Source organism: Parasphingorhabdus sp., from assembly GCF_039982395.1.
Classification (GTDB): domain Bacteria; phylum Pseudomonadota; class Alphaproteobacteria; order Sphingomonadales; family Sphingomonadaceae; genus Parasphingorhabdus.
Window position 1 is genome coordinate 515,771 of the sequence record NZ_JBDWYO010000006.1, and the last position, 461,373, is coordinate 977,143.

The 461,373-nt window shown below is 53.3% G+C and carries 395 protein-coding genes, 6 tRNA genes, 1 other RNA gene and 3 pseudogenes (2 of these 405 only partly in view); 144 read left to right on the forward strand and 261 right to left on the reverse strand.

Annotation, left to right across the window (positions count from 1 at the left end; all coding sequences use genetic code 11):
• A protein-coding gene (recG, locus tag ABJV08_RS12695; protein WP_348037799.1) for an ATP-dependent DNA helicase RecG crosses the window boundary here: on the reverse strand, positions 1 to 924 show its 5' portion. Its footprint begins 1,134 nt before the window's first position; 924 of the gene's 2,058 nt are visible here — the first part of the coding sequence; it begins with the start codon at positions 922 to 924; the stop codon falls past the left edge of the window.
• Positions 925 to 983: 59 nt separating this feature from the next.
• On the opposite strand from recG, the gene ABJV08_RS12700 reads away from it, so the two are divergent.
• Together ABJV08_RS12700 and mfd are read left to right on the forward strand one after the other, a co-directional pair.
• Complete coding sequence (locus ABJV08_RS12700; protein WP_348037798.1) at positions 984 to 1,250, forward strand: succinate dehydrogenase assembly factor 2; 267 nt, start codon at positions 984 to 986, stop codon at positions 1,248 to 1,250.
• A 30-nt stretch (positions 1,251 to 1,280) separates the two neighbouring features.
• A complete protein-coding gene (mfd, locus tag ABJV08_RS12705) occupies positions 1,281 to 4,751 on the forward strand; it encodes a transcription-repair coupling factor (protein ID WP_348037797.1) in 3,471 nt (1,156 codons plus the stop codon).
• On the opposite strand, the gene ABJV08_RS12710 is transcribed toward mfd, so the two are convergent.
• Positions 4,748 to 6,613 (reverse strand): GGDEF domain-containing phosphodiesterase, encoded by a 1,866-nt coding sequence (locus tag ABJV08_RS12710; protein ID WP_348037795.1) that lies wholly within the window; start codon positions 6,611 to 6,613, stop codon positions 4,748 to 4,750. The two genes, mfd and ABJV08_RS12710, sit on opposite strands and share 4 nt — an antisense overlap.
• A 305-nt stretch (positions 6,614 to 6,918) precedes the next feature.
• On the opposite strand from ABJV08_RS12710, the gene moaA reads away from it, so the two are divergent.
• The 4 genes from moaA (at position 6,919) to ABJV08_RS12730 (ending at position 10,263) form a co-directional block, all read left to right on the forward strand.
• Positions 6,919 to 7,917, forward strand: a complete 999-nt coding sequence (gene moaA, locus ABJV08_RS12715) for a GTP 3',8-cyclase MoaA (protein WP_348037793.1) — start codon at positions 6,919 to 6,921, stop codon at positions 7,915 to 7,917.
• On the forward strand, positions 7,914 to 8,687 hold the full coding sequence (locus ABJV08_RS12720) for an NAD kinase (RefSeq protein WP_348037791.1): 774 nt from the start codon (positions 7,914 to 7,916) through the stop codon (positions 8,685 to 8,687). Before moaA ends, ABJV08_RS12720 begins: the two co-directional genes overlap by 4 nt.
• Positions 8,688 to 8,761: 74 nt before the next feature.
• Positions 8,762 to 8,836 (forward strand) — tRNA-Asn (locus tag ABJV08_RS12725).
• A gap of 584 nt (positions 8,837 to 9,420) precedes the next feature.
• A complete protein-coding gene (locus tag ABJV08_RS12730; RefSeq protein WP_348037789.1) occupies positions 9,421 to 10,263 on the forward strand; it encodes a hypothetical protein in 843 nt (280 codons plus the stop codon).
• A 71-nt stretch (positions 10,264 to 10,334) separates the two neighbouring features.
• Here ABJV08_RS12730 and ABJV08_RS12735 read toward each other — a convergent pair whose 3' ends face one another.
• Positions 10,335 to 10,772, reverse strand: a complete 438-nt coding sequence (locus tag ABJV08_RS12735; RefSeq protein WP_348037787.1) for a DUF1772 domain-containing protein — start codon at positions 10,770 to 10,772, stop codon at positions 10,335 to 10,337.
• 354 nt (positions 10,773 to 11,126) lie between these two features.
• On the opposite strand from ABJV08_RS12735, the gene ABJV08_RS12740 reads away from it, so the two are divergent.
• Positions 11,127 to 12,710 carry an erythromycin esterase family protein gene (locus ABJV08_RS12740; RefSeq protein WP_348052439.1) on the forward strand — a complete coding sequence of 528 codons (1,584 nt, stop codon included), beginning with the start codon at positions 11,127 to 11,129 and terminating at the stop codon, positions 12,708 to 12,710.
• Positions 12,711 to 12,821: 111 nt separating this feature from the next.
• Here ABJV08_RS12740 and ABJV08_RS12745 read toward each other — a convergent pair whose 3' ends face one another.
• The 3 genes from ABJV08_RS12745 to ABJV08_RS12755 all read right to left on the reverse strand — a co-directional run bounded on the left by ABJV08_RS12745 (position 12,822) and on the right by ABJV08_RS12755 (position 16,794).
• Positions 12,822 to 13,589 carry a sulfite exporter TauE/SafE family protein gene (locus tag ABJV08_RS12745; protein ID WP_348037783.1) on the reverse strand — a complete coding sequence of 256 codons (768 nt, stop codon included), beginning with the start codon at positions 13,587 to 13,589 and terminating at the stop codon, positions 12,822 to 12,824.
• 32 nt (positions 13,590 to 13,621) lie between these two features.
• Positions 13,622 to 16,363: a preprotein translocase subunit SecA gene (secA, locus tag ABJV08_RS12750; protein WP_348037781.1), complete on the reverse strand. Its 2,742-nt coding sequence runs from the start codon at positions 16,361 to 16,363 to the stop codon at positions 13,622 to 13,624.
• A 104-nt stretch (positions 16,364 to 16,467) separates the two neighbouring features.
• Positions 16,468 to 16,794 (reverse strand): hypothetical protein, encoded by a 327-nt coding sequence (locus ABJV08_RS12755; protein ID WP_348037779.1) that lies wholly within the window; start codon positions 16,792 to 16,794, stop codon positions 16,468 to 16,470.
• 60 nt (positions 16,795 to 16,854) lie between these two features.
• Between ABJV08_RS12755 and argJ the strand changes: the two genes are divergently transcribed.
• Both argJ and ABJV08_RS12765 read left to right on the forward strand, forming a co-directional pair.
• Positions 16,855 to 18,084, forward strand: coding sequence for a bifunctional glutamate N-acetyltransferase/amino-acid acetyltransferase ArgJ (gene argJ / locus ABJV08_RS12760; protein ID WP_348037777.1), 1,230 nt, complete (start codon positions 16,855 to 16,857; stop codon positions 18,082 to 18,084).
• 4 nt (positions 18,085 to 18,088) lie between these two features.
• A complete protein-coding gene (locus ABJV08_RS12765; protein WP_348037775.1) occupies positions 18,089 to 18,895 on the forward strand; it encodes an inositol monophosphatase in 807 nt (268 codons plus the stop codon).
• On the opposite strand, the gene trxA is transcribed toward ABJV08_RS12765, so the two are convergent.
• The 7 genes from trxA to ABJV08_RS12800 all read right to left on the reverse strand — a co-directional run bounded on the left by trxA (position 18,892) and on the right by ABJV08_RS12800 (position 30,229).
• Positions 18,892 to 19,218, reverse strand: a complete 327-nt coding sequence (gene trxA / locus ABJV08_RS12770; RefSeq protein ID WP_348037773.1) for a thioredoxin TrxA — start codon at positions 19,216 to 19,218, stop codon at positions 18,892 to 18,894. The two genes, ABJV08_RS12765 and trxA, sit on opposite strands and share 4 nt — an antisense overlap.
• 75 nt (positions 19,219 to 19,293) lie before the next feature.
• Complete coding sequence (gene addA / locus ABJV08_RS12775; RefSeq protein WP_348037771.1) at positions 19,294 to 22,746, reverse strand: double-strand break repair helicase AddA; 3,453 nt, start codon at positions 22,744 to 22,746, stop codon at positions 19,294 to 19,296.
• Positions 22,739 to 25,738 carry a double-strand break repair protein AddB gene (gene addB, locus ABJV08_RS12780; RefSeq protein ID WP_348037769.1) on the reverse strand — a complete coding sequence of 1,000 codons (3,000 nt, stop codon included), beginning with the start codon at positions 25,736 to 25,738 and terminating at the stop codon, positions 22,739 to 22,741. The genes addA and addB overlap by 8 nt, the downstream gene beginning before the upstream one ends.
• Entirely contained in the window at positions 25,731 to 26,447 is a 717-nt protein-coding gene (locus tag ABJV08_RS12785) for a nucleotidyltransferase family protein (RefSeq protein ID WP_348037767.1), read from the reverse strand. The genes addB and ABJV08_RS12785 overlap by 8 nt, the downstream gene beginning before the upstream one ends.
• Positions 26,444 to 27,430 (reverse strand): phosphotransferase, encoded by a 987-nt coding sequence (locus tag ABJV08_RS12790; RefSeq protein WP_348038210.1) that lies wholly within the window; start codon positions 27,428 to 27,430, stop codon positions 26,444 to 26,446. Before ABJV08_RS12790 ends, ABJV08_RS12785 begins: the two co-directional genes overlap by 4 nt.
• Positions 27,427 to 27,873 carry a tRNA (adenosine(37)-N6)-threonylcarbamoyltransferase complex ATPase subunit type 1 TsaE gene (tsaE, locus tag ABJV08_RS12795; protein ID WP_348037765.1) on the reverse strand — a complete coding sequence of 149 codons (447 nt, stop codon included), beginning with the start codon at positions 27,871 to 27,873 and terminating at the stop codon, positions 27,427 to 27,429. Before tsaE ends, ABJV08_RS12790 begins: the two co-directional genes overlap by 4 nt.
• A gap of 4 nt (positions 27,874 to 27,877) precedes the next feature.
• The gene (locus ABJV08_RS12800) at positions 27,878 to 30,229 is read right to left on the reverse strand and encodes an ATP-binding protein (protein ID WP_348037763.1); all 2,352 of its coding nucleotides are present in this window, start codon (positions 30,227 to 30,229) and stop codon (positions 27,878 to 27,880) included.
• Between the two features lie 113 nt (positions 30,230 to 30,342).
• Between ABJV08_RS12800 and moaB the strand changes: the two genes are divergently transcribed.
• Positions 30,343 to 30,870, forward strand: a complete 528-nt coding sequence (gene moaB / locus ABJV08_RS12805; RefSeq protein ID WP_348037761.1) for a molybdenum cofactor biosynthesis protein B — start codon at positions 30,343 to 30,345, stop codon at positions 30,868 to 30,870.
• Between the two features lie 48 nt (positions 30,871 to 30,918).
• Positions 30,919 to 32,016, forward strand: coding sequence for a PA0069 family radical SAM protein (locus tag ABJV08_RS12810; protein ID WP_348037759.1), 1,098 nt, complete (start codon positions 30,919 to 30,921; stop codon positions 32,014 to 32,016).
• Here ABJV08_RS12810 and ABJV08_RS12815 read toward each other — a convergent pair.
• The 5 genes from ABJV08_RS12815 to ABJV08_RS12835 all read right to left on the reverse strand — a co-directional run bounded on the left by ABJV08_RS12815 (position 32,013) and on the right by ABJV08_RS12835 (position 39,844).
• The gene (locus ABJV08_RS12815; protein WP_348037757.1) at positions 32,013 to 33,620 is read right to left on the reverse strand and encodes a long-chain fatty acid--CoA ligase; all 1,608 of its coding nucleotides are present in this window, start codon (positions 33,618 to 33,620) and stop codon (positions 32,013 to 32,015) included. The genes ABJV08_RS12810 and ABJV08_RS12815 overlap by 4 nt on opposite strands.
• 50 nt (positions 33,621 to 33,670) lie before the next feature.
• Positions 33,671 to 37,174: a DNA polymerase III subunit alpha gene (gene dnaE / locus ABJV08_RS12820; RefSeq protein ID WP_348037755.1), complete on the reverse strand. Its 3,504-nt coding sequence runs from the start codon at positions 37,172 to 37,174 to the stop codon at positions 33,671 to 33,673.
• Positions 37,175 to 37,342: 168 nt separating this feature from the next.
• Positions 37,343 to 37,816 carry a glutathione peroxidase gene (locus ABJV08_RS12825; RefSeq protein ID WP_348037753.1) on the reverse strand — a complete coding sequence of 158 codons (474 nt, stop codon included), beginning with the start codon at positions 37,814 to 37,816 and terminating at the stop codon, positions 37,343 to 37,345.
• Positions 37,817 to 37,914: 98 nt separating this feature from the next.
• Positions 37,915 to 38,589, reverse strand: coding sequence for an ABC transporter ATP-binding protein (locus tag ABJV08_RS12830; RefSeq protein ID WP_348038208.1), 675 nt, complete (start codon positions 38,587 to 38,589; stop codon positions 37,915 to 37,917).
• 4 nt (positions 38,590 to 38,593) lie between these two features.
• On the reverse strand, positions 38,594 to 39,844 hold the full coding sequence (locus ABJV08_RS12835) for a lipoprotein-releasing ABC transporter permease subunit (protein WP_348037751.1): 1,251 nt from the start codon (positions 39,842 to 39,844) through the stop codon (positions 38,594 to 38,596).
• 508 nt (positions 39,845 to 40,352) lie between these two features.
• On the opposite strand from ABJV08_RS12835, the gene ABJV08_RS12840 reads away from it, so the two are divergent.
• Positions 40,353 to 40,832, forward strand: coding sequence for an Hsp20 family protein (locus ABJV08_RS12840; RefSeq protein WP_348039857.1), 480 nt, complete (start codon positions 40,353 to 40,355; stop codon positions 40,830 to 40,832).
• 173 nt (positions 40,833 to 41,005) lie between these two features.
• On the opposite strand, the gene ABJV08_RS12845 is transcribed toward ABJV08_RS12840, so the two are convergent.
• From ABJV08_RS12845 to tpiA, 4 genes are all read right to left on the reverse strand, one after another.
• Positions 41,006 to 41,692, reverse strand: a complete 687-nt coding sequence (locus tag ABJV08_RS12845; protein WP_348039856.1) for a Crp/Fnr family transcriptional regulator — start codon at positions 41,690 to 41,692, stop codon at positions 41,006 to 41,008.
• Positions 41,693 to 41,848: 156 nt separating this feature from the next.
• Positions 41,849 to 43,480 carry a CTP synthase gene (locus ABJV08_RS12850; RefSeq protein ID WP_348039855.1) on the reverse strand — a complete coding sequence of 544 codons (1,632 nt, stop codon included), beginning with the start codon at positions 43,478 to 43,480 and terminating at the stop codon, positions 41,849 to 41,851.
• A 178-nt stretch (positions 43,481 to 43,658) separates the two neighbouring features.
• Positions 43,659 to 44,066: a preprotein translocase subunit SecG gene (gene secG, locus ABJV08_RS12855; protein ID WP_348039854.1), complete on the reverse strand. Its 408-nt coding sequence runs from the start codon at positions 44,064 to 44,066 to the stop codon at positions 43,659 to 43,661.
• A 123-nt stretch (positions 44,067 to 44,189) separates the two neighbouring features.
• Positions 44,190 to 44,933, reverse strand: a complete 744-nt coding sequence (tpiA, locus tag ABJV08_RS12860; RefSeq protein WP_348039853.1) for a triose-phosphate isomerase — start codon at positions 44,931 to 44,933, stop codon at positions 44,190 to 44,192.
• A gap of 153 nt (positions 44,934 to 45,086) precedes the next feature.
• Between tpiA and ABJV08_RS12865 the strand changes: the two genes are divergently transcribed.
• Together ABJV08_RS12865 and trpE are read left to right on the forward strand one after the other, a co-directional pair.
• Positions 45,087 to 47,030 carry a SurA N-terminal domain-containing protein gene (locus ABJV08_RS12865; RefSeq protein WP_348039852.1) on the forward strand — a complete coding sequence of 648 codons (1,944 nt, stop codon included), beginning with the start codon at positions 45,087 to 45,089 and terminating at the stop codon, positions 47,028 to 47,030.
• 7 nt (positions 47,031 to 47,037) lie between these two features.
• Positions 47,038 to 48,567, forward strand: coding sequence for an anthranilate synthase component I (gene trpE, locus ABJV08_RS12870; protein ID WP_348039851.1), 1,530 nt, complete (start codon positions 47,038 to 47,040; stop codon positions 48,565 to 48,567).
• A gap of 42 nt (positions 48,568 to 48,609) precedes the next feature.
• On the opposite strand, the gene ABJV08_RS12875 is transcribed toward trpE, so the two are convergent.
• On the reverse strand, positions 48,610 to 49,476 hold the full coding sequence (locus ABJV08_RS12875) for a DUF1295 domain-containing protein (RefSeq protein ID WP_348039850.1): 867 nt from the start codon (positions 49,474 to 49,476) through the stop codon (positions 48,610 to 48,612).
• An 85-nt stretch (positions 49,477 to 49,561) separates the two neighbouring features.
• Positions 49,562 to 49,864, reverse strand: a complete 303-nt coding sequence (locus ABJV08_RS12880) for a polyhydroxyalkanoic acid system family protein (protein WP_348039849.1) — start codon at positions 49,862 to 49,864, stop codon at positions 49,562 to 49,564.
• Positions 49,865 to 49,952: 88 nt separating this feature from the next.
• On the opposite strand from ABJV08_RS12880, the gene ABJV08_RS12885 reads away from it, so the two are divergent.
• The 6 genes from ABJV08_RS12885 to glp are packed head-to-tail and all read left to right on the forward strand — an operon-like array spanning position 49,953 to position 54,489.
• Positions 49,953 to 50,537, forward strand: a complete 585-nt coding sequence (locus ABJV08_RS12885) for an aminodeoxychorismate/anthranilate synthase component II (protein ID WP_348039848.1) — start codon at positions 49,953 to 49,955, stop codon at positions 50,535 to 50,537.
• The gene (locus ABJV08_RS12890) at positions 50,534 to 51,067 is read left to right on the forward strand and encodes a YcxB family protein (protein WP_348039847.1); all 534 of its coding nucleotides are present in this window, start codon (positions 50,534 to 50,536) and stop codon (positions 51,065 to 51,067) included. Before ABJV08_RS12885 ends, ABJV08_RS12890 begins: the two co-directional genes overlap by 4 nt.
• Positions 51,064 to 52,053 carry an anthranilate phosphoribosyltransferase gene (trpD, locus tag ABJV08_RS12895; protein WP_348039846.1) on the forward strand — a complete coding sequence of 330 codons (990 nt, stop codon included), beginning with the start codon at positions 51,064 to 51,066 and terminating at the stop codon, positions 52,051 to 52,053. The genes ABJV08_RS12890 and trpD overlap by 4 nt, the downstream gene beginning before the upstream one ends.
• Positions 52,050 to 52,841 (forward strand): indole-3-glycerol phosphate synthase TrpC, encoded by a 792-nt coding sequence (gene trpC, locus ABJV08_RS12900; protein WP_348039845.1) that lies wholly within the window; start codon positions 52,050 to 52,052, stop codon positions 52,839 to 52,841. The genes trpD and trpC overlap by 4 nt, the downstream gene beginning before the upstream one ends.
• Positions 52,838 to 53,308 carry a cyclic pyranopterin monophosphate synthase MoaC gene (gene moaC, locus ABJV08_RS12905; protein WP_348039844.1) on the forward strand — a complete coding sequence of 157 codons (471 nt, stop codon included), beginning with the start codon at positions 52,838 to 52,840 and terminating at the stop codon, positions 53,306 to 53,308. Before trpC ends, moaC begins: the two co-directional genes overlap by 4 nt.
• Positions 53,305 to 54,489, forward strand: a complete 1,185-nt coding sequence (gene glp / locus ABJV08_RS12910; RefSeq protein ID WP_348039843.1) for a gephyrin-like molybdotransferase Glp — start codon at positions 53,305 to 53,307, stop codon at positions 54,487 to 54,489. Before moaC ends, glp begins: the two co-directional genes overlap by 4 nt.
• Before the next feature lie 274 nt (positions 54,490 to 54,763).
• Here the strand turns inward: glp and ABJV08_RS12915 are convergent, their stop codons facing one another.
• The 4 genes from ABJV08_RS12915 to ABJV08_RS12930 form a co-directional block, all read right to left on the reverse strand.
• Positions 54,764 to 55,105, reverse strand: a complete 342-nt coding sequence (locus ABJV08_RS12915) for a hypothetical protein (protein WP_348039842.1) — start codon at positions 55,103 to 55,105, stop codon at positions 54,764 to 54,766.
• Between the two features lie 79 nt (positions 55,106 to 55,184).
• Positions 55,185 to 55,772: a hypothetical protein gene (locus tag ABJV08_RS12920; protein ID WP_348039841.1), complete on the reverse strand. Its 588-nt coding sequence runs from the start codon at positions 55,770 to 55,772 to the stop codon at positions 55,185 to 55,187.
• Between the two features lie 100 nt (positions 55,773 to 55,872).
• Positions 55,873 to 56,916 (reverse strand): hypothetical protein, encoded by a 1,044-nt coding sequence (locus tag ABJV08_RS12925; protein ID WP_348039840.1) that lies wholly within the window; start codon positions 56,914 to 56,916, stop codon positions 55,873 to 55,875.
• Positions 56,913 to 57,458: a sigma-70 family RNA polymerase sigma factor gene (locus tag ABJV08_RS12930; protein WP_348039839.1), complete on the reverse strand. Its 546-nt coding sequence runs from the start codon at positions 57,456 to 57,458 to the stop codon at positions 56,913 to 56,915. Before ABJV08_RS12930 ends, ABJV08_RS12925 begins: the two co-directional genes overlap by 4 nt.
• Positions 57,459 to 57,644: 186 nt before the next feature.
• On the opposite strand from ABJV08_RS12930, the gene ABJV08_RS12935 reads away from it, so the two are divergent.
• The 3 genes from ABJV08_RS12935 to ABJV08_RS12945 all read left to right on the forward strand — a co-directional run bounded on the left by ABJV08_RS12935 (position 57,645) and on the right by ABJV08_RS12945 (position 60,557).
• Positions 57,645 to 58,517 carry a hypothetical protein gene (locus tag ABJV08_RS12935; protein ID WP_348039838.1) on the forward strand — a complete coding sequence of 291 codons (873 nt, stop codon included), beginning with the start codon at positions 57,645 to 57,647 and terminating at the stop codon, positions 58,515 to 58,517.
• Positions 58,518 to 58,730: 213 nt separating this feature from the next.
• Positions 58,731 to 59,825 carry a diguanylate cyclase gene (locus ABJV08_RS12940; RefSeq protein WP_348039837.1) on the forward strand — a complete coding sequence of 365 codons (1,095 nt, stop codon included), beginning with the start codon at positions 58,731 to 58,733 and terminating at the stop codon, positions 59,823 to 59,825.
• Positions 59,826 to 60,233: 408 nt separating this feature from the next.
• Positions 60,234 to 60,557, forward strand: coding sequence for a hypothetical protein (locus ABJV08_RS12945; RefSeq protein ID WP_348039836.1), 324 nt, complete (start codon positions 60,234 to 60,236; stop codon positions 60,555 to 60,557).
• A gap of 161 nt (positions 60,558 to 60,718) precedes the next feature.
• Here ABJV08_RS12945 and ABJV08_RS12950 read toward each other — a convergent pair whose 3' ends face one another.
• The 6 genes from ABJV08_RS12950 to ABJV08_RS12975 all read right to left on the reverse strand — a co-directional run bounded on the left by ABJV08_RS12950 (position 60,719) and on the right by ABJV08_RS12975 (position 68,241).
• Positions 60,719 to 62,176, reverse strand: a complete 1,458-nt coding sequence (locus ABJV08_RS12950) for an MFS transporter (RefSeq protein WP_348039835.1) — start codon at positions 62,174 to 62,176, stop codon at positions 60,719 to 60,721.
• A gap of 239 nt (positions 62,177 to 62,415) precedes the next feature.
• Positions 62,416 to 63,960: a hypothetical protein gene (locus tag ABJV08_RS12955; protein WP_348039834.1), complete on the reverse strand. Its 1,545-nt coding sequence runs from the start codon at positions 63,958 to 63,960 to the stop codon at positions 62,416 to 62,418.
• A gap of 435 nt (positions 63,961 to 64,395) precedes the next feature.
• On the reverse strand, positions 64,396 to 65,319 hold the full coding sequence (locus tag ABJV08_RS12960) for a PilZ domain-containing protein (RefSeq protein ID WP_348039833.1): 924 nt from the start codon (positions 65,317 to 65,319) through the stop codon (positions 64,396 to 64,398).
• Positions 65,320 to 65,904, reverse strand: a complete 585-nt coding sequence (locus tag ABJV08_RS12965) for a hypothetical protein (RefSeq protein ID WP_348039832.1) — start codon at positions 65,902 to 65,904, stop codon at positions 65,320 to 65,322. It lies immediately after the preceding gene.
• 50 nt (positions 65,905 to 65,954) lie between these two features.
• Positions 65,955 to 66,245: a hypothetical protein gene (locus ABJV08_RS12970; protein WP_348039831.1), complete on the reverse strand. Its 291-nt coding sequence runs from the start codon at positions 66,243 to 66,245 to the stop codon at positions 65,955 to 65,957.
• Positions 66,246 to 66,837: 592 nt separating this feature from the next.
• Positions 66,838 to 68,241: a Mur ligase family protein gene (locus ABJV08_RS12975; protein ID WP_348039830.1), complete on the reverse strand. Its 1,404-nt coding sequence runs from the start codon at positions 68,239 to 68,241 to the stop codon at positions 66,838 to 66,840.
• Between the two features lie 34 nt (positions 68,242 to 68,275).
• On the opposite strand from ABJV08_RS12975, the gene ABJV08_RS12980 reads away from it, so the two are divergent.
• A complete protein-coding gene (locus ABJV08_RS12980; protein ID WP_348039829.1) occupies positions 68,276 to 69,133 on the forward strand; it encodes an LD-carboxypeptidase in 858 nt (285 codons plus the stop codon).
• Positions 69,134 to 69,153: 20 nt separating this feature from the next.
• Here ABJV08_RS12980 and ABJV08_RS12985 read toward each other — a convergent pair whose 3' ends face one another.
• Complete coding sequence (locus ABJV08_RS12985) at positions 69,154 to 71,076, reverse strand: nucleoside-diphosphate sugar epimerase/dehydratase (RefSeq protein WP_348039828.1); 1,923 nt, start codon at positions 71,074 to 71,076, stop codon at positions 69,154 to 69,156.
• Positions 71,077 to 71,357: 281 nt separating this feature from the next.
• Here ABJV08_RS12985 and ABJV08_RS12990 point away from each other — a divergent pair, with 281 nt between their 5' ends.
• From ABJV08_RS12990 to ABJV08_RS13000, 3 genes are read left to right on the forward strand one after another with little or no spacing between them, the layout of a single operon-like run.
• Entirely contained in the window at positions 71,358 to 72,662 is a 1,305-nt protein-coding gene (locus ABJV08_RS12990; RefSeq protein WP_348039827.1) for a UDP-glucose/GDP-mannose dehydrogenase family protein, read from the forward strand.
• A gap of 19 nt (positions 72,663 to 72,681) precedes the next feature.
• Complete coding sequence (locus ABJV08_RS12995; protein WP_348039826.1) at positions 72,682 to 73,485, forward strand: class I mannose-6-phosphate isomerase; 804 nt, start codon at positions 72,682 to 72,684, stop codon at positions 73,483 to 73,485.
• A gap of 9 nt (positions 73,486 to 73,494) precedes the next feature.
• Positions 73,495 to 74,562 (forward strand): mannose-1-phosphate guanylyltransferase/mannose-6-phosphate isomerase, encoded by a 1,068-nt coding sequence (locus ABJV08_RS13000; protein WP_348039825.1) that lies wholly within the window; start codon positions 73,495 to 73,497, stop codon positions 74,560 to 74,562.
• On the opposite strand, the gene ABJV08_RS13005 is transcribed toward ABJV08_RS13000, so the two are convergent.
• Positions 74,559 to 74,933, reverse strand: coding sequence for a hypothetical protein (locus ABJV08_RS13005; protein ID WP_348039824.1), 375 nt, complete (start codon positions 74,931 to 74,933; stop codon positions 74,559 to 74,561). The two genes, ABJV08_RS13000 and ABJV08_RS13005, sit on opposite strands and share 4 nt — an antisense overlap.
• Before the next feature lie 94 nt (positions 74,934 to 75,027).
• Between ABJV08_RS13005 and wecB the strand changes: the two genes are divergently transcribed.
• The 3 genes from wecB to ABJV08_RS13020 all read left to right on the forward strand — a co-directional run bounded on the left by wecB (position 75,028) and on the right by ABJV08_RS13020 (position 78,886).
• The gene (wecB, locus tag ABJV08_RS13010; RefSeq protein ID WP_348039823.1) at positions 75,028 to 76,173 is read left to right on the forward strand and encodes a UDP-N-acetylglucosamine 2-epimerase (non-hydrolyzing); all 1,146 of its coding nucleotides are present in this window, start codon (positions 75,028 to 75,030) and stop codon (positions 76,171 to 76,173) included.
• A 105-nt stretch (positions 76,174 to 76,278) separates the two neighbouring features.
• Positions 76,279 to 77,577, forward strand: coding sequence for a UDP-N-acetyl-D-mannosamine dehydrogenase (gene wecC, locus ABJV08_RS13015; protein ID WP_348039822.1), 1,299 nt, complete (start codon positions 76,279 to 76,281; stop codon positions 77,575 to 77,577).
• Positions 77,578 to 77,599: 22 nt separating this feature from the next.
• Positions 77,600 to 78,886, forward strand: coding sequence for an O-antigen ligase family protein (locus tag ABJV08_RS13020; RefSeq protein WP_348039821.1), 1,287 nt, complete (start codon positions 77,600 to 77,602; stop codon positions 78,884 to 78,886).
• On the opposite strand, the gene ABJV08_RS13025 is transcribed toward ABJV08_RS13020, so the two are convergent.
• From ABJV08_RS13025 to ABJV08_RS13045, 5 genes are read right to left on the reverse strand one after another with little or no spacing between them, the layout of a single operon-like run.
• Positions 78,867 to 79,700 (reverse strand): SMP-30/gluconolactonase/LRE family protein, encoded by an 834-nt coding sequence (locus tag ABJV08_RS13025; protein ID WP_348039820.1) that lies wholly within the window; start codon positions 79,698 to 79,700, stop codon positions 78,867 to 78,869. The genes ABJV08_RS13020 and ABJV08_RS13025 overlap by 20 nt on opposite strands.
• Complete coding sequence (locus tag ABJV08_RS13030) at positions 79,697 to 80,440, reverse strand: SDR family oxidoreductase (protein WP_348039819.1); 744 nt, start codon at positions 80,438 to 80,440, stop codon at positions 79,697 to 79,699. Before ABJV08_RS13030 ends, ABJV08_RS13025 begins: the two co-directional genes overlap by 4 nt.
• Positions 80,433 to 81,377: an NAD(P)-dependent oxidoreductase gene (locus tag ABJV08_RS13035; RefSeq protein ID WP_348039818.1), complete on the reverse strand. Its 945-nt coding sequence runs from the start codon at positions 81,375 to 81,377 to the stop codon at positions 80,433 to 80,435. Before ABJV08_RS13035 ends, ABJV08_RS13030 begins: the two co-directional genes overlap by 8 nt.
• Positions 81,374 to 82,078 carry an acylneuraminate cytidylyltransferase family protein gene (locus ABJV08_RS13040; protein WP_348039817.1) on the reverse strand — a complete coding sequence of 235 codons (705 nt, stop codon included), beginning with the start codon at positions 82,076 to 82,078 and terminating at the stop codon, positions 81,374 to 81,376. Before ABJV08_RS13040 ends, ABJV08_RS13035 begins: the two co-directional genes overlap by 4 nt.
• Positions 82,029 to 82,982 (reverse strand): glycosyltransferase, encoded by a 954-nt coding sequence (locus tag ABJV08_RS13045; RefSeq protein ID WP_348039816.1) that lies wholly within the window; start codon positions 82,980 to 82,982, stop codon positions 82,029 to 82,031. Before ABJV08_RS13045 ends, ABJV08_RS13040 begins: the two co-directional genes overlap by 50 nt.
• Positions 82,983 to 83,107: 125 nt before the next feature.
• Between ABJV08_RS13045 and ABJV08_RS13050 the strand changes: the two genes are divergently transcribed.
• A complete protein-coding gene (locus ABJV08_RS13050) occupies positions 83,108 to 83,929 on the forward strand; it encodes an FkbM family methyltransferase (protein ID WP_348039815.1) in 822 nt (273 codons plus the stop codon).
• Positions 83,930 to 83,980: 51 nt separating this feature from the next.
• The gene (locus tag ABJV08_RS13055) at positions 83,981 to 85,360 is read left to right on the forward strand and encodes a hypothetical protein (RefSeq protein WP_348039814.1); all 1,380 of its coding nucleotides are present in this window, start codon (positions 83,981 to 83,983) and stop codon (positions 85,358 to 85,360) included.
• A 16-nt stretch (positions 85,361 to 85,376) separates the two neighbouring features.
• On the opposite strand, the gene ABJV08_RS13060 is transcribed toward ABJV08_RS13055, so the two are convergent.
• From ABJV08_RS13060 to ABJV08_RS13075, 4 genes are all read right to left on the reverse strand, one after another.
• Positions 85,377 to 86,147: a hypothetical protein gene (locus tag ABJV08_RS13060; protein WP_348039813.1), complete on the reverse strand. Its 771-nt coding sequence runs from the start codon at positions 86,145 to 86,147 to the stop codon at positions 85,377 to 85,379.
• A 9-nt stretch (positions 86,148 to 86,156) separates the two neighbouring features.
• On the reverse strand, positions 86,157 to 86,855 hold the full coding sequence (locus tag ABJV08_RS13065) for an FkbM family methyltransferase (RefSeq protein ID WP_348039812.1): 699 nt from the start codon (positions 86,853 to 86,855) through the stop codon (positions 86,157 to 86,159).
• Positions 86,852 to 88,126: a WcaI family glycosyltransferase gene (locus ABJV08_RS13070; RefSeq protein ID WP_348039811.1), complete on the reverse strand. Its 1,275-nt coding sequence runs from the start codon at positions 88,124 to 88,126 to the stop codon at positions 86,852 to 86,854. Before ABJV08_RS13070 ends, ABJV08_RS13065 begins: the two co-directional genes overlap by 4 nt.
• Positions 88,127 to 88,233: 107 nt before the next feature.
• Positions 88,234 to 89,673 carry an exopolysaccharide biosynthesis polyprenyl glycosylphosphotransferase gene (locus ABJV08_RS13075; RefSeq protein ID WP_348039810.1) on the reverse strand — a complete coding sequence of 480 codons (1,440 nt, stop codon included), beginning with the start codon at positions 89,671 to 89,673 and terminating at the stop codon, positions 88,234 to 88,236.
• Between the two features lie 155 nt (positions 89,674 to 89,828).
• On the opposite strand from ABJV08_RS13075, the gene ABJV08_RS13080 reads away from it, so the two are divergent.
• The 3 genes from ABJV08_RS13080 to ABJV08_RS13090 are packed head-to-tail and all read left to right on the forward strand — an operon-like array spanning position 89,829 to position 93,441.
• Positions 89,829 to 90,707 (forward strand): CoA ester lyase, encoded by an 879-nt coding sequence (locus ABJV08_RS13080; RefSeq protein WP_348039809.1) that lies wholly within the window; start codon positions 89,829 to 89,831, stop codon positions 90,705 to 90,707.
• 46 nt (positions 90,708 to 90,753) lie between these two features.
• Entirely contained in the window at positions 90,754 to 92,259 is a 1,506-nt protein-coding gene (locus tag ABJV08_RS13085; RefSeq protein ID WP_348039808.1) for a coniferyl aldehyde dehydrogenase, read from the forward strand.
• 12 nt (positions 92,260 to 92,271) lie between these two features.
• Positions 92,272 to 93,441: a CaiB/BaiF CoA-transferase family protein gene (locus tag ABJV08_RS13090; protein WP_348039807.1), complete on the forward strand. Its 1,170-nt coding sequence runs from the start codon at positions 92,272 to 92,274 to the stop codon at positions 93,439 to 93,441.
• Between the two features lies 1 nt (position 93,442).
• Here ABJV08_RS13090 and ABJV08_RS13095 read toward each other — a convergent pair whose 3' ends face one another.
• Entirely contained in the window at positions 93,443 to 94,816 is a 1,374-nt protein-coding gene (locus tag ABJV08_RS13095) for a DEAD/DEAH box helicase (protein ID WP_348039806.1), read from the reverse strand.
• 552 nt (positions 94,817 to 95,368) lie between these two features.
• On the opposite strand from ABJV08_RS13095, the gene ABJV08_RS13100 reads away from it, so the two are divergent.
• Positions 95,369 to 96,442 (forward strand): hypothetical protein, encoded by a 1,074-nt coding sequence (locus tag ABJV08_RS13100; protein ID WP_348039805.1) that lies wholly within the window; start codon positions 95,369 to 95,371, stop codon positions 96,440 to 96,442.
• A 171-nt stretch (positions 96,443 to 96,613) separates the two neighbouring features.
• Here ABJV08_RS13100 and ABJV08_RS13105 read toward each other — a convergent pair whose 3' ends face one another.
• Positions 96,614 to 97,111 carry an Lrp/AsnC family transcriptional regulator gene (locus ABJV08_RS13105; RefSeq protein WP_348039804.1) on the reverse strand — a complete coding sequence of 166 codons (498 nt, stop codon included), beginning with the start codon at positions 97,109 to 97,111 and terminating at the stop codon, positions 96,614 to 96,616.
• A gap of 80 nt (positions 97,112 to 97,191) precedes the next feature.
• On the opposite strand from ABJV08_RS13105, the gene ABJV08_RS13110 reads away from it, so the two are divergent.
• Complete coding sequence (locus ABJV08_RS13110; protein WP_348039803.1) at positions 97,192 to 97,803, forward strand: LysE family translocator; 612 nt, start codon at positions 97,192 to 97,194, stop codon at positions 97,801 to 97,803.
• A 133-nt stretch (positions 97,804 to 97,936) separates the two neighbouring features.
• The gene (lexA, locus tag ABJV08_RS13115; RefSeq protein WP_348039802.1) at positions 97,937 to 98,635 is read left to right on the forward strand and encodes a transcriptional repressor LexA; all 699 of its coding nucleotides are present in this window, start codon (positions 97,937 to 97,939) and stop codon (positions 98,633 to 98,635) included.
• On the opposite strand, the gene ABJV08_RS13120 is transcribed toward lexA, so the two are convergent.
• Positions 98,629 to 100,869 carry a ComEC/Rec2 family competence protein gene (locus ABJV08_RS13120; protein ID WP_348039801.1) on the reverse strand — a complete coding sequence of 747 codons (2,241 nt, stop codon included), beginning with the start codon at positions 100,867 to 100,869 and terminating at the stop codon, positions 98,629 to 98,631. The two genes, lexA and ABJV08_RS13120, sit on opposite strands and share 7 nt — an antisense overlap.
• Positions 100,870 to 100,951: 82 nt before the next feature.
• On the opposite strand from ABJV08_RS13120, the gene gltX reads away from it, so the two are divergent.
• Together gltX and ABJV08_RS13130 are read left to right on the forward strand one after the other, a co-directional pair.
• A complete protein-coding gene (gene gltX / locus ABJV08_RS13125) occupies positions 100,952 to 102,355 on the forward strand; it encodes a glutamate--tRNA ligase (protein ID WP_348039868.1) in 1,404 nt (467 codons plus the stop codon).
• Between the two features lie 26 nt (positions 102,356 to 102,381).
• On the forward strand, positions 102,382 to 103,665 hold the full coding sequence (locus ABJV08_RS13130) for a citrate synthase (RefSeq protein WP_348039800.1): 1,284 nt from the start codon (positions 102,382 to 102,384) through the stop codon (positions 103,663 to 103,665).
• Between the two features lie 46 nt (positions 103,666 to 103,711).
• Here ABJV08_RS13130 and ABJV08_RS13135 read toward each other — a convergent pair whose 3' ends face one another.
• From ABJV08_RS13135 to ABJV08_RS13150, 4 genes are all read right to left on the reverse strand, one after another.
• Entirely contained in the window at positions 103,712 to 105,100 is a 1,389-nt protein-coding gene (locus ABJV08_RS13135; protein WP_348039799.1) for a HAMP domain-containing sensor histidine kinase, read from the reverse strand.
• The gene (locus tag ABJV08_RS13140) at positions 105,097 to 106,137 is read right to left on the reverse strand and encodes a hypothetical protein (protein WP_348039798.1); all 1,041 of its coding nucleotides are present in this window, start codon (positions 106,135 to 106,137) and stop codon (positions 105,097 to 105,099) included. Before ABJV08_RS13140 ends, ABJV08_RS13135 begins: the two co-directional genes overlap by 4 nt.
• A 71-nt stretch (positions 106,138 to 106,208) precedes the next feature.
• On the reverse strand, positions 106,209 to 107,414 hold the full coding sequence (locus ABJV08_RS13145) for a hypothetical protein (protein ID WP_348039797.1): 1,206 nt from the start codon (positions 107,412 to 107,414) through the stop codon (positions 106,209 to 106,211).
• Positions 107,415 to 107,534: 120 nt separating this feature from the next.
• Positions 107,535 to 107,843, reverse strand: a complete 309-nt coding sequence (locus tag ABJV08_RS13150) for an Hpt domain-containing protein (RefSeq protein WP_348039796.1) — start codon at positions 107,841 to 107,843, stop codon at positions 107,535 to 107,537.
• A 69-nt stretch (positions 107,844 to 107,912) separates the two neighbouring features.
• Here ABJV08_RS13150 and ABJV08_RS13155 point away from each other — a divergent pair, with 69 nt between their 5' ends.
• Positions 107,913 to 110,249, forward strand: coding sequence for a hypothetical protein (locus tag ABJV08_RS13155; RefSeq protein WP_348039795.1), 2,337 nt, complete (start codon positions 107,913 to 107,915; stop codon positions 110,247 to 110,249).
• Here the strand turns inward: ABJV08_RS13155 and ABJV08_RS13160 are convergent.
• From ABJV08_RS13160 to efp, 22 genes and pseudogenes are all read right to left on the reverse strand, one after another.
• Positions 110,246 to 110,524, reverse strand: coding sequence for a DUF1467 family protein (locus ABJV08_RS13160; RefSeq protein WP_348039794.1), 279 nt, complete (start codon positions 110,522 to 110,524; stop codon positions 110,246 to 110,248). The genes ABJV08_RS13155 and ABJV08_RS13160 overlap by 4 nt on opposite strands.
• 6 nt (positions 110,525 to 110,530) lie before the next feature.
• Positions 110,531 to 112,171, reverse strand: coding sequence for a ribonuclease J (locus ABJV08_RS13165; protein WP_348039793.1), 1,641 nt, complete (start codon positions 112,169 to 112,171; stop codon positions 110,531 to 110,533).
• Entirely contained in the window at positions 112,168 to 112,950 is a 783-nt protein-coding gene (locus ABJV08_RS13170; RefSeq protein ID WP_348039792.1) for a type III pantothenate kinase, read from the reverse strand. Before ABJV08_RS13170 ends, ABJV08_RS13165 begins: the two co-directional genes overlap by 4 nt.
• A gap of 15 nt (positions 112,951 to 112,965) precedes the next feature.
• Complete coding sequence (locus tag ABJV08_RS13175; RefSeq protein ID WP_348052515.1) at positions 112,966 to 113,721, reverse strand: biotin--[acetyl-CoA-carboxylase] ligase; 756 nt, start codon at positions 113,719 to 113,721, stop codon at positions 112,966 to 112,968.
• On the reverse strand, positions 113,676 to 115,130 hold the full coding sequence (gene nuoN, locus ABJV08_RS13180) for an NADH-quinone oxidoreductase subunit NuoN (RefSeq protein WP_348039791.1): 1,455 nt from the start codon (positions 115,128 to 115,130) through the stop codon (positions 113,676 to 113,678). The genes ABJV08_RS13175 and nuoN overlap by 46 nt, the downstream gene beginning before the upstream one ends.
• Positions 115,130 to 116,668 carry an NADH-quinone oxidoreductase subunit M gene (locus ABJV08_RS13185; RefSeq protein WP_348039790.1) on the reverse strand — a complete coding sequence of 513 codons (1,539 nt, stop codon included), beginning with the start codon at positions 116,666 to 116,668 and terminating at the stop codon, positions 115,130 to 115,132. Before ABJV08_RS13185 ends, nuoN begins: the two co-directional genes overlap by 1 nt.
• Positions 116,665 to 118,668, reverse strand: coding sequence for an NADH-quinone oxidoreductase subunit L (nuoL, locus tag ABJV08_RS13190; RefSeq protein ID WP_348039789.1), 2,004 nt, complete (start codon positions 118,666 to 118,668; stop codon positions 116,665 to 116,667). The genes ABJV08_RS13185 and nuoL overlap by 4 nt, the downstream gene beginning before the upstream one ends.
• A 4-nt stretch (positions 118,669 to 118,672) precedes the next feature.
• The gene (gene nuoK / locus ABJV08_RS13195; protein ID WP_348039788.1) at positions 118,673 to 118,978 is read right to left on the reverse strand and encodes an NADH-quinone oxidoreductase subunit NuoK; all 306 of its coding nucleotides are present in this window, start codon (positions 118,976 to 118,978) and stop codon (positions 118,673 to 118,675) included.
• Positions 118,975 to 119,589, reverse strand: coding sequence for an NADH-quinone oxidoreductase subunit J (locus ABJV08_RS13200; RefSeq protein ID WP_348039866.1), 615 nt, complete (start codon positions 119,587 to 119,589; stop codon positions 118,975 to 118,977). Before ABJV08_RS13200 ends, nuoK begins: the two co-directional genes overlap by 4 nt.
• 38 nt (positions 119,590 to 119,627) lie before the next feature.
• Positions 119,628 to 120,113 (reverse strand): NADH-quinone oxidoreductase subunit NuoI, encoded by a 486-nt coding sequence (gene nuoI / locus ABJV08_RS13205; protein ID WP_348039787.1) that lies wholly within the window; start codon positions 120,111 to 120,113, stop codon positions 119,628 to 119,630.
• Positions 120,110 to 121,168 (reverse strand): NADH-quinone oxidoreductase subunit NuoH, encoded by a 1,059-nt coding sequence (gene nuoH / locus ABJV08_RS13210; protein WP_348039786.1) that lies wholly within the window; start codon positions 121,166 to 121,168, stop codon positions 120,110 to 120,112. Before nuoH ends, nuoI begins: the two co-directional genes overlap by 4 nt.
• On the reverse strand, positions 121,168 to 121,386 hold the full coding sequence (locus ABJV08_RS13215) for a hypothetical protein (protein WP_348039785.1): 219 nt from the start codon (positions 121,384 to 121,386) through the stop codon (positions 121,168 to 121,170). Before ABJV08_RS13215 ends, nuoH begins: the two co-directional genes overlap by 1 nt.
• Complete coding sequence (gene nuoG / locus ABJV08_RS13220; RefSeq protein ID WP_348052455.1) at positions 121,383 to 123,398, reverse strand: NADH-quinone oxidoreductase subunit NuoG; 2,016 nt, start codon at positions 123,396 to 123,398, stop codon at positions 121,383 to 121,385. Before nuoG ends, ABJV08_RS13215 begins: the two co-directional genes overlap by 4 nt.
• Positions 123,391 to 123,972, reverse strand: coding sequence for a hypothetical protein (locus tag ABJV08_RS13225; protein WP_348039783.1), 582 nt, complete (start codon positions 123,970 to 123,972; stop codon positions 123,391 to 123,393). Before ABJV08_RS13225 ends, nuoG begins: the two co-directional genes overlap by 8 nt.
• Positions 123,969 to 125,291 (reverse strand): NADH-quinone oxidoreductase subunit NuoF, encoded by a 1,323-nt coding sequence (gene nuoF, locus ABJV08_RS13230; RefSeq protein ID WP_348039782.1) that lies wholly within the window; start codon positions 125,289 to 125,291, stop codon positions 123,969 to 123,971. Before nuoF ends, ABJV08_RS13225 begins: the two co-directional genes overlap by 4 nt.
• A 96-nt stretch (positions 125,292 to 125,387) precedes the next feature.
• On the reverse strand, positions 125,388 to 126,053 hold the full coding sequence (locus ABJV08_RS13235) for an NAD(P)H-dependent oxidoreductase subunit E (RefSeq protein WP_348039781.1): 666 nt from the start codon (positions 126,051 to 126,053) through the stop codon (positions 125,388 to 125,390).
• Positions 126,053 to 127,285, reverse strand: a complete 1,233-nt coding sequence (locus tag ABJV08_RS13240) for an NADH-quinone oxidoreductase subunit D (RefSeq protein WP_348039780.1) — start codon at positions 127,283 to 127,285, stop codon at positions 126,053 to 126,055. The genes ABJV08_RS13235 and ABJV08_RS13240 overlap by 1 nt, the downstream gene beginning before the upstream one ends.
• Before the next feature lie 17 nt (positions 127,286 to 127,302).
• Positions 127,303 to 127,908, reverse strand: a pseudogene (locus ABJV08_RS13245) (NADH-quinone oxidoreductase subunit C); the annotation flags it as partial.
• Position 127,909: 1 nt separating this feature from the next.
• Complete coding sequence (locus ABJV08_RS13250; RefSeq protein ID WP_348039865.1) at positions 127,910 to 128,425, reverse strand: NADH-quinone oxidoreductase subunit B family protein; 516 nt, start codon at positions 128,423 to 128,425, stop codon at positions 127,910 to 127,912.
• A gap of 47 nt (positions 128,426 to 128,472) precedes the next feature.
• Positions 128,473 to 128,847, reverse strand: a complete 375-nt coding sequence (gene ndhC, locus ABJV08_RS13255) for an NADH-quinone oxidoreductase subunit A (RefSeq protein ID WP_348039779.1) — start codon at positions 128,845 to 128,847, stop codon at positions 128,473 to 128,475.
• Between the two features lie 104 nt (positions 128,848 to 128,951).
• Positions 128,952 to 129,770 (reverse strand): inositol monophosphatase family protein, encoded by an 819-nt coding sequence (locus tag ABJV08_RS13260; RefSeq protein ID WP_348039778.1) that lies wholly within the window; start codon positions 129,768 to 129,770, stop codon positions 128,952 to 128,954.
• A 129-nt stretch (positions 129,771 to 129,899) separates the two neighbouring features.
• Positions 129,900 to 130,460 carry an elongation factor P gene (gene efp, locus ABJV08_RS13265; protein WP_348039864.1) on the reverse strand — a complete coding sequence of 187 codons (561 nt, stop codon included), beginning with the start codon at positions 130,458 to 130,460 and terminating at the stop codon, positions 129,900 to 129,902.
• Between the two features lie 151 nt (positions 130,461 to 130,611).
• Here efp and ABJV08_RS13270 point away from each other — a divergent pair, with 151 nt between their 5' ends.
• Positions 130,612 to 130,857, forward strand: a complete 246-nt coding sequence (locus ABJV08_RS13270; protein ID WP_348039777.1) for a hypothetical protein — start codon at positions 130,612 to 130,614, stop codon at positions 130,855 to 130,857.
• Here ABJV08_RS13270 and thiE read toward each other — a convergent pair.
• From thiE to tkt, 6 genes are read right to left on the reverse strand one after another with little or no spacing between them, the layout of a single operon-like run.
• A complete protein-coding gene (thiE, locus tag ABJV08_RS13275) occupies positions 130,854 to 131,492 on the reverse strand; it encodes a thiamine phosphate synthase (protein WP_348039776.1) in 639 nt (212 codons plus the stop codon). The two genes, ABJV08_RS13270 and thiE, sit on opposite strands and share 4 nt — an antisense overlap.
• A gap of 6 nt (positions 131,493 to 131,498) precedes the next feature.
• Positions 131,499 to 132,176: an O-methyltransferase gene (locus ABJV08_RS13280; RefSeq protein ID WP_348039775.1), complete on the reverse strand. Its 678-nt coding sequence runs from the start codon at positions 132,174 to 132,176 to the stop codon at positions 131,499 to 131,501.
• 23 nt (positions 132,177 to 132,199) lie between these two features.
• The gene (locus ABJV08_RS13285; RefSeq protein ID WP_348039774.1) at positions 132,200 to 133,087 is read right to left on the reverse strand and encodes a fructose bisphosphate aldolase; all 888 of its coding nucleotides are present in this window, start codon (positions 133,085 to 133,087) and stop codon (positions 132,200 to 132,202) included.
• Positions 133,088 to 133,108: 21 nt separating this feature from the next.
• Positions 133,109 to 134,305, reverse strand: a complete 1,197-nt coding sequence (locus ABJV08_RS13290) for a phosphoglycerate kinase (protein ID WP_348039773.1) — start codon at positions 134,303 to 134,305, stop codon at positions 133,109 to 133,111.
• 19 nt (positions 134,306 to 134,324) lie between these two features.
• Positions 134,325 to 135,329, reverse strand: a complete 1,005-nt coding sequence (gene gap / locus ABJV08_RS13295) for a type I glyceraldehyde-3-phosphate dehydrogenase (RefSeq protein WP_348039772.1) — start codon at positions 135,327 to 135,329, stop codon at positions 134,325 to 134,327.
• Between the two features lie 37 nt (positions 135,330 to 135,366).
• On the reverse strand, positions 135,367 to 137,334 hold the full coding sequence (gene tkt, locus ABJV08_RS13300) for a transketolase (protein ID WP_348039771.1): 1,968 nt from the start codon (positions 137,332 to 137,334) through the stop codon (positions 135,367 to 135,369).
• A 202-nt stretch (positions 137,335 to 137,536) separates the two neighbouring features.
• Here tkt and ABJV08_RS13305 point away from each other — a divergent pair, with 202 nt between their 5' ends.
• The 4 genes from ABJV08_RS13305 to ABJV08_RS13320 all read left to right on the forward strand — a co-directional run bounded on the left by ABJV08_RS13305 (position 137,537) and on the right by ABJV08_RS13320 (position 139,139).
• Positions 137,537 to 137,725 (forward strand): hypothetical protein, encoded by a 189-nt coding sequence (locus ABJV08_RS13305; protein WP_348039770.1) that lies wholly within the window; start codon positions 137,537 to 137,539, stop codon positions 137,723 to 137,725.
• 1 nt (position 137,726) lies between these two features.
• Positions 137,727 to 138,050, forward strand: a complete 324-nt coding sequence (locus ABJV08_RS13310; protein ID WP_348039769.1) for a cell division protein ZapA — start codon at positions 137,727 to 137,729, stop codon at positions 138,048 to 138,050.
• Between the two features lie 229 nt (positions 138,051 to 138,279).
• A complete protein-coding gene (locus tag ABJV08_RS13315) occupies positions 138,280 to 138,846 on the forward strand; it encodes a 5-formyltetrahydrofolate cyclo-ligase (protein ID WP_348039768.1) in 567 nt (188 codons plus the stop codon).
• A 14-nt stretch (positions 138,847 to 138,860) separates the two neighbouring features.
• On the forward strand, positions 138,861 to 139,139 hold the full coding sequence (locus ABJV08_RS13320; protein ID WP_348039767.1) for a DUF2842 domain-containing protein: 279 nt from the start codon (positions 138,861 to 138,863) through the stop codon (positions 139,137 to 139,139).
• On the opposite strand, the gene ABJV08_RS13325 is transcribed toward ABJV08_RS13320, so the two are convergent.
• Positions 139,118 to 139,194 (reverse strand) — tRNA-Asp (locus ABJV08_RS13325). The genes ABJV08_RS13320 and ABJV08_RS13325 overlap by 22 nt on opposite strands.
• 336 nt (positions 139,195 to 139,530) lie before the next feature.
• Here ABJV08_RS13325 and ABJV08_RS13330 point away from each other — a divergent pair.
• From ABJV08_RS13330 to ABJV08_RS13345, 4 genes are all read left to right on the forward strand, one after another.
• Positions 139,531 to 140,580 (forward strand): hypothetical protein, encoded by a 1,050-nt coding sequence (locus tag ABJV08_RS13330; RefSeq protein ID WP_348039766.1) that lies wholly within the window; start codon positions 139,531 to 139,533, stop codon positions 140,578 to 140,580.
• Positions 140,581 to 140,601: 21 nt separating this feature from the next.
• Entirely contained in the window at positions 140,602 to 141,066 is a 465-nt protein-coding gene (locus tag ABJV08_RS13335) for a hypothetical protein (protein ID WP_348039765.1), read from the forward strand.
• A gap of 66 nt (positions 141,067 to 141,132) precedes the next feature.
• Complete coding sequence (locus ABJV08_RS13340) at positions 141,133 to 142,188, forward strand: hypothetical protein (RefSeq protein ID WP_348039764.1); 1,056 nt, start codon at positions 141,133 to 141,135, stop codon at positions 142,186 to 142,188.
• 141 nt (positions 142,189 to 142,329) lie between these two features.
• Positions 142,330 to 147,393: a hypothetical protein gene (locus ABJV08_RS13345; protein ID WP_348039763.1), complete on the forward strand. Its 5,064-nt coding sequence runs from the start codon at positions 142,330 to 142,332 to the stop codon at positions 147,391 to 147,393.
• Between the two features lie 139 nt (positions 147,394 to 147,532).
• Here ABJV08_RS13345 and ABJV08_RS13350 read toward each other — a convergent pair whose 3' ends face one another.
• From ABJV08_RS13350 to thyA, 4 genes are all read right to left on the reverse strand, one after another.
• Positions 147,533 to 148,846 carry a dihydrolipoamide acetyltransferase family protein gene (locus ABJV08_RS13350; protein WP_348039762.1) on the reverse strand — a complete coding sequence of 438 codons (1,314 nt, stop codon included), beginning with the start codon at positions 148,844 to 148,846 and terminating at the stop codon, positions 147,533 to 147,535.
• Positions 148,843 to 149,865: an alpha-ketoacid dehydrogenase subunit beta gene (locus tag ABJV08_RS13355; protein WP_348039761.1), complete on the reverse strand. Its 1,023-nt coding sequence runs from the start codon at positions 149,863 to 149,865 to the stop codon at positions 148,843 to 148,845. The genes ABJV08_RS13350 and ABJV08_RS13355 overlap by 4 nt, the downstream gene beginning before the upstream one ends.
• Positions 149,853 to 151,127, reverse strand: a complete 1,275-nt coding sequence (locus ABJV08_RS13360) for a 3-methyl-2-oxobutanoate dehydrogenase (2-methylpropanoyl-transferring) subunit alpha (RefSeq protein WP_348039760.1) — start codon at positions 151,125 to 151,127, stop codon at positions 149,853 to 149,855. The genes ABJV08_RS13355 and ABJV08_RS13360 overlap by 13 nt, the downstream gene beginning before the upstream one ends.
• Before the next feature lie 111 nt (positions 151,128 to 151,238).
• Entirely contained in the window at positions 151,239 to 152,171 is a 933-nt protein-coding gene (thyA, locus tag ABJV08_RS13365) for a thymidylate synthase (RefSeq protein WP_348039863.1), read from the reverse strand.
• Between the two features lie 284 nt (positions 152,172 to 152,455).
• Between thyA and ABJV08_RS13370 the strand changes: the two genes are divergently transcribed.
• A complete protein-coding gene (locus tag ABJV08_RS13370; protein WP_348039759.1) occupies positions 152,456 to 152,947 on the forward strand; it encodes a hypothetical protein in 492 nt (163 codons plus the stop codon).
• A 317-nt stretch (positions 152,948 to 153,264) separates the two neighbouring features.
• Here the strand turns inward: ABJV08_RS13370 and ABJV08_RS13375 are convergent, their stop codons facing one another.
• Positions 153,265 to 155,430: a caspase family protein gene (locus tag ABJV08_RS13375; RefSeq protein WP_348039758.1), complete on the reverse strand. Its 2,166-nt coding sequence runs from the start codon at positions 155,428 to 155,430 to the stop codon at positions 153,265 to 153,267.
• Positions 155,431 to 155,681: 251 nt separating this feature from the next.
• Positions 155,682 to 156,173, reverse strand: coding sequence for an Lrp/AsnC ligand binding domain-containing protein (locus ABJV08_RS13380; protein ID WP_348039757.1), 492 nt, complete (start codon positions 156,171 to 156,173; stop codon positions 155,682 to 155,684).
• 102 nt (positions 156,174 to 156,275) lie between these two features.
• On the opposite strand from ABJV08_RS13380, the gene putA reads away from it, so the two are divergent.
• From putA to ABJV08_RS13395, 3 genes are all read left to right on the forward strand, one after another.
• On the forward strand, positions 156,276 to 159,980 hold the full coding sequence (gene putA, locus ABJV08_RS13385) for a bifunctional proline dehydrogenase/L-glutamate gamma-semialdehyde dehydrogenase PutA (RefSeq protein ID WP_348039756.1): 3,705 nt from the start codon (positions 156,276 to 156,278) through the stop codon (positions 159,978 to 159,980).
• Between the two features lie 110 nt (positions 159,981 to 160,090).
• Positions 160,091 to 162,250, forward strand: a complete 2,160-nt coding sequence (locus ABJV08_RS13390; RefSeq protein ID WP_348039755.1) for an EAL domain-containing protein — start codon at positions 160,091 to 160,093, stop codon at positions 162,248 to 162,250.
• Positions 162,251 to 162,279: 29 nt separating this feature from the next.
• Positions 162,280 to 164,796 (forward strand): ATP-binding protein, encoded by a 2,517-nt coding sequence (locus tag ABJV08_RS13395; protein WP_348039754.1) that lies wholly within the window; start codon positions 162,280 to 162,282, stop codon positions 164,794 to 164,796.
• A gap of 7 nt (positions 164,797 to 164,803) precedes the next feature.
• Here ABJV08_RS13395 and ABJV08_RS13400 read toward each other — a convergent pair whose 3' ends face one another.
• The 8 genes from ABJV08_RS13400 to ABJV08_RS13435 form a co-directional block, all read right to left on the reverse strand.
• The gene (locus ABJV08_RS13400; protein ID WP_348039753.1) at positions 164,804 to 165,757 is read right to left on the reverse strand and encodes a crotonase/enoyl-CoA hydratase family protein; all 954 of its coding nucleotides are present in this window, start codon (positions 165,755 to 165,757) and stop codon (positions 164,804 to 164,806) included.
• A 287-nt stretch (positions 165,758 to 166,044) separates the two neighbouring features.
• The gene (locus ABJV08_RS13405) at positions 166,045 to 167,046 is read right to left on the reverse strand and encodes an NAD(P)H-dependent glycerol-3-phosphate dehydrogenase (protein ID WP_348039752.1); all 1,002 of its coding nucleotides are present in this window, start codon (positions 167,044 to 167,046) and stop codon (positions 166,045 to 166,047) included.
• 62 nt (positions 167,047 to 167,108) lie between these two features.
• Positions 167,109 to 168,038, reverse strand: coding sequence for an alpha/beta fold hydrolase (locus ABJV08_RS13410; RefSeq protein ID WP_348039751.1), 930 nt, complete (start codon positions 168,036 to 168,038; stop codon positions 167,109 to 167,111).
• 8 nt (positions 168,039 to 168,046) lie between these two features.
• On the reverse strand, positions 168,047 to 168,910 hold the full coding sequence (locus ABJV08_RS13415; protein WP_348039750.1) for a lysophospholipase: 864 nt from the start codon (positions 168,908 to 168,910) through the stop codon (positions 168,047 to 168,049).
• On the reverse strand, positions 168,907 to 170,379 hold the full coding sequence (locus ABJV08_RS13420) for a DUF3336 domain-containing protein (protein ID WP_348039749.1): 1,473 nt from the start codon (positions 170,377 to 170,379) through the stop codon (positions 168,907 to 168,909). Before ABJV08_RS13420 ends, ABJV08_RS13415 begins: the two co-directional genes overlap by 4 nt.
• Positions 170,380 to 170,459: 80 nt before the next feature.
• Complete coding sequence (locus ABJV08_RS13425) at positions 170,460 to 172,040, reverse strand: wax ester/triacylglycerol synthase family O-acyltransferase (protein ID WP_348039748.1); 1,581 nt, start codon at positions 172,038 to 172,040, stop codon at positions 170,460 to 170,462.
• Between the two features lie 25 nt (positions 172,041 to 172,065).
• The gene (locus ABJV08_RS13430; protein WP_348039747.1) at positions 172,066 to 174,408 is read right to left on the reverse strand and encodes a glycerol-3-phosphate 1-O-acyltransferase; all 2,343 of its coding nucleotides are present in this window, start codon (positions 174,406 to 174,408) and stop codon (positions 172,066 to 172,068) included.
• A gap of 20 nt (positions 174,409 to 174,428) precedes the next feature.
• A complete protein-coding gene (locus ABJV08_RS13435; RefSeq protein ID WP_348039746.1) occupies positions 174,429 to 176,117 on the reverse strand; it encodes an HAD-IB family hydrolase in 1,689 nt (562 codons plus the stop codon).
• Positions 176,118 to 176,415: 298 nt separating this feature from the next.
• Between ABJV08_RS13435 and ABJV08_RS13440 the strand changes: the two genes are divergently transcribed.
• Together ABJV08_RS13440 and hspQ are read left to right on the forward strand one after the other, a co-directional pair.
• Positions 176,416 to 176,505 (forward strand) — tRNA-Ser (locus ABJV08_RS13440).
• 147 nt (positions 176,506 to 176,652) lie between these two features.
• A complete protein-coding gene (gene hspQ / locus ABJV08_RS13445) occupies positions 176,653 to 177,033 on the forward strand; it encodes a heat shock protein HspQ (protein WP_348039745.1) in 381 nt (126 codons plus the stop codon).
• An 11-nt stretch (positions 177,034 to 177,044) separates the two neighbouring features.
• Here hspQ and ABJV08_RS13450 read toward each other — a convergent pair whose 3' ends face one another.
• Positions 177,045 to 177,902: an ABC transporter permease gene (locus ABJV08_RS13450; RefSeq protein ID WP_348039744.1), complete on the reverse strand. Its 858-nt coding sequence runs from the start codon at positions 177,900 to 177,902 to the stop codon at positions 177,045 to 177,047.
• A gap of 131 nt (positions 177,903 to 178,033) precedes the next feature.
• Between ABJV08_RS13450 and ABJV08_RS13455 the strand changes: the two genes are divergently transcribed.
• The 3 genes from ABJV08_RS13455 to ABJV08_RS13465 all read left to right on the forward strand — a co-directional run bounded on the left by ABJV08_RS13455 (position 178,034) and on the right by ABJV08_RS13465 (position 182,141).
• Positions 178,034 to 178,708 carry a GcrA family cell cycle regulator gene (locus tag ABJV08_RS13455; protein ID WP_348039743.1) on the forward strand — a complete coding sequence of 225 codons (675 nt, stop codon included), beginning with the start codon at positions 178,034 to 178,036 and terminating at the stop codon, positions 178,706 to 178,708.
• A 96-nt stretch (positions 178,709 to 178,804) separates the two neighbouring features.
• Entirely contained in the window at positions 178,805 to 180,793 is a 1,989-nt protein-coding gene (gene parE, locus ABJV08_RS13460; protein ID WP_348039742.1) for a DNA topoisomerase IV subunit B, read from the forward strand.
• Between the two features lie 40 nt (positions 180,794 to 180,833).
• Positions 180,834 to 182,141: a serine hydrolase gene (locus ABJV08_RS13465; RefSeq protein WP_348039741.1), complete on the forward strand. Its 1,308-nt coding sequence runs from the start codon at positions 180,834 to 180,836 to the stop codon at positions 182,139 to 182,141.
• Positions 182,142 to 182,167: 26 nt separating this feature from the next.
• Here the strand turns inward: ABJV08_RS13465 and ABJV08_RS13470 are convergent, their stop codons facing one another.
• From ABJV08_RS13470 to ABJV08_RS13525, 12 genes and pseudogenes are all read right to left on the reverse strand, one after another.
• Positions 182,168 to 183,493 carry a caspase family protein gene (locus tag ABJV08_RS13470; protein WP_348039740.1) on the reverse strand — a complete coding sequence of 442 codons (1,326 nt, stop codon included), beginning with the start codon at positions 183,491 to 183,493 and terminating at the stop codon, positions 182,168 to 182,170.
• Positions 183,494 to 183,548: 55 nt separating this feature from the next.
• A complete protein-coding gene (locus ABJV08_RS13475) occupies positions 183,549 to 184,346 on the reverse strand; it encodes a LysR family transcriptional regulator (protein WP_348039739.1) in 798 nt (265 codons plus the stop codon).
• A complete protein-coding gene (gene apaG / locus ABJV08_RS13480; protein WP_348039738.1) occupies positions 184,343 to 184,741 on the reverse strand; it encodes a Co2+/Mg2+ efflux protein ApaG in 399 nt (132 codons plus the stop codon). Before apaG ends, ABJV08_RS13475 begins: the two co-directional genes overlap by 4 nt.
• Positions 184,742 to 184,756: 15 nt before the next feature.
• Positions 184,757 to 185,965: an aminotransferase class I/II-fold pyridoxal phosphate-dependent enzyme gene (locus ABJV08_RS13485; RefSeq protein ID WP_348039737.1), complete on the reverse strand. Its 1,209-nt coding sequence runs from the start codon at positions 185,963 to 185,965 to the stop codon at positions 184,757 to 184,759.
• Between the two features lie 9 nt (positions 185,966 to 185,974).
• Positions 185,975 to 187,027, reverse strand: coding sequence for a 3-isopropylmalate dehydrogenase (leuB, locus tag ABJV08_RS13490; RefSeq protein ID WP_348039736.1), 1,053 nt, complete (start codon positions 187,025 to 187,027; stop codon positions 185,975 to 185,977).
• A gap of 47 nt (positions 187,028 to 187,074) precedes the next feature.
• Entirely contained in the window at positions 187,075 to 187,809 is a 735-nt protein-coding gene (gene recO, locus ABJV08_RS13495; protein WP_348039735.1) for a DNA repair protein RecO, read from the reverse strand.
• Positions 187,802 to 189,739 (reverse strand): excinuclease ABC subunit UvrC, encoded by a 1,938-nt coding sequence (gene uvrC / locus ABJV08_RS13500; RefSeq protein WP_348039734.1) that lies wholly within the window; start codon positions 189,737 to 189,739, stop codon positions 187,802 to 187,804. The genes recO and uvrC overlap by 8 nt, the downstream gene beginning before the upstream one ends.
• Positions 189,740 to 189,873: 134 nt before the next feature.
• A complete protein-coding gene (locus ABJV08_RS13505) occupies positions 189,874 to 190,401 on the reverse strand; it encodes a F0F1 ATP synthase subunit B (protein ID WP_348039733.1) in 528 nt (175 codons plus the stop codon).
• Positions 190,402 to 190,424: 23 nt separating this feature from the next.
• Positions 190,425 to 190,910 (reverse strand): ATPase, encoded by a 486-nt coding sequence (locus ABJV08_RS13510; protein WP_348039732.1) that lies wholly within the window; start codon positions 190,908 to 190,910, stop codon positions 190,425 to 190,427.
• A gap of 162 nt (positions 190,911 to 191,072) precedes the next feature.
• A pseudogene (locus ABJV08_RS13515) lies at positions 191,073 to 191,291 on the reverse strand (F0F1 ATP synthase subunit C); the annotation flags it as partial.
• Positions 191,292 to 191,330: 39 nt separating this feature from the next.
• Positions 191,331 to 192,083, reverse strand: coding sequence for a F0F1 ATP synthase subunit A (locus ABJV08_RS13520; RefSeq protein ID WP_348039862.1), 753 nt, complete (start codon positions 192,081 to 192,083; stop codon positions 191,331 to 191,333).
• A gap of 45 nt (positions 192,084 to 192,128) precedes the next feature.
• Complete coding sequence (locus tag ABJV08_RS13525; protein ID WP_348039731.1) at positions 192,129 to 192,479, reverse strand: AtpZ/AtpI family protein; 351 nt, start codon at positions 192,477 to 192,479, stop codon at positions 192,129 to 192,131.
• Positions 192,480 to 192,848: 369 nt separating this feature from the next.
• Between ABJV08_RS13525 and ABJV08_RS13530 the strand changes: the two genes are divergently transcribed.
• From ABJV08_RS13530 to ABJV08_RS13540, 3 genes are all read left to right on the forward strand, one after another.
• Positions 192,849 to 193,679 (forward strand): class I SAM-dependent methyltransferase, encoded by an 831-nt coding sequence (locus tag ABJV08_RS13530; protein WP_348039730.1) that lies wholly within the window; start codon positions 192,849 to 192,851, stop codon positions 193,677 to 193,679.
• 96 nt (positions 193,680 to 193,775) lie between these two features.
• Positions 193,776 to 194,984, forward strand: a complete 1,209-nt coding sequence (locus ABJV08_RS13535) for an acyl-CoA dehydrogenase family protein (RefSeq protein ID WP_348039729.1) — start codon at positions 193,776 to 193,778, stop codon at positions 194,982 to 194,984.
• Between the two features lie 3 nt (positions 194,985 to 194,987).
• Complete coding sequence (locus ABJV08_RS13540; RefSeq protein WP_348039728.1) at positions 194,988 to 196,091, forward strand: acyl-CoA dehydrogenase; 1,104 nt, start codon at positions 194,988 to 194,990, stop codon at positions 196,089 to 196,091.
• A 146-nt stretch (positions 196,092 to 196,237) separates the two neighbouring features.
• Here the strand turns inward: ABJV08_RS13540 and ABJV08_RS13545 are convergent, their stop codons facing one another.
• Both ABJV08_RS13545 and ABJV08_RS13550 read right to left on the reverse strand, forming a co-directional pair.
• Entirely contained in the window at positions 196,238 to 197,059 is an 822-nt protein-coding gene (locus ABJV08_RS13545) for a sterol desaturase family protein (protein WP_348039727.1), read from the reverse strand.
• 30 nt (positions 197,060 to 197,089) lie between these two features.
• Positions 197,090 to 197,533 carry a DUF1772 domain-containing protein gene (locus tag ABJV08_RS13550; protein ID WP_348039726.1) on the reverse strand — a complete coding sequence of 148 codons (444 nt, stop codon included), beginning with the start codon at positions 197,531 to 197,533 and terminating at the stop codon, positions 197,090 to 197,092.
• 117 nt (positions 197,534 to 197,650) lie between these two features.
• On the opposite strand from ABJV08_RS13550, the gene ABJV08_RS13555 reads away from it, so the two are divergent.
• On the forward strand, positions 197,651 to 198,274 hold the full coding sequence (locus ABJV08_RS13555) for a TetR/AcrR family transcriptional regulator (protein ID WP_348039725.1): 624 nt from the start codon (positions 197,651 to 197,653) through the stop codon (positions 198,272 to 198,274).
• A 99-nt stretch (positions 198,275 to 198,373) separates the two neighbouring features.
• On the opposite strand, the gene ABJV08_RS13560 is transcribed toward ABJV08_RS13555, so the two are convergent.
• The 3 genes from ABJV08_RS13560 to ABJV08_RS13570 form a co-directional block, all read right to left on the reverse strand.
• Positions 198,374 to 198,934 (reverse strand): isochorismatase family protein, encoded by a 561-nt coding sequence (locus ABJV08_RS13560; RefSeq protein WP_348039724.1) that lies wholly within the window; start codon positions 198,932 to 198,934, stop codon positions 198,374 to 198,376.
• A gap of 127 nt (positions 198,935 to 199,061) precedes the next feature.
• Positions 199,062 to 199,709 (reverse strand): rhomboid family intramembrane serine protease, encoded by a 648-nt coding sequence (locus tag ABJV08_RS13565; RefSeq protein WP_348039723.1) that lies wholly within the window; start codon positions 199,707 to 199,709, stop codon positions 199,062 to 199,064.
• Positions 199,710 to 200,194: 485 nt separating this feature from the next.
• A complete protein-coding gene (locus ABJV08_RS13570; RefSeq protein WP_348039722.1) occupies positions 200,195 to 200,617 on the reverse strand; it encodes a DoxX family protein in 423 nt (140 codons plus the stop codon).
• Between the two features lie 203 nt (positions 200,618 to 200,820).
• Between ABJV08_RS13570 and ABJV08_RS13575 the strand changes: the two genes are divergently transcribed.
• Positions 200,821 to 201,081, forward strand: a complete 261-nt coding sequence (locus tag ABJV08_RS13575) for a hypothetical protein (RefSeq protein ID WP_348039721.1) — start codon at positions 200,821 to 200,823, stop codon at positions 201,079 to 201,081.
• Between the two features lie 19 nt (positions 201,082 to 201,100).
• Here the strand turns inward: ABJV08_RS13575 and ABJV08_RS13580 are convergent, their stop codons facing one another.
• Together ABJV08_RS13580 and ABJV08_RS13585 are read right to left on the reverse strand one after the other, a co-directional pair.
• Positions 201,101 to 201,565, reverse strand: a complete 465-nt coding sequence (locus ABJV08_RS13580) for a GreA/GreB family elongation factor (RefSeq protein ID WP_348039720.1) — start codon at positions 201,563 to 201,565, stop codon at positions 201,101 to 201,103.
• Positions 201,566 to 201,568: 3 nt separating this feature from the next.
• Complete coding sequence (locus ABJV08_RS13585) at positions 201,569 to 201,784, reverse strand: hypothetical protein (protein WP_348039719.1); 216 nt, start codon at positions 201,782 to 201,784, stop codon at positions 201,569 to 201,571.
• 157 nt (positions 201,785 to 201,941) lie between these two features.
• Here ABJV08_RS13585 and nth point away from each other — a divergent pair, with 157 nt between their 5' ends.
• The 3 genes from nth to ABJV08_RS13600 all read left to right on the forward strand — a co-directional run bounded on the left by nth (position 201,942) and on the right by ABJV08_RS13600 (position 203,247).
• The gene (nth, locus tag ABJV08_RS13590; RefSeq protein ID WP_348039718.1) at positions 201,942 to 202,583 is read left to right on the forward strand and encodes an endonuclease III; all 642 of its coding nucleotides are present in this window, start codon (positions 201,942 to 201,944) and stop codon (positions 202,581 to 202,583) included.
• Between the two features lie 96 nt (positions 202,584 to 202,679).
• Positions 202,680 to 203,087, forward strand: a complete 408-nt coding sequence (locus ABJV08_RS13595) for a hypothetical protein (protein ID WP_348039717.1) — start codon at positions 202,680 to 202,682, stop codon at positions 203,085 to 203,087.
• Positions 203,088 to 203,170: 83 nt separating this feature from the next.
• Positions 203,171 to 203,247 (forward strand) — tRNA-Arg (locus ABJV08_RS13600).
• Between the two features lie 839 nt (positions 203,248 to 204,086).
• On the opposite strand, the gene uxuA is transcribed toward ABJV08_RS13600, so the two are convergent.
• The 16 genes from uxuA to ABJV08_RS13680 all read right to left on the reverse strand — a co-directional run bounded on the left by uxuA (position 204,087) and on the right by ABJV08_RS13680 (position 222,910).
• Positions 204,087 to 205,274, reverse strand: a complete 1,188-nt coding sequence (gene uxuA / locus ABJV08_RS13605) for a mannonate dehydratase (RefSeq protein WP_348039716.1) — start codon at positions 205,272 to 205,274, stop codon at positions 204,087 to 204,089.
• Between the two features lie 13 nt (positions 205,275 to 205,287).
• Positions 205,288 to 206,547: an Nramp family divalent metal transporter gene (locus tag ABJV08_RS13610; protein ID WP_348039715.1), complete on the reverse strand. Its 1,260-nt coding sequence runs from the start codon at positions 206,545 to 206,547 to the stop codon at positions 205,288 to 205,290.
• Between the two features lie 48 nt (positions 206,548 to 206,595).
• Positions 206,596 to 206,766, reverse strand: coding sequence for a hypothetical protein (locus ABJV08_RS13615; protein WP_348039714.1), 171 nt, complete (start codon positions 206,764 to 206,766; stop codon positions 206,596 to 206,598).
• 7 nt (positions 206,767 to 206,773) lie between these two features.
• Entirely contained in the window at positions 206,774 to 207,805 is a 1,032-nt protein-coding gene (locus ABJV08_RS13620) for a sugar kinase (RefSeq protein ID WP_348039713.1), read from the reverse strand.
• 10 nt (positions 207,806 to 207,815) lie between these two features.
• The gene (eda, locus tag ABJV08_RS13625) at positions 207,816 to 208,463 is read right to left on the reverse strand and encodes a bifunctional 4-hydroxy-2-oxoglutarate aldolase/2-dehydro-3-deoxy-phosphogluconate aldolase (protein ID WP_348039712.1); all 648 of its coding nucleotides are present in this window, start codon (positions 208,461 to 208,463) and stop codon (positions 207,816 to 207,818) included.
• Between the two features lie 24 nt (positions 208,464 to 208,487).
• Positions 208,488 to 209,243 carry a glucose 1-dehydrogenase gene (locus ABJV08_RS13630; protein ID WP_348039711.1) on the reverse strand — a complete coding sequence of 252 codons (756 nt, stop codon included), beginning with the start codon at positions 209,241 to 209,243 and terminating at the stop codon, positions 208,488 to 208,490.
• Positions 209,244 to 209,275: 32 nt separating this feature from the next.
• The gene (locus tag ABJV08_RS13635; protein ID WP_348039710.1) at positions 209,276 to 210,565 is read right to left on the reverse strand and encodes an MFS transporter; all 1,290 of its coding nucleotides are present in this window, start codon (positions 210,563 to 210,565) and stop codon (positions 209,276 to 209,278) included.
• Complete coding sequence (locus ABJV08_RS13640; protein WP_348039709.1) at positions 210,552 to 210,935, reverse strand: cupin domain-containing protein; 384 nt, start codon at positions 210,933 to 210,935, stop codon at positions 210,552 to 210,554. Before ABJV08_RS13640 ends, ABJV08_RS13635 begins: the two co-directional genes overlap by 14 nt.
• Positions 210,932 to 213,112 (reverse strand): heparinase II/III family protein, encoded by a 2,181-nt coding sequence (locus ABJV08_RS13645; protein ID WP_348039708.1) that lies wholly within the window; start codon positions 213,110 to 213,112, stop codon positions 210,932 to 210,934. The genes ABJV08_RS13640 and ABJV08_RS13645 overlap by 4 nt, the downstream gene beginning before the upstream one ends.
• On the reverse strand, positions 213,109 to 215,355 hold the full coding sequence (locus ABJV08_RS13650) for a polysaccharide lyase 6 family protein (protein WP_348422308.1): 2,247 nt from the start codon (positions 215,353 to 215,355) through the stop codon (positions 213,109 to 213,111). The genes ABJV08_RS13645 and ABJV08_RS13650 overlap by 4 nt, the downstream gene beginning before the upstream one ends.
• Positions 215,356 to 215,654: 299 nt before the next feature.
• Positions 215,655 to 218,783, reverse strand: a complete 3,129-nt coding sequence (locus ABJV08_RS13655; RefSeq protein WP_348052460.1) for a TonB-dependent receptor — start codon at positions 218,781 to 218,783, stop codon at positions 215,655 to 215,657.
• A 303-nt stretch (positions 218,784 to 219,086) separates the two neighbouring features.
• Positions 219,087 to 219,827, reverse strand: a complete 741-nt coding sequence (locus ABJV08_RS13660; RefSeq protein ID WP_348039705.1) for an FCD domain-containing protein — start codon at positions 219,825 to 219,827, stop codon at positions 219,087 to 219,089.
• A 589-nt stretch (positions 219,828 to 220,416) separates the two neighbouring features.
• A complete protein-coding gene (locus tag ABJV08_RS13665; protein ID WP_348039861.1) occupies positions 220,417 to 220,761 on the reverse strand; it encodes a nuclear transport factor 2 family protein in 345 nt (114 codons plus the stop codon).
• 3 nt (positions 220,762 to 220,764) lie between these two features.
• The gene (locus ABJV08_RS13670; RefSeq protein WP_348039704.1) at positions 220,765 to 221,115 is read right to left on the reverse strand and encodes a nuclear transport factor 2 family protein; all 351 of its coding nucleotides are present in this window, start codon (positions 221,113 to 221,115) and stop codon (positions 220,765 to 220,767) included.
• 9 nt (positions 221,116 to 221,124) lie between these two features.
• A complete protein-coding gene (gene bla, locus ABJV08_RS13675; protein WP_348039703.1) occupies positions 221,125 to 222,102 on the reverse strand; it encodes a subclass B3 metallo-beta-lactamase in 978 nt (325 codons plus the stop codon).
• Positions 222,103 to 222,148: 46 nt separating this feature from the next.
• Positions 222,149 to 222,910: a helix-turn-helix transcriptional regulator gene (locus ABJV08_RS13680; protein WP_348039702.1), complete on the reverse strand. Its 762-nt coding sequence runs from the start codon at positions 222,908 to 222,910 to the stop codon at positions 222,149 to 222,151.
• A gap of 129 nt (positions 222,911 to 223,039) precedes the next feature.
• Here ABJV08_RS13680 and ABJV08_RS13685 point away from each other — a divergent pair, with 129 nt between their 5' ends.
• Complete coding sequence (locus ABJV08_RS13685; protein WP_348039701.1) at positions 223,040 to 223,477, forward strand: hypothetical protein; 438 nt, start codon at positions 223,040 to 223,042, stop codon at positions 223,475 to 223,477.
• Here the strand turns inward: ABJV08_RS13685 and ABJV08_RS13690 are convergent.
• A complete protein-coding gene (locus ABJV08_RS13690) occupies positions 223,474 to 224,478 on the reverse strand; it encodes an SDR family oxidoreductase (protein WP_348039700.1) in 1,005 nt (334 codons plus the stop codon). The genes ABJV08_RS13685 and ABJV08_RS13690 overlap by 4 nt on opposite strands.
• 81 nt (positions 224,479 to 224,559) lie before the next feature.
• Between ABJV08_RS13690 and ABJV08_RS13695 the strand changes: the two genes are divergently transcribed.
• Positions 224,560 to 225,384 (forward strand): TauD/TfdA family dioxygenase, encoded by an 825-nt coding sequence (locus tag ABJV08_RS13695; protein WP_348039699.1) that lies wholly within the window; start codon positions 224,560 to 224,562, stop codon positions 225,382 to 225,384.
• Between the two features lie 16 nt (positions 225,385 to 225,400).
• Here the strand turns inward: ABJV08_RS13695 and ABJV08_RS13700 are convergent, their stop codons facing one another.
• The 3 genes from ABJV08_RS13700 to ABJV08_RS13710 are packed head-to-tail and all read right to left on the reverse strand — an operon-like array spanning position 225,401 to position 229,253.
• Positions 225,401 to 225,955 carry a hypothetical protein gene (locus ABJV08_RS13700; RefSeq protein ID WP_348039698.1) on the reverse strand — a complete coding sequence of 185 codons (555 nt, stop codon included), beginning with the start codon at positions 225,953 to 225,955 and terminating at the stop codon, positions 225,401 to 225,403.
• Positions 225,955 to 226,986 carry a DUF6607 family protein gene (locus ABJV08_RS13705; protein ID WP_348039697.1) on the reverse strand — a complete coding sequence of 344 codons (1,032 nt, stop codon included), beginning with the start codon at positions 226,984 to 226,986 and terminating at the stop codon, positions 225,955 to 225,957. Before ABJV08_RS13705 ends, ABJV08_RS13700 begins: the two co-directional genes overlap by 1 nt.
• A gap of 20 nt (positions 226,987 to 227,006) precedes the next feature.
• Complete coding sequence (locus ABJV08_RS13710; protein WP_348052462.1) at positions 227,007 to 229,253, reverse strand: TonB-dependent hemoglobin/transferrin/lactoferrin family receptor; 2,247 nt, start codon at positions 229,251 to 229,253, stop codon at positions 227,007 to 227,009.
• A 349-nt stretch (positions 229,254 to 229,602) separates the two neighbouring features.
• Here ABJV08_RS13710 and ABJV08_RS13715 point away from each other — a divergent pair, with 349 nt between their 5' ends.
• From ABJV08_RS13715 to ABJV08_RS13725, 3 genes are all read left to right on the forward strand, one after another.
• On the forward strand, positions 229,603 to 230,442 hold the full coding sequence (locus ABJV08_RS13715; RefSeq protein ID WP_348039695.1) for a metal-dependent hydrolase: 840 nt from the start codon (positions 229,603 to 229,605) through the stop codon (positions 230,440 to 230,442).
• Between the two features lie 272 nt (positions 230,443 to 230,714).
• Positions 230,715 to 232,304, forward strand: coding sequence for an EAL domain-containing protein (locus tag ABJV08_RS13720; protein ID WP_348115389.1), 1,590 nt, complete (start codon positions 230,715 to 230,717; stop codon positions 232,302 to 232,304).
• Between the two features lie 268 nt (positions 232,305 to 232,572).
• The gene (locus tag ABJV08_RS13725; RefSeq protein WP_348039693.1) at positions 232,573 to 233,184 is read left to right on the forward strand and encodes an NAD(P)H-dependent oxidoreductase; all 612 of its coding nucleotides are present in this window, start codon (positions 232,573 to 232,575) and stop codon (positions 233,182 to 233,184) included.
• A 124-nt stretch (positions 233,185 to 233,308) separates the two neighbouring features.
• Here ABJV08_RS13725 and ABJV08_RS13730 read toward each other — a convergent pair whose 3' ends face one another.
• From ABJV08_RS13730 to ABJV08_RS13740, 3 genes are read right to left on the reverse strand one after another with little or no spacing between them, the layout of a single operon-like run.
• Positions 233,309 to 233,704: a YdbL family protein gene (locus ABJV08_RS13730; RefSeq protein WP_348039692.1), complete on the reverse strand. Its 396-nt coding sequence runs from the start codon at positions 233,702 to 233,704 to the stop codon at positions 233,309 to 233,311.
• On the reverse strand, positions 233,704 to 233,979 hold the full coding sequence (locus ABJV08_RS13735; protein WP_348039691.1) for a YnbE family lipoprotein: 276 nt from the start codon (positions 233,977 to 233,979) through the stop codon (positions 233,704 to 233,706). The genes ABJV08_RS13730 and ABJV08_RS13735 overlap by 1 nt, the downstream gene beginning before the upstream one ends.
• Entirely contained in the window at positions 233,972 to 237,115 is a 3,144-nt protein-coding gene (locus ABJV08_RS13740) for a YdbH domain-containing protein (RefSeq protein ID WP_348039690.1), read from the reverse strand. The genes ABJV08_RS13735 and ABJV08_RS13740 overlap by 8 nt, the downstream gene beginning before the upstream one ends.
• Before the next feature lie 149 nt (positions 237,116 to 237,264).
• Here ABJV08_RS13740 and radC point away from each other — a divergent pair, with 149 nt between their 5' ends.
• Positions 237,265 to 237,963: a DNA repair protein RadC gene (radC, locus tag ABJV08_RS13745; RefSeq protein ID WP_348039689.1), complete on the forward strand. Its 699-nt coding sequence runs from the start codon at positions 237,265 to 237,267 to the stop codon at positions 237,961 to 237,963.
• Between the two features lie 4 nt (positions 237,964 to 237,967).
• Here the strand turns inward: radC and ABJV08_RS13750 are convergent, their stop codons facing one another.
• Complete coding sequence (locus ABJV08_RS13750) at positions 237,968 to 240,127, reverse strand: FAD-dependent oxidoreductase (protein WP_348039688.1); 2,160 nt, start codon at positions 240,125 to 240,127, stop codon at positions 237,968 to 237,970.
• Between the two features lie 56 nt (positions 240,128 to 240,183).
• Positions 240,184 to 241,284, reverse strand: a complete 1,101-nt coding sequence (locus ABJV08_RS13755) for an ATP-dependent 6-phosphofructokinase (RefSeq protein ID WP_348039687.1) — start codon at positions 241,282 to 241,284, stop codon at positions 240,184 to 240,186.
• A gap of 113 nt (positions 241,285 to 241,397) precedes the next feature.
• On the opposite strand from ABJV08_RS13755, the gene purB reads away from it, so the two are divergent.
• The 8 genes from purB (at position 241,398) to ABJV08_RS13795 (ending at position 249,029) form a co-directional block, all read left to right on the forward strand.
• On the forward strand, positions 241,398 to 242,699 hold the full coding sequence (purB, locus tag ABJV08_RS13760) for an adenylosuccinate lyase (protein WP_348039686.1): 1,302 nt from the start codon (positions 241,398 to 241,400) through the stop codon (positions 242,697 to 242,699).
• Between the two features lie 87 nt (positions 242,700 to 242,786).
• The gene (locus ABJV08_RS13765; protein WP_348039685.1) at positions 242,787 to 243,143 is read left to right on the forward strand and encodes a LapA family protein; all 357 of its coding nucleotides are present in this window, start codon (positions 242,787 to 242,789) and stop codon (positions 243,141 to 243,143) included.
• Entirely contained in the window at positions 243,140 to 243,814 is a 675-nt protein-coding gene (gene pyrF, locus ABJV08_RS13770; protein ID WP_348039684.1) for an orotidine-5'-phosphate decarboxylase, read from the forward strand. Before ABJV08_RS13765 ends, pyrF begins: the two co-directional genes overlap by 4 nt.
• 110 nt (positions 243,815 to 243,924) lie before the next feature.
• On the forward strand, positions 243,925 to 244,605 hold the full coding sequence (locus tag ABJV08_RS13775; protein ID WP_348039683.1) for a phosphoribosylanthranilate isomerase: 681 nt from the start codon (positions 243,925 to 243,927) through the stop codon (positions 244,603 to 244,605).
• 86 nt (positions 244,606 to 244,691) lie between these two features.
• Positions 244,692 to 245,933, forward strand: coding sequence for a tryptophan synthase subunit beta (gene trpB, locus ABJV08_RS13780; RefSeq protein ID WP_348052466.1), 1,242 nt, complete (start codon positions 244,692 to 244,694; stop codon positions 245,931 to 245,933).
• The gene (gene trpA, locus ABJV08_RS13785) at positions 245,930 to 246,718 is read left to right on the forward strand and encodes a tryptophan synthase subunit alpha (RefSeq protein WP_348039681.1); all 789 of its coding nucleotides are present in this window, start codon (positions 245,930 to 245,932) and stop codon (positions 246,716 to 246,718) included. The genes trpB and trpA overlap by 4 nt, the downstream gene beginning before the upstream one ends.
• Positions 246,719 to 246,736: 18 nt before the next feature.
• Complete coding sequence (accD, locus tag ABJV08_RS13790) at positions 246,737 to 247,591, forward strand: acetyl-CoA carboxylase, carboxyltransferase subunit beta (protein ID WP_348039680.1); 855 nt, start codon at positions 246,737 to 246,739, stop codon at positions 247,589 to 247,591.
• A 115-nt stretch (positions 247,592 to 247,706) separates the two neighbouring features.
• A complete protein-coding gene (locus ABJV08_RS13795; RefSeq protein WP_348039679.1) occupies positions 247,707 to 249,029 on the forward strand; it encodes a bifunctional folylpolyglutamate synthase/dihydrofolate synthase in 1,323 nt (440 codons plus the stop codon).
• Here the strand turns inward: ABJV08_RS13795 and ABJV08_RS13800 are convergent.
• Positions 249,026 to 250,732 (reverse strand): MFS transporter, encoded by a 1,707-nt coding sequence (locus ABJV08_RS13800; RefSeq protein ID WP_348039678.1) that lies wholly within the window; start codon positions 250,730 to 250,732, stop codon positions 249,026 to 249,028. The two genes, ABJV08_RS13795 and ABJV08_RS13800, sit on opposite strands and share 4 nt — an antisense overlap.
• 73 nt (positions 250,733 to 250,805) lie before the next feature.
• Positions 250,806 to 251,582, reverse strand: a complete 777-nt coding sequence (locus ABJV08_RS13805; RefSeq protein ID WP_348039677.1) for a DUF1223 domain-containing protein — start codon at positions 251,580 to 251,582, stop codon at positions 250,806 to 250,808.
• A 95-nt stretch (positions 251,583 to 251,677) separates the two neighbouring features.
• Here ABJV08_RS13805 and ABJV08_RS13810 point away from each other — a divergent pair, with 95 nt between their 5' ends.
• A complete protein-coding gene (locus ABJV08_RS13810; protein ID WP_348039676.1) occupies positions 251,678 to 252,487 on the forward strand; it encodes a pseudouridine synthase in 810 nt (269 codons plus the stop codon).
• Positions 252,488 to 252,514: 27 nt separating this feature from the next.
• Positions 252,515 to 253,072 carry a 16S rRNA (guanine(966)-N(2))-methyltransferase RsmD gene (gene rsmD, locus ABJV08_RS13815; protein ID WP_348039675.1) on the forward strand — a complete coding sequence of 186 codons (558 nt, stop codon included), beginning with the start codon at positions 252,515 to 252,517 and terminating at the stop codon, positions 253,070 to 253,072.
• Here rsmD and ABJV08_RS13820 read toward each other — a convergent pair.
• Positions 253,069 to 253,194: a hypothetical protein gene (locus tag ABJV08_RS13820; RefSeq protein ID WP_348039674.1), complete on the reverse strand. Its 126-nt coding sequence runs from the start codon at positions 253,192 to 253,194 to the stop codon at positions 253,069 to 253,071. The two genes, rsmD and ABJV08_RS13820, sit on opposite strands and share 4 nt — an antisense overlap.
• Before the next feature lie 142 nt (positions 253,195 to 253,336).
• Here ABJV08_RS13820 and ABJV08_RS13825 point away from each other — a divergent pair, with 142 nt between their 5' ends.
• On the forward strand, positions 253,337 to 255,634 hold the full coding sequence (locus ABJV08_RS13825; protein ID WP_348039673.1) for a UvrD-helicase domain-containing protein: 2,298 nt from the start codon (positions 253,337 to 253,339) through the stop codon (positions 255,632 to 255,634).
• Between the two features lie 98 nt (positions 255,635 to 255,732).
• Here the strand turns inward: ABJV08_RS13825 and ABJV08_RS13830 are convergent, their stop codons facing one another.
• Entirely contained in the window at positions 255,733 to 256,440 is a 708-nt protein-coding gene (locus tag ABJV08_RS13830) for a L,D-transpeptidase family protein (protein WP_348039672.1), read from the reverse strand.
• A 289-nt stretch (positions 256,441 to 256,729) separates the two neighbouring features.
• On the opposite strand from ABJV08_RS13830, the gene ABJV08_RS13835 reads away from it, so the two are divergent.
• Genes ABJV08_RS13835 through ABJV08_RS13845 form a run of 3 tightly spaced genes read left to right on the forward strand, consistent with a single transcriptional unit; the run spans position 256,730 to position 259,683 of the window.
• Positions 256,730 to 258,001: an MFS transporter gene (locus ABJV08_RS13835; RefSeq protein ID WP_348039671.1), complete on the forward strand. Its 1,272-nt coding sequence runs from the start codon at positions 256,730 to 256,732 to the stop codon at positions 257,999 to 258,001.
• Positions 258,002 to 258,025: 24 nt separating this feature from the next.
• Positions 258,026 to 258,946: a cysteine synthase A gene (gene cysK, locus ABJV08_RS13840; protein ID WP_348039670.1), complete on the forward strand. Its 921-nt coding sequence runs from the start codon at positions 258,026 to 258,028 to the stop codon at positions 258,944 to 258,946.
• A complete protein-coding gene (locus ABJV08_RS13845) occupies positions 258,943 to 259,683 on the forward strand; it encodes a dienelactone hydrolase family protein (RefSeq protein WP_348039669.1) in 741 nt (246 codons plus the stop codon). Before cysK ends, ABJV08_RS13845 begins: the two co-directional genes overlap by 4 nt.
• A gap of 33 nt (positions 259,684 to 259,716) precedes the next feature.
• Here ABJV08_RS13845 and ABJV08_RS13850 read toward each other — a convergent pair whose 3' ends face one another.
• A complete protein-coding gene (locus tag ABJV08_RS13850) occupies positions 259,717 to 259,953 on the reverse strand; it encodes a hypothetical protein (protein ID WP_348039668.1) in 237 nt (78 codons plus the stop codon).
• A gap of 318 nt (positions 259,954 to 260,271) precedes the next feature.
• Between ABJV08_RS13850 and ABJV08_RS13855 the strand changes: the two genes are divergently transcribed.
• Complete coding sequence (locus ABJV08_RS13855) at positions 260,272 to 261,057, forward strand: aspartyl/asparaginyl beta-hydroxylase domain-containing protein (RefSeq protein WP_348039667.1); 786 nt, start codon at positions 260,272 to 260,274, stop codon at positions 261,055 to 261,057.
• Between the two features lie 9 nt (positions 261,058 to 261,066).
• Here the strand turns inward: ABJV08_RS13855 and ABJV08_RS13860 are convergent, their stop codons facing one another.
• The 4 genes from ABJV08_RS13860 to hisI are packed head-to-tail and all read right to left on the reverse strand — an operon-like array spanning position 261,067 to position 264,288.
• A complete protein-coding gene (locus ABJV08_RS13860) occupies positions 261,067 to 262,866 on the reverse strand; it encodes an acyl-CoA dehydrogenase C-terminal domain-containing protein (protein WP_348039666.1) in 1,800 nt (599 codons plus the stop codon).
• A gap of 54 nt (positions 262,867 to 262,920) precedes the next feature.
• Entirely contained in the window at positions 262,921 to 263,358 is a 438-nt protein-coding gene (locus ABJV08_RS13865) for a MerR family DNA-binding transcriptional regulator (RefSeq protein ID WP_348039665.1), read from the reverse strand.
• 37 nt (positions 263,359 to 263,395) lie between these two features.
• Positions 263,396 to 263,920, reverse strand: a complete 525-nt coding sequence (locus ABJV08_RS13870; RefSeq protein WP_348039664.1) for a hypothetical protein — start codon at positions 263,918 to 263,920, stop codon at positions 263,396 to 263,398.
• Positions 263,917 to 264,288, reverse strand: coding sequence for a phosphoribosyl-AMP cyclohydrolase (gene hisI, locus ABJV08_RS13875; protein WP_348039663.1), 372 nt, complete (start codon positions 264,286 to 264,288; stop codon positions 263,917 to 263,919). The genes ABJV08_RS13870 and hisI overlap by 4 nt, the downstream gene beginning before the upstream one ends.
• Before the next feature lie 177 nt (positions 264,289 to 264,465).
• Between hisI and purF the strand changes: the two genes are divergently transcribed.
• Entirely contained in the window at positions 264,466 to 265,989 is a 1,524-nt protein-coding gene (purF, locus tag ABJV08_RS13880; protein ID WP_348039662.1) for an amidophosphoribosyltransferase, read from the forward strand.
• 2 nt (positions 265,990 to 265,991) lie between these two features.
• Entirely contained in the window at positions 265,992 to 266,693 is a 702-nt protein-coding gene (locus ABJV08_RS13885) for an SDR family NAD(P)-dependent oxidoreductase (protein WP_348039661.1), read from the forward strand.
• Positions 266,694 to 266,699: 6 nt separating this feature from the next.
• Here ABJV08_RS13885 and ABJV08_RS13890 read toward each other — a convergent pair whose 3' ends face one another.
• The 8 genes from ABJV08_RS13890 to ABJV08_RS13925 all read right to left on the reverse strand — a co-directional run bounded on the left by ABJV08_RS13890 (position 266,700) and on the right by ABJV08_RS13925 (position 276,009).
• Positions 266,700 to 267,917: a serine hydrolase gene (locus ABJV08_RS13890; protein ID WP_348039660.1), complete on the reverse strand. Its 1,218-nt coding sequence runs from the start codon at positions 267,915 to 267,917 to the stop codon at positions 266,700 to 266,702.
• A 21-nt stretch (positions 267,918 to 267,938) separates the two neighbouring features.
• Positions 267,939 to 269,189: a cyclopropane-fatty-acyl-phospholipid synthase family protein gene (locus ABJV08_RS13895; protein WP_348039659.1), complete on the reverse strand. Its 1,251-nt coding sequence runs from the start codon at positions 269,187 to 269,189 to the stop codon at positions 267,939 to 267,941.
• Between the two features lie 67 nt (positions 269,190 to 269,256).
• Positions 269,257 to 270,039 (reverse strand): SDR family oxidoreductase, encoded by a 783-nt coding sequence (locus ABJV08_RS13900; protein WP_348039658.1) that lies wholly within the window; start codon positions 270,037 to 270,039, stop codon positions 269,257 to 269,259.
• A gap of 159 nt (positions 270,040 to 270,198) precedes the next feature.
• The gene (locus ABJV08_RS13905) at positions 270,199 to 271,593 is read right to left on the reverse strand and encodes a deoxyribodipyrimidine photo-lyase (RefSeq protein WP_348039657.1); all 1,395 of its coding nucleotides are present in this window, start codon (positions 271,591 to 271,593) and stop codon (positions 270,199 to 270,201) included.
• Between the two features lie 13 nt (positions 271,594 to 271,606).
• Positions 271,607 to 272,611 carry a metal-dependent hydrolase gene (locus ABJV08_RS13910; RefSeq protein WP_348039656.1) on the reverse strand — a complete coding sequence of 335 codons (1,005 nt, stop codon included), beginning with the start codon at positions 272,609 to 272,611 and terminating at the stop codon, positions 271,607 to 271,609.
• Positions 272,612 to 272,656: 45 nt separating this feature from the next.
• Positions 272,657 to 273,046, reverse strand: coding sequence for a GxxExxY protein (locus ABJV08_RS13915; RefSeq protein ID WP_348039655.1), 390 nt, complete (start codon positions 273,044 to 273,046; stop codon positions 272,657 to 272,659).
• A gap of 45 nt (positions 273,047 to 273,091) precedes the next feature.
• Complete coding sequence (locus tag ABJV08_RS13920; protein ID WP_348039654.1) at positions 273,092 to 274,123, reverse strand: 2-oxoacid:ferredoxin oxidoreductase subunit beta; 1,032 nt, start codon at positions 274,121 to 274,123, stop codon at positions 273,092 to 273,094.
• A complete protein-coding gene (locus ABJV08_RS13925) occupies positions 274,120 to 276,009 on the reverse strand; it encodes a 2-oxoacid:acceptor oxidoreductase subunit alpha (RefSeq protein ID WP_348039653.1) in 1,890 nt (629 codons plus the stop codon). The genes ABJV08_RS13920 and ABJV08_RS13925 overlap by 4 nt, the downstream gene beginning before the upstream one ends.
• Positions 276,010 to 276,191: 182 nt before the next feature.
• On the opposite strand from ABJV08_RS13925, the gene ABJV08_RS13930 reads away from it, so the two are divergent.
• The 3 genes from ABJV08_RS13930 to ABJV08_RS13940 all read left to right on the forward strand — a co-directional run bounded on the left by ABJV08_RS13930 (position 276,192) and on the right by ABJV08_RS13940 (position 278,554).
• A complete protein-coding gene (locus tag ABJV08_RS13930; RefSeq protein ID WP_348039652.1) occupies positions 276,192 to 277,136 on the forward strand; it encodes an alpha/beta hydrolase in 945 nt (314 codons plus the stop codon).
• Positions 277,133 to 277,621: an RNA pyrophosphohydrolase gene (locus ABJV08_RS13935; RefSeq protein ID WP_348039651.1), complete on the forward strand. Its 489-nt coding sequence runs from the start codon at positions 277,133 to 277,135 to the stop codon at positions 277,619 to 277,621. Before ABJV08_RS13930 ends, ABJV08_RS13935 begins: the two co-directional genes overlap by 4 nt.
• 114 nt (positions 277,622 to 277,735) lie before the next feature.
• Positions 277,736 to 278,554 carry a DUF481 domain-containing protein gene (locus ABJV08_RS13940; RefSeq protein WP_348039650.1) on the forward strand — a complete coding sequence of 273 codons (819 nt, stop codon included), beginning with the start codon at positions 277,736 to 277,738 and terminating at the stop codon, positions 278,552 to 278,554.
• 21 nt (positions 278,555 to 278,575) lie between these two features.
• On the opposite strand, the gene ABJV08_RS13945 is transcribed toward ABJV08_RS13940, so the two are convergent.
• The 4 genes from ABJV08_RS13945 to ABJV08_RS13960 form a co-directional block, all read right to left on the reverse strand.
• The gene (locus tag ABJV08_RS13945; RefSeq protein WP_348039649.1) at positions 278,576 to 279,106 is read right to left on the reverse strand and encodes a tetratricopeptide repeat protein; all 531 of its coding nucleotides are present in this window, start codon (positions 279,104 to 279,106) and stop codon (positions 278,576 to 278,578) included.
• A gap of 69 nt (positions 279,107 to 279,175) precedes the next feature.
• Entirely contained in the window at positions 279,176 to 280,354 is a 1,179-nt protein-coding gene (locus ABJV08_RS13950; protein WP_348039648.1) for an RsmB/NOP family class I SAM-dependent RNA methyltransferase, read from the reverse strand.
• Between the two features lie 224 nt (positions 280,355 to 280,578).
• Positions 280,579 to 282,057, reverse strand: a complete 1,479-nt coding sequence (gene guaB / locus ABJV08_RS13955; protein WP_348039647.1) for an IMP dehydrogenase — start codon at positions 282,055 to 282,057, stop codon at positions 280,579 to 280,581.
• A 50-nt stretch (positions 282,058 to 282,107) separates the two neighbouring features.
• Positions 282,108 to 283,595: a M28 family peptidase gene (locus ABJV08_RS13960; RefSeq protein WP_348052473.1), complete on the reverse strand. Its 1,488-nt coding sequence runs from the start codon at positions 283,593 to 283,595 to the stop codon at positions 282,108 to 282,110.
• Positions 283,596 to 283,697: 102 nt separating this feature from the next.
• On the opposite strand from ABJV08_RS13960, the gene ABJV08_RS13965 reads away from it, so the two are divergent.
• The gene (locus tag ABJV08_RS13965) at positions 283,698 to 284,663 is read left to right on the forward strand and encodes an SPFH domain-containing protein (protein WP_348039645.1); all 966 of its coding nucleotides are present in this window, start codon (positions 283,698 to 283,700) and stop codon (positions 284,661 to 284,663) included.
• A 24-nt stretch (positions 284,664 to 284,687) separates the two neighbouring features.
• A complete protein-coding gene (locus ABJV08_RS13970; protein ID WP_348039644.1) occupies positions 284,688 to 285,143 on the forward strand; it encodes an NfeD family protein in 456 nt (151 codons plus the stop codon).
• A gap of 13 nt (positions 285,144 to 285,156) precedes the next feature.
• On the opposite strand, the gene ABJV08_RS13975 is transcribed toward ABJV08_RS13970, so the two are convergent.
• Both ABJV08_RS13975 and ABJV08_RS13980 read right to left on the reverse strand, forming a co-directional pair.
• Positions 285,157 to 285,537, reverse strand: coding sequence for a hypothetical protein (locus ABJV08_RS13975; protein ID WP_348039643.1), 381 nt, complete (start codon positions 285,535 to 285,537; stop codon positions 285,157 to 285,159).
• 29 nt (positions 285,538 to 285,566) lie between these two features.
• Complete coding sequence (locus tag ABJV08_RS13980; RefSeq protein ID WP_348039642.1) at positions 285,567 to 286,142, reverse strand: DUF937 domain-containing protein; 576 nt, start codon at positions 286,140 to 286,142, stop codon at positions 285,567 to 285,569.
• A gap of 248 nt (positions 286,143 to 286,390) precedes the next feature.
• Here ABJV08_RS13980 and ABJV08_RS13985 point away from each other — a divergent pair, with 248 nt between their 5' ends.
• Positions 286,391 to 286,747: a DUF3597 domain-containing protein gene (locus ABJV08_RS13985; RefSeq protein WP_348039641.1), complete on the forward strand. Its 357-nt coding sequence runs from the start codon at positions 286,391 to 286,393 to the stop codon at positions 286,745 to 286,747.
• 40 nt (positions 286,748 to 286,787) lie between these two features.
• Positions 286,788 to 287,456 (forward strand): uracil-DNA glycosylase, encoded by a 669-nt coding sequence (locus ABJV08_RS13990; protein ID WP_348039640.1) that lies wholly within the window; start codon positions 286,788 to 286,790, stop codon positions 287,454 to 287,456.
• 33 nt (positions 287,457 to 287,489) lie between these two features.
• On the opposite strand, the gene ABJV08_RS13995 is transcribed toward ABJV08_RS13990, so the two are convergent.
• The 6 genes from ABJV08_RS13995 to ABJV08_RS14020 form a co-directional block, all read right to left on the reverse strand.
• A complete protein-coding gene (locus tag ABJV08_RS13995; RefSeq protein WP_348039639.1) occupies positions 287,490 to 288,107 on the reverse strand; it encodes a L,D-transpeptidase family protein in 618 nt (205 codons plus the stop codon).
• A gap of 7 nt (positions 288,108 to 288,114) precedes the next feature.
• Complete coding sequence (aguB, locus tag ABJV08_RS14000) at positions 288,115 to 288,963, reverse strand: N-carbamoylputrescine amidase (protein WP_348039638.1); 849 nt, start codon at positions 288,961 to 288,963, stop codon at positions 288,115 to 288,117.
• 18 nt (positions 288,964 to 288,981) lie between these two features.
• Positions 288,982 to 289,833: a methyltransferase gene (locus tag ABJV08_RS14005; RefSeq protein ID WP_348039637.1), complete on the reverse strand. Its 852-nt coding sequence runs from the start codon at positions 289,831 to 289,833 to the stop codon at positions 288,982 to 288,984.
• 79 nt (positions 289,834 to 289,912) lie between these two features.
• Positions 289,913 to 291,433, reverse strand: a complete 1,521-nt coding sequence (locus tag ABJV08_RS14010) for an FMN-binding glutamate synthase family protein (protein WP_348039636.1) — start codon at positions 291,431 to 291,433, stop codon at positions 289,913 to 289,915.
• Between the two features lie 93 nt (positions 291,434 to 291,526).
• Entirely contained in the window at positions 291,527 to 292,510 is a 984-nt protein-coding gene (locus ABJV08_RS14015; protein WP_348039635.1) for an agmatine deiminase family protein, read from the reverse strand.
• 17 nt (positions 292,511 to 292,527) lie between these two features.
• Positions 292,528 to 294,204, reverse strand: a complete 1,677-nt coding sequence (locus ABJV08_RS14020) for a M28 family metallopeptidase (RefSeq protein ID WP_348039634.1) — start codon at positions 294,202 to 294,204, stop codon at positions 292,528 to 292,530.
• A gap of 149 nt (positions 294,205 to 294,353) precedes the next feature.
• On the opposite strand from ABJV08_RS14020, the gene ABJV08_RS14025 reads away from it, so the two are divergent.
• Positions 294,354 to 296,324 carry a S9 family peptidase gene (locus tag ABJV08_RS14025; RefSeq protein ID WP_348039633.1) on the forward strand — a complete coding sequence of 657 codons (1,971 nt, stop codon included), beginning with the start codon at positions 294,354 to 294,356 and terminating at the stop codon, positions 296,322 to 296,324.
• Positions 296,325 to 296,394: 70 nt separating this feature from the next.
• On the opposite strand, the gene rpsD is transcribed toward ABJV08_RS14025, so the two are convergent.
• Positions 296,395 to 297,009, reverse strand: coding sequence for a 30S ribosomal protein S4 (rpsD, locus tag ABJV08_RS14030; protein WP_348019719.1), 615 nt, complete (start codon positions 297,007 to 297,009; stop codon positions 296,395 to 296,397).
• Between the two features lie 219 nt (positions 297,010 to 297,228).
• Between rpsD and ABJV08_RS14035 the strand changes: the two genes are divergently transcribed.
• On the forward strand, positions 297,229 to 297,537 hold the full coding sequence (locus ABJV08_RS14035) for a chorismate mutase (RefSeq protein WP_348039632.1): 309 nt from the start codon (positions 297,229 to 297,231) through the stop codon (positions 297,535 to 297,537).
• A gap of 10 nt (positions 297,538 to 297,547) precedes the next feature.
• Here the strand turns inward: ABJV08_RS14035 and ABJV08_RS14040 are convergent, their stop codons facing one another.
• The 12 genes from ABJV08_RS14040 to ccmC all read right to left on the reverse strand — a co-directional run bounded on the left by ABJV08_RS14040 (position 297,548) and on the right by ccmC (position 307,609).
• Positions 297,548 to 298,288 (reverse strand): RNA methyltransferase, encoded by a 741-nt coding sequence (locus tag ABJV08_RS14040; protein WP_348039631.1) that lies wholly within the window; start codon positions 298,286 to 298,288, stop codon positions 297,548 to 297,550.
• On the reverse strand, positions 298,285 to 298,746 hold the full coding sequence (nrdR, locus tag ABJV08_RS14045) for a transcriptional regulator NrdR (protein WP_348039630.1): 462 nt from the start codon (positions 298,744 to 298,746) through the stop codon (positions 298,285 to 298,287). Before nrdR ends, ABJV08_RS14040 begins: the two co-directional genes overlap by 4 nt.
• Positions 298,747 to 298,761: 15 nt before the next feature.
• Complete coding sequence (gene glyA, locus ABJV08_RS14050) at positions 298,762 to 300,069, reverse strand: serine hydroxymethyltransferase (RefSeq protein WP_348039629.1); 1,308 nt, start codon at positions 300,067 to 300,069, stop codon at positions 298,762 to 298,764.
• Positions 300,066 to 300,518, reverse strand: a complete 453-nt coding sequence (gene rpiB / locus ABJV08_RS14055) for a ribose 5-phosphate isomerase B (protein ID WP_348039628.1) — start codon at positions 300,516 to 300,518, stop codon at positions 300,066 to 300,068. The genes glyA and rpiB overlap by 4 nt, the downstream gene beginning before the upstream one ends.
• 180 nt (positions 300,519 to 300,698) lie before the next feature.
• Positions 300,699 to 302,639: a potassium transporter Kup gene (locus tag ABJV08_RS14060; protein WP_348039627.1), complete on the reverse strand. Its 1,941-nt coding sequence runs from the start codon at positions 302,637 to 302,639 to the stop codon at positions 300,699 to 300,701.
• 152 nt (positions 302,640 to 302,791) lie between these two features.
• Entirely contained in the window at positions 302,792 to 303,445 is a 654-nt protein-coding gene (locus ABJV08_RS14065; RefSeq protein ID WP_348039626.1) for a tetratricopeptide repeat protein, read from the reverse strand.
• On the reverse strand, positions 303,445 to 303,861 hold the full coding sequence (locus tag ABJV08_RS14070; RefSeq protein WP_348039625.1) for a cytochrome c-type biogenesis protein: 417 nt from the start codon (positions 303,859 to 303,861) through the stop codon (positions 303,445 to 303,447). Before ABJV08_RS14070 ends, ABJV08_RS14065 begins: the two co-directional genes overlap by 1 nt.
• Positions 303,858 to 304,385, reverse strand: a complete 528-nt coding sequence (locus tag ABJV08_RS14075) for a DsbE family thiol:disulfide interchange protein (RefSeq protein WP_348039624.1) — start codon at positions 304,383 to 304,385, stop codon at positions 303,858 to 303,860. The genes ABJV08_RS14070 and ABJV08_RS14075 overlap by 4 nt, the downstream gene beginning before the upstream one ends.
• Positions 304,382 to 306,319 carry a heme lyase CcmF/NrfE family subunit gene (locus ABJV08_RS14080; protein ID WP_348039623.1) on the reverse strand — a complete coding sequence of 646 codons (1,938 nt, stop codon included), beginning with the start codon at positions 306,317 to 306,319 and terminating at the stop codon, positions 304,382 to 304,384. Before ABJV08_RS14080 ends, ABJV08_RS14075 begins: the two co-directional genes overlap by 4 nt.
• On the reverse strand, positions 306,316 to 306,765 hold the full coding sequence (gene ccmE / locus ABJV08_RS14085) for a cytochrome c maturation protein CcmE (RefSeq protein WP_348039622.1): 450 nt from the start codon (positions 306,763 to 306,765) through the stop codon (positions 306,316 to 306,318). The genes ABJV08_RS14080 and ccmE overlap by 4 nt, the downstream gene beginning before the upstream one ends.
• Positions 306,762 to 306,893: a hypothetical protein gene (locus tag ABJV08_RS14090; RefSeq protein ID WP_348039621.1), complete on the reverse strand. Its 132-nt coding sequence runs from the start codon at positions 306,891 to 306,893 to the stop codon at positions 306,762 to 306,764. Before ABJV08_RS14090 ends, ccmE begins: the two co-directional genes overlap by 4 nt.
• The gene (gene ccmC / locus ABJV08_RS14095) at positions 306,890 to 307,609 is read right to left on the reverse strand and encodes a heme ABC transporter permease CcmC (protein WP_348039860.1); all 720 of its coding nucleotides are present in this window, start codon (positions 307,607 to 307,609) and stop codon (positions 306,890 to 306,892) included. The genes ABJV08_RS14090 and ccmC overlap by 4 nt, the downstream gene beginning before the upstream one ends.
• A 273-nt stretch (positions 307,610 to 307,882) precedes the next feature.
• On the opposite strand from ccmC, the gene ABJV08_RS14100 reads away from it, so the two are divergent.
• Together ABJV08_RS14100 and ABJV08_RS14105 are read left to right on the forward strand one after the other, a co-directional pair.
• Positions 307,883 to 310,657, forward strand: a complete 2,775-nt coding sequence (locus ABJV08_RS14100) for a TonB-dependent receptor (protein WP_348039859.1) — start codon at positions 307,883 to 307,885, stop codon at positions 310,655 to 310,657.
• The gene (locus ABJV08_RS14105; RefSeq protein ID WP_348039620.1) at positions 310,657 to 311,694 is read left to right on the forward strand and encodes a phytase; all 1,038 of its coding nucleotides are present in this window, start codon (positions 310,657 to 310,659) and stop codon (positions 311,692 to 311,694) included. Before ABJV08_RS14100 ends, ABJV08_RS14105 begins: the two co-directional genes overlap by 1 nt.
• 273 nt (positions 311,695 to 311,967) lie before the next feature.
• On the opposite strand, the gene ABJV08_RS14110 is transcribed toward ABJV08_RS14105, so the two are convergent.
• The 4 genes from ABJV08_RS14110 to gspJ all read right to left on the reverse strand — a co-directional run bounded on the left by ABJV08_RS14110 (position 311,968) and on the right by gspJ (position 314,922).
• Positions 311,968 to 313,020, reverse strand: a complete 1,053-nt coding sequence (locus ABJV08_RS14110) for a Glu/Leu/Phe/Val dehydrogenase dimerization domain-containing protein (RefSeq protein ID WP_348039619.1) — start codon at positions 313,018 to 313,020, stop codon at positions 311,968 to 311,970.
• A gap of 128 nt (positions 313,021 to 313,148) precedes the next feature.
• Positions 313,149 to 313,225: transfer RNA gene (locus ABJV08_RS14115), tRNA-His, on the reverse strand.
• 90 nt (positions 313,226 to 313,315) lie between these two features.
• A complete protein-coding gene (gspK, locus tag ABJV08_RS14120; RefSeq protein WP_348039618.1) occupies positions 313,316 to 314,311 on the reverse strand; it encodes a type II secretion system minor pseudopilin GspK in 996 nt (331 codons plus the stop codon).
• Positions 314,308 to 314,922, reverse strand: a complete 615-nt coding sequence (gspJ, locus tag ABJV08_RS14125) for a type II secretion system minor pseudopilin GspJ (protein ID WP_348039617.1) — start codon at positions 314,920 to 314,922, stop codon at positions 314,308 to 314,310. The genes gspK and gspJ overlap by 4 nt, the downstream gene beginning before the upstream one ends.
• Before the next feature lie 107 nt (positions 314,923 to 315,029).
• On the opposite strand from gspJ, the gene ABJV08_RS14130 reads away from it, so the two are divergent.
• From ABJV08_RS14130 to ABJV08_RS14150, 5 genes are read left to right on the forward strand one after another with little or no spacing between them, the layout of a single operon-like run.
• Entirely contained in the window at positions 315,030 to 315,671 is a 642-nt protein-coding gene (locus ABJV08_RS14130) for a 2OG-Fe(II) oxygenase (RefSeq protein ID WP_348039616.1), read from the forward strand.
• 19 nt (positions 315,672 to 315,690) lie between these two features.
• The gene (locus tag ABJV08_RS14135) at positions 315,691 to 316,902 is read left to right on the forward strand and encodes an Nramp family divalent metal transporter (protein ID WP_348039615.1); all 1,212 of its coding nucleotides are present in this window, start codon (positions 315,691 to 315,693) and stop codon (positions 316,900 to 316,902) included.
• Positions 316,899 to 317,654 (forward strand): 5-oxoprolinase subunit PxpA, encoded by a 756-nt coding sequence (pxpA, locus tag ABJV08_RS14140; RefSeq protein ID WP_348039614.1) that lies wholly within the window; start codon positions 316,899 to 316,901, stop codon positions 317,652 to 317,654. Before ABJV08_RS14135 ends, pxpA begins: the two co-directional genes overlap by 4 nt.
• Positions 317,654 to 318,325 (forward strand): carboxyltransferase domain-containing protein, encoded by a 672-nt coding sequence (locus ABJV08_RS14145; protein WP_348039613.1) that lies wholly within the window; start codon positions 317,654 to 317,656, stop codon positions 318,323 to 318,325. The genes pxpA and ABJV08_RS14145 overlap by 1 nt, the downstream gene beginning before the upstream one ends.
• Entirely contained in the window at positions 318,322 to 319,269 is a 948-nt protein-coding gene (locus ABJV08_RS14150) for a biotin-dependent carboxyltransferase family protein (protein WP_348039612.1), read from the forward strand. The genes ABJV08_RS14145 and ABJV08_RS14150 overlap by 4 nt, the downstream gene beginning before the upstream one ends.
• Before the next feature lie 30 nt (positions 319,270 to 319,299).
• Here ABJV08_RS14150 and rpmE read toward each other — a convergent pair whose 3' ends face one another.
• From rpmE to rpsB, 12 genes and pseudogenes are all read right to left on the reverse strand, one after another.
• Positions 319,300 to 319,530 carry a 50S ribosomal protein L31 gene (gene rpmE / locus ABJV08_RS14155; RefSeq protein WP_348039611.1) on the reverse strand — a complete coding sequence of 77 codons (231 nt, stop codon included), beginning with the start codon at positions 319,528 to 319,530 and terminating at the stop codon, positions 319,300 to 319,302.
• A gap of 110 nt (positions 319,531 to 319,640) precedes the next feature.
• Entirely contained in the window at positions 319,641 to 320,099 is a 459-nt protein-coding gene (gene fabZ / locus ABJV08_RS14160; RefSeq protein ID WP_348039610.1) for a 3-hydroxyacyl-ACP dehydratase FabZ, read from the reverse strand.
• Positions 320,100 to 320,109: 10 nt separating this feature from the next.
• The gene (locus ABJV08_RS14165) at positions 320,110 to 320,796 is read right to left on the reverse strand and encodes an OmpH family outer membrane protein (protein WP_348039609.1); all 687 of its coding nucleotides are present in this window, start codon (positions 320,794 to 320,796) and stop codon (positions 320,110 to 320,112) included.
• Positions 320,796 to 323,543 carry an outer membrane protein assembly factor BamA gene (gene bamA / locus ABJV08_RS14170; protein ID WP_348039608.1) on the reverse strand — a complete coding sequence of 916 codons (2,748 nt, stop codon included), beginning with the start codon at positions 323,541 to 323,543 and terminating at the stop codon, positions 320,796 to 320,798. The genes ABJV08_RS14165 and bamA overlap by 1 nt, the downstream gene beginning before the upstream one ends.
• A 71-nt stretch (positions 323,544 to 323,614) precedes the next feature.
• The gene (gene rseP / locus ABJV08_RS14175) at positions 323,615 to 324,739 is read right to left on the reverse strand and encodes an RIP metalloprotease RseP (RefSeq protein WP_348039607.1); all 1,125 of its coding nucleotides are present in this window, start codon (positions 324,737 to 324,739) and stop codon (positions 323,615 to 323,617) included.
• A complete protein-coding gene (locus ABJV08_RS14180; protein WP_348039606.1) occupies positions 324,736 to 325,896 on the reverse strand; it encodes a 1-deoxy-D-xylulose-5-phosphate reductoisomerase in 1,161 nt (386 codons plus the stop codon). Before ABJV08_RS14180 ends, rseP begins: the two co-directional genes overlap by 4 nt.
• A gap of 2 nt (positions 325,897 to 325,898) precedes the next feature.
• Positions 325,899 to 326,696, reverse strand: a complete 798-nt coding sequence (locus ABJV08_RS14185) for a phosphatidate cytidylyltransferase (RefSeq protein ID WP_348039605.1) — start codon at positions 326,694 to 326,696, stop codon at positions 325,899 to 325,901.
• A gap of 2 nt (positions 326,697 to 326,698) precedes the next feature.
• Positions 326,699 to 327,427: an isoprenyl transferase gene (locus ABJV08_RS14190; RefSeq protein WP_348039858.1), complete on the reverse strand. Its 729-nt coding sequence runs from the start codon at positions 327,425 to 327,427 to the stop codon at positions 326,699 to 326,701.
• A 35-nt stretch (positions 327,428 to 327,462) separates the two neighbouring features.
• The gene (gene frr / locus ABJV08_RS14195; protein ID WP_348039604.1) at positions 327,463 to 328,020 is read right to left on the reverse strand and encodes a ribosome recycling factor; all 558 of its coding nucleotides are present in this window, start codon (positions 328,018 to 328,020) and stop codon (positions 327,463 to 327,465) included.
• Between the two features lie 18 nt (positions 328,021 to 328,038).
• Complete coding sequence (gene pyrH / locus ABJV08_RS14200) at positions 328,039 to 328,761, reverse strand: UMP kinase (protein ID WP_348039603.1); 723 nt, start codon at positions 328,759 to 328,761, stop codon at positions 328,039 to 328,041.
• Positions 328,762 to 328,880: 119 nt separating this feature from the next.
• Positions 328,881 to 329,804, reverse strand: a complete 924-nt coding sequence (tsf, locus tag ABJV08_RS14205; RefSeq protein ID WP_348039602.1) for a translation elongation factor Ts — start codon at positions 329,802 to 329,804, stop codon at positions 328,881 to 328,883.
• Positions 329,805 to 330,197: 393 nt separating this feature from the next.
• Positions 330,198 to 330,926 (reverse strand): annotated as a pseudogene (rpsB, locus tag ABJV08_RS14210) (30S ribosomal protein S2); the annotation flags it as partial.
• Between the two features lie 405 nt (positions 330,927 to 331,331).
• Here rpsB and ABJV08_RS14215 point away from each other — a divergent pair.
• Entirely contained in the window at positions 331,332 to 331,682 is a 351-nt protein-coding gene (locus ABJV08_RS14215) for a hypothetical protein (RefSeq protein ID WP_348037684.1), read from the forward strand.
• Positions 331,683 to 332,021: 339 nt separating this feature from the next.
• Here ABJV08_RS14215 and ABJV08_RS14220 read toward each other — a convergent pair whose 3' ends face one another.
• Genes ABJV08_RS14220 through ABJV08_RS14230 form a run of 3 tightly spaced genes read right to left on the reverse strand, consistent with a single transcriptional unit; the run spans position 332,022 to position 333,760 of the window.
• On the reverse strand, positions 332,022 to 332,171 hold the full coding sequence (locus ABJV08_RS14220) for a hypothetical protein (protein WP_348037686.1): 150 nt from the start codon (positions 332,169 to 332,171) through the stop codon (positions 332,022 to 332,024).
• 22 nt (positions 332,172 to 332,193) lie between these two features.
• Positions 332,194 to 332,988: a phosphatidylcholine/phosphatidylserine synthase gene (locus ABJV08_RS14225; protein WP_348037688.1), complete on the reverse strand. Its 795-nt coding sequence runs from the start codon at positions 332,986 to 332,988 to the stop codon at positions 332,194 to 332,196.
• Between the two features lie 37 nt (positions 332,989 to 333,025).
• Complete coding sequence (locus ABJV08_RS14230) at positions 333,026 to 333,760, reverse strand: phosphatidylserine decarboxylase (protein ID WP_348037690.1); 735 nt, start codon at positions 333,758 to 333,760, stop codon at positions 333,026 to 333,028.
• 171 nt (positions 333,761 to 333,931) lie between these two features.
• Here ABJV08_RS14230 and ABJV08_RS14235 point away from each other — a divergent pair, with 171 nt between their 5' ends.
• Positions 333,932 to 335,158 (forward strand): NADP-dependent isocitrate dehydrogenase, encoded by a 1,227-nt coding sequence (locus ABJV08_RS14235; protein WP_348037692.1) that lies wholly within the window; start codon positions 333,932 to 333,934, stop codon positions 335,156 to 335,158.
• Here ABJV08_RS14235 and ABJV08_RS14240 read toward each other — a convergent pair.
• Positions 335,153 to 336,376, reverse strand: a complete 1,224-nt coding sequence (locus ABJV08_RS14240; RefSeq protein ID WP_348037694.1) for an FAD-dependent oxidoreductase — start codon at positions 336,374 to 336,376, stop codon at positions 335,153 to 335,155. The genes ABJV08_RS14235 and ABJV08_RS14240 overlap by 6 nt on opposite strands.
• Positions 336,377 to 336,439: 63 nt before the next feature.
• On the opposite strand from ABJV08_RS14240, the gene ABJV08_RS14245 reads away from it, so the two are divergent.
• Entirely contained in the window at positions 336,440 to 338,266 is a 1,827-nt protein-coding gene (locus ABJV08_RS14245; protein WP_348037696.1) for a cation:proton antiporter, read from the forward strand.
• Here the strand turns inward: ABJV08_RS14245 and alaS are convergent.
• From alaS to dapA, 7 genes are all read right to left on the reverse strand, one after another.
• Entirely contained in the window at positions 338,244 to 340,892 is a 2,649-nt protein-coding gene (alaS, locus tag ABJV08_RS14250; protein WP_348037698.1) for an alanine--tRNA ligase, read from the reverse strand. The genes ABJV08_RS14245 and alaS overlap by 23 nt on opposite strands.
• Before the next feature lie 54 nt (positions 340,893 to 340,946).
• On the reverse strand, positions 340,947 to 341,573 hold the full coding sequence (locus tag ABJV08_RS14255) for a glutathione S-transferase (RefSeq protein WP_348037700.1): 627 nt from the start codon (positions 341,571 to 341,573) through the stop codon (positions 340,947 to 340,949).
• A gap of 323 nt (positions 341,574 to 341,896) precedes the next feature.
• Entirely contained in the window at positions 341,897 to 342,982 is a 1,086-nt protein-coding gene (gene recA, locus ABJV08_RS14260; RefSeq protein ID WP_348037702.1) for a recombinase RecA, read from the reverse strand.
• A 147-nt stretch (positions 342,983 to 343,129) separates the two neighbouring features.
• Entirely contained in the window at positions 343,130 to 345,571 is a 2,442-nt protein-coding gene (locus ABJV08_RS14265; RefSeq protein WP_348037704.1) for a response regulator, read from the reverse strand.
• Positions 345,561 to 346,175, reverse strand: coding sequence for a DUF2062 domain-containing protein (locus tag ABJV08_RS14270; protein ID WP_348037706.1), 615 nt, complete (start codon positions 346,173 to 346,175; stop codon positions 345,561 to 345,563). The genes ABJV08_RS14265 and ABJV08_RS14270 overlap by 11 nt, the downstream gene beginning before the upstream one ends.
• Complete coding sequence (gene smpB, locus ABJV08_RS14275; RefSeq protein ID WP_348037708.1) at positions 346,168 to 346,650, reverse strand: SsrA-binding protein SmpB; 483 nt, start codon at positions 346,648 to 346,650, stop codon at positions 346,168 to 346,170. Before smpB ends, ABJV08_RS14270 begins: the two co-directional genes overlap by 8 nt.
• On the reverse strand, positions 346,650 to 347,525 hold the full coding sequence (dapA, locus tag ABJV08_RS14280; RefSeq protein ID WP_348037710.1) for a 4-hydroxy-tetrahydrodipicolinate synthase: 876 nt from the start codon (positions 347,523 to 347,525) through the stop codon (positions 346,650 to 346,652). The genes smpB and dapA overlap by 1 nt, the downstream gene beginning before the upstream one ends.
• Positions 347,526 to 347,639: 114 nt before the next feature.
• On the opposite strand from dapA, the gene ABJV08_RS14285 reads away from it, so the two are divergent.
• A complete protein-coding gene (locus ABJV08_RS14285; protein ID WP_348037712.1) occupies positions 347,640 to 349,619 on the forward strand; it encodes a lytic transglycosylase domain-containing protein in 1,980 nt (659 codons plus the stop codon).
• A gap of 88 nt (positions 349,620 to 349,707) precedes the next feature.
• On the opposite strand, the gene ABJV08_RS14290 is transcribed toward ABJV08_RS14285, so the two are convergent.
• From ABJV08_RS14290 to ABJV08_RS14315, 6 genes are all read right to left on the reverse strand, one after another.
• Entirely contained in the window at positions 349,708 to 351,003 is a 1,296-nt protein-coding gene (locus ABJV08_RS14290) for an HD-GYP domain-containing protein (RefSeq protein ID WP_348037714.1), read from the reverse strand.
• Between the two features lie 600 nt (positions 351,004 to 351,603).
• Positions 351,604 to 352,389 (reverse strand): polyphosphate kinase, encoded by a 786-nt coding sequence (locus tag ABJV08_RS14295; RefSeq protein ID WP_348037716.1) that lies wholly within the window; start codon positions 352,387 to 352,389, stop codon positions 351,604 to 351,606.
• Positions 352,390 to 352,556: 167 nt separating this feature from the next.
• Positions 352,557 to 353,411, reverse strand: a complete 855-nt coding sequence (locus ABJV08_RS14300) for an alpha/beta hydrolase (protein WP_348037718.1) — start codon at positions 353,409 to 353,411, stop codon at positions 352,557 to 352,559.
• An 85-nt stretch (positions 353,412 to 353,496) separates the two neighbouring features.
• Positions 353,497 to 355,281 (reverse strand): aspartate--tRNA ligase, encoded by a 1,785-nt coding sequence (aspS, locus tag ABJV08_RS14305; RefSeq protein WP_348037720.1) that lies wholly within the window; start codon positions 355,279 to 355,281, stop codon positions 353,497 to 353,499.
• Positions 355,282 to 355,441: 160 nt separating this feature from the next.
• Entirely contained in the window at positions 355,442 to 356,956 is a 1,515-nt protein-coding gene (locus ABJV08_RS14310) for an FAD-binding protein (RefSeq protein WP_348037722.1), read from the reverse strand.
• Complete coding sequence (locus tag ABJV08_RS14315) at positions 356,956 to 357,288, reverse strand: hypothetical protein (protein WP_348037724.1); 333 nt, start codon at positions 357,286 to 357,288, stop codon at positions 356,956 to 356,958. The genes ABJV08_RS14310 and ABJV08_RS14315 overlap by 1 nt, the downstream gene beginning before the upstream one ends.
• A 71-nt stretch (positions 357,289 to 357,359) precedes the next feature.
• On the opposite strand from ABJV08_RS14315, the gene rnd reads away from it, so the two are divergent.
• The gene (rnd, locus tag ABJV08_RS14320; protein WP_348037726.1) at positions 357,360 to 358,592 is read left to right on the forward strand and encodes a ribonuclease D; all 1,233 of its coding nucleotides are present in this window, start codon (positions 357,360 to 357,362) and stop codon (positions 358,590 to 358,592) included.
• On the opposite strand, the gene ABJV08_RS14325 is transcribed toward rnd, so the two are convergent.
• From ABJV08_RS14325 to ABJV08_RS14340, 4 genes are read right to left on the reverse strand one after another with little or no spacing between them, the layout of a single operon-like run.
• Entirely contained in the window at positions 358,593 to 360,065 is a 1,473-nt protein-coding gene (locus ABJV08_RS14325; protein ID WP_348116193.1) for a Ppx/GppA family phosphatase, read from the reverse strand.
• Between the two features lie 44 nt (positions 360,066 to 360,109).
• Positions 360,110 to 362,299: an RNA degradosome polyphosphate kinase gene (locus tag ABJV08_RS14330; protein ID WP_348037728.1), complete on the reverse strand. Its 2,190-nt coding sequence runs from the start codon at positions 362,297 to 362,299 to the stop codon at positions 360,110 to 360,112.
• Between the two features lie 3 nt (positions 362,300 to 362,302).
• Complete coding sequence (locus ABJV08_RS14335; RefSeq protein WP_348037730.1) at positions 362,303 to 362,920, reverse strand: DnaA/Hda family protein; 618 nt, start codon at positions 362,918 to 362,920, stop codon at positions 362,303 to 362,305.
• Between the two features lie 12 nt (positions 362,921 to 362,932).
• Positions 362,933 to 364,219, reverse strand: coding sequence for a heavy-metal-associated domain-containing protein (locus tag ABJV08_RS14340; protein WP_348037732.1), 1,287 nt, complete (start codon positions 364,217 to 364,219; stop codon positions 362,933 to 362,935).
• Between the two features lie 62 nt (positions 364,220 to 364,281).
• On the opposite strand from ABJV08_RS14340, the gene purM reads away from it, so the two are divergent.
• Both purM and purN read left to right on the forward strand, forming a co-directional pair.
• Positions 364,282 to 365,388: a phosphoribosylformylglycinamidine cyclo-ligase gene (purM, locus tag ABJV08_RS14345; RefSeq protein ID WP_348037734.1), complete on the forward strand. Its 1,107-nt coding sequence runs from the start codon at positions 364,282 to 364,284 to the stop codon at positions 365,386 to 365,388.
• Positions 365,381 to 366,346, forward strand: a complete 966-nt coding sequence (gene purN, locus ABJV08_RS14350; RefSeq protein WP_348037736.1) for a phosphoribosylglycinamide formyltransferase — start codon at positions 365,381 to 365,383, stop codon at positions 366,344 to 366,346. Before purM ends, purN begins: the two co-directional genes overlap by 8 nt.
• Positions 366,347 to 366,524: 178 nt before the next feature.
• Here purN and ABJV08_RS14355 read toward each other — a convergent pair whose 3' ends face one another.
• Both ABJV08_RS14355 and ABJV08_RS14360 read right to left on the reverse strand, forming a co-directional pair.
• Complete coding sequence (locus ABJV08_RS14355) at positions 366,525 to 367,106, reverse strand: LuxR C-terminal-related transcriptional regulator (protein ID WP_348037748.1); 582 nt, start codon at positions 367,104 to 367,106, stop codon at positions 366,525 to 366,527.
• Positions 367,107 to 367,230: 124 nt separating this feature from the next.
• A complete protein-coding gene (locus tag ABJV08_RS14360) occupies positions 367,231 to 368,004 on the reverse strand; it encodes an SDR family oxidoreductase (RefSeq protein WP_348037738.1) in 774 nt (257 codons plus the stop codon).
• An 84-nt stretch (positions 368,005 to 368,088) separates the two neighbouring features.
• Between ABJV08_RS14360 and ABJV08_RS14365 the strand changes: the two genes are divergently transcribed.
• Positions 368,089 to 368,586, forward strand: coding sequence for a nuclear transport factor 2 family protein (locus ABJV08_RS14365; protein WP_348037740.1), 498 nt, complete (start codon positions 368,089 to 368,091; stop codon positions 368,584 to 368,586).
• Between the two features lie 143 nt (positions 368,587 to 368,729).
• On the opposite strand, the gene ABJV08_RS14370 is transcribed toward ABJV08_RS14365, so the two are convergent.
• A complete protein-coding gene (locus ABJV08_RS14370; protein WP_348037742.1) occupies positions 368,730 to 391,031 on the reverse strand; it encodes a hypothetical protein in 22,302 nt (7,433 codons plus the stop codon).
• A gap of 49 nt (positions 391,032 to 391,080) precedes the next feature.
• Here ABJV08_RS14370 and ABJV08_RS14375 point away from each other — a divergent pair, with 49 nt between their 5' ends.
• Entirely contained in the window at positions 391,081 to 391,368 is a 288-nt protein-coding gene (locus ABJV08_RS14375; protein WP_348115436.1) for a hypothetical protein, read from the forward strand.
• Between the two features lie 244 nt (positions 391,369 to 391,612).
• On the opposite strand, the gene ndk is transcribed toward ABJV08_RS14375, so the two are convergent.
• The 3 genes from ndk to ABJV08_RS14390 form a co-directional block, all read right to left on the reverse strand.
• A complete protein-coding gene (gene ndk, locus ABJV08_RS14380; protein ID WP_348037472.1) occupies positions 391,613 to 392,035 on the reverse strand; it encodes a nucleoside-diphosphate kinase in 423 nt (140 codons plus the stop codon).
• 114 nt (positions 392,036 to 392,149) lie between these two features.
• On the reverse strand, positions 392,150 to 392,599 hold the full coding sequence (locus ABJV08_RS14385) for a DNA polymerase III subunit chi (protein ID WP_348037470.1): 450 nt from the start codon (positions 392,597 to 392,599) through the stop codon (positions 392,150 to 392,152).
• A 41-nt stretch (positions 392,600 to 392,640) separates the two neighbouring features.
• On the reverse strand, positions 392,641 to 394,098 hold the full coding sequence (locus ABJV08_RS14390; protein ID WP_348037468.1) for a leucyl aminopeptidase: 1,458 nt from the start codon (positions 394,096 to 394,098) through the stop codon (positions 392,641 to 392,643).
• A gap of 286 nt (positions 394,099 to 394,384) precedes the next feature.
• Here ABJV08_RS14390 and lptD point away from each other — a divergent pair, with 286 nt between their 5' ends.
• The 4 genes from lptD (at position 394,385) to rsmA (ending at position 399,893) form a co-directional block, all read left to right on the forward strand.
• A complete protein-coding gene (gene lptD / locus ABJV08_RS14395; protein ID WP_348037466.1) occupies positions 394,385 to 396,598 on the forward strand; it encodes an LPS assembly protein LptD in 2,214 nt (737 codons plus the stop codon).
• 99 nt (positions 396,599 to 396,697) lie between these two features.
• Positions 396,698 to 398,062 (forward strand): peptidylprolyl isomerase, encoded by a 1,365-nt coding sequence (locus ABJV08_RS14400; RefSeq protein WP_348037464.1) that lies wholly within the window; start codon positions 396,698 to 396,700, stop codon positions 398,060 to 398,062.
• The gene (pdxA, locus tag ABJV08_RS14405) at positions 398,062 to 399,069 is read left to right on the forward strand and encodes a 4-hydroxythreonine-4-phosphate dehydrogenase PdxA (protein WP_348037462.1); all 1,008 of its coding nucleotides are present in this window, start codon (positions 398,062 to 398,064) and stop codon (positions 399,067 to 399,069) included. Before ABJV08_RS14400 ends, pdxA begins: the two co-directional genes overlap by 1 nt.
• Positions 399,070 to 399,101: 32 nt before the next feature.
• Positions 399,102 to 399,893, forward strand: coding sequence for a 16S rRNA (adenine(1518)-N(6)/adenine(1519)-N(6))-dimethyltransferase RsmA (rsmA, locus tag ABJV08_RS14410; RefSeq protein ID WP_348037460.1), 792 nt, complete (start codon positions 399,102 to 399,104; stop codon positions 399,891 to 399,893).
• Here rsmA and ABJV08_RS14415 read toward each other — a convergent pair.
• Both ABJV08_RS14415 and ABJV08_RS14420 read right to left on the reverse strand, forming a co-directional pair.
• Positions 399,890 to 401,995, reverse strand: coding sequence for a malate synthase G (locus tag ABJV08_RS14415; RefSeq protein WP_348037458.1), 2,106 nt, complete (start codon positions 401,993 to 401,995; stop codon positions 399,890 to 399,892). The two genes, rsmA and ABJV08_RS14415, sit on opposite strands and share 4 nt — an antisense overlap.
• A gap of 180 nt (positions 401,996 to 402,175) precedes the next feature.
• The gene (locus ABJV08_RS14420; RefSeq protein ID WP_348037456.1) at positions 402,176 to 402,445 is read right to left on the reverse strand and encodes a hypothetical protein; all 270 of its coding nucleotides are present in this window, start codon (positions 402,443 to 402,445) and stop codon (positions 402,176 to 402,178) included.
• A 16-nt stretch (positions 402,446 to 402,461) separates the two neighbouring features.
• Between ABJV08_RS14420 and ABJV08_RS14425 the strand changes: the two genes are divergently transcribed.
• From ABJV08_RS14425 to ABJV08_RS14440, 4 genes are all read left to right on the forward strand, one after another.
• Positions 402,462 to 403,670, forward strand: coding sequence for a hydrolase (locus ABJV08_RS14425; RefSeq protein ID WP_348037454.1), 1,209 nt, complete (start codon positions 402,462 to 402,464; stop codon positions 403,668 to 403,670).
• Positions 403,667 to 404,677 carry an arginine N-succinyltransferase gene (locus ABJV08_RS14430; protein ID WP_348037452.1) on the forward strand — a complete coding sequence of 337 codons (1,011 nt, stop codon included), beginning with the start codon at positions 403,667 to 403,669 and terminating at the stop codon, positions 404,675 to 404,677. Before ABJV08_RS14425 ends, ABJV08_RS14430 begins: the two co-directional genes overlap by 4 nt.
• Positions 404,674 to 405,936 carry an N-succinylarginine dihydrolase gene (locus tag ABJV08_RS14435; protein WP_348037450.1) on the forward strand — a complete coding sequence of 421 codons (1,263 nt, stop codon included), beginning with the start codon at positions 404,674 to 404,676 and terminating at the stop codon, positions 405,934 to 405,936. Before ABJV08_RS14430 ends, ABJV08_RS14435 begins: the two co-directional genes overlap by 4 nt.
• Before the next feature lie 100 nt (positions 405,937 to 406,036).
• Positions 406,037 to 406,267 carry a hypothetical protein gene (locus ABJV08_RS14440; protein ID WP_348037448.1) on the forward strand — a complete coding sequence of 77 codons (231 nt, stop codon included), beginning with the start codon at positions 406,037 to 406,039 and terminating at the stop codon, positions 406,265 to 406,267.
• Between the two features lie 51 nt (positions 406,268 to 406,318).
• On the opposite strand, the gene ssrA is transcribed toward ABJV08_RS14440, so the two are convergent.
• Both ssrA and mscL read right to left on the reverse strand, forming a co-directional pair.
• Positions 406,319 to 406,709: a transfer-messenger RNA gene (gene ssrA / locus ABJV08_RS14445) on the reverse strand.
• 93 nt (positions 406,710 to 406,802) lie between these two features.
• On the reverse strand, positions 406,803 to 407,222 hold the full coding sequence (gene mscL, locus ABJV08_RS14450; RefSeq protein ID WP_348037446.1) for a large conductance mechanosensitive channel protein MscL: 420 nt from the start codon (positions 407,220 to 407,222) through the stop codon (positions 406,803 to 406,805).
• Between the two features lie 144 nt (positions 407,223 to 407,366).
• On the opposite strand from mscL, the gene ABJV08_RS14455 reads away from it, so the two are divergent.
• The 4 genes from ABJV08_RS14455 to ABJV08_RS14470 are packed head-to-tail and all read left to right on the forward strand — an operon-like array spanning position 407,367 to position 409,991.
• Positions 407,367 to 407,957: a LemA family protein gene (locus ABJV08_RS14455; RefSeq protein ID WP_348037444.1), complete on the forward strand. Its 591-nt coding sequence runs from the start codon at positions 407,367 to 407,369 to the stop codon at positions 407,955 to 407,957.
• Positions 407,958 to 408,001: 44 nt separating this feature from the next.
• Positions 408,002 to 408,787: a TPM domain-containing protein gene (locus ABJV08_RS14460; RefSeq protein WP_348037442.1), complete on the forward strand. Its 786-nt coding sequence runs from the start codon at positions 408,002 to 408,004 to the stop codon at positions 408,785 to 408,787.
• On the forward strand, positions 408,787 to 409,464 hold the full coding sequence (locus ABJV08_RS14465) for a hypothetical protein (RefSeq protein WP_348037440.1): 678 nt from the start codon (positions 408,787 to 408,789) through the stop codon (positions 409,462 to 409,464). Before ABJV08_RS14460 ends, ABJV08_RS14465 begins: the two co-directional genes overlap by 1 nt.
• 29 nt (positions 409,465 to 409,493) lie before the next feature.
• Positions 409,494 to 409,991: an NUDIX hydrolase gene (locus ABJV08_RS14470; protein ID WP_348037480.1), complete on the forward strand. Its 498-nt coding sequence runs from the start codon at positions 409,494 to 409,496 to the stop codon at positions 409,989 to 409,991.
• A gap of 1 nt (position 409,992) precedes the next feature.
• On the opposite strand, the gene ABJV08_RS14475 is transcribed toward ABJV08_RS14470, so the two are convergent.
• The gene (locus ABJV08_RS14475) at positions 409,993 to 410,271 is read right to left on the reverse strand and encodes an NADH dehydrogenase ubiquinone Fe-S protein 4 (RefSeq protein ID WP_348037438.1); all 279 of its coding nucleotides are present in this window, start codon (positions 410,269 to 410,271) and stop codon (positions 409,993 to 409,995) included.
• A gap of 24 nt (positions 410,272 to 410,295) precedes the next feature.
• The gene (locus ABJV08_RS14480; protein ID WP_348037436.1) at positions 410,296 to 411,309 is read right to left on the reverse strand and encodes a polyprenyl synthetase family protein; all 1,014 of its coding nucleotides are present in this window, start codon (positions 411,307 to 411,309) and stop codon (positions 410,296 to 410,298) included.
• 116 nt (positions 411,310 to 411,425) lie between these two features.
• Here ABJV08_RS14480 and ABJV08_RS14485 point away from each other — a divergent pair, with 116 nt between their 5' ends.
• From ABJV08_RS14485 to ABJV08_RS14495, 3 genes are read left to right on the forward strand one after another with little or no spacing between them, the layout of a single operon-like run.
• Positions 411,426 to 411,707, forward strand: a complete 282-nt coding sequence (locus ABJV08_RS14485; RefSeq protein ID WP_348037434.1) for a chorismate mutase — start codon at positions 411,426 to 411,428, stop codon at positions 411,705 to 411,707.
• Between the two features lie 4 nt (positions 411,708 to 411,711).
• The gene (locus ABJV08_RS14490; protein WP_348037432.1) at positions 411,712 to 412,161 is read left to right on the forward strand and encodes a DCC1-like thiol-disulfide oxidoreductase family protein; all 450 of its coding nucleotides are present in this window, start codon (positions 411,712 to 411,714) and stop codon (positions 412,159 to 412,161) included.
• Positions 412,158 to 413,834: a DUF4166 domain-containing protein gene (locus tag ABJV08_RS14495; RefSeq protein WP_348037430.1), complete on the forward strand. Its 1,677-nt coding sequence runs from the start codon at positions 412,158 to 412,160 to the stop codon at positions 413,832 to 413,834. Before ABJV08_RS14490 ends, ABJV08_RS14495 begins: the two co-directional genes overlap by 4 nt.
• Before the next feature lie 19 nt (positions 413,835 to 413,853).
• Here the strand turns inward: ABJV08_RS14495 and ABJV08_RS14500 are convergent, their stop codons facing one another.
• The 6 genes from ABJV08_RS14500 to ABJV08_RS14525 all read right to left on the reverse strand — a co-directional run bounded on the left by ABJV08_RS14500 (position 413,854) and on the right by ABJV08_RS14525 (position 419,214).
• Positions 413,854 to 415,023: an NAD(P)/FAD-dependent oxidoreductase gene (locus ABJV08_RS14500; RefSeq protein WP_348037428.1), complete on the reverse strand. Its 1,170-nt coding sequence runs from the start codon at positions 415,021 to 415,023 to the stop codon at positions 413,854 to 413,856.
• A gap of 47 nt (positions 415,024 to 415,070) precedes the next feature.
• Positions 415,071 to 416,390 (reverse strand): HAMP domain-containing sensor histidine kinase, encoded by a 1,320-nt coding sequence (locus ABJV08_RS14505; protein WP_348037427.1) that lies wholly within the window; start codon positions 416,388 to 416,390, stop codon positions 415,071 to 415,073.
• A 95-nt stretch (positions 416,391 to 416,485) separates the two neighbouring features.
• On the reverse strand, positions 416,486 to 417,151 hold the full coding sequence (locus ABJV08_RS14510; RefSeq protein ID WP_348037425.1) for a response regulator transcription factor: 666 nt from the start codon (positions 417,149 to 417,151) through the stop codon (positions 416,486 to 416,488).
• 98 nt (positions 417,152 to 417,249) lie between these two features.
• The gene (locus tag ABJV08_RS14515; protein WP_348037424.1) at positions 417,250 to 417,558 is read right to left on the reverse strand and encodes a PepSY domain-containing protein; all 309 of its coding nucleotides are present in this window, start codon (positions 417,556 to 417,558) and stop codon (positions 417,250 to 417,252) included.
• Positions 417,559 to 417,626: 68 nt separating this feature from the next.
• Entirely contained in the window at positions 417,627 to 418,340 is a 714-nt protein-coding gene (locus tag ABJV08_RS14520; RefSeq protein WP_348037423.1) for an SIMPL domain-containing protein, read from the reverse strand.
• Between the two features lie 16 nt (positions 418,341 to 418,356).
• Positions 418,357 to 419,214 (reverse strand): aminotransferase class IV, encoded by an 858-nt coding sequence (locus ABJV08_RS14525; protein ID WP_348037421.1) that lies wholly within the window; start codon positions 419,212 to 419,214, stop codon positions 418,357 to 418,359.
• A 127-nt stretch (positions 419,215 to 419,341) separates the two neighbouring features.
• Here ABJV08_RS14525 and ABJV08_RS14530 point away from each other — a divergent pair, with 127 nt between their 5' ends.
• On the forward strand, positions 419,342 to 421,156 hold the full coding sequence (locus ABJV08_RS14530; protein WP_348161321.1) for an ABC-F family ATP-binding cassette domain-containing protein: 1,815 nt from the start codon (positions 419,342 to 419,344) through the stop codon (positions 421,154 to 421,156).
• Between the two features lie 11 nt (positions 421,157 to 421,167).
• On the opposite strand, the gene ABJV08_RS14535 is transcribed toward ABJV08_RS14530, so the two are convergent.
• Positions 421,168 to 421,689, reverse strand: coding sequence for a DUF6456 domain-containing protein (locus ABJV08_RS14535; protein WP_348037417.1), 522 nt, complete (start codon positions 421,687 to 421,689; stop codon positions 421,168 to 421,170).
• Between the two features lie 86 nt (positions 421,690 to 421,775).
• On the opposite strand from ABJV08_RS14535, the gene ABJV08_RS14540 reads away from it, so the two are divergent.
• Positions 421,776 to 422,339, forward strand: coding sequence for a helix-turn-helix transcriptional regulator (locus ABJV08_RS14540; protein WP_348037415.1), 564 nt, complete (start codon positions 421,776 to 421,778; stop codon positions 422,337 to 422,339).
• Positions 422,340 to 422,363: 24 nt separating this feature from the next.
• Complete coding sequence (locus tag ABJV08_RS14545) at positions 422,364 to 423,542, forward strand: glycosyltransferase (RefSeq protein ID WP_348037413.1); 1,179 nt, start codon at positions 422,364 to 422,366, stop codon at positions 423,540 to 423,542.
• On the opposite strand, the gene ABJV08_RS14550 is transcribed toward ABJV08_RS14545, so the two are convergent.
• From ABJV08_RS14550 to yajC, 4 genes are read right to left on the reverse strand one after another with little or no spacing between them, the layout of a single operon-like run.
• Entirely contained in the window at positions 423,539 to 423,919 is a 381-nt protein-coding gene (locus ABJV08_RS14550) for an MTH938/NDUFAF3 family protein (protein ID WP_348037411.1), read from the reverse strand. The genes ABJV08_RS14545 and ABJV08_RS14550 overlap by 4 nt on opposite strands.
• Positions 423,920 to 423,922: 3 nt before the next feature.
• Positions 423,923 to 424,906 carry a protein translocase subunit SecF gene (gene secF / locus ABJV08_RS14555; protein WP_348037409.1) on the reverse strand — a complete coding sequence of 328 codons (984 nt, stop codon included), beginning with the start codon at positions 424,904 to 424,906 and terminating at the stop codon, positions 423,923 to 423,925.
• Positions 424,903 to 426,507, reverse strand: coding sequence for a protein translocase subunit SecD (secD, locus tag ABJV08_RS14560; protein ID WP_348037407.1), 1,605 nt, complete (start codon positions 426,505 to 426,507; stop codon positions 424,903 to 424,905). The genes secF and secD overlap by 4 nt, the downstream gene beginning before the upstream one ends.
• Before the next feature lie 27 nt (positions 426,508 to 426,534).
• The gene (yajC, locus tag ABJV08_RS14565) at positions 426,535 to 426,867 is read right to left on the reverse strand and encodes a preprotein translocase subunit YajC (RefSeq protein ID WP_348037405.1); all 333 of its coding nucleotides are present in this window, start codon (positions 426,865 to 426,867) and stop codon (positions 426,535 to 426,537) included.
• Positions 426,868 to 427,067: 200 nt separating this feature from the next.
• On the opposite strand from yajC, the gene ABJV08_RS14570 reads away from it, so the two are divergent.
• Positions 427,068 to 427,144: transfer RNA gene (locus ABJV08_RS14570), tRNA-Pro, on the forward strand.
• A 71-nt stretch (positions 427,145 to 427,215) separates the two neighbouring features.
• Here ABJV08_RS14570 and ABJV08_RS14575 read toward each other — a convergent pair.
• Together ABJV08_RS14575 and ABJV08_RS14580 are read right to left on the reverse strand one after the other, a co-directional pair.
• Positions 427,216 to 427,857: a response regulator transcription factor gene (locus tag ABJV08_RS14575; protein WP_348037403.1), complete on the reverse strand. Its 642-nt coding sequence runs from the start codon at positions 427,855 to 427,857 to the stop codon at positions 427,216 to 427,218.
• Positions 427,854 to 429,647 (reverse strand): 7TM diverse intracellular signaling domain-containing protein, encoded by a 1,794-nt coding sequence (locus ABJV08_RS14580; protein WP_348115452.1) that lies wholly within the window; start codon positions 429,645 to 429,647, stop codon positions 427,854 to 427,856. The genes ABJV08_RS14575 and ABJV08_RS14580 overlap by 4 nt, the downstream gene beginning before the upstream one ends.
• Before the next feature lie 179 nt (positions 429,648 to 429,826).
• On the opposite strand from ABJV08_RS14580, the gene ABJV08_RS14585 reads away from it, so the two are divergent.
• Genes ABJV08_RS14585 through ABJV08_RS14600 form a run of 4 tightly spaced genes read left to right on the forward strand, consistent with a single transcriptional unit; the run spans position 429,827 to position 432,685 of the window.
• Positions 429,827 to 430,822, forward strand: coding sequence for a tetratricopeptide repeat protein (locus tag ABJV08_RS14585; RefSeq protein ID WP_348037399.1), 996 nt, complete (start codon positions 429,827 to 429,829; stop codon positions 430,820 to 430,822).
• Positions 430,822 to 431,277, forward strand: a complete 456-nt coding sequence (locus ABJV08_RS14590) for a hypothetical protein (protein ID WP_348037397.1) — start codon at positions 430,822 to 430,824, stop codon at positions 431,275 to 431,277. The genes ABJV08_RS14585 and ABJV08_RS14590 overlap by 1 nt, the downstream gene beginning before the upstream one ends.
• Before the next feature lie 49 nt (positions 431,278 to 431,326).
• The gene (locus ABJV08_RS14595) at positions 431,327 to 431,770 is read left to right on the forward strand and encodes a hypothetical protein (protein ID WP_348037395.1); all 444 of its coding nucleotides are present in this window, start codon (positions 431,327 to 431,329) and stop codon (positions 431,768 to 431,770) included.
• A 51-nt stretch (positions 431,771 to 431,821) separates the two neighbouring features.
• Positions 431,822 to 432,685: a hypothetical protein gene (locus ABJV08_RS14600; RefSeq protein WP_348037393.1), complete on the forward strand. Its 864-nt coding sequence runs from the start codon at positions 431,822 to 431,824 to the stop codon at positions 432,683 to 432,685.
• 195 nt (positions 432,686 to 432,880) lie between these two features.
• Here ABJV08_RS14600 and ABJV08_RS14605 read toward each other — a convergent pair whose 3' ends face one another.
• The 3 genes from ABJV08_RS14605 to ABJV08_RS14615 all read right to left on the reverse strand — a co-directional run bounded on the left by ABJV08_RS14605 (position 432,881) and on the right by ABJV08_RS14615 (position 436,312).
• Positions 432,881 to 433,786 carry a formylglycine-generating enzyme family protein gene (locus tag ABJV08_RS14605; RefSeq protein ID WP_348037391.1) on the reverse strand — a complete coding sequence of 302 codons (906 nt, stop codon included), beginning with the start codon at positions 433,784 to 433,786 and terminating at the stop codon, positions 432,881 to 432,883.
• 109 nt (positions 433,787 to 433,895) lie between these two features.
• Positions 433,896 to 434,918: a Rieske 2Fe-2S domain-containing protein gene (locus tag ABJV08_RS14610; protein ID WP_348037389.1), complete on the reverse strand. Its 1,023-nt coding sequence runs from the start codon at positions 434,916 to 434,918 to the stop codon at positions 433,896 to 433,898.
• A complete protein-coding gene (locus ABJV08_RS14615) occupies positions 434,915 to 436,312 on the reverse strand; it encodes a cytochrome P450 (RefSeq protein ID WP_348037387.1) in 1,398 nt (465 codons plus the stop codon). The genes ABJV08_RS14610 and ABJV08_RS14615 overlap by 4 nt, the downstream gene beginning before the upstream one ends.
• Before the next feature lie 192 nt (positions 436,313 to 436,504).
• On the opposite strand from ABJV08_RS14615, the gene ABJV08_RS14620 reads away from it, so the two are divergent.
• Together ABJV08_RS14620 and ABJV08_RS14625 are read left to right on the forward strand one after the other, a co-directional pair.
• The gene (locus tag ABJV08_RS14620; protein WP_348037385.1) at positions 436,505 to 437,377 is read left to right on the forward strand and encodes an SDR family NAD(P)-dependent oxidoreductase; all 873 of its coding nucleotides are present in this window, start codon (positions 436,505 to 436,507) and stop codon (positions 437,375 to 437,377) included.
• Between the two features lie 3 nt (positions 437,378 to 437,380).
• Positions 437,381 to 438,784 carry an aldehyde dehydrogenase family protein gene (locus ABJV08_RS14625; protein ID WP_348037383.1) on the forward strand — a complete coding sequence of 468 codons (1,404 nt, stop codon included), beginning with the start codon at positions 437,381 to 437,383 and terminating at the stop codon, positions 438,782 to 438,784.
• On the opposite strand, the gene ABJV08_RS14630 is transcribed toward ABJV08_RS14625, so the two are convergent.
• Entirely contained in the window at positions 438,765 to 439,466 is a 702-nt protein-coding gene (locus ABJV08_RS14630) for a TetR family transcriptional regulator (RefSeq protein WP_348037381.1), read from the reverse strand. The two genes, ABJV08_RS14625 and ABJV08_RS14630, sit on opposite strands and share 20 nt — an antisense overlap.
• A gap of 109 nt (positions 439,467 to 439,575) precedes the next feature.
• On the opposite strand from ABJV08_RS14630, the gene ABJV08_RS14635 reads away from it, so the two are divergent.
• Positions 439,576 to 440,547 (forward strand): enoyl-CoA hydratase/isomerase family protein, encoded by a 972-nt coding sequence (locus ABJV08_RS14635; protein ID WP_348037379.1) that lies wholly within the window; start codon positions 439,576 to 439,578, stop codon positions 440,545 to 440,547.
• Here the strand turns inward: ABJV08_RS14635 and ABJV08_RS14640 are convergent.
• Genes ABJV08_RS14640 through ABJV08_RS14670 form a run of 7 tightly spaced genes read right to left on the reverse strand, consistent with a single transcriptional unit; the run spans position 440,502 to position 448,901 of the window.
• Complete coding sequence (locus ABJV08_RS14640) at positions 440,502 to 441,860, reverse strand: amidohydrolase family protein (RefSeq protein WP_348037377.1); 1,359 nt, start codon at positions 441,858 to 441,860, stop codon at positions 440,502 to 440,504. The two genes, ABJV08_RS14635 and ABJV08_RS14640, sit on opposite strands and share 46 nt — an antisense overlap.
• Positions 441,854 to 443,197, reverse strand: a complete 1,344-nt coding sequence (locus ABJV08_RS14645; protein WP_348037375.1) for a CoA transferase — start codon at positions 443,195 to 443,197, stop codon at positions 441,854 to 441,856. The genes ABJV08_RS14640 and ABJV08_RS14645 overlap by 7 nt, the downstream gene beginning before the upstream one ends.
• Positions 443,142 to 444,608, reverse strand: a complete 1,467-nt coding sequence (locus ABJV08_RS14650) for a class I adenylate-forming enzyme family protein (protein ID WP_348037373.1) — start codon at positions 444,606 to 444,608, stop codon at positions 443,142 to 443,144. Before ABJV08_RS14650 ends, ABJV08_RS14645 begins: the two co-directional genes overlap by 56 nt.
• Positions 444,608 to 444,913 carry a hypothetical protein gene (locus tag ABJV08_RS14655; protein ID WP_348037371.1) on the reverse strand — a complete coding sequence of 102 codons (306 nt, stop codon included), beginning with the start codon at positions 444,911 to 444,913 and terminating at the stop codon, positions 444,608 to 444,610. Before ABJV08_RS14655 ends, ABJV08_RS14650 begins: the two co-directional genes overlap by 1 nt.
• Positions 444,914 to 444,928: 15 nt before the next feature.
• Positions 444,929 to 446,086: a lipid-transfer protein gene (locus ABJV08_RS14660; RefSeq protein ID WP_348037369.1), complete on the reverse strand. Its 1,158-nt coding sequence runs from the start codon at positions 446,084 to 446,086 to the stop codon at positions 444,929 to 444,931.
• On the reverse strand, positions 446,086 to 446,484 hold the full coding sequence (locus ABJV08_RS14665; RefSeq protein ID WP_348037367.1) for a zinc ribbon domain-containing protein: 399 nt from the start codon (positions 446,482 to 446,484) through the stop codon (positions 446,086 to 446,088). The genes ABJV08_RS14660 and ABJV08_RS14665 overlap by 1 nt, the downstream gene beginning before the upstream one ends.
• Before the next feature lie 2 nt (positions 446,485 to 446,486).
• Positions 446,487 to 448,901, reverse strand: a complete 2,415-nt coding sequence (locus ABJV08_RS14670) for a CoA transferase (protein WP_348037365.1) — start codon at positions 448,899 to 448,901, stop codon at positions 446,487 to 446,489.
• Between the two features lie 95 nt (positions 448,902 to 448,996).
• Here ABJV08_RS14670 and ABJV08_RS14675 point away from each other — a divergent pair, with 95 nt between their 5' ends.
• Both ABJV08_RS14675 and ABJV08_RS14680 read left to right on the forward strand, forming a co-directional pair.
• Positions 448,997 to 449,356, forward strand: coding sequence for a 2Fe-2S iron-sulfur cluster-binding protein (locus tag ABJV08_RS14675; protein ID WP_348037363.1), 360 nt, complete (start codon positions 448,997 to 448,999; stop codon positions 449,354 to 449,356).
• A gap of 53 nt (positions 449,357 to 449,409) precedes the next feature.
• Entirely contained in the window at positions 449,410 to 450,264 is an 855-nt protein-coding gene (locus ABJV08_RS14680; RefSeq protein ID WP_348037361.1) for an alpha/beta hydrolase, read from the forward strand.
• Here ABJV08_RS14680 and ABJV08_RS14685 read toward each other — a convergent pair.
• From ABJV08_RS14685 to ABJV08_RS14695, 3 genes are all read right to left on the reverse strand, one after another.
• Positions 450,261 to 451,676 (reverse strand): MBL fold metallo-hydrolase, encoded by a 1,416-nt coding sequence (locus ABJV08_RS14685; RefSeq protein WP_348037359.1) that lies wholly within the window; start codon positions 451,674 to 451,676, stop codon positions 450,261 to 450,263. The two genes, ABJV08_RS14680 and ABJV08_RS14685, sit on opposite strands and share 4 nt — an antisense overlap.
• Before the next feature lie 92 nt (positions 451,677 to 451,768).
• Positions 451,769 to 454,378, reverse strand: a complete 2,610-nt coding sequence (locus ABJV08_RS14690; protein WP_348037357.1) for a TonB-dependent receptor — start codon at positions 454,376 to 454,378, stop codon at positions 451,769 to 451,771.
• 199 nt (positions 454,379 to 454,577) lie between these two features.
• Complete coding sequence (locus ABJV08_RS14695; protein WP_348037355.1) at positions 454,578 to 456,281, reverse strand: hypothetical protein; 1,704 nt, start codon at positions 456,279 to 456,281, stop codon at positions 454,578 to 454,580.
• 178 nt (positions 456,282 to 456,459) lie between these two features.
• On the opposite strand from ABJV08_RS14695, the gene ABJV08_RS14700 reads away from it, so the two are divergent.
• Entirely contained in the window at positions 456,460 to 457,221 is a 762-nt protein-coding gene (locus tag ABJV08_RS14700) for an SDR family oxidoreductase (protein ID WP_348037353.1), read from the forward strand.
• A gap of 5 nt (positions 457,222 to 457,226) precedes the next feature.
• On the opposite strand, the gene ABJV08_RS14705 is transcribed toward ABJV08_RS14700, so the two are convergent.
• The 3 genes from ABJV08_RS14705 to ABJV08_RS14715 form a co-directional block, all read right to left on the reverse strand.
• The gene (locus tag ABJV08_RS14705) at positions 457,227 to 458,816 is read right to left on the reverse strand and encodes an arylsulfatase (RefSeq protein ID WP_348037351.1); all 1,590 of its coding nucleotides are present in this window, start codon (positions 458,814 to 458,816) and stop codon (positions 457,227 to 457,229) included.
• Between the two features lies 1 nt (position 458,817).
• Positions 458,818 to 460,407 carry an arylsulfatase gene (locus ABJV08_RS14710; RefSeq protein WP_348037349.1) on the reverse strand — a complete coding sequence of 530 codons (1,590 nt, stop codon included), beginning with the start codon at positions 460,405 to 460,407 and terminating at the stop codon, positions 458,818 to 458,820.
• Positions 460,408 to 460,495: 88 nt separating this feature from the next.
• Positions 460,496 to 461,373, reverse strand: the 3' portion of a protein-coding gene (locus ABJV08_RS14715; RefSeq protein WP_348037347.1) for an alkene reductase. It continues 190 nt past the right edge of the window; only the last 878 of its 1,068 coding nucleotides appear in the window; its start codon lies beyond the right edge, outside the window — the gene reads right to left on this strand; the stop codon is at positions 460,496 to 460,498.

Consider the following 461,373-nt stretch of genomic DNA (forward strand, 5'->3'; position numbering starts at 1 on the left):
CCCCTGATATCCGGCTTCCACAGCCGACAGCAGAGCCATCAGGGCAACAAGTGTCTTGCCCGAGCCCACATCGCCCTGCAGCAATCTCAACATCGGAGCACTTTGCGCAAGATCTCCTTCAATCTCCGAAATGCAGCGTTTCTGGGCACCTGTCAGTTCAAAAGGCAGCTTCAGTTGATCACGAAGTCTCCCGTCTCCCTGAATCGGGATCCCCTTCTTGCTTCGGTTGCTGGCTCGAACCAGCATGAAAGCAAGCTGGTTGGCAAATACCTCATCATAGGCCAGCCGGTCACTGCTTCCTTCGCTGTTAGCGCCATGAAGGGCGAGGATACTATCCTTCCAACTCTTCCAGTCTTTTGTCGCAAGCTGACTGGCTTCCACCCATTCCGGCAGCGTTGGAGCAAGCACCAGCGCCTGCCCGATCAATTGTCGCATGCGTATATTGCCGAGTCCGTCTGCCAAAGGATAAATCGGTTCAACTAGCGCTATGTCATCGATCTGTTCCGGCTCGAGCACCTGATCAGGATGGACCATTTGAAGTTCATCACCATAGCGCTCCAGTTTACCGGAAATGACTTTTGCTTCACCAAGCGGCAGCAATTTCTTAGGCCAACCGGGGTTTCGGCCGAAAAAAGTCAGGCTGATATAATTGCCTTCCTTGTCGGTCGCCTGCACCCGCAAGGGGCTCCGTGGACCACCCGTACGATAGTCAACCGGCGTAACTTCGACGATGATCGTCTCTCCGACATCGATTTCATCAAGCTTAGCGACGCGCTTTCGGTGCATCCAATAGCTTGGCTGATGATAAAGCAGGTCCTTGATTCGGGTCAGCCGCAGTTTCTCAAGCGGCTTGGTCAACGCCTTGCCTACGCCTTTGAGCGATGGGGTCTCGCCAAATAATGGATTGAGTATCTCGGGCCGCATGTCTATCCGCCTTTATACGCCCGCTGGCACATTATGCCAGCCAAGTTGGAGCAGCAAATATGGACCGCGAAACAAAGCTGAAGAAGCTACAATTTCGCGCGTGGCATCGCGGCACCCGTGAAGCCGATTTCTTGATCGGGGGTTTTTTTGATCGATATGGTCAAAGTTGGTCGGAATCCGAGATAGACTGGTTTGAAAATCTGCTTTCAGAAGATGATGTCGATGTCATGGCTTGGGCGATCGGAACACTGCCTGTTCCCCAAACTTTCGAGGGTCCGCAAATGGATGCCCTGCAGCGGCTCGACTATATTGATGCAACGAAATAATCTCTCATCCTCTATCCAAAGCAATTTCAAGTGTCCCATCTAGATAAATTATTGTCCTCAAAGGCAGGCATGACGCTAGCGAGCATACCCGCCGGTTACCGTCCTCTTTTGCTATCGGAAATTGCGATCGAGTCCGGGCGGCGGACAATGTTTATTGCAACTGATGACGCGGCGATGAGTGCTGTTGTAGAAGCCGCTCATTTTTTCGAACCAAATTTGGACGTTATCGAATTTCCAGCCTGGGACTGCCTTCCCTATGACCGCGCATCCCCGGCGCTTCACACCACTTCTGACCGACTGGCCGCTTTGGCCAAGCTGGCACTTCCCTTCACCGGTTCACAGTTGGTCGTCACGACCGTCAATGCCGTAACGCAGCGCATATTGTCGCCTTCACGGATGAAGGAATTTGTTACCCGCCTCGCGCCTGGCACCACCGTAGAACAGGAAAAGCTCATTTCCTTTCTTTACGCGAACGGCTTTGTGCGGGTCGATACCGTCGCCGACAGTGGAGAATTTGCAGCACGAGGTGGGCTGATCGACCTGTTCCCACCAGGCGCTGAATTGCCTATTCGAATTGATCTTTTTGGCGATGAAATAGAGACTTTGCGGCAATTCGATCCTGCCGATCAAAGGACCGTCGGTAATATCGACAGTCTTGACCTGCTTCCTGTTTCAGAATTTCTTCTGGATGCAGAGAGCATTACCCGGTTTCGGACCCGTTACCGTGATCTATTTGGTGCGGTTTCAACAAGCGATGCCTTGTATCAATCGATCTCAGAGGGTCGTCGATTGGCAGGGATGGAACATTGGCTGCCGCTTCTGGAAGATCATCTGGCGACGATTTTCGATTATGTCGATGATGATTGCATTATTTTGCGGGATGCAGCCGGTTCAACGGCAGCCGAAGCCCAATTCGCTTCGATCGCAGACTATCATAAGAACCGGATAGACGCAGACAAAGCCAATATGTCGAGCTATCGCCCATTGCCGCCCGAGATGCTCTATCTGACACCGGATGAATGGCAGACACATGAGAATGATGCGCCAATTCATGTTCTAAGCGAATTTGATGAACCGGAAACCGACACAACTATCTCCTTTTCGGCATCATCTCCGCGCGATTTCGCACCGGAACGGGCGCGCAGTGAGAATATTTACCAAGCCTTGGCCGCTCATCTCAACAATCTTATAAAAACGGGAGCTACTGCGGTCGTCGCGAGCTATAGTAAAGGTTCGCGCGCCCGGATCTTTGACCTGCTGAAAGACCATGGCGTCAAGACGGCAGTCCTCTGTGATGACTGGAATTCCTGCATTTCGGCCGGACCAACAGTCGCGTTGACGATCTTACCGCTCTCATCAGGTTTTCGCACCGAAGGCTTAACCCTGCTCACCGAGCAAGATATTTTCGGGGACCGATTGGTCCGCAAATCTAAGCGGCGCAAGAGCAGCGACGCCTTCATAGAAGAGCTTTCGGCGCTCAGTCAGGGGGATTTGGTTGTCCACCTTGAACATGGCGTTGGCTTGTATGAAGGTATTGTGTCGATTCCAGTTGGCACCAGCCCACATGACTGCGTCCATCTGAAATATGCAGGCGGCGATAAACTATATGTTCCGGTCGAAAATATCGACGTACTCAGTCGCTATGGCGAAGGCGGCGACAGCGTAGTCCTAGACCGGCTCGGCGGTGAAGGCTGGCAACGGCGCAAATCAAAACTGAAGGAGCGCATTCGGGCGATTGCTCATGAGCTGCTCAGAACCGCGGCTGCGCGCGCTTTGCAGCCTGCGACACCTGCCCGCGTCGAGGCTACCGAAATGGCCGGATTCGTAGATCGTTTCCCCTATCAGGAAACCGATGATCAGCAACAAGCCATCGAGGAAGTCCTAGGCGATATGGCATCTGGCAAAGCTATGGATCGCTTGGTCTGTGGTGATGTCGGTTTTGGGAAGACGGAAGTCGCGATGCGCGCCGCCTTTGCGGCCGCGATGGCCGGAATGCAGGTGGCGATAATCGCCCCCACAACTCTCCTCGCTCGCCAGCATTTCAACAATTTTGAAGAGCGCTTTCGACCCTTTCCCTTAAAAATCGGTCGTCTTTCAAGACTGGTTCCGCCGACGGAAGCAAAAAAGACCAAAGAAGGTCTGGCCAATGGTGACGTAGACATCGTCATTGGCACCCATGCGCTGTTAGCCAAATCAATAGAATTTCAAAGACTTGGCCTGATCATTGTCGATGAAGAACAGAGATTCGGTGTAACCCACAAAGAACGCCTGAAAGCAATGAAAGCCGATGTACACGTACTGACGCTAACCGCCACGCCCATCCCTCGCACATTGCAAATGGCGATGACCGGTATGCGGGAACTATCGGTTATCCAAACACCGCCCGTAGATCGGCTCGCAGTCCGTACTTACGTGATGCCCTGGGACCCTATTCCCTTGCGCGAGGCTCTTCTGCGAGAGCATTATCGCGGAGGTCAGTCATTCGTGGTTGTTCCTCGGATTGCCGACTTGGCTGATATCGAAGATTTTTTCAAAAACCATGCCCCCGAATTGACCTATGTCGTCGCACATGGACAAATGCCGCCTGCAACCGTGGAAGAGCGGATGTCGGCCTTTTACGACCGCAACTATGACGTGCTGCTATCGACGACCATTGTTGAAAGCGGCCTCGATATTCCAAGCGCGAACACGCTGATCATCCATCGCGCCGACCGCTTCGGCCTTGCGCAATTATATCAGCTCAGAGGCCGCGTCGGACGCTCCAAAACGCGCGCTTATGCCTATATGGTGACGCCAAAAGACCGGATCATCACCGAAAAAGCTGAGAAACGACTCAAAATCCTGGGTGATTTGGATAGTCTTGGCGCCGGATTTGAATTGGCCAGCCATGATTTGGACATTCGTGGCGCCGGCAATCTGCTCGGTGACGAACAATCGGGACACATCAAGGAAGTTGGCTTCGAACTTTACCAATCGATGCTGGAAGATGCCATATTGGAAGCAAAGGCCAAAGGCTCTGGCTTGCAATCCTCAACCGACAGCTTCTCGCCTCAGATCACAGTCGATGCCCCGATCCTGATACCGGAGGAATATGTTCCCGACCTCTCGCTCAGAATGGGCCTCTATCGCCGAATGAATGGACTCAAGACGCTGCAGGAAATTGAGTCTTTTGCTGCAGAAATGATTGATCGGTTCGGTGACCTTCCGATTCAGACGGACAATCTACTAAAGCTGATGCATATCAAGATGAATTGCGTAAAAGCCCGTATCGCAAAAATCGAGATGGGTCCACGTGGCGCTCTGGTTAGCTTCCACAATGACAGCTTTCCAAACGTTCCGGGCTTGCTCGACTATGTCGAACGGCTCAAAGGAACAGCGAAAATCAGACCGGACAACAAATTGTTCATCGAACGTAAGTGGCGTGACCCCAAGTCCCGCTTGCATGGTTTGACGCAATTAACGACTGGACTGTCCAAACTGGCGAAGCGGGTCACTGGCTAGTTGCTCAACAAAGCAAAAGCTTCGAATTCGTCTGGCGAAAGCGGTCCGGAGCGCAGAAATCCTTGGAAATATTCACAGCCTTGATCGGCCAGAGTCTTTAACTGAGCTTCCGTTTCGACACCTTCGGCGATGACACTCAGTTGAAGGCTATGCGCCATGTCGATAATTGATCGAACCACAACCTGATCCTTATGCGATCCACTAATGTCTCCGGTCAGCCCGCTGTCGATCTTTAAATAATCGACCGGCAACTCCTTGAGATAGGACAGGCTGCTATACCCAGTGCCAAAATCATCAATCGCGATGCAAACACCTGCAGTACGCAACCGATCCAATTTGTTCGCTGATTCCGAGAGATTGCCTATCAACTCGGACTCTGTGATTTCGAGCGTGAGACGATGCGTTTCGAATCCGGCATTTTCGACCTGCTTCAACATGGTCCGATCAAATGTTATTTCTGCTAAATCACCGGCCGTCACATTGATTGAAAGGCGAAGAAATCCTAGACTTTCGGGCCAACTGGCCGCCAGGGTCAATGCCTGTTTGTGAATTTGCGTTGAAAGCGACTCCATCACCCCAGCGCGCTCTGCGACTGCGAACAAGGTTGAAGCACCCAAAAGTCCATATTCAGGATGCTCCCATCGCGCCAAGGCCTCAGCCCCGACAAGCTGCCCGGTATCGATCTGTATCTGAGGTTGAAAGGCAATCACGATTTCGCCGCGCCCCATTGCTCCTGCCAACTGCTCCTCCAGTATTTCTTCCAGATGGACATCGGCTTCCGAAACAGTGCTGAACTTGATCGGCAGGGCATCCGCAGCAGTGGCTTCCGCAAGGGCAAGAATTGCTTTTCTGATCAACGTTTTTTCGTTGGAATTGGCATTCCCAATAGCAACACCAGCCCTCGCGACAGGTTTGATCGGCCTGCCTTCCAACTGGAGGTCATGAAAAACACTGCCAATCAAGCCGTTTGCAAAGTCGGAAATCTTGTCATTTTGAATATCGGCCAATGCCACCAAGAAATTCTGACCATCTAGACGTGCAACCAACTGTGATCCCGCATATTGACGTTGCGTTTGTTCCATCAGTCTATGGCCAACGATCCTTAGCAATTGATCCCCCGCCTTCCGACCGAAAGCCGCATTGATCATTCTGAAATTTTTGATACCGATAGCGATCAGGGTCAACTGGCTCTCAGCCTCAAGTTTTTTGCTCACCCATGAGCGGGCAGACGCTGCATTGCGCAATCCGGAAAGCAAATCTCGTCCTGTCCAGTCATCAACATCTTCGCTGTTCGCAAGATATTCGATTCTGCCGAAAATATGGCCGTCGGCTTCATGCAGATGATGAATCACGGCGCGGCCGTTTAACAAATGGGGAACCGCGGCCTGTCTTGCACCATCACTCAAGCGCCCCATTGCCCCGCGCACGCGCTTTCTCTCTTCGCGTGAAAGCGTCCGATAGATACCAGTTGCCGGATAGTGATCAAAATCTATGTTGCCCGCCGCTGTCAAAAGACTATCGCTGATCCAATAATCTCCAATGCCATCCATTGTCATGGACCATTCTAAATCAGCAGACGTGAGCAATGATTGCTCATGGCTAGCGCGTTCAGCGCCCCCGCGAATATTCTCAACATAGCGAAAAGCATATTTGATCGACTGTTCAAGATTTGCGCTGTCATTGCTCAAATCCAGATAAGAGGTTGCGCCGGAATCGAAACATTGCTCGACAATCATTGAACTTTGACCGCTATCGACGATTGCCAATATCGCGATCCCTCCTTCGGTTGCCGCTCTTGAAAGCTCCGCAATGGCCTTCAAACCCTCATTCTCGGCGCGGCGGACATCTATCACAGCGATCATTGCACCGGCTGAAAAGAAGCGGGCACTTAAATTATCTGACCTGCGAGCGGAATGAACCCTCCAGCCAAAGGCGGCAATTTGAGCCGCCAAGGGGTCGCGTTCACGGAATGAAAGCAGAAAAAGATTTCTGAGTTCAACCGGATTGGCGTTCAAGATCGATGCGCTAGGGACTTCAACACTCCTATAAATGAACAGCAACTGCGCTGAAATTCTCGTGATAGACTATCCTTTTCCATAGCAGTAAAACCTTTATAGGGCGTTGCCTGCCCATAGCGAAAACGCTAGCTATATGCCGTTTCAACGAAATGAGGCTCTCCATGCAAGACGGTTTTGGCCGCAAAATTGACTATTTACGGATATCGGTCACCGATCGATGCAATTTCCGCTGCCAATATTGCATGTCTGAGAAAATGACTTTCATGCCCAAATCAGAGTTGCTGACTCTGGAAGAAATCACTCTGATCGCAGAACGATTCATCAGCCACGGCATCCGCAAAATTCGACTCACTGGCGGAGAACCGCTAGTGAGGAAGGACATGAAAGATGTTATTCAACGTCTTGGCAGAAAAGTCGAATCTGGCGAATTGGAGGAGTTGACGCTCACCACCAACGGATCTCTGCTCACCGAATATGCTGACCATCTTGCCACCCACGGCATGCGCCGGATCAACGTCAGTATGGATACGTTGGACCCGGCCCGCTTTTCTGAGATCACCCGCGGTGCAAATGTTGCCACTGTTCTGGACGGCATCAAGGCGGCCACTGCAGCCGGCATCAAAGTCAAAATCAATATGGTCGCCCTGCGCGACTTCAATGAGGCCGACCTTTTGCCGATGGCAGAATATTGCGCAGAAAATGGTCATGACCTGACTATCATCGAGACTATGCCCTTGGGTGACGTCGGCGCAGACCGCCAATTGGCCCATATTTCCGCTGACGAATTTCTTGCGCCATTGACCAGTCGCTACACGCTCAACCCTATCCCGCATCGCAGCGCTGGCCCGGCTCGCTATGTTGCTGTCGAGCCACTTGGACTGCGGCTCGGAATGATCACGCCGCTTAGCAACAATTTCTGCGATGGCTGTAACCGGCTTCGTCTGACAACAGACGGCAAGATATTCATGTGCCTGGGTCACAACGCCCATGTCGATCTGCGCGCAGCGGTTCGAAAAGATGGCATCGCCGCCGTTGACCAACTGCTCCAAGAAGCTCTAAGGCTGAAACCGCTTCGGCATGATTTTAATGCACAGCTGGATGGGTCCGCAGAAATATTGGAGCGTCATATGAACGTCACGGGCGGATGAACACAACAAAATGGGCGCTAGTCGCCTCCCCTACGCCACCGGCGCAGGAAGCCGCTGAAAAGCTGAAACCGATCATCGATTGGGTTCCGGTTGAAGAAGCGGATCAAGCCGTTGTCCTCGGCGGCGACGGGTTCATGCTACAAACTTTGCACCAGATGCTCAATCGCCGCAACATCATGCCGGTATATGGCATGAACCTGGGCACTGTTGGTTTCCTCATGAACAATTGGCATCTGGACGATTTGAGCGAGCGCATAACCAACGCCCGTGCCTTCAAGGTCAAACCCCTCAAAATGGAGGTGGAGACCATTTCGGGCGCCAGCTTCACCCTGCCCGCGATCAATGAAGTCTCGCTCTTGCGCGAAACCCGACAAACCGCAAAGCTCGAGATCGAGATTAATGGCCGGATCATGATGGAAGAGCTGGTTTGTGATGGCGTGTTAATTGCGACGCCTGCCGGCTCGACCGCTTATAATCTTTCCGCCAATGGCCCGATCTTGCCCCTTACCTGCAATCTGTTGGCGCTGACCCCGATCAGCCCGTTCCGGCCAAGACGCTGGAAAGGCGCAATCCTGCCGGACAAGATGGAAATCAGTATCCGTGTGCTAAACCCTGAAAAACGGCCAGTTAGTGCTGTCGGAGACCAGCAAGAAGTACGCGATGTCAGTCGCGTCAAAGTGGCAGTCGACCGCAGCCAGTCGTTAACAATGCTGTTCGATCCGGAACATGCGCTCGACGATCGCATCGCCATGGAACAATTTGTCGTTTGATGGCTTGCGGCCCGCAAATGACGTTGCTATAGGCGCGCTTCACAACGATGGTCTCGGTCCAGAATCGAGCCTGTTCCCCGATAGCTCAGCGGTAGAGCGTTCGACTGTTAATCGAAATGTCGTAGGTTCGAATCCTACTCGGGGAGCCATTTTTTCAAAATCAGAACCTGAGCATCCATTGTCCTCCGCGCGCGCGGGTTGAAACAAAATCGCCTGTACCGGCACTAGAAAATCATCTGTTCAGATAAGTCTCCTTTTTCCTGATGAAGTTTACAATCTTTACAAGGTTAGAAAACAAAAAATCGCTCGCCGCAAAAACGGCCGCGATAGCCCCCCCCCCTTTCGGTGAGAAGCGCATTGGAAATATTTTCCGGGCACAAGAGCATAGGACGCACGACCAAACATGGCGTGGAGATATCATAAGTTGACTGTTGTAGGAAAGCCTCCGCGGAGCGAGACGGTCGAACCACCCATAGAATCATCCATGGATAAGCCCTGATACGAACGTTCAGAACTATCCTCCCGATCGTTACAAACCTCCATCGCAACATGTTCATATTTGCGATCAAGTAAACATAAGCCAGCGGCTGCTTTGGGCGCAAAAGCAGTCGTCATTAAGAGTCTTTCCCCCTTAGAGAAGTTGGACACAAATTCAATTTAAGGATCAGCTTCGTCAAAGAGCCTTCGAGTTTTCTGTCATGGACAGGATTGAAATTTTCTTTAGAAAAAGCCGATGAAATTTATTCAAACACCTTCACTTTTGACGTTTGTGTTTGCTTTCACGGCTTGCGCAACGTCGATGGCGAGCGAGATCACACCAGAAATCTCCGCATTAGAAATTGAGCAAGAACCCTCAAAATGGGGATATGTTCTTGTTCCCATCCATGCCGGTACAGAAGATGCGGACGGTACTCTTCGAATTTGGCATTCCAGAATTGGCAGTCAACACTACTCAACAAAATTGCGCTGCCTAGAGGCCGCAAAAGAAGGTCTTGAATATCTTGGCGGTGAGGCTTGGAATTATAAAGCGAAGTGCGAGTCGCCTGTTGAACAACATGCGCCCATTGCGATAACGTCCTTTAATTCTGAATCCAAAAGTCTGGATCGCCATACATTGAATGCACTTTGTTTTGAATCCGGCGGCATCGCAGGGAATTTCGGTGATCAGAGAGATGGCTCTAATGATGAAGTTTTAGGAAACCAAGACGCGATTGAAACCCTCTTGGATCCCACCATTGGTCCGTTTCTGACATTCGAGAGATGGTATACTCCTTCCGGCGCGATCTCAACATTGCGCTATATCGCGCCGACAACTGAACTGATTACCCAAAAGTCGCTGGCTGACATGATTGAACCATTAGCCGAAGAAACAGGCTGGGATAGAATTCCAAAAGCTTCAACAGGAACTCAGGATCATTGGTATAAACTGGTTGGCAATGACAGTTCCCCAGACTTGCTCATGCTCTTCAGTGACGGCGGGCTGGCTTCGACGTCTCTATATTGTGTTCGACGGAAGAGTAAGCAATTGAACGCACAGCAGCGTAAGTATGTAATCAACAACCAGAAGTCTGAATAGTTTGGATCTGAGTTTCTACCGGAAAGTCGTTGAATACAATGTCCGCTTTCGCGGATAAGGTAGACATTCCTTTACGTTGCGACGCTTGCCCACAAATATGTTATAAAAGAAAGACCGCTAGCTATGCTGCGCACCCAATGGCGCGGTGCCCATGACTTTAATAATTTTTCAATTTCCCCTTCGCTGCGGGCTGCCTCTGTATCTAGCAGTTTATCGTTGATGGGCTTCAAAATGATGATCGTGAATGGGATAACGAACAGCAGCACAATTGCGCCGACTAGCCAAAGAATATTATCTCCTAGGAACCACATTGCCACGCCAGCCAAAGTGCCCCCCAAAGCACAGACTATCTGCATCGGTGCCGCAAGCCCATACATTGGCGGGAAGAATGCCGACGCAAAGGGAATGCCGGTCTGCATAGTAGCGGGATGCTGCGCAATTGAAATATATACGGCAGCCCCAAAAAAGGTCCCACACAAAAACAGGGCCAAAACTTCGATCAATATCATGCGATTGCTCCTCGTGCTTCGCTGTATATCAGTAGAGATAGATTGTCCAAAGGGGCTATCGGTGAGGCGGGAAGTCAGATGATTCTAATCACCGCTTTCGGGATCTAGCGGACAAAACTCTGGCTCAAATTATCTGGCGACGGACAGGTCTTGAGATGTATATCAAACAAACAAGGCCCCTATACTTATGAGGGTTAGAGCTAGGAAAGATGTTCTTGACCAGAACCCAAACACGGTCATAAATAACTAAGCTCATCAATGATGAATCGATCAAAATAACCACGAATTTGATCAAACGGGCTTGCAGCATTTCGGCATGGGCAAATCAACTAAAGTTCAGGATTCAGTGAAAAGATGGATTATAAGTTTGCAGTAACAAATACGCAGCCGGCGAGGTTTACGAAGCGCGATTGCAATCAAGCCAAAGCCAAAAATGTGAAATACGGTTTGAGCAATTTCCGACTTGCAGCATCTTGCATAGTCCTTGCACTTACTGGTTGTGGCGGAGGAGGTGGCGGATCTACTCCTACACCTCCACCAGTAAGCCTTCCTTCTCCCTCCCCTTCTCCAGCGCCGACGCCAACGCCAACGCCAACGCCAACGCCGCCAGCTACTTCATCTCCTGACCTCACACAAAATCGTCTTCTTTCGGATGCGGAACTTGAAACGCCAGAAATTTTACCAATGCCGTCTGCAAATAGTGATTTTAGGGATTGGCTCGCTGTAAATCACCAACCTATTCGTTCAATTGTCTATGATGGAGATTTTTCAGATTTAGAGTTCCTTTCCTCATTAATAGGTCAAAGGAAAATTGTTCAACTGGGAGAAAGCTCTCATGGAACTGCGGAATTCAATCACCTCAAAACACGGCTGATCAAATATCTACATAAGGACCTGGGCTTCTCAGTCGTTGCCTTCGAAAGTGGATTTTTCGACGGATTCTGGGCCGATAGCAACATAAACCAGTTCAATCCTGACCAGCTGATGAGATTCGTATTTTCTGTTTGGCATACAAACGAGGTTCTGGAACTGTTCAAATATGTTCAAGAAACGCAGTCAAGCGCCAATCCATTGCGATTGGTTGGCTTCGACACTCAAATTAGCTCAAACTATTTCGATCAGATATTTCCATTCATTGAAACGATTCCAGTTTCTAACGAATTCGACTCCGGTCAAAAGAGCAGACTTGACAAAAACCTCAGAGATTTTCGGCAAATGCAAACCGAACTCTCAACTTCAAACTGTATTGGGCAAAGATCCAACACATGTGATGATATCATAGCAAATTCGGAATCAATTCAAATCGCTTTAGATCAAGATCTAGCTGCCCTTCCGCTGAACGAGCAGGCTGATTTCAACAAGAAAATACTATCGATCGCAATTTTTGCAGCGATAGGCCAGATCGAAAACTCCCGCGCAAATTACCAGACGCGAGACACTGGAAATGTCCGCGACAAAAATATGGCTGAGATATTTAATAAGCTTCGCACTCACGTCTATCCCAATGAAAAAATCGTTATATGGGCTCACAACCGACATGTTGCAAATGAGCAAAGTCTTACGGTTCCAGTGAACAGTGTTCGTAATTATCCGGAAGTGCCTATGGGCTTTCACCTTAGAAGAGATTTCCCAAATGATATCTACACGATCGGGTTTTATATGTTGCGCGGCACAACGGCGGGAAACAACGCTAGTCCAGTAAGTGTTCTAGCTCCCAAAGATAACAGTCTGGAAGCAATTGCCTATTCACTTAGAAAGGCTGCGTTTTTTGTCAATTCGTCAGTTGATCAGTCACAAATGATCGGCAATAAATTCCTGTTTGACAGGATCGAAGCCCATTATTGGGGCGGTACGTTTGGAAGCTACACGATGGTCCCTAGCGATCAATATGACGGAATTATCTTTATCGATAACTCATCCACCCCTGCCTATCGTTGACTGGACAAAGCAACTGTTTCATCCGAAAGGCGGACGCGCTTTGGGCGCAAAAACGAACGTTAGATCATAGACTTGCCAACGATTAGCAGACAGCCACCGCATCCCCCGAGATTAAACCCACAATAGGCGTATCGCGACATATAATATCAACACGGCTGTCAGTCGCCTGATCCAGATCTCTGGCAAGGCTTTGCTCGCCAGATAGCTGCCAATTTGGCCACCGAGCAGGACGGCGAGGAATAGAGGCCAATAGGCAATCACCGCTTCAGTTCCAATATTCAGACCCGATTTCGCTAATTGTCCGCCGAGACCAGCGATCGAGTTTACCAAGATGAACAGGCTTGCCGTTGCTGCGATGCGCCGGCTATCGGCCCAGCGCGTTAGCAGCAGGATCGGTGCAAGGAATATGCCCCCGCCAATGCCGACAATGCCAGACAGAAAGCCGATTGCGGTGCCAGTGACAGGGGCAAACAAGCGGTGACCGGTCCATCGACCGTTGCCGGTAATATCCCCTGCCCGCTTGATGAAGGGCTCTATCATCAACAGGATAGCGGCGGCGGCCAGCGACAGACCGAGCAGGATCATGAAGCTCCCCTCCGCCACGACCAAGCGCCCGCCTAACCATGCGGCGGGTACGGAGAGCAGCAGGATCGGTAAAATTCTACGCCAGTCGATCAGCCCCCGCGACTGAAACCGGAGGGTTCCACCGGATACGACAATGATATTGCAGAGCAGCGCAATGATCGGCAGCGCCCGGTAATCGAGCGCTGACAGGGCCAACAAGGCGATATAGGTAGAGCCGCCCCCAAATCCGACGCTGGCATATAAGGCCGCGGCCAACGCGAAGACTATGGCCAGGCCAAGAATTGCGAAATCCATCTCAATTCCCGCCTGGCTGCATCATAATCAGATCAAAACTTGCCGTGGCAATGCTTATACTTGCGTCCCGATCCGCAAGGACATGGTGCATTGCGGCTTATTTTACTGCCATCAAAACCATCTTGCGGGTTGTCCAGCTGTCCGGATTGCCGCGGTGGCAAGGAAGAAGAAACCGTGCCCATTGTGCCGCCATCGATATCATTGCTGTTATCCTCGCCGGTGAGCGGATCGATATGTGTGGTCAGGAAATCCGGCAGTTCTGGCAATTCGGGAACTTCGACTTCATCCTGTCGATGGAACTGGCTGACGGCAATGGTCTTGGTCACGCCTTCGCGGATGATTTCAAGCATGCGCTCGAACAGACCGAAAGCCTCCTGCTTATATTCGTCGAGCGGTTTCTTTTGAGCATAGGCCCGCAGGAACACAACCTGACGCAACGCATCCAGCGTCGCCAGATGCTCTTTCCAGTGATGATCGAGAAGTTCGAGCAGAATAGATTTTTCAATCTGCGCCCAAACGCCAGGCTGATCGCCTTCTACCTGAGTCACTTTGGCTTCGAAATCGGCATCGGCCATTTCAGAAATACGCGTTTCGATAATTTCCGGTTCAAGCGCTTCCTCTTGCATCCATCCGTCGATATCGGGCTTGAGATTGAGCACGGATTCGACGCGGGTTTTCAGGCCTTCAACATCCCATTGCTCCGGATAGCTCCCCGGAGGGCAGGCATCCGCAACCATCGCATTGACCGTTTCGTGGCGCATGTCTTCAACGACGTCGCCAACGGTTTCAGCATCCATGATCTCGGAACGCTGCTCGTAGATCACCTTGCGCTGGTCGTTCATCACATCATCATATTCGACAACCTGCTTACGCGCCTCATAGTTACGCGCTTCAACTTTTTTCTGTGCTGTTTCAATGGCTTTGGACAACCATTTGCCACCGATGGCTTCCCCGTCCTCGAGGTTTTTGTTCATCATTTTGGCGAACATTGTCTCGGTCCCAAAGATGCGCAACAGGTCATCTTCAAGGCAAAGATAGAATCGACTAAGTCCCGGATCTCCCTGACGACCGGAGCGACCGCGCAACTGGTTATCGATCCGGCGGCTCTCATGCCGTTCGGTGCCAAGAACAAATAGGCCGCCGGCGTCTCTTACCTGCTCGCGCAGCGCCCGCACTTCTTCTTCAATTTTGGCAACCGCTTTGTCTTTCTCGGAACCGTCTTCCAATTCACCAAGTTCTTGTTCGATCCGAAAATCGATATTGCCACCCAATTGAATATCGGTGCCGCGACCAGCCATATTGGTTGCGATGGTCACCGCCCCTGGAGAGCCGGCCTGGGCCACAATTTGCGCTTCCTGTTCGTGGAAACGGGCATTCAGAACATTGTGGGCAACCTCCTCCTTGTTGAGGAAGTCAGAAAGCAGCTCGGATTTCTCAATCGAAACGGTGCCAACCAGAACCGGCTGTCCCTTTTCGCTATGCTCCTTGACGGTCTTTGCGATGGCAGCAAATTTATCCAGCGTGTTCTTGTAAAACTCGTCATTCTCATCAATGCGCTGCACCGGCTTGTTGGTCGGTATGGTAACGACATTCATCTTGTAAATTTCGAAAAATTCAGCCGCTTCGGTCTCGGCTGTTCCGGTCATGCCCGACAGCTTCGGGTACATGCGGAAAAAATTCTGGAACGTAATCGACGCCATCGTCTGGTTCTCGGGTTCGATCTGCACCCCTTCTTTGGCTTCGACCGCTTGATGCAGGCCATTGGACCAGCGGCGCCCTTCCATCATCCGACCGGTAAACTCGTCGATGATGATGACCTTGCCGTCCTTAACAATATAGTCGGTATCGCGCTTGCGCATGACATTGGCCATCAACGCCTGATTCAAGTGGTGAACCACCTGGGTGTTTTCAAAGTCGTAGAGATTGTCCCCAACCAAAAGACCGGCTTTTTCGAGAAGGCGTTCTGCTTTTTCCGTGCCTTCTTCGGTCAGGGAAATATTTCTCGATTTCTCGTCTTTCTCATAATCTTCTTCGGTAATATCCTGGACCACGGCGTTGACCGACAAATATAGATCCGATTTATCATCGGTTGGACCCGAGATAATCAGGGGTGTTCGCGCTTCATCGATCAGGATGGAGTCCACCTCGTCGACGATCGCGAAGTTAAACGGTTTCTGAACCATCTGGGCGCGTTCATGCTTCATATTGTCGCGCAAATAGTCGAAACCAAATTCATTATTGGTGCCGTAGGTGATGTCCGCTGCATAAGCCGCCCGACGATTTTCTTCACCAAGGTTCGGAATGATCACCCCGACCTTCAAGCCAAGGAAATTATAAACCTGGCTCATCCATTCCGCATCGCGGCTGGCGAGATAGTCATTGACGGTTACAACATGAACGCCCTTGCCTTCTATCGCGTTCAGGTAACAAGCGAGTGTCGCCACCAGCGTTTTACCTTCACCGGTTCGCATCTCCGCGATTTCTCCGCGGTGAAGCACGATGCCGCCGATCAACTGCACATCATAATGTCGCTGCCCCAATGTCCGCTTGGCCGCTTCCCGAACAACCGCAAAGGCTTCCGGCATGATGTCGTCGAGCGTTTCCCCATTGGCGAGACGCTCTCTGAAAGACGGCGTTTTCGCAGCGAGTTCTTCATCAGAAAGCGGCTCGATTTCCGGTTCGAATGCGTTGACCGCATCGACCACTTTTTGCATCGACTTTACGTAACGGTCATTGGCTGACCCGAAGAGAGATTTGGCTAAACCGCCGAACATGACATTTTCCAATTTGTAGATATTTGCGGCCAGTAAAAGCCGGTAGTGGGATGAATTTAGGGAATATTTCTTGCCGTTCAATATCGGCAAGCCACAGAATGGCGCTAAGGCGCGCCTTCTTCATGTTCCAGCTTGTCGCCAGATTCAGACCGGGTCGAAACAACAGCCCAGATTTGTTCTTGGCGGCTTGCCTGATCCGCAGCGAAAGGCGCGGAAAGCAGGCTTTCTGCCATGTCGCCAGGCTGATGATCCGAGAATGACGATATCGCGGGATCGACCACAGCGGATTGATCCCCAATCGCAGCTTCTGATAGATTTGCGGAGCTGCCCAATTCGGGTATTATGCGTTCTTCTGCCGCTGCGGACGCAGGCACGGCCAAGCCGACAGCGTTGAATAGCAGCAACATAAAACTTGCAATATATGCGTTCATGGACAAGGCACCCGTCAATATCAGCGCGTTCTAACAAAACAATGTATAAAGGCAAGTTAAGTGTCGGACAATCTTTCGCCTCTGGCCCCAGCACAATCTCCCACTTTACCCGATATTGCGGGCGTTACCTGCCGCATAGCCCGCGCTCAATATAAGGAATGGGATCGCTGCGATCTAACCTTCATAGAATTGTCTGCGGGCACATCGGTTGCAGGCGTGCTGACGCAAAGCAAATGCCCGTCCACCGAGGTCGAATGGTGCCGCAAGGCACTACAGAACGGCAATGCGCGCGGACTGGTGGTGAATGCCGGCAATGCCAACGCCTTTACCGGCGCACGTGGTATGGAAGCTGTTCAACGGATATTGTCTCTTACGAGCGAACATCTGGACTGTCATGAAGAGGAAATATTGGTCTCGTCCACCGGTGTGATCGGTGTTCCGTTGCCGAAAGATAGAGCTGAGGCGGGATTGAAAAGCGCGTTCATGGCAGAACCCTGCAACTGGGAAGATGCCGCCGCAACAATCATGACGACAGATACATTTCCGAAGATGGCGACAGCAAGTGCTATCATCGGCGGCCAGACCGTCCACCTCAACGGGATTATCAAAGGATCGGGCATGATTGCCCCCGACATGGCAACAATGCTGGGTTATATCTTCACCGATGCGACGGTCGAAGCCGGATTTCTGCAAGAAATGCTGAGAGCCGCAACGGCACCAAGCTTCAATTGCATCACCGTCGATAGCGACACATCGACCAGCGATACGGTGCTGGCCTTTGCCACAGGACAGAACACGGCCCCAGCCCTTGCATCGTTCGATGATGATGGCGCAGATGCCTTCCAGGCCGCGCTCAGCGACCTATGCATGCAAATGGCGCATCTGGTCGTCCGCGACGGCGAAGGGGCGAGCAAATTCATCGAAATCGCCGTAGTCGGGGCCGAAAGCAACGACAGTGCGAAACGCATTGCCCTCTCGATCGCCAATTCTCCTTTGGTCAAAACCGCTATCGCCGGTGAAGATGCCAATTGGGGGCGTGTGGTCATGGCGGTTGGCAAGGCAGGAGAACCAGCAGACCGGGATAGGCTTGCAATCGGTTTTGGCGGAGTGACCGTGGCGCGCGATGGACTTGTCGTGCCGGACTATGATGAAACACCGGTCACCGCCCACCTCAAAGGCAGCGAGATCGACATCGCCGTGGATATTGGCCTGGGCAAAGGTCACGCAACGGTCTGGACCTGCGATTTGACCCATGGATATATTGCGATCAACGCCGATTATCGGAGCTAAGTTTTTGCACCCACTTTATCAGCCGGTTCTCGAGATTCTGGAACAAGCGTCGCAGGAAATCCTGCTGCCATATTATCAAAATCTAAAGTCGGAACAGATTGAAGAAAAAACGCCGGGAGATCTGGTCACGGTTGCCGATAAGCTCAGCGAAGAATTTATTGATCAGGCGCTGCGAACACTTCTGCCAGCATCCAAAATTGTCGGCGAAGAAGCGGTGGCTGCGAACCCGGCCGTTCTGGACCAGTTGGCCGAAGGTCAAGTCTGGATCATTGACCCTATCGATGGAACCGGCAACTATGCTTCCGGACAGTCTCCCTTTGGGATCATCATCGCCTTGGCAGAGCAGAATGAAACCGTCGCAGGCTGGCTCTATGATCCGCTCACCGCACGCATCTGCCATGCGGTCAAAAATGGCGGCGCATTTATCAATGGCGAGAAACTAGCTGTGCCCGACGATCACCCCATGACACCAGTCGCCGCATTGGCAACAGGATTTATGACCGACGACCAAAGAAAAATGCTGCTGGAATCCGCGACATCTTTTTATGAAATTGTCGACATCCCCCGTTGCGCCGCCGAACAATATCCGCGCTTGGCGCTAGGAGCCAACCACATATCCGTGTTCGAACGAACGCTGCCTTGGGATCATGCAGCCGGTATTTTGTTTCTCAATGAAGCTGGCGGCAAATGCGCCCGCTGGGACGGCTCTGAATATCAGCCGGCCGACCGAAAAAAGGGGTTGCTCGGCGCTTCGTCACCGAAACTCTGGAACGAAGCAGCCGAGCGGCTCGGGGATATTTTCAGACCTTAAGCGGGAAGCGATTCTTCCAACCAAGATTTAAGCTGGCTTTTTGGCGCTGCGCCAACTTTCGTTTCAACCGGCTCACCATTGTGGAACAGGATCATCGTAGGAATTCCGCGCACGCCGTATTTTGCCGGCGCATCCGGACTGTCATCAATGTTGAGCTTGGCAATCGTAACCTGGGCGCCCATTTCATCGCTGATTTCTTCCAGCGCGGGGCCAATCATCTTACACGGGCCACACCATTCTGCCCAAAAATCGACCAGAACCGGACCGTCTGCTTTGAGGACATCGCCTTCAAAACTTGCATCTGTAATTGCTTTGGTAGCCATAACGAATCTCCACTTGTTTGAATATCATTTAGGGATGGTTCTGCCCGCGCTCAAGCGTGGTACCGGAAAGGATTTTCATGCCGGCTCAAAGCCCGGCTTGTGTCGTTCGACCAGATCCGCTGAAATTTCGAGCATTTTCGGGCCATGTGAATAGAGAAGCCCTGCCCGGCTCGGACGATCCGGGAATATCTTTTCTAGCGCGGCGACATAGGCTGCCATCTGTCGCAAATAGGCTACCGGAGCTTGTTCTGCATTGTCCGGCACCTGACGACCGGTTTTGAAATCCACCACATAGATATGATCATCGGTAATCAGCAGCCGATCCACGGTACCCGAAATAACATGTTCGCCGACAACTGCGGCAATGGGGGCCTCGGCCAAGCTCTCCGGTGCGAACAACGAAGCCCATTGCGGTGTATCCATCACTGACAGGGCCGTTTCGATAATTTCAGCTCGACGGCCGGGATCACAAATCTGTTTTTGTTTTGAGAGCCATCTGTCGGCAACGTCCGACCGGCGATCTGGTTCAATATCCGGCAAACGCTGAAACAGGCTGTGCAGCAATATTCCGCGCTCTGCTGCATCGCGCATCGTCAAATTGGGTGGAGGATTGCTGGCCTCATCCAGACCGAGATGCGAGGGCGTTAAGGGCCGCGGTGGTCGCGATTCTTCCGGTGCGGGCCGGAACAGCCAATCCGGCGAAGATACCGGTTCTTGATCTCCATCGATGGGCGTTGCGCGAGCGGGCGGCGCGGCGGGCTTGTTTTTATTCTCAATCCGATATTCCTGAACCGCTTTCCAGTCCGGGTCTTCACGCCAATCACAACCCATCGCCATCAGGCCACGTTCAATGGCCCCGAACCAGCTTAACTCTGGCACTTCACCACGAGCCTTCGGTCCCAATATACCGGCAACGACGAGATGTTCTTCTGCCCGGGTCATTGCGACATAAAGCAGCCGCCAATGTTCTTCCATCGCGATTTTATCGGCGTGAGCCGCATGTTCCGCCAATATTCCCACGCGTTCCGACTTGCGAACCGGCACGACGGGATATTCCAACTCCAGGTGAGACCCTTCCCCTAGTTTTATCGCAAAACCACCGCTTTTCTTGCTCGCGGGATCAAAGGTGGCATTGGCCAGAATAACCAAAGGCGCCTGCAGTCCTTTGGCACCATGAACCGTCATCAAGCGCACTTCATTGCCGCCTTCGACCTGCTCTCGCTTAATTTCGACATCGCCCCGATCGAACCAGTCCAAAAACCCTTGCAAGGTCGGGATGTGATCCCGTTCAAAAGCCAAAGCCGTCGCCAACAGTTCATCCAACGGGTCTACCGCCGCATGGCTGAGACGAGCGAGCAATTTGCGCCTCCCCTGCATCGGGCCAGACAGCATCGTCTCCAGAAACTGATAGGGCGTATTGAAATCCGCCATGCCAAGCAGTTCCAATAGCGGTTTGATTTGATCAGCCAGCGCTCTCCGCCCGCGCAAAAATTCCCAGAGGCTCTTCTCCGCATGCTCGCCGCCTCGATAGCCGTTGGCCAGCAGATCTTCCTGAGTCCAACCGAGCAAGGGCGATACCAGCAGGCCAGCAAGATTGAGGTCATCATTGGGCTGCAGCACAAAGCGGATGGCCGCCAGCAGATCCTGCACGACCAGAGGTTGATTCAACCGGATGCGATCGATGCCGGCAACCGGAACATTTTCAGCAAATAAGCGTGCAACAATGAGCGCACTCAATTCATCCCGCTTGCTCACCAAGATCAAAATATCCTTGGGTTCCAGCGGCCTGTTTTCTCGATCCAGCCAGAGCGGCTTTTCAGGAGACAGCCATTGTTTGATCTGCAGGGCCAATTGTTGAGCAAACGCCCGCTTTTCTTCGCTAGCCCATGATTCCTCATCCTCTGATTCGGCATCGCTAACGCTAGAAACCGGCTTCCAGAGCGCCACGCTACCGCTCGCATCCAGGTAATTGCTCCGATGCTCCGGAATAGGTTGATCAAGGCCCAATTGTTCATGGCTAAGCTGGTCGAGCGTAGCGTCGACCACATTTAAGATCGGCGGTGTGGACCGGAAACTGCGATCCAGCGACAGGTCACCAAATGGTTGCTCCGATGCATCTGCCAAACCAAAAAACTCGGTTCTGGCGTTGGAATAATTGTGCGGGCTGGTTCCCTGGAAACCGAATATGGCCTGTTTAAAGTCACCCACGGTGAACAAGGTCCGGTGTCGATCCGGATCAGCCCCGATGCCCGCAAAAAACTCACCAGCCAGAGCGCGCACTATATCCCATTGCGCAAGGTTGGTATCCTGGGCTTCATCGATCAAAATATGATCCGTGCGCTGATCCAGCTTATACCGGATCCAGGCCGCCATATCGCTTTTCTGCAACAGGCTAGCCGTCATCCGGATCATGTCGTCAAAATCGACGACACCATTTAGTTTTTTCGCGGCTGCATAGCGGTGGTAGAATGCCCGGCCCGCGTCCAGCGCACCAGCGAACAAGTCGGCATAATCGAACAATGCCTTGGTTTCGAGAAGGCCGTTGCTCCAATCAAACAAGGAACCAGCCACGAAATCATAGTCCGGCAAGGCCTTTAGCAGTCCTTTGGTTGCCGCGGGCGGTGCACCGGTGGTCTTCGTCGCCCAGCCCAAGTGAACATCCGACAGTGCAGCGGCTCGCTCTTTAGGCGTTAGAGTCAACCACAAGCGAATTTTCAGCTGGCGTTCACGCTCTTTCTTACCGCCAAATTCCGCCATCGCATCGCGCATCACTTCCATGGATCGGCGGTCAATCGCGCTATCCTCACAGCGTTCCATCAGCCATGTTTCAGCATCGCCATCGATCGGAAGACCGAGCAATTGACGGGCAAAGGGCAAAACCCCGGTCGCCAGATTTTCCATGGCATCGGCTTTCGATGCGCAGGCCATTAAAAATAGCTCTGTGGCCTCCTCGCCCATGCGGACGCTGAGCTGTTGGATCGCATCAATGATAGACTTGCGGCCTGACTGTTCTTCTTCGAGCAGCAAATCACCCAAGGCCTCGCGCGCCAAGATTTTCTGGTCACGCGCCTCGATTGGTTTGAACAAAGAGGCAATGCCAGCCTCTTCGGGGAAAGACGCGAGCAAGGATTGGCAGAAGCTGTGGATGGTCATGATCCGCAAGCCACCGCCCTGTGCATCCAGAACGCGGGCAAATAACGTGCGTGCTCGGTCTCTTACCGCTGGCTTGGTCGAGGCCCCGATCGCAGCAAGATCACTGCCCAGCTTGGCATCGTCCATCCGAACCCAAGCCGCCAATTGACGATTGATCCTTTCCGCCATTTCGGCGGCACCCGCCTTGGTGAAGGTCAGGCAAAGGATATGCTCGGGATCTACATTTTCCGATAGCAGAAGGCGGAACACCCGTGCCGTGAGAACCTGCGTTTTCCCAGTACCCGCCGAAGCGCTTAGCCAGACATTGCTCTCTGGCTCGACGGCATCAATCTGCCGATCCTTGAGCGGAAAGATTTTCGGTTTGTCGCTACTCATCGCAGTCCGTTTCCATTGGCGCGCGTCCGTACCATTCTTCAAGCCGCATCAATTGATCATAATCTGCATAGACCGCATATTCAGGATGCAGCTTGGCGGTCATGGGTTCCGAACCCAATATATAGTGATCAGCGGCTTCATTGAAACGCGCCACGGCATGATCAACCATCGCATCCGCCGCGACGAGATTGTCTCCGCGTCCCTGGGTTGGGGAACGGACATAACCAAAATTATCCGTTCCACCTTTCTTGGCCAGAGACCAATATTCAAAACCAACCGCCTGACCCGTAATATCCTTGAACCCGCCGACTTCCGCAATTGCCGCGAGCAGGCCGAGTTGAAGGTTATAACCTTCGACAACCGCCTTGTTGGTTGGGGCACCACCGGTTTTATAGTCGACAATGGCCAGCCCCCCGTCCGGCATCCGGTCGATGCGATCCGCAATTCCCGACAGTTGAACACCGGCAATTTCAGCCTTCCCATATATTTCCGACGCAAGCGGTTCACGTTCCGATTGACGATCAGTTGCCAATCGATCGGCAACCCATGTGAGTCCTTCCAGCAGGCGGGGTGCCCAAAGGCTTCGCATCAGCGGGTGCAGATTGGGATCATTAAGAAAGGCTTGCGCCCTTAACTTCAATGCTTCGGGCCTATAATCATCCTGTTTCGCCCATTGTTCCAGAATGTCATGAATGATTGTTCCTCGCCAAGCGGCGCTCGGATCGGCATCGATCATATCAAGCGAGGAGAAACCCATGATTTTGTTCGCATAAAATGCATAAGGGTCCGCGATCAACCGATCGACCTGCGTTACAGAGATAGGGATATGCCGCTGATCAGCGCTCGGCATGGGAGCCGGGCGAACATATGGCACAACAGCTGCTATCGGCCGGTCAATGGCGGACATCCATGCTCGCGCTTCGCGAAGTTCCTTTAGATTGTCGCCGCACATGCCCTTCAGACGAAGCAGGAAGCGCGACGCAATAGCTGGCCCTGAATCGTCCCGCCGGGCACGGGACAGAACGACTTTCCTGGCACCCATTGCACCGACTAGATCATGGGCGGACAAACCTATTTGTCGTTCTTGGGCAGGCAAGCCAAGCGATCGACGGATCATGGGCGCAAGCCAAGGGTCGGGCGTGATCGCTTGCGGCCAACTGCCCTCGTTGAGGCCACAGCAGATCACCAGTTCAGATTGCTGCAAACGCGCTTCCAACAAACCGTAGAGCGCGATCCGGGGGTGGCCGCCATAGGCCGGTCGCACTGAGGTTTCAGACATTAGAATCTCAAAATATCCTGCCAGTTCATTCGCAGCGATACGGATCGGGCCCATTTCCGCGCGGACTTGTAACTTCGTCAACAGTTCGGCCAATTCTCGCCCCGCCGGACCTGACCAGATTGCGCCATCCGTCAATGTCTCCGCCAGCTGCCGCAAATGATCGAGCAGGTGCGGCCAATTCAGCTTAGCCGTGAAGAGGCTCTCCATCGGCTCGAACATCGTGCGTGTGGATGTCCACCAAGGAGCAATGGCTTCGCGCAACTTCTTGGTTCGACGATTTTCGGCCTTCAGCAGGGCATCAATTCCAGCGATGCCAGGGGCCGGGCGCGGTCCGCGCAATAACAAATCAAGTTTCCGCACCTTATCAAGCCAAGCCAATCTCCCTTCACCTCGCTGAACCAATGGATGTTTCAGCAAAGCGAGAAATTCAGCAGGAGGAAATCCGTCCGCAACTGCGGTTAGCAAATTCAAAAAGAAGACACCTTCCGGTAACTTCGCCAGCGGTTGTCCGGCCGTGTCATCGACCTGAATATCCCATCGCTTCAAATGGGCCGAAACACGGGTTGCCAGTGACCGGTCCGGCGTAACAATAGCCACTCTTTGCCCCGGATCTTCCAATGCTTCACGCGCAAGAAGCGCGATAATTTGGGCTTCTTCGGCACTGTTGCGCGCCTCGACAGTTTGCACGCCCGCGAGACTGCGTTCATTATTTTCGAGATTTTGCCATCGGACGGTCAACTTGGGAATCGCGAAAGCGTTGCTCAGCGCACGACTCCGCTGGGCCGCAGCGCCGCTCTCGCCGGTGCGGGGCCAGCGCAATATTTCACCGCGCGCAATCGACATTCGATCGAGCAGCAATTTCATGTGATATTGCGGATGGGTTTCCTGGGCCCGCAAAGCATGGCCCGTATCTGGGTTCGGCTGGAACGGACCGAGCAAGTCCCATTCCCCATCCGGCATGATCAAATCCAGGTCCGGCAAGACCACAAGCCCCGAAGGCATGAAAGCAATGGTTTCCAACAATCGGGCAACAGCCGGAGCGGATGTGGTGATGCCAGCGGCCACTACAAAATGATCGGGCGGCGCCTTTTGCCAAGTTCCTGCTATATGATCGAACAGAGCATTGCGGCGCACCGCCTGATCAACGCGCTCCCATTGCTGCAGTTTGAGCCGCCACTTGTCCGCTATGATCAGAAAGAACCGATAGGAATCCTGCCAGTGACTGGAGAGGTCCAGACTCTCCGGTTCGGTTTTCTGAAGGTCAGAAAGCGAAATTTCTTCGACGTTTAACTGATCCAGCGTCCGCGCGAATTCACGCGCCAGCCGCAACGCATCCTTGGCCAAGATGCTATCCTTGCGCAGTCCGACTTCATTCTGGATCAGTTGCGCCAGCGTGAGCACGCGATCCATGGGATCGACAGCTGGCGAAATATCAAGCGCCAAATCTCCTGAATCAAGCGCGACACCAATCGCTTCATCGAGATCCAGATCTCCAATAACCGCCATCTGCGGCAGCAAGAGACCATCTTCGCTGAGCCGGACAAAGGCTTCCTGCAGCGCTCTTTGCGCACGATTATTGGGTAAGAGGATAAGACCCCGCGCCAACCCGAACGCATCCTTGGCAAAGCGGTCGATTAATCCTTGTGCAAGCGCATCTGCAAAGCCGCCATGTGCGGCGATATTATAGACTGATGGTTGGGGGCGATCAGACACTCGCCAACGCAGCTTCTGTCGGCGCTATCGCTCCTGGCGATCCGACTTCAAACCATTGCCCTTCGTGCATAAGACCAAATAAACGGCCTTCGCCAATAGCGCGTTCCCAGAAAATATTGGTAGAAAATGGACCAGAGGGTGCATCCCGCAACAGGCGTTTAGATATCAGTTGAATGCCGGAATAGATCAACGGTGCTTGTCGACCGGGAAGCCTGCGCGAAATGCGGTTCTGGTCATCAAGATGAAAATCACCGGCACCCTGATAATTATGTGCCGCGTCTTTGGGAACCAGCAAGAGCAACGCATCCATCTGCTCCTCATGCCATGCTTGCACCAGCCGTTGGAGACTGTTTGTCGGACCATCGGTCCAAAGATTATCGCTGTTGATGCACAAAAAATTTGCCTGCTCGATAAGCGGCTGTGCCTGCACCAATCCTCCGCCGGTTTCCATAAGCTGTTTGCGTTCATCGGATATCTGGAATTCGATCGGATATTCCGAAGCAGCCAGGTGCGCTTCCATCGCGTCAGCAAGATAATGCACATTGACCACAGCCTTTTGAATTCCCGCTTCGACCAGTTTTTCCAGGCAATGGTCAATCATTGCCTTGCCGCCCACTTCAACCAGGGGCTTTGGCCGCGATTCCGTCAGCGGCCGCATACGCGTCCCCAAACCGGCCGCCATGATCATCGCCGCATCGACCTTGGTCATTTGCGGTCTTCCGATACCCGCACTGGCCGATTTCGAACATCAGTAGGAATATTCTGATCAAACCATTTGCTTATCGGTTCAAGCGCGGGGTGGCTCAGGTCTTTTTCAAGCAAGCCCCACATTCTGGGCAAGAAATCGAGATATCGCTGTTTTCCGTCCCGCATACAAAGACGCGTAAAAATACCGATGATCTTAGTGTTTCTCTGCGCGCCCAATATAGCATAATGGCTGCGAAACTCTTCTGCCGCAGCGGCGCTGCTATCCGCCAGATAATAAGCCAGCATTTTCGCTTCAAGCGCGTCGGACACATCGCGCCGGGCATCCTGCAGCATAGACACGAGATCATAAGCCGGGTGGCCGCTCAGAGCATCTTGAAAATCCAGCAAGCCAAGCCGACCGTCTTCAAGCAGCATGATATTCTCGGCATGATAATCGCGCATGACCGTAACCGGCGGGTTTTGTGCCGCGATTACGGGCTGTAGAATCTGTCGCCAAGTCGCTTCAAAACTCTCGGCTTCAACATCCAGTTCTTGCGCTGGGCAATACCATTCGGTCAGCAGATTCACTTCGCGCATATATTGCGCTTCATCATAGACGGGCAGCGAAGCGGCTGGTGATCGATGCAATTCCCGGAGCAGATCGACAACTTGTTGATAGATGGCGTCTTCATCCTCCGGACTCGCATCCAGATGTTCCCGCATTCTATGGTCACCAAAATCCTCTATGAGAACCAAACCGTTGGTCAGGTCGCGAGCAAATATGTCAGGCGCAGAAAATCCCGATTTTTTTAGATATTCGGCAATTGCTATAAACGGTTTGGGATCCTCATGCGGCGGAGGAGCATCCATTAAAATCGCGCGACGATCGCCATCCTGGGCACGAAAATAGCGCCGGAAAGACGCATCTCCTGCAACCGGCAATAGCTCTGCGTCGCCCCACCCATATTGTTTTAAAAAATCTGCCGCTGCTGCTGGCGGTTTCATGTCTGTGGCCATCGATCTTTCCAAGCGTCCCCGGTGCTCCAAGTCAACCGACGATTGCCTTCTTCTGTTATTTCCAATGTAATTTTGAGCGCATCATTCCAGAAAATATCGGGCAACCTGTCTGGCCATTCAACGATCATTGCACCGACGGCGATCGTGTCCTCAAGGCCGAGTTCCTGAATTTCCTCCGGGTCTTCAATCCTATACAAATCGACATGGGCGATAGGCATGATTGTTTCGGGCGGTTCATATTGCTGAACAATTGCAAAAGTAGGGCTTGGCACTTCCTCGTCAAAGCCCAGTCCCTCCAATATGCCGCGCGCCAGGGTCGTTTTTCCGGCTCCCAACGTTCCAGTTAAAGCTATCTTATCCCCGATACGCAGCATTGCGGCAAGCTCACGTCCGACCTTCAGCGTTTCCTGCTCGTCTTCTAGAACCCGCATTTCCTTATTGCCGTGGCAAGTTGAAGGTCACCAACGTGCCCTGGTCGGGTTCCGATGTCAGGGTCAGATCCCCACCATGGGCCCGCACCAATTGACGTGCCAATGGAAGTCCCAGACCTCCTGCTTTCACGTTTGACTTTTGATCTCGTGAACGCGCGAAACTGTCAAATGCCTTGGATTGCTGTCCAGCCGTCATCCCCGGGCCATTGTCAGAAATATGGATCAGGGCCTGTTTCACATCTCCTGATCCATGAACAAAGACGCGTCCTCCTTTTTCGGTATATTTGATCGCATTGTCCACGACTTGCGAGATCGCTTGAGTGAGACGTTTTTTGTCAGCCATTGCCGACCCAAGTTTTTCGTCTAACTGCAGCTCAACCTCTATATCCTTGGCTTTTGCTTCTTCGGCAAAATAGCCTGCGATGTCGTCGATCAATTTGTTCAGATTGACCTTTTCCTTGGCGATCGGCAATGCGCCTGCTTCACTCTGGCTCAGGTCGAGCACATTTTCAATCTGTGTGCCCAGCCGTTTGACGGACTGCAGGATCGCGCGCACATATTCATGCCCCTGATCCGTCAATGGTCCGGCAATCCCTTGATCCAAAAGCTCGGCAAATCCGCCAATGGACGTGAGCGGCGTACGGAATTCGTAGCTCATGTTCGACAAGAAGCTGCCCTTGATCGAATCAGCTTCAACCAGCGCTTCATTGCGTTCACGCAGCGCCTGTTCGATCCGATAACTATCCGAAATGTCTAACATCGTGAACAGTGCATTACCATCGGGCAACGGAATGGCGGCAAATTCAAAACGCCGGCCATCCGCAAAGTTAAGGCGCCCACCTCTCTGTTGACGCTCGGCTGTTGCGCTCCGGACCATTTCACGCACTTCTGAAATGCGGGCCTGCTGTTTCAATTGCCGGGCCATTTTCTGCATCAACGCATCGACCCGGGGATGCTTGCCAAGCTCCTCTTCGTCCAGACCCCAGTTTTTGGCAAACTGGTGATTCCAGATATTCAATTTTCCATCGGCCGCAAAAACGGCGAGAGATTCAAACAAATTGTCAAATGTTGCGGTTCTGACCCGCAGCAGCGTATCGCGTGCACTCGCCAATTGGACCTGTTCGGTCCGATCCTCAAAAATAACCAGCAGCCCGCCGTCAGGGGTCGGATTGGCCAGCACTCTTAGATGGGTTCCATCGGCCAACAGCCAATTCTCTTCACGCGCTTTGGTGGCCTGGAACCAGCCGGTACGTTCTTCGCGCCACTCCGGGAAATCGCGGACTTCTGGAATACGGTTCATCTCCCGCATCCTGTCGAGAACACGAGGAAACTCCGGTCGTTCTGCGATCCACTGTTGGCGCATAGAGAAGATACGCTGGAACGGCAGGTTACAGAATTTTAGCGACTTATCGGGATCAAACTGGGCAACACCAGCAGATATTCTATCCAGCATGTCTCTCTGAGATTCACCGAAACGGCGCTGTTCGCGCCGTGCATCGTCCAATTCCTGAATATCAATCGCATAGCCGGCGATTCCGGATTTCCCGAGCGGCACATCGACCACTTGTGTCATGCGGCGTTCGCCACCAATGGTTGTCGCTACTACCCGTTCCGACGGTTCGCCTTTTTCCTTCGCCCGCATAGCCGCATCAACAGGACTGAACCCGTCAATAGTTTCGACCAATTCAACGCCATCGGCAATGACTTGCGCGCCATCTTTCGCGTCAACTGCGGCAACATAAGCGCTGTTCACCAATGTCAAACGCATGTCCGATGATCTGTGCCACATCGGAACCGGGGCCGCCTCGATCAAGGCGGATAGAGCATCAAATGCTGCACGCGCCCCTTCATTTTCATCGCGCAACTTTTCGATTTGCCCTTCGCTGTCGGTCGCATCGAAAACCCATAGAAGCGCGCTGCCATTGGGCGCAATTTTCTGATCCGCAAGCCCGCCCCGGATCAACAGAGCCTTATCAGAACCGGCCACCTTGATCGCACGGACGAAGCTATTCCCTGTTTTTTGAGCGAGATTGACATCCTGCATCAGGGCCTCGAGGTCTTCCCTGCTCAAACCACGAGCGTTTTCGTGCAATTCCGAAATATGGGCAGGCAAATGTTCGAAGCCAAGCCAGTGCATTAACCGCTGCGACGCTTCCAATTTCCCGTCGGATCGCACGAGCAGCGGCAAAGCCGGAGACGTTTCTAGCAGGCGGCCAAGTCTTCCGGATTGCCGTAAGGTTGCATCGGCCTTGCTTTTCATGGCCAGGCCAGTCCAAACCGCCCATGCAGCAGCCCCCAGCCAAGCGGCTAGGATTAGGCCCAAAATTACGGCAGTGAGGTCCGGAACATGCGTCATGAACGTTTCGATTAGACGGATAGTGAACGGACGAAAACCCCCTATTCTTTATGACTTGGAAAAGCGGCCCAGACTAAGCTATTCCCGACAATGATTATAAGCGGAGAGCAGCAATGCCGATAGACGAAAGCCGAATCTTCAAACCCATCAATATCGCGCTGTTGACCGTGTCTGACACAAGGACAATGAAAGAAGATACATCTGGTGCCATTCTTGCGGAACGGATCGAAACCAAAGGTCATTCTTTGATTTATCGGACCTTATTGCGCGATGATTTATCCGCTCTGGCCACTCAACTGCAGCAGTGGATTGATGACGAACAGGTCGATGTCATAATCACGACTGGCGGAACCGGCCTGACCGGGCGGGATATTACTCCAGAGGCCCTTGATGCCGTCAAAGAGAAGGATATCCCGGGGTTCGGCGAACTGTTCCGTTATTTGAGTATGGCAAATATCGGAACGTCCACCGTGCAGTCTCGCGCCTGTGCGGTCGTTGCAGGCGGAACATATATTTTTGCGCTCCCTGGCTCCAATGGCGCCGTTAAAGATGGTTGGGATGGTATTTTGGACACCCAATTGGATAGCCGGCACCGTCCCTGCAATTTTGTAGAGCTGATTCCGCGCCTGCTAGAAAAATAGCGTCCCAATCTATTTGTTCTTTTTTTGTTCTCATTCTATAAAGAGCAAATGGAACGCAAAAACCCACTCACCCATCTCTCTCAAAAGGGCAGAGGTTCGCCATCAAACGCGCCCCCGCAACGTTTCAATTTGCAAGATCGCGAGGTTGATGCGGACTGGCTTGATGAAAGAGAGCAGATCGGAGACAGCCCCGTCAAACTGACGACAGACGTTACCGTTGAGCTCCCCAAATCCATCATCAATTATAACAAATCACCCGATTTGCCCTTCGACCGCTCGATCAACGCCTATCGTGGATGCGAGCATGGATGCGTCTATTGCTATGCCCGACCAACCCACGCCTATCATGACCTGTCACCGGGACTCGATTTTGAAAGCAAGCTGTTTGCAAAACCAAATGCTGCAGAGCTATTGCGCAAGACATTTGCCAAACCGAACTATCAACCAGCAACCCTGGCCATCGGCACCAACACCGATCCCTATCAACCCATTGAGAAACGCTGCAGGATTACGCGACGAATATTGGAGGTGATGCTGGAGACCCTGCATCCGGTGGTGATTACCACCAAATCAAATCGTGTCGTCGAGGATATCGATTTGCTGGCACAATTGGCGGAACGAACGCTGACTGCAGTGGCTATTTCCATCACCAGCCTTGATCCAAAGACCGCGCGATTGCTGGAACCCAGAGCCCCTGCTCCCGCTCGGCGTTTGAAGGCGGTAAAGACATTGAGCACGGCCGGCATCTATGTCCACGTCAACATCGCTCCTGTTGTTCCCGGCATAACCGATCATGAAATAGAAGCGATCGCCGCCGCAGCGGCGGAATGCGGCGCAAAAAGCATATCTTTCATCGCCATGCGCTTGCCCCACGAGGTCGCCCCCCTATTCGAAGAATGGCTTGAAGCCCATTATCCCGATCGCAAATCAAAGGTGATGAGCATTGTCAGACAGATGCGCGGTGGAAAACGGAATGATCCGACCTTCCACAACCGGATGCGCGGTCAAGGACCATGGGCAGACCTGATTCGCTCCCGAATAGCCATTGCGTCACGCAAAGCAGGCTTGCAAAAAGCCAAGATCAAACTCAGGACCGATCTATTCCAGCGCCCGGTGATCAAAGGCAGCCAGATGGAGTTGTTTTAGGCGTCCGCCAAGCTTTTCAGCTTATAGTCTTTATATTCCTCTCGCAGCGAACGCTTCAGAATTTTCCCGGTCGCCGTATGCGGCAATTCTTCAACAAATTTCACTTCATCTGGTAGCCACCATTTCGCGACTTTATCGCCCAGATAGGCAATCATATCTGCTTCTGAAACGTCGCTGTCCGGTTTGCGGACAACCAACAGCAAAGGCCGTTCGTCCCATTTTGGATGATAGACGCCAACCGCCGCGGCTTCGGCAACGCCGGGGCAACCGACAGCTGCATTTTCCAATTCAATCGAGCTGATCCATTCACCGCCAGACTTGATGACGTCTTTCGCGCGATCGGTTATCTGCATCGTGCCATCCGGATGCAAAACCGCTACATCGCCAGTATCGAACCAGCCATCATCTTCAACGGCATCCTCATCCGCACGATAATAGCGCTTAATGATCCATGGCCCTCGAATTTCGAGTGTGCCGCTGGTTGTGCCGTCGCGTGGTGCGACATTACCGTCTTCATCGATGACACGCAATTCCACGCCGAATGGCGGCCTGCCCTGCTTGCAAATCACGTCGACCTGCTCGTCAAAGCTCAGCTCATCCCAATTGGCGGGAAGCGAACCAGCCGTTCCAATGGGTGACGTCTCGGTCATGCCCCAGGCATGAGCCACCCGGATGCCATTTTTCATCAGCCGCTCGATCATCGACCGCGGACAAGCCGAGCCCCCGATTACCACAACGCCCAGTTTCCCGTAGTCGCCCCCATTGCTGTCCATATCCGCAAACATCGACAACCAAACCGTCGGCACCCCGGCGCTGTGAGTCACGCCTTCTTCGCGGATCAACTTCCACAAAACTGACGCTTCGTTGCTCGCGGAAAAGACCATTTTTGCGCCAACCGTGGCACATGCAAAGGGCAACCCCCAAGCATTGGCATGGAACATCGGAACAACCGGCAGCATGACCGAACGGGTCGCCAGGTCCATCACATCGGGTTGCACCTCTGTGATGGCATGAATCACATTCGAACGATGCTCATAGAGCACGCCTTTCGGATTACCGGTTGTGCCGCTGGTATAGCAAAGGCCGCACGGATCATTCTCGTCAACATCGACCCAATCGAACTTTCCGTCTTCCGCGTCCAACAATTCGCGAAAGGTTGGGTAGTCGCTGCTTTCCCCGTCAAACTGGATATAATGTTCGACCGTCTTGAGCTGTGGCTTGAGCATCTCGATGATTGGCGCAAACATTTTGTCAAACAACAGCACACGATCTTCGGCATGGTTGATGACGTAGACAAGCTGCTCTTCGAACAACCGTGGATTAACGGTATGGAGAACGCCACCAATGCCGGCAGAGCCATACCAGCTGATCAAATGATGCGCATGATTCATCGCGATTGTGGCGACCCGATCACCCTTTTTCATACCGAGACGTTGCAAAACCTGCGAGAATTTACGCGATTCAAGTCCGATCTCGGCCCAATTGCTGCGCGTCACATTTCCATCCGCCCAATAGCTCACGATCTCGCGAGCGCCGTGTTCCCTAGCGGCATGATCAATCAGATTGGTTATTTTGAGCGAACTCGCTTGCATTGCACCGGCCATATTATCTCTCCAAACACGTTATATTTGGGAGGTTTCTGATATGTTTGGTGTTAGCTGACAAGCCTTAATTTGGGTTTGGCAACCCGCATCGCCCGAGCCGGACCCAAGCGGACAGCAGCTAGGCCTTTGACCCGCTCCAGCATCTCCACTGTTTCAGCATCGAGACGAAAGGACCGTCCAAGGCAAACGCGCACCGATTCATCGTCAGGACCGGCCATGATCGCTACCAATTCGCTCTGACCACCGACCAAAGGTGCGACCAATTTGGTAAGTTCATGCAAGCCGGCGATATCAAGCACTTCCAGCTCCATGCGGGTACGGGTGGTTTTTTCTAGACCGTCCAGCGCTTGAACCCGACGAATGGCCACGCGCGGACTTTCATCATCCGATTTTTGATCCAATTCAACGTTGAGCAGCGCACATCGCCCCTGATCAGCCAATTCTCCGAGTATTTTGCATTGATCCTCTTCAAAGCAGCTGGCGGAAAACTGACCGCTGCTGTCGGAAAGGTCGGCGAGCGCAAAGCGTTTTCCTCTGCGACTATCCCGCCAGCGCACTTTTTCGACCAAAGCAGCCATGACACCGGGTTTCCGCACCCCTTCGCCAATCGGACCTTCGCTGCACAAGGCAGCATGGGTAAGCGCCCCGAGCGATGCCGTCACAGCCTGGAATTGTGAGACCGGGTGGGCGGAGAAATAGAAGCCAAAAGCATCCCGTTCATGGACCATGATTTCATTGAGCGACCAGTGGCTATTTTCCGGTAACCTAATGGCCTGCATTTCGCCGCCAGCGCTGCCTTCGCCAAAGAGGCCACCCTGCCCGCTTTCGCGGGCATCCGCGGCGCTGTTGGCGACCGATAAAACCATATCAGCACCATCATATATCGCAGCGCGATTGGGTTCCAACGCATCAAAACCGCCGGCTGATGCGAGGCTTTCAAGTTGACGCTTGTTCAAACCATGGGGGTCAATGCGATTGGCAAAATCTTCGATAGACGAAAACGGCCCTTTTTCAGCGCGCTCTGTCACCACTGCTTGCATCGCCTTTTCGCCGACGTTCTTCAGACCCGCCAGAGCATATCGAACAGCGAGCAAAGCGCCTGGCTGCTCCTCCACTGAGAAATTTGGACGACTTTTGTTAACATCGGGCTGCAAGACATCCACAGACAATCGTTTCATATCATCCACAAAAATACTGAGCTTATCCGACTGATGCATATCAAAGCACATCGAGGCGGCATAAAATTCGTGCGGATAATGCGCTTTCAGCCATGCCGTTTGATAGGCCAGCAGCGCGTATGCGGCAGCGTGGCTTTTGTTAAAACCATAGCCGGCAAATTTATCAATCAAGTCGAACAGCTCATTGGCCTGTTCGCTGTTCAGGTCATTTTCAGCGGCACCTGTAACGAACCTTTTCCGCTGGGTGTCCATTTCAGCCTGAATTTTCTTACCCATGGCCCGTCGCAACAGATCTGCTTCACCTAGCGAATAGCCGGCGATGATCTGTGCGGCCTGCATCACCTGTTCCTGATAAACAAAAATCCCATAGGTTTCCTTCAAAATATCCTGAAGCAACGGATGGGGATAAGCGATTTCGGCGCGGCCGTTTTTACGATCACCGAACAGCGGGATATTGTCCATCGGGCCCGGTCGATAGAGTGACACGAGCGCGATAATATCCCCGAAATTGGTTGGTTTTACGGCCGCCAGCGTTCGCCGCATGCCTTCTGATTCCAGCTGGAACACGCCCACGGTATCGCCGCGTTGGAGCAGTTCAAAAACCTTCTCGTCTTCCCAGCTCAAACCATCGAGGTCGACGTCAATATTGCGCTCGGACAGAAGTTCGACCGCCTTTTTCAACACCGATAGTGTTTTCAGCCCCAGAAAGTCGAATTTCACCAGGCCCGCTTTTTCGACAAATTTCATATCGAACTGGGTCACGGGCAAATCAGAGCGCGGATCTCGATAGAGCGGCACCAGTTGATCAAGCGGTCGATCGCCGATCACAACACCGGCAGCATGGGTCGAACTATGCCGCGGCAAGCCTTCGAGCTTCATTGCCAGATCGAACAAGCGCCTTACATCCGTCTGTTTATATTCCTGAGCCAGCTCTGTAATGCCGTTGAGCGAGCGCTTCAAATCCCATGGATCTGTCGGATGATTGGGCACCAATTTGGTCAACCGGTCGACTTGGCCATAAGGCATTTGCAGCACGCGGCCGACGTCGCGGAGCACGGCGCGCGCCTTCAGTTTCCCGAAGGTGATAATCTGAGCTACCTGCCGGTCGCCATATTTTTCCTGAACATAGCGAATGACTTCGCCGCGCCGGGTTTCACAAAAATCGATATCGAAATCCGGCATCGAGACACGTTCCGGATTGAGGAAACGTTCAAACAGCAAGCCGAGCTTGATGGGATCAAGGTCGGTAATCGTCAGCGCCCAGGCAACAACCGAACCAGCGCCAGATCCACGACCCGGCCCGACCGGAATATCCTGTTCTTTCGCCCATTTGATAAAGTCGGCAACAATCAGGAAATAGCCTGGAAAGCCCATATTGACGATAACATCCAGTTCGAAGTCCAGTCGATCGAAATAGACTTTCCGTTCTTCCGCATCGGTCATGTCAACGACCGCCAGACGCATTTCCAGGCCAGCCAGGGAATCTCGTTTTAACTGCTCAATTTCTCCCGACAAATCACCAGCCAAACTGGGCAAAATCGGATCTCGTTTGGGAGGAGAAAAGGCACATCTTTGCGCAACAACAAGTGTATTTTGGAGCGCTTCTGGAATGTCAGAGAACAGCTCTTCCATGACCAATGCGCTTTTCATCCACAAATGTTCGGATGGTTTTTCGCGGTCGTCATTTTCAACATAGGCCGATTGCGCGATACATTTCATCGCATCATGCGCTTCATGGAAATCGGGTTCCGAAAAACAGCTTGGATTGGTGGCTACCATCGGAATGTTACGATCTATAGCGAGCTTGATCAGGCCGGTTTCCGATGCCATTTCGATCGGGTCTTCGCGCCGGGAAAGCTCTATATAAAGCCGGTCCGGAAAATATTCCTGCAACAGGGACAGATAAGCCTCTGCTTCCGACTGCTGCTCTTCCGCAATCAATCGCGCCAAGGCACCTTCGCCACCGCCCGTTAATGCAATCAGACCCGCGCTATGCCTCCCCAGCATCGCCATTCCGACATGCGCATCCAGTTCGCTTGGTCGATCGAGATGAGATGCGGACACCAATTTGCATAGATTTTCATAGCCCTCGGCATCTTGAGCATAGACCGCAATCCAATCGAGGGCTGGCTTGTCCGATTCTTCGCTGCCCGGCCGCGCTATTTTCAGGAGACAACCTGTAACGGGCTGCACGCCCTTTGCCCGACACCCGTCATCAAAAGCCATCGAAGCGAATAGGCCAATGCGATCACAAAGCGCAACGGCTGGAAAACCACGCTCTTTCGCTGCGGCGCCCACGGCAGCAGGTTCCATCGCGCCATCCAGGATCGTGTAGGCGGAGAAAGTGCGAAGATGGACAAAAGGAATCTGGGCCATGGAGTCAGGTTAGCGGCACAATATCATCTTGCATATACTGCCGACCATTTGTCCACAGCATATGCAGTGGATCTTTGCTCTCGGTCGGATTTCCAGCGCTGTTCCGGCCCCCTCATTCCGCCAATTCGATTATAATAGGCCGCATGGGATGGCGAGGGAAAGCGTGCCCTACAGCAGCGTTTCGATTTCACTCTTGAGCTGTTCCGGCTTGACCGCCGGCCCAAAACGGCCCGCCACGTTGCCTTCCCGGTCGACGAGAAATTTGGTGAAATTCCATTTGATCCGCGACCCCAGAAGTCCTGACTTTTCGGACTTCAGATATTTCCACAATGGATCGGCATCATCGCCATTTACATCAATCTTGCCCATCAATGGGAAACTAACATCATAGTTTAACGTGCAGAAATTCTTGATTTCTTCCGCATTGCCAGGCTCTTGCTTGCCAAATTGGTTGCAAGGAAAGGCTAATATTTCGAGGCCCTTGTCTTTATATTCCTGATGTAGCTTTTCGAGGCCTTCATATTGCGGTGTGAATCCACATTTGGATGCAGTGTTAACAACCAACAGCACTTTGCCTTTGTGGCTGGACAAATCCTGTAGAGAACCGTCTGCTTGTTTCACCTGAAATTCAGTAACCGTCATATGCGCCCCGCATTGTTTGTTTTATATATCTGGCCTGACCCTCAGTTTGATACTCGCACCCGAAAAGTCAAAGCCATTCTTGCTACAAATTGAAAAGACTAGGTTAATATACCATCGTGAAGCCGGACAACCCTATCCATCTTGGCAGCAAGCCGCTCGTTATGCGTCGCGATCAATGCGGCACTCCCCTCCTGCCGCACCAAACCGATAAATTCCCCAAGAACTAGATCAGCTGTCGCCTCGTCAAGATTGCCGGTCGGCTCATCAGCCAGCACTAGCTTCGGCGCATTGGCTAGCGCGCGCGCTACTGCAACCCGCTGTTGTTCGCCACCTGATAGCTTGCTGGGCTTGTGATCTAATCTTTGTCCCAGTCCGAGGCTTTGCAATAAATTTGCAGCTCTTTCTTCTGCTGCAAGCTGGGATACGCCCGAGATCAGCTGTGGCATCACCACATTTTCGACCGCGGAAAAATCGGGTAACAAATGATGGAACTGATAAACGAAACCGAGCAAATCGCGCCTGATCCGCGTGTGCCCGCTCGCTGGCAATTGTGCGGTTTCTTCACCGTTTAACTTGATTGATCCTTCAAACCCGCCTTCAAGCAAGCCTACAGCCTGCAACAATGTGGACTTTCCCGAGCCCGAAGGGCCGACCAGCGCAACAATTTCATTTGCGTTAATGTCAAGATTTACGCCGCGGAGCACCTCGATCTCGATGTCTCCCTGGACAAACGTCCTCCGGACATTGCGCAACTCAACCGTTTTCTCTGCCATAAAATCACTCATAGCGAAGCACCTGAACTGGATCCGTGCTGGCCGCTTTATAGGCAGGATAGAGCGTAGCAAGAAAACTAAACAACAAAGCCAGTCCGGCAATGCCGACCACTTCCATTGGATCTGTGCGGGCCGGCAATTCGGTGAGAAAGCGGATAGACGGATCCCACAGATTTTGTCCGGTGATGACCTGGACAAAATTGATGACATTTTGACGGAAATAAATCGCAATCAGGCCAAGGACGATACCCGCGGCTATCCCAAGCGTACCAATGGACGTTCCGACGGTGACGAAAATGCGCAAGAGAGACGCGCGCGACGCGCCCATCGTGCGCAAGATCGCTATGTCCCGGGTTTTGGCTCTTACGAGCATGATCAGCGACGATAAAATATTGAACACCGCAACCAGAATGATGATCGACAGAATCACAAACATCACCACGCGCTCGACCTGCAGTGTTTCAAAAAGGGAAGCGTTCATCGTCTGCCAGTCGGTAATCACACCCCGGTCTGCCACTTTCGGAATCAATGGCGCAATAATGTCGCCGACATTGTCGGCATCATTGGTTTTTATCTCGATCATTCCGATCTGGTCGCCCAACAAAAGCAAAGTCTGTGCATCTTCCATCGGCATGATGACAAAAGCCTTGTCATAATCATAGACACCGACCTCAAAGATCGCCGCCACCTCATAGGCAATCTCTCGCGGAACCGTGCCAAAAGGCGTGGAGCGCCCCTGCGGGTTGATCACGGTGATCCGGCTCCCCACTTGTGCGCCCAGCGTCATCGCCAGACGGCTTCCGATGCCCACTCGGCCAGACCCGGGTTCAAGACGGGACAGATCACCGGAGATGGTTTTTCCATCGAGCGTTTCATTGTTCAGAATATCGGGAACCAGCATCCCACGAACCAACACAGCCTCGACCCGCCCATTGAACGTGGTCAGCAAAGGTTGTTCGATCAAGGGAGAGGCGGAAACAACGCCCTCAGTCTGTCGAGTATCCTCAAGCAAATCGCGCCAAGCCGGTAACCGGCCGCCATATCCCTGGATAACAGCATGACCATTGAGGCCAACGATCTTGTCGAATAGTTCCGCGCGAAATCCGTTCATAACGCTCATCACCACGATGAGGGCAGCAACGCCCAGCATGACCGCAACGAGGCTGATGCTGGCAACGAGGAAAATAAACCCTTCCCCTTTGCCGGGCAATAAATAGCGTTTTGCGATGACCCATTCATAACGGGATAGGAGCATGACGTGCGGAAACTTCCTTGGATTGGGTTTCCCTGCCTTTACGGTTGCTGGTCGGGGCAAGCAAGTGCCATGGTGGTTAATGTGCTGTTGCCGATATGACACAAGCGACGATCAATCTTACAAAACTCCCAAATTGTTCATGACAAATTTATGTCAGTCGATCAGATACGATTACAGAATCAAACTTCTCGATTAACGGGTCATGGTTCAGGGATCCTTTCCGGTTCCGCTAATTGTTGGGGGACAAGCGGCGTTGAATAGGACAGGAAAACAGGGGGCGGATTAATTCGTCACCATTTTCGCCCGGGTGCTCTTTAGCATCCGGGCGTTTTTTTTGACCAGCGAGATTACGATTACGGCAGCAAAGCCCGCATTTTCTCGCTCTTGAAATAAAGCGATTCGATCATATCTCTGTTGGAGTGGAATGCCATTTGGGTTTCACGTTAACGTACCGGATGCCGCATTTGCGGGTCCAAATTTACATTGCTCAATATCAGAGGATATAGATATGAATCGTTTTGACTTTACCCCCTATCGCCGCTCAACCGTTGGATTTGACAGGTTGTTCGACCTTCTTGAAAATAACGCTCGCGCGCAGCAATCCGAGAATTATCCGCCGTTTAACATCGAACGTAACGGTGAAGACCATTACCGGATCACGCTCGCTGTCGCAGGATTCAAGAATGAAGAAATTGAAATTACCGCCCAGCAAAATATGCTGCTCGTCACCGGCAATAAAGATGCCGATGAGGCCGAAGGCAAACAGTTCCTTCATATGGGCATAGCGAACCGCAACTTTGAACGCCGCTTTGAACTCGCCGACTTCGTGCGGGTGGACAATGCCGCCCTGGCGGACGGCCTTCTCATCATTGATTTGGTGCGCGAAATCCCCGAAGCGATGCGGCCGCGCACAATCCCGATAAACAAAACCGATAATGTTGCAAAAATCACCCAAGAACAGGATAAGAAAGAAGACAAAGCAGCTTAAGCTGAACCCACTTTCCCAAACAAAGAAAAAGGCAGCCAGAGCGATCTGGCTGCCTTTTTTTCGTCAGCGATAAAATGAAATGGGGCAATCGGATGAGGATCCGACTGCCCCTGACACCCGCTTGGTGTCACTCTCAACGTCAATTAGCCCGGGTCGCAAAAGGCCAATTTCCGTCAAGAATCTGCTTCAGCTATATGAGAAAGCATCGCATGGTCCAATATCCGGACCTTTCCGCTCTCCACAGCCACGATCTGGCCTTCCGACCAGGCCGATAATTGTCTATTTATATGTTCACGCGACATGCCGGCAAAATTGCCGAGTTCGCTTTGACTTAAATCCAGTTTCAGACGCCCTTCTTCTGCCCCAACCACAGAGAGTCTCAAAAGGTAGCGCGCCAAGCGAGGGCCCGAAGTATAGGCACGATCACCTTCGATCATACTATTGGCCGTTCGGATGCGTTTCGCCATTACCTTCAGCAGCCGCAGCGCCATATTTTTGTGCTTCGCCAAAATCTCTTCAAAAGCTTCGCGCGTGATAGAAAGCGCAGATGTCGGCTCGATAGCTGTTACGCTGGCAGTACGTTCGCCGCCGTCCAACAAGGCGATTTCTCCTAGAACCTGCCCTGCTTCGGCATAGTCTAAAACGACTTCATGGCCGTTGCTGGCAATCATGCTGGTGCGCGCGTTTCCGGACAACAAGATCAGGAGTGAATTGCCTGGATCTCCTTGCATGATCAGCTCTACCCCCTTCTCATACTGCATAAAGTGGCCACGCAATATCAGGTCCGCGAGCTCGTCTTCATCGCAGTCGGCAAATAGGCTATGCTCAGCCAGTATGCTTGCCAGTTCGTCAGCCTTCACCGTTCACGACCCCTAATATTACCCGAAAGGCTTTTGTAGCCTCTTTCTGGATACACTCCAATAAGTACATGTTTGTGACACTAGTCACATCCCGTAAAATTAATTGGACAAATTCGACATCGCTTCGAATCTATTGATAACAATGCACTTTCGCCTTCAAACCAGACGACTTTGTTCCAATGCTGCGGCTATGAAAGACGAAAAGAGAGGGTGCGGATCAAAAGGTTTGCTTTTGAGTTCGGGATGGAATTGGACACCGACAAACCAACTATGGTCTGGCCTTTCAACAGTTTCGGGCAATTCGCCATCAGGGGACATGCCGGAAAAAATCAGACCGGTTTCTTCTAGCCGTTCCACATAACCCTTATTCACCTCATAACGATGGCGGTGGCGCTCGCTAATGTCCCGACTGGCGTATATTTCGCTAATTTTCGACCCCTGCCGCAACACCGCATCATAGGCGCCGAGGCGCATAGTGCCTCCCATATCCCCGCCAGCTTCGCGTTTTTGCAGGCCTTCTTCGGTCATCCACTCGGTGATCAGACCGACAACAGGCTCTTCGGTTTCACCAAACTCCGTCGTCGACGCAGTGTCAATGCCGGCAAGATTGCGGGCCGCTTCGACACAAGCCATTTGCATACCCAAGCAGATACCGAAAAATGGAATATTATTCTCGCGGGCAAATTTGACCGAACCGATCTTGCCTTCACTGCCACGTTCGCCAAAGCCACCAGGCACCAAAATCGCGTGAAGCGGCTCAAGTTTCACCGCGAGATCTTCCGCATTTTCAAAAAGCTCTGCATCAAGCCAGCGGACCTGCACCTTTACCCGATTCGCCAATCCACCATGAAACAGGGCTTCCTGGAGTGACTTGTATGCATCTTGCAGGCCGACATATTTGCCGACCACACCGACGATCACTTCTCCTTCTGGATGCTCGATCCGTTCCATGACGTCATTCCATCGCGACAAATCTGGGGTCGGGGCATCGTCAATGCCAAAGGCGCGCAGCACCTCATTATCCAAGCCTTCCTGATGATATTGCAAGGGCACGTTGTAGATATTGCTGGCATCCAGCGCCGGGATCACCGATTCTTTACGAACGTTGCAAAACTGGGCAATTTTGGCCCGTTCGTTTTCCGGCAACGGATGTTCGCAACGACAAAGCAGGATATCCGGCTGAATACCGAGCGACGTCAATTCTCTTACGCTGTGCTGTGTCGGCTTGGTTTTCAATTCACCGGCAGCGGCAATATATGGCACCAGCGTCACGTGCACGGATATCGCACTTTCCCGTCCTACTTTGTTTCGCAATTGCCGAATCGCTTCAATGAACGGAAGGCTCTCGATATCGCCAACCGTTCCGCCAATTTCACAAAGCACGAAATCAATGTCGTCAAGCTTGTCTTGGGCAAATTGTTGGATCGCATCCGTCACATGGGGAATCACTTGTACGGTTGCCCCGAGATAGTCCCCGCGGCGCTCTTTTGTAATGATCGACTGGTAGATTCTACCCGAGGTAACATTGTCGGATTGCAACGACGGAACGCCCGTAAACCGCTCGTAATGACCAAGATCGAGGTCAGTTTCGGCCCCGTCATCAGTAACAAATACTTCGCCATGCTGATAAGGGGACATCGTCCCCGGATCAACGTTGAGATAGGGGTCGAGTTTCCGAATTCGCACGGAATATCCGCGGGCCTGAAGGAGAGCACCAAGGCTCGCTGCCATCAGACCTTTGCCAAGAGAGGAAACCACACCGCCGGTAATGAAAATATATCGCGCCATGGGAGGAGAGGCTTAAGGCGTTAACAGTGCATATGGCAATCCCGCGAATCCGGAAAAGTGAAATAAATATTATTTTACTTTTGTCACTGGGAGCAGAATGCGTGACAACAAGCCGCCATCACTGTCACGAACGCACAGCGGCAGCATCGACAGTTCTATATTGAACTGCTCGAAGAGCTTATTGGTCGAGCGGAATAGCGCTGTCTGAATTTGCGGCCGGAGCTTCGCTTTCGGGCGCGTCTGCTGCAGCGGCAGCGGCAGCGGCCAACGGATCGTCGCCAACCAGCGGAACAGCGTCTGCAGGTGCCGAAACTGGCGCACTAGTGTCGCGTTGCAAACTCTGATCGATCGCTTCAACCTTGCCCTCATCGGCCGCAAGGACGGCAAGAGTGATCGACAATGCTACGAACAATACCGCCAAGATAGAAGTCGTCCTGGTCAGCAAATCTGATGCACCGCGCGCCGACATCATGCCAGAAGGAGAGCCACCAACGCCCAGTCCGCCGCCTTCTGATTTCTGCATCAATATAACGCCGACCAACATGGCGGCAACAATGGCTTGAACGACGGTAAGAAAAAGAAACATGGATTTTCCGAACTAATAGGGCGAGCGTAAGCTCCAACTTGAAGCGCACATAGCGATTGGACCGCCGGAGTTCAAGCGATGAAAACCCTCAACAACCTGCCACATCAAACTGCAGCAATGCCATCAAGTGGCAGCAGCCTCGATGATCGGTCCAAATTTTGCCGCGGTCAAGCTCGCTCCTCCTACGAGACCGCCGTCAACATTGGGAACGGCAAGCAATTCTTCCGCATTGTTGCCGTTCATTGAACCGCCATAGAGGATGCGGACTGCATCGCTGCCCTGCCCCATAAGTTCGGCCAGCTTTGCGCGGATCGCAGCATGCATTTCTGCGACATCACTGGTCTCGGGAACGCGGCCTGTGCCGATCGCCCATACGGGCTCATAGGCGATGGTCAGCCAATCCGCGCTAGCGCCTGCCGGAAAAGACCGGGCCAATTGAACGGTAACAATATCAATAGCCTGCCCCGCGTCGCGCTCTTCTTCGGTTTCACCAACACAGATGATTGCGCCCAGGCCCGCCGCATGGACCGATTCTGCCTTCGCTTTCACATCTGCGTCGCTTTCTTGCTGATCGGCCCGGCGTTCGCTGTGCCCGAGAATGGAATAGCTAGCGCCTGCTTCTTTAAGCATCGCGGTGGAAAGGCAGCCTGTGTGCGCCCCGCTTTCAGAAGAGTGGCAATCCTGCGCGCCAATGGCAAAGTCAGGATTCGCCTCTGCGGCAGCGGCTATTAATGTCACCGGAGGACAGATACCCACATCTGCCCCCTTTTGATTGGCCGCGATCGCAGCAATGTCCGCTATATCTGTCAGCTGCGCGTGCAGTCCGTTCATTTTCCAGTTGCCGACGATATATTTACGGTTTGCCATGATGCCTTGTGCCTTTTCTCATTTTCTATTGGTCGTTCGCTAACAAAAATCCTTGCCCTTGCCAATTTCCTTCCGCAGTCTTTTGCTTGAACCGCAAAGCCAAGCCGCCTAAAGCAGGCGCAAATCCCACTCCTGCAATGGAACATCTCTTTCATGATCAGTTTCTTCCGCCGTATTTTTTCCTCGAAACTCGGGCTTTTCTTTACCTTTTGTTTCGTTGGGTTGATTGCCTTTGCCTTTGCTACGGCCGATGTATCGAGCAGCGGCACCTTTGGCGGCGTCACCGGCGCAGGCACTGCTGCCAAAATCGGGGACAGCGAACTAAGCACTTCTGAGATAAGCCAGTCCGTCAACAATGCCTTTCGCGGCGAACAGCGTCAGAACACCGCATTGGATCTCAAAACCTATATCAATGGCGGTGGCTTTGACGATGTGCTGGAGCGGTTGATCAACAGCTTTGCGATTGCCGATTTTGGTACCAAATATGGTATGGCGGCGGGCAAACGTCTCGTCGACGGCGAAATCGCCGGTATCCCGACTTTCCAGGGGGCTGATGGCCAGTTCAGCGAAGAAAATTTCCGCCGCGCTCTGCAACAACAGGGCATAAATGAAACCCAATTGCGCAACGACTTTACGCGCAACCTGCTGGCGGACCAACTTCTGACCGCGGCTGGTTACGGAGCCGCAGTGCCGCAAAAGCTTGTTGTGCCCTATGCTTCTTTGCTGCTCGAGTCTCGCGATGGCCAAATCGCAACCATTCCATCGGTTGCCTTCATCGACAACAGCAAGCCCGCGAAAGCAGCAGTAGAGGCATTTTACGCCAAGAACGCGGCGCGCTATACAATCCCCGAACGCAGAACGATCCGCTATGCATTCTTCGAAAAATCTCGGTTCAACGACAAGATCAAGCCAACCGAGAAAGAAATAGCCGGCTATTATAATCTCAACAAAGCTCAGTATTCGGCCAGTGAAACGCGCAATCTTAACCAAGTCATTCTGCCAACAGAAGCTGCCGCCAAGGCGTTGGCTGATAAAATTAATGGCGGCACCACGATCGCGCAAGCGGCTCAGTCTGTCGGACTTTCGGCTGCCGAAGTTGGATCAATTAGCAAATCCGATTTTGCAGAAAGTGCATCGCAGGCCGTTGCCAATATCGCCTTCGAAGTTGCCTCTGGAGCGGTTGCCGGACCTGCGCAAAGTGCGCTTGGTTGGCATATCGTCAAGGTCACGGACATTAAACAGATACCCGGCCGCACGCTGGAACAGGTTCGAACCGAGATTGTCAGCGAATTAACGCGGACCAAAATCGAAGAAGCGATGGCGGAACTTACGGTCCGCTTGGAAGATGAATTTGCCGATGGCGCGACGTTGGGCGATATTGTCAAAGCAGAAGAGCTCAAACTAGAGTCCACTCCGGCCCTTCTCGCCAATGGCCAAAATCCCAATGATCAAAAATACCGGCCCGTTCCCGAAATGCAGCTGATTTTACCGGTGGCATTTGCTGTTGAAGAAGATTCCGACCCTCAAATTGTTGAAATCATTCCAGGCCAGCAATATGCTGCGATCGATGTCCCGACAATCACCGAAGCCGCTCCACCCCCATTGGCACAAATCGAGCAGCTTGTGACGCGCGATTATATGCTCGAGCAAGGATCGAAGAAGGCCAAGGCCGTTGCAGATAAAATTGCCAAAGCGGTCGGCAGCGGAACCTCCTTATCCAAAGCCGTTGCCGATGCAGGCGTACAATTACCCCGTCCCGAACGGATTAGCTCGACGAGGGCCGATCTGGCTCGGCAAAGCCAGCAGGGACAAGTCCCCGCGCCGCTGAGCCTGATGTTCAGCATGGCCGAGGGCACAGCCAAATCACTGGCAGCGCCGCGTGATCAAGGTTGGTTCGTCGTTGTCCTGAACAAGTTGAACCGTGGCGATGCTTCAAAACGGGAAGACTTGCTTGGCGCCACGAAAACACAGTTCAAGCAAGTGTTTGGCAATGAATATACCGCCCAGTTCATCAACGCGATGAAGGCAGATATCGGCGTAGAGCGCAGCGAAGACACCCTCACCACGCTGAAAAACCAGCTGCTCGGTAGCAACTGATCGCTTGATGGCGGGCAGTTTCGGAATTGAAGCAGCGCGCACGGCACTGGAGGACGGCAAGCCAGCCCTGATTTGGCGTCGCCAAGTCGCGGATACCGAAACCCCGGTTTCTGCTGCATTGAAGCTCATGGAAGAAGGCCGCGGTGATTTCTTGCTGGAATCGGTCGAGGGCGGCGAGACCCGAGGGCGCCATAGCCTGATTGGCCTGGCCCCTGATCTGGTGTTCCGAGCCAATGGCGTGCAAGCCGCGATAAATCCCATCTGGCTGAAAGACCGTGACGCATTTGCTCCCGAAAGCGGCGATAGCCTCTCAGCGCTCCGTAATCTGGTCAAAGCCTGCCAGATGGATGTGCCAGAGGCATTGCCGCGCGCCCTAGCCTGCCTTGTGGGCTATTTCGGCTATGAAACCATAGGATTGGTCGAAAAGCTTCCGCGTGCGCCGCAGTCTGCACTGGATTTGCCCGATATGCTGTTCGTCCGGCCGACAGTGATCTTGATTTTTGATCGGCTGGCCGACGAATTATTCTTGGTCGCTCCGGTGTGGCCAGAGACCGATGGAAGTAGCGAAAGCAAGATCACATCGGCAGAAGATCGGCTAGACGAAGCTGAACGGGGCTTAGCCTCGGCAGTTCCCTCTGCACCCGTCGGCGGAGAAAATGGGTCCAAACCGATCCTGGAAAAAGTGGACTTCACTCCGCAAGTTTCCGCCGAAAAATATAGCGAAATGGTATTGCAAGCCAAAGACTATATCGAAGCAGGTGATATCTTTCAGGTGGTGCTCGCCCAGCGTTTTACCACGCCATTCACCTTGCCTCCGATCGAGCTGTACCGAGCATTGCGCCGGATCAACCCTTCGCCCTTCTTGTTCTTCCTCGACTTGCCCGGCTTTGCCCTGACCGGTTCCAGCCCAGAGATTCTCGTTCGGGCACGCGATGGTGAAGTGACGATCCGCCCGATCGCGGGAACCCGTCCGCGGGGAGCCAATGCCGCCGAGGATAAAGCGAACAAGGAGAGCCTTCTCGCCGATCCCAAGGAACGGGCCGAACATCTTATGCTGCTGGATTTGGGTCGCAATGATGTCGGCCGGGTTGCGACCGCCAATAGCGTCGAGGTCACTGATAGCTATACCGTCGAGTTCTACAGCCATGTGATGCACATTGTCTCCAATGTGGTGGGCCAACTGCCCCCGGATAAGGATGCACTAGATGCCCTGTTCGCGGGCTTTCCAGCGGGAACTGTCAGCGGCGCACCCAAAGTGCGGGCGTGCCAGATCATCGCCGAACTGGAACCCGAGACCCGCGGCGCCTATGCTGGTGGTGTCGGCTATTTCTCCCCTGACGGCAGCATGGACAGCTGTATCGTCCTCAGAACCGGGATTGTGAAGGATGGCACCCTGCATGTGCAGGCTGGCGCGGGAATTGTCGCAGACAGCGATCCAGCCTATGAGTTGGCAGAGTGCAAAGCCAAAGCGGGAGCCTTGCTGGCGGCCGCAAAAGAGGCGGTGGACCGGGCACAGGATGTTGGCTTCGGGCAGTGAGCTTTAAGGCTCGCTAGAGGCACAAAAGCCAATCCCGTAATTTCAGGACCGCGGTGGCCGAGGAATGAGCAACGGGACGGATGTGACATAATCGATATAGTCCTGTTCAGTCCCCCATTTCCGTTTTGCATGCGCTTCAAGCTTAGGCACACCGCTGATGCGAGTGATCAGCAAAGCCACGAAGATTGGCGAAATTATCGTCACCCATTGCCAACCGCTCAAAACTGGCAAGGATGCAATGGTGACACCGGTCCACAACAGGATTTCACCGAAATAATTCGGATGCCGCGACCATGCCCATAGGCCCGTGGAAATAAAGCGCCCCTTATTGACGGGAATCTTGCGAAATTCCCGTTTTTGGCGGTCAGAGACCACTTCAATGAGAAAACCAGCGAGCCACAATCCAATTCCGACATAGGCGAAAATATCTAGCCCGATTCGCATATTGTTGGTGATGATGATCAAAGCACTGGCACTGGTCAGCAGGACCCATATAGCTTGCATGGTCCAGACCAGAAAAAACCGCGCGGGCGACTGTTTGATCGCATCGAAGCGCTGATCGCCGCCATCGGCCCTTATGCGGAGGAACAAGAACGATCCGAGGCGCAGGGCCCAGACGACGACCATCGCCGCAATGATAGTAGACCGCAGGTCAAGGGGTGCTGAAAGCGCGCAAGCCACGATCATCAGCGTCAAATAGGTAAAAGACCCCGTGAGGTCGTAAAATTTTTCGGTCTTCGCGGCATTGGCGGGAATGAAAGCAAGCCAGTTAACCCCGAAAGCCAATATTCCGCATATGAGAAAGACCGGAATCGAACCCGCCATTGCGCCGCCCTGGCTACCGGCTAGAGAAACCAAAGCGCCGATCAGCACCGTCGAGACCAAGGCAATAAGCAATTTCACATTCATGTTCAGGATTCCAAGACAAAAAGGTAATTGATATAAGCGGCATTTTCTAACCAGAAATCTGCCACCTGCTTGCGGGTGGAAGCGCTTACTCCAGCATTTTGGGTCCTTCCCGCATCAGCTTTTCCTTTATCTTGTTCGCAAACAGCGCCAGCATCGGTGGGAGATCCAGAATCGCATAAACCTCGTCTTCGCGGACCTGCATTTCGCTACCGATCCGCTGGCCAACGGCCTCCAGTGTGAAGTGGAGATGATCGCCTTCCCAGTGATGGTCCTGAAGACTGGCTCCTGGAATCATATCGCCCAGCGTATGAATACCGCTCCCGATCCTGCTTTTTGCTTCGGCGAGACCCAATTTATGCGGAATACTGACAGTGACCGGCTCGCCCATGAATAAAACTCCCTTTTTTATGCTCTATCATCACTCCACCGCACGTCAAAGCTTGGCGAGAGCGAAAATTGCCACTAGGCAGATTTGCATGATCCTCGTCATTGACAATTATGACAGCTTCACCTTCAATCTGGTCCATTATCTGATGGAACTGGGTGCTGAGGTGCGCGTAGAACGCAATGATGCGCTAACGGCCGCAGAAGCTTTGCGGACCGGTGCCCAAGCCTTTCTGATTTCTCCTGGCCCCTGCACACCAAATGAAGCGGGCATATCGCTTGATTTGGTTGCGGCCTGCGCCGATGCCGAGAAACCATTGCTTGGCGTTTGCCTTGGCCACCAAAGCATCGGCCAGCATTTTGGCGGGCAAGTGGTCCGCGGGGGATTGATGCACGGCAAGACATCACCGGTAAAGCACGACAGCAGCGGCGTCTTTGCCGGATTACCCTCCCCGTATACCGCCACCCGCTATCACTCGTTGATCGTCGAGGATATTCCCACCTGCCTGCCGGTCAACGCGACCGCTGACGACGGTTCGGTCATGGGTTTCCGTCATCAAAGCCTGCCAATTCACGGAGTGCAATTCCATCCCGAGAGCATTGCCACAGAGCATGGCCATGCTCTGCTCGCAAATTTCATGACGATCGCCGGGATGAAAGCGAAGACGCTTGCATGATCGAGAAGCTGATTTTTACCCCGAAAGAAGAAGACCTTAAAGCCGCTTTTCGTCTTCATATGACACATAGCAGATTCAAACGGATCGGTTATTTTCTTCTTTTCGGCCTAGCCATCGGCATCGTCTTGGCGGCCTGGAACGGTTTTGGTTCCATCAACGAGACGATCGGCCTTATCGCAGGAATGACGCTATGGGTCGGCTTTGTTGCTTTGCTATTGTCGGTCATCATGCCACTTTGGTGGGCACCATGGTATGCGCAGAAAATCTACAAGCAGCAAAAGGACCTGCGGCTGGAACTGACGACCTGGTGGGATGATGAAAAACTATATTCCAGCAACGAACAAGGCCATGGTCATTTGGCATTTGCAGATATGGTAAAATGGCGGTCCGACAATAATGTCCTTTTGATGTACCGTTCGGATCAATTGTATAATTTCCTGCCCAACCGGATATTCACACAGCCTGCTGCAAAGGCAGGATTGATCCGGCGGCTTCAGGATAGTTGTGTCCCGGGAGAAGAACAATCATGAGTGCCTTGCCCCAACCGGAAAGCCCGCTGTCCGAAGCGGTTTCCCGCACTGCTTTTGCGGCGATATTGGATGGCGCTTGCGCAGCCGATGATGTGAAATCATTCCTGGTAAGCCTCGCCAAACGCGGCGAAACGGCGACCGAAATCGCCGCTGCCGTCTTTGAGATGCGTTCCCGTATGATCTCGGTTGAAGCGCCGGAAAATGCGATTGATGTGTGCGGCACCGGCGGGGATGGCAGCCACAGTTTGAATATTTCCACCGCAACAGCACTGGTGGTGGCCGCCTGCGACATTCCTATGGCCAAGCACGGCAATCGGGCGGCTTCGAGCAAATCGGGCGCGGCGGATACGCTTGAGGCTCTTGGACTGGACCTTGCCAAGGCGGCGACCAATGGCGAAGAAAACCTTCGTGAAATCGGGATCGCCTTTTTCTTCGCGCCCAACCATCATCCGGCGCTTGGCCCGCTCGCTCCGATCCGCAAGGAGATCGGTCAACGGACGATCTTCAATCTGCTAGGCCCCCTTTGCAATCCCGCGCGAGTCAAACGGCAGTTGATCGGCGTCGCGTCGCCGGACCTTGTCGAAACCTATGCCGAAGCAGCGCTGCAACTGGGCTATGAAAAAGCAATGATTGTTTCCGGCGAGGAAGGTCTGGACGAGCTCAGCATTTCTGGTCCCAGCCGGATTGCCATGATTGGTGATGGCGCCGTTGCGATGAGCCGCATAACTCCTGAAGATGTGGGACTATCGCGCCACGCTGCAGAAGCGATCAAAGGTGGTGATGCAGAATATAATGCGGCGGCCTTGCGGGCGCTGCTACTGGGCGAGAAATCGGCCTATCGCGATGCGGTGCTGCTGAACAGTGCCGCAGCCTTGATGGTTGCGGGAGAGGTCGATAGCTGGGAAGCTGGGGTTGAAGAAGCGGCCGAAGCTCTTGACAAGGGCCTCGCCAATGCCCTGCTCAACTGCTGGATTGCCAACCAATGAACAAACTCGACGAGATATGTGCAGCGAAGAAAGAACATGTCCGGCAACGGCAGGCCATTATTTCGGTGCCGGCCCTGCTAGAGGAAATCAGACGGCAGGATCAGCCACGCGGTTTTATTGCGTCGATAAGAGAGAAATCCGCCAATGGCTTCGCCTTGATTGCGGAAGTCAAGAAAGCCAGCCCGTCCAAAGGCTTGATCCGGGAGGATTTCGATCCACCTGCCCATGCGCGCGCCTATCAGGCTGGCGGAGCGGCTTGCTTGTCGGTTCTCACAGACACCCCCTATTTCCAGGGCGCAGACGAATTTCTGGTGGCCGCGCGCGCAGCCGTCGACCTGCCATGTCTGCGCAAAGACTTCATGGTCGACCCCTGGCAGGTTGCCGAATCCCGGGCGCTGGGGGCCGATGCGATCCTGATCATCATGGCAGCACTGGACGACAGTCTTGCCGCTGAGATCGAAGCTGAGGCCCTTTCTATGGGTATGGATGCCCTGATCGAAGTGCATGACGAGGAGGAACTGGAGCGCGCGCTAAAACTGCAGTCGCCGCTGCTGGGGATCAACAACCGCAATTTAAAGACATTTGAGACGTCTTTGGAACAAACAGAGCGCCTGTCAAAGCTGGTGCCGGAAGATCGGATCATGGTCTCGGAAAGCGGCATTTTCACGCATCAGGATTGCCAACGCCTGTCCCAATCGGGTGCTCGCGCGTTTTTGGTAGGTGAATCTCTAATGCGACAAGATAATGTAGAAACCGCAACCCGCACGCTATTGACAGGAACCGCATGAGCAAATTGACCCATATCGACGGCGATGGAGCGGCCCATATGGTCGATGTGGGGGACAAGTCCGAAACGGTCCGTGAAGCCCATGCCGAAGGCCGGATCGCGATGAAAATGGAAGTATTGGAGGCGATAAAAGCCAATAGCATGAAGAAGGGCGATGTGCTGGCAACCGCGCGGATTGCCGGAATCATGGCGGCCAAGAAAACCAGTGACCTGATCCCCCTATGTCACCCGCTTGCCCTGACCAAAGTCGCCGTGGATTTCACCTTTCTCGACGATGGTATTCAGGCTTCATCCATGGCCCGCCTTACAGGAAAAACTGGCGTAGAAATGGAAGCATTAACAGCCTGTTCTATCGCACTCTTAACAATCTATGACATGTCTAAGGCAATGCAAAAAGACATGGTGATCAGTGACATTCGCTTGCTCTCCAAGACGGGCGGAAAATCGGGAGACTGGACGGCTCCATGAGCAATTTATTGCCTTTGGAAGAAGCCCAGAAACGGCTGATCGCGCTCGCCGCACCACTTTCTCCCGAAACCATTTCGATCCATGATGCCGTGGGCCGTTATCTTGCCGAAGACCTGATCACAAAACGCGCGCAACCGGCGGCCGATATGTCCGCGATGGACGGCTATGCCATCCGCTTTGAGGATCGCGAAGGGCCATGGCGACTGGTTGGGGAATGCAAAGCGGGAAGCCCGCCCTGTCCAGCGCTAAAACCCGGAGAAACAGCCCGTATCTTTACCGGCGCCTTGCTGCCCGAAGGCGCCGATACCGTGGTGATGCAGGAAAATATCGCGGCTGATGGCGAGACCATCACGCTGACCGAAGAGCCCTCCCCCAACAAGGGACGTCATGTCCGGCACAGAGGCGGCGATTTCGAACAGGGTGATACCGGCCTGCCTGCCGGCAGCCCGCTCAACGCAGCAGCTTTGGGACATGCGGTTATCGCGGGCTATGGCACCTTGCCGGTCGGGAGACAGCCAAGAGTTGCGGTTGTTTCAACCGGTGATGAACTGGTGGTCCCCGGCCAGGAACCGCTGCTCCACCAGATACCCGCCAGCAATGACGTCATGGTGTCAGCGATGCTATCGGGTCTCACCGCCGAAACCCGCAGCCTGAGCCGCATAGCGGACGATATGGACACGCTATGCAAGGCGCTGGAAAGCGCGCAGGATTGCGATATCATCGTCACCATCGGCGGCGCATCGGTGGGAGATCATGACCTTGTTGGCCCCGCTTTCCGCAAGCTTGGCGCAGAGATTGATTTCTACAAAATTGCCATGAAGCCAGGCAAGCCGGTGATGGCCGGAAAAATGGGATCCACGGTCATATTGGCTTTGCCGGGCAACCCCGCTTCCGCCTATGTTGCGGCCGCGCTATTCTTGCTCCCTTTGATACGGTTTATGGCCGGATCCTCACAATATTTGCCGGATTATCAAAGCGCAGCCACCAAAGAAGCCCTCCCCGCAACCGGTCCCCGCGCGCAATTTCTCCGCGCGAAAGTGGACCAGTACGGCATCACATCGTTCAACAGCCAGGACAGCGCCAAACTCTCGGTCCTCGCCGCATCTAACGCCCTCCTCTGTCGTCCGGCCAATGCCGAGGCGACCGAGGCTGGTGAGATGGTACCGTTTATTGCGCTATAGACCCCAGGATGTCGAGAAGAGGGTTGGATCTGCCAGCACAGGTATATTGCCAAAGAGGGCCGGAAGGTTTGAAATGGTTAGAAAACTGGGGTTAATCTGCGGGATTGGATATGTCCTCAACACCCCCGACGCGGATATTTCTAAACCATGGGGTCCGAAGCATTGCTTCGCGTAAAATTCCAAAAGGAAAGAGAGCCTGAATTTCTCCAGGCTCTCAAGATATCCCGCGTCCAGAAGCCGACATAGGGGCAGGACCGGCTTCGTCCTGGGATTCCTATTTTTGGGAGGTTTTCCACCGCCGATATAGGTTCCGCTTGTGCGCTTGCACCTTCTTGCGAACCCGCGCCGGATTGGCCCCATTTTCGACCGCATTTTTTGCGCGTTTGTTGATTTTGTGATTGATGCGCCGCCAATTGGGTTTTTGTGAATTGTCGCCTGGCCTGGCCTTCTGGAGCGGTCGGGTCACTGTGGTGCCAACCTGCGTGACCGTCGTAGGTGACAGCAGATTCTGCGCTTCGCTCGTGTTTGGCAGTTCCGGCGCTGTCGGCGTCTGAGCGGCTGCCATTGGGGCCGTCCACAGCATTGTGCCGCTGATGATGACAAAAATCGATTTCATATCTTTGCTCCTGCGTTGCGATGGGAGGCGGGATGGCGTGTCGGAAGTCAGTGGGCTGCCATGACCATCCCGTCACCGATTAATTGCCGCGACGGTTTCTCAAGCGCCGTCCCGGCTTCGGGTTTTTGACCTGAAGCGGCCGAATTTTCTTCTTGGGACGGAAGGTTGGATCGCGAGTGACGGCGCTGTTGCGAACAATCTGGCCGGCATCATTCCGGGTGGCCGTATCAACACGATCATAAACCACAGCGCCATTGCGCGTCACGTTGCGGCCGCGCTCACGACTATTTTCGCCGCGCTGGCTATAAGCAGAATAGCCATATTCGTCGCCCCGACGATTATAGGCGGAACCCGTGGCTTCAAATCCATTTTCTGTACGAGTCCGCTGATAATCAAAGCCCCGAGACCGCCCTTGGAAATCGGTTTGCTGGCCGCTGGCGGTCCAGCCATTTTCGGTGCGACTGCGGTCATATTTGTGAGTCGCGGTGGCGCCGTCACGTTTGCGGGTCAATGCGCCGTCAACGACAACATTGCCTTGGCCATCGCGCACAATCGTTTTGCTGCCGCTTATCTTTTCATTGTCGACCGTGACCGTTTTAGAACGTTCCGCCACTGCAGGCGATGCGATCAACATGGCTGTGATGGAAAGGGATATAAAGTTTTTCATTCCAGTTTCTCCGTTTTGATGGTCGCCGGAATTTTCCGGTTCTGACTATTCAACGGAGAAAGAAGAAAATCCCTTCGAAATTTTTCCCATTTGAAAAAATCTAGTTTTTTCTGCGCCTTAACATTGTCCCTCGCTCGCGCTGCTGCTTGCTTCTCAGCTGGTTCCGGCGCTCCTGCATCCTTTCGCGCATGATTGCGCGTTGCTCGGGGGTTGCATCGCGATAGCGTTCCTTCAATTGATCGATCCGCTGTTGGCGCACGACACTGGTTACCGGCGGCAAGGCCGTTGCCTCTGCACTGCTTTCGGCCTCGTCCGCAGCGGGCGTGACCGGTGCTGCGGGAATCTCAGCAACCGCCTCCGGCTCGGCGCTGGTCTCGGTACTGGTCTCGGTATTGGTCTCGGCGGGCAAGTCCTCTAGCCCCAGACGTTCTTTAATGACCGCTTGTCGTTCTTCCGGCAAATCTTCAAGACGTTCGGCTATCCTTGCTTTTTGCTCGGGCGTTGCATTGTCCAAGCGCTGCTTCATTCTCGCCGCTCTGCCCAGCTTCTCCGGCGGGACGGCTTGACCGGACTCCAGTCTTTCTGTGCGGATATCACGAAAGGCAGACTTGATATCGTCACGGCTGGACCTGCCCGATCCGACAAGTCTTCTCGATGCGCGCCGCAAAACAACCCGCTTCTGACGCGGACTAAGCGTCTCGAAACGGGGATGTTCAATGATCGTGCTCAAGGTTTGCTTGGCAGTGCTGGCGGTCACGCCTGCTTCCGCTTCGGTAAATTTTTCGGGTGCCATTTGATTAGAAGCGGAGGCGTTGGTCCCATTTTCCCGAACGATCGGAACGGGCGCTTCGACGAGATTCCATTCGCGCGCGACATTGGAAATGAGCGGCACTTCCACAGGCTCACCAAAGGCGCCCATCGCAGCGGCGGTGGCAGAGAGAAAACCAACCATCCCGATCGAAGCAATGGTCTGGCCTATGCGCTTCCACGGGCTATTCGTTCGCCTGCGCGGAACCGCTTTGCGCGCGACCGCTGATTCTGCGGTTGCACGCGCCACCAAGCGATCCGCAAAACCATCGGACAGGTTCGGCACCTCATAGCGATCCAATGCTGCCTGCATGGCGGGAGAAAAATGTGCGCTCATGGGTGTATTCTTTCCACATCCGCGGAAATAACACCCTTGCCTTCAACGCAGCCTGCCAAAGCACCGCGTGCCCGATAGAGCATCGATTCAAAGGCTTTGATGTTCATTTCCAATTGATCCGCAGCATGGCTGTTCGAGAGGCGCTCATAATAGGTCAGGATGACCGAAGCGCGCTGGCGATCGGGCAGCGACTGGATACAATCGATTACGGCTTGCTTCACTTCATCGCTTTCCATTGTGGCATCGGCTAATGGCGCTTCGTCGGCAGAATCCGGAATATCTTCATCGCTATCGCGCCTTGTTTTGCGCAGCCGGTCGAGACATAGATTCATCGCAACACGGCTTAGCCATGCAGCAATACCCGGACCGCCTTCTGCCCAGCGGTCGGCATATCGCCACAATCTCAGCAAAGCTTCTTGCGCGATATCTTCCGCTTCGACCGGATCAGCGAGCATCCGGCAGCCAATACGAAAAGGAATATCACCATAGAAATCGGCAATTGAATGCAATGCATCCGAATCCCGCGCGGATACACGACGCATTAATGCATCGTCATCTAGGCGATCAGCAGGCCTTGCCGTTTCCAAAATATCTTTCTCCGTATCGGACCAAATTATGCGGCCGATAAATTTAATACGCAACAGAGACTAAAACCCTTTGAATTTTTTTGAAGGATTTTCGAATTTGCTGCGTTTCTATGCTGCAAGCGATAGAAATATGGGGGATTTATGAAAAAGAAAGTTGCGATTTTTTGGGCCTTACACGCGATTGCAACGCCGGCCTTGGCTTCGGAAAGTGATTCCGAAAGCCAATGGAGAGTCGGCCTTTCCGGAGGAGCAACTCTGGCCGGTGATGTCGATGATCAAACCTATGCCAGCGCGTTTATCACCCGCAACATCGACGATGGATATGTCCAGCTATCCGCTACTCTGGTCGATGCAGGTAACGCACAAGGGTTGATCTTTGCTGTTCCCGCTAGCAGCCAACAACTGCGGCTTTCTGGCGGGATCGGGCTCGATGAAGTCAGTCTGGATGCCTATATATCGGTCGGTCGCCGGAAATTTGATGATGAGCTTATCGGCGATGACGGCAATGCCATCATCGTGAACAGCAATGGCAATGTTTTCGGGATTGGTGGATCCGCGACCTATGACCTGGCAGTCGGTGAACATGGCTTTCTATCTCCCTCGATCGCGGTAGATTTTAACAGTGTCGACATTGGACGGGCGGCAATGTTGGCCAGCGGCCGTCTGGCCACGGTTGAGGAGAAAGAAGAGGGCGTCAGCGGAACCCTTTCGCTGACCTACACGCATTTATTTGGCCATGATGCCAACCATGGAATCTCTCCCTATGTCGCATTGGTAGCCAGCTCCAATAGCACGGCATTTTCCCCGGGGAGCAACGTCGGCGGATCCCGCATGGCCCAGCTTGTCGCCATCCGAAACCAACCGGGGCAAGGAGATGTCTGGGCGGAATTTGGTGCGTCCGCGTCATTCGCCGTGACGGATCAATTGAGGCTCAGTCTTTTCGCAACGCAAAGCATCGGCTTTGTCGGGCCCGAAGCAACGTCACTGGGCGGCGGCATAAGCCTCGGTTTTTGAGATTGGTGCTAATCATGAACCAATAGTCGAACGCCCGCTTTTTCGCCTATAGCGGCGACCAGAATTCTGGTTTTAGCGGAATCAGCTTTTCCTTCCCATTAACCCGAAATTTACCATGTTAAGCCAGACAGCTCCGATCATTACCAATAAGTATCGGAACAAATATCCATGCGGAGGATATTGCGGCAATGCAGGGTTTTCGGGAAGCGCCTATTGAAGGCGACTGGCTGTGCCGTGCCTGCGGCCATCCATGATGATTTGACTTTAATGCAGCACGACCGGATCGGGGCGCTTATTCCGGTCCTTTATTTCACCATCGCGACCATCGCGATTGTTGCCTCTGCTGCGTCAGGTGGCGGTTTTGATCCAATTTATCACCTCATTCTCCCGAGCGGATTTATCGCGATGGGCGCTTATCGCTGCCTTGTCTGGTATCGTCGCAAGGGTCTGCCAGGCGATCTTGTAAAAGCCAGACGGCATTTGAAATCGACGACATTGATCGCCTGGGGCCTTGGTCTGATCGGTGCTTTGTGGACGCTGGATGCCTTTTACGCGACCATTGAAGCGCGCAGGGTATTGGCGCCAATCTTCATTTTCATGCTGACATTCTCCGCCGGAATTTGCCTCAGCAGCTTGCCGCGCGCCGCCATTGGCCTGATGGTCACCGCACTTTTTGCGCCTACGGTGGCGATGATCCTTTCGACAGATGCGGGCATTCGCGCGATGGGAATCAGCCTGATGATCGTCTCTTGGCTGATGACCGGTTTCATCATCCACAATTTTGCGCAGACCGTTAGCAGTCTCAAACTAAGAAGAAAGCTGCAGACGCTGGCCGAGAGCGATGCGTTGACCGGCCTGGCCAATCGCCGCGCATTTGACGCGAAATTTGAAGAGATGGCTGCCGCATGCCAATCGGACGATCAAATCGTGCTGACGATGATTGATCTGGATGGATTTAAATATGCCAATGACCAACACGGCCATCCGGCAGGCGATGCGATATTGATTGAGGTTGCCAAAAGGCTCCAGAAAACCTGCGTTGGCGCGCCATGTATTGCGCGGCTCGGCGGTGATGAATTTGCAATATTGTCCAACTCACGCGGCGATGCCGCATTCCATCAAAAACAGAAAGAAGCGATCCGTGCCGTGATCAGGCTACCCCATCTATGGGAAAGCCGGCAGATCATGGTGTCGGCAAGCCTCGGGATTGCGACCTATCCCGAAAATGGTCAATCATTGTCTGAATTGCTCAAATGTTCGGATCAAGCGCTTTATGCGGAGAAGTCCAAGAGACAGCGCGCAGGCTAAAACGAACTAGCTCTGGCCGTTTTCATAAAAACGGAATGTTGCACACTCGACTGCGCCGACCGGCCTTTCATGATTTCATTTATCAACCGGCGTCTGCTGTTGAACCATGCCAGCCATGACCAATTTCCTCCTTTCAGAATTCCGCCCTTGCCGGCTTTCAAAACCTTGCTTTCAATCGATGATCCAGGTTTTCCTGTTCGAGAAAAGCCGCAATGCTGGTGACAAAAGCACGCTCTTGTTCGAGCGTCGGACGCGCTACATCTCTAAAAGGCCATGATCGACACGCTCAATCATCATTGCTTTTATCCTTTTAATTTCAGATTGTTACAAAAACGGAATCTTGCATTTTGAGGTTGTACATTGATCTTTTTTTGCATAACGAACCGCGTTCCCAAATGGAGATATCAAATGAACAAATCAATTTTTGCAATATTGTCTGTTGGTGCATTGGCTCTGACCGGCTGTGCTGACAACAGCGCCGATTCCGTTGAAGGCACCGATGCGGCGGCCAGCAACGAAGCTGCTGCGGCGGCATGTACTCAAGAAAACATGCAAGAAAAAGCGACCGCGCTCTCTAGCAAAATGCAGGAACTGGCCGGCGATCCAGCCAAGTTGCAGGAACTTTCTGAGGAAATGATGGCGATTCAGAAAAAGGTTCAAGAAAATACTGCAGATGGCAGCTACTCACTTCAAGATGCGTGCGACGCATATGATGAATTGCTGAAGCTTTAAGCCTCTAAAAATCTATTGAGGAGAGCGTTTTAAATTGGTTGCCAGCCAACCTCATGCACGAACGCTCTCCTCATTCATTCCCTTTGCTAGCCCCGATGACGGCCAATCTCACGGACTGTGATTGGGATCAGAACACAATGTCCAACATGGTGGAACGCTGATCACGGCGATGCTTTTCGTGCGGCCAGCTCCTTAACCGTCGCATCATGCTTGGCTCGGTCGACTTTGTAGAAGCTGATGATCACCAGGACGGTCAGCAACATAGCCAAAATGACCGGCACATATACCGCCCCCAATTTCCACAATATCTCATCGGACAATTCGCCTTGCGTTGCGCCGGCCGCGACGCCGACAACGGACAGAACAAATCCAGCAATCACAATGCCAAAGCCTTCGCCAAATTTGCGCATGAACGTGGCCGCTGCGAAAAACAGACCTTCCGAGCGGTTGCCGGTTTTGACTTCACCTTGTTCCACCAGGTCTGCCATCATCGAGGTCGCCAAGACCTGGAAACAAATGATCAATCCGACATCAAGTGTATTGGTGATGGCAACGATCCAGAATATTTCTGGCGTTCCATTTTCCGGCAAGACATCAATCAAGCGCAGGAAGATCGGCAACGGCAAACCAATGAACCCCACGAAACCGACGGCAAGGGCCCCGCGCTTCTTGCCCAATGTTCGCGTAACAAATGGCGCCAATAATCCGCCGATTATCGCGGACAGGAACACACCCAATGTGATCAGACCGATTTCTTCGGCGGTAAAGCCCCAGAAATAGATAGAAAAGTAAAAGGTGAGACCGGCAGCAAAACCGCTGGCCGCAAACCGGAGAAGAGAAGCGACAAATAACGCGAAGAATGAACCGCTGGCGACAGTTTGATAGATTTCTCTGAAAATCATTGTCATCGTCATATCCCGCTTGGGCGGCGCTTGCCTCAATTTGGGAATATGCTGGTGGGTGCCGATGGCCGAGATCACAATTGCCGCGAACATGACCAATGACCCCATCAGGCCGTAAAATGCATAGGCATCCGGGTTAAACTGCCCATCCTTGATCGCGACAGTGACAAAGGCGGGGAAGATCAGAGAGAAAGCGACAACCGTCATCGCATTGCCGCCAAACCAGCCGAAGAACCCACGAAAGCTCAATATGCTGCTCCGTTCATCATAGTCGTCGGTCAACTCGGCTGCCAATGCCGTACTGGGTGTTTCATAGATGGTTATGAAAGTGCGGATCGTAATCGCGAGTATGACCACATACCAAAAAAGAGCCTGATCACTCCAGCCGGCGGGCGGTATCCAGATGAAATAATAGCTCAGTGCAACCGGGATGGCTGCTGCATACATGAAGGGGTGACGCCGTCCCCATCTCGATCGAAAATTGTCCGACCAATAGCCAACAATCGGGTCGCTAAGCGCATCAAAAACCAACGCGATCAATATAGCCAGACTGACCAACCGCGGGTCCATCCCCACAACTTGTGAATAGAAAAGCAGCAGGAAATATTTGAGGCCAGCATCCTTGGTACCATAAGCCACGGAGCCGAAACCATATGCGATTTTCGTCCAGAGTGAGGGCTTTTGTCTCACGGCGGATGCCATGGCTTGGTCGGTCAATCTCTCTCTCCCTCTCGGCGGCATCAACTTTGTTTCGCGCCGACTTGAGAGCCAACGTCATTAGATCGGTTGCCTGCCCCGGCCCGATCGATCCGCTCTTGAACAACAACGTCATGCTTGACTGCGCTCAGCAGCCACGATCGACAAGACATTTCTCAAATGGGATGCTGACAAGCCAAAGTTTGGATGGGAGATAAATGATTGGAGAAAAGGTCAATCCCGAAAGGCCGAAGGACGGTTCATTCTTCCAGCATCTTTGTCCGTTCAATTATCTTCATGGCTTCCTCGATCACGAGAGGACTAAGTATCCAACGACCAAGCACTTCCCGCGGCGCAGTTGCTTCCGGCAAGCCATAGCGCGTTGCCAGTATCTTCCATGATCGCCGCGCTTCTTTTTTGTCATTCAGCATAGCCATGGACAACATATAGGTTAGTTCGAGACTTGGCTCGTATCGAGGAGAGGACGCCATATATTCTAGAGACATATTCTTTGCATCTTCGGCATCACCCCGTTTCAGCATTTGCAATGCCACCGCCGCTGCGATGGACATATCTGCATTGGCATCCATCTGGAGCGCGCGGACAGCATAGGCTTCCCCGTCAGGATGGTTGCACGCAATCAAATATAGGCCAAGATATCCGGAAATCCTGGAATTCAGGGGATTTAACTTTACCGCCTTCTTGCCCCAGGCAAGCCCGGTGATACAATCACCGACGAAAAAGGCGGATTGTGCCACCGCAAAATTGGCACCTGCGCTTGCGTGATCCAGTGCTTCAGCCCGCCTCGCAAGCGCCATGCCTGCCCCTTTTTCTTCCGCTTTGGTGTCTACGCTCTGGGTCATGTTTTGGGCAAAGGCGACCATGCTCAAAAGATAGACATCTTTAGGAAAGCGTTGCACCGACTTGCGCATACAATTGCGGAGTGGTGCGAGTTTTTCGGGTTCGCGATAGCGGTTGTACATGTCAAATTGCAGCAGACAAGGATAGCCCGCTGAGAAGTCATTGCCAACTTTGGACATTTCAGTTTGTGCTATCTCACCATAGTCTCCGACCAGCGATATAATGGCTTTGTCGATGGCCAGCACTAGCGCATCTGTATCTTCCGTGCTGATTTCTCTCGACCACAAGATCTCTCCGCTGTCCTCTTCCAGCAACCGCAGTTCGATTTGGCCGGCTTCAGCATCCATAAAGCGTAGACGGATTGCATAGTCGAAACCTTCCACCGGTTCGGACCCGGCATCGAAAATCCGTATTCTATCGAATCCGCTCATGCCGCGGACCAATTGATTGCCAATGACCTCGGATAGTTCTGAACCGCTATTGCCAGCACCGCTCTTTGGCAAATCCAACAAAACTCTCGGGTAGGCGATCTCATCTGCCGGCTTGTTAGGCCATAGAGAATAACCCAAAAGACCGACGAGAACCAATGCGATTGCAGATACCAAAATCAGGATTGGCCATCTGGACCCAGCGCGACTCTCCACGGTTGGCTTGGCCAATGCCGCAACGGTTTCGGGTTCTGACGCTATCGGTTCAGAGGCCTTTTGGCTGATCGATTTCCCGATCAAATTTTCGCTATCATCCGAAATTTCTATATTGGGCTCTAAGATGATTTCATATTTGCTCGGTGCAATATACAGTCGGTTTTCGCCTCCATGTGCGAGGTAGAAATTGTCGAGCATCCGGCGAAGGCGGCCCATTTGGACCCGGGGGTAGCTATCGGTCTGAGAATCAAAATCCTCACCACGACCGAACGCATCTGTTGCGATCGTATAGCTCTTCAAGGGGACTGGATTTCCGGACAATTTATAATCCACCAAGAATCGCAACAGCTTGCACATACTTGGTGATCGCGCAAATTTCGGATCGCTCAATAACCGGTCGCGTTCCAAACATAGCTGTAGAGCGGTTGACTCTTCCATCGTTTCAATATCACCCCTATTGCAACTCTTGCAAAGCCTCAAAACCCCAGAAAACTTGCATAGCCGTCATTTTTTCTGGAAAAAAACACTCTCTAAAAGAACGTGATTTTCCGCATTATAAAACGTAACATCTTGTAACATAGCCGAGAATGTCAAGTTTTTCAAACCATCAAATCTGGATAGAATTTGGAATCCGAGAGGTATCGCGAAGGCGGGAGGACATTAGTTCAGTCAAACGCCAGTCTAGTCCTGACGTTCCGTTATAATAGACTCTAAGCCTCGGTCGGATTGCTGAAGCTATGGTTTTGCTGCAAGCCGTTCCTCATCAAATGCGCGCAAAACGATCGTTCCGATCGAGAGTTCCACATTGTCGGCATTTCTAATGCTGACCCGATAGAAGAATTTTGACGTCGCTTTGAACTGGATCAAGGCCTGGGTCGCTGTATCCATCTTGTCGATCAGTATCTCTTTTCCCAGGTCATCATGGCCAATGACATGAAACGGCAGCGATTCTGCTGCCAGGTCCCGAGCACGCGACATATTGTCCTCCTGATTCAGTTCCGCCAGTTCAACCGCATCAATTTTTGCTGCCCGATAGAAAGTGGACAACCAGACCATCAGATCATCGAGCGGAAGCCTCTGGGAAAATGCGATGCCGACACGGTTGCCAGATTGCCAACGAACGACCCCATTGATGTTCAGCAATTCAGGCACGGAAAGCCGCAGATTCTTGCCAAGCGCGAAGGTTGAATCTGTCTGCACACAGATTCCAGCGGGTGAAATGTCACAAATATCTCCATGGATCAGTTCTGAGCCCTGATAGAGATTAATGGGGTGGCTCACCTCGATCCGCGGTAGGCGGGCAATTCGTCCCGATACGGTTTCATGCGGCTTGGCCAATATTTTTGAGACATCGATAGGTTTGGAAAACTCGATACCGACCAGGGCATTCTCGCGCCATCGCACCACACCCGACAATATTTGATCTTCCGTTAGTTCCGCTGAAATATTTTCACCCAGTTCAAAACTGGGGTGCACTTCAAGCATCATTCCGGTGGATGAAAGATTCTTGATAAAACCCCAGCCTTCTCCAGATTCTGCTCTGATTTTTGCCAGCCGCAACATCGCTATATGCCGGTCTTGTTTCCGCCGGTCCGCTTCTGCAATGATAGGACCCGTTTCGTCGGAGGATGGCATCTCGAATTCGATGGTATTTTTCATCTACTTGACCTTCATTCTGTACCGTAAAGAAAATCGTTCATATTTGCCGCTAACCGGCAATAATACTCCGCGCGGCCGCAACTTTATGTGTGTCACATTCTGATCAAAACCATCGGCATCTGCGACGGGAATATAGTCGAACGTCATGCCGCCATCGCTGGAGAACTCGACGGAATCATCTGTGCTCGTAAGGCCTTCGAAGCTGAATTCCAGATCACTGTCATTGTCGACAAACGCCGCTGGCCCGGCACCGCTCCGAGCCAAGTCACCCACGAACAGAATCAGATGTTCAGGGATCACATCAGTGATCATGAAGGAGGTCGCCGGCGATCCTGACAAAGTGGGTCCGGTCACGCTGACAGAATAGTCTACAACAGCACCGGGAACGACCTGCGCCGCATTTCCCTGCCCTAAGGGACTGGAAACAATATTGCTGGAAAGTCCGATAGCAATATTCTCGCCGGAGCCTTCCTCCGACGCCGCGAACAGTGGAGCAGCAAAAAACATGGATGCGATGCCACAAACCAGAGCACGCGACAGCGCCGGCCGATGGTGACCGGATCGGTCTTTTTGCAGTTGTTTCACTTTGGCTCTCCCAATGAAATTTGGCATTTTCTTTCCCTTTGATGATCGTTTTACTGCAATTCTATCAACCGCAGTTCGCAGGTCGCATCGATGTCCTCATCGTAATCGGGACCGATCAGAGCAGCACAATTGTGATGCGCAGTGCGCCGCAAAATATGGATGTCCGATGCACTGGAACTGATGCTTGCTTGTGGATTGGCAGTCATGGTGAAACGGCTGACAACGCGCGCGCTTGCTATCGTGACGATGCGACCATTGACCGACCCTCCTTGGGCAGCCGTCGTCGAGCCCTCAGAGGCTAATGCCGGTACAATGCCGACCGCTATCACAATGAGAAGCACTGGAATTATGATGCGGAAACCACAAAAATACCCCGGGTAATCGGGTTGTTTTCTCCACAATATCGTACCGGCTGACTGCATGACCCATCCCACAAATATTTAGCAAGAGGGAGGCTCCCTGGCGGCTGTTCACTGATGGAGCGGATAGAGAATTCATCCGCTCCATCAGGAACAATCGATACGATAATGACCAGAATACCGTAGCGATGCTGGGACAATTGTGGCGCATAATTGGGTTACCACAGGCAAAAGCCGAATTGCCCCACTTGCCCATCATTTGTGGAGGAGCCAGGCGACAAAAGGCAGTTTGACACGGCAAATGATACAGTACGTTACAATATGATACTACTAAACTGTTGCGCTAGCTGGTTAATTTTGACCTGCCATCATTCAATGGCTGAAAAAATTAAGGCTTTCTTTAGAAGAGTTAACAGCATCTTTCCCTTTGAACGCCCCAGAAGCTCGTCCTTGTAAGGCAGAAAAGCAATTTCTCACGCAACTGCAACCTCGTCAGGCGGACACCCTCGAAGCGATAATCTCATTGTTGCGATGAAGCAAAGCCGGGATCGTCAGGAATATACCACTACGGCGACTATATTCTGTCTTTGGCGATCGCGACCAACATCGACTGCGCAAAGCCATGCAATGTATCATCCCGCGCGCCCATGACGACGATACGATCCCCCGGCACAGCAAGATTCACGATCCTGTCGCCACAGTCCTGCCGCGCCGCAATATGTTCTGCATTGCCGCCGGCAGCAGCTATGGCATCCACGATGGACTCACTGCCTAGCGATCGATCAACCGTACCACCAAAATAAACGGGGTCACACAGAATGACATGGTCATCTTCGCCAAGATATTCAGAGAAAACCGCCGCGAGCTCTGCTCCCATTTTTTTTATCGGTCCAAAACCATGAGGCTGGAAGAAGGCGATGACACGTCCCGGGAAGGCCTTTAGAGTCCGCAATGTTGCGGCAATTTTATCGGGATTATGCCCGAAATCGTCAATGACGCTAATGTTGTTCGTGGTCCCGACAACATCGAACCGGCGGGCAAGCCCTTGGAACGTCGAAATGGCCGATATCGCACCCTCTATCGGCACGCCCATTGCACAAGTCGTCGCGATGGCTGCAAGGGCATTGGCGATATTATGTCGGCCAGGCACATGTAAGTTTAGTTGATGGTCTTGCCCGTTGACCCGCATAGTAAAACTGCTGCCAAGAGGTTTCTCCAGCACGTCCAGGGCCCGATAATCAGATCCATCCGAGAACCCAAAACTGCTTGCCTTGGCCAAGTGGCATGAATTCACGAGCAGCTGCGATTCCTCATCATCATGATTCCAAATCGCGTGCTGTGACTTTGCGATAAAATCGCCGAACAATATTCTAAGTTCTTCAAGGCTTTTATGATCAAGACTGACATTATTGAGCACCGCAATTTCAGGATTGAACAAAGCAATAGAACCATCGCTTTCGTCAACCTCGCTCACCATCACTGACCCTGCCCCGACTCTCGAGCTGGCAAACGGGGCATCCGCATCGGCAAAATTTTTCATCACCGCGCCGTTCACGATTGCAGGATCAAGGCCAACTTCCGTTAGCACCCAGCCGATCATGCCCGTTACAGTCGACTTTCCACTTGTTCCGCCAATGGCAATACTATGGGGCGCAGAATTGAAATGCTCTGCCAGAAGCTCCGCGCGTGTCATTCGCTTGCAACCCAAGGCAATGGCCCGTGCAACATCTGGGACGCTATCTTCTATAGCTGCGGATGCAATCAATATCTGATGGCTGTCGACCAGGCCACTGCCGTCCTGATCAAACAGCGTGATACCGCGGTCTTGCAACCATTGAAACTTGTCGGCCAATCGTCCCTGGTCCAGAGCGCGATCGGATCCCGCAACCCGCGCGCCCGCAGCTTTGACAATCATAGCCAGGGGCAACATTCCGGAGCCACCGATACCGCAAAAATAATAGGATTTGTCTTCACTCATTTTTTCGCGCTATTGCTTCTCAATCCATTTTGCAATGGCACAAGGAACAAAATTGATATCCTCTTCATTCCGCATCGGCATTTGTGCTCCGTCGACCCCCTTCACACAGGAGGCGGCCGATCATGTTATCGCGCTCGCAGCCGAAACACATCCACAAGCCGCATTGTTGTTTGATGAACAGTGTTTTTTCGAAGAAGGGCATTTTGCCGGCAGCGACGCACAACGCACCGATGGCTTCGTATCCTTGGCCAACGACCCGGAAATCGATGCCATCTGGTTTGCACGCGGCGGCTATGGTGCAGCACGGATTGCGGATGCCGCAATCGCGCAGCTCAATGACTGTGCCAACCGCAAAACATATCTTGGCTATAGCGACGCCGGCAACCTCCTTGGGGCGCTATACAAAGCAAAAGTCGGCGCAGTAGCGCATGGCCCAATGCCTTCTGATATTCTCAGAGACGGCGGCGATGAAGCCGTCAGAAGGTCCTTGGACTGGATCGTTGATAGAAAAGCAGATGCTCTCGAACCGGGTCTGCTCGATGGTAATAAATATGCCGCGTTTAATCTCATGACCCTGTCGATGATGACAGGCACGCATTTGATGCCCGATCTTCAGGACCATATTCTCATCGTCGAAGAGGTTTCTGAATATCTCTATGCTTTTGATCGGGCCATGTTCCATCTGTGCAGCAATCTTGCGGACAAAAGGCTATCTGGAATCAAATTGGGTAACGTCAGCGATGTTCCGGAGAATGATCGACCTTTTGGCGAATATCCCGAAGTCATTGCGAAGCGATGGGCGGAGAAAAACGGCATCGCCTATCTGGGCCGGGCACAAATCGGACATGATGTGCAAAATAGGATTGTGCCCTTCGGTCCGCTCACCCCCTGACCGTCTTAGACCGCTGAGGCTTACGAGGCTTTTTCCAATTTTTCATTGTCTCTACCGTGGACAAATTCCGGAACCAGAGATTTCAGCATCGTGACCGCGGCTTTCGGATCACGGCAGTTCATAAGGCCGGCTATCAATTCATCAAGCTCCTCTGACGACAAATAGGATTCATGCGCCTTCATGATTCGAGGGTGCAATGTGGATTGCGGGTCATTGCCTATGATCAGCTCTTCGTAGAGTTTTTCACCCGCACGCAAGCCGACTTCGACAATTTCAATATCGCCTTCGGGGTTTGCGTCATCACGCACTGTCAGTCCCGACAGCCGAACCATTGTCTCCGCCAAATCCAGAATCTTGACAGATTTCCCCATGTCCAGCACAAAAACTTCACCGCCCTTTGCCATTCCCGCGGCCTGAATGACCAGCTGAGCCGCTTCCGGTATGGTCATGAAATAACGGGTCACGTTGCGATGGGTTACGGTGATTGGCCCCCCTTGCTCGATCTGCTTGCGGAAGAGAGGCACTACAGAACCGCTGGATCCGAGCACATTGCCAAATCGGACCATGGAGAATCTGGTCTCTCCACCCGTGATTGCAAAATTCTGGATCACTTGTTCAGCAGCCCGCTTTGTTGCCCCCATGACGTTGGTCGGGCGAACCGCTTTGTCGGTGCTAATCAATATGAAGTTTTTGATCCGCGCTGCCACAGCAGCAGCGGCCAGCGTTTGAGTGCCCAGAATATTGTTTCGAATACCTTCAATCGGATTGGCCTCAACGAGGGGCACATGTTTATATGCGGCAGCGTGGAAAACCGTGTCCGGTTGCCACTGTGAAAAAACTTCGTCCAATCTTGCAGCATCAACAACCGACCCGAGGACAGGAATCAATTCAAGTTGCACCGAGCTATGAAGGGCCAGATATTGCTTAAGCTCTTTTTCAATTTCGTAGAGAGAAAATTCAGATCGATCCAATAAGATCAAACGATGCGCCCCGGATTTGGCGATCTGCCGACAGAGTTCGCTGCCGATAGAGCCCCCTGCCCCTGTTACGAGGACTGTCTTGCCGACAATGGTCTTGCCGAACAAAAGTTCATTTGGAGCAACCGGCTCTCGCCCCAGCAAATCTTCAATATCAAGCTCACGAATATCACTAAATGCAACTTTCCCCGAGATGATTTCATTCATTTTCGGCAATGTTTGGACATGCACCTTGAACTCGCGGACTTGCTCGACAATCGCACGACGCTTTTTGCGGTTGATCCTGGGCAAAGCCAAAAGGATATCTGTGATTTCCTTTTTCTCGATCAATTCCGCAAGGCCGCCGCTCCAGAAGACCTTGTCTCTATCCAGCTTTTGTCCATTTAATCGGCGATCATCGTCAATATAGCCACACAAGCGCATGCCGGGTTCCGAACGCATCGAAGCAGCAAGCTGCTGTCCCGCACTGCCCGCGCCATAGATCAAAACATTTTTTACCTCACCGACAAAGCTATTTCTGCCAAGAATGTCGACCATCAGATATCGTGCAGCAACCCTTGCAAAACCAACCAGAATGAAAAACACAACGGGCTGGATGATACCAATCGTCCGCGGCACTCCGGCGATTCCGACAACAGCGAATATCGTCCCAATGACAACAGAATAGACGATGAAAGCACGAACCAGGGTGCGCATCATTCCTGTGCCGGCATAGCGAAATATCGCCTGATACACCCCAAGCAGGATGAAAACCGGAATCATCGCCAAAAGACAAGTCAACACCATCTTCTGAACGGCAATATCCCACAACACCCAAACGCCGATGCGAAGCGAATAGGCTATCCAAATCGACTGCACACAAAGCAGAATATCGAGCAAAAACACGATTGTTCTTTTTTGCCAGCGCGATAGCTGTGCAATCTTTTCCAATATAGTTGTCACGACGACAGTGATATTTTCAATCATTTGGCTCTCAAAGCTGCGACGCCGAATACCTTATTTACCGGCCATGGAGCATTAAGCCAAGCAGTTTAAAACAGATACTAATTATGGGCTGGTTTATTTTGTGGTAACATTCAAGCTATATAGGCCCACAGGCTCGCTTTCTCGGCAATGAAAGCTGGCCAACCCCAATCATCATTTGGGTTTCAAGGCGCCCCCAATGCAGCGGGCTTGACTTGTGACCCACTACGAACGAAAACCCGCCGGATTTTGCCGAAGATAAGATTAGATTTAGAGGACATTGAATGAAACTTGCAATGATTGGTTCTGGCTATGTAGGCCTAGTTTCTGGCGCCTGTTTCGCTGATTTTGGCCATGATGTGGTGTGCGTGGACAAAGATCAGGCCAAAATATCTAACCTGAACAACAATATCATGCCGATCTACGAGCCAGGTTTGGCAGACTTGGTCAAACGCAATGTTGAGGCGGAGCGCTTGTCATTTTCGACTGATCTGGCCGCTTCTGTAAAGGATTGCGATGCCATCTTCATTGCGGTGGGAACCCCTTCCCGAAGAGGCGATGGCCACGCCGACCTAAGCTATGTGTACGCGGCGAGCGAAGAAATCGCTGACTCCATCACCAAACCAACAGTGGTTATCACCAAATCGACGGTTCCCGTTGGAACCGGTGACGAAGTTGAGCAAATCCTACAGAACAAAAAGCCGCGCGATCAGTTTTCAGTCGTTTCCAATCCGGAATTCTTGCGCGAAGGCGCTGCGATCCGGGATTTCAAGCGTCCCGACCGCATTGTCATTGGCACCGAGGATGGCTGGGCAAAAGATGTGATGACGGAAATTTATCGTCCGCTTTTCCTCAATGAATCGCCGATATTGTTCACCGGTCGACGCACCGCGGAATTGACAAAATATGCAGCCAATGCATTTCTCGCGACGAAGATCACCTTCATCAACGAGATAGCTGATCTGTGCGAGAAAGTGGGCGCTGATGTCCAAGAAGTCGCTCGCGGCATTGGCTTGGATAACCGGATTGGAGAAAAATTCCTCCATGCCGGTCCGGGATATGGCGGCAGTTGCTTTCCAAAAGACACTCTGGCTTTGATGAAAACGGCTCAGGACAATGATAGCCCGGTTCGCATTGTTGAAGCGGTCGTACAGGTGAATGACCAACGCAAACGCGCCATGGGCCGCAAGGCTATCCAAGCGCTGGGCGGAGATGTTCGAAACAAGAAAGTGGCATTGCTCGGTCTCACCTTCAAACCAAATACAGATGATATGCGAGACGCTCCTTCCATCGCAATCGCTCAAACTTTGATCGACGGCGGCGCCCACGTATCGGCTTATGATCCCGAAGGAATGGAATTGGCAAAAGAGATCATGCCGACCGTGGAAATGGCCGATAGCGGATACGCGGCCGCACAAGATGCCGATGCTGTGGTCATAGTGACCGAATGGGATGCGTTCCGCGCACTGGATTTGAAAAAACTATCACAAGTCATGAAAGGCAATGTGCTGGTGGATTTGCGGAATATTTACAATCCAGCGGAAGTTGCACAAACGGGTCTCATTTACTCCAGCATCGGGCGAAGTTAGTGCCCACTTTATTCGAGTAATGAAGCTAAAACGAAAATTCGTGGAAAAGCCATGGGGTCAGGAAATTTTGCCTGATATTTTTGGCGGCAAAAACAAAAAGAAAATTGGCGAAATTTGGTTCGAGGCCCCGAAAGGCATATCGCCCCAGCTGATGAGCAAATATCTCTTCACCAGCGCAAAACTGTCCATCCAAGTGCATCCAAATGATCGCCAGGCACGCAGGGTTGGCCTTCCGCACGGCAAAGAAGAATGTTGGCTCATTTTGGATGCGGAACCAGATGCTGTCTTGGGTCTCGGTTTGAATAAAACCGTGAGCGCGGCAAAATTAAAGGCTGCGGCTCTATTGGGTGAAATTGAACAGCTTATCGACTGGAAGCCCGCAAAAAAAGGCGATTTTTTCTACGTTCCACCGGGAACGATCCACGCCATCGGAGCGGGCATTTCATTGTTAGAAGTCCAACAGAACGTCGACATAACCTATCGGATTTATGACTATGGACGCCCGCGCGAACTTCACCTTGATGAAGCCATAGAAATCACAAAATTGACGTCATATGATATGAATTTGTGGAGTGAAATCCCGACCGACACGTCGGCAATCCTGACCGCTGGCGCACCGTTCGAACTCTTTCAGATCATTGGCACGGACGACGCCATCATCTCGAAGACGAAGAGCAAGGAATGGCAAGTCATTCCCTTGGAAGGTTCGGTTACTGTACGCGGAAAATTGATCAAGGCCGGGGAATGCGGAATTTGCCCCCGTTTTAGCGATATTGATCTTTCAAAAAACAAGAGGTCACTCATCGCCTGTTCGATGATGTGAAATACTGATATGTCCCAAAATACTCTCATTACGCCGGTTATTCTCTCTGGCGGATCCGGGACTCGGCTTTGGCCGCTTTCAACTCCCGAGAAACCAAAACAATTTCTCAACCTGATGGGCCCTCTGAGCATGTTTCAGTTGACCCTTCAACGATGCGCAGAAGGGCAAAGCTATCGCCGGACGCTCATTGTCGGTTCGTCTCAGCATACGGGAATCATGCAGGAGCAGATGGCGGAAGTTGGCGCGACACCGGGCACGATCATTTTGGAGCCTTGCGCGCGCAACACCGCCCCCGCGATCGCGCTTGCTGCGCTCGCTGCTGAAAATCCTGCGGATTTGTTGCTGGTGATGCCGAGCGATCATATGATCAAAAATATATCGGCATTTCAAAAAGCCGTTCAGGAATCGATACCCGTCGCGCAATCTGGCTGGTTGGTAACATTCGGCATCGAACCCACAGGACCGGCGACAGGATACGGATATATACAACAAGGTGATGCCATTGTTGGGAGCACCAAAAGCTTGTCAGCGAGAAGGTTTGTCGAAAAACCGAATCTCGGAAACGCAGAAAAAATGCTTGCGGAGGGCGGCTACCATTGGAATGCAGGAATATTCCTGTTCCGGGCAGATACTTTTTTGACGGCCATGGAAAAATATTCCCCCGAGATGCTCGCCGCCTGTCAATCGGCCATGGATCGCGCGAAAATCGAAGAGGGTTATTGCTATCCCGACCCGGATGAATTTGCATCTGCACCTTCTGATTCCATTGATTATGCGATCATGGAAAGAGCAGAAAAAGTAGCGGTGACACCGGTCAACCCAGGCTGGTCTGATGTCGGAAGTTGGGACTCGTTATTTGATATTTGCGACAAGAACAAACAGTCAAATGTCATATTTGGCAAGGCTGTAACATTAGATTCAGCCAATAATCTGATCCACAGTCACGGACTAGAAATCGCGGCCTATGGGGTACAGGATTTGATCATTGTCACCCATGAAAACAGAGTGATGATATTGCCACGAGGTCAGTCTGAACATGTCAAAAAAATGGCCCAGAAAATGGATTCAAAAGGCTAGCTGCGCGGTCTGTCGTTCTGCAACATGTCAATTTTTTCATCCGACCGCGCTTTTCCGATCAACCAATTCGGCCAGAAGCGGGCAATCATGAGGAACAATGAGGGCAGCAACAGAGTGTTCCAGATATCTCTATATGCTTCCTCGTAAAGTGCCGCATTCCCGGCCAACGATCCGCTAGTGGCAGTATAATCAAAATACTCATTGGCAAAGGCTGCCACCATGACAAAACCCCAGGGAACCGGGCTGGCGAGCGAGCGTCGGAGGATCAACGCTACCACGAGTTGAATCCCGATCCCCGCATAGATATGCAGCGCATCACGATCCAGACCTGTTGACAGTTCCAGCCAGTTTTTGAGTTCATACCATTGCATGAAAGGCGATTGGCCTAGCCTGCACCGGCGGTCAACGAATATTGCGACGTTTATCGTTATGAAAATTTTAGCCAAACCAGGTTAAGCAACCCAAATGACCACACAGACATCAAAAAAGCCCAAAGTCCTGACCATTTTTGGCACCAGGCCGGAAGCTATCAAGCTTTTCCCTGTCGTACAGGCACTCTCAAAACGTACCGGCTTGGAAAGCCTGTCCTGTGTAACCGCCCAGCATAGGGAAATGCTGGACCAGGTATTGAACATCGCCGATATCGAGCCTGACTTTGATCTCGACCTGATGAAGGCCAATCAAAGCCTCGACGACCTTACCGGCAGACTATTGTCCGGTATCGGCAATATATTGGATGAAACAAAACCCCAGCGGGTTGTCGTTCAGGGAGACACAGCCACCGCCATGTGCGGAGCCCTGGCTGCTTATTACCGACAGATCCCTGTCAGCCATGTCGAAGCCGGATTGCGCAGTTATAACATCTATCACCCATGGCCAGAAGAAGTGAACCGCAAGATAATCGGTACCATTGCCGATCAACATTTTGCACCCACGCAGACCTCGGCCGATGCGCTCGCAAAAGAGAATATTTTTTCCGAGCAAATATCTATTACCGGCAATACCGTTATTGATGCCCTACTGGTCACAGCAGATAAATTCAGTCATTCAAGTGGCTTAGATGAAAATCTTGTCGCGCTATACAAGAAATTTGGAAGCCGAAAGATCATTGGTGTGACCAGCCATCGCCGGGAGAATCTTGGCGACGGATTGACCAATATCGCCGGCGCTCTTCGCGACATAGCCCAGCGGGACGATGTCGCCCTGATTTTTCCGGTTCACCTAAATCCCAATGTCCGGGCAATTATGAAAGATGCCTTGGATGGCCTCGACAATGTAGCGATGATCGAACCGTTGGATTATCCAAATTTCGTAAGCCTCATCAAACATTGCAACTTCATGCTGACGGACAGCGGCGGCGTGCAAGAAGAAGCCCCGGCTCTTGGCAAACCCGTGCTTGTGATGCGGGATACAACGGAACGACCAGAAGGCATTGTAGCGGGCACCGCGAAGCTGGTTGGTACAGACAGAGATGTGATCGTGGCAGAAGCGACGAAACTTCTCGACGATGAAGATCATTATCTGGAAATGGCACGTGCCCACAATCCTTTTGGTGATGGCAAGTCCAGTCAACGCATTGCCGATATCATCGAGAAGAGTCTCAGCGTCTAAATATTTACGATCTGGCCAATAAATTACCTAAATATTTACTATGACTGACTAACTTCCCTGCAGGTAAAACGCGCCAAATCGGCGCCCTACGGAGTGGTTACTCATATGTTATCGGAAGAAAAACCAAGCGTTTGCGTCATGGGACTGGGCTATATCGGCCTGCCAACTGCAGCGGTCATCGCTCGCTCGGGATGCCGGGTACTCGGCATAGACATTAATGAACATGTGGTGGAAACCATCAATTCCGGCAAAATTCACATCGAAGAAGTGGATCTTGATGGGCTGGTCCAAGGCGTCGTGTCGCGCGGGACATTGCGCGCGTCCTTGATGGTCGAACCATCGGATATCTTCGTAATCGCTGTGCCCACGCCGTTCGGGGACAATCATATTCCCGACACCAGCTATGTCATGGAAGCAGCTACGAATATTGCCGCTGCTCTCAAGGCAGGTGACACAGTCATCCTCGAATCAACAAGCCCGGTTGGTACAACCGAGAAAATGCGGGACCTGATCGCAGAATTGCGCCCGGACCTTAAGGTACCGGGACTGGCAAATGACATTCCCGACATCGCCATTGCATATTGTCCGGAACGGGTCTTGCCCGGGAAAATTCTTGAAGAACTCATTCAGAATGACCGCAGCATTGGTGGAATCACGCCACGTTGTGCGCGCAAAGCACTGGGCTTTTACCGGCGCTTTGTCCGTGGCGAGCTTGTGACGACGTCAGCGCGCGCTGCCGAAATGACCAAGTTGGTTGAAAACAGCTATCGAGACGTCAACATCGCCTTCGCGAACGAACTTTCGATCATCGCCGATCATATGGATCTCGATGTTTGGGAAGTTATCCGCCTCGCCAACCGTCACCCCCGCGTCAATATTTTGCAGCCAGGTCCCGGCGTCGGCGGACATTGTATTGCCGTCGACCCCTGGTTCATCATTCACAGCGCACCGGAACAATCTCCTCTGATCCGGATCGCCCGCGAAGTGAATGACGGAAAAATCGGTCATGTTCTCGAGCAGGCCTCTCTCCTAATCGACGAGCTTCCCGGCGTATCTATCGCTTGCTTCGGACTCGCCTTCAAAGCGAATATCGATGATTTCCGCGAGAGCCCTGCCCTCAAAATCGCCGCAAAGCTGGCGAAACGCTACGGTGGACGGATCAAAATTGTTGAACCATATGCCAGCGAACTGCCAGCAGCTTTTGAAGGCAGCGGTGCCACTCTGATCGATATTGATGAGGCATTGGAATCCTGTTCGGTCATGATCACCCTCACCGATCACGACATGTTCAAATCAATTCCGCTTGATGAACGCGCCGGCAAAGTGGTTTACGACACGCGCGGAATCTGGCCTGATCAGCCGGACAATCGCGAAGCGGTGACCGATTTGCGATTGGCCAGTTGATCTGACCGCGAAGGAAGCTGCCTTGAACAAACAATATGGAGCAGGCTCTGGGTCACCGCCAGCGTTGGTCAATTTTCTGGGCCGCAATTGGCTCCTGCTATTGGCGATCATTCCGCTTTTCAGAATTTTGGTTCTGACATCGTCCAACGGTGAATTTGCAACATGGCAATCCACCTGGCGCATCTATTGGTTGCCGTCACTCTATGCGGAGTTCGCGGTGATATTAGTCGCCTTATTGCACAAAATGAGTCCGGCGAAACTGTTCGGTAGCCTCGGCAAACCAGTGCAACTCATCCTGGGTCTTTGGATTGTCGCATTGGTTGCGGCTTCTGCATTGGCACCATTCTCCGGGCCCGCCATAGCATCGGCAACCAACTGGATTGTGCATCTATTATGTGCGGCCAGCATCGTGCACCTCGTCCGCTGTCGCCAAGTCGACTTGCTATCAATGGTTCGAAAATTTTGCATTGCCCTCGCTGGGTCGACCGCTCTTGCCGGCATGGCCATTATCGCATTTGTCCTGCTCGCAGGTGTGGATTCCGATTATGACTGGAAAAGCAGCCTCCCCGGCTACGCCCATATCCGGCACACAGGTTATATTTTTGCTCCTGCCATTGCCGCTGGTTTGGCGAGCATTGCCATTTGGCCAAAATTTTACATCAAGCCGCATCTCGCGATACTCATGATCAACACCGCAGCCATGCTCTGGTTGGGGTCACGCGGCCCTGCTGCGGCCCTTCTCATAGGGATTATCATTGCGGTTCTATTCTCCCCCCATTTGCGCAATCGCATGTTCTGGCAGCGCACTGTCGCCGCGATCACAACAGGTTCTATCCTGTCGATCCTCTTACCAGCGCCGACAATCGGATGGTTTGGCGCGCTACAGCGCTTCTGGAACGGCAGTGGAGAGCCATCTGAAGTGTCATCCGGCCGCACCGATATCTGGCTGGAAACCTTTCGGCTGATCAGTGAACAGCCATGGCTCGGCTATGGTGGACTGCAGTTCCAACGAGTCAATGTAGCCGCCGAAGGCTTTTTCAAACACCCGCATAATAGTGTTCTCCAGTTCATCTTTGACTGGGGTCTGATCGGCGGATCAGCAATGCTGCTCTTGCTGGCGCTCGCCTATTTTCGTCTTTTGCTAGACAAAAATATCGATGTTGGCTTGCGGACATTCGGATTGCTGGGTGGCAGCACGATGTTGGCTTTTTCGATGCTGGACGGCGTGCTATTTTACAACTTCACGATCTTGGTCAGCATGATATTCCTGCTGGTCCCGTTGGCAACTTTCAAGCCAGGCCGAACGTAAGCAAGCGACCATCCGGACCGTTTTTCGCAGGATCGACCATAGCACTTGTGACATAAGCGGTTCCGTCACCTGCAAAAGCAATTTTTGTTGGTCGTTGCACAGGCAAATCAACCTGGTGAACAATCTCGCCATTTCGATCCAGAGCCCGCACGCATGCACCATCCCAGAACGCTACCCACAAATGGCCTTCCGGGCCGAAGGCCATACCATCAGGATATCCATGTTCTGCAGTAAATTGCGCCCAAGGAGCGACGTCTTGAATACCGCCATGTGGTGTATAACGTCCACGAAAGATCGTTTGTCTGGAAGAGTCGGTTAGAAAAACATATCTACCGTCCGGTGAGAAGGCAGGACCGTTGGTAATTTTAAATCCTGAGACCAGCTTGCTCACTGATCCATCTGGAGCCAACCGCCACCAGCTTCCGCTTTCGACAACCTCGGCATCATCCATGGTCCCGGCCCAAAAATGGCCATCTTGATCCACGGCACCATCGTTGAAACGATTACCCGGAATGTCAGATTCAGGATTGCAAATCGGGGATAGGGTTGCTTCCGTCGAACCCGCGGGCAATGTGATTGCGGCGAAGCCGGATTGTAGTGCAGCCAGAAAACCGGAACCAGACGGGTCATCGACGATACAACCAATTGTCTCGGGCACGGACCAAATAGCTTCGGTTCGGGATTGCGGGCAAAAGCGAATGATCTTCTGACCCTTGATATCAACCCACAACAACGCGTCCGCGTTGGCACTCCAGTAAACCCCCTCACCCAGCCGCGCGCGATAGTCTCCGACAAGGTGCATTTCTGGCGTCATGCAGGATCGTGTAGCCGAGACAAGATGCCACCATCAAGAAAGAAGCAGCAACCGGTCACAAATGGAGTGTTGGCAGCAAGCAGGAAGAGCGCGGCTTGCGCGACCTCTTCGCAATTGCCGATGCGCCCCGCGGGATGGGCGGCTTCCAGTGCCGCAAATTCTTTTTCTTTGCCTTCAAATCCGGCTTTCAGCATATCGGTCGAAATCGCGGCGGGCGCGAGGCAATTGACCCGCACCTGAGGCCCCAAATCAACAGCCAGTGCCCGCGTTAAACCATGAAGAGCCGCTTTGCTGGTAGCGTAAGCCACGAAACGCTTCTTTGTCGCCTGTGCGTGAACAGAACCGATATTGAGGATCGATCCTTTCGCTTCACGCAAATGCGGCAACAGGGCTTGTGACATAAGAAGAGGAGCGCTCAAATTCACTTTCAAGGTCTCATGCCATTCTTCCGGCTTGATCTCCTCCGTCGATCCCAAAATCTGGACCGCAGCATTATTGACCAAGGCCTTGATCGGATGATCGCCGGCAGCCTTCAAAATCTTTTCGATGCAATTTGTCTGAAAGTCGGCTTCTTCACAGCAGTCCGCCAGATCATAATGAATAAATTCATCGCATTTGGAATGGCTATGGGGATTGCGGTCCATGCCGATTACGAACCAACCCGCTTCATGCAGAGCTGAAACAATCGCTTTTCCGATACCACCGTTGGAACCGGTGACGAGAGCTGCTGGCTTAGTCATTCTGCAAAAACCTCGCGATAGTATCGATTGCCATACGGCTGACACGCTGCACAGCATCGATCGTGTTGGAGCCATTGTGGCTGCCGAATATATTCAGTGGATAGTCTCGAAGCGGACTATCTTCAGGCAAAGGCTCGATTTCAAATACGTCGAGCCCGACCGAATGGATCACCCCGTCTTTTAAGCCATCGACCAAGGCTTGCTCCTCGATGACTGGCCCGCGACCAACATTGACGATACGCACACCTGGCTTAACCTTGCCAAGCAATCCACGATGGAACATGTGCCGGCTTTGATCATTGAGTGGCGCGGTAAAAACGAGAAAATCGAGTTCGGACAAACCATCCGGCCATTGCGCTGCCTTCACGTCTATTCCGTCGACCGCTTCAAAAAAAGGATCATAGACAGTCACATCAATATCCGCTGCGAGCATCCGCTTTGCCGTGTTGCGACCAATGTCGCCAAAGCCGATAAGGCCTGCTTTCTTGCCCGCCAACGATATGCCCGCCGGTTTGGGCCAGCTGCAATTCTGACGGATTTCCCGGTCAATGTAGAAGCTTTGGCGGGCCAAACCGCCAATATAGTTCATCGCCAGATCGGCAACTTCTTTGCCAAATACGCCCGGCGTGTTGGTGGACTGCAAGCCGAGCCGGTTCGCAGCATCAAAGTCGACATTGTCGACACCAACACCCCATTTAACAATCGCCCGCAACTTGCCAGCGGCGCCGGCTTCGAGAACCGCTGCGGTGGCTGGGTCATCGCCGATGATCCAGCCATCATATGCTGGAAGAATATCGATCAATTCGGCTTCGCTCATCACTTGCACAACCGGAGCCGCCACAAAATCAAGGTCATTCGCGGCAAAATCATCGGCAAATTCGTCTATCAAACCCAACATCGGTGGGCAGGTCACGAGAATTTTCATCGGTGCGCTCATTGGGCTTTGTCCTGTTGATATAGCGCGATCGCTTCGGCCATGTCCCATTCGGCTTGTCCATCAATGTCCACCGATTCCGTGGTTTCCATTTCAAACATCATCGGCTGCGTACCGATACGTGCATTGGTTTTTGCAAAGCTGTCGCGATTAAAAATATAGAGGTTTGAATTTTCTTCATACCAGGCTTCCAGATCCTGGGTCCGGATCAGATTTTCCGGATCATGATTTACGGCTGAACCGTCTTCGCGATAGAAACGGGTTTGCACCTTGTTGACGGTAAACAGAGAGTCCGCCTTAGATTGTTCTTTGGCAGTAAGATATTTCGACAAGGCACGCTCGATCGTACTGCTTTGCAGCAACGGATTGGTTGTGTGCGTCATCACATAATTTTCTGCAGCAACCGCCGCAATATCATCGGCGAGCACCAGGTTCATCGAGACAAAATCTCCGCAAATTTCCGGTTTGCGATCCCGGACTATGATACGGCCGCCGGCATCGCCGTCGTGCAATCCGTTGTCGGCCAAAATTTCACGCGCATCTGTGTTGATCACAACCGCATCAATCGCCCCAGCTCCGAGCAGTGCGTCCAGCACCCAACGAAACAGCGGCTTGCCAGCAAATTTTCTGAAATTCTTGCCAGAGACCCGTTCGCTATGCGCCTTCATCGGCAGAAGCGCGACGGTTTGAAAATTCTGAACCACGTGACGGTGACCTTTCGGTTGATCGGGGATAAAAATATTTTTCCTTCGCTTCCCGCGAAAGCTTGCGATGATCGTTATTGCCGCGCCAGGTTCCCCAATATTGCATGGTCCGGAACATGATGATTTCACCAATATGCGAAAGAAAACGTCGTTCCTGCAAAGCAGCGGCACTATCGAACAAAATACCGGTGGCGGTATATCTCAGAAAGTCTGAAAAACTGACGTGAATTTCGGGCATGATCCCTTGCAGAGCGATTGCTTCGCGCTCGTATCTGCGCCGGATTTGCGCCCAGCTTTCTTCATGGATATGTTCAACCACGGCATCCGCCGCATAGCCAATTTTTCCGCCATCTAACCAGAGCTGTTTGGCCAGCGCCATATCTTCAAGGCCGGTGACTTCTTCGTCGAAACGGTATTTTTCCCAAGTATCCCGGCGCAACACGCTATTCGCATTGTTGCAGAAAAAATCGCCCTGCGGCAGTTTTGAACTGTCCGGAAAATATTTGAGAAGCAGGCATTTTTCGGAATATTTGGAATAGCCTGCACGCGCAATCTGACGGCCGTAGCCATAGTCACATATATCGTCTTCCAGAGGCTGACAGAGGTTAAAAAGCCAGTCTTTGCCAACAGGCACGCAATGTCCGGAAATCAGTACCAAATAGCGCCCTCTCGCCGCTTCACAACCATAGTTGAGCGAGCGACCAAAGGTGAATTTCGATTTTTCAATTTTGACAATTTTGCAACCGAACGACGCGGCTATTTCCAGCGTTCCATCGGTTGACCCGGAATCCACCAATACGGTTTCGCAGGACAAACCACGCAACTCTTGCTGCCGAACCGCTTGCAGCAGATCGGGCAACCATTTCGCTTCATTCAGCGTGCGGATGATGATGCTAATATCCATCGAATTGCTCTAAAATCTGGCCTATGCCAAAATGGTTAACGAAAACTTATTCTTATGGTTAATAAGTTCATAAGCCATTTGTGGTTTAAGCTCTCGACCGTCGCCTCATGGAGATCACCAAGCCTGTGTTAAAAGACAAACTTCGCCGCCTGCTGGGAGACAGCATGGTTCGCCGCTTGAAACAGCTTGCCGGACGCGACCAATTTGATGAAGTGCGCCTGATCCATGAGATTTTTCGGCGGACGGGTCATGAAGGCAATATGGTAGATGTCGGCGCTCACTTCGGTATCGAACTGGCGATGTTTGTGGATCTAGGCTGGGACATTGTCGCCTTTGAGCCAGATCCCAAAAACCGGCAACATCTGGATGCCGCCTTCGGCGATCATCCGCGGGTTCAAATCGATACCCGCGCCGTGTCTGATCATGCCGAAGCCGCAAAGCCGTTTTTTGCCAGCGAGCAAAGCTCGGGTATCAGTGGCTTGTCTGCATTTCATGAGAGTCACGAACAGGCGGGAACGGTGGAAGTCACGACCATGGCCAATGTCGTTCAAGACTATGGATTGGCCGCGATCGACTTTCTCAAAATAGACATTGAAGGCTTCGACTTTTTCGCAATCAAGGGCATTGACTGGGATGCTGCAGCACCGGATGTCATCATCTGTGAATATGAGAATTCGAAGACTTTGCCATTGGGATATACTGTCTCGGACCTTTACGCATATCTCAGCGAGCGTGGTTATAAAATCACCCTTTCCGAATGGCAGCCCATTAGCGAATATGGCGCGCAGCATAGTTGGAAAGGCTTCTCAGCAACGGTCGATACGCTGGATCCCGAAGGATGGGGCAATCTTATCGCCTTTCGCGACCAACCCAAATTTGAGATGCTTGCCGTCGACAATATCCATGATCTGGCCAAACAGGTCTATCCCCGAATTTTCGGTGAATAGAATAGCGAAATGCTAAAGGTCGTCAGACATTATTGGCATTCACCGGGCGCAATGACGGCCTCATCCGTCGTTGCCCGTGCGCTAGCAATGGCCCTCCCCCTGCCCGTGCTTTACGCATATTTTGACACAAGCGTCGTGTCATTCTGGCTGCTGATCATCACATTCCAGGCAATCATCGGTGCATTGAGCGGCAGTCTCCCGACGATATCTATGCAAATGCTATCATATGCCTTTGCCGGATCAGATCGACTGACGGGTTCAACGGCGGACCATCAGGCAACACAAACATCCGGCCCCAATCGTCGACTAATGGCCCGTGTGAATGGACAGTTGCGTATCGTCTTTTTGGCCCTCACCGTTCTGTGGCTGCTGTTCGCAACAACCGGCGGCACTGCCATTATCTCTCGTAGCCTGTCGGCCCTGCCCGACGTTGAGCAGGGCTGGATGATGTGGGCAGCCTTCATCATATTGTCGATCTTGCGCTTGCTGGTTCAACCTTTGATGGCCTTCCTTTTTGCGGTTGGCGAGACGGCCTCCGCGCGAAGGGCAGAAGCGTGCACCTGGTTGGCAGGCGCATTGCTAACCCCCCTATTGCTATGGATCACGCACAACCCGGTCATCGGCCTCGCATCCCTCTATGCGCCATTTGTCGTACAGTATTTTGTCGTCCGGCGATGGGCCCGGAAACATGGATTTGAATGTACAAGCTCGAAAATCCAGAGCGAGAATGAGCAACCCATTCTGTCCCTCGTCTGGCAACGCGCGTGGCGTGGAACAATTGGTACTTTCGCCGGCATGTTTACCCTATATGGCGGCGGGTTTATTTTTGCCCAATATGCATCCGCTTCTGATCTTGCCGCCTTCTTGCTGGCTCTCAATATCCTGGGGTTCATCCAACAATTTGCAATGTCGCCGCTTTATGGCGCGATGCCAGCAATGGCCGCATATTATGCCAATGGAAACGAGCAAAAACTTCTAGAACTAGCGGACCGGATCATCCTGAAATCGTCGTGGCTGACGGCCGCGATGCTCGTGCCGGTGCCAATCGCATTTGCTGTCGCACATGCCATAGGCGTCGATATTGGCTTTGTTCCGGTTTCGATTTGGCTGATGCTGGCGATCGCCACAATGATAGCCCGTTTTGGCGCCACCCATTTGCATCTTTTCGCTGTGACAAACGAGATCAAACTTCACATCGCCAATGGACTATTTGGCTGCCTGTACCTGATGCCTTTGATGTTTGTCGATCGGCCAAGCTTGACCTTATTTGCCGCCATTCAGGTTGGCGCAGCAATTCCCTATGCCATATACGCCAGATCCTTGACTTTAAGGGCGTTCGGATATGCTTTGCAGCGTGATATATGGGCGATAGTGCTTCCGATTGGAGCCGCTATGCTGCTGCTCGCGCCTCAGATCTATTGGCTTGGCTAGACGCCAGCCTATGCCGTCAGGAATCCACTAGCGCAACCGCTTCGTCGATGCCGATTTTCTCGAAAATCTGAAGCTTGCCATCGATCGTGGCGTCGTAGACTTTCCGACCATCCTGCTCGAAAGCGACCCGGCTTTTCAGAAACACTTCTTCGCTGGCATCCAGGTTGGGAACGCCCCAATAGCTGCCGTCTTTGAAATAGTTCGGATCGAAATGATTATTGTCCGCTCCGCTCCGCTTTTCATAAATATTGGCGGATCCGGATTTATCAAAACTATGGTCGACGCCGACAATGATGACCGGGTTGGCGCCCATATGATATGCCAACTGCAATGCGGCATAGGTTACCGTTGCGCCGGACCCCATGCCCATGCTGACGTCACCGCTAAATTCTTCATCATTGCGCAGGTTGAAAAAACGGATAGAAGGACTGCGTTTCTTGAGGAACCAGCGGCTTTTCCAAGCAAGATAGATAGGGATTTCACTGGCGGAGAAACCCTCGCTATGCTGTTTGACCACAAGATTATTGGTGCACATTATCAGCGATGGACGCCAAGTGGACCGATCGAATAACATGTCGATTTTGTTCATTCCGATGGAAGCAATCGCGTTAAAGCGCTCCAGGGGAGTCTTGTTGATGCTGGGACCATTGCCCACAATTAGCAGAGGCTTTCCCTTATATTTGTCTTTCAAGCCAGCGAGATGCTCCTTTTCAGAAGACCGTCGATAAAGCATATCCTCGACTTTGTAGCGCACGGGCTTGGTGAGACCGATTATCCATCTTAGCATGTGTGGCCCCTATAGTTTGCGGAACAACATATCGGCCTGAACCGGATTGTTCCTGTCATCTGTTACCATATTGAAGCGCCCGATCTCTTCATAGCCATAGCCGTTGAGCAGTTGCTCAATTTCAGGGAACAGGCGCTGTCCGGTATATAATTCCATGAAGGATGCTTCTACAAAAATCCATTCGATCACCCCTACAAGACCCTTGGCGCCAAGCAGCACTTCATACTCAAATCCCTGCACATCAATCTTCAGCAATGCTCGTCCCGGAATATTTTCTGCGGTTACGATCTCGTCCAGACGACGAACCGGAACGGTCAGCAATCCCACTTCTTCCATGTCGAACATAGATTTCTGGCGATCATCGAGCGGCAGCAAGGAAGACGAATCCGCACGCGAGGCAATATGCAGATCCATTGCGCTTTGCTCAGCGGCCAGGGCGCATCGATGCACGGTTGCGCGCGTTCCGAGATGGCTCTCAAACTTGTCTGCTTGGTCCGGGATCGGTTCGAACGCGATCAACTGCGCGTTGGGCCATAATTTTGCAGCCATTGCCGAAAACTGCCCTTTATTCGCGCCGACATCGATAATCGTATCGGGATGGAGACCGTCCAACGCCGGAATATGCTCAATCGTCGGCACAACGCCGCGAGACAGAGCGTTCCAGTAAGCCGGGTCGCAAGACGCCCGCAAAGCTTTGCCGAAGTTCATCCTGGCCTCCGTGAAATTTCTGATTTATCAAAAGCTTGTGGTGGATTATTTGCAGCAGGCATCTGACCTAGAGCGCGCTCCAGATCAAGAATGATTTGAGATTTGGACCAATCCCTTAAGCTCCGTCGCCGCGCCTCTTGCGAACATTCGGCGCGCATCGTGGGATCTTCCAGCAATTTGACGATGGCACTCACCATTGCGTCGGCGCTATCTGGTTCGACCGCAAAACCGCATCCGGAAACCGCATCAGCAAGCCCGGTTCCCGCAGCGGCTCCAGCCACGACCGGACGGCCAGAGGCCAGCATATTTGCAAGCTTTGATGGCAATAGCAGATCGGCGGCATCCCTCTTCTGGGGCAGAAGATGGATCGTGGCCAAAGATAGAAGCTCATTCAGATCTTCAAATTTTTGGAGTTCGTGAAACTGGATATTTTCTAAGCCGGAGGCACTTTTTTCAAGCTTGGCGCGATTGGGACCGTTCCCGCATATCACGACGGTAACGTCTCCCCGGCCTTCCAGACGGCGGGCCGTCTCAACCAAATTCTCCAGGCCCTGCTTTTCAGAGATGCTGCCAGAATAAAGCGCCACATGTGGTGTTTCAATATTCCACTTTTTACGGAACAAGGATTCTTCTTGGGGTTTGATCGCGTCGATATCAGCCCAATTGTTTAGTTGATAGATATCAGCGGGCAGAACGCCCTTGGCTTCAAGCTTCTCACACATGGCTGCCGAAATGCTGCTCACCTTGTCTGGCAATGAAAGGCAAAAACGTTCGAACGATTGCGCCCATCGCTTAATCCGGCCTTCGGAATTTATCTGTCCCGTTGCAAATGCTGCTTCGATCTCGAAATCCTGAATATGCAACCATTGTTTCGCACCCGTCATGCGCGCAACCAAAGCACCTATCGGACCAGAGAATAGCGATGGGGAGACGGTAAAAACAACGTCTGGCCGCATCCGGAAACCGCGAGCGATCATCGGGAAAAGCGACGATATGCCAAAACTAATATGGTGCAGAACTCGCTTTGCGCCGCTGGGGTTTTCGGGAATGTACAGGGGGCAACGCGTGATTTGCACACCTGCTTCATTGTCACGCGTATAGCGCCAAGCTGAATAGCCTGCGCCAATTTTCCAATCTGGATAATAAGGCGGAGCGGTAACTATTTCGACCTGATGACCACGCGCCACCAGATCGCGCGCAAGGCCCGTCGTATAGACCGCAATACCGGTCAATTCCGGCGCGTAATTGATACCGAGGATAAGGATTTTCATAGAAAGAATCCTTCGAGGAATATGGTTAAGAAACTGCTAATGGCCGTTTAAAAATCGCGGAATTGCACGACGTGAAACCATATCATTTTAGCGCTTAGGCGATGACTTCAATATGCGTTTTTGTGCATCAAAACGGCAAAGGTCTTCAATATGATCCCGAGATCTTTCCAGAAGGACCAGTTTGACAGATATTCTAAATCTGCTTGCAGACGGTTGACCAAATCAACTTTTGCATGGGTTGCGCCGCGGAAGCCCCTGACCTGTGCCAATCCTGTAAGGCCCGGCTTCACGGCGTTGCGATGCCAGTAGCGCCCGTCAATGTCCCAGAACAAGCGATTGTCCGCTGTTGAACCGGCGGCATGGGGACGCGGGCCGACAATGCTCATGTCGCCAATGAGCACGTTAAACAATTGTGGCAGTTCGTCGATACTGGTGCTTCTTATGAAAGATCCGACCCTTGTCAGACGATCGTCGTCGCGCTGGGTCGATTTCTCTCCATCCGCACCGACAGCATTCAAACGCATGGAACGCAGCTTCCAAATGGTAAAATTGCGATTGGCGAGACCGATCCGCTTTTGCAGAAAAAATGCAGGGCCGCGACTCTCTAACCTTATTGCCAATGCGGCAATCAAGATAACCGGCAAGGCAAAGGGCAGCGCCAGGAACACGATGGATAGATCCAGCACGCGCTTGGACAAGCGTTGCCGCAAACTCAAAGGATCGCAGCTGAGAAGCAAAGCGGGCTTGCCGTCGATCGCAGTCAAAGCGAGCGGCGCCAGTTCCGTCAATTCCTCGGTAAGAATCTCGCCGTGAATATTCAGAGATTTCATTGCGAACGCCCATTTGGCTCTGTTTTCCGGCGCGCATTTGACGATCACCCGCTCCATATTGCGGGCGATTTGGCCGAGCCTGAGCAAAGCATCATGATCCGATGGAACAGGCGATACGGATTGCGCATTGCCAAATGTCATGGAGGCCGGATCACCTTCATCAATCAACAGGGTCGCAAAAGGATTCTTACCCAATTTGTGCTGGCCTATTTTCGTAACAAAATGACGAGACAAGGTCAGTGTCACAATGGTGATGATGACCGCCAAACCGAACATCAATCGGGAAAATTCTTCGCTGGTTTTTAATGCAAAGGCGAATAGCAATACAGAGCCTGCCGCTAGCAGAAAGCCGGTAATTGCTTTGCGGACTCCAAAATTGAAATCGATGGTGGCGTCTGCACTATAGCCGTCTTTCGACAGGGTAATCGTCGCGAAAATTGGTAGAATGACCGCCAGCAACAAGGATTGCTGATGCGTCAGTTCCCCGTGCCGGAAGATATCTGCCGTCACAAAAGCAATAGCTATAGCGATGATATCAGATAAAAGCAGAGCAAGGCCGATTGTTCTTCTGACCTGCTTCTTGTTGTTGGCAGAGCCTGCATCGGGGCTAGAATCTCTCGAAAAATGCCGTGCATCCGCGGCTTGATCTGCCAGCAACTGCCCGTCTAGCGCAACTCCATCCGCATCAACCGATCCAAATTTATGGTCGTGCTTCATGAAATTGGCGTTTCCCTTCTGGTGCAGCATCTTGTCTGTGCACAGAAAGCCATGGCATCGGGATGGTTAATATGTGGTAAAATTTCTATCTTAGGCTTCGGATTAAAACCGTATTTTGGCCTTTCCGAGATTCGCCACCGATGTTAGAGTTTTGTATGACCGAGACAAATTTTCGCCCGCGCCGCTCCTGCCTTTACATGCCGGCATCCAACCAGCGCGCGCTGGAAAAGGCAAAAACCCTTTCTGCGGACACGATCATATTCGATCTCGAAGACGCTGTGGCGCCGGATGCGAAGCAAGACGCCCGGGTACAGGCCTGTGCTGCTTTGCAATCTGATGAATATGGCGAGCGTGAACTGGTTGTTCGGATCAATGCGATGGACACGCCCTGGTTTGCCGAGGATCTTAAACAAGTCTGTTTAAGCAAAGCCAGCGCCGTTCTGGTACCGAAAATATTGAGCGCGGATGATATCCAGCAGATTACCAGCCTCATGGACGGCTGGGATCCGGAGGTCGAGACGCAATTGTGGGCGATGATCGAAATGCCGCTCGCGATCTTGAATCTCTCGGAAATTGCAGCGCTTGGTCAGCAGAAACGCCTGACTAGCTTTGTCATGGGATTCAACGATTTGGCCAAAGAAATGCGGGCGGGCCACGATCGCGCCATTTTTGGACCGGTGATGACCCAGGCAGTAATCGCCGCACGCGCCTATGGCATCAACATCATCGACAGTGTTTACAATGACTTTAATGATCCCGCGGGCCTCGAAGCAGAATGTCTGGAAGCCAAGAACCTCGGCTTTGATGGCAAGAGCCTGATCCATCCGGCACAGATTGACACCGCAAACCGGACCTTTGCTCCCGATGCAGATGCCATTGCCGAAGCCGAGGCGATCATTGCCGCGTTCAAAGACCCGATCAATGCCGGCAAAGGCGTTATCGTGGTGGACGGAAAGATGACCGAACTTCTGCACTTCAGCCAAGCCAAACAACTGGTAGCCACTGCTGCTGCCATCGACGCGCTAGCCCAATAGCCGTTTCACCCTCGACAATACGCCAAAAAACAGTTTAAGTGCGCAATTGAAATCGATTTTGGCGGGGCGCTATCGCCCTGCCCTTGGGAGAGCGAAAATGGAAGCATTGGAAGCAGCCGCTGGCGAAGTCAGCAAAGACGAGATTATGAAAGTGTTCCAAGCCCAACGCGATGCGTTTCATGCGGAATTGCCGGTCAGCTTTGAATCCCGGATGGACCGGATCAACCGCACCGCAAAAATGATTTTAGAGAATCAAGATGCGCTGTGCGAGGCTGTATCCAATGATTTCGGACATCGCAGCAGCGTTCAGACGGTGATGACCGATCTGATGTCAGTCGTCGGCCATGCCAAAGATCATAAGAAGAATTTGAAACGATGGATGCGGCCTGAAAAGCGGAAGATGGACTTTCCGCTCGGCCTGCTCGGTGCAAGCGGTCAGGTTGAATTTCAGCCCAAGGGTGTTGTCGGTGTTATCGCGCCGTGGAATTTCCCGATCAACCTCGCCTTTGACCCCGCCATTGGAGCATTTGGCGCAGGCAATCGGGTGATCATCAAATTTTCTGAATTCTGTCCAGAGACAGGCGAGTTGGTCAAGAAACTCGTCGCTGATTATTTCGCACCCGAAGAAATGGCCGTAATTACCGGCGGTCCGGAAACCGGCAAGGCCTTCTCAGAAATTCCTTGGGATCATTTGATCTTCACGGGCGGTGGAGAAATCGCCAAACATGTGATGGCTGCTGCAGCTCGAAACCTGACCCCCGTCACGCTCGAACTCGGCGGCAAGTCGCCGACGATCGTTGGCCCCGATGCCGACATTCAAAAAACCACGCAGCGCATCGCCATGGGCAAGATGATGAACGCCGGACAGATTTGTTTGGCGCCTGACTATCTTCTGGTTCCCCAAGATAAGGAAGACGCTGTCGTCGCAGGCATCGCCTCAAATGTTGCGGAGCAATATCCAAAGCTTATCGCCAATGATGACTATACGTCCGTGATCAACGGGCGGCACCAGGAACGTCTTCAGGGGCTGATCGACGATGCGGTTCTCAAAGGCGCAAAGCAGACGGTCGTCAATCCCGGCAATGAGGATTTTTCCAACACCAACAGCAACAAAATGCCGCTGACCGTCCTACAAAATGTCAACGACGATATGCGGGTCATGCAGGAAGAGATTTTTGGCCCGGTGCTTCCGGTCAAAACTTATCAGAACCTCGATGACGTTGTTGACTATGTGAATGATCATGACCGTCCGCTTGGTCTCTATTATTTTGGTGAAACCGAGAGCGACAAGCGCAAAGTCTTGGATCGCACCATTTCCGGCGGCGTCACCATGAACGACGTGATCTTCCATATCGCACAGCATGACCTGCCTTTTGGCGGTGTCGGACCGTCTGGAATGGGTGCTTATACTGGGCAGGATGGTTTTAAAGAATTCAGCCATGCCAAAGCCGTGTATCGTCAACCGAAGATCAACATTGCCAAAATTGCTGGTTTCCTTCCCCCTTATGGTGCGGGTACGGAAAAGACCATGAAACAGCAGATGAAACTCTAACGTCAGGCAAATATGGCAGATTTTCCGTTATCGGGGCTCAAAGTTCTCGATTTTTCGCGTGTTGTGGCTGGCCCATATGCCACCCGCATGCTCTCCGATCTCGGAGCCGATGTCCTCAAGGTGGAGCCGCCCGAAGGTGATGTGACACGGAAGCTTGCGAGGCGGGATAGCGGCGTGAGCGGGAACTATCTGCAACTCAATATTGGCAAACGGAATATCTGCGTCGACTTGAAGGCTGAAGGCGCGCACGACCTGATACACAGGCTGGCAGCCGAAGCAGATATTGTTGTTGAGAATTTCCGTCCCGGCGTGATGGATAAATTCGGACTTGGTTGGGACGATCTTTCAAAGACCAACCCAAAGCTCGTGATGCTTTCCATATCAGGCTATGGTCAAAATGGCCCCGAACGCGGCCGCGCAGCCTATGCGCCGGTCCTGCACGCGGAAAGCGGACTGATCGCCCGGCAAGCAGAAACGAGCGGCGGCAAGCCGACCGACATGCAATTTGCGATGGCAGACAGCTACAGCTCCCTGCACGGGATAATCGCGATATTATCCGCCTTGCGCACGCTGGATCAGACGGGCGAAGGACAGCATATTGATTTGGCTATGCTCAATGTCCTGCACTCGTCAGACGACTACGCCCATTTCGCTTTGGATGATCTCTGGCCAAAACCGCCCGAGACATTGGTCTGGAAAGCTCCCGAAGGCCGCCAGATATTGATCACCGGTGACATGAAGTGGCTGTGGGTCATGTTCTCCACGAAAGATGGCTTGCAGGACCCTACGCCAGAAGGTGCCGATATCCCCACGAAAGTGAGGCTGCGCCATGAAGCGATGGAACAGCATATTCTTTGCTATGAGAGTTTCGAAGCGCTGACAGCCTCTCTCGACCGGCTCAATCTCGCCTGGGGTGAAGTTTTCCCATTCGGGCCTGACATCTATGAACAGATCAGCGTCAAAGCGCTCGGCTCGATTGTCGATGTCACCGACGATGATGGCAACCAGCGCCGGACCGTCCAGTCGCCCTATCGCTTTTCAAAATCGAAAAGCGGCATTGATAGCGACGCCAAAACCGCAAAGCGCGGCGAACATAATGTCGCCGCGCTTCAGGATTGGTTGGATATGGACGATCAAGAGATCCGCGCGCTTGCGGAGAGCAACGCGCTTATCTCTGAATAATCTAGGCGTCCGCTTTCCGCGCCTGACGGCGTTTGAACGACTTTGCACCATTGTTCCAATGTTTCGGCCCGTCGCCTTTGGCTGCGGAGCCGGGGCCACCGCGTCCTGAGCCACCGCCGCCGGGGCGGCCTTTGCGGGACTTGTGCTTGTTCTTCGGTGGTCCGCCGCGGGTTGGCTTTGCGCCATATTTCTTAGGTTTCTGGCCATAGATCCGCGGCGCGACTTCTTCCCGAGGCGGTTCATCATAGCCGTCTGGCAAAGCGATGACTTCTGGCTTCACACCGGTCAGTTTCACAACATCACGCAGGAACTGGCGTTCATCCGGGGCTACGAGCGAGTAAGAAATACCGCTGGCCCCTGCCCGCGCTGTCCGGCCGATCCGGTGTACATATTGCTCGGACACATTGGGCATGTCGAAGTTGATGACATGGGTAATGCCATCGACATCGATACCGCGCGCCGCAATATCGGTGGCGACAAGAATATTGATCTTGCCCTTCTTAAAGTCACCCAAAGCGCGTTCGCGCTGTGGCTGGCTCTTGTTACCGTGGATGGCAGCGGAGTGGATACCCACAGCCATCAGATTTTTCACAACCTTGTCTGCACCATGTTTGGTCTGTGTGAACACCAGCATATGATCCGGATTTTCTTTGTTGATGAAATCCTTCAGCAAACGCTGCTTGTCGTCCTGATTGATATAGGTAACCTTCTGGTCCACCCGTTCAGCAGTCGTCGACTGCGGTGCAACCGAAACCTGCACCGGGTTGGTCAGAAACTGGTCTGCCAACTGCGAGATGGTCTTGGGCATGGTTGCCGAGAAGAACAGGCTCTGCCGTTTCTTGGGAAGCATCGGAACGATCTTTTTCAGCGGAACGATAAACCCGAGATCCAGCATCTGGTCGGCTTCGTCGAGCACCAATATTTCTACTTTGGACAAAGTCAGATAGCGCTGATCGATGAGGTCCAGCAGACGACCCGGTGTTGCCACCAATACGTCTACGCCACGTTCCAACACGCGCTTCTGCCGATTGATCGGCACCCCGCCAAAGGCAGATGTTACGTAAAGACCGAGGCCCTTGGAGTAGCCAATCATGCTGTCGGCGATCTGCCGCGCGAGTTCGCGGGTTGGCGCCAACACAAGCATGCGGCATTCGAAGCGGCCAGCGCGTTTCTTGTCGTTCAGCAAGTGGTGAATAGATGGCAGCGAGAAAGCAGCGGTCTTACCGGTACCAGTTTGCGCGATACCGAGAATATCTTTGCCTTCCAGCGCCGGCGGAATGGCCTGCTGTTGAATCGGGGAGGGAGTGGTGTAACCGCCTTCGGCCACACGTTTTTGGATTGGTTCCGCCAGTGCGAAATCAGAAAATTTAGTCAAAAATAATACCTTGTAATAGCAGCAAGTTTCCAGCGCACAGCATGGAAGCTATACGCGTGTTCGCCGTCTGTTAAGACGACCCGCGTGATCAGGCTGCCGGACATAAAAAGAAGCAATGAAGGCGATAGGTTCGAGATGATCTTGTCACCTCTCACGCAGAACTCTCGCCAGACGGTCAATTAAACTGCCGCTTTTGCTGCGATGCAACATAGGTGTTTTTGCAATTAAGTCAAGCATTATGGAATTCGGGTAGTGGATGGTTCCGTTTGCCGGATGCAACAGAAGGCAACAACGATTCTCGACATATCAAATGTTCGCTTCATCCCGAAAGCGGGCATTGGCAGCGTTTGCAACATACCCGATTGAATGGTGTGCAACTTATGGAACGGTTTTGGGGACCAAAATGGACATAATAATAATTTACTGACTGCTTTTCGATTTAGTATTCTGAACAAAATCGACGCATTGCTCTCAGAAACGATGTTTGGACTATTAGTTTGCTGGGCAACTCGCCGTATATTGAGATGACAACGATCAGGTACGAAAATCTCTATGCTGGCCTTTAGATTTGTAAAAATATTAGTGCTCATAAGCGTTGCTATGCTCTGGCATCTGCCCCTTCAGGCAGAAAATTGTACAGCGCCACTCAATTTGGTCCAAAACCCCACCTTTGACAGCGGCCTGAACAGCTATGTTTCAACGGGAAGTTGGCAATTTAACCAATCGCTAGACCCCGGAGTTTATGGCACAGTGTACAACACCAGAACTGCGGTCGTAAATGGCGCTGCCGCTCCAACTGGAAATGAAGCCAACAGTTATCCAACCGATACATTGAGGGCATTTGTTATCAATGAAGATGACGGGGCGAATGACACCTTGGAGATCGGTAAGATTTCGGATGATCTGGTGTCATATTCCGACACGGGCCTGCAAATCTATTTTGATATGGGTTGGCGGCAGGCCGGCGGCACGCAGAGCTATACGGCAACATTGGATGTTGTTGTTAATGGAACGACCTACATGACGATTAGTACCTTTAACGGCACTAGTGCCGGAAATGCCACCGGTGCGCTGTTCAATGGTGCAACTCTCGGTACTGGAACGGGACTTACCTATTATAATCCGGGGGGGAATGGAGCCCTTAGCCAGTGGAATACAATTTCTTTGATTGTGCCGTTCAATGGCACGGTCATGCCGGACATCAGTTTCGTAATGTCGGGCAGCAATGGAGTCTCTGACGACTTCAATCTAGACCGGATCTATATACCTGTATGCCGCTATGAAGCCGTGGTTCCGGTCAAGCAAAGTCAAATTCTATATGATCCAGTCCATGGTACGATAAATCCAAAAGCCATTCCGGGGGCTCATTTGCGCTATTGCATTATCGTAACCAATCCGGCTAACGGCGCAAACAAAACGTCAGTAGCTGTTTCCGATAACATTAGCGCGTTACCGATATCGTTTGTTCCTGGCAGTATTAGGGTCGCAGGAACTGCAAACGGCTCAACGTGCAATGATGACGGAGCAATTGGTGGAAGCTATGTAGCTGATACCATTATGGCAACCATCGGATCTCTTGCGGCTGGCTCAGCTAAGACCGTCTATTTCGAAGTCGAGGTTCAATAGAATATCAACAGCAATTCTGAATTGTCCAACGTACGCTTTTGCGCCCAAAGCGGACATTAGCGCTATGTCTGCTACATCGCGAAACCGGATATGAGCGTCATGGCAATTAATCGGCTTTAGGATTTGCTTCATGGGCTGCATGTCGCCAATTCGCTGCGCATCTGCCAGATCCTACTCCAGCATCGCTTGCGGGCCGCGTTCGAACAAGGTGGTCAGCACAACATGGCTCCGCGTATTGGTGACATCCCCAAACTCTCGCATGCGTCCCAATAGCTCGTCCAGGGCATTTGTATCTTTGCACCGGGCTTTTACCAACAAGCAGGAGTCTCCGGCCACGCTGTGGACTTCTTCCACATCGGCATCTTCATCCAGTCTTGCAAAATTTTCTCTCGCTTTGGCACCGGTATAATTCACATGAATGAAAGCGAGAAACGGACGGCCTATTTTCGTGCCATCCAAGCTGATCGTGTGTTTTTTGATCACACCGGCCACCTTCATTTTCTTGACCCGTTCATGGACCGCTGGCGCCGATAGATGCACTTTCGCGCCGAGCTCGGAATAGGATTGGGACGAATCTTCGGTCAGCGCGGTTAATAATTTTCGGTCCGTATCGTCGAGAACCAGTTCCGATGGCCGTTTTTGCTGAATATTATTCGTATCTTTGTCCATAAGTCGAAATATCCTTGTAGCTGAATTTTGTTAGTCATATCTTATATTTCATCGAACAATATTCTGCAATAGGAGTTTTTATGGAACTGGAAATCTATCTGGTCTTTATGTTTACCACTGCAGTCGTGATCTTCGTTCCCGGCCCGGCAGCAATCGCGATCGCCGCCCAGGGAGCCGGCAATGGCCACAGGCGCGCGACTTTTGGTGTGCTGGGCGTGGCAGCGGCCAATGCGGTATATTTCATATTGTCGGCAACCGGTATCGCGTCGCTGCTGATCGCATCGTCATTCATCTTTGGTGTGATAAAATGGGTTGGCGTCGCTTATCTGGTCTATCTCGGATTATCAGCGATTTTCAGCAAAACCGGCGGCATTCAATTTGGGACGGGCAAGACACAATCCGCTGTGTCGCTATTTGGCAAAGGCTTTATCGTCGAGTTTGCGAACCCGAAGGCATTGCTATATTTTGCCGCAATTCTTCCTCAATTTCTCGATATTTCCAAACCCATCATGCCCCAAATTCTGATCATGGGCGCAACGACAGTCGTGCTCGATCTGGTCTCTTACAGCCTCTATGCCTATGCCGGCGATCGGTTGACGGGTGGCAGCGTCAAAATATGGATTGTAAGGCTGGTCAATCGCGTCGCAGGCGGCGCCCTTTTGCTGGCTGGTGCGCGGATGGCAAGCGCTTAGCCGCAACCAAGAGTGCAAATTGATTTTAATATGCCGCCTATCATTTTGCCTTTAGACTATTCACTTCCCGCTTGACTTGGCCCGTTTTGTTTCTTAATTGTTCCGCATTCGTTCCAAGAACAGGATATCGGCCATGCTCACACAAAAGCAACACGAACTTCTTTGCTTCATTGATGATAGATTGAAGGATAGCGGCGTCTCACCCTCGTTTGAGGAAATGAAAGAGGCGCTTGGCCTGAAATCGAAATCCGGCATTCACCGTTTGATCAGTGCGCTGGAGGAACGGGATTTCATCCGCCGCCTGCCCAACCGTGCCCGCGCGCTTGAAGTTTTGAAATTGCCGGAAGGCGGAGTTTTGGAAATCACGCCCTCGAATGTGGTGAGCCTGCGACCCGAAACGCCTGTTCGTGAGGTTGTGTCCAATCCAGCCCCTGCCCCGGCTGCCAATAATGATGTTCTAGAAATTCCCTTGCACGGGCGGATTGCTGCCGGCGCTCCGATCGAGGCGATGGAAGGCCAGTCCGCGCTCAGCGTTCCGGCGGCGTTGCTTGGCCCCGGCGAACATTATGCGCTCGAAGTATCGGGGGACTCGATGATTGACGCCGGTATCCTCGATGGAGATTTTGCGCTCATCCAGAAAACCGAAGTCGCGCGTGACGGAGAGATTGTTGTGGCGCTTATCCATGAAGAAGAAGCGACGCTAAAATATCTCCGCAAAGATGGCGGCAATGTACAACTCGACCCGGCCAATGCGGCCTATGAGCCACAGCGCTATGGTGCCGGAGAAGTCCGTATCCAGGGAAAAATGGCAGGATTGCTGCGGCGTTACTGATCTGTATCACGCGGTTCCCTGTCTTTGGAGACATTGCCTTTGGCAACCATGTCTTTTGCGATTGGATCATCCGACCGATAACGGGTCCAGACATGCTTGCCGGACCACGCAAGAGCTGTTGAGATACGCTTCTTTTCCAGATCGATAGTCATGCCTCCGACCCGTGAAAGAAGATTTCTATCCGCTTTGATCCAGCGTGGCTGACAGCTTGCGGGCAGATATCGTTCACTAACGACAATATCGGCTCTGCGGCATGCAGCGGACAAAGCCAAAGCGGAGATATAATGAGAGCTGCGGGTCGCCAAAAGCGTCCATTCACGGCCGTTGCGGGTCAATGTGACGAGGCACGCATCGGCATTGCATTGCGCATCACGCCAATTTTCTAGCGCTTGCGATTGCCCATCAATGCCGGCATTTTCCAGGATCATATCGCGAATGAAGTCCCCACTTCGGGTGCGCAGCATTGCCAGCTCGTCTTGATCGTTGCGGATAGCGACATGCCGTCCGTCGCCGGTGATATAGATATCCGGCGCGCGGTTGGTATAGATCATCCAGACGCCGATGATGACAGGGATCAAGGCGCATAGACGCCAGCGTTCCCGCCACAGACAAAACCACATACCGGCCAGCAAGACCAGTCCAAACGCCATGATCGGCAGGGATGGCAACAGAGTCACTGCCCCCGGGCGACTGGATACAAAATGCGCCAGCGCGATCAGGCTGCTCAAGGCCTTTTCGCATAGCCACCAGACCGGAGCGCCCAATCCCGCGCCATCCAACAACAACGCCAGCGCTTCCAATGGCATGATCACAAAGGTTGTCAGCGGAATGGCAATAATATTGGCGAGCGCACCATAGAGCCCGGCTTTGTGGAAATGGAACAAGGCGATCGGCATCAACGCGATTTCAACCACCAAACCAGTCAGAAACAGCGAGAATATGATCCGCCCCAGCCGCCGGAGCAAAGGTTCTTCGCGCAAGGCAAAGAGCAATTTGATTTTGGGATGCTCGTGCAGCGCGATAATCGCGGTGACTGCCGCGAAGCTTAACTGAAAGCTAGGGCCGACAAGCGCTTCAGGCCAGAGGATAAGCACAAACAAGGCGCCAGCCGCTACCATTCGCAAGGTTATGGCGCTCCGCCCCAGCATCAAAGCGACCAAGATCAGCAACGCGGCCACACAGGCTCGAATCGTCGGCACTTGCGCGCCCGTCATCAGCGTATAGATGACCGCCGCCAGGGCCGCACATCCAGCAGCCAGGACCGGCAAGCGAAAGCGGAGGGCCAGTGGTGGAAAGATCGCGAGAATTCTGAGGATCAAAAGATAGACGGCGCCAACAATAGCAGTGACATGCAAGCCGCTGATCGACAGCAGATGCGCCAGTCCGCTGCGCCGCATGGCTTCGGCATCCTCTTCCGCGATCGCACCGCGATCTCCCGTGGCCAACGTCGCTCCGATCGCTCCGGCAGCGCCTGCCATTTGCATCTGGACATGCGCTGACAGCTTTTGCCGATAGTGCGAAAGCGCAAACCAGGGATCGGCGGGGCGCAATATTTTGATCGGCCCAAGCGCCTGCCCGGTTGCGCCGAGACCCTGGAACCATGCCCGTTCGGAAAAATCATAGGCCCCTGGCAGCGCCGGCATGGCAGGTGGCATCAACCGCGCGCGAAGCTGGATCAACGCGCCATTTTGCAGGCCAGCATGGGTATGTTTGAGCGGCACGTTTACCCGCACTCTCGGCGGCAACTGGGCATGCTCGCCAGTCTGCAGTGTCAGCCGTACCATATCCCGAGCCAATACCGGCTGAACCCGTTCAATCTCGGCATTGAACAGGGTGACAACCGGTCGCTCGAGCACCGGCGCAGCCACCAGCCACGAACGAAACCAGATCAGACCACATCCAATGGCGGACAATAGGCAGAACCAGAATAGCGCTTTGCGGACTCTGCTGCCCTTGCCGGACAGAAGAGCGAGCAGAGCCATAGAGCCGCTTAGGCTCATGAAGGCCAGCCACCAGGCGGGATTGGCTAGATTAAACCAGATCGCAATTCCGCAGCCCAAGGCCACCGGCACCCAGAGTGGCAATTGATCGCGCTCTCGCTCCAATTGCTGCTCAAGCCGTACCAAAGGCCGCGCACCGCCCCATGATTCAGGTAATTGTCGCGGAAGAAACAGCATGCTAAGGGCATGTCCAATCGAACCGGAGACGGTACCTTTGGTGCCATTCGGGCTCATTCCATCCCGCATTTCCAAAACCTATCACAGGGGCCTTATAAGCGTGAATTCAAATGATGCTGATCAGCCGAAACAGACAAATATGGTCGTAACCCGTTTTGCGCCCTCCCCGACCGGATTTTTGCATATCGGCGGTGCCCGCACCGCGATGTTCAACTGGTTATTTGCCCGCCATCATGGCGGCAAAGCACTGCTACGGATCGAAGACACCGACAAAGCGCGCTCCACCCAGGAAGCCATTGACGCGATATCCGAAGGCTTGGAGTGGCTTGGTCTGGACTGGGATGACACGCCGGTTTTTCAATCAGAACGGGCGGCACGCCATGCAGAGGTTGCCCATGAATTGCTGGCCTCTGGCAATGCCTATAAATGTTTCGCGACATCCGAAGAGCTGACCGCCATGCGCGAGCAGCAGCGGGCCGAAAAGAAACCGATGCGTTATGACGGTCGATGGCGCGATCGCGATCCGTCGGAAGCGCCAGAAGGCGCGCCATATGCGATCCGGTTAAAAACAGAGACGGGCGGCAAGGTGACCATTGCCGACATGGTGCAAGGCGATGTCTCGGTCCAAAACGGCGAAATTGATGATTTTATTTTGCTACGGTCCGACGGCACCCCTACCTATATGCTCGCCGTTGTGGTTGATGATCATGATATGGGCGTCACCCATTTGATTCGCGGAGATGACCATCTCAACAACGCATTCCGTCAACTCGCGTTGATCCGGGCCATGGGTTGGGCAGAGCCTGAATATGCCCATATTCCGCTGATCCACGGCAATGACGGCGCAAAACTGTCAAAACGACATGGTGCCTTGGGTGTCGAAGCCTATCGCGACATGGGAATATTGTCAGATGCGATGTTCAACTATCTGCTGCGCCTCGGTTGGGGCCACGGAGACGATGAGATCATCTCCCGTGCACAGGCAACGGATTGGTTTGATCTTAGTGGCGTCGGCAAATCACCCTCGCGCTTTGACACCAAGAAGCTACAAAATCTAAACGGCCACTATATGCGCGAAGCAGACGATTCCGAATTGGTCGGGCTCGCAACGCCATGGATTGAACAGAATCTAGACGCCTCTTTGTCGCCTTCGGACAGCGAATTGCTTGGTCAGGCGATGCCTGTTTTGAAAAGCAGGGCCAAAAATCTGATAGAATTGGCAGAATCTAGTCTTTTTCTCTTTAAAAAACGCCCACTTGGCCTCGACGAACGGGCAGAAAACCTGCTAGACGATCCCGCACGGACGCTGCTCAAATCGATTCACCTTGGCTTGGACGATCTAGAAAACTGGACGCTCGAGGCAACGGAAGAAACCATCAAAGCGATTGCAGAGTCTGCTGAATTGGGTCTGGGTAAGCTCGCACAACCTATGCGGGCCGCCTTGACGGGAAGCACCAGTTCACCCGGAATTTTTGACGTCCTGATACTTCTTGGCAAGGAAGAGTCTTTAGGACGGATAGCAGATCAAATAGAAAAAACCTGAGTATCAGGAGCAGAAAGGACAATATCATGGGCGACAACGCAAAATTCGGCCTCCATGGCGAAAATTACGAATATCCGGTTCTGAGCGGCACAGAGGGCCCCGATGTCGTTGATATCCGTAAATTATATGGCCAGACTGGCGCATTTACTTATGATCCAGGCTTCACCTCCACCGCCAGCTGTGAATCCGAACTGACTTTCATCGACGGCGGCGAGGGTGTTTTGCTGCACCGTGGCTATCCGATCGAGCAGCTTGCTGAACATAGCAGCTTCATGGAAGTCGCTCATCTTTTGCTGCGTGGTGAATTGCCTTCATCGGACGAATTTACCGATTTCAACAACACGATCACGCGCCACACCATGGTGCACGAACAGTTGCGCGGATTCTATCAGGGGTTTCGCCGCGACGCTCACCCCATGGCCATCATGTGCGGCGTGGTTGGTGCGCTGTCAGCATTTTATCATGACAGCACCGACATCACCGATCCGGCACAGCGGATGATCGCAAGCCACCGTTTGGTCGCCAAGATGCCAACCATCGCGGCCATGGCTTACAAATATTCTATCGGCCAGCCCTTCGTCTATCCGGACAACAATCTGTCCTACACCGGCAATTTCCTGCGCATGACCTTTGGCGTTCCCGCCGAGGAATATGAAGTGCATCCGGCGATTGAAAAAGCCATGGACCGGATTTTCATCCTCCATGCCGATCACGAGCAGAACGCATCGACTTCAACCGTTCGCCTTGCCGGTTCTTCAGGAGCCAACCCGTTTGCCTGCATCGCAGCCGGCATTGCCTGCCTTTGGGGCCCTGCCCATGGCGGCGCCAATGAAGCGGCTCTCAACATGCTCCACGAAATCGGTCATCCCGACCGTATTCCGGAATATATCAAACGCGCCAAGGACAAGAACGACCCGTTCCGCCTGATGGGCTTTGGTCACCGCGTCTACAAAAACTACGATCCACGCGCATCTGTGATGCAGGAAACCGTGCGCGAAGTTTTTGAAACGCTGAAGGTCAAAAACCCAGTATTCGATGTTGCCCTGCAACTCGAAGAAATGGCATTGAACGATCCGTATTTCATCGACAAGAAACTGTTCCCGAATGTTGATTTCTACTCCGGAATCATTTTGTCGGCCATTGGTTTCCCTACCTCGATGTTCACCGTCCTCTTTGCTCTCGCCCGCACCGTCGGCTGGGTCGCACAATGGAATGAAATGATCTCTGATCCAGGCCAGCGTATCGGTCGTCCGCGTCAATTGTACACGGGCCCGACCAAACGCGACTATGTCTCGATCGACAAGCGCTAGAAACAACTGATTTTACGAAGAAGGGGAGCCTCTGTGCTCCCCTTTTTTATGCCGGCTTTTGCTCTGGCAAAGCTAAGGTGAAGGTCGAGCCTTGATCGATCATGCTTTCCACGACCAGACTGCCGCCCATCGCATTGGCCAACCGACGAGAGATGAACAGCCCCAACCCGCTGCCGCCATCGCCCGATCGTCCCAGGCGTTCAAATTTTTGGAATATCCGGTCGTGGTCTTCCGAAGCAATGCCGTCGCCCTGATCTGTTACGGAAATCCGCGAGAAGCCTTGTTCGGCAGAAACCTTGAGCTTAATCACCGAACCATCGGGTGAGTATCGGATTGCATTGCCGATCAGATTGACCAAAATCTGCAGAGACCGACGGAATTCGCCACGAGCAGGAAGCACATCGCCTTCATCCGGAAGATCAATGCGTATCTGATGGTCTGCCGCCTTGACGGAGAGCAAGCCTGCGGCGCGATGCGCCAAATCGACTAGATCAATATCATCGGCCGCGACAGTGAACTGCGGCCGTTCGATAGCTTCCAGATCGGAAAGGTCATTGACCAGATCCAGCAAATGACGCCCGGCAGAGGCAATATCCTTGGCGTAGCTCGCATAGTCACCGCGCAAAGGGCCTTCCAGCTTGCTGCTGATCGTTTCGGCATTGGCAATAATTTTGCCCAGAGGTTGCCGCAAGGCTGGTCCAAGCTGTAATCCGAACAGGCTGTCGCTAATCAGCTTGCCACCGGCCACTTTGCTATTCTTGCCGCCGACAGCCGTATCATCCGGTGTCGCCGCAAAACGGTAGCCGGAAAATATCCCGGCCTTGTCGACGAGAGGATGCCCTTGAAGCACAAACAGGCGTTGCGCTCCGTTTTTTTCCCGCATCCGCTGATTTCTAATGGGTTGGCGTTCCGCCACAGCCTCTAGCAATCTCGCATTGGCAGACGGCGGAATTACGTCAAATATATCGAGCAGAGACTGACCAATGGTTTCAGCGGCATTGGCGGCGTTACCAGGCATTTCTTGTGCGATAATTCTCAAAGCTTCATCCGTCCGAATGGATCCCTTGCCCTCAAGCCGGTCAAAATCCCGTTCGCGAGCCAGATCAGCATGGCCATTGTCATCGCGAGGATGTTCTTTCCAGTCGATGATCGCCAAGCCGATTTGGTCTTCTTGCCCTGGCGAGACTATCTGCGTTTCAACCCACATATCAATTTGACAATCGTCATCAGACGCCTGAACCGGACGCGACAGGTTCATACCCAAACGCTTACTGAGGCGGCACATTTCTGCCAATTCTGGCACAGCCAGAGGTCCACCTTCATAGCCACCACTGCGTAAGTGCAGGCGCATTAGCAACGGATCAGCCGACAATAGCAATCCATCGACATCCACCTGCCCACGCACGGGCTGTGACAATTTGCCCGACGTCGTCATTTTCCCTGGTCACCCGAAAAGCCTGCAGAAAGAATGCGCTCGGCGCTCTGATAGACCGGGGGTGATGTCCAGTTCGATACCAAGGTCAAAGACCGGTCCCGGTCTGTTTCGCCATATGTTGCGGCGGTGAGGATATGATCCCCGTCATCAAGAGCGGCAAAAATCGACAATGCTTCCTGTGTGGGAAAGTCTGCTGCCCGCAAAACAACGACAAGCCGCGCCATGTTCGGTTCGGATGTGAATGCAATAATCTGGTCACTGCTCAAGCCCGATTGCCTGGCCAATCGCGCGATGAACAAGGACAGGCCGTCTCTCATTGGGTGCGGGGTCGGATCCTTTTCTGTCGTCGATTGCGCGAGCAACCGCGCAAGACGCTCCGCCTTGCGGGCAACGCCAGCACTTTCATCATGAGAAGCGAACAAACGCTCGGTTGCCTGTTGCAGCTGCAATCCGGAAGAGCCTGCAACTCTGACAAGTGCCGCCGTTATCGGCCATGCGAAAGCATAGAGAATTTCGGGAGACAGATCTGCTAGATTGGCTGCAATTTCGCCTGCCGCGCCCGTTGTCTTGGATTGAGCGACCAACAGCCCCATGGCCGCTTCGGCAATTGTTGTGTCGCCATGATCAAGATGACGAGTCAGCGTCGCTTCCAGATCTTCTTGTGAAATTTTCTGTAGCAACCTTGCAGCCAATTCGCTTCGCTGCGTTTTGGTAAAGAGATGCTGCACAATTTCAGTGGTTTTGAGCAGGCCGGAATCTTCCAGCAAGAGAAAGCTCTGGCCTTCCTCACCCTGGCCAATTTTCACAAGGGATTCCTGCGTGACGCCTAGCTCCTGGGTCGCAATACGGCAAATACGCTGTTCAATCTCGCCAATGATGCCGCGCAGATATTGACGTGCATTGGACAACATGCGGTCATTAAAAACCACTTCTGTTTGGGGGAATAAGGCTTGCGCAAAATCATCCGCTACAAACGAAGCTTTGTCGGCCATTGCCGCCGCATGCCGGATGATATCATTATGTTTTGTTCGGTCCATCAGAAAACTCGCTCTGCCATAGCGTGGCCGTAGCCCAATGTGGTTAACAAGCCGCTAAATGTTAGCGGCAGCTATCCATCTTCTAACGCGGTTTCCTCCGGTGATTTCTTCTCAAGATAGCGCTCGAGAACAAGGAAAAGCCCAGAGTAGAGCGCCGCAGCATAGAGGCCATAGGATATTTGCCCAAAACCGGCCGCCAATATGAGAATGAGGAGAAACAATCGCAAATCCGGCGTCGCCAGCGCCAATCGACCATTTTCGGTTCCCTTCCTCGAAAGCAGAAGATGCCCTAGCAAAGTTGCGAATATCACCAAATTTGGCACCAACGTTGCTGCATTTGAGGCCTGAACCAGCAGTACCGCAATTCCGGTTGTCGCCAAAAAGTCCAGCGTCAGGCCGGGCCAGTCTCGTAATTTTACATCGCTGAAAAATTCCACCATCATGCCCCGAACAAATTGCGCGATGCTGCCCAAAAAGAGCAAGATCAGCGATATGATCGGATAAGCAAAAGCCGCCGCCAAAACTGCAGACGCTCCTGTAAATATTGTGAATATCCCCAAATATTTCGATGCAGACGCTTGTTTCCAAAGCTTCGGGAGACCGCGCTTTGTCAACGGACGCAACAGAAAGCGATTCAAAAAATTGTCCCGCTTCGCGGGCATTTCTTTCAACTTCTGCCGTGTGAACTGCCCGGCGCTGATTTCGCTTTGGACATGAGCGATTGCACCGCCACCCATCCGGCGATCGGAAATAATGGCACGCGGACAATCAGCCTGCACCGCTGTCCTGAGCAAAGCAGATCCCACTTCCCAGTCATCCGGAACATCGATCATAGCGGTAAGTCGCGAGGCGTTCAGAGAGACCATGCCAAGCCAACGCTGGTTGAGATCTATACGTTCAAACTCCTGATATTCATCGGCATGCAAGACGGTGAACAGCAGTTCCTGCGGCGTTCCGATCAATTGATCGATAACCTCTTCATTGGGCAGAATCCCGTCGGAAAAATAGATGATCTGGTCCTGATCACTCGCATATTGTACCAGATCGCTCGGGCTGCGCACATATTCTGCAACCAACCCTTGCTGCTTCATCGCATCGATTTTCTGCAGCAGCGCACCATGGGTTACCGGGCATAAGAAGATAAATTTCTCACAGCCGATCCGTTGCGCAGCGCGAATCTGAAGATCAAGCAGTGTGCCGGCGAATAGCGGCAACAAGGCGATTGGCCCGTTTCCGTCGAGATCGTCTTTTGCCAAAGAAATCAGAGCCAGTTTCACGAATAATAGGGTCCCGCACGATGAATGGAAAGATCGAACCTTTCCATAGATGGTGCCGTCCGGACATGCCAAGAGATATTCTAGTGATGGCGGGCCACATCATAAGCCCGCGGTGCGCAATCAGTCGCGATGGGCCTCAATCGCCGACACAGCGCGTTCCAATTTGCGCAAGATAACAGGGTCACCCGGGGCGGATTGGGCGGCTTCATCAGCCAATTGCAAAATTTTCGTAGCTGAGAAGCTTGCCGCCAGCCCTTTTAAGCGCCAGGCCGCATATTCCCAATTTGCGTCGCAGCGAGCCCGACCGAGCAGGTCGACTTGCCGTCTTGCACTTTCCAGAAACGCCTCGCGCAACTCTGCGACAAGAGACTGATCGTCCCCCACTGCAGCCGTTAACGCGGCGTCGAGTGCTCCATAGTCAAATGACATTTCTCCTGTTTACGCCCGCTATGGTTAACTTATGGTTTCTAAGATCCAATATTCTGCTAAATAGTGCCTATGGCAAGTGAATCTAAGATAATCGGGATGTGGCGCGATCGGGATGCAAATTCCGTCGACGACCAGACAGAAACAACCGCAATCGTCGAAAGCGACGTGCAGGGCACGGAGACGGAACCGCAAGACTTTTCTGAAGAAAGTCAGCAAAATAGCGACGTCACGGAGGAAGACAACTGGGAGCACTATGCCGATGAGCCGGCAACGCCTTCCGCATTTTCTCTATATCTGCCAGTGTCGATTCTGACCGTTTCCGTGGTTGCTTGGACGGGTTTTTTCCTGTGGGCAAACAGCGACATTTTTACAACAATTCCTACCGCAAAGGGCGGAATTGATCTTTTGGTGCAATGGTGCCTGCCGATCGTGACGCTTGCCGTCGGCTATTTGCTCTTTATGCGCAACAGCACCAAGGAAGCCCATCGCTTTGCCGATGTTTCATCCTCTCTGCGCGCAGAATCCGAGCAATTGGAAGCGCGTCTAAAAACGGTCAACAATGAACTCAGTGTAGCACGCGAATTCCTCAGTCAGGAAAGCCGCGAGCTGGAGTTTCTTGGAGAACAGTCGTCTGGAAAGCTGACCACCGCCGCTGGCTTGATCAAGCAATCTCTGGAAGACGGTCTTGGCAAGATGCAGAAGTTGGACCAGGTGGGCGAAGCGGCCTATAAAAATCTCGAGCAGCTGCGCGAACATCTGCCCGTCGTTATCAACACCGCCAAGGATGTCACCAATCAGATCGGCAATAGCGGACGTTCCGCCCAAGCCGAAATGGCGGCGATGGTCACCACGCTCAAGAAAATCGGAGAAGTCGGTACAGCTGCGAAAAAGAGCCTCAGCGATCTGAACGACACATCGGCCCTCTCGGTGGAAAGTCTTGCAGCCGAGGCGGCGCTTATCAAAACGAGCCTCGCAGAGCAGCTCTCTGAAGCGGAAAGCGGATCAAGCCAACTCACGGCCTTGATGAAGGCAACGACGACGGAAACGGTCGAGGCAATGCGCAAAGCGCGGAAAGAACTGGCTTCTGAGGCATCAGATTCGGCATTGGCGATGCGCTCAGATCTTGATGCTCTGGAATCGGCTCTAGCAATGGCCGGAACAATTGCTGACGAAGAAGAAGTCCGGCTCAAAGCACTGGCCGCGACCCTCAATCAAAATGTCACTGATATAGCGAGCAACATCCAAAATCTTGACAATGAGAGTGGCGAGAAAACCGCTCAACTGGCGTTTGCTATGACCGCAATGGAGCAGAATAGTGCCGCTTTGCAACTCTCGTTAGAAAATGGCTATGGCGTTGCCGATGGCATGATTGAACGTATGGAGAAGCTGCTCATTGCTCTCGATAGCAGCGCACGGGAAATGGACGAAACGCTACCCAGTGCGTTTGATCGCATATCAAAAAAATCCAAGGAAAGCCTCGCATTATATGGTCAAATCGCCGGAGAGGCGAACAAGGCCAAAGAAGATGCCGACAAGGTCGCGCAGCAGATTGCGCGAACAGATGAGTCCATAAGCCAGCAGCAAGAACAGTTGCGCACATTGCGCGAAGAAGGAGACTTGGCGAGCACATCCATTGTTCAGCAGATCACAGAGATTTCACAATCCATAGAGACCGTTCGCGAACAAAATGAGTCTCTAGCCGAAAGCGCCGGCGAAAAATTGATCAGTGCCCTTCTGCGCGTGAAAGAGACGGCAAAACAGGCATCCGAACATTCACGCGAAGTGCTGGAAAAATCCATCACTGGTTCGACCGACGCCTTCGAGAAAGTTAGCGAAGAGGCGCTAAACCGGATTATTGATGCCAAAATCGGTTCGATCGCCCCGAAACTGGAACAAGCCGTATCAAGCGCGGTAGCGACCACGGAATCAACCGCGGTGCATCTGACCGAACAATTGGCTGCCATTGAGGATATGACCACAAAGCTCGAACAGCGGATCCTGTTCGCGAAGGAAAAGGCAGAGCAAAGCAGCGACGAGAATTTCACGCGGCGTGTGGCTCAGCTGACAGAATCGCTCAATTCTATCTCTATCGATGTCGGTAAAATATTGTCCAATGACGTGACCGATACCGAATGGGCCGCCTATCTGAAAGGTGATCGCGGCATTTTCACCCGGCGGGCGGTCCGCTTGCTCGATGCCAAGGAAGTTCGCGAAATCCTTGAGCAATATTCAGGCAATGATGAGTTCCGCGAGCATGTGAACCGCTACATCCATGATTTCGAAGCGATGTTGCGCGGCGTGCTTGCCACAAGGGATGGCAGCGCAATTAGCGTAACCTTGCTGTCGTCAGATGTTGGAAAACTATATGTCGCATTGGCACAGGCGATTGAACGTCTGCGCAGCTAGCTCATTCGTTCTCGGCTATTGAAGAAATCAATGTCGTCCAACGTGAGCCAGCCATAAGCATAGTTGAGGTAAAAGAGCCCGAAAGCTGCGGTTGCTAGCAATGTCGTCAGCAACAAAACGCGCAAAGGCCGGAAGTTGACGGGTGCGCCATCGGCCTGCCCATCCACCATAGTTTTTCCGGATTCATAATGGCTGCGAATCCCTATCGGCAATACGATAAACGCCGCCATCACCCAAAAAAGGATGTAAATGGCAAGGATTGATGTCGGTTCCATGGCCGGTTAAGCCTCCACCGTGAGCACCGAAACGATGGGTTTTTTGCCAGTCCAGTCGGTTGCACTGCGACGCACAAGCAAACGGATCGCTTCGTTGAATTTTACGATATCGCCAACCGGTTTGGCATAGTTGGCGAGGATCTTATCGATCACTTCATTGAGGAAATCTTCTTCGTCTTCCTCTAAAGGAACGCCATGCATTTTGAGCACGGGTTGACCGAAGATACTGCCTTTTTCATCAAGGCCGATCGCGACCGAAATCATACCATTATGGGCAGTTTTCCGACGATCATTCAGTGTTTTTCCATCGGCTGGAATCATCACATCGCCGTCAACAACAAGCCGTCCGGTCCGCTCTTGGCCCAATATTTTTGGTCCCTTGGGCGCCAACCTGACAACATCGCCATTTTGCTGGAAAATAGCCTTTGGAATGCCTTGCTCCAGTCCAAAGCGAGCCTGGGTTTTCATATGCCGTATTTCGCCATGAACCGGCACCAGAATCTCGGGTTTGATCCATTCGTACATTTGCGCCAGTTCCGGTTGCCCGGGGTGACCGGAAACGTGGATATGTTCCTGACGTTCGGTAATCATAACAACGCCCTTAGACGCCAGTTGGTTCTGAATTCGGCCAATCGCAATTTCGTTGCCGGGTATCTGCTTTGACGAAAAGAGAACATGATCCCCTTCAGAAAGCTTGATCTGGTGGCTATCGCCGGCAATCCGGCCCAAAGCCGCCCTTGCCTCGCCTTGACCACCGGTTGCGATGATCATCACCTCACCACGCGGCAGGCTCATGGCTTCCTGGAAATCAATGGTTGGCGGAAAGTCCTTGAGATAACCGTTTTCACGGCAATTATCGATAATCCGGTCCAACGAACGGCCCGCGACGCAAAGCTTCCGGCCCGCATGTTGCGCAACCTCGCCCAGCGTCTGTAGCCGAGCGGCGTTAGAGGCAAAGGTCGTCACCACGATACGGGTATCGATATCCTCCACAACGCGCATCAGATTGCGGCGCACTTCCCCTTCTGATCCGGATGCTTTCTCATTGAAAACATTAGTGGAATCGCAAACCATAGCCAAAACACCATCGTCACCGATTTGTTTCAGCGTTTCGGGTGAGGACGGCACGCCAAGCACAGGCTCGTCATCCAGCTTCCAGTCACCTGTGTGAAATATCTTGCCATAAGGCGTATCGATCAACAGCGCATTGCCTTCGGCAATACTATGGGCGATCGGCAGATAGCGGAAACCAAAAGGCCCGAGATCAAAACTGCCTTCATTGGGAATGATATTGAGCTCTACATCATTTTGCAGACCGACTTCTTCGAGCTTGCGTCGGATCAAGCCTGCCGTGAATGCTGTGGCGAACAAGGGAACATCCAGTTCGGCCGCAAAAAACGGGACCGCGCCGATATGGTCTTCATGACCATGGGTCAGCACAATACCGAGCAGATCCTTCTGGTTTTTCTCGATAAATTCAAGATCGGGGAGGATCAGATCAATCCCCGGATAGCCGGGATCGGCGAAGGTCATACCGAGGTCAACCATGACCCACTTGCCATCACAACCGTATAGATTGACGTTCATGCCTATTTCGCCAGACCCGCCGAGGGCCAGAAATAGAAGTTCATTTTTTGGTTTTGTCATGAAGCGTTTGTTGCTCGCTGAAAGAGGAAAAGCAGGCCCTGAAGAGTAAGGTCTGATTCCAGATGGTCGAAGACATCTGTATGTTCGTCAAAAAGTACGGCCAATCCGCCGGTTGCTATAATCTTTGTCGGTCGTCCGATCTGTGCTTTGGTGCGCTCTACCAGACCTTCTATCATCGCGACATAGCCCCAGAAAATACCGATCAGCATTTGGCTTTCTGTTGTGGTCCCGATCACATTATTGTCTTTTGGCGATTCTAGCGCAATACGCGGCAATTGTGCCGTTTTGCCAACCAGCGCATCGAGCGACAGGTTAATACCGGGGGCAATGACACCGCCCTTATAGGCCCCTTCATAATCCGCGACATCAAAAGTAGTTGCGGTACCGAAATCAATGATAACGATGTCCTGTTTATATTTTTGATGAGCCGCGATCACATTCAACACGCGATCAGCGCCAACGCTATCGGGCTGTTCAACGTCAAGCGCAACGCCCCAATTCGCTGCGCCACGTCCTGCAACCAAAGGCGTCACACCAAAATATTTCTCTGAGAGCACCGTCAAATTATGCAATGCGCGCGGGACCACGGTACCAATGATAACCGCGTCAACCGCACTCAGTTCCAAACCTTCTAGTTCCAAGAGTTGCCTGAGCCAAACAACATATTCGTCTGCGGTCCGGCGCGCGTCGGTAGCGATCCGCCAGCGCGCACGAATGTTATCGCCATCAAAAAGGGCGAACACAACATTGGTATTTCCGGCGTCAATGGCCAATAGCATGAGCGACTCTACTTTCTATCCGATGGAAATATCACCGGCCCGTATTTCGATAAGCGTTCCGTCGGCTTTTCTCAAGCGAAGTGCACCATCTGCGGTCAGTCCGGCAAATTCCCCGGCGATTTTTTCGCCCCGTTCATCGCTCGTGCTCATCATGCTGCCGACCGGATGGGCGAGCTCAAGCCATTCTGCCTGAATATGAGCAAAACCCCGTTCGCGCCACGTCTTGAGTAAGCCTTCAAATATATCGGATAGACGCGTCAGAAATTCTGCAGCGCCTGTGGTTGCGCCCTCGGCGGCAAGGCTGGTCACCAGCCTGCCCTCAACATCCGGGGAGACCGCGATATTCACACCAATGCCGACCACAACCTGATTCTTCACCCGCTCCAGCAAAATACCGCAGATTTTGGCCTGAGAGACCAGCACATCATTGGGCCATTTCAAAATCATCTCTGTGCCAGGCAGATAGGAACGAATAACCGTGTAGACGGCCAGCCCCGCGACAAAGGATAAAGAGGAAGGCGCAGGATCATTTTCATGCATGTCAACCACGGTGCTGCAGTAGAGATTGCCTTCCGGACTACTCCAAGGGCGACCCAGTCGGCCGACACCGCCAGATTGCCTCACCGCGCGCAGCCAAAAGCCTTCCGCTACGCTTCCCTGTTCGGCCAGCGTCTTCATATCCGCATTGGTTGACGCGGTTTGTTTGACGGTTTCTATGTGAATGGTCAGAAAAGCGACGCTGCAGCCGCTGCGGTTATGGGTGCCATGAATGGTATCGCCAGATAGCCTAGCGGCGATACAAACAGAGCCAGAAGCGCAATCAAGCCATTTTCGGTCTTGTGTCCTGTCGCCACTATCTCGCCCGCCGGGTCATCAAAATAGATGATTTTGACGATCTTGATATAATAGAAGGCACCAATCACCGATGCGGCAATACCGATGACCGCAAGCGGCAGCATACCAGCAGCCACGGCGGCATCAAATACCAGAAACTTGCCCCAGAAACCAAATAAAGGCGGGATTCCTGCCAACGAGAACATGAAGACAGCAAAAGCAGCTGCCAGTCCTGGGCGGGTTTGCGACAATCCGGCGAGGCTCGAAAGGCTTTCCACAGGATTTCCATCCTTATCGCGCATTTCGATAACGCAGATAAAGCTACCCAGGGTCATCGCGACATAGACAGCGAGATAGAACATCATCGCAGAAAGACCCTGCTCGGTGCCGGCAGCAAGGCCGATCAGCAAGAAGCCCACATTGTTGATCGAACTATATGCAAGCAATCTCTTGATATTCTGCTGTCCAATCGCCGCGACCGCCCCGAGGACGATCGATGCCAATGCGACAAATACAATGATCTGCTGCCAAGCCGATGTTTGACCACCAAAAGCATCAATGATGACCCGCGCGGTCATTGCAATGGCAGCAACTTTCGGAGCGCTGGCAAAAAACGCGGTTACAGGTGTTGGAGCGCCTTCATAAACGTCTGGCGTCCACATGTGGAACGGCACCGCACTGATCTTGAACGCAAGCCCCGAGAGCACGAGCACCAAGCCAATGAGCGGCCCGGTTGCTAGGTCTCCGGTCAGGGTTTCGCCAATGACCGCAAAGCTTGTCGAACCCGCGAAACCGTAGACCAAGGAAATGCCGAACAGCAGCATACCGCTGGCCAACGCACCCAAAACGAAATATTTCAAGCCGGCTTCCGATGAACGAACATCGGTCCGAATAATACTGGCCAGCACATATGCAGAGAGGCTGTTCAACTCTAGGCCGATATACAGCGTCATCATGTCCGTTGCCGAGACCATAAGCCCCATGCCAACGGTCGCCAGCAGGATCAGAACTGGATATTCTGGGCGATAAAGTCCGCCTTTCTGGAAAAACCGCGGTGCAACCATCAGGGAAATAATAGCGGCCAAATAGATCAAAAACTTCGCAGAACTACCAAAATTATCCGCGATATAGAGACCGTCAAAAGCAACAGCGCCATCCTTGAACGCTGGAAGATGTGCGATAACCATCAGGAGAACCGCCCCGCCGAATAGCGTTGCTGCAGCCAAAATAGTTACCAGACGTGCTGATTTTTCACCGCCCCATGCTGAAATCAGCAATAGGATCATGGCGCCGGTAGACAGGATGATCTCGGGCGAAATCAGCCATAGGGAAGTTGAAAGGTCCATCAGTGTGCCTCCCCTTCGGCATGGTCTTTGGCGACGGCTTTCGCCTCACCCATTTTCAGATGCGCATCCCCTTCCGGAGCAGCGCGGTCAATGCGAGCCACCAACGCGCCGACATCGCCGCGGATAGGAGCCATGAAGCTTTCAGGATAGACACCCATCCACATCACAGCAGCGGCTATAGGCGCGAGCAACGCCATTTCCCGCGCAGACAGATCCGGCATGGCTTTGACATCCTCATGAACGAGCTCGCCGAAGGCAACCCGGCGGTAAAGATAGAGCATATAGCCGGCACCAAGGATGATCCCCGTGGTGGCGACGAGCGTGACCCAGCTGTTGACCTTATACAGGCCAACCAAGGACAAGAATTCGCCAACGAAACCGCTCGTGCCCGGCAGGCCGATCGAGGCCATGGTGAACAGCATGAACAATATCGCATATTTCGGCATGTTGATGGAAAGCCCACCGTAGCGATCGATCTCCCGCGTATGCAATCGGTCGTAGATCACGCCGACACAGAGGAAGAGCGCACCAGAGACCAAACCATGGCTGAGCATAACGATTATCGCGCCTTCAATACCTTGCCGGTTAAAGGCAAATAGACCGAGCGTCACAATCGCCATATGGGCGACCGAACTATAAGCGATCAGCTTCTTCATATCCTGCTGCACCAAGGCTACAAGAGACGTGTAGATCACAGCCACCATCGACAGGCCAAAGACCAGCCAGATAAATTGTTCGGAAGCTTCCGGGAACATTGGTAGCGAGAAGCGCAGGAAGCCGTAGCCGCCCATTTTCAGCAAAACGCCAGCCAGGATCACAGAACCGGCGGTCGGTGCCTGAACATGCGCATCCGGCAGCCATGTATGCACCGGCCACATCGGCATTTTGACAGCAAAGCTGGCAAAGAAAGCCAGCCAGAGCCAAGTCTGTGCCTCCGGTGCAAAGTCATAGTTCAGCAAGGTCGGAATGTCGCTGGTGCCAGCATCCTGCACCATCCACAGCATCGCAATCAACATCACAACGGAACCGAGCAACGTGTAGAGGAAGAATTTATAGCTGGCGTAAATCCGGTTCGCGCCACCCCATATACCGATGATCAGATACATCGGAATCAGGCCGGCTTCGAAGAGGATATAGAAAAGGAATATGTCCTGCGCGGCAAATACGCCGATCATCAGCACTTCCATGAACAGGAAGGCCGCCATATATTCGCCGACCCGGTTCTGGATCGTTTCCCAGCTCGCACCGATGCAGATGGGCATCAGGAACACAGTGAGCATGATCAGCATCATCGAAATGCCATCAATGCCCAGTGCCCAGGCAAAGCTGCCAAAAGGTTCCGCCCGCTCGACATATTGCCATTGCGGGCCACCAATATCGTAATTGGCCCAGAGAACCACACCAAGGCCGAACAGCACCAGCGTCGTCAACAGCGCCAACCAACGCGCCGCCTGAGCGTTGAGGAACAAGCAGATAATCGCCGCCAGCATAGGCAGGCCCATCATCAACGACAGGATAGGGAAATCAAGCTGGTTCATGAGCTGGCTCCCCCGACGATAATCCAGGTCGCCGCAGCGGCCAGACCCAGTAACATGACAAGGGCATAAGTGTATAGAAATCCGCTCTGGAAGCGTTTCATCACGCCGGAACCGCTGGCAATGACAGCAGCGATACCGTTGGGACCGAAACGATCGATTGTGCCTTCATCACCAGTCTTCCAGAATTTCCGTCCGAGCCAGAAAGCGGGGCGAATGAAGATCAGATTGTAGAGCTCGTCGAAATACCATTTGTTGAAGAAGAACTGATATAGCGGGTTGAATGTCGCGGCGAGACGCGCCGGACGATCGGTTCCGCGGAAATACATGAAATAAGCGATCCCAAGCCCCGTCAGCATTGCGACCGTTGCCGACAATTTCACCCACAGAGGCACATCATGCATCGCGTGCATCAATCCGGCGTCATACGCGACAGCGCCATTCCAGAAATTGCCATCATCGAGAAATGCATGGCTAAAGACAAAGCCTGCGAACACCGCACCAATGGACAAGAGCCCCAATGGAATCAGCATCGTCAACGGACTTTCATGAGGATGATAGCCGCCAGTTGTATCGTCACCAGCCTGCTCAGGGGTTTTGTGGACGCTATGCTGAACATGTTCGGACTGGATCCAGCGCGGCTTGCCCCAGAAGGTCAGGAACATCAGACGCCAACTGTAGAAGCTAGTAAGCAAGGCGGCGAGTACGCCGATGAAGAAGGCAAATTGACCAACTTCACTACCAGCAGCAAAAGCCACTTCGATAATCGCATCTTTGGAATGGAACCCGGCAAAGCCAGCGTGGAACCAATAGATTCCGACACCGGTGATCGCCAATGTACCGGCCATCATCGACCAGAATGTGAAAGGAATCTGTTTCCGCAACCCGCCATAATAGCGCATGTCCTGCTCGTGATGCATGGCATGGATCACTGATCCGGCACCAAGGAACAACAAAGCTTTGAAGAAAGCGTGGGTAAACAGGTGGAACATCGCCACATTATAGGCACCAACGCCAGCGGCAAAGAACATATAGCCCAGTTGTGAACAGGTAGAATAAGCGATCACCCGCTTGATATCATGCTGCACCAGTCCAACCGTGGCGGCAAAAATTGCGGTACAAGCGCCCACGACCGTGACCACGGTCAACGCGACATCGCTGGTTTCGAACATTGGTGAGAGGCGGCAAACCATGAAGACGCCAGCGGTAACCATTGTCGCAGCGTGGATCAGCGCGGAAACCGGCGTCGGGCCTTCCATCGCGTCTGGCAGCCATGTGTGCAGGCCAAGCTGTGCCGACTTGCCCATCGCGCCGATGAACAGCAGCAGACAGAGGATGGTCATCGTATCAAGACGCATCCCGGCAAAAGTGATCGTCGATCCCGCCATAGCTGGAGCCGCTTCGAGAATTTCCGGAATGGACACCGTACCAAAGACGAGGAACGTTCCGAAGATGCCCAGCATGAAGCCCAGATCGCCAACGCGATTTACGACAAAAGCCTTGATGGCTGCGGCATTGGCGCTCGGTTTCTTGAACCAGAAACCGATGAGCAGATAGGAAGCTAGCCCCACGCCTTCCCAACCGAAGAACATTTGGACCAGATTGTCGGCGGTCACCAGCATCAACATGGCAAAGGTGAAGAGCGACAAATAGGCGAAGAAACGCGGCTGGTCCGGGTCTTCGTCCATATAGCCCCATGAATAGAGATGCACGAGTGCCGAGACACTGGTCACAACAACCAGCATGACGGCGGTCAACGTATCCACGCGCAACGACCAGTCAAATGTCAGATCACCGGATACGATCCAGGTCAGGACCGGCACGACTTCCGCCGTGCTGGTGCCGCTTACAAAGCCGATAAAGATCGGCCAGCTAAGCGCACAAGCGGCGAACAAAGCGCCTGTTGTCACGATCTTGGCGGGAACATTCCCGATGACCCGGTTGCCGAACCCTGCGACAATCGCTGCCAACAGGGGCAGGAATACGATTAGCTGGATAGCCAAAGCCTTATCCCTTCATCCGGTTGACATCATCGACGGCAATGGTGCCGCGCTGACGGAAATAAATCACGAGTATGGCAAGCCCGATAGCCGCCTCACCTGCCGCAACGGTCAAAATGAACATCGCGAACACCTGCCCCGTCATGTCACCCAAAAAGGAGCTGAACGCTACAAAGTTGAGGTTCACAGCCAGCAGGATCAATTCAATCGCCATCAGGATGATGATGATATTCTTGCGGTTCAGAAATATGCCGAGCATGCCCATCACAAACAGGATCGAGCTGACGACGAGATAATGTTCAATACCGATCATAGCTCGACCCCTTTACCAACTTCGGGCTGTGTATTGCGGGTTGCGTCTTCGGGACGGCGAGCGACCTGATCGGCAATTTTCTGCTGTCTCACGCCAGCGCGCTGACGATGCGTCAGCACAATGGCGCCGACCATAGCGACCAGCAGGATCAAGCCCGCAGCCTCGAACAGGAATATATATTTGGTATAAAGCAAAGCGCCCAGCTGTTCGATATTGGATGGCGCGCCTTCGGCAATGCCGACCGCTGCCGTCGCCTCTCCCATGCCGGCCGACTGCCAGGCACCGACACCAAAGATAATTTCGACGACCAACACGAGGGCCAACAACAGACCAAGCGGCAGGTTCTTCATGAAACCGGCGCGCAATTCAGCGAAATCAATGTCGAGCATCATCACCACGAACAGGAACAACACCGCCACCGCGCCGACATAGACGATCACCAGCAGCGCTGCGATAAACTCGGCACCGACCAGCAACATCAGACCCGCAGCGTTGAAAAACGCCAGGATCAGCCACAAAACACTATGCACCGGGTTGCGCGAGAAGATGCAGAAAGCACCGCTGGCAAGCACGATGGATGCGAATAGATAGAAAGCAAATATTTGCATTATTGCGTTTCGTTTAACCCCCGTTGAATCATCACAGCGCCTTAACGATAGGGCGCATCGGCGGCAAGATTTGCCGCGATTGCCCGCTCCCATTTGTCGCCATTTTCCAGCAGCTTCGATTTGTCGTAAATCAGTTCTTCGCGCGTTTCCGTCGCATATTCAAAATTCGGTCCCTCGACGACCGCATCAACCGGGCAAGCCTCTTGGCAGAAGCCGCAGTAGATGCACTTTGTCATGTCAATGTCATAGCGCGTGGTGCGGCGCGAACCGTCTTCGCGCGGCTCGGCTTCAATCGTAATCGCTTGCGCCGGACAAACCGCTTCACACAGCTTGCACGCGATGCAGCGTTCTTCCCCGTTGGGATAGCGGCGCAAAGCATGTTCACCCCGGAACCGCGGAGAAATAGGATTTTTCTCGTAAGGATAGTTGATCGTTTTCTTCTTCTTGAAGAAATATTTCAGCGTCAGAGCATGGGCGCCGATAAACTCCCAAAGAGTGAAGGCCTTGATATGTTGTGCGATACTCATAGCGGCAATCCAAACTTGTCTATCATCACATATCCGCTGACCAGCACGACCCAGATCAGACTGAGCGGCAGGAATATCTTCCAGCCCAGGCGCATCAATTGGTCATAACGGTAGCGTGGCACCGTCGCCATCACCCAGCTGAAGATGAAGAAGAAAAAGAACATCTTGCCAAACAGCCAGAAGATGCCCGGAATATCGAACCAGGGAATCCAGTCGACGTCCAGCGGCGGCAACCAGCCACCCCAGAAGAGGATCGCATTCAGCGCGCACATCAGCAGGATATTGGCATATTCGCCAAGCCAGAACAGAGCGAAGGACATGGAACTATATTCAGTCTGGTAACCGGCAACCAGCTCGCTCTCCGCTTCGGTCAGGTCGAACGGATGCCGCGCGGTTTCCGCCATCGAAGCGATCAGGAACACGACGGCCATCGGGAACAACAGCGGGTTCGCGCCATAGGCGTTGATCATTCCGAAAATATGGCCTTCTTGCGAAAGAACGATTTCGGACAGATTGAACGTACCGGCAAACAGCACCACGGAAATCAGGATGAAGCCAATCGAGACTTCATAGCTGATCATCTGTGCGGCGGCGCGCATTGCGGAGAAAAACGGGTATTTAGAGTTACTTGCCCAACCGGCAATCACCACGCCATAGACACCCAGCGAGCTGATCGCGAGAATGTAGAGCAGGCCGATATTGATATTGGCGAGCACCATGCCATCGCCAAATGGGATAACTGCCCAGGCCAGCAAAGCTACGGTGAAGGTGATGATCGGCGCCAGCAGGAACAGCCCCTTATTGGCGCTCGACGGAATGATCGTTTCCTGAAGGAACACTTTCAAACCATCGGCGAAACTCTGCAGCAGACCGAATGGCCCAACCACATTGGGCCCTTTGCGCAGCGCCATCGCTGCCCAGATTTTCCGGTCGACATAGATGATCATCGCAACGGCCAGCATTAGCGGCAGTGCGATCAAGAGGATCAGGGACAGCGTGCCGACAAGCCAGCCTAGCTCGGCGCCGAGGAAAGTGGATTGGAGAAATTCGGTCATCAGTCGCCTCCTCCGCCGCAATCGCCGCCGATATCTGTCTCGCCAAGGCCGTATGAGCTATATACTGGTCCTGACGTTCCGACAGCGCCGCCCATTCGTTTTAGCTTCGTGAACCGCTTATATTTTCTATCTGACAGCCAGATTGAGGCACGGACAATCAAATAGAAGCCAATCAATGACAATAGAATAGCGGCGGCGACTATCAAAACACTGATCATTCTGCCGCCTCCATCAACTCGTCATCGGCGTGCAGCAATTCGGCAGAACAGCGCTGCATCGTAGCACTCGCACGGGCGATGCTATTGGTCAGGTAGAAATCCTTGACCGGAAGAACTCCCTGCCCTTTTGGCTTGTCCGGCAATCCGGTTGGCGGTGACCATTCCAGCGTTACCAAGCCTTCTGCAGCCAGTTCGGGATGATCCTTCGCCATTTTGGCGCGCAGTTCATCAAAGCTGTCAAATGGCAGTTTCTTAGCCATCACATCGGACAAGGCCCGCAATATGCTCCAGTCTTCGCGCGCATCGCCCGGCGCAAAAATCGCCTTGTTCGAACGCTGCACACGGCCTTCCAGATTGACATAGGTGCCGTTTTTCTCGGTATAGGCCGCCGCAGGCAAGATGACGTCTGCCGCATGGGCGCCGGCATCGCCGTGGTGACCGACAAAGACTTTGAAGCTATCGCTGAACGCTTCGTAGTTCATTTCGTCCGCGCCAAGAGCGAAGAGCAATTTCGGCTTCTTTGCCGCAATCGCCTTGATGCCGCCGTCATAAGCATAGCCGAGCATCAGACCGCCGGTGCGCGAAGCACCGATATGCAGGACATTGAAACCATTCCAACCGTCACGAACCAACTTATATTTGGTCACCAGCTTCAGAGTCGCGCCATGCGCGCCCTCTATGCTCAACGCTCCGCCGCCAAGAATGATCGCGGGCTTTTCCGCGCCTTTCAACGCATCGGCGACCGCTTTGGGTAGCTTTGTTAACAAGCCCATATCATCACCCAGCCATTCCACCGGATAGGTCTGGTCGGTTTCCGGACCGATGCCGAATACTTTAGCGCCGCCCTTGCGGACCGCTTTGCGGATACGGGTGTTGACCAAAGAAGCTTCCCAGCGCGGGTTGGTCGAAACCAGCAGGATCACATCCGCTTCTTCGATACCGGCGATGGTCGAATTGAAATTCACAGAGGCAAGATTGGAAACATCATAGGAAAGGCCGGTCTGGCGCCCTTCCAACATATCCGATTTCATCGATTTGAGCAGCTTCTTCGCCGCGTACATCGTTTCGCAATCCACCAGATCACCGGCGATGGCAGCCACGGAGCTCCCTGCTTTCACGTCGGCGATAGCCTGAAACGCTTCGTTCCAGCTAGCCTCTTCCAGCTTGCCGTTCTTGCGCAGATAAGGCTTGTCGAGACGGCGCTTCATCAGGCCATCTACGGCATGGCGCGTTTTGTCGGTCGCCCATTCTTCATTCACGTCATCATTCACGCGTGGCAAAGCGCGCAGCACTTCACGGCCACGGCTATCGATACGGATATTGGTGCCAACACCGTCCATCACGTCGATGCCGAGTGTCTTAGTCAATTCCCAAGGACGTGCTTCAAATGCATAAGGCTTGCTGGTCAAAGCGCCCACGGGGCAAAGATCAACAACATTGCCGCTGAGTTCGCTGTGCACTGCGCCTTCGAGATAAGAGGTGATCTCCATCCCTTCGCCGCGGCCGATAGCGCCAATTTCTTCAACGCCGGCGACTTCTTCGCTGAACCGGACACAGCGGGTGCAGTGAATGCAGCGGGTCATGGTCGTCTTGACGATCGGTCCCATATATTTCTCGGTAACCGCGCGTTTATTCTCTTCGTAGCGCGATCCGCCCTTGCCATAAGCAACGCTCTGGTCCTGCAAATCGCATTCGCCGCCCTGATCGCAAATCGGGCAATCGAGCGGGTGGTTGATCAACAGAAATTCCATCACCCCTTCGCGGGCCTTTTTGACCATCGCGCTGTCGGTGCGGATTTCTTGCCCTTCGGCAGCGGGCAAAGCACAACTCGCTTGCGGCTTTGGTGGTCCAGGCTTTACCTCGACCAGACACATGCGGCAGTTGCCGGCGATACTCAGACGCTCATGATAGCAGAAACGCGGAATTTCCTTGCCCGCAAGCTCAGCAGCCTGCAGCACAGTCGCGCCCTGTGGGACTTCCAGTTCGATACCATCTACGGTGACTTTAGGCATCAGAGAGACTCCCATCGGGATTGATTACTTGGCAATCTCTAGTCACCTCGCCCTTATCCTTCGGAACAATACGAAGGCCCTGAGGTATCCGCACAACCTTGTCGATTTGAGAAAGGTAATCAAAGTACTGCTGATGCACTACAAGATCGTCTCCTGCTGCATTCCGTTTCACAATATCAACTAAAAAAGTGCGCTTTTCACCTTCCTCGTCCAACATCGAACTGGAGCATCGAAGCACCTGAAGATCAGATGAGGGTTCGTTTGGTACTTGATCCGGTCTCAATCTGGATAACCGTTTTGAAAGCGATTTCCATTTTGGCTCTTTGTTGGGCGACAATTCTTTTGCAGAAACGTCATTACAAATCGCAAATATCCGGTGCCCTAAAACCACCGACTTGTCTGCAAAGTCGCTTCGCCATGTAGGAGGAGTCAGCTTAACCCAGGCCTCTGCCGACTGGGGCGCACTGTCCCATACGCAAATCGCCCAATTCTTATCGCCAACTTTGGCCTCGATTACGTTGGGAAAAAGAAATGTAATCAAAATCCCAAAAACTGCTCCAGACAAAATCTTCACTCTGCCGCCTCCAGCACTTCTGCGCCTTTGTTTTCGTTTATCCGCCGCTCCATTTCTGGACGGAAATGCCGGATCAGCCCTTGGATCGGCCAAGCCGCTGCATCGCCGAGCGCGCAGATGGTGTGGCCTTCGACCTGTTTGGTGACTTCATAAAGCGTGTCGATGTCGCCGATTTCCGCGTCGCCATCGCGCATTTTTTCCATCACACGCCACATCCAGCCTGTGCCTTCGCGACATGGCGTGCACTGGCCGCAGCTTTCGTGCTTGTAGAAATAGCTGAGCCGCGAAATAGCGCGAACGATGTCGGTGGACTTGTCCATCACGATGACTGCTGCCGTACCAAGGCCGGAACCCACGTCTTTCAGACCGTCAAAGTCCATAGGCGCGTCCATGATCTGCTCCGCCGGAACCAAAGGCACCGACGAACCGCCCGGAATGACCGCCAGCAGATTGTCCCACCCACCGGTGATGCCGCCGCAATGTTTCTCGATCATATCCTTGAACGGGATCGACATGGCTTCTTCAAACACGGCTGGCTTTTCAACATGTCCGGAGACTTGGAAGAGCTTCGTGCCATGATTGCCTTCGCGGCCAAAGCTGGCGAACCAACTCGCGCCGCGCCGCATGATCGTCGGGACTACCGCGATTGATTCAACATTGTTCACCGTCGTCGGGCAACCATAAAGGCCTGCACCGGCCGGAAATGGTGGCTTCAGCCGTGGCTGGCCTTTTTTGCCTTCGAGACTTTCGATCATCGCGGTTTCTTCGCCGCAGATATAGGCGCCAGCGCCCCGGTGGACGAAGACATCGAAATCATAGCCGGATTTGGCGGCATTCTTGCCGATCAGACCCGCGTCATAGGCTTCGGCAACCGCCGCCTCCATGACTTTCGCTTCCATGATATATTCGCCGCGAATGTAGATATAGGCGGCGCGCGCGCGCATCGCGAAACCGGCGATCAGCGCGCCTTCGATCAGCTTATGCGGATCATTGCGTAGGATTTCACGGTCCTTGCAACTGCCGGGCTCTGATTCATCGGCGTTGATGACGAGAAAGCTTGGCCGTGGATTGCCCTGGCTGTCCAGAGGCGCTTCTTTCGGCATGAACGACCATTTGAGACCGGTTGGAAAACCTGCCCCGCCGCGTCCGCGCAGGCCGCTGGCCTTCATTTCCTCGATAATCTTGTCATTGCCGAGCTTTATAATATCGACAGTCTTGTCCCAGTCACCGCGATGCTGTGCGGCCTTCAAATCATAGGATTGAAAGCCATAGACATTGGTGAAAATGCGATCTTTGTCCTGAAGGAAATCAAATGCCATTATTTTTTCCTCCGTCGGCCCCAGAGACCGCCCGCGATGCCAATGATGACAACGGCAAGTCCGATCCAGCCTGCATATCCGTCGACTTGCATGGCATCACCACTCTTTCCGGTAATCGTGATTGGCGTTGACCATTTCATCCAGACTGGTGGATGGACCAACAGGCTCGCTGGTCTGGCGTCCGATTTGCGAACCGACTTTGATTTTCTTGTCCGCCGCGAGATCTTCGAGAATGCCCGTCATGATATCAAAATCGAGATCTTCGTAATTGTCGTCGTTAATCTGGACCATCGGTGCGTTGGAGCAATTGCCCATACATTCGACTTCGGTCAGCGTGAACAGGCCGTCCGGCGTTGTCTTGCCTTTGTTCAGGCCTTTGTTCTTGCAGGCTGCCATCACATCGTCGCTACCGCGCAACATGCAGGGCGTGGTGCCGCAAACCTGCACATGGAAACGGCCAACCGGCGCGAGATTATACATGGTGTAGAAGCTGGCCACTTCATAGGCCCGCATATAGGGCATATCGAGATAGGCAGCGACATATTCGATCACCGGAACCGGCAGCCAACCTTGGGTTTTCGTGTCCGCTCCAACCTGCCGCTGGGCAAGATCGAGCAGCGCCATAACCGCCGATTTCTGACGGCCAGCAGGATATTTCGCAATCTGCCATTTCGCGAGCTTCTCATTCGCAGGCGTAAACGCAAAATCACCCCATTTGGCGCGCGTTTCGATTTCGTCGGGAATTGTAGGTGCTTCAGCCATTATCGGTCACATTCTCCAAACACGACATCAATCGCACCCAAAATAGCGGTGGCGTCCGGCAGCATATGGCCTTTGGTCATGAAATCCATCGCCTGCAGATGCGAGAAGGCGGTCGGGCGGATTTTGCAGCGATAAGGCTTGTTGCTGCCATCGCTCACCAGATAAACGCCAAATTCACCTTTGGGGCTTTCGGTGCCGACATAGACTTCGCCGGCGGGAACGTGAAAGCCCTCGGTGTAGAGCTTGAAGTGATGGATCAAAGCTTCCATCGACTGCTTCATCTCGCCGCGTTTCGGCGGAACGATCTTGCGGTCGGTGGAGGCAACAGGTCCATCGGGCATTTCATTCAGGCACTGGCGCATGATCCGTGCGGACTGCCGCACTTCCTCGACCCGCACCATGAACCGGTCATAGCAGTCGCCCTTGGTGCCGACCGGGACTTCAAAATCCATCCGGTCATAAACATCATAAGGCTGCGACTTGCGTAGATCCCAGGCAACGCCGCTGCCGCGCAATACGGGACCGGAAAATCCCCAGCGGATCGCATCATCCTGCGACACGGTGGCGATATCGACATTGCGCTGCTTGAAGATACGGTTGCCAACAACAAGGCTCATCGCGTCGTCGAACAAGACCGGAAATTCATCCAGCCAGTCGGCAATATCGGTGAGCAGCTTCAACGGCACATCCTGATGCACGCCGCCGGGCCGGAACCAGGCGCTGTGCATGCGGGCGCCGCTGGCGCGTTCAAAAAACTCGAGGCACTGCTCGCGAATTTCAAACACCCAGATATTTGGCGTCATGGCGCCAACATCCATGACATGGGCACCGATGTTGAGCATGTGATTACAAATGCGGGTCAGTTCGGCAAAGAGCACGCGCAGATATTGGCCGCGCAATGGCACTTCGAGATCGAGCAATTTCTCGATCGCCAACACATAGCTATGCTCCATGGCCAGCGGCGAACAATAGTCGAGCCGGTCAAAATAGGGCAAGGCCTGCAAATAGGTCTTATGTTCGATCAACTTTTCGGTGCCACGGTGGAGCAGACCGATATGTGGATCGACGCGCTCGACCACTTCGCCATCCAGCTCCATCACCATACGCAGCACGCCGTGGGCTGCGGGATGCTGGGGACCGAAGTTGATCGTGAAATTCTGAATTTCCAGATCACCAACCGTCGGGTCAGCCCCGTCAGCGATATGGTCCATTTCGTCGAGATAGTCGCTCATTTCGCGTCTCCCTCTTCACTTTTCTCGTCACCCGGCAGGATATAATCTGCACCTTCCCAAGGGGACATGAAATCGAAACTGCGGAAATCCTGTGCCAATTTCACTGGCTCGTAAACAACCCGCTTGGCTTCTTCGGAATAGCGCATCTCGACATAGCCGGTCAGCGGAAAATCCTTGCGGAACGGATGGCCCTGAAAACCATAGTCGGTCAAAATCCGGCGCAAATCCGTATTCCCGTCAAACAGCACACCATACATGTCGAACACTTCGCGCTCGAGCCAACCAGCGACTTCCCAGATATGGGTGACGCTCGGCACGGCGTTATCCTCATCGGTCGTAACCTTGACCCGGATACGGTGGTTCTTGGTCAGGCTGAGTAAATGGTAGCAAACTTCAAACCGTTCAGGCCGGTCCGGATAATCGACGCCGGCGATTTCCACCAGTTGCTGATATTCATGCTTGTCGCGTAGCTTGTCCAAAACCGTCGCAAGCTTCTTGCGCTCGACCGTAAAACTAATTTCGCCATAAGCCTCGACCGTGTCGATCAGGGCAGCGCCAATAGCCTTGCCGAGCGCATCAGCAACGCCTTCGTTGCTGGAGATAATTGGTGCACTATGTCCCATATTAGCGCTCGAACGTCCCGGTGCGACGGATCTTCCGCTGCAACTGCATCACGCCATAAAGCAAAGCTTCGGCGGTTGGCGGACATCCCGGCACATAGATATCGACAGGAACGATCCGGTCACAACCCCGAACGACGGAATAGCTATAGTGATAATAGCCGCCGCCATTGGCGCAGCTACCCATCGAGATCACATATTTCGGATCAGACATCTGGTCATAGACCTTGCGCAACGCCGGCGCCATTTTGTTGCAGAGCGTACCCGCCACGATCATGACATCCGACTGACGCGGGCTTGCGCGCGGCGCAGCACCAAAGCGCTCCATGTCGTAGCGCGGCATATTGACGTGGATCATTTCGACCGCGCAACAGGCCAGACCAAAGGTCATCCACCACAAGGAACCGGTCCGCGCCCAATTAAACAGGTCTTCGGTTGATGTGACAAGAAAACCCTTGTCGTTCACTTCCGAATTCAGGTCCTTGAAAAACGCCTCGTCGGGCTGGGTATCGGGACGCATAGGCGTGCCGTCGGCATTCAATATAGCCGAACCACTGGTATTAGCCTCTAATCCCACTCCAGTGCTCCCATTTTCCATTCGTAGATAAAGCCAACCGTCAGGATCAGAAGGAAGACCATCATAGAGCCCCACCCCAACCATGCGGTTTGATCGAGCGACACGGCCCAAGGAAACAGAAAGGCTGCTTCTAGATCGAAAATGATGAACAGGATTGCCACTAGATAGAAACGCACGTCAAATTGACTGCGGCTATCTTCAAACGCGGGAAACCCGCACTCATATTCCGAGAGCTTTTCCGCGCTCGGGTTATGGGTTCCGGTCAATCGCGACACGCCCATTGGCAAGAACACGAATGCCGTGGACAAGCCTGCGGCCACGAACAGGAACAAAAATATCGGTGCATATTCGGAAAGATCGATCACTGAAGACTCGTTTCGCTAATATTCGAGCCGCTTTTAGGCAGTGGTTCCGCATGCCGCAAGGACGAATTGGCTTAAATTTAACCCAATTTGCAAGCTATTCGCGCTTATAGGAGAGACTTAGCCAATATCCGGTGCAACTTGCTGTGCAATGCCTCGTTCGAGGCCAATATTTCGCCCTGACCAATTGGTTGGTCGCCGCCCGTATAATCGGTGACAAAGCCACCGGCTTCCCGAACCATCAAAATGCCAGCCGCAACATCCCAAACTTTCAAGCCCGCTTCCCAGAAACCGTCATAACGGCCGGCGGCAAGCCAAGCCATATCTAAGGCAGCCGAGCCGTTGCGGCGGATACCGGCCACTTGCGGTGCCACGGCACCAAAAATTCTTGCCCATTCGCCAAGATCGCCATGGCCTTTGAAGGGAATGCCTGTGGCAATCACGGATTCCGAAAGATCACGCCGTGCAGATACCCGCAAGCGCCTTTCACCAAGCCATGCCCCCTTGTCCATTTCCGCCCACCAGGTCTGGTCGTTGAGCGGTTCGTAGATCAAGCCACTGGTAATCTTGCCCCAGCCGCGACCATCAAGCGTGCGCTCTTGAACAGCGATAGAAATCGCAAAATGGGGGATTCCGTGAAGAAAATTGGTCGTGCCGTCGAGCGGATCGATGATCCAGCGCGGCTTGCCTTCCTCACCTTCGATCATCCCGCCTTCTTCTAGAACAAAGCCCCAACCCGGACGAACCTTCAGCAACTCGTCATAGAGAATCCGTTCCGCGCGCATATCCGCTTTGGATACAAAGTCCGCAGGCCCCTTTTTGGAAACCTGAAGATGCTCTACTTCACCAAAGTCCCGGCGCAGACGCGATCCGGCCTTGCGCGCGGCGCGTTCCATGACGGTGATAAGGGCGGAATGTGCTGGCATTTAATTGTCTCCCCCCTCCTGTTTACGGGAGGGGCTGGGGGTGGGTCTATCTATTTTTCAAAGAGCGGGCGAGCACATAGTCCTGCCCACCCCTACCCATTCCGTGAACGGAACGGGAGATTTTCATATTTACTTCTTGCCGACATACTCGCGGGCATAGACATCGACAATGACACGGGTTCCGGCCGAAATAAAAGGCGGCACCATGATGCGGACGCCATTGTCTAGAACAGCAGGTTTGTAGCTGGATGACGCCGTCTGGCCTTTTACCACGCCGTCAGCCTCTACAATTTCTGCCTCAATATGATCGGGCAATTGCACGGAAATTGGCTTTTCTTCATATAGTTCCAATTGCACATCCATGCCATCCTGCAGGAACTCTACCGCGTCGCCGAGCAAGTCGGCAGGCAATGTGATCTGTTCGTAATTTTCTTTATCCATGAAGGTCAGCATATCGCCGTCTGCGAAAAGATACTGAAAGGTCTTCGTATCCAGATGGACTTTCTCGATCGTGTCTGCGCTGCGAAAACGAACATTTGTCTTGCGTCCGTCTACGAGATTTTTCATCTCGACCTGCATATACGCTCCGCCCTTGCCAGGCTGGGTGTGCTGGATTTTGGCAACCTTCCAAAGACCGCTTTCATAATCCAATATGTTGCCGGGACGGATATCTACACCGCTGATTTTCATCGCTAGTCTCGCTTGATAGATTGCTTGATTGACCGGCGCTGTAATCTGCTGGCCGATAATAGGCAAGCCCAGTGACTCCAAAAGCCTGCGCGATCGTGCACAAGTCTTTTCTGTACAATACGCCGAATCGGCCTGCGGCTAATAGAAGATCATGGTACAGACAGAAATCAAACCGTCCCAACGCTTAGGTAAGAATACGAGACCGCATAAGGGCAAGGTCATTGCCTCCGGCTTGTTTGGCTATTCAATTGACGACAGGAAAATCCAAGCGTTCAAGCCGACTGAGGGCTATTTGCGTGACATGGAACAAATGCCCCATTTCTCTCCGCCATCTGCCAGCCGCTTCGCCGCGCAATATCTGGCGTCCAATATTGGTAAAACGCGCAGTTCTTCCTAGGACTTCTCGCCCACGTCTAACTTGGCAGCAAATTTGCGGACCGCCTGGGCTGCCCCGTCAGAATCATGCCAGACCGCGCCACTGACCGCCAGAAAGTCTGCACCGGCATCAATGAGGGGCTGACAATTTTCCGGCGTGACCCCGCCTATGGCGACACAGGGAATTTCCATCATCGCTGACCACCATTCCAATATGTCCAGTTCCGGCTTGTGGTGCGTCTCCTTGGTCTTGGTCGGGAAGAAAGCACCAAAAGCCACATAATTTGCGCCACCCTCGCCCGCTTCCATCGCGAGATGGCGGCTATCATGACAAGTGATACCGATCTGCACATCCAGACCGAGTTCCGCCCGCGCATTCTTCAAATTTTCGTCGCTTTGTCCGAGATGAACGCCATCCGCCCCAATTTGCTTGGCCAGAGCAATATCGTCATTGACGATGAATGCGACGTCAAATTCGTCACATATGACTTTCAGCGGCGCGGCAAGCTCGGCCGCTTGCTCTGGATTGACGTCTTTCACGCGGAACTGAAACGCGGCAACCGGCCCCGCGGCAAGAGCATTTCTCAATTGATTTGGAAAGTCACCACCGGTCTCCAGTGGGGAAATCAGATAGAGTTGGCAGGGAATATCATGCATATTTGTTCATCCTTCCCTGACGACTGCCATCAGGAAACCATCCCATTTTTTAGAGCCGACGGTTTGAATAGCCGTGGCGTCCACGTTCGGGTGATTTTTAAGAGCCTCATATAAACTGCGTGTGCCGGGCACTTTCGGATCGTCGCTATCCGGATCGATCACGCCGCCCTTGCGCACGACATTGTCGAATATCAGCATCGCCCCCGGGCGAGCCAATTGTATCGCATAGTCCAGATAAGCGGCATAATTTTCCTTATCCGCATCGACAAACACTAGGTCAAACGGCCTTCCGCCCTGGTCCAACAGGGTTTCCAGCGACCCGATTGCCGCTCCGACGAGAATCTCGACCTTGTCGCCTTGCCCGGCATTTTGAATATTCTGACGGGCAACCTCCGCATAGCTGGGTTCCAGCTCCAACGTGACCAATTGTCCGTCAGCAGCCAGGCCGCGCGCCAAACAAATTGCCGAAAATCCGCCCAATGTCCCGATTTCGAGAATGTTCTGGGCCCGAATGGAACGCGCCAGCAGTTCCAGCATCCGGCCTTGCGCGATCGAGACATCTATCGATGGCAGGCCGGCGGCCAGATTGGCGGCCAAACAAGCATCCTGCGCAGGATCCTCGCCGATCAGATGCTCGACGATATAATCATCAACATCGGACCAGCGCGGATCTGTATCTTGCAAAATAGGTTCCTTGATAGGGCGCCCTAGGCGATGGAAGCCCGATAGATCTGGTCGATCGCGGTGCCGAGCACGGAGTCAAATTCCTCGTCGCTTTGCGAAACGCGCACATCTTGCAACAATCCGCGGCTGAAGCTTGCGATCATGCCGTTGTTTTTGGTCAGCTGTTCACAAGCATCATCGGTTGAATAGCCGCCGGACAGCGCCACCAGTCGAACAACTTTCGGATGGTCGATCAGCGATGCGTAGAGATTGGATTCGACCGGGATAGAAAGTTTCAGCATCACCCGCTGGTCATCCGCCAGTGCATCCAGTTGCTTGGTCAGTTCGCCGAGGAGAATTTTGTCGCATTCCGCGCGCTCGTCGCTTTTGATATTCACTTCCGGTTCGATGATCGGAACCAGGCCATTGGCCAATATCTGTTTGCCGAAGGCGAATTGTTGCGCGACATTGGCGGCAATGCCTTCTGCATTGGCCTTGTTGATGACCGACCGCATCTTGGTGCCGAACATGCCTTTGGAGACCGCATGCTGGCATTGATCATCAAGGTCAGGGATCGGCTTCATCAGCTGAACACCATTTTCTTCGTCGGCCAGTCCCTTGTCGACTTTCAGGAAAGGCACAACACCGCGATCCCACAAGGCTTCAGGAACGGGCTTGCCGCCTGCTTCACCGTTCATGGTTTTTTCGAACAGGATCGCACCGATGATCTTGCCATTGCCAAAGCTGGGCGCGGTGATGATGCGGCTACGCATCTTGTGGATCAGCCCGAACATCTCGTCGTCGTTGGAAAAGGAATCTTCGCCAATACCGTAGCCCGCGAGCGCTTTCGGCGTCGAGCCACCGCTCTGATCCAGCGCGGCAATAAAGCCCTGCCCGTTTTCAATCTTGTTCATCATTTCGCTATTGGCCATTTTTGGATTCCTATTAAATTTTCAATTGGTTCGTTTCAATGCTTCGACGCCGGGCAAGACTTTGCCTTCCATCCATTCCAGGAAAGCGCCGCCCGCGGTCGATACAAAACTAAAATCATCTGCTACACCGGCATGGTTGAGTGCGGCGACCGTATCACCACCCCCAGCAACAGAAAGCAACTGTCCTTCTTTGGTCAAAGCAGCCGCCGTTTGTGCCAAAGCGACGGTCGCCAGATCGAAGGGCGGCGTTTCAAACGCGCCCAATGGACCATTCCAAACCAGAGTTTTACAGGTCTTCAGGACGTCGGACAGAGCCTCGACCGCTGCCGGACCGATATCGAGGATCATTTCATCGGCTGCAACCTCGTGGACATTCACCGTCCGGGTCGGTGGATTGGGGGCGAATTCCTTGGCCACCACCACGTCATAAGGCAGATGCACTGTGCAATTGGCCTTGTCCGCCGCCTCCAATATAGCATTTGCGGTATCCGCCAGATCATGCTCGCACAGAGACTTTCCGACATTCACGCCCCGCGCCGCCAAGAATGTATTGGCCATGCCACCACCGATAATTAGATGATCTACTTTCTCAACCATCTGCCGTAACACATCGAGTTTACTAGAAACTTTAGCACCACCCACAACAGCGGCGACGGGATGTTCGGGATCCCCGAGCGCCTTGTCCAGGGCGGTGAGTTCACGTTCCATCGAGCGGCCCGCATAAGCCGGCAGATGGTGGGCAATGCCTTCGGTTGTTACATGCGCCCGGTGGGCGGCCGAAAAGGCGTCATTGACGTAAAAGTCACCAAAAGACGCAATCGCCTTGGCCATGCCCGGATCATTTTTCTCTTCACCCGCTGCAAAACGGCTATTCTCGATCACGGTGATGCTGCCGTCGGGCAAGGCTGCAATCGCGTCATTGTCAGGACGCTGCATGAAACCGACGTCACGCCCCAGAACCGCAGCCAAAGGCGCTACCACAGGCTCCAAGGAATATTCCGGCATATATTCCCCTTTTGGACGACCGAAATGGGCGAGCAAGAGCAGCTTCGCACCCTTTTCCGCCAATTCGGTCACCGTCGGCAACAACGCTTCAAGCCGCGTATTGTCGCTCACTTTGCCATCCGCCATCGGCACGTTCAAATCAACGCGGATCAAGCCGCGCTTTCCTTGAACTTCACCAATTTCATCAAGCGTTTTAAAGTTGTTACCGGACATTATTGAGAACCCTTACGAATCAAAGAAAGCTTGCCATTACCTTGGCAGTATCAATCATCCGGTTTGAAAAGCCCCATTCATTGTCATACCAGCTAACGACCCGGACAAGCTTGCCGTCCATCACCGTTGTTTCTAGGCTATCGACCGAACTGCTTGCCGGTTGATGATTAAAGTCGCTTGATACCAGCGGCTTATCTTCAAAGACCAACACGCCGTTCATAGGACCGTCAGCCGCGGCTTTGAGCGCTCCGTTGATTTCTTCAACCGTTGTATCGCGGCTTGGCGTGATGACCAGGTCCACAAGACTGACATTCGGTGTTGGCACCCGCACGGATGAACCATCTAGCTTGCCGTTCAACTCTGGCAATACCAAGCCGACAGCGCGAGCAGCACCAGTGGTCGTCGGGATCATGTTGGCCGCTCCGGCGCGAGCACGACGCATGTCACTGTGCATCTGGTCGAGGATCCGTTGGTCATTGGTATAGCTGTGGATCGTGGTCATGAAACCGCGCTCGATGCCGACGGTATCTTGCAGCACCTTGGCAATGGGTGCCAGGCAGTTTGTCGTACAAGATGCATTAGAAACAATGACATCGGATGACGTCAAGACATCGTGATTGACTCCATATACGACCGTTTTCAAATCACCTTTTGCAGGTGCGGAGATCAAAACGCGTTTTGCGCCAGCATCAATATGTGGCTGCGCAGCATCTTTGGATTGGAAAAATCCGGTGCACTCCAGAACGATATCGATGCCCATTTCAGCATGTGGCAAGTCACCAGGATTGCGTTCAGAGGTCACGGCTACTTTCTTACCATTGACCATGATGTGATCACCATGCGCTGACACTTCACCAGGAAAACGACCGTGGACACTGTCATAGCCGAACAGCAGCGCATTGGCGTCTGCATCCGCGAGATCGTTGATGACGACCAGTTCAAAATCATCATCATCGCGCTCGAGGATCGCCCGGGCTACGAGACGGCCGATGCGGCCAAATCCGTTAATTGCTACTTTTGTCATCGATATTGCTCCTTTGAATTCAAATAAGTGGCTCTTTTTAGCCGATTTTTTCTATTATCTGCGGGGTGATTGCATCTGCGGTCAGCCCGAAATGCGCGAAAAGATCACCAATCGGCGCAGAAGCTCCGAAACTGTCGATCCCGAAACGAAGCCCGTTCAGACCGGTATAGCGCTCCCAACCGAATGTTGTACCGGCTTCTATAGAAACCCGCAGAATATCATCGCCGCCCAATATATCTGCTTTATACGCATCTGATTGGGCATCGAACAATTCGGTACAGGGCATCGAAACAACATCGGCTCCGTGCCCGGCGGCTTCTAATTTTGCTGCAACATCCATGGCGAGCGACACTTCAGAACCCGTGGCAACAATTGTTACCTGTTTCTTACCAGACGCATTTTTCACACGATAACCGCCTTTTTCACAAAGGTTTACGCTGACGTCATGGCGGATGGGCGGGAGCCCCTGGCGGGTCAAAGCAAGGGTCGAAGGGCCAGTTTTGTTCTTCAAAGCGAGCGCCCAGCACTCTGCGGTTTCAATCGCGTCGGCGGGCCGGAACACGGTCATGTTCGGCATGAGACGAAGGCTCTGGACATGCTCAACAGGTTGATGGGTAGGCCCGTCTTCGCCGAGACCAATGCTGTCATGAGTCATCACATACACCACGCGCGCGTTCTGGATCGCAGAAAGGCGCATCGCACCGCGACAATAGTCGGTGAAGACCAGGAATGTACCGCCATAAGGAATGACCCCGCCATGCAAGGCCATGCCGTTCATTGCTGCGGCCATTCCGAATTCACGGATACCATAATAGATATAGCGGCCAGAATAGTCATCTTTGCTCAATGGCGCGGTCGAAGGCGTCTTCGTATTGTTTGAACCGGTTAAATCGGCGCTTCCGCCGAGCATCTCGGGCAACGCCTCGGTAATCGCTCCGAGAGCCATTTCGGATGCCTTGCGCGTCGCGACCTTCGGTGGATCTTTCGCCAGGCCTTCCAGATAGTTTTGCATGGCACTATCGTCCGGCAGCTCTCCAGCCATGCGCCGTTCAAATTCACTGGCTTGTGCATGTCCGTTCAACCGCTGGGTCCATTCCGCTCTAGCAGCCGCCCCCTTTGCCCCTATTTGACGCCATGACGTCAATATATCCTCTGGAATTATAAAGGGTTTATGGTCCCAACCCAAAGCTGCACGGGTGCCGGCAATCTCGTCATCACCAAGCGGTGCGCCATGGGTTGCAGAGGTACCCTGCTTGGTCGGAGCACCATAGCCAATCACAGTCTTGCAAGCGATCAAAGAAGGCCTTGGATCAGCTTCCGCTTCGCTGAGTGCCTTGCGAATATCGTCGAAATCATGTCCATCGCAGGAAACAACATGCCAACCAGAGGCTCTATAGCGGGCAGGAATATCTTCGCTTGTCGATAATTCCGTTCCACCATCGATAGTTATACCGTTATCATCCCAAAGAACATTAAGTCTTCCGAGCCCCAAATGCCCCGCTAGACCAACCGCTTCGTGGTTGATCCCTTCCATCAGACAGCCGTCACCGGCAATCACCCAGGTTTTATGGTCAACCAGATCGTCGCCGAACAAAGCATTTAGATGACGCTCGGCAACCGCCATGCCGACTGCGGTGGCAAAACCCTGTCCCAGCGGTCCGGTTGTCGTTTCAACGCCTTCCAGCTTGAAATTTTCAGGGTGGCCGGCACAAGGTGAACTAATCTGACGGAAATCCTTGATATCCTGCAGCGTAGGGCGTGCATATCCGGTAAGATGGAGCAGCGAATAGATCAACATTGAGCCATGGCCGGCTGACAATACAAACCGATCGCGATCCGCCCATTTCGGCGCTTCCGGGTCATATTTCAAGAAATCGCTAAACAGCACCGTCGCTGCGTCCGCCATGCCCATAGGCATGCCTGGATGGCCACTATTGGCTGCTTGCACCGCATCCATGGAAAGCGCTCTTATGGCGTTTGCCATGTTCTTTTCGGTAACAGTCATGACTGGTCTTTTCCCCCGGGGTTGGCGCGTATGAAAAACGCAACAATATGCTGCGATTCGCTATTTTGCCTCCTCCTTTGATGGCCCAGCCACGCGGCGTCAAGGTTCGCTTTTCCCGATCTTATGTTTACGACAGTGGAATAGATTGATAGCAAGGAAAGACAGGAACTTACCTGTTGGAAGCAAGCTATGGAAAACGCTCATGGACAATGAACAAGTCATCCTTGCGATAGGCCGCATTGAACGCGCGCTCAGCCGCATAGAATTGGCAAAAAGTGCAACCAAGGACGAGGTCGACCCTGCATTGCAGGCGCGCCACGAGGCGCTGAAAGTGGAGATGAAGCAGGCAATCCAGACAATAGACGGCCTGATCGCCCGGCAGGAGCACTAATATGGCCCAAATGACTCTTGAAATCGGCGGACGAGCCTTCACTGTTACTTGTCAGGACGGCGAAGAATCCCATCTTACCAAACTCGCAGCCATGGTTGATGAAAAGGCACGGGATTCCGGCGATCCAACGGGATTGACGGAAAGCCGGATGCTCTTATTCACTTCGCTTTTGCTCGCCGACGAGCTGCACGCTGCCAAATCGACAGCCAGTCAACCGGCCGGAGCCAAGCCCCCTGCCCAACCCGATCCACTGGATCAGCAGGCAATTGCAGCCTTGGAAAAACTAGCAGATCGCGCGGAACAACTGGCAAACAGCCTTGAGTAACTGATGCATGACGCCTAGATGGGTTTTGACGGGTACTGTCTGGCACGAGCTAGAAAGCGAACATCCCTGAGGCGATATAACATTCAAGGGAGCTGTCCCTGTACGGATTGCGGGCATTTTTGATGCCGGGTCCGATGCATATGGCGCCCACCTGACGTAATAGGCGTCAGAGGATTTTCCGGAAAACGACCAAGATGGTCCCGTCACTTTTCCAAAGAAAGCACAATTTTTGAATAGCTTACGTGACAATAAGAAGAGATTACGCGAAGAATATAGAAGGCGACGAGATGCCTTTGTTGGCCAGCTGGATATTGCCAGTCGCAACTTGTCTTTCCGTCGGCCTCCCTCCCCGCTCGCCCGCCTGATCGAACCCGTTCAAATTGTTGCGCTCTATCGAAGCGTAGGATCCGAGGCTCCCACTGAACGAATAATCGAATATTTGACCGAAATTGGGGTCAAAATAGCATTGCCCCGGGTAACAGAGGGTGATTCTCTAGAGTTTCGATTGGTTGCGGGCACGGACATGCTGGTCTCCGGCTTCAAAGATATCCCTGAACCTGACGAAACATGCCCATTGGTCGATCCGGATGTGATCATTGCACCGCTTGTGGCTTTTGATCGCTCGATGAAACGACTGGGCCAGGGAGGCGGATATTATGACCGAATCTTTGAAAAACATCCCGATATACCTCGCATTGGGCTTGCTTGGTCGGTGCAGGAAGCCAGTGACATACCCACCGAAGCGCATGATGTACCCCTGCATATGATCGTTACAGAATGTGAAATAATTGAATGACTTAGGATGACGCCATGACCGCAGAAACTGATAAAAACTTACAAGATCAACCGAGCTGGAGAAAGCCAGCTGGGATAATCCTGCTGCTAATATTGATTCTGCTATGGTGCGGCATTGCCGTAAATATCATCGATCAGCTTAGCGGGCTAAACTTCTGGCTACAGATGCCCGCATATGTGATTCTGGGAATCGGATGGATTTTCCCCGTCCGACCTTTGCTGACTTGGATGAATTCGGGGGCTTTGCGCCATCTCCCAGAAAACAAGGGAAATGGCGCGAGTGACGAGACTTGAACTCGCGACCTCCGGCGTGACAGGCCGGCGCTCTAACCAACTGAGCTACACCCGCATATGCGCCTGCAATGGCGGTTGAGCAGCGCAAGTATAAGAGCGCTGCATCCCTGTCAACAACACTCTTTCGATTATCCTACATAATTCGGTTTCGGGCCCAATTTGGGGCTCAAAACAGCAGGCGCGCCGTCAAGCCTCTTCCAACGCCAGTTTTTCTCAAAAGTGAATTCATATTACATTTGTTACAACTGGTTACGGTTATCATTGGGTTAACCACAGCGAAACAATTGCTTAATTAACCAGACTATTTGGCAGTTTTCTGGTCTTTTGAACCTATAATTTTTCATGGCGTCATTTCGCGTCCGTTTACGAAATATTTGCCTTTCTTCTCCATATGAACGGCATGAAATATGCACGAACACAGAATTGCGAGCGATCATCGCTTTCATTTGCGGGTCTAACCGTCAGCCGCCATTTGGCGCTTGCGGTTGGCACAGCATCCCTCGCAATGGCTTCAACAGCAGCTCATTCTGCTGGTACGGTAGCCGGAACAGATATTATCAACGTGGCGCAAGCCTCATTTGATGCACCTGGAGGCGGCCCTCCGGTTGTAATCGATTCCAATATCGTAACGATCAAGGTCGATGAATTGCTGGACGTTACCGTCGTATCCAGCGATCCGGGCGATGTTGTCACATCCCCGGGATTGACCGCACAGGTGCTTACCTATCAGGTCACCAATACCGGGAACGGCTCAGAAGCCTTCACTTTGTCAGCCGACACAGCAAAGCCGGGCGACGAATTCGACACAACTTTTGAACAGATCATTCTCGATACGAACAACAACGGGGTCTATGATCCAGGCGTTGATACGATTTACACGCCCGGAACCAATGATCCGGTTCTGGCCCCCGATGAAAGCGTCACGGTTTTCATTCTTTCCAGCATTCCGGCGTCGGTCAGTGACGCGGATCGCGCTGAAATCGAGCTTTCTGCTGTAGCCGTCACCGGCAACGGAACGCCAGGCGACGTATTCGCCGGTCAGGGCGATGGTGGTGGCGATGCCGTCGTTGGCTCAACCGGAGCGGATGACGAAGCCAGCGGCTTTTTCGCGATACAATCAGCGGAAGTGACGCTGGTCAAAAGCGCGACCATCACCGATCCTTTTGGCGGAACGGAAGCCGTACCCGGCGCTGTGATCGTCTATCAACTGGTCGCAACGACCGTCGGTACCGGCAATCTAGTCAATCTCTCAATCACCGACGATATTCCAGCAGACACTACATATAATGCCGAAAGCATCACGCTGGAAGGCGCGCCACTGGGCGACGCTCCAGGCGACGGCGACGCCGGATCCTTCGACGGCAGCGAAATTGCAGTGTCCCTGGGCACCGTTCCCGGTGGGCAGACGCGCACCATCACCTTTCAAGTCACCATTGACTGATATTAATCGGGATATAGCAGCATGTTAAAACGATTTTTCATCGCAATCGCACTGGTAATGCCAGGCACAGCCCTAGCGGCCAATAGCGTCAGCCTATCAAGCGAAGTCTTTGTCGAGCGCAAAGTGGCGAAGCCGAACGGTACCACTGCAGTGGTACTCGAGCAGCCAAAAACAGTCATTCCTGGCGATAACCTTGTGTTTGTCGTCAACTATAAAAATGTCGGCAGCACGCCGGCTACAGATTTCTCTGTTACCAACCCGCTTCCAAAGGCGATTGCCTTCAATGGAACGGCTGATGGCACTGAAATTGTCTCCGTTGACGGAGGCAAGTCTTGGGGGGCCCTATCGGCCCTCACTTATTCGAGCGACGATGGCAATGTTCGTCCCGCTCTGATGGCCGACGTGACGCATGTAAAATGGAAATTTAATCGTACACTTTCCGTAGGTTCGGGAGGAAAGCTAATCTTTCGTGGCACTGTCAAGTGAGCACAAACCGTCTAGGACTGCCGCGGGGTTAAGGCAGTCCAAATTAAAGTGAAACAGGAGACAGTAATGACCAGTAAACTGAAACTTCTCGTTGCAACAAGTGCCTTGGCTGCGGCAACGTTGGGTGCAAACCCAGCGTTTGCGGCAGATCTAGGTACAGATGCCGGAACGAGTATTACCAACAACGTAAGTGTAGCCTATAGTGTAGGGGGAACATCCCAGACAGCTGAAACGGATAGTGACACGTTCGTGGTCGATCGCAAGGTCAACCTCACCGTGACAAAAACCGATGCCGTGAACACAATTGTTGCTCCAGGGCAAACACAGCAAGCGGTTACCTACACGGTCAGCAACCAAACCAATGACACGATCGACGTATTGTTGACGTCTGAAAACCTTGGTGGCGATGATTTCGACACCACCGGTGCGGTTACCTACTACCTCGACGATGGCAATGGTATCTTTGATGGTGCTGACACGTTGCTGACATCTATCGAAGATCTGGCAGAGGATGATTCTGTCGTAATCCACCTCGTCACAGATATGCCAGGTGCTATCGTTACCGGCGATGTTGCCAATGTCGCTCTGATCGGACAAGCGGCCGATACATCGGGCGTTGCATTTGTCGACAACTCAGGTGATGTTGATGACGCTGCAGTCGTTCAAAACGTCTTCGCAGACGTCGCCGGCACCGCAACCGGTGATGGCGCGAATGATGGCTATCACAGTGACACAGACACCTATGAGGTTTCTGCGGCTGCCATTTCGGTTCTGAAAACGAGCCGTATTGTTAGTGATCCCATCAGTGGCACAACCAATCCCAAAGCCATTCCGGGCGCCGTTATTGAATATTGTATTTCAGTAGCCAACGCCCCGGGTTCGGGTACGGCAACCGGTGTAACCATCACGGATACGCTGCCAGTTGATGTGAGTGGTAACGGTATCACTTATGTCGCGAGTTCGATCCTTGTGAACGCAACGGCCACCATTTCTGGTTCAACCCAGACCTGCACCGGCGGCGCTGCAGGTGGTACCTTCGCGGATCCAACCGTTAGTGGCACCTTGTCTGACATTGCGGGCGGTACAAACCGTGCAATGATCTTCCAAGTGACCGTAGACTAAGAAATGTTGAAAACGGCGGCAAACTGGTAAAATTCGCCAGTTTGTCGCCGCCTTTCGCTTTTTTGAATGAAGCTATTAACCAATTTTATTAAGCCAGTCAGCCTGGCAATTGCTGCAAGCGCTTTAACCGCGCCTGCCTCTATGGCCCTCGCGCAACCCGAGTTTGCCGAGCAACAGCCACAGGCCCCTGACTTTGCTATTGAGCAGCCCCAAAATCTGCCACTAATTACCAATATTGCACAAGCGGAATGGGATATCGGCGGCCAACGGCTGCAGAAACCATCCAATCGCGTTGATATTCAGGTCGTTCCTCCTCCGAACGCCCCCCCAGAAATCACCACCTATCAGTTCAGTGACCCTCCTGGAGCCGAGCAAGTACCGATTCCCGGTACTATGTGTCGCGGCACCGGTGGCAGTGTCCCTGTCGAACTGAGGGGCGTCTTTGCCGGCACGTCAACAAGCCCGGCCTCCATCACGCCAACGGACAGAATCCGAGCTGGTGCACCGCTTATCGTTTCCATTCTTGCCCCAAACAAGAATTTGAACCCACAAGCGGTCGACAGCTTTGAAATTGTCCTGACAACGCCCGCTGGCGACCGGGAAGTGATCACTATCTCCGAAACGGGACCAAATACGGCCCGTTTTGTTGGAATGATCAACACGGCGGCAATCCCGCCCAGTCCGGTGCAGGGAGACTGTAAGCTCTCCGTCAATCCGGGCGACACTCTGGATGTCGGAATTGGCGAAACAGCGGGCAATTCTCTGGGTTCGGTCGAACTGGGCATTCTGATCGATCCGTTTGGCGAAACCTTCGACAGCGGCGACGGCACTCCTGTATCCGGAACGCGCGTTACCCTGATTGACGTAGCAACCGGCCTACCTACCGATGTTTTCGGCGATGACGGTGTTTCTGTGTTCCCCAACTCAGTCATAACCGGCAGCACCGTGACAGACAGCGGCGGAACCGTGTATAATTTTACGGAAGGCTTTTATCGCTTCCCGTTTGCACGGGCGGGCCGCTACCGTTTGCTGATCGAACCACCCCAGCCGTATAGCGCCCCATCGGCCGCTACGCCCCAACAATTGGCTGACCTGCGTCGGACAGATGGACTGCCGTTCACCATTGTGGATGGATCTTACGGCGGCATCATCGTTTTGGATGACCCGGCACCTGTCCGCGTTGACGTTCCTTTGGACCGGCCCGGCGCACCTCTGGTGATCACCAAAGCGGCATCCACTGCACAAGCAGTGCCTGGCGACGCGGTTCAATATCGCATTACGGTACAGAATAGCGACCCGGTCAGAAACACAGGCCAAATAACGATCTCCGATCAGCTGCCAGCAGCAATGCGCCTGAAAACCGGCACGGTCCGCTACAATGGCGCACTGATTACGCCGAACATACAGCCGAATGGCCGGAACTTTAATGTTGTGGCACCGCCTCTCGCGCCATCCGCCAGCGGATTGCTGACCTATATTGCAGAAGTCCGTCAGGACGCGCAGCCCGGAGACGCCCTTAACATTGCGTCTGCCCAGGATGATCGCGGCGCCAGCAGCGAAACCACCGACGTTGTGGTTCGCATCGAACGCGACGGCATTTCTGAAAGATTCACGCTTATCGGCCGCATTACCGACGGTGGCTGTACTGTTAACCCGCAAGAAGCTGCCGGCATTGGTGGTGTTCGAGTGATGCTACAAGACGGGACCTACACGGTCACGGACAGCGACGGTCGTTACCATTTCGAGGGTATCCGGCCCGGCCTGCACGTCGTACAGGTCGATCCTTCAACTTTCCCTGCCGATATGGCGCCGATCGACTGTGCACAGAACACGCGCAGCGCGGGCAGCAATATATCCCGCTTCGTTGAAGGCCGCGGCGGCGCACTGAAACGTGCCGATTTCCGTGCACATAAAGTTGCAGCGAGAGAAATCAGCACACAGACTCTCTACAAAAAACCTGAAGTCATGACCGATCCTGAAGCAGCCGGCGCCGGTCGCGACTGGGTATCGAACAAAGAACCAGGGATTGCTTGGATCTTCCCCGAAGAAGACCATAACCCGCGGATCAAAGCCCTGCGCGTCGCGATCCAGCATAACGCCAAACAAAAGGTTGAGCTGTCAATCAACGGCAAGCCGGTCAATCCTATTACGTTTGACGGAACGAAGAAGAGTGCCAACGGAAAAATCCGTGTCAGCACCTGGCGCGGGATCGAGATTGAAGACCGGACCAATGTTTTCACGGCACGCGTCGTTGATCGCAGCGGAAAGCTGATCCAGGAACTCGAACGGAAAGTTCACTATGCGGGCAGCCCGCTCAACGCAGTGTTGCTTAAAGACCGTTCAATCCTGGTTGCCGATGGCGTCACCCGCCCCGTAATTGCGGTTCGGCTGACCGACCGTGATGGCAAGCCTGCCCGCAATGGCATGGTTGGCGATTTCTCGGTTCCGGCGCCTTATGCGGCGGCCGTTGAAGTCGATGCCCAACAGGCAAACCAGCTCTCTGGTCTAGAACGCGGCGCGCCTGTGTGGCGGGTCGAAGGCGAAGAAGGTGTCGCTTATATCGAATTGGCCCCGACAACGGCTTCCGGTTCGCTCAGCATTTCCTTTCCTTTCCGCGACGGTGAAGTCGAACGCACGCAGCGGATCGAAACCTGGCTGGATCCAGGCGACCGGCCTTGGACTGTAGTAGGCTTCGCAGCCGGCACCGTTGGCTTTAACACGCTGGACGAGCGGCTCGAAGACTTGGTCGAAGATGATGACAATATCAACGTTGATGGCCGTATCGCGCTATACGCAAAAGGCCGTGTGACCGGAAAATGGTTGATGACACTCGCTTATGATAGCGACAAGAATGAAGACGAAACCCGGTTCCAGGGCGTCATTGATCCGCGTCGCTACTATACAGTCTACGCCGATCGTAGCGAACAACGCTATGACGCAGCATCTGTGCGCCGCTTGTATCTCAAACTCGAAAGACCGCAATTTTACGCGCTTTTCGGGGATTATGAAACCGGCATAAGCGAGCCTGAACTGGCCCGTTATCAAAGAGCGTTCAACGGTATCAAAGCGGAATATCGCAGCGATCAGGTTCATCTTAACGCCTTTGGCGCCGATTCACCGAACCGTTTCCGTCGCGAAGAAATCCAAGGCAATGGCCTTTCGGGCCCTTATGCCCTCGCCACCCGGGATATTCTGGCCAACAGCGAACGGATCACGCTTGAAACGCGCGATCGCTTCCGCTCGGACCGGATTGTCGAACAGCGCGAGCTGACGCGGCACATCGATTATGACATCGACTATCTCGCCGGTACATTGCGCTTCCGCGAACCGATCCTCAGCCGCGGCAGCGGATTGGACCCACAGTTCATCATCGCAGAATATGAAGTTCTGGGCGTTGGCGACCGCAATCTAAATGCTGGTGGTCGTGCGACATACCAGACCGCCGACGAGAAACTGAAAATTGGTGCAACAGCCGTGCATGACGAGAATGAGAGCGTAAAAACGGATCTCCTCGGCGTTGACATTCGCTATCGCCCCGATCTTAAAACCGAATTCCGGGCAGAACTTGCTGTCACCGATAATGAAGCGAAGACGGCAACCGCTACGAACACCGGACGGGCCGCGACTGCATGGCTGGTAGAAGCAGAACATCATGGTTCAACATTTGATGTTCTCGCCTATGTAAGACGCCAGGCAAGCGGCTATGGCCTTGGTCAGCTGAACGCATCCGAGTCCGGTTCGCGTAAATTCGGCATCGACGCGCGGGTTCGGGTTCGCGAGAACCTGTCCCTCGCGGTCACCGGCTACCAGGAAAATTTCCTGACATCAGGCGCTCGCCGCCGGGCCGGTACAGCCGAACTTGAGTATCGCGCTGACAATACATCATTCCGCGCTGGCATGACCTATGCCAACGACCGCCTTTCCGATGGCACGGTGAACGAATCCACTTTGCTGAGACTGGGCGCGACCCAGCGATTGTTTGATGGCAAATTGGAATTGGATGCCCAGACCGAATTTGCTGTCGGTGGCCAGGACGAAAGCGTTGATTTCCCAGCGCGTCACAGCTTCTCTGCCCGTTATTCCATCACCAACGACATCAAAGTCGTCGGGACCTATGAAATTGCCGATGGCGAAAATATCGATGCCCGGACCGCCCGGATCGGTGTTGATGTGGCCCCTTGGGATGGCGCACGCATTGTGAGCAGCATGAACCAACAGGAAATCAGCGAATTTGGTCCGCGCACTTATGCGGCTTATGGCCTGACACAATCTATTCCTTTGGATGACAAATGGACCGTTGATTTCTCGCTGGATGGCAATGAAACCATCGGCGGCATTGATCGCAACGACGTTATCAATGATGAACAGCCCGTCGCTTCGGGTGGTTTCCTCGGCAATGACAGCTCTCTGACAGAGGATTTCATAGCGATCACCGCTGGCGCGACCTATCGCACCGACGACTGGAGCTGGACAAGCCGGGCCGAATATCGCGATGGCGACATTAGCGAACGCTATGGCTTCACCACCGCGCTTCTCAAGCAGATCAGCGAAGGCAGCGCATTGGGCGCCCTAGCCAGCGTATTTGTTGCGAAAGATGAAACTGGGGTCAGCACGCGCGTTATCGAAGCAGAAGGCAGTTGGGCGCACCGCCCATCGGACAGCGAATGGTCCTGGCTCGAAAAACTGGAATTTCGCGAAGACCGCGTGCGCAATGCCGTTGCAGGCGCATCGGGACCGATTGGCGGCGCACCATTGCTCGTCAACGGGAATGTAACATCGCGCAGAATTATCAATAGTTTAAGCGTCAACTACACGCCGATTGACGCGGATGACGGAATTTTTACCGAGGCAGGAGAATATAGCTTCTTTTGGGGAAGCCGCTATGTTTTCGACAAATTCGGTCAAGATGATGTCAAAGGCTGGAGCAACGTGGTCGGAGCGGACATCAAGTTCGATCTGTCCGACACCGTTGATATCGGCGGCCAGGCGACAGCGCGTATAGGCAATGACTTTGATACTGTTGCTTATTCGGGTGGGCCGAGCGTTGGGATAACACCATTTAAAAATGGCTATATCTCTATCGGTTATAATGTGGTGGGTTTTGAAGACCGTGACTTTGAAGAAAGTCGCTATACCAGAGATGGGCCCTTCATCACCTTCCGCCTGAAATTCGACCAGCAAACCCTCGGAAATCTGGGGCTGTAACTGGCGGATTGGGAAATTGGTTCCTTTCAGGAGCGCGAATATGATTGCTGATTTGAATCAGCGCAGCCTTTGATAAGCAGGAACCTTTGGGGGGTGAGCGCTTTTTCAATCAAGCCGCGCAATGGCTAAATACCGAGGTTCAATCAGCGAACAACAACACCGGCGTTTCAAGCAAATGCTTGAGCGCCTGTACATAGCTGGCGGCATCATAGCCGTCTACGACCCTGTGATCACACGAGATCGACAGATTCATAAGCTTGCGCGCATGAATCTCTCCGTTCTCCGCGAACACGGGGCGCTCTACTATCTTGTTAGGACCGATGATCGCCACCTCCGGCCGGTTTATGACCGGCGTTGTCGCGATGCCGCCCAGAGGCCCCAAAGAGGTCAGCGTGAGCGTTGATCCGGAGAGTTCTTCTGCCTTGGCGCTGCCATTGCGGGCCGCCTCTGCCAAACGACCGATCTCGCCCGCCAATTGCCATATATTCATATCCTGCGCATTGCGGATGACGGGCACCATCAGGCCCTGATCGGTCTGTGTCGCCAACCCCAGATGAACAGCGCCGTGACGGGTCACCTGCCCTGCCTGGTCATCAAATGTAGCGTTCAGCATCGGAAATTTTGGCAGCGATTTACAGATGGCCGCAATCATCAAAGGCAACATGGTCAGCTTGGGCCGCTCGCCGCGATTGGCATTCAGATCCTGCCGCATGTCTTCCAAATCGGTCATATCGATTTCATCGACATAGGAGAAATGCGGAATGTTCCGTTTGGAATCGGACATGTTCTGAGCAATTTTGCGACGCATTCCGATAACTTTTATCGTCTCGTCGTCACGTTTTTGAGAGGCGCCTGAAGGATGATATCCTTGTCCGGATCCATAGCTCAAATAGGCATCGAGATCGCTGTGACGGATATGCTCACCCTGTGCTTTGACCTGGGTTAGGTCTACACCAAGATCGGCTGCACGCTGCCGAACGGCGGGCGTGGCGCGGGCTTTCTGGACGCTGTTTTGTGACGGCATGACGTCAGTTTTCACTGGTTCGGCAGCCAAGACTTCAGACTTTTTCTTAAGATTAACTTTTGGAGTGTTGATCGGATCTTTCTCAATACTTTCAATATCTTGTGTTGACGCCAAGGCTTCAGAACCCGCTAATTCTTCAGCTATGTCCTTGTCAGAAGACGCTTCCAACGCTTCCAGTTCGCCCTCACCCTCAACCGCGATCTCAACCAGCATGGAACCAATGGCTATAATGTCGCCTTCTTCCCCGGCAACCGCGATGATCTTGCCGGAGACCGGCGCTTCCATCTCGACCGTAGCCTTGTCGGTCATGACATCGGCGAGCGGATCATCTTCCCCGACGACATCCCCAATCTGGACATGCCACTTAACAATTTCCGCTTCCGCAATACCCTCGCCAATGTCAGGCAGGTTGAATATATATTTGCTCATGATTTCAAATCCCCGACGATTTTTTCCAACGCTTCCCCAATGCGAACAGGCCCTGGAAAATAAGCCCATTCCAGACTGTGCGGATAAGGTGTGTCAAATCCGGTGACCCGTTCGATCGGGGCTTCGAGATGATAGAAACAGCGTTCCTGCACCAGAGCCGAAAGCTCCGCGCCAAATCCGCTGGTCCGGGTCGCTTCGTGAACAATCATGCAACGTCCCGTTTTTTTAACCGACTCTTCGATGGTTTCAATGTCGAGTGGAACAAGGGTTCGCAGATCGATGACCTCGGCATTCACACCATGTTGTTCGACCACGGCCTTCGCAACATGGACCATCGTGCCATAAGCGAGAACGGTAACGGCATCGCCTTCCCTGACAATATTGGCCTTGCCAAGCGGCACGGTAAAATGGCCCTCGGGCACTTCTGCTTCGGCAAATTTGGACCAGGGTGACACCGGGTTGTCATAATAGCCGGTGAACGGACCATTGTAGATTCGCTTGGGTTCAAAGAAGAGCACCGGATCATTGTCCTCGATCGATGCGATTAACAGCCCTTTGGCATCATAAGGCGTTGACGGGATCACAGTCTTCAAACCGGAAACATGGGTAAACATGGCTTCCGGCGACTGGCTGTGGGTCTGCCCGCCAAAAATACCACCGCCAAAGGGCGACCGGACCGTCAAAGGCGCAGTAAACTCTCCGGCCGAACGATAGCGAAGGCGAGCGGCCTCCGAAATCAGCTGATCCATCCCAGGATAGATATAGTCGGCAAATTGAATTTCCGGAACCGGGCGCAAACCGTATGCACACATGCCGACGGCGGCACCGATGATCCCGCATTCGGAGATCGGCGTATCAAAGCACCGGGTCTTGCCGTGTTTTTCCTGCAAACCGGCAGTTGCCCTGAACACGCCGCCAAAATAGCCGACATCTTCGCCCATGATCACGACATTCTCATCGCGTTGCATCATTGTGTCGAGGCCGGAGTTGATGGCCTCTATCATGTTCATGACGGCCATTTTATTTCCCGCTCTTTGTTCGCTTGCTCTGCCTGCTCTTTGAGATGCCATGGCATTTCTTCGAACACATCCTGGAACATGGTTTCAAAAGGCTGGTGCAGGCCGTGGCCCAAAATACCGTTTTTCGCGGCTTCCTTCACCACTGACTTGACCGCCTCAAGACATTCCGCATCCAGTTGTTCCTGCTGCTCGACGCTCCAAACTCCACGATGAATCAAATGGCGCTTGAGCCGCATGATCGGATCACCCAGCGGCCATTCTTCCCGTTCCTGCGCGCTGCGATAAGCCGTCGGATCATCCGAAGTGCTATGCGCTTCTGCACGATAGGTAAAATGCTCGATCACAGTGGGCCCCTGATTGGTCCGTGCCCGTTCGGCCGCCCAGCTGGTTGCGGCATAAACCGCCAGCGGGTCATTACCATCGACCCTCAGGGCAGCAACGCCATATCCGACACCACGCGCGGCAAATGTGGTTCGCTCAGCACCGGCAAAACCGGAAAATGAAGATATGGCCCACTGGTTGTTGACGATATTCATGATCACCGGCGCATTATAAACAGCCGCAAATGTGATGGCGGCGTGAAAGTCGCCCTCCGCGGTCGAACCCTCTCCACACCATACAGCGGCGATCCGGCTATCCCCTTTGCTCGCACTGGCCATAGCCCAGCCTACGGCCTGCGGATATTGGGTGGTCAAATTGCCGGAAACTGTGAAGAAGTTGAGCTCTCGGGAGCTATACATGATCGGTAGTTGTCGGCCTTTGAGCTTGTCGGCCTTGTTGGAGAATATCTGATTGACCATCTCGATCATCGGATAACCGCGGGCGAATAATATGCCCTGCTGGCGGTAGCTAGGAAAGCACATATCATCGGCATGCAAAGCCATGGCTGCGGCGACCGATGTCGCCTCTTCCCCGGTGCACTTCATGTAGAAGCTAGTTTTTCCCTGACGTTGCTGACGGTGGAGCCGGTCGTCAAAAGTGCGGACCTCCACCATTGTGCGGAGCATCTTGAGCAGGGTTTCGTCATCAAGCTTCGGGTCCCACGGACCGACCACCTTATGATCATCATCCAGCACCCGGACCATCTCATAGGCCATGCCCTGCATATCTTTGGGCTCAACACTTATGTCAGGTCGGGCTTGTGCACCGGCAACGGGGATGTTCAGATCGCTATAATCGACTGCATCACCGGGACGGAATTTAGGCTCGGGCACATGTAAAGTCAGTGGCGGTAAATTGCTTTTGGATTTTTCGTCAGCCATTGGGCCTCTCCAGCAAGAATCGCGCACATGCTGCGCTGCAATATTCGTTCAACAAGCTGTTACAATATTACAAAAGCTGATTTAGGTCAATCTCCCTGCCCTTTTAATGCCTTATACCGCCACCGGTGCTGATATATGGGACTGAGGATTGTAATCTTGAACCTCGAAATCGCCGATATCATAGTCAAAAATCGACTCAGGCTTGCGCAAGATTTTCATTGTGGGCGTGCCTGAAGGCTCGCGCGCGATCTGCTCTTCCACCAAATCAGCATGATTGAGATAGAGATGCACATCGCCGCCATTCCAAACCAATTCACCGGGTTCGAGGTCACATTGTTGTGCTATCATTCGGATCAATAGCGCTGCCGAGAAAATGTTGAATGCGAAACCAAGGCCGAGATCGCAACTGCGCTGATACAATAATCCAGACAATTTTCCGCCAGAGACATAAAATTGATAGGTTTTGTGGCAAGGCGGCAAGGCCATCTGGTCCAGTTCGGCTACATTCCAGCCCGTAAAAATATGCCGCCGGGAACCGGGGTTGTTCCTGATGCTGTCGATCAGCCCTGCAATCTGGTTTATACCCCTGTCTTCGCGGCGATACAGCCCCTCACCTGCAGGAGTGTAGCGCGGCCAATCGACCCACTGCTTGCCATAGACTGGCCCCAAATCGCCCCATTTTATAGCGAATGCTTCATCTTCAATAATATGTTGCTCAAAAGTATCTCGGTCAATATTTTCACCGGTCTCCTTCCGATATTTGTCGAGTGGCCAATCCGTCCAGATGTGCACTTTCTGCTTCACTAGCTCGCGGATATTGGTATCTCCAGTGAGAAACCAGAGCATCTCTCGCGCTGCGGTTTTCCAGAAAACCCGTTTGGTCGTCAGCAGCGGGATCATATTGTTTGCGAGATTGAAGCGCATCGTCACACCGAAAACAGCGCGCGTGCCAACGCCGGTGCGATCGACACGTTCATCACCCTGAGTCCAGATCGTCCGCATCAGATCAAGATATTGCTGCTCATAATGCTGTTCAGGATTCAAACCATCAATCTCCAAAATGTCACTGGTCAAACGCTAGACCGCTCTGCTCATTTCCTCAACAAAATCCGATTGGAGATTGAATTTTAAACTCCGAATCTATTGAAACAAGGCCACATCTATTGGGCAAAGACGAACGATGCAAAGTCGAATGGCCGGAGCACCGCAAGTCCAGCGGAAAATGACGGCGGCAAATAACCCTCTGATCCAATACTGTCCATTCTGTCCTATACTCGCCCTCTAGACCGGCAGCATCTTAGTAATACATTGATTACGGTAAATGGTGCATGTTGAAACCATTTTCGATCCAATTCAATGCGGCGGCGAGACAAGTTAAAGGCCAGAATTTTGGTCACTGTTCGTATAAAGCTGGGGTGCAGAGAATTATGAGCCAAACAGATATTGCTAAAGGTCTTCTGTCCATAGCTGCAAATCGCTACCGAATATTGGGAGATGATCTTGCCGCTCTTGGTGAAGACGGTTGGCATATATTGCTGATATTATTTAGTGCAGAACATCTGCCCTCTGTCTTACGTCCCGAGTCACTGGAAGAAGGGATGCGCTGCCCAGCCAATCTTAACCGTATTCTAAAGGTGCTTTCAATGCATGGTTTTGTAGAAGAGAGACTGCCTCCAACCAACGGCGATCAGTCTTTCCGGGTGACCAAAAAAGCGATATCCAAAATACAACTCATTCTGAATAGCGAGACCAACCTGTTTTTCCAGAGCAAGCCTTGCGATCAGGAAACCAACGAACAACCGCTCTCGAACGATCTCTGACCGGGCTCATTGGCCATTCACGAGAGTGTCTCAACCACTTGACTTATTTGGATAACAACCAAGTCCTAATGCAATTGGCCTGAAGCTTTCAAACAATCTTCCAAAGCACATTTCAGGCTTTCGATTTTGGTTACGTCAGTCGTGGCCCAGACACCTCTTAGCATTAAAGATCACACGGCAGAATATTCCGATATTTGGGCGCAGCCTCATTCATTGATGGCCCCGATTTTTAGCTTCTCGCGAACCAATCATCCCCAAGCAAGTTTCAAACCGCTGATCGCCGACTGAACCTTGCTAGCTCTAAACAACCAATCCCATCATGCCGCCAAAGTGTAATTTTTTTCTCCGGCTCCACGGCACATCTGCTTGGCAATTCTGGTTTCTTCACCGTCAATGATCGCAACGTCCGTGATGCTTAGGCATCTCCGTCCATCAGGCTCCGCTGTTAGCGCGGTAATCATCGACGAACCAGAAACATCGGCACGGGTCGGACTCTTCCATTTTGCAATGGCGCCGACTTCCTCTTTCTGCACAATCGTCATGGTGGCTTCCGCCGCTTTTTCCTGTTCTTTCTCATCAAGTTGGCATGCAATTTCGGCACCAATTACAGCACCCAGCCCCCCTGCGATCAATGTTCCGACTTTCCCCAGGCCGGCAGCATCACCAATCACACCGCCCAGCACACCGCCCAGCAATCCACCGCCGGTTCTCGCCCCTTTGCAATTTTTGGATTTGGACTTCTTCTTTTTCTTTTTCTTTTTCTTTGAATTGCTGGTGGTTGCAGACGCATTAGCCAATTGCCCGTCACTGTCCGGGATTCCAGCGGAACGATCCATTCTGATTTTGGGTTGAGCAAGCGCCTTTTTAACGTCAAATTCCGGAACCGGGTATCCGCCGCATCCGGTGTTGAAACAAAAGCGGTCCTGCAAATATGCGCGGTCCTCTTGATAGCGCGCTTCTGCCGATCGATAGCTTGCCAGATTAACACCCTCCGGATCAGAATCCGCATGTTCCTTCATCATCACCGCATAAAAACCATCTTGGCTCTTGGGAGAATATTTCATGTTGCCGCCAACTTGATCAACATAGAGTTGGGAAATTCTTTTCTGATGTTCGATCATGCGCTCACGAAATGGCGTTAGAATTTCACTATAATATTTGTCGAGCTTAACCGTGCACTGGTTAATGTCTTCTGCCTTATCAAAAGGCATTTCAAATACTTGGTGGCTCTCCCGACATTCTGGATAGCCTTCTGCAGGCAATAAGGGAGTCGGTGGCAATGCAGGCAATTCTGGCTCTGCTTTTGTGGGCGGTACATAGGCCAAATCGGCTCCCGACCTTTGCATAGAACTGCTGGAATCTGTCGGAAGGCGTGGCATATTCTGCGCAACTGGTGCTTCTGCCGCACCAGCTTTTCCGTTAGCATTGGCGGTTCCAGCGGGACCATTGGACGACGGCGTGCCTCCGCTGCTGCCATCCAGAGAAAGCGATGGGGCATTCGACGTTGAGGCAAGCGATTGGACAGGGTTTCCATTTCCCGATTTGGATGAAATCATGGCGGTAGAGCTCGATGCCCCACGCAACTTTTCGAGCTTCTCATTGGCAAGATCGGCAAAAAGCCCCGACGGGAATTCTTTTACATATGTTTCATAGGCCGCCAAAGTTCCCGCAGCATCCGCTCCGCGCCACATCAGAGCATCCATGGTCGACCGATTGTCGTTGGATGGAGCGGCAGCAGTCGGTGTCACGTTAGCTGCGATCGCAGTTGCAGGCTTCGGTTCTGGCGTTGTTGGCTGCACAAGATAAACAGGTGTTCCGGTAATGCTAGCACTGACAAAGGGCCGTTGATTGCCACCAGTTGCCGCAAGGACATCGTCGCGGACGAGCCCTCCCAAAAGCTGCAGCGGCACATCGGGTTGTGGAAGTCGTTTTGCCAGAGATTCTGCAAAGGGAGAATTGAAGCCGGTGCCATCGGTGGCGGTTTGCCCCGGCGCTGCCGCGTAGATCACCAAGACACCATCCGCATCGAAGCCGGCCAACCCGCGGGCAACCGCCCGGGTTCCTGAAGCCCAACTGTTGCCAAAGGGATTGTTGCGGCATGCATCCAGAACAACCATTCGAATGCGTGCGCCCGAAACCGATTCCATCATCCGTTCAAGATTTATCGATTCATAGGGAAGGTCGAACGCCGTCTTCAACTCTGCATCAATCGGTATAAGCCAGTTTTTGCCCTGCCCTTCCATGCCATGGCCAGCATAGTAGATCATGGCGACATCCGCGCCATTGGACTTTTCTCTGAACGTCCGAAGCTCTCGCTGAAAACTCCCAATAGTCAGATCCAGGGCAACAACAACGTCATCAAAGCCCGCCTGACGCGCCGCATCAGCAACAATATTGGCGTCGTTGACAGGATTGGGTAGCGAACTCGTGTTTACGTAAGACGAGTTACCGATGATAAGCGCAACACGCTTGGCTTCAGCCATTCCTGACCAAAGTGACGCTATAAATATGAATATCAAGACCCCAAGTCGGATCATTGATCACCCCCATGGTTTCATCGCGATCATCAAGCGAGTATTCGCTGATTTCAATAGATGTCCCGCCGCTGTGAAGGCTGCGCCCCTCCTCCACAAAATACTGTCGACCCTTAACCCAGAACCGTCAAATAATGCAACGCAATTGACCAACAATTGCTATGACACAGACCGGTAGCGTCTCTACTTCCAACGAAGCATCAATATTTTTGAATGAGGCTATGGGCCAGATGCACTGTTGAGTTGCGCTTGACCTCCTCCATCGCGGGGAATGACGTGGTCTGATAGAGGCCTGGCAAATCATTGATGCAATCCGTCAAAATCGATCGATAATCTTCCATATCGCGACAACGCACCTTCAAAAGATAGTCGAAACCCCCGGCCATCATATGACAGGATTGGATGGCATCGACTTTTTTTACCGCCTTGTTAAATTCATCGATGTGACGACGGCTGGTCGCCTCCAGTTTCACCTGGATGAACACAACGTAATTTTGCCTGATTTTCCGCATATTGAACCGCGCGTGATAGCCAGTAATATAGCCTTCCCGTTCCAGTCGTTTCAACCGAAGCTGACAAGGTGTTTTTGACAATCCGATCCGGTCAGATAGATCGGCCAGCGACATTCGACCATTCTCTTGCACCGCCTCCAATATCTGCCAATCAAATTTGTCCAACGGCTTGTCTGTCATAATAACTCCCATTTCCTGATAATATATCAGTATTTAGGTAAATATTCTACAATATGCAAAATTTAGGGACCATCTTCCTACTATTGCGAATAAACCAAGGTGATGACATATGTAACTAACTTGCCATTGGGTGAAACAGCGCTGCGGGACAAGGTCGCTGCTGCGACCCTGCAATGCGAGAACGAGGTGTTTCTAAACCTCTCGGCTGAATTGCATTTCGACGACAATCAATGGCAGAAAATCGTTCAGAACAGCGGCAAAATAATAGAGACCCTCCGTTCGGAAAAACAACCGGCCCTGATCGATCAATTTCTCACCGAATATGGCTTGTCCACGGATGAAGGCATCCAGCTAATGCGGCTCGCCGAAGCCCTTTCCCGGACCACCGATCCGGTGACCGCCGATCAACTCATCAAAGACAAGTTAATGCAGCGGGACTGGTTGTCGCATTCTGGCCCCGGCCATCGCTTGGCGATGAGCCTGTCCGGCCGTACGCTGCACCTTGTTGATAGATGGCTATGTGCTACCGATCAGGCTAGAAATCCAATCGTCAGTGCCGGCAATGCAGTTTTGCGGTTCGCGACCAAGATAGCCATCCGGATGCTCTCGTCACAATTTGTGTTTGCGGAAACTTTGGATCAAGCTCTCAAAAGAGCCGATAAGTATCGCAAGAGAGGGTATCTGTTTTCTTTCGATATGCTGGGAGAAGGAGCGCGGACGGCAGCCGATGCAGCCTGCTATTACCATGCCTATTCCGATGCCCTGAATCGTATTGCGGCTCACGCTCAAACCGATGATCCGCGGAAAAACAACGGAATTTCCATCAAGCTATCCGCGCTGCACCCGCGATATGAATATGCGCAATCCGAGACTGCAATCCCGGAAATAGTGGACCTTTTGGTCCCGCTCGCCATCAAAGCCAAAGCCGCCAATGTGCAAATAACAATCGACGCCGAAGAAGCCGAACGCCTTGATATTTCAATGGATGTTTTGGCCGCTTTGATTGCGAAACCGGAACTGGAAGGCTGGCACGGCCTCGGCTTTGTGGTTCAAGCCTATCAACGACGCGCCCTGCCCTTGCTCGATTGGCTCGATCTACAAGCCCAAAAACTCGGCGCTCCGTTGATGATCCGACTGGTCAAAGGAGCCTATTGGGACAGCGAAATCAAACGGGCTCAAGAAATGGGGTTGAGCAGCTATCCTGTGTTCACCCGTAAAGAGATGACGGACCTGAGTTATCTCGCGTGCGCCGCGAGATTGCTCTCAAAGCCAGATTCTTTCAGCCCCCAATTTGCCACACATAATGCAAATAGTATTGCGGCAATCCAGGAACTGGCTGGCCCTCGCGAGGATTTCGAGTTTCAACGCCTGTTCGGCATGGGACAGCAGTTGCACGATATGATTCTGGGCCAAGGCACAGTACAAAGCCGCATCTATGCGCCCGTTGGAACCCAGAAGGATCTGCTGTCCTATTTGATCCGACGACTGTTGGAAAATGGTGCGAATAGCTCCTTCGTCCACAAACTGGTCGACCCGGATAGCAATATCGACAGTTTAACAATCCCCCCATCGCAACTGATCATGGGTCATGAACACAAGCCCAATGAGAACATCCCTTCACCTCGGTCCTATTTGACCGACGGTCGATTAACAGCGATCGGATGGGATCTGTCCAATCCTTTGGACCGGCAGCGATTTCAAAGAGAAGTGACCGAAGCAAGAACTGGCACTTACGAAGCATTTCCGATTGTTGATGGCAAAAAGTGCGTGGCAGAAACATCTGCTGTCCGAAACCCTGCTCGGTTGAAAGAAGTCGTTGGCCAATCCGCTTCAGCCACCAAAGATCAGGCAATTGCCGCGGTCACAAAAGCACATTCAGCGATTGAAAACTGGCAGTCGAAATCACCCGACAACCGGGCCCGGATTTTGGATCGCGCGGCCGAACTCCTCGAAACGCGCGCGGGTATATTTCACTATCTCGCGATCCATGAAGCCGGAAAATCATGGAGTGATGCCATTGATGAAGTCCGAGAGGCGATTGATTTTTGCCGCTACTATGCAGGACAGATCCGCGAGGACCGGTTTAGAGAGCGCAGAGCTCTTGGGGTTGTGGTCTGCATATCTCCTTGGAATTTTCCTCTGGCAATCTTTCTCGGCCAGATAACCGCTGCACTTGCAGCGGGCAATACAGTGGTTGCCAAACCTGCCGAACAGACGCCGCTGATTGCAACCGAAGCGATACGACTGCTTCACGAAGCGGGAGTGGATAGCGCGGCCCTGCAATTCATTCCAGGTGATGGCGCGGAGATCGGGGAAGCATTGGTCAGCCATCCCTCCACCGCCGGCGTGTGTTTCACCGGTTCGACCGCAATTGCAAAAAGGATCGCAAGCGTTCTTGCCGATACAGGCAGACCGTTGACGCCGTTGATTGCCGAAACAGGCGGTATCAACGCGATGATTGTAGATTCATCAGCGTTGCTGGAACAAACCATTGATGCGGTTATATCATCGGCCTTTCAGAGTGCCGGCCAGCGATGCTCAGCGCTCAGAATTTTGTGCGTACAAGACGATATTGCTGAAGATTTTCTCCAACTGCTGGCCGGAGCGATGGACGCCCTGCGGGTCGGAGACACTTCGACGCTCGATATCGATATTGGGCCCGTCATTGATGCCACAGCTCAAGCAAATATTAAGGAGCATATGGCTCGATTGGATCAATGCGCTCGCGTGATCCGACAAGCTCCGGCAGGAAAGCTTGAAGAGGGCTATTTTATCCGACCTGCCGCCTATGAACTGGAAGATATCTCTGATCTCGACAAAGAAGTCTTCGGACCTGTGCTGCACGTGGTTCGCTTCAACGCACGAGACAAGATGAACTTGATCGGAAAGATCAATCAGCGAGGATATGGCCTTACATTGGGCATTCAGAGCCGGATTGATTTCGTCAGCGATACAATGGCCAGAGACGCAAATGTCGGGAATATCTATGTCAATCGGAACCAGATTGGTGCGGTTGTTGGCGTGCAACCCTTTGGCGGCCATGGCATGTCGGGCACCGGTCCGAAAGCCGGTGGCCCGCTATATCTTCATCGATTGAGCAGGCCGGCGGATGTGCCCGTCGTAACCGGACAAACAATAGTCAGCCTGAAAAGTGACGAGGATCCTCAAAGCCTAGCGGCGCTCTGTGCCCATCTTGAGCAAAGCAAAGAAAAACAATCCATTTGGTCGAATCGGACGGATAAAACCGATATTTTGTTGAGCGCAGCCGATCCGGCCGATCCCACTCTGAACGAGCGCCTTCAACTGGCCATTGCACAATGTGAAAAAATGCTTCCACACGAAGGAGAACTGGCGTCACCAGCCGGCGAAACCAATGTCTATCAGCATAGCGGCAGAGGCGTAATCTTGTCCTTGCTCCCTGACATCACGCAAGCAGTGGATGGGTGCTTTCGATCCCTGCTCACTGGCAATACATTTGTGCAGATCAGCACAGATCACATAATCGACCCGCTCGCGCTTCTTGCCGTCAATCTTGCGGATCTAAGTGGCTGCGCAAAGCTGGTGGGGCAGTTTACCGCGGACGAAAACAATATTGATAGGTTGATCAAACTGGGCAGTTTTGACGCACTGCTAGTGTCCCCCGAAGATCCAAGTATCGGAGTGTGGGGATCCATTCTAGCCCGAAGGACAGGACCTATCATTCCGATATTGGTGCCCGATGATTTGGCCGATCGCTATGTCCATGAAAAAACCACAACGCGGAATATTGCGGCAGCGGGAGGCGATGTATCCCTGTTGAACGCCTGATTTGGCACCATAAGGCCACTGCGAACCATCAAATCACTGTTATAGAACGTTATCTGTCTGTAATTCGGCGTTAACCTTATCTTGAGCAAAAGCCGATAGTGCCTGTAATCATGAGCACGCGCGTTTTAATAGTCGATGATCGACCCACCAATCTGAGGATTTATGCCCAGTTTGTGACGTTGATGGGGGAAAAATATTCCGCCGTTACGTACGCAGATCCGGTAGAAGCACTCCATTGGCTGAAAGAGAATAGCGTAGACTTGATGGTCGTCGACTATCGTATGCCGCAAATGAATGGTGCGGAATTCATCCGAAAAGTCAGGATGATGCCTGGTGCCAGTGATATTCCCGCCATCGTCATCACCGCGCACCAAGATCGTGAATGTCGACTTGCCGCGCTCGATGCAGGGGCCACTGACTTTCTGCAAAGTCCGGTGTCCCACGTGGAATTTTGCAGTCGCGCCATGTCGTTGCTGACGAAAACCAAGAAAAGTGTCACGCTGCGCATGCGTGCGTCGGAAATCGAGCGCAAACATGCAGCGGTGACCCCGGCATTATCAAATGAAGGTCCTTCAGGCAAAAGCATGCTTGAACAAATAATCGATACAATCCCGATCATGATCAATGCAACGGATCGTTCGGGCAAATGTCTGTTCACGAACGCCTATCAATCGGCCTTGTTCGACAAAGACCCTGATGAAATGGTCGGCACAGACTTTGCCAATAATTTCGAACCGATATTGGCCGCAAATTCGCGCAGACGGGATGCGCTTGTCCTGAAATCCGGCCTTGCAATTCCGCATTATGAAGAGAAAATTGCCAGCGATGGCGTGGACCTGATCTTTCATTGCAACAAATCGCCACTGCTCAACCACAAGGGTGAGACGATTGGCGTTCTAACAACTGCGGTTGACATAACCGCCCGGAAATTTGCCGAAGAACATAGAACGCACCTTGCATTGCACGACATGCTGACCGGCCTTCCAAACCGGGTTCTGCTTGCAGAAAATGTCAAATCAACCATCGAGCACTGCCAGAAATCAAACACTGAAGCCGCGCTTTTGCTGCTCGACCTGGATCGCTTCAAAATTATCAACGACACCCGTGGTCATCACAGCGGTGATGCTCTTTTGCGAGAAGTCGCAGAACGCCTTTCCAAAGTTATCGGTCCAGAAGACTTTGCCGCGCGCATTGGTGGTGATGAGTTTGCGATCATTTTTAGCAAGTTCGAAAGTGTCGACTCTATTAATTCGCGATGCTCGAAAATTCTCAAAGCAATCAAAGAACCATATGCAATCAGCGGTGTTGGACAGATGATCAGCGCGTCCATCGGCGTCAGCCTCATACCTAGCGATGGCGATGAATATGAGGAAGTTCTGCGCATGGCTGATTTGGCTATGTATGATGCCAAAGCCAACGGTCGTAACTGCCACAGATTCTTCTCCGAAGGCATGAATGAAATCGCGCAAGCCGATGCGGCGTTGGAAAACGAATTGCGTGATGCACTCAACGAAAATCAATTTGCTCTCGAATATCAGCCCATTGTTGATGCCCAATCGCTCGATTATGTGGGCTTGGAAGCTCTAATACGGTGGGATCATCCAACCCGGGGACGGTTGCTGCCGATGCAATTCATCCGGGTTGCGGATGATAGCGGGCTTATGGATATGCTCGGCAATTGGGTCATTGGTGAAGTATGCCGCGAAATCAAAGCTTATGCCGACCGCGGTATCGACCTGCCCCGTGTTGCGATCAACGTATCACCGCGGCAATTTGAAACCCATAATCTCTGTGACGAGCTGATGGCAAATATCAAAGCCAATGGCATTGAACCATCGAAGATCACCATTGAGATCACTGAAGAACTGCTGATCGACAACAGCGAACAGGTAAGGGATACGCTTCAACGTATTCGCAGTCTTGGCGTTGGAATCTCTATTGATGATTTCGGAACGGGCTATTCTTCACTGCAATATCTAAGAGACATTCCAGCAAATTGCTTGAAAATCGATCGCGCATTTATATCGCGCATCGAGCATAGTGCCGCGGACCGGGCCATCATTGGTACTATTGCCCATCTGGCGCATGCGTTAGACATGCGCGTGATCGCGGAAGGCGTTGAAAATGATGCCCAGCTGGACCTGTTGAGAGTTTCAGGCTGCGACGAGATCCAAGGTTTCAAAATTGCACGTCCACAACGGGCGGAAAACCTCGGCAAACTGTTTGATGGACGAGAATCGGGTCACCCGATCCAATCAGCAGAAGGCTAACCAAAGTGTTGTCCACATCATCGAAAAACATGAGTAAGTCGCACAAGCACCACATGCACCGGCACGGTAGTATGGATGGTCAGGCCCGCGATCGCGAACATGAGATGATTAAGAACCGGATCGTGTTGATCGTTATCGCATGGTCTGCCTGCGCTCTGCTCGATGCAGCCGTTGGATTGATTGTCGGTTTTGGCGTCTATTTTGCGCTAAGCATCTCAATCGCCATTGCGTATCGCTTAAACCCAAAAACCTCTAACATGCGCCGTTTCGTAGGTCTGTGCATCGACTTTGGCGCAGCGGCTTTCCTCTTTCAAATTGGCGGAGCAAGCTTCGCGGCTGTCTATCCGTTACTCCTCTGGGTCATTCTCGGAAACGGCTTTCGATTTGGCGTGAAGTGGCTTTTCCTGGCTTCCGCGATGGCGACCATCGCGTTTGGATGGACCGCCTATAGCGTCGACTATTGGCGCAACAGTCCATCACTATCGATCGGGTTACTGATCGGACTGGTGATCATACCGGCATATTGCTCGACACTGATAACGAAAATTTCGCTAGCCAAGGAAGAGGCGGAAGCCGCAAATAAAGCAAAAAGCCTGTTTTTGGCCAGCATTAGTCATGAATTGCGCACTCCGCTAAATGCTATCATCGGCTACGGCACGCATCTTCTTGAGCAGAATATGCCGGACAAACAACATCAGATGATTGCCACCAGCGTGTCTGCCGGCCGTCACCTTTTGCATTTGATCAATCAATTGCTAAACTTCGCGCAGTCCGACTCCCGCGATGAACTGCCCGAACCAAAACCATTCTCTCTCGTCGATGTTCTTTCCGAGGTTCGCAATATCATGCAAATTGCGGCTGAGGAAAAAGGTCTGGATATCATCCTTCAAGCAGAACCAAGCAGCAATCAGCTCATCTCTGGCCAATTGGACTCCGTCCGCAATATCCTTATCAATCTCACCAGCAATGCTGTGAAATTCACCGAATCTGGATCTGTCACCTTACGATGTGGAATGGGTGTTGCGAACGGCCAAAATCAGATGTGGGTTGCCGTCACTGACACGGGCCCTGGCATTCCAAAAGAGGCGCAACAGAAAATTTTTAACGTTTTCCAACAGGCAAATGACAATATTGTGAGCGAATTCGGCGGAACCGGGCTGGGATTGGCGATTTGTGAAAAACTCGCTAGCCAGATGGGTGGCGAGATATCTGTGGACAGTGCGCTTGGCGCAGGCAGCACATTCACTTTGTCTTTTCCAACCGAAATTGTTCAAATTGAAGAGCTTAACACCGATGATAACACGGTAAAAATCCTATCTCTGACAATGGATGAGCATCCGCCGGTCATCTGCAACGCTGAAAACCAACCATTGATCGTCGATCATATCCAGTGCCATCCGTCAGACAATATCGAGACCATTTTGTTGGAACGCAATCTCCAAACCTATGATATTGCGCTGCTAGACGGCGCCATTGCGGGTGATCATGATGATCAATCTCCGATGTGGTCGATGTTCCAGAAAGCCAAACTTCCCCCGGTTCTTCTGGCTAAAGGCAAAGAGAAAAACCTCAAAGACCTGCAGTTGAGAGCGGCTTTCGCCACTCTGTTGCCGGCGGGCTCTGATTTTGATGCAATTCGAAGTGCGGCCCAGATTGGTTGTTCATTTGCAGGCTCAGGCGCGAGGCAACAGACGGAAACCATAGACGATTGCGAGACACCACAAATAGCTTCCGTTCGGGTGCTGATCGCAGACGACAACCGCACCAATCAAATGGTTCTTGAAACCATATTGTCCAACGCGGGCCACGAAGTTACCGCGGTCGCAGATGGAGACAAAGCGCTGGAGGAACTCGAAAAGAGCGCGTTCGATATCGTTTTTCTAGACGTCAACATGCCGATCATGGGTGGCATTGAATGTTGTAAACTTTGGCGGCAAATTGAAGGTCCAAGGAAACATATTCCGATCATCGGATTGACCGCCGATTCAACCGAAGAAACCGAAAAACGATGTCTCGATGCCGGAATGGATTTGCGGATGACCAAACCAATAGAGGCACAGGAATTGATGGATGTGATCGCCTCACAGACCGTCACACATGACGATCCAGCCGCTGATGAAGTGGCTCCAGATCCGTTAGGAGTGGTCAGCAGGCTCGACAATCAAGTCAGCGTTCCTGACTCTCCTGTCGTGGATCCAACACAGCTAGATTACCTGCTCTCCATCGGAGACTCGGCTTTTGTTAACTCCATCGTAAAGGCCTATTTGGAAGATACCGGCGAGATACTGATCGCTTTCAGAAAGTCCGTAGAGGACCAGTCTGTTGATGATTTTCGCTTTCATGCCCATGCTTTCAAGAGCGGAGCTGCCAATATCGGAGCAACGCGCATCATTGAAATATGTTCAAAACTCGAGGTGATCGGTGAACAGGATTTCAGGGATCGTCGATTTGAATATCTAACAAAAGTTGAGCAGCAGGTTGAAGATGTTGGCGCCTATTTCGCAGCCGTATCAACGAGCGATACGAGCAAAGCAGCCAACGTGTAGTCCGAGTTTAGACGGTTCGGAGCGAACGTTTTATGCGCCGTTCCTGCGCCGTTGCCAGCCGTTCCATCTTCCGGACATCTGCTTCTTCCAGAAATAGCGCAGTTTCAGCCCAAGTATCAGTTATCTCCAGCAGTTCTTCCAAGCTCACGGGATCAGCGATTTTGCGAGCATTATAGACCGCACGTTCGGCATGGAAACGTCTTCTATTTTCTTTCGTATACTCAACGATGGCAGCTTCACCCTCGCCATCCTCCGCTAAGATATCGACGACACCCAGGTCATACAATTCGGTTGCGGTGAACATTTTGCCTTCAAGAATGAACCGTTCCGTATCGCGTCGTCCGAGACGCTGACGCAAGAAACTATATGCGCCCATTCCGGGAAAGAGATTGAACAATATTTCCGGTAGTCCCATCCGAGCGCTTTTTTCCGCGACCAGAATATCAAATGCCAATGCATGTTCAAAACCGCCGCCCAATGCATCACCCTGAACAAGCGCCATCGTGATGATGGGGGCTCCAAAACCGGTGCTATTTTCATATTGCATATGAACGCACGTGCGAGCATATTTTTTCAACGCGCCTAAATCACGACGGCGGATACAATCTGCAAAATGCTTTAAATCACCACCAAGATTGTAAATGCCAGGCGTCCGGGACCCACAGACAAAATAGCGCAAAGGATCTGAGTCTTTGGAACCGCCCATCGCATAGTTGGAGTGTATCCAGTCCTGTACCTGCTGAATTTCGTCACCAAGGTCATAGGTATAGCTTGGTCGCGATTTCTGGTTCATATAACACCAGAATATTTCATCCGAGCGGTCAAACCGCAGTTCAATTTCCTTGAACTGTTTTTCGAAAATATTGGCTTCAGAATCTGGCGATGCTTGAACTAGCATATCATTCACCTCAATGAGCAAATTCTGTCCGGCATCATTGGCCGCTCGACTGCTAAAGTCCATACCATACTCCTTATGTGACAAAGTTGCTCGACAATACTCAGCCTAACAAACTCCTCTGCCTACGGTATGGAATTTTATGATATGACCCATTTCAAAGCAAGTAAAACTAAGAAGATTTCGTAACATGCTTAATTGATTCAAAAATTTGCTTATCTTTGCGCCATTTGAGTGAAAATGAACAAGCGGAAATCGTTAATATTCGGCACATTATGACCGTCTTTTTCCAATTTACCTTTCCATTTTGGGTCCCATTATGAGTGTTTTCACTTCCAAACGGTCACATGGGATCAACCCGCTTCTGACTCAGCCCCGGCTGATTGGTTCACCAATCCGCGGAACGCTCGCACGGCAGATCGATTGCCTTTGGTTACTTCAAACACATCCTCAGCAATGGGCATCGCGACACCATATTTCTTGGCCAAAGCGATAACGGTCGGCGCACTTTTGACGCCTTCAGCAACCATCAGCATCTCGTCGATGATTTCATCAATATGACGACCTTTGCCAAGCTCTACCCCGACATGACGATTGCGGCTTAGCGGGCTTGTACATGTGGCGATCATATCGCCCATTCCGGTAAGCCCAGAGAATGTTTCCGGCTTGCCTCCCATGGCGACGCCCAATCGTGTGATTTCCGCAAGGCCTCTAGTAATCAAGGCCGATCGCGTATTGTCCCCTGCCCCCAGACCATCTCCCATACCAACCGCGATGGCGATGATATTTTTTAACACCCCACCCAATTCGCAACCCAGCAGATCCGTATTTGTGTAGACGCGAAAGAGGCCGGAGTGGAAAAGCTGCTGCAGCTGTTTCACAATAATCTCGTCTTCCATGGAAATTACGCTGGCGGCAGCCTGCCCGGCCATGATTTCGCGCGCCAGATTGGGGCCGGTCAGAACGCCCACCGGGTGACCCGGCAGGACCTGTTCGATAACCTCGGTCATTCGCATGCTGGTAGCCAGTTCCAAGCCTTTGGTGAGACTGATCACCGGCACCCAAGGCCGAAGATGTGGCTTGGCTTGTTCCAACACGTTCCGAAAGTTGCTGGACGGTATGCCCATGATCAGCACGTCGGCACCTGCAACCGCCTCACCAATCTCGGAGGTCGCGGTCAAAGCCGAAGGCAATTTTATATCCGGCAAATATTTGCTGTTGCGGTGATTGTTGTTGATGTCGTTGACGGTTTCAGAATCCCGTGCCCACAGCTTTATCGGCGCATTGCGTGAAACCAAAGAGGCAACTGTGGTTCCCCATGACCCGCCGCCGAGCAACCCAACTTTCAATTCCATAACCATCCCTCCATGGACGACTCCTCGAATGGGAGTGCATCCTGTTTAAACTGAAGGGAATTTTAGTTTTTTGCAAGGAACTCCAGATGACGTTCTGCGGTTGCTTTTGGATTTTCGATCATCGGTACATGCCCGACATTCTCAAAAATCACTGATTCAGCATTGGCGATGCCATTTTCCAGCACGTCAACGCAGCTGACATCAATCAACTGGTCATGGCGTCCCCAAATGATAAGCGTCGGTGCCTTCACTTGATCCAGCTGATCATTCAGGGATCTGACCGTGCTATCTTCGACCAAGTTCCAGAATATCTTATCGAGCAGATCGCGGTGTACCGCGAAATCCTCGTAAAAAATCTTCCGAAACTGTCCAGGAATTTTCATCGGTTTATGGGCAACAAAAGCCAGCATTCGTTTCACATCGTCCGGGCTATGGATTTCAAGGGGGTTATTGCCGTCCTGCGCTTCTTTCTGAAGCTTGCTTTCATTGGCCCCCACCACTCCCGCATTGTTGAACAAGGTCATGCTGATCAAGCGCTCTGGATAATCCAGAGCGAAACGCAAGGAAACGAAACCGCCCATGCTATTGCCACCAATATGACATTTCTCAATGCCCATCGCATCGAGAAAATCCCGCACACGCGCCGCCTGCGTGGTCATGTCATAGTCACGGTTGATATCCCGAATATTCTCACCGAAACCCGGGAGATCAGGAGCAATCAAACGGTATTTGCCGACAATCTCGGAAGCATAGGCCGCCCAATTGTCCTTGTCCGCGCCAAAGCCGTGCAACAGCACCAACGGTTCGGCATCGGGAGAGCCACCTTCCAGATAGGGCCAAAGCATATCCCCCACTCTGATCGACTTGGCCGTCAATTTTCCTTTTTTTCGCAATGCACTGCGGAAAAAGTCGAATAGAGTCCTGGGGAACAAAACATAGAGAGCAATCAGCCCCACCATGACGACACCCAAAATGGTGATGAATATTCCCATATTCTGAACTATCCTTTTTCAATCGAAAACTGCTGGTCCATCCAATCAGTCATATCATTCAAAACTTGGTCTTTTTCCGGTTCATTGAAGATCTCGTGAAACAAATCTGGATAGATTTTGAGCATTTTTTCGCTTGAGGAAACATGGGCCTCTAGGAATTTTGAGCCTTCTGCAGCGGCAAGGCTGTCATTCTCGCCATGGAGCATAAGCAGTGGCAGCGATATCTTGTCGGCATTTTGTTGAACATTGGTCATATTGTTCAGCATTTCGGCAGCCAGTCTCGCGCCCATCTTCCCGTTGTAAACGAGCGGATCAGCGAGATAGTCTGCCACGACGGCCGGGTCTCGACTGACTCCATTTGAATCGAGTTCCAGCACCCCAAGCTTTGGAAAACAGGTAGACAATAGGCCACTTACGGCCTTGAGGAATGTAGAGGGCTCTTCTGCCGCTTTGACCGCCGGACCGGACAAGACGCAGGCAGCAAATTTGGATTGTTCCGTCAACAGATAGCTAGCGCTGATCAAGCCGCCCATGCTGTGTCCAACCAGAACGATTGGCAAGTCTGGAAAATCCTGTTTCGCAAGCGCTAGCACTTGATCTACACCATCATGAAATACGGAAAAGTCCGGAACAAATCCTGGAATGCCATCGGACTTCCCATGGCCCCAATGGTCGACAGCGTAGACGCCATAGCCGGCTCCCACACAATGTTCCGCGAAATACTGATATCGTCCCGCATGCTCCGCATAACCATGAATGAGCAGGATCACTGCTTTCGGAGTGCCATCAGGCAGCCACTTCTGCCAGTGGAGCTTCGCTGCCGCCGCTTTGGAATTCTCCGGAAGCGTCAGAGTCCCGTCTTCATGTATCAAGCGATCTTCCTTTTCACGACAATTTCGTGATCATGTGCCAGTTCATTTTCATATTCAAACAATATTCGATCAAGCGTCTGGCTGATCTTGCTTTGCGTCCGAACCATCTCGAGCTTTGGCCATGTAGTACGCTCGCCAAGTTCTATAAGTTCGGCAATATCCTCGACCGGCAAATTGCTTAAAAGCTTGGACGGCCCCCAGAACATTGTCGGGCGTATAATATTGATATCCCCGGTATAATCCTGATTAATGACCGACAGAGCCATATTGGCCATACTGTTCAAACGCGGAAAATAGGACAGCGGTTTTTGCATGATTTCTACATTGGCATTGAGCCATGCTTTCATGGTTGCTGTCGATGCATTGCGGATGGATGAAAGCGGATTGCGTTTGTGGCTGACATCTGTGGCGAATGGAGTGATCAAGGGGTTGGCTTGACTTACGATGTGATGATTGACGCCATAGAGCCGCGCGAGCCTTTTGACCGGCAGATCATGCGTCACCGAACCATCGACCCATTTGCGGTTTGGCAAATAGGGAACCCGTTCGCCACGATGGTTTTTGGCGGCCAATGTGACCGGCGGATAAATGCCAGGCACGGCACAAGAGGCCAAGACCGCTTCCCTTATATAAACATTCGGGGATGCAATCGCATTCAAAAGTCTTGACGTTTGGTGCTTTTCCGACGGAGCGATCGAGACATTCAAATGACGCCCAGTGAGCTCATAGGCTTCCTGGAATGTCAGATCGGGCAGCATGTCTGACAGACGCTGGCGTATTTCATCCGCACGCATTCGTCTGGCACCGCCCATGAATCCGCCCTGCCCGTCATCTTCGTGATCCGCACCGATGATCAGGTTTTCAGGCTTGAAGAAAGGCGGGATGTCTTGATCTGTATGAGTGCTGATTAGAGCGCCAACCACCGAACCGCCACTAGAACCGGACATGATATGCGGCAACAAGCCTTCCTGCCAAAGCGCCTTGGCGACACCGACATGGAAATAGAGATAGGCGCCAGAGCCGCTCATCAGGAATGCTGATCGCCCATAGCAATGTTGCGCTCGACGGAAAAAATCGAGCTTTTCTTCAAACGGTATATCGGTGACCTTGTCGCTCGCCAGATATTCTAGGGAGTTTGCGATCGCGTCGACATAATCCTGGATTAGCCGTTTGGTCCCAAATTTTGCTTTCTGGTGGAGACGGGCGTTGCCCATGCCATCCATATTCCCGTGAATACCCTCGTTCAGTGCATATAGAAGCCCCGCATTATCTTGTGACTTCCAAAGCTTGGAGAGGCGTTTCAGACGGCGGCGAATAGAGTTATGGTCAAAATGCTTACTCTCGTCAGCCGCCTTCCAAATATCGACTCCGGTGGATTTGTCGTGGGCTTTGGCGGCCTTCGACCATTCGGAATAGCTTTTGGCTTGCGCCATCGCTTTTTCCATCTTCAAAGTCGTGTTCAGGATCATCTTCGATTCACTCTTTCACCAAAATTACGCATGGGAACGTTCGCAGCCCGAAATGGGACCGCGTACAATCTATCCGCTCCTTATTTCACTTTCGGCTTGCCTTCGCCGGTCACTTTTGTTGCGACTGTTCTGGGCTTTTTGGCAACCCGTCGATACATCGCCGAACCTTCTTTGGGTGTAGCCGTTTTTTTTGATGCCGCGGTCGTCTTTTTGGTTTGGTTGGCATCTGCACTCGGCTTGGCGTCCTGCAGTTCTTTGAAGGCCCTTTGCAGGCATTCCCGGAAAAATTCAACATCTGGCATCATTTTCCGGTCGGAAATGATGCTGAAAGAAATGGTTCCATTATAGCTCGGCGTGGCGATGAACAGGCCCATGCCGTGTGCCAGAGGTGCCAGCCCATATTGATGAGTGAGCTTTGCGCCATTCATATACAGCTGGCTTTGTGGCCCGGGCACGTTGGAAACCATCAAATTGCTCATTTTCGGAGCAAAGCGTTCGTCGGTCAAAATCCGCGCAACCCCGGCCATTGTGACGCCAGGAATATGTTTGGTTAGATCGGTCATGATCCGCGCACTGAGCCCGGACTTTGCGGCCTTGGTTTCGCGCGTCGTGTCCCTGATCGCTGCAAGCCGCTTGACCGGATCAGCAATATTTGACGAAATTTTGATCGTCATTGCAGAGATATTATTTCCAGGATTGGCTTCATCACCAGACCGGCTGCGGGCGTTGACCGGCGCGACAGCAACGAGGGAATCTTTCGGCAGCTCTTTGTGTTTGGTCAGATAGTGCCGCAACGCGCCGCTGCAGATAGACAGCACAACATCATTGATCGTCGCATCGGCCACTTTGAGACGCATTTTCTTCATCTCGCCGAGATCAAATGTGACAGCATCGAACATTTTGTGGGGCGTAACGGGGCCGTTGAACCGTGTTTCGGGAACACCGGATTCAGTTTTCTCGCCCCCCGGTGTCAGATTTTTTTGAGCAGATGAGAGAAGAGCCGGCGCAAATTTCAGCAATGCCTGGGCCAGTTTCACCGGCGACGTCACCGTGCTGTTGACCGCCCTATTCAATATCTCGGATGCTGTCGGCAGGTCATTGGCGGCGGACTTGCCTTCGGGCAAAGGTATCGCCGGCGTGCCTTTTGTATCCTTGTCCGATATCGCGGCAAAGAAATGCGCACCAGACACACCGTCGATGGTGGAATGATGAATCCGCGTCAAAATAGCATAGCTGCCCTTGGCATAGCCCGGAATATTGTCGAGCCCCTCTAGCACATACATGTCCCAGAGTGGTCGGGTCATATCCAGAGGTTTGCTGTGATGACGGGCGACATGAATACAGAATTGCCGCCAGTCGCCTGGTTCGGGCAACCGGCTATGGGAAATATGGGCCTCTAGATCAAAATGCTCGTCTTCGACCCAATAGGGGTGATCTATATCCAGCGGCAGACGGTATAGCTTCCGTTTGAACATCGGCGAAACGTCGAGACGCTTACGCATATGCTCAATGATATCCTTGAACCTGACTTTTCCACCCGGCGCAGTCGATGGGTCGTAGATATAGACCGCCATCACATGGGTAAGGTTGGTCGCGGACTGAATATAGAGAAACTGGGCATCCTGCGCGCTCAGCTGGCTTATATTGCTCGGCTCGGTCATCCTTATGTCCTTTCGACAGTGCGGATCATTCAAATATCTTATCGGCTAGCGCCAGGACTTCGAGCCGGGATTTCTCCATACGACGGGAAAGTGCCCTAAACTTCCGCAGCAACGCTTTGCGCTCTGCGATCGTGTCGGGGGTTGTCTCTCCAGTCAGCCCAAGGCCGGCAGCCATTTTGAAACCATTTTCAAACAGAATTTTCCCGATCGAGGATTCGCTGGTGATCCGGCGGAGCAAATAGGCTTGCTGCCCCTCTTTCAATGCCATTTCGACACATGTTTTCTTGTCAATGGCATTGCCCGGTTCCAGCCGTGACAGGATATCCAGAACGATCGTATAAGCCTCAACGAAAGGCAAAAACACAGCATGGCCAATCAGCGGCTGGAAACGGTTGGTCAGACTAGCCAGTTTCACGCCCCCCTCCGCTAGCTTTGCTTTCCATTCCGGATCAACTCGCTGCAATTCGGCTTCGAGATTCTGGCGATATTCCTGTTTCTCGGGATAGAAAAATTCGAACTTGAACAAATCACGAAGGCGATCCGTCTCTTCCCAGAAAATATCTGCAGCATTTCCGTCTTTGATCTCGCGCGCCTTGAAGATCGATAGTTCGATTATGGCTTTGTCCAAGAAATGATGGATGATCGAGTTGCGATAATAGCTGGCGATAGGATGCTGATCTGGCTCGATGGCATAAACCAGCGACGACCCTTTGTCATATCGGACCAACAAACCGTTGTTCACCAAAGTCTCAACGGTGCGCTGGATGCCCTCGAGATTTTGCTCGGTCAGGTCTTCGCTTAGCCGAATATCCCGTTCTCGAGCCCATCCGATCAAGAAATTAACGACCGCGCGCAACTCGTCCTCTGTCATTGCTCGCGGTGCTGTGCCGAGAAGACAAAGGCACATGAGAGACGTCAGGGTCAAAGGCGTCGCCCGATTGGCCTGCACCGCAACCTCGAAAGCCATTTTTGACAAGGCTAGCCGGTCGTTCGGATTGGGTGCTTTCTTGACAACTACGGGTTCGCCAAAATCCACGTAGACTTTGCCCATCGGTTCTTTCAAGCTTCGCATATAGCCGATGAACCAGCTTAGGGATTCTGGCTTTTTGATCCGGCCGGTCTGTTCACTGGCATATTCTTCGACATCGCGGATCAGGTCAAAACTGGTAACAACCGGAATGATATGCACATTTTCAATATCATTGCTGTGCGCGCTATCCATGACATATTTGAGCAATCCGTAACGCGGTGGCATCAGCTTGCCGAGCCTTGAGCGCGTGCCCTCAAACGCCCAGGTCATGGGAAAGCGCTTTTCCAGCAGATAGCTGACATAATAGCGCAGGACGAGCTTGTAGACCGGGTTATTCTCAAAACTCCGCCGGATAAAAATGGTGCCAGCGCGGCGCAGCATGAAGCCCAGGCCAAAGAAATCCAGGTTAATGCCGCCAAATACATGGATGAGCGGCAAGTCGTTTTTATAGGCCAGATCGGTAGCGGTCACACCATCGATGTAGGTTTTGTGTGTAAACAGCAGCAACGTAGGATATTCCCGCATGGTCTTGCGCAATCGGGTCAGTTCTTTGCGATCAAAAACCACCTCGTCCTCATAGCCCTGAGACAGCATGAACCGATCGAGCTTGGCCTTCATGTCTATGAACATCGGGCTAGGCCTTGCGATCAACTCCTTCATATATTTTGCAGCTTGTTCGTAGAGCGCGGCCTCACTCTCGCCACGGTCATTCGCAAGTGTGGTCATTGCTGTTCGGAAACGTGCATCACTGCGCAAACCGTCCGCGACATGCCGGGGCACTTTATAGCGACGTCCGCGCAAGCCACGCTCGGCAATATCCAGCACAAGGCCCGCCTGCCGCACCACAAAAGCCGCAAATTCGGAATTATCGGTCTGGTCATAATCTTTGCTGATCTCGGCAAAACGCAGTTTGAGTTCATCAATCGTGGCCGGTTGACCTGTAAGGCAATGGGCCCGGCGTTTGTTGCGCAGGAGAATAGATCGGGCGCGAAAACTGCCCGGATTGCGCGGGTCACCAAAGATGACATGCCGCATTTTTACGGCACGGCTTTTTTCAAAATTCGGAATGCGCCAAGCGATGCGAACCGGCACAACCAGAGTGTCCGGATTTTCTTTCAATTTTTCCGCCAAAGGCCCTAGCCGCGTCACTGCTCGCTCATTGGATATCGGCAGGCTCACCCAATTCAGCTTTCCGCCAGGCCCGCCCTCGGCCATGGATGTGTGGAGCCAATCCAGCAGATGCCGGCGTTCGACGCGATTGCGCGCATCAATTACAAATAGCTTCGGGCCTTGCGCCAGCAGCGGTCCGGAAATTGCTATTTGTGTTGCTTCGTCCATTCCCGTTCCTTGATGTCAGACTATTTCGCCGGTGCCACTTTTTTGGACTTTGCCGGCGATGCTTTCTTTACCGGGGTAGATCGACTAGCCGTCCGCTTTGCAACGGGTTTTTTCACTGTTGCTTTCTTGGCTACCGGTTTTCGCGCTGCAGACTTTTTTGCAGCCGGTTTTTTTGTTGCAGATGCAGGTTTCCTGGTCTGGCTTGCACCAGCTCGCTTGGCTGCCGGCCGCTCTTTGTTGACCAGCGCCTCAAGCGCATCCTCTTCTTCCCCTTGCCCGAGGGCGTCGAGGAACATGCCACGCACTTCTGCGACATGTTCGTTCATTGTCCGGATAGACCATTTGCTGGTGTCCACCGCAGGCAATATATCAACTTTCACTTTTGCGGGCCGCATTAGAAATTCGTTTTTGGGCGCAACATCGCCAGCATTGTGAATGACGATGGGTACCATCGGAACGCCCGCCTGGATCGCCATATGGAACGCACCTTTTTTGAACGGGCCGAGTTTCGGCGAGAGTGTGCGCGTGCCTTCTGGTGCAATAACGATCGACTTGCCGTCGTTCTTAACCGCATCAATTAGCGGCGCCATGGCCTTGATCGCGCTGCCCGCATTGGCACGATCGACAAAAACCGTCCCCGCCAACTCCATCAGTTTGCCAATCACTGGCGTATCGCGCACTTCCTTCTTAGCCACGCCGCCCATGTCCCGTCGGATCAGCTTGGCGAGGATCATCACGTCCGCCTTGCTCTGATGATTGAAGACGAAAATACAGGGCCGTGAAGTCCAAAGATTTTCTTCGCCCCCCACTTCCAGCTCGCAGCCGGTCAGCGCAGTCGCAATATCTCCAAACAAACCAGTCGAAAAGTTCATCGCTTCACGCTGAGATCCGGTCAACGCCCAGATCGGCAACGAAGCGACAGCCGAGCCGATCAGTGATCCCGTCGCATAAATGGTCCGCACATAGTCGACAGGCTTGCCCTGCCCCCGACTTTCATAGCTTTCCAGCGGCCAGTCATTTTCCCGCGCCGCTTCCCGCAATTTCGTATTGGGATTCAAGGGCCGCGGCTTGCCGACACGCTCCATCAATTCGATATCGTCATAGCTGTCAGAGTAGAAATAGCTCTTGTCCAGATTCAGACCATAGTCCGCCGCAAGATTTTCTGCTGCAATGACCTTGCCTTCGCCAAAGCATAACGGCCTGATGATATTGCCGGTAAATTCACCATTTTCGACTTCATATTGCGAGCAGAGCACATGCTCGATTTCGAGATCGCGAGCAGTCGGCTCGATCTGATAGATGGTTGCGGAGGATACAATGGCAATCGTATGCCCCTTGGCCCGATGCGCTTCAATCAACGCGCGCGTCTCTGGATAGACCTTGCGCGCGATATGCTTTTCATAAAGCTCTTCTCCAAATTCGAAGTAGCTGTCCTCGGTCACGCCCTTCATGAATTTTGCCGCGCCCGACATCAGGCCCGAAAAGCCCATGTTACCGGTGCTATATTGGGCCATTACATTGACGGTTTCGACGATTTCCTCAGCGGTCATTTCCCTCCGCTTGATTTTTTCCCACAACATTGCAGTCGCAGAATATCCGGCAATGATCGTGCCATCGAAATCGAACAAAGCAGCGATATGGGCTCCTTCAGGAGCATCCAAAACATCTTGCAAATGGGATTGATATTCAGCCATTTTCTTCTTGCTCATTCGAATGTCCTTTGCCCAGATTCCTTCGTGCCAAAAAACAAGACCATTTCCCAGTGAATATTGGAGAAACGGTCGATTCACTGCATGATTGGCGACAAATGCCCCCTTAACCGCAAATCCTGTTAGAAAAATGAAGAAATTGGCAGATGTAGTTTGCTCGAAATGCGGAGATTCGCACCGGCTTTGATTCAAGTGGCCAACACAGCATTATTTCACCATGGCCAAGGCCAATAATTTCCGGGCCTTGATATGGGTTGCGGGGCCGCGCGATGATCGCTACACGCTGCCCCGTCTATGAGGTGCGTTGGCTGAGTGGTCGAAAGCGCCGCACTCGAAATGCGGTATGCCAGCAATGGTATCTAGGGTTCGAATCCCTAACGCACCTCCACAGACAGGCTTCGAAAACCGCGACGCCCAAAACTATCAGAACCACTCCTATCAAATGATCCTAATGGCGGCCCAATAAGGTGCACCCTTGCCATAAAGATACCGATGCGGCGCTTGCATATCATCCCAAAGCGCTTAAATTGCCAACATGCACTCATTAGATCCATTCAAGTCCGGCAATCCGCTACCGCCGAATACACCAGACATTCTCGATGCGCGTTTCGCGATTGGCGATGTGGTCCGGCATCGCATTTTTGATTTTCGCGGTGTGATCTATGATATCGATCCGGTGTTCGCCAATAGCGATGAATGGTACGAAGCCATTCCGAAAGATATACAACCCCCCAAAGATCAGCCCTTTTACCATCTTTTTGCGGAAAATGCGGACAGCAGCTATGTTGCCTATGTCAGCCAGCAGAATCTTTTGTCTGACGACAGTGGCGAACCGATCAGCCATCCTGATGTCGCGAGATTGTTTCAGCCGGACGACAATGGAAAATATAAGCTAAATCAAATCCATCGCCACTAAGGCCTCAAGAATCAGGATTTTATCTTCCAACCGGCCTTCAGCAGCACATAGCAAATCAACGCCAGACCGACATTAATCGCCAGCAATATGATTGCGCCTAGCCCAACGGGTGAATCCGCTTCGCCCAGAAATCCGTAGCGAAATCCGGATATCGCATAGAAGAACGGGTTTGCGTGGCTTACCGTCTGGAAGGCGGGAGACAGACGGTCGATCGAATAAAATGTGCCGGACAAAAGCGCGAGCGGTGCGACGACAAAATTGCTGACTGCAGCCGCATGGTCGAATTTTTCAGCCCAGATAGACGTCAAGACGCCGAGCAACGCCAGCATCGCTGAACCCATGATTCCGAACCAGAGCACCGCCCACCAATGGGCAACGGAAACATTGACACCCGGCCAGAAAAACATCGCTAGCCAGACCGCAAAACCGACCAAAGCCGCGCGGGTCATGGAGGATGTGACCAAGGCCGCCAGCAATTCTCCGACTGACAAAGGCGGGGTGAGATAATCGACAATAGTGCCCTGAATCTTGCCAACCAGCATGGCAAAGCTGCTGTTGGCAAAGGCATTTTGCAACATGCCCATGCAGATCAGGCCAGGCGCTATGAAATCCGCGAAAGGCACACCCAAAACGGTACGGCCGCCTCGCCCCATAGCCACGGTGAAGATGATCAGGAACAGCAAAGTTGTGATCGATGGCGCCCAAACGGTCTGCAACTGGACCTTGAAAAAGCGCCGGACTTCTTTCCAATATAGCGCCAAAAATCCAGCCCAATTGACGCCGCGAATGACTGGCACGCCCGGTTCCGCAAAACCCGGCGCACTCATCGGACTATTGCTTGTTTGATCTTTTTTAGGTTGGTCTAGCATATTCAATCCGCCTATCGGCTCCTACGGCCAATCACAACCCCATATTGCGCGATTATTGCGGCAATATCATGGTTGTATAATCACTGCGGCGACCCTATATCGCACAAACTCGAAAATGATTGGGACTTTGCATGGCTTGGACGGATGAGCGGATCGATTCGCTGAAGAATATGTGGGAAAAAGGCCTAACCGCCAGCCAGATCGCCGAAGAACTGGGCGGTGTTAGCCGTAATGCCGTGATTGGCAAGGCCCACCGCCTTGGCCTGAAGTCACGCCCATCCCCGGTAAAAGCCAAGCCCAAGGCCAAAAAAGGCGCCAAACCGGCCGCCAAACCGAAAAAACCGCCCACAAAAAGTGGCACAACACCGAAACCAAAAGAAGAGCATGTCGCACGACGCGCCATGCCGCCGCCGACGCCGGCAGCGCGCACCCATGCCGCGCAACAAGCGCGTCAGCCCAAGCATGATGGTCCGAAAATCGTATCCGTCGGACCTGGTGGCTTTTTGCGCCAGGGCCCAGGTGATCAACAGGCACCGATACCACCAGCACCACCACGGCGTCTGGTTCCGGCCAAGCCGAGCGAAGAAATTGCGGACAAGACCAGCCTGCTTGATCTCAATGACAAAATCTGCCGCTGGCCGATTAACCACCCTGGCGAGCCTGACTTTCATTTCTGCGGAGAAGAAGTGAACCCGGGCTTTCCTTATTGCGTGGAACATTGCGGCCGTGCGTTTCAGGCACAGTTGCCGCGCGGAACCCGGCGCCCTCCTCCACCACTGCCATTTGGTGGCCCGCGCGTCCGCTAAGCAATCCGCCCGGATTCCTATAAAATTACGATCGTTTGGTAGAAGACCCCATAAGGCTCTTGCCAGCGTGACTCTTGCGCTCTTATAGAGTCGGTCATGTCTGATGATCTGTTCGGTTCTAACCCGCCAACCCAATCCAAAACCGGTGACTATGATGCCTCGGCAATCGAGGTGTTGGAGGGACTTGAACCTGTCCGCAAGCGACCGGGCATGTATATTGGCGGAGTCGATGAACGCGCGCTCCACCATCTCGCCGCCGAAGTTATCGACAATAGCATGGACGAGGCTGTCGCCGGCCACGCCAGTCGCATAGAAATCACTCTGGATGCAGAAAATCGCCTGACCGTGACCGATAACGGACGCGGCATTCCGGTTGACCCCCATCCAAAATTTCCTGGAAAATCAGCACTAGAAGTCATCATGACCACGCTCCATTCGGGCGGAAAATTCTCTGACAAGGCTTATGCCACCTCCGGTGGACTGCACGGTGTCGGCGTTTCGGTCGTCAATGCCTTATCTTCCAACACGGTTGTCGAAGTGGCGCGCAACAAAACCCTACACCGGCAATCCTTCTCCCAAGGTATCGCAAGTTCCAAACTGGAAGAAGTTGGCACCGCTCCCAACCGGCGCGGCACCAGCATATCATTCATACCGGATGTCGAGATTTTTGGCGAAGGCAATAAGTTCAAGCCGTCCCGGCTGTTCAAATTGGCGCGCTCCAAAGCCTATCTCTATGCTGGTGTCGAGATCCGTTGGAAATGTGACGAAAGCCAGGCCAGCGATGATGTACCGGCGGAAGCGGTCTTCCAATTCCCGGGCGGCCTCTCCGATCACCTGCGCGAGCAGCTTTCCGGACGCGAATGCGTCACCACAGATTTCTTCGCAGGCAATCAAGATTTTCCTGACAGTCAAGGTCGGGTCGAATGGGCCATCACCTGGCCGATCTGGACTGATGGCAGTTACAGCTGGTATTGCAATACAATCCCCACGCCCAATGGCGGCACCCATGAAGCTGGCTTGCGCAACGCTCTCGTACGCGGTTTGCGCGCCTTTGGCGAACTGGTCCAGGTCAAGAAAGCATCACAGCTGACGGCAGATGACATCACCTCCGGCGGCGAAATGATGCTCTCTGTGTTCATCCGTGACCCGCAGTTTCAAAGCCAGACGAAGGACCGACTGACCTCTCCGGAGGCGTCTAAGCTGGTTGAGAACGCCGTTCGAGATCATTTTGACCATTTCCTCACCGACAATATGGATCGCGGCAAGGCGCTTCTCGGCTTCGTCATGGAGCGTATGGATGAACGGCTGAAGCGTAAAGCGGAGCGCGAGGTCAAGCGTAAGACGGCAACGTCAGGCCGGAAGGTTCGCCTGCCGGGTAAGCTGACCGACTGCTCGATCGGCGATCCTGAGGGCACAGAATTGTTCATCGTAGAAGGCGACAGCGCTGGTGGCTCCGCGAAGCAGGCGCGGGAACGTAAAACCCAAGCGATTCTGCCTATTCGAGGTAAAATTCTCAACGTGGCGTCCGCCAATAACGCCAAGATCATGGCCAATAGCGAGATTGCCGATCTTATTCTCGCGCTCGGTTGCGGAACCCGTAAAGATTGCGACCCCGACAATCTTCGCTATGAGCGTGTGATCATCATGACCGATGCAGATGTTGATGGAGCCCATATCGCGACGTTGCTGATGACCTTTTTCTTCCAGGAAATGCCGGAGATGGTTCGGCAGGGACATCTCTATCTAGCCCGCCCGCCCCTCTATCGCATCAGCGCCGGGAACAAGAGCCTTTATGCGCAGGACGAAAAAGACCGTGCGAAAATCGAAAATGGTCCATTCAAAGGCAAAAATGTCGATGTGAGCCGTTTCAAAGGCCTTGGCGAGATGAACCCGTCACAGCTTCGGGAAACAACAATGGACCCTGAAACCCGCTCGATGTATAAAATATCACTGCCTCAGGAATATGAGCAACGCGCGAGCGTGAAGGATCTCGTGGACCGCTTGATGGGCAAAAACCCTGAACATCGATTCAATTTCATCCAGCAAAATGCTGCTAGCCTTGATGAAGAGGTTATTGACGCCTAAAGATTGCATCGCGAACGAGTGGCATTTTTAGGAGAATTCTGTGCGTTTTCTATATCTTTTCTCCCTGCTAACATTGTCCAGCGGGGCCATGTTGACGCCCATCAGCGTTCACGCCCAAACGATTGCGCCGGTCTCCCAGCAGCTCTCTAATCGTGCAAATGACGTGCTGCGCCTGCTTCAGGGTGAAGCGATTGAGCGTCAAGTTTTCGACGAGAATTTTCGCAATGCGGTTCCGCCTGAACAATTTCGTTCGATCGTGCAGCAAGTGGTGACTCAAAATGGGCCTGCATTGGAAATCGCATCCATCAACGCCCGCAACGCAAATTCGGCCAGCCTCAAAGTCCGTTTTGCGAAGTCGATCGGAACGATGAATATTGACCTCGAAAATGCCGCTCCCCATCGTATTTCCGGCCTGTTGCTGACCAGTTTTGAGGCAGATGCGAACTCGCTCGCTGACGTTCTGGCTGCCATCGACAAACTACCAGGCCGTCAGGGCCTGCAAATCCAACGGCTAGACAGAATGGACCAGCCTGCCCTTGCAGCCCTTGATCCCAATGGCCGATATGCCATCGCGTCGACTTTCAAACTCTATATTCTGGCCGAGCTCGACCGCGCCGTCCGAGCGGGTGAACGACGATGGTCGGATGTTGTGCGGTTGGGACCAAAATCCCATCCTACCGGAATAAGTCAAAACTGGCCGGATGATTCACCGGTCACGCTCCACACGTTAGCGACCCTGATGATTTCTATCAGCGACAATAGCGCGACCGACACTTTGATCAAAGTTATCGGACAAGATGGGCTCGGCAAGATTGTCGCAGACGTTGGCCACCATAACCCGGCTGACCTGCGACCATTTCTGATGACACGACAGGCATCAGCCCTGAAAATGCCGGTGCATCAATCGCGGCGAGAAACATATTTCGCTGCCAATCCTGCCAGCCGAGAAGGACTTCTGGCCAGCATGGACAGCGCACTGACACTTAGCAGCATCGATCCACGCATTTTGACCAACAAGCCGAATTTCATCGCCAAGCTGGAATGGTTCGCCTCACCCGCGGACGTTGTCCGGTTGCTCGCATATCTCCATCGAAACGCCAGCACGGAAACAAAAGATATACTGACTATAAATCCCGGCATTGGTGCAGCGGCCGCCCAGAAATGGAACTATTTTGGTTATAAGGGCGGTTCGGAACCCGGCGTATTGTCATACAGCTTCCTGCTGCGGTCAAAAAGCGGAATAGACTATGCCGTTTCGGTCAACTGGAACAACGAGCAACAATCCCTTCAGGAGAGCGAGTTGCTGGCTCTGACTACACGGATGGTAAACCTGCTGGCAGAACAATAGTCAGGCCGCGGGAATCAAAGCGACGACTACTCGACAGTGCTCACATCATAGGTAATGATATATTCACTGCGGTCGCCGTTCATCGTCTGCGTATAGGTGCCTGGCGTGGCGTTTATTGAAACCGTGCCAATCGTGTCATGCCCCCCGATCATATCATGCTCCATCACCTTGAACACAACTGGGTCATTCAATTCAAACGTCTCGCTGATTACCCAATTATCACCCTTTTTGAATTTTTGGTTTTTGTTACCGGCATCTGGGTATCGGTCTCCATTGTTGAACCGAAGAAACAGATCATCTGGCATCCCCAAAAAACCCGTCAATTTAACATTTTGAATTGAGATGTTTGATATTTTTACGGCATTACCGGAGCCAACCGGAGCGGTGCCACTTGGTTTGGCCAACACTGGTGGCGAAGCGATCAGCGCGGTGATTTTCTGCGCTGCCAATGCTGCATTTTTGCCGTTTGGGAAGAGCGACAAATAGGTGCTGAATGCGCTCACGCTATCGGTGGCTACAGCCCCCCGCCATGTAATCCCTTCCAGCTCGGTCTGATCGACGCCGGGCGTATCAACACCGGATGAAGCGGATACCGGTTGTACGGGTGTTCTGGGCGCCAAATAGATCGGAGTGCCAGTGATGCTCGCGCTAACGAACGGACGTTGTTTTCCGCCGGTGGTTTTCAGAACATCATCACGCACCGTTCCGCCAAGCAATTGTAACGGCAAGTCGGGCTCGGGCAAACGCGCAGCCAAAGAAACCGCAAAGGGGGAATTTACACCATCGCCATCGCTAGCCGTCTGACCGGGTGCAGCTGCATAGATAACCAACACATCATCCACATCAATACCCGCCAAACCGCGCGTCACGGCGCGAGACCCAGCCCGCCAGCTGTTAGCAAAGGGATTGTTCCGACACGCATCCAGAACAACCACACGCACCTGTGCGCCAGAGACTGTTTCCATCAAGCGGTTGAGATTGATCGTTTCAAACGGCAGATCGAAACTGGAATTCAGTTCCGCATCAACAGGAACAAGCCAGTTATCACCCTGCCCCTCCAGACCATGACCGGCATAATATACGAACGCCACATCTGCGCCATCTGCTTTTTCCCGAAAGCGTCGGAGGGTCAGACGAAAATCGTCTACAGATTGATCCAGGGCGACAACAACCTCTTCAAAACCAGCTTTTTTTGCGGCGGCAGCCACGAGCGAGGCATCATTATCCGCATTTTCCAGGGAGCTGGTGTTCAAATATTCAGAATTGCCAATGATCAAAGCGACTTTTTTTGCTTCAACACTGGTTCCGGAGAACAAAAGCGCCGTTGCTACAAAATACAAAAACCTGATCATCAAAACCCCCTAATCCTAGAACCTCTACTAGGCTCGAAAAATGGAGCGTGCAAGGTTAGGCGCTTGCGAGCGCCTCAACCAGCGCTTTGACCTTTTTCTGCCGCCACTGTGGCAGCGGCGCCATCAGCCAATAGCCGCGCGAAGACACGCTATCTTCGCCCAGAATCTCGACCCTGCCGGCGGCCAGATCACGCATGACCAGCATCTTGGGAACCCAAGCATAGCCGAACCCATTGGCCGCGGCTTCAATAGCAAGGCCGCCATCTGCCACACGCATCAAGGTTTCCTCACCTTCGGAAATAGGACAGCCGGGCCAGTCAATTTTATTACCACCGACGAGGCCGGGAGCCGCGACTTTGACGAACACCGTGTCTCCGAGCATTTTGCCTTCATGCTGGCCGGGACCGTCACCAAGCCAGATAGCCACGTCCAGATTGGCTTCCGTAAAATCAATCTCGTCATCCGCGGCGACCAGTGCGAAACTGGTATCCGGATGATCAGCGGAAAATTTCGACAAGCGTTGATTGAGCCACTTCTGGGTAAAATCTCGGGGTGCGGCGATCGTCAACTTATGCGAGGATTGCCCGGACTGCATGGCGCGCACAGCTTCCTCAAATTGCAGAAAACCAGAGCGGAGCGAATCCAACCCTGCCGACGCTTCATCGGTGAGTTCCAGACCTTTGGGTGTGCGGCGAAACATTACCACGCCGAGCATGTCCTCGAGCGCCCTGATCTGTTGTCCAACCGCTGCGGGTGTCACCGCCAGCTCGTCGGCCGCTTTGGTAAAGCTCAGATGTCGGGCAGCAGCGTCGAGCACGCGCAAGCCGTTCAATGGCAAATGGGTACGCTTCATTGTTCGACAGTCGGCTCAGTGAGCAGGAAATGAGGAATGCGAACCTCGAAAGCATCCGGCATATCGCCCACCATGACGAAATGCCCCTCCATCGAACCATTTGGTGTATTAAGCGGGCAGCCCGAAACATAGTCATGGGACTTGCCAGGCTGGATGACCGGCTGTTCGCCAACCACGCCGTCACCATCAACCATTTGTAGGCCGCCACGTTCGTCATGGATCCGCCAGTGCCGAGTCAACAATTGCACCGCAGTCTCGCGATCGTTCTCAATCCGGACATGATAAGCCCAGAACCAGCGCTTTCCATCAATGTCGGATTGCTCCGGCAAGAAGGAGACCGAAACGCGCACCGTGACCCCGTCAGTGGTTTCGGCAAAAGGGAAAAATGATTTCATGCGATCAACATAGAGTCAAAGATCGACAGACGAAAGGGCCTGATCCAAGTCTTTGATCAAATCGATGGGATCTTCGAGCCCGACATTGATCCGCAGCATGTCCTCGGTAATGCCGACCTCAAGCCTTGCTTCCTCTCCCAGCCCGTGATGTGTGGTCGAAGATGGATGGCACATAAGCGAACGACTATCCCCGATATTATTAGAAATATCTATTAAATTCAATGCATTGAGAAGTCCATGCGCCCGTGCACGACCGCCACCAACATAGAGTGAGAAGATCGGGCCTGCCGCCTCCATCTGACTCATCGCCAGATTATGTTGCGGGTGACTGGGCAGACCGGGGTGCAAGATTTTCTCTACCCGCTGCTCTAAAAACTTTCCCACTTCGAGCGCATTTTCGCTCTGGCGACGGATGCGCAGGTCGAGTGTTTCCAATCCTTTGAGCACCACCCATGCGTTAAACGCGCTCAAAGTCGGTCCGGTGTTACGGATGAACGAGAGCAACGTGTCCTCTATAAATTCTTCGGTGCCGCAGACGGCCCCAGCCAGGACACGGCCCTGCCCGTCCATCATCTTGGTAGCGCTATAGGCAACAACGTCAGCACCAAATTCCATCGGTCTCTGCAGCATATTGGTGGCAAACGCATTGTCGACCACGCTTGTAATGCCTTTAGCACGGGCCAGATCGCAGACGTTGCGGATATCGATCACATCCATCGTCGGATTGGCCGGTGTCTCGAAGAAAAAGACTTTGGTCTTTGGCGTGATCGCCTGTTCCCAATTTTCGATCTCCCGCCCGTCAACTACGGTCGTTTCGATACCGAATTTGGGGAGCAATGAATCCGTCAACCAACGGCAGGAACCGAACAGAGCGCGACTGGCGACCACATGATCACCTGCCTCTAGCTGACAGAGCAAGGAAGCGGTCATCGCCGCCATCCCTGACGCCGTAGCCCGGCAGGCTTCTGAACCTTCCATGGTTGCGATGCGTTCTTCCAACATTTGCACCGTCGGATTTTGCAGGCGACTGTACGTCATGCCGTCCTGCTCGCCGGCGAAGCGGGCAGCCGCGTCTTCAGCACAGTCGTAGCTATAACCGGATGTCAGGAACAAGGCTTCCGATGTCTCACCAAATTCGCTGCGCATCGTGCCGCTGCGGATTGCCTGGGTGGCAGGGCGCCAGTCCTTTGTAACGTCGCGGTCTTGACCAGTATTTCTCTTCATTTTTCTTTCCTAACCGCCCGTCAGCTGCGCGACAATAGCATCGCCAATTTCGGTGGTGGAAGCATTGCCACCCAAATCATGGCCGAGAACGCCTTGTTCGAGCACAGCCGCAACCGCCGCTTCGATCCGGCTTGCTTCCGCTTCCATCGCAAAACTATGCCGCATCATCATCGCAGCGGATAATATCATGGCAGAAGGATTGGCTATACCCTGTCCGGTAATATCCGGCGCGCTGCCGTGGATAGGTTCGTAAAGACCTTTCGTGCCCTCGCCGAGCGAAGCGGATGCCAGCAGGCCAATTGAGCCCACGCACATGCTGGCTTGATCAGACAGAATGTCACCGAACAAATTTCCGGTCACAACCACATCAAACTGGCCTGGATTGCGCACCAATTGCATGGCCGCATTATCGACGTACATGTGGCTAAGCTCGACTTCGGGATATTCCGCTGAGACTTCAATCATCACATCACGCCACAATTGGGATGTTTCCAGCACATTGGCCTTGTCCACCGAACATAAGCGCTTACCGCGCACCATAGCGGTTCTAAACGCAACATGCGCGATGCGCCGGACTTCGCTTTCGTCATAAGACATGATGTCATAGCCTTCGCGCAGGCCATCCGCCGTTTTGCGCATGCCCTTTTCACCGAAATAGACATCACCGTTCAGCTCGCGGACGATGACAACATCAATAGTCCGTGCGATTTCCGGTTTGAGGCCCGAGGAATCTTCCATTCCCGGAAACATTTTTGCGGGGCGCAAATTGGCAAAAGTCTGCATTTCCTGACGCAGGCCCAGCACCGCTTGCTCAGGTCGCAAGTGGCGTTCCAGATCATCGCAAGATGGATCGCCCACCGCGCCGAACAAAACAGCATCGGCTGACTTCGCCAATGCGACCGTTTCTGGTGGTAGAGGATGGCCATGGTTCCGATAAGCGACACCGCCAACATCGGCGTGATCCAGGCGTAGATCGGGCAAATTCATGGCCTCTAGCACGCGCAGCGCCTCGACCATGATTTCCTGACCAATGCCGTCACCGGCGAGCACCGCAATATGCATGAGAGTTCCTTCTTATAAGCGCGCCGTTCCTGCCGAGAATCGCGCGGTTAGGCAACCACCCTTTTCAGCCGGTCGACCAATACCGATCGCGCAGCCATGACATCCTTGCGGCGGTCTTCAAAGAAATGGCGTTTCAGAAAAAAACCGGTGACGCGCAGGCCGTCGAAAATTTCGTCCCAATCTGGCGTTGCCGGGCTTTTGAGAAAAGGAGGAAGCGGCAGCAGTCGCTCTTTATATTCCTGCCCCGCAAAAGCGCTGACTGCTGTCGCGCTCTTCGGACTGATGTAGATCAGATCGTCTTCTGATCCCGTCACAGCGCAGGCGTCCAACGAAAGGCCAAAGCCCAGTTCGGACAACAATAATAGTTCATAGCGCACCAAAACCACCGCCCAGCCCTTCGCCGAAGGTGCCCCGCAAACTGCGTCCAACAAGGCAGACAAGGCGGAATGCAGCCGCGGATAGGCTTGCTCCTCTGGCAAGGTGGCTGCGGTCAACGCTGTCACCCAATCCAAAGCAGCGCTGGCCAGGGGCTCGCCGAGAAACGGCCCACGGCTTCGCTGCAACTCTGCAGTCATGGACGCCAATTGCTCCTCTGTTCGCGCGCGATAATCGGCCTGCACGACATTGGAAGGAATGAGAACGGGCCGCATCGTCCGCGAATGGGCTCCGCGCACATAGCCGGACATCAGGCCGTTGTCCGGGGTTAGAGAGCGCACGACAGCACCATGTTCGCCGTGAGAGTGGACCGAACAGATGATCGCGCTGGTGCGGAGGCTAGGCATGGAAATAATCGTAGATTTTCTGTGCCACGGTGGCCGACACACCTGGCGCGCCCTGCAAGTCATCGAGCGAAGCGTTCTTTACCGCTCGCGCCGTTCCGAAATGCAGCAATAACGCCTTTTTCCGGGAAGGACCGATGCCCGGCACATCATCAAGCGAACTATGGCCGACAGACTTCGCGCGTCTGGTTCTATGCGCGCCAATCGCGAAACGGTGCGCTTCGTCGCGCAGGCGCTGGAGATAGAAAAGCACCGGACTGTTCATCGGCAGGTTGATTTCGCGGCCATCAGGAAGATGGAACGTTTCACGCCCTGCGTTGCGGTCCGGTCCCTTAGACACACCTATCATCACAACATCCTCGACGCCTATCTCGGCCAGCGCACCGCGTGCCGCGCTCATCTGTCCTTTGCCGCCATCGATCAGCACCAGATCGGGCCACTCGCCTTTCTCACGATCCGGATCTTCCTTTTGCGCGCGGGAAAAGCGCCTTTCCAGCACTTCGCGCATCATCGCAAAATCGTCGCCCGGCGCGATGTCGGGGTTTTTGATATTGAATTTGCGATAGGCATTTTTGATAAAACCCTCGGGGCCGGCGACGACCATGCCGCCCACCATATTCGTCCCCTGAATATGACTGTTGTCATATATTTCAATGCGATCCGGCACCGCATCCAGTTCCAGAAGATCGACCATTTCGCGCATGATTTTGGCCTGCGTCGACGTTTCCGCCAAGCGCCGATCCAGCGCGTCTTCGGCATTGCGGCTCGCCTGTGTCAGCAATTTCCGGCGATCGCCGCGCTGTGGCTTGGACACGCTCACCTTATAGTCCGCCTTGGTGCTCAGCGCTTCCGCCAGCAACTCTGCATCTGGCAATTCCCGGTCTAGCAACACCAGCTTAGGCGGCGGCATCCGTTCGTAAAATTGCATCAGAAAACTGGAAAAAACTTCGTCAATTTCAACATTGCTCGTGTGCGCCGGGAAGAAGCTGCGATGCCCCCAATTCTGACCACCGCGAATAAAAAAAGCTTGAATACAAACGGAAGAACCTTTGGCGGCCAGCGCAAAGATATCGGCATCCGGCAGGCCCTGCGCGTTGATCGCCTGATTGCCCTGGATGAAGGTCAGCGCCTTCAACCGATCCCGGTAAACCGCTGCCATTTCAAAATCGAGGGCTTCAGAGGCTTTTTCCATCGCCTCACCTAATTTGTTCTGCACCGCCGTGGATTTTCCGGATAGAAAATCACGGGCATCTTCGACCAGTTCGGCATAGTCGTCCTTGTCGACCCGATCGACACAGGGTGCTGAACAACGCTTGATTTGGTAGAGCAGACAAGGCCGCGACCGGTTGCTGAAAAAACTATCGGTGCAACTGCGCAAAAGAAACAGTTTTTGCAATGCATTGATCGTCTGGTTGACCGATCCGGCACTGGCAAAGGGACCGAAATATTGTCCTTTAAACCGCTGCGCCCCGCGATGCTTGGTGATACGGGGAAAATCATGGTCGTCGCGCAACAGAATGAACGGGAAGCTCTTGTCGTCTCGCAGCAGCACATTGTAAGCGGGCCGGAATTTCTTGATCAGCTGTGCTTCAAGCAGCAAGGCTTCGGCTTCGCTGCCGGTCGTGACAATGGTCATAGTCCGCGTTTGCGCAACCATCCGCATCAATCGCTGCGGCAAGCGATTCATCTGGACATAGGCCCCGACACGGGCCTTTAGCGAGCGCGCTTTGCCGACATATAGGACATCGCCGCGCTTATCCTGCATCCGGTAGACACCCGGCCTCGCGGGCAATGTGTTGAGGACTTCCCGGATCGCCGCCATTCCGGTCTCTAGGTCCGGAGTATCCCCATCCCCACGCACCGCATAGGTCGCATTATCCTCGTTAAAGCGAGAAGCGGCGTTGGGTTGATCGGGGCGGTCGGCTTTGGACATGGTCCGGTTCTAAGCGCGCATTGATCGCAATGCTAGAATCAAAAACATCGATATTCCCGCGAAAGCCGGAACATCGATGTGAATTTTGAAATAGGTCTTAAGGTTCACCCCGGCCTAAGCAGGGCGCGCCGCAATTAGTTCAGCGTTTTGCCGATTTCACCAATGGCTTGGTCTACCAAGGCTTTGTCAGCCGCTGCGTCATGGCGAGAAGCAATCAAGGTTTCCGCTGCTTGGCTTGCCGCTGCTGCTGCCTTGGCTCGAACTTCTGCAATCGCAGACCGTTCGGCGGCACCGATTTTTTCCTCCGCCATTTTCTTGCGGCGGGCCACCAATGCTTTCGTATCGACTTCTGCCTGTTTGACGAGCGTCGCCGCTTCCTTTTCAGCATTGTCCATCAGCGCTTCGGCTTCTGCCTTCGCACCGGCGGTCTTCGATTCATATTCTGCTTTCAAAGCCTCAGCTTCCTTGCGGAGGTTTGCTGCTTCATCGAGCGTCTTCTTGATCTCGGCGATCTGCTTATCCAGCATTCCACCGATGATCTTGGGGACTTTTGCCCATAGCATGATGCCGAAAACCATCAGCATACCAACGGCAACCCAAGCGGTTGCATTCAACCCGAGTGCGGTTGGCTCTGCGCCATCTGCCAATATCGTCAATAGCATATTCTATCTCCTTCAGCAGGCGCTCAGAAAGCGGCCTTGACCGCCTTCTTTGCATCGGTTGCAGTAACCTTGCCGCCGGAAACCGTCTTGACGATCGCCTGCGCCGCTTCCGCAGCCACAGTCTCGATTTCCTTGAGAGCGGAAGTCTTGGCAGCCTTCAAGGCCACATCCGCTTCATCTGCTTTCTTGCCGATAGCAGTATCGGCACGCTTGATGGCGGCTTCGCTCTTTTTGGCAGCCTTGGCTTTGGCTTCGTTGACATTGCTAATCGCATCGGCCCGCGCATCGTTAATACTGGTGCGATAGTCGGCCTCAATCTGCTCAGCCTTGTCTTGCGCGCTTTGAGCCGCAGCAAGATCGTCGGTAATCCGTTTTTGACGGTCATCGACGGTCTTACTGATCTTCGGCACCATATTCTTGGCAATGCCAAAATAAATGATGCCAATGACGATCAGCAACCAGAAAAACTGGCTACCATAGACTTCCAAGAGCTGACTAATTTGAGGCATTATTCACCTGTAAATTCAAGACGCAAAACTGACAACCTGGCCCGGTTACCCAAGGCCAAAGCACTCAGCAGATTATTCTGCTGCAGCCGGAGCTTCAACTGCCGCTGGTGCTTCAACTGCTGCTTCAACGGCAGCAGATGGTTCAGCAACCGCTGGCGGTGCGTACAGAATGATCATGGCGACAGCAAAAGCGATCAGGCCGAGCAATTCAGCAGCAGCAAAGCCGATGAACAGACGTCCCTGCTGGCCGTCAGCCGCAGATGGGTTGCGCAAAGCGCCTTCAAGGAAGGAACCGAAAACATTACCAACACCGGTAGCAGCGGCACCAACGCCGATTGCAGCCAGGCCAGCGCCGATAACTTGTGCAGAAGAGAGATCCATTTTTAAACTCCGTATTGTAAAACTAGGATTGAAAGTGACTTAGTGAAGATTTTCCGCATCGTTGATGTACAACGATGTGAGAAGAGCGAAAACATAGGCCTGAATGGCGCAAACCAGCAATTCCAGCGCGCTGACAAAGGCGATGAAGACAATGCTGAGAAGCGCGATACCCAAGCTGGCACCGCCTGCGTCAATCGCCTGAATGACGAAATTCGCAAACACTTTGATCAGAATATGGCCGGCGATCATCGCCACGAACAACCGCAGCGCGAGGCTGAACGGACGCACGAGGAAGGACAATAGTTCGACCATGAAGATCAAGGGGATCATCGGAAGCGGTGTGCCATGCGGGATGAACAGGCTGAAAAACTTGAAACCGTGCTTCCAGAAACCGACGATCAAAACGATCGAGAAGCTGATCGCTGCCAATAGGCCGGTGACGGTGAACTGGCTGGTAACCGTGAAAGGATGGATACCCGGAATGATTCCGAAAGGCATCATGCCCAAAAGGTTCGAGAATAGAATGAACATGAACAAGGTAAACACCCAAGGCGTATATTTCTTGCCATTGGGGCCGATGCTGGTCGCGATGATATTGTCGACAAAGCCGACAACGCCTTCAACCATGACCTGCCAGCGACCGGGAACCAATTCCCGCTTCATACCGCCCATCATGAATACATAAATCAGCCCGAGGACGAGGAACATCCAAAGCGCGCTGTTTGTGAAACTGATCTGCTGACCGAACAAAGTGAAACCATCAAAGATGGGTTGCACTTCGAACTGGTGCATAGGATCAATTTTGCCTTCTGTAGCCACTAATATAACCCCTGATCGTCAATCTTCATCATCTGCTATCGCCGTACCGATGTCGTTCACCGGTTGGCTCGAAATCTTGTAGATCCTCCAGAACGCCGTTCCAATCCCGAGGAAAAAGGCCGACAGAAGGAACAATGGCGACGTTCCGAACTGGTTGTCCAAAAGCCAACCCAATCCAAAACCGACGACCACACCACCGATCAGATAGCTTAGCACGCGCATCCCGAGTTGCTGATTTTCATCAGGCTCCCGGTTCAGGTGCTTAGCTTTGACCCGCTCTCTATTCTGTGCCGTTTCCAGTCGCTCTTCCAGCGATGAAACCCGCACATCCTCTTCGAGGGGATCCCGATCAGATTCGTTTACTGCCATTTTCACCCCTTTAAATGCCCCGAAGAGCGCCAAAAAGAGCCATAAACAACAGCAGGCCGACCCGCCAAGGCGCGGTCCGTTTAGGAAAGCAACGTGCCCAAGTCAACAGCTATGCTGCCCTGCGGAAAATTGGACGTTTGCTCCATGGAATATTCCATCAATATCGACCTAAAGTCGCTCCGGAACAGGTCAAATTGAATGCCCGCTATGGAGCAAAGAAGCGAACATTGGAAACGGCGGATTGAATTGCGATATTTCGAAAAACTGCTCGATATCGCCGTCTCAATAGACATGATGACTGCATCTGGCTAACCGTGAGGAAAGTCGGCCATAAGAAAAATTGGTCATCGGGAACGTTGGGAGGCTGGAATGGATGTAGATAGGCGGGTTGCTCAACATTATCGGCATGGAAATTTACGCGCATCCATTGAAGCTGGCCTGCACCAGCTTGGCAAGTCATCTGAAAAAGTGACAATTGAAGATCTGGCCCCAGTTGACGAATTTCATATTGGAGGGAGATCAGCGAGCAAACATTTCTTGGATCAGTTAAATCTGACTCAAGATATGAGCATATTAGACGTTGGATGCGGCTTGGGCGGAGCAGCGCGATACGCCGCGGAAAATTACAAGGCCCATGTTACCGGCGTTGACCTCACGCCAGAATATATCGACGCCGGTCAGGCCTTGTGTGAATGGGTCGGGTTATCTGGCCGGGTTTCCCTGCATGAAGAAAATGCCCTTTCCATGACGTTTGAGAATGCGCGTTTCGACAGCGCCTATATGATGCATGTTGGAATGAATATTGAAGACAAGCGCCGTCTGTTCTCCGAGATTCATCGCGTTTTATCACCCGGTGCCCTTTTCGGAATTTATGACATTATGCAGGCGGGCTCTGGTGACTTGAACTATCCGGTGCCTTGGGCAACGTCCGCAGCGACCAGCTGGTTGGCCGACGCTGAGGAATATAAACAGCATCTGGAGAATGCCGGCTTTGTCATTGTCGGCGAAGAGGATCGCCGCGACTTTGCACTGCAATTTTTTGAGAAGGCCCAGAAAGCCAATGACGTAAATGGCGGGCCACCTTCCTTAGGCCTTCATATTTTGATGCAACATACGACCGCGGAAAAAATTGCCAATATGATCGGGAATATTGAGTCCGGCCGGATCGCCCCGCACGAAATTATTGCCAGGAAAACCTGAAAGTCGGCGAAGCGACGCCCGGCGACCATTTTCTCGGTTGCAGGGGGCCTGCAATCGCTTCACAATATACCAAAGCCTTAGGAAGAGAGATTTGAGATGAACATCGATTTTGCGCCGGAGTTGGAAGAGTTCCGCTCCGAGGTGGCGGAATTTTTTGCCACTGCACCGACGCCGGCTATTCGTGAAGCCGGACGCAAGACGACAAGCGTCTTTGCGCCGTTCGAGCAATGTATGGAATGGCACAATATCCTGTACAAAAAAGGCTGGGTGGCACCGCATTGGCCGGAAGAACATGGCGGAACCGGTTGGAGTGTAGAGAAACGTTTCATATTTGCGGAGGAGTATCGAAAAGCAGATTTGCCACCCTTATTGGCCCAGAGTCTAGGCATGGTCGGGCCGCTGTTGATTGATTTGGGTACAGAGGAGCAGCGAGATCGCTACCTGCCCGGCATTTTGAACGGAGCGGATTTCTGGGCACAGGGATATTCCGAACCCAATTCTGGTTCTGATCTGGCTTCGCTCAGCTGCCGCGCCGAACGCGATGGCGATGATTATATCATCAATGGCTCCAAGATTTGGACCACATATGCCCATCATGCCAATCGTATGTTCATGCTCGTCCGAACCAACAATGAAGGAAAGAAGCAACAGGGCATCACATTCCTGCTGCTCGACCGGATCGACTATCCGGGCATGGATATTCGCCCCATTATCGGTCTCGATGGTTTTCCAGAACAATGCGAAGTATTTTTCGACAATGTCAGAGTTCCTCAGTCCGGTCGCGTAGGAGAAGAAAACGACGGTTGGAGTGTTGCCAAGCATTTGCTCAAACACGAACGTGGGGGCGGCTCTGCTGCCAGCCCTGCCCTGCTAAACTATTGCGAGCGAGCCAGAGCGGCAGCAGCAGAAACCGCTTCACCCTTTGGCGGAACCATGGCCGACGACCCCGTTTTCCAGCGTGATCTCGGTGAACTGGAAGCCGACATCGCATCATTGGCTCATTTTGAAAAACTTGCGATCAGCGGCCATGCGATCGCGCGGGACCCTGCCTTCCCATCGATGAACAAAACGATCAATTCGGAACTGGTGCAAAGAGCATCTGTGTTGATGACCCAAGTCTCGGGTGTAAACGGGCTTGCAAGGCAATTGGAGGCCTTACGGGTCGGCTCAAATGTCGAACCGCTCGGAAGCGAGTTCGATCTTATTGCCATGCCTCTGTACCTCAACAGCCGCGCAACTACGATCTATGCTGGCAGCAATGAGGTACAACGTGACCTGATCGCGCGCAGCTTGCCGGGAGCTTGAACGATGGATTTTTCTTTTTCTCAAGAACAGCAAATGCTTCAGGATAGCGTCGGTCGCTATCTTCAAAATAACTATGATTTCGAAGCTCGTCAGACTCTGGTTGCTTCCGACGTGCCCTGGTCGAACCAGGTGTGGCAACAATTCGCAGAATTGGGTCTGATGGCATTGCCTTATGACGAAGAACAGGGTGGCTTGGGCGGATCAATTAGCGATTGCGTGGCTTTCGCGGGTGCCTTCGGCAAATATTTGGTGGTCGAGCCATATATCTCATCAACCATGCTTGCCGGAGCCGCCCTTGCTGCGAGCGAAACCAATGTTGCTCAGCAGTGGCTAGAGAAGCTGGCGTCCGGTCAAAGCGTCGCCGCCTTTGCGTATGAAGAAGGCCATGGCTCGGCTAGCCTTGCACAGATTGAAATGATCGCCCAGCCAGATGGCAATTGCTTCAGGCTGGACGGTGAAAAGCGCCTGATCATAGCAGGTGCGGAAGCCGATATATTGGTGGTTGTCGCCAAAGTTGCCGATTCCGATCGGATCGGTTTGTTTCTGGTCGACAAGGATTCTGACGGGCTCGACGTTCGTGCTTATAATACGATAGATGGTCGGAGTGCTGCCAATATTCGTTTCAACCAGGTGACCGTAACTCATGATTCCGTGCTGCTAGAAGATGCCGGAAGCATTTTGGAAGGCATTATCGGCAACGCGATTATTGTTCAATCTGCGGAAGCCGTAGGCGCCATGAGTGCCTTGCTCGCTCTGACCAGTGAATATACGCAAACGCGCAAGCAATTCGGCGTACCGATCGGGTCGTTCCAAGCTGTTGCACACCGGCTTGCAGACATGAAAATCGCGTTTAACAAGGCATTGGCAACATTGACCTACACAACGGCCTTGGCCGAATCCGGCACATTGACCGGTCGCGATATCGCTGTGCTAAAAGGCCAGACCGGAAAGCTCGGCCGCGCGATAGGAGAAGCCTCCATCCAAACCCACGGTGGTGTCGGAATGACCGATGAACTGAGCGTCAGTCATTACCACAAACGCTTGTTGGCCTATGATGCGCAATTCGGAGACCATTTCTATCATCTCCGAACTTTGGGCCAACGCTAACCAAGGGCGCAACGACAGTGACAAACGCAATTGTTGACTTTTGTAAGGTTGCAGGATGAAGTGATCTACCCGCCCAAGTCCGCTTCGGGGGCAATAGCGGGCCTTGGACTGGGTCCTGCGAAGCCCGACCACTCTCCAATCCCAAACTATCCGGTTTTGTCGGAAGACAAAGCGACGGTTTTCGGCATCACTATACCCCGCCTGCCCACTGCCATATCAAATCTCGTGAGATATTCCGGATGCTCAGTTCCCATCCACCGATCCCACCATGTGAAATACAGACCAAAATTCGCATTGCCGTGACTATGATGCAAATCATGATGCGTGGTTGTCGTTACCCAGCGAAAAGGTCCTCTGGTCCAATTGGCAGGAAATAGCTCCACACCGGCATGGCCCATGACATTACGAATGATCATATGAATCAGGAAGATGGCGATCACGAGCGTGTAAACTGGTGCGCCAATAACCGTCAGGAACAACAGATATGCCGGGACAAAGGCGGCCTCAGTAAAGGCCTCAAACAGTGCAAAGCTATAAGCAGCCCAGGGTGTTGGGGTGAGTGATTTATGATGGTGCAAATGTGAAAATTTAAACATTTTCTTCAGATGCAAGCCTCTGTGCATCCAGTAGAAATAGGCATCGTGCGCAACAACCATGACCACGAGATGCGCTGCAAAAAGCCATCCATTGATCGGTCCATCCAGCTTCGACACCCAGCCCAAATGGACCAAAACAACCGTACCAAGGGATATAAGGCCAAAAACGATCACGGTCCTAAGCGAGGAAACTATCTCCCGCCAATAGTCGGCGCCTTTGGCACGACGTGTTTGAATACGCCGACTATCGGACCATTTTTTTGCAAGCCAGAGGATCAACGAGAGAAGACCGGCTGCTAACAGATAGCGTCCAAGGTCAAATGTTAATACGCGCGTAAACCGCTCGAAAAGCATCGCGTCAAGATTGTCCATCTATTGTTCCTCCAATGTTTGAGCGCACAATTAAATGGCAGCAGTGATGCTGGCGGCAAAGGCAATCATCACCAATACTGTCCGAAACCAGTGCCACATTGCCCACCGAGACAATTCTGCTGGTAGCTGCGAATCTTGAATTATGTGCTTGGCAAATTTGTCGTTGGTCTTTTTGAAATAGAGGAAGAATATCGACAGGACGACAACACATAGTCCGGCAGCGACCAAGGGCCAGATCACCGGTGCATCCGATGCGAGTGATATCCCCGCAGACAATATCGACATTGTAACCGCCAAGACCGTTAGCGGCGCGAAATAGCGGAATAGGTCGAACCCCATATTGCCGTGCAGCCGGAAAAAGTCGGATGCGTCCATTCTCCGCCAATATGGCACCAAGATGCAGCCCTCTGTCAGCAACGCCCCGGCGAATAGACCGATAGAGAAAGTTGAAAGGATATGAACAAGCTCAAACATGAGCAATTCCAAGGTTAATGACTGAATGGGGTGATATCAAAACATCGTTCCTACATTAAAATATACGCGTTCCATTTAATTACTTGCTTTTTCGATGTCAATAGGCTTTATGGAAGCATGACGAAGTCAGAACATTCTCAACCACGACCGCAAGGGCGACCCGTTAAAAGCGACAATGAACGGCGGGAGATGAAGCAGTTGATCACAAAAACGGCTCAGAGACTGTTTCAAAATGAAGGCTATGCAACGGTGTCTATGCGCCGGCTGGCAAAGGAAACTGGCTGCTCGCCAATGACTTTGTACAAATATTTTGATGGCAAGATCGCCATATTGCAAACCCTGTGGGCGGTGGTTTTCACCGACCTGTTCGGTAAATTGCGGGACCGCATCGAAAGCGACACTGAAGAAAAAGAAAAGCTGCGCATCGCCTGCCGTCATTACGTCGGATACTGGCTAGAGCATCCTGAACATTACCGGCTGGTTTTCATGGCTGAGGGCGTAATGCAGCAGGACGTGAGCATGTTCATTGATAATCCCGAAATTGAAGCCGGTTTCGGTTTGTTGGCGCAACTTGTTGTCGACGCTTCAGATGATACGATCGGCAGCGCAGCGACGAAAATCAAGATCGACCTGATCATGGGTGCTTTGCACGGAATCGCGCACAACAGGATTACCATAAGCGGCTATCCTTGGTCAGACACAAATGCCTTGATTGATCAATTGGTCTTTGACCTCTTCTAAATCGGCCTCACCTTGCGTCTCTAGACTTCCAACATATTCAGTCTGACAAATCCGCTTTCCGGAGGTTGCACATATATGAAGCTGGGCGTCGCTGCATTCCTAGATCCAGCCAAGCACTTCATCTGACGTTGTGACATGTGCATATTCTCCATCCAGTATCGCGAGCGTGAGATCATAGACTGTTGCGGCATCCCAAGACCTTCCTTCCAAGCCTCTTACCGGAACGGCCGTGGTCGCATCGGACGGAAGAATGATTGTGTATCCTAGTGCTTTGCCTACGCGAACAGTGGCATCCATGCTGTTATGAATGACGACACCCGTTAACACAAAACGAGTGGCCGACATTCCCTTGAGCACTTCATCCAAATGCGTACCGACGAAGGCGCTATTCTGCTTTTTGGCTATAATTGTTTCACCAGCTAACGGTTCGACCTCTGCCTTTATGCCGTTCCACGGGCCATGGCTATAATATGTGGATGTTGTGGTCGGTTCATTATGTTTTATGTGCACCACCGGCCAGTTTTTCTGCCGCCAATGCGCAAGAAGACGCTGAATGACGGTCACGTAATTGGGATTGTTTTTTCCATTCCAAACCGGCTGATCAATTGCATCTTGAACATCCAGTATCACAAGAGGTGTCGGATCAGTTTGAACGCTCATTTATGCTTTACCTCGGTTGCAACGATACAGAGAATTTTTAGTATAGAATCTGCCGCTGTCTCCAATTCGCCAGATTATCAGTGACGGCTTTGGGCGCAAACCGCCAGCGCTGATATTCTGGCCAAATCTAGCGATCCTTTTGCCTGCGAAATGGAAATCGCCAAGGGCGGCGCGATTTGCCAAATTCCAGCGAAGGTCGCCGCGCAGCAGTTGCGAGCACCAGCTCACGATTTCGTTCGAGAAAAATTGCAGTGATGATTCCTGCGATTGCGCCAAATAAATGCGATTCGAAGGAAATGAACCCGGTGGTTGGCAAGACCCCAACTACCATGCCGCCGTAGAAAAAGACAACGCCGAGCGCGACAACAATGTTACGGACACTACGTTCTATCCAGCCGAGTGCGATGATCAGGCTCCATAGCCCGAATATCCAGCCGCTTGCGCCAATGTGCAGGGCATCGCGGGCAAATAGCCAAACGAGAATGCCGGTGATTGCGATGATCAGGAAGCTGGCGACCAGAAAATAGCGCCTGCCATTGAGCAAACACAGGAAGCTGAACACGACCAACGCAAGCATGTTATTTCCCAAATGCGTGAGATCACCATGCAGCCACGGCGCAAAGAAGATCGTGTAAATGCTATCAAACTCGCGCGGCTCAATGCCGTAACTGTTCAGATATCCGCCAGATAACAGATTGGCGAAATGGACCACGACCAACAATCCGCATAGGATCGCTATGACTTTCAGGCGCTCTATCAGGTCAGGAATTTTCATTGGTCTGCCTAGCGTAGCATCCGGTCAATCGCACTGCAAATTTGCGAGATAGCCAGCGGCTGCTTAGGGCGCAAAAGCGGACATTGGCATTTGATATATCAGCTATCCCTATTCAGGCTGCAGCTCCTTCATCGAATTGGATGACTGTTGCCTTCAAAATCTGAGAAAGGCGGAAATTCTCGTAGGTGTTGGCATCGGATAAAATTGCACCATGAATCCTGCGACTCCGGTGCCGATGGTTGTAGCGCCGATCTCAACAACGACGATGAAGATGACAGCGCACCGGCAAGAGAGGATTGAAACTGCGGAAAGCGGTTAACAAGGTCCGCGGTGCGCGTTTTCTAAACAAACTGATCTCGACCATCAAAAGCAAGAAAACCAATGCATCGCCGATGCGGCGGACGCTAGCCAATAATAATCGCCAGCCAGTCGATCTGATCACATGGATATCGAGTTGATTGCTCTTGAAGCTTGGCAGTCAAACATTATCCGATATCTGCCTTGTCACTGCGCCACCACCCAACCCGCGACAGCTTGCGGGCAGACGAGCTGCCGGCGAGCACCAGAAGCCCTGCCAGAATAGCGAGGTTTTTGATAAAATTCTGGGTTTCGTGGGCGACGCCCTCGCCTTCCATGTTCCAGAAATCATGCAACATGAAATTGACCATCAGAATGTAGACAACAAAACCAGAAGCGACCAACTTTACATGCCGCCCCGAAAGAAGCAGCAGACCGCCCAAAACGTTTACCGCGGCTGCGAACCACATCAGTGGCTGAGCGAATATTATGCCATGGCTTTCCATATAGGCAATGGTTCCGGCGGCCCCTCCAATCTTCATCAAACCAGGAATCAAGAAATAGAGCCCCAGCAGGACCCGTCCGATTGTTACCGTCATTGATGATGCCATTATTTTCTCCTGTCGCGCTCGGCATGGCACATAGCAGCAGCGCATGCAAAAGCATCTGGGGTTGGACGCATAGGCTGCCCGATCTACTGGCAGCAGGGATTAAAGGGTAGGATCCCAAAATTCCCGCCTTCGCATTCCGATAGCAAAGCCGCCGTTTCCAAGACATGCTTGCCAATCGCCAGTCCAAGCCATAGATCCGCTTGATGGACTTTGATGACCAGTTGCAACGCTATTTCGGCACCACCGATCTATCCGCCATCCAACCGGAGGCAATGAGCGCGGGCGTCGAGCATATGCGCGTCGACTTCGGACTGGAAAAAGATCGCGGCCGGCGTTTTGCGCTTTGGGCGGTGCTTTATATGCTCGGCACGCATCTGGATCTGGACAAGGCCTTCAAGGACGAAGCCGACCGGAATTCGGCACGCGATTTCATGGATTTGATGGACCGGGTTCAGGACAGCTAAGCGGTCCGAACACCTAAGCCTATCCTATCACTGCGACGGACAGGATTTCAATCGCATCCTCTTTGCCTGCAAAATCACTATAGTCACCAGGTTCTAGGCCCATCAGCGCGCGGCTGATTGGCGCGGAAAAAGAAATGAGCGCCTTTGCGGGATCCGCTTCGTCATCACCGACGATAGAGAGTGTTTTCTCTTTGCCATTGAGCAGAAAGGTTACGCATGTGCCAAATTCAACTTTTTCGCCATTGGGCACCGGCGGCAATTCCGCCGTGGATTGACGCGTGTTCCAATAGCGCAGGTCACGCTTGGCGATCTTAAGCGCGGTTTCGTCGGTCAGCCCGGCCACTTTGTTCTGTAAGGCGGCCACCTGGCCCTTGATCATCTCCAGGCCACGCGCGGTAACTAGGTTGGGGCCGACCGGAATCGGAAGCTCGAACTTGGGTTCGAGATGCTCGTCATCTCCTTCCCTGCGGAAAGCAACGCTCATCGATCAGGCCCCGGCCTTCGGTGCCTTGGGTGTGACCCAGATCGATACCGGCGCGATAAATTTGCCATGCGCGGGAGTTCCGACATCTATGCGCTCGGCGGTGACCCGCTCACCAGACTCCAGACTAAAAGATGCCCATGGCTTTGGCATGCGGCCAAAAGTCATTTTCTGGATCGGCAGTCCGGTGCTGCTGTTCATGATGGTTGCAATGATGCTCATACCCGGCGGCTAGCGATGGATACACCGGACTGTCAACCACCACCTGTCGGCACTGATCCGCCGCCGGCACAGACAGGTCCTGCTTGAGGGATCATTCGACGCCCTGCCCTGCATCAGGCGATTGTATTTGCTTTGGCAAGCGGCCATGAAGGGCGTGATGAAAAAAGACCATATCTTTGAATTTTATTCACGCCTTGCTGCGGACAATCCTTCACCGGAAACCGAACTCAACTATGGCAACACCTATCAGCTAGTGGTCGCCGTAGCGCTGTCCGCGCAGTCCACCGACATCGGTGTGAACAAAGCCACGCGACGCCTGTTCGCCGATGTGACAAAACCCCAGCAAATGGTAGATCTCGGCCTCGAGGGACTGAAAGAGCATATCAAGACCATCGGACTGTTCAACACCAAGGCGAAAAATGTAATTGCGCTGTCGGAGATGCTGATTGCGGACTTTGGCGGCGAGGTTCCGGCGGATCGCGACGCGCTGGTCAAACTGCCCGGCGTCGGGCGCAAGACGGCCAACGTGGTGATGAACTGTGCCTTTGGCGCAGAGACATTCGCTGTCGACACTCATATTTTTCGCGTGGGCAATCGAACCGGACTAGCACCGGGAAAGACGGTTCTGGCAGTCGAGAAAAAGCTTGAGAAGCACACGCCCTCGCCCTTTCGCGTGGGCGCGCATCACTGGCTGATCCTGCATGGCCGCTATATCTGCAAAGCGCGGAAACCGGAATGCTGGCGCTGCCCGGTGGCCGACCTCTGCCGTTTCAAAAAGAAGACACCCGAACCGGCATAGACTCGCAACCGGTTGCCGCGGTTCAAATATTCAGCATTAAGCAATATTTCAGAATGTAAATTGCTCGCCACGATGGAGTCTGGACAGGAGAAGAACATGCGCTTTCAAACCACGATCATCATTGCTTCCGCCCTTGCAGCGGGCGGCGTCGCCTTAGCCGCCGAGAAAACGTCCAAAGATGATAAATATATCATCGAGACTGTCGGCGAACCCAAAACCTGTATCAACCGTTCGCAGATCCGCTCGACCGATGTGATTGACGACCGGACAATCGATTTCAAAATGCGCGGTGGTGATATATATCGAAACAAACTGCCCAATAAATGCAACGGCCTCGGTTTTGAAGAATCTTTCTCGTATAGGACGTCCACCAACCAGCTGTGCAATGTCGATATCATCCGCGTGCTCAACCAAACCGGCGGCCGCCTCGAAACCCGCGGCGCTTGCGGCCTCGGGAAATTCCAGCAGATCGAAAAAACCCGTAAGGAAAAAAGCGCGGACTAGTTGCTGCTCAGAAAAGCATCAAATATTTGATTGGCAATAGGGCAATGTCGCTGCTAGACGCCCTCGCGGCGACACACGCCCTGGCACCCGTAGCTCAGCTGGATAGAGCGCTGCCCTCCGAAGGCAGAGGTCATAGGTTCGAATCCTATCGGGTGCACCATGATTTCAAACGCTTAACGGACTATATAATAGCTCGTATTGCGTCCGGGCAGGACCTGAGTGGGACGCATCAAACGACGATATCCATTAGCTGATGTGGAAAACGTGCCTGGAATCGAGCTCATCTTCACCAGATAACGATGCACCATGGTTTTCCGGCTAGAGCATGACTGGCATGACCTCTGGATGAATTCACTTCACCATTGGATTGGCTTCACAGGTTAAGGGCAACTTTGCGCCCCAATTTCCGAACAGTTCGTTAGAAGGGCGGCATGCCAGAAGCGGCCATGGCTATGATCGTAACGCATATGCGAAGAACTGAGCAGCTTTGAATGTCGTCTCTTGACACTTTGAGCCACGTCTGCGTCTCTGGTGCCGTCCAGCAAGGGGCACACAACACATGCAGTCAATCCGTGAAAGGTTTGAGGGGTTTGCATGGCATTTAGTCCGATTGAGGCACATTTCGGATTGGGGCGGGCGCAAGCCGTATCCCTGATTGAAGTTAAATGGCCAGACGGAAAAACGGACACCATTTTCCCCCAAGATTTGCACGACGGAAAAATTGTCATTTCTCGAAATTAGAATGGTTGCCGATTGGTTTAACTAGAATTTTCGCAACCCAGCTTCCCGTTAGCCTTGGGTTGTTATCGTCTGTCGCAGCGGAGTCATTGACTGCGATGAAATACTAACCAATGAACTTTGTGCTCAATAGTGTCGCCATAGAGTAAGCTTTTGCGCCCCAATAATGGACGTCCCAGAAGGGCCTGCTTTATTCCGAAAGAGGCTGTTAGAAACTTCCAAATCGCTGGTACAATTTCGCCAGCGCATGAGATACCTAAATCAACTTCTAGCGGATTCCAGCAAAGTCCTAACAACTCCGCGGATCTCGGCAAGTCCCTTCATTCGACCGATCGCGGAATAGCCGGGATTGTTGGTACCTTTGATGTCGCTCATCATAAGATGCCCATGATCAGGACGCATGAAAATTTCGCGATCCAATCTTCGCTCGTTTTGTAGAAGGTGTCGAATAACCCTTATCATATCGATATCGCTATCCAGATGACTGGCTTCGTAAAAAGAACGCTGTTCCTGCGGGTCACGGGTCACACCGCGAAGATGTGCGAAATGAATGCGCTCTGCATAATCGAGCGCCATTTGCGGCAGGTCGTTATCGGGCCTGCTGCCATAGGTTCCGACGCACAGGGTGATACCATTGGCGGGACTGGGCAACGCTCCAAACAGCTTGTCGAGATCGGCAGATGTGCAGATGACACGCGGCAGACCAAACATGTCCCAAGGCGGATCGTCGGGATGAATGGCCAATTTTACGCCCGCTTTTTCCGCGTGCGGGAGGACCCGTGCTAAAAACCCAAGCAGGTTCTGCCGCAACGCGTCGTGATCAAGATGGGCATAACGCGCCAGCGCCGCGCGAAAATCCTTTAGCGAATAAGCGTCGGTCATTTTCCCCGGCAGGCCAGCAATGATTGTACGGGTCAGTTCGCTCTGCTCATCTTCCGACATCGTGTGATAAACACGCTCGGCGCGATCTACTTCGTCCGGCGTGTAATCGTCTTGCGCATTTTTTCGCCGCAGAATGAATAGGTCGAAAGCCGCAAACCTATCCTGATCAAAACTCAGTGCAAAAGCCCCGTTCGGCAGCTGATATTTTAAGTCGGTGCGCGTCCAGTCGATGACCGGCATGAAGTTATAACAGATTGTTTTGACACCCTCAGCCGCCAAATTGTTCAGTGTCAAAATCCAGTTATCGACATATTTTTCGTGTCCGAACGCAGCCAGCTTAATATCTTCGTGAACAGGAATGCTTTCAACGACGGTCCAGTGCAGCGGCGTCATTGCTTCATTATATTCTTCAATTAAAGCCTTATGGGCTTTGATGGCATCCCGGGGCCAGGGTTCGCCAATCGGAATATCATGCAGCGCGCTGACAATGTCGGTCGCACCGGTTTGGCGTATTTCCGCCAAACCCACCGGGTCATTCGGACCAAACCATCGCCACGACTCTCGCATTTTTCTTCCTTTATCAGCGTGCCAGCATATCCGTCAGGCCCTGATATCCCATATAGCCCGTTACGAGCGAAAACAGGAATATCCCCGACAGACCGACATTGGTGAGCAAGCTGTTGCGATGTGCTCCCATCAAGTCTGCTCGATTGCCAAGGTAAATAATGCAGGCAACGGTCACTGGCAGAAGCACGACATTAAAGGCCTGAGACAGGATCAGGACAAAGACCGGTCTCGCGTCAAACAACGGTACAACCAGACCCAGCAGCGAGATCAAGAATACGAAAATGCGATATTTCCAAAGAGTCATATCGCGTGGTGTGCCGCGAAAATCGCACAAGAGCCAAGGGATCATCAGCAGGTTGGGAAATTGCGAGGACACGCCCGCAGCGATTATGCCGATGGCAAAGATCGATACAGCCAGCGGTCCGGCAAGTGGCTCGAGCAAGCCAATCATTTGCGACGCACGGTCGAGCCCTATTCCCTCGACAAAAAGACTTCCGGCAGCCGCCGCCATGATTGACGCGCTGATCACGAACATCATGATTGCGGCGAAGGCTGCATCGCGTCGCTGCTGATTGTCATGCTCGATTGTCCAGCCTGCTTCTTTCACTAGAGTCGTTCTGATGATGAACAGACCGGAAAAGATCGTGGTCCCGACCATCGACGCGATGAGCAACAGCGGTCCTGTCTCGCTGGATGACACATCTGGCAGGGAGGGCACTAGACCCGCCGCCATGTCTGCCACGGGCGGCATCAGAATGAAGAAGTTTAAGACAAAGCAACCGGCCATGATTGCGACAATTACGGCCAGGGTTCTCTCGAAAATCTGCGTACGCCCGCTCCAGAAGATGAAGTAAGCAACTGCACAGAAAAACGCGGCGCAATAGATCGGAGCGATGCCGCCCTTTACAAATGATTTCGACCATTCATAGCTGATTTCGGCGACGATACCCATCACGCCCATCACACTGCCACAAACGCCTACGCCAAGCGCGATGATGAAGAACATCCCAACGGCTGGATGAATATGCTTGCGAAATGCCTCAAGCGCAGTTTCACCAGTCACCAATGTGTAACGGCCATAGGTGGCGATCATCAGATAAGTTGCCACGCATGATATCAGCACCGTCCATAGGAGCGCCATACCATAATTTGCGCCAGCCGTTGCCATGGTGGTGACACTGCCCGTTCCGATATTGAATCCGAGCAGGAAAATTCCGGGTAGGAATGCTGCTAATGCTGTTTTCCACCTACCCTGCGATCGTGATGCAGCCATACAGCGCCGTCCCTATATCGATGAGGCCAGAAGAGAGCGCTGTTTTGATCACTTGTTTTTCTTGCTATTGTCTGTGATCGGTTCGCCAAGCTCACGTTGGACGCATATTTCAAAAAGCTCCTGCTCGCGGGACAGATTATCGTTGGCGATGGCAAGGCACCGCTTTTGCGGTTTAGCCGCCGAACTTCCGATGGTAACAAGAAGGCTGGTCAGCGACATTTACACCTTACCTTTGAACCCGGCCAGACCCGTCGCCGGACATCAGTTTTTCTACTTCCGGAACGGTAACACGGTTAAAATCACCCAGAATGGAATGTTTCAGACAACTTCCTGCAACAGCAAATTCCAAAGATTGCTGACGGTCATCATAAGCATTCAGGCCATAGATCAGCGCAGATGCGAAACTGTCGCCGCCGCCGACACGGTCAACGATATCGGTAATTTCATAGCGCCGAGACAGTTTAAAATTGCCGCCGCGCTCGCGCAGACACGCGGACCAGCCGTTTCGGTCGGCGCTCATGCTCTCGCGCAAGGTGATCGCTATTGTTGACATGTCGGGATAGAGTTCGAGAACCTTCTCAGACAATGCCTCATATTTTTTTGTGTCGAGCTCGCCAGCTTCAACATCAACGTCGACGCTGATCCCAAGGGATTTCTGACAATCCTCTTCATTCGCAATGCCGACATCGACATGCTTGACCAGTTCGGTCATGACTTCCGGTGCCGTCTTGCCATATTTCCAGAGCTTGCCCCGATAGTTGAAGTCACATGATACAGTCACACCAGCTTTTTTGGCTTCCTTGACGCACTCAAGACTCAGATCGGCGGCGGACTGGCTCAGCGCCGGCGTGATACCCGTGATGTGCAGCCACTTGGCACCATCATAGATTTTTGCCCAATCAAAATCACCGGGTCCGCATTCGCAAATCGAAGAGGCTGCGCGGTCATAGACGACTTTCGACGGTCGTTGGTTCGCGCCCGATTCCAGGTAGTAGATACCCACCCGGTCGCCGCTGCGGCGGATCATCGAAGTATCAACACCAAAGCGGCGTACTTCATTAATCGCGTGCTGACCGATATCATTGTCCGGCAGCGCGGTCACAAAACCCGAATTCAAGCCGTAGTTGCTAAGCGCAACCGCGACATTGGCTTCGCCGCCGCCAAAGGTTGCTTCAAATTCCGGCGATTGGAAAAACCGTTCATGGCCGGGCGTCTTCAGGCGCAGCATGATTTCTCCAAATGACAAAAATTCTGTCATGATTTCTTCCTTATGGTCGTACGGCGCTGGCGATCTCTACCGCTTCGCGCGCCAACTTTGTGATAGCCTCATAATCCCCCGCATCGATGGCGGCTGCGGGCGTCAACCAGCTGCCTCCGCATGCGATTACCGACGGTAGGGCCAGAAACTCATCCAGATTAGATGCCGAAACGCCGCCGGTTGGCATGAAGCGCATTTCACGGAATACCGAAGACAATGCTTTGAGCATCGGCACACCGCCTGCCAGCGAGGCAGGGAAGAATTTGACCGTCCGAAGCCCGAGGGCATAAGCACGTTGCACTTCACCAGCAGTCATGGTTCCCGCATAAAGCGGCACACATTGGTTCAGGCAAAATTCTGCTACTTCATCAACCAGACCCGGGCAGACAATAAATTGCGCCCCCCGGGCGACGACTTCTTCCGCCTGATCGACTGTCAACACCGTTCCAGCACCGACAATGAGGCCCGATGTTTGCTTGACGATAGCTTCCATACAATCAACGGCTTCATCAGTCCGAAGCACAACTTCTATGATACTGAGGCCACCCGCACCAAGCGCGTTCGCCGTTTCCACTGCAACATCCGTATCGCTCGCGCCGATAAGCGGCACGACTGGCGCGGCGGCCAGCCGGGCTTCAAGGTCTTGTTCTATGCTCATCTTCTTTTCACCATCGTCCTTCGATCAGGAGAAGAATAGGCCACCATTGATATCAATATTGGTGCCGGTGATGAAGGATGCTTCATCTGACGCCAGGTAAGCTGTTGCATCGGCTGTCTCTTCTGCAAGGCCCTGACGGCGCAGCGGCGTAGAATTGGCAACATTCTCACGCACGGCATCAGCAGTGAACGTGTCATGGAAAGATGTCGCGATCATACCGGGGCAGAGCGAGTTACAGCGGATGCCCTTTGGTCCGAGGTCCTTGGCCATAGCCCGCGTGAAAGTCATTACAGCCCCTTTCGAAGTCGCATAAGCAGCCGCACCGGGTCCGCCACCATCACGGCCTGCCAGGGAAGCAAAGTTCACGATCGATCCACCTTCTTTCATATGCGGAACCACTGCTTTGGTGGCTAGAAAGGTAGATGTGACGTTAAGGCGCATGACGTGTTCGAAAAACTCCATGTCCATTTCATCGAGCCCTTTGCGCTCAACCAGCCCGCCAGTGACGTTGACCAATATATCAATTCCGTCACCAAAGGCAGCCTGGGCAGCTGCGACCATACCATCAACATCTTCCGGCTTCATCATGTCGCCTTTATATGAGATGGCCGTCCCACCAGCCGCTTCGATCGCGGACAGAGTTTCATTTGCAGCTTCTTCATTGTTGCAATAGTTCACCACAACCTTGGCGCCTTCCCTGGCAAGCTTCTCTGAAACCGCGCGGCCAATATCGCGGCTACCGCCGGTCACGATTGCTACCTTGTCTTTCAATTTAGTCATGTTTTCCCCTGTCTATAAATATGATGAAAATATTATGCGGTTGCAGTTTCGGTTTTCGGTTGGAGCGGCTTGATGCTCGGGCAGAGTATAAAGATCGAAACCACCGTCATGATCGCCAGACCAGCACCGACAGCAAAGGCCGGAGCGTAATTGCCGTCCGCTGTGATGATCGGGATCAGGAAGTTGAGCAGAACCACGGCCAGTTTGGCCGCAGTTCCTGCATAGCCTGCAAGCGTACCAACCGATTTTCCGCTGTAGAAATCACTTGGCAGCGTCTGGATGTTTCCGACCGCTGTCTGGAAGCCAAAAAGGATCACCGCCATCAGCAGGACCGCAACCAATGGCGTTGCGGCAACAGTGGTCGCGAGAAGCGAGACCAGCATGATGAGACCGCCGAGTGCTATGACAGATTTTCGTGTCTTGTTGACGGTCCAACCAGCCTTGATACGATTTTGTGCGAGCAGTCCACCAAACCATGCGCCGAACATCGCGCCGATATAAGGTACCGCCGCATAGGTCGCGATCTCTTCTACACCGAAACCATAAGTCTCATAAAGGTATAGCGGAAGCCAGCCGACAAACAGCCACCAGATGGGATCAAGGAAGAAGGATGCCATGATCACTCCCCAGCTTTCCTTGCGGGTGAGAATCTCCCCTGTGCCCGGCGCATAGTCGGCAACCTCGCCCGCCTCCCCGTTACGTTGGCCAGTGAGGATGAACTGACGTTCTTCCTCGGTGATCCATGGGTGGGCATCGGGGCCGCTTTTGTAGACGATCAGCCAGGGCACCAGCCACAATAGTCCCAACACACCTATGGCGATGAAGGTGGCCTGCCAGGATCCAAGAAAAACGAAGAGAAGGCCTACTATCGGAGCGGATACAATACCGCCGATCGCTGCCCCCGAGTTAAAGATGCCCTGTGCAAAGGCACGTTCGTCGATCGGGAACCATTCGGCATTGGCCTTGGTCGCGCCCGGCCAGTTGCCTGCTTCCGATACGCCAAGAAGGCCGCGAAAAATCGCGAAGGTTGTGAGGCTGGTAGCAGCGGCATGCGCTATTGTGGCAAGTGACCAGGCTGCAATTGCGAGTACAAAGCCTAGCCGTACACCGATCCAGTCGAAAATCTTGCCAAACAGAGTCTGGCCGAATGCATATGCAAATGTGAATACGTTGATGATGATCGCATATTCGACCTTGGTCAGGCCCAGTTCTTCCGAAATTTCCGGCCAAAGAACAGCCAGCGCACCGCGGTCGATATAGTTGATGATAGTCGCAAGCGCGACCAGTCCGACGATCCAGAAACGTAACTTACCCTTCGGCATTATAGCTCCCCCCTTCGAGAAAATCTTCGCGCACGGGATTGAATATATCGAGCAGTGAACCTGCCTCTATGCATGTAATCCCGTGATCGGTGTCTGGCGTGATTGCGACACTGTCACCGGCAACCAGTTCCCGTTCCTTGCCGCCCATCATGGCGCGAAAACGGCCGGATTCGATATAGCTGATCTGGCTGTGAGGATGTTGGTGAACAGTGCCAGCTACGCCGGAATCAAACCACAATCGGCAGAGCATCAAGTCAGAACCATAGGTCAATATCTGTCGCTTGATGCCGGGCTCCAGATCTTCGATTGGCGCATCTGATGCGTGAACAAACGTATCGCTTTGGCGCGCCTGTGTTCTTGTGTCGTTCATTTGGCGCCTCCGCCCAAACGGATATGATCTGCGAAACCTGTCCATTTGATGTTCTTACCGTTGATCGTCGCGCTATGCTTCTTGGCTTTGTCCTGATCATAGGAAATCGCGAGCACCGATTTCGCTCCGGCCAGCGTTTCGATCAGCAGCAAATCTGCTTCACCATCACGAACATGCTGAATGGTCTTGATCTGGCTATCGCTATCCGTCGTGCGTTCAGCAGCACCATCATAGCGCCCATGGGCCTCCAGAACTCCAGCAAATACGGTATCTTTGCCATTCGCAACCCGCTGGATAACCATCTGTTCCCGACGCAGATTGAACTTCGGGTCATTGGCACCGCTCTCCGCAAGAATGGTCTCGCTGCCAGCCTGAGGCGCCCAGCGCGATGTATAGAAGCGATCATCCTTGATCCATGTGACAAAGGCATTCTCAGCACTGGAAGGCTTGCCCAGCGCATCGACCCAGATATGCTGATAGCCGTGACCTTCACCCAGAATCGGGCGGCCCTCGACATTGGATGCAACATCAAACCCAACTCGCATAATATGGCCGTTATAGTGGAGCGGCAGGTCATATTGATGATCACCTTCTGCTTCCACACGCATAACATCCGCAACCAGCGGCTGACCGAGACCTTCGACATCCAGCAAAGCCAATGTGCGAGTGAATTCAACTCCGGGATAAGCACCTGTCATCTTCGCCGTACTGATCTGACTGCCCATTTTGTCCGAGAAATAAAGTTGCTCCGGCGCTAGCTTGCTGGCGGCTTTCACGTCACCATAAAAATGACTTTTCTCGTCTACAACCAGTGAGTTATGAGCGACACTCTGCTTCGCCCAGCTTTCATTTTCAGGCAAATAGCGCCCACCAAATTTGGCTTCGATGTTTAGAAAACGCGCCGCGCCATAGTCGCTGACAATCTCATAACCATTGTCATAATATTGCCAGCTCATTTTATCGAAATGGCCGTGCCCCATGCCCTGCGAACTATTTTTTGCAACCAGCGCCTGCCCCGTCATGCCATCGCCCTTGCGCATGATCGCGACCGCCCCCTGTTTGCCTTCAGGCCCATCAGAAAGCAGCATGGATTTGAATGGAAAGGGCTTGGCCTTGCCCGCCGCCAGATCACTCGCAAGCAACATGCCTGCATCAGTCAGGACTGTACGCCCTTGCCAGTCTGCAATGCTCAGCAACCCGGGCTCGCGCGTCTTACTATACGCCACTGCAACACCATGAAACAGTTCATCGGTCTTCAAACTCTTATCCCGAATAGCGTCATTGAACGGGAAGAAGCGCCCCTCATAAGTCAACTGAACCGTGGTCGTCAGCGCCTTCAGCAATATCCCGTCGCGATGTTCGAAAATCTTGCGTGCCGGATCATTTCTTTCGATCGCCCCAGCGAAAACAATGAATGGCTTAAGCGCAAAGCGTTGATAATAAGGGCCTTCGGTATAATAACCATCCGGCGAAAAGAGCAGTTCGCTCTGACGCAAAAATCCGCTCTCGCCTGATTTGTCTAGCCCCAACAAGGCTATGTCCACCAGTTCCTTGTCACCGAGAACATAGCCTGTCATCCCGACGCCGGCCGTTGCCCATGTGGCATGATTATGTATCTTGCTGAATGTCACTGCCGATCCGGTAGACAGGAAGGCCGCCGCCTTGCGGAAGAGGTTATCATCGATATTTTTGCGATCAGTCTCTGAAAGCGTATCGCGAATGGCTTCATAGCCTTGAATGCTGTCCACCATCCACATGGCATCGTTCAGCACCTGCCAGAAAAGCCGGCCTGACCCTTGGGTGTTTTTCCGCGCCGGATGTTCGCCCAGTGTCGGATAGAGCTTCGCATATGCGAGCAAAATATCACGCACATAATCGGCATATTTCTGTTCACCGGTGAGCTTGTAAAGCTGGCCGCCCTGGTAAATAATCTTGAAATTTTGCTTATGCTGCTCGTGAGTATAGCCACCACCCGGATCTTTGGGGAACGGGACCACGACGCCATCTATCATCATTTCGTCAACAAACGCCCGCGAGCGATCAATTTCGCTCTGGAACAATGGAGCATATTGCTGTGCCGCCGTGGAAGACCCAGTCTGGGAGGACTGAACTGGCCCAGCCACGGCGACAGAAGATGCAATTCCGCAAAGTGCGACCGCTAGGAGCTTAACCCTCATGGCTTTGCTACACCTTCAAACTTATTGTCGGAAACCACAGCGCGATGCGCGCCTTCATAATTCATCTCTTCAAGAACCGGCATCGGCATATTCTTTGCCTTGTTACTTGATATGTGCGTTTGCGGACGACCTACGGTGTGCACAACTTTTATCGGCGCGGCGTCCAGAAAATTATTGTTGCTGATATCGGCATGCTGAACGCCGTGAAGAACCATAGAGGAGCCAGTTGTGTTGTTTTTGCTGCGACCGACATTCATGAAGTTCGAATTGGTCACGGAAAAATGCGGCCCGAATGTACTTTCATCCCGCCCACCGCGATAGACATTGAACAGTTCCGCACCAATGTCCTTAAAGCTCGAGTTTGAAACATCGAGATATTCGACATTATATTGGCCGTAATCTTCTGTTTCTGCTGCTGCCAGCAAGATCGAGCCAGAAATATTGCTGAAATTGCTATCTTTGATTTTAATGCGATCCGCCATCGAACTTTTACCCAGTTTGATAACATCAAAGGATCGGTTCACATTCAGGTTGGTGACCGACACGCCCACCATCTTGATCATGAAATTTGCTTGGATCGGATATATAGTGGTTCGGATCATTGCGTTGCCCACGGAATCAGGGGCTGCTGCGCCATCGATATGAATATTGGCCAGCTTGATACTGCCGCCCTCACGGATTTCCACCAATGAAGGTCTCGCGAATAGAAGCTTGGTGCTGCCATCCTTAGTCCCTCTAATCGTAATTGCACGGTCAAGAGGCAGCGTTTTGTTCACGAGATATTCGCCAGCACCTAGAACAAGTTGGTCACCTTCGGCGGCCGTCGCGAAAGCATCAATCAACGTGTCTTCACCGGGTGGGACTGGAATTTCCTTGCCGGTGTCGAACCGCTCGCCGTTTGCTGGCTTGGGATACCAGTCAACACCCACTTGATCGCGGGTTAGAGGCTTGATGCTGCGGGACACCCCCGCTGTCAGGCCTACGGGATAGAGCAAACCGTTTTCTGCCCGCTCCATCTCGACCGACGCTTTCGCGACGCCAGCAATTTCCTGCTGGGCCGAATCATTGAAAAGCAGATTGTCTGATAACTTGATGCCGCTGATATCATCCTGCACCATGATGAATTCACCTTTGCCCGTGCCGCCTAGCAAGTTTCCGGCAATACGGCTGTTGATCGGCGCCGCGGATCGCTCGGTATCTGCACCGGCATTAAGAGTGATGCGGCTACTATCGACCACAGTGTTATTCTCGATCACGGCGTTGTCGACCTGCACATATCGATTGACCGGAGAATTGGGTACGCCGTTCATGACCGTCAGCGCGCTGGCGAAACCTGTTCCGCGGAGACCTTCCATATAGTTATTGCGAATGGTCTGGTTGCGGTTGATCACCCGGATGCCGCCAGTGTGCGCTTTTCCTCCGCCCATGAAAACATTATTCTCGACCAAAGTTCCGTCACCATGACGGAACACCAGCGCCCCGCGCGACCGGTCGAAAAAATTACCACGGAAGACATTGCTGCCCGACTTGGAAGAGATGATTTCGACTTCACCATCACAGCGGTCGAAATAGTTATTTTCCACTGTCGTGTTTGAATTGAACATCGAATAGTGGCTGGTGCCTATGCGTAAGGTTTCTCCGCCATTCGATCCCAACACCGGACGCGGCCCGAAATAATTATGATCGATGCGGTGGAAGTTTTCCTGACTCTCGGAAGAGTTAAGTCGCACGGCAAAAGTCACACCCTTGTTGGTCTTGCCCTCGAGGTGACTGTGATCAAAACGGTTGTGCTTGCCATACATGCCAACCCAATAGTCGCTTTCATAGCGGTCGGGTTTGCTGAAACTGTCGATTACGACCTGCGTGACGCGGCTGTGATGAGCCAGATTGTCTTTTGATCGGCGGAAGGAAATAACTTCACCGGTCGGACTGTAGCCGTTCTTGAACACCAGCCCGGTTACCAACATATGTTTGCCACCAATGCGGAGATTGGACTGGCCGGACAGAATCACCTTACCGACCTCTTGTGGGCGCAGAGTGATTGGTTTTTCCTTGGTGCCTTGACCGGAAAATTTAATTTCAAAATCTTTCCATACGCCGTTCGCCAGGACGATCGTATCGCCAGCTTTCAAGAGCTTCTCGGTGGCGACATAGTTTTTCTGATCTTTAACCAGATAAACTTCTGCATAGGCGGGAGCTGAGGCAACCACACTAGTCAGCAAAACCAGGCTAAGCCTGAACATCATCCCCAAAGATCCTCTTGTTGTCTTTCTATCGGCTATCAATCTATTCAAATTGAGTCAACCAATTGGTACTACCAAATTGACATACCAATTTGTCCGCAATCCAATCGACGCTTAACTTAAGCAAGATCGGCGCGGCAGGTTCAAGCTCCCACCGCGCCAATCCCTTGCTCGAACCGACAAACTGCAAAGTATTAGCTTGTCGTTCAAACTTGCCTGAGCCGCTTTGACCTTCATCTCTGTGCCGGAGGTTAGGGTCAAAAGCTTGCGGCTCAAGATTTTAAACGATTCCGTCTCGCCTAGTAAGTGAAGCTAAAACCAAACTGAACTCTGCGATCGGTGATGCCTTCGTAGCACAACAATGCACCATCATTCACGCAAGAGATATTCTGGCTAGACTTGGTTATGTTAGTTGCCTCCACACCAATGTTTAACTGGTCGGTGACTGCATAGTTTACGCTAGCGTTTAGCTGCCCTCTAGGTTCAACAGCACCACGGAAGCCAAGCGGCTCAAACACGTTACCGGTGCCAGGCAGATCGTTCGTTCTAAACGTGTCACGCCACGTGTAACGTACCCGCGCCGATATACCGTATTTCTCATAGAATGCTGTCAGGTTATAAGCGTGCTTGGACAGGTTCAGCAAAGTAGCGGTTTCACGCTGCACAGGATTTACGGCAGGATCAAAACCTTGTTGTGCAAAGATTGCCTGAGCCCGGCCGCCAGAAATGTCGGTAAAACCAGTATCGTTGCTTTCCGTTTGGTATGTGTAATTGGCCACAAAACCAAGACCGGAGAGAAATCCGAAGCTGCCGAGCCTATCTTCCCAATCACTCAAATTATATTGGAAAGCGACTTCAATACCTTGTTGAGTGGTTGTCCCATTCGAGTTGAACGGGGTTTGAAGTCCAACACAGACACCTGTCTCGCCGTTACCGAAGATACCTGCTTCCGTACCTGGAGAGAAAGTCCCGCCGCCTTCACATACCGGACCAACAGTGTCGCGTGTGTTAGGCGCAATAACGCCTGGAGCACCCGCATTACCCGGCTCATCAACGACAACTCCAAATAGCCCGTCGCGCTCTTTGCGGAAATAGCCGACGCTAAAGACCGCTTCAGGTGCAAAATACCAGCTTGCCGAGAAATCATAAGAGGTAATCTCTTCCGGTCTCACATTGGGGTCACCAGCGACTGCGTTACTGTTGACGCCTCGTGAATTCGGGAGTGATATCGCAGATGATATGTTCGTGAAGCTAGGTCGATTGATTTCCTGAGAAAAAGACGCCCGCAGGACAATGTCATCAGTCACATCAAAGGCGAGGTTCACGCGCGGCAAGAAGTGATCGTAGCTGCTTTCATTCGTGTTCAGGAATGGAGTACCAGTACTCAACACGTTGGCGGTTTCCGCTATCGAGGTTTTAACCCAGCGCACACCGGCATTTCCGCGGAACCTATCATCTTCAGTTCCAAAATTAATCTGACCGTACAGAGCATGCGTCTCTTCCGTAATATCAAAGAACGCATTTGGAAGCGAGTTTAGCCCTGAGGTGAAGATCGGTCCGAGACCTTGAGCCGCAGCGGCCGCATTGATCGCCGCTACTGCCTCTTCCGGATTACCGACAATGCCAGGATCTACTTGCAATACACCCGAGACAAACAAATCGCTGCCCGTGCCATCCCCAAAATTATCAGGAATCGGCGTGAGGAGACTTGCGATACCACCCGCATTCAAACTGTTACCCAATGTGCCGGAACCGCTAGCAGACGCCTGCCTATTGTCTCTAAGAGTCTCGCGACGACTATAACGATAGCCAGCATCGATTGACTTAATAAAGCCTACCGAGTCAGTGAAATCGTAAGAGGTATCAAAGCGAAATGCCAGTTCCTCATTTTCCTGTATATTGGCGGAATATGTAGGAGTACCGTCAAACACATAGTTGCTTCCATCCAGCAACTGAGCAGTTGTTGGCGCAAATGGGTCGGCGAAATTGATGCCGAAGGAAATGCCATTCGTGAAGTCAAATATGACCGGAATACCATTTTCGTCCCGGAAACTGGTACCAGCAGTATTGTTCGGGGCAATATCCGAGTTCGGATTGATAAAGTTAAGAGTTGTAGCGAGGTTTGGATTGACCGTTTCTGATGATACTCTGGAGACTTCAGCAGCTATGCTCAGTCGATCATGCTGCCAGTCAAGCCCGGCTCTAAATACATCGCTTTGAGTTTCGCGTGAACCATTGTCACTGGCCACCCGAAGGAATGGCGCACCGCGCGCGTTTCTAAAGTCATCGTCGGTAGCAAAATCCGCTCTCTGTTGCGGCGTAAAAGTACCTGCCGTGACGGCTTGAATGCTGCCAAGATTTTGACCCGTGGCGTCGAGGCCCAAATCGAACGTCGCAAAGTCCGTGAAGTTAATATTGCCGCCGTTGGTTCTATCGCTTCCACCATTCAACCGGCTAACGTTAGAAAACTGAACTCGTGAACCTGCCAAATTTCGCGTCTGGTCTGTATAAATATAGTCAGCATAAAGTCTCAGATTATCGGTCGGCTTAGCTTCAAACGATGCCGCTACGTTGATTGTTTCATAATTCTGGTCCTCTTGAACCTGGTTCAAGAACTGAACCCCGAGGAATCCTGGCGCTCCAGCCGGGCATGAGGTCGGCGGAGTGGCACCCGAACAGTCCGTCAGATTATCACGATCAAGACGTGGACGGAAAGCGGTGTTGTTTGACTTGGTGTAACTACCACTCAAAACAAACCCAAATTCTGCTCCAGAGGAACTTTCCCATGTTTTACCAAACGCGCCTGAAACCCTTGGGTTTAGACCGCCCGATGAAAGACTACTATCTTCCATTTGCCCGCGGACACTGAGGAGAGTTTCAGACAGATCAAGCGGACGAATGGTTCTGAGGTTAATCGTACCGCCAACGGAACCTTCGATCGTGCTCGCTTCAGGCGCCTTGGTAACTTCGACACCCGCGATGATAGATGGATTTAAATCTTCAAAGTTAATACCGACGCGTCCGTTACCCGCGCCGACGGTTGATACACCATTAACTTCGAGGCGGTTACTACCTGTACCCCGGATCTGAACGCCGGTTCCAACGCCGTTTTGGCGTGTGATCAGAACACCGGTAATATTTTCGAGAACCTCTGCAAGGTTTTGATCGGGCAGCTTACCAATATCCTCAGCCTTAATGACTTCGATAAGGCTATCTGCCTCACGCTTTTCGTTAAGCGCACTGGCCAAAGAACTTCGAATACCGGAAACGATAATAACGTTTTCATCAGACTCCGCGGCGTTATCTAATTGCTCATTTTGCGCATATGCTGGCGAAGCGACCATTGCCATGGCTGTACCCGCCATAAGTGCTTTTGAAAAATTAATGCGTGAAAACTTTTTGTGCTTTGAAATCTCGGCCTGATTCATCGAATCCTCCCCCTGTGGTTTTGTTATTTTCACGATATCTGACTTGGCAGGGCATTCGTGTCAACCATTAACGCACACCTATTATATATTTTCTGTCATACCAATTATTCATACCTTAAAAAAGAGCTGATTTAGAACGGCTTATCAATTCTAATAGTTTCCGTCGGGCCAAATAGGCTGCTCGAAATGGTCCAGAGTGTAACATTTGGGTAACATGTCAGAGACCCAAAGCACGTGTGCGCCACACTGCGTTTGGCACGCACAAAATTTTCGGCACATTGGTTTAGAGGATAAAAACCCTCTTCAGCCCATGCGGGCAACGTCAAGAAAGCGTTCCCGGCTTTCAATCGCACGCTGTTGAACTTCCTTCAGTGCTTCCTGTTCGGTAGCATCCAGCATGGTGCCAATCAGGCGCAAGAAATGCTCGCGCATTGCGCGGCGGGCAGAGGCCGGATTGCGCGCTTTTAGGGCATCTAATATGTCCTTGTGTTCCTTGGCCCGGGCCTCGGCATCTGCTTCGCAGACCGCGTCATAGCTATGCTTCACTGCGGGAAGCTCTTCCCGCATACGCCACAGCGATTCAATCGAATGGACCATCGCACCATTGCCGGAACATTCTGCTATTGTAGCATGAAACTCTCGATCCGCAGCTAGCGATGTTTCTTCATCGCTATTGCCCATGGTACGAATCAAACCCTCTAGTTTCTTCAGGCTTTCATCAGAAATAATTTTAGCGGCAAGTGCTGCGGCCTCCGCTTCGATCAGCGATCGGGCCTCTGTTACCTCAAAAGCACTTACTGCAGGAAGCTTGCCAGGCTGCAGAGACTGATCTTCACACACATAGACGCCAGAACCAGTTTTGATCTCGATACGCCCAACAGCTTGTAACGCAATTTCGGCCTCGCGAATAGTGACACGGCTGACTTCAAAACGCTCGGCCAATTCACGTTCGCCAGGTAGACGCGTTCCTGGCGGAAATACACCTTCGTCAATCAGCAATCCGATTTTCTCGGCAACGCGGTGAAAAAGTCTCTGCTCAGCCATATTGCACAAATCCTTATTAGCAGCCTTGCTGTAACGGCCAGCGTGACCAATGTCATCCCATAACCAACCACTCAATTGGCACAGTACTGCCAGTAAATGCGGCTCACTAGATGGTTGAAGCTGGCAATTTCCCGTATGATTGTCAATTTATATCCATACCAGTAACCATTTTTATGAATACCAATTACCCTCACCTTTTCCGCTATAGTACCGTTAACCTGGTTGCGAAGCAGCACGAGTAATGCTGAAGATGATCCCTTTGTGATTGGCGGGTGAACTATTGTCCAACCAATATTGATCGAACACAAGCACGGGAAAAATTAGCAGGAGCTTACAAATTGAGCGAGCCAAGCGCAGAATAAATTGCGGCCGCAGCGCCGTCATTTCCTGGAGAACCTACAGCGGAAGAGGCCCCTGTTAAGCCACCTGCTGGCGGCACTTATATTCCAGAGGTCGCCACCGCGTGCAAAATTTGCTGATCGCACAACAGCATCACATGAACAACTCAATGACGGCCCTGTCGACCAATCATTGCTCTATCTTCAAAACAGCAAATCTTGGCACTATGCGCTTTGGTTTTCCGACAGACTCAACTTTCCGGTACCGCGTAGCAGTCGCGGTAGGAGGTCAGTTTTCCGTCCGTTACCTTATAAAGGCCGACCCCCTCGACATCCCCATCGGGTCTTTTCCAGACCCAACGTGACCAAGCGACCGATTCATCACCGGCTATTTCGAGCACTTCAAAGTGCATTTTCTTCTCGGCCAGTTCTTTGGTCAACTGATGGAGCAAGGCAGAAATGGCTTCGATGCCCTCGACCCGGCCGATGGCAGGGTCCTCGAAAACCGCGTTGTCAGCAAAAAGCGGGATCAGTTTGCTATAGTCATTGTCATTCTGAATCTCCCAAAATGTCTCGATCACTTGCTTGGCTTGCATCACTCAAATCCCCTCGGGCACTTCAAATATGTCACGATAGGACGTGAACAACTCATGCTTCACCTCATATAGCCCCACGCCTTCGACGTCATTCTGCGGGCGTTTCCAGACCCAGCGCGACCAGGCGACCGTTTCACCGCCGGCAATCTCCCTGACTTCAAATTGCGGGGGATTGTCAGCAAATAGCTTGTCCAGATGGGCGAGCAATTTTGCGATAGCGGGCTTGCCTTCCACACGGCCGATAGCGGGGTCTTCGAACACTGCATCTTCGGCAAACAGAGGCAGGAGCTCCGCATGACTGCCGTTCATCTGAATGTCCCAGAATGTCTCTGCCAGCGCTTTTGCTGCTCCCATCAAGGCCTCCTATTCGCTCATGATCGCGTTATATTTTAGTTTTTGCGAAACCAACCCAGCCTCGAATGCGGCTTCGGTTTTCGCGATGAAAGACCGGAAAATTTCCCGATCGACAAAAGCTAGCGGGTCACCTGCAACCAGTTTCTCCTGCTTGGTTGCCATGTCGAAAAACTGGGGGTGATTGGACAGGAAAATATCCGGCCTCCAGTCCCTGGTCACCGCGAAGGTCTTCCGATAATCATCGACAATGCCTTCATATTGCGCGCCACTTTGTCCTGCAGGCCCAACCAGCCGGTTGGCCGCGACCGAAGCTGAGCAGAAGAACAGCGTCTGATAGCTTTTGCCGCCTTGCACGACATCGGTTGTCCACGAGGTGCAACCCCTTGAATGACCCGGCGTCCAATGCGCTGTCAGCGTCACATGGCCAAGAGTCACTTTCTCTCCATCGGCAATGATGCGATCAACTTTGACCGGTGGCGCATTCATATCGGCTTTCTCTTCCGACCCGAGATAGAAACCGCCTTCCAAGGCCGAACGGTCCCCCTCATGTGCGAATAATTTTGCTCCGGTCCGTTCCTTCAACTCGGCAAGACCGCCGCTATGATCGAGATGGGCATGGCTATTGAGCAGGATTTTGACATCGGCGGGTTCATAGCCCAGTTTCCGGATGGCTTCGATCACATAAGCGCCCTGCCCCGGCATACCGCCATCGATGACGATATGACCGGCCTTGGTCGGAATGAAATACATGCCCAGCCCTTTGGTGCCGACGAAATAGACACCCTTTTCTTTAGAACCAATGACGCGAAACGGCTCGACAGCGGCAAACCATGACGGGACTTGTTTGCGCCAGTCAAATGGCTGGGATGCGGCCCGCTCTGGGCTTTTTTCTGCAGTGACCTGAGGAGCAGATACAAGGGTCTCAACCGGTGCGCAGCCGGCGAACGCAACGCTCCCGATCAACATCATATATCTAAAACCAACCATCAATCCGTCTCCCTATCAGTAGCTTAGCAAAGCCCTCTGCAGGAAGCTATCTTTCGAAAAACTGAACCGTTTCCTGATCCATCGGAAACATCATTTCGATTTTGGTTTCACCCGCTCTCGTATCTTGCACCGACCCAAATTGGGCGATCGTCGAAAATAGGGACAATCGCGTTTCCCCAAATTTCAAAATCGTCGGGATGACCGCCTGATTGAGATTGATCGTGCTCATATCGATAGACTTAACCCGTTCGTGGCTGGCAAGCCGTTGCATCAGAGCCGACAATTTCTCATCCCCGCCCAGCTCGAGAATTTCTGTGCGCAATCGGGTCAAAGAGAGCACCGCCACTTCATCCCAATTTTCGATCAAATCAAGGCCGGCACTGTTCATCAATATATCCATCATATTGGCAGTGCCATCCGGACTGGCCAGCGCGAGCAGCATCTGTGCGCCCTGGTTGGACTTCACGACATTCCAGTGCCGGTCGACCGCGACCCCTGGATAGGGATCGTGATGATCCAGCATAGTATCGATCGCCTGATGAACCGGAGCCAGTTCAGGCGCGTTGTCCGGCAGGCTGGGATAGACGGGGGCAAAGCCGGCGGCGTTGAGCGCCTGGTTGGTGGCGGGCCTTGGCAATTGCAGCGCATCGGACAAGCGCATGACCATTTCGCGACTAGGGTTGGCGCGACCGGATTCGAGAAAACTAAGATGCCGCGTGGACATCTCCGCTTCGAGGCTGAGATCGAGTTGGCTAAAGCGCCGGACCTTGCGCCAGTCTTTCAGGATGCTGCCAAATTCCGATATCATAATATTCTCCTGCTCAAGCCATTCATGCTCTCATGACAGCTACGCCAAAGGCATGCACTTACCTATGAGGTAATTGTTTTCCTTACCGGGCGCTTGTCTAACGCGATTTGCAATTGAAGGAGAATAGAAATGTCACCCACAACCGCAGCCAAGTTCATGCGTTTCGCAGCCATTATGTCGCTCTTGTCCGCATTGCTTTTCGCCACAGGCGCCATGCAGGATCCAACCGGTATCTTGAGTCGGTTTCTGGCCATAATCATCCCCGGTTCGGAAGGCGTCAGCGGTATCGCCACGCCCGAAGCAAGAGTTGGTTTTGCTATCGCCGGCGGGGTATTTGCCGGCTTCATGGTCATGCTCTATATGATCACCGCACCAGCAATTGAACGGGGGGACAAAGTCACCATCCGCGCATCTATTGCGGCATTGCTGGTCTGGTTCGTGGTCGACAGCGGCGCATCCATTGCGGGCGGCGCTCCACTAAACGCCCTGTCCAACTTCGCCTTCCTGCTATTCCTGTTGCTGCCGTTGATCTGGATCCGGAAACAGGACGCCGGGCAGAATTCCTAACTGCGCCCGTTCACATCCTTGACCCATGGGCCGAAGGGCGAATTCCCCAGCATCGCGACCTGTGTCTTGGCGCTGACTTCATTGATACCGACTTGCGGTTTGCCGCGGGGATGAACGGGAAGCCGCAGCTGTCTTGTGCCCGGGGACTTGGCAATTAGGGCGGCAATTTCGTTTGGCACATCTTTTGGATTGGTTGAGCCACCACCGTTGCGTAGCGCCCCTGCTACCAATTCCGGATAAGCGGCCTTGCGCTCCTCGCTGGCGCGATCGAGCATCGGCGCTGTATATTGATTGCCATTTTTCCAAATCTTGGTTGGAAAACCGCCTGGCTGAACAATGGTCACGTCAATGCCATGCGGCACTAGCTCATAAGCCATTTGCTCGCTCATCGACTCCAGCGCAAATTTGGTTGAGCTATAGAGCCCCATTCCCGGCACCATGACCCGGCCAAGCTGGGATGAAATGTTGATGATCAACCCCGATTTCTTCTCCCGCATCGCAGGAAGCGCAGCACGCGCGACCCGTTGCGGCCCCATGACATTGGTTTCAAACAGCAGTTGCATCGCTTCGATATCTTGCAACTCCACCGGCGCTCCGGTGCCGACACCTGCATTGTTGATGATCACATCTAGTGCGCCGCCGTTAAGGCGCTCGGCTTCGGCAACCGCTTTGGTAACAGACTCATCAGAGAGTACGTCCAGCGCGAGGATCGTTATGTCTAACCCACCTTCTTCTGCAACCTTGGCCAGGGCCGCCGCTTCTGACCGAGGCAGATTCCGCATTGTGGCGAATACTTTTGCACCATAAGCGGCATAGATCTCCGCACCCAAATAACCAAAGCCAGAGGAGCATCCGGTAATCAAAATAGACTTGCCGGCCAGATCGATTTTGGCATCAGCAGCAGCCATGGCTGGTCCCGCGGACAACAGCGCACCCGCTGTTGCTGTGGCGGTAAGCATCTGACGGCGGTTCAAGTCGTTGGTGCGGTTCTGATTGGCCATTGAAAGACTCCTAAATTTCAAATTCGCTGCTACACTATCACAAAATTCGTTCCGGAGAGAACGGGATAATGGAGAGATATCATGCAAATTTCAAAAGCCAGCACGGCGGTCGGCGCCATTGTCGAAGATGTTGATGTCACCGCACTGACCGACGGCGAATTTGCTGATGTTCGCCAAGCCTTTCATGATCACGGTACATTGTTCTTCCGCGACCAGAAGCTCACCCCCGAAGAGCATATCGCCTTTGCCGAACGCTGGGGTGCGATCGATTTCAACCGCTTTTTCAAGCGGCGCGAAGGCTATCCGGAAATAGCCGAAGTGTTGAAGGAACCCGATCAGGAGCTCAATATCGGCGGCGGTTGGCATACCGATCACAGCTATGATGAAGCACCGGCAATGGGATCTATCCTCTACGCGCTGGAAATACCGCCAAGCGGAGGCGACACGTTGTTTGCCGGAATGGCCGCCGCCTATGACGGGCTTGACGATGGCATGAAAGACAAAATCAAAAACCTGAAGGCCCGCCATGGCAATGCGCATATTTTCGGTGAAGAAAGCGAGTATCGCAAAGCGATTGGTGACCGTTACACCAATGCCGATCAAGCCGGGCAGACAGCGGTTCATCCAGTGGTCCTCGCCCATCCCGAAACCGGGGTGAAAGGCCTCTATGTCAACCCCGGCTTCACGCTGGAAATTGTCGATGTCGAACCGGAAGAAAGCAAGGCCCTGCTTGAAGAACTATACGCGCATATAATGCAGGAACGCTTTCACCATCGCCATCAGTGGCGCGCTGGAGATCTGGCCATGTGGGACAATCGCTCGACTTGGCATTATGCGCTCAATGACTATCAGGGTCATCGGCGCTATCTGAACCGGATTACTATCGAAGGTGTCGCCTTAAGCTAGCATACTCCCTCTTGCATCACGCTGCAAACCCAAGAGCCACGAACACCATTGTTCCGAACGCCAAGGACAGCAAGGTTTTGCGACGATATGGCTTTGCCAGCAGTCCCACGATCAGTCCGCCAAATATGACAAAAAACAGGGCAATGCCAGCGATCAATTGATAGGTTTTAAAGAGCGCCGGACCGTGGCCCTTGTGCAATTCCATCATAGCATATTGGAAGCCTGGCTTGTGCAAGGATGCCTTGAGGCCCTCTGTCGTCTGGTTGATCCGTGCAAAAGTCCGCGAGGTTGGCCGGGTTGTCATTTTTCCATCGCGGCTTCGCACGCTTTCAATATCCAGATAAATATTCTGGGCTGCCAAAACCTCACCGATATCGCGCTTTAACGTGGCGCTTTCGGGGTTGAGCTTCGTATCGGCAGGCAATATCAAGTCGATATTCTCGATCTCAGGATCGATATCCGCGAGCTTCATCGCGCCCGTGATACCGACCATGAGAAACGAGGGCGCCAGAAAGGCGGCAAGAAACAGATGCACCAATATCAGCAGGTTCCGGGCTTTAGCTTTGCTCATCAATAATCGGCCGAGGTTACATTGCGTTTCGCTGCTGTTTTGACCGGACGTTTTGCCGTTGCACCGTTGATCAGGGATCGGGCTTCTTTCACCGCAGCAGCCTCCGACAATTTTCCTTCGGAAATCTCTGTACCCATAGCCAAAAGCCGCGCACTGATAACGGTCCCGGTCTGCGCCTCTTCTTCAACGCTCACGCCGCCCTTGGCGGCAATCACGGCATCCCAGAGACTTCGCACTTCTTCCCAATAAGCCTCGGTTTTCGTCCAATATTCATCTGCCGCGCTGACCGTATATCCATCGAATTTTTTATAGGTGTTAAGCACGGATTCCTGGACATAGGGCACGGCCTTGCCATCAACCGTCTTCATCTTGAGATTGTCTTGCCAGTGGATCCAGCCACCCGGCATAGGCTGGTGGCGGTTGATCGCTTGATAATGATCATAGACCGGGTTCCGCACCGCATCCCGGCGGGCCAGCGGCCGGGACGTCCAATCGCTAGTCCAACTGCGGAGCCCGTTGACAGTTTTCCACTGTCCCAATCCACCGTAGCGCGGGCTGTCATCGACCTGCCAAACGGTCTGTGACCAACTGCCCTTGCGTTCTGACGGCGCGACATCCTTGTTCACCCATGCGCCAGCTTCTGCATAGACCAGCACTTTTGCCGGTTCATAGACCCAGTCTTGGCGCCAATGTTTGATCACGAATGTTTTGCCTGCATGCTCTGCCACCAGAAGATGTTGCAAGACTATTTCGGTGCCCGTGTCCTTGATGATGCGCACGCTTTCGTGGCCTCCGGATATTTTAGCCTTCAGGGGCTCGTAATCCGCACGCCATGACGTGGTTTCCGCCATATCGAATTTGACCTTATAGTCCCCGGCCATAGCCAAAATATCTGCACGATCTTGCTCGAAGGAAGATTGTGTTTCGGCGACGGCCATCGGATTCTGATCGCTCATTGCCAAGGCAGGTGAAGTGGCAAATGACAGTGCCAGCAATGCTGCGCTCAATTGCGCTTTTTGTTTCAATTTCATGGTGGTTACTCCCTCTATTTTTAGAATGACAGGCTCAGTGACACACTGGCATTGCGACCTGGTTGGGTAAAAGCATCGGTAATGGTCGACGTGGCTGCCAGTCCCCTGACGTCGCTCCACAGCGCGTATTTCTTGTTGGTTATGTTGAATATACCGGCTCGGATTTTGGCATATTCCGTAACCCTCACAAAAGCCGTCGCATCGATGATCGCGGATTCTTGCGGACGGAAGCAAGCCGCCGTGCACACGCCCAAAGTCTCATTCGCTTCCTTGCGCGCATTGTAGCTCAGGATCACTTCGCCACCAAAAGCGCCTGTAGGCTCACGATAGCCGACACCCAATATAGCGTTGAGAGGATCGATCGTAGACAAGGAAGCAGACGGACTATTGGGCGAATTTACGGTCCCATCAGCAAAGGCAATTGCAAACCGGGCTCGGAAACCGTTTGCGGCCTCGTAGCTGGCCTTCGCTTCCACACCTTTGACGGTCACATCATCAAGATTGACGAACTGGAATATAGCCGGATCGCCGGGTGTGAAACTTCCACCCACCTGCTCCTGACTGATAAAGTCGGAATAGTCCGCAGTATATGCCGTCAGAATGAGGCTTATCTCGTCGGTCGCATAACGAATACCCGCCTCGAAACTATCGCTGGTTTCCGGTCCTAGGTCCGGATTGGCTGCAGATGTGTAGCCAAATGCCAAATTTTCGAAGAAATTATTGACCTGGCTGGGTGTGGGGGCCCTAAATCCCCGCGCATAGTTGGCGAACAGGCGGACATCTCCGAATCTGGCGACGGCGCCCAATTTGGGAGACAATTTTGAACCGTTTTGACCGCTCGGAAGAAAATTCGGCAGCAATGGATCGCTGGTTGGGTTCAGATCGTAGAAATCATAGCGAATGGCCGGATATAAAGTGAAGGTTCCGTCAGCAATTTCAATCGCATCTCCCAGATAGAAACCACCAAGCGTAAAGTCGGTTTTGGGAAAAGCGCGGGTTGGAAAAACCTCTCCGAAGGGCGGTTCCGTGCCGTCCCGCAAACCTGCCTGCTGGGTCTTGCTAATGTCACCACCAAAAGTTAGCACATGTTTGATAGAGCCCGTATCGAATGAAGAACGGAAGTCGGCAACGGCACCAAAAACTTCATTGTCAAATGTGTTCAATCTTTCTCGATCTGGACGCGGAGTTGCGCTGGTCGATGTGCGCTCTTCCAGAGCAAATTGCTGGTCCTTGCCATCCTGCCAATAGGCAGCAAGATGGGCATAATCGATAAGTCCCGAACCATTTGCACCAGCGTCATAGGTATAATCAATTGATGCGCGGACGCGCTTGGTCTGATCGTCTGCGGTCAAGTTATCGACGATCCAGCTTGGTGTCGGGCCGAATAGGAAAACAGGTCCGCGCCCTGACAGGACGTCGGAAGATATCTCGCGCTGGAGATATTCACCGGTCAGGCGTAGCTTGTGTGAACCATTGTTCCACACAAGCTTGCCAAGCAATGCATTAGACTCACCATCCTGCGGATTCGGCGCGGTGCGACTTGCATCGTTCGTGTCGATTGTGCCTTGATTGTCCAGCTCTTCAAAATCACGACGGGAATAAGCGAGCATCGCTGAAAAATCGTCGGTCTGTCCTGCGAGAGCAACCGTTTCGGCGAATTCCTGATCAGCAGAGCTATATTGTGCCCGGACAAAGCCGCCGAAACTATTCCCCTCTCTGATGAAATCGACTGGATCCGAGGTAATGAAACTGACCGCACCTGACAGACCATCGCTGCCGTAAAGCGCCGAAGCGGGTCCGCGCAGGATTTCCACCGATTTTATCAATCCGACATCGGTCGCATTGCCACGGCCAACCTGTTGAGCCCCGAAGCTGAAGCCCTGGGGAGTGCGGATGCCATCAACCTGGATCAAAACACGGTTGCCACCAATGCCGCGAATGTTAAAATCTTCATTCCCTGCTCTTCCGGTTGTACCAAGCGCAGCGCCAAAACGCGCGGGCGCCCGGCGAACCGAGACACCGGGTTCAAACCGCACAATATCGCGAACATCCGTCGCCAGTTCGTCGGAAATTTGTTCTTGATCAATGACGGTCACCGTCGCTGGAGCATCCGCCACATCTACTGGTGCCCGAGTGGCAGTAACGGTGATAATTTCCCCATCAATATCAGCAAGATCATCACTGTTAGCCATCGCCACTTGGGAAAAACTTAAAGCAAGAATGCTGCACGTGAATGCCATTCCCCGCGGCCGGAAACTCGATTTCATCTATATACTCCTGATTTAATGCTAATGCGAATGATTCTCATTCTTAAATAGAGAAGCAAAACACGGCCTGTCAAATACAAATGTAAAATTATCTCAGAATGTGGAATTCGTGCAGAGAAGTCCCTGCAAAACAGCCATTCTTTTACCGTTCTTCATGAGGGCAGTTGCAGAGAGCCTCTTAAACGAGACCCATTTTTTCCGTCTTCAATCCTGCTGAAGGAATGTGGGAAGGAAGCTGATTGCAATGAATGGAAGAGACAAAGAGAATTATTTGGCGCTGATCAAAACAAGGCCACAAAGCGTAAGAAGTGCGCGCAATCAAATTGCTTTGGGTCGTTAGAATCCCAAGATGAATCTTCCTGCCAAAATCTATTCCGGAATTACCGTCCGCAAACTTAACATCGCGGCAAAGCCGATCGGAGACGACCGCTGGTATTTGGGTGGTGATCCGATTGCTACGGCATTTTTCAACGCGCTCACCATTACCTTCCCGCAAGGAGAGAATTTCTTTATCGACAGCGTCCGTCCTTATCGGAAGCTTGCTCCCTCCGGCCTTGCCAGAGAAATCGCGGATTTCATCAAGCAAGAGGCGATGCATTCCTCCGAACATGCAGCGTTTAACGACCAGATCAAGCGCGCAGGATATGATGTCGGCATCTTGAACGAACGGGTGCGTCATGAACTGGGACGCTTCAAAACGCGCTCCCCTATTCGCCAGCTTGGCCTGACGATCGCGTTGGAGCATTTCACAGCCTTATTCGCACGCGAACTTCTCGCTAAGCCGCACCATTTGGAAAACACGCCCTATTCCGTGCGCCGATTGTGGCGCTGGCACGCTTTGGAAGAGATCGAACATAAGGCGGTCGCTTTTGACACTTTTCTTTTCGCCACGCGTGACTGGTCTCGCCTGAGACGCTGGGCCTTTCGATCCTTTGCGATGATGGAGGCAAGTTATCAGTTCAGTAAAGTGATTGGCCTCAACATGCGCAATCTCTTCGCTCAAGACAGGTTCAGAGGCTGGTTCATGGCTGCACGGACACTGCGATATCTGTTCGGACCAGCAGGCCCACTTCGCGCTATGGCCAAAGGTTGGCTGGCCTGGTTCTTCCCCGGCTTCCATCCGTGGAACCAAGATGACCGCGCGCTCATCGCCCCCGTTGCCGCAGAATTTACCGGGTCCATAGACTGATGCGGCTGTTTGATCGTCTTCATCTAGATGTCATTGATGTTGCCCCGGTGCAGCATCGGATCGGCCCTTATAGATCAGGAATTGCCACCATCCTGGGACTGCTCAGCATTGCGCCGCTGGGCGCGAGGACAGCCCTTGCTTGGCTGGCCACGATGCTCGTTTGCGAGGCTTGGACATGGTTGGCGACGCGTTCTTCGCTTTCCGGAAGAATGACAAACAGACAGATAGTGAATTACATCGCTTCTGGCCTTGCCACTGTCCCCTGTTGGACCATGCTCGGCGTTCTTTACTGGATCAGCAGCGTGGAGGGGTCAACCGAAATAGCCTTAGTCATTTGGGCGGCGCAGCTCATCTATACGCAGCGTTTCATCTATCAATCCCTCACCGCCATTATCATCGGCAACATTTCGAATATTGCGGCCATGCTGATTTTTCCGCTCATGGACACGCGCCTTGATACGTCTGTCCAAATCCTGCTCATCACCGGTTTGATCGTCAGTATTGGCTTCGCCCTGAGCGGCGCGTTGATGACGATGAAAAATGTTCAATCTCTCTCGAAAGAGAAGGCGGCGGTGGAATATGGAGCAACCCATGATCTGCTAACCGGCTTAATGAACCGGTCTGTTTTCCAGCAGAGTCTCGTCTCGGCGATATCCCGGGATCAGAAGAGCGCAGTGCTGTTCATCGACTTGGATCGGTTCAAACGCGTCAACGACACGCTTGGCCATCAGGCAGGCGATGCATTGCTTGAAGGATTTAGCCAAAGGCTGAAACAAGCCGTGCCAGAGGATGCCATTGTTGCGCGTTTTGGCGGAGATGAATTTGCGGTGCTGCTGAAGCTACCGGAAACCCGACAGGAGTTGGAAGACGCTTGCTTCAACATCATTCGTACAACCCAGACGAAATTCATGCTCCCCGGCGGCTTCGCACAAGTGGGTGCAAGCGTGGGCGTGGCGTTGTTACCCGATCATGGCCGGGATCCCGGCGAGCTTATGCGCAAATCTGATCTGGCGCTCTATTCTGCCAAAGCGGCGGGACGCGGCACGTTCAAACTGTTCAATTCAGAAATTGAAGCGACGGTGCGAGAACGCACGAAACTAGAAGCTGAACTGCGGTCGATTTTGACTGAGGGTGCAGGACTGGAACTTCACTATCAACCCAAGCTTGATAGCCAAGGCAGCAGTTGTTCGGTCGAATCCTTGCTCCGCTGGAAACACCCAGAGCTAGGCAATATCGCACCAACGCACATCATCGACATTGCCGAAGATACCGGTTTGATCATACCTTTGGGGCAATGGGTCATTCGCACGGCACTAGCCTTTGCCGCGCGTTGGCCGGTTCTGGGGGTTGCGATCAATATCTCCCCTGCCCAATTGCACGGTGCAGGCTTCTCTGACTGGGTCATCAAGGAGGCTCTCGCTGCTGGTGTCGAACCGAAGCGTATCGAATTTGAGATCACCGAGACGATCCTGCTTGATGAAACGCCTGAAACGGCACAAACGCTGAAGACATTGCGTGAAGCAGGGTTCTCAATCGCTCTCACCGACTTTGGTACCGGCTACGCATCGCTTCGCCGGCTGCATAGTTTCAAAGTTGATCGGGTAAAAATCGACAGATCTTTCCTTCATAATCTGGAAAGCGATGCCGAAGCCACCGCCATTGTGCAAGCCGTGATCCAGCTTGGGCACGCTATGGGGCTCCAGGTCACGGCAGAAGGCGTCGAGACCGCTGCCCATCGTAATTTTCTGAAACATGCCGGCGTCGATGAAATGCAAGGCTTCCTGTTTGCAAAGGCAAAACCGGAAGCAGAGTTGCTCGATTTCTTCAACGAAATCGCAAAGAAAATCACGCGCGCTGCTTGAGCTTGGTCTCTGCTTTCAATGTTAAAAATTCCGCGCGATTGCTATGCCTAATATTGGACCTAGCGGCCGCTTTAGCCGCAAAAGCAGATGTTAGCCTTTCATGGCAGGCATCTCTCAACCCATTTATGGGCCTTTCATAGGTTTGCTTCGATGCCCGTGTTGATGTGGAAAAATTGATATCCCGACACTCGCAATAAAGCGATTTATTCTCTGAGTATCTCGGTTTGCCGTGTTTGACCGTCAGAATGATTTCTGATTAGCTATCAGCATGAAAAATATTCTACTGATCAATGGCCATCAGCCATTTCCTTCGTCCCCTGGAAAATTGAACGGCTCTTTTGTGGCTCAAGCGAGGGCGTATTTTGAGACTCTGGGATGGCCACTTCGGCTTGTCGAAACAGCCAAAGCTTGGACCATAGAAGAAGAAGTAGAAAATCAGCTTTGGGCAGATTTAATATTGCTTCAATTCCCTTTAAACTCAATGGGCCTCCCTTGGCCCTTAAAACGTTACCTTGATGAAGTTTACACCGCAGGAATGGATGGACGGCTTGCCAAAGGAGACGGCCGCAGTCGATCTGACCCTGAGAAACAATATGGATCGGGAGGCGCAATGCACGGTCGTTCTTACTTATTATCTGTAACGTTGAATGCTCCATTGACCGCGTTTTCTGATCCAGAACAAGCACTCTTTGAAGGTCGTTCGCTTGATCAACTTTTAGCTCCAGTCCATATAAATTTCGCCTTCTTCGGGCTGAAAGCTGAGCCAACATTCGCAGCCTATGATATCAACAAAGCACCTGAGATCGACAAGGATTTCGCTAGGTTTTCAGCAACTCTAACAACTCTCTCGAAAGAACTACTTGATAGAAATGATGCCTGAAAGCAGGGCGCTCTAGCACAGCCAATTGGGAACCAGACCCTACCTCAACCGCCCCACTTCAGAACAAAAAAGGGCGCATCAACCAGATCGACGCGCCCTTTCCTCTTTTCTGTTCCGTGCTTGCTCAAGGGCAGCGCGCATCGCGTGTTGGCGCGGATCCGCTGCGGGTTTCCCAGCCGCCGGACGGCGTCTGATATTTCTCGCCAGCCGATGTCCGCATGATTAGGTTGCAACCCGAGGTGAAAGCAAATTGCTCGACCGTTGAATTGGTTTCCTGTGCCTTGCGGGTATAGGCAGCCTTGCGTTTGATATTAATGTCTTCGACCAGCGCTTTGATCGCAGGTGAAGGGGCGTTAACATAGCCGAGATATCCATCAGGCTTCTCGCCAATGGCGCCGGAGGCCCGGGCTGCCGCATATGCGGGGTTGCGCTGCGCCATCACCGGTGCGGCAACCACTGCGGTCAGGGTCAAGCCACCCAAAATCGTCAAAGCCTTGTTTTTCTTTACAAAATTTAACATTAGAAAATATCCGCTTCCTCGTTGATTAAGTCCTTAGCATCGCCGTCAAGCCGATACACCACTTCCTGCTTGATGTTGATATTGAGGTTGATGACAATCGGTTTGTCCGGTGCAGTCACCTGCACACAGGCGGACAGCGCTATCAATGGCCCCAAAATCAAGCCGGCGGTGGTTAAACTCCTCATATTGCAACGAATCGCATCATATGGACGATCCGTCAATTGCCTTGTCTTATAAAGCATCGTCGCTTTCCCTTGGCTGAATGGACTATTCATTATCTTTTAGAGCCTTCACCGCTTCCTTCGCCCGCGCTTCCTGCGCGCGCATCAAGGCTGGCAGATTCTGCCCAACCAGCAGTTCCGGTTCATAATAGGATTGGGCGCTGCTCATCAATTGCATGAAGGGCGCCTGGATGCGGACGTTGAATTCCATAGGGATGCGGGCGAGCTGCTTGGTGATGAAATTCCGGCTTGCATCATCGCCTTGCTGTAGCCCAGCAAATTTTACTTCGGTGATGATCTCACCGGCTATATCGCCATCCATACCAATGGTCAGACTGCGATATTTGATCGATTTCAGCGCGTTGAAGGCGAAATTGGTCATCGCTCCCATATCTTCATATGTGAGCGCGCCGACATAGGCCAGAGACCCGCCGCCCTCCCGCGCCACCAGATATCCGCCGACAATCCGGCCACCATCCTGATCAAAGACCATGGGCAACTTGCCGTCAAAAACACCGGTTGCGGTCATATTTTCAAAATCAAACTGGGTCAGGAACTGGGCGGCATCAATGCCTTCGACGGTGAATTGCAGACGGCGTTCGGCCTCTTCACTCAAATCCAATATGGTCGGCTCTAGATAGAGTTTGCCGCCGGCAAAGGGCCATTCTCCGCCTTCCACCTCCACTTGATAGTCGGGAAGCAGGCGATAGCGGATTTTTCCATTGAACACAGCAACACCCGGGTTGACCTCGGATAGAGTAACGCTTTGACCAGGGGCCGTTTCCAGCGATAGCAAATCGGAAAAGCTAATCTCTCCTGACAGGCCGGTGACCGGGCCAAAGGCAGCAGCGAGACTCATCCCGTTGGTCCGGAAGGTCCCTGTGCTCTTGATACCATCTTCGGAATCATCCCAGTCAATCCGGCCAGTGCCCGAAATTTCGCCCTGCACATTGGCGATGACACCAAGCGTCAGCGGAGTGAGCTGTTCCGGCTGGAGACGTTCGTTGAACAGCAACGACTGGACATCAATCAGCGCCCTTCCCTCGCTTGTGTTCAAAGTGTGGATGATATCAATCGTTGCAACCGAGGCCAAAGAATTCGGTTCACGAAGCCAACCGGTCGCCATGAGGTTACTGCCATCAAAGCGCAGTTTCACATCATCGCTGATCAACGGCCGGAAGCGCTCTACCTGGTCTTCATCCCGGACCAGCAAACTAGCATCCGCCAGAAATTCGCCATTTTCATAACGCCAGTCGCCCTCGATTTTTTCCATCAACAAGGGAACATTGGCAACCTTTCCCGATCCGCCTTCGATCCGGCCGGTCAGGTCTCCGCCAAAGGCGGCGTTCAGCACAGCCATGTCCAGGCTGGTCATATTGTCTGCCGTTCCCAATCGGACGGCAACATTCTGCGCTTCAATACCATTCGCTAAAGAAAAGCCGAAGAGACTGCTTGAAATCATCAACGGCGTGCCGCCAATATCGCCAACCAGATTGAGACCGGGCGCATTGGCCGCAACATTGACGCCAGACCGACCGCTGGAGACGATCGCATTTCCCCGGGGGCATAATCGTGTGCTGGTAGGTCCGGCGTTCAAAGACCCTGTGCGCAGGCTGGCAAACTGCAAGTCGACACATTGGCGGAACAGAGCGAAATCGCCATTGCGGCCGATATTTCCGCTGACCGGTACCTGTAACCCGGTGATCTGTCCATCTTGGAGCGGACCGGTCAGGATGATCCGTCCGTCAATATTGGTACCGCCCTGCCGCGTCGGAGAAAAAGCCATAGCCGGAATTTTCAACTGGGCCGAACCTGCCTGATAGGCGGCCATTTCGATCTGTCCGGAAAATCCGCGCGACAGGCTGCCGTCGTCCAGCACAAGGGTCGTGTTGGGAAAACCTCCGCCAGCAAGCCACAGGTGGCCATCGGCCAGCATCCGGACATTCTTGTCGGTAAAGGCCAGCAACAAGGGATCGCTGAGCGTTAACGCGGCTCCGGAACGCGACCGGGCGGCTAGTGCCTTCAGCTCAAGCGTGGTCTGTTCTTCGCCTTGGGAAAATTTTATGTCGCTGGATATGTCCAGCTGGTTACCAGCCAATTGCAGCGCATTTGCCAGTTTTGCGACAATGGGCCCCACGGGAGTTCCGGCAGCCGATGTCGATAGGCCTTTGGCCTGCTGCAAAATACCTTGCGCAACCCGGCCGCCTCGCACTTCCGGCTGCCCTTCGAAACTGGCGGTCATCTGCGCACCACCATAGCCCAGCGAAAATGGGCCATTGATGCGCGATTGGTCAGCGCGCCCATATGGGGATTGCAAGCCGCTGGCGGTCAGATCCAAATCACCGCTGCTCTGATTGAAGTCTCCGACAATATCCAATGATGCTTTGATTTCCTGACTAGCATAGTCGGCATAGCGCAATGGCCCCCCGATCAAGCCGATATTGCCGGACCAGCTGGCAAGATCCTCGCCAAGGTCGACCGAAACTCTGGCTGCAAAATCTTCTGCCGTGAGGTCAAGTCTTTTGCAGGAAACGCCTGGCATGCGCAGCGGCCCCTGCAATTGCGGCTTCTTGTCGCGGATCGCAATCTTGCCGAAGAAGGTCGGCTTCGTCAGCGCACAACCACCGGCGACCAGTTTTTTGCTAATCGCAGCAACCTCTCCTTTGAAACCGTCTTGCAACTCGCCGGTCCCTTGAAGCGTTAGGCCTATTGCGCCATAGTCGCTATCGATGCGCAACTTGGCATCAGACAAGTCTAACCAAATATCAGGGAGTGCAAGTGGGCTATCGTCCTCCGGATCCGTGAATTTATCTAGCTCGCCAAAGCTAAGCTTGTCCTTTTCCAACCGCCCGAACAGCTTCACGCCACTCGCCTTGATCCAGTTGATGCCAACGCCGCCCAAGCTCAGAGAGTTGCCGACTTCGACCAGTTCTGCCGTCATATCCGGTCGTTCGGGATCACCGATGACAAGATTGCGAATGACTTGCTTGCGCAGACCAATATCATCGAGGTCATAGCTGGCCGCGACATCCATATCGTCAAGTTGCGACTGGATGACATTGTCCGCCAGGGTCGTTCGACTGATCCAAAGGACAATCAGGGCCAGCAGAATCAGAACAAGCAAAATCCCGCCGAAAAGTCGAAACCGGGATCGGCGACCGACGGGGTCATTGGCGATTTCTTCTTCCATTGCCGTTGAAATGGAGAAGTCTTCCTTAAGTTGCAATGTACAAGTGCGCGAGGGGACGAGTTTTCACATTTCCGATCGCCATTGGACATATTCGGTCTGCGGTCCGGTAATAAGCAATGTTCTTATTTTGTTCTGATAATGAGAATATCATGGTCGATAGGAACACAGCTTCGTCAAACATAGCGGGCAGCGGCCATCGCACCCGCCTGCGTCGCCGCATATTGGCGGGTCTCGGCGCTGGGCTATGTGACCATGAACTTGTAGAATATCTTCTCGCCCTGGCCATTCCCCGCCGGGACACCAAACCACTGGCCAAACAGTTGATCGACGAATTCGGTGGTTTTTCTGGCTTGCTGGCTGCCGATGCAGACGCGTTGCAGAATATCCCCGGCATGGGAGAAGCGAGCGCGGCGGCCTTGAAGGTCGTTCAAGCAGCCGCGTTGCGCCTCATTTCAGAACCTGTGCGCGAACAACCAATTCTATCCAGTTGGCAGGCTTTGCTGGATTATTTGCGGGCGGATATGGCGCACCTTATCCACGAACGCGTGCGAGTGCTGCACCTCAACAGCAAGAACCAGCTTATTCGCGATGAGCTGGTCAGCGAAGGATCGATTGATCAAGCAGCCATCTATACAAGAGAGGTTATCCGACGAGCGCTGGCCTTGGGATCGGCCGCCATCATCCTTGTGCACAATCACCCGAGCGGGGACAGCACCCCCAGCCGACAGGATATTGCGATTACCAGAGATATTCGCGACGCAGGCCGCACCCTCGGCATCTCGCTCCATGATCACATCATCATTGGCAAAGACGGCCACACATCGTTCCGCTCTCAAGGATTGATCTAGCGGATCACGCACCGCTATCTTTGCCGGTAATCAGGCGGATGCCCAACTGGAGAGTAAAATAGGACCATATCCAGTTGACCAGAACGGCAATCCGGTTGCGGGTTCCCGAGAGAAACCCGACGTGCACCGCGCCCCATAACCACCAAGCAATGGCTCCGTGCAGTTTAATGAAACCAAAGTCGGCCACCGCACTTTTGCGGCCAATGGTCGCGAGGCTGCCCTGATGCTGATAGGCAAAAGGCTCCAAACCCGCTTTGCCGAGCAGCTGATTCTCGATCGATTTTGCGACATGGTTGCCGGCCTGTTTCGCCGCAGGAGCCAGCCCGGGCACAGGATTGCCCTTCCAGCCATTGCTTCCTGCCGTATCGCCGATGGCAAAGACATTCTCATGGCCAGTAACGCGCAAATGGTCATCGACCTGGACCCGCCCTGCCCGATCAGTCTCTGCATCCAGCCAGCGCCCGGCGGGAGACGCGACCACTCCGGCCGCCCATAAGACGGTTTCGGTAGCGATCTGGCTTTCCTTGCCAATTTCGACATGGTCGGCGGCAATATTAGTTACCCGGGATCCGAGACGGATTTCTACGCCCAGGTCTTCCAGGGACTGAGCCGCATGAGCCGACAATTCTTTCGGAAAAGCCGGCAAAATCCGGTCGCCGGACTGCACCAATAGGATCCGCGCCCTGGCCGGATCGATCTGGCTGAATTCATCTTTCAATCCGTGCCGGGCCAGTTCGGCAATAGCACCCGCAAGTTCAACACCGGTCGGCCCTGCGCCGACAATCACGAAGGTCAGCAGTCGTTCAATGCGCGAGGGATCGCTTGACGATTCCGCTTTTTCAAAGGCGCGCAGCACGTGGGCCCTAACGGATACGCCGTCTTCGATTGTTTTGAGACCGGGTGCAAAGGGTGCCCATTCATCCTTGCCAAAATAGCTGTGCGACGCACCCGTGGCCAACACCAGATGGTCATAATCCATGCTGTTCTGGCCAAATGTCACAGTCTTCGACTTGCTGTCGATCGCGTCGACTTCACCTAGTACCACCCGCACATTGCCGTCTTTACGGAACAACCCCCGAATCGGGGTTGCGACATCCGCAGGAGACAGGCCAGCCGTGGCGATTTGATAAAGTAGCGGCTGGAACAAATGATAATTGTGCCGATCGATCAGGGTGATCCTGACCGGCAAGTTTTTCAATCTGTTGACGCAGGACAGTCCACCAAAGCCGGCGCCGACAACCACCACATGCGGCCAATGATCGGGGACATCATCATATTTGCGGTCGAACAATATATTGGATTCCAGCCATCGCGATGCCAGCCGATCAATTGACATATAGCCTGAACCGAACAGGATCAGCAGACCAAAGACTAGCATAGGATAGAGCGACAAGTCTGGATGCAAGCCCATCACCGCCAAAGTGCTGAGAGACAATATCAACAACAATCCGGTTACCGGCACGAGCAGACCGACAATCGACAAGATCGCCAGGATCGTAGCGGCGGTTGCCCCCAAGCCCGCAAAGCTGTTCAAGGGCAAGAATTTGCTTTCTTCCGAAAGACTCAAAATGCCGGCAGACCCCAGCAATGTGGCCGCGATCCAAAAGCGCAGGATCATCAACCACACAGGTGCACCGCAATCGGTCAGCCAGCCAAACAGCCGCATCATGGGCCGGGCAAAGGGCAAGGCGCTTCCGCCGAGACCAGCAGACGCGGCCCGGTCAAAGGAAAATGCGCCAGCACCGCGCAGCACATACCAACCCAATATCGCTATCAGCCAGAGGTTCAGGTCAACCGCGACATATTCGATCTGGCTCACCGCAAGAAGCGTCAAAATCGAGAAGGCTGCAAATCGAGTGAACAGTCCGAATAGCAGTAATATTGGTGCGACAATCTCGATCAGCACGCCAATCAGGGCCGCCGTTTCGGGGGCCATCCAACTAACCGGATATTCGAACCTTGCGAGATTTACTGCCGTATCCCAGTCACCCAGCTTGACCAGACCCGATCGCAAAATGGCCTGCGCGATCAGCAAGCGCACCAGCAGATCAAAAAACGGGCTGATAAGAGCGAGTATGGATCGGTAGGACTTAACCCATATTCGCATAGTCACACGGACAAAGGGCGAAAAACGCTCTTCCTGCAAAACTGGTGTCACTGACATTCAATCCCTCTCCTCGCTTGCTATTCGCTCCGGATCAAAATTGGTTACAGCGCCGCTCAGTAGAGGAACATCGGCATGCCTTCGACCTGCACCAGATTGGGGCGATACTGGTTGGCATCATAGAGGCCCGACACATTGACCCCTTTGCTCTCTTCCAGCAGCGTACCAATCGGCACAGCACCATAATTGCCGTCGGTCAGGCAGACCATATTGGCCATCCGGTCCTGCTCGATAAGTTGCACCGCCAACGCACCAAAAGCAAAGCCGACCATGCGGTCCATCGCGTCCGGTTCTCCGGCCCGCATCAAATAGGCGAGTTCCTGCACAATCGTCTTCTGATCGCTGCGCGCTTCAATTTCGCGCGCAAGCTGCGTGCCGATGTTCAGCCCATCCCGGCTGGTGTTGGACTTGTTAATTTCATCGGCATAGTCGGTCGCCCCCGACAGCTTCGCGCCTTCGGAAACGAGGCAGATCGCATAGGATTCCGGATTGGCTTCTTTATCCTTGAGCAACAGCGGCAGCAACACATCCATATCGGCGGGCACTTCCGCGATCACCGTTCGGTCTGCCTGCGACAGAAATCCCGACAGCAAGGCTGTTTCGCCGGATCGCCGACCGAACAATTCAATCACCGCAATCCGTTCATGGCTTGCCGCCGTCGTGCGCAGCGAGTTGATCGCCTGCACGGAGCGGGTAACGGCGGTCGAGAAACCGATACAATAATCCGTACCGTGGACGTCATTGTCCATGGTCTTGGGGATGGAAATGACATTGCGACCCAGACTGGCCAGATAGGCCGAGAAACGCAGCGTGCCATCGCCGCCCATTGTGATCAGCGCATCGACCTTGAGTGCATCGAGCACGTCCAGTACCTTTTGTGTTTGATCGCCTTTGTCGGTCACGCGCGGATCACGTCGCGAGCTGTGCAAAATCGTGCCGCCCTGCCGGTCAATGCCGCGCACGCGCTCTTTGTCGAGCATCATCGCGCTATTTTCCAGGGACCAGGGATCGGCAGGATCGACTTCCAACACCCCTTCCCAGCCGCGGCGCAAGCCGATCACGTCCCAACCGCGCTGCCAGGCCGATGTCGCGATCGACTGGATACAGGGGTTGAGACCCGGAACATCGCCGCCGCCGGTTAGCACTGCCAATCGCATTTTATTCTCCCTGTTTCCGCCCTTGCATTGCCGACTCATTTCGATGGTGCTAGCGGGACCGCAAATCTTGACACAACAGTGCCGCAAAGCCGCTCTTTATCCAAGGAACAAAAATGATCCCGCGTTATTCCCGTCCCGACATGGTTGCCATCTGGGAGCCTGAATCGAAATTCCAGATCTGGTTCGAAATCGAAGCCCATGCGACCGATGCCCTGGCCGAGCTCGGTGTAGTTCCCAAAGAAGCGGCAAAAGCAATCTGGGCCAAGGGCAAGTTTGACGTCGCACGGATCGATGAAATCGAGCGCGAAGTGAAACATGACGTGATTGCATTTCTGACCAATGTTGCAGAAAATGTCGGTGAGGAAGCGCGCTTCATGCATCAGGGCATGACCTCCAGCGATGTTCTCGACACTTGCCTGGCAGTTCAATTGGCTCGGGCTTCGGACATTTTGCTCGCGGATATCGACGCCTTGCTGGCCGCCATCAAGAAGCGCGCATTCGAGCATAAGTTTACACCGACCATTGGCCGCAGCCACGGCATTCATGGCGAGCCGGTGACCTTCGGTTTGAAGCTGGCACAAGCCTATGCCGAATTCGAACGCAACCGCGAGCGGCTGGTCGCAGCGCGCAAGGAAATCGCCACCTGCGCGATTTCCGGTGCGGTCGGTACCTTCGCCAATATCGATCCCAAAGTCGAAGAATATGTCGCTGCCAAACTGGGCCTCGAAGTGGAGCCGGTTTCAACGCAAGTCATCCCGCGTGACCGCCATGCCCAATTTTTTGCCACACTCGGCGTCATAGCTTCCTCGGTCGAACGACTGGCTGTCGAAGTCCGCCACCTGCAGCGCACCGAAGTTCTGGAAGCCGAGGAATATTTCTCACCAGGCCAGAAGGGCAGCAGCGCAATGCCGCACAAGCGCAACCCGATCCTGACCGAAAATCTGACCGGCCTCGCCCGGATGGTGCGCAGCTATGCCCTGCCAGCCATGGAAAATGTCGCTCTCTGGCACGAGCGCGATATCTCGCACAGTTCGGTCGAACGGATGATCGGACCGGACGCGACCATCACCCTCGACTTTTCCCTGGGACGGCTCATCGGCGTCATTGAAAAGCTGTTGATCTATCCCGAGCGGATGCAGAAAAATCTCGACCGCATGGGCGGCCTTGTCCACTCGCAGCGTGTTTTGCTGGCACTGACCCAAGCGGGCATCAGCCGCGAAGACAGCTATCGCATTGTCCAGCGCAACGCGATGAAGGTCTGGGAGTCCGACGGTGAAATCGCCCTACTCGATCTGCTCAAGGCCGATCCGGACGTGTCTGCAAAATTGACCGATGAAGAGCTAGAGGAACGCTTCAACCTCGATTATCATTTCAAACATGTCGACACGATTTTCGCGAGAGTATTTGGTGAATAGCGCCGTTTTCGGCAGCGGAGCATAGCGTCTGGCCACCTGCCCTTTTTGGGCGTAGGATAGTCCGCAACATGACGGAAAAGGTGAAGCATGCAATTTATCAAAATCCTGTTCTGGGTTCTTCTGCTGGTCGCGACTTTCATATTCTGGTGGACCAATGAGGCACGCGCATCGCTGGATCTCGGGACCGCGATTGTAGAAGCGCGCGTTTCGACCTTTGTGGTTGGCGCCTTCATGATTGGCTTCCTCCCAACATGGCTGTTTCTTAGAGGTTCGCAATGGCGACTCGTCCGGCGGATCAAGACATTGGAAGATGCCGCACGCCCCGCTTATGCTCAAAAGCCTAGCGCCAGCCCTGCCCCCAGCCCAACTCCCAGCCCAACACCGGTTGCCGAACCGGCACCGGCGGTATCCTCGATCGACAGCAAGAAAGCACCAGGCGCATGAGCAATCCCATCTATGTAGCGCTCGACACGCCTGATCTCGATCGAGCCATTGCCATTGCCCAGTCGGTCAAAGGCCATGTCGGCGGATTGAAACTCGGGCTAGAATTTTTCTGTGCCCACGGCCATCACGGCGTGCACGAAATCCACAAGCTCGGCCTACCGATCTTTCTCGATCTCAAGCTTCACGACATTCCCAATACCGTTGCCAAGGCGATGCAGGCGATCAATGTTCTGGAACCCGCCATTGTCACGATCCATGCCTCTGGCGGCCGGGCGATGATGGAAGATGCCAAGGCTGCAGCGAATGAACATACCAAAGTGGTCGGCGTGACATTGCTGACCTCACTCGACGAACGCGACATGGGGAAGATTGGCTATGCCGGCGATCCACATGATCAGGTTGAACGGCTAGCCAGACTGGCGCGCGAGGCGGGACTGGATGGCATTGTCTGTTCCGGCAATGAAGTAGAAGCCGCGCATAAAATCTGGAAAGACGGCTTTTTCGTCGTCCCCGGCCTGCGCCCCAAAGGCGGTGCTATGGGAGACCAGAAGCGGGCGGTGACGCCGCAACAAGCCAGAGACAATGGCGCTAGCGTGTTGGTGATCGGACGGCCGATTACCGGCGCAGAAAATCCTGTGGAGGCGGCGCGGGCGATTGAGGCGACGCTTTAATTCTTCAACGACAGCGAGCCAACTTCCGTCACCCTGAACTTGTTTCAGGGTCCACTCATCCTCGCTCAGCATGGCGTGAGAAGAGAAATGGATGCTGAAACAAGTTCAGCATGACGACCGGTATTTATCGCGCTAAAAGCCTGTCCATGAAAACCCAAATCAAAATCTGTGGCCTGTCCACTGAAGCCTCTATCGACGCAGCCATCGAAAAAGGCGCAGACTATATCGGCCTTGTCCATTTCGATAAAAGCCCGCGTCATGTGTCACTGGAACGCGCCCGGGAACTGCGCAATCACGTTGCGGGCCGGATCAAGACGGTGCTGCTGCTGGTCAATGCCGACCCCAAGGCAACCGGCAAGGCCATTGGCGATGTCAAACCGGACGTCATCCAATTTCATGGCAGCGAGACGCCGGACTGGCTTAAACTGGTCGCGGACAACACGGGTTTGGAAATCTGGAAAGCGCTGGGCGTAAAGGACAAGCCTACGTTGGCCAAATCCAGTCGCTATGTTGGCTCTGCCGACCGCCTGTTGTTCGATGCCCCGGCCAAGGCTTTGCCCGGCGGAACGGGCACGTCCTTTGACTGGTCGCTCTTGTCCGACCATGACCATCAGATCGACTGGGGCCTTGCTGGTGGACTTGATCCGGACAATGTGATGGCTGCCCTGCAGGCCACACAAGCGCCGCTGGTCGACGTGTCCTCCGGCGTGGAATCCGCGCCCGGTGTCAAACAAGTGGACAGAATCGCCGCCTTTTGCCAAGCGGTGCGGGACTATGACGCTTCCAGATAAGACCGTTCGTGCTGAGCTTGTCGAAGTACGGACATTCATGTGAAACACCCTTCGACAGGCTCAGGCCGAACGGATATTGAGATCGAATGAATAAACCCGAAACACCTCCGAACAGCTTCCGCAACATGCCCGATGACCGTGGTCATTTTGGCGAATTTGGCGGGCGCTATGTCGCCGAAACGTTAATGCCGCTGATTCTCGATCTGGAAAAACATTATCGCGCGGCGCAGGCTGATCCGGCGTTCGAGGAAGAGTTTAACGATCTGCTGCAAAATTATGTCGGTCGCCCCTCGCCGCTCTATTACGCCGAAAGCCTGACCGAAGAAGTCCGCAAGGATGCGCCGGAAGGAAAAGGCGCGCAAATCTGGTTCAAGCGCGACGAGCTGAACCACACCGGCGCGCACAAGATCAACAATTGTGTCGGGCAAATCCTTCTAGCGATGCGCATGGGCAAGACCCGGATAATCGCGGAAACCGGTGCCGGTCAACATGGCGTGGCCACCGCGACTGTCTGCGCCCGCTTTGGCCTGCCCTGCACGATCTTCATGGGCGCGACCGATGTTGCGCGGCAGAAGCCCAATCTGTTTCGGATGAAATTGCTCGGCGCCGAAGTCGTCTCGGTGACCAGCGGCGCAGCGACGCTGAAAGATGCGATGAACGAGGCGCTGCGCGACTGGGTCGCCAATGTGCACGACACATTCTACATCATCGGCACCGCCGCCGGTCCCCATCCCTATCCCGAGCTGGTCCGCGATTTTCAAAGCGTGATCGGCAAGGAGGCCCGCGCCCAGATGCTCGAACGCACCGGACGCCTGCCAGATATGCTGGTCGCAGCCATTGGCGGCGGCAGCAACGCCATCGGCTTGTTCCATCCATTCCTAGATGATCCGGACGTCAAAATGCTCGGCATCGAAGCGGCGGGCCATGGTCTGGACAAAAAACATGCCGCGAGCCTTGCCGGCGGCGGCCCCGGCATCCTCCACGGCAACAAGACCTATTTGCTGCAGGACGAAGACGGCCAGATCACAGAAGCCCATTCGATCAGCGCCGGCCTCGACTATCCCGGCATCGGTCCGGAGCATAGCTGGCTGAAAGAATCCGGCCGTGTCGACTATGACAGCGCCACCGACACCGAAGCGCTCGACGCGTTCCAATTGCTCTGCCGCACCGAAGGCATCATTCCCGCGCTCGAACCGAGCCATGCGATTGCAGCGGTGGTCCGCGAAGCGGTGAAGATGGATCGGGACAAGATCATCCTCGCGAACCTTTGCGGGCGCGGCGACAAGGACATTTTCACCGTTGCCGAGGCGTTGGGGACGGAGATATGACCCGTCTCTCAAACGCCTTCCCATCCAACCGCGCGGCGCTCGTCACCTTCGTCACCGCTGGCGATCCGACTCCTGCCGATACGCCAGCCATCCTCGATGCGCTTGTCGCAGGCGGCGCGGATATTATCGAGCTCGGCATGCCGTTCACCGATCCGATGGCCGATGGCCCCTCGATTCAGGAAGCGGATATCCGTAGCCTGGCTGCGGGCACCACGACCGCAGACATCTTCAACATGGCCAAAGAGTTTCGGCAACGTCATCCGGACACGCCGCTGGTGCTGATGGGCTATGCCAATCCGATGACGATCAGAGGCTCCGAATGGTTCGCCGATGCCTGCGTTGATGCCGGTGTCGATGCGGTGATCTGCGTCGATATTCCGGTCGAGGAGGATGAAAGCCTCGGCGATGCTCTACGCGCCCAGAACGTCGCCGTCATTCGGCTCGCAACCCCGACAACTGATGCAGAACGACTGCCGCAAATCCTGAACAACGCGAGCGGTTTCCTCTATTATGTCAGCGTCGCCGGTATCACCGGTCAGCAACAGGCCGCACAGGCCAGCATCGAAGAAGCCGTCAACCGATTGAAAGCGGGCACCGACCTGCCCGTCGCGGTTGGCTTTGGCGTGCGCACGCCCGAACAGGCCGCGGAGATCGCGCGTGTTGCTGATGGTGTCGTTGTTGGTTCTGCCATCGTTGAAATTGTCGGAAAATATGGCAAAGACGCTGCACCGCATGTGAAGGACTATGTTCAATCGCTTTCCGATGCTATTGCCTCGGCACGCTAGATTTTTGGGAGCTAAAAAATGTCTTGGCTAAGCAATGTCCGCAACAAGATCGCATCGATCACAAAGCGCGAAACCCCGGATAATCTCTGGCACAAATGCAAGAAGTGCGAAGCGATGGTGTTCCTCAAGGAATATGAGGACAATATGCATATCTGCCCGAAATGCGAGCATCATGGCCGCATCGGCCCGATGGTCCGCTTTGCCCAGATCATGGACGAAAATAGCTGGAAGATGATTCCCTGGGCGGCGGTTCAGGAAGATCCGCTCAAATTCAAAGATCAGAAGAAATATGCCGACCGACTGAAAGACGCGCGCCACAAAACCGGTGAACAGGATGCGTTGATCAATGCCAAAGGCACGATTGAAAGCATTCCCTGCGTTGTCGGCGTGCAGGATTTTGCCTTCATGGGCGGCTCGATGGGACTGGCTGTGGGTCAGGCCTTTGTTGATGGCGCCAAGCGCGCGCTGAAAGACCAATGCCCCTATATCATCTTTACCGCCGCCGGTGGCGCGCGGATGCAGGAAGGCATCTTGTCGTTGATGCAAATGCCCAAGACCACGGTGGCGATCTCGATGCTGCGCGAAGCGGGTATCCCGTTCATCGTCGTCCTGACCGATCCGACCACCGGCGGTGTGACCGCCAGCTATGCAATGCTGGGCGATGTGCATATTTCCGAACCCGGTGCGATGATCGGCTTTGCCGGACAGCGCGTGATCGAAAATACCATCCGCGAGAAACTGCCCGAGGGATTCCAGACCGCCGAATATTTGCTGGAACATGGCATGGTCGACATGGTTGTGCACCGCAAGGAGTTGCGCGCGGAACTCGCGAGGGTCATCGGCTATCTCATGGCTTGGAAAGACGCCGCCTGATTCCCCCTTCCGCTTGCGGGAGGGGTTAAAGGTGGGATTATCCTCCATGACCGGACTCATTTTTGCAAACAGACAGGCCCACCCCCGGCCCCTCCCACGAGCGGGAGGGGAGTAGATGGCAGACGGTGCTCAGTCGGATCATCCGGCAGTCCAGACACAATTGAACCGACTGGAGATGCTCTCGCCCGGGCGCGATGTTCTGGGGCTGGAGCGCATCCTCGAAGTGCTCGCGCGCCTCGGCAATCCACAGGATAAATTGCCGCCGATATTCCACGTGGCCGGAACCAATGGCAAGGGATCCACCTGTGCCTTCCTGCGCGCTGCGATCGAAGCGGAAGGCCTGAAAGTTCATGTCTATACCAGTCCGCATCTGGTGCGGTTCAACGAACGCATCCGGCTGGCAGGCCAGTTGATCGAGGATGAATATCTTGCCGACCTGCTCGCCCGGGTTCTCGATATCAGCGAAGACATCAACCCCAGTTTCTTCGAAGCCACAACCGCCGCTGCCTTTCTTGCCTTCGCCGAAACACCTGCGGATGCTTGTATATTGGAAGTCGGACTCGGCGGCAGGCTCGACGCAACCAATGTCATCACCACCCCTGTGGCCACCGGCATTGCCGCGCTGGGCATCGACCATGAAGGCTTCCTGCTTAGTCCCGAAGACGGCACGCCTGACGATCCGATGGTCCGCATCGCTTGGGAAAAAGCAGGGATCGCCAAAAAGAACGCGCCCTTGCTGACACAAAAATATGCTGCGGATATGCTACACGCGATTGCCGATCATGCGGCGGATATCGGGGCGCAGCATTTCCCGCGCGGCGAAGAGTGGGACGCCGCCATTTACGAAGGCCAGCTGCATTATCTCGACCGAAAGAGCAGACCGATTCTGCCCCTGCCCACGCTTGCTGGCGCGCATCAGGCGGACAATGCGGCACTCGCTATTGCGATGCTGCGTCATCAGGATTCGATCAGCATTTCCGAAGCAGCGATCAAGGCCGCCATGGGCTGGGCCCATTGGCCGGGCCGGATGCAATTGTTGCTCGCCGGCCCGGTGACCGGTCTGCTGCCGTCCGGTACAGACGTCTGGATCGACGGCGGTCATAATGTCAGCGCCGGACTGGCTCTGGCAAAACAATTTGAACAGCATGAGGCCGGATCGATCGATCTGGTGATCGGGATGCTTTCCAACAAAGATCCCGCAGCTCTCATCGCGCCGCTAAAAGACAAGCTGTCGAGCGTGACCGTCATTCCGGTGCCCGGCCATGAGTCACACGCTCTGGGCGCCTATCCGGACATCGAAGCTCCCGTATTGGAAGCCAACGACGTTAAAGTTGCGCTCAACGCCCTGTCAGAGCCAGCGAGCAAGACGGTGCTGATCGCGGGTTCGCTCTATCTGGTGGGCGATGTGTTGAAGGCGAACGAGCAAATACCGGATTAAACGCCCTTTAGCGCCGTTTTATCAATGCCCGCTTTTGCGCCCAATCGCGAAATACGAATCCATTCCACAATACAGAGAATGACCGCTACGCCGCCCATCAATGTGGTCAGGATGAAAATCTGGAAATAGCCCTGCTCTTCAATCATCTGACCCAGAGCACCGCGGCCCAATGTTCCCACCAGCAACGTCAAAGACGAGAGAAGCGCATATTGAACGGCGCTATATCCTCTGGCAACGATCGAGGAGAGATAGGCAACAAAGGCGGCACCGGCGATACCCACCGCAATATTCTCTCCTGCGATGGCCATCATCAATTTGGCCAGCCTTTCGTCTCCGCCCAAATTTGCAACCAGCCAGGTAAAGCCAGATCCGTCGCTAACCGCCTGAACCACGGCCCCGCCCCGCGCCAGATCGGCGTAAAGCAAGTTGGTAGCGGCCGCCAAAATGGCGCCCAAGGTGAGCGTGAACATGCGGCCCAAGGTCGTCAGCATATAACCGCCGGCCGCTAGCCCGATCATCAACGCGCCGACACCGAAAAACTTCGATGCCACAGCCACTTCATCCTTGGTATATTGCAGCTCACCCAAATAGAATGGATAAGCGAAACTGCCCCAGATGGAATCTGTGATACGATAGGTCAGAACCAGACCCAATATGATGATCAAGGCCCAACCCAAGCGACCGACAAAATCGGTCAGGGGCAAGATCAACGCACGATAGCCATGATCCAATAGCCGTCCGCCCGCACTTTCTGCTGGCCGGTCCGCCGTCAACAAATGGCTTCCGGACCGTTCCATCTTGACCAGCCAGGCCGCAATCAGCGCTGGAATGACCACTGTTGCCACAACAACCATCGGTCCCATTGTCGAAATAAACTGCACGGAATCCGGTCTGGTATCCGGATCGCTGCCCAAAGAGCGGACCATGAAAACACCAACGGTTATCAAGGCCCAACCCCATAAGACCGCAACGGCACCCAAGGCCCAGCCACGAACGCGAGGATCCAGTTGACCTGCTTTGCGCAGCCCATGTTCATCGGCTCTTTCGGTTTCCGTCATATCCACGACGTCGGCATCTGGCGCAAATAGGCCGAAGAAGCCGACCACCAGCATGACCGCCCCCATGGTCAGATAGACGGTGGGCCAATCCGTTCGTTCGGCCAAAAATAGTGCCAAAGCACCGCCCACCAGAGCGGCAATGCGGTACCCCATCTGGTAGACCGTCGAGAGAATATCGATGGTTGCGACCTCATCGGCTACATCAACGCGCCAAGCGTCAATGACCACGTCCTGCGTTGCAGAAGCAAAGGCGCCGATGCCCGCGAGCAATGAAAACCAGCCCAGTGACGAAACCGGATTGAGCATCGAGAGAATGACCAATATCGCACCGAGCAATAGCTGTGCGGTTACAATCCATTGCTTGCGCTTGCCCAATTTGCGCAAAACCGGGACATCGAGCCGGTCGAGTGCCGGAGACCAGAGGAATTTGAACGCATAAGCCAATCCGATCAGGGAGAACACGCCCATGGTTTCCAGATCGACTTCGGCGTCAGACAACCAGGCGTATAATGTTCCCAACAACAGCGCATAAGGCAGGCCTGCAGCGAAACCGAAAATTGCCATATAGACTGTTTTACGGTGCTTCAACGCAGCGAAAACCGTGCGCCAACCTGGCTTTTCTTCCGCTTTGGATGCTTCACTCACGCCAAATTCTCCCTCGAACTGGAAGAATCTTTAGCGCCTATTCACCTGAATGCCAGCTTGATTTTGCAGCGGCTCAGATATCCAGCAGCTTTGCCGCGACAATCGGGCCCGCTCCCGGGCGCTGCACAAGGATTGCATATTTGTCCGCGCCACTGATCTTCAGATATTCTGGCGGAATGGCATATTGCTTCGGCTTTCCGCGCCAGCTGCCCAGATTGCGCTCTGCCTTGACCACATTGGTATAATGCATGGTTCGCCCGCCATTTTCTCCCCGGCCGATCTGGACGGTTTCTTCCGAACTCAAGGCGACTAGCGAAACCCCGGACATATGGTCGGATCGGCCGTTGATGGTGACATTTACCTGCCCGCTGTCATCGGTAGAAGCGGCAATGAAAGGACCAGACCGATCCGCCCGGCGCACCAGCGAGCGAATGTCATTCTCGCGCGATCCCACGGCCCCACCGCCGCCATTGACGACAATTTGCGGCGTGTACACGCCGGATCCCGCATTGCCTTTCGCCGCATAAGCCCGTTGCAACCGGGTATTATCTTCCCGCGCCAGAGTGTCTTTCCAGCCAAGCCGGTCCCAATAGGTTACGGGCCGCGTAATCACCAGCAGGGCATCGTCTTTCGCTAGACGCTTGGCCAGCATATCTGCGGGGGGACAAGACGAACAACCCTGACTGGTGAACAATTCAATGACCACAGGCTTGGTTGATACAGCATCGTTGCGGCTATGGAATTCTGTCTGCTGGACCGAATTGGCGGCAGCACTGGGGGCGAGTTGCGCGCCAAGGAAACCGGCAAAAGCCGATCCGCCAACCAACGCACATAGAATAAACTTACCCATTTCCAGCTCCGCTTAGGTGTTAATAGCCATTCGTGGGCACGGAACCAATGGTTACAGATTGCGGCGAGCGCATTTTTCCGCCATGCGTCTCGGCCATGACCGAAGAGAAACCAACCAAGATATATCGCGCGAAACCAACCCCTGGAGCCAAGCCAGTGGAAAGCCCGGCAACACAGCCAGGTGCCGTCCGCGAAGGCCAGCGCATCGCAAAACTTCTAGCCCGCGCAGGCGTTGCATCCCGGCGTGAAATCGAACGCATGATCGACGCCGGACGGATTGAACTAAACGGCGATCTCGTGGAACACCCTTCCCTGCTGCTCAAAAATCTGACGGGCATCACCGTCGATGGCAAGCCCGTGGCAGAACCCTCTCCCGCAAAGCTGTACCGCTTTCACAAGCCCAATGGCTGCTTAACGGCGGAACGCGACTTTTCGGGTAAGAAGACCATTTACGATGTTCTGCCGGAAATGGAGCGGATCATGCCGATTGGTCGCCTCGACATGAACACCGAGGGGCTTCTGCTGATGACCACCGATGGCGAGTTCAAGCGCGAAATGGAGTTGCCGAAAAATGGCATTGAACGCTCCTACCGCGCCCGTACATTCGGCGAGATCACCCAGAACCAGCTGGAGGAGCTTTATCGCGGGATCACTATCGAAGGCATGCATTACGGACCGATCACCGCCAATCTAGAGCGACGCACCGGCCGGAACCAATGGATTGAAGTGACCCTTACCGAAGGCAAGAACCGTGAAGTTCGGCGAGTGTTGGAACATTTCGGCTTGGAAGTATCGCGCCTAATCCGCACCCGCTATGGGCCCTTCGTGCTCGGCGATCTGGAAAAAGGCGAGATAGAAGTCGTGCGGCAGCATGATCTGGTCCAGTTCCGCAAATCGCTAAAATGAAACCAGACTTGGGACGGAAGACGTAAGATGCGCATAATCGCAGGCAATTGGCGGGGCAGAAAAATAGTCGCGCCCAAGGGTGACGTCACCCGTCCGACCGCCGACCGCACCCGCGAACGGCTATTCTCCATGCTCACCAGCCGACTGGGTGATTTTGCAGATTTGCAAATATTGGACCTCTTTTCCGGGTCCGGTGCTTTGGGTCTAGAAGCCTTGTCGCGAGGCGCCGCCCATTGCACATTTGTCGAGCAAGACCGGGATGCAATCAAAGCGCTGGAGAAGAATATCGAAACGCTGGGGGCCGATGCCGATGTCCGGATTGGCTCCGTCCTGCACCTGGGCCAGGCGCGAAAGCCTTATGATCTAATTCTGATGGATCCGCCCTATGATTCGGGTGCCGGCGCGGTCGCACTAGACAAATTGGGTCGTCATGGATGGTTTGCGCCCTCTAGCTGGATCGCGGTTGAAACGGCGCGTCATGAAAAAGTCGAGGTGAAGAAATTTGATCTCGATTGTGTTCGAGATAGCGGCAAAGCGAAAATTCATATTCTCCGCCCCGCCCCGTCATCACAATCCGAGGACTAGCCGCCCATCATCGTCATGATTGACGCCGTTTCACTGCTGTCTTTCTGCACTGCTGCATATACGCTCACGCTTGCCATCATCAAAGTTGCGACGATCGCGCTGCTCATCAATCTCTTGCTCATTTCAAACTCCGTTTGCGGGCCGATACCGGCATTTGATAAACAAATGGTGCATTGCAACAAATAATTCAACCTGCCCTTTGGGACATGTCAAATTTGATATTGGTCCTTGCCGCCCGCGCCGATGTTCCCTAACTGTTCACCCGTGACCGATACTGTCAATATACCGCAAGAGAGCGACCCTCCCTATGTCCGTGGCCTCAACAGCCCGCAACGCGAGGCTGTGCTCACCACCGAGGGGCCTGTCCTCGTGCTCGCCGGTGCAGGCACGGGAAAAACCGCTGCTCTAACGCGGCGACTGGCGCATATTGTCTTCTCGCGCAAAGCCTGGCCCAGCGAGATTCTGGCGGTGACCTTCACCAACAAGGCCGCCCGCGAGATGAAAGAGCGGATCGCCTCTATTGTCGGCGAGAGCTTCGAAGGCATGCCCTGGCTCGGCACCTTCCACAGCATCGGCGCGAAAATGCTGCGGCGCCATGCCGAACTGGTCGGCTTGCAGAGCAATTTCACGATTCTGGATACCGATGATCAGCTGCGACTGCTGAAACAGTTGATCCAGGCTGCAGAAGTGGATGAGAAGCGCTGGCCACCTCGGATGCTTGCTGGCCTTATCGATCAGTGGAAGAATCGGGGCCTCAATCCCCAAGATCTCGATGCCACAGAGAATGAACGCTATGACAATGGGCGCGGGCAGGAATTTTACGCAGCTTATCAGGCCCGACTAAAAGCGCTCAATGCCTGCGACTTTGGCGATCTTTTGCTCCATATTCTCAACCTGCTGAAGACCAATCGAGACTTGCTGAAACAATATCAGGAGCGTTTCAAATATATATTGGTCGACGAATATCAGGATACCAACAGCTCGCAATATCTCTGGCTGCGGCTGCTCGCCCAGAGCCATCAGAACATCTGTTGCGTCGGCGATGATGACCAATCCATCTACAGTTGGCGCGGCGCAGAAGTGGCCAATATCCTCCGTTTCGAAAAAGACTTTCCGGACGCCAAAGTGGTCAAGCTGGAGCAAAATTATCGATCCACCCCCCATATTCTCGCCGCCGCATCCGGCCTGATCAATCATAACAGCGGCCGCCTTGGCAAGACATTGTGGACCGAGGAAACCGACGGCGACAAAGTTCAGGTGATCGGCGTTTGGGATGGTCCGGAAGAAGCCCGGCGCACTGGCGATGAAATTGAAGCGTTGCAGCAGATCAATCAAGTGTCCTTGAATGATGTCGCCATATTGGTGCGCGCTCAATTCCAGACCCGCGAGTTTGAAGATCGCTTCATCTCAATCGGCATGCCGTATAAGATCATCGGCGGCTTTCGCTTTTACGAACGCGCCGAAATTCGGGATGCATTGGCCTATCTGAGAGTCATAGCGCAGCCCGCCGATGACCTCGCCTTCGAGCGGATTGTGAACACGCCCAAGCGCGGCCTCGGCGACAAAAGCATTGAGAAAGTCCACCGCCTTGCGCGCGGCCAGGGCATATCGATGGCGGCCGCCGCGCTCAGCATCTGTGATACCGACGAACTGCCGACCCGCGCACGCAGCACATTGCTGGAATTGATGCGTAATTTCGGTCGCTGGCGGGAAATGGCGAATGATACCGACCATGCGGAACTGACGCGGATCGTTCTGGATGAATGCGGTTATACGACGATGCTGCAAGCCGATCGCTCCACAGAAGCCGCCGGTCGCTTGGAAAACCTCACCGAACTGGCGCGTGCGATGGAAGAATATGAAACGCTCGGCGAGTTTCTCGAACATGTCTCCCTTGTCATGGACAATGAAGCGCGCGACGACGAGGCCAAGGTCACGATCATGACCATGCACGGCGCCAAGGGCTTGGAGTTTGAGAATGTTTTCTGTGCTGGCTGGGAGGAAGGTGTGTTCCCCTCACAGCGTAGCCTGGACGAAGGCGGCAATGCCAGCCTCGAGGAAGAGCGCCGCCTCGCATATGTGGCGATCACCCGCGCCCGGAAAAAATGCACGATCTTCCATGCCGCCAACCGCAGAATCTACGGCCAATGGACCAGTTCTATTCCATCCCGGTTCATTGAAGAATTGCCCGAAGACCATGTCGAGCATGAAAGCAGCATGAGCGGCGGCGAAAGCCTGTGGCGCGCCAACTGGACCGAGAATAGCGATCCCTTTGCCCATCTTGCCGCGGCCAATGCCACTAGGGCGGGTCAGCGCGGCCCGGGCTGGCAGCGCGCCGCTTCTTCAGGTTTTGACAAGAATCCCAAGAACATCAAAGAGGCACGGCGCAGCGCAGTCTCGCTCGGCAACAAGGGCCGCGATGATGTGACCGTTGGCATGCGTGTTTTCCATAACAAATTTGGCTATGGCGAAGTGATGGAAAAAGAAGGCAATAAACTCGAGATTGCCTTTGAAAAATCCGGTGACAAACGGGTGCTAGACTCTTTTGTCGAAGTGGCTTGAAGAGCAGTTTTCTGACAACCGTTTTCGAGCCAGCCAACGAATCTCTCAAGCCGGCCGGAATATAGCCTTTGTTCGAGCTCTGCAGTGGCTGTTCAAATCTATGAAAACGAGTCGCCCAGTCCCATCATCTTGCCGTCGGTCACGATCACGCGATCACCCAATTTGGCTTGTGCGAACAAGAGGCGCGCAAATTCCAGAGGCACACCGATACATCCGCGGGTTCCCCATCCCCATTTGACGTCGGAAGCATGGATGGCGATACCATCATTGGTCAAGCGCATCATATAAGGCATCGGTGTGCCATAGATGTTCGAAACATGGTCCTTGTTCTTCTGGGTAATTGGAAAAACGCCGGTCGGAGTCGGCTTGAGGGAGTCGCCAAAGGTGATTACCGCCGCACCGATCTCATAGCCGCCACGAAAAACCGAAATACTCTCGGCCTTGAGATCGACGGTAATGACCAGCTCGCCAGCCGGGACACCTTCATCATCCCATTTGAAATAGCCATGTACAAAAGGTTCGTCGATTTCCAGGATGCGTTTGACCACGAACTGGTCGCTGAGCGGCATCTTGTCGGCGATCGCAACGGGATCGGCGACAATCTTGGCTACCAGGGGTTGCGTCTGTTCAACAGGCTCGGACGCAGATTGCTCGACAACCGCCTGCGTCGAGGAAAGGGTCGCGACCGGAGCAGAAGGATCGGCCTTCGCGCGTGTCAGTCCCATGACCAGCATCGCAGCAATCGCCAGGGCGGTGATCAGCAGGACCGTCGCGCTAACCCGATATGCAATTTTTTCGACCATCATCCATACTCCATTTTCTTAACAAGTCATTTACCATGGATTTCCTCTCAGAAATGGCAGATTTTCAAGGCGTCCCGCTGCGGCACGACGGCAAAGCGAATGTTAAAGAGGAGCGTTAACAGGCCGGGTGGAACACTCGCACTTGCGGGTATTTCCTTGCTTCGCGCACCCCTTCTCAGAGAAGGAAAAAACCGCATCTACAGCAGGTATATTCATCTGGGCAGCGAACCGGTTTTGCCACCCAAGCATGAAATGATTGCAGCAACTTGCGTCACTCGCTAGCAGATATTCCGTGATCAGCGCTGCCCCACATCCCTTTGCCATCGCCAATTATCGCTATCTGTGGTTCTCGCGTCTGGCATCAATGTTCGCGCTCTATGCGATGATGCTCATTCTCGGCTGGCAGGCCTATAATCTGGCGCGCGAAGATATGGGTGTGAGCGCTTCGGCAGGGATATTGGGCTTGCTTGGGTTGCTGCAATTCGTGCCCTTGTTCATCCTAACACCACTGGTCGGCTGGGTCGCCGATCATATGGATCGCCGCTGGATCGCCAGGACCGTCTTGGCGGTTCAGGCGATGATAGCGCTGGCTTTGGCCATATTGACCGCCACGGGCAGCATCACGCTCTGGACCATCTATATCATCGCCGTGCTGCTGGGCATGTGCCGGGCCTTCTTAGGTCCCGCGATCACCTCGCTCGCCCCCAATCTCGTTCCCAAAGCATCGATTCCACGTGCTATCGCGCTTTCCACCATTGCCTGGCAGGTCGGCGTGATTGCCGGCCCGGGCATGGCGGGGCCATTGTACAAGATTGACGCAGCCCTGCCCTATTTCGTCTGCGCCGGACTTTATCTGCTGGCCATGTTTGCGATGTTCATGATCAGTCCGGTCCCGCGGCCCGCTGCGGACAAAACCAAGGGACCGTTTCAACAAGTTGGCGATGGCATGGCCTATGTCTGGACGAACAAACTGGTGCTCGGAGCGATCACGCTTGATCTGCTGGTGATGTTCCTCGCCGGAGCCACCGCGATGATCCCGGTTTTTGCCAAAGACATATTGAACGCAGGCGAAATAGGACTGTCGCTGCTCGCTGCCTCTCCCGCCGTTGGCGCCGTGATTGTCGCGCTCATTTTCTCCTTTGCGCCGCTCAGCAAAAATGTCGGCAATAGCATGCTGGCTGCAATGGTCGTGTTCGGTCTGGGCACGATCGGGTTCGGGTTGAGCACCAATTTATATCTCTCCATGGCCTGTCTTGGAATATGCGGGGCCGCCGACATGTTCGGCGTCTATGTGCGCAGCTCTCTGATCCAGTTGCACACGCCTGATGCCAAGCGGGGCCGTGTGGGTGCGGTTAGCCAGATGACGATTAGCGCATCAAACGAGCTCGGCGATGCGCTCTCGGGTGGACTGGCCGTTTTGGTCGGACCAATTGCGGCCATTGTCGCAGGCGGAGCAGGTGCTATAGCGGTCACAGGATTATGGACGCGCCTATTTCCCCAACTGGGTGCCGCCCGAACATTTGATCCGCCGGAAGAACTGAAAACGGAAGCGGCGAAGCGATAAAATGATAAGCAGGAGTGCAGGATAATGATTGCCAATAACATTCTCGAAACAATCGGAAACACGCCGCATATCAAGATGCAGCGTCTGTTTGGCGATGCGCATGTCTGGATCAAGTCGGAGCGTTCCAACCCCGGCGGGTCGATCAAGGATCGGATCGGCCTTGCGATGATTGAAGATGCGGAAAAATCCGGTGCGCTGCAACCCGGCGGCACGATCATCGAACCGACATCCGGCAACACCGGAGTCGGCCTGGCGATGGTTGCAGCGGTCAAAGGCTATACGTTGGTTCTGGTCATGCCCGAATCCATGTCCCTCGAACGCCGCCGGCTGATGCTCGCTTATGGCGCGACTTTTGACCTCAGTCCGAAAGAAAAAGGCATGAAGGGCGCAATCGAGCGCGCTCAGGAACTGGTCGAACAGACACCGGGGGCCTGGATGCCACAGCAGTTCGAGAATTCCGCCAATTTTGAAGTCCACAAGCGTACGACCGCCATTGAAATTCTCAATGACTTCAAAGATGATCCGCTGGATGCCATCATAACCGGCGTCGGCACCGGTGGCCATATCACCGGAGTAGCCGAAGCTCTGAAAGAACATTGGAGCCATTTGAAAGTCTATGCTGTCGAGCCAAGCGCCTCGCCAGTCATTAGCGGCGGTCAACCCGGCCCCCACCCCATCCAAGGTATTGGCGCTGGTTTCATTCCGGGCAACCTCCACACCAAAAGCATCGACGGAGCCATTCAGGTTGATCCAGCCGATGCTAAGGCCATGGCCCTGAAAGCGGCCAAGGAAGAGGGTATGCTGGTTGGTATATCATCCGGCGCTACATTGGCAGCCATCGCGCAGAAGCTTCCGGAACTGGGCAATCAGGCAAAGATTCTCGGCTTCAATTATGATACTGGGGAGCGCTATCTATCCGTCCCAGAGTTTTTGCCTGAAGAATGAGCTCGATCGAAGTCCAACAATTCACCTATCGGCATGGTGATATAGAATTGTCCGGTTATATGGCGCAACCCAGCCGTTATCCGCGGGCAGCCATTTTGATCGTGCCGACCATTGCCGGCCCAACCAAGATCATGTTTGAACGTGCCCGTTGGCTAGCCTCCTTGGGCTATAGCGCGATGGTTTGCGATATCTATGGCAGAGGCCCGATCGAAGATATGCGCGAAGCGCGCAGGCTGGCGGATGAATTGCGAGGCGATGCCGAATATTATCGCGACCGCTTCCGCTGTGCCCTTGCAGAACTACGGACCCGGTCAAAAATGGGCAATGATCGCATAGCCGCAATCGGATATTGCATGGGCGGTGAAATCGTTCTTGAAATGGCGCGCGGCGGCGAAGACATTGCCCTGGTCGTCAGTTTTCATGGCCTGCTGGCCACGCCGCTTCCGGCAAAAAGAGGAACGATCAAAGCGCGCATCCTGGTCTGCCACGGCCGTGCGGATCCGCTGGTCCCTCCCAAGCAAGTGCGCACCTTTCTTGAAGAAATGGACATTTCAGGAGCGGATTGCCACATGCATATCTATTCCGGCGTCGTCCACGGCTTTACCGATCGGGCGAGCAATACGAAATCGATGGAAGCGGTCAAATATAATGGTTCGGCCGACCGGCAAAGCAAGGCCGCCATGCTCAGCATGTTTGACGAAATCTTTGAAAACAAAAAAGCACCGGACCCATATTAGGCCCGGTGCTTCTTAGATTAGCGACCCGCTAATTTAATCAGGTTTGCCATCGCCATCATCATCCAGCAGATCAGGTCGGCCATCGCCATCGGAATCCCAGGCATCGGGTCGACCATCTCCGCTGCGATCCCATGCATCCATCGTACCATCCCCATTTGAATCAATGGTTGGAGCGGGGATTTCAGACTCCATCTCATCGGAGGTTTCTGGCTCTGCCGCATTGGCGGCAACCGACAACCCCAATCCGACGGTAATCAGATATGGCGTCATCCGACGCAGATGAGCTGAACGGCGATTTGGGCTATTTTTGGAATGCATTGCATATACTCCTTATGCACATGATTCCCCTGTCACCGCCGTCATGATCGATCAGGGACCGCGGGTCCAGCATGGTTCGACTATATGGGCCAGACAGGCGCTAAATGGCGGAATTCTGGTTTCTACCGGACAATTGACACTGTTCATCGCATGCAGCCCCCGGCTGCCGTCATTGACAGATTTTGGGCATCTGTTTGTCGAAAAATGGTCACATTTTACACGATAATACGAACAACGGGTCTGGGGCATTTCAATGAAAGGTTGAACGCAATGTCCAGGAAACATGTTGATCAAAAGCCAGTTACAGCGAGTATAAAAAGCCGACCGTTCATCATCAGGCTTGGCAAACGCCTGCGTGGTACATTGAACAAAATTTCGGCATCCCAATCAAAGATACCCAACGCACCGATAATCCCGGCCAGCCTATTTCCTTGGACCCATCGTCTGACCGAAAACTGGCAGACCATTGCACAGGAGGCCAATGCGATTCTGCGTCACCGCGCCGCCGTGCCGCCGCTCAACGATATATCGCCGGATCATGCGCGAATTGCCGGTGACGGCAATTGGCGGTCTTTCTTTCTGATTGGCTATGGCTATGAAGTGCCGGAGAATTGCGCCCGCGCTCCGGTAACCGCGGAACTGGTCCGCCAGATCCCCGGTCTAAACTCAGCCTTTTTCTCCATCCTGGAACCCGGCGCGGTCATCCCCCGCCATCGCGGCGTGACCCGTGGTCTGGTCACCTGTCATCTCGGATTGATCATTCCCGACAGCCCAGAAAATTGCACGATGCAGGTGGAGACAACCGACTGTTTCTGGGAAAAAGGCCAATGGCTGGTCTTCGATGACAGCCAATATCACGAAGTCCACAACCGGACCGATCAACGCCGAGTCATCCTGCTGATACAGGTTAAACGGCCAATGCGCTGGCTCGGCCGGTTCGCCAATAATCTGGCATTATGGGGAATCCGCCGGTCACCCTTTGTACAGGATGCCCGGCAGAATCTAAGCCATTGGGAAGAAGCCTATCGGCAAGCGGAACAGAATGAAGCCGCCTGATCTGGCAGATTAGGCGACTGCGAACATTTCGGGGTCCAGCGCCATGATCGATTCGCTGCCGCCTTCAATCTTGCGGCGCAGCGAGCCGGCATCCGGCAGAAAACGCTCCGCAAAATATTGTGCGGTCACCAATTTGGCTTCGTAATATTTCGGGTTATCGGTACCTGCATCCAGCGCAGCCTGAGCGGCTTTGCTCATCCGCAACCACATGAGTCCGAGTGAGACGATGCCCATGATATGCATATAGTGATAGGCGCCGGCACCCGCATTATTCGGGTTCGCCATGCCATGTTGCATGAACCACATTGTCGCTTTCTGCAGCTCGCCATTGGCCTTTTCAAGCGCAGCGGCAAAGCCTGAGAGCTTCTCATGATCTTTCGCTTCCGCGATTTCGTCAGCGACAACTTTGAACAAGGCCTGGACCGCCCGTCCGCCATTTTGGCCAAGCTTGCGACCAACCAGATCCATAGCTTGGATACCATTGGTACCTTCGTAAATCATGGCAATCCGGGCATCGCGGACAAACTGCTCCATGCCCCATTCGGTGATATAGCCATGTCCGCCATAAACCTGCTGCGATTCCGTGGCGATCTGGTAGCCCATATAGGTTCCGTAACCTTTGATCACTGGCGTAAGCAGGCTTACCAGATCATCGGCAATCTGGCGCTCTTCTTCACTTTCTGCTTTGTCAGCAAGATCCACCTGCAACGCACCCCAAAGAACCAGAGAACGCATGGATTCGGTAAAGGCTTTGCCGTCCATCAACATCCGGCGCACGTCCGGGTGTACGAACAATGTATCCGCTTTTTCTTCCGGGTCCTGGGCTCCTGTTAGCGCCCTGCCCTGACGACGGTCACCGGCGTAGATCACCGCATTTTGATAGGCAATCTCGCCTTGCGCCAGACCTTGAAGGCCAACGCCCAATCTTGCGGCGTTCATCATGATGAACATTGCCCGCAGGCCTTTATTCTCTTCGCCGACCATATAGCCGGTCGCGCCATCATAGTTCATGACGCAGGTCGCATTGCCGTGAATGCCCATTTTCTCTTCGATCGAACCACAGCTGACACCGTTGCGCTCACCCAGAGTTCCATCCTCGTTGACCAAATATTTTGGTACGATGAAGAGAGAAATACCTTTGGAACTGTCGGGTGCGCCCGGGGTCTTGGCGAGAACAAGATGGATGATATTTTCCGCCATGTCATGTTCACCAGCCGAAATGAAAATCTTCTGTCCTGTGATCGCATAGCCGCCCGGAATGGGTTCCGCCTTGGTGCGAATAAGACCCAGGTCTGTCCCACAATGCGCTTCGGTCAGGTTCATCGTTCCGGTCCATTTTCCGGAGATCATCTGGGTGGCATAAGTTTGTTTTTGCTCTTCGCTGCCCTCGGTGAGGATCGATGCAATCGCGCCTTGCGTCAGGCCGGTGTACATTTCCAGCGCCTGATTGGCCGAAACCATGAATTCCATCACGGCATTGCCCAACACGCGGGGCAATCCCTGGCCACCAAATTCTTCGGGAGCCGACAAAGTCGTCCAACCACCATCGGTGATTTGCTGATAGGCTTCTTTGAAGCCTTCGGGCGTAGTGACAGAACCGTCTTCGTGACGGGTACATCCTTGTTCATCGCCGGATTGATTGAGCGGATGCAGGACTTCCGATGCGAATTTTCCAGCTTCGGTCAAAATCGCATCAACCATTTCGGGCGTCGCATTTTCAAAGCCTGCGACATTTGTATATTGTTCCAGATTCAACACCTCGTTGAGGATGAAACGGACTTCGCCGATGGGCGCTGTATAACTGGGCATAATGTTCTACTTTCTACTCAAATGGGGGTGCCGGTCGTTGCCGGCATATATCCTCTATTGATGCTGTGCTTTGGTATTCGCCATGGCGTCCTGCACAGTCTTTATAAAACCTGTGAGCTCTTTGATGGAGCTATCGATGTCGGCACGCTGCTTTTTCAGCGCATCAACCTTTTCCTGACATTTCTCGATGGTGACCTGCATCTGCGTCTGGCGGCCATCGCCAAGATCGTAGAGATCGATCATGTCACGAATTTCCGTCAGACTGAAGCCGACGTTTTTCGCTCGCATAATCCAGGCCAGACGCGCTCGGTCACGCTTGGTATAAATGCGTGACAGGCCTTTGCGGTCCGGCGCTATCAGTCCTTCGTCTTCATAGAAGCGGAGGGCGCGGGCAGTTACGCCAAATTCTTCCGACAAGTCGGAGATCGTGTAACTCTCCCGATTTTTCAGATCTGGCGTATCAATTTCGGCGTGATTTGGAGGCTTCGACATAGAACGCTTATAGCTTACGCTAACGTAAACGTCAAGGCTAGTTGCCGGGACACAGGTTCTGGATATCTCGACCGCCGGTTGAGCGGGCAACAGCATCGCCCTCGCCTACCATGAAAAAGCTCACCCCTTCGAAGCCGGCACGCGGGCCGCAATAGCTCGCACATCCCTCTGGCAGTCCGCCGGGCATCTTCAATTCGACTCCGTCAAACCGGGCGGTAAAGCTACATCGATCTTCGCTACTAAGGGTGATCCGGACATTTTCACCATTGCGTTCGGCTTCGCCCATCCCTTCGCACTTTGTATCGGGACCAAATACCGCGATCATCCCGACTTGATAGCCATTTTCGTCATTCCCCACCGCGCAGAACCGGTCCGTGCCGAGATCGCTTTGCCGTTCAAAAGCCCCAGAAAGCGTGACATTGAGAACATCGGGAATCACACCGGCGTCGATCGCGGCCCGTTCCAGGGATGATACTTCCGTTGCCGGTTCTTCGGGCGCTATTGCCCCCTGATCACAGCTCGCCAGCATCGTTGCAAAAATCAAGAAACCATAGCGACTCACGCGATACGCTCCAGCTTTCCGTCTACAATTTTGCGGTAAAAGCAGCTTGTTTCTCCGGTGTGGCAAGCGGGGCCAGCTGGCTCTGCCTTGATCCAGACCGCGTCTTGATCACAGTCGATCCGCATCTCGGTAACCGAGAGGATATTGCCCGACGTTTCGCCCTTCTTCCAAAGACATTGACGGCTGCGGGAATAGAAATGGGCCACTCCGCTGTCTTGCGTCCGTTGCAATGCCTCCGCATTCATATGGGCCAGCATCAACAATTCTCCCGACGAATCATCGGTAACAACCGCAGTGATCAAACCCTTCGAATCATATTTGGGCTGGAGCATATTTCCGGTTTCGGGGTCATTTTCTCTGTCTGTCATAGCAATGAGTTAAGAGGCGATGCGCCTATGCGCAACGGCTAATGGCGGTATTGCCCCAACCGATGTCCGTTGATGAGCGCAATATGATGATTTTATGACATTGGGGGCAGACAAACCAGTGTTTCAAATCTATATGCCAGACATTCCAAGCCAGACCACTTACAAGCCAGGTGAGATATGCTGACAACCCACCCGTTTGAAGACGACAAGCTACGGGAAGAGTGTGGCGTTTTTGGAATCGCCGGGATTGAGGACGCAGCCGCTATGGTCGCGCTCGGCCTGCACGCTCTTCAACATCGTGGACAAGAAGCCGCAGGCATTACCTGCCGAAACGGCAAGGAATTTTACAGCCACCGCGCGCTTGGTCCAGTGGCAGGAAATTTCGACAGCGAAGAAGTAATCCATCGGTTGCGGGGAGATTCTGCCTGCGGTCATGTCCGCTATTCGACAACCGGTGCGGGTACTTTGCGCAATATCCAGCCGCTCGAAGCCGATCTCGCATCCGGCGGCTTTGCCATTGCTCACAATGGCAATATTTCCAACGCCTTGGCCTTGCGTGACGAGCTCGTTCGCCATGGCTCGATATTTCAATCTACCAGCGATACCGAAGTTATCATCCATCTGGTTGCGACATCGAAATATCGCACTTTGCTCGACAAATTTATCGATGCGCTGAAACAGATTGAAGGGGCCTATTCCCTCATCTGCATGACCGCCGAAGGCATGATCGCCTGTCGCGACCCGCTGGGCATTCGCCCGCTGGTAATGGGCCGGATCGGCGAGGCCTATGTCTTTGCTTCAGAAACCGTCGCCCTGGATCTGGTCGGTGCAGAATATGTGCGGAGCGTAGAGCCTGGCGAACTTATTGTGGTTTCCAACGGCGAATTGCGTTCACACCGTCCTTTCCCAGACGCCCAGGCCCGTCCCTGCATTTTCGAACATGTCTATTTTTCACGCCCCGACTCAATTGTTGATGGCAATTCAATCTACAGCGTTCGTAAGGAAATCGGGGCCCAGTTAGCGATCGAGAGTCCGATCTCAGCCGATTATGTCATTCCGGTTCCCGACAGCGGCACTCCCGCAGCGCTAGGCTTTGCAGAAAAGTCGGGGATTCCCTTTGAACTGGGCATCATCCGGTCGCACTATGTTGGCCGTACCTTCATCCAACCGACCGATGGCGTCCGCCATCTCGGCGTCAAGCTAAAGCACAACGCCAACCGTCCGCTGGTCAATGGCAAGAAAATTGTATTGGTAGACGATTCGATCGTCCGCGGCACCACCAGCTTGAAAATCGTTCAGATGATGCGCGAAGCCGGCGCTGCCGAAGTCCATATGCGGATCGCCAGCCCTCCAACGATGCACAGTTGCTTCTACGGTGTAAACACGCCGAAGCGCGAGAAGCTGCTTGCGGCGCTCAAATCAATCGAAGAAATGCGGCAGTTCATCCAAGCCGATAGCTTGGCGTTCATTTCAATCGAAGGCCTCTACCGCGCAGCCGGTGAAGAAACCCGCCACGATATCCAGCCCCAATATTGCGATGCTTGTTTTACCGGTGCCTATCCCACGGTCCTTACCGACCGGGATGGTGAAGAAGAACCGGACCAGCTCAGCATGCTCAACGAACGGCAAGATTCGTCTGCGACCGGCCGTGACAGTGAGCCCTCCGGCGATCTGCCGCGCCTCAAGCAAACGGCGAATTGACCATGAAATTTGAAGGTCAACTGGCGCTCGTTACCGGTGCGAGCCGCGGTATCGGCGCGGCAACCGCTCTCGCCTTGGCCAAGGAAGGCGCGCATGTCGTCATCACCGCACGCAATGCCGAAGATCTGGAAAAAATCGAAGATCAGATCCACTCCGCTGGCGGCAACGCCACTATCGCCCCTCTCGATCTGACCGATGGCGACAGTATCGGACGTCTCGCAACGGCGATCGCAGGCCGTTGGGACGGTCTCGACATTCTCGTTCTCAACGCTGCGATGCTGGGATCATTGGGACCCGTTCCGGCCATTGATGGTCAGGAATTCAACAAGATATTGACCCTCAACCTGATCGCACAGCAAGCCTTGATCGCGGGATTTGATCCCATGTTGCGCAAAAGCGATAATGCCCGATTGCTGGCGATATCGAGCAGTGTTGGCCAACGACCCCGCGCCTTTTGGGGCGCTTATGGTGCATCAAAGGCCGCGCTTGAGACGCTTGTCCTCAGCTATGGGGAAGAAATGCGCAATTTGGCCAAGATTCGAACAGCCATTATCGATCCCGGCCGGACTCGCACGAAGATGCGTGCGGATGCCTATCCGGGCGAAGACCCGGAAAGCGTCAAACTACCATCGGTCGTTGCCGACCGGCTGGTGGACATATTGGCCAGTGATTTTGAAACCGGCGAACGGATAGCGGTCAGCTAATCCCGATCATTCTGCGGGCGCGGATTCACTGTCCAGATAAGCCTGCACAGCCTGATAAAATGCATCACGTCCGACCTTCTTGTCGTCCGGAGTCGCTCGCGGCCAATTGCCGTTGCTGGCAATCACCAGTTTCCGCTTCGGATCAATGAAAATGCCCTGACCGAAAATGCCCTGGCCGGCAAAACTACCGTCATCATAGGTCCACCATTGATAGCCATAGCCACGGCCTTCAACGCCAATATCAGCCTGTTTGGTGCCAGCTTTCGCGTACCAGCCTTCTGGAACAATCGCCGTGTCGCCAACCTTGCCGCCGTTCATTGCGAACTGGCCGAACAATGCAAAATCACGAGTGGTCGCAGAGATGCAGCAACCGGCAATTTCCTTGCCGCCATCGTTCAATATCCAGACCGCATCGGTGGCCATGCCATATGGCTGCCAGACTTTCTCGGACAGATATTCGGATAGCGATTTGCCCGTAGCCTTGGCCACCAGCACACCGATCAAATTGGTCTCGCCGGTATTATACTGCCAGCGTGTGCCGGGTTCGGCTTCGTTGACCAATGTCTTCATGTACAGGACGACCGGGTCAACACCGTCTTTCGATTTGGTGGTGTTGAAGCGGGCCACATCGCTATTCTCGTCTTCATAATCCTCATTCCATTGCACGCCCGAGGTCATGGTGAGAAGCTGCTCGACGGTCACACCATCATAGCCGCTGCCCTTCAACTCGGGAATATAGGTGGTCAGAGGATCATCGAGCGACTTGATAAAGCCATCTTTGATCGCGGCGCCGACGAGCGTCGACACCAAAGATTTGGCAACAGAGAAGCTGGTCCAGCGATCGTCTTTGCTGAAGTCCATACGATATTCTTCAAGCCGGATATTGCCATCCTGTAGAACCACAAGCCCCGCCAGCCGCTGATCCGCCATATAGTCATCGATCGACAGGCCGGCACCAGAGGCATCATTTGCCGCAGGAAGGCTGGCGGGAAGCGGTTTTCCTGCCGGCAACTCCCGGATTGTATCACCAGCTTCGATCGTCCTTGTGGTTGTGAGCAGCTCCATCTGTCGGAACGCCTTGTCGCGTTGATCCTGGGTCCAGAACAGAACATTTTCGTCCGTCGGCAATCCCGCTGCATCCGCGGCGACTTTCTGAACTTGCTCGCATGCTGTCAGACTGATGCAGGCTGCGCCCAGCATGGCCAATTTTCCCAAAGCTCTCATTATCCCGCTCTCCTTATCTTTTCATCGTTCTTTTATCAGTGTGACCTGAGCGACATCGATGCCGCCTGCGCGAAAACCGCCTTCGCAATAGGCCAGATAGAAACGCCATAGCCGGACGAACCTCTCATCGAACCCGGCGGGCAATGCACCGCTCTCGACGGCTTGATCAAAACGATCGCGCCAGAGCTTCAATGTCTCGGCATAATCGATCCCGAAGCTATTTTGATCGGTCCACCGCAATCCACGTGCTTCGGCCAATTCCCGAAAGCGACTCTCCGAAAGCAGCATGCCACCCGGGAAAATATAAGTCTGGATGAAATCGGCGCTGGCAGCATATTGTTCAAAAAAATCGTCTGCTATCGTAATATATTGCAAGCCCGCTCGGCCGCCAGGTTTAAGATTGCGGGCAATAGAATCGAGAAAGTCAGGCCAATATTGCTGGCCAACGGCTTCCACCATTTCGACACTGGCAATGGCATCATATTGCCCCTCGACATCCCGATAGTCCTGAATCAGATATTGGGCTTCGGGATGATGTTCCCGCGCCCATGCCGTCTGCTCGTCCGAAAGGGAAATGCCGGTAACATCAAGCTTGCGATCCCGTGCTAAACTGCCGGACAAACTACCCCAGCCGCAGCCGATTTCCAGAACTTTATCGCCCGCTTTTGTCGACAATCGTTCAGCAATTGCATCGATTTTGTTGCGTTGTGCCTGTTCCAGACTGTCTTTGTCATTGGCAAATATCGCGCTGGAATAGCTCATGCTGTCGTCTAGCCAGAGCCGGTAGAAATCATTGCCAAGATCATAATGATATTGAATATTCTGCCGGGCGCGCTGTTTGCTGTTGCTGCGGTTATTGTGTTTCCGTTTCACAATCCAGTTGAAAAAGCCGGACGCGCGACCAGTGCTTTTCAGTCCTTCGCGATTGCGAACAAAAAGATCGAAGACCGGTACCAGATCGACGCTTTCCCATTCGCCCAATTCCCATGCCCGATACCAACCGACCGAACCACTGTTGATCAATCGCAACAGCGAATTCCAGCTGTGCAGCGTGATTTCTGCCATTGGTCCTTCGCCGCGACCACCCAATATCCGGGCCGTACCATCAGGCAGCTTACATTCGAACGAACCATAATCCAGCCCCGCATCAATGCGGTCCAATATATGGTGGAAGCCAGGCGCAAACAGACGCGCGAAAAACCCGCCACCTGTGGCGAATCGTTTGCGCGCATCAAGCAGATGCTGTCCGCGTTTCGGGGCTTCGGCGTTCATGCGCGCAAATATGGACCAGCGCTAAGCGCTTGGCAACGTAGAACTATCCCTAAGTTCCGGACCGAAGTCAGGAACCGGGAGCGGCCGCTGATCCAGCGAGTATCCCGCCATCAATATTCAGCTCTGATCCGGTGATATAGCCTGCTTCATCGGATGCCAGAAGCACCGCAATAGCAGCCACTTCGCTATCTTTGCCAAAGCGCTGTAACGGCGTGTCCCTCACCAGAGCCAGCTCGGACGCCTCCCGCGCTTCGCCTTGCCCCAACATCGGTTCCCACATCGGCGTCATAATCGCAGCGGGATGGATGGAATTGCAACGGATTTGCCAACCTTGCTGCGCGCAATAGAGCGCAACCGATTTGCTGTGATTGCGAATGGCGGCCTTGGATGAAGCATAAGCGGCTGCACCGGGAATACCGACCAATCCGGAACGCGACGAGATGTTGATGATCGAGCCTGTCGCTTTTTCCTTCATGGCGCTAATCGCATAGCGACAACCAAGGAAGGTCCCGTCGAGATTGATCCGGTGGACCGCGCGCCAATCTTCCAACGAGGCATGTTCAGGGTCGTGTGGTACTACGCCTGCTTCGAAGCCGGTTACACCCGCATTGTTGACCAAGACATCGATAGTCGGGTGAAGGGTTGCCAACCGTTCCCAGCCGGCCTCCTCTTGCACGTCCAGCAGCAGAGTCTCGCAGCCAAGCTCCTTGCCAGCGGCCGTCAGCAATTCAGAGTCGCGATCGGTCAATAGAACCGTCGCCCCTTCTTCGACAAAAGTCTTGGCAATAGCTTTGCCGATGCCACGAGCAGCACCCGTGATAACGCAATATTTTTTGGAGAGTCTATGCATAAAAGATCCTGAAAATAGGTGTCAAAATATCCAGTCCCGAGGACTGAACGCTGTCATTTTGATATTGCCCGATTGGGCACCCTATTTAATCATCGACCTGATATCCTTTTTATCTGACCGTTGAATAAAGGTTTGCGGCAGGTATTTCAATAGCCGGTCTCATTTCACTTGCGCATAAGCGTCCAGAGCCCGCGCCCGTCCTTCCCGGTGCCCGATGATTTTCCTCGGATAATCACGGGGCTTGCAGCCAAATTCTTCCGGGTCATGGATATAGGGATCGCCGACATCAGCCAATTCGGGAACCCACTGACGGATATAATCACCCGCATTGAATTTCTCGGACTGGCTGAGCGGTGCCATGATCCGCACGAACATATTGCTGTCGACACCGGTACCCGACACCCATTGCCAGTTGACACTATTGGAGGCGAAGTCGGCATCGACCAACGTGTCCCAAAACCATTTTTCACCTTCCCGCCAGTCGATCAGCAGATGCTTAATCAGGAAACTCGCGGCGATCATCCGTACCCGATTGTGCATCCAGCCGGTGGCCCAAAGTTCCCGCATTCCTGCATCGACAATCGGATAGCCGGTCTTGCCCTCGCACCAGGCTTTGAAGTCCGCTTTAACGGTGTCATCTCTCATATCCCGCCACGGCAGCGCCCGCATTTTCTCGCGATAGCTCTCCCCGCCATATTGCGGGAATTGATCGATGACATTTTGCGCATAGTCACGCCAGACCAATTCCTTGAGATAAGTTTCAACTTTGGTGCCTTGCCCCGCCAGCTTGTTCCAGATGGTCGCCGGACTGATCTCGCCAAAATGCAGATGGGGTGACAGGCGGGACACCAGTTCTTCCGAAGGCAAGTTGCGCCCTTCGTCATATTGCGCGGCCTTGTCCACGAAAGCCTCCAGATTGGCATCAGCCCCGGCTGTGCCAGGCTGCCAATGATCCCCGAAAGAGGCCGCCCAGTCGGGTTTGGTCGGCATGAGATTCCAGTCTTCAAGACGATCGCTGTCCGGCCAGACATCGGGTGCAGCAAGGCTTTCCGGCGACGGAAGAGCTTCAGCGGGCGGCATATGCACACGCAGCGCCTTCCAAAAAGGTGTATAAATTTTGAAGGGAGTGCCAGCCCCGGTGGTGACCGTCCCGGGCGGCAAAAGATAATTGCCATCATGCAGGACCAGCCGGGCTTCTCCGCTCAAAGTCTTGGTCAATGCGCGCTCTGCGTTACGCCACCAGGGCTCATAATGATGCAGCGCATGGACTTCATCAGCACCGGTAAATTTGACAATTTCGGCCAACTGCTCAGCGGCGGGCCCTTGGCGCAGGATCAGTCGCGATCCAACAGCCTGTAAACATGCCTCCAATTCTTCCAATGACCGATGCAACCACCAACGCGAAGCCCCGCCCATCACGCGGTGTTTGGGCGTTTCATCATCGAGAATATAGACTGGAATGACCGGCCCGTTTGACGCGGCTGCGGCAACTATAGCGGCTTGATCGGCTAGACGTAGGTCACGGCGGAACCAGATGATTTTGGGTTTTGTCATCTGGCTCTCTTAACTAGTTTTCCGGCCGATCCAACCTGTCCTGATTGACACCCACCCGCACAGAGAACCGATCCTGAACCAGCGGATCGCGGAACCGCATGTCAGCGATATTCAGCGTGAGACCGCCTTCTGCAGAATCTTCCTTTTCCAACTGCAATACGGGTAGTCGCGCCCAGACCATGAAGGCCCGTGCATCGGCATTTGTATCTTTGACCTGCTCGATCAAAGAAGGCGGCGCATCATTTTTTACGAGCTCGCCTTTCCAGTTTAAGGGCTCCCGGGCCAAGAGATTAAACCGGGCCTCGCCATATTCTCTGCCGTGCTCGCCCGCCATCTCCCAAATCATATCGCGACGCCAGAACATCACTGGCATCGGGTTGGCGACAACCTGTTCGGGAATTTGCCCGGTGCGTTGCTCAACACCAGCGACAATATCTGCCTCGGCCTTGCCGGTGATCAGGCCATTGGCAAAAATATAGGCGCAGATCCCGGCGAAGCTGAACCACGCGGGTCGCTGCCAATTGCCAGCCCCGCTCTTCTCTCGCCGCAGCGAAATCCAGACGCCTGCAATCAGCGCCGCCCAGATCCAGATATCGATGATGAAGATGCTGTCGCCATAGAACCATTGCGACGAAAAGGGCTCCAGCAGACGGATACCGTAACTATTGAGCCAATCCAGCGCCGGATGACTGAGACAACCGATATAGGCCAGCGCCAGCAGCCAGCCCTTGTGAATCGGCAAGCGATCCGCTGGCCGCTTGCCGCGCTTGGTCTGCCAGCGGTCGAACAGGATCATGAAGTCGGTTAGCAAGAGTGGCAAAACCACCATCGCAATGGGCCCGTGGGTGATGCCCCGCCGGATTGCCAAATGCTGAACCCCGTCCAGCAAGGTCGCCACCGCATCAATATCGGGAATATTGGCAGCGATGATCAGCGTCGCCATGCCTAAGCCGGTTTTCTTCTTCAGCCCCATCTGGCCGAGAACGGCACCGGCCAAGCTGTGGGTCAGGTTATCCAAATTTTATCTCTCACGAAGACACGAAGTCACAAAGGAGGTTCAGACCTAACCGGCATAATATTGATTGGCTAGTCGCTTGACGCCTTCTTTGAAGGTGGCTGCGCCAAAATTCATTAGGAAACCGAGCGGCAAATCCATCAAACGAAGATATGTAATCACCTGCTTGGCATGCACTGGTGCGAAGCGCTCGGTAGATTTGAGTTCAATCAATATCTGGTTTTCAATGATCAAGTCAGCCCGAAAGGCCTCTTGCAAAACACGCCCCTTGAACGTGATAGGAATGATCTTCTGTCTTTCGACAGAAAGACCTTTCTCTTTCAAACTCTCGAAAAGCAAAGCTTCATAGACAGATTCGAGAAGTCCTGGCCCTAGTTCTTTATGCAGCCAGAACCCGCAATCTACGCAAGTCTTTGCAAATTCTTCAAGACGTTCCACACCATCATCTTAGTGGCTTTGTGTCTTCGTGCGAGTTCCTAAACTTTACAGTTCCGGCCCATCCTCTGTCACCGTCCAAGTCTGCCCTTTGCTCAGCAATCCCTGCAAATCCGGCTTTTTGCCAGCCGCTGCCGATGCATTCTGAGCCACGACAGCCGCTTCGAATGTGGGACGCGGATCGTCATAAAGCACGCCCAATGCCATCGGGAATTCACCAAATTGCATTTCGATCAGCATATGCGCAACCGAACGATTGGTCACGTCATGCACGATGACATCGGCAGATTCCCAGTCGCCGTCGACAACATCCACAACTTCCAGCTGCAGCGTCTTGCGGTTGAGGCTGATACCTTTGGTGCCCTTGCCGAACAGCATCGGCTCGCCATCCAGCAAGTGCAACTGCGTGTCGGCGGCGGTCTTCTTGGCCGCAAATTCCTCAAACACATCTTTATTATAGACGATGCAATTCTGGAAAATCTCGATGAAAGACGTGCCTTTATGAGCATGGGCTGCCTTGAGAACATCAGGCAAGCCTTTGTGAATATCGATACCGCGCGCAACGAAGCGTGCACCGGCGCCAAGCGCAAAAGCACAAGGCGATGCGGGACGGTCTACCGAGCCGTAAGGCGTCGATGGGCTCTGTGTACCTTCTCGGCTGGTCGGCGAATATTGCCCCTTGGTCAGGCCGTAGATTTCATTGTTGAACAGCATCACCTGGCAATCGAGATTGCGGCGCAAAAGATGCATGGTATGATTGCCGCCAATGGAGAGCGCATCACCATCACCGGTGATGATCCAGACATCCAGCTCCGGATTGGCCAGCTTGACGCCGGTCGCAACGGCAGGCGCGCGACCATGGATCGTGTGGAAGCCATAGGTCTCCATATAATATGGAAAGCGCGAGGAGCAGCCAATACCGCTGACAAAGACCGTATTGGACGGATCAGCACCCAAGGCAGGCATCGTCCGCTGTACGGCCTTTAATATGGCATAATCGCCACAACCGGGACACCAACGTACTTCCTGATCGGTTTCCCAGTCCTTCAACGTGGTCGTGATTTTTGTCATCTCGTTCATGAGAGATTCTCCTCGATCGCCGTCTCAATTTCGGCAATGGTAAAAGGCTGTCCCGATACTTTGTTCACCGGTTTGGCATCGACCAGATATTGATCGCGCAAGACCGTTTTCAGCTGTCCGGTGTTCATTTCCGGCACGATCACCCGGTCATAGCTCTTCAGCAACTCGCCGAGATTTTTCGGCATCGGCCAGATGTTCCTGATGTGGATATGAGCGACGTCTTTGCCCTCACCTACGGCCCGGCGAACCGCTTGATGGATCGGCCCGAAGGTCGAGCCCCATCCGACAACCGCGAGCTTGCCGCCAGCCTTGCCCAAAGCGACATCCTGATCCGGGATGCTATCAGCAACGCCCAAGACCTTGTCTCGCCGGATTTCAGTCATTTTCTGGTGATTGGCCGCGCCATAATCAATATGACCGGTATCAATGCCTTTTTCGATACCACCAATGCGATGCATCAATTCTGGCGTGCCGGGCTTAATCCATGGCCGCGCCAGCTTCTCGTCACGGCTATAGGGTTTCAGGCCGCCTTCTGGCATGGTTTCGAGGAAGCTGGTCGGGAACGGCTCCAGACCATCAACGTCAGGAATTTTCCAGGGCTCTGCCGCATTGGCAATATAGCCATCGGTGAGCAACATCACGGGTGTCATATATTGCACCGCAATCCGCACCGCCTCTATCGCACATTCAAAGGCATCGCTGGGTGAACGCGCAGAAATGACCGGCATCGGCGCGTCGCCGTTCCGGCCATAGACGGCTTGGTACAGATCGGATTGCTCTGTCTTGGTTGGCAGCCCTGTCGAAGGTCCGCCGCGCTGTGAATTGATGATCACCAAAGGAAGCTCGGTCATAATTGCCAGGCCCATCGCCTCGCCTTTCAGCGCGATGCCGGGTCCGGATGATGAGGTAATGCCCAATTTGCCGGCATAGCTAGCACCGATCGCCGCTGCGATAGCCGCAATCTCGTCTTCCGCCTGAAATGTCGTCACGCCAAATTCTTTCAAGCGCGAAAGATGGTGGAGGATCGCCGAAGCAGGCGTAATCGGATAGCCGCCAAAGAACATCGGCAGACCTGCCAATTGCGCGCCAGCAACCAAACCAAGCGACAAGGCTTCCGCGCCGGTAACCGTCCGATATTCGCCGGGTGCAGACGGCGCAGCGCCAACTTTACGCGTGGTCAAATGACCGCTGCCGAGACCATCACCAGACAATTCCGCAGTTTCGCCATAGGCATGGCCGGCGTTCAGTGCCGCGATATTCGCATCCGCCACATCCGGCAGTTTTGCAAATTTGCCTTTCAACCAATCAACAATCGGTTGCCGGTCACGCTCAAACATCCAGAGGGCTAGTCCCAGCGTCCACATATTCTTGCATCGCAGGGCTTCTTTATTGCCCAATCCGAACGGTTTCACCGCCTCGAGGGTCAGCGCAGAAATATCCAGCTTCAGCAATTGCCATTTCGCCAAGGAACCGTCTTCCAGCGGGTTATTCTCATATTTCGCTTTATCGAGGTTCCGTTTGCCGAATTCGCCAGCATCGGCGATGATCAAACCACCGGCGCGCAAAGCATCGACATTGGTTTTCAAAGCCGCCGGGTTCATCGCGATCAGCACGTCCGGTTCGTCGCCAGCGGTTTCAATCGCGCGTGAACCAAAATTGATCTGAAACGCGGAAACGCCGAAAAGCGTTCCTTGTGGCGCCCGAATTTCAGCGGGAAAATCTGGGAAAGTTGCAAGATCACTACCCGCCAATGCCGTCGACAGGGTGAACTGCCCTCCGGTCAACTGCATCCCGTCGCCGCTATCGCCCGCGAAACGGACGACGACATTTTCGGCGCCGTCGGGTTTGGGACTATTCGGTTCTTCCTGCTTTACTGCGGTGGCCATAGTTGGTTTTCCGTGCCTTTGCTTATTATTACGCAACCCGCTCTAGAGCAGCAATGCAACCGACTTCAAACCACAAAAACTAATAGGGATAAAGTATTTGTTTGGGCAACACGTCCGGATTAGCGCTTGCCTAGTAAGCGCGGCCTGATCTAGTCGATCAGTTAACAAGTTGGAGAAGAGAGATGACTGACGCTTACGTACGCCCCGATGTGCAAATGATTTTGACGATGTTGGCTCAGTCAGACCAACCGCAAATGTCGGAGGTTGAACCCGCAGCGGCGCGGGAAATGTACAATGTCATGGCGACAATGCTGGAAGCAGACGCGGTCGAAATCCCGCGCATCGAAAATTTCACGTGCCCCGGCCCAGCCGGCGACATCGCACTGCGCCTATACGATAGCCAGGCCGAGCGGAGTACGGAAACGCCCGTCATCATCTTCTACCATGGCGGCGGCTTTGTGATTGGCGACCTCGAATCACATCATAGTTTCTGCACCTATATCTCGCGGGAAATGGATCTGCCGGTCGTGGCCGTTGATTATCGGCTCGCTCCAGAGGCACCCTTCCCTGCGGCACCGCAAGACAGCCTAGCCGCAACGCGCTGGGTTGCGGACAACCAGGGACAGCTAAAGCTAAACATTAGCGGCCTGATCCCATGCGGCGATAGCGCGGGGGGCAATCTAGCCTTAGTCGTTGGTCAAGCGCTAGCAGCTGAACCAACTTCCGTTCCGGTCATCGCACAATTCCCGATGTATCCTGCGACCCGCATGGATGCAGAAGGCGGATCGATGGACGAGTTTGCCGAAGGTTTTCTGCTAACCAAAGAAAGCATGGAATATTTCGACGCCCAATATGCGCCGAAGGATGATGACATTCACGTATCACCTTATCTGGGTGACCTTGCCCTTTCGCCGCCAACGGTGCTGGTTACAGCAGGACTCGATCCGCTGCGCGACCAAGGCCGCGAATATGCTGCCGATTTGATCCGCCACGGAATAGACACGACCTTCCTGGAAATGGCAGGGAATGTGCACGGCTTCATCAATATCCGCAAAGCTGTGCCATCGGCTGCCCAGGACGTAGACAAGATGATTGCAGCCTGGAAAACACTGCTCGCCAATCTATGAACGATTTCGGCAAACTCCCATATCGCCCTTGCGCGGGCATCATGTTGGCAAACCGGGGAGGACAAGTGTTCGTCGGTCAACGTCTGGATGCGGCTGACAGCAAATATCCTGACGCCTGGCAAATGCCGCAAGGCGGGATAGACAAAGGCGAAAAAGCCGAAGCAGCGGCCATAAGAGAATTATGGGAAGAGACCGGCGTCATATCTGATCATGTCCAAATCATTGCCCGTACCAAAGAAGAATATCTCTACGACCTTCCCAACGAATTGCTCGGCAAAATTTGGAAAGGCAAATATCGTGGCCAGCGGCAAAGCTGGTTCCTTATGCGGTTCACCGGCGAAGACCAAAACATCGATATTCACACCGAACATGCCGAGTTTACAAATTGGAAATGGACCGACCCCGCCAGCTTGCCAGACATGATTGTTCCGTTCAAAAGGGACCTTTATCGCGCGGTTTTGAAGGAATTTGAGCCGCTAATTTAGATCTCAAAGTGGCGGGTTCTCAATATGTTATATAAGTTTTTTAGCGGCGCGTCTGCAGTCGCGCTCTTGTCTGCGACAGCGGCTCAAGCAACCTTACCCGAGCCGGTTAAGGCAATGATAGACAGTGCTATCGCTTCAAAAAATGATGCAGACGTTCAAACTGTTGTAAAATTGGCCAAGGCCACAAATCCGGATGATATCGCCGAGATTGACGCCCTGTTTGCTGCTTATACCGCTGAAAAAACTCAACTTGTTGCGGCGGAAACGAGAGCCAAGCAAGAGGCTGGATTTTTCAGCAACTGGAGCGGCGAAGGAGAATTGGGGGCCTTCCGGTCCACAGGAAACAGCAGCAACACAGGTATCAGTGGCGGCATCAAGCTCACCAAAGACGCTATAAAATGGCGCGTGAAGCTTCGTGCTTTTGCCGACTATCAACGCAGCAATGGTATCACCACCCGCGAGCAGTTTGGGGCGTCGATCGAACCCAATTACAAATTTAACGAGCGCCTATATGCTTATGGCCTCGCCCAATATGAACGTGACCGGTTTCAAGGTTTCTCCTCTCGCTATACGCTCTCCGGCGGACTCGGCTATGCCGTAATTGCGGAAGAGGATATCTCGCTGGATGTAAAGGCTGGCCCTGCATGGCGGAAAACCAATTTCACCAATGGCGGATCGGACAGCAGTATCTCCGGACTTGCCGGGCTTGATTTCGGTTGGCAAATTTCAGACAATCTGAAACTCACCGAGAGCGCAAGCGCCACGATCGCCTCAGATACGAACACTTTTGTTTCGACGACGGCGCTCGATGCCAAGCTGCTTGGTTCACTATCTGCTCGCCTCTCTTATACAGTCGAGCATGAAACCAATCCGCCCATTGGCCGCATAAAAACCGATACGCTCAGCCGCGCGACTCTGGTCTACGGCTTTTGAATCGCGTGCAAATCTAAACTATCAGGGCGTTTCTGCGTCCGGTTCTTCATCACCAATTTTGGGCTTTGGCGTGACGGCCTCAGCTGACAGGACCGGTTTTTTCTCCGCAATCGTGATCGCGGATGCGAGCTGATCATTTTGCGAACAGCGTGACCGGCACAAGGATTCAATTCGCGAGAGGTTCACGCGGGCTTTCTCTAGCGCACCGCGCTGGATGAGAGCCTCGCCCTGTCCCGCCAAAGCATCAAGATTATTCGGGTCCAGAATGAGCGCTTCGCGATATAGCCGAATAGCCTTGCCTGGCAGTTTTTGAACTCGTGCGATCTGAGCTAAGGCAATGAAAGCCGACCCGTTCCGGGGGTCCACGACCAATGATGTTTCATAGAGATCTGCTGCAAGATCAAGTTCACCGCGTTTTTGCGCTGCCTCGCCCAATTGCATATATTTTACCGAGCCCTGTTTGATTTCGACATCAGGTGACTGGCCAAAGCTCGCGCTGGAAACAGTCGCGAGAACAAGGGACAAAGCGGCAACCGCCGGGGAAAAGCGCATAATCAGCTCCAATAAACTCTCGCGAGCATAGCCAGCGTCATCTGCATGCTGGCTTAACATGTTTTGCAATCACAATTTTTCGAGGCATGTAAAATAGAAGCCATCCGTTCCGTCATGATGCGGTGAAAGAAGAGTGCCTTTACGATATGGACGACCAATCGGCAAATCAATCGATATTTCTTGCCATTGCGGGTACTTGCTCAAAAACGCTTCTGCCTGCTCGCCGCCTTCCGCATCAAGCAATGAACAAACCGCGTAGACCAGCCGTCCACCGGGTTTCACCATCTCGCTGCCCAGTTCCATCAACCGTTGCTGCAATTCTGTGGTGTGGGTGAGCCGTTTTGGCGACATCCGCCAGCGTAGCTCGGGGTTCCGCCGCCACGTTCCTGTTCCGCTGCAAGGCGCATCGATCAGCACAAGGTCGCACTGTCCTTTCAGATGATCCAGCGCTTCGATTTCCTTACCGGGCGCCAACAAAATTGTCTCGATATTGCGCGCGCTGGCTCTTCGCTTGCGAGGATCAATGCGGCTCAATCGTCCACGATCCGTATCCGCCGCGATAATTTTACTCGCTGAGGGCAACATCGCGGACAAGGCAAGCGTTTTCCCACCGGCCCCGGCACAGAGATCAAGCGCCAATTGCGGTTTAGTGGCGGCGCCGGCCATCGCGATCGCCTGGCTGCCAAGGTCCTGGATTTCGATAGCTCCTTCGCGAAAGAGCTTCTTATCCTCCAACTGCGTTCCAGCCGGCAGCTCATAAGCATTGGGCAGAGCTAAGGCTTTGGCTTCCGGCCACGCGGATTTCACTTCCAAATCAGTGGATCGATGCCCATTCACCCGGACATGCAATGGCGCACGATCGAACAAAGCGCTCTTTTCCTGGTCGTCGATCAAACCGGAAAATTTGGTGATCAACCATTCGGGTATTTGCGCGCCAGAGGCGGCGGGTTCATCGGCCTGGATGGCCGCAGCGCCATATTTGGAACCATCAAAAAACTCGGCCAGTTCCGGATTTTCGGCGACGAGACCGATCATCGCTTGCCGGCCGTTTTCCGGCCTGTCGCCCCAACGACGGATCGCGGCATAGAGATGCTCACGAATGGCGCGGCGATCTCCCGATCCAGCATAGCGCCGCTCTTTGAAATATTTTTTCGTGATATTGTCCGCAGATGCGCCATTGTCGCGAGCCGCCGCGATGATCCAATCGAGCAGTTCCATGGCCGCCTGCATCCGTGCCGAAGGGATCATTCCTTCATGCGATCGTCTGAACGGACACAATAATGCGCGACCCGGGAACCAGCACCATATTTCAACATAAGTTTGGGCTTCAGTTTCATAGCGTTCGCTTCACAGTCTTCCATTGTCAGATGGGCATTGCTGACCCAAACGGGGCTATCTTCCGCTTGTCCTATAGGCCAGACAAACATCAGCAAGAATATCTTGGCCTCAATCACGCGACGGCTCGAGAGCTTCTATCGGGTTGGATAGTTCGGCGCTTCTCTGGTGATCGCAACGTCATGAACATGGCTTTCTTGAAGGCCGGCATTGGTGATCCGGACAAATTCGGCCCGTTCGCGCAAATCTTCCAGTGTCGCTGAGCCGGTGTAGCCCATCGCCGCTTTCACGCCACCGACCAGTTGATGAATGACATCGCGCGCTGGGCCTTTGAAGGGCACTTGGCCTTCAATGCCCTCTGGTACCAATTTCATCTGGTCAGTGATATCTTGCTGGAAATAGCGGTCAGCCGATCCACGCGCCATCGCGCCAACCGACCCCATGCCGCGATAGCTTTTATACGCACGGCCCTGATAGAGAAAAGTCTCGCCCGGCGCTTCTTCAGTCCCGGCAAGCAAGGATCCGATCATCACGGCTGAGGCGCCGGCGGCCAAGGCCTTGGCAACGTCTCCCGATGTCCGCAAACCGCCATCGGCAATTACAGGAACGCCTGATTTGTCGGCTTCTTCCGAACAATCCATAATCGCCGTCAGCTGAGGCACGCCAACGCCGGCCACGACTCGCGTGGTGCAGATCGAACCCGGTCCGATACCGACCTTGATACCGTCTGCCCCGGCATCAATCAGCGCCCGCGTGGCGGCAGCGGTCGCCACATTGCCAGCAATGATCTGGGTGCCGTTTGACCGTTTCTTGATTTCTTCAACAGCCCGCGCGACCATCGCACTATGGCCATGAGCAGTGTCGACCACGATCAGATCACATTCCGCATCGATCAACGCTTGGGTGCGTTCTAGTCCGCTTTCCCCCACGGTTGATGCTGCTGCAACCCGCAATCGACCCGATTCATCTTTTGTCGCATTGGGATAGGTCACGGCTTTTTCGATATCCTTGACCGTAATCAGGCCCACACAGCGATAATCATTATCCACCACAAGCAATTTTTCGATACGCCGCTGGTGCAATGTCCGCCGCGCTTCTTCCTGGCTAACGCCAGCCGGAACCGTGGCCAGATTGTCTTTGGTCATCAGCTCGGAAATCAATTGCTTCGGATTTTCGGCGAAACGCACATCGCGGTTGGTCAGAATGCCCACCAATTTGCCTGATTTTTCGACGACGGGGATGCCGGAGATCCGGTTCTGCTCCATCGTCGCCTGCGCTTCTGCCAATGTAGCATCCGGCTCAATCGTAATCGGATTGACCACCATGCCCGATTCAAAGCGCTTCACTTGCCGTACGGCAGCGATCTGTTGATCCAGGGTCAGATTGCGGTGCAACACACCAATACCGCCCATTTGCGCCATGACGATCGCCATATCCGCCTCTGTGACCGTATCCATGGCCGAGGAGAGGATCGGTATATTCAGACCGATTAATTTCGTCAGGTTGGTTTTTGTATTGGCCTGGCTCGGGACAATCTCGGATGCGGCAGGCCGCAGCAGGACATCATCAAAGGTCAGTCCCAATTGAATTTCTTTTTGTTTGCCTGGCCTGCTCATGGTCGCCACTTTCCGATGTCTTGAATGTGATTCTGTGGCGGCCCATGTAATCAGTTATCGGCAGAACCGCTAGTTACTTTTCCCGGATATGTCGCGGTAGATGAAAAATAACGCCCGAGCGCGACATGGAAATTGGCGTCGGCCGCCGCTCCCGTCAGTTCAAGCGTGTCGTTCACTTCATCGCTAACGTCATGATAGGGGCCGTTGATAAAGGCTTCGAGCCGCTCTTCGTCAGCAAAAGCGCTGGTAATCATATATGCCGGGATATCGCGCTCTAGAAAAACATAACCGTCCTGACGTTTGACATAGACATCCGCATTCCCCGTGCGATCAATCTGACGCCCTTCCCGCTTCGCCACAATTTCAATATCCGAATCTGGTCCTGCCTGGCCCAGACCAATGACCGCGATCTTCTCTCCGTCATCGGAAAGAGCAATCGTGTCTGCGTTAAAGACCAGCTTAAATTTCTGGAGCGCTATCGGCGGACTGTTCACAAACGCCCGCGCGCCGAGCAATCCCTTTTCTTCCGCGGTGGTAGCAAGATAATAGATATCTCTTTCCGGCGCGTCGCCGGACAAGCGTTTTGCCGTTTCAATCAGCAGTGATATGCCACTGGCATTGTCGACCGCGCCATTGCAGATACGGTCTTTCTCAGGCTCCAAAGGATCTTCGATGCGGCATTCACCAAAATGATCCCAATGCCCCATGAATAACAATGCACCGCTTTTCGGGTTGGTGCCGGCAATCTTTCCGATCACATTATGGGACGTGTAAGAGCGCAACTGGGTCTCCACCAGCGCATCCGCGCTCAATCCCAATTTGACAATTGAGATTGCAGCTCGCTCGGCGATCAATTGTTTGGCGTTGTGGTCCGATTGCCTGACAAGCTTCCTAAATTGATCAAAGCTGATCAATCCTTCGAGCGCCGCGTGATTGCCCGGATAGGCCAAGCCGGTAGAGCCTCGCTCAAAGAACCGGCGAAATCTTGGCCAGCGCTTTTGCTCTTCAATGATAGCGATCACTCCGACCGCTCCTTGCTGGATCAATTGAAGCTTGCGGTTTCTATAGTCCGGCAAGCCATCGCTATCCGCGGGAGGCTTACGCGGCAGGAGCACCAGCTTTCCAGCCACCGCAAGAGTTGAGCCTGCATAGCCGGCAAAGACAACCGGAATATTGGAATGATCGAAAGACCGATCTCGGCTGCGCAGAATGATTTGATCCTGTTTCATCCGCAGCGTTTTTCCGCGGCTCTCGTTCAAAAAACTTATCCGGGAACGCGTTGGCGTGCGCTCCACCAATGGCACTGGTGCATACCAAGAGCCGCTTTCTCCTGCTGGTTTAAGACCGGCCAAGGCCCATTGGGTAGCGATATAATTAACGGTCTTATTCTCGCCAGCAGTGCCGGGGGCCCGCCCTTCAAACGCATCACTTGCCAAAACCTCGATATGCCCGAGCAAATCAGCCTCGCTGATCGCCTGCGCATGCGCCGCTCCTGGAATGGCGAAGCTTATAAATATCAAGACAGCAATCATGCGCATTACAACTGTAACCCCTCAACTTGTGCGAAAAATTCGCTTTTCCCTTGGCATTGTCCTGCAAATAATCAATGATAATGAGACAGTTCGCTGAGGAGAATAAAAATGGGTATTCCACTACTAATGCTGGTGCTTTTGGTCACCATTATATATCTTTTCGCGAGCATCAAGATAGTTCGGCAGGGCTATCAATATACAATTGAATATTTTGGCCGCTTCACATCAACGGCGCAACCCGGGTTTAATTTCTTTCCAGCATTTCTCTACCGTGTTGGCCGCAAGGTCAACATGATGGAGCAGGTTCTGGACATTCCGGGTCAGGAAATCATCACCAAAGACAATGCGATGATCTCCACCGATGGCGTGGTCTTCTTTCAGGTGCTGGATGCAGCGAAAGCGGCATATGAGGTCAATGATCTATACAACGCGATCCTCAATCTAGTGACCACCAACCTCCGCACCGTCATGGGATCAATGGATCTTGATGAAACATTGTCAAAGCGCGACGAGATCAACGGCCGGCTGCTGACCGTCATCGACGACGCAACAACCCCTTGGGGCATCAAGATAACCCGTGTGGAAATCAAGGACATCCGGCCACCGCAAGATATTATCAATGCGATGGCGCGGCAAATGAAGGCGGAACGTGAAAAACGCGCCAATATCCTGGACGCAGAGGGTGCACGAGCATCAGAAATCCTGCGGTCCGAAGGCGAAAAAGAAGGTCAAATTTTGCAGGCAGAAGGCCGCAAGGAAGCAGCCTTTCGCGATGCAGAGGCCCGCGAACGCGAAGCCCAGGCAGAAGCGAAAGCCACCGAAATGGTATCCCAGGCTATTGCCACCGGCAATGCTCAGGCAATCAACTATTTTGTCGCGCAGGATTATGTGAAGGCGGTAGAGAAATTCGCGACATCACCCAACGCCAAAACGATCTTGTTCCCGGTCGAAGCCACGCAGCTTATCGGTACATTAGGCGGCATCGGCGCTTTGGCAAAAGAGGCACTCGGCGAGGATAGCCAAGCCTTTTCACCTCCTCCACGCAAGGGCCCCTTTGACAACCAAGATACATGACATCGGCTGAGGGGAGTATGAGACATGGATGATTTGACGATCAACAATCCTGAATATGTCTGGCTTGGGATCGCTGCGTTGCTCGCATTGGCCGAGCTATTTGTTCCCGGCGTCTTCCTGATTTGGGTGGCTGCGGCTGCAGCGGTCACTGGACTGCTCTCGCTGTTCATCGATTTGACGATAGCCGGTCAACTGACGGCATTTGGCCTGTCGACTGTCTTGGCGGTCCTTGGCGGACGGCGCTGGTATTTGACCCACGATGTCAAAAGTGAAAACCCGTTGCTCAACAATCGGTCCGCCCAATTGGTCGGGCAAACGGTTACCATCGTGGAGGCAGTTTCAGCCACGAGTGGACGGGTAAAAGTCGCTGATGGCGAATGGCCGGCAAAAGGCGCGGACATGAAAAAAGGCGCCAACGCCAAGGTTGTCGCCGTGGAAGACGGTGTCCTCAGGCTGGAAGCGCTGAAGGACACCGTTTAGTTCGATTTCAGGCTTATTTTTTGAAGAAGCCCTTCGCCATATTGGTGATGTCGTTAATCGGATTTCCATCACCATCCCGGTCTAGAAAACCCGACACTTTTCCAAGCAGGCCTTCGTCGCCGGTCAACTTGTCCATCAAGCCGCCTTCACCATCAAGACCGGCTTTTTCGGCCAGCGCTGGTAAGAGTCCCTGAAGCTTGTCAGCATCAATACCAGCTTCTGCAGCGGCTTCCTTGACCGCTGTCATCTTGTCGGTGCTGCCGTCGCTCAATTTTGCGAACAAAGCTTCTCCGCCTTTTTTCGCTTCATCAGCGGTCATTCCGGCTTTCTCTGCAATTTCATCAATGCTGAAATTTTCAGGCAACATATCCATCACTTTTTCGAGCATGCTCATAATCTATATCCTTCTTTCCGTGTTGTATTTTAACGGACCAATTTTCCGGCCATACCAATAATATCGTCCAGCGGATTACCGTCCCCATTCAGGTCAAGCAGTGAACCCAGTCCACCCAATCCGCCTGATGACGCTTTGCTGCCGCCGCCAAGCAGTCCGCCGATTAGGCCACCGATACCACCGCCGCTGTCTGCACTATCGCCGCCTTGCTTAGCCATGTAACCTGCAACCATCATCGCAACCACTGGCAACATCTTCTTCAGAACATCGCTTCCGATTCCGGTTTGCTGCTCCGCTCCGGCGGCAACAGTGCGACTGACTTCTTTGGAGCCGAATATCTGGCCAAGCACCTGATTGCCCTGCTCGACTGGAGTAGGCTGAGAACCAAGTACGCTATCAAGCAGTCCGCCTCCGCCTAGCTGTCCAAGCAATCCGCCCAGGCCCTCAAGGCCACTTGGCTGCGCTTGTGTCGTTTTCTTAAATCCACCCAAAATCGCTGGAAGCAAAGCCGCAGCGCCGGCTTCGGCAACGCTCTCGTTGATACCCAATTCCTTGGCCATCGTTCCAATGCCGCCTGACTGTTGCAAAACATCCAAAATATTCATCGTCGCTCTCCTTCTTTGCCAACACGGCATGCTGTGATTCTTCGGTTGCACATGCCTTAGCATATTTTCGGGCTAGAAACCGTCCAACGCATGGTTTTACGAGTGTTTACACGATGTTGCTGGCGTATAAGCGTGAATGGAGAAGAAGGGCAATTGACTCCATGACCGATAAGACCGACATGACACTCAAGGGCGTAGCCAGGCATTTGCCAATCGGAAAGGCACCCCAAAATCTAGAGGAGTAAGATATGAGCATTTTTGGTAAAATTAAGAGCGCCATTTTTGGCGGAGAAGCCAAAGCAGCAGAACCAGCTGCTGAGGCGGCGCCCGTTGCGGCAGAACGCGCTGCAATTAGCGAAGTAGACGTTGCTGCGCGGCTCGACAGCATTCCAGGTTCGGACAAATTGAACTGGCGCAACTCGATTGTCGATCTCATGAAACTGGTTCAAATCGACGCCAGCTATGGCAACCGTAAAGAGCTGGCCCAGGAATTGGGCAATGCAGATTATAGTGGTTCTGCCGAAGACAATATTTTGTTGCACAAGCAGGTCATGAACCAAATCGCAGCTGCAGGTGGCATCGTTCCAGCTGAACTGAAAGACTAATCATCTGGACGAAAAGTCCGTTTGAATTTAGGCGGGGGCTGTGAGCGATCATGGCCCCCTTTCTTTTTCGCCTCTTCCCAATGCAGAAGCCCCAAAGGCCTGCCGACGCTGTCCGAGGCTTGTCGCGCTTCGCAAATCGTTACGCGCCGAAGAACCCAAGTGGTGGAACGCCCCGGTTCCCGCTTTTGGTGACCCCGGAGCCTCGCTGGCCGTCGTAGGCCTTGCCCCTGGCAAAGAGGGCGCGAACCGGACCGGCAGGCCGTTCACAGGTGATGCCTCCGGGGAGCTGCTTTTTGCGACTTTGACCAAATTTGGCTTTGTCGATGGGACGTTCCGCAACGATCCGGATGATGGGATTGCATTGCGCGGTGCAATAATCCTCAATGCGGTCAAATGCTTGCCACCAGAGAATAAACCAACGGCTGCAGAAATCGAAAACTGCCGCCCCTATCTAGCCAAAGCGCTGAAAGGCTTACCCGAACTGACGGTCATTTTGGCGCTCGGGAAGATTGCCCATGACAGTATCATCCGCTTGTCCGGAGCGAAGCTGGCAACCTATAAATTTGCCCATGGCGCAAAACATGACCTGCCGGACGGGCGGATCTTGCTCGATAGCTACCATTGCAGCCGGTATAATGTGAATACGAAGCGGTTAACCGTTGAGATGTTCGAGGATGTTTTCCGTCTGGCACAGTCTTTGAGCCAATAACTGTGTCGAGGCCACTTCTAAGCGAGCACCTGATTACCGATAAACTTGTCTCTGCCAATTGCGCGTGACCAAAACCTTGTCGCCCTTACGCACATTGGCAAATAGCTTCCGTGCGAATTCAAGTGGCACTCCGATACAGCCATGGGTCGCCGACACCCCATCCACATCTGCCCCGTGTATCGCCACACCTTTCCAGGTCAGCCGCAAATTATAGGGCATCGGCGCGTTATTATAGGTGCTGCTATAATGGTCGGCATCTTTTTCCAGGATAGGAAAGACACCAGTGGGCGTGTCATATTTTTCCCAGCCACGGGTGACTTTGGTCCGCGCAATTTCTATACCTGCGCGGTAGACATAAAGCTGTTCCGCCTCCAGATCGACTACGATTTGCGCTGTTCCCCGTGCGCCGTTAGTCTGCGCGTAGCTCTCATCCCAAAAATGTTCTCCGAAATCGAGCGGCCGGTCCAGTTCGATGTAGTGATTGACTGTAAATTGTGACTTTGGCTTGGGCGGTGCGGCGATGCGCGGCGAAGCCGCCACCATTCCGGATTCATATTCGACGATGAAATCGGCTTGGCCCATCGCGGGTGTTGCGACGGATATCATCACCAACACCGACATTCCGGTCAAACTAGAGAACCAATTTCGCATCGCCTGCCTATACGTCCTCAACCAGGCGTCCGTAAAGCTCCGGTCGGCGATCTCGGAAGAAGCCCATGCCTGCGCGATGCTTGCGCGCCTGGTCGAGATCGAATGAAGCAACCAGAACACCAGTTTCTTCCGCACCATATTCAACGACGAGATCTCCCCATTCATTTGCGATGAAACTATGCCCATAGAAGCATTGCCCGTCTTCCGAACCGATACGATTGCTGGCAACGATCGGCATGCAGTTGCTCACCGCATGCCCCTGCATCGCACGACGCCACATGCGGCTGGTGTCGAGATCCGTGTCATAGGGTTCGGAACCGATGGCGGTCGGATAGAATAAAATTTCGGCGCCCATCAAGGCCATTGCGCGCGCGGTTTCCGGATACCATTGATCCCAGCATATCCCGATACCGATTTTGGTACCGAACACATTCCAGACCTTGAAGCCTGAATTCCCGGGACGAAAGTAGAATTTTTCCTCATAGCCGGGACCGTCAGGAATATGGCTTTTCCGATAGATGCCCCTGACCTCGCCCTCTGGATCAATCATCGCAACACTATTGTAGTGATGAGGGCCGTCACGTTCAAAAAAGCTAGCCGGAATCGCGACTCCAACTTGTTTCGCGAGCTTTTGCATGGCGAGCACCGAAGCGCTTTTTCCCGCAGGCTGGGCTAGCGCAAAAAGTGCTTCATCTTCGGTTTTGCAAAAATAAGGCCCGGCAAACAATTCCGGTGGAAGAACGATCTGTGCGCCCCGCTCGGCCGCTGCGGCGACCAAGTCGCCGACGGCGTCGATATTCGTCTGTTCATCGCCACCCAAGGGCAGCTGCAGGGCCGCTACGCATAAATTGGTCATAGCGGCCCTGTTAGCGGTTTAGGGAAGCTTCTTAAACAATAATGTCATCCGGTCGGATTCACCGATTGCGGCATATTTTGCTTTGTCGACGTCGCCTTCTGCAAAACGCGGCGGCAGCGTCCAAACACCTTTGGGATAATTCGCAGTGTCAGCAGGGTTGGCATTGATCTCAGACTGTTTGACCAGCTCGAAACCATGGGTCTCCATAATATTCACAACCGTATCGGTTCGAAGATATCCGCGACCACCATTCGCATAGCCAAAGGGTGCATCGTCCTTGGCTCGATGCTGCACAATGCCGATCGTGCCGTCTTCCTTCAACAACTTGCGCAGCGCTTTGATTTCGTTGTCGGTCGCGTTCCAGCGCATCAGATTATGCATCATCCGGGGAATGAATATGAAATCAACGGTGCCCGCCATTTCGTCTGTGACTTCATTGGTTCTCAGAGCTTTGAATTTATCGGCCGAAAGTCCAGTCATTTCGGCAATTTTGGCGGGGAAAGTCGCACTCCATTTGGCCATCTCAACTTTGCGATCCTCCGGGAAGGGGAGCGGATCGACATTGTAATTCACTCCAATATATTGCCCCTTTTCAGCCAGATAGGGAGCCAAAACCTTTGTGTACCAACCGCCGCCGGGCGCATATTCCGCAACCGTGTAAGTTGGTTTCACGCCAAAAAATTTGAGCGTCTCTGAAGGATGCCGATAAACATCCCGTGCTTTGTCCTTCGCGCGGCGCTCATGCGCCAATATCGCATGCAGACTGGCGTCGGCCATTTCCATACCGTCTTTCTTATGGTGCTCGGCAGCAGCAGGGACGGCCATCCCCAGCATTGCAATCGACGCAGTAGCCATCAGTAGGTTCTTCATAATCTTGTTCCTCTCAAAAAACGGGGCGCATTGTGCTTATCGTCAATCCTATGCGAAGCTCGTCCAGACTCAATATCTTTTATCCAATTGTTTCCATAGATGGCCTGTATTGCTCCAAAATATCGGGCCTTGGATAGAGTTCGTCAAACGGTATCGACTTTCCCGTGTCCTGAACGATGCGGACATGTTTTCGATCCAATTGTCGCGGCTCGTCAACGCCACAACTATGCGCGATGACCTCTACCTCATGGACGATATTCTTACAGTAATTGGCTACTTTCACTTTCTTGTCCTGCGGAGCTAGCCCCCTTTGCAAACGCGGATTGTGCGTAGTGATCCCGGTCGGACAGGTATTCTTATTGCATTTGAGGGACTGGATACAGCCTAGCGAGAACATGAAGCCGCGCGCCGTGTTGACAAAATCAGCTCCTGCGCAAAGGGCCCAAGCGACACTGGTTGGCGTGATCCGCTTTCCCGACGCAATGATTTTGACTCGGTCCCTCAGACCATATTTGTGCAATATATCAGAGAGCATCGGCAGGCTTTCCTTCAACTGCAGTCCGACATTGTCCATCAGAGGCATCGGCGCTGCGCCGGTACCGCCATCCCCGCCATCCAGCGCGAAAAAATCAGGAGCACTCGCAATGCCACGTTTGTGGATTGCCTCACAGAGTTCTTCCAACCAGCCATAAGCGCCAACAACAGCCTTTATGCCGGTCGGCTTGCCCGTCACGTCTCGCACATGGTGTATGAAGTCGAGCAGCTCATCGACATTGTCGATCTCCGGATGCCGGTTGGGCGAGATACTGGGCTCTCCTTCGGCAATACCTCTAATATCCGCGATCATCTTGTTCACCTTCGCCGCAGGCAATATACCGCCCTTCCCTGGCTTGGCGCCCTGGGACAGTTTAATTTCGAACATCCGTACGGTCTCATGTGCGGCCACTTCCCGCAGCTTGTCATCGCTTAAACTGCCATCCGGATTGCGGACGCCATATTTCGCTGTGCCGATTTGAAAGACAATGTCGCAACCACCCTCAAGGTGAAACGGCGACAGGCCACCCTCGCCGGTGTTCAGCCAGCATCCGGCCATTTTCGCGCCATGGGATAGCGCTTGTACCGCAGGGACCGACAAAGCTCCGAAGCTCATCGCTGAAATATTGAAAAAGGATTTCGCTTTGAAAGGATGCTTCACATCTTCCCCAATGACACATGCCGTTGTTTCTGCTGAATCGGTTTCAAGCTTGGGAAAGGCACAATTGATGAAAATCGGCGTCCCCGGCGGATCGAGGTTTTTGGTCGAACCGAATGCAATCGTGTTACCAGCCCCTTTGCTGGCTCTTGCGGTCCACTCTCGCTCAGCGCGGTTAAACGGCATTTCCTCCCGGTCCATGGCGAAGAAATATTGCCGGAAGAATTCGCCCAGCGTCGAAAATATGTGGCGGAAGCGTCCGATGACAGGATAGTTTCGTCGCACGGCATCCTGTTTCTGACTGACATCAATGACAAACAGAATGACGACTGCGGCCAGCCCGAACCCAAGCAGCACAATGAAAACATATGTCAGCGCGCTGAGCACATCTAGAATTCCGTCCGTCATGAATAGCCCCTTCGATAGGCCTGAAGGATTAGCATCTTGTGCCTCTCGAACAAGGGCCTCTCGAATATCGGTTCGTACAAATGGCCGATCGGGTTACGCTTGCTGCGGGATCTGTTGCGAGATGCAGTGGAAGCTACCGCCGCCGCGGAGCAATGCCTTGCTGGACAGTCCGATGACCTTGCGATCTGGGAAAAGAGCGGCAATTTGTGCGACGGCCTCCGCATCATTTTCGGCACCATATTGCGGCACAACCACCGCTACATTGCCAATGTAAAAATTCATATAGCTCGCCGGCGCGACATCACCATCGACCTTATACAACCCGGCTGATGGAAGGCGAACCACGTCCAACCCCGATGACTGCGCGCGTCGCGCTGCATCTTCAAAAATTTCAGTGTTGGGATCGCCCTGTATATCCGACTGTGGGATCGCCACCCGCCCCGGGGCAACGAAGCGCGCCAGATTGTCGACATGGCCATCGGTGTGGTCGGCGATCAATCCATCGCCAAGCCAGCAGATATTCTGCTTCCCGAAGGCTTCACACAAATGCTGATCGACCTGTTCTTTTGTTAGATGGTCGTTGCGATTGGCATTGAGCACGCACTGCTCTGTGGTGATAAGCCGCCCGGCGCCATCACCGTCAATCGCACCACCCTCCAAGATCCAGCCTTGATCTTCGATCGGCAAATCAAAGCGCTTGGCAAGCCGTTGCCCGATATCCTGATCACCAGGCATTTGATATTTTCCGCCCCAACCATTGAAACCGAAATTCCGGCCGCTTAGACTCTCAGAATCAATGGAGAAAATAGGCGCCGTATCACGGAGCCAGATATCGCCAAATGACTCTGTAACAACAATTACACAAGGCGCCACGAGTGCCTGCGCAACGTTCGCATCGACCTTATTGCGACAGACCAGAACTACGGTCTCTCCGGCACCACGATCGGAGACAGCATTGGCAAAAGCCGCGACTTCCAGCTGCGCAGCTTCCAAGCCCACTGGCCACTCCTCGGGATTACCGGGAAAGCCAATCCAGACCGCTTGATGCGGCTCCCATTCTGCGGGCCATCTCTTCATTTTTCTGATCTAAAGAATCAATTGTCGGCGCGACTTTTATCCCGGATTGCACGAAATTCATCACCCTCGTTCCAATTGGGCCAATTTTCCGTCATCGCCAGCATACGGGCGACCGTATAATAGACTTTCAAATCCCCCATGACACCATCCCAGTTCCAATTCGGATCATATTCATCCTTGGGACCGTGATAACGGTTTTCGCCATAATCTTTCGAGATGGCAGCCCCTGCTTCAGGTCCGCCTTCCACAAGATCTTCACCGCCTTCGAAATAGATCATCGGAACGCCAAGCTTGGCAAAACTGAAATGATCCGACCGGTAATAATATCCTTTTTCGGGCGTAGGTTCGGCTTCAGCGACACGACCATCGCCAGTCAACGCCGCCTCGAGATAGCGATCCAGGCCAGATTTTCCTTTGCCAACCACAATCACATTATTGGCAGGCCCGGCCATTCCAAACGCATCCATGTTCACACCGCCAACGGTCTTATTGAGCGGATAGATCGGGTTCTGGGCATAATATGCAGAGCCAAGCAGTCCGGACTCTTCTGCTGTCACGGCAAGGAATATGATACTCCGATCCGGCGCTCCGGCTTTCACATGCGCTTCTGCCAAGGCGACCAATGCCGCCGTGCCGGTTGCGTTGTCGATAGCTCCATTGCAGATATCATCGCCATCCGGTGCCGGCTTGCAGCGACCAAGATGATCCCAATGAGCGGTATAGACGACATATTCATCGGGACGGGTCTTGCCCTTAAGAATGCCGACCACGTTTTTACTATCCATCTTGCTGATCGTATTTTCGAACGATGAAGAGGCTTTCAGTCCGAGTTCAACCGCCTTGAAGCCCTTTTTCTTGGCTGCCGCCATTTGAGCTGTAAGATCCTGTCCAGCCGCCGCAAAAATCTTCGCTGCGACATCTTTCTGAATCCAGCCGTTGATCTTCGTCTGGTCTGCCCCGCCATTGGCCGACTGTGCATAAAATTGCGGACCACTCCAACTCGATTCTACAACGTTCCAGCCATAGGCAGCCGGATCCGTATCATGGATGATCAAAGCCGCTGCCGCACCCTGTCGCGCAGCCTCCTCATATTTATAGGTCCAGCGGCCGTAATAGGTCATTGCCCGGCCACCAAAGTCACCTTCCAGGCTCTCGGTACCGAAATCCGGGTCGTTGACCAGAATGACGACAGTCTTGCCTTTGACATCGACGCCCTCATAGTCGTTCCAGCCACGCTCCGGTGCGTTCACACCATAGCCAACAAAGACCATGTCGCTATTCGCCACATCAATCTTGGGTTGTTCCTGATAGCTGGTAACCACCATTTCAGGGCCATATGAGAAACTCATATTTTCCGAACCGCCGGTCACCGTTAGCGGCGAAACATTCTTCGCTTCGATCGAAACAAGCGGGACATCCTGAAACCAGCTATCACCATTTCCTGGCTCAATCCCGGCGGCCTCGAATTTAGCCGTCAGAAGCGCAAGCGTCTTTGCCTCTCCTGGCGTCCCGGGAGCCCGGCCTTCATAAGCGTCAGAGGAGAGTTCTTCGGTGATAGATTTCATCGTTTCAACCGATAACTCCGGCGCAACGACTTCAAGCAACGCCAGCGCAGCCTCATTCTCTTCAATTTTTTTGCAGCCCGTCAGCGCCAGCGACGGCACGAGAAACAACAAAAGCGACCGTTTCAACATAAAGCTATCCTTCTGAAATCATCAGTTCCGAAAAACATTGTTCACCCAATGGCAGACGATATTCTGCAAGGCAAGAAGCGTTCCCGCTGAGAAGTAAGACTTGCCAAGCGAGGTCATTTTCGCGATGCTTTACTATAGGGTATTTCAAAATGGGGATTTTTGTGTTTCGTCATAGTTTAGTATTTGTTTCGCTCGCCGTAACCACGGCCATCACAATTCCTGCCGCTTCGGCCAATGAGAAAGCCAAAATCTTCGGCGCGTTGCCAAGTGTGACAGATATCAGCCTCTCTCCGGACGGTTCCAAAGTCGCGTTCGTTTCTCCCGGCCCTGGGAAAACCACCGACCTATATACAATCGATCTAACAAAAGGTGGCGGACCTTTGCGCGTTACCAGCTCTTCGGGTGACCCGGAAAGTCTTGACTGGTGCAATTGGGTTTCCAATACACGCCTGGTTTGTCAGGTTGCCGGAATCGAAGAATATGCCGGTGACATATTCAGTTTTTCTAATATTTTTGCAGTTGATGCAAATGGAGCCAATCCAAAGCTTCTGACTCGGAAACAGCGGCAAGGCACCGTGGGCTTCACCCTATATGGCGGGCAGGTGATAGACTGGCTTCCGGATGAAGATAATGCGATTTTGATGACCCAGTGGCACCTCGAGAAATCACGCGCGGGATCACGAATTGGCAACAGTGCCAGAGGTCTTGCGGTGGAGCGGGTGGACACAATTACTGGCAAACGCAAAGTCATCGAACGCCCGGAAGACGAAGCCACACGATATATTACCGATGGTGAAGGCAATGTCCGGATCATGGGTATGAGGACAAAGCTAGGGCGCACCGAGAGAAACAGCGGCGAAATTAAATATTTTTTCAAGAAAGATGGCAGTTGGCAAAGATTGACCGAACTAAATTACGCAGATCGCACGGGCTTCAGTCCCCATGCGGTTGACCCAACAACCAATCGCATTTTCGGCTATGAGACAGTCAACGGCCGGAAGGCGTTGGTGACAAAGGCACTGGATGGGACCGGAGAATCGGAAGTGATATTCGCCCATGATGAAGTCGACGTCGACGGACTCGTTAGGATTGGCCGCAAGAGACGGATCGTGGGCGCAAGCTATGTTGTCGAGGCACGCGAGGCACATTATTTTGACGAGAAGCTGCAAAAGCTCAGGAGCAGCCTAGCGAAGGCATTGTCTAACAACATCTCCATCGGATTTGCCGATGCAAGCGCGGATGAGAGCAAGTTGCTGCTCTATGCAACATCGGACACAGACCCCGGACAATATTATTTGTTTGACCGGACGCAAATGAAACTGGAGCCACTTTTGGGCATCCGGCCTTATGCAGAGAAAGAAACTCTGGCGACCGTCAAACCCATATCCTATCCCGCGGCCGACGGGACTATGATTCCGGGCTATCTGACCTTGCCTCCCGGATCTGATGGCAAGGGATTGCCCGCGGTTGTGATGCCACATGGTGGGCCAGAAAGCCGCGACACACTGGGCTTCGATTGGCTACCTCAGTTTTTCGCCAGCCAGGGCTTTGCGGTTATCCAGCCCAACTTCCGGGGTTCATCAGGATATGGCGATGCTTGGTATCAAAAAAATGGTTTTCAATCTTGGCGGACATCAGTCGGTGACGTGACGGATGCGGGAAGATGGCTGGTTTCCGAAGGCATTGCCAAACCGGAGGCGCTCTCGATCATAGGTTGGTCCTATGGCGGATATGCTGCGCTGCAATCCGCCGTGCTGGCACCCGACCTGTTCAAAGCTGTCATTGCGATCGCTCCGGTCACCGATCTGAGCACGTTGAAGACAAATGCCAAACACACTTATGGCAGCGCGGTCGTGCGAGACTTTGTGGGCAATGGCCCTCATGTTTCACAAGGATCGCCCGCTCGAAACGTCGACAAGATCAAGGCACCTGTGCTGATGTTTCATGGAGATTATGATCAAAATGTTGACGTGCAACATTCTCGGTTGATGAAGAACCGATTGGAAAGTGCAGGAAAGTCGGTCACTTATATTGAATATGAGAAGCTCGCACACGGGCTATGGAACTCTCAGGCTCGATCCGAAATGCTCACCAAATCGGCGGCGTTTCTCCCGAAATAATCGGTTTGGAAATGAACACAAAAAAAAGGCGGCTGTGAAAGCCGCCTTTTTTTAATTTCATTGAAAACAATCAGCGCGAATAAAATTCGACAACCAGATTAGGTTCCATGGTTACCGGATAAGGCACTTCATCCAATGTCGGGATGCGGACATAGGTTACTTTGTCCGTACCGTCTGGTGTTACATATTCTGGAATTTCACGCTCTGGCAAGCTCTGTGCTTCAATAACCAGCAGCATTTCTTTTGCCTTGTCGCTCAGCGAGACAACATCACCAGGGACAACCTTACGCGATGCAACATTACATTTAACGCCGTTCACCCGGATGTGACCGTGGCTCACCAACTGACGAGCAGAGAAGATGGTAGGGGTAAACTTGGCGCGATAGACAACCATGTCGAGACGCTGCTCAAGCAGGCCGATCAGATTCTGACTGGTATCGCCTTTCATCGCTGCGGCTTCTTTATAAGCGCGGCGAAACTGTTTTTCCGTCACATCGCCATAATAGCCTTTAAGCTTCTGCTTGGCGCGCAACTGAATACCGAAATCGGAAAGCTTGCCCTTGCGGCGCTGACCGTGCTGGCCTGGGCCATAGTCACGACGATTGACGGGTGATTTGGGGCGACCCCAAATATTCTCGCCCATACGGCGATCGAGCTTATATTTAGAACTGGTACGTTTGGTCATATCCATGACTCCTGATTTGCTGTTTATACGTCTTCCCGGAGCGCACCATCAAAACCATAGTCTTGATGCGGCCGCCGCTTCACCGGGGTGCGGGACCAATTGCAAGAGCGCGCCTATGGCGAGCAAACGCATCATTGTCAACACCCTTAGCCCGCAGAAATCTTGCGCAAATGGCCGACAAGCCTCGACTCTCTATCGGCGCGCGATTAATGCGCTGGCATGACAGATCGACAAACATTGCCGCCCATGGAAACCATGACCGACGTGCGGGAACAAGTTGACCGTATCGACGCGGAGCTGATCGGCTTGATGGCACAGCGTTTTGCCTGCATGGATGCCGCCGCCCGGATCAAGCAAGATCGCAACCTCGTCCGCGATGAAGCCCGTAAAGCAACCGTTTTACAAAATGTAAAACAGCTGGCGGAAACAGCCGGAGTCCCGGTTCCAACGATGGCTGCGATCTGGGAAATGCTGGTTGAAACGTCAATAAGCTATGAAACCCAAAAATGGGACCAGCTCCGCAAATAGCCTTATCAAGCTATTTTTTGGCCTTATCCTTGCGCGGTGGCCTTTCTAGAGAAGACACAACCCCGCGCCATGTCTTGACCTCTTCGTTCGTCCATGCCGGCTTGGTGAGCATGTTCCGCAGCGTAACTTTCGTCGCAACTGCCCGTTCAGGGGGATAGAAATAGCCATTTTTATCCAGCGCCCGTTCCAGATGCTCGTAGAACATGTCGAGCTCCTTTTGCGGAGCCGGTTCCGCCGTTCTCTTCTCCAGCGTAGGCTGAACATTGGCGACGCTATCCAATTTGGAAATTTCATAGGCCACGAGGATGACGGCTTGCGCCAGATTGAGGGATCCGAACTCAGGGTTTATCGGCACGGTAATGATCTTCCGCGCTAGTTCGACATCGACTATCTCGAGACCAGATCGCTCCGGTCCAAACAAGATAGCGCATTTGCCGCTCGCCTGCGCCATATCTTCTGCAGCTTCCCAAGGTGCGAGGACCGCCTTTGTCATACCGCGTTTCCGCACCGTCGTCGCATAGACATGCGAACAATCCGCCACGGCTTCAGCCGTTGTCTCAAAGACCTGTGCATGTTCCAGCACCTGGTCTGCGCCTGATGCCGTTGGGCCGGCCGCCGGATTGGGCCAACCGTCGCGCGGATTGACGATACGCATTTCGGTCAATCCGAAATTGAGCATCGCACGTGCCGCTTTTCCTATATTTTCACCGAGCTGGGGATTGACCAATATGATTGCGGGCTGCTTGGTCACGCGCCGCCGACGTCTTTTACGCTTCCGGCGAATTCCTTAAAATCCTTCGCTTCCGTAAAATCCTTATAGACCGAAGCAAAACGGATATAGGCGACGCTATCAAGCGTTTTCAGACCTTCCATCACCATCTCGCCAATTTTCTGAGAAGGAATTTCGGTTTCTCCGCTGGTTTCCAACTGACGCTGGATCCCAGAAACAAGTTGATCCATCTGTTCCTGGGCCAAACCCCGTTTGCGGCAGGCGAGGGATACCGACAGGTCAATCTTCGACCGATCAAACGGCTCCTTACGTTCTTCGCTTTTAACGACCGTGATTTCGCGAAGCTGTACCCGCTCAAATGTCGTGAACCGCGCGCCACAGCTCTCGCACTGACGCCGGCGTCTGATCGTCGTATTGTCCTCGGTGGGACGGCTGTCTTTGACCTGACTATCGTCATGGGCACAAAAGGGGCAACGCATGATCTGTCTTTCTGGTTAATCCTGATAGATCGGGAAACGGTCACATAGTGACTGAACCCGTTCACGGACGTCGGCTTCGACCTCGGGATCACCTCCCTCGCCTTTTTCGCGCAGGCCGTCCAGCACATCGGCAACCATTTCTCCGATCAACCGGAACTCGGCTGGGCCAAAACCACGGGTCGTCCCGGCAGGAGATCCTACGCGGATACCACTGGTTTTCATCGGTGGCTGCGGATCATTGGGGATACTGTTCTTGTTACAGGTAATGCCTGCCCGTTCGAGTGCTTCGTCGGCGTCACGACCGGTGATTCCCAGAGGCGACAGGTCAATCAGCGCTAAATGCGTATCGGTGCCGCCCGCCACGACATCAGCACCACGTTCCTTGAGCGTCGCCGCAAGGATTTTGGCATTTTCGATGACCGCTGCCGAATAGCTCTGGAACTCGGGTCGCAGTGCTTCGCCGAAAGCAACGGCTTTTGCAGCAATCACATGCATCAAAGGCCCGCCCTGCAAACCAGGAAAGACGGCAGAATTGACCTTCTTGGCAATAGCTTCGTCATTGGTCAGGATCATCCCGCCGCGAGGACCGCGCAAAGTCTTGTGAGTGGTTGTCGTGACAACATGAGCATGATCAAGCGGGCTTGGATGCAGTCCGGATGCAACAAGCCCGGCAAAATGGGCCATATCGACCATGAAAATTGCGCCAACAGCATCAGCAATGGCGCGGAATTTCGCGAAATCAATCTGGCGGGGATAGGCAGAGCCTCCGGCAATGATCAATTTGGGTTGATGTTCCTTGGCGAGCGCTTCAACTTCCTCATAGTTGATGAGGTGGTCGTCACCATTGACGCCATATTGGATCGCATTGAACCATTTGCCTGATTGAGCCGGTTTTGCACCGTGGGTCAAATGTCCGCCGGCATCCAGAGACATGCCGAGAATTGTATCGCCCGGCTTGACCAAAGCCAGCATCACAGCGCCATTGGCCTGCGCCCCGGAATGCGGCTGAACATTGGCAAATCCGCAGTTAAAAAGCTGTTTGGCGCGGTCGATTGCCAAAGTCTCGACATCATCTGACGGCGCGCAACCTTGGTAATAGCGACGCCCTGGATATCCTTCGGCATATTTGTTGGTGAAGATAGAGCCTTGCGCCTGAAGAACCGCTTTGGAAACAATGTTTTCCGACGCGATCAGCTCAATCTGATTTTGCTGGCGCGCCAATTCAGAATTAATCGCACCGGCAACCGCCGGGTCGCTCTCATCAACGGAAAAATCAAAAAAACCGGTCTGCCGGATATCTTGTATATCTGCGACGTTGCTCATGCGCTTACTCCTTCAACTTGTGGGGCCGACAGTTTGTCGACGCGGCGCTGGTGTCGATCACCGCCAAATGGTGTTTTCAAAAAGACATCAAGACAATCTTTCGCAATCTCAATTCCGACAAGCCTCGCGCCCATGGCGATCACATTCGCATCATTATGCTCGCGTGATAGCTTCGCTGACAATCCCTCGGACACCAAAGCACAGCGGCAGGCCGGGTTGCGATTAACAGCGATTGAAATTCCAATGCCGGAACCACAGAGTGCCACTCCACGCTCCACACTGCCTGAAGCAACCGCTTCGGCCAACTTATATCCATAGTCTGGATAATCTACGCTGTCTGGTGTCATCGGGCCCAAATCGCTGACCTCATGGCCCGCTTCTGTTAGCCAATCAACCAAAGCGGCTTTCATTTCGAGAGCGGCATGATCAGAGGCAATGGCAATGCGCATGGTCAGTTCCTGTGGTAAGAATCGGATGCCCGCTATTTAGTAGAGCGCGCCGCGATAGGCCACCAAATATTTGATGCGCCCTGCCATGAACTGCTCCTTAAATTTGGATGTCCGGCCCACCAATGATCTTGACCAGGCCTGAAGCCATGCTCCCCGCCAATCCAGCCGTTCTTTCCGCCTTTAGATTTCCATCTGACTACCGAGTTCGACCACGCGATTGGTGGGCAGTTTGAAAAACTCCATAGCTGTCGCAGCATTCCGCAGAAGCCAAGCAAAGAGCTTCTCTCGCCAGATCATCATCTCCGGTTTTTTGGATGGCAGCAAGGTCTGGCGCGACAAGAAGAAACTGGTTGTCATCATATCAAATTCCATCCCGCATTCTTTGACCTCTTTCAAAGCTTCGGGAACATCGGTCTCCTGCATGAAACCAAAGTGGAGAATCAGTCTGTAGAACCCGTGGCCAAGATCCTTCACTTCACATCGCTTGTGCGCCGGCACGGTAGGAATATCCTGAATGTTGACGGTCAGGATGACCACCCTTTCGTGGATGACCTTATTGTGCTTGATATTGTGAAGCAGCGCAGACGGCACGCCTTCGGACGAAGACGCCATAAAAATTGCAGTGCCCGGAACGCGCGTGGCGCTGTTGGCAGCAGATTTGGTGAACACTTCGATCGGCATGGCTGATTCAGCCATGTTTTTCCGCATGATCTGCCGCCCCTTCGCCCATGTTGTCAGGATGATGAAAGCGACGCCACCGACGGCCAAGGGGAACCAGCCGCCATCCGGAACCTTGGTCAGATTGGCTACGAAATAAGCCCCGTCAACGATGAAGAAAACAGCCAATATCGGAACCGCATACCAAAGCTTCCACTTCCACAAGACCACCATAACAATCGCCAGCAGGCAGGTATCGATGAACATCGCCCCGGTCACAGCAATACCATAAGCTGACGCCAGATTGCTCGAGCTCTGGAAGGTCAGAACCAACAGGATCACAGCGATCATGATAGTCCAGTTCACGAAGGGGATGTAGATTTGGCCCGCTTCAGAAGCGCTGGTATGCTTGATCGTCAAACGTGGAATGAAACCGAGTTGAATCGCCTGATGAGTGACCGAAAACGACCCCGATATCACGGCTTGGCTGGCAATGAAGGTCGCTATCGTCGCCAAGATTACCAACGGCAATCGAAGAAACTCTGGGGCCATGATGAAAAACGGACTCTTGATCGCTTCGGTTGCTCCAGCCGCGTCGAGGGATAGGATCATCGCACCCTGGCCAAAATAGTTACACAGCAACGCAGGCATGACAAAACCATACCAAGCGACGCGCATCGGCTTTTTGCCGAAATGCCCCATGTCGGCGAACAGCGCTTCGGAACCCGTCACGGCCAAAACAACGGAACCCAACGCCAAAAATGCCTTCATCCCGTCGGTTATAAAAAATTGCACCGCATACCAGGGGTTGAAGGCGAATAGAATTGAAGGATGATTGACAATCTGAATGATACCGAGGGTGCCGATGACAAGAAAATAAACGAACATTACCGGCGCGAACAAAGCGCCGATTTTGGCAGTTCCGCGGGATTGGAGCAGGAATAGGAATATCAACAATGTGAGGGCGATTGGAATGACCAAATGTCCCAATCCCGGCTGAACAACGGTCAATCCTTCAACCGCAGAAAGCACCGAAATCGCGGGTGTGATCATACTGTCACCATAGAAAAGTGCCGTCGCGAACACACCGAGCAATATCGCCAGCCAGCCATATTTGGATTTTCGCATCACCCCGGAAATAAGGGCCACAAGCGCTAGGCTGCCCCCCTGCCCTTTGTTGTCGGCCCGCATAGTGATGGTGACATATTGGATCGTGACAACAAGCGTCATCGACCAGAAAATCAGACTGACGACGCCCAGAACATGGATGCGATCCAATTCCAGCGGATGTGCGCCAATGAACGTTTCACGAAACGCATAAAGCGGGCTCGTGCCAATATCACCGAACACAATACCAATCGCGCCAGCTGCCAGCTTGGCAATGGCCGTATTGCGCTGAGGCGAGCCATGGGTTTGCACCGTGCCGCCTTGCGCATTTGCGCTTTCTGTTGGTTCTGCAGACATTGGTTGGCCGTTAAGGCGTACCCCGATCAATTTGGACACAACGATGTTTTACTGACATTGATTTCAGCAAGCGCGAGCGCTTAGCACCAGCATTTAGCAGGCGCAACAAAACCACGGCTTGGGAATATCAACCCATTCAAAATCCAGTGTTTTTACTGTCCTGTCGGATCTGTCGGCTCCACCGGAAGGGCCGGTTGCATCTGTTCCATGGTGGCTAAGCGCGACTCGAGGTCTTTTCTCCACGGGGCATCGGCATCACTCTGCTTCAGCAATTCTGTCCAAATCGCGCGGGCCTGATCAATCTTGCCTGATTGCGCATAGGCCAGTCCGAGGAAGAACGGAGGACCGGGATGTTCAGGCGATAGGTTCGCAGCTTTCTGGAACGCAAATTGCGCAGCGGGCGTAATAACGCCATCGGCATGTACCACCAGTGCATTGCCCAATCCAACCCAAAGGTCTGGGTCATCGGGATGTTCTTTGACCCCGTTGCGCAAGTAATTGGCTGCGGCACCGTGCTTCCCGGCTCGATTGAGGGAATCGGAAAAAATCAGCCATTCTTTTGCCGAACCGAAACGCTCTCCCATTTCATTTCGAGCATCGATCATATCATCGTCGAAACTATTGGGTTTTTCGGTTGGAATCACAGAGATTCCTGCCATGCCGGGATTGCCCTGCCAAGCGTATCCGGCGACACCGAGCAGCAGTGCGGCGGCAGTGATCTCATATGTAGGCCGCGACAATTTTCCGAGTTTGAGCAAGGCAACCGCACAGATCAGCACGAATAGAAAGAGAATGATCCAACCCATTATTTGTCGCCTTTGGATTTGCGGAAACGGCCCCGCGCCAGCCACATGGCTGCAAGTAGCAAGAAAATAGGTGCAATCCAGAGAGGCCAAGTGACGGCGGACGCGATCGGCGGATCATAAGATACCCAGTTGCCATAGCGCTCAATAAGCCAGCTTCTGACAGCCTCGGGTGTTTCGCCAACGGCGATACGTTCGCGAACCTGGCTGCGCATGTCTCCTGCCATCGGGGCGTTGCTATCGGCAATCGACTGACTTTGACACTTCAGACACCGCAATTCTTCCATCAGGCTGCGAGCAGCAGCTTCTTGCTGCGGATCAGCCAATTGTTTATTGGCATATGGTGCAGGCGGCAGGCCGGTTTGCGCAGCAATTGGTGCGGCTAGACACATCAAAAGCAGAACTAGAAATCGCTTCATCCTGCATCCTCTAGCAATTTGAGCAGCTTGGCGACGTCTTCTTGACGGATATCGCCGATATGCTGGTGGACGATCGTACCATTGCCATCAATCACAAATGTTTCAGGAACGCCGGACGATCCCAATTCCAATTGAACTTTGCTCGTTGTGTCGGTCCCGATCCGCGCATAAGGGTTGCCCCAGCGGTTCAGAAAATTGGCAATATCTTCAGGCGTGTCACGGCTGGCAATTCCATTAATTTCAACGCCTGCGCGCTGCAAAGCCAGCAATTGCGGGGCTTCCGCGATGCACGGCACACACCAACTCGCGAAAACATTCAGCAGAGTCGGCTTACCCTTCACCAGATCCGCGTTGCTAAGAGACGGGCGCTGTTCAATGGCGGCAGGTAACGCAAAGGCCGGCATCTGCTTGCCGACCATCTTGCTTTCGATGATATCGTCCTTCGGCATGACCAGGCCTGTCGCCACCGCAGCGAAAAAAATGCCGAAAAGCACCAGCGGTAGCCAGAGCAACCAACGGTTCATAGCATCGCCTCGACAAATTCCCGCTGCTTGCGCTGCTTATAACCACGCCGCAAGCGGCCAATCATCGCCAGAAGCCCGCCCAGCGCCACCAATATGCCACCGAACCAGATCAAGGGGACAAATGGCTTCCACCATACTCTGATTTGCCAACGCCCTTCGCTGTCACCTTCACCGAGCACCACGTAAAGCTGCCCATTCCAACGCGTCAGCAGCGCCGCTTCGCTGGTTTGGGTTTGCGCGGCTGCAAACATACGGTTTTGCGGTTCTATTTCATGGATGACACCATCGCCATATTGCGCTGTGATCCGCCCTTCCAGTGCAGTCCAATTTGGCCCCGCAACAGGCTCAATCGCTTCAAACTTCAACTTCCAATTGTTGACGCTAATTTCATCACCTGGCGTGGCGGCCACCAATCTCTCTTCCGTAAAGCTGCTTTCGCTGGCCATGCCGGCAAGCGCAACGGCGATGCCAAAATGCGCGATGATCATGCCATAGGTGTGAAGCGGCGTGCGGCGCAGATTGCGTTTCCACAGCGGCGCGAAACTAGCCACAGCAATGCCTGCCGCCAGCGCCAGGCCCAGAAGAGACAGAACGGACATGTCCGTGGTGAACAAGACCAGCGCAAACAAGGCAACGGCAACAATGAGAATCGGTATCGATATCCTATTCAGCAATGTCTTTGGATCGTCACGCCGCCATCGCAAAAGAGGACCGACCGCCATCACAGCGACGAGAGCAAGCGCCAGCGGGCCAGTTGCCAGGTTGAAGTAAGGCGGACCGACAGACAGCTTGTCGCCCGTTACGGCTTCCACAACCAACGGATAAAGCGTGCCAATAAAAACGAGTGCCAAAATGACTGACAGCAGAAGATTGTTGGCAACCAGAGCGCCTTCTCGACTCACCAATTCGAAACGCTTGCCTTCCGTCACTGTGCCAACACGCAGCGCGAACAGCGCCATCGCTCCGCCAATATAGATGACCAAAAGGGCGAGAATGAAACTGCCTCTTTCGGGGTCAACCGCAAAGGCATGAACGCTCGTCAATATACCCGAACGCACCAAAAAAGTACCGATCATCGACATCGAGAAAGCGACCACGGCCAGCATCAATGTCCAGGCCCGCAAACTATCGCGTGTCGCCAAGACAGTCACGGAATGCAGCAATGCGGTAGCGGCCAACCATGGCATCAACGAAGCATTTTCAACGGGATCCCAAAACCACCAGCCGCCCCAACCGAGTTCATAATAAGCCCAATAGCTGCCCGCTGTAATTCCGAGCGTCAGGAAAATCCAAGCTCCCAACACCCATGGCCGCATAGCCTTGGCAAAGGCCGCGCCGACGTCACGCGTGATCATGGCTCCAACGGCAAAGGAAAAGGCCACGGAAAGCCCGACATAACCGAAGTAGAGCGTTGGCGGGTGAAAGGCGAGACCAGGATCCTGGAGCAGAGGGTTGAGCCCTTGCCCTTCGGCCGGAATGGGAAACATACGCTCGAACGGGTTAGAGGACACCAGCAGAAATGCGTAAAAACCCAGGCTGATAAAAGCTTGCGCCGCGAGAGTTGCCACCAAAGTTTTGTTCTGAAGTGACCGTTCGAACATAGCAATGAAGGCGCCCGCCATGCCCATGACGGTTACCCAGAGCAACATAGACCCCTCGTGATTGCCCCAGGTACCTGCAAATTTGTAGAGCAGCGGCTTCACAGATGCGCTGTTCATAACCACAAGCTTGACCGACATGTCGGATCGCAGGAACAACCAAATTAGAAGCAGGAAGGATAATGTAACAAACAGTCCTTGCGCGATCGCTACCGGCCGGATTGCGGTAAAATACGTGTCTCGATCTGTGCGCAAACCAATCGCGCCTACAACAAATTGCAAGAGCGCAAGAGCAGCCGCGAGCCAAAGCGCGATCAGGCCGGTTTCGGCGATCATTGAACAAGCGTCTCCGTCTTTTGTTTGCCAGCGGTCATATCTATACCTTCTAGCTCACGGGGAATGTAATTCTCATCATGCTTCGCGAGCAATTTTTCTGCGACGAAAACACCCTTTGCATCAAGCTTTCCATCAGCAACAACGCCCGAGCCTTCCACGAATAGATCAGGCGTAATTCCAGTAAAAGTAACCGGCTGTTGAGCGGTGCCGTCCTGCACAATAAAATGTACGGTTACGCCATCGGTGGATCGCTGGATCGAACCTTCCTCCACCATACCGCCCAATCGAATGGCTGTACCGACATTGGGATTCTTGCTCGCAATATCGGAGGGTGTATAAAAATAGCTGGCTTGATCTTGCAATGCGTAAGCCGCCAGTACACCTGCTCCGACCAGCGCAACCACCGCGAGCACCGCCAGAGTCAATCTTTGATGCTTTGCCTTCATTTGCGTTTTCTCAACTGATCTGCCTTCGTTTCCGCCTTGCGCATGGCACCATAGCTTTGAACCACGATTACAGCTGTGCCCAACAGCACAAAGGCATAGGATGCGATGACAAACGGCCAGTGGTTCATTCTGCTGCCATCCTCTTAAGCCGCGCATCGACTTTGGTTTGCGCCAGGCTGGCGCGCATCCGCATAAGCACAATCGCGCCAAAAAGCAGAGAAAATCCTATCGCCGAAACCAATAGAGGCCATAAATAGAGCGCATCAATCGTGGACTTCCCAACGATACTGATGCTCGTGCCTTGATGTTGGGTCTCCCACCATTCGACGGAGAAACGGATGATGGGCAGATTGACGATGCCAACAACTCCGAAAATGGCGGCAATGCGGCTCTGACCGCCGGCCTTGCTTGTCTCATTGGCAAGCACGATATAGGCCAGATAAAGAAAGAATAGCACCAACATAGAGGTCAAACGACCGTCCCAAACCCACCATGTTCCCCAGGCCGGACGTCCCCAAATCGATCCAGTGATCAGACAAAGCAGAGCGAACAATGCTCCGGGCACCGCAATTGCACGGGCAGCATGGGACGCCAAAGGGTGACGCCAGATAAGTTCAGAAATACTGGCAATTGCAATACCCGTCCAGCCAGCCATGCCGAGCCAAGCCATGGGCACATGGACAAATATAATCTTTACGGAATCACCTTGCAGCTTTTCGGGGGGCACGGCCCACAGGCCCCAAATGCAAGCGACCAGCACCATGGCCATGCCGCCAAATAGCAAAAATGGTGTCAACGGCCTAGCCAGCGACAAGAAACGGGTGGGATTGGCATATGCGTGCATGGGTAAAGCGATATTGCCTAAGTTACGGATGATCAACATCAATCGCCGGTTTCGATGGCAGAAGCGGATCAAAGCGACAAGTGTTTTTGCGCTTTTTGCGTTGCAACAAAAAAGCCGCAAATGATTCACATCAGAGTCTCTCCAATCGCAAATTAGTTTCACAGCAAAAGCCTAGATCGCCGTCAACACAAGGCGATGGAAGGTTATAAGATGTCAAAAAATATTACGTTTCGCAGAGAGTTATTGGCGGGAGTAGCCGGCGCACTGCTGCTGATGCCGGCATCCGCCTGGGCCGGGACCATTGCCGGCGTGGTCAGTGACCCAAGCAACACCCGCGGCCTGCAATCAGCTCAAGTGCGAATCACCGAGCTGGATCGCGTGGTGACCACCGAGCGCGATGGCAGTTACCGATTCCCTGATGTTCCTGCCGGCACTTACACGTTGGAGACCCGCTATGTTGGCGCTGACACCGTGAAAACCCAGGTTACGGTGACCGAAACAGGCCTTTCACAGGCCGATATCATCCTCAGCGGCGGATCCGGCAATGAAATCCTGGTCATTGGCCAAAGTGCAAACCAGGCGAGCGCGTTATCCCGCAAACGCGAAGCGGATGGCATATCCTCTGTTCTGACGCGCGATGCCATTGGCCAATTTCCCGATCAGAACGTTGCCGAGTCGCTTCGCCGGGTACCCGGAATCAATATCCTGAACGACCAAGGCGAAGGCCGCTTTGTCTCGGTCCGGGGACTGGACCCCAATCTCAACGCATCATCGTTGAACGGCGTGCGCATCCCCTCTCCCGAAAGCGATGTCCGGTCGGTTGCGCTGGATGTCATTTCCAGCGACCTCATCGAATCCGTCGAAATCAAAAAATCGCTTACACCGGATATGGATGGGGATACGATCGGCGCATCGATCGAGATCAACACAGTCAGCGCATTTGATCGCAAGAAAGACCTGCTGACGGGAAAGATCGAAGGCAGTTACAACGAATATTCCAGCGACGTCACGCCTAAAGGCAGTATAGATTTCTCCACGCGATTGACCGATGATATCGGCGTCGCCGGCGGCTTTTCTTATTATAACCGCAAGTTTGAAACCGACAATATCGAGGCAGAAGGCTGGGATATTAATGATGATGGCGTCACATATGCCGACGAAGTCCAGTATCGCGACTATGATGTCGAACGGGAACGGATCAGCGCTTCATTGTCCTTTGATTTTCGCGCCAGCGACAGCACCGAACTATATATCCGCGGCATCTACAGCCAGTTTGACGATCAGGAATTTCGCGGACGCACCACCTTCAAGCTAGACGAGGAGGCGAGCGGCGGTAACGCGAACAGTGCGCTATTTGATGATGCCGATGGCGAAATTGAAATCGAGCGCGACATGAAAGACCGCTCTGAAAGTCAGAAAATTCGTTCTGTTGTTCTCGGTGGCAAAACCGAAACGGGGCCATGGAAGATTGAATATTCGGGCAGTTGGTCGAAATCGAGCGAATATGAAAATGGTTCGGTCGACCCCACCAAATTTTCGCGGGATTTTGATGGCGACGGCGTCAGTGTGCTGTTTGACTATAGCGACGAACGAGTCCCGCTCTTCAGCTACGCCTCCGGCTCCACGCTGGCCAATGATGCAAGCCTATATGCGCTTGATGACATAGAGCTAACCACTCTCTCCGATGCGCAGGATGAAGAATTTTCAACCCGACTGGATGTGTCTCACATCTTTGCAATGGGCAGCGGCGACTTTACCGTCCAGGCAGGTTTCAAAGGCCGTTGGCGCGAGAAAAGTTTCAATGGTGATGTTGAATTTTATGAAGACAGCACAGGAAGCTACACACTTGCCAATGTACTGGGCCAGCAAACCTACCGGATTGCCGATCTGGGGCCCGTCGTCAGCCGCACCGGAGCGACCGACTATTTTCGCGCCAATTTCGGTGATTTTGAACTGCAGAATATTGACAGCCAGTTTGATTCAGCCGTCTCTGACTATGTCAATCAGGAGGATATTTACGCCGGCTATCTTTTGGGTCGCTGGGACAGCGAAACGCTCAGGATCATCGGTGGTGTCCGTTTTGAACGGACCGAAAATGTCATTTCTGCAAATACCGTCACGCTGGTGGAAGAGGATGCGCTGTTTAACGGTGTAACGCTAGCCGACGACACAGTGTTCGTGACACCCAATGGATTTACCCGAAGCTATGATGACTGGCTGCCGAGCCTCAACATCCGGTTTGAACCACAATCCAATCTCGTTTTCCGCGCCGCAGGCTATCGCAGCGTTGTCCGGCCCAACCTTTCTGATCTTGCTCCAAGATTTGCTGTCGAACAAAATGACGATAACGAACGCGAAGGTGAATTTGGCAATCCCGATCTCCAGCCATATGAAGCCTGGAATTTTGACGCGTCGGCTGAATATTATTTCAGTTCCAATGGCGCGATTACAGCCAATATCTTTTACAAGGACATCAAAAATTTCATCGTCAGTTCCTTTGAAGAGAATGGCACGCGGTTCGGTATCGATTTTGACGAAGCGACCATACCGATCAATGGCACCAGCGCGGAAGTATTCGGCTTTGAAATGGGATTTGCTCAGGCATTCTCTTTCCTGCCCGACCCGTTTGATGGGCTGCTGGTCAATCTAAACTACACTTATACCGATGCCAGTGGCACGGTGCCGACCGATGGCGATATCACCAACCTCCGCACCATCGCTCTGCCGAGCAGCTCAAAACACACGTTCAACGCGGTTTTGGGATATGAGAAAGGTCCTTTCGATTTCCGGTTGGCCGGGACTTATCGTGACCGGTATCTCGACGAGCTTGGCGCGGATGCGGGTGAGGATCGCTATGTCGACAATCACTTCCAACTGGATGCCAGTGTGAAATGGAAGCTGAGCAAGAATATCCGGCTATTTGCCGAATGGATCAACATCAACAATGCCAAATATTTCGCATATCAGAATTTCGATACGCGCAAGCGGCTGCTGCAATATGAAGCATATGGATCGACGTTCAAATTTGGCGCAAAGATAACAATGTGATGAAAAAAACAGCACCCATTCTCCTGCTGGGCATCCTGGCCAGTTGCACGACGACAACCATCGCAAATAATTCCATGCCGACTGTCGGCCTGACCGCGGACGCAGAGACCGTTCCGGTCGGCACGGTCAATCGCGATGCGGCGGATGATCCAGCAATCTGGCGCAACAGCGAAAATCCTGCAAAAAGCCTGATAATCGGTACCGACAAACGGGCGGGACTTTATGTCTACGGGCTGGATGGATCGAAAAAATCCTTCCTGGCCGAAGGTGAACTCAACAATGTTGATCTTCGCGAAATCGATATTGCGGGAGGAAAAACCATATTGGTCGGGGCTAGCGTCCGCAACGATCGCGCCAATGCCCATATCGGCCTGTACAAGCTCGATCGAGATAGCGCCAAATTGGAACCATGGGGCAAATTTCCAGCGGGCGCGGGTGAAGCTTACGGGTTTTGCTTTGGTCAGGACAGCGGCGGTGAGATTTTTGCCTATATGATTGAAAAAAGCGGGTTTGTTCGCGAGATCAAATTGTCATTTGAAAATGGCAAGCCGAAAGCCGATATTTCGCGCCAATTTAAGCTCGCCACACAACCGGAAGGCTGTGTTGTAGATGATCGCACCGGTCGCCTTTATGTGGGGGAAGAGAATAGCGGTATATGGCTGTTCGAACTCGACGCCGACAAATTCGAACCGCAACCTTTTGCCAATATTGATGGCCGCCAGCTGGTCGCCGATGTAGAAGGGCTGGCGTTGGCTCCTGCAGGTGCGAATGGCGGCTATCTGGTGGCCTCCAGCCAAGGCGACAATGCCTATGTGCTCTATGATCTGACATCGGGCGCCTATGTGAACCGCTTCCGGCTGATAGACGGCGCCATTGACGGTACATCTGAAACAGACGGCATCGAAGTCAAGCCGGGTAATTTTGGCCCGGCCTATCCTGAAGGCCTGATGGTGGTCCAGGATGGTGCCAATGAAGGTGGCACGCAAAATTTCAAGCTGGTCAGCTGGTCGAAGATAAAAGCCGCCGTGGCGCCATAATTGTTGTGACACGTGCGGAAGGAATCTTCTTTCCTACAACCGGCGGGATCCATTAGCTTCGGGTCGGTCCCTCCTCATGCGCGGGACAGGCTCTTTGACAAATGAACAAGTCCAAATCAATCAGCGCGGCATATCGGTCTCCCGGGACAGATCGCGAGGCTTAAAGGTTACACTCGAGTCCGGGACAAAGCTTCATAAAGGTTAGAAGGCTAGGATTTTTAGTCGATCCTGATGCAAACAAAAAGGTTGTTCTATGTCAACTTTAAGCAGTGCCTAAGCCCGCCCGATCAAGGCCATGGCCATATTGTCTGCGACATCCGAAGCCGGCAATTTTTGCGACGCGCTTCGGTCCCAGACCTCGGTCAGGCGTTCGGGAATCATTGCCACCCGGCGGTTCACTTCCTGAACATCGCCATCGCCAAGATATTCCAGACCTACGCTGATAATCCCGCCGGAGTTGATCACATAATCCGGAGCGAAAAGAATATCGCGATCAAATAATCGCTGTCCATCTTCCGGCGTGGCCAATTGGTTATTGGCACCGCCTGCGACAATCGGGGCATTGAGATGAGCAATGGAAATTTTGTCCAATATTGCGCCCAAGGCATTGGGGCTAAACACATCGGCTTCAATGCGCATGATGTCGTCGAGGCCCACGACCGTTGCACCAATCTCTTGCGCAAGCGCTGCGGCATGATCTTTGTTTATGTCGGCAATGCTCAATTTTGCGCCATCTTTGGCCAGCAGCCGGGCGAGTCCGCCACCAACGCTGCCCACGCCCTGAATCGCAACGTGAACGCCATCCACCGTGTCGCGACCCAGCTTATGCGCCACCGCTGCCTTCACGCCCAGATATACGCCCATCGCCGTAAAGGGGCCTGGATCTCCGCCCGCTTCTTTCGAATTGCTGACGGGCAAACCGGATACATATTTGGTCTCTTTGGTCAACGCGACCATGTCAGCCGCCGTCATCCCGACATCCTCGGCAGTCACATATTGCCCATTAAGCGAATCGATCATCCGCCCAAAGGCTGCCAGCATTTCTGGCGTTTTGGTCCGATTTCGATCGGCAAGAACCACAGCCTTGCCGCCGCCCAATGGCAAGCCGGCCATCGCGTTCTTGAAACTCATGCCACGTGAGAGGCGCAACGCATCGGTGACCGCCGTCTCGCGGTTTTCATAATGCCAGAAACGAGTACCACCGGCTCCCGGCCCGAGATGCGTGCTGTGCAGGGCAACAATTGCGCTTAGGCCTGTTTCCACATCATGATAGAAATGGACCGCTTCATGGCCATCGAAATCCGGTAAATCCCACATCACGCTCATGCTGTTATCCCTAGCAAATTTGAGTAATTAAATGTCTCATAGCCGTAATTTAATTACAAATAAAGAGGGTCTTTGCGGACGGTCACGTGGTTATGACCTTATCTTTATTACGCTTTTCCAGGGAAAAATGGGGCGACCGAGGGGTCTCGAACCCCCGACCTCCGGTACCACAAACCGGCGCTCTAACCAACTGAGCTACGATCGCCACAAGCTGCGCACTATATAGCCGCTTTGCGCCGCGGTGCATAGGGATAGCGAATAGCAATCGTCAAGCATTTAGCAGGGAGATTCTGAATTAATATGCGTCCCCACGTTGACGATGGACGAGCCGTGCCGGTTGTCGCGCTGCATCAATCAACGCCCGCTCCTCTACAAGAGCACTTTGCATCTCAACGGCTAGATCAACGCGAAACCAGCGGGTGGTCAGCTTGACCTGACTTTGCACATCTCCCCCTGCCCCCAAGCTGGCAGGATAAGATTGTGCCCAGAAATCATTCAAGCTCGCATATCCCAACTCTGGTCGTCGCCCTAGAAACTGACGCGCAAGGGTCAAATCGGCGGGCACATCACCAAGCATTGCCAACAGAATCGCCTGCTCCGGACGTATTGTGTTTATATTAAGAGGAGAGAGATCCGTCGTTGGCAAAGCGCATACCCATGGTGACAAACGAACGTATATATCTTCCGTAATACCCTTGATCGCTCGCAACTCGCTGACATCGAGCATCAGGGCATTGGCGGTACGATACGGATGATCTTGCTGCAGATAATATTGGTCTTCGGCCCCGCGCGGCGATGCGGTCGTATCACTATCAATCCAGTCAGAAACTGATTCGGCTATGTCAGCGGCATCTCCATCCAAGATTCCTAGCATAACCATCAGTCGCGCAAATTGTGCCAATCCTTCCGGCCTAGCCAATAAAATATCTTCACGCTGCGTGACGAGACTGTTGATATTGAAACAATTACCACCGTCGGCAAGCGACGCCGCAATCATTCCTCCCGGTACGGGAAATTTTTGTTCCCTACCGTTCCAGCCTCCGACATTGATTGTCCGACCGGGAGAAACTGAAACAATTTGTTCCGCTGACTGCATTCCAATAGTCTCTGCTGCTATCAGATAGGCTTTGGCTTGCGACAATTCCCGCGCATTCGATGCGAGCTTGGTCGCACCGGCCAACCGATCAATGCCATGTGCGGCCAATATTGCGATCACAGCAACGAGCAACAAGACCGTCAGCAGAGCAGCACCACGCTCTTTTCCTGCCCCAATGTTTTGAAATTTGTTCACAAATAACCCGTCCCGACCAGAAACAGATGACGATAGCGGCGGCCATCCTGTTCAAATCCGATTTCGATCGCACGCGGCAATTCCGCCAACCTTTCTATCTGCCAGTCATTGGACCACTGCCCTCGTTTATCGCGAAAGCGAAGCTGCACAGAATCAATGTTTGAAAGAAGAACCGCAGGCGGATCAATTGCACCACCGTCGGTCATCCGGTTTCGCAATCGCTCCAACTTTCCGTCAGTCAGTCTATACTCAACCCGCTCCAGATTGGATCGGGCATCGCCATTGATATTGCTCTGACCACCGCGGGTAAAATTAAGGAAAGACGTTCCTCTTCCACCGGCCTCGCTTGAAAATGCCGGCATTCTCTCTCCACGGTCATCGCGGTAGGTCCGCGGCAGTGCTTGACTCAAATCAGTTTCCATCAACGACACGAAACGTTGCATCTCCGCCATCTGCCCGAGATTCCCTGCGGTAACTTCGTCGGCATCGACCGCAGATCGCAGCATGATAACGCCTGCGACCGACAACATTGCAAAAATGAACAAGGCCACCATCATCTCGACTAGGGTGAAGCCATTGCTATCGCAGGGCATTGTTGCGGCTTTGTGCATCAGTCGCGCTTATATTCCTTTTTGAGCAAGCCGCAAAGAGCGGTTGCGATCAACGGGGATTCATTTATCGTGACGTCCGGTAGTTAGGTACAGTTTTGGACGTTCATATGACAGAAGCCAATAATACATCGGCTGACTATCTCGCAGCATTGGGACGAGTACAGCGCTTTCCGCGCAAGGAAATCGAACTTTGCGTCGTCAAAAACTTCCTCAAACCCGAGCAATGCCTAAAACTCATCGCACAAATTGACGAAAAACGACGTCCGTCAACGATTGCTGACCCAAATGGGGATAATTATTTCCGCACCAGTGAAACCTGCGATCTCGACCATTCTGATAGTTTTGTGGCAGAAATCGATGCGAATATCTGCAATTTTTCGGACATCGACAAGAAGTTCGGAGAACCATTGCAAGGTCAACGCTACGGGGTTGGACAAGAATTCAAGGCACACACAGATTTCTTCGACCCCAATGGTCGAGATTTTGAGAAATACTGCTCAATCTCCGGGCAACGCACTTGGACTTTCATGATCTACCTGAACGAACCAGATGCAGGAGGAGCGACGCGATTTACCCAATTCAAGAAGAGCGTTACACCGGAAACAGGGACCATGCTGTGCTGGAACAACCGGAACAGGGACGGCAGTGTCAACGATTGGACTTTGCATCATGGAATGAAAGTCCGAAGCGGCACGAAATATGTAATAACCAAATGGTATCGCGAGAAACCCTGGCCATGGAACGGTTAAACAAATTGCACATAGGACAATGAAACTTAGCCGCTACCGGCCCGGCCCCGGCATGATGGTCTCGGCTGCATTCATCGGCCCGGGAACCGTTACTGCATGTACTTTGGCAGGAGCAAATTTCGGCTTTGCGCTACTTTGGGCCTTGGCATTTGCCACGGTTACGACGATCATTCTTCAGTCCTTTGCCATCCGTATCGCATTGGTCACGCAACTCGGGTTGGCAGAAGCGATGCTAAAATCCATCGGGTCACCCATCATACGCGCGCTAGCGGCACTGCTTCTGATTTGCGCTCTCGTGATGGGCAATGCGGCCTATGAGGCGGGGAACATGTCTGGTGCCGCGCTCGGGTTGGCAGCCATTGCCGGTGGTCCGTTGACCTTTGGAATAGCGCCGATCATTGTCACCATTGCCCTGTTGTCAGCAGCCATGCTGATATTCTCGAAACCAAAATGGATCGAGAATGTCCTGATAGCTCTGGTGATCTTGATGAGCGCAGCATTTCTAATGACCTTTTTGCTCATCAGACCGGATTTAGGAGCCGTGCTGCAGGGGTTTGTGCCTTCGATTCCCGAAGGCGGCCTGATGACCGCTATCGCGCTCATTGGCACCACGATTGTGCCCTATAATCTGTTTCTTCATGCTGCCAGCGTGCGCCAGCGCTGGGATGCCGAGCAAATGCCTGAAGCACAATTGGACAACACAATTTCGATCGGCATCGGCGGGCTGGTTTCAATCACAATTTTGGCAACGGCAGCGGCCAGTCTTTTCGGAAGTGGCAAGAGCATAGAAAACGCGGTCGATATGGCCGGACAACTCACACCCTTGTTCGGCAGCATGGCGACCTTCACTCTCGGTGCGGGACTATTTGCAGCGGGGCTGACGTCTGCCATCACCGCCCCCTTGGCTACCGGCTATATCATGCAAGAGATTTTCAAGTCTTCCCGTTCCCGCAGACCGTTTCAGATCGGCGCACTTGTCGTGATCATCTCCGGAGCCTCAGCATCTTTACTCGGATATCGACCGGTCGAATTGATCTTTGTTGCCCAGATTGCCAATGGACTGCTGCTTCCAATCGTGGCGGTTTTTCTCCTTAAATTGGCCAATGATAGGAAACTCCTGGGCCAGTATGCAAACGGCCTCAAGGCCAATATCTTGGGCGCAGCCATTTTGCTGATCACCACTGCCTTAGGGTTCCGCTTGATCGCACGCGCTTTGGGTTTCTGGCCATGACATCCATTATCGATCTCAATGCAGACCTTGGCGAGGATGAAACTCCAGCAGGCATCGCACGTGACATAGAGATCATGAACATTATCTCCAGTTGCAACATCGCTTGCGGCGGTCATGCCGGATCATCAAAATCCATGAGAACCATGCTAACCGCTGCGAAATCAAAGGGAATCACCCCTGGTGTTCACCCCTCTTATCCGGATCGTTCTGGTTTTGGCCGAACTTCAATAGACATTTCATTGGAAGACTTGGAAGCATCTTTGGTTCAGCAGCTGCAACAGATCACCAGGATCGCCGCAGAGCTCAACATAGACCTAGCCCATATCAAACCGCACGGCGCCTTGTACAATGATGCGCAGGATGATCCGGATCTGTCTGATTTGCTGGTTGAGGTCGCAGCCCAAGCCCAGCTCGCTCTGGTTGGGATGCCGGCCTCACTTATCCAACAGAAAGCAGAGCAAAGAGGCATTGCCTTTATCGCAGAAGCTTTCATCGACCGACGATATTGCGGCAATGGGAGATTGGTTCCCCGCAGTGAAGCCGGTGCCGTCATTGCAGATGAAGACAAGCGGATTCAACAGGGACTGTCGCTTGCAAAAAGGACCGCCTTCGCAGCACAAGACCAATCAAAACTCACGGTTATTGCGCAAAGCCTATGCCTACATTCAGATAGTGATGGGGCCCTCGAAACGGCGAAACAAATGCGTCAGGCCTTAGAGAATTCCGGCATTGCCATTAGGCCTGTCGGATAGTGGCGGCACCGGAACCCATGATCCATATTTGTGACGATTGGATCAGTATCAGTCTTGCCAGCAGAGAAGCAGTTTTCGCGGCGGCGCGAAATTTTTCCAGTGACAAGTGTTGGACGGAAATTGTGCCGGGGATTGACAGCGTCGCGATCCAGTTCAACCCCGCGCTTTTATCACCCGATGAAGCTTCCCATCTGGCGATCCGGCAATTGGGCACTGAAGTTTCCGAGACTTACTGCCCACCACCGGCAATCGTGATACCCATATGCTATGATGCCGAATTCTCGCCAGATCGAGACCTGATTGCCCAAAAACTTGCCCTAAAATCTACAAATTTGTCCACTTGGCACACATCTAAAACGCACCGCGTCGCGATGCTGGGGTTCATGCCCGGCTTTGCTTATCTCGAGAGCCCTGAAGAATGCCCCGCCATAGGCCGGCTAGAGAATCCCAGACAATTGGTCTCCGCAGGCTCGATCGGTATCATCGGCAATCAAAGCTGCATCTATTCCTTTGACAGTCCCGGAGGCTGGCCCATTATCGGTCGAACACCTCTCCGTCTATTTGATCCTTCGCGAGACAGGCCCGCCCTTCTAACAGCCGGCCAGACCATCTGTTTCGAATCGATTACAAGGCAAGCATTTGACCAATGGCCCCAAGGGGCAATGGAATGAGCATGAGGGTCTTGAAAGCCGGGCTGCAAACAACGTTGCAGGGCGTTCCATTTGCCGGGCACCGAAAAATAGGCATGCCTGCTGCGGGTGCCGCAGATTGCCTGTCTCTGGCACTCGCCAATTCCCTGGTTGGCAAGCCATCTGGAGCTGTCGCGATTGAAATCACGCTGACAGAGGCAGTTTTTGAAATACAGGAGCCCTGTTCCATTGGCGTGGTTGGAGGCGCGGAATTTTTGCGGATCAATGATGTCGTCCATCCCCAGCATCAAACGATCGACCTCTTGGCGGGCGATAAAATTCATCTTGGGCCGAGCCATCAGGGAACGCGCACCTATTTGGCAGTATCGGCCGCGATTCATGCGGATCAAGTGTTGGATGGCCAATCGACCTATCTAACCGCCGGACTGGGCGGTCATCATGGCCGGGCGCTTCAGACCGAAGATATCATTGCCTTCACGCAGGCTCCTTCGAACCAGCGAAGGAACCGGAGCACGCCGTTACATCTAAGGCCCCATTATAGCGAAGACTATATGCTAAGAGTGACGCCTGGGCCGGAAGCGGACAGCCCCGATGCGGCCGTTGTCGAAGCCCTGTGTCGGTCACCCTATGTCATAGGCGCAAGGATGAACAGAATGGGCCTGGCACTCGAAGGAGATTCCCTCGAAAGGGAAACATTCTCGAACATGCCCAGCGCCGCCGTTTTTCCCGGCACCATTCAACTGCCCGAAAGCGGCCAACCCTATCTGCTCGGCCCCGATGCGCAAACAACCGGCGGCTATCCGCGGATTGCACAGGTCATCCGAGCCGACCGTCACTTAATTGGTCAACTGAGCTCAGGTTCAAAAATCCGGTTGGTGCGCGTCACAGCAGAGCGAGCCACAGAAATATACCGGGAAAAGCTTTCCCTCTTGACACCCTGGCTGGGCCAAATCAATTTTTGGTAGACTAGGGAGGCGTTCAAGCCTCCATATCGATCAGCTCTTTTTGAGCGACAAACCACCGAAACGCTTGTTGAAGCGAGCCACCTGGCCACCTTGATCGAGAAGGCGCTGGTTGCCGCCGGTCCAAGCAGGGTGAGAGGATGGATCGATGTCCAATTGCAGCGTATCGCCTTCTTTGCCCCAAGTAGAACGGGTTTCAAAGGTTGTGCCATCGGTCATCTGAACGGTGATCATGTGATAATCGGGATGCGTATCGGTTTTCATTTTCGGCTCCTAAGCGGGCTGGTTTCCGACCAGGCCCAAAGCGAATAAATTTCATGGAAGCGGCGCATTAACCGCCGAATGCCAAAAGGGCAAGATTCTTTTGAAAAAGCTTATGCGGTAGGAGGATCCGCGATCATCGCGGTAAAATTGGCTTCCGCTGCCAATTTGTCCCCTATCATCGCTCGACCGGAAAATTTGCAGACACGCGCACGTTTCTGTTCAAATTTCACGTTCAAGCTCAACAAGCACCCGGGTTCGACAGGTTGCCGGAATTTTGCTCCGTCAATCGCCATAAAATAGACCAGCTTACCGGACCCGACCATGTCGAAACTTTCCATCGCGAGAACGCCGGCCGCCTGAGCAAGGGCTTCAACAATCAACACACCGGGCATGATCGGTCGCCCCGGGAAATGCCCTTGGAAGAAGCCCTCATTCATCGTGACAGCTTTTATCGCCCGAATGGATTCGTCTTTTACAAGCTCCTCAACCCGATCGACCAATAACATGGGATAGCGGTGTGGAAGCACCGCCATCACCTTGGTTACATCATAGTTGAGCGGTTCAGTCATCGACGATCAACTAGCGGCTAGCTGGTTGGGCCGCAGGCGGTTGCTGCTGCTGTGCCGCTTGGCTACGCGCGCTTGCTACCAACAACTGCTGCAGCTGCTGATGAAGAGATACGGTGGCACGCTGTGGTTGCCAGTCCGCAGGAGGTGTGATGCTAACCGATGGAACTCGTTTGTCCAAAGCCGCTGTGATGGCATTGGTAACATTGGCCGCTTCCGGAGCATAAAGAAATGCGTCCGGATTCAGGATTACGCCGATCTTCTTGTCCGCAACCACTTGCTGCTGGGCATTGGAATATTCTCTAAAAATACTCTCGACCGCAAACATTTGAGCCTTGATTGCCGGAGTCTGCAACTTCTGAATTTCTGCTTCTTCGGTCTGGATCGTTTGCAGCACAGGGTTTTTCGCGCGAACAGCAGCATCAAGCTCTTCCTGCGTCAGCTGCTTGTTATTGTCCGTATCCAATTGCGCACGCAATCCGTTCAACGTTTTGTTGCGCGTCTCAATCTGGTCAAAAAAGGATTTATACTGCGTGCCGATCTGAGCATAAGCAGTCGAGAAGGCTTTCGCACGGGCGATAGCAACTGTTGGATTTGCGGTTGCGATGCCAGATACTTGGGCATTGGCGACAGAGCCATGCGCCAATGGCAGAGCGGTAACAGCAAATAGGGTCAAAGCTTTGTTGATTAAACGTGTCATCAGAATTGTGTTCCTACGTTGAATGTGAATAGTTTTGTGTCATCACCGGGCTCTTTCAGCAGAGCTCTTGCGATGTCGATCCGGAACGGACCGAATGGTGAATTCCAGTTCACACCGAAGCCAACAGACAAACGTGGTTTCGGCGTATCGCCAAAGAAACGCTCGGTAAAGCTGGTCGCAATGGGATTGGCAATGCCGCTGGCGTTGACAGCGTCAACAACCTGGACCGCCTGCCCCATGTCATCGAGACTGAGAAATAGCGGCCCTGTCGCGGTTACGATCGCTCCGTTGGCATCAGTAATCGCAGCGCCTGTAGCATCGCGGGTTGCAACCGTTCCCACAGCCTGCGTTTGCAGATCCGTCAACAGCAACGGCTGGGTTACATTGAATACGGCGCCGACATCAAGGAATAGGGATGGCCGCAAACCAAGTTCGCGGGCACCCGACCCCAGAGGAATCTCAAGCTCGGCACGACCCAGATAATAAGCGCGGCCACCGATCGCATCGTCGGTTTGGCGACCATTGGTTTGCACAACAAGTTCGTTGATCGCATTACCATTGGTATCAAGACCCGGAATAGTTGCAGAGCGCACGACGCGTGGCCCAACGCCGCGGATATCAAACCCGCGGATTTGTGGTTCACCCAGGAAGAAACGATCCGTCAATCGAACGTCGTCGATACCGTCGCCCGGCGTCACAGAACGGTTTTCAAGCGGATGGATATATCCACCTTCGCCACTGACTGTGAAGATGAAGTCGCCAAGAACGCGCCAATGTTTGGAAGCGTTCAAACGACCCCGAAGATATTTCACGCTGCCACCCAGGCCAGCAAAGTCGACGCTGCCGACAATGGACTGCCCGCGGGTGGGACGGATACGGTTGTCCCGATCATCATAGATCAACGATGCACCGAGTGAGGAAGTCGTTCGACTGCCCAGAGCATCGCACAAGAAACGACCGGCAACGAGCGGATCACACGTATCCGTCGGGCTGTTTCCGCGAATATTATCGCCATTGATGTCGGAGAAGAACAGGCTTGGCTCCAAGGTCACATCATCATGGCTAAGGCCATAGCGTAATGACGCAGAGAGATATTCCGTAACCGGGACACCTGCGCGGATTTGGAAACCGGTTGTCAGCTGCTCGAAGGTTGTTTCTCGATTGCTGTTGACGAAGTTAAAACTGTTCAGGTCGCGACGGAAAAGGTCTACGCCGACAGCGATATTGCGGTCAAACAAATAGGGCTCGGTAAATCCAAGTTCAATGGATTGCGAGAAGCTTGAATAGCTAACGCTGGCCCGCAATTCTTGTCCTTTTCCGCGGAAGTTACGTTGCCGGACAGATGCCTGCAGAATGAAATTCTCGACGCTGGAGAAACCAGCAGACAATTGCAGTTCACCCGTGGCGTTTTCTTCGACATTGGCTTCCAGAATGATACGATCCGGCGCGCTACCTTGCTTTTGCTCGATTTCCAGTGATTCCTGGAAAAAGCCCAGCGATTTGATTCGATTGGCAGAGCGTTTGACTTGGAAGCTGTTGAACGCATCGCCTTCGTTCAGACGAAATTCGCGGCGAACAATCTTGTCCTGAGTCAGCGTGTTTCCGTTAATGTCGATCCGTTCGACGTAAACCCGGTCACTTTCCGCCACCTGGAACAAGATGTCCATGGTGAGCGTCTCTTTGTTCCGCGTAAACTGCGGACGGACATCAGCAAATGCATAGCCAAAAAGTCCGGCGGTTTCTGACAAGCGCTCGACCGTGTCCTCAACCTGCTTTGCGTTATAAAAATCTCCGGATTGCATCGGCAATTGGGGTGTCAAAAACTCTGGTGTGAAATCACGAATGTCGCTTTCAACCGAAACTTCACCAAATTGATACCGCTCGCCCTCTTCCACGACATAGGTGATAATGAAATCACGCTTGTCGGGAGTCAGTTCCGCTACAGCAGAAATGACACGGAAATCGGCGTAACCTTCGGTCAAATAAAATTGACGGAGCTTTTGTTGGTCAAAAGCCAGACGATCCGGATCATAAGTGTCGCTGGAGCTGAAGAAACGATAGAAGCGAGATTGCTTGGTAACCATCTCACCGCGCAGCTTGCCATCAGAAAATTCTTCATTGCCCAGAATGTTGATCTGCTGAACCTTGGACTTGGGTCCTTCGTTAATCTCGAAAACAATATCGACGCGATTCTGGTCAAGCTGAACCATCTTTGGTTCGACGCTTGCCGCAAAGCGACCTTTACGCTTGTACAATTCGACGATTCGAGCGACATCGGCCCGGACTTTCGAACGCGTAAATATCTGTCGTGGAGCCAGTCGGATCTCAGGGTAGATCTTGTCTTCTTTGATCCGCTTGTTGCCTTCCAGCAAAATACGGTTGATCACCGGGTTCTCGATCACTTCGATGACCACAGCACCCTGATTGTTCCGGATACTGACATCCTTGAACAATTCGGTTTCGAACAGATCCTTCAGGGCCTGATCGCCGGATTCCTCGGTATAGGTCTGTCCGACGCGCAATTGCATATAGGACATGACGGTGGTTGGTTCCAGGCGCTGAGCGCCATTCACCACAATAGACCGTATCGTGTCACTCGTCGGAGCCACGGGTGCGGCCGGTGCCACTTCCTGCGCCTGCAAAGGAACAGCTATGCCACCCAAAATGGTACCGCACATTAATAAGGGCAGAAGCCGCTTCTTATGATTCACAGACAAACTCGCTTTCACACCATAAACCAAAAACATAATGAAATTGATAGCAATCTACCAACTTCGCGAACCCCCTGCCCCAATGCAGCCTGTCAATCAATGGTCAATCAGCCAGAGATCGCTCGGAACAGACCAAATGACGACAAATCGTTGAATGTCACCACCAGCATGAACACCATGACCAATGCAAATCCGGATCGGAACGCCCATTCCTGAATTTTCGGACTGGCCGGCTTTCTCCGGACTGCCTCAATTGCATAGAACATCAAATGCCCTCCATCGAGCATCGGGATTGGCAGCAGGTTGATGAACCCTAAGTTAATTGAGATCAACGCCACAAATAGAATGAAGCTTTCCAAGCCCAGCTTGAACTGTTCGCCGGAAACTTGGGCAATCTTCAAAGGCCCGCCAAGCTCCTTAATAGAGCGCTTTCCCGTTATAACCTGACCCAATGTTGTGGTTATCTGATCCACGATCCCGATTGTTTTTTCCACCGCGACTGCTGGAGCTTCTAGCGGGCTGACTTCTCTCCACTCCACTTGGCTGGACGACATGCCCAAAAGCCCAAGCTCATATTCGTTTCCGAATCTGTCTTTCAATATGTTGACGCCGATCGTGCCCTGTTTGACGATCCGTTGGCCGTCTCGCTCAAAGACAATCTCAACATTCTGATTCGGAATCATGACTATTTTCTGCTGAAGATCCAGAAAGAGATCAATTTCATCGCCATCAATCGAAACAACCCTGTCGCCCGGCTTCATACCAATAGCCGCAGCGGTTGAATTTTCAGAAATCGCATTGGCAACCGGCAGGGTTGCGCTGGTGCCATAGGTTATCACAAAGCCCATGATGATCAGGATCGCAAAGATGAAATTGATCGCCGGGCCTGCAAAAACAATCGCCGCGCGTTTCCATAGAGACTTGGATTGAAAGGTTTGGTTTCGTTCGGCAGCAGGAAGGTCAAGCCATTCCTTGCTCTTCATGCCAGCCGGATCCATGTCTCCGGCAAACTGCACATAGCCGCCCAGTGGCAATAGACACACTTTCCAGCGCGTTCCGCGCTTGTCGGTCCAGCCGGCGATCTCTTTGCCAAAACCGATAGAGAAGGTTTCCGCCTTCACACCACACCAGCGGCCGACCAAATAATGGCCCATTTCGTGAACGAACACGAGCACGCCAATGACAATGAGAAACGCCAGAAGCGTTAGCAAAATACCGGGATTGTCCGTCAAACCTTCAATTCCTCGACCAGTTGCTCGGTCCGAACGCGCGTTTCCTTGTCTATCGCAAAAATATCCGTCAATTCGCTCGGTTCCGGTGGGCTATAACTATCTAATAGCCGCGTTACAATCTCTGTGATGTCCAGAAACTGAACCGCTCGATTGAGGAATGCAGCGACGGCGACTTCATTGGCAGCATTGAGCATCGCAGGTTGCGCGCCGCCGGCCATGATGGCGGCCCGTGCAATTTTCGTGGCCGGGAAGCGGCTCTCGTCAGGCTGTTCAAAGTCCAGCCGACCAATCTCGGCCAAATTGAGCGGGTCACAATTGGTCGTCATGCGCTCTGGCCAGGCCAGCGTATTGGCAATCGGTATGCGCATATCCGGCGCGCCCAGCTGAGCGAGCGTGGATCGGTCGTGATATTCAACCATGGAATGGATCACCGACTGGGGGTGCACCAATATTTCGATATTTTCGAGACCGACCGGGAAAAGATGATGGGCTTCGATCAGTTCCAAGCCTTTGTTCATCATGGTCGCGCTGTCGACGGAAATCTTGGCGCCCATGTCCCAGTTAGGATGCGCAACCGCCTGCTCCGGCGTGACACTCTTCATCTGTTCATGCGTCCATGTCCGAAACGGGCCACCACTCGCAGTCAATGTGATCTTCCTGACCTGATCGATTCGTCCGCCCTGCAGCGCCTGGAATATGGCGTTATGCTCCGAATCGACGGGCAGCAATGCCGCCCCTGCCTTCCGCGCCTCGGCGATCATCAAGGCACCTGCGGAAACCAAGGCCTCTTTATTGGCCAAGGCCACAGTTTTGCCGCATCGCAAGGCCTCGAGCGTGGGCGGCAATCCGGCACAACCGACAATAGCAGCCATTGTCCAGTCCGCACCCAGCGCAGCGGCGTCCACAAGCGCATCAGGACCACTAGCAGCCTCAATAGATGTGCCGGCCAGCTGATGTTTGAGCTCTGCATAAGCAGAAGGGTTTGCAACCACAGCAACCTGTGCGGAAAATTCCTTGGCCAGCGCGGCAAGCTGAGCCGCGTTGCTGTTGGCCGTCAAAGCTACGATTTCATATTGCTCTCTATGCTGGCGAACAAGGTCCAGAGTCGACAGACCAACTGATCCGGTCGCTCCAAAGATAGAGATCGATTTGGTCATTGCTAGGCCGGCAGATTTTCGACGAGCATTATCAATGCGACAACAGGAGCAACCGGAATCAATCCATCGAGCCTGTCCATCACACCACCATGGCCCGGGAAGATTGTCCCGCTATCCTTTGCACCGGCTTTGCGTTTGAGCCAGCTTTCGAAAAGATCGCCCATTTGCGCTAATATTGCCAAGGGGATGCTGACCCAAACCAGATAGAGGGGCAGCGCCCAATAGACATGCAGCGCGAAGCTGGCTGCAGCGGTCAGGGCAACTCCTCCAATCAGTCCAGCCCAAGTCTTATTCGGACTAAATTGCGGCGCCAATTTTGGCCCGCCGATCGCCCGTCCTGAGAAATAGGCACCAATATCGGTCGCCCAAACCAGAGCGAGCGTCCAGAATACAATCAAAATCCCGTTATCAATGTCTCGCAAATAGACGATCGCCAGCGCCGGAAGGCCCGCGTAGAACACACCCGTGGCAAGCTTGAACGATCGATCAAAAACCGCGACGAACATGGCCGCGCCAATGATCAGACCTAATGCCAGAAAGGAAGCGCCTGCTGCCCAAGGCGACATGATCGCCAAAGGCACCGACAACGCGTACATCGCCAGGCGCCGGTTCTCTAGGCGGCCCGTCAATCCCGACCATTCGCTGATAATGCCAAGCGCCATGAGCACGACAAGAAGCCACAGCAAAATGCCGCCGAAATATACGGCCAACCCGGCCGCCGCAATCAGCAACAGGCCAACGACAATGCGCGTCTGCAGTTCATTGGCTTTGCCAGATTCTGGAACAGCGGGTTCAACCATGGCTAGCGCCCACCAAACCGTCGTTCACGGCTTCCGAAGGCTTGCAATGCTTTCTCCAGCTCTCCCTTGTCGAAGTCCGGCCAAAGCGTGTCGGTAAAATAGAGTTCGGAATAGGCAGCCTGCCACAAGAGAAAATTGGACAAGCGCAATTCACCCGACGTTCGGATCAACAGGTCCAGCGGCGGCAATTCTGCGGTGTCGAGAGCACCGGCGATATGATCAACATGGATCGCATCCGGCTCAAGCTCGCCTATTTTCACACGGGCGGCGACATGCTGGACCGCCCGAAGCAATTCATCCTGTGCGCCATAGTTCAACGCCACGGCCAAGGTCATCTTGTCATTCCCGGCCGTTTTCTCAATAGCATTGTCAATCATGCCTACGATATCGGCGTCCAGGGCCTTGTAATTGCCAATGACCTTCAGCCGCACCCCATTTTGGACAAATTCTTCGATATCGGATTGAATATATTGGCGAAGCAATCCCATGAGATCACTGATTTCATCTTCCGGCCTGTTCCAGTTTTCAGAAGAAAAAGCATATAGCGTCATAGCCTCCAGGCCCATTTCGCCGCCAACGCGAACTATGTTGCGAACCGCTTCGACACCCTTTTTATGACCCAGAGCGCGCGGAAGATGCTTGCGCTTCGCCCAGCGGCCATTGCCGTCCATGATGATAGCAATATGACGGGCGCCAAAAGCCGGGCCAGACACTCCGGCCACGCCTTGCACCGGGTCTTCGGAACCGTTCTTGAAGCGCCCAAGCTTCACTGGGTCAGGATTTCCTGCTCTTTGGCTTCAGAAAGCTTGTCTGCTTCGGCAATCATTTCGTCCGTCAGCTTCTGGACTTCGGTCTCCAGTCGCTTCTTTTCGTCTTCACCGATTTCCTTCTTATTCTCGTCGGCTTTCAAATCATCCATGCCGTCCCGTCTGACGTTGCGAATGGCGATCCGGGATTTTTCAGCAAATTGCCCCGTCAGCTTCGCGAGCTCCTTGCGGCGTTCTTCGGTCAGATCCGGGATAGGCAGCCTGATATTGGGGCCATCGACAATCGGGTTCAATCCCAATCCAGCCGAACGAATCGACTTTTCCACGGGCTGGATATTGCCTTTATCCCAGACCTGAACCGACAACATACGTGGCTCGGGTACAGAAACAGTGGCCACCTGGTTGAGCGGCATATTTGAGCCGTAAACCTCAACAGTGATTGTATCCAGAAGGGCGATGTTGGCACGGCCGGTGCGCAAGCCACTCAAATCATGCTTGAGCGCCTCCAATGTGCTATTCATCCGTTTTTGCAGGTCGGCTTTGTCATATTTTGCCATTGCTGTTTCCTCTAAAATCTATTCGGTTGTTCCGACCATGGTCGCAGTTCCTGCGCCACTTAATACAGTTGCAAGATTTCCTTGTTCACGGATCGAAAACACAACGATCGGTATCTTGTTTTCGCGGCACAGTGCAACGGCACTGGCATCCATGACCCGCAGATTATCGGTCAAGACCTGATCAAAGCTCAATTGCTCGTAACGAACGGCTTCGGGATCAAGCTTGGGATCAGCATTATAGACGCCATCGACGCTAGTCCCCTTGAAAAGGGCCTCGCAGCCCATTTCAGCGGCGCGCAATGCTGCGGCAGTGTCTGTGGTAAAATAAGGGTTGCCCGTTCCTGCTGCAAAAATAACAATACGGCCCTTTTCAAGATGCCGTACCGCCTTGCGCCGGATATAGGGCTCGCACACGCTCGCCATCGGGATCGCTGATAAAACCCGTGTGTCACAGCCCATTTGTTCAAGCGCGTTTTGGACGGCCAAAGCATTCATCACGGTAGCCAGCATGCCCATATAATCGGCACTCGTCCGCTCAAAGCCTTTCGCCGCAGCGGCCAGTCCCCTGAAAATATTGCCGCCACCTACGACCAGGCAAAGCTCAAAACCCGCCTCTTTCGCTGACTTTACTTCGGCAGCGATGCGGTTGACCGTTTCCGGGTCAATCCCGAAGTCACCGGAGCCCATCAAAGCTTCGCCCGAAAGTTTCAACAATATGCGCTTGAAGGCTGGTCGTTTCATGCAAATCCCATCCTGCCGGAATCAATATCCGGCCCCAAAAACAAATATGGCGCAGACCATAGATAGTCCGCGCCATGCTGCCAAGCGTTACCGCCTGAATTATTCAATCTATTGTGCGATCAGCCAGCAACCGCAGCAGCAACTTCCGCTGCAAAGTCATCTTCCTTCTTCTCAATGCCTTCGCCGAGCTGGAAGCGAACATATTCGGTAAGCTTAATTTCAGCGCCTGCATCTTTACCAGCTTGTTCAACAACCTTGGCAACAGGGGTTTTGTTGTCCATCACAAAAATTTGGCTCAACAATGCATTTTCCTTGGCAAATTTTGCCATGGCACCGTCTACCATCTTTTCGACGATATTTTCTGGCTTGCCCGATTCCGCGGCTTTTTCTGCAGCGATAGAACGTTCGCGAGCCAACATGTCTTGATCAAGACCGTCTGCGTTCAGTGCAAGTGGGAAAGCCGCTGCGATATGCATAGCAATCTGCTTGCCGAGTGGCTCAAGAACGTCGGCACCTGCCGTGCTTTCCAGAGCCACCAAAACGCCAATCTTACCCATGGCAGGTGTTACCGCGTTGTGAATATAAGGAACGACAAGGCCGCTTGAAACCGCCACAGTTTTCATCCGGCGGATTGCCTGATTTTCTCCGATGGTTGCGATATTGTTGGTCAAAACTTCCTGAACCGTGCCGCCCGCAGGATGCGCCGCAGCCGACAGAGCTGCTACATCATCACCATCAAGGCCGAGAGCAACCTGCGTTACATTCGCAACAAAATCCTGAAACTGGTCATTTTTCGCAACGAAATCGGTTTCACTGTTCACTTCGACGGCAACGCCGCGCGTGCCTTCAACCGTCACGCCAACAAGGCCTTCGGCCGCAGTGCGGCTCGATTTTTTCTGTGCCGCTGCGAGACCCTTGGTCCGCAACAGATCCACTGCCACTTCAACGTCACCATTTGTTTCGTTCAGTGCTTTTTTGCAGTCCATCATGCCCGCACCGGTGCGTTCGCGCAGTTCTTTCACTGCTGCTGCTGTAATAGCCATTTTTAGTTCCTCAATTTCTTGGTCGGGAAATGTGAAATTGGGGCGACATAAATGCCGCCCCGGTTAATATTCTATGCCGTCAATATATGACCGCAGAAAGATGCTTCAAGATCAGGCTTTTGCGTCTGCCTTGTCGTCATCTTTCTTGGCTGCGGCTTTTTTGGCAGCAGGCTTCTTGGCGGCGGCTTTCTTAGGAGCCGCTTTCTTTTCAGCCTTTGCTTCTTCTACAGGAGCTTCAACAGCTGCTGTTTCGGCTTTTGGCTCTGCCGCAGCAGGCGCTTCTTCAGCCGGGGTCATTTCTGCCGCTATCTCAGCAATATCAGCAACCGCTGCTTCTTCGCCGGAAGCCATTGCACTAGCATTGGCTTCGCTTGAAACAATTTGCTCGACCGGAGGAGCCACTGCTGCTCCGAGATCTTCGCCAGCTGCAACCGAAGCGTCTTGGCCGCCTTTGGTTGCCGCTGCCGCAACGGATTCACAATAGAGACGAATGGCCCGAGCCGCATCGTCATTACCCGGAACCGGGAAAGCGATGTTGCTGGGATCAACGTTCGAATCGAGAATTGCCACAACCGGAATACCCAAAACATTGGCTTCCTTGATTGCGAGCTCTTCTTTGTTCGCATCGATCACGAACATGACATCAGGAATGCCGCCCATGTCACGGATGCCGCCAAGCGAAAGTTCAAGCTTGATGTGCTCACGCGTCATCTGCAGAACTTCTTTCTTGGTGAAGCCAGCGGTGTCACCACCAAGCTGCTCTTCCAAAGTCTTCATACGACGGATCGAGTTGGAAATGGTTTTCCAGTTGGTCAGCATACCACCGAGCCAGCGATGGTTGACGAAGTGCTGGCCGCTTGCGCGCGCTGCTTCGGCGATAGGCTCTTGCGCCTGACGCTTGGTACCAACGAACAGAACCTTGCCGCCAGCCGAAACGGCATTGGCGATAAAATCAAGCGCCCGTGCGAACAAAGGCACGCTCTGTGAAAGATCAAGAATATGGACACTGTTGCGGGCGCCGAAGATATATGGTTTCATCTTTGGGTTCCAGCGGTGGGTCTGGTGGCCGAAATGCGCTCCGGCTTCAATCAATTGCTGTAGGGTGACGACAGGGGCCGCCATAATATTTCTCCTTATCCGGTTATGCCTCTGGAAAGCTGAGAACCTCAAACGACCTGAAAGACCGCTATTGGCACCGGTATGAGTGCTTTCCATGTGGAATGAGCGTGCCGTTAAGGCGAAGTGCAACGAAATGCAACCACAAATTGATGCAGGATACTGACAGACGCACAGCCGACAAGGAATGGCGATAAGCAAGCGATCCGCATTTGCTGTCTGATTTTGGCTACACACGCATAGATGCTGACCATATCTGGCGATATAGAACGCTTGCCCAAGCCCGCCTCAGATGAGGAAGCCCATTCGGCCGGATGAATAGATCCATTTTGGTTCAAATATTAATCGAACCCTTAAAGACCGCATGATATACAATATATAGTGTCTTAATGATGCCTTTAGGGGGTAAATATGGAAGATAGTAAGAGTAAGCAGATTGTTAGATATAGTCCGAACAGCCCTGCAGTGCTGTTTCACCAGATGCGGGCAGATCTCCAGAACCGATGGGATCAGAGCAAAATGGTTGGACTGGTTCGCGATTGGCTCCGCCCACCGAGAAAAAAAGCATCTATACGCAATTCTTCCAAATTCAGACGAAGACCCGCAAATATTATCATTCCTGACGCAAATGATCCGTTCATGCTGATGGCCAAGAGCGACCCGATGAGCAACTTATTGGCGGAAAATCATCGACTGAAAAACCTGATCAACGAGCTCGTGCGAGAAGACCCCAATAACAAGCACCATGCTTTCCGAAACTAGCCATCCAGACCGAACACGAGAATAGCACAGTCCATTGCCGGACTGGATGATGGACGGGCACCCCTTCTTTTGTCTGAGGGTCACAATCCAAAGCCGCGACCACTCGATGGCGGCGCTTGCAATGCGGCCACATCGAGACAAGCCCCGGCGCTGATCCTCGAGGCAATATATATGAGATCCTGTGAACGTGCTCTGGCGCGATATATGATTATGGCCCCTGCGATTTTCTCGACCTATTTTCGGAGCGAGCAAAATTGTTCTTGACAATGAGAACATAAATGGAACATTAAGGGTCCATCGAAAGAACAACAGGATTTCCCCATGCTCTCCATCGCTATTTCAACTGTTTTCGCACTTGCGTTTCTCGGCTCTGTTACCGTCATTGCGATGATGTTTTTTCAATATCGCGACAAGATCATGAGCGTCATTCAAAGTGAAATGAAGATCGGGCAGTCGGAAACCGTTTTTCAACCGATTGTCTATCGCCATCGGGTTGTCAAAACCAAACAGCTTATGACTCACCATCGCTCGCTGCAGACAGTTCCGCTGCGCGCTGCCGCTTGACTTTGGAATAGCCGCGAATGCTGAATGGAATGCAAATCAGATAAGCAACGCTGATTGCCGTCAACATAATCCAGGGCGCATTTATCAGCGCAACCCCGAGCAGAGCAATCACAGCGATAGCTTCCAGTCTGATGTTTTTCCGCAAACGCAATGATGACCAGCTGAAGGTGGCGGTATTGGACATCATCAGAAAAGCGATCAGAACAATCCAGGGGGCCACCACTCCATAGTGACGGAATATTTCCAGGTCTGTGATCACCCATAGATATAGCGGCAGCATCGCCAGGCCGGCGCCCACCGGCGCAGGAATGCCCGTCAGGAAGCCAGCGGATTTATGCGGCTGGTCCTCATCATCAATGGATGCATTGAAACGCGCCAGTCTGAGCGCACAGCCGACAACCATCGTGAGCGCCAAGACCCAACCAAATTGCGGCATATATTGCGTTGACCATAGGAACATCACCAACGCTGGCGCCACGCCAAATGCAATCACATCCGACAGCGAGTCCAGCTCGGCACCAAAACGGCTTTGGGCGTTGAGCAGACGGGCAATCCGTCCATCTAGGCCATCCAATATGCCAGCCAGAACGATAGCGGCCGCCGCTAACACCCAATTCTCAAAATATGCGAAGCGGACACTGCTCAATCCGACGCAAAGCGCCAGAGCCGTCACAGCATTCGGGACAAAGGCTCTTAGAGAGATGCCTTTTTCGGGCCGTTTCACTGAACCATCATCAGCCATCAGATTTGAAACAACCGGCTTTTGGTCAATTTCGCTATCATTGGCCGACACCTTCAATCTCTTTCACCTCGCCAACCACGGCGATGATCGTTTCACCGGCAATGGACCGCTGGCCCACAACAACATTGGGCATCGTTCCCTTGGGCAAATAAACATCGACGCGGCTGCCGAAGCGGATCAGACCGATACGCTGTCCAGCGGCAACGAAATCGCCTTCCTTGACAAAGGCCATGATCCGGCGAGCCACCAGACCGGCAATCTGTGTAAAACCAACCTTGAGCCCGTCAGTGCGCTCGACCAGGAAATGCTGCCGCTCATTTTCTTCGCTGGCCTTGTCCAGGTCAGCGTTCAGAAATTTTCCGGAGATATAAGCCTGACGCGTCACCGTTCCTTCAATCGGGGTGCGATTGATATGGACATCGAAGACGCTCATAAAAATGGAAACGCGGGTCACTTCTTCGCTACCCAGGCCGCCCTCACCCTGCAATTCCAGAGGAGGAATCACGGGCATTATCAAATTCACTAGGCCGTCAGCGGGCGCAACAATATATTTTTCATCCAGCGGAGTGACTCGCTTTGGGTCCCGGAAGAAAGCCAGAACCCATATGGTGACAGCGGCCATTGGCCAAGCAAGCGTCTCCCAAGCCATGAAGGCCAAACCAGCGGTGATCGCTGCAGCGATGACCGCAAATTTGCGGCCTTCAGGGTGCACAGGAGGGAAAGACCATTTGGCTTCCCCCAGCCCTTTGTTCGAATATTTCTCGATCGCCATGGTCGCTACTTAGAGCCGGGCCATTGTTCTGACAACACTCGCGTTCACATATTGATAATTCAACTTCGAAGGAGCTAGCAACTCAAGGTTGAACAAATGACAATCTTTGCTAAGAGGCTCGCAACGTTACTCCTCCCGTCTTGTTCACGTTTCAGGAAAGAAAAAAACGATATGTCGAAAATTAAGGTCAAAAACCCGGTCGTCGAAATTGATGGCGACGAAATGACACGGATCATCTGGCAATGGATTCGCGAACGGTTGATTGAGCCCTATCTCGACATAGACCTTCATTATTATGACCTGGCTGTCCAAGTGCGCGACGACACCAACGACAAGATCACCGTCGACGCGGCCAATGCGATCAAAAAATATGGCGTGGGTGTAAAATGCGCGACCATCACCCCGGACGAAGACCGGGTTGAAGAATTTGGTCTGAAGCGGATGTGGAAGTCACCGAACGGCACTATTCGTAACATTCTTGGTGGCGTCGTGTTCCGCGAACCCATTGTGATCGATAATGTCCCGCGGCTCGTCCCAGGCTGGACCGACCCCATTGTTGTCGGTCGTCACGCCTTTGGTGATCAATATCGTTCAACCGACTTCAAGGTTCCTGGCCCCGGCAAGCTGCGCCTGGTCTTTGACGGCGATGATGGAACGAAAATTGACGAAGAAGTGTTTCAATTCCCCTCCCCTGGCATTGCCATGGCGATGTACAATCTGGATGACTCGATCCGCGACTTTGCCCGCGCATCGATGAATTATGGCCTGATCCGCGAATGGCCGGTCTATCTGTCGACCAAAAACACGATCATGAAAGCCTATGACGGGCGCTTCAAAGATCTGTTCGAAGAAGTCTTCCAGGCCGAATTCAAAGAGAAGTTCGACAAGGCCGGAATTTCCTACGAGCACCGTCTGATCGATGACATGGTTGCTTCTGCGTTGAAATGGAGCGGCAAATTTGTCTGGGCCTGCAAAAACTATGATGGCGATGTCCAGTCCGACACGGTTGCCCAGGGCTTTGGTTCGCTTGGACTAATGACCTCGGTTTTGATGACACCAACCGGTGATTGTGTTGAAGCAGAAGCTGCCCATGGCACGGTGACCCGTCACTATCGCCAGCATCAGCAAGGCAAAGCAACATCAACCAACCCCATTGCTTCGATCTTTGCTTGGACACGTGGCCTGATTTATCGCGGCCAATTTGACGATACACCGGATGTAACGCGCTTTGCAGAAACATTGGAGCGCGTCTGCATCGAGACCGTTGAATCCGGAAATATGACCAAGGATCTCGCGATCCTCATCGGACCAGATCAATCCTGGATGACAACCGAACAGTTTTTCGAAGCGGTTCGCTCTAATCTAGAAAAAGAAATGGAAAACTGGGAAAAATCATAGCGGATTGACAGGAACTTCGGGCGATTGAATTTTCTCTCGCCCGAATCCTAGTCCGATAATCCGCCCGGGAATACGACGAAGCAGAGCAAAACGATTGAACAGCCGCAACATGAAAAACGGCTTTTCGATCGGTTTGGTGCGCCGCAACAGCGGAGCGATCACCCTGTCCTGTGCAATTTTTTGGAATGCCTGCATCCGCTGCACCGCTTTTATTCTCCGGGCATAGACCTGCGCCAGCAACGGATCAGCCCCCTCCCCTCTCGCCATGGGAGATGCAAGGATATTGGCGGCCGTCACGGCATCCTGAATAGCGACATTGATACCGACGCCGCCAATGGGTGACATCGCGTGGGCCGCATCGCCAATCGCCAGCAAGCCAGAACGATGCCAGCAATCCAATCGATCCAGCGCGACTTCCAGCATCTTTACCTGATCCCAGCTGGCTATCTGTTCGAAAGCATCACCTAGGTCGGGAACGAGAGACCGCAGGCCAGCGCGAAAGGCATCGAGTCCTGCAGACTTCACTTGATCCGCCTGTCCCTTGTTGAAGACATAGGCACATTGATAGTAATCTTCGCGATCAATCATGACCATGAAACGACCCGCTTGGATCGTTCCAAATACATCCCCCCCAAATCCCGTCGGCTTGTCGACGCGAAACCAAAAAATATCCATGGGCGCCCCGATGTTCCGCAATGGCAACTCCGCTTTTCCTCGCAGCACAGACCTTCTGCCGTCCGCTGCAATGACCAGCTTTGCATCCAGAACATCTCCTGTCTTGGTCACAATGCCGCTCACACGACCAGATTTGTCATAGCAAAGGTCAACCGCTTCCGTTTTCATGCGCAAATCAAAACCGGAATATTGTTTGGCTTTGGTCGCAATGAAGTTGAGCAGGTCCCATTGCGGCATCATCGCAATATAGGGTGCAGCGACAGGCAGATGCCGGAAATCCAGCGCTTTCATTTGTCTGCCAGCGATATGGATTGAAGCTTGGTCTAACCGAGAATGGGGCAGTGCTAACAAATCATCCAGCATGTCCATTTGGTGGAAAAGTTCCAATGTAGACGGATGAACCGTATCGCCGCGAAAGTCCCTCAGGAAATCCGCATGTTTTTCTAGCACAGCCACTTTCAATCCAGCGCGCGCGAACAGCAGGCCAGCCATCATTCCGGCGGGACCACCGCCGACGATCACAATGTCTCGATCATTTGCCATGAATCACATTCTCCATCATGTAACCTGCTGACAAATAGCACCGTTCGGGTATAGAGTCGTCCTATGCATAGCCCGCTCGGAAATCCGGCCTTTATAGACGCCATTGTGATTCTCGGTGCTGCGGGCATTGTCATTCCCGCTTTTGCCCGTTTTCGAATCACGCCAATCATCGGATTCATTCTGGTTGGTATATTGCTCGGTCCATCCGGCTTGGGTTCCTTGCAAGGCCAATATGACTGGCTGCAATTTGTCACAATCAACGATCGTGAAGCCATCGCCCCATTTGCCGAATTCGGTATCATATTGCTGCTATTCTCAATCGGGCTCGAACTTTCATTCAAACGACTCTGGTCGCTGCGTCGACTCGTATTCGGCGTCGGTGCGGCAGAGTTGATCGCTTCCGGACTGATCATTGGTTCAGTCCTATATCTGCTTGGCCAAAATGCACCGGGCGCTTTGGGGTTGGGGCTCGCATTGGCGCTTTCTTCCACGGCACTCGTACTGCCCATGTCGGGCACGAAAAGCCCTGTTGGTCGGGCTGCATTGGCCATGCTCTTGTTCGAAGATGTAGCCATTGTCCCCATCATTTTCCTCCTCGGTGCTATCTCGCCGGCGATGACCTCGGACGGAGGCTGGGATGATCTGGGACGCACACTTCTACTTGGTGGCGCGGTCATCACAGTCATGCTCGTGCTCGGGCGCCTCATTCTTCCCAGAATATTTGCGCAAGCCGCACGAACAAAAAGTCCGGAACTGTTTCTAGCCGTCAGCTTGCTCGTCATCATCCTGGCCAGCCTGGCAACAGCGGCGACGGGATTGTCGCCGATCGTGGGAGCCCTGCTTGCCGGATTGCTCATTGCGGAAACCGAATATCACGGCGAAGTTGAAGTCATTACACAGCCGTTTAAAGGTCTCGCCCTCGGTGTGTTTCTAATCACCGTCGGCATGCAGGTCGATATTCGCGTCGTTCTTGAAAACTGGGCAAGCCTGATCACCGCAGTCGTTGGTGTGGTTGTGGTCAAAGCTGTCGTTACCGGCGGATTGCTTCGCTTTGCCGGAGCTCGACCGGGCACGGCCACTGAAGCCGGTGTTTTGATGGCCAGTCCCTCAGAAACCACATTGATTGTATTGGCCGCAGCCACACAGGCCCAGTTGATCCAGCCACAAACGGCTGCGTTCTGGCAAATTGTCACAGCAATTGGCTTGACCATAACACCATTGCTCGCAAAATTTGGTCATGACATTGCCCGGCGGATGGAGATGCGCAGCGATGGTGCCGGCCAGGATGAACAACCGGTAGAAGCCCAGCAGACGATCATCATCGGCTTTGGCCGGGTTGGCAAACTCATTGCTGACCTGCTGACAACGCATGACCAGAAATTTCTGGCCGTCGATACCGACATTGACACAGTCGCAAAGGCGCGACGTGACGGCTACCCCATCATGTTCGGCAATGTATCGCGCAACGAAATGCTCGACCGCTTGAGACTGGGGCATGCCAAGGCTTTGGTTCTAACGATGGATGAACCAGTCTTGTCGGTGCAGATCGTCAAGAAGGTTCGAGCATGGGTGCCAGATCTTCCGATTGTCGCAAGGGCGCGGGATATCGACCATGCGGCAGAACTATATCAGGCAGGTGCAACAAATGCCGTGCCCGAAGCGCTCGAGGGTTCATTGCAATTGTCCGAAGCCGTTTTGGTAGAAAATGGTGTGGCCATGGGCCCGGTTATCGCCTCAATCCATGAACTGCGGGACATCTACCGAAAGCAGATCCAGGAACATGGCGACATGGAGCAAGAACCCAAGTTAAAATCGATGACCACATCGACCAACCGGGCAACTGCCGATGATTTGGTTCCCGACGGACTTAGCCCGCAAGAGCAGTCTTGATTGCCGCAATGGCTTCATTGCCCTTTGCTCCATCCGGTCCACCGCCTTGCGCCATGTCCAGACGACCGCCACCGCCCTTGCCTCCAACCGCAGCAACTCCGGCCTGAACCAGATCAACGGCGCTGAAGCGCTCGGTTAGATCATCCGTCACACCAACGGCAACGGTTGCCCGGCCATCGTTGACAGCCACCAACGCGCTGACGCCGCTCGACAATTGTTTCTTCGCTTGATCGATCAAGCCACGCAGCTCTTTTGGATTCAAACCCTGGATAACCTGGCCACTAAAGGCGACATCACCAACCGTTTCTGTTTCAGCCGCTTTTGCGCCGCCGCCATCGCCAGCCAAGGCCAAGGCCTTCTTTGCTTCGGTCAATTCGCGTTCAAGCTTCTTTCGTTCGTCCATCAGAACAGCGACCCGATCCACGGCTTCTTCCGGAGAGGCTTTGAGCGCTGTAGCGATGGCTTTGAGCTTGTTATCTCTATCCGTCAGCCACAAGCGCGCCGCTTCTCCCGTCAGGGCTTCTATCCGTCTAACGCCACTGGCAACGGCAGATTCTGAGACAATAGCCATCAAACCAATATCGCCGAGAGCTTGGACATGGGTCCCCCCGCATAGCTCTACAGAATAATCCATATCGGCCTCTTGGCCCATCGAAAGAACCCGGACTTCATCGCCATATTTTTCACCAAAGAGTGCGAGCGCTCCCGCGGCAACTGCATCATCAGGACTCATCAAGCGGGTGACAACTGGACTATTGCCGCGGATTTGCGCGTTCACGTCCGCCTCAACGGCCTGAACCTCTGGCTCGGTCAGTGCGGAAACGTGGGAAAAATCGAACCGCAAACGGTCAGGAGCTACCAAGCTGCCTTTCTGGGTGACATGGTCCCCGAGATGATGGCGCAGGGCCTTGTGGAGCAAATGGGTGGCGCTATGATTGGCACGAAGCTGCGTCCGTCGATCGGCATCGACCGCCAGATGCACCATATCCCCTAATGACAGTGAACCGGCGGTAATTTCGATCTGATGGGCATGCAGCCGGCCCAGCGGTTTTCGGGTATCGGAAACATCGGCGGCAAAACCATCCGCACCAGAAACTCTTCCAGCATCGCCCATTTGCCCGCCACTTTCGCCGTAAAAGGGCGTTTGATTGGTTAGCAAAGTGATGACGTCGCCACGCTCAGCGGTTTTAATCTCTTTACCATCTTTAACCAGCGCGACGACAACGCCCTCGCCTTCTTCGGACGTATAGCCGGTAAACTCCGTGCTGCCTTCTCGCTCTGCGATATCAAACCAGACAGCATCGGATGCCTGATCGCCAGAACCCTTCCAAGCAGCCCGGGCAGCGGCTTTTTGCTCAGCCATTGCCGCGTCAAAGCCTTCACGGTCTACGCCCAGAGATTGCGCTCGCAAGGCGTCTTCGGTCAAATCATAGGGGAAGCCGAATGTGTCATAAAGCTTGAATGCTGTGGCGCCAGGAAGAATATCCCCATCATCCATTTCGGCGATTTCTGCATCAAGCAGTTTCAAGCCATTGGCCAGTGTCTGACGGAAATTGGTTTCCTCCCGCAGCAAAGTCTCTTCGATCAGCGGCTTTGCACGAATCAATTCCGGGAAAGCATTGCCCATTTCTCCAGTCAGCGAACCAACCATCCGGTGCATCAAAGGATCCTGAGCTCCGAGCAAATGGGCATGGCGCATGGCCCGCCGCATGATCCGGCGCAGCACATATCCGCGCCCTTCATTGGACGGCAATACACCATCCGCAACAAGAAAGGATGAGGCGCGCAAATGATCTGCAATCACGCGGTGACTGGCTTGATTGTCGCCGGTTGTAATCGTTCCGGTCAGCGAACCGGATTCAGCTATCAGCGTTTTGAACAAATCTATGTCATAATTGTCGTGAACGCCCTGCATGACCGCCGCAACACGTTCTAGCCCCATGCCGGTATCGATCGACGGCTTGGGCAGATCAATACGATCCCCCTCGCCGCGCTGATCATATTGCATGAACACCAGGTTCCAGATTTCGACAAAACGGTCGCCGTCTTCATCCGGACTGCCCGGAGGCCCGCCCTCTATATGGTCGCCGTGATCGTAGAATATTTCGCTACATGGACCGCAAGGGCCGGTATCGCCCATCGACCAGAAATTGTCATCGGTTGCGATGCGAATGATGCGCTCGTCAGGCAGGCCAGCAATTTTCTTCCACAGATCAAAAGCTTCGTCGTCGGTATGATAGACCGTTACGATCAATCGATCCGGCGAGATGCCCCATGTCTTGGTAATCAAGGTCCACGCGTGATGGATCGCCTGCTCTTTGAAATAATCACCGAAGGAGAAATTTCCGAGCATTTCAAAAAATGTATGATGCCGCGCGGTATAGCCCACATTGTCGAGATCGTTATGCTTACCGCCAGCGCGCACGCACTTCTGGCTGGACGTCGCAGTAGAATAAGAACTTTTTTCTGTCCCGGTGAAGACATTCTTGAACGGGACCATGCCCGCGTTGATGAACATCAGCGTCGGATCATTATAAGGAATGAGTGGCGCAGAAGGCACAATCTCATGACCTTGACCGGCGAAATAGTCTAAGAAAGACCGTCTTATATCATTGGTAGTTTGCATGAATTCGACTTAGGCGAGCGGATTGCCGTTTACAATCCCACACGTGGCCGAAATTCAAGCAAAAGCGTATGGCCCGCCTTTTTCAAGAGCCGTCTGATATTGCGGGCGCGCGTGAATGCGGTTGAGAAACGCCATCAAATTGGGATAGCGCTCATCCAACCCGGCTCGCGCTTGGCAGGCTTCAAGCGGGAAGCTCATCATGATATCGGCAGCGGTAAGTTCATCACCGGCAAAATAATCGCGGTCCGCAAGCTCGGTTTCCAGCCAGACAAGCAAATCGGTGGTCATCTTTGCAACCGGCTTGCGCGCGGGTAAGCCCAGAAGACCAAGACGCCCCACGACGAGTGAACCATAGAGCGGAGGCATCATAGAACCCTCGGCAAAGTGGAGATATTGGTTGTAAAGCCGCGCGCCCTTGCTCTCGCTGGGTGCGCCCAATTTACCGCCGGCTTTTGCAACGAGATATTCTGCAATAACGGCAGTTTCGATTATCACCTCGCCGTCATCCTCAATCATCGGGGATTTTCCGAGAGGATGAATAGCCTTTAGACTATCGGGCGCCTTCTGGGTCTTGGGGTGACGCTCATAGCGTTTGATCTCATAGGGAAGCCCGAGCTCTTCAAGCAACCAGATGATACGCTGTGAACGGCTGTTTTCGAGATGATGGACGATGAGGGTCATTGCGCTGGGAGCCTTCCGAAATGCTGAAAGAATAATCAAGGTTGGCGCCGAGCAAGCGTTTTAATCGGCCAAATGTCAATCTTTTCCAACATTCGATCCATATACGATAAACAAAAATGGGCCGTCCTTGGTGTCGGGGGACAGAAGGACGGCCCTATGCCAGGGATCGCCTCGGGGGAGAGTGATCCGGCAAACTTACAATTTTTCTATTCGTCAATCACACCCAAGCCGGAACCGCCAGGCCTCTGAAGACAATCTTCAAACAAAAGGCACTGACATGTGCGCGGTTCCACTCGTCACTAAGATGATCGGCAAATCAGCTGTTAGGCATCATCCCCGTCATCGGCCTTGCCGATGGGACCCGTCATCATTTCCTCGGCAACTTCTTCCTGCTTGCCGCGAATCTGATTTTCCAGCTTCTCCATCATTTCCGGATGCTCAAGCAGGAAGCGCTTTGAATTTTCACGCCCCTGTCCAATGCGAACCGAGTCATAAGAGAACCAAGCACCTGATTTCTCGACAACGCCCGCTTTCACGCCAAGATCGATAATCTCGCCGACTTTGGAAATGCCCTGGCCGTACATGATATCAAATTCGACCTGCTTGAACGGCGGAGCGACCTTATTCTTGACGACTTTGACACGGGTTGAATTGCCCACAATATCGTCGCGTTCTTTGATCTGGCCTGTCCGTCTAATGTCGAGACGAACCGATGCATAAAATTTCAGCGCATTGCCGCCAGAGGTGGTTTCCGGGCTACCGTACATAACACCGATTTTCATCCGGATTTGGTTGATGAAAATCACCATACATTTGGACCGACTGATCGAACCGGTCAACTTGCGTAGCGCCTGGCTCATCAAACGAGCTTGCAGACCCACATGGGTGTCGCCCATTTCGCCTTCAATCTCTGCCCGCGGCACCAAAGCGGCAACCGAGTCGACAACCAGAATATCAATCGCATTGGACCGCACCAATGTATCGGTAATCTCCAAAGCTTGCTCACCGGTATCCGGCTGAGAGATGATCAGCTCATCCGTGTTCACACCAAGAGCTTTGGCATAGACCGGATCGAGCGCATGCTCTGCGTCAACAAAAGCGGCGGTGCCGCCATTTTTCTGTGCTTCGGCAATGACGTGCAATGCTAGCGTCGTTTTGCCTGAACTTTCTGGCCCATAAACTTCGATCACGCGTCCTTTTGGCAATCCCCCGATGCCAAGCGCAATATCCAGGCCCAAACTGCCGGTGGATATGGCTTCAACTTCCAATGCCTTGCGCTGGCCGAGCTTCATAGCCGAGCCTTTGCCGAAAGCGCGATCAATCTGCGCCAATGCGGCGTCGAGCGCCTTTTGTCTGTCTGATGAGTTCAACTGATTTTCCGATTCTACGACTTTTAAATTGCCGGCCATTTGCCTGTCCCCTTTGCTAAATGCTTAACCATCATCAATCAATGATTGTGATGATGTACCGCATTTGTTCTCATAGAACAAGGGGGGAACATATTTTTTTATTTTTCTACCTATCTCGCTTAAAAGAAAGATAAATATAGGCGGATATTATCTCTTTTTGGCATGTTCGGCCAAAGTTTCTCCAACAGCTTCTGCCATCTGTGCCACGGAAAATGGCTTGGGAAGAAAGTTGACCTTGTCCAGATCAATGGATTTGCGCAATTGTTGTTCGGCATAGCCCGACATGAACAGGATCGGCATATCAGGGTAAGTCTTGCGAACGTGCTTAGCCATGGTGGGGCCATCCATATTCGGCATCACCACATCGGACACGATCATGTCGAAGGATTGCTCCTTGTCTTCTTGGGCAGCCAGCAGTCCAAGAGCTTCCTCTCCTTCGCTGGCCGACTCGACCGTATAGCCCTGACGAGTCAAAGCGCGTTCGGCGACCGCACGGACCATATCTTCATCCTCGACCAGCAAGATATGGCCAGAGCCCCATAACTCCTTCTTGGCCGTCGCTTTAACCGGTGGTGAATTCAATGTCGCGCGCGCTGCATCTTCTGCCGTTGGCCGGTGCACAGGGAAATAGATCGAGAAGGTTGTACCTTTACCGGTCTCGGAATCAGCGAAAATATAGCCACCGGACTGTTTGATAATCCCGTAGACCGTGGATAGCCCCAGGCCCGTTCCTTTGCCGACCTCCTTGGTCGTGAAAAACGGTTCAAAAATCTTCCCGATCACATGCGGCGGAATTCCGCTGCCCGTGTCCGTGAAAATGAGAGCGGTATAATCTCCGACCGGCAGGATATCGCTTTTCAGAGCCCGCACATCGGATGCAACCACCGTCTGGGTCGAGATAGAAATCTTGCCGCCGTTCGGCATCGCATCGCGGGCGTTGACGCCCAGATTGATGATCACTTGTTCAAGCTGTCCTGGATCCGCACGAACCAGCCCCAGGTTTCGACCATGCCGCACTTCCAACTCGATGGTTTCGTCGAGCAATCGTTTGAGCAGGTTCGAGACATCGGCGACAACGTCGGGTAGCTGGAGCACTTGCGGCCGCAAAGTCTGTTGCCGCGAGAATGCCAGCAGTTGTCTTGTCAGACCGGCGGCCCGGTTGCTGTTATTCTTGACCTGCTGAATATCATCATAATCACTGTCACCCGGCGAATGACGCAACAGCATCAAATCACAATGACCGATGATCGCTGTCAAAATGTTGTTGAAATCATGCGCAACACCCCCGGCCAATTGTCCGACAGCCTGCATCTTGGTTGCTTGCGCGACCTGGCTCTTCAGCTTCGATTCTTCACTATTGTCACGGATCGACAGCAGCACAGCGGCATCACCCAGGCCGCGCACGCCGGCGATACCAAGCGCGACCGGTTCTTCGCCACCCTTGTTCAGCCGCACAGCTAGATCCCCGGCCATCGGCGGACCACTGGCATAGCGACGCACAGCATCGGCAACCGCCGATTTGTCATCGCGGATCATGAGGTCGCCCGGATAGAGCGGCTGTTCTTTTTCACTTATCCCGGCTGTTTTGGCAAAAGCATCGTTGAGGAACAGGAAACGGCCATCCCGGTCAGTCAGCGCCAATCCCAAAGGCAATAGCGACAGCATTGATTCCACTTGTTCCAACGCTTTGCCGCGTTCGACCATTCCACCATCATCATCGATGAGAAGGATTAGTGCAGGCCCCTTTTCTTTCTCTCGATCCAGCGGCACATGGAAAAGACGCACCGGCGTCCCGTGCCGTCCATCCCGTTCAAAGAAAATTGTCCCTTTGTCGTCAGAACGCAAAAAATTGATGAAATTGCGACCGGATATATTGGCATCAACCCGTCCGGTAGCGCGCAAAGCGAAAGCCTGATTCGACGCCCGAATCCGCCCTTCGCCGCCAATGACGCTCGCCAAAATACCGGATTCCGAAAAGGCCCTGCCGCCGCCGCCGCTAACCAGCCTTATCATGTCATCCAATATATCTGCCTGAATCTGCGGGATCATCTGCCACAAGAGATATTCTTCTCCTTGCCCCGCCCGCACGACTTTTGCACTATATTCAGCGACACCCCGTTTCAACCCTTCGGCATAGCCACGACCATCCCGCCAAGCGGTGCGGCCAGCCGTCGCCAGCAACTCATTGCCGCCTGCTTGAAGCGGTAACTCCGGCGGCACTGCGGGTCCGTTGAACCATTTTGTAAAAAGCTCGTTGGCACACACTAAGCGGCCAGCCCGGTCGGTTATCGCCAAACCAATATCCGATTGATCCGCAACCATACGGGTAACCGCCCAGTCCCCGGAATCTGTCTGATCTTGATCGACGGTTGCACCTTGCGGACGCAAAAAGAAGGCAATGGCGGTCAGGCAAGCTACCAAAGCCAGAAAGGCGACAATTAGGGCGATATTCTGGACTTGCCAATATAGCAGCCCGGCAGAAGCAAGAACCGCGAGCACTAGAAAAGCAGCCCTGATCCTGACGCCAATCAAGGTTTTGCGGGTGCTGGGGTTCAGCAAGCCAATATTGTTCTGAGTTTTACTCGCCATTGCTAACTCTGTCGCCAAGAAGTTTACGCAACCGCTCTTTGCGTTTCCGTGCAATCCACCAGCGCCATCCGAAGGAACTCACCAGATAGCCTATAGCCGCAAAGAATATCGCAAACAGGAGGAACCCGAAAGCAGTTACACCGGCTTCACGGACTAGCCACGACAACCATTGCCCAAATTCGCTTTGTATCTGGTTGTTGATCGGTTGGCCCGCGGTCATTGCATCGACCTGCAAAACGAATTTTCCGACTTGATGCGCCGCCGCGATCCAAAAAGGATAGGTAAAAGGATTCGTGATGAACGTGGTGATCGCAGCAATCGGCACATTGGCTCTGACCGGAAGTGCAAGAAAAACTGCGGCGAATATCTGACCCACGGGAATCAGAAACGCGGCCAGCATGCCCAAGGCCACCCCCCGCGGCACAGACCGACGTGTGAAGCGCCACAGTTCCGATCTTAGGAACCGATGGGCGATAGGTTTCAGATATTTGTTGCGTTCCATCCCCGCACGGGTCGGCATTTTCCGTTGTAACCAATGAACAACGAACATGATTGAGCGCGCGGCAAAATCCTTGTCACGGATATTGGGTTTCGGGTCAGCCATGTTCACGCATCAGGCGGCCTTGCTGCCTTTTCCAGTCACGATCCTTTTCGGTCTGGCGTTTGTCGGGTGCTTTTTTCCCTTTGGCCAATGCCAGCTCAAGTTTCGCTTTGCCTTTGCTGTTAAAATAGATCGACAGCGGCACAACGGTCATGCCTTTGCGCATCACCGCGCCATATAATTTGTTGATCTCGCGGCGCTTCAACAACAGCTTGCGCGGGCGCGTCGGCGTATGGTTATAGCGATTACCATGACTCCATTCAGGAATATTGGCGTTGATTAGCCAGACTTCTTCGTCCTTCACCTCGGCGTAGCTCTCCGCGATAGCACCCGATCCAAAGCGCAAAGATTTGACTTCCGTTCCGGTCAGCATGATCCCTGCCTCGAACCGATCTTCAAGATGATAGTCATAGCGCGCGCGCCGATTTTCGGCGACGATCTTTTTCTTGTCAAATTCTTCCGGCCGCGGTTTCGCCATTAGACTAGGCCTGCCCTTTCCAAGGCAGCATCCACAGCCTTGCAGCTGGCTTCCGAAGGCCGGGTCATGGGCAAACGCAAGTCGGTTGGGAAATTGGTCAGAACGCGCGACAATGCATATTTGATCGGGCCAGGAGACGCATCCGAAAATAGTGATTTGTGAAGCGGATAGAGAACATCATTTAATTCCCGCGCCTTTTCATAATCGCCGGCGGCACATGCAGCTTGGAATTCCGCACATAATTTGGGAGCGACATTGGCGGTTACTGAAATACAGCCGATACCGCCGCCTGCATTAAACGCCAGCGACAATTCGTCGACCCCCGACAGCATGACAAAATCATCCGCGCAATTGAGGCGATGTTCGGTAACCCTGTCGAGATCCCCGCTTGCATCTTTAATCGCCACAACATTTGGCAATTTTGATAACGCCGAAACCGTATCGGGCAAGATATCGGTGACGGTGCGGGCCGGGACATTATAGAGAACGAGCGGCAGATCGATGCTTTCCGTCAATGTTGTGAAATGGGCGGTAATGCCTTCTTGATTGGGACGATTGTAATAAGGTGCAACAACCAGACCAGCGGTCGCGCCACATTTTTTGGAAAAATTCAGGTGCAGCAGGGCATTGGTCGTGTCGTTGGACCCGCAACCGGCGATGACCGGCACCCGTCCCGCAGCCTGTTCGATGCACACTTCAATGACCCGATGATGTTCCGCATTGGACAAAGTAGAGGCCTCGCCAGTGGTTCCGCAAGGCACCAGAGCGCTACTACCCTGATCAATTTGCCAGTCTACCAAAGCGCGAAACTGGTCTTCAGCAAACGACCCATCGCGAAAGGGAGTCGCTAGAGCCGGAATTGAGCCGGAGAACATGGATTAATCCTTTATATTTAGCTTGGAAATTGGCAAAGCCACGGCCAAGTCACTTTCAACATTAACAACGATATAGTTCGTCGTTCAGCGCCTGATAAGGAGCCTAACCCCAAAATGTCCAGCATGGTATCAAGAATTGTCATCGCAGCGCTGCTTTTATCTCCCGTCACTTGCATGGCCGCCGAGCAGGTGGGCTGGCAAAGCGGAGAAAGCGAACTATCCGATCCGACCCGCGGCAATGCCGTTCTCGGCCTTCAACGTTGGCGAGTCCTGACTCAGTCGGACAATTATTCCTTTGAGGATTATGCAGGTTTTCTGGTCACCTATCCGGAATGGCCCGATGACACGCGGATGCGGCGCAACGCCGAACAGGCCATCAATATCGACAGCTTCTCGCCAAGCCGGATTCTGGCCTATTTCGACAAATTCGAACCGGTCACCAACGCTGGTGCAGCAAAATATGCGGTAGCACTACAATCGACGGGACAGAGCGACAAAGCCAATGCAATGGCCAAACAGGCTTGGCGCGGCGGCACTCTGACGAGAAAAGATGAAGCCGCATTGATTTCCCGATTCAGCTCTGTTCTGACGATGGAAGACCATGATGCCCGAATGGATGCTCTGCTTTGGGCAAGAGCGACACGCGATGCGGGACGCCAGTTAAGTTTTGCCTCTCCTGCAAAACGGTCAGTATTCTCTGCACGGCTGGCACAGCTAACCTCTGCATCAAACGCAAATGTCCAGGCCAGCGCGGTGGGCGCCATTGCCCGCGATGATGCCGGTTATCTAGCAGATCGTGCACGCTATCTCCGCAACAGCGGCAAAAGCTATGCTGCACGGCAATTGCTTGCGACCAGATTGCCGTTGCGGGTAAAACCCACCAAACCGGAAACCTGGTTTGAGGCGATGCTAATCAACGCCAAAGCAGCCGCCAATGATCGGCAATGGAGCACCGCATATGGTATCGCTTCAAAAATCGAAGATGCCTATGATACGCCCACCAGAATTGCCGATCAGAATTCTCGCGTGCGCGACAAATATTCCGACCTTGCCTGGATAGCGGGCACTTCTGCTCTTAACGGCATGCGCCAACCGGCCAAAGCGGTTCGCATGTTCGACCTCTATGCACAATCCTATGATTCCCCCAATATAACTTCGAAAGGCTATTATTGGGCGGGTCGCGCTGCCGCCAAGGCGGGCCAGACTGCAGTGGCCAATGGTTATTTTGAGAAGGCAGCGGCTTTCCCCGACCATTTCTATGGGCAGCTTTCGTTGGAACGGCTCGGCCGCGCATTGCCAGAGTTTAACCGCAAACCAGCGGTGGAAATCACCGATGCCGATAGAAAAGCCTTTGATAAGGAATCTCTGGTTGTTGCCACAAAGGCATCCGTCCGGACCGGACCATGGCGCGAGCAGATACGTTTTCATCGTGCCCTGGCCTATAATGCCAAGACCGCGAAAGACTATGTGTTGATCAGCGATCTTTCGACTCGCATCGGGGCACGCGACCTCGGCGTGATCAAAGGAATCAGCGCTCTTGGCGCCGGTGTCGGCCCAATCGACGATACCGCCTTCCCAACGATGCCCGTTCCCTTTGGCCATGAAAGCACCTGGACGCTGATTCATGCGATCACGCGTCAAGAGAGCCAGTTTGCCCAAGGTGCCATTAGCCACGCCGGAGCCAGAGGCCTGATGCAATTGATGCCGGGAACCGCACGGGAGCAGTCTGGCAAAGCAAATTTGTCTTATAAACTCTCCAGCCTGACCGGCGACCCACAATATAATATCAAGCTTGGCAGCGGCTATATTCAGCGCATGATGGATTATTATGGCGGCAGCTATCCGCTTGCGGTTGCAGCCTATAATGCCGGTCCAGGCAATGTGAACAAATGGCTTCGCCGCAACGGTGACCCGCGTATGGGCGGCATCGACTGGATCGAATGGATCGAAGATATTCCGATTTCCGAGACCCGCAATTATGTCAAACGCGTGCTTGAAAATGCTGTGGTATATGACACGAAAAACCCCCGCGGCCCAACGATCCGGAGCGAGACGCCGCTCTCACGTTATATTGGGAAAAATGGCAAGGGTTGATCCGCAAAGCAGCAAAGAACGATAGCGGGGTGCGGTTCAGAAAAGGAAACGCACCTTCGCTTGGATGAGAAGCGTTTTCCAGACGCCATCAAGACGCGGTCGGTTTGCTCAACAATTCTGCCGACATTGTCGACCAGTCTGAAAATCCCCACTTTTCTGGTTCTTCTACGGACAGGACCTTCCGCGATCGACTGCGACGGGTGTCGATGTCTTTCCGAGTAATTTCACACCCCTTGTCCAGAGAGTAGAAGCTACGGACAATGGGCGCAGAATAGTCCTTGGGAGATTCTCCGATGACGATGGCCAATTCATCGTCATTCAAGCGCACCAGCGTGCCAACCGGCAATATGCCAAGGCTGTCTATAAAATTTCTCAGGATAAGCTGATCAAAATGGCCAGACCAAGACTGCATCTTAGCAAGCGCCTGAGAAGCAGACAGGGGGGAATTATAAGAGCGCTGAGAGGTGATCGCGTCATAGACGTCACAAATCGCTGACATACGGGTGAATATGCTGAGGTTGCCCGCCGGAATTTTCCCTGGATAGCCCGTTCCATCCATTTTCTCATGATGCCGCAGACATACTTCCAGCGCGATATCGCTGATACCCTCAGACGCCGACAATATATCATGACCCCGTTGCGGGTGGTTGCGTACCGTGACCCATTCCTTCTCATCAAGCTTTCCAGGCTTGGACAGGATGCTGTCCGGGATCGATGTCTTGCCAACATCGTGCAAAAGACCGGCCATACCGATATCTTGTATTTGCGCCTCGGGCGCGCCCATCTTTCGGGCCAAATTGACCATTAGCGCGCATACAGCGACGGAGTGAAGATAGGTATATTCATCCTTGGTTTTCAGTCTGGCGATATTCAATATGATCGTCGGATCAATATTGACCGACTTGGATATCTGCTCGACCAATGGCGCCATGGTTTTCGATTTGACCGAATTGCCCAGACGCGCATCCTCGAACATATTCATCACGGCCGCCTTTGAGCGCTTGATCGTGCCCGATGCCTTGCGAACCTCGGCAGCACGTTCGCGCGGAGACAGTTTTTTGAGGGTCGGTTTTGCGACGTCTCTGAGATAGGAGCGGGGCCTTGCAACCGGCGATCGCGCTTTGGCTGCAATCGGTTTTGGAGAACGAACAGATGCCTTCCCCGATTGCATTATCGGGGCTCGCTCTGCAGAAATCGCCAAGCCTTGCCCTCGCGATTCATCGATTGTCACATGAGCCACATCGCTCGAAACGATCTGCTGCAATTGTTCTTGATCCGTCAAAAGAAATCGTGAGCGCCAAAATGGGTGTTTAAACCAGGATCCCTCCATGGACTCTACAAACATTCCCAATCCGAGTTGGCTGGTTGGGATTTTACGAAGCATGCACCAATTTCCTCAATTCGGATTCATTCTCACCTCTGTTTACGGTAGGTTTGGTGATGGCTTAAACCGACGATGAGGATCTACAATGATCCTCCATTTGCAGCACCGAAACGCGTCGGAATGCTGCGCACAAGAAAAGCCAAGACGCTTGTGACGGAAGATGGGAATTCTGATGGTTTAATGGAAGAAAAACCCTCGCGAACTGACATAGGTCAAGGATCTAAAATTATCAGAAGAGCCTGATTCTTGATCCTCCAGTGCGCCCCTCTGCCCCGCGGAGGGTGTAACCAACTTGCGATCGAGGAGATCAGTTGATCTCTTCATTGTGGAAGCTTGTTCATCTCTCAACAACAGATTTTTTAAATCACTCATGAAAACCACTCCTGATACTTGCCCAAGGAAATTAACGTTTCCGTGACGACCAAGCGAGCGACAACCGACTCATATTGAATGTAAAAGTGGTTGCCAAAGAAAGTGGTGGTTCAAAAAATCATGTCAATAATCTGAATGCGAAAGCTCGATCCGACGCACCAATGCTCGATGTGTTCAACATCTTGCTCAAACTAAAATTTCGCGCCAATGCTTAGGCTGTGCCGGCCTTTAGGAGTTAGCCTTATAACCGAAAGCATCCTCTGCCAATTTTACCAATTCCGGATCAGCGTCTGGAAAATCCTTCGGCAAAGCCGCATCCAGCATATCGGCAACGTAGGTCAATGCCTCGATACGCGCGGCTTTCTTGTTGTTGCCATCGATCACTTTCCAAGGCGCCCACCGGGTATCGGTATGTTCGAACATATCCGACATTGCCGCTAGATATTCGTCACGCTTTGATCGGTTCCGGAAATCATCCTTGGTGATTTTCCAGCGCTTTTCAGGCGTATTGAGACGATCTTCAAATCGCTCGTCCTGCGTTTCCTGGGTCGTGTGAAAAAACAGTTTGATGAGATTTGTACCGCAATCAATCTGCTGCGATTCAAATTCGTTAATCTCGTCATAGCCGCGTTTCCAGTCCGCTTCGCTGCAATATCCTTCAACACGCTCCACCAAAACCCGGCCATACCAGCTGCGGTCAAAAATGCCGATTTCGCGGCTACCCGGCAGTCGCTTCCAGAACCGCCATAGAAAATGCCGGTCTTTCGCCTCTTTTGTCGGTGCACCGATTGGGTGCACTTCAAAATAACGTGGGTCCCATTGGGCAACCATACGGCGAATTGCCCCACCTTTGCCTGCGGCGTCCCATCCCTGCAGAACAATGATAGATCGGCAGCCATGAATGATATGCTTTGCCTGAATACGCGACAGGCGTTCTTGCAGCGCTTTCAGACTATCCGAATAATCACCGTCGAATTTGTCGCCTGATTCATAGTCGGACAGGTCTATGGTCATTCTAACTCCGTTCGCGCTAAGCACCCGACCAAGAGCGCAATAAAATCTCGGCACGGGCCAAAGCAAGTTCAGCCCGAGCAGGTCTATATATCAAATATATTCAATCGACCAACCGCTTAACCGTAAACGCAAATTGTGATTTTATCGTTAGCAACCGGCAGGAAGCGTCAGACACCGACGATCAGTTGCCCGATATGTTTCGGATCCTGCATTGCCATGAAGTGCGTAAGATCAGGCAGATAAACATCCGTGCCGTCAGAAAAACTGTCGGCCAATCCGGCGGGCGTCGGTGAGCCGGCAAAATCAAAAGCGCCGCTTCGCTCGATCTGCGGCGCGCGCAAGATAGTCACCGACTGTTTAATCCGATCGATCATTGGCCAAGGATCGACGGATGCACTTGTCGCATAGACCGATGCTTCGGTTTGCGGCGGACAAGCCAAAATATAACCGCCCTCGCCATCCGGCAATAGTCCATATTCGCAATAATCCCGCAAAACGTCAGGGTCCCAAAGCTTATAGGGATGTCTATCTTGAAACCGATCAACCATCGCATCGGGGCCGGTCCAGCTATTGCGGCGCTTAGCAACCATCTCGTTGGTCGCGCTATAATCAGGCGGGTTCTGATAGACTTCCCGTCCCATGATCACCGGGTCAACCAGCACCAAACGTTCGAAAAGATCAGGCAGCCGGTCCACGACCTGCACCAGGCAATGGCCGCCCATGCTATGTCCCGCACTCGCCGCAAATTTTACTCCAAGGGATTCCACAAGTTCCGCGGTTGCCGCGGCAACCATCGTCCAGTCGGTAATGACCGGTTTAGCGCTGCGCCCATGGCCCAACTGATCGACAGCGATAACATGGGTGTCTTCCGGAAAAGCTGCGACGACTTTATCCCAACAGCGCGCATGAAAGCCTGTGGCGTGAAGCAGCAATATGGACGGGCCTTCATTGGCCCTGCCCCATTCAAAATAGCAGATTTCTCCCTGAGAGGACTGGAAGACTTGCTGGATTGGAAAATTCATACACAATTTCCATTGGCTATGATCTTGTCGAAGAACGGGTATCGATAAGCGTTGTTCGACAGACTCACCACTAACGGATTTGGGGTCAAGCTTCCTTCGGCGGCTCAACCACCCGAATATGCAATTCCCGCAATTGCTTCTGAGAGACACCGCTTGGCGCGCTCATCATCAGATCTTCCGCTTTCTGGTTCATCGGAAATAGCACGACTTCGCGGATGTTTGGTTCATTCGCCAGCATCATCACGATCCGATCCACGCCCGGAGCCGAGCCACCATGCGGTGGTGCGCCATATTTGAGCGCATTGATCATCCCGGAGAATTCGCTGTCGACCTGCTCCTTGGTATATCCAGCAATCTCGAATGCTTTGTACATGATATCCGGCCGGTGGTTCCGGATTGCACCAGAGGACAGTTCGATACCGTTACAAACAATATCATATTGCCAAGCAAGAATATCGAGTGGGTCTTTGTTTTCCAGCGCGTCCAACTCGCCCTGCGGCATAGAGAAGGGATTGTGCGAGAAATCCATTTTCTTCAACTCGTCATCATATTCGAACATCGGATAGTCGACGATCCAGCAGAATTTAAACGCGTTCTTGTCGATCAAATCCAATTGTTCCGCAGCCCTTGTCCGCGCAACGCCTGCCAGTCTCGCTGCGTCGGCTTCCTTGCCGGCAGCAAAAAACACACCATCATCGGGGCCACAGCCAAGATCGGCTAGCAACTTCGCCGTGCCTTCTTCGCCATGGTTCTTGGCAATCGGCCCGCCGGCAGCGCCTTCTTTCATGTTGATATAGCCAAGTCCCGCAAAGCCCTCGCTGCGGGCCCAGTCGTTCATGCTATCAAAAAATTTGCGGCTGTTCTTGCCTGCTTCCGGTGCGACAAAGGCCCGCACCGTGCCGCCGGTCGACGTGATCTTGTCGAACAGACCGAAACCCGAACCTTTGAAATGATCGCTGACATCCTGAATGATGATGGGATTGCGCAAATCCGGCTTGTCATTGCCATATTTCAGCATCGATTCCTTATAGGGAATCCGCGGAAATTCGCCTGCGGGAGTCACCGATCGGCCATCGGCAAATTCTTCAAACACGCCCGCGAGAACCGGCTCCAGCGTCTGGAACACATCTTCCTGGGTGACAAAGCTCATTTCGAAATCGAGTTGGTAAAATTCGCCCGGCGAACGGTCGGCGCGCGCATCCTCGTCACGGAAACAGGGTGCGATCTGGAAATAACGGTCAAAGCCGGCAACCATCAGCATCTGCTTGAACATCTGCGGTGCCTGCGGAAGCGCATAAAATTTACCAGGATGAACACGGCTCGGTACGAGATAGTCCCGCGCGCCTTCTGGTGACGACGCTGTGAGGATCGGAGTTTGAAACTCGGTAAAGCCCTGCTCGGTCATACGATTGCGCAGACTCGCGATCACCTTGGAACGAAGCATCATATTGGCGTGAACAGCCTCGCGCCGCAGATCGAGGAAACGATAGCGTAGGCGGATATCCTCCGGATATTCCTGCTCACCAAAGACCGGCATCGGCAATTCATCGGCCGGGCCTTGCATGCTGACCATGTCCGCCACCAGTTCTACATCACCTGTTGGCAGGCTTTTGTTCACCGTTTCATCATCGCGAGCAACAACTTTGCCGGTGACCGTGACAACCGACTCAACCCGTGCGCCGTCGAGCAGTTTAAACGCATCACTGCCGGTCTCGCTAACGATCTGGGTCAGGCCAAAATGATCACGCAGATCGACAAAGAGCAAATTGCCGTGATCGCGCTTGCGGTGAATCCAACCGGACAAGCGGACTTCTTCACCAACGTGCGAAGAGCGAAGCGCGGAGCAATTGTGGGTACGATATGCGTGCATGATGAACCTTTGAAATTGGGTGTTTGCCTATATGGCAAGATTGCAGGCGTAACACAGGTCTGCGGGCCATTTGTCAAGGCTTGAGATTAGCAAAACAAGCCTTCCTGCGCACTTGCGCTGCCCCCAATCTCCGCATTGTAACCCTGACAAGCCATCCTGTCTAAATCAGTCCCAATTTGACCAATTCTTCATTGGCGAAAACCTGCCGGTCAGCCGCATCGGGCATCACTTGCGATTGGGCCCATTTCCAGTCGGCAAAATTCTGTTCATAGTCCCGCTTCACCCGCCGCTCGTCTAGGTTGTTGGTTTTCCCCCAATGGCGGGTAAAGGCGATTCCAGCATCATCCAACGCCTCAATCACTGCCTTGTAACCGCTATGACTGGATTCCACATCGGGTCCGTCGAAGTCGATAACGACATTGTCCGGCCAATGGGCGGGGGCCAACAGACCTTCTGCTTGGTGCACGAAACGAATGGTAACAACGGTCGCGCCACCACCTTGTCGAAAACTATTAATAATTAAATCAAATGCTTCACTAAGCTTATTGCGATCCATTGTTACTGAACCATTGAACAGACTGGCAATCGGCGCATGTTCCTCGGTTGTGTTCCCCCATGTTGCAATGGCTGGTGGATCATTGACATCACGGTCGTCGGGATAGCCTTGTTCCATTGCAAACTGCATGATTGCGCCCTTGAAAAGATCGCTGTTGGTTATGAGATTCCCGAGCAAAGTCAGGGCATCATAGCCAGCCCCCATCTGACCCGCCGGCGGCGGCGGGATACTGCCGTCGAAAGGGCGTTTATAAAGGAAACGCAACAGACAATTATTCCCGAAAGGGTCAAAAGGATTGAGAATAACTTGTTGAAAATATGGGTTTTCATTCAATCCGAATTCTTTTGAAAACCTCTGAAACTCACCACGGGACAGCCAATCGATATGCTCTCGGCTAATCTTCGTCGCCTTCTGGATATTCTGCACCATGTAGATGGGATCGGTCTCGATAAGCATCGCTGTGACAAAGCCCATGGCACCGACATGGAGCTGGGCTGCAGCAAATATCCGATCGTCCCGAATAATTTCCGAACCGGTCTGCGCGATGAAGTCATCCGACAGCACCGCTTTCTTTGGAGCAATCCATAATATCCGTTCGGGTGTCACCAATTGCACCGCGCGGACATGATCCTGAATGCCGCCCTGTTGCCAAACGCTACCGTGGGTTCCCGTCGCACAAGCGCCAGCGAAACTCTGGCCATTACTGGCACCACCGGTGCGCAGTGATCGACCAATTTCCTCCGCGCTCTCATAGACTTCATCGACGGTCGCGCCTGCCTGCACGAGAAGCAACGATTCAACATCATCGTCGCAATCATCATGCAAATCTTTGGCCGACAGTTTAAATGTCCGGTTGAGCCGCAAAGTCTCGACCAACCATCCATCTTCGACCACGTTGATCGGAGATGGCGACCAACCGGCGCCAATCGGTCGCACCGGTATCTGATATTGCTTCGCTTCCCTGAGCAACGCCAGCACCGTTTCTGCTACGCTTTTCAGATAATCCCGTCCATTCGTCTGCTCACCATTGACCAGTTCAATCCGATCCTTGAGGTTGCAGGCAGCGGTTTTATGATAGTTGGTCCAGACTTGCTGACCCAGTTTCACGACGCGCGCCATCAGGCTTCTCCCACATCAGAATCACCAGCGAAGCAGCGATAGGCGATACTGACGGTCCGAACGAAACCAAATGTCACCAGGCACACCAAAATAGCCTTCTTGGTCATAAAGAACCGCATATCGTTGATGCCAAGCCGCATGCAATCATCAACTTGCAAAGAGCGCCCCCGCCGGGAAGCGAAACCCCACGCAAATATCGTAATCTCAATCGTCTTCCCACCCACCGGCCGCGGATCAGCAACCGCCAGAAAGGTATCTCCAAAAAGCGACATTGCCTGCCCAAGCACTAGCATTGCCAATAAAATTATCAGAATCAGTGACCAAAATGCCATGATTTCCCCCGATTTTTGTCCTGCACCCACGAATTGTTTGCGGGATGAGCCGCCCGCTGTATAGGATAAAAATGCACATCCATAATTTGCTGACGGACAATCAAGACATCGCCGATATTTGCGCTCGCTTTGCGACCGCGGATTTTGTGACGGTTGATACAGAGTTCATGCGCGAGAATACCTATTGGCCCATTCTCTGCCTCATTCAAATCTCTGACGGCAAGGAAGCTGCTGCGATCGATCCCTTGTTCAAAGGTATTGATCTTGAACCGCTGCTAGATCTGCTGGTCAACAATGAAGATGTGCTCAAAATCTTCCACGCTGGCGGACAAGATGTGGAAATCATCCACAATATGACCGGCAAGACTCCCCATCCGATCTTCGACACCCAAATTGCGGCCATGGCCATCGGCCAGAGCGAACAGATCGGCTACGCCAATTTGGTCGACAGCTGGCTTGGGATTACATTGGACAAAGGCGCGCGCTTCACCGATTGGTCGCGGCGTCCGCTCAACACGCGGCAACTTGAATATGCCGTCGCTGATGTCACCCATCTCGCAGAAATCTTTCCGATGATGTTGGAGAAATTGCGCGAAACCGGACGCGGCATGTGGATCAATGCCGAGATGGAAAAGCTCGCTGATCCTGAGAATTATATCAATGACCCGGAAAAATCCTGGTTGCGCGTCAAGTCACAGGGACGCAATTTGGACATGCTCGGAAGGCTAAAAGCGCTAGCCGCATGGCGGGAAAAAGAAGCCCAGTCGAAAGACTTGCCGCGCGGACGGATCATGCGCGACGAGACGCTGGCCGATATTGCGGCTCATCCGCCCAAGGACCAGTCAAAGCTGGGACAAGTGCGAGGGCTTTCGTCGGGCTGGAAAAATAATGATATCGGCGCACGATTGATGGACATCATCGATCAGGCAGAACCACTGTCGCGGGATGACCTGCCGCAGAAAAATGGCCGGCGGCCCAAAAATGGCAAAGCCAATGCCTTGGTAACGGACTTGCTCAAATTGTTGCTCAAAATCCGTTCGGCGGAAATGAACGTAGCATCACGCTTGCTGGCTCGCGCCGATGATCTGGACCGGATTGTCGCTGGAGAACGCGAAGGCGTGCCGCTTCTAGAGGGCTGGCGCTATGAGGAATTTGGTCGAGACGCCCTCGATTTGATCGAAGGTAGAGTCAGCTTCACCGTCAAAGATGGCAAGCTAAAGATGACTCACCAGCAAGAATCAGAAACTGAGGCTGCGGCTGAAACCGAGACTAAGGCCGAGAGCAAAGCTGCTGACGCAGAATAGCTAATCGCTGGTCATCACTGGTTCCAGCCCGAGTATATTTGCTAGATGCCCGTGCCGTTTGGCCACCACATCTCCGTATAGATGCACCAATTCTCCGGGAATTGTCAGCTTGAGCTTTTCTCCTGATCTATGGATATGAGTCTGCTCCAGCGGATTGCGGGTCCCTCCGCTTAATCGCTGCCCCAGACGCATCGCCAATCCCCAACTGATTGCCCGTTGCGTTGCTTTTTCGCTGGCCAGCTGACCACCGCCGGGGAAGACATCATTACCGCCGCCAAAACTGGTGTAGAGGGCCTGCCCCAGCATCTCACGTTCTGCTCCGGTGATTCCTACCCAGTTGCCGTGCAATCCCATCTCCAGTCCGCGCTCCGCCCGAAAATTGGGATTGGCGCGCCAAGCAACATCGCCCAGATTGCAGGCCGCCTGACGAATGCGATGCCATTCTGCGGGATCGTCAGAAAAAATTTCAGCAATCCATTTCCCGAGCAATTTGCTGTTCGCGGGAAAACGAGCTTGCACCGATCCAGCATCTTCGGTCGCCAACAATAGCGGATCACGGGCGGCTTCCTGCTTGCTGATACTTTGAAACAGCAAACCTTCACGGACCCCATAAGCGGAAACGACCATCTTGCTGCTGTTCAGATAACGTACCAGCATGGACAATAGCCAGGCGGCATCCTTCAACGTCGGTATCCGGGATGTTGAAAGCCCCGGTACGGCCTTTAACTTCTCCTTGTTCAGCAGCGCCAATCTGCTCACCAATCGTTGTGCGCGGCGCTGCTCCATCTCGTAGTTGTGAATGACCGGAAGTGAATATTTGCTGTCAAACATATCAAGCCGGGCCAAGGATCTCCATGAACCGCCGACCAGATAGAAGGGAAGCTCTTGTGCATTTTTCTCCCACCCCGTTTTTTTCAGCATCTTCCGTACTTGGCTTTTAAGAGCATCCTGTCCCTTAGCGCGCAGGTCCGCCACCCTGAGCACGCCGAGCGGGAAAGAAAACCGTTCGAGCACCTTGCCTTGATCAACCATGGCCAGCTCCAGGCTTCCACCGCCTAGGTCGCCTACGATCCCCTTGGCATTCGGGATGCCAGAAATCACGCCCAACGCCGCGGATTCCGCTTCTTCTTCACCCTGCAGCACCGCAACATCATAGCCGATCTCATGCGCCACCTTGAGCAAGTCTTCACCGTTGCTGGCGTCTCGCACCGCAGCCGTGGCAAAGCTCTTGATGTTATCGACCTCCATTTCCAGGCACAGGCGATGAAACCGCTTCAATCCCCGAACAGCAAGTGCCATGGAATCCTTTGCAATCGCACCTGTGGTTGACAATTCCTTGCCCAATCCAGCCATGACCTTTTCATTGAACAGAATGGCAGGAACCCTAGATGGTCCTTGGTAGACCACCAATCGGATGGAGTTTGATCCAATATCTACAATTGCGGTGCGTCGGTTGGAAGTTCGCTTTTTCACTTGCGCAGAATGGGGCAACGCTCCCTTTTTCGCGAGCATATCAGTCACGCCTTTTTCTTGCGGCGACGCAAGCTGAGACGGGGCACAGCCGTGCTTTTCTTCAAGGCCTTGCCGCGGCCCGAGAGCGACGGGTTGGTCATGAAGTAACGATGCAGGTTGAAAGACTTGCTAGACGGCTCCACACGGGTGTAGCTGCCGTCCGCATTTAATTCCCAGCTCTGTTCATCATCAATCAAATTGGCCACCATGACCTGGTCCAAAATCTGATCATGGACCGTTTTGTTGGTGATCGGCATCATATATTCCACTCGACGATCGAGATTTCGCGGCATCCAGTCCGCTGATGAAATATAGAGTTTTGCTTCATCATTGGGCAGTTCCCCGCCGTTGCCAAAAGCCCAAATTCGGCTGTGCTCGAGAAAACGGCCAATCACCGATTTCACCCGAATGTTATCTGACATGCCCGGTACATCCGGTCGAAGGCAACAAATTCCGCGAACCACCAAATCAATTTCAACACCGGCATTGCTCGCCTGATAAAGCTTCTCGATCAAGGCAGGGTCGACAAGCGAGTTCATTTTTGCCCAAACCATAGCCGGCTTGCCGGCGCGAACATTATCGATTTCCTGATCGATCAATCCCATCAAGTCTTTGCGCAAATCCCGCGGTGACATGGAGATGAGCTCCAATTCCTTAGGTTCGACATAGCCGGTGATATAGTTGAACAATTGCGCCGCATCGCGCGAGGCTCTCGGGTCAGCAGTGAAGAAGCTGAGGTCGGTATAGATTTTGGCCGTTATTGGATGATAATTGCCAGTTCCGAAGTGGCAATAGGTGCGATAGCCTCCTTGCTCCTTGCGCACGACCATCGATATTTTCGCATGTGTCTTCCACTCGATAAACCCATAAACGACCTGTACGCCAGCCCGTTCCAAGGCGCTCGCCCAAAGCAAATTCTGTTCTTCATCAAAACGTGCCTTCAACTCGACGATTGCGGTTACCGATTTTCCCGCTTCGGCAGCATCGATCAGAGCCCGAACGACGGCGGACTGTTTGCCCGCTCGATACAGCGTCTGTTTGATCGCCACGACATCGGGATCAGCAGCCGCTTGCCGTAGAAACTCGATCACCACTTCAAACGATTCATAGGGGTGATGGACCAGGATATCCTTATCCCGGATCGCAGCAAAACAATCACCGCCGTGATCCCTTATACGTTCCGGGAAACGCGGACTATAGGGCGTGAATTTGAGGTCTGGACGGTCTTCACTTACCAATATGTCGAGATCACTAACCCCGACCAAGCCGTTGATGCGGCTTTCGGTCGCTCCATCGTGCAAGAGATTTTCGCGTAGCATCGCGATCACTGGCTCTGCCAGATTTGGCCCCATTTCCAAGCGGATCACATCCCCCCGACGGCGGCGTTTTATAGCGCTTCGAAAATAGCGCACCAGATCCTCCGCCTCTTCCTCGACTTCAATATCGCTGTCGCGGATGACCCGGAACAAGCCGCTGTTTTTGACGGTATAGCCAGGAAAAAGAATGTCGGAAAAACTCTGGATAACGGTCTCAACGGAAACATAGACAGCGGATTCACCGGGCAAGCGAATGAAGCGCGCCAGGCCGGAGGGTATCATCACCAGTTCCCGAATGCCTTGTTGATCCGATTCCCGCACCAAATCGAAAACCAGACTCAGCCCTTTGTTTGGGATGAATGGAAAAGGATGCGCTGGGTCAAGCGCCTGTGGCGTCAACACCGGGAAAATTTGGTCCAAAAAATGCTGCCGAAGCCAAGTTCGCGATTCATCCGCAAGATTGTCCAAGGTCGAAACAAAAATATCTTCATCCGAAAGTGTCTTGGAGAGCGCCGACCATACGCGTTGTTGATGCTCGAGCAACGCCTCCACACGAATTGAAATGGCATCAAGCTGCTGCGTAGCGGTGAGGCCATCTGCTGAACGTTCATCAATCCCCTGGCGATATTGACCGACCAGTCCAGCAAAGCGAACCATGAAAAACTCATCGAGATTGCTGCCTGAAATAGACAGGAAGCGAAGCCGTTCAAGCAAAGGGTGGGCGCTGTTTTCAGCCTCTTCAATCACCCGTTCGTTGAATCCCAGCCAGCTTATTTCCCGATTGAAGTAGCGCTTGGTTCCATCTTCCGAAAAGGCACTAAACCCAGCACCGTTGGGCGATATACCGTTGCCGGTCGACTCTGGAGCGGGACTTTCCATATGTTAGACGTCTACCTTTTCATCGTCAGTTTCAATAAAACCAAGCGCCGATTTTGCGATCGCCAGATTTATCGGCCTTTTGGTTTCGATAGCGAGCGCGTCCATCTTCTGTGCCAATTGTTGCACCATTGCGTAGGAACGTGTCATCCGCTTCTCGAGATAGCGCAAAACATCTTGAGAAATAGTAAGTCCGCGAGCGGCATAATATTTTTGGAAAAGTCCATCGATCATCGCCTGGTCGGGTGGCCCGATTTCCAGATGCAAGGACGAAGCGAGGCGCGACTTAAGGTCCGGTAAAGCGACATCCCATTGCGAGACTGGTTTTTCCGACAAAAGCAGCAGAGGCTTTTGCTCATTGTTCGCACGATTCCAGAGATGAAACATCTCATCATCTTCACGGCTTGAAGCGTCCTCCAGGATCAATCCGCCGGTCTCCGCTGCAAACGCAGCAGCCATGGCCGTTTTGCCCGACGCTCGCGGTCCGATAAGAATCATCGTATGGTGAGACCAGTCTTGCCATTGCTGCAACTGCCGATGAACCTCGGAATTGGCCGCCGTAACCAGATAGCCATCCTGTTCCGAAGATAGGTTTTGTTCGAGCGGTAAGGCTATCTGGCTCACGGTCTCGCCTCTTTACTGTCCGGAACGACTGATGCGCAGCGCGCCCGCTCCTTGCTGAACCTGCCAGCCTTGTGCCCGAAGCGCCGCAGCCAGAGAAGAAATATCACCCTTATAGGAGACGTTCATGACCGAAACACCGCCAAGAGCAAGGCTTGAAGTCGAAGCGGACGTCACGCCCGGAACCGAACGCACCGACGATTCCCCGCGCCCCACAGCACCGACATCCGGTGTCTCATATTGCAGCGAAATGCTAGTCGTCGTAACCGGAGCTGCTACCGGATCTTCTCGAACAGGCTCTGTTGCATTGCTGGCTGACGGCGTGGCCGAAGAGGCACTATTGCTACTTGCCACAACCGCATCGTCATCGAGATCAAAATCATCCAGATTAAGATCCTCGATGTTGAAGGGATCGACAACAACCAACGACTTGTCCGTTTTCAATATGCCGCGCGATAGGGCGCCAGAATAGATTTCATCCATTCGCACAATACCCTGATCCAGCATTTTGGGAATATCTGCGCTGCGCTCTACCTTAAGCGTAAAGCTCTCGATGAACCGGTTGTCCGGTCCGTAGCGAGCGGTAAATTTCGCCTGCACGGGCCCGCCTGGATAAGTGTATGACAGACGGACAATTGGAATGATCACATCGGCCGCGCCAAATTGATCCAATATATTCCGCCACCAAAGACGACTAGGGCGATTCGCTTGCCCAGCGGTAAGAACAAGCGATTCGCTATCTGATCCATAAGGACGGACATAGTCGATTGCGCTGTCGCCGGACTTGAAACGCGCCCAGGCTTTTTGCCACTCTGTGCGGCTTTCAAACACTTGCGGTGAACCACCGCTCCACATAATCGGCAACACCAGCAGCGGCGGAGACCGCAGCTTTCTTCCGCCAACACCAAGAATTGAGCCCGCTCTTGCCCGATCGAACATTACCCCAAGAGTCGCAATATAACGCTTGGGGCCGATCTGCTCTTGTTCGACGATGATCGCTGATACGACCGTATTCAGCGTGCCATCGGACAGACCCGAAGTATTGCCGCCTTGCGTGCGCTTATACAGAATCTTCCACGCTTTGCGTTGGGCCTGTTCCCAGCCTTTTTTACGCGCGTCAAAGGCGTCGTCACCCGAGACATTCACCTCAACGCCCATGACTTCAAAGTCGCCGGTGCTCGCAAGCGGCGCGACGCCGCGCTCTGTGCCTTCCAGTTGCGCATAGACAACTGTTCCGGCGAGCACAGTCACCGCCGCAATAATAGCAGCGATCTTGATCCTAAAGTCACTCAAAAAACTCATTTGCGCCCTTTTGACGATTATGGCGTGGAAATCCAGTCGCGAGTTGTCTAATCGCTCATCTTATGAGTGAAAAGCAAAATGAGCCGGATTCTTACACCTATGCAAAAGCAGGTGTCTCCATCGAGGCGGGCAATGCCCTGATAAAAGCGATCGCGCCGTTGGCCAAAGCCACGGCTCGTGCGGGCGCCAACGCAGAGCTAGGCGGTTTTGGAGGATTTTTTGATCTCAAGGCAGCGGGGTATAAAGACCCGCTATTGGTGGCGGCCAATGATGGCGTTGGAACAAAATTGAAACTCGCCATTGATTATAACCGCCATGATTCGGTCGGAATCGATCTTGTCGCCATGTGCGTCAATGATTTGATCGTGCAAGGGGCGGAGCCGTTGTTCTTCCTCGACTATTTTGCGACCGGAAAGCTTGAAAATGGCATCGCCGAGCGGGTTGTCGCGGGAATTGCCGAAGGCTGCAAGATGTCCGGCTGCGCGTTGATCGGCGGAGAAACGGCAGAGATGCCAGGCATGTATGCCGATGGTGACTATGATCTTGCAGGCTTCTGTGTGGGTGCCGTGGAGCGAGAAAAAGCCGTAACCGGAGAACATATCGAATCGGGTGACGTTTTGCTGGGCCTCGAATCATCGGGCGTCCACTCCAACGGCTTTTCATTGGTTCGGAGACTGGCCGCCGATAAAGGCTGGAAACTAGATCGCCCTGCCCTGTTCAACTCAGACTTATTGCTGATCGAGGCCTTGATCGCACCGACGCGAATATACGTAAAATCATTGCTGCCCCTCATGCAATCCGGACGGATCAAGGCGCTCGCTCACATCACAGGTGGCGGTTTGCTTGAAAATATTCCGCGGGTGTTGCCCGACGGACTCCACGCGCATGTCGATGCCGCCCAATGGGAGCAACCCCGGTTGATGGCGTTCTTGCAAGCGCAGGGTAATATTGAGCCAGAGGAGATGGCACGTACTTTCAATTGCGGTATCGGAATGGTCTTGGCTGTTTCACCCGTCGAGGCCAACGCTATCACGGCAGATTTGGAGGCTGCTGGCGAAACAGTCCATCAACTCGGTGACGTTCGAGAAGGAACCAAGGGCTGTTCTGTCTCGGGCGCACGCGGAATTTGGTCCGCCACAAGCGATTGGACCGCTACGCACAATGGCTGAAAAGGCCAAAATCGCGATATTAATTTCCGGCCGCGGATCCAATATGGCGGCTTTGATCTATGCCGCTAAGTCTCATGATTGTCCGTATGAAATAGTATTGGTCGCCTGCAACGACTGCGATGCATCCGGCTTGAAGCTAGCGGAAGCGGAAGCCATCACAACCTTTGCCCATTCGCACAAAAGCATGTCGCGGGAAGATTATGATGATGTCATGCATGATGCGATCACCCGGTCCGGTGCAGAATATGTCGTACTGGCTGGCTATATGCGGATATTGAGCGATGGGTTTGTCAGAAAATGGGCAAATCATATGCTGAATATTCATCCCAGCCTGCTGCCTAAATATAAGGGACTCGATACATATCAGCGAGCAATCGATGCCGGAGACAAGGTTGCTGGATGCAGCGTGCATCTCGTCACAGCCGAGCTGGATGACGGTCCAGTGTTGGCGCAAACCGAAGTTGCAATCCTGCCCGATGACAATGCCGAACGGCTCGCCAGACGGATATTGATTGCCGAGCACCAACTATATCCCGCCACGCTGGCAAAATATGTCTCCCGCGAAGCCGATCCGGACTGGATTTTAGAACAGGTCCGCGAACGCGCACTTGCTCTCGCGGAAACTCATGAAAGGGAAAGCTTTGGTTCTCCGGGTTGGCGAGCTGGTAGCGAAAAGACCGGGAAATACTTCGCCTATTTTACGCAAAAACTGCATGGCGAAGCCAGTGTGGGCCTTTTGGTCAAAACAAGTGGACTGGATGAACAAGCCGCTTTGGTCGATGCGGATCCCGAACTCTATTATATTCCCAAATTTTTCGGGAAATCCGGTTGGATAGCGGTGCGCCTCAATATCGGTCGAACCGATTGGGATCATGTCTCAGACTGGCTGTACAAAAGCTGGCGGATGGTCGCCCCGAAGCGGCTCACCAAAATGATCGATATAGCCGATCAATTTTAGAAAAAAGCGCACCACGGGCTGAAAATCTCTGGACAACACGGAGGAGGGAGAAATGTTGTCCAAAAAAAAAGGGTGCGACCCGAAATCGGGAGTGAAGTTCCAACCCGTGATGCGTGAACAGAGATACTCTCGACCAAGCAAAGGTTCGATACGGCTATAGGACCGTATGAATCAAAAACTACATCCCTGCTTCAACGGCCAATCGGACCATATCCGCTGCGCTGGGAACATCGAGACGCTTCATTAAGATCGATCGATGCATTTTTACGGTTCGCTCGCTGAGATCCAATTCATGAGCAATTTGCTTGTTAAGCAAGCCTTTCGCAATGAACTGCAGCACCTCGCGTTGCCGCTTTGACAGATCTTTCACGATGGCAACCGCCCGCATCCGGCGGGCCTTAGCTAAACTGGGAGCATCCGCGTCTATTTCCACCTGCGATCCCAGAAAATATTCCAATTCGCCTTCTTCATCGAAAAGAGGCGCAACAAGCACGGCATTCTGGAACGGCGTGCCATCTTTCTTATAGTTGAGAATCTCCACCAGAACGGATTTTTGTTGCCGCACCCCGCGCCTGATTTCCTCTGTCAACCAGGGCTCAGTGGCCTCGCCGGATAGAAAGCGACAATTTCGGCCGACAATGAAATCCCGTCCATAGCCTGTCAGTTGAATGAAACTATCATTGACGGCGACAATCGGATTGTCGGGCAGGCGGGGATTGCTCACGACCGATGCGATCGGGCTATTCTCGATCAACGCCATGACAGACGATTTCGGCAAATCCGATTTAGAGACCGCCTGAGGTTCTTTCCCGTCCTTACTTTGCTTGCGATCCATTTCGCTAAGCTACCCGATGTACAAGGTGCAAGGCAAGCAGTTCAGAGATCTAGGCCACAGCCCCTTCCATCACAGATTTCGCATTGTCTACGCGGATGGCTGCCCCATTGATGAACTTGCTTTCCTCAGACGCGAGAAACAAAACCGTATTTGCTATGTCATTCGGTTCGCCAAGCGCGCTGGGAGCCGGTCCATCACCGGCCGGCCGGAGATCATCACGCCCCATAATCTTGGGCCCAATACCCTCCACCATCGGGGTCAATATTCCGGCTGGATGGACGCTGTTGCAACGAATATTATATTGGTTGTTGGCGCTATGCACCGCAACACTTCGGGTGAGGCTTTCGATCGCACCTTTGGCCATGGCATAAGCCACAACAATCGGTTCTCCGACAATTGATGCAATCGAACACATGTTGATGATCGACCCGCCGCCCGATGCTTTCATCGCGGGCACGGCATATTTACAGCCGTAAAACGCGCCATCTGCACTCACCGCCATGACGAAGCGATATTCCTCGGCCGTTTGCGTTTCAATCGTTCCAGGCTCCACCACACCGGCGTTGTTGACCAATATGTCGAGCTGACCGTGGCGCGAGACCACATCGGCAATCAGATCTTCCCAGCCTTGCTCATCCCGAACATCCTGAACATGAAATTCCGCCGCATCGCCAATTTCTGCAGCCACGCGCTTGCCATTGTCTGCGTCCATGTCGGTCATGATCACGACAGCGCCTTCGCGCGCAAACATACGCGCATCTGCTTCGCCGAGCCCTTTGGCTGCACCTGTTATTATTGCCACTTTGCCTTGAAGCCTGCCCATGCTTTATCTCCCACATAAATCTTGCGTTGAACGCTAAGGCCAGAGTGAAATAATAACGACTGGCAAAATTAGGAGATATCAAGGATGTACACTTTGGATCAATTGTCGGCACGCGAAGAAATTCGGGATGTCATCCACCGCTATTGCAAAGGGATCGATCGTCGTGACTGGCCGCTCGTCCGCGCTTGCTTTGCGGACGATCATGTCCACAAACATGCGGAATATGAAGGTCCGCCTGATGAGTTTATCGGCTTTGCCAGCCAGGTTCTGGAGAATATTCCCGGTACCCATCACTCGATATCCAATGTCCACATCAACCTTTCGGACGACGGCACCAGCGCCACCACCGAAGCCAATTTCGTCGCATATCACTATATCGAACCGGGCAATCCGGACTTTGCCCCTTGCGAAACCAATGGCAAGGCCACGGACTGGATCGTCGCGGGTCGTTATTGCGACACGCTGGAAAAACGCGATGGTCGTTGGATCATCGTCCGCCGCGAGGCCTTTCACGACTGGGAACGCGCCGAAGAGGCGACCAGCGCGGCAATAACCGAAGGGCATCATGCGAGCGGCGGTTAACCCTCTGAAATTATGTCCGCTTTTGGCTTGCTAGAACTAGCCATGCAGATATAGATTGGTTGAGCCGAACGCCTGCTGCAAGCCTAAGCGGACACTAATTTCTTTGAATTTTTGACGCCGCAGACAGGTGGGATTGCCAAACGCTATTCTGCCGGTTCCAACGCTGGCTCTTCGATATCTTCATCGGAACTACAGCCGCCCTCACCACCTTCTTCACAATTACTATCTCTGGTCCAAAGATCATCATTGCCCGCACCGGTCACGGGTTCATCAATCAATCCAAGTTCGGACGTATCTTCAGCATTCTTTATTTGGATGAGCGTCACACTGAATGGATCAACGACTGCGATGGACTCGGTTGATTTCACTTCTTCCTCAATCACATCTTGTACGGGATCTGTGATTGTCGGTTCGGGTGTTGGTGTTGGTGTTGGTGTTGGAACTGGAGTCGGAGTCGGAGTTGGAACCGGAGTCGGGGTTGGCGTTGGCGTTGGAGCACAACTTGCTGGATTTGCGATTACACAACCATTGATCGTGGAAGCGGGCGCAAATGCGCTGAGAATATTGGTAGGAGCAATCGCCGAAACTCCGGCATTGCCAGCCACAACGCCGTTGACGACAATCCCGATACTGCCTGCACTTGGTCCGTTGATAGTAAGGCTATTGGCGCGAAGGCCCCGACGATCGTCAAATTCCGCGCTCGCAGCCGCGTTTTGAATGAACAGTCCATTATCGACATTGAAGACGAGGCTATCTGCCTGGAAGAATCCATCATCGCGGGTGACACCATCATTGTCAGCCAGACGGACATCAGCATCAGCAACGGAAGCCCCGGCAATATCAGCAGCCGCGGAATCGGTTGCAGCGACAATCGACTGCGCGGTCAAATCAATACGGCCCGCGATATTTCCGTTGGCGTCTTCACTGCGAAGGTTTCCGCTTAGTGCGTTGAGGCGCAAGTCATTACCTGAATCAATCGCCAGCAGATTTGCAGCACTGGCATTGGACAAGGTTAGTGCCCCATCAACCCGTACATCATTGTCTGCTCCTAGGAACAGGCCGCCGTTGGCTCCAATATTTCCATCGACAGGAGTACCTGTTCCGCTGCCAACAACCGCGTTCAAATCTTGAATCAGCAGGTCAACGCCAGATGTTCCGGTGTTCAATGCCGCGATGGTCAAGCTGCCGCCGCTATGAACTCTGGAAAATTCGTCTGCATCCAGACTGAATGCCCCAGTTGTACCGGCACCACCCAACACCATTTGACTGCTGCCATCGCTGGTGATCGTAAGGTTTTGGGTTTGATCCGAACGGCCTAAGCGGCCTGTCGAGGCGATGTTGATATCTGCTCCGATTATGTCGACGTTAACGCCGCTGGCAGTGGCTAGAACATTTATCAGATTTCCAGCGGTAACAGAGAGATTACCTGCTGCGCTTAAGGTGCTGCTGATCGTGGCGTCGGTTGCCGCCATGACGGAAATATTTCCCCCACTGGTCATAACAGACTGGCTGGTTGTTCCACCTCCGACGACAGGAGAAACGCCGGTTGATGTTTGTCTAGAAAACGTTTCGCTGACACGAGTCGACCCGCCGGTGCTGACAAGCGCGATGTTACCTGTCGCCGTTGCCCCGCGAATATTCAAATTACCGGATGTCAGTATATCCACATTGCCATTTGTTGCTTCACCCCGAACATTGATATCGCGGGTCGCGCGCAAGAATACATCCTGCCCAAAAGCCTGCAGATCGCCAGCTACATCGGCATCGGTGCGAACAACAACATTGCCATTGCTTGCGGTTAAGTCGACTTCGTTGCCCGTCACAGTGTCTAGAACGATGCCCCGATCCGCTGATATTAGAATCGTGCCTTGGCCAGCCTGCATAGCCGTTAGACTATCGACAACCACCGCTCCTGCCGCATTCAAAGTTATGTTGGTGGCACTGGTAATGGATGTGGCCGTGATATCGCCAGTTCCCGTGATCCCGACATTGGCACCCGCATTGGCGCGATCAAATTCAATTGCCCCACTGGATTCCAAGGTCAACGCCCCACCCGAGGAAAGCGTTTCACCGGATATGTCGCCGCCAGCATTTATCGCGAGATCACTATTGCTGATGGCATCGGTAAAGTCGATGTTGCCGCCTGCATCAACGCTAAACATGCCACCTTGCGCCTCGAGATCGCCAAAGCCAACGTCTCCGGAGGCATCCAGATCAATATTTCCGCCAACAATTATGCTGCCCGTTGCATCCAGATTACCAGCAGTGGCAGCGAGTGTCAGGTCTCCTCCCACCGCGCCATTGCTGAGTGATATCGACATCCCTCTGATACTTGTGTTGCCGCCGCTGTTTGCACTCGAAAGCGTTGGCGTTCCTGTTGCCGTAATCGTGATATTCTCAACAGCGTCGACCGTGCCCATGCTGGCGTCGCCAGCCGTTGCAATAGCTGCAATCGATCCACCTGAAACAAGATCGCCAACACCAATAGTCTGCGCGGACAGATTTATGTCACCATCGCCGGCAAGGTCGCCATCACCGCCGTTGTTAGCAATGCTGCCATCGGTTGCGGTCAGTGTAATTGATCCAGCGGAATCCAAGCCATCAAACAAGATGCCCGTACGGCCTACAAAATCGATTTGACCGGCTGTCGCATTTCCGACAGCTATGCTCGATCCATCTAAAGTCAGCATATTGCCGACAGTTATGTCGCCGCTGCTTATCGCTCCGGATGCATCCATGCTCATATTGCCCGCGCTCGAAGCATCGCCAATATTGATACCGCCAGCACTGGCGACAAGAGACATTCCGTCGCCGGAGTTCAACATGCCAGATTCGATGGAAAGCGCTTCGATAGCGATAGTGGTCAGTGCGCTCAGATTGCCGCTGGAAAGAGCGCTGTTTGAGGTTAGAGCTATTAACGCAGCCGTGCTTGTCGCTTCATCAAGGTCGATCCGGCCGCCCGCGTCGATGGTAATGGCCTCACCCGCTGTCAGACTAGTGACCTGCACATTGCCTGTCGCGTCTATATCGATGCCATTGGCGGCTGATATACCGCCCATGGATCGCACAACAGCGGATGCACCTTCAGCGGCAAGCGACAGAGATCCGCCAATCTCGGCTCCATCAATCACCACGTCGCTTCCAACAAAGGAAACCGAGCCGTTCGCATCGATGAAGCCGGTGTTTATATTGCCGGCCGCGGTAGCGTCGATATTGCCTGCACTTGCCAGATCACCAAAATCAATCGCATTGGCATCTAACAGAATGGAGCCGCCGCTGGTAAGGCTGACTGCCGTCAGCGCGCCAGTCGCGGTCAAGTCAATTGATCCGCCGGCGCTGCCTAGCGCGAGATCGATACTACCCGCATCCGCCACAAGCGACTGTCCAGCGAAGGCCTGCCCCAGCTGCACAGCTCCGGCAGCTGTTATCGATAAATTTGCCCCTGCGTCCGAATCTGTGCCGGTGATATCGCCGGTGGCACCCAGATTGATGTCCCCGCCGGCGATTTGCGCACCTGTGAGTGTCAAGTTACCGCTACTCGATGTCAGACTTGACGAACCGCCAGCGGTTGTCGCGCCAATTTCAATCGAACCGCCGGCGATGCTGATGTTATTGCTGCTCTCTACACTTCCAATATTTGCTGCACCGTCGGCGGTGACTTCAACATTGCCACCGCCAGCATCGAGAGCGCCGGTTGTAATTCCGTTGCCATTTACAAAAATATTATCGCTGGAATTCAAATCGGTAACGGCAATCTGTCCATTAGCGGTCAAGTTGATGTCCCCATTCAACCCGGCCGCGGCGTTGCTTGTCACCGTACCGCCGAGGATATTCGTTCCGGCGCTCATTGCGACGGCACCATTGGTTGCGTTCGCGGACCCGAATGAAATCATATCGGCTGCGGTCAAGTCGATAGCCGCACCCGCAAGCAAATCGCCAACTTCGATAGTTGTGGCATTTAGCGTTATAGAATCTCCGCTGTTAATATCACCCGAGCCGCCGGTGAGATCTTGAGAGACGCTTCCATCTAAGGCGGATAATGTCACCGCATTGGATGCGCCGATAGTATCAAACAGAATATTCTGGGCACTGGTGACTATGATGTCGCTTGCCGAAGCGTTGCCGATGGTGATGTTGGCTCCGTCCACGGTCAATATATTGACCGCATCTAGATCACCACCAAGAATGACGCCGCCTGCTGTCAGGTCAATATTGCCCGAGCTCACGGCGCTGGTGAAAGAGATTCGACCACCGGCATCAACCTCAAAATCACCGCCCGTCGAATTGAGCGATCCAAAGGCGGCATTGCCGCTGGCATCCAAGTCGATGGACCCGCCAACGGTGATAAGACCATTGCCATCAATATCGCCAGCGGTTGCGTTCAGCGCAAGATCGCCAGCGATTGTTCCGCTGACAAGCGTAACGGACGCGCCAGCGATGCTGGTGTTTCCGCCGCTAATTGCGTTCGCCAATGTAGGCGTGCCAATCGCACTGATCGTAATATCATTGCCGGCATCGAGCGTTCCGAAACTGGCATCACCCAAAGTCGCCTCGCCGTTTATTGATCCAAGGGCGGTAAGGTCGCCAACATTGATCGCCTCTGCGGTCAGACTGATATCACCATCAGAATCTATATCGCCATTGCCCGTGTTCATTCCGATGGCGCCGTCAGCGGCCGTCAAAGCAATGCTGTTGGGCGACCGCAAGGCATCAAAGGTTATGTCTGCTGCGCTGGTAAAGTTGATACTCGCAGCGTTAGCTGAGCCGACTGCGATATTGCCGCCGTCCAGATTGAGCGCATTGGCGGCAGTTAGATCGCCTCCGTTTATCGCTCCAGCCGCAGTCAGATTAATGTCATTGCTGCTGGTTGCTTCGGTAAAGTTTATATTGCCGCCTGCATCAACATCAAACGCCCCGCCACTCGCTGCAAGTGATCCGAAGCCGACATCGCCCGTCGCATCAAAATCAATCGCGCCTCCGACGGTGATTGCACCATTGCCCTCAATAGCACCCGCAGAGGCAGTAACGATGAGGTCGGTGCCGATTGTACCGCTGTTCAAGCTAACCGCTGTGCCTGCCAAATTCGTCGCCGTGCCCGAAACCGCTGAATCGACAATGACGCTCGCATTGCCATTGATCGAAACGCTACCAGCCGCATCGAGAATGCCAAGAACAGCGTCATTGAGCGTGATGTTGGCAAGAATATCGCCCCCTGAAACCAGGCTTCCGACATCAACGGATTGGGATGTCAGGTTGATATCGCCACCGCTATTAATATCTCCACTGCCAATATTCTTGCCAATCAAACCGTTGATAGCCGTCAAAGCAACTGCATTGGGTGATGTGATCGTATCGAATAGGATGTTGGTTGCGCTGGCGAAAACAAGGCTGTCGGCTTCGGCATCGCCAATCGCAATATTGGCTCCATTCAGATTAATCGCGTTGGCCGCATCCAAATCACCGCCATTGATGCTGCCTGCGGCTACCATGTTAATGTCGCTGGAACTGATCGCGTTTGTGAAATTAATGTCGTTTCCGGCATTCACATCAAATGTGCCGTTACCGGCAGTAAGCGTCCCAAAATTGACATTGCCGGTTGCATCGAAATCAATCGCCCCACCCACCGAGATGGCGCCGCTTCCATCCAGGTCGCCTGCGGTTACATTCAGCAAGAGATCTGTGCCAATGCTACCGTTGTTCAACGTTACATTTCCACCAGAGATGTTTGTTGTTGTCCCGCTAATCGCATTCTGGACGACCGCGGTGCCGGTTGTGGCAACGGCTATCGACGTCGTCGCTTCAAGTGTTCCCAATTCGGTGTTCGCAGAATTCAGAGCAATGGCTGCGCTGCTGGTAATGTCCCCTGCGCCTGTGGTTGTTTTACCAATCGTGCCACTCGCCGCCGCCAGAGAAATCGTATTTGCAGAGACTATCGTATCGAACAACATGTCCGTTGCGCTGGTAAAGCTGATACTATCGGCCGTCGCATTGCCGATAACAATATTATCGCCATCCAAGCTTAGTACATCGCCCGCATTCAAATCACCGCCATTGATACTCCCGGCAGCTGTCAGGCTAATATCATTGCTACTGCTGGCATTGGCAAAGTTGATGTCACCGCCGGCATCCGCCGTGAAGGTCAATGTGCCGCCCGAAATGGATCCAAGATTCACATCACCTGCAGCGTCTAGGTCGATAGCATTTTGGGCCGTGATCGTACCGGTTCCGTTCACATCTCCGGCTGTAGCATTCAGTGTGAGCGTGCCTCCACTTAACCCGGAACCAATCACGCCATTGTTTAAAGTCACCGCGCCGCCGGTAATCGTGGTCGAGCCTATACTGTTAAGAGTATCGACCGAAGCCAAGTCCGTAGCAGTGATGGTTGCAGAGCTGCTTTCCACCGTCGCCAACTGAATATTGGCCGCATTTGCGGTCAGACCCGAGACATTAATTGTACCTGTTGCAACGATATCGCCGGTGGTTGCAACCAGGGTTGTTGAGAGACCATTGGTCAAATCGCCCAATATAATTGAGCCAGCTGTAATCGTAGTGTTTGAGGTCAGTGTGGTGCTACCGAGATCAAGGATGCCCGTGATATCCGTGGCGAGCAGAGCGGCATTCAATATATCAATATCAGCCGACATCGCGGTCAATCGAACCACTCCCGGAGCAGCGATCTCGGTCACATCGATCGCGTTACCAGCCGTCAAACGCATGGAATCACCAAAGCCGCTCGTGGCCGTGAGCAAATCACCGGTTAGATCGCTCCCCGCATTCAAAGTCAGATTGCTTCCGGTTAATGTCCCGAAGTCAATCGCTCCGGTGGCGGCCAAGTTCAGCGTGCTTGTCGCCGTCGCATCGCCAAGCGCGATATCACCGGTAGCGTCAAACAACAGATTGCTTGCGGTCAACGCACCGGTTGAGCTGATATCTCCCGCTGTGCTGGTGACCGTGTAGCTCAAGTCATTGCTAACATCGTTCAATACCACTGATGCGCCAGTGATCGTTGAATTTAGCGTTGCGCTTACATTATCAAGCGCAATCGCACCGGTGGCCGTGGCCTGCAACAGGCCAACATTCAGATTTGTCGCATCAATCGTAGTCGCATTCAGTAGGGCTGTTGCGGCATCGGAATCGGTTACGGTAATGGCATTGCCTGCGGTTAACTGCAGCTCGCCAGATGCAATAGCCATAGTCCCCGTAAGGTTGGTCCCGGCATCGAAGAATAATGCGCCGTTGGTCGAACTCGCACTGTCGAACGAAATCGCACCGTCTGCGGTTGCACTGGTGCCACCAGTGGTAGTCGTGGTTGCAAGATCAATATCCCCGCCGACGGCCGTCAAGACCAAGCTGCTTGCGTCCAAAACACCGGTGGAAACAATATCGCCTGCTGAGCTGTTGATGGTCAGTGACAAGTCCATATCGGCATTGTCGATGGACACAGATCCCCCATCAATCGTAGAATTTAATGTCGCAATTGCCGATTCAATAACAACTGCGCCGCTGGCCGTAATGGACAATACACCAGTTGCATCTAGCGTGCCGAGGTTGGTTGCAGCTGCATTTAAAGTTATCGAACCACCGCTGTTAATGTCACCAGCGCCCGACGAGGTTCGACCGATCGTGCCGCCTAAGGCAGCAAGTGCAACGGCATTGGGAGAGGCAATACTGCCGAAGAGAATATCGGTCGCACTGGTAAAATTAATACTGCTTGCGATCGCGTTTCCAACCGCAATATTACCGCCGTTCAAATTGAGGGCATTGGTTGCATCAAGATCACCGCCATTGATTGCTCCGACAGCGGTCATGTTTATGGCGTTGGTGCTGACTGCATTGGCGAAGTTGATATCCCCGCCGGCGTCAATATCAAAAGCCCCTCCGCCCGCAGTAAGAGATCCAAACCCGACATTGCCGGTTGCATCAAAATCAATCGCTCCACCAACAGTGATCGCGCCACTTCCGTCAAGGTCACCAGCGGTCACGTTCAAAGTGAGGTCGGTGCCAATCGTCCCGTTGTTCAGCGTGACATTGCCGCCCGCGATATTGGTTGTCGTCCCACTAATCGCATTGTTTACAATGGCTTCTCCAGATACCGCGACGGCGATCGACGTCGTTGCATCCAATAAACCAAGACCCGTGGCAGCAGCATTCAAGATTATGCCCGCACCGCTGGTAATATCGCCATCGCCGGTCGCAGTTTTGCCAATCGTTCCACCCAGAGCGGTTAGGGAGACAGCATTGGGAGAAGTGATGGAATCGAACAAAATATCGAGGCCGCTGCTAAAGTCGATATCGCCCGCCATTGCATTACCAATCGCGACATTCCCGCCATCCAAAATTATGGAATTCGTTGCTGTAAGGTCACCGCCGTTGATTGCCCCGACAGCTGTCATATTGATGCTGTTCGTGCTGGATGCGCTAGTGAAGTTGATGGCGCCGCCTGCATCGATATCAAATGCTCCACCGGCAGCCGTCAAAGATCCGAAGCCGACGTCGCCCGTCGCGTCGAAATCTATGGCACCCGCTACAGAAATAGCACCCGAACCGTCGATGTCTCCAGCGGTCGCATCAACAATAAGATCACCGGCAATGCTTCCGCTATTCACAGTCACCGAGCTGCCTCGGAATGTACCAGTCAAGCCCGCCAAGCGCTGCGTTACCGCACCGACGATTGTCGTTCCTCCGCTAATCGCTTCAACATTGTCCTGCGCATCAATATTTGCGACATTGATATTGCCGGTGGCGTTTAGGAAGACGCCATCATCAGCCGATTGAGCAACGCCAGTCAAAGTGATGTCGCCGCCAGCGTCGATGATCGTACGATCGTTTCCGTTGCTGCCTATGACGGCGCTATTTACTGCGCTAACGCCGGTCACGTTGCCGACCGCAGTCAGTGAGAGATCGCCATTAGAAATATTGACTATGTTAAAGGTGATATTGGCGGCTGAATTCACGGTTAGGCCATTTGTTGGATCAAGCGAACCGGTCAGGTTCACATCCCCAGTTGTCGATGTTGCGGAAAAGCTCCCATCGACAGTCGCATCGGCCAGGGCAACCGATCCTGAGTTGATCGTAACATTGCCAGTATTGGTGGTTACAATATTGGCAATGTCAGTCAGTCCGGTCGATGTAACGGTGATATTGTCAAAAGCCTGAAGCAGATTGGCCGTTGCCGCACCGCCTGCGTTGATGACGATGGAGTCATGCGTATCAACCGTACCGGTAAGAGAGACATCGGCCAGCGAAATGAAGCTAAATGACTCGTTGCCCAGGCTATCGGTTCCGCTCTTGATTGCTGAGCCTCCGGCTATCCCGCCAACGCCATTGACGTTGATCAGTCCACCCGACGTCAGTGTCCCAAACATGATGGTTCCGGTTGCGTCCAGATCAATAGGACCATTGCCAGTCACATCCGCCAGCGCCAGATTGCCAGCCGTGGCATTCGCTGTCGTCCCGCCCAATGCGTTAATATTGCCCGACGTTATGTTTTGAGCAGATAGGGTTACAACACCATTTGCTGTGGTTGTGATGCCTACAATGTTGGCGTTTGCACCTGCCGTTACAGTGACATTATCAAAGGCCATCAACCGCTGAGTATCCACAGACCCGGTTGCTGTCAGATTGATTGCATCATGTGTATCCAATGTTCCCGTGACAACAATATCCGTTGCGGCGGTTACATCGAATGATTCATTGCCAATTGTATCGCCGCCTCGTTTTAACAACGATCCGATGTTCACAGCCTGGGCTGAATCAATAACTATGTTCTGGTCGGTAGTTATCGAGGTAACATCAACATCGCCGGTGAGCGAAGTAAGCGTCGTCGTTCCCAGCATCGAGGCTGTGCCAATATCTATCGATCCAGCATCAATCGTCATTACACCTTGAACATCGGCCTGTCCGATGGACGCAACACCGGTGACATCAACAAACACATCACTTGCGGCACCACCAATTGCGGCTCCCGTTACAATCATATCCGTTGTGAAAGAGGCCGCAGTAATTTCAACGTCGTTGATAGCGCTGAAAGACGTCACATTCACTGCGCCAGTGGCCGTCAATTGGACATCACGAGGCGTTCCGCTGTTTACCGCACGGTCGGTATTGGCCGAAACACCCGTGATATCCGCTCCAGAGCTTACAAAGACTCCCCTGCCAAACAGATTGCCAAAGGAGACGTCCCCCGGAGCGTTGATCGTCAGATTTGCTTCGGAATCAAAGTCGCCAAGAGCTATTGTACCTGCGGCACCGGTCGCGGTCAGAATTGACGAGCTGAGCGCTGTTGTGTCGCCCAGTGTGATATTCGCCGCTGTAATATCAACAGCGCCGCCAATATTCAGCGTCCCTAGATCAACATCGCCGGTAACATTGACATTGAGGTCACTGTTTACCCCAGCAACGCCTTGACCCGTTTCGATGCTATTGGCTGAGAAACTCACCGCATCCACTACGACATCATTGGTAGCGCTCAGACTGGTCACGTCCACAGTCGTACCAGCGGTCAATTCGACGTTGCGCGGAGTACCGCTGTTTACAATGCGGTCAGCAGAGGCAGATGTGCCGCTTATCAACCCACCCGCATCGAGGAAAACACCTTTGCCCGTCAGGGTACCGAAAACAATATCACCCGTTGCATCGACGTTGAAATTGAGCTCGGTATTCAGCGTTCCGAGTGTTACATCGCCGGCCGTCGCCGTTAGATTGATATCGCCATTTACGATCGACGTGTCGGTGCCACCCTGGTCAATCTCAATCGATGCGGCTGTGACGTCGATAGTGCTATTGGAAACCACAGTGCCAATATCCGCCGCGCCTGTGGCGGTAACGGCTAGAACATTTCCGCTAAGAGAACCGGCAGTAAGCGAACCCCCACTGGTGACTGTCAATGCGTCAATGGCGCTGACATTGCCCAGCACCATATTGCCACCTGCATTTAGCGTCATGAGCTCACTGCTGACTAGCCCACCGCTTGCGATTTGAATATCACCGGCGGTCAGCGTGGTACCGGCGTCGATGAGAATAGTGCCGTCGTTCGTCAGCACATTGCCAACGGTTACAGAGGTCGTTGCGTCGATATCGACATTAGTCAACGCATCGATATTGCCTGTGTTGCTGCCGAGAACCTGACCTGCGACGGCTGTTAACGTCACGGCGCGGCCGCTAATTGCATCAAACAAGACATTATTGCCGGTTACCACCACATCGGTTCCGGCGGTGAGAGAGCCGATCGCAACATTCCCTGCCCCGGCCGTGACATTGATGCTGTTGTCGCTCGTAATATCGCCGGCACCGGTTAAAGATTTCCCGATATTTCCGGCCGTGGCAGTCAAAGTGATGCTATTTGGTGACGTGATAGAGTCAAATAGTATATTTTGCGCGCTGGTGAAGTTGATGCTGCTCGCGCTCGCGGCTCCGATTGAAATATCATCGGCGTTTAGATTGAGCGCGTTTGCTGCATTTAGATCGCCGCCATTGATTGTGCCAACGGCGGTCATGTTTATGGTGTTAGCACTGGTTGCACTGATGAAGTTGATATCACCGCCAGCATCGACGTCGAACGCGCCGCCAGCAGCCGTTAGGGAACCAAAGCCGACATCGCCGGTCGCGTCTAAATCAATGGCCCCAGCAACTGTAATGGCCCCGGATCCGTCTATGTCGCCAGCTGTCACGTTGAGCGTGAGATCGCCGGCAAAATTACCGTTGTTGAGAGTGACAGTGCCGCCGGTAAGGAAAGCATCAACATTCGCGCCCAACGTATTGGCCGTATCCACAATGGCGTTATTCGTCGCATTAACCGTTATTGTGCCAAAGTTGCCTTCGCCGGCAATCAGGGTTGCGGCATTGATATTGGTTGCAGTTAGAACGATACTGTTTTCCGCACGGCTGGTACCGGTCAGGATAATATCACCGCCGGCTGTCAATCTGACATCGTCAAGTCCGCCGCTGATCGGCACGGTTAAGTTGCTTGCCGAACCACCCACTATATCGCCACCGGCATCTATCGTTAGCGCGTTGTCACTCGTTTGAAGTTGGGTAAAAGAAACATTGCCATCAGCATCAATATCGAATCCCGTTCCGGCATTTGCCGTACTAAGCGCGATATTACCTGTGGCATCAAAATTTGCAGCACCGCCCACTGTTATGATGCCACTACTGCCTATATTGCCGACAGTAGCATTTAGTGTCAGGCTCCCAGCTACACTAGCATTATTCAACGTAACCGATGTTCCGGTGATGGAGTTTGCAGCGAAGGTTGGATCATTTGAATTGATGGTGTCAACGACCACAACCCCAGTTGCGGTAACATTGACCTGACCGGCTCCATCTAGTCCGCCCGACAGCGTGCCAGCATTTATATTGACGCCGGTTAAGTCAATACTGTCCCGCGCCTGACTGACGCCGGTAAGCGTTATGTTACCGCCAGCGGTCAATTCTACATTATTGGAACCGGCGATATCCAGAGAGCTGTTATTTGCCGAAACACCGGTAATGTTCGTGCCCGCATCGAAGATAAGATTACCAGCCGTGGCATCAACGGTATTGAATGAAATTGCTCCGGTTGAATCTGCACGAAATGCTACCGCACCAGAGGCATTATTGAGTTGAATATCGCCAACCGCGTCCAGAAGAATCTGCCGACCGGCGATAGTGCCATTTGAACTTATATTTCCTGCTGAGGTGCTCACCGATAAAATCTCAGTCACCGTGGCATTATTAAGCGTAACAGAAGCACCTTGGATGCTAACGTCATCGCTGGCATTAAGTGTCTCAATATTTGCCGCGCCTGTAGCAATCAGATTGAGGCTAGTGCTTCCAACATTTTGTGCATCTATCGTGCCGAGGTCGGTGGTTAAAGCGTTGATTGTAATCCGTCCATCCGCCGTAATATCGCCCGCGCCTGTAGCAGTTTTACCGACTGTCCCAGCAGCTGCTGACAATAGGACAAGATCGGAAGATATTATCGTGTCGAACAGAATATTTTGCGTGCTGGTAAAGTCGATCCGGCTTGCCTCTACGGAAGTGACCGCGATATTGCCCGCGTCCAGCAGTACCGTATCCTGAGCAAAAATATTGCCGGTAATATCAATGTTTCCGCCAGCATCCAGGCGGATATCGTCGGGGCCAACTGTATTGGTGATCGCGTCTGCCGTTGTCAGCGATCCACCAGTGATATTGCCGACAGCAGTTAGTTCCACATTGCCGTCCAACGTGTTGGCTTCTGTAAAGTTGATGTTTCCGCCAGCGTCCGCGCGCAATGTCGTTCCTGCTGTCAAAACGCCAAAGGAGATGTTTCCGGTCGCGTCTAGATCTATCAGCCCATTGACCAAGATGTTCCCGCTGCCATCGAGATCCCCCGCTGTGACGTTGAGCGTCAAGTCTGTGCCGATGGTACCGCTGTTGAGTGTTACCAATCCACCGGTAATGCTGGTCGAGGTGCCACTTATGGCCTCATCAACTATTGCCGTACCCGATGCAGTCACCGCGATGGAAGTGGTCGCGTCCAAAGCTCCGACGTCAGTCGCAGCTGCGTTCAGCGTGATTCCGGCACTGCTCGTGACATCTCCTGCACCGGTTAGGGTTTTCCCAATCGTACCGCTTAGCGCCGTCAGGGAAATTGCATTGGGCGAAGTGATCGTATCGAAAAGAATATCGGTCGCGCTGGTGAAATTGATACTGTTGGCCGATGCGGCTCCAATGCCGATATTGCCGCCGTTCAAATTTAGGTTGCCGGCAGCGGTCAAGTCACCGCCATTGATGCCGCCGACGGCAGTTAGATTGATATTGGTTGAACTGGTGGCCGCAACAAAATTGATATCGCCACCAGCATCAATGTTGAACGTCGCACTGTTTCCGTTAATTGTGCCAAAATTGACATCACCCGTTGCATCAAAGTCGATCAAATCACGCGCTTGAATCAGACCGTTACCGTCAATGTCTCCAGCTGTCGCATTGACCACCAGGTCTCCGAGAATGCTCGAATTATTGAGGGTAACCGACGCGCCAGTGATCGACACATCGGCGCCAGAACTCGTGTTAACAGCGTTGTCGACGGACACAGCGCCGGTTCCCGTTACGGTCAGGGTACCAAAGCCATTGGCCGTCAAGGTTCCGGCGGTGATGTCTGTGCCGATCAGGGTGACGTTTGTTTCAGCACGGCTTGCACCGGTCAGAATAATGTTCCCGCCTGCTTCCAAGCGCACATCGTCGACGCCGCTGGTGGAATTAGAGAGATTGCTAGCTGTAACGCCGGTAATGTTTCCGGTTGCATCTATAAGGACGCTGCCATTTGTCGTAGTGATTGAATCGAAAAGGACATTACCGACTGCATCGATATCAATTTCGTCATTGGCCGTGACCGTATCGACCGTCACATTTCCGGCCGTAGCATTCGCGACAAACATATTGCGCATCGCAGCACTGCCGATGACTATGGATCCGCCAGTTATAAATGCATCACTGCCAGTGCCGGTTCCGGTGATTGCGTCAATAGCTACGGCGCCGGTTGCATTTACGGTCACATCGCCTTGGGTTGCTATACCAGACATCAACGATCCGGCGGTAATATTGGTTCCAGCGAGTGTGATGTTTTTCTCGGCCTGACTAACGCCGGTCAAACTAATGTCGCCGCCTGCCGTTATGATCACACTGTCATCACCGCTGGTGAATGAAGTCGAAAGGTTGCTGGCGTCAGCACCGGCAATATCCCCGGTTGCATCAATTGTAAGATTGTTTTGATTGGTGGTGAGGGAGGTGAATGCAATATCCCCTCCAGAATCCACATCAACACCAAATCCTGCGGCTACGGACCCAATTGTCAGACCGTTTAAACCGTTGGCTGCGAAACTGCCGCCAATCACTCCGCTATTTATGGTGACCATATCTCCAGTGATAGAAACATTGCCGCCGAAATTGTTTGTATTGGCACTGTCGACGACAACATCGCCTGTAGCGTTGATCGATAATATCCCGGAGTCAGCAACGGCAGCCGTCAGATTTGCCGCACTCACATTGACGCCGTTGAGTATAATGTCGCGCTCTGCCCGGCTTTCACCGGTTAGGGTGATGTTTGCTCCGGCGTTCATAACCACGCTGTCATCGCCGCTAGTCGCTGTGGCAGAAAGATTGCTGGCATTCACGCCGGTAATATTGCCAGTAGCGTCAACGGTCACATTGTTTTGATTTGTTGTAACAGAAGTGAAGGCAATATCACCGCCATCCAAATCAACGCCGAAGCCGGCAGCGACAGACCCCACTGTCAGACTGGTTGTGCCGTTGGCTGCAAATATGCCACCAACCGAACCGTTGTTTACAGTGACAGTTGCTCCATTTATCGACGTGTTGCCGCCAAAATTAATTGTATTGGCATTGTCGACGACAACAGCACCTGTGGCGTTGATCGTTAAGGTCCCGGAGTCAGCAACAGCAGCCGTCAAATTTGCCGCATTTACATTGACTGCGGTCAGAATGATATCCCGCTCCGCCCGACTTTCACCGGTTAGCGTAATATCCCCGCCAGCGGTCAGGATTACGCTGTCGTCGCCACTTGTCGCTGTGGCGGAAAGATTGCTGGCATCCACGCCGGAGATGTCGCCGCCAGCGTCCATTGTGATATTGTTTCCGACGATTGTGGCTGAAGTGAAGCTGATATCACCGCCGGCATCCACATCGAAGGTATCAGATGCCGCCAAAGATCCAAACGAGATGTCACCCGTTGCATCGAGATCAACATTTCTACCGAGGTTGATCGTTCCGACAGCATTGATATCACCTCCAGTCGCGTTGAGGATCAGGTCGCGTCCAACCGTGGATGTACCGGAAATTGAAATATCACCTGCCGTCGCAGTAAGAGCAAAATCGATGCCAGCAGAAGCATCGGTCAATGCAATTGAAGAGCCGGTCAAATCGAGTGAATCTGTTGCGTTAATCGTCGTGGCAGTCACCGCACCCGCGTTTGCATTGGCAAGGAACCGCGCTCCGGCGGTACCATTGGTCAATGTGACCGAACTACCGACTAAATTGACGGCGTCGCTGGCATTCACAATTGCGACAGATATTGTGCCGGTAGCAGTCAGATTGACTTCATCCAAAGCAGAAGCGGTTCCGGTAAGAGCAATATTGCCGCCGGCATTCAGAACAACATCGTCAAAGCCACTATCAATGCCAGCAAGACTGTTCCGGACGGAATCGCCAGATATGTTGCCCGTCGCATCGATCGTGATGCTGCCGTCACTGCTATTCGCCTGAACGAAAGTGACGTTGCCACCGGTCGTATCAATATCAAAGCCAGTGCCAGCAGTTATAGAACCGAAGTTGATGTTTCCGGTAGCGTCAAAATCTGCAAAGCCACCCACAGAAATGGATCCGGTACCATTTATCTCTCCCGCGGTTGCGTTTAAAATCAGATTTGTGCCGGCGCTACCATCGTTCAACGTGACCGCAGTTCCAGAAAAATCAATGATATTCAGAGCGTTAATCGTTGCGGCAGTCACCGTCCCGGTGGCGGTCACCCTAACATCATCCAATGAAGTTAGGGTACCTGTAAGCGAGACATCACCCCCGGACGTTAAAACAATATCGTCAAAGCCAGTATCGATATTGGAAAGGCCCGTGGTCAAAGAGGCCGCTGTAATATCACCGGTCGCATCAATCGTTATAGAATTGTTGTTTACAGCAATACTGCCAATCACAATATTTCCGCCAACGGCATCCAAATTTACACTCGATGCAGCAGCCAAGCTATCAAACGCGATATCACCAGTTGTGTTGATGTCCGCAATCAGGCCGGTGGTAGCATCGGTAAACGTGACCGAGTTTCCTGTCAGGAAGAGCTGATCGGTCGCATTCAGCGTTGTGACATTCATTGCGCCAACAGCAGTCAGATCGATGGCGTCCAGAGACGTGACATTGCCGGTCAAAGTCAGATTGGCGCCGGAATTTAGAGTGACGCTATCAAAGCCGGAGTCAATATTGCTCAGGCCGGTAACCGCCGAGTTGCCGCTAATATTACCTGTCGCATTGATGATAAGCTCGCCGTTGAGCAAGTTGATTTCGGTAAAAGTCACCGCACCAGCGGTGGAATCGATCAATGTTGTATTCCCGGCCGATATGGTACTCAGGTTAATATCAGCGGTAGCATCGAAATTAATCCCTCCACCGGTGGTCAGCGCTCCGGCGACATTTAATTCTCCAGCGGTGGCGTTTAGCGTTAACCCACCGCCACTCGTTCCATTGTTTAGAGTAACTGTTGTTCCGGTGAGGCTTGCGTTGTCCGTAACATCCAGCGACCCAATATTGACCGTTCCGGTCGCTGTTGCATTGAAGTTATCGAGCGCGGCTCCTGTGCCAGTCAATGAAATATTGCCGCCAGCATTCAGGATTACATTATCATTGCCGGCATCAATTCCGGACAGACCCGTTGCAATGGAATCACCGGTTATATTTCCAGTAGCGGTGATGGAAACATTTCCGAGATTTGCATCGGCATCAACGAAAGTGACGTCGCCGCCGGTCGTGATCGCCTCGATGCCGCCCCCGGCTGTGACAGAGGTAAAGTTAATGTTGCTGGTGGCATCAAAATCAGCAAGGCCGCCAACGGTAATCACGTCCGCAACGTTTATTGCTCCAGCAGTGGCGTTAAGCGCTAGTCCACCGCCGCTAGTCCCATTGTTTAGACTGACCGTTGTTCCGGTTAAACTTGCGTTGTCGGTGACATTCAGCGACGCGATATCGACCGCACCGGTCGCGAGAACATTGAAATTATCAAGCGAAGAACCGGTGCCGGCGAGTGTCACATTACCGCCCGCCGTTAAACTTACCGTATCGTCACCAGAGTCGATCCCATTGATACCACCCGACACGTTGCCGCCTGAAATATTCCCGCCCGCGTTGATGGTGATTAGACCATCATTTCCGAGTGTATCGACAAATGTCACATCACCGCCTGCATCGACATTGAAGACAGAAGATGCTCGGAGGCTATCAAAAGCAATATTGCCCAACGTGGCATCGAGATCAATATTGTTGCCAATGGTGAAGGTCCCCGTGGCATCGATGTTGCCTGCCAAAGCGTTGAGGCGCAGGTCGTTCGTAATATCGTAAGTACCCGTAGCGGTGATATCACCGGTATTGGCGGTCAGGGTCAGATCCCGGACATCAGCGTTACCCAGGATCACTGACCCACCTGTTAAGTCCGTCTCCTGTAAGCTTGTTGCAGTGCCAACCGATGCCAGCGTTGCAGCGTTCACGTCTATGAATGTTCCTGCTGAGGCACTTTCAATGAGCGCGCTGCCGGTTAGCGCAGTTACATTGACAGACGAGTTCAGTGAATTTGCAGCAGTTATGTCAACCGAGTCTGCTTCTATAACAAGCACAGCATCAGTGGCGAAAATGCCGCCGGTTAACGCGCCGCCAATGTCCAGGTTAGCCGGTCCGTCTCTCTCGGTCAGTGACGTGATTTGAGCGTTACCGGTTACGGTAATGACGGTTCCCGGGCTATTATTATTGGAAATCAGGTTTCCGGCAACAAGGTTGCCGCCCACTGTCATAGTCAGACGATCGCCAGCGTCCGCATCGCCGATGGTCAAATCTGTTCCCGCGCTTATTGCGATATCGGATGAGTTTGATGATCCGCTCACCGTCACATTGCCAAGCGTCATCGCGCCCGCAGATGTCGCGGTGATGCCGAATACAGTGTTGGAAAGATTGCCGGTCGTCAGATCACCTGTCGACGCATTGAACGTCATCAATCCCGTGTCCGCAGTGGTAACGTCCCCGATCGATATGGTGCCGGATAGAATGTTGATTCCATCGTCGGACGAAATATCACCGCCAATGACAGCGCTTGCATCAATATCAATGGCTCGGTCGGTCGAAGTAAGTCCCGTGTAGCTGACGGTTCCGCCAGCATCCAGGTCGATGGCGATCCCCCGAATGTTTCGCCCTGCCGCATTAACGGTTCCAACCGTAATATCTGTGGCTGCATCGACGCTAAGTATCCGCGTCGTGACATCGCCGAGCGTGATCGCTCCTGTCGTAGCAGTGAACGTGGCATCGGCTGCAAGCTGGTCTGTGGTGACCGCTCCGCCCGATATGCTGTCAGTCGTGTTAAATACCATGGCACCGGTCGATGACGCGGTGGTAAAGTTTATATCACCGTCCGTCGCACCAAGAGTAACCGATGCCCCATCAATCGCCTGCGTGGATATTCCGCCACTCGCCGACGTGAGCCGGATCGCCGAACCGTCCACCGTACCTGTAACAATGGAATCCGCGTTCACTGTTATGTTAGAGCCAGCCGTTATTCCGCCAAAAAAATTGGTCCCCAACTGGGTTGTGGACGCGTTGACAATAACCTCATCCGCGGCATTTGTTGTAAAAACGCTAGCCAGTGCACCTGATGTCAGATTGATATCGCCGGTAGTGCTAGTGATCGAACTGCCGCTTACGTTTCCGCCAGCATTTATTGTAACCCCGGTCCCTGTTATCGCACTGAACGTAGAGAAGCCGTTTACCGATTGAAAGTTTACCGCGCCGGTTGTCGTGGTGCCTTGTGACTGAATATTGCCAGTGTCAGATTGGAAGCTGACCAAACCTCCAGCGCTATTGTTGCCGGTTATAATATTCCCGCCGTTTGCGGTTAGTGTGAGCGAAGAACCTGATGTGATACTTTGGCCAAAAATTAAATTGCCCGCCGTTGTTGTAACATCGGCAATTCCACCGGAATTTAATCTGAACGCCTGAATTGAAGCTGCCGAAATAGTCGATTGACCAGTTGAGGCCAGTCGAGATGCATTGAGGGCACCACCGACCGTAAGGTCCAGATCATCAGCCGACGTGACGCGGTCCAGTGTAGCATTGCCGGTAGCGTTGATGGTGACTGAATTGGGACCACCTCCAACAACACCATTTGAAACGATCTGGCCAAAGGGAAAAACATCCGTTGTCGAGATATTGACTGCGTCCAGACTCACGCTGCGCCCGACAATATTTCGGAATACAATATCGCCGCCAGCCGTCGCTGTGATTGCCTCGTCGCTCTCGATAAAAGCCACATCGACGTTGTTGGTTGCGTCCAATATGATATTGTTGACCGCGGAAACATTTCCGAGACTGACGTTGCCGCCAATGGACCTTACGTCCAAAGTCCCACCAATAGTGAACCCACCGCCCGTGCTTGCGTCACCATTGGTCGCAAGGACCGTCACATTGCCCGTCGCGCTGTTGTTGCCAACAGTACCGGCAGAAGCAAAATCTACTCCCGTAACGTCGATGGTTGTTGCACTGGCTATACTGCCTAAACTCGCTCCACCCGCCCCGGATAAGCCGCCCTCAATTTCAACCGCTACCCCCGGCGTTGTAAGGGCTCCAATAAGCGCGTCGTTCTGAGCCTCGATACGGACAAGCCCCGCCCCGCCGGTAATATAATTATCGATCTCGATTGATCCGGGTGCGGAATATAGGTTTTCGGCGGCACCGCCGACTGCCGCAAATGTGGTCAACTCTCCTGCCGTTGCTTGAACCAACCCCATGCTGATGTCGCCGGTGACAGAGATGCCGACATCTCCGGCGGATACCAGTTGTCCAGTCAGTCCATTGCCGTCCCCGATCAATTGTCCGGATGATCCGAGTGCCTGGAGTTGAATCTGCGTTGCTGAAATTCGCGACCCCAACATTCTTAGGTCACCCAACGAAGAGATAGCGACAAAATTACCTGCCACATCAAAGCTGTTGAAACCGCCAGCGCGGTTGACGTGGTTGAGGCTTAACCCGCCACCCAAACGGAAATTCAAATCACCCGCGACGGTTATTTGTCCGACTCCATCAAACTGGAAGTCCAAAAAGCCGCTGGTGGAATCAAATGTGAAATCGTCAGCAAAGTTTACTGCACTGCTGAGCGGACCAACCGTTCCGGTCCCGAAACTAAATGCATTGGCGACAACGTCAGAATCAAAATCCCCTCCGGTAAGAGCAATTCTACCTGTGTGGTTTTGACTTCCGAAATCCGGGGTGGGAGCCGCCCCGCTGGTGTTGACCGACACATCATAACCACCGCTCAGTATAACCTTGCCATTTTCGATGGAGGCTGAGGCTGCGGGACGATAACCAATCGATCCGCCCAAGAGCATCTCAACGGATTGCGAAGTATTCGGATCGGTGCCGCCGGCAAACATATAGATTGCCTGGGCATCGGCTGTCGCTGACGTACTGGCATCGCCAGTGGTGGTGCCGGTATGAACAATACCGTTAGCGTCGGTTGTTCCAGAACCAGCAGGAACGACAATATCGAACAAGCCCGCGTTGAGCGTAATATTGGCTTGCTCGGCCGCGACATAAGCGACCGAACCATTGACGTCTACCGTTCCACCTTGCTCGATCCGGGGAGCTACGAATGCGGCATAGCTGCCTTGGTTGGTGGCGGAAAGCTGGGCACCGTTTTCGATTCTGATCGCTGCGGTCGATCCAGTGGCTCCACGGAACCGGATTTCCCCACTGCCGCCAAAAAGACCACCGGTTGTATCAATATTGTTGGCAGTCAGAACCAGACTGCCAACGTCAAATATCGAGCCAGCACCGGCGATGATACCACCAGGACTAAAGAACCAGATATCGCCGGCCGTGACGCCGGTATTGTTGAAATCGCTGGTGACAGTGCCATCGATCCGGATCGCGCTATCAAAACCGGGCGTCAGGATTCGGTTCAACACCGTAAAATTCGGATTGTCGCTTGTGAACCTCAATCGCCCGACGGCCGGCAAGAAATCGACCTCGGTGCCGAGAGCCCCAGCGGTGTTGGTCGTCCAGTTCACAATGGCTTCGGAACCGTTGATTGTAACGACGTCTTCGAGAATCCCTGGCGTAAAACTGACAGAGGTATCGTCGTACGTCGCAGTCGCCAGAACATTATTGCCGGCAAGGCTAACAATCGCTTGCGGCTGATTCAGGCCCGGCACCGGGACAGGCGCGTTAATCCGGATCGTATCGAGGTCTGTACCGATCGGAGCCGAAATACGAATGTCGCTGACATCCAGCCCCGGATCCCTGAGATGGGGCTGATAGGCATCTGGCAATGTGACTGGCGAACTGATCCGAATGTCCCGAACTGGGACACCGGATACTGGCTCGGAAATGCGAATATCGCGCGGATTAAAATCTGAGGAAGATAGATGCGGTTGATTCGCACTCGTCAATTCCGGCGCACGGACATGGGGTTGATTCAAATTTGGCTGAAGGACCGGAGCAGATATCCGGACATCATTTACCGGCAATCGCGGTATATTGGCACCGATACGGATATCACGTGGGCCAAAATCAATGCCTTCCAGATGCGGCTGATTTTCGGCGATCATTGGTCCGCGAACCGTTACCGGTCCGCCGACGGGAAAATTCTGAAGGCTTGCGCCGGGAACGCCGACTTGCGCCTGTGCTGCCTGCGGCGCGAACGCCATCAGCAAAGCGCAGGCCGCAGCAGAGCTGCTTGCCAAGAGCTTGATCTTGGTGAGTGCTGGACCAGATGGCAAATATTTTGATGCCGAACGATTGCCGGAAGATCCGACCTTTCGGTTCGATGCAGGCGATCGCAACGTAATTCCCCTAAACAACGGCGCGACCCGAATTCTGACCTGCAAGAAAGCTTCTGTTCCCCAACAGAAGTCTAAAATCTCAGACGTTTATAAAAACGCCCAAATGAACGATTTATCGTTGTCACGCCTCATTCGTGACACGTCCACTTTCACAGCCCCTGTATTTCATGTCAGAGAATCGCCGCGAGACCAAGCCCATTAACACTCTATTAGCATATCGTTACAATTGCCGTTGTGACCAAGCACACATCCTGATGTGGAAAAAACCATTTTGGCGTCAATTCAGAAGAATTGAACAAAAGCTAGAATCTGCTGAAAATATCCACTGATGACTTCATCGCAGACTTCCCCAACAATGCCTCGCCTATCTTCCTCAACACCCATAAAAAACGCCCGGTCGCAACATGTGCGACCGGGCGTCTATAACCGATAAAAAAGCGGAAAGCTTAGCCTACGATTTCGTCTTCATTGAAGAAATAAGCGATTTCGATCGCAGCATTTTCTTCGCTGTCAGAACCGTGAACCGAATTGGCTTCCAGGCTTTCGGCCAATTCCTTGCGGATCGTGCCCGGAGCGGCGTCAGCAGGATTGGTAGCGCCCATGATGTCGCGGTTTGCCTGCATTGCGTTTTCGCCTTCCAAAACCTGAACGACACAAGGGCCGCTGGTCATGAAGTCAACAAGTTCACCGAAGAAAGGACGCTCGCTGTGCACAGCGTAAAAGCCTTCAGCCTGCTCCTTGCTCATGTGGATACGCTTGGACGCGACAACGCGCAGTCCGGCGTCTTCCAGCATCTTGGTAACGGCACCGGTAATGTTGCGACGTGCAGCGTCAGGTTTGATGATCGAAAATGTCCGTGTCACGGCCATGATAATTCTCCATAAATAGGGGCTGTTGTAAGTTGGCGCCGCCCTTAGCCGCTGCACTGCAACATAGCAAGTTTTCGATGCCGGCAGAGCAAGCCGCCAACCCGATCATGAAAGTCAGGGGCCTTCAACCCAACGTCCGCCATCCTGCTTCCAGTAGCGCGGCGTGACATCTGGATTGGCCGTCAAATCCCGCCAAGCTGTTCGCGCTTGATCGATTTGTTCGACAGAAAACAGAAAGAACACGCGCTCAAAGGCCAACGCGTCATCCCGCCAATACCCGTCAGACAAAATGCCATATGGCGCTCCGTTGGCTGGATCGCAACGATCGGATATCAGGATCGGTTGATCGGCCTGCCGCTCCGATCCTGCGACGTCATGGGCCAGAAAACTAGCAGGATCATCACTCCACAGGGCCTTGCTCAACGTTGCGCGGCTATCCGCGTCCGACGCCAACAGCAATATTCTTTTGCCTACGTCCAGCGACTTGCTCGCCAGCATTGGAACCAGCTTCTCCACCGGATCACGGGTCAGATGATAGAAATCAACGCGCACGGCAGCATTCACCAAATTTTCCAATCAGCCTGCGCCGCATGGAGGCAACCGGATCAAACTTCGAAATGATCTGCGACATATTGGTTGAGCAGGCGCACGCCGTAGCCGGTCGCGCCTTTTTCCCAAACCGGATTCGGCTTGTCGGCCCAGACCATGCCGGCAATATCGAGATGGGCCCATTTCACACCATCTTTGACAAAGCGTTTGAGAAATTGTGCTGCCGTAATTGATCCTGCGCCACGTGGGCCGACATTTTTCATGTCGGCAATCGGCGAGTTGATCAACTTGTCATAGGCTGGGCCGACGGGAAGACGCCAGACCGGATCGCCCGAATCTTTGCCCGCATCGATCAATCCCTGCGCCAAACCATCATCATTGCTGAAACAACCGGCATGTTCATTGCCGAGCGCGATGATCATCGCGCCGGTCAGAGTCGCAAGATCGATCATCACTTCCGGTTTGAATATCTCTTGCGTCCAGTGCATCGCGTCGCAGAGCACCAACCGTCCTTCGGCATCCGTGTTGATGACTTCAATCGTCTGTCCGTTCATGCTCTTCACAACGTCGCCGGGGCGCTGCGCTTTGCCGTCAGGCATATTCTCGACCAGACCGCAGACGCCGACGACATGCGCCTTGGCTTTCCGGCCAGCAAGCGCTTTCATTGTTCCAGCAACCGCTCCGGCACCGCCCATATCCCATTTCATTTCTTCCATGCCTGCGCCCGGTTTCAATGAAATGCCGCCGGTATCAAAGGTAACGCCCTTGCCGACGAGCGCCAGCGGCGTTTTCTGGGCACCATCGGTGCCGTCCCAGCGCATGGCGAGCAACCGCGGTGGTCGTTCGGAACCTTGCGAGACGCCAAGCAGAGCGCCCATCCCGAGCTTCTCCATTTCATCCCAGCCGAGCACCGTGAACTCGACACCAAGATCTTTCAATTCCTCACAACGAGCGACAAAACTCTCGGGATAGATGGTGTTTGCCGGTTCAGCGACCAATTCGCGAGTCAGAGCGACGCCATCCGCCACGGCGGACAGGTCCTGCCAGGCTTTAGCCGAAGCTATATCTTGATCCAGCACCGTAATTGTCGCCAGCGTGACCTTTTGCTTCTCTGGCATCGTGGTCCGATATTTATCATGCCGCCAGCTGCGCAACTTTGCACCGAAGAGCAGACGCGCCAAAGATGTTTCGCCTAGGTCGGACGGAGCAATCACCGCATGTTTTGCTCCGGACGCAAGGATTTTGGCAATGGCGGAACCACCAGCGGTCTCAGCATCTGTCGCCTTGCCTTTGCCCACTCCCGTCAGAACCACCCGAAGAATTTCGCCCGCTTCCGTCACGAACGTCTCGAATACTTCGCCCGGCGTCCCGCCAAACCGCGCCGCTTTTGCAGACGCCTTCACTGTGCTCGATTGTTCCAATCCAAGATCGAAATCATTCAATCCATCGTTGGCAATCGCAAATATAATCGCATCAGCATCCGCAGGCCGCTCATTGGCAAAGTTAAAATTCATCGGAAAACTGTCCTTATTCATGTGTTTTGAAGAGTGAAGTGAATAGCCTTGGCGGTTCACTCGTCGATCCGAATCGTGCACGAGCGGGGCGACTTTTCTCTTATCGAAGGTCGTTGCTGCACGGTCTTGGTTTTTTGGTCAAGCATCTGTTCATCAGAATCTGTCAAAGAAAATTTGCAGACGAGACAAACAGGTGCAATAGGCGTTCGAAAGGTGGGCAGTGCAGATGGGCAGTGCGATATTTGATGCTGTCTAAAGTGGGGCTATAAGCAAGTTGAGCCAGTCGATGAAATCTTCACTCGCCCTTTCTATACTGTTTTTGGCCGCTGCGACGCCGGCCAATGCTTTGGCACAATCGCAGGGCACTGCGACCGATGCGCCCGACCTTCAAAAGGATGAAATCGAATTCAGTGCCGATAGCATTGACTATGATTTCGAAAATGACATCGTCACCGCAGAAGGAAATGTGCTCCTCAACCGCGACGGCTATAAGTTGCAGGCTGATCAGGTTATTTGGAACCGGAAAACAGGCGCTGTCGTCGCAGAAGGCGGTATTCGTTCCTTTAGCCCTGATGGTGATGTGGCTTATGGCGACCGTATCGAACTGACCGACAGTCTGCGCGATGGCGCTGTCGAAAATCTTCTCTTGGTCCTGGATGATGGCAGCCGCTTGGCAGCGCGGAAGAGCGAACGTTTTGCGGACGGATCGCTGGCGCTCGACAATGCCGCTTATACAGCCTGTGCTGTCACCACCGAAGACGGATGCCCCCAAAACCCCAGTTGGCAAATAAAGGCGGTCAAAGTATTTTATGATCCGGTCAAGAAACGGGTCAAATATCAAGGCGCTCGCGTCGAAATTTTCGGATTGCCCGTCATTCCGTTGCCCGGCCTATCACATCCCATAACCGACGAAAACCGCAGCGGGATCTTGGTTCCAGACATTAAGTTTGATACCGTAAACGGCGTCGGCGTCAGTGTTCCTTATTACTTCAGCATTGCGCCCAATCAGGATGCCACGGTCACAGCGCAGATTTTTACAGATGTTGCCCCCCTGATCAGCGGCACCTATCGCAATCTAGATCAACAAGGCGCTTTCCAGCTAACCGGCTACGCCACTTATGGCTCCCGCATTCCGACCGGAGCATCTCAGGCGTTGCCCAATGCCGAAGAGGATTTCCGCGGATATTTTGCGACCAGCGGACGGTTTAGACTGGATGACAAATGGACGGTGTCCCAATCAGCCCGTATTGTTTCTGATCGCACCTTCCTGCGCCGCTATGATATCAGTGATGATGATAGCCTTCGGTCAACAATCAATGTGGAACGGATCAGCAACAATAGCTATTTTTCTTTGGCGGGTTGGGCTTTTCAGACCTTGCGGGCAAACGACCCGCAAAACCGGGTTCCAATCGCCTTACCGGTGATCGACTATCGCCAGCGCTTCAACGATCCCGTCCTAGGCGGGCGACTTGAAGTGCGGGCAAACAGCCTGGCGATCGGGCGAAGCGAAGGCCAAGATACACAACGCGCCTTTGCGTCAGCCCGATGGGATTTGCGTAAGCTAACCAACATGGGGCAAGAGATCACTTTTACAGGGTTTGCGCGCGGTGATGTTTACCATAGCGATGACAATTTACTGAACGAGACCGCAATCTATCGTGGTCAAAGTGGCTGGCAGGCCCGTGCAATCGCAACAGCCGCAATTGATGTAAGATGGCCTTTGATCGGTGAAGCCTTTGGCGGCACGCAAACAATAACGCCCCGTTTTCAAATTGTCGCAACACCAGGCTTGGCGAATCTCTCGGTTCCGAATGAAGACGCCCGCTCCGTTGATCTGGAAGACACAAATCTTTTCGCACTCAACCGATTTCCCGGTCATGACCGCTACGAAGACAATGTTCGAGCGACCTATGGGTTGGAGTGGGAAATCAATCGCCCCAATCTTAAGGTCAACATGATTGTCGGCCAAAGCTATCGACTAGCAAACAACAACAATATTGTTCCTGACGGAACAGGTCTCTCCGAGCGTTTCTCCGACATTGTTGGCCGCACAAATGTGCGGTTCAAGGACATCGTCAAATTTACCCACCGATTCCGGCTGGACAAAGACAATCTTGCTGTTCGACGCAACGAGATCGACGCAACCATCGGTTCCAAGGGCACCTATGCTCAAGTCGGTTATCTCCGTTTGAACCGCAATATCGGATCGCAACTGGAAGATCTCAGAGATCGGGAAGAAATTCGCGTTGGCGGTCGGTATCAAGTTGACAAATATTGGTCTGTGTTTGGCTCTGCTATCGTTGATCTGACAGATCGTAGTGAAGATCCTCTCTCCATCGCGGATGGCTATGCGCCGGTAAGACATAGACTTGGTGTGGCTTATGACGATGGCTGTCTATCGATGGGAGTAACGTGGCGCTACGATTATGAAGACACTGGCGATGCGCGGCGTGGCAGTACTTTTCTGTTCCGGCTGGCATTGCGCAATCTGGGCGTGTAGAGGGTTTTTTAATCGGACTATGCCGCTCATATTGGGTTCAGCAGATATATGCTATTTGCAACATGAAATTTACTCTTTGTAGTTGAGAAGAAACAAGAAATGATTTTATCGAATATCAAAATCCAGGGCTTCAAAACCAAGGCTGTGTTGATCGCGGCGCTTGCCATTGCAGGTGCATCGCCATCCGTCAGCCAAACCGTTTCTGATAGTTCCGTCCCACAAACCGGATTGAATATTCCTACCGAATTGACAATATTTGGCAAAAACGACCCAAATGTTCGGCGCGCCACGGCGATTGTTAACGGCGATATCATAACCGGAACCGATGTCGGCCATCGTCTCGCCCTTATTGTCGCAGCCAATGGCGGCGAAGTTTCGGACGAAGAGAAACAGCGCCTGCGGCTTCAGGTTCTGAGAAACCTGATCGATGAAACGCTGCAAATCCAGGAGGCGGAAGCCAATGAAATTACCATTGCAGAAGGGGAAGTCGAAGCCACTTTCCGTCAGGTAGCGCAACAGAATTTCAAGCAAGACATTGGCGCATTTGATCAATATCTCCGCAGGCAAGGTTCCTCGACGGATACTTTGAGACGGCAGATAAAAGGCGAGTTGGCATGGAGCCGCCTGCTCCGCCGCAACATTCAACCCTTCATCAATGTCGGTGATGAAGAGGTCAACACCATCATTGAACGATTGAACGCCTCCAAGGGAACGAGCGAATATCGGATCGGCGAAATCTATATGTCGGCTTCTCAGGAAACCGCACAGCAAGTCGCCGAAAATATGGCCAAAATATTGGAGCAAATCCGCGCAGGCGGTTCTTTTGTTGCCTATGCGCGTCAATTTTCCGAAGCGTCGACCGCCGCGACCGGTGGTGATCTCGGTTGGGTGCGGCCGGCTCAATTGCCTCAAACTCTAGCAAATGCCGCTGGACAGATGCAGGTTGGCCAGGTTGTTGGCCCCGTTGAAGTACCCGGCGGTTTCTCTATCCTCTACCTAATCGACACGCGCCAAGTCCTTACCGCTGATCCCCGCAATGCTCTGCTCAGCCTCAAACAGCTGGCAATAAGCTTTCCTGCAGGCATCACTGAAGCGCAAGCTTCCGCCCAAGCCGGCCGTTTTGCGACAGAGACACAGGCGATCAAGGGTTGCGGAGCAGCCAATGAAGTCGCCGCTCAACTGGGCGCCAGCGTAGTCGATAATGATCAAGTGAAATTGCGTGACCTTCCAGCAGCCTTGCAAGGAACCATTGCAAATCTGCAAATCGGCCAGGCGAGCCAGCCTTTTGGGTCGGTCGCTGACGGGGTACGTGTTCTTATTCTTTGCGGACGCGATGACCCCCTGACCGCTTCCGCGCCGTCCTTTGATGACATCATGTCTCGGTTGGAGAATGAACGGGTCAACAAACGGGCGCAGATTTACCTGCGTGACCTGAGACGCGACGCGATCATCGAATATAATTAATGGCGGATTGGAACGCAAAGCCATTTGCAGTTTCTTGCGGCGACCCCGCCGGTGTTGGGCCCGAAATCATTGGCAAGAGCTGGAAACAGCGAGCAGAGGCTGGCCTTAAACCCTTTTTTACGATCGGGAATATTGCCGATTTTGAGAATCTTGCTGACGTTCCGGTTCAAAAAATCGATCAACCGGCTCAAGCCAGCGCGGTATTTGGCACGGCCTTGCCCGTATTCCACATTCATGAAGCCGCCGCCGCGGTGCCAGGAGAGGCAACTTTGGACGGAGCGCAATGTTCGCTTCACGCCCTTGAAATTGCCTGCGGATTGGCCCGCTCAGGGGATGCCGGCGCGGTCATCACCGCCCCTGTTTCCAAAACGCAGCTTTATCAGGTCGGCTTTCGTTATCCCGGTCAAACCGAATTTGTATCGGAACGCTGCGGCATAGCGCGGGAGAATGCTGTGATGATGTTGGCGGGCCCGTCTTTGCGTGTGGTTCCCATGACCGTCCACATCGCGCTGAAAGATTTGCCAGCGCATTTTACCGAAGCTCTGATCATCGCTCGGGCCCGTGTGGCAGAAAAAGCGCTGGTCCGGAATTTTGGGATAGTGAATCCGCGCATCGCGATTGCTGGCCTCAATCCGCATGCCGGAGAGAATGGCAATCTCGGCGACGAAGAACAAAAGATCATGCAACCCGCAATTGATAAGCTCCGCCAAGAGGGCATGGACATTACCGATCCCCTGCCCGCCGACACGATGTTCCACGCAGAAGCACGGATCAGATATGATGTCGCGCTGTGCCCCTATCATGATCAAGCACTTGTCCCTCTGAAGACTCTCCACTTTTTTGATGGTGTCAACATCACGCTTGGCCTTCCCATCGTTCGCACCTCTCCCGATCATGGCACTGCATTTGATATCGCCGGAAAGAATATTGCAGATCCAAGGTCTATGATTGCTGCGATCCAGATGGCAGCGACCGCGGTTGCCAACCGACAGATCCACGACAGTTGAAACAGCATGTTGCCCTGCCCCCGCTTCGGGAGGTGATCAAGAAACACGGTCTTTCCGCGAGCAAGGCGCTGGGCCAGAATTTCCTGTTCGACATGCAGCTTCTGGACAAGATTGCCGCGGTCCCGGGCAATCTTGAGAACCAGCATGTCTTCGAAGTCGGCCCAGGCCCGGGCGGACTGACCCAAGCGCTGCTGCAAGCGGGCGCCAGCGTTACCGCGGTGGAACGAGATGAACGCTGCTTGCCAGCATTGACAGAATTGTCCGAATATTTCCCGGATCGTCTGAAATTGATCAACGACGATGCGCTGGCCCTTGACCATGGCAGTCTGTTCGATGGGCCGTTTCATATTCTGTCCAACCTGCCCTATAATATCGGGTCGGCTTTGCTGGTCAAATGGCTGTCCGCGCCGCACTGGCCGCCACAATGGCAGTCACTGACGCTGATGTTCCAGCGCGAAGTGGCAGACCGGATCGTTGCAGAGCCGGGTTCCAGCGCTTATGGCCGCCTCTCCATTCTGGCCCAGTGGCGCAGCGAGGCGAAGCTCGCAATGACCGTCCACCGTTCGGCCTTCACGCCCCCGCCAAAGGTCATGTCTGCGGTCGTCCATCTTATCCCCAAGCCACAGCCCGAGGGCGTGGACTTTGCCAAGCTGGAGATATTGACGCAGACGGCCTTCAGTCAAAGACGAAAAATGCTGCGCCAAAGCCTAAAGAAGCTGCCCGGTGGCCTTGATGCCCTGGAACAAGCCGGCATCGAGAGCACACGCCGCCCGGAAACCCTCACGGTTTCCGAATTTGTGGAACTCGCCAGACTGCTTTCCTAGTTGCTGGCTTTCAGCTTCCGCCGATAGGCATGCAACAACGGTTCGGTATAACCGCTGGGTTGCCCGCACCCCTTGAACACAAGATCACGGGCCGCCTGAAAAGCCAGGCTATCATCGGGATTTGAAGCCATTGGCCGATAGAGCGGATCACCCGCATTCTGATCGTCCACCTTGGCCGCCATCCGCAGCAGGGCGGCATCGACCTGCTCGGCCGAACAGACGCCATGCAGCATCCAATTGGCCATATGCTGCGAAGAAATTCGCAGTGTCGCGCGGTCTTCCATCAGACCGACATCATTGATGTCCGGTACTTTGGAGCAGCCGATGCCCTGATCAATCCAGCGCACAACATAACCCAATATGCCTTGGGCATTATTGTCGAGTTCGCGTTCAATTTCCGCGTCCGACCAATTATGGCCATCCGCCAACGGAACGGTCAGCAACTTATCGAGCGGAGCAATTCCATCAGCCGCGACCTCTTTCTGCCGGTCGAACACATTGACCCGGTGATAGTGGATCGCATGTAGTGTCGCAGCCGTCGGGCTTGGCACCCAGGCGGTGTTGGCACCGGTCATCGGATGACCGATTTTCTGTTCCATCATGTCGGCCATCATGTCGGGTGCGGCCCACATGCCTTTTCCGATCTGCGCCTTGCCGGACATGCCGCAAGCCAGACCGATAGCGACGTTGCGCTGTTCATAGGCGGCGATCCAGTCACTATTCTTGATATCGCCCTTTGCCAGCATCGCGCCCCCTTGCATCGAGGTGTGGATTTCGTCGCCAGTCCGGTCGAGGAAACCGGTGTTGATGAACACAATCCGGTCTTTCACGGCATGGATACAGGCAGCGAGATTGGCGGAAGTCCGGCGCTCTTCGTCCATCACACCGACTTTGATCGTGTGGCGATCCAGCCCCAGCAAATCTTCCACCGCGTCGAACAGGTCATTGGTAAAACCGCATTCCTCTGGTCCGTGCATTTTCGGCTTCACGATATAGATGGAACCAGCGCGGCTGTTGCGCAGGTCGCCGAGCCCCTTGATATCATGCATCGCGATCAGGCTCGTGAACACGCCGTCGAGCAAGCCTTCGGGTGCTTCCGGTCCGTCGGCGAGCAGCACTGCTGGATTGGCCATGAGATGGCCGACGTTGCGCACAAACATCAAGCTACGCCCGGGCAGCGTGAATGGCTTCCCGTCATTATCAGTATAATCACGATCCGGATTGGCCTTGCGCGCGATCGTCCGGCCGCCCTTCTCGAAAGAAGCATCCAGATCGCCGCGCATCAGCCCTAGCCAGTTGGTATAAGCCAGGACCTTGTCTTCAGCATCCACAGCCGCAACGGAATCTTCCATGTCGATAATCGTCGTCAGCGCCGCTTCCATCAGAACATCCGCGATATGGGCAGGATCATCCTTGCCAATCGGGTGCGCCGGATCGATCACCACTTCAACATGCAAGCCATTATGCTGGAGCAAGATGGACTGGCCACTGCGACCAACCCGCTGCAAAGGATCAGCCAAGACCAGCTCGCCGCCCGCAAAATCGATCCATGATCCCGAAGCGAGGGGAAAGGCTTCGTCTAGAAAAGCTTTTGCCGCTTTGACCACATGCGCGCCCCGCTCCGGGTCATAACCTCCCGCTTTGGCTGGCGGTGCATCGAGTGCATCCGTGCCATAAAAGGCATCATAGAGGCTGCCCCAGCGGGCGTTGGCGGCGTTCAGAACGAAGCGATCATTGAGGGATGGCACAACCAGCTGTGGTCCGGCCATGGTCGCAATTTCCGGATCAACATTTTCCGTTGTTATCGAAAATGCGGAAGGTTCCTCAACCAGATAGCCGATGCCTTTTAGAAATGCCTGATATTCGGCCTGATCAATCGGTCGCCCCTTCTGATCGATATGCCAGGCGTCAATCTGCGCTTGCAGATTTTCGCGCTTGGCCAGAAGCTCCGCATTGCGTGGCGCAAATTTACCGAGCAGCTCTGCAAAGCCCGCCCAGAATGTTGAACCATCAACACCGGTTCCCGGCAGGGCCTGACCATTCACGAAATCAAACAGTTCCTGCGCAATCTGGACACCGTTCTGGCTGACATATTCGGACATAATTTTTCCTCGTTCCAATCATTAAGCCGGAGCGTACAAGGCGCACCGCAAGTTTTCAAAATTTTCCGGGGAGGAATCGCAGCCGTCTATGGCGGCTCTTTTTCGCCCTGTAAATGGGATGGGCAATGGGAGTGGCGGAAAAGCATATTCCCGGAGACGAACTTTACAAAGTTTACACAGTCAAAGAAAATTCTGCTTCAAAGCCGAACTTGTCCATGGAAACCGAATTAACAAATTGTAATAAATAGATTTTTGATCCAATTCCTGAACTGGATTGGCGCTATATCCGACGATGGCTGCTTCGAACGCTTTGCTGCGATACATATCAAAATCCTCCAAAAATGGCCGCGGCTCTTCTCTCAAAAAGTCCATATGATGACTATATTCTGCAACGCCCATGTAGGACAGGATTTCCTTGGCAACACAGCGGGTGACATCGGATGGTGACAAATGCTACCAGTTTCAAATGAAAGCAAATTCCTTCCCGGAACAAGAGACGCTGGACAAAGCCGGCGCACTGCCTTTGTTGTCGCGGACCCTTGAATGGGCGAAGATCAACAGCGGCACCACTAACCTCGAAGGCCTGAAGGCCGTCGGGGAGATGCTGGTCGACTCGTTTTCGGTTCTACCCGGAACTGTGCGGCTGGTTGATCCCGAGCCGGTAGAAGTCGTGCGCTCCAACGGCGTGATTGATCATATCCAGCGCGGACAGCATCTAGTGGTCTCTGTCCGCCCGGACGCTTCGGTGCGCATCTTGCTCACCGGACATATGGATACCGTCTTCGCGGTCGACCATCCGTTTCAACAGATAGAAGAACTGGAACCCGGCGTTTTAAACGGTCCCGGCCTGGCAGACATGAAGGGCGGCATTTCCGTCATGCTCGGCGCGCTGCAATTGCTCGAGCAAAGCGATGTTGCCGACCGGATCGGCTATGATGTGATGATCAACAGCGACGAAGAAGTCGGTTCCGGTTCATCGGCTTCGCTGATCACCCGACTGGCGAAGGGCAAGACGGCTGCCCTCACCTATGAACCCGCCCTGCCCGACGGCACGCTTGCCGGAGAGCGCGGCGGCAGCGGGAATTTCTCTGTGATATTTACCGGCAAAAGCGCCCATGCCGGCCGCAATCCCGACGAGGGGCGCAATGCGCTGATCGCGGCAGCCGATATGGCTGTGCGCTTGAAAGCACTTCACCGCGAAGGTCTCAGCGTAAATCCTGCAAAAATTGATGGTGGCGGGCCGAACAATAGCGTTCCGGACCACGCAATCCTGCGCGTCAATTTCCGTCCAAAATCTCTTGAAGATCAGGCGCAGGCACAAGTCGCACTGGACAAATTACTCACCGAAATCGCGGGCGCGCATGACCTTGATGTTCATTGCCACGGCGGCTTTGGTCGCCCGCCCAAGCCGATCGATGCGCAAGCCCAAAAGCTCTTTGGCCTGGTCAAGAAATGCGGTGCCGATCTGGGTCTTGATATCAACTGGCGCGACACGGGCGGAGTTTGCGACGGCAATAATATCGCGGCTTGCGGCATTCCGGTGGTGGACACGATGGGCGTCCGCGGCGGAGCTATCCACAGTGCGGATGAATTTTTGATCACAGACAGTCTGGTGGAGCGGACACAATTATCGGCGCTGACGATCATGCGCATCGCCGAAAAAGGAGGATTATGAGTTTCCGGATACGCGCAGCGCGGGTCGATGATCTGCAGCATCTCTACGAAATGGCGAAACTCACGGGCGGCGGGTTTACCAACCTGCCGGCGGATCGGGATTCCCTGACGCAAAAGCTGAAACGGTCGGAAAGCGCCTACCAGAGCGATACCAATGAACATGGCAATGATCTGTTTGTGATGGTGCTGGAAAATGTCGAGACCGGCGCGGTGCGGGGCACGTCTCAGCTATTCACCAAAGTGGGACAGACATGGCCCTTCTATTCCTATCGTTTGAGCACATTGTCACAAACCAGCAAGGAGCTGGACCGCACGTTCAGCGCGCAAATGCTAAGCCTTGTCACCGATCTGGAAGGGGCCAGCGAAGTCGGCGGCCTATTCCTCCATCCCGGCGAGCGCGCTGGCGGCCTGGGCATGTTGCTGGCCCGCAGCCGCTATTTGTTCATCAAAGAACATCGCAACCGCTTTGGCGGCAAGATTTTTGCCGAATTGCGCGGTGTGATTGACGAAGCCGGCGGGTCTCCCTTTTGGGATGGTCTTGCGGGACGTTTCTTTGGCATGAGCTTTCAGGAAGCCGATTATTTCAACGCCATTCACGGCAACCAGTTCATCGCCGACCTGATGCCCAAACATCCGATCTATACTGCGATGCTCAGCGAATCTGCGCGAGCCTCAATCGGTGTGCCGCACACGAGCGGCCGGGCCGCTATGCGCATGTTGGAAAACGAGAATTTCTCTTATGATGGCTATGTCGACATTTTTGACGGCGGTCCAACCATGATCGCAAAAACCAATGATGTAACCAGCATCCGCAATTCCCAATCGGCGGCGATTACCGACATTGCAGATGGCAGCACCAAATCGATCATATCCCACGGCTCGTTCCTGGGTTTTCAGGCGACTTATGCGATGGTGACAGAAAATGCCGAAGGCGTGACCATTGATGCAGAGGCGGCGCAGAATCTCGGATTGAGCGTAGGCGACATGATCAGGCATATTCCGCGATGAGCCGTCTCGTTGAAATTAATTTCGATGGTATCATCGGACCAAGCCACAATTACGCCGGGCTGAGCGTTGGCAATATCGCATCGTCCAACAATGCTGGCGAAACCGCTTATCCGCGCGAGGCGGCCCTCCAGGGTATTGCCAAGATGCGGCACAATATCGACCTTGGCCTGACGCAGGGCTTTTTCATGCCGCTGGATCGTCCGAACACGGCTTGGCTGGAAAGCCTGGGAACGACAGCGGCTGCGGCCGAACCGCACATGCGCGCGGCGGCTTTCTCCGCTTCCTCGATGTGGGCGGCCAATGCAGCCACCATTTCTCCCGCACCAGATGCGCCAGATGGTAAATGCCACCTCACCGTCGCCAATCTGCAAACCATGCCGCATCGCAGCCACGAATGGCCGGGAACATTGGCGCAGTTGCGACTGGCTTTTGCAGACAGCGACCATTTCGTTGTGCACGCCCCTGTGCCCTCCCCTTTTGGTGATGAAGGGGCCGCCAACCATATGCGGCTTTGTTCGGGCCATGACGCAACCGGCCTTGAGATATTTGTCTATGGCAAAAGCGGTGGCCCGTTTCCGGCGCGCCAGCATATCGACGCCAGCAAAGCCGTGGCGCGCAAACATGGCCTGGATGCAGAGCGCGCGCTATTCGCCCAACAGTCGGAAATAGCGATCGCTGCGGGCGCGTTTCACAATGATGTGGTTGCCGTGGCCAACGAGCGCGTCTTGTTCACCCATGAACAGGCCTTTGAACAGCCCGACAAGCTTTATAGCGACATCCGGACCATGATGCCGGATGCGGAGATTATCGTTGTTCCGGCCGATAAGGTCAGCCTGGCAGATGCGATCAAATCCTATCTTTTCAACGCGCAGCTGGTGACCCTGCCGGATGCAGGCGGCATGGCGCTTATCTTGCCCAGCGAAGCGCGAGAAAACGAACGGGTCTGGGCCTATCTGACAGAACTTGTCGCTGGCAACGGTCCGATCCGCCGATTGTGTCCGGTCGACGTCCGGCAATCCATGGCCAATGGCGGTGGACCAGCCTGCCTTCGATTGCGGGTTGTCGCAGACCCCGCCACCGTCGATCCGCGCTTCATGGCAACGCCAGAGAAGCTCGAGGCGATGGCCGAAATTGTCGGAAAATACTGGCCGGAGTCGCTGGATCCGGAACAGCTGTGCGATCCGGCGATGCACGATATCATCGGCAGAGCCAGAAACCATCTTCTAGAAATTTGTGCATTGGCTGAGCTGACGCGCTAGCCGCGCATGCTCACTGTCGGTTTAACTTACAGTTAACCTTGTTCAATCCAGAAAAATGGCGCATTTCTAAGCTTGGCATGGCGCTTGCTAGGCATGTGACATGTGGAAAAAAATTCGACGCCTGTTCATAATCAAGACCAAGTTTGAGGCGTTTCTCATCACCTATGCCTTAGCCACCGGTGCGGTGGCACGCGGTCAGGCCTATATGGTCCAATATCCAGGCTGGGGCGGGAAATTGCTGTTTCTGGCAGCAACCGGCGCGGTTTTCATGGCAGGTGCCAAAATGATCGAAGCGATCGAACTGCACAGGACGTACGGCAACGACTATTGATCGGCAAAAACCGATCCCTGCCGCCGCATATCATTCAAGAGTCAGAGATAAAGTGGAAGGCTTCTGTTGCCCGGTGCCTTCCAAACCGCTGAATTCCCTTCTGTTGCCCGGTGGGTTCAACCGCGCATAGCTTTCTAACTTATAACCGTGAGGTCAATGGGTTAGGCAGCAATAGCGAGTGCTTCATTATCATTTGCACTTATAGGTTTTGAGCAATCACGGCATACTCAGGCCGGGTAAAAATAGAGCCTTTGAACACACGTCGATCCTAATTCGGCCCCATCAACAAAAGCGTCCTACATTGCTGCAAACCGCCTGAAATGGTGGAGCCGCCGGGTACTGCCCCCGGGTCCGTTGTGTCTATTACACACCATCATTTATCACCATAGTCCGTCGAAACGAACAGGACCTATATAGGGATAAATATCTGAATGAATAGTGCACAGACACAAAAAGAGCCCCTCCGGGGTTGCAACATGCCAAAAGCCGTTTGCTTCCCAGAGGAGCCCAATTTATTCCACATCAACTCAGATAGTTATTTTTTCAAACTATCCCGAATTTCGGTCAACAGGTCAATTTCACTTGGCCCTGTATCTTCCACTTCCTCTTTGGCCATTGCTTTGCTTGCATAGCGCACGATCATGAAGATGATGAACGCGAGAATGATGAAGTTGATCACCACGGTGAGGAACTGGCCCCAGCCGAGCATCGGAACGCCTGCTTCTTTCAACGCGGCATAGTCGGTCATTGCACCGGCAAAATCGGCTGGCGGTGAGCCCAGCAATATGAACATGCCCGAGAAGTCGGGAACGCCAAATATCGCGCTGACAATCGGCATGATGACGTCTTCGGTCAACGATGTGGTAATCGTTGCAAAAGCAGCCCCGATAATGACGGCGACTGCAAGATCGAGCACATTGCCCTTCAAAATAAATGATTTGAACTCGTTTAACATAATTTATCCCTTCCCATTTCTAACGTCATGTAAATGCATGAAAAATGACTTTTTGTCGAGCGAAGTCGTTGCAAAAGCCACCATTGATACCTATTTTTACAGGGTGGAGCGGCATCTTGCCGTGTGGATGGAGGGTTTTCAAACATGACGACTAAATTGATCAAATTTCTAGTGGTTCCAGCCGTGGCCTTGTCGCTAAGCGCCTGCGGAATCAACAGTGTGCCGACAGCAGAAGAAAATGCAAAAGCAAAATGGGCTGATGTCGAAAGCACCTATCAACGCCGCGCCGATCTAATCCCCAATCTGGTGGAAACCGTGAAGGGTTTTGCCGCGCAAGAATCAGAAGTTCTGACCAAAGTGACTGAAGCACGGGCGAAGGCTACATCCATACAAGTCAATCCCGGTGATTTGAACAATGCTGGAGCCATGCAAAATTATACGATGGCGCAAGACGGTCTCTCTCAAGCTCTAAGCGGCATGCGCGTGGTTGTTGAAAAATATCCAGATCTAAAATCAAATCAAAACTATCTCGCGCTGCAAAGCCAGCTCGAAGGCACGGAAAACCGGATCAATGTCGCCCGGCGCGATTACAATGAATCGGTGCGTCAATATAATACAACTATCCGAACATTCCCGGACATTATCGGCGCAAAGATCATACATGGTGCGGAGCCGATGGAACCCTTTGCGTCAACGACAGAAGGCGCTGACGAAGCACCTGAAGTCAGCTTCTAGGAGTGATTGCCGTTCGATCTACTCTGTCACTGAAAACAGCCGTTATGGGCTTGGTGATCGCCTTTTTGGCGATCGCCAGCCCGGCTTTTTCACAAAGCTTCCCAAAGCTCACCGGCCGCGTTGTCGATCAGGCGAATCTGCTTGATCCGGCGCAAGAGGCTGAGCTCACCGCAAAGCTTGCGGGGCTGGAAACCCAATCTAATCGCCAACTTGTGGTCGCCACGGTCAATAGTCTCGAAGGCTATGATATTGAAAGCTACGGTTATCAGCTCGGTCGCACATGGGGCATTGGACAGGATGGCGTCGGAGAAACGGAAAAAGACAATGGATTGATCCTGCTCGTCGCGCCCAATGACCGCAAAGTGCGCGTCGAAGTGGGCTATGGCCTTGAAGGCATTATGACCGACGCCCTGTCGGCCATGATAATCCAGAACGACATCCTACCGGAATTTCGCAACAATAATATGGCCGGTGGAATCATTGCCGGCGTAGATCGCATTGCGACCCAATTGACTCTTCCCGAAGAGGAAGCACGACTCATCGCGCAGGAAATTGGCCAGCAATCCCGCGAGGGTGACAAAGAAAATATCGGCTTGCTGGTCTTCTGGGGCTTCATTCTGATTTTCTTCGTCATTATCCCGATGTTCTCGAATCGCGGCGGCAAACGCTATCGGCATGGCGCAGGTCCCGTTGTGATCTGGGGCGGTGGCGGCTCTAGCTGGGGTGGCGGCAGCAGCAGCGGCGGCTTTGGCGGAGGCGGCGGCTTCGGCGGCGGTTTCAGTGGCGGCGGAGGCGGCTTCGGGGGCGGCGGCGCGTCGGGAGGCTGGTAATGGGAAAAGTGAACCAATTTACCCCGGACGATCACAAGATTGTCACCTCTGCAGTGTCGCTGGCGGAAAAGACCACCGATGGCGAAATTGTTACCATCGTCACAGGCGAGTCCGATCATTATGGCGATGTTGCCTGGGCCATATCAGGCCTCGTGGCGCTAACCGCATTGCTGGTCATCAGCCTGTTTCCGGAGAAATATCTATATATTGTCGACTGGATGACCGGCGGCTGGAGCGGCATAAGCGCTTTGCCCTATTGGGCATTGTTTATTTTCGCCGCGCTAAAATTTTTCGGCACACGGCTAATCCTGATCTGGAAGCCATTGCTCTATTTCCTTATCCCGTCGCCGATCAAGAAAGCCCGCGTGCGCAAGCGGGCAATATCCTTGTTCCGGGTTTCTACCGACCATCGTACGGTCGGGCGCACAGGTATCTTGCTCTATCTTTCGATGCGCGAACATCGCGCGGAGATTGTCGCGGACAGCGCTATTGTCGACAAGGTGGAGCCAGCCATCTGGGGCGAGGCCATGGTTGGCATGATCGATCTGGTGCGCGCCGGAAAGCCGGGAGAAGGCATGGCTGAAGCTGTGCGTCAGATGGGCATTGTCCTGTCCGAACATTTCCCCAAATCGGACCAGAACCCGAATGAACTGCCCGACAGGTTGATCGAACTTTGAACGACGACCACAGCAAAAATGTAGAAACCATGTGGGAAGGCCGGTTCATCACGGCCAAGCGCGACGGCAAATGGGAATATGTTTCTCGCAGCCGCGGCATCAGAGCTGCCGTCATATTCGCGATTGATGATGGTCATATCCTGCTGGTCGAACAATATCGCGTTCCGCTGGGCAAAAACTGTATCGAACTGCCGGCCGGGCTAGTTGGCGACCATGATGACAATGCCGATGAGCAATCCTCGGTCGCGGCCATCCGCGAACTCGAAGAAGAGACCGGCTATCGGGCAGAGCGGATGAAAGATTGCGGCGAATATTATTCGTCACCGGGCATGGTGTCAGAAAGTTTTTCGCTTTTCAAAGCCAGCGGCTTGAGCAAGGTCAGCGAAGGCGGCGGGGTTGATGGAGAGAATATTCTCGTCCACCGCGTGGCGGTAGCGGGGTTAAACGAATTTATCGCGAAAAAACGCGGCGAAGGCGCCGGCATTGATGTGAAATTGCTGCTGTTGCTTCAGGCAGAAACGCTATAATTTAGCGGAAATTATCCGCATAGGCCTGCAGTTTCAGCGTCTTCTGCGGCGTTGGCACAACAGAATAGGAAATCCCGCATTTGTCGGCATAAGCCTTTGCAGCATCGGCATCCTTAAACTTCAATTTCACCTGCCGCTGCGTATCGCCGGAACCGGACCAACCGGTCAAAGGGTCAGCCTTGCGCGCTTCCGAGGGTTCAAATTCCAGCACCCATTTGTCGGTCAGAGCCTGACCGGACTGCATTGCATTCATCGGGTTTTTGTAAATTCGAGCTGCCATTTTCTGTTCCTGTCTTGCGCCGCTCTAATAGGCGCGGGAAATAGCAAATTCAACCGCCTCGGTCATTGCATCCCGGGCTTTGCCCGCAGAGAAGATTCCCAGCGCGTCAATCGCCCGCTGGCCATAATGCCGGGCCCGCGACATGGTGTCGTCAATCGCGCCCGTCGAGTGCAACAAACCGGTTGCTCGCGCCAGATCTTCATCAGAAGATTTATGCCCGATAATCGCATCTTTCCAGAATTTGCGATCTTCCTCATTGCTGCGCGCATAGGCCAATATCACCGGCAGGGTTACCTTGCCCTCGCGGAAATCGTCACCGGCATCCTTGCCCATGGTTTCGCTGTCGGAAGAATAGTCGATCGCGTCATCCACCAGCTGGAAGGCAATGCCAAGATTGCGGCCATAGCTGTCGAGCGCCAGTTCAATTTCCTCACCACATTCAGCAACCACGGCCGATATCCGGCTGGCCGCCGCGAACAATGCGGCTGTTTTCGCGCCGATAATCTCTAGATAACGGTCTTCGCTCGTATCAACCTTGCGTTGCGCCGTTAACTGATTGACCTCGCCTTCGGCAATGACCGCCGAAGCGTTGGACAAGATTTTTAGCACGCGGAGCGAGCCGTCTTCCACCATCAGTTCAAAAGACCGGCTGAATAGAAAGTCCCCTACCAGCACCGTTGCCGGGTTGCCAAAAATCAAATTTGCAGCCGCTTTACCCCGCCGCAGGTCGGACCCATCCACAACATCGTCATGAAGCAGAGTAGCAGTATGAATAAACTCCACGGCAGCCGCCAGTTTGAAATGGCGGTTTCCTGCATATCCGATCAGTTTCGCCGCCGCCAAGGTCAGCATGGGGCGCATCCGCTTGCCGCCGCCGGCGATCAGATGCCCGGCCAGTTCAGGAATCAAAGGAATATCGGATTGCATCCGGTCCAGAATGACGCTGTTGACCTGATTCATATCACTGGCAACCAATGACATGATGGGTTCGAGTGAAGGCGCGGTGTCCCGCCCGAGATGATGGACCGTTGCTGACATGTTGCACCGGATGTGGCAAGTCACTAGGGATAAGGCAAGTGAAATCAAACCCATATCAGTTGCGTCCCACACAAGTGGAGCGAAATGCGAGACGGGCCGAAACCGGACGGTGAATCATGGACGAAAAGCTGAATCAATATCGCGAAAGCATCAACAATATTGATGCCGCACTGGTGTTCATGCTGGCCGAGCGATTCAAGGTCACGCAAGCGGTGGGCGAATATAAGGCCAAGAATAAGCTGCCCCCTGCCGACGGTAACCGGGAACGTGAACAAATCACCCGGCTTCGTCAACTTGCCAGCGACGCCAATCTTGACCCTGAATTCTCGGAAAAATTCCTGCGTTTCATCATCGATGAAGTGATCAGGCACCACGAACGGATTCGCAGCGAGAGTTAGGGCGATGCTGGCCCGCTCTTTGGATTTGACGGGACATCCAGAATTAGTTCGCATTCCCAAGAAACTACCGCTTATCGTCTTCGACAGTGATTGCGTCTTATGTTCGCGTTCCATGCGTATTCTGGCATGGATGGATCGCAAGAATATTTTTCGGCTCACCCCTGCGCAAGGGAATATCGGCCAAGCGATATACCAATCGCTCGACATGCCCATCGATGATTATGAAACCTTCTTGGTGGTAGAACAATCGCGTGTCTGGGGTAAATCTGACGCAATCCTGCAAATAATCTATCGCTTGGGATGGCCGTGGCGGGTCCTCGCTATCCTCAGATTCGTTCCGCGATCGATCAGAGATGCCATTTACATGGTGGTTGCCCGTCACCGCTACAGAATATTTGGCCGCCGCCAGGCCTGTGGGCTCAATCAACCGTCCTTTTCGGACAAAATCATATGAAGCGCATAGTCGTCATCGGTGGCTATGGTGGATTCGGCGCGAAAGTCTGCCAATTGTTGGCCGAAGACGGTCATAACATTGTGGTGGCGGGGCGTTCTCTTGTGAAGGCCTCGGCCTTTTGTGCGCAATTTTCTTCGGAGGCGATGCAGCCCATGGCGCTGGACCGCGAACAGATCGATGCGGATCGGCTGCGATCACTTGATGTTTGCTTGTTGATCGATGCGTCAGGGCCGTTTCAGGTGCAGGATTTTCATGTTCCGAAAGCCTGCATCCAGGCTGGCATTCACTATCTCGACCTGTCAGATGGCCGAGCCTTTGTTAACGGGATTTCATCACTGAATCGCGAGGCGAAGGAGGCCCGGACTTGCGTAGTTTCCGGCGCAAGCACATTGCCTGCACTCGGCACCGCGATCACAGACTGTTTGGCCAGAGATATGGATATCGTCAAAGCGATCCGCACGTCCCTAAGCGCCAGCAACAGATTGAATGCCAGCCGTTCCGTGACCGAAGCGATCCTGAGCTATGCGGGTAAGAACATCAGTATTTGGCGTGGCGGAAAATCGGAAGAGGCGACAGGCTTGCAAGAAACCCGCCGTGTTTCTTACCAGATAAAGGGTCTTAGACCGCATGTCAGATCAGTGCGGCTTTGTGACGTGCCCGACCTAGACAGCCTGCCCAGCCGATACGCCGGCAAACCCGCCAGCGAATTTCGGGCCGGCAGCGATATCAGGGTCCTGGATTTTCTTCTGTGGATCTGCACTTGGCCGGTGGTCTGGGGGTGGCTGAAAAACCTGTCGCGTTTCACATTTCCGGCATTGCTTGCGCAGCGGTTCTTCTCGATTTTTGGCGGCGACCGGTCGGCAATGGAAGTTCGTCTATTCGGACGGTTAGGAGCCAATGCCCTTGAACGGAAATGGACCGTAATCGCCGACAATGGCGATGGCATGTGGATTCCCGCCCTTGCCGCGCCCTTGTTGGCCCGTAAGATAGTATCAGGTGAATTGGAATTTGGTGCGCGAAGTTCAAGCGGACTTCTCGATCTCAAGCTATTTCAGCCTTATTTTGACAGATATGCAATCCAGACAGAAATTGTCGAGCAACCGGCATCGGATTATCTCTATCGGCGGGTCATGGGGCAGGATTTTGATTTGCTTCCGCCTGCGGTACAATATGCACATGAGGTGCTCGGCGATCACGGGATGATTGGCAGCACGCAGGTTATCCGAGGCCGCAACGCCTTGGCCGTTCTTGTCGCCAGACTGTTTCGCTTCCCGGATTCTGGGACAAATCTCCCGGCCCATGTGCATATGAGAGAAGAAAAGGGTGTCGAAACCTGGGTCCGGAATTTCGACGGGCAAAGATTTGCGAGCACATTGTGCCAGATGGGCAATCTCTTGTCAGAACGGTTCGGTCCCTTTAATTTTGCGATGGCATTGCGGCGCACGAATGACGGCCTGTCGATGCATATGCGCAAAGCCTATTTTCTCGGCATGCGTTTTCCGCTCGCCTTGGCACCGAGAATCCAGGCCAGGGAATATGAGGCGGACGGCAGATTCCATTTTGACGTTGATATCGCTTTGCCGGTAATCGGACGGATCATCCTCTATCAAGGCCATTTGCAACCTATGGACCTAGACAATCACGCGCAGGAACAATCTCACGCGCAGCACTAATCCACCAGAATTTTGGTTCCTAGAGCGACAGAAACAGCTTTCCCGAAACGGTCTTCGCGATAAAGTTCCGGATGATCGGCCATCTCGCAAAATTGTGAATGACCATGTCTCGGATCCACGGCTTGATCCGGCTATCCGATTGATAGAGCGGCGTGAAAATGATGCTGAGCATCTGATATAGTTTGATATGTGCCATCCGCGCTTTCCGGTATTTTTTGCGGGCTATGGAGAGCGAACTGGATTGTTCCAATGCCTTGGCAAGAGCAGCGGCATCGATCAATGCCATGTTCGCACCCTGCCCCAGCTGTGGACTGGTGCAGTGCCAGCTGTCGCCGATATGGAACAGTCTATTCGATGATGAAGGCATGCCGGTCCGGTGATGATAAACAGCGAGATTCAACGCCTCGATCGATTGCAATTGCGCGACAAATGGTTCGGCTTCCGGCCAGAGACTGCAATAGTTTTTGCGGAAGGCATCGATGCCTGATGCGATCAGCCGGTCGGCATTTTCAGGTTTCTCCGACCAGAACAATGCCGCACCGGGGTTCCCCGTCGCAGGATTCAAGCCGATCGGCATGATACCGGCCATTTGATTGGCCCGAAAATAGCGCTGATCGAGTGCCGCAGGCAGAATATCATGATGCTTCGGAACATCGACAGTGGCCCAGAAAGCCCCATAATCCAGGCTCTGTACTTGCCCGCCAGCCAACGGGCTTCCCGCACCGCTGGCATCGATCAGGCAATCAAATGAAGCCGTCGCACCGCCGCTTTCAAAGACCGGTGTGATAGAGTTTTCTGTTTCATCAACCCTGGTCAATTTGCTATTTGCGATGATCGGAACAGACGCTTCTTTGGCCGCATCCAGCAGAACGGAAAACAAGCTGGCACGGTGTATGCCCAATGCGGATATGCCGTCTGAGCTATGCGCATATTGCATATCCAACGCGCGCCGGCTTTTTTCCACGGAGATCCCGTGCAATTGCTGCACCGGACTGGCGAGCGCCTTTATCCTGTCCAGCAATCCCAACTGATCGAGCACAGATTGGCCAGAGGGTTGGATCAACAATCCCGAGCCAACCGGTAGCGGTTCCGAAAATTGATCGAAAATGGTGATGGCATGACCCTGCCGCTTGAGGAAGACAGCGGCGGCCAATCCCCCTGGCCCACAGCCGATGATCGCGATGTTCAACTTATCCAGAATCGGACATCAGCCTTGGGTTTTGCAGGCAACGACCATCAGGTGGCTTGCCCTTCCGGCCGCGGCAACCGCAACCGCACCAACAGACCGCCCAGGTCATCGCTTTCTTCGAGCGATACCGAGCCGTCATAGATTTCCGCGACATCGCGGACGATGGCGAGGCCAAGACCGGTCCCCGGCTTGCCGCTATCCAGTCGCGCACCACGATCAAATATACGCTGACGCTCCTGTTCAGGAATGCCGCGGCCATCATCCTCTATCTGCAATTCGACAAATTCATCGTCGCTTTCCACGGTGATGAACACGCTACCGCCGCCATATTTGGCGGCATTTTCAACGAGATTACCGATCATTTCATCGAGATCCTGACGTTCGACCGACGCCAAAGCGTCCTTGTCGCCATCAATATCGATCCGCACATGGGAATAGAGCCGCCCGACAGCGCGCTCGACCGCTTGCAGGCTTTGCCAGACTTTGGCCCTGCTGTGCGCATGGCCGCGCCGGCCAACGGCCCGCGCGCGCGCAAGATGATGGTCGACCTGCCGCCGCATGACACCGGCTTCGCGGATCACCGTGTCAGCCAGATCATCGGCCTTGGCGGTAGCGCTGTTCATGATGACCGTCAGAGGGGTCTTGAGAGCGTGGGCCAGATTGCCCGCATGCCGCCGCGCTTCCTCTGCCTGCTTCTCATTATGGTCGAGCAAAGCGTTAAGCTCGTCGACCATCGGGGTAACTTCATTCGGCATGGGCTCCACGACCCGGCGCTGTTGGCCAGTCCGCATCGCCGCGATGGCACTGCGAATTTTCCGCAACGGCCATAGTCCATAAAGCGTTTGCAACGCCGCCATGCCGATCAGGCCGAGTGCCAGAATCAAGAAGCTGTTGATCAGGATAGAACGGATGTTCGATATCTGGGAATCCAGTCCGTCGCGGCTCTGCGCCACTTGGAACAGCCATTTGGTGTCAGAATCGGGCAGAATGATCGTGCGCTCTAACAAGCGCAGCGGTTCATCCTGGAATTGCAGATTATCATAGATATGCGTCACTCGATCATCATGGGTGATGGTCGATTCCAGCGTCCGATCCCAAAGCGACCGGGAGGGAAAATCATCATGACCCTCGCCGCTGATCTGCCAATAGAGACCACTATTGGGTTCGAGAAATCGTTGATCCCCCAGCGGCCGGTTCAAAAAAACCTCGCCATCGGGACCAATTTCGGCAGACGCAATCATCGCCGTCAGAACATATTCCAGTTGATTGTCGAAATTGCGGGTCACCGCGTCGTTGAGAACCCGATCCAGCGCGAAACCGCCACCGACCAGCAGGATCACAATCCACGCCGCAGCGATCCCGATCATCCGCCGGCCGAGCGAGCCGGTGGTCTGTGTGCCTAGCCGAGAATGGGGTGTCGGTGCCTTTTCGTCGACCGGACTGTCTATCTGGCTTGATTCATTCAGGCTTCAGGATCCTCTAGACTATAGCCAAGCCCCCGAATCGTGGAAATCACTTCCGCCCCCAGCTTTTTGCGGATGCGCGTCACAAACACTTCAATCGTGTTTGAATCCCGGTCGAAATCCTGATCGTAAATATGTTCGATCAGCTCGGTCCGGGACACAACTTTTCCTTTGTGATGCATCAGATAGGACAATAATTTATATTCTTGTGCCGTCATTTTGACTGGACTGCCATCAAGCGTCACTTTGCCCGACCGCGTATCCAGACGGACAGCGCCTGCAGTTAGTTCTGACGATGCATTGCCGGATGCGCGCCGAATTAGAGCGCGAAGCCGGGCAATCAATTCTTCGGTTTGGAACGGCTTGGCGAGATAGTCATCCGCGCCTGCGTCCAATCCCGCAACCTTGTCGGACCAGCTATCGCGGGCTGTCAGCACCAGAACCGGAAAGTTACGCTCTTCCTTGCGCCAGCGATCGAGCACGGTCAGGCCGTCGATTTCCGGCAGGCCCAGATCCAGGATCACCGCATCATAATCTTCGGTTGAACCCATGAAATGACCATCTTCGCCGTCTGCCGACAGATCGATGGCATAGCCATTGGCTTCCAATGTCGATTTGAGCTGCTGTCCCAGCGTAGGTTCGTCCTCAACGATCAAGACGCGCATGCTTGTCCTCCGAAATAAAGCTTTTCATTCCGGATAGCCTATATCACCATCCCGGAAACGCACAATGATTTAGAAATTTGAAATGAGCGCAAAATGGCTCAACGGGTCTGTTTCAGAACCGCACCGGTTCGACCATCAACATCCACAAAGATCACCCGCCCGTCCCGAATGAACTTCAGTCGATAGACTTGGGCACTGGGATCAAATTCGGGACCGATATACTGACTACCGGCCATTCTTGGCAAAATTCGATTCTCGATTGAACGAATAGACTTCACCTTGCCCGCCATCATTTGTGCGCGCGCCGCATTCTGCTCTCCGCGGCGGTCCTTCGCCGAAGACACTTCCGGCGCAACAGCCATAAGTCCGAGCGCAATAAGCGGCAAAAAGGTGAATTTCTTTAACATGGCTGCTCTTCTAACTTTATCGGTTTTAACATCAGGTGAATGGCGGGTTCAGATTGAAGATGGATATGCTAACGAGTCATTTCATAGGTAATGTTGAGGGAAACGACGGTTCCCACTTGTCCTGGGGCCACGGGCGGCACTGACATTGCCGCAGCGCTGTCCATCCGCATCATCGGCGCGCCCGACTGGCGCGATATGCCTTCTCCAATCGAAATTACCCGAACGCCGCTATAACCCTCGGACCGCGCATAGCTCATCGCTCGCGCTTTGCCATTGGCCAGAGCCCGCTCCCGGGCGACATTTTTCATTTTGCTATCATCGCTGATCGAAAAAGACGGACCGTTCAAATTGGTGGCACCGCTGCTAACAATCGCATCTAAAATAGCCCCGAGCTTGGAAATATCCCGCACGATGGCCGAGACTTGATTGGAAACCATATAGCCAACAAACCGGTTTTTCCGGCTTGCTTGATCATATTCATAATTTGCGCGCAGATTTATTCCCGTGGTTTGAATATCCTTTTCTGCAATGCCGAGTGATTTGAGACGTTTGATCACCGATCGCGCCTGAACCGAATTGTCGCGCAACGCTTGCGTTGCGGTTGGCGCTTTGGATTCCACCCCGGTGCTGAACGTCGCCATATCCGGTGCACTGTCGACTTGCTCCGATACACTCAGTTCAATCACTGGATTCTGGGCAACAATCTGGACATTTGCAGCCTGGGCGTAACTGGTTGGCACCAAGAATAAAGTCGCTCCGGCGAATATAATTGCAGACCTCATATTTTCCTCCCTTGATTCAAGTTCTTGTAGAACCAGCTCCCTGAACGGCAGCTAAATATTTTTGGCGAATTTTATCTGTACATTGCCCCGGCTGGCCGTCGCCGATCCTGTGGCCATCAATCTCGACCACCGGCATGATCAACAATGTCGAAGACGAGACAAAGGCTTCCTTGGCATTTCGGGCTTCCTCGATAGAAAAAGCACGCTCTTCAATGGTCAGTCCTAAGGATTTGGCCTGTGCGAGCGTTTCTATCCGGGTCACTCCGGGCAACACGCGGCGGTCCAGTTGATGGGACACCAATAGCCCGTCTTGCGTGATGATATGGGCATTTTGCGACGTGCCCTCGGTGACCAGATCACCCTGGGTCATCCAGACATCATCAACCCCAGCAGACGCAGCCTCCATTTTCATGAGCGATGCATATAGCAGCTGCGTCGTCTTGATATCACATCTTTGCCAGCGCATATCCGGACGGGTGATGATCCGCATTCCGCGATCGGCCATCGGATTGGCAACCAAAGTTCGGTCTTGGGCAAAAGCAAATATGGTCGGCGGTGTTTCCGGCGCTGGCCAGCGATAATCCCGTTCGTCCATCACCCCGCGCGAAACCTGCAGATAGATCAAACCTTCTTCCAGATCATTTTCGGCTACAAGCTTTTGGGAAATAGCCGTCCAGTCCGACGCAGCATCGATCGACAGCTCGCCGAGCGATCGCTCGAGCCGCGCGACATGTCGCTCCATATCGATCAACCGCCCGTCAATGACCGAAATCACCTCATATACTGCGTCCGAGAACAACAGGCCGCGATCAAAAACAGAAATTTTGGCAGATGATTTGGGGACATAATCGCCGTTCAGATATACTAAGTGCAAAGCCTCTACCGATCTCCAAAATGACAATATGGCCCTATCCAAACCGAATTGAGATGGCAGGTCAATGGCGATTGTTGAAAAGACAAGACTTGAGCCGAAGCCCGCTAGCCCCTAACGCCCGGGAACCATGGCCCAACCCCCGATCTTTGCATATGAAAACCTGTCCCTCCATCAAGGAGAAGGCTGGTTGTTTGAAAATCTCGATCTTCATGTCGGACCACGCGACCGGCTGGCCTTGATCGGCCGTAACGGCGCTGGAAAAACAACACTGCTGCGCTTGATTGCCGATCAGATTGAATCCGACAAGGGTCAGCGGATGATTCAACCCGGCACCAATATTGTCTATCTGGAGCAAGAGCCGGATTTCACGCAATTTGAGACATTGCTCGACTTTGCGATATCGGGCGAACAAGGCCCTGCCCTGCACGAAGTCGAAGCCATTGCCGATCAATTGGGCACAAATCTCTCGACCCGTGCAGAAAAAGCCAGCGGCGGCGAGAAGCGTCGGGCGGCTATTTGCAGGGCCCTCGCGTCTGATCCGGATCTGCTTTTGCTCGACGAGCCGACCAATCACCTCGATCTCGGGGCGATTGACTGGCTGGAAGAATGGTTGGGCCGCTATAAAGGCGCGTTCATCACCATATCGCATGACCGAACATTCCTGACCCGATTGACCAAACAGACAATTTGGCTCGATCGCGGCGCGCTGCGGCGGCAGGAAGTTGGCTTTGGCGGCTATGGTGCATGGATGGAGAAAATCCATGCCGATGAAGCACAGGCTGCCCACAAGATTGATGCGAAGCTGAAACTCGAAGCGCGATGGCTGGAACGCGGCGTCACAGCCCGACGCAAACGCAATCAGGGACGGCTAGAAAAGCTCTGGGAAATGCGCGCAGCGCGGGCGGCGATGATTGGGCCTACCGGCACCGCCAATCTCAAGATCCAAAGTGATGACAGCCGCACAAAATCCGTGATCACTGCCGAGAATATCTCCAAGTCCTTCGGGGAAGGCAAGAATGAACGCAAGATCATCCGTTCCTTCTCCTTGCGGATCCAGCGTGGCGACCGGATCGGCATCGTCGGAGCCAATGGTGCGGGCAAAACGACATTGCTGAAAATGCTCACCGGTGAGCTGGAACCGGATAGCGGCAAAGTATCGCTCGCCAAGACGCTCAATGGCGTTTTTATCGATCAACAGCGCAGTCTGCTGGAAGGCAATAAGTCGGTCCGTGATGTGCTTGCCGATGGCAGCGACTGGATCGATGTCCGCGGCGACAAGAAACATGTGCAAGGCTATCTCAAGGAGTTCCTGTTTGCTCCCTCCCTGATCGATGCCAAAGTCGGGACCCTATCAGGCGGAGAGCAATCACGCCTGCTGCTCGCTAGAGAATTTGCGCGGATGTCAAACCTGCTGGTGCTCGACGAGCCAACCAATGACCTGGATCTCGAAACACTGGACCTTTTGCAGGAAGTGATCGCGGATTACGAAGGCACCGTATTGCTGGTGAGCCATGATCGCGACTTCCTCGATCGCACCGTCACCGTCACGCTTGGGCTCGATGGCAGCGGCATGGTCGACATTGTTACGGGTGGATATGCGGAATGGGAAGCCAAGCGTAAGGACTCTGAACCCGCCCAGAAAGCCGCTGCCAAGTCACCTCAGCCTGCCCATCGGGAAGCCTCCAAATCGCCAAGTCCGGTCAAGAAACTAACCTATAAGGATCAACGTGACTATGATCTTTTGCCCGAACGGATAGAGGCGATTGACAAGCGCATGGTTGAAATCGAAAAAACTTTGGCCGATCCCAATCTCTACACAAAAGATTTCCCGCAGTTTGAAAAACTGACCCAGGAAAATAGCGCTTTGATTGATGAGAAAGATAGCGCCGAAATGCGGTGGCTCGAGCTGGCGGAAGAAGTCGAACGCCTGCAAAATCCATGATCGCATGTTATTCAGCCTGGCAGGCGATAGAAAATTGCCAATCGGTCGAGGGCAATTTTCAGCACCAGCTTGCCTGATCGCGCCGGCCAACCCATGTTTTTTTCGGCTACCGGAACGCCCTCCCCACCGCAGACAATCCGCCACGCTATATCCGACAGGTCGCTGCCAAGATAATCAACCGCATTGGTAAACCGTTGCTTAGCAGCCAACAGCGCCTCGGTTTCATTGAGAATCGCGGGTGTTGAACGCTTCCCGCCAGCGACGGATATAATATCCCAGCTCATTGTAACGCTCGGCGCCAGATTGGCTCTTTCCCAATCAGCGCGAAGCTTTTCGCCGGCATCAAATTGCCGATCGGACAAATGGCCTCTCGCATGCAACCAGCCCAATGGCGATTCCGCCAAATTGACCGTCACGCTTCGCGCGCGCCTGCGGCCTGATCTCCGGCTATCCCTTTCTTCTCCGTCTTGCGGAAGGGCGCGTTCTGCAAGCAAACGAGGATCGGATCGGGATTTTGCGACTTTGGCTGGCATGATATCTCCTGAATGATGAGGTTTCACACTTGCCATTTTGGTAATATTGTAGGAAAGTAAAAACCATATAGGTTTGGAGATAGAAGATGATCAGCCGCATCAGAGACGTCCGCAAGGGCAAGGGATTGACGTTAGACGATGTTGCAAAACGTTGCTCTCCGCCAACAACGGCGCAAACCATTGGGCGACTGGAAACCGGCGCCCGTACCTTATCACTGGATTGGCTAAACCGCATTGCCGATGCTTTGGCGGTCGACAGCGCGGCCTTATTGTCCCTACCTGACCAAGAAGAGCTGCCGGTGGCCGCCATATTGGATCACAAGGGCGCCCACGCCCTGGACAAGACCGAATGCATCTTTCAACCCGCCATAGAGCCCGCAATGGTCGCGCTACGCGTCAAGAGCAGCATCGGTGAATATCGCAGCGGAGACGATGTTTGGCTGTCACGCCGCACCCCGGAAGATTACAGCAGTGCGCTCAATCGTGATGTTCTGGTGCCGCGGCCAGCTGGACGCTATCTGTTCGGTCGCCTCATCGGGCGGGAAGGCAATCGCTTGCAAATTTTGCCATTGGGCGCCGGCGCTCGCCAACAAATTGTCAGCGACCCCGAGTGGATCGGTGTCGCTGTTCGCTTGGTAAGGGAGCTTTAGGGCCTCCGTGCTAAGACACACAGCATGACCCGGCCAATCAACATCCTGACCCTCGCGACTTTGTTTCCCAATGCCGCAGCGCCCAATTTCGGAATATTTGTCGAACGACAAACGGCCGAATTGGCAAGTCGTCCAGAGGCCAATGTCACCGTCGTCAATCCGATCGGCATCCCGCTCTGGCCGTTGAGCAAATTCGAACAATATCAGCCACTGACCAACTTGGTCGACCATGAAGAGTGGCGCGGGCTTAATGTGCATCGCCCCCGCTTCACCCTGATCCCGAAATTCGGAGGCGCTAGCAACCCCCGTCGCATTGCCGCCGCGATACTGCCCTTGGTAAAAAGACTACACGCAGAAACGCCTTTTGACGTGATCGACGCAGAATTTTTCTATCCTGATGGAGCGGCGGCAATGCGTCTCGCCGCTGCGCTCGACATCCCCTTCACGATCAAGGCCCGCGGAGCGGACATTCATCACTGGGGCGGCGATCAACAATGTAGAGAACAGATATTACAGGCGGCGGAAAAGGCCAGCAGGCTCTTGGCCGTTTCGGAGGCGCTGAAACAGGATATGGTTGAGCTCGGGATGGATGGAAGCAAAATTTCCGTCCATTATACGGGGATTGATCAGGACAAATTCAAGCCGATCGATCGCTCGGCAGCGAAACAAAAGCTCAATATAGATGGCCCGCTTCTTATCACAGCGGGCGCGCTAATCGCCCGCAAGAACCAGGATCTGGTAATCCGGGCCTTGGCAAGCATTCCCGATGCCCAGCTCATGCTCGCCGGCAAGGGTGAAGAAGAGCAGAATTACCGCGCGCTGGCCAAACAGCTGGGGATTGCTGACCGCGTCCGTTTTCTGGGAAGCGTGCCGCATGACGAATTGCCGCACCTGACCGCAGCCGCTGACATCTCTATTCTCGTATCCAAATCCGAGGGTCTTGCCAACGCCTGGGTCGAAGCCCTTGCCTGCGGCACTCCTGTGATCATCAGCGAGGCAGGCGGAGCGCGGGAACTGGTCGCCAGTCCGGATGCCGGAAGGGTCGTCGATCAGGATGTCGAGGCCATTGTCGATGCCATCAAAGCTATATTGGTGCAGTCACCCAAACAGGATCTCGTGCGCAAGTCGGTTGCGCATTTCAGTTGGCGCAACAATGGAGACCAGTTGCTTGCCATCTTCCAGAAAGTCTCTGGACAGATTTAGTGGATCGGCAGAAATGCGCCGACAATCCAACGTTCTTCTGCCCGCAAAACCGCCCAAGTCCGCGCTGCGGCTCGGCTGTCCATGACCTCTAACCCCATGCCGGCTGCTTCAACTTCGCGCCGGAACGCTGCCGGGGGCTGCAACATGGATGGGCCGCTGCCCAGCAGCAGAAATTCGGGATGTGGAGACAGGTTCAAGCTGGACAATATTTCCGCCAGATCAAGCCGATCCAGGCTTGATGCAGCCCAGTCCACAGCCTGTTCAGGAGAAATCAGCAGTCCTTGCTCGAACCGCTGGTCACCGATCTTATAGCCTTTCGGCGTAAAGCCAGTGACAATCGGTCCGGCAAACTCAACATCCTTGCGAAGCTCTACCAAGGATCAGCCAACCTGCTCGGGTCCACCCAACTTCTCTGCTTTATCATTTTCTGGCTCCGATGGGACGAAAGTATCTGGACCAACTTTAAGCCAAATGAGCACAGGAGCGGCCATATAGACCGAACTATATGTACCGACAAATACCCCGAAGAACATAGCCACCGAGAAACCGAAGATCACATCTGGACCCCAGATGATCAAGCCACCAAGCGCGATCAACATGGTCAAGCTGGTCATCACGGTCCGCGCCAAAGTCTCGTTTACCGAGAGGTCCAACAAGGCGATGATGTCCATCTTGCGATATTTCTTGAGATTCTCGCGAATGCGATCGAACACCACAATCGTGTCATTAAGAGAATAGCCGATGATCGTCAGCAGCGCGGCGACGATATTGAGGTTGAATTCCATCTGGGTCAGCGCAAACAATCCGAATGTCAGCACGACATCGTGGAACAGCGCGAACAAGGCACCAACGCCAAATTGCCACTCAAAGCGCACCCAGATATAGATGGAGATCGCAATCATCGCGAACAGCAGCGAATAAGCGCCAGTTTCAAACAGTTCCGACGAGACCTTGCCGGAGACCGATTCCACACCGTCAATACGGACATCGGGATGATCTGCCTTGATTGTCGCGACGATCTTGCTGGTCATTTCATTGGCTGCTTCCGGGCGCGATTCTGCTTCGGTGGGCAAACGCATCCGGATCGACACTTCATTGGCATCGCCAAAACGCTGGATCGTTGCTTCGCCATAGCCAAGCGCGCCAATGCTGTTCCGCAATTCCGGAATCGGCGCTGTTTCCGTTTCGGTGAAAGTGGCTTGAATCATCTGGCCACCGATAAAGTCGACGCCGAAATTCAATCCCCGCGTCACCACCAATGCGATCGAGATAATGATCGTCAATATGCTGAACGCCATGGCGATATTGCGCCATTTCAGGAAGCCGATATTGGTATCGTCCGGGACAAGTTTGAGCAATCTCATATCACCAACTCCTGCGGACGCGTCCGTCTAACCCAGAGTGCCACGAACATGCGGGTTACAACAACGGCGGTAAACACCGAAGATGCGATACCGATCATCAGCACGACCGCGAACCCCTTGACCGGTCCGGAACCGAACATGAAGAGCAAGAGTCCTGCAATGATATTGGTAATATTCGCATCAAAAATGGCGCGCGACGCTTCTTTATAGCCGACTTCAATGGCCTGTACGACCCGTCGCCCTCGCCTGCGTTCCTCTCGTATTCGTTCATTGATCAGCACATTGGCATCAACCGCCGAACCTACCGTGAGAACAAAGCCGGCAATCCCTGGCAGAGTCAGCGTGGCGTTGAACATCGCCATGACGCCGACAATGATGAACAGATTCAACGCCAGCGCGATATTGGCGTAAACACCAAAGCGGCCGTAGGTCACGATCATGAACGTCAAAACCGCCGTCGTGGCGATAAGCGCGGCGATCATGCCTTTGTCGATAGAATCCTTACCAAGGTCGGGACCGACAGTGCGTTCCTCGACAATCTTCAGTTCCACCGGAAGCGCACCAGACCGTAAGGCAATCGCCAGTTGGTTGGCGCTGGCAACGTCAAAATTACCGGAAATCTGAGCAGAGCCACCCAGGATCGGTTCATTGATATTCGGCGCCGACAGCACTTGCCCATCCAGGATAATCGCAAAGGGCCGGCCGACGTTATTCTGGGTCAAGCGGGCAAATTTCGAACCGCCTTCGGCATCGAACGTAATATTGACCACCGCTGCATTAGTCTGCTGGTCAAAGCCTTGTCCCGCATCGGTCAACTTGTCACCGCTAATGCCGCCAAGGCGTTTCACCGCGATGTTCGGCAAGCCGGCTGGATTGTCGGGGTAAGGGAAAATCTGGCTGCCCACGGGTGGTCGTCCCGCGGCCACAGCATTGGGGTCGGCCTCATAATCAACCAGCTTAAACTCAAGCTTGGCTGTCTGTCCGAGCAAGGCCTTCAGCGCTTCCGGGTCTTCCAGTCCAGGCACCTGCACCACAATCCGGTTGTCGCCCTGTCGCAAAATGGTCGGCTCTCGCGTGCCCATTTCATCGATACGGCGGCGGATCACGTCGGTGGCGGTTTCCATCGCATTTTCAACGGCATTCTCGATGCCCGCTGGCGTCGGAGTCAAAACGAACCGCGTATCATCGCGGACTTCGATATCCCAGTCACGTTGACCGGTAAGGCCCGCGCCGCTGGTCAGGGGAAGGATTTCTTCACGCGCCGCATCAACCTGGGTGCTGTCCCGCACCATGAAGCTCAATACGCCATCACGCCGCGAAATATCGCCAATACCGATGCGCGGAGTCGCCCGGCGCATGACCGCGCGAACGGATTCTTCCATCGTCTCGAGACGGGCTATCCCGACATCCGCAGGATCTGCTTCCAATAAAATGTGGCTGCCGCCTTGCAGATCGAGCCCCAGGTTAATGGTCTCATCCGGCAAAAAGCCTGGCCAATATTTATGACTTTCTCCGACAAACAGGCTCGGCAAAGACATAAGCACGCCAAATGCCAGCAACAGGGAAATGGAAATAACTTTCCAGCGCGGAAAATCGAGCATTGAAACTAACTTTCTATATCACCGCGTTCAGTCGTTCGCAGGTTTGGCACTGCCGCGCGGCATTACGTCGGTCAAAGTGGCTTTGACCGCCTTCACGCGCACGCCATTGGCAATTTCGACTTCGACAAATTCATCGTCGACTTTAACGGCTTTGCCTACCAGACCGCCGCCTGTGACAACTTCGTCATTCTTCTTAACCGCACCGATTTTCGTTTGATGCTCTTTCATCTTCTTTTGCTGCGGCCGAATGAGCAGAAAGTAGAAAACTGCAAAAATCAGTACCAATGGCATGATCGAAATGAGGAAACCGCCAGCGCCACCAGCGCCTGCTGCTGCAGATAAAATTGATATTGTCGTCATGAACCCATCCCGATTGTTGCAAATTTTTATGTGTGTTGACCGGACTCTTTTTTCAAGCCCTGAGCAGCCAACTCCGATGTTGCGCGCGCCTATCATGCACTTGCCGAGGGCGCAACGAAATCCGTATTCCAGAAAGGTTAGAGGCGAGACGCAAACGACTTGCCAAGGTCAATCGACCGCAATATATGCGCAACCTCGGTCGGGACGTAGCGCAGCCTGGTAGCGCATCACACTGGGGGTGTGGGGGTCGGAGGTTCGAATCCTCTCGTCCCGACCAATTTCAACTTTGTCGCACCCTCTGCAGCGCCCAGAGTTGTGCAAAAGCGGACAAAGCTCTCCATCGCTGGTTCAAATTTTTTCGGCATTGCGCACAGCAAATTCCATCAACCGGTTTGCACCGCGCAGGTTCAGTTTTTCCGTCATGTTCCGGCGATGCGCTTGAACGGTGCGTGCGCTGATGCTCAAATGATCGGCTATTTCCTTGCTGGTCAGGCCCTGCGCCAGAAATTGCAAAACCCGCTTTTCAGTGGGCGTCAGGGAACTGAGAAGATTTGTTGATTTCTCCGTTAGAAAGTTGGCCGCTGCTCGCCCAACCGCGTTGCTGGTGTAAAAATCCCCTTCCGGCGTTTGCAGGGCGTCGTCCAAGTCTGAAAGCGCATCTTCCTTGGCGATGAAGGCAACAGCACCCAAATTCCGCGCTCGGTCCGCGTAAATCTGCTCGGCATGCATGGACATTACGATCACCCGGGTTGAACAGTTTTTTGTTAGCAACTCTTCAAGAACCTCAAAACCGGTCTTGCCGGGCATGGACAAATCAATAACCGCCCAGTCCGGTTGATGCTGCAGAATAGAAGAGAGGCACGCATTGCCATCCCCCGTTTCGAAAATATCGATGAAATCCTGACGCCCATCAAAATATTGTTTAACGCCCGCACGGAAGGCCGGATGGTCATCAGCCAATACGACACTATATCCCGAAGCTGCTCTCATGACTTTGCCTCCTTGATTGGCCTTAGGATCGAGAATTCCACCACCAGCCCGCCAGCCGGATTGCTGGTGAACCCCGCTTCACCGCCGATGAGAAGAATGCGCTGCGATATCGATAGAAGCCCCAGTCCTCCCTGCGTATCTTCGGGCATCCCGATACCATCATCGGAAAATTTGAAGGTCAGGAGATCTTTGGCCCAGTGTATCGCGAGAGTGCAGGCTCCTGCCCCGCTATGTTTAATCACATTTGAAATGGCCTCCTGGGTTATTCGGTAGATTTGCAACTTGTCGTCTGCCGACAGAATATTCTCTGGAAAATCCAGCACCGTGTCCGTTTTGATGTCATAGGCAGATGACAGTTCGTTCGTCATTTCCTGCAGACTGTCCTTCAAACCCAGATGGTCGAGTTTCGATGGATATAGATCATGGCTGATGCGCCGTGTTTGCGCGATCGCATCGCGCAACGCCAGGCGACTATGAGTCACCCGGTCGGTGATGTCTTCGATCGGCTGCTTGCTTGCTTCTGCTTTGCCGAGCTGCGCGTTCACCATGGCGAGGCTATGGCCAAGCGAGTCGTGCAGGTCGCTTGCAATTCTCTCTCGCTCAGCATCTTGAAGCCTTGCGAACCGGTTCGCGGCTTCCAGTTTTACCTCGCTCAATTTCGTCTCTGCTCTGGCCGCCAGAGAGGCAAAATATCGAATGCGTGCGGCCAGGATCAGCGAGAAGGTGATCGCCTCCAGCGCCATTGCAATCTCCATGATGTGATAGTTGGCCCAGCCAAAATCCATGGAAAATGCCGTCCGCGCCCAGCGAAAGCAAATTCCTGCGATCAGGATGGAAAGGGGCACCAATATCGGTATTGATTGCCGGTCGCCTTTGCCAATGCTGGTAAAAACAAGGAACAGTTGCAATCCCATGGACAACAGTCCGATAAGCAACAAGCCGGCATAAATCGATTGTGACCCGGACAGAATGACAGCGAGGGCTATGAGAAGCTGGGCAACACCAAACCAGCGGTTTGCCCTTAACCAACTTGATCTTATCGATCCATTTTCCAAGAAAGCAGACACCAATTGCGTGGCAAACAGACTGAGTGTGCCCATGCCCAAAACCAACATGAAAAAGCTGATGTCGGGGCTTTCCGGCCACAGCAGAAAGCCACCCTGACCATTCATATAAATGGCAATCAACATGGTGGAGGATATGGTCCCCGCGTTGAACGCAAATAGCTTTGTTCGCGTGACCAATGCGACGACGAGGTTGAAGGCAATCATTGCGCCGCAGAAACCAAAGAGCAAAAGCTGTACGTGGAATCTGAGTTCGGCAGATTGGATGAACGCCGACTCCTCCCAGACATCTATCGAATGACTGACGCTGGATGGTTGTTCAAGACGTATATAGCGTTCAGCCTTTTGCGTCGGATCCGTGGATAGTTTTAAAGCCATTTCAGCGGTTTGCATGGCACGTTTCGAAACCGGTATCGTGTCACCGGTTGTGCTTATGGTCCAATGCTCGCTGCCATGGGCCCTTTCAAATAGCTCTATCTTGTCCACCATCTGCGGGAATTCGAAAATCTCACCGCTCAGAATGGATGGAAGCTTTATCCAGATGACGGGATTGTTGATGCTGGTGGTTACCGAACGCGCCTTTTCCCAATTCACCGGTTCCGCAGCGCAGCAAAGCGCATCAATCGTGATGCTATCTTCAGCAGGAACAGACATAAATTCAAATTCGAGACCGCTTTCCAGCTGGGCCGCACTCGCCATTTGGAAAGCGCAAAGAAGCGCGATCACAAAAATCAGAAATTTGATAGAATAGCGAATGGCCATCCCTCCTTTGTTGAAGATCAAATCAAAAACTTCCTTTGGACATCCCGATTATTCCTAGAAATAGGCACATGTGCCTATGTTCACCGCAGCCCCATTGCTGATATTGGTTTGCATGCAGACACAATGCGCAAATCGGCTTCAATGTGAAGCTGAGAATTGCCGAATTAGCGGGGAGTATTGGTAAATTGTCAGGCAGTTACAAGAACCCTTTCATCCTGAATGTGCATTTCAAGGCGTTTCTATTCCTGTTTTTCGTTGCGGTTTTCGGATTGATCGCCAGCGAAACTGCGCAGGCTCAGCAACGCGGTTCAAAAGAAATAGTGGGCGCTACGAAACTCAAAAATGTTATGGGCCACTGCGACATCGGAAATGCTCCGCTCGCCTGTATTATGATTGCCGATCATTATGGAGCCATTGCCAAAAGCAAAGGGCAATATGATGACCGGCGACGGGACTATACGAACCGGGCTTGTTCGAAGACACCGCGCTCCGGCGATAAACTTGCAATGGATAGAATGTCGATCGGATTGGCCTGTCGTGCTCTCGGCGAGTTTCTGCGCAACGGAATTGGCGGTCCGAAAAACATGGTGACTTCTACCAAGATGTTTCAACGCAGCTGCGATTTTGAAGATATGAACGGATGCGCTTATGTGGGCGAATCCTATCAAATGGGTCGCGGCGTGGCCAAGGATGAAAAAAAGGCCTTGGCCGTCTATAAAAAGTCATGCCGCGATGCGGTCCCCATCTCATGTTACAAATCCGTCAGAATGATATTCTGGGATGCCATCAAGGGACAAAATGCACCGCATAACCAGCAATTTGCACTGGCCCGCAGGCAGAGTGACATTGCTTGCAATAAAAAATGGAGCGGTCAGATCTCAAGTTGCTGGTATCGAGGATTTTTCATGATGAATGCGCTTGGTGGCCCCGCGAACCCGGCGGCCGCTCTAAAGGCCTATCAGTTCACTTGCGCAAACAGCCAAAAAGAAAACGGCCGCAATGCTTGCTACAACGTGGCCAAAATCCGGCTGGATGGTCCGCAAAACCTGCGGGACAAAGCGAAGGCCAGAACGCTCCTCACGGCTGGTTGCACTGCAGATTATAAACCGTCCTGCGACCGTCTCAAGAAAGGCCTTTAATGACAAGATTTGCTCCTTCCATTGCTCTGTCCTGCCTGTCTGCATCGATAGGTTTTGGCGTAGCGCTTCCAGCAATCGCGCAATCATCACTCAGTCCTATCCTGTTAGACGCAGCGGCTCAGCAGGAGGGACTGCCTTACAAACATGCAATGCGCTGCGCTGCTTATAACACTTTCATGGCCGGCATATTGGAAGAGGATGATGCCGAGGCAGCCAAAACATTTGGCGATCGCGGTGCGCGCTGGTTGACCATGGCATACGGGCGCGACGGTGAGGATGGCGTCAAGGCTGATCGCGAATTTGATGAAGTGGTCGATGCGCTGGTCGAGAAGGTAGAGGAATTGAGCGAGGAAGAACAAAAGCTCACCGAATTTCTCACCGGTGTCGGCGAGATATGTACTGGCTTGGCCGACGAGAATGCGGAAGAATTCAACAATATTATTCTGGAAGAATAGAGATTGGGGCGCACCCAATTCCATCACCACCAATTCCTGGAGACGATGAATGCATGTAAAAATGAAGCTCTTTATTGCTGTTGCGGCTTTGCCAATGGCATCGATCGCTCAGGCAAATGATGCGGTTGATTTTGCCAATAGTGAATTTGAAAAGGCCGGCAAAATCGGCACCACGCCCCAAACATCGGGTGAATATCTGACCTGCGCCGCCCATTGGCAAAAATGGAAGCTGTGGCTGGATAGCGTATCAGACAAGCAGAGTTTGAAGATGTTGCGGGCCGAATTATCGGCCAAAAATGCCGAAGAAAAATCAAATTTCTGGTATGACAAAGCGAGCGAAGAAATATTGATCGTCGACGAAATGTCGCCGCAATATATGGAGCGCTTGGCCCAGAAAGCGGACAAAAATGCCGCCGAAAACTACACCACTTGGGTGAATCAAGACGCTAATCGCCGCAAAGCCCTGCCCAGTTGGCTGGGAAGTTGCCGTTGAGGCAATAATTGGCTTCTAACGTCTGTCACCTGCCTTGATCCGGATGAGTTTATGACAAAAATGATGCCTGGAACGTTGCTGGCGACATGTCTTCTAACCGCCAGTCTGCTTCCCCAAATGGCTCAGGCACAAGGCGTGGATGCCGGTGTGGAGAAGGCCATTGATATATATGAATGCGCAGGCGCGCTTAGCTATGGCGAGACGGCAGCGGAACGATATCGGGTGAGCAGCGAAGCGCTCTGGAAGGACTTTGAACGTCTGGAAAATTCATCCAGCGTCAAATCAGACGCCTCCGATCTGGAGGTCCGAAAAAGATGGGTCCGCGCTGCCAGAGGCAAAGGCCCGGGGTCGATGCACAAGCATATCCTGTCCGTCGCTAGAGCCTGCGAGAAACAATATGCTCCGAAAGTGATATCCGAACCCCCAGTGGCAAGAAAGCCAGGCCAATATACGCAAGCTGATCTTCGCTATCACATTCAGCAGACGGGAGATTATGCAGCCGTTGCAGATTATATTGTGCATAAATATCCGGGCGGAAAGCCTCTGTTCAGCGAGCTACCCGAGGGTGAATTCCTAGGCGAATTCATCCGGAAAATTGGCGCAAAAGGTGTCCGAAAGTTCAGCGATTCTGCAATATTGGGCATTACAAGACAACATTATTGGCAATATAATCCGCCGGCGACCCTGATCATTTCGGCTGAATATCGAAAGCGGCTGAGGGCCAGAAAATATTCTCAAGTGCAGGCCAACAACTGGGCACGACGGGAACAGCAGGCGCGAACCGCAAGAGCGCAATCCGGCGTCTATGCATCTCCATCCATCGGGCGCGCTCGTACGGTTTTCCAGACGTGCACCGTCACAACCGTTAGCGGCTATGGTGGTGGCAGAGTTACAAAGTGCAAGACTTATAAATAGCTATCTCATGATGGTGTTGCGGGCATCATTTGCGACGGGCGTAAACATATCCCCTTTTGGGGTATACGGAGCGTAAAGCTCAGGGGGTTTGAATTTCTTCAATTCCCTGCTCGCCAAAAAACCCAAATTTGCCGGATAGATCTGTTTCAAACAGATGGCACGGTCGACGATGATCCGGCCACAATCTCTGACCCGCTATGATTCTACCGGATAGACCAATCGAAAGCCGACATGATTGGTGCCCAGGTCTTTTTCCTGAAACTGACGGGCCGATGGGCGGTAGCGGGCACAGTAATTTTCTGCGCATAGATAGGACCCACCCTTGATGGCGGTCGTGCGCGATTGGGTCTCGGCGGAACTTTCCATCCATTCCCAGACATTTCCGATCATATCATAGAGGCCAAAGCCATTCGGTTTGTAGCACCCTGCTGGCGCGCTGCCGACGAAGCCATCTGTGCCCAGATCTTTGGCCGGAAAGGCACCCTGATAATGATTGGCCTCGATATTGCCTTGTGCGTCTAGCGGCGCATTGGAATCCGGTGCACCTGCCCGCGCCGCATATTCCCATTGTTCTTCACTGGGCAATGCCCCACCCTTCCAGTCGGCATAGGCTTTGGCATCATTATAGCTGATGTGAACCGCCGGATAGGCCGGCTTGCCGTCGATTGTCGAATTTGGTCCAGTGGGATGCCGCCAGTCGGCACCTGTTGTCCATATCCACCATTGCTGCCCGGGCTGCTTCGGCTCGATGAAGACGGCGCTTCCCGGTTCGCGCATGTCGGGTGGCAGTTTGTCGGCACCCGGTGGCGATTTTTCCGCTTCGGTGACATAGCCTGTCGCGTCCACAAATTCGGAAAATTGTGCGTTGGTCACTTCATGTGCGTCGATCCGGAACGCTTCAACCGCTATCGTGCGCGGGGGACCTTCTTCCCGATATTGCGGATTAGCGCCCATTATGAACGTGCCCGCCGGGATCGATATCGTGGTGCCCAACATCTTCGTGTCGCATGACCGCGCAGAGATGGCAGGCTCTTCCAAAATGTCACTTTGATTGCAGCCTAGCAATGGCAGGCAAAGGGCGGATATATATATTGTGCGCATGTGGCTCTTTATCTGATTCAACCCGTTTGCAAAGCGCACCGAAAAGCCGCTTTGAGACAAATATTGCCTCTACTCAATCTGTGATGCCGCACAAAACCGGGACCAGCGCTTAAGACGCTATCGCCGGATCATTCTCGTCCATGCCGACATAGAATTGCTTCATATATTCGCGCCATTTCATAATCGGACCGTCACCGTCGCAAAGCAGCGGTTTGGGGCGATATTTCTTATTGTCCCAGACGATCATATCGACCGATTCAAAGCCTTTGGACTCTTCGCCCTCTGCTTCACCAATAGAGTGATGATAGAGATGTGTGGCCGTCGCCATATCTTCCGAACCTTCATCATATTTCTTCCAGGTGAAGGCCATCCGGGTGCGCGTCATCTCTGCGTCGGTTGGCGTCGACAAAGCAAACATCAGCATTTTCACGTCACCGCGACAATGGCGGGTGGCGTTGACGCCCGGTCCATAACCGGTGCCGTAAATATAGCCTTCCATGATGTCATAATTCCAGATCGGACCTTCCGCAGAAGCTTCTACCGATGGAATCATGGGCGCGCCGTGAAGAAATTTGAGATGCGGCGTGTCTACCGAATTTTCGCCGATTTCCTGGATGCAGGTGCCGATGTCCCACATATGATATTTGACTTCGACATGGCCTTCCGGATCCTCAAATTCCGGAATGACCGGCAGCTCCCACATCGGTGCGGCATCTTCAGGATGATACCAGACAAAGATCATGCCGTATTTTTCGACAATCGGAAGGGCTTTCAGGATCGGTTTTTTGCGTGCGATGCCCGGCATCACTTTCCCATAAGGAATTTTCTTGCACCAGCCTTCGTTGTCAAATTCCCAATTGTGGAACGGGCACTGGATATTATTGCCCTGCATTTTGCCGCCATGGCCCAAATGCGCGCCGAGATGCGGACAGAAAGGATCGGTCATACCAACCGCACCATCTTCGCCGCGGAACAGCACCCATTCTTTGCCAAAGGCTTTTTCGACTTTGATTTCGCCCGGCTCGATTTCATGAGAATAATGGACGCAGAACCAACCATAAGGAATAGGAAACGGGCAACGCTCCAGCTCATCTCCGGTCTGAATCCGATCTACTTTTCTCATCTCGTTCATGCTGCTTCTCCTAAAACTTCTGCGTTCAACGATTTTGCGGGATTTCTCTCGCCATCAACTTTAATCTTGAAACTCATCGCCGGCCCGGGGGTCGGCGCGGTCTTGGTTTTTAGAACATAATCCGAAGATTCCAGACTGATATTCAAACGATGGAACAGGCGCGCGACGCAAATGCCCATCAGCACCTCCGCCAGACTCTGCCCCAGACAACTATGCGTTCCTCTACCAAAGGGCGCATAAGCACCGGGCTGCAGATGCTCCCGACGGTCGGCACGGTCGGGATCGAATTGCATCGGGTCCGGGAAGAATTCTTCCATGAAATGCGGAACGCTGGTGCCGATGAAGATGGTTTCGTCCTTGGGAATGACAAAGCCTTCAAATTCCATATCATGATTGGTGGTCCGCATTTGCGCCACGGCAATCGGCCAGAGCCGCATCGCTTCTTTCAAGCAATTCTGGATATAGGTCAGGCCCAGAACATCGCGCTCGGTCACCGTATCTTTGGCAAACAAAGCATCCGCCTCTGCCTGCACTTTTTCGAGCACGCCAGGTGTCTTCAATATGCCATAGACGGCAGCGGCCAGGCTATTGGCCACCGTATCCAGACCTGCAACATAGGGGCCGGTCAAAACGAGCTTCAGATCACGTTCCTGAATCAATTCCGGATCGCTAAGATGCCCGCGCATCACATCGCCCAACAGGTTTTTGGGCAACGTGCCGGCTTCGGCGTGTGCAAAAAATTCGTCGACCATGCTCTGGCCAAGCTCATCGACCCGGGCGCTGGCTTTCTTAAACTCGGGCATATGAATCATGAAACCCGGCCGTTGCTTTGTCACCAGCACGTTCAGGATATACAGGATGTTCACCCGAATATCCCGGACATATTCCAGCGGTGCACTGCCGGTCATCACTTCGCCGAGCAGTTGCACAATCATATATTGGAAGGCTTCTACGACCGGAACATCACCTTCGCTCCAGTCCCGCGCAATCGAGACATCGATGATATCGGTCAGTTCATGATAGCGCCCGGACATCGCACCACGGGAAAATCCGTCGCGCATGATCGCGCGCATTTTCTGATGATCTTCCCCATCAATCCCGGTCAGCGTTTTCGATGCTCCGTGATGGTCGACAAATTCCTGCCAGAATTCCTTGGACCGCAGCCCGAGTCTGGCAGCCTTGCTGTTCATGAATTTCCCGGCTTCCGGTCCGGCAATGACGATACGTTTCTGGCCAAAGACATTGACCCGATAGACGGGCCCATGCTCGCGATAACATTTCACGAAAAAGGCCGCGGGGTCCTTTGCCATGTCGAGCGTATTGCCGACAAAAGGTATCCCGCCCACTTTAGGAATGGGCTTTGAATCAGCGTCTACTTGCGGCTGCGTGGCCATATTCGATCCTCTCACAGAATCACTTTTCGAACAGCGTTCGGTTATTCCCTCAAGCCCCTAGACATGTCAACCAAAAACCTCGCGAAACAGGCTGTTTTTAGCTATTTCAAGCCGATAACATAACTTGACTCCTGCAAAAGTTCATCTATTTCTGAACGTCATTCGGAAATAGAAAATAAAGGGGAGAGAAACATGGCGCAGAAAACAGCCTTCATTACCGGCGCAGCAATGGGCATGGGTGCCCTCAAAGCAAAAACATTGGCTGGCCGCGGCTGGAAAGTCTTTGCCGGCGTGCTCCCCGGCGCCGATACATCCGAGCTGGGCACGCATGAAAATATCGTTGCGGTTGAGCAGGATGTCTCTTCCGATGCTTCGGTCGCGGCCAGTGCCGAGGCGGTCGAAACGGCTTTGAACGGCGCGCCGCTCGACCTGCTGATAAACAATGCCGGGATCGCTAACGGAGCGGTCGGGGTCATTGAAGGCGTGGACATTGAAAATGCGAAAAAACTGTTCGAGATTAACACCTGGGGCACCTTGCGGGTGTGTCAGGCCTTTCTGCCCGCCATCCGGCGCGGTGCGCCCAGCTCGCGGATCATCAACTTCGCCTCAGGAGCGGTGAAAGCAAACCCTGCGGCATCCGGCATCTACAATATGTCGAAACATGCGGTGGTCGGTTTAACGCGGACATTGCGCAACGAAATGGCGCCCTTTGGTATCGAAGTGACGGCCGTCGAACCTGGCGCGGTCAAAACCCATATGACGGCCAATGCCGGTGAGACCACCAAAGATATCTGGAGCAAGGTATCCCAGGAAATGAACGATATTTACGGACCGCATTTGAAGCACACGACAACGGTCAAAATGGTGGAGGCGATCGAAAAGGGCAATGAGCCACAGGTCGTGGTCGATCAGGTGCTGGGACTTTTGGAAACGAAAAACTGGAAACCGTCCTATCTGGTCGGCAATGATGTGAAGGCGCTTGGCCCGATGTACAAGCTGCTGCCCGAACGGACCTTTGAGAAAATTCTCCAGAAGGCCGTCGAAATTCCCCAGTATAAAGGTTGAACCATGTCCGAGATCGCCGATAAATTTGCCAAGCTGCAATCATCCCGACAGCGCCTGAGAAATAGCAGCGCAAAGGAACGCGCCGACAAGCTCAACGCGATTTGGGCCGGTGTCGTAGAGCGCAAGGATGATATTTTTGTCGCCGGCAACAAGGAGCGCGGCACCCATGATCTGGACATTGCCGCCGAACTGGTGATGATCAAGGGCGAGATCGATTTCGCGGTGAAAAACATCGCCAAATGGATGAAGCCGGAGAAGATCAAAAACTCGCTCAACACGATGGGCAAGCGCTGCGAAATCCGGCGACAATCGAAAGGCGTCGTACTGAACCTTTCGGCCTATAACGCTCCGACCGCAGAATGTCTGGTGCCAGCGATCCCGGCGATTGCGGCGGGCAATGCGGTAGCGATCAAACCCTCCGAACATGCGCCCCATAGCGCGCAGATCGTGCAAGAGATCATCAACAAAGCCCTGCCCTCGGACGAGGCAGAGGTTTTCCAGGGCGGCGTCGAAGTATCGCAAGAGCTTTTGAACCTGCCGTTCAACCATATCTATTATACCGGCGGCATGGCGGTTGGCAAAATCGTGATGAAGGCCGCCGCCGATCATTTCTCCTCGATTACGCTGGAAATGGGCGGCAAGTCTCCGGTCATTGTCGACGAGACAGCAAGCCTTGAAAATGCAGCCACAAAACTGGCCTGGGGCCGGGTGATGAACGCAGGCCAAGTCTGTATCGCGCCGGAATATGTGATCATCCATGAAAGCAAGAAGGATGAATTCCTCTCGTTGATCGAAGAGAAGATCAACGCGCTGTATAATTCTGACGGTGCCGGATTGGACAAGTCGCAATATGTGCCGCGCATCATCAATGAACGCCATGCCAGTCGCATCAAAGCCTTGGTCGACGATGCCACGAAAAAGGGCGCGACAGTCGTCTGTGGTGGTGGCAGCGACATTGCGGATCGCTATATCGAACCCACCGTGTTGACCGATATGTCGGAAGATATGGAGATCATGAACGAGGAAGTCTTTGGTCCGGTTCTATCGGTCCTGACTTACTCAAGCCGGGAAGAGGTTCTCGACATCATCAGCCGCCGGCCCAGTCCGCTGGCGCTCTATGTCTATTCGACCAATGACGAAGCGGTAGACTATTTCCTGACCAACACATCGTCGGGCTCCGCTGTTGTCAACAGCAACTGCATCCAGTCGGGAACCAATCCCCGCCTGCCTTTCGGTGGCGTCGGATCTTCTGGCATGGGTCGTATCGGGGGATTTGAAGGCTTTAAGTCAATGTCCAACGAACGCTCGGTCGTGCACCAGCCGCTCGATCGCTTCCGCGACATATTGATCATGCTTCCGCCTTATTCGGAGCGCTATAACAACCTGATCATGAAGGGGCTAAAATAGCCTCTTCCGGTTCGCCGCGTTCGCGGGCGATGGTTTGGAAAGCGGCGCGGAGCAATATCTTGCTCCGTTCGCTCGGCGCGCCGGTAAAACTATCCAAGGTCTGACTGAACAACGGAAACTCCTGCTTGTCGAGGCGCGAAAATTGGCGCTTCGCGACAGCCGTTGCCGTTTCCTTTTGCGCCTCAAAGTCCCGTTCCCGAATTTCTTCAACAGCGCCGCCAAATGCAACCAGCCCGACCATATTAAACACTTGCATAGCCGCTTGTGGTTCAAAGCCACGTTCGTTCAACACCGATAAGAATTGCTCGGCCAGTTTGAACTGCACTTCAAACCCATATTCACGGACATGATTGGTGAGCACCAGCGACGGGCTGGTGGCCAGATAATCCTGAATGCACATCGCAAACTCATAGGCATAATCGGACCAATGCTGGCCGTTGTCATCGGGTAAGGAGAGATCGGACAGAGCATGAACCGCTGCGGCCTGCATCAGTTCCTTGCGACCGTCCCAATATTGATAAAGCGTAGCGGTGCCCACGTTGAGATGGGTGGCGAGCTTCTTCATCGTCAGCCCTTCCAGACCAAGCTCAAGCGCGCCTGCGATAATCTCGTCATGAGTCAACAAGCGCGGGCGTCCGTAGACGACGTCTTTCCTGTCCTTTTTCAGCGTGTTATCTGACATGTCACCACTTTTCGAATGCAGTTCCATCAATCGGATGCGTGGGCAGATAAGTCAATTGAAAAGCCCGAATATCCTTGCAAATCCATGGTTTCTTGGTTTGACTGTGCGCATGATCGATCTAGTCGACAACAACAGGCTTCAAAGGCTCGTCAGCTCTCGGACAGCTCTTGAAAGCTTTGGCCCCAGTACGAACCAACCGTATCTTATCCTCGATCTTGATAGCTGTGATGGTCTGCATAAAATTTGGCTCACCGATCTGCCTTGCCCGGTCCTCGGCGTTGGCAAAGGAAGCTTGGCCGATGCCTGCGATACCGTTCTTCCAAACGAGGACGGGCTTGCTCCCATTTTGACCAATATCGAGAAGGCACCCATGGCCTCAATGATATTGGCGCAACATTTGCGCGCCAGCGAAGGGCAGACTCACGAAGATGCTCTGACCGCGGAGAGCTTTGCCTATGCGACGGTGCAGAAAGGACCAGAGTTTCTGGCTTGGCGCAAAAACCATCCGGAACAACCAAAGCCTAAGCAAACTCCGGAAAACCCCCTCACCATTGATATTGATGATCGTCACTTGCAATTGACGCTGAACGATCCTGACAATCTGAACGCCATCGGCGTTCCGATGCGCGATGCCCTTTGCGAAGCGCTGGATCTGGCGCTGGCGGACATCCAATTCTCCCGCATCACGCTGCAAGGCGCCGGCCGCTGTTTTTCAACCGGCGGGGAGGTCTCGGAATTCGGAGACATTTCGGATCCAGCCACAGCCCATTGGGTGCGCAGCTTGCGACTACCGGCGTGGCGGCTAGCACGGCTCAGGGATCGATTGCACATCCATGTTGATGGCGCAGCCGTCGGTGCGGGTACCGAGATTGCGGCTTTTGCCCACAAATTAACGGCTACCGAGGCAGCATGGTTCCAGCTGCCCGAACTGAAATATGGACTAATACCCGGCGCTGGTGGCACAGCCAGTCTGCCCCGCCGGATCGGGCGGCAACGCACTGCTTATATGGCTTTGTCGATGCAAAGGATCAACGCTCAGACAGCGCTGGAATGGGGATTGATCGACGAAATTCTGTCGTAAACCAGTTCGCCGGCGACCCATGTTGCATGGACATTGACCGCCGCCAGATCATGGCTCGCTTCAGACCATGTCCTGTCGAGCAAACATAGGTCTGCGGATTCCCCAACAACGATCTTACGCGCGTTCCCGCCAGCATTGGCCACCGGTTTGGTATAGAGCGCCAGCGCCATGTCAGCGGAGACAGCTTCCTCTGCGCCCAAGCCATTAGGGCGTTTGACTGCATTGGCCATGGCGCTCCAGGGATTGAAATCGCCAAAGGGCGCATCGCTGCCTGCAGCCAGATTTATTCCGGCATCAGAGAAGGATTTCAATCGCCAAAGATGCGGAAGGTCATCAGCATCCACATCCCTCAAATAGGCTTCGCCTCGTTCAGCCACAAAATGCGGTTGCGTTACCACGGTAAGTTCTAAGCGTTTGATCCAGTCGATACCGACAGCATCGACGATCGCCCCATGCTCTATCCGGTCACCGGAGAACGGCCCCGCTTCTTCGATGGCTGCGAGGCTGAGCATCAACTCGGCCCGGGTCACACAATGTATGGCAACTGCGCGGCCATGATCATGAGCCGCCCCAATCTCTTGAACGAGAGTGGCCAGCGGTGGCAAATCATGGTCATGATTGTGAATTTTGAGAGGACCGATGGCGCGGGCATTGTCTCCGCTCACTGCGTGAAGGTCGGCTCCGCCCATGATGCAAATATTCAATGGCCGCGCCGCTTCGCAATAATGCGCCAGATCTTCCCGATCATTGCCCGGCGTCACTTCTGTCACACCGGTAATACCATAGCTGTGCAATTTCCGGATCAGCGGCTGCAAGTCCGGTCGCTGCCCCCCCAGTGATTTGCGCACAATTGCATCACCATCCAGCAATCGGCCGTCAGTCAGCTTTTCAAGGTCGAGCAGAGCCAAGGCGGCGCTGTTCAATATCCACAAACGGCCGCTGCGATGCTGGATACGGATTGGCCTGTCCGGGCCATGGCGATCGAGCCAGTTGCGATCAATTTCACCGGCAACGGAGGGATGATAGCCAATGCCTCGCAGCCAACCTGCGCCAGATTGGCCGTTGAGCACAGCGACAAATTGGCCTTCGTTCTGGACTTCCGGTGGGCCGCACCGAAGCGAGTTCAACGCGGCTGCGGTGGCATTCAAATGAATATGATGATCGTGCAGACCGGGCAGTAATGCGCCACCCTGCCCGTCGATCATGACCTCTCCTTCGACAACCGGGAGCTGTCCGGAAATCGCATTTATTCGTCCATCCTTGATCCGCACATCAACCTGTGCGCCTGCCACTTCGACATTCTGGATCAGCATAGCTCCGCCAACACGCGACCGGTGCTTGCCCCCATCTCTTCAACCGTTCCCAAATTTTGACGCTTCGGATACAAGTCCTGCCGATCCGCTTCCGCTAGTTCTTGCCATTCTGCTGCGATTTGCGGCCGGTCCATCTGCCCATTTTCTTGCTGCATCGCCCAACAAACCGCATCACGCATCGAGAGCTTGATTAGACAGCCTTTGCCGTTCCGCCACTTTGCCCAAGCCGCCAGCGTGCCCATCATCCCAGAAATAGGATCGGCAATGGCATCTCCAACAAAGACCGGCGCACCCCATGATTGTTCCATGGCCGAGCAAAGCCCGGCTGCCACACCAATATCATCACCAAAGCCGATGCGGTTCTCTTCGTCACCATAAGCCATCAACCGAAGCCAGACCTTCCCTCGTTTCTCTGCGAGAAGCTGCTCGGCATTGACGCCCAATTGCCGCAATGCACGAGGCCGGGAAGCCTCAATCACAATATCGGCCTTCGCAATCAGCTTGAGCAGATCAGCTCTGCCCTCCGCTGTCGCAAAATCAAAAGCGACAGACTCTTTACCCGCGTTGAGCAGATGATAAAATTCGGCATTGCCTTGCCGTGCGCCATCGGGACGCGCTTGGCTTTCCACCTTGATGACCCGTGCCCCCATGAGATGCAGCAAATTGCCCGCCAATGGTCCGGCCCAGAGGCTTGACAGATCGACTACCAGTGGGACGTCTGGTTCAGACTGACCGGTGGTGACAGAAGTTTCGCTGAACCACGGCTTGCGCTCCGCCATGCCATCCATAGAGATGGCGAGACCGATTTCTATGCCCCTTTGCACCAGTGCCACAGCATCCCGTTCCGCGGCGATACGCTCAACATCCTCCAAATTTGACGCCGGTTCTTCCAGCCATGCCTCCAACAAGGCCCAGTCATCATCGCGCGCCAGATTGAGCGCAAAGCGACCCTGACGGCTATCGATCAACCGGCAATGCCCGCCGGTCGACGCGCGGCCGTTGCGGCTGCGGCTCATCATCCGCGCGCGTTCGCCGAGCAGAAGGGCCCCGTTGACCGGTAATTTTTCCGGATCATCCGATAGCGTCTTGAGCGCCAAAAGAACCCCATCCATTGCGCTCGCGATAAGAAGCGGAACCATCTGGGCCGCTCCGTTTTGCTGTCCGCTCAAATCAAACAAGCCCGCGCGCCGCCAAGCCAGCGCTGGATGATCGCTTTCTTCCAAAATAGCTTTGCTGATCCCCAATTCTGCCAGCAGCTGCTCGCCAAATCGGGCTGCGGTTCTACTGTCCGGCAAGTTGGTCGCGGACGACACGGCGGAGCAGCTTCCCGGTTTCATTATAAGGCAATTCGTCCATGAAAATGATCTTAGCGGGCACGCGGCTGGAACGCAATTTGTCGCGCACCAGATCACACAGCTCGGCTACTCCCGGCGCAATACCAGCGCAAACAATGGCCGCACCAACGGCCTCACCCCATTCTTGATCAGGCACGGCTACGACGGCCACCTCCTTCACGCCGTCATGGCCGAGCAGAACATCTTCTACCTCGCCGGGGGAGATATTCTCTCCGCCGCGCACGATGACATCATCTGCGCGCCCGTCGAGGAACAGATAGCCTTCGCTATCGACAAAGCCGACATCCTTCGTCGGGAACCAGCCTTCGTCATCCAGCTGCGATCCGATGCCCTTATATTCTCCGCCGACCTGTTCGCCGCGGACATAGACAAGCCCGACTTCATCGGCGGCACAGACTGGTCCATCCTCGGAGCGTATCTGCAATTCGATAGCCGGCAGCGCCTGTCCCACAGAACCCAGTCGCCGCCGAATATGGGCATCGCTCGACGCCATCGCATCACGATGCGCATCCGGCCCCAGCAGGCAAATGGTCGAGCTGGTTTCGGTCAATCCATAGGCGTTGGTGAAGTTCACATGCGGCAGCAATTCGATCGCTTTTTCGATCACCGGCAAAGGCATTTTACCACCGCCGTAAGAGAGGGCGCGCAAATTGGGTAGATCGAGCGTGCCGCCATTCGTGCCGACATGTTCGACAATATGCTGCAACATGGTCGGCACCACAAAGGCGTGGGTGACGGCCTCTTTCTGCGCGAGGTCAATCCATCCCTGCGGACTGAAATTGGGCAGCTGCACCATCCGGCGTCCGGCATAGGTGGAGCTCAGCACCGCCGATATCCCGGCGATATGATAAGGCGGAACCGTGACCAGGCTGGCCTCTTCCTCGCCCGCGCTCATAAATTCCACGCTGCCGAAAATATAGGCCATCAGATTGCTGTGCCGCAGGATGGCGGATTTGGGTTCTCCGGTCGTGCCGCTGGTAAACAATTCTATGGCGATGCCGCCTTTCTCGTCCGGCGCCTCGCCCTCCATCGCTGTGCCGGTGGCCACATCCGCCAGACTGATCCGGTCTATATCCGCATATGGCTTTGCGGTTTCGCTGATCAACAGCGCCGGCGCAACGCGGGCCATCAGGGCATCGACCTGCTCCGCCGCCAAGCGGTAGTTGATTGGCACAAAGGGTGTGCCAGCCAAAGCAGCCCCAAAGATCGCCGCCGGCATGACAGGACTATTTTCCGCGAGATAAGCGAGCCTCTGGCCCGGTTGCAGCCTGCTTGCCACCCGCCGCGCGGCATGATCCAGTTGTGCGTAGGTCAGGCGCTGATCACCGGCGCTGATAGCTTCGCGGTCGCCCATGGCTTCCGCGGCCATTTGCAGGATCAGATGGATGTTCATCAGTCTGAAGAAGGAAGCTGTTTGGCCTGTTTGATGTCGAGCGACTGGCCGTTCACTTGAATCGTCCCTTCGCCTGCACGCGTGCAAAGAAACTCCATTGTCTCGCCTTCATCGACATAGCGTTTCCCGACCAGAGTTCCGCCGGCGAGATTGCTGTCAATCTCTCCCTTGTCGCCATCGGCAGTCGCCATTGGCGCGCCGCCGCAGGTTATTTCGAGCGCGTCGGCCGGCACCCGCAACGCCATGACCTGTGTTGTACAGACCGCGCTGCTGAGTTTCGTTCCAGCCTTGATTATGTCACCCATGTTCTGCTCCCAAAATCACTTGCCGATTATCGCACCGGCAACACCGGATGCCAAGAATACTGTTTCGACATTATTCACTTGATTGGCTGCCGTCCCACGCACCTGCCTCACGCCTTCGGTAATATTGTTCATGCCGTGAATATAGCCTTCACCCATCAAGCCACCATTGGGACTAAGCGGTGATTTGCCGTCCAGTTCCATATGACCGTCGTTGATATAGTCTTTGGCCTCGCCGATGCCGCAATAGCCGAAGCCTTCGAGCTGGCGCAGGATTTGCGGCGTGAAATTGTCATAGATCATCGCAACATTGGTATCTTTCGGCGCAATGCCGCTCGCCGCGATCAGCTTTTCGGTCACCCGTTCACTGATCTCAGAATGGATGAGATCGCTCTGGTAAAAGTCGGAGATAATCTCGTGATTGAACAGAAAACTATATTCCGCGCCCAGGATTTTGGCCGGCTTCTGTTTCAGGTCGCGCGCCTTGTCCATCCGCGTGATCACCAGCGCCACGCCACCGTCTGATTCCTGACAGCAATCAAGCAAATGCAGCCAGGGCTCGATGATCCAGCGGCTGGCCTGATGGTCTTCCAGCGTGATTGGTTTCTCATAGAACCATGCATTGGGATTGGTCGCAGCATGTTTGCGCATCAGCACAGCAATCCGTCCGAGATCTTCCGACGTTACCCCGAACTTGTCGAGATAGGGCCCGCAGGACAAAGCCTCCCACGCCGCCGGCGTCTGCGCACCGAAGGGGAAGCACCATTCCAGGAAGGTCGAGCTATGCGCGTCCGGGCTTATCGTCATGGCCGGTTGGCCAAAACGATATTGCGACCGCTCGTTCATCGCACGCCAGATGACGAATGTATCGCACATCCCTGATTCAACAGCATTTTTTGCGTGAACCAGCGTGGTCACCGACGACGCCCCGCCCTGCGGCAGGCGCGTGGTATAGTTGATTTCCTTGCAGCCCAGCGACCGCATCACATCCACTTCGTCGCTATTGTCGAGGCTGAACGTTGTCATCCCGTCAATTTCCGAAGGGTCGATCCCGGCGTCCTTGCAGGCCAGCAATATCGCCTCGACAGCCAATTGCTGTTCCGAGCGCCCACTCTTCTTGGAAAATTCGGTCTGACCAATGCCGACAATCGCGGCTTGCTGTGCACTATCAACCATCAGCCGGCCTCCGCCGCACGAAATATCGGGACGGCCTTGCCCCCGGATGTCTTCGCGAAATCAACCATCACATCCATGCCGATGACAATATCTTCAACCGCAACGCCCTCCAGACTGCTGACCATGCGAATACCTTCTTCCAGTTCAAACAAGGCAGCGATCGGCGATTCCGGAAAGCCAAAGGCACCGGGCGTCACTTGCCGGACCCAGCTTAACAACTTGCCTTTTCCAGACAGTGTCTGGGTGGTTTTTTCCACCGAATGGCAGGTCGGGCAGATCGGGCGCGGTGGGTGCCACAAAACATCACAGGCTTCACATTTCTGGGCAACAAATTCGCCGCGCTCGCAAGCCTCCCAGAAGAAGGCCGTATCGATACGCTGGATCGGATCAGGACGCATATTCATATCCCCCAAGGGCTCTTCATCGCCTCCTGCCCTTCCCGGGGCGGATGGCACAGAGTGGCAAATTCTTTCGCCATGGCGTCGATGTCTTCGTCGCTATAGCCGACTTCGGCGAGCAGGGACGCGCTGTTGTCGCCAACAATAAGCGGCGGCGTCTGTTTCACGGTCGGCGTGTCGGATAACGAATAGGTCGCACCAATCTGTTCTAGCTTGCCAACGAACTCATGCTGATATTCGGCGGTCCAGCCGCGCTCCTTCAACGACGCATCATCGAACAGGCTCCGCGAGGCTTCGGCATCGGAGATCGCGGCAGGAACGCCCGCATCTCCCAGCTTGGCGAGCCACGCTGCGGCGGTCGCACCGGACAGATCCCCACCAGTGCCGAGACCATCAAAGGCCGCTCTCTGGGCGTCGTTGACCGCAGCAACCTGAATCCAGACATCGTCGGAACAGCGATAAAGCCGATAATGATCGCTATAGCCGGTTTGATTCTTGTCCAAACGCGGGCGGTCCACCGCCGAGCCATCGGGCTTCGCAACAGCATAGCTGGTGTTGAGGAGGCCGGCGTTGACGATCGACGTATCGACAAATTGACCCTTGCCGGTTTTTTCGCGCTCCATCAGAGCGTTGCAAATCCCGGAAGCTGCGAGAAATCCGTTGCCCGTATCACCCAGCGACGTCAGCGACCAGAACGGGAAGCCCTCACCGGTGTGCAACGCGCCGTCCTCGTGCTGGATGCCGGACAGGCAAGCACCCGTCTGGTCGTTGCCTGGCAAGTTCATGCGAGGGCCTTTTTCGAACCCGCGACTATGACAGTATATCAAATGCGGGAACTCTTCCTTCAAACTGTCATAGTCCAGCCCCAGCCGCTCAACCGCCGGATAGCGCATATTATGTTGGATAACGTCGCAGGTCGCGATCAGCTTTTTCAACGCTTCCATCCCCTTGGGATGTTTGAGCATCAGCGCGATCGAACGTTTGCCGCGATTGGCCATATAGGCGATATGTGTGCGGTGCCAGTAGCCGTCCCACAACGTGTTTATCTTGATCACTTCCGCGCCCATGTCGGCAAGCAGCTGGCAACTGAAAGGACCGGCAATGGCAAGGCCAAGGTCAAGCACCCGAATGCCTTTGAGCGGTCCTTCGCCATTTGCCTTTGCTGGCAGCGACTGTGCCTGCGGATCGGGAAGCGCAGCGGCGCTGGCTTTGACCGCATCGGTATCTGCACCCGTAGCACGGGTCGCCCCTTGCACAGCGCCCGGATTTTTCTCTAACGCGTAGCTCACACCAACTTGATTGATCGGTCCCAGTTCGGGATCATCAACCGTGACCACGCAGCCATCGTCTATCAGCAGCGGATCGGTCAGTGATTCCTCAAGTGAACGCGCCTCCTGCATCGTAACGCTGCCCACGGCGGCGGCATCAACCCATTCATCGGCGTTAAACTTCTTTATCGCTTCGGCCAAAATCGGTTGATAATGCGCCATTACCAATATTTCTTCCGGCCCGATGCCGAAACGATCCGGATCATTTTGTACCGTTAGATCCGGCGTTGCGTTCATCGTCTCGCCTTTGGACGCTTCCAGAATGAAGCGCGGGTTTGGCACCCAATTGTGAATCCATTTGCCATCAGCACATTGGAAATGGCCTTTGGGGCTGGCGCTGCCCATGATCCAGGTGTTGTAGCCCTCCGCATCCGGATCATCGGCCCGCTGCCATACGCCGCTGGCACAGGCCAAGGCTCCCTGGTGCAGCGAGGTAGAGACTTTCTGTCCGCGACCGGTTTTCTCACGTGCAAATAACGCAGCAGAAATACCGGTGATCGCCGAGAAAAACGCGCCAAGACTTGGCCATGGCGAGGCAACAAACAAAGGGCCGTCGCGGTTGGCGCCCTGCACCCAGTCCGGATCGATTTCGAGCGCATCGGCAAACGGGTCTTCCTTGCCGGACATGTGATAGAGCGATCCTTCCGGCCAGCCACGCTGTTCATATTGCAAGCCGGTTTTGGCAGCAACCAGCGCGTCATATCCCGGCAAATCGCGATTTTCGCCTTCCTCACCATAGCCAGTGATCGAACAATAGACGAGTTTCGGATTGATCTTGGCCAGCGCTTCATAGTCGATGCCAAGACGGTCGGTAACGCCAGGAGAGAAGCTCTCAACAACAACATCGGCTTCTGCCGCCAATTTCAGAAACAGGGCGTGGTCGCCGGCATCTTTCAGATTGAAAACGGCGTTTTTCTTGCCGCGATGCCAGACTTTATAGCCGAGCAAATTGCCAAAGGGATCGCCTTCGGGACGTTCTATGCGCGTCACGTCTGCGCCTTGGTCAGCGAGCAGCATTCCGGTCATTGGCCCGGCGATGCCCCAGCTCAGATCCAGAACCTTCAATCCATCCAATACGCCAGCCATCATCCATCCTTTTCTTGCCGTTTCATGTCCATCTTGCCATATTGAAATTGTGCGGCTAGGACTTTCCGAACGATGTTCTGAAATACGTCATTCGGACAATGAGTCAACCCATATCGACGGGCAAACAGGGATATATGATGCCGAAGATCACGGTTTTTAATCAAGATGGTAACGAACAAAGTCTGTCGGCGCGCGCGGGTGATCCATTGATGGAGACACTGCGCGACGAAGGCCTTGTGGAAGGCACATGCGGCGGCGCCGCATCCTGCGGCACATGTCATATTTATTTGCGCGACAATTGGTCCGAGAAGTGCGGAGAGCGGACCGAAGATGAAGGCTATATGCTCGAAGGACTGGAAGAGCATGTTGAAGTCAAAGACGTCTCGCGGCTCGCATGCCAGATTATCGTCAACGATGAGATGGACGGCATCAGCTTGGATATTGCCCCGCAGATATGAAAGCGGAACAGCTTCAAATATCGGTTCCCACGGTTGATGGCAAAACGTGTCAATTGTCCGCCACTATTTTCACTGCTGAAACAAGCGCAACCGGTTTGATTTTTTTCTGCTTGCCCGGCGGCGGCGCATCCCACGGATTTTTTGATCTGGGTCAATATGATGGCGTGGATTACAGCTTTGCCTCGCGGATGACCGCCTTGGGACACACGGTCATCACGATGGACAATCCAGGAACCGGGGCCAATCCCTTATCCGACGATCATCCGTTTCTAAAACCGCGACAGTCCAGCGACTATATCGCACAGGCTTGTTCCGACTTTATCGCCCAAGCCGCTTCTGGATCCGCCAAGATCATTGGTCTGGGCCACTCCATGGGTGGCATGATGACGATATTGACTCAGGCCCGGCATCGTCTCTTTTCCGGCGTTGCGTTGCTGGGAAGCAGCGCCGGCGGCCTGGACTGGGGTCTCGATGACCGTGAAAAAAGCTACATCGGTAAAGCGGACGCCGTCGAGCGGGATATGGAAGAGCTGGTGATCCGTAAATTTGGAACAGCGTTCCTCGGAGGCTCGGCTGGGCCCAGCGGCAAGTCGATAACATTTGGCGGAGCTACCGAAGCGCTGACCGCCCGTCTGCGCGAGATTTCAACGCCGCTCTATGGAGCCGGAGGAATGATGAGCATGATCAAGGGCAGTTTCATGGCCGAGGTTGAAGCAATTGATAAGCCGCTCTTCTTTGCTTTTGGCGACCATGATATCGGCGTTCCGCCCGAACAAGCGCCCGAACCGTTTACCGGCACCAGCGATGTGGAAGTCCATATTCTGGAAAATTGCGGCCACAACAGCCTCGCATTTCCGGTGATTGAAACTCTATGTGCCGAACTGGATCGCTGGTCCCGCGCGCTCTAGCGCGCCAATCTCTCTTCCGTGTCGCGCAGTCGATAGGTCAGCCAATAGATCTCGTAGCTATTCTGCAAACCGCCCTCGGCCTGCGCCAAAAGCAGCCCCAGCGCATCCTTCCGAACCTGGAGCGCGGCCTTGTCCGCACCTTCTTTGCCGAGCACGATATCAACCAGATGCAGCGCGTGCACCGGCTGGTTCTTCGCCAGATGATCCTTAGCTTTGCTGGTCAAAGCGTCCGCACCAGCCGCCTCGACGATATCGGTATAAACATCCGAAGCCGGAACCGGATAGAGTTCGGTCGTCTTGTCAAAGTGGAACCAGGTCGCATAATATTCCCAGATGGACTTCACCGCCCAGGACACCCGTCCATGCTGCTGTGACAGAGCCAATTCCGGCGGCAACTGGATTTCCGTCATCAGCCGTTCGACCGTCTTTCCATCGTTCATGCCCTTAACCGTTGCATCATGCACAAAGCGCGTTGCATCGCGCATTTTGATCAATCCCGCCATGATCGCAGCTTCGTCCGCAATCGGCTGTTTGTGGCTTGGCACGATCATTCTGGGCTTCAGCGCAATGATCGCATCCAGCGAATGGATATACTCAACCGGCTTGCGGATTTTCTCTCCCCGCATCGTGAAAATATTCGGAAATTGCGGGTAAATGGGCCCAAAGAAATCACCGCTGAGCAATATCCTCTTCTGCGGCAACCACAGCACCAGATTGTCGGCACCCTCTGCACCGGGCAAGGCCATCAATTCAAAGTCCACCCCGCCCTGGCTGAAGCTATGGGGTTCGCCATTGGCCACAGTTTGGGTCGGCTTGATACCGCCATAAGCCATCATCCCGAAAGTCGGCGGGTTTTCAGGCATGAACGGAAAAAGCGTCCGGTTGCGATGCCAAAAATAGGGTTGCAATTCGGTCAAATAGCGCTGTTCTTCAGCAAACTGGTCGTGGGTGATAATCTCAACGCCATCTTTCAGCCAGACCTTCGTGCCTCCCGCATGATCCGCGTGCGAATGGCTCAAGATAATATGGCTGAGCTTTAGATCCGGAACAGCCGCCCGCAGCGCTTTCATCTGCTTTGGCGCTTGTGTGACCAAGCCGGTGTCGAACAACACAGCACCGGCTCCTGTCGTAACAAGTTGCGCATTGGCGACGCCCGTCGCTTGATAGACACCATCGGCAATCTTGCGCGCCTCGATCGGAATATTGATGAAGTCCGCCGCGACACCGCCTTCGGCGGCGCCGGAATCTTTCATCCGCTGAACCGCCAGATCCCCCATAGTATCAAGCGCCTCGATTTCCGCGGCCTGCCGTGCATCTTTGGAAAAGGTCAAAATCAAAGCGGCGATGATGATGAGAGCCAGGACGCCGATCCCGAACCATTTCAAAATTTTTGCTGGTGATCTAGCGGCCATCGCCCATCCTATCCGTCATTCTCAGACTATATGAAAAAGGCGGACAACCCTTTGATTGCCCGCCTTCTTCGTGACGAAACTATGTTCCAATATTAGAATTTGATGCCAGCAGTGATACCATAAGAAGCCGGCTGCCCGAATATTTGGGTCCGGAATGCAAAGGTTTCAAAAGGCAGGGAATCAATCTGATATTTGTCATCAAATATATTCTCGCCCCAGAGCGCAAACGTATATTCCTGACCGCTATTTGATTCCCAATTGATGCCGATCCGGCCGCCCACGATATTCTGGTTGGACAGGCGCAACGCATTTTGCGGAATGGCGAGAACGTCGTCCTTGTAGCTGTAACTTGCGTTGGCGAAGAGCTCGACAGAATCGCTCACCGGTGTCTTGAAATCGAAACCGACGCGGAAGCTGTTTTTCGGCGTGCCTTGCAATTCGGTTCGGATTTCCCGGACATTGGTCAGCGGGTTGGTCACATCACCGGCATTGCCGTTAATATAGCTGTAACTGCCAAACAGAGACAATTGATCGGACACAGCAAATAGAACATCCACTTCTGCGCCCCAGATCTTCTCATCGGCGTTCACAACCGCGCGCGATGTCGCGACAATCGGGTTCAAGGCGACCGTCGTTTGCAGATCGGAAATATCATAGTAGAAACCCGACGCATTAATCCGGAGCCTATTGTCTAAAATATCCGCCTTCATACCAAATTCGTAGGCGTTGATATCTTCCCGTCCGAACAGAAAATCCGGTCCAAACGTCTCGCCGGGCAAGCGCAATCCGACCGCGCCGGCGTTGAAGCCGCCAGACCGGAACGATTGTTTGAAGCTCGCATAATACATGATATCTTCGTGGATATCGAATTCGACGACGAGCGACGGGTTCAGCTTGGAAAAACTGAAACTGCCGATATTGGGCTCGATCACATTGCCCAGCAGGTCAATATTGTCGAGGAAGAATGGCGATTTGGCCTGGCCAACACCATCCTTGCTTTCATCCGACCAACGCAGGCCGCCGGTGATGCGGAGCATATCGCTCGCATGCCAGGTGATTTCGCCGTAAATGGCCAGAGCATCTGAATTGATCCGCAATTCATTGCCCGCGGATTGCCGCGCACCGCCGTAGATGGCCGTTAGAGTGTTAACAGAAGGCGCCAACTGGGTCTGGATCAGGAAATCCTTGGTGGCCTGCGGAACAAAGGGATTGTTCAACGTGGGTGCTAGTCCCTGGGCGGTCAAAGCAGAGGTAATGATCGGCGATCCCAAGGCCGGGCTCAATCCGGCAAGGATGAACAGATAGGAGTTCACATCATCCACATTGCCGGGATCATTTACATCCGTGCCGGTCTCTTCATCATAATAATAAAAGCCCGTGGTATATTCGATCGCACCATCGGCAAATTCGCCGTTGAACGTGGCTTCAAAACTGAACTGCTGATGGCCTTCCAGATTGGTCGCGCCGCCAGGAGCCGAGAGGAACAGGCCGGTATTCGGGCCAAAGGGACCAGTGAAGGCGGTGGCAAAATCCGGTCTGATGGGCCGGCCGGCCAATTGAAAGGCCAAGGCAGAACCGGCAACAAGATTGCGGATGGACTGGACGCCCGGGACACCGCCAGGAGCCGGTGGGTTAGGAATGATGTCCGCGCTCAGAACACCTTGTAGAATGGCCGGATTGGCGGTGGGCACTAGCGTCGAAAAGCGTTCGCTGTCCGTTTCCCGATACGCCGCTGTGAATTTGACACTATGATTGTCAGCATAGTCCCATTCAAGATTGGCCGACACACCTTTGGTGATCAGCTTGCCTTTTTCGTTTGTGAAGGGCGTCGTCGTTCGATTTTGTCGCCCGGGCGCTGTGGTAACAGCCGCCGCAAATAACGATCCGGCATTGGCAAATCCGGGAATCGACTGATAAAATAGCGGTTCGCTGCGGGTCTTGTTATAATCACCGGCGATATCAAAACGCACATCGGGGGTCAGATCGGCGCCAAAGGCAACGCGGAAGCCATGTTTCGAACTACCGCCAAAATCAACGCCCGGGCCGTCATTTTTCACCCAGCCATCACGATCAGTTGTCAGGCCGGAAATACGCAGGCCACCGACATCACCAACGGGGATGTTCACAGCGCCGCTGAATTTCATATGATTGAAACGGCCATATTCAGCGCTAAGCTTGCCGGACCAACCATCAGCATTGGGCCGTGCCGAGATCAAATTCACCGCGCCGGCAACAGAGTTCCGACCGTATAAAGTGCCTTGTGGCCCCTTGAGAATTTCCACCCGTTCGAGATCAGGCGAGTCAAAGGCCAAGCCCTGAGACTTGCCGAGATAGACGCCATCAACATAGAGCGCGACGCGGCTGTCCTGACCAACTTGTGGATCGAAAGTACCAATACCGCGGATATTCAAACGAATGCCATTCGGGTCGGCTGGGTTTGGCGTGACATAGACGCCTGGGGCTACTTTGCCGAGATCTTCGACACCTTCGATGCGATTGGTTTCTAGCGCTTCTGTATCAAATGCCGCGATTGCAATCGGAACATCCTGCAGATCTTGTGATTTTTTCTGCGCGGTCACAACAATGATGCTGTTTCCTGACTGGCTGTCAGTAACGTCCTGCGCAAAGGCAGGCGATGATAGAGCCAAAAGAGATGTCGTTGACGCGAACGCAATGACCCGTGAACTTCGAACAAATGACATAAACTGCCCCTCCTGAATAATGCATCATCGGATTTTTTCCGATTTTTATACATTTTTACTATCATGGAAAAGCCAATGTCACAATTCAATTTCGTAATCTGAATAGGGTAAAATGCACGATATCGCCATTCACGGCACATTTTATGCCCTTATGCGTAATTGAATTGTTTTTATGTTACGCGAATGCCGGTGTGGCGCTCTAGTTGTCTTTGACTCGAGTAGAAACCAATTTGGGCTGGATTCGCGCCCTGCCCCACATGGTTCCAACAAACACACGCCCCTTTTCATCAATGGTCGGGCCGGAATATTCGTTGTTCCATTTCTGCCCGCCCAATATGTAGTGAAAGGTCGATTGGCCGGTGGCCCAGTCGAGCGCTTCGAGCGTCCATTCATTGTTGCGCGCACCCATCAGATAGACTTGCCCGCTGCCCAGGCTGACCCAAGGCACGCCATTGGGGGAGCTCATCGTCTCGTTCACCCAAGCCATTTCGAGGCGCTTCTTTGCCGGATTCCATTGGAATTTTTGCACACCATAAGGCTGGAATTTTGGATTGCCGCCCAGCGGCCCATTCAAAAGCCCCAACGAATTCCCATCTTTGGGAAGAAAGAACGGAATGTTGCGCGGGCGGTTGTTCACCACCAGCGCGCCATAGCCAGCAACAATGACGGTTTGCTCCGACTGGATTTTCTGGACGTCCAGCTGGCCCATCGATGCCGGCGCCAAACCGGCGATCCGGTTGGATGGCGACCCTTCCGGCGCTTTCCAGCCAGCGGGAATGGCATCGCGCCAGAACAGGGTCACGTTCATGCGAATGTCGCCATCGGTGATGGTGACAAACTTGTCCTCGTCATCAAAGCCCATCAAGCTCGGCGTTGCGCCCGTGCCTTCGCCCGTGCCATTCCGATATTTCGCGGTCCAGGCACCGTCTTTCTCATCGGTCGAGAATTGATCACCATCCCAGATCACTTTGTGCATATGATTGCGTGAAGCGACATAAATGCCACCGTCCTTGTCAATCGCAATGGAGTTGCGAACCCAGCCATAGCCAACGCTCTGCGTTGACGTATCTTCCGTGTCGGCATGTTTCAGGCGGATCGACCGATATTCTTTCAAGTCTTCTGAAACGGCAATCAAATGCCCCTGCTCCATCGGGAAGATAATCCACCCATCGAAGGACATGTTCATACCAATACTCGCACCAGCCAGCTCGGCAGGCAATTGAAACTTGCCCTTCAGTTCGATCTTGGACGCCGGATCATCCTTCACGCTGTCGCCATAAGCAACGATGGAGCCATCCTTTTTGGCAATATAGATCCAGCCATTGCGCCCCACGACCGTGTAAATGCCAGAAAGGCTCATAAGCGGTGAAAGCGCCTTGTAGGACGTGTAAAGCGCCGTGGTGCCATTATTCTCATCCAGATCAGCGGTTATATCGTCTGCCCATTCCTGGGTAAATTCTTTCGCCTTATCGGTCGGCAGATGATCGTAAATTTCATAGGTTTCATAATCGAGCTTATAGAGCCCGTTGACTCCATTGCTCCACAACAGCCTCCGTCCATCCGGATATTCGCTGGAGTTAAACGCACCAAAATGGCCAGGTCCCAAATGGACAAAGGCCAGTTCATCCTTTTCCAATCTGCGTGATATATCGATCGGTCCTGCGATAATGGTGGAATCTTGTTGGGCTGGCTCGCCATGCGGCAACGGGTTTACGCCCTCTGCAGCCATGAGGTTTTTCGGCGGCATCGCGATCTCTGAGATCGGTCGGACGCCTGTCGTCGCTGCCGGCGCAAGCGCCAGATCCAGGTCAGAGCGGTCGAGCATCGCTTCGGCTACATAGCCATAAACAAACCAACCGATGATGATCAAAGGCAAACCCACCAAGATTAATTTTTTGAACAACTTTCAGCCTCCCAGCCAATTGAACCGATATCGTATATCGTAACCACATTGGGCATTATGTCACATAGTGAGCCTATGAATAGCTATTTCGTCTAGTTTTGCGTAATATTTGTAGCTATGGATTACGAATATCGTGACCGATGAAGTTTCGGTCAATCCGCAACACAGGGCTTAAAATATGAAAAAGGCAGTGATTTCAGGATCCGCATCGGGGATCGGCGGATGCGTAAAGACGCGGCTGCAGGCCCAGGGATATGACGTGATCGGGATCGACCTGAAAGACGCCGACATTACAGCTGACCTCTCGACCTCTGAGGGTCGACAGGCTGCCATCGATGGTGCTCTGGAAAAATCCGGTGGCACAATTGATATATTGGTACTTGCCGCAGGTCTTGGCGGCCATCTCGACGATGGCCAATTGGTCGCCAAGGTCAACTATTATGGCGCTGTCGAATTATTGGACGGGCTAAAGGACACGCTCGCCCGGTCGAAAGCGCGCGTGACCGTCATTTCATCCAACTCTGCCCAGATGGGGGCGGATCCAAATGGTGATTTGGCCAAGGCTTTCCTGGATGGCACCGAGGAAGAGGCCATGGCATTGATCGGCGATAATCATGCCGCTTTAATCTATGGCATGTCGAAACATGCGGTTGCGCGGGCTGTGCGTCGGCGCGCCGCCGAATGGGGCGCTCTGGGCATCCAACTGAATGCGATTGCGCCGGGCATGACCGAGACCCCGCTGTTCCGTGGCGCGGCGGAACATCCCACGATTGGCAAAAGCGTCGAGTCCATTCCGATTCCCCAGGACCGCGTTGCAACGGCCGATGAAATGGCCGGCGTGATCGAGTTTATGCTGAGCGATGCCGCCGCCTACATGCAAGGTAGTATCATCTATGTGGATGGCGGAACGGATGCACAGCTAAGGCCCGATGCCTTCTAGCCACCCTAGTCGTAGAGGATCTTGCCTTTGTCGCCATAGCGGCTTTGCAAGACTTTAGACGCAATAGAGCCAAATCCCGCATGCGGTTCATCATTGATTTTGTCCGCCGCGATGATCGCGTCCGCATAGTCTAGCGGCGCGCGCCAGCCGGGATGTGGCATGACTTGCACATAGACACCGCCTACCGGATGTTCGGCCAACCGCGCATCCAGTGATATGGTCAAGCGTTCAACCTGCTCAGGATATCTATCGGCCAGATCTGTTTGCTCGCCGGGGTCCGCATAGACATCAAACAGCATGGACTCGACGTCTGTGCTCCGCCGCTGGTGATCGATCCTCTGGACCAGCTTCCATTTGCCGTCCAGGACGCCGTGCATGAAACTATTGTAGACCGGCGAGTTGGAGGTAAAATACAGCGGTTCGGCGCGCTGGTTGGCGCCCTTCCCAATCACGGCATCCCAGCGGTCCGTGCCATCCAGCTCCTTGACATTCCCAGCCTTTACACCGGCCGCACCGGTCAGCGTCGGCAGCAAGTCCATCACCGATATAACCGCGTCGTTGACGCTATTGGCCGGCAGCACCTCGGGCCAGCGCATCACCGCAGCGACGCGTATGCCGCCTTCAAATGTTTCGGTCTTGCCGCCACGAAGCGACCCGTTGCTCGCGCCAAAGGCGGAGAAACCACCATTGTCGCTAAAGAATAAGACGATCGTATTGTCGGCAATGCCTTGCTCGTCGAGCGTGTCCAATATCCGGCCAATCGCTTGGTCCATATTATCAACCATCGCCGCATAGGTTTTCTTTGGCGAAGCTGGCAGATCAAGCCGTCGGGGATATTTGTCCATATCCTCCTGCTTTGCGATCATCGGCGAATGGGGAGCGATGAACGGGACATAGAGGAAAAATGGCTTGGATTTGTCCCGCAATTGCTTGAGGTAGCGCACCGTTTGATCGCCATGCACATCGGTCGCATATTCGCCGTCATGGCGAACCGTTTTTCCATTCTCCTGAAAATCATAGCCTTTGGCAAAGCTATGATCAAAATAATGAACCTGCGTATTGAGATGGCCATAGAAATGATCAAAGCCGCGCGCATTGGGCGTATGCTGTTCGATCGTATGGCCCAAATGCCATTTGCCCACCATCGCGGTCTCATAGCCCGCCTCGCGGAAACTCTCGGGCATGAAATGTTCGTCGAGCGCCACCCCGCCATCATTCCACGGCATGATGCCGGCATTGGCCATGCCCAGCTTTATCGGATCCCGTCCTGTCATCAAGGCAGAGCGCGTCGGGGTGCAGACCGGCAAGGCATAGAAGCGTTCCAGCCGCATGCCTTCGCGGGCGAGCCGGTCAATATTCGGGGTCTCAATGTCTGAGCCATGATAGCCAACATCGCCCCAACCAAGATCATCGGCCATGATGATGATGACATTGGGCGGTTCGCTGCTCGTGCGTTGCTTCACCAAACCCGCGAGATTGGCGGTGGTTTCATTGCTAAACCCGGTCGAGGATGGCGATCGATCTCCATAGTAGAAATAGGCGGCGATGCCCGCGACGACCAAAATGCCAAGAACCAAGAACGTCGCCCGCTTCATATCACTCGTAGATTATCTTGCCTTTGTCGCCATAGCGTTGCTGCAAAAACTTGCTGGCAACCGCACCGAAGCCTTCATGAGGCGCTTGGTTCACCTTATCAGCAGGCAACACAACATCGGCATAGTCTTTGGGCGCGCGCCAACCAGGATGCGGCGATATTTGGACAAAGGTCCCGCCGACGGGATGCTCTGCCAGTCGGTCATCCAATATCGCGGTCAGGCGCTTGACCTGCTCTGGATGCTTGGTCGCCAGATCGGACTTTTCATTGGGATCGGCAGACACGTCAAATAGCAGGGTTTCGACTTCTGTTTCGCGTCGCAGATGGTTGACGGTTTGCACCATTTTCCATTTTCCGTCGAGCACGCCATATTGGAAATGGTTGTACAGGGGAATGTTAGAGGTGAAGATCAGAGGCTTGCCGCGCCAATGATCACCCTTCCCGAGCACGGCTTGCCAGCGATCTACGCCGTCAATTTCTTTGACATTGCCCGCCGTAATCCCGGCAGCACTGGCCAAGGTCGGGAACAGGTCAATCACCGAAATCACGGCATCATTGACGGTATTGGCGGGGAGAACTTCCGGCCAGCGCATGACCGCAGCGACCCTGATGCCGCCTTCAAATGTCTCGAGCTTTCCACCCCTTAGCGGCGTGTTGTCCGCACCGAAATTGGGATAACCTCCATTGTCGCTGTAGAATAAGATGATCGTGTTGTCGGCAATCCCTTGCTCGTCGAGCGTATCCAATATCCGGCCAATCGCCTGATCCATGCTGTCGACCATCGCGGCATAGGTTTTCTTTGGACCGACCGGCGTATCGATGCGCCGCGGATATTTGTCGATATCCTCTTGCTTCGCCTCAATGGGAGAATGGGGGGCCAAAAAGGGCACATAAAGGAAGAAAGGTTTGGTCTTGTCGCGCAATTCGGTCAGGAAGCGGACAGATTGGTCTCCGTGCACATCGGTTGCATATTCGCCTTTGTGATCGACAATTTTTCCGTTTTCCTGGAAATCATGCCCCTTGGCAAATTCGTGATTAAAATAGTCAACTTGCGTGTTCACATGGCCATAGAAATGATCAAAACCGCGGGCGTTCGGCAAATGCTGTTCGATCGTATGACCTAGATGCCATTTCCCAATCATTGCGGTATCATAGCCCGCATCCTTAAAACTCTCCGGCATGAATTTTTCATCGAGCGACACACCGCCATCTTGCCACGCCATCAATACAGCATTGGCAAGGCCAAGCTTGATCGGATCCCGTCCCGTCATCATCGCAGAGCGTGTCGGAGTACAAATCGGGGTCGCGTAAAAGCGCTCCAATCGCATACCTTCTTTGGCCAAACGGTCAATGTTGGGCGTCTTGATATCGCTGCCATGATAACCGACATCGGCCCAACCCAGATCGTCGGCAAGCAGGATGATGACATTGGGTTGCTCGGTGCTTGTGCGCGTTTTTACGAGGCTCGCCAGATTGGGGGTTGTCTCGTTGCTAAACCCTTCAGCCGATGGCGGCGCTTTGCCATAGTAGAAATAGGCACCCACGCCCGCGACAACAAAAAACCCCAATAAAAACAATAGACCGCGCTTCATTTCTATCCACCCCTGACAAACATTTCTGCTTTTTCGAATCTAGTTCGAAAACTATAGCTACCGCAATATATTGCGACAATCCAGTCATTCACTCTCCAGCCCGAGGATAGTCGATATATCCCTCAGCTTCGCCAGTATAGAGCTTCGTATAATCGGGCTTCGCCAGCGCAACTCCATCTCGGATCCGCTCGACAAGATCAGGGTTTGCGATAAAGGCGCGTCCAAAGGACACGGCCTCCGCTCGGCCTGCTGCCAGAATCGCGTTGGCGCTATCTGCTTTCAGACCATTGTTGGTGATAATAGGACCAGACCAGTTATCGCGGATCATCGATAACGCCTCCAATCCTTCCAGTCCCATGTCCACAACATGCACATAGGCCAAGCCAAGATCGTTGGCGGCCTTCAGAAATGGTGCGAATGTGGCTTCCGGATCGTTCACATCGACATCATTATACGGGTTGCCGGGAGAGATGCGAAAACCAACGCGATTCCCGCCAATAGCATCCGCCATCGCCTGCAAAATTGCGACAGGGAAACGAATGCGGTTTTCCACTGCCCCACCCCATTGATCCTCGCGTTGATTGCTACGTGAATTCAGGAATTGATGGACCAAATATCCACTGGCGCAATGAAGCTCGACACCGTCAATTCCGGCTGCCCTAGCGTTTTTCGCGGCTTGCGCAAATTCTTGAATCAGTGCCGGCATTTCATCCGTTTCCAATCCGCGTGGGATAGCGGTTGCCGTTGGTACGCCGTCCGGCCCCGGGACTTTGTCACCACAAGCAATGGCTGATGGAGCGATGACATCTGCGTCATATTCCCGATTGTCCGCCACGACAACGCGACCGCAATGCATGATCTGCATGACCAGCTTGCCGCCTTCGCCATGCACAGCTTCCGCCACTTTGGCCCAGCCATCAATCTGCTCTTGAGAATAGATGCCCGGCGTGCGCCAATAGCCCTTGC

What these genes read in the sequence shown, in the direction of transcription:
- ABJV08_RS14245 (WP_348037696.1), top strand. Translation starts at nt 336,440, where the DNA reads ATGCATAGCCCGCTCGGAAATCCGGCCTTTATAGACGCCATTGTGATT.
- ABJV08_RS13680 (WP_348039702.1), bottom strand. Translation starts at nt 222,910, where the DNA reads ATGATATCGGAATTTGGCAGCATCCTGAAAGACTGGCGCAAGGTCCGG.
- ABJV08_RS13535 (WP_348039729.1), top strand. Translation starts at nt 193,776, where the DNA reads ATGAACATCGATTTTGCGCCGGAGTTGGAAGAGTTCCGCTCCGAGGTG.
- ABJV08_RS13240 (WP_348039780.1), bottom strand. Translation starts at nt 127,285, where the DNA reads ATGAGCGACTATCTCGACGAAATGGACCATATCGCTGACGGGGCTGAC.
- nuoN (WP_348039791.1), bottom strand. Translation starts at nt 115,130, where the DNA reads ATGGACCTTTCAACTTCCCTATGGCTGATTTCGCCCGAGATCATCCTG.
- ABJV08_RS14530 (WP_348161321.1), top strand. Translation starts at nt 419,342, where the DNA reads ATGGCCCAACCCCCGATCTTTGCATATGAAAACCTGTCCCTCCATCAA.
- ABJV08_RS14270 (WP_348037706.1), bottom strand. Translation starts at nt 346,175, where the DNA reads ATGGCTGACCCGAAACCCAATATCCGTGACAAGGATTTTGCCGCGCGC.
- ABJV08_RS13400 (WP_348039753.1), bottom strand. Translation starts at nt 165,757, where the DNA reads ATGGACTTTAGCAGTCGAGCGGCCAATGATGCCGGACAGAATTTGCTC.
- ABJV08_RS13250 (WP_348039865.1), bottom strand. Translation starts at nt 128,425, where the DNA reads ATGCGTCCCGATACCCAGCCCGACGAGGCGTTTTTCAAGGACCTGAAT.
- ABJV08_RS14475 (WP_348037438.1), bottom strand. Translation starts at nt 410,271, where the DNA reads ATGGCAGCTCGAATTTACAAAAACCCGATGAATGCAATGCAGTCCGGT.
- ABJV08_RS12995 (WP_348039826.1), top strand. Translation starts at nt 72,682, where the DNA reads ATGAAGCTAAAACGAAAATTCGTGGAAAAGCCATGGGGTCAGGAAATT.
- ABJV08_RS14670 (WP_348037365.1), bottom strand. Translation starts at nt 448,901, where the DNA reads ATGATGGCTGGCGTATTGGATGGATTGAAGGTTCTGGATCTGAGCTGG.
- ABJV08_RS13090 (WP_348039807.1), top strand. Translation starts at nt 92,272, where the DNA reads ATGGCAGATTTTCCGTTATCGGGGCTCAAAGTTCTCGATTTTTCGCGT.
- ABJV08_RS13290 (WP_348039773.1), bottom strand. Translation starts at nt 134,305, where the DNA reads ATGTCCGGTAACAACTTTAAAACGCTTGATGAAATTGGTGAAGTTCAA.
- ABJV08_RS14435 (WP_348037450.1), top strand. Translation starts at nt 404,674, where the DNA reads ATGAGCCGTCTCGTTGAAATTAATTTCGATGGTATCATCGGACCAAGC.
- ABJV08_RS13410 (WP_348039751.1), bottom strand. Translation starts at nt 168,038, where the DNA reads ATGGGAATATTCATCACCATTTTGGGTGTCGTCATGGTGGGGCTGATT.
- ABJV08_RS14690 (WP_348037357.1), bottom strand. Translation starts at nt 454,378, where the DNA reads ATGTCATTTGTTCGAAGTTCACGGGTCATTGCGTTCGCGTCAACGACA.
- trpD (WP_348039846.1), top strand. Translation starts at nt 51,064, where the DNA reads ATGAGTGCCTTGCCCCAACCGGAAAGCCCGCTGTCCGAAGCGGTTTCC.
- ABJV08_RS13105 (WP_348039804.1), bottom strand. Translation starts at nt 97,111, where the DNA reads ATGGACAAAGATACGAATAATATTCAGCAAAAACGGCCATCGGAACTG.
- nth (WP_348039718.1), top strand. Translation starts at nt 201,942, where the DNA reads ATGAAAAAAGACCATATCTTTGAATTTTATTCACGCCTTGCTGCGGAC.
- ccmC (WP_348039860.1), bottom strand. Translation starts at nt 307,609, where the DNA reads ATGCACGCATATGCCAATCCCACCCGTTTCTTGTCGCTGGCTAGGCCG.
- ABJV08_RS13975 (WP_348039643.1), bottom strand. Translation starts at nt 285,537, where the DNA reads ATGAGCATGCTCGAAAAAGTGATGGATATGTTGCCTGAAAATTTCAGC.
- moaC (WP_348039844.1), top strand. Translation starts at nt 52,838, where the DNA reads ATGAGCAAATTGACCCATATCGACGGCGATGGAGCGGCCCATATGGTC.
- ABJV08_RS13150 (WP_348039796.1), bottom strand. Translation starts at nt 107,843, where the DNA reads ATGTCATTTGACTATGGAGCACTCGACGCCGCGTTAACGGCTGCAGTG.
- ABJV08_RS13855 (WP_348039667.1), top strand. Translation starts at nt 260,272, where the DNA reads ATGTCCAGGAAACATGTTGATCAAAAGCCAGTTACAGCGAGTATAAAA.
- ABJV08_RS13830 (WP_348039672.1), bottom strand. Translation starts at nt 256,440, where the DNA reads ATGATGGTCGAAAAAATTGCATATCGGGTTAGCGCGACGGTCCTGCTG.
- ABJV08_RS13550 (WP_348039726.1), bottom strand. Translation starts at nt 197,533, where the DNA reads ATGTTTGAGCTTGTTCATATCCTTTCAACTTTCTCTATCGGTCTATTC.
- ABJV08_RS13860 (WP_348039666.1), bottom strand. Translation starts at nt 262,866, where the DNA reads ATGCCCAGTTATACAGCGCCCATCGGCGAAGTCCGTTTCATCCTCAAC.
- ABJV08_RS14640 (WP_348037377.1), bottom strand. Translation starts at nt 441,860, where the DNA reads ATGCTGATCCAGAATGTCGAAGTGGCAGGCGCACAGGTTGATGTGCGG.
- ABJV08_RS13670 (WP_348039704.1), bottom strand. Translation starts at nt 221,115, where the DNA reads ATGGGAGCAGCAAAAGCGCTGGCAGAGACATTCTGGGACATTCAGATG.
- ABJV08_RS12885 (WP_348039848.1), top strand. Translation starts at nt 49,953, where the DNA reads ATGATCCTCGTCATTGACAATTATGACAGCTTCACCTTCAATCTGGTC.
- ABJV08_RS14130 (WP_348039616.1), top strand. Translation starts at nt 315,030, where the DNA reads ATGACAGAAGCCAATAATACATCGGCTGACTATCTCGCAGCATTGGGA.
- ABJV08_RS13470 (WP_348039740.1), bottom strand. Translation starts at nt 183,493, where the DNA reads ATGATCAGGTTTTTGTATTTTGTAGCAACGGCGCTTTTGTTCTCCGGA.
- uvrC (WP_348039734.1), bottom strand. Translation starts at nt 189,739, where the DNA reads ATGTCCAAAGCCGACCGCCCCGATCAACCCAACGCCGCTTCTCGCTTT.
- bamA (WP_348039608.1), bottom strand. Translation starts at nt 323,543, where the DNA reads ATGTTTTTGGTTTATGGTGTGAAAGCGAGTTTGTCTGTGAATCATAAG.
- ABJV08_RS14425 (WP_348037454.1), top strand. Translation starts at nt 402,462, where the DNA reads ATGAAAGCAAATTCCTTCCCGGAACAAGAGACGCTGGACAAAGCCGGC.
- ABJV08_RS13635 (WP_348039710.1), bottom strand. Translation starts at nt 210,565, where the DNA reads ATGCCGAAGGGTAAGTTACGTTTCTGGATCGTCGGACTGGTCGCGCTT.
- pyrF (WP_348039684.1), top strand. Translation starts at nt 243,140, where the DNA reads ATGAGCAATCCCATCTATGTAGCGCTCGACACGCCTGATCTCGATCGA.
- ABJV08_RS14650 (WP_348037373.1), bottom strand. Translation starts at nt 444,608, where the DNA reads ATGAACATCCATCTGATCCTGCAAATGGCCGCGGAAGCCATGGGCGAC.
- yajC (WP_348037405.1), bottom strand. Translation starts at nt 426,867, where the DNA reads ATGACGACAATATCAATTTTATCTGCAGCAGCAGGCGCTGGTGGCGCT.
- ABJV08_RS13545 (WP_348039727.1), bottom strand. Translation starts at nt 197,059, where the DNA reads ATGGACAATCTTGACGCGATGCTTTTCGAGCGGTTTACGCGCGTATTA.
- ABJV08_RS14480 (WP_348037436.1), bottom strand. Translation starts at nt 411,309, where the DNA reads ATGTCAGCAACGGTCCATCATCTCGGGCGGGACACCGCGCCTTCACTC.
- efp (WP_348039864.1), bottom strand. Translation starts at nt 130,460, where the DNA reads ATGAAAATCAGCGGTGTAGATATCCGTCCCGGCAACATATTGGATTAT.
- ABJV08_RS13950 (WP_348039648.1), bottom strand. Translation starts at nt 280,354, where the DNA reads ATGATCCCTTCGGCACGGATGCAGGCGGCCATGGAACTGCTCGATTGG.
- ABJV08_RS14100 (WP_348039859.1), top strand. Translation starts at nt 307,883, where the DNA reads ATGCCGGCATCCGCCTGGGCCGGGACCATTGCCGGCGTGGTCAGTGAC.
- ABJV08_RS13660 (WP_348039705.1), bottom strand. Translation starts at nt 219,827, where the DNA reads ATGGCTGAGCAGAGACTTTTTCACCGCGTTGCCGAGAAAATCGGATTG.
- nuoI (WP_348039787.1), bottom strand. Translation starts at nt 120,113, where the DNA reads ATGAGTATCGCACAACATATCAAGGCCTTCACTCTTTGGGAGTTTATC.
- ABJV08_RS14595 (WP_348037395.1), top strand. Translation starts at nt 431,327, where the DNA reads ATGCATGTAAAAATGAAGCTCTTTATTGCTGTTGCGGCTTTGCCAATG.
- ABJV08_RS13620 (WP_348039713.1), bottom strand. Translation starts at nt 207,805, where the DNA reads ATGACAGAATTTTTGTCATTTGGAGAAATCATGCTGCGCCTGAAGACG.
- ABJV08_RS14460 (WP_348037442.1), top strand. Translation starts at nt 408,002, where the DNA reads ATGGGCTTGGTGATCGCCTTTTTGGCGATCGCCAGCCCGGCTTTTTCA.
- ABJV08_RS12975 (WP_348039830.1), bottom strand. Translation starts at nt 68,241, where the DNA reads ATGAGTGAAGACAAATCCTATTATTTTTGCGGTATCGGTGGCTCCGGA.
- ABJV08_RS13810 (WP_348039676.1), top strand. Translation starts at nt 251,678, where the DNA reads ATGACCGAAGAGAAACCAACCAAGATATATCGCGCGAAACCAACCCCT.
- ABJV08_RS13965 (WP_348039645.1), top strand. Translation starts at nt 283,698, where the DNA reads ATGGGTATTCCACTACTAATGCTGGTGCTTTTGGTCACCATTATATAT.
- ABJV08_RS13945 (WP_348039649.1), bottom strand. Translation starts at nt 279,106, where the DNA reads ATGCGCTTTTCCCCGGCGGTTGCCGCTTTGTCCCTTGTTCTCGCGACT.
- ABJV08_RS14225 (WP_348037688.1), bottom strand. Translation starts at nt 332,988, where the DNA reads ATGGCTGATGATGGTTCAGTGAAACGGCCCGAAAAAGGCATCTCTCTA.
- ABJV08_RS14330 (WP_348037728.1), bottom strand. Translation starts at nt 362,299, where the DNA reads ATGGAAAGTCCCGCTCCAGAGTCGACCGGCAACGGTATATCGCCCAAC.
- putA (WP_348039756.1), top strand. Translation starts at nt 156,276, where the DNA reads ATGACATATGTAACTAACTTGCCATTGGGTGAAACAGCGCTGCGGGAC.
- ABJV08_RS14535 (WP_348037417.1), bottom strand. Translation starts at nt 421,689, where the DNA reads ATGCCAGCCAAAGTCGCAAAATCCCGATCCGATCCTCGTTTGCTTGCA.
- ABJV08_RS13140 (WP_348039798.1), bottom strand. Translation starts at nt 106,137, where the DNA reads ATGGACCGAACAAAACATAATGATATCATCCGGCATGCGGCGGCAATG.
- mscL (WP_348037446.1), bottom strand. Translation starts at nt 407,222, where the DNA reads ATGTTAAACGAGTTCAAATCATTTATTTTGAAGGGCAATGTGCTCGAT.
- ABJV08_RS14285 (WP_348037712.1), top strand. Translation starts at nt 347,640, where the DNA reads ATGTCCAGCATGGTATCAAGAATTGTCATCGCAGCGCTGCTTTTATCT.
- ABJV08_RS12735 (WP_348037787.1), bottom strand. Translation starts at nt 10,772, where the DNA reads ATGATATTGATCGAAGTTTTGGCCCTGTTTTTGTGTGGGACCTTTTTT.
- lexA (WP_348039802.1), top strand. Translation starts at nt 97,937, where the DNA reads ATGCTCACACAAAAGCAACACGAACTTCTTTGCTTCATTGATGATAGA.
- ABJV08_RS13565 (WP_348039723.1), bottom strand. Translation starts at nt 199,709, where the DNA reads ATGAAAATTCCTGACCTGATAGAGCGCCTGAAAGTCATAGCGATCCTA.
- ABJV08_RS13065 (WP_348039812.1), bottom strand. Translation starts at nt 86,855, where the DNA reads ATGAACTTCGGCAAAGCTTTGCGGGCGTCTTGCGACCCGGCTTACTGG.
- ABJV08_RS14180 (WP_348039606.1), bottom strand. Translation starts at nt 325,896, where the DNA reads ATGACCAAATCGATCTCTATCTTTGGAGCGACCGGATCAGTTGGTCTG.
- ABJV08_RS14545 (WP_348037413.1), top strand. Translation starts at nt 422,364, where the DNA reads ATGACCCGGCCAATCAACATCCTGACCCTCGCGACTTTGTTTCCCAAT.
- hisI (WP_348039663.1), bottom strand. Translation starts at nt 264,288, where the DNA reads ATGACAGACAGAGAAAATGACCCCGAAACCGGAAATATGCTCCAGCCC.
- ABJV08_RS13650 (WP_348422308.1), bottom strand. Translation starts at nt 215,355, where the DNA reads ATGTTCAGGCTTAGCCTGGTTTTGCTGACTAGTGTGGTTGCCTCAGCT.
- moaA (WP_348037793.1), top strand. Translation starts at nt 6,919, where the DNA reads ATGAGGCTCTCCATGCAAGACGGTTTTGGCCGCAAAATTGACTATTTA.
- ABJV08_RS13345 (WP_348039763.1), top strand. Translation starts at nt 142,330, where the DNA reads ATGGCCCTCGCGCAACCCGAGTTTGCCGAGCAACAGCCACAGGCCCCT.
- ABJV08_RS14610 (WP_348037389.1), bottom strand. Translation starts at nt 434,918, where the DNA reads ATGAACGAGATGAGAAAAGTAGATCGGATTCAGACCGGAGATGAGCTG.
- ABJV08_RS13740 (WP_348039690.1), bottom strand. Translation starts at nt 237,115, where the DNA reads ATGGAAGAAGAAATCGCCAATGACCCCGTCGGTCGCCGATCCCGGTTT.
- ABJV08_RS14265 (WP_348037704.1), bottom strand. Translation starts at nt 345,571, where the DNA reads ATGGCGAGTAAAACTCAGAACAATATTGGCTTGCTGAACCCCAGCACC.
- ABJV08_RS13755 (WP_348039687.1), bottom strand. Translation starts at nt 241,284, where the DNA reads ATGCGATTGGCAGTGCTAACCGGCGGCGGCGATGTTCCGGGTCTCAAC.
- alaS (WP_348037698.1), bottom strand. Translation starts at nt 340,892, where the DNA reads ATGCAAACTACCAATGATATAAGACGGTCTTTCTTAGACTATTTCGCC.
- ABJV08_RS12745 (WP_348037783.1), bottom strand. Translation starts at nt 13,589, where the DNA reads ATGGATTTCGCAATTCTTGGCCTGGCCATAGTCTTCGCGTTGGCCGCG.
- bla (WP_348039703.1), bottom strand. Translation starts at nt 222,102, where the DNA reads ATGGTTGGTTTTAGATATATGATGTTGATCGGGAGCGTTGCGTTCGCC.
- ABJV08_RS14110 (WP_348039619.1), bottom strand. Translation starts at nt 313,020, where the DNA reads ATGAGCGTGATGTGGGATTTACCGGATTTCGATGGCCATGAAGCGGTC.
- ABJV08_RS13100 (WP_348039805.1), top strand. Translation starts at nt 95,369, where the DNA reads ATGCTGGCCTTTAGATTTGTAAAAATATTAGTGCTCATAAGCGTTGCT.
- ABJV08_RS14340 (WP_348037732.1), bottom strand. Translation starts at nt 364,219, where the DNA reads ATGAGTTTTTTGAGTGACTTTAGGATCAAGATCGCTGCTATTATTGCG.
- ABJV08_RS12755 (WP_348037779.1), bottom strand. Translation starts at nt 16,794, where the DNA reads ATGAACGCATATATTGCAAGTTTTATGTTGCTGCTATTCAACGCTGTC.
- aguB (WP_348039638.1), bottom strand. Translation starts at nt 288,963, where the DNA reads ATGACCAATTTATGCGTAGCGGCCCTGCAGCTGCCCTTGGGTGGCGAT.
- ABJV08_RS13370 (WP_348039759.1), top strand. Translation starts at nt 152,456, where the DNA reads ATGTTGAAACCATTTTCGATCCAATTCAATGCGGCGGCGAGACAAGTT.
- ccmE (WP_348039622.1), bottom strand. Translation starts at nt 306,765, where the DNA reads ATGAAGGCAAAGCATCAAAGATTGACTCTGGCGGTGCTCGCGGTGGTT.
- ABJV08_RS13070 (WP_348039811.1), bottom strand. Translation starts at nt 88,126, where the DNA reads ATGAAAATCCTTATCCTCGGTATCAATTACGCGCCGGAATTGACCGGT.
- pdxA (WP_348037462.1), top strand. Translation starts at nt 398,062, where the DNA reads ATGGCGGATTGGAACGCAAAGCCATTTGCAGTTTCTTGCGGCGACCCC.
- ABJV08_RS14505 (WP_348037427.1), bottom strand. Translation starts at nt 416,390, where the DNA reads ATGATCGGGATCGCTGCGGCGTGGATTGTGATCCTGCTGGTCGGTGGC.
- ABJV08_RS14230 (WP_348037690.1), bottom strand. Translation starts at nt 333,760, where the DNA reads ATGGCGATCGAGAAATATTCGAACAAAGGGCTGGGGGAAGCCAAATGG.
- secA (WP_348037781.1), bottom strand. Translation starts at nt 16,363, where the DNA reads ATGTTCGGCGGTTTAGCCAAATCTCTCTTCGGGTCAGCCAATGACCGT.
- ABJV08_RS13270 (WP_348039777.1), top strand. Translation starts at nt 130,612, where the DNA reads ATGGTACAGACAGAAATCAAACCGTCCCAACGCTTAGGTAAGAATACG.
- ABJV08_RS14365 (WP_348037740.1), top strand. Translation starts at nt 368,089, where the DNA reads ATGTACACTTTGGATCAATTGTCGGCACGCGAAGAAATTCGGGATGTC.
- secG (WP_348039854.1), bottom strand. Translation starts at nt 44,066, where the DNA reads ATGTTTCTTTTTCTTACCGTCGTTCAAGCCATTGTTGCCGCCATGTTG.
- recO (WP_348039735.1), bottom strand. Translation starts at nt 187,809, where the DNA reads ATGCCTAGCCTCCGCACCAGCGCGATCATCTGTTCGGTCCACTCTCAC.
- rpmE (WP_348039611.1), bottom strand. Translation starts at nt 319,530, where the DNA reads ATGAAAACCGATACGCATCCCGATTATCACATGATCACCGTTCAGATG.
- cysK (WP_348039670.1), top strand. Translation starts at nt 258,026, where the DNA reads ATGATTGCCAATAACATTCTCGAAACAATCGGAAACACGCCGCATATC.
- ABJV08_RS13285 (WP_348039774.1), bottom strand. Translation starts at nt 133,087, where the DNA reads ATGGCCAATAGCGAAATGATGAACAAGATTGAAAACGGGCAGGGCTTT.
- fabZ (WP_348039610.1), bottom strand. Translation starts at nt 320,099, where the DNA reads ATGACTGAACCGCTCAACTATGATGTAACCAAGGTGATGGCGGTGCTT.
- ABJV08_RS13805 (WP_348039677.1), bottom strand. Translation starts at nt 251,582, where the DNA reads ATGGGTAAGTTTATTCTATGTGCGTTGGTTGGCGGATCGGCTTTTGCC.
- ABJV08_RS13850 (WP_348039668.1), bottom strand. Translation starts at nt 259,953, where the DNA reads ATGACGCCATATCTGATTACCGTCGGATTGGGGTTGTCGGTTGCCGCC.
- trpC (WP_348039845.1), top strand. Translation starts at nt 52,050, where the DNA reads ATGAACAAACTCGACGAGATATGTGCAGCGAAGAAAGAACATGTCCGG.
- tkt (WP_348039771.1), bottom strand. Translation starts at nt 137,334, where the DNA reads ATGACTGTTACCGAAAAGAACATGGCAAACGCCATAAGAGCGCTTTCC.
- ABJV08_RS13940 (WP_348039650.1), top strand. Translation starts at nt 277,736, where the DNA reads ATGATAGACAGTGCTATCGCTTCAAAAAATGATGCAGACGTTCAAACT.
- ABJV08_RS13390 (WP_348039755.1), top strand. Translation starts at nt 160,091, where the DNA reads ATGAGCACGCGCGTTTTAATAGTCGATGATCGACCCACCAATCTGAGG.
- ABJV08_RS13995 (WP_348039639.1), bottom strand. Translation starts at nt 288,107, where the DNA reads ATGCGAAATTGGTTCTCTAGTTTGACCGGAATGTCGGTGTTGGTGATG.
- gap (WP_348039772.1), bottom strand. Translation starts at nt 135,329, where the DNA reads ATGACAAAAGTAGCAATTAACGGATTTGGCCGCATCGGCCGTCTCGTA.
- ABJV08_RS14485 (WP_348037434.1), top strand. Translation starts at nt 411,426, where the DNA reads ATGGACGAAAAGCTGAATCAATATCGCGAAAGCATCAACAATATTGAT.
- ABJV08_RS13845 (WP_348039669.1), top strand. Translation starts at nt 258,943, where the DNA reads ATGAGCTCGATCGAAGTCCAACAATTCACCTATCGGCATGGTGATATA.
- ABJV08_RS13750 (WP_348039688.1), bottom strand. Translation starts at nt 240,127, where the DNA reads ATGTCAGTGACACCAGTTTTGCAGGAAGAGCGTTTTTCGCCCTTTGTC.
- ABJV08_RS13795 (WP_348039679.1), top strand. Translation starts at nt 247,707, where the DNA reads ATGGCAGACGGTGCTCAGTCGGATCATCCGGCAGTCCAGACACAATTG.
- ABJV08_RS14495 (WP_348037430.1), top strand. Translation starts at nt 412,158, where the DNA reads ATGAAGCGCATAGTCGTCATCGGTGGCTATGGTGGATTCGGCGCGAAA.
- ABJV08_RS14540 (WP_348037415.1), top strand. Translation starts at nt 421,776, where the DNA reads ATGATCAGCCGCATCAGAGACGTCCGCAAGGGCAAGGGATTGACGTTA.
- ABJV08_RS12815 (WP_348037757.1), bottom strand. Translation starts at nt 33,620, where the DNA reads ATGGCCGGTGCAATGCAAGCGAGTTCGCTCAAAATAACCAATCTGATT.
- ABJV08_RS13170 (WP_348039792.1), bottom strand. Translation starts at nt 112,950, where the DNA reads ATGCTATTGGCCATTGACGCCGGAAATACCAATGTTGTGTTCGCCCTT.
- ABJV08_RS14455 (WP_348037444.1), top strand. Translation starts at nt 407,367, where the DNA reads ATGACGACTAAATTGATCAAATTTCTAGTGGTTCCAGCCGTGGCCTTG.
- ABJV08_RS14685 (WP_348037359.1), bottom strand. Translation starts at nt 451,676, where the DNA reads ATGGCCGCTAGATCACCAGCAAAAATTTTGAAATGGTTCGGGATCGGC.
- ABJV08_RS12985 (WP_348039828.1), bottom strand. Translation starts at nt 71,076, where the DNA reads ATGATTGAAAATATCACTGTCGTCGTGACAACTATATTGGAAAAGATT.
- rpsD (WP_348019719.1), bottom strand. Translation starts at nt 297,009, where the DNA reads ATGACCAAACGTACCAGTTCTAAATATAAGCTCGATCGCCGTATGGGC.
- ABJV08_RS14645 (WP_348037375.1), bottom strand. Translation starts at nt 443,197, where the DNA reads ATGAAACCGGGAAGCTGCTCCGCCGTGTCGTCCGCGACCAACTTGCCG.
- ABJV08_RS13380 (WP_348039757.1), bottom strand. Translation starts at nt 156,173, where the DNA reads ATGACAGACAAGCCGTTGGACAAATTTGATTGGCAGATATTGGAGGCG.
- ABJV08_RS13655 (WP_348052460.1), bottom strand. Translation starts at nt 218,783, where the DNA reads ATGAATCAGGCCGAGATTTCAAAGCACAAAAAGTTTTCACGCATTAAT.
- wecC (WP_348039822.1), top strand. Translation starts at nt 76,279, where the DNA reads ATGTTATCGGAAGAAAAACCAAGCGTTTGCGTCATGGGACTGGGCTAT.
- ABJV08_RS13045 (WP_348039816.1), bottom strand. Translation starts at nt 82,982, where the DNA reads ATGGATATTAGCATCATCATCCGCACGCTGAATGAAGCGAAATGGTTG.
- rpiB (WP_348039628.1), bottom strand. Translation starts at nt 300,518, where the DNA reads ATGCGCATTGCCATTGCCTCTGATCATGCCGCTCTCGAAATGAAAGCC.
- ABJV08_RS14135 (WP_348039615.1), top strand. Translation starts at nt 315,691, where the DNA reads ATGAAACTTAGCCGCTACCGGCCCGGCCCCGGCATGATGGTCTCGGCT.
- ndk (WP_348037472.1), bottom strand. Translation starts at nt 392,035, where the DNA reads ATGGCCGTGACACGGACATTTTCGATCATCAAACCTGACGCTGCACGT.
- apaG (WP_348039738.1), bottom strand. Translation starts at nt 184,741, where the DNA reads ATGAAATCATTTTTCCCTTTTGCCGAAACCACTGACGGGGTCACGGTG.
- ABJV08_RS13165 (WP_348039793.1), bottom strand. Translation starts at nt 112,171, where the DNA reads ATGACAAAACCAAAAAATGAACTTCTATTTCTGGCCCTCGGCGGGTCT.
- ABJV08_RS14070 (WP_348039625.1), bottom strand. Translation starts at nt 303,861, where the DNA reads ATGAAGCGATTTCTAGTTCTGCTTTTGATGTGTCTAGCCGCACCAATT.
- ABJV08_RS13525 (WP_348039731.1), bottom strand. Translation starts at nt 192,479, where the DNA reads ATGGCAGTAAACGAATCTGATCGGGATCCCCTCGAAGAGGATGTGCGG.
- ABJV08_RS12880 (WP_348039849.1), bottom strand. Translation starts at nt 49,864, where the DNA reads ATGGGCGAGCCGGTCACTGTCAGTATTCCGCATAAATTGGGTCTCGCC.
- purN (WP_348037736.1), top strand. Translation starts at nt 365,381, where the DNA reads ATGGCTGAAAAGGCCAAAATCGCGATATTAATTTCCGGCCGCGGATCC.
- ABJV08_RS13690 (WP_348039700.1), bottom strand. Translation starts at nt 224,478, where the DNA reads ATGGCCAATCAGAACCGCACCAACGACTTGAACCGCCGTCAGATGCTT.
- ABJV08_RS13035 (WP_348039818.1), bottom strand. Translation starts at nt 81,377, where the DNA reads ATGAGCGCACCGATGAAAATTCTCGTGACCTGCCCACCGATGTTGGGT.
- ABJV08_RS13645 (WP_348039708.1), bottom strand. Translation starts at nt 213,112, where the DNA reads ATGAGGGTTAAGCTCCTAGCGGTCGCACTTTGCGGAATTGCATCTTCT.
- ABJV08_RS14165 (WP_348039609.1), bottom strand. Translation starts at nt 320,796, where the DNA reads ATGACACGTTTAATCAACAAAGCTTTGACCCTATTTGCTGTTACCGCT.
- ABJV08_RS14465 (WP_348037440.1), top strand. Translation starts at nt 408,787, where the DNA reads ATGGGAAAAGTGAACCAATTTACCCCGGACGATCACAAGATTGTCACC.
- ABJV08_RS14060 (WP_348039627.1), bottom strand. Translation starts at nt 302,639, where the DNA reads ATGTCTGCAGAACCAACAGAAAGCGCAAATGCGCAAGGCGGCACGGTG.
- ABJV08_RS14510 (WP_348037425.1), bottom strand. Translation starts at nt 417,151, where the DNA reads ATGCGCGTCTTGATCGTTGAGGACGAACCTACGCTGGGACAGCAGCTC.
- secD (WP_348037407.1), bottom strand. Translation starts at nt 426,507, where the DNA reads ATGCTCGATTTTCCGCGCTGGAAAGTTATTTCCATTTCCCTGTTGCTG.
- ABJV08_RS12720 (WP_348037791.1), top strand. Translation starts at nt 7,914, where the DNA reads ATGAACACAACAAAATGGGCGCTAGTCGCCTCCCCTACGCCACCGGCG.
- wecB (WP_348039823.1), top strand. Translation starts at nt 75,028, where the DNA reads ATGACCACACAGACATCAAAAAAGCCCAAAGTCCTGACCATTTTTGGC.
- ABJV08_RS13215 (WP_348039785.1), bottom strand. Translation starts at nt 121,386, where the DNA reads ATGATCAGTGTTTTGATAGTCGCCGCCGCTATTCTATTGTCATTGATT.
- ABJV08_RS14215 (WP_348037684.1), top strand. Translation starts at nt 331,332, where the DNA reads ATGGAAGATAGTAAGAGTAAGCAGATTGTTAGATATAGTCCGAACAGC.
- ABJV08_RS13485 (WP_348039737.1), bottom strand. Translation starts at nt 185,965, where the DNA reads ATGAAGAGAAATACTGGTCAAGACCGCGACGTTACAAAGGACTGGCGC.
- eda (WP_348039712.1), bottom strand. Translation starts at nt 208,463, where the DNA reads ATGAGCATAGAACAAGACCTTGAAGCCCGGCTGGCCGCCGCGCCAGTC.
- ABJV08_RS12790 (WP_348038210.1), bottom strand. Translation starts at nt 27,430, where the DNA reads ATGAAACCGCCAGCAGCAGCGGCAGATTTTTTAAAACAATATGGGTGG.
- ABJV08_RS14240 (WP_348037694.1), bottom strand. Translation starts at nt 336,376, where the DNA reads ATGGCAAATGATCGAGACATTGTGATCGTCGGCGGTGGTCCCGCCGGA.
- ABJV08_RS14370 (WP_348037742.1), bottom strand. Translation starts at nt 391,031, where the DNA reads ATGGCGTTCGCGCCGCAGGCAGCACAGGCGCAAGTCGGCGTTCCCGGC.
- purB (WP_348039686.1), top strand. Translation starts at nt 241,398, where the DNA reads ATGATCCCGCGTTATTCCCGTCCCGACATGGTTGCCATCTGGGAGCCT.
- ABJV08_RS13110 (WP_348039803.1), top strand. Translation starts at nt 97,192, where the DNA reads ATGGAACTGGAAATCTATCTGGTCTTTATGTTTACCACTGCAGTCGTG.
- ABJV08_RS12865 (WP_348039852.1), top strand. Translation starts at nt 45,087, where the DNA reads ATGATCAGTTTCTTCCGCCGTATTTTTTCCTCGAAACTCGGGCTTTTC.
- ABJV08_RS14150 (WP_348039612.1), top strand. Translation starts at nt 318,322, where the DNA reads ATGAGCATGAGGGTCTTGAAAGCCGGGCTGCAAACAACGTTGCAGGGC.
- parE (WP_348039742.1), top strand. Translation starts at nt 178,805, where the DNA reads ATGTCTGATGATCTGTTCGGTTCTAACCCGCCAACCCAATCCAAAACC.
- ABJV08_RS13455 (WP_348039743.1), top strand. Translation starts at nt 178,034, where the DNA reads ATGGCTTGGACGGATGAGCGGATCGATTCGCTGAAGAATATGTGGGAA.
- ABJV08_RS14025 (WP_348039633.1), top strand. Translation starts at nt 294,354, where the DNA reads ATGGGGATTTTTGTGTTTCGTCATAGTTTAGTATTTGTTTCGCTCGCC.
- ABJV08_RS13060 (WP_348039813.1), bottom strand. Translation starts at nt 86,147, where the DNA reads ATGCTAAGATGGATAATCGGTCTCACCAAGCCCGTGCGCTACAAAGTC.
- frr (WP_348039604.1), bottom strand. Translation starts at nt 328,020, where the DNA reads ATGGCAAAATATGACAAAGCCGACCTGCAAAAACGGATGAATAGCACA.
- ABJV08_RS13520 (WP_348039862.1), bottom strand. Translation starts at nt 192,083, where the DNA reads ATGCACCAGTTCGAAGTGCAACCCATCTTTGATGGTTTCACTTTGTTC.
- ABJV08_RS14185 (WP_348039605.1), bottom strand. Translation starts at nt 326,696, where the DNA reads ATGGTTGAACCCGCTGTTCCAGAATCTGGCAAAGCCAATGAACTGCAG.
- ABJV08_RS12980 (WP_348039829.1), top strand. Translation starts at nt 68,276, where the DNA reads ATGGCACAAGGAACAAAATTGATATCCTCTTCATTCCGCATCGGCATT.
- ABJV08_RS14015 (WP_348039635.1), bottom strand. Translation starts at nt 292,510, where the DNA reads ATGAAGAGATGGCCCGCAGAATGGGAGCCGCATCAAGCGGTCTGGATT.
- ABJV08_RS13570 (WP_348039722.1), bottom strand. Translation starts at nt 200,617, where the DNA reads ATGGCATCATCAATGACGGTAACAATCGGACGGGTCCTGCTGGGGCTC.
- ABJV08_RS14705 (WP_348037351.1), bottom strand. Translation starts at nt 458,816, where the DNA reads ATGAAGCGGGCGACGTTCTTGGTTCTTGGCATTTTGGTCGTCGCGGGC.
- ABJV08_RS13405 (WP_348039752.1), bottom strand. Translation starts at nt 167,046, where the DNA reads ATGGAATTGAAAGTTGGGTTGCTCGGCGGCGGGTCATGGGGAACCACA.
- ABJV08_RS13375 (WP_348039758.1), bottom strand. Translation starts at nt 155,430, where the DNA reads ATGGCTGAAGCCAAGCGTGTTGCGCTTATCATCGGTAACTCGTCTTAC.
- nuoF (WP_348039782.1), bottom strand. Translation starts at nt 125,291, where the DNA reads ATGGCATTTGATTTCCTTCAGGACAAAGATCGCATTTTCACCAATGTC.
- ABJV08_RS13155 (WP_348039795.1), top strand. Translation starts at nt 107,913, where the DNA reads ATGGCAAGTGAATCTAAGATAATCGGGATGTGGCGCGATCGGGATGCA.
- ABJV08_RS13355 (WP_348039761.1), bottom strand. Translation starts at nt 149,865, where the DNA reads ATGGCCGTCATGAACATGATAGAGGCCATCAACTCCGGCCTCGACACA.
- ABJV08_RS13580 (WP_348039720.1), bottom strand. Translation starts at nt 201,565, where the DNA reads ATGAGCGTTGCTTTCCGCAGGGAAGGAGATGACGAGCATCTCGAACCC.
- ABJV08_RS12915 (WP_348039842.1), bottom strand. Translation starts at nt 55,105, where the DNA reads ATGAAATCGATTTTTGTCATCATCAGCGGCACAATGCTGTGGACGGCC.
- ABJV08_RS14600 (WP_348037393.1), top strand. Translation starts at nt 431,822, where the DNA reads ATGACAAAAATGATGCCTGGAACGTTGCTGGCGACATGTCTTCTAACC.
- guaB (WP_348039647.1), bottom strand. Translation starts at nt 282,057, where the DNA reads ATGAGCAGGCCAGGCAAACAAAAAGAAATTCAATTGGGACTGACCTTT.
- ABJV08_RS13005 (WP_348039824.1), bottom strand. Translation starts at nt 74,933, where the DNA reads ATGCAATGGTATGAACTCAAAAACTGGCTGGAACTGTCAACAGGTCTG.
- nuoG (WP_348052455.1), bottom strand. Translation starts at nt 123,398, where the DNA reads ATGCCTAAAGTCACCGTAGATGGTATCGAACTGGAAGTCCCACAGGGC.
- ABJV08_RS13505 (WP_348039733.1), bottom strand. Translation starts at nt 190,401, where the DNA reads ATGCTATTGACGATATTGGCAGATGGCGCAGAGCCAACCGCACTCGGG.
- ABJV08_RS13340 (WP_348039764.1), top strand. Translation starts at nt 141,133, where the DNA reads ATGACCAGTAAACTGAAACTTCTCGTTGCAACAAGTGCCTTGGCTGCG.
- ABJV08_RS13560 (WP_348039724.1), bottom strand. Translation starts at nt 198,934, where the DNA reads ATGAGCGTTCAAACTGATCCGACACCTCTTGTGATACTGGATGTTCAA.
- thiE (WP_348039776.1), bottom strand. Translation starts at nt 131,492, where the DNA reads ATGCATGATATTCCCTGCCAACTCTATCTGATTTCCCCACTGGAGACC.
- ABJV08_RS14310 (WP_348037722.1), bottom strand. Translation starts at nt 356,956, where the DNA reads ATGGCGCGCGTCGTGAAACTGGGTCAGCAAGTCTGGACCAACTATCAT.
- ABJV08_RS14220 (WP_348037686.1), bottom strand. Translation starts at nt 332,171, where the DNA reads ATGGCGATAGACAATCGGTTGAAAAACGGTTTCCGACTGCCCGATCTT.
- ABJV08_RS12850 (WP_348039855.1), bottom strand. Translation starts at nt 43,480, where the DNA reads ATGGCGCGATATATTTTCATTACCGGCGGTGTGGTTTCCTCTCTTGGC.
- ABJV08_RS13725 (WP_348039693.1), top strand. Translation starts at nt 232,573, where the DNA reads ATGAAAAATATTCTACTGATCAATGGCCATCAGCCATTTCCTTCGTCC.
- ABJV08_RS14665 (WP_348037367.1), bottom strand. Translation starts at nt 446,484, where the DNA reads ATGCGTCCTGATCCGATCCAGCGTATCGATACGGCCTTCTTCTGGGAG.
- ABJV08_RS12830 (WP_348038208.1), bottom strand. Translation starts at nt 38,589, where the DNA reads ATGGCAGAGAAAACGGTTGAGTTGCGCAATGTCCGGAGGACGTTTGTC.
- ABJV08_RS12990 (WP_348039827.1), top strand. Translation starts at nt 71,358, where the DNA reads ATGAAACTTGCAATGATTGGTTCTGGCTATGTAGGCCTAGTTTCTGGC.
- nrdR (WP_348039630.1), bottom strand. Translation starts at nt 298,746, where the DNA reads ATGCGTTGCCCCTTTTGTGCCCATGACGATAGTCAGGTCAAAGACAGC.
- ABJV08_RS13360 (WP_348039760.1), bottom strand. Translation starts at nt 151,127, where the DNA reads ATGGCTGACGAAAAATCCAAAAGCAATTTACCGCCACTGACTTTACAT.
- smpB (WP_348037708.1), bottom strand. Translation starts at nt 346,650, where the DNA reads ATGGCGAAACCGCGGCCGGAAGAATTTGACAAGAAAAAGATCGTCGCC.
- ABJV08_RS13120 (WP_348039801.1), bottom strand. Translation starts at nt 100,869, where the DNA reads ATGAGCCCGAATGGCACCAAAGGTACCGTCTCCGGTTCGATTGGACAT.
- ABJV08_RS14440 (WP_348037448.1), top strand. Translation starts at nt 406,037, where the DNA reads ATGTGGAAAAAAATTCGACGCCTGTTCATAATCAAGACCAAGTTTGAG.
- ABJV08_RS14430 (WP_348037452.1), top strand. Translation starts at nt 403,667, where the DNA reads ATGAGTTTCCGGATACGCGCAGCGCGGGTCGATGATCTGCAGCATCTC.
- ABJV08_RS13980 (WP_348039642.1), bottom strand. Translation starts at nt 286,142, where the DNA reads ATGAATATTTTGGATGTTTTGCAACAGTCAGGCGGCATTGGAACGATG.
- ABJV08_RS12920 (WP_348039841.1), bottom strand. Translation starts at nt 55,772, where the DNA reads ATGAAAAACTTTATATCCCTTTCCATCACAGCCATGTTGATCGCATCG.
- pyrH (WP_348039603.1), bottom strand. Translation starts at nt 328,761, where the DNA reads ATGAAACGACCAGCCTTCAAGCGCATATTGTTGAAACTTTCGGGCGAA.
- ABJV08_RS13185 (WP_348039790.1), bottom strand. Translation starts at nt 116,668, where the DNA reads ATGAACCAGCTTGATTTCCCTATCCTGTCGTTGATGATGGGCCTGCCT.
- ABJV08_RS13585 (WP_348039719.1), bottom strand. Translation starts at nt 201,784, where the DNA reads ATGAGCATCATTGCAACCATCATGAACAGCAGCACCGGACTGCCGATC.
- ABJV08_RS12710 (WP_348037795.1), bottom strand. Translation starts at nt 6,613, where the DNA reads ATGATCGCTGTGATAGATGTCCGCCGCGCCGAGAATGAGGGTTTGAAG.
- accD (WP_348039680.1), top strand. Translation starts at nt 246,737, where the DNA reads ATGTCTTGGCTAAGCAATGTCCGCAACAAGATCGCATCGATCACAAAG.
- ABJV08_RS13710 (WP_348052462.1), bottom strand. Translation starts at nt 229,253, where the DNA reads ATGAAATCGAGTTTCCGGCCGCGGGGAATGGCATTCACGTGCAGCATT.
- rsmD (WP_348039675.1), top strand. Translation starts at nt 252,515, where the DNA reads ATGCGCATAATCGCAGGCAATTGGCGGGGCAGAAAAATAGTCGCGCCC.
- ABJV08_RS14235 (WP_348037692.1), top strand. Translation starts at nt 333,932, where the DNA reads ATGTCGAAAATTAAGGTCAAAAACCCGGTCGTCGAAATTGATGGCGAC.
- leuB (WP_348039736.1), bottom strand. Translation starts at nt 187,027, where the DNA reads ATGCATATTGCGGTGCTCGCCGGTGACGGCATTGGTCAGGAAATCATG.
- ABJV08_RS14295 (WP_348037716.1), bottom strand. Translation starts at nt 352,389, where the DNA reads ATGACCATAGACCTGTCCGACTATGAATCAGGCGACAAATTCGACGGT.
- rnd (WP_348037726.1), top strand. Translation starts at nt 357,360, where the DNA reads ATGCACATCCATAATTTGCTGACGGACAATCAAGACATCGCCGATATT.
- ABJV08_RS13905 (WP_348039657.1), bottom strand. Translation starts at nt 271,593, where the DNA reads ATGACAAAACCCAAAATCATCTGGTTCCGCCGTGACCTACGTCTAGCC.
- aspS (WP_348037720.1), bottom strand. Translation starts at nt 355,281, where the DNA reads ATGCACGCATATCGTACCCACAATTGCTCCGCGCTTCGCTCTTCGCAC.
- ABJV08_RS13895 (WP_348039659.1), bottom strand. Translation starts at nt 269,189, where the DNA reads ATGAACGCCGAAGCCCCGAAACGCGGACAGCATCTGCTTGATGCGCGC.
- uxuA (WP_348039716.1), bottom strand. Translation starts at nt 205,274, where the DNA reads ATGCGAGAGTCGTGGCGATGGTTTGGTCCGAATGACCCGGTGGGTTTG.
- ABJV08_RS13000 (WP_348039825.1), top strand. Translation starts at nt 73,495, where the DNA reads ATGTCCCAAAATACTCTCATTACGCCGGTTATTCTCTCTGGCGGATCC.
- ABJV08_RS14035 (WP_348039632.1), top strand. Translation starts at nt 297,229, where the DNA reads ATGACAGATCGACAAACATTGCCGCCCATGGAAACCATGACCGACGTG.
- ABJV08_RS14490 (WP_348037432.1), top strand. Translation starts at nt 411,712, where the DNA reads ATGCTGGCCCGCTCTTTGGATTTGACGGGACATCCAGAATTAGTTCGC.
- ABJV08_RS14575 (WP_348037403.1), bottom strand. Translation starts at nt 427,857, where the DNA reads ATGAGAGCAGCTTCGGGATATAGTGTCGTATTGGCTGATGACCATCCG.
- ABJV08_RS13775 (WP_348039683.1), top strand. Translation starts at nt 243,925, where the DNA reads ATGACGACCGGTATTTATCGCGCTAAAAGCCTGTCCATGAAAACCCAA.
- ABJV08_RS13350 (WP_348039762.1), bottom strand. Translation starts at nt 148,846, where the DNA reads ATGAGCAAATATATATTCAACCTGCCTGACATTGGCGAGGGTATTGCG.
- ABJV08_RS13960 (WP_348052473.1), bottom strand. Translation starts at nt 283,595, where the DNA reads ATGCGCATGATTGCTGTCTTGATATTTATAAGCTTCGCCATTCCAGGA.
- gltX (WP_348039868.1), top strand. Translation starts at nt 100,952, where the DNA reads ATGGTCGTAACCCGTTTTGCGCCCTCCCCGACCGGATTTTTGCATATC.
- ABJV08_RS13665 (WP_348039861.1), bottom strand. Translation starts at nt 220,761, where the DNA reads ATGCAAGCCAAGCAAGTGATCGAGACATTTTGGGAGATTCAGAATGAC.
- ABJV08_RS13555 (WP_348039725.1), top strand. Translation starts at nt 197,651, where the DNA reads ATGACGAAGTCAGAACATTCTCAACCACGACCGCAAGGGCGACCCGTT.
- nuoK (WP_348039788.1), bottom strand. Translation starts at nt 118,978, where the DNA reads ATGATCGGTATTGAACATTATCTCGTCGTCAGCTCGATCCTGTTTGTG.
- ABJV08_RS13530 (WP_348039730.1), top strand. Translation starts at nt 192,849, where the DNA reads ATGGATGTAGATAGGCGGGTTGCTCAACATTATCGGCATGGAAATTTA.
- ABJV08_RS13260 (WP_348039778.1), bottom strand. Translation starts at nt 129,770, where the DNA reads ATGCCAGCACATTCCGCCCTTATCACCGTCATGGAACGCGCCGCGCGC.
- ABJV08_RS13630 (WP_348039711.1), bottom strand. Translation starts at nt 209,243, where the DNA reads ATGACTAAATTGAAAGACAAGGTAGCAATCGTGACCGGCGGTAGCCGC.
- ABJV08_RS13890 (WP_348039660.1), bottom strand. Translation starts at nt 267,917, where the DNA reads ATGAGAGCTTTGGGAAAATTGGCCATGCTGGGCGCAGCCTGCATCAGT.
- ABJV08_RS14470 (WP_348037480.1), top strand. Translation starts at nt 409,494, where the DNA reads ATGTGGGAAGGCCGGTTCATCACGGCCAAGCGCGACGGCAAATGGGAA.
- ABJV08_RS13575 (WP_348039721.1), top strand. Translation starts at nt 200,821, where the DNA reads ATGGACTTTGATGACCAGTTGCAACGCTATTTCGGCACCACCGATCTA.
- ABJV08_RS14635 (WP_348037379.1), top strand. Translation starts at nt 439,576, where the DNA reads ATGATCGATCTAGTCGACAACAACAGGCTTCAAAGGCTCGTCAGCTCT.
- purM (WP_348037734.1), top strand. Translation starts at nt 364,282, where the DNA reads ATGAGTGAAAAGCAAAATGAGCCGGATTCTTACACCTATGCAAAAGCA.
- ABJV08_RS12875 (WP_348039850.1), bottom strand. Translation starts at nt 49,476, where the DNA reads ATGAATGTGAAATTGCTTATTGCCTTGGTCTCGACGGTGCTGATCGGC.
- ABJV08_RS14605 (WP_348037391.1), bottom strand. Translation starts at nt 433,786, where the DNA reads ATGCGCACAATATATATATCCGCCCTTTGCCTGCCATTGCTAGGCTGC.
- ABJV08_RS13135 (WP_348039799.1), bottom strand. Translation starts at nt 105,100, where the DNA reads ATGACGACGTCGGGCAAATTGTCACAGCCCGTGCGTGGGCAGGTGGAT.
- ABJV08_RS14290 (WP_348037714.1), bottom strand. Translation starts at nt 351,003, where the DNA reads ATGCTTCGTAAAATCCCAACCAGCCAACTCGGATTGGGAATGTTTGTA.
- ABJV08_RS13335 (WP_348039765.1), top strand. Translation starts at nt 140,602, where the DNA reads ATGTTAAAACGATTTTTCATCGCAATCGCACTGGTAATGCCAGGCACA.
- ABJV08_RS13865 (WP_348039665.1), bottom strand. Translation starts at nt 263,358, where the DNA reads ATGTCGAAGCCTCCAAATCACGCCGAAATTGATACGCCAGATCTGAAA.
- trpB (WP_348052466.1), top strand. Translation starts at nt 244,692, where the DNA reads ATGAATAAACCCGAAACACCTCCGAACAGCTTCCGCAACATGCCCGAT.
- ABJV08_RS14020 (WP_348039634.1), bottom strand. Translation starts at nt 294,204, where the DNA reads ATGTTGAAACGGTCGCTTTTGTTGTTTCTCGTGCCGTCGCTGGCGCTG.
- moaB (WP_348037761.1), top strand. Translation starts at nt 30,343, where the DNA reads ATGCCGATAGACGAAAGCCGAATCTTCAAACCCATCAATATCGCGCTG.
- ABJV08_RS14390 (WP_348037468.1), bottom strand. Translation starts at nt 394,098, where the DNA reads ATGAATTTTAACTTTGCCAATGAGCGGCCTGCGGATGCTGATGCGATT.
- ABJV08_RS13430 (WP_348039747.1), bottom strand. Translation starts at nt 174,408, where the DNA reads ATGGACGAAGCAACACAAATAGCAATTTCCGGACCGCTGCTGGCGCAA.
- dapA (WP_348037710.1), bottom strand. Translation starts at nt 347,525, where the DNA reads ATGTTCTCCGGCTCAATTCCGGCTCTAGCGACTCCCTTTCGCGATGGG.
- tsf (WP_348039602.1), bottom strand. Translation starts at nt 329,804, where the DNA reads ATGGCTATTACAGCAGCAGCAGTGAAAGAACTGCGCGAACGCACCGGT.
- ABJV08_RS14360 (WP_348037738.1), bottom strand. Translation starts at nt 368,004, where the DNA reads ATGGGCAGGCTTCAAGGCAAAGTGGCAATAATAACAGGTGCAGCCAAA.
- ABJV08_RS13735 (WP_348039691.1), bottom strand. Translation starts at nt 233,979, where the DNA reads ATGAATAGTCCATTCAGCCAAGGGAAAGCGACGATGCTTTATAAGACA.
- ABJV08_RS12840 (WP_348039857.1), top strand. Translation starts at nt 40,353, where the DNA reads ATGAATCGTTTTGACTTTACCCCCTATCGCCGCTCAACCGTTGGATTT.
- ABJV08_RS14520 (WP_348037423.1), bottom strand. Translation starts at nt 418,340, where the DNA reads ATGAGGTCTGCAATTATATTCGCCGGAGCGACTTTATTCTTGGTGCCA.
- ABJV08_RS13160 (WP_348039794.1), bottom strand. Translation starts at nt 110,524, where the DNA reads ATGGAACCGACATCAATCCTTGCCATTTACATCCTTTTTTGGGTGATG.
- ABJV08_RS13970 (WP_348039644.1), top strand. Translation starts at nt 284,688, where the DNA reads ATGGATGATTTGACGATCAACAATCCTGAATATGTCTGGCTTGGGATC.
- glyA (WP_348039629.1), bottom strand. Translation starts at nt 300,069, where the DNA reads ATGAGCAACGTCGCAGATATACAAGATATCCGGCAGACCGGTTTTTTT.
- ABJV08_RS12825 (WP_348037753.1), bottom strand. Translation starts at nt 37,816, where the DNA reads ATGACGGTTACTGAATTTCAGGTGAAACAAGCAGACGGTTCTCTACAG.
- ABJV08_RS12785 (WP_348037767.1), bottom strand. Translation starts at nt 26,447, where the DNA reads ATGACCAAGGTCGATGCGGCGATGATCATGGCGGCCGGTTTGGGGACG.
- ABJV08_RS14675 (WP_348037363.1), top strand. Translation starts at nt 448,997, where the DNA reads ATGAGTCAACCCATATCGACGGGCAAACAGGGATATATGATGCCGAAG.
- ABJV08_RS14660 (WP_348037369.1), bottom strand. Translation starts at nt 446,086, where the DNA reads ATGGTTGATAGTGCACAGCAAGCCGCGATTGTCGGCATTGGTCAGACC.
- ABJV08_RS14590 (WP_348037397.1), top strand. Translation starts at nt 430,822, where the DNA reads ATGACAAGATTTGCTCCTTCCATTGCTCTGTCCTGCCTGTCTGCATCG.
- ABJV08_RS12890 (WP_348039847.1), top strand. Translation starts at nt 50,534, where the DNA reads ATGATCGAGAAGCTGATTTTTACCCCGAAAGAAGAAGACCTTAAAGCC.
- ABJV08_RS14355 (WP_348037748.1), bottom strand. Translation starts at nt 367,106, where the DNA reads ATGGCGTTGATCGAGAATAGCCCGATCGCATCGGTCGTGAGCAATCCC.
- ABJV08_RS13685 (WP_348039701.1), top strand. Translation starts at nt 223,040, where the DNA reads ATGTCACCCACAACCGCAGCCAAGTTCATGCGTTTCGCAGCCATTATG.
- ABJV08_RS13595 (WP_348039717.1), top strand. Translation starts at nt 202,680, where the DNA reads ATGCGCTTTCAAACCACGATCATCATTGCTTCCGCCCTTGCAGCGGGC.
- ABJV08_RS13985 (WP_348039641.1), top strand. Translation starts at nt 286,391, where the DNA reads ATGAGCATTTTTGGTAAAATTAAGAGCGCCATTTTTGGCGGAGAAGCC.
- ABJV08_RS13920 (WP_348039654.1), bottom strand. Translation starts at nt 274,123, where the DNA reads ATGAACGAGATGACAAAAATCACGACCACGTTGAAGGACTGGGAAACC.
- ABJV08_RS14415 (WP_348037458.1), bottom strand. Translation starts at nt 401,995, where the DNA reads ATGTCCGAATATGTCAGCCAGAACGGTGTCCAGATTGCGCAGGAACTG.
- ABJV08_RS12800 (WP_348037763.1), bottom strand. Translation starts at nt 30,229, where the DNA reads ATGACGCATGTTCCGGACCTCACTGCCGTAATTTTGGGCCTAATCCTA.
- ABJV08_RS14630 (WP_348037381.1), bottom strand. Translation starts at nt 439,466, where the DNA reads ATGTCAGATAACACGCTGAAAAAGGACAGGAAAGACGTCGTCTACGGA.
- ABJV08_RS13615 (WP_348039714.1), bottom strand. Translation starts at nt 206,766, where the DNA reads ATGTCGCTGACCAGCCTTCTTGTTACCATCGGAAGTTCGGCGGCTAAA.
- ABJV08_RS13080 (WP_348039809.1), top strand. Translation starts at nt 89,829, where the DNA reads ATGACCGAGACAAATTTTCGCCCGCGCCGCTCCTGCCTTTACATGCCG.
- ABJV08_RS14655 (WP_348037371.1), bottom strand. Translation starts at nt 444,913, where the DNA reads ATGGGTGACATAATCAAGGCTGGAACGAAACTCAGCAGCGCGGTCTGT.
- ABJV08_RS12835 (WP_348037751.1), bottom strand. Translation starts at nt 39,844, where the DNA reads ATGCTCCTATCCCGTTATGAATGGGTCATCGCAAAACGCTATTTATTG.
- ABJV08_RS13055 (WP_348039814.1), top strand. Translation starts at nt 83,981, where the DNA reads ATGACGGCCTCATCCGTCGTTGCCCGTGCGCTAGCAATGGCCCTCCCC.
- ABJV08_RS13820 (WP_348039674.1), bottom strand. Translation starts at nt 253,194, where the DNA reads ATGAGCAAGAGATTGATGAGCAGCGCGATCGTCGCAACTTTGATGATG.
- ABJV08_RS13030 (WP_348039819.1), bottom strand. Translation starts at nt 80,440, where the DNA reads ATGACTAAGCCAGCAGCTCTCGTCACCGGTTCCAACGGTGGTATCGGA.
- trxA (WP_348037773.1), bottom strand. Translation starts at nt 19,218, where the DNA reads ATGGCTACCAAAGCAATTACAGATGCAAGTTTTGAAGGCGATGTCCTC.
- ABJV08_RS12700 (WP_348037798.1), top strand. Translation starts at nt 984, where the DNA reads ATGGACCGCGAAACAAAGCTGAAGAAGCTACAATTTCGCGCGTGGCAT.
- trpE (WP_348039851.1), top strand. Translation starts at nt 47,038, where the DNA reads ATGGCGGGCAGTTTCGGAATTGAAGCAGCGCGCACGGCACTGGAGGAC.
- ABJV08_RS14090 (WP_348039621.1), bottom strand. Translation starts at nt 306,893, where the DNA reads ATGAACCACTGGCCGTTTGTCATCGCATCCTATGCCTTTGTGCTGTTG.
- ABJV08_RS13435 (WP_348039746.1), bottom strand. Translation starts at nt 176,117, where the DNA reads ATGAGCAAGAAGAAAATGGCTGAATATCAATCCCATTTGCAAGATGTT.
- ABJV08_RS13475 (WP_348039739.1), bottom strand. Translation starts at nt 184,346, where the DNA reads ATGAAGCGTACCCATTTGCCATTGAACGGCTTGCGCGTGCTCGACGCT.
- ABJV08_RS13640 (WP_348039709.1), bottom strand. Translation starts at nt 210,935, where the DNA reads ATGAACGACACAAGAACACAGGCGCGCCAAAGCGATACGTTTGTTCAC.
- ABJV08_RS12740 (WP_348052439.1), top strand. Translation starts at nt 11,127, where the DNA reads ATGGATTATAAGTTTGCAGTAACAAATACGCAGCCGGCGAGGTTTACG.
- ABJV08_RS14710 (WP_348037349.1), bottom strand. Translation starts at nt 460,407, where the DNA reads ATGAAGCGCGGTCTATTGTTTTTATTGGGGTTTTTTGTTGTCGCGGGC.
- ABJV08_RS13540 (WP_348039728.1), top strand. Translation starts at nt 194,988, where the DNA reads ATGGATTTTTCTTTTTCTCAAGAACAGCAAATGCTTCAGGATAGCGTC.
- ABJV08_RS12730 (WP_348037789.1), top strand. Translation starts at nt 9,421, where the DNA reads ATGAAATTTATTCAAACACCTTCACTTTTGACGTTTGTGTTTGCTTTC.
- ABJV08_RS14700 (WP_348037353.1), top strand. Translation starts at nt 456,460, where the DNA reads ATGAAAAAGGCAGTGATTTCAGGATCCGCATCGGGGATCGGCGGATGC.
- ABJV08_RS13450 (WP_348039744.1), bottom strand. Translation starts at nt 177,902, where the DNA reads ATGCTAGACCAACCTAAAAAAGATCAAACAAGCAATAGTCCGATGAGT.
- ABJV08_RS14010 (WP_348039636.1), bottom strand. Translation starts at nt 291,433, where the DNA reads ATGACGGACGGAATTCTAGATGTGCTCAGCGCGCTGACATATGTTTTC.
- ABJV08_RS13420 (WP_348039749.1), bottom strand. Translation starts at nt 170,379, where the DNA reads ATGATCCTGAACACGACTTTGAAGATGGAAAAAGCGATGGCGCAAGCC.
- ABJV08_RS14615 (WP_348037387.1), bottom strand. Translation starts at nt 436,312, where the DNA reads ATGGCCACGCAGCCGCAAGTAGACGCTGATTCAAAGCCCATTCCTAAA.
- ABJV08_RS13425 (WP_348039748.1), bottom strand. Translation starts at nt 172,040, where the DNA reads ATGACCGAGCCGAGCAATATAAGCCAGCTGAGCGCGCAGGATGCCCAG.
- ABJV08_RS14620 (WP_348037385.1), top strand. Translation starts at nt 436,505, where the DNA reads ATGGCGCAGAAAACAGCCTTCATTACCGGCGCAGCAATGGGCATGGGT.
- ABJV08_RS13925 (WP_348039653.1), bottom strand. Translation starts at nt 276,009, where the DNA reads ATGGCCACCGCAGTAAAGCAGGAAGAACCGAATAGTCCCAAACCCGAC.
- lptD (WP_348037466.1), top strand. Translation starts at nt 394,385, where the DNA reads ATGAAATCTTCACTCGCCCTTTCTATACTGTTTTTGGCCGCTGCGACG.
- hspQ (WP_348039745.1), top strand. Translation starts at nt 176,653, where the DNA reads ATGCACTCATTAGATCCATTCAAGTCCGGCAATCCGCTACCGCCGAAT.
- ABJV08_RS12935 (WP_348039838.1), top strand. Translation starts at nt 57,645, where the DNA reads ATGAAAAAGAAAGTTGCGATTTTTTGGGCCTTACACGCGATTGCAACG.
- purF (WP_348039662.1), top strand. Translation starts at nt 264,466, where the DNA reads ATGCTGACAACCCACCCGTTTGAAGACGACAAGCTACGGGAAGAGTGT.
- ABJV08_RS12945 (WP_348039836.1), top strand. Translation starts at nt 60,234, where the DNA reads ATGAACAAATCAATTTTTGCAATATTGTCTGTTGGTGCATTGGCTCTG.
- ABJV08_RS14080 (WP_348039623.1), bottom strand. Translation starts at nt 306,319, where the DNA reads ATGATCGCCGAAACCGGCCTGATCGCGCTTTGGCTCGCGGCTGCTCTT.
- ABJV08_RS13935 (WP_348039651.1), top strand. Translation starts at nt 277,133, where the DNA reads ATGAACGATTTCGGCAAACTCCCATATCGCCCTTGCGCGGGCATCATG.
- ABJV08_RS13305 (WP_348039770.1), top strand. Translation starts at nt 137,537, where the DNA reads ATGGACAATGAACAAGTCATCCTTGCGATAGGCCGCATTGAACGCGCG.
- ABJV08_RS14255 (WP_348037700.1), bottom strand. Translation starts at nt 341,573, where the DNA reads ATGACCCTCATCGTCCATCATCTCGAAAACAGCCGTTCACAGCGTATC.
- ABJV08_RS12810 (WP_348037759.1), top strand. Translation starts at nt 30,919, where the DNA reads ATGGAACGCAAAAACCCACTCACCCATCTCTCTCAAAAGGGCAGAGGT.
- glp (WP_348039843.1), top strand. Translation starts at nt 53,305, where the DNA reads ATGAGCAATTTATTGCCTTTGGAAGAAGCCCAGAAACGGCTGATCGCG.
- ABJV08_RS13730 (WP_348039692.1), bottom strand. Translation starts at nt 233,704, where the DNA reads ATGTTAAATTTTGTAAAGAAAAACAAGGCTTTGACGATTTTGGGTGGC.
- ABJV08_RS13025 (WP_348039820.1), bottom strand. Translation starts at nt 79,700, where the DNA reads ATGACGCCAGAAATGCACCTTGTCGGAGACTATCGCGCGCGGCTGGGT.
- radC (WP_348039689.1), top strand. Translation starts at nt 237,265, where the DNA reads ATGGTCGATAGGAACACAGCTTCGTCAAACATAGCGGGCAGCGGCCAT.
- pxpA (WP_348039614.1), top strand. Translation starts at nt 316,899, where the DNA reads ATGACATCCATTATCGATCTCAATGCAGACCTTGGCGAGGATGAAACT.
- addA (WP_348037771.1), bottom strand. Translation starts at nt 22,746, where the DNA reads ATGAGTAGCGACAAACCGAAAATCTTTCCGCTCAAGGATCGGCAGATT.
- secF (WP_348037409.1), bottom strand. Translation starts at nt 424,906, where the DNA reads ATGAGATTGCTCAAACTTGTCCCGGACGATACCAATATCGGCTTCCTG.
- ABJV08_RS14105 (WP_348039620.1), top strand. Translation starts at nt 310,657, where the DNA reads ATGAAAAAAACAGCACCCATTCTCCTGCTGGGCATCCTGGCCAGTTGC.
- ABJV08_RS12925 (WP_348039840.1), bottom strand. Translation starts at nt 56,916, where the DNA reads ATGAGCGCACATTTTTCTCCCGCCATGCAGGCAGCATTGGATCGCTAT.
- ABJV08_RS14400 (WP_348037464.1), top strand. Translation starts at nt 396,698, where the DNA reads ATGATTTTATCGAATATCAAAATCCAGGGCTTCAAAACCAAGGCTGTG.
- ABJV08_RS13900 (WP_348039658.1), bottom strand. Translation starts at nt 270,039, where the DNA reads ATGCATAGACTCTCCAAAAAATATTGCGTTATCACGGGTGCTGCTCGT.
- ABJV08_RS13235 (WP_348039781.1), bottom strand. Translation starts at nt 126,053, where the DNA reads ATGGCTGAAGCACCTACAATTCCCGACGAAATCGAAACGCGCGCCAAA.
- ABJV08_RS14065 (WP_348039626.1), bottom strand. Translation starts at nt 303,445, where the DNA reads ATGGGTTGGATCATTCTCTTTCTATTCGTGCTGATCTGTGCGGTTGCC.
- trpA (WP_348039681.1), top strand. Translation starts at nt 245,930, where the DNA reads ATGACCCGTCTCTCAAACGCCTTCCCATCCAACCGCGCGGCGCTCGTC.
- ABJV08_RS13720 (WP_348115389.1), top strand. Translation starts at nt 230,715, where the DNA reads ATGCTCGGCGTTCTTTACTGGATCAGCAGCGTGGAGGGGTCAACCGAA.
- tpiA (WP_348039853.1), bottom strand. Translation starts at nt 44,933, where the DNA reads ATGGCAAACCGTAAATATATCGTCGGCAACTGGAAAATGAACGGACTG.
- tsaE (WP_348037765.1), bottom strand. Translation starts at nt 27,873, where the DNA reads ATGCGGGTTCTAGAAGACGAGCAGGAAACGCTGAAGGTCGGACGTGAG.
- ABJV08_RS13715 (WP_348039695.1), top strand. Translation starts at nt 229,603, where the DNA reads ATGAATCTTCCTGCCAAAATCTATTCCGGAATTACCGTCCGCAAACTT.
- ABJV08_RS12930 (WP_348039839.1), bottom strand. Translation starts at nt 57,458, where the DNA reads ATGCGTCGTGTATCCGCGCGGGATTCGGATGCATTGCATTCAATTGCC.
- recA (WP_348037702.1), bottom strand. Translation starts at nt 342,982, where the DNA reads ATGGCCGGCAATTTAAAAGTCGTAGAATCGGAAAATCAGTTGAACTCA.
- dnaE (WP_348037755.1), bottom strand. Translation starts at nt 37,174, where the DNA reads ATGGCCCAGATTCCTTTTGTCCATCTTCGCACTTTCTCCGCCTACACG.
- ABJV08_RS13320 (WP_348039767.1), top strand. Translation starts at nt 138,861, where the DNA reads ATGACCGCAGAAACTGATAAAAACTTACAAGATCAACCGAGCTGGAGA.
- ABJV08_RS13695 (WP_348039699.1), top strand. Translation starts at nt 224,560, where the DNA reads ATGCAAATTTCAAAAGCCAGCACGGCGGTCGGCGCCATTGTCGAAGAT.
- ABJV08_RS14075 (WP_348039624.1), bottom strand. Translation starts at nt 304,385, where the DNA reads ATGAACCGTTGGTTGCTCTGGCTACCGCTGGTGCTTTTCGGCATTTTT.
- gspJ (WP_348039617.1), bottom strand. Translation starts at nt 314,922, where the DNA reads ATGCACAAAGCCGCAACAATGCCCTGCGATAGCAATGGCTTCACCCTA.
- ABJV08_RS12960 (WP_348039833.1), bottom strand. Translation starts at nt 65,319, where the DNA reads ATGAAAAATACCATCGAATTCGAGATGCCATCCTCCGACGAAACGGGT.
- ABJV08_RS13310 (WP_348039769.1), top strand. Translation starts at nt 137,727, where the DNA reads ATGGCCCAAATGACTCTTGAAATCGGCGGACGAGCCTTCACTGTTACT.
- ABJV08_RS14300 (WP_348037718.1), bottom strand. Translation starts at nt 353,411, where the DNA reads ATGAATTTTCCAATCCAGCAAGTCTTCCAGTCCTCTCAGGGAGAAATC.
- ABJV08_RS13395 (WP_348039754.1), top strand. Translation starts at nt 162,280, where the DNA reads ATGAGTAAGTCGCACAAGCACCACATGCACCGGCACGGTAGTATGGAT.
- ABJV08_RS14625 (WP_348037383.1), top strand. Translation starts at nt 437,381, where the DNA reads ATGTCCGAGATCGCCGATAAATTTGCCAAGCTGCAATCATCCCGACAG.
- nuoH (WP_348039786.1), bottom strand. Translation starts at nt 121,168, where the DNA reads ATGACCGAATTTCTCCAATCCACTTTCCTCGGCGCCGAGCTAGGCTGG.
- ABJV08_RS13930 (WP_348039652.1), top strand. Translation starts at nt 276,192, where the DNA reads ATGACTGACGCTTACGTACGCCCCGATGTGCAAATGATTTTGACGATG.
- ABJV08_RS13700 (WP_348039698.1), bottom strand. Translation starts at nt 225,955, where the DNA reads ATGAGCAAAGCTAAAGCCCGGAACCTGCTGATATTGGTGCATCTGTTT.
- ABJV08_RS13705 (WP_348039697.1), bottom strand. Translation starts at nt 226,986, where the DNA reads ATGAAATTGAAACAAAAAGCGCAATTGAGCGCAGCATTGCTGGCACTG.
- ABJV08_RS13765 (WP_348039685.1), top strand. Translation starts at nt 242,787, where the DNA reads ATGCAATTTATCAAAATCCTGTTCTGGGTTCTTCTGCTGGTCGCGACT.
- ABJV08_RS14515 (WP_348037424.1), bottom strand. Translation starts at nt 417,558, where the DNA reads ATGTTAAAGAAATTCACCTTTTTGCCGCTTATTGCGCTCGGACTTATG.
- ABJV08_RS13130 (WP_348039800.1), top strand. Translation starts at nt 102,382, where the DNA reads ATGGGCGACAACGCAAAATTCGGCCTCCATGGCGAAAATTACGAATAT.
- ABJV08_RS13610 (WP_348039715.1), bottom strand. Translation starts at nt 206,547, where the DNA reads ATGGCTGCATCACGATCGCAGGGTAGGTGGAAAACAGCATTAGCAGCA.
- ABJV08_RS13510 (WP_348039732.1), bottom strand. Translation starts at nt 190,910, where the DNA reads ATGCCTCAAATTAGTCAGCTCTTGGAAGTCTATGGTAGCCAGTTTTTC.
- ABJV08_RS13330 (WP_348039766.1), top strand. Translation starts at nt 139,531, where the DNA reads ATGAACGGCATGAAATATGCACGAACACAGAATTGCGAGCGATCATCG.
- ABJV08_RS14315 (WP_348037724.1), bottom strand. Translation starts at nt 357,288, where the DNA reads ATGGCATTTTGGTCACTGATTCTGATAATTTTATTGGCAATGCTAGTG.
- ABJV08_RS13075 (WP_348039810.1), bottom strand. Translation starts at nt 89,673, where the DNA reads ATGAAGCACGACCATAAATTTGGATCGGTTGATGCGGATGGAGTTGCG.
- ABJV08_RS13885 (WP_348039661.1), top strand. Translation starts at nt 265,992, where the DNA reads ATGAAATTTGAAGGTCAACTGGCGCTCGTTACCGGTGCGAGCCGCGGT.
- ABJV08_RS14005 (WP_348039637.1), bottom strand. Translation starts at nt 289,833, where the DNA reads ATGAAGAACCTACTGATGGCTACTGCGTCGATTGCAATGCTGGGGATG.